The following is a 406,077-nucleotide window of genomic DNA, read 5'->3' as shown; positions in this document are numbered from 1 at the left end:
GCTTCGGCAGAATCCTTCAATGCGAAAATAAAGGCATTTAGGGCACAGTTCAGGGGCGTTAGAAATACAGAATTCTTCCTATTTAGATTAACTCAACTATATGCGTAAATATTCAAATACCCAGAAATTGTACTTGATCCAAACCAATCCGAAAGAAGTAAAATATTGTTCTCGCAATATCCGGATATAAAGCTCGCCTTCGACCTGGTACAGGGGCTCAGGAACATATTCAATACGGCAACCTCTATACAAACGGCATATACCAAGCTGGCACATTGGTACAAGGACGTGGAAAACACAGGCTTCAGGGCCTTCAATACCATTGCCAACACAATATCCCTCAACTATAGGTCTATCCTCAATTATTTTATAAACAGGAGCACCAATGCTTCGGCAGAATCCTTCAATGCGAAAATAAAGGCATTTAGGGCACAGTTCAGGGGCGTTAGAAATACAGAATTCTTCCTATTTAGATTAACTCAACTATATGCGTAAATATTCAAATACCCAGAAATTGTACTTGATCCGTTCAAATTATATTAAAGTTTTGTTAAAAGTAAAAGTGAGCGTAAAGTGAGCGTAATCGAAAAACAAAAAGGCCTTCAATTTCTTGAAGGCCTTTGTTTACTAAGCGGTCCGGACGGGACTCGAACCCGCGACCCCCTGCGTGACAGGCAGGTATTCTAACCAACTGAACTACCGAACCGTGGCGTTTAGCGAGTGCAAATATACACTCCTTATTTAATTGCACAAACAATTTTCGAAAAATAATGAATGTTTTTATCTAAATTTTTGTCGTTCCACTAGAAAGGTGTTCATTATCAGGGAGAAACTATCCTTTACATCTACCTCCACATATTTAATTTTGTACTGGGCACATTTTAATCGCAGTTCATCAAAGTACGACTTCACTGCCTTTTTATAAGCGTCTCTAACAGAATCTGCATAAAGATCAATATGGCTACCGGTTTCAACATCCAAATAACGCTTTGGGGTATTTTCAAAATCAAAGGAGAATTCTGTTTCCTTATCCAATACATGAAAAAGAATAACTTCGTGCTTATTATATTTTAGATGCTGCAAGGCATCAAACAATTTCCCATCATCCTCTGATGCTTGGAACATATCCGTAAAAAGTACTATTAAACTTCTTCTTTTAATTTTTTCGGCAATCTGATGTAAATATGTATACGTCTCGGTCTGCTTTGCCGGTTTTGAATCCATACTTAACTCACTTAATTTGGCCAACAGCATTTGATGATGCCGCTCACTACTCTTTTCAGATGAATAGAAACTATATTGGTCAGAATATACACTCAATCCCACGGCGTCTCGTTGCTTCTTAAGAATATTCATCAATGCGGCGGTAGCCAGAACCCCAAAACCTATTTTATTTAGGTTTTCCAGGCTTAGCGCGCCTACTTCAGGATAATACATGGAAGACGAAGTGTCCAAGATTATGTGACAGCGTAAATTGGTCTCCTCTTCGTAACGTTTGGTGTACAACTTATCGGTCTTGGCAAACAACTTCCAATCTATATGTTTGGTACTTTCCCCATTATTATAAATCTTATGTTCTGCAAATTCTGCAGAAAAACCATGAAAGGGACTTTTATGAATGCCACTGATAAATCCTTCCACCACCTGATTGGCCAATAATTCCAAGTTTTGGAACAAACTTGCCTTATGTAATTCCGATTGTAGCTCCATAGCGCTAAGATAATGAAGATATGCCCTGGTTGAAAATAGAAATGCCAAAAATGGAAATCCATATTAAGTAAGCTACAATCAACCTGTATTTTTATAGGTTTCGAACATATACTTCATTGAAAATTGGGCATAAAAAAATCCTGCAATGAGCAGGATTTTTTTATCATCTATATTCCCTGTTCGGGATTTTGTGAACTATAGCAATGCATCTATGGCATCGGTATAAACCTTTTTAGGGGAAACACCAACCTGTCTGTTCACTATTTCGCCATTCTTAAATACCAATACCGTAGGAATATTTCTTACGCCGTATTTAGCTGCAAATTCTTGGTTGGCATCTACATCCACCTTACCAACAACGGCTTTGCCATCGTATTCGGTACTAACCTCATCGATGATAGGACCTACCATTCTACAAGGACCACACCATGCTGCCCAAAAATCCACTACTACTGGTTTATCACTTTTTAAAACTACCTCATCAAAAGTAGCATCTGTTATTTCTAATGCCATGTTTGTTTTTTTTTAAATATTATACAAATTTAGACAATTAATTTGCCTTTTCCTTACTAACATTATATTCGTTTTGACTATGACTAAATCAATAAAACCTATTCTTTTTCCATACATGTGGTTCCCAACCTAAACAATAGCCTATTGTACACTTAATTCAACTTGTAATGTACGTCTTTTTCATTAAGCTGTAAGAGCAGTTCGCTTGATATTTGTATTTTTTGTTTTCTACAGGTCATGTTTACTTTTATCTGTTCCTCCATCTCATATACCACAAAACTTAAGGGGTGGTTGCCCTGATGGGAAACCAAGGTATCCTTAAGATCTAAAATACTTTCCTCCTTCAACTGGGATATATCCAACTTAATGGTAAGTTTTTTGGCAAAGGTTTCCATTACATCCTGCAACATCATGATCATATTAAACTGCATCCTGGGATCACCCTTTTTACCAGTATCCCTATTCACCCATCCTTCGCGAACAAAAAGTTTAACATAGGCAAAAGAATTGATCATCAGGAAATGACGGAATTTCAAATATTCTTCCCCAAACATTCTAAATTCAAATGTATCCGTATAATCTTCCATGGTGAACATGGCCCATCCTTTTCCATTTTTGGAAACCCGGTGCTGCACATCGGTAATTACCCCTGCAAAGGAAACTTCCCTGTTTACTATGGCTTCCAAATCATTTAAATTGGAAAGACTGGCATTACAGAAGGCCTTTATTTCCGAATTAAAATCGTCCAATGGGTGCCCGGAAATATAAATCCCGACCACTTCCTTTTCGCGACGCAGTTTCTCCATTGTCCCCCATTCCTCGCATGGCGGCACAACGGGCTCAGGTATCTGCACATCACTTGCCTCTCCAAATAAACTTACTTGGGAGGAATTTTCATTCTCTTGAAATTTGGCCCCATATTTCATGGCTTTTTCCAAGAAGGTAATTCCGTCCCCTTCATCATAAAAATATTGAGCCCTATGGGTCTCCCCAAAAGAATCAAATCCACCGGCAACCGCTAAATTTTCAAAAGCTTTTTTATTGGCAGCCCTCAGATCTATACGCTTGGAAAGATCAAAAACAGATTTAAAAGGCCCTCCTTCCTTTCTATTCTCTACAATGGTTTCAACTGCTCCGCGACCGACCCCTTTTACAGCTCCCATACCAAAACGTACTGCTCCGGCATCGTTGACCGCAAATTTATAGTAGGATTCATTTACATCTGGTCCCAAAACATCCAACCCCATTCTTTTACACTCTTCCATAAAGAAGGTAACCTGCTTTATGTCGTTCATGTTGTTGGACAAAACCGCCGCCATGTATTCTGCAGGGTAATGTGCTTTACAATACGCCGTTTGGTAAGCTATCCAAGCATAGCAGGTGGAGTGACTTTTATTAAATGCATAAGCGGCAAAAGCCTCCCAATCCTTCCAAATTTTCTCTAATTTATCTACATCATGTCCTTTTTCCGAAGCCTGTTTTATAAACTGGGGTTTCATCTTATCCAGGACATACTTTTGCTTTTTACCCATCGCCTTACGCAAAACATCGGCCTCACCTTTGGTGAAATCTGCCAATTTCTGTGAAAGGAGCATCACCTGCTCCTGATACACGGTAATTCCGTAAGTTTCCGCTAAATACTCCTCACAGGCATCCAGGTCATATATAATTTCTTCCGTACCGTGTTTACGGGCAATGAAACTGGGTATATATTCCATTGGACCGGGACGATACAAGGCGTTCATGGCAATTAAATCGGCAAAAACGGTGGGTTTTAGTGCCCGCATATGTTTTTGCATCCCGGGCGATTCATACTGGAACACCCCTACGGTTTCCCCTCGCTGAAACAGCTCGTATGTTTTTTCATCGTCCAACGGAAAATTCTCAGGATCTAATTCTACGCCGTGCTTGGCTTTTACTATTTTAACGGTATCCTTTATCAGGGTCAACGTTTTTAACCCCAAGAAATCCATTTTTAGCAAGCCTGCACTCTCCACCACCGAGTTATCAAACTGGGTGCAATACATCTCGGAATCTTTTGCCAAGGCCACTGGCACGAACTTGGTAATATCATCCGGCGTAATGATTACCCCACATGCATGTATACCAGTGTTACGAACAGATCCCTCCAAAATATAAGCCTGGTTCAAGGTTTCGGACTCCAAGCCATCCCCTTCGGAAATAGCCAGCAACTCGTTGATCTTTATAAGCTCTTCACTATTGAATTTTGCCTTTAAGGTTTTTTCATCGATCCCAATAATCTTTTTCAGCTTGGACATATTGGGAATTAGCTTGGCCATACGATCGGCATCCCCCAAAGGCAGATCCAAGGCTCGAGCGGTATCCCGAATGGACGATTTCGCCGCCATTGTGCCATAGGTGATGATCTGGGCCACCTGATTGGCCCCGTATTTATTGATCACATAATCCATTACACGACCACGGCCTTCATCATCAAAATCGATATCGATATCGGGCATGGACACACGATCTGGATTTAGGAAACGCTCAAAAAGTAGGTCGTACTTAATAGGATCCAAATTGGTTATCCATAAACAATAAGCCACGGCAGATCCCGCTGCAGATCCACGGCCAGGACCAACGGACACATCCATACTACGGGCTGCCCTAATAAAATCCTCTACAATTAAGAAATAGCCCGGATATCCGGTTTTCTCAATTACCTTGAGCTCAAAATCGAGTCGCTCATCAATTTCGGGTGTAATTTCACCATACCTCTTTTTCGCTCCCTCATAGGTTATATGTCGCAGATATTTGTTTTCCCCACGCTTACCTCCATCAAGTTTATCTTCTTCGAACCTAAACTCCTCTGGAATATCAAAAGCAGGCAACAACACATCACGGGCAAGGGTAAACGTCTCAACCTTACCTATAACTTCCTGAATATTGGTTATCGCATCTGGAATATCCTTAAAAAGCTCCTTCATTTCATCTGAGGACTTAAAGTAATATTCCTGATTGGGCAACCCATATCGGTAACCACGACCCCGACCTATGGGGGTGGCTTGTTTTTCTCCATCTTTTACACAGAGTAGAATATCATGTGCATGTGCATTCTGCTTTTCCTGGTAATAGGTATTGTTGGTCGCAACTAATTTTACATTATGCTTTTGGGCAAACTGAATCAATACTTGGTTTACACGGTCTTCATCTTCCTGACCGTGACGCATAATTTCCATATACAGGTCATCGCCAAAAGTTTCCTTCCACCAAAGCAAGGCTTCCTCCGCCTGATTTTCCCCAACATTCAATACCTTACTGGGCACTTCCCCGTAAAGGTTACCGGTTAGTACAATTATATCTTCTTTGTATTGCTCAATTACCTTTTTATCAATTCGCGGAACATAATACTTGCCATCCACAAAGGCAATGGACGACATTTTGGCCAAATTTAAATACCCATTTTTGTTTTTGGCCAGCATTACTATTTGATACCCGTTATCCTTTTGGGATTTATTGGTGTGATCTTCACAAACTTGAAATTCGCAACCAATAATAGGCGTAATCTCCAGCTCTGGCTCCGGTAATTCTTCCAAGGGTTCCTGCCCCTCTTCCAAAGTCCCGTTCTTTGTAGCTTCATAACGCTTTACATTTTCTTCGTTTCTGGCTACTACTCCTTTATTATGGTTTATAACGCCACTAACGAAATGAAAGGCCCCCATCATATTCGCATGATCAGTCATTGCCACAGCAGGCATTTTAGCCTTTGCGGTCGCCGAAATCAATGCAGGAATACTAATTGTGGACTGTAAAATGGAAAACTGTGTGTGATTGTGGAGGTGGGCAAAATTTGCCGTTGCCAAAGTCGCTAAATTCTCCTTGATCTCCTCTTTGGAAATCCCACCTGTATCCTTCTCCCAAAGGGCATCGGCTATTTTCTTAGATGCCTTCTTAAGGTTGATATGTTTTAAACCTATCAGCTGGATCTCTTGAGGATTGGCTTCGGAGAAATTTTTAAAATAATCCGGCTTAACATCCAATTGTTCTGCCGTGAATTCCTTTTTACGTACCAGTTCCAGGAAACAACGGGTAGTTGCCTCCACATCTGCCGTAGCATTATGTGCCTCCCCAAAAGGCTCCCCGAACAGATATTGATGCAGTTCCGTTAAGGTTGGCAATTTAAACTTACCGCCACGCCCTCCTGGAATCTGACATAATTGTGCAGTATGTTCGGTACATGTGTCCAATATGGGCAACTCCTGTAACGAATTTTCAACTTGGTACCGATGAAATTCGGCCCCCATAATATTAAGGTCGAATCCCACATTCTGACCCACTACAAATTTTGTTTTCGAAAGTGCCGCATTGAATTTTTCCAATACGTCTCCAATAGGAATACCCTTTTGTTGGGCCAATTCTGTTGAAATACCGTGAATTTGTTCAGCATCATACGGAATATTAAATCCGTCCGGCTGAACCAAATAATCTTGACTTTCAACCAAATTACCCATGTCGTCATGCAATTGCCAAGCTATTTGGATACATCGCGGCCAATTGTCGGTATCCGTATATGGTGCATCCCAGCGTTTAGGCAGTCCAGTGGTTTCAGTGTCAAAAATCAGGTACATATGAAGATTCCTCAGCGGTTAAAAAGTGGGTTAAAATTACAAAAATGGAGGCCACGATAATAGCGTGAGTTGTTAAGAGTTATCAACCCCTGCCATAACTACTATATTTACAAAATATTTATTGCCCAATAATAGAAATAGCGTATATTTGCACCCGCTTAAACTTATAAAAGCGAAAAAGAATTAATAACCAAGGGTCGGGCACCCTACAAATTAATGTGATATGCCAGTTAGAATTAGATTACAAAGACACGGTAAAAAAGGAAAACCATTTTATTGGGTAGTAGCTGCGGATTCCCGTGCTAAAAGAGACGGTAAATATTTAGAGAAATTAGGTATTTACAACCCAAACACAAACCCTGCAACTATAGAATTGGATGTTGATGGTTCTGTAAAATGGTTACAGAATGGTGCACAACCTTCTGAAACTGCAAAGAGAATTTTATCTTACAAAGGAGTACTTTTAAAGCATCACTTATTAGGTGGTTTGCGCAAAGGTGCCTTGACCGAAGAGCAAGTTGAAGAAAAATTCAACGCCTGGTTGGAGGAAAAATCAAATATTGTTGGCTCTAAGGTAGATGGTTTGGCAAAAGCCGAGGCTGACGCCAAAGCAAAAGCTTTAAAAGCTGAAAAAGAGGTTAACGAAAAACGTATGGCCGCTGCTGCAGAAGCAGAAGCCCCAGCTGCTGAAGAAGTAATTGAAGAAGCTGCTCCTATAGTTGCTGAAGCGGCTGAAGCAGAGGATACTGCTGCATCAACTGAAGCTCCTGAAGAGACTAAAGAAAAAGAATAGCTAATTACAGACGATGACAAAGGAAGAATGTTTCTACCTCGGTAAAATCGTTTCTAAACATAGCTTTAAGGGTGAAGTACTCATTAAATTGGATACGGATGAACCCGAATTGTACGAAAAAATGGAATCAGTATTCGTTTCTCTTGGAAACAATCTGGTTCCTTTTTTTATTGAAAAAAGTCAACTTCACAAATCTAGTTTATTACGCGTACGGTTTGAAGAGGTTGCAGATGAATCGGACGCAGATAAGGTAATGGGCTCCGAGATTTATCTACCTCTAAAGTTTTTGCCCAAATTAAAAGGCAATAAATTCTATTACCATGAAGTAATTGGTTTTGCCATGGAAGACAAGGTTCATGGAAACATAGGAACCATCCAAAGCATTAACGACACTACCTCCCAAGCCCTATTTGAGGTGGAAAAAGACGACAAACAATTACTTATACCCGTCAGGGATGAGATTATTGTTAAGGTTGATCGTGAAAACAATACCATTTTTGTTGACACCCCGGAAGGATTGGTCGATCTTTATTTATCTTAAACCACTCCCTTTTTATTTTTTAAATAGCTGAGAAACGCAATGTAATTTTGATTATCTTTCTTTATTGCATTCCTATTTAATTAGGCCTAATCCTAAAACATCTTGCCCACTATAACTAATGGCAATATGTATTGGCAACAGTCAACTATTAAAAGTATTGCAAAACCAAAAAGAGGAAACTATTCAGTATTAATGAGTTTATTTTATTGTTTAAAATGATTCATCCAAAAACAGAATTACAATTCATCAACAAAGAGGTTGGCTATGGCGTGGTAGCCACCGAATTTATTCCGGCCGGAACTATAACCTGGGTGCTGGATAAGTTGGACCGCGAATTTACTCAGACCGAACTCGAATCCTTGGAACCCCTCTACCAATCCATATTGGATACTTATACCTTTAGGGACAACAAGGGGCGGTTTATCCTTTGTTGGGACAATGCCAGGTATGTAAACCACAGTTTCAATTCCAATTGCCTAACCACGGCCTACGATTTTGAGGTTGCAATTCGCGACATTCACGTTGGCGAACAACTAACGGACGATTATGGGTACCTGAACATTCCACAACCTTTTAGGGGAATAGATGAAGGTACCAAACGAAAAGTTGTGTATCCGGACGACCTTTTAAAATATTACAAAGTGTGGGACAAAAAGCTTGAGTTCGTATTTCCGAAAATTCCAAAATTGGACCAACCTCTAAAATCCCTGTTTTCAAATGATCAATGGAAATTGATCACCTCCATTTCCGAAGGAAAAAAAATGATGGATTCCATTAAAAACAATTATTACAACGGGGACTAGCAGGAACTACGGCCTCCCCTAGCTGTGCTTTATTAAATATTTGGTTTTGGCACTTTCAGCTATTGGAGCATAACGATTCAAAATATTATTTTAGCTTTATCAAAACCAAAATAATGTTCAAGAATCTAACCGTAGTATTGCTTGCCCTAGTTTTATTTTCCTGTGCCGAAAAGCAAAAAGAAACGAAACCAGAGGTTCCACCGAATATAATTTTAATTTTCACCGATGATCAAGGGTATCAGGATGTAGGTACTTTTGGTTCTCCCAATATTGAAACTCCCCATTTGGACCAAATGGCAAAAGAGGGGGTAAAACTCACCAGCTTTTACTCCGCACAACCCATTTGTTCTGCTTCCAGGGCCGGTATATTGACCGGTTGTTATCCTAACCGTATTGGCATACACAATGCCTTGGGCCCTGGTAGCCCCACAGGAATAAATTCAGCCGAGATTACTTTGGCGGAAATGCTAAAAGGCATTGGATATAAGACCGCAATTTATGGAAAATGGCATTTGGGCGATAGTCCAAAGTTTTTGCCAACAAAACACGGTTTTGATGAATTTTTCGGTATCCCCTACTCCAACGATATGTGGCCTTACCACCCGCAGCAGGGCACCGTATTCAATTTTGGGCCCCTTCCTCTATATGAAAACGAAACTGTATTGGATACTCTTACCGAGCAGTCCCAACTTACTACCCAAATAACGGAAAGGAGTGTAGATTTTATCAACAGAAATAAAAGCAATCCTTTCTTCCTATATGTTCCGCATCCACAGCCACATGTACCTCTTTTTGTCTCCGAAAAATTCAAAGGAAAGTCTAAAAGGGGACTGTACGGCGATGTAATTATGGAAATCGACTGGTCCGTAGGAGAAATATTGGCCGCACTAAAAGAGAATGGACTGGAAGATAATACTGTAGTGATCTTTACTTCGGACAATGGACCTTGGCTATCCTATGGCAATCATGCCGGAAGTGCACTGCCATTTAGGGAGGGCAAAGGCACTGCGTGGGAAGGTGCCCAACGCGAGCCCTTTATCATGCGCTACCCCAACAAGCTTGCCCCTGGAAAAACAATGGACGTGCCGGTAATGGCCATAGATATTCTTCCCACCATTGCAGAAATTACCGGTGCAAGACTTCCAAATTTAACCATCGACGGCAAAAGCGCCTGGCCCCTTTTAATAGGCGAAAGCGCGGAAAGTCCGCAAGAAGCTTATTTCTTTTACTATAGGATAAACGAACTTATGGGTGTGCGTTATGGAAAATGGAAAATGTACTTTCCGCATACATATAGGACTATGGATGGCCAAACACCAGGCAAGGATGGACTTCCCGGGGAATATAAAATGATTGAAATGGAAGAGATAGAACTTTACGATGTTACAACAGACATAAGTGAAACCAACGATGTAGCCAAGGATTACCCGGAAGTTGTAGATAAAATTAAGGTCCTAGCCAATGATATGAGACACGAATTAGGCGATTCCTTGCTGGATTTGGAAGGCACAAAAAACAGGGAAGCAGGAAAAGTAGACTAAATAGCACTCTAATCCACAAGTATACTTGAAATCCAAAAAAACATAAAATTTTTATGAGCAAACCCTTCCTATTTAAACAGTTCCAAATTCACCAGGATCGCTGTGCCATGAAAATTGGCACCGATGGAGTTTTGTTGGGGGCTTGGACTTCCTTAGAGCAACAACCCCTGTCTATTTTGGATATAGGTGCCGGAACCGGAATTATTGCCTTAATGTTGGCCCAAAGAAGCAAGGCAGATACCATTGATGCTATGGAAATCAATGAAGACGCCTATGAGCAGTGCATGGAAAATTTTGAAAGCTCCGACTGGGCCGATCGTTTATTCTGTTACCACGCCTCGTTGGATGAGTTTGTTGATGAATTGGATGACAAATACGATCTTATTGTTTCCAATCCACCATTCTACTCAGAAATGGTATCCAGTGGAGATGAATCCCGGGATATGGCAAGGCAGAGTCAATCCATGCCTTTTGAGGAACTTCTAGGCGGAGTTGCCCAATTAATGTCCCTCAATGGAACCTTTTCAACCATTATCCCTTACAAGGAAGAGAAGGAATTTTTGGATTTGGCCCGTAATTTTAATCTTTACCCAAAACGGATAACTAGGGTGAAAGGAAATCCGGAATCGGAAATAAAACGCAGCTTAATTGAATTCCAGTTTGGTGATATAGCAGGTTCTACAAGCGATCTAACCATAGAATTGGAGCGACACAAGTACACCAAGGAATACGTTGATTTGACCAAGGACTTTTATTTAAAAATGTAACAACTATAGTTTCTGATGTTATATTTTTATAACAAATCCTTTTATTGTTTATTTTTGATATTAAAATTCATTGTATGCGACCCGACTTATTTGAAGCACCTGATTATTACAATTTAGACGACCTTTTATCCGAAGAACATAAATTGGTCCGCGATGCAGCCAGGCAGTGGGTAAAGCGCGATATATCCCCCATCATAGAAGAATATGCCCAAAAAGCAGAATTCCCTAAACAAATTATTAATGGTTTATCGGAAATTGGTGCTTTTGGACCCTATATCCCTGAAGAATATGGAGGGGCCGGATTGGACCAAATAAGTTACGGGCTCATTATGCAGGAAATAGAACGCGGCGATAGCGGCGTGCGCTCCACTGCCTCTGTACAATCTTCTTTAGTAATGTATCCTATTTTCACCTACGGCAACGAAGAACAACGAAAAAAATACTTGCCTAAACTTGCCTCAGGGGAATTTATGGGATGTTTTGGATTAACCGAACCAAATCATGGATCCAATCCAAGTGGCATGGAAACCCGATTTAAGGATAAGGGAGACCATTTCCTTCTAAATGGGGCCAAACTATGGATATCCAATTCTCCATTTGCGGACATCGCCGTAGTGTGGGCAAAAAATGAGGAAGGCCGTATTCATGGGTTAATTGTAGAGCGGGGTATGGAAGGTTTTACTACCCCCGAGACCCATAATAAATGGTCCTTACGTGCCTCTGCGACCGGAGAATTAATTTTTGATAATGTTAAAGTTCCCAAAGAAAATCTGTTGGCCGGAAAAAGTGGACTCGGTGCACCTTTGGGTTGCTTGGATTCCGCCCGTTATGGGATTGCATGGGGTGCTATTGGTGCAGCAATGGATTGTTATGACACCGCTTTGAGGTATGCCAAAGAACGCATACAATTTGGCAAACCTATTGCCGCCACTCAACTCCAACAAAAAAAATTGGCCGAAATGATTACTGAAATCACCAAAGCACAATTGTTGGCCTTCCGCTTGGGTCAATTAAAAAATGAAGGACGGGCGACTACTGCCCAAATTTCAATGGCCAAACGCAATAATGTGGACATGGCCATAAAGATTGCCCGCGAAGCTAGACAGGTTTTGGGAGGTATGGGTATTACGGGTGAATATAGCATAATGCGCCATATGATGAATCTTGAAAGCGTTATTACCTATGAGGGAACACACGATATTCACCTATTGATTACCGGTGCAGACATTACAGGCATACCTGCTTTTCAGTAAACGCCCTGAATATCCTTACCGACTTAAAAAGTGCCAAACCCACGGAGAATTCCTAGGTGTGATTTTTATGGTATAAATAAGCCTAAACGCAAACAAAACACATCCGTGAATAGGTGATATTCTTGGCCAATGATCAGTGGCGTCCTCCCACCATACACAACTCGAGTGTTCTCCAGTATATCTTGAATTTAAAAAACTAGGAAAATCCATGGTGCACTTAATAAATTTTGTTTAAAATCAAATATTAAGTATATTAACCTACCATATAAATAATATTTACCTATCAATATTGATTTATTAACAATGAGGCAACAATGAATCCCTATTTTTTAAGTTCCTTGCACCAATAATAGAGCTTGGACCATCACCCCCTAATGACCAATTCAAATAGAAATACCGTAGTTTTAGTTGAGCAACTCATGGCGGGTGAAGAGCAGGCGTTTAAACAGTTGATGGAAGGCTACCACAAAAAAGTTTTGATCTACGCCTATAGCCTTACCAATGATTATCCTCAAGCCCAAGATATTGTTCAAAATGTCTTTTTGAGGATATGGGAGCGAAGACGAAATATAAATATCAGAGAATCATTTCAAGGGCTTTTGTACAAATCGGTTTACAACGAATATATTGATGATTATAGAAAAAATAAATCCTCAAAAATTCTAGATGAAGCCTATCGGCATGCCTTGAATCTTGCCGTAGAGGATACCAGCAAACAATTAGTGGAAGATAAGATTTCGGTAATAAAAAGAGAGGTAGCACAATTACCACCCAAATGCAAGGAAATTTTTTTATTGAGCAAGCAAGATGGCCTGACCAATACCGAAATAGCGACCTATTTAAATATTTCCATTAAAACCGTGGAATACCAAATAGCTCATGCCTACAGCACTATTAGAAAAAAAACTGAAGTGAAAATAAAGAAATTGGTCCTAGTTCTCTTTTCAATTATTAAATTTAACTAGCCCATGTGCAATTCTAATTCTTCTACACATTAGGAAATATTGTACCCTAAACTTAGGATGGATCCGACCAAGATTAATTAAATAACCCAATAGTCTTCAACAACAACAACAACAACAACAACAACAAGCATATTTCACAAAAAAACCAGACCTGCAGGCGAAGGGCATACAGGTCTGGAAAATTATCATTAACGACTTGGCTTTAGATTATTGCAGTAGCCACATTAGCGACCATTGATTATTCACAGCAGGTTGCAATCTGCCAGTAGCTTGGGTTAAATTATCTTCATTAAAGGGATCCGACAAGATTTGCCTTTTAGGTATATCTTGACCTTGTGCACCTTCAATAACATTCTTTTCCAATTCCGGTAAGCCTGTCCTTCTCCAGTCAAACCAAGCTTCAGCTGTCAACCAGCCTGCAATCCACTTTTGATGCATAATAGGAACCATTTTATCTGTTGCATTGGTGTAAATTGCTTGGGCATTGGCCATATAATCGTCCTTATTAAACGCGACTAGAGAATTGCTACCTTCATCATATACCGCCGAGCTGGCACCGTCAGCAATTTGCCAACGATCAAAAGATTTTTCAATTCCATTAAGGTAGTAATCCATTGGGTTACCACCAATCCAACCTCGTTCACTTGCTTCCGCCAAAATAAATTGGGTTTCGGCGCTACTCATAAACATAGTAGCCGACAGTTCATTCGCATTTTCGGAATATATATTGGTCAGATAAGAGATATGTGGATTGGATGAATCTCCCAAATAAATATCTGGATCCAGCGCTGTAATACCGGAACGAACATCGGTAACCGTATTTCCCATGTTATAATCATTGGGTGCACTTAGCGCAACCCCAAGTCCAACGAACAACGAAGTATTAACATCATTGGTCAAATCTGAATCGGCATTTCTAGCAGCAATATCCACCGTAGTGTTTCGCCTTACCCTACCATCAACAAACTCCACGCCATCAGCAACACCAGGAAAAATTTGAACATCAACCGGTCTTATCCACGTAGTCAATCTTGGATCATTTAATTCAACAAGATCTTTTACAATAGTAGCAGAAGGTTTTCTTCTATAGAATTCCGATCTAAAAGTATACGAAAGTGGTCCCCCAGGAAAGCTGTTGTCAGAAGCAGAACCTATCCATTTTACCGCAGCATTATCACTAATATCAGTCATAATAGGGTTTTCAGTAGGGTTGTTGACTATAGAAGCTATCTCCGCCGAAGGGTCCAAGCCTGTAATTGTTTTTTCTGATAAACGCATACAATATCTCAAGCGCAATGAATTGGCAAATTTTCGCCACTTTTGACCGTCACCTTGAAAAACCACGTCTGCATTGGACGCAATACCGATGGTACCAACACCTTTTAGCATATCATTTGCTGTTGAAAGGTCTGATAATATGCCCAAGAAAACATCTTCTTGCGCATCGTATTTTGGCACAAAAGCATCGCCTCTATCCTCACCTTTTATGGCTTCTGAGTACGGGATATCACCAAATGTTGAAGTCAAAAAACCATATGTATATGACTTCATAATAAGGGATACCGCCTGGTAATACTTTTTTTCATCACCTTCCTTCTCGGTTTCCGCACGGTCATAAATATATTGACTATTGGTTAAGATTGGGAAGAAACTATTAAAATTTTTGGTATCCCAAACAAAATAGAAACTATAGAAGTCAACATTATCACGTTGAAGGTATTGGCTACCAGCACTTACCTCTCTTGCTTTATAATTGGTGTCAACATCATTTTTAGCTGTAGAGGTTAGTACATTCGTCAGAACAAATCTAATATCTATCTTATTCTCCGGAAGGGTATTGGAGCTAATATTGGTCTCGTCCAGCGAATCACTACAAGAGCACACCGCAAGCATACTCATTGAGAGAATGGACCATCTTAAAGTTTTATATATCTTTTTCATTTTTTATCTATTTAAAATGTCAAATTAATTGTAAATCCTACGGGAGCAACCCATGGGAGGGCGTTCCATTTTTCTTTTCCTATGTCGTATGAACCGTCATTTTGATAATAGGCAAGTTCAGGATCTATGCCGATATCAGCTGCATTCCATATCATAATATTCTTTGTAAAAACAGAGAATGAAACCCTTTGAGCCGAAATTTTTGAGGCAAATTTTTGGGGCAGATCATAGGTAAGCGTAATATTTCTTAACTTAACAAAAGAGAGATCATACATAAAGGAAGATCCCACATCCCATAATCCACCACCTGGTTCCACGACTTTATAAGCATCGAACAACACGGTTCCAGGACCACCAAAATTCTCGGTATAAGTACCATCGCCATTATCCACTACCCCAGGCCAAAAAGAACCATTGTCAAATCCGTTATAAGGAAAACCACCAGTTTGAGCATCTCTTCCCCCTACCCAAACATTATCAGCTTGGTATTTGGTAGGATTGGATTTAATTTCATTTGCAAGAGCAGTTCCATCACCGTTAAAAGAATTGGAACCCAAAATTCCGCTAAAAGTACCGGCATCACCTTGCCATTTATCAACCCAACCAGAACGTGCTGTTCTCTTCATGGTTTCGGAGTAGAAATTACCCCCTTGTCGCCAATCAAGATTAGCTGACAATGTAAAATTCTTGTACTTTACAGAAGTGTTCAATCCCATGGTAAAGTCATTCGTGCTCTTGCCTACCTTGGGTTTAAGTGCGTTGTCTTTTTGAAATGTTAAGCCCCCATTATTATTGAGTATAGGCCAGCCCTCGTATTCGCCAGATTCAACTCTTAACACGCTGGTTGAATAAAGGTCGCCAATAACACCGCCAACAAAGGTCTGTTGTGTTAAGCTTCCCGCGTTACCTACACCAATTCTATCAATACCTTCTACTAATTCTACTAATCTACTTTCCTGTTTGGTAAAGTTGACCCCTAAGTTCCATTCCAAATTCGCTGTTCGCACTGGCACTGTATTCAAAGCTAATTCTATGCCTGTGTTTTCAACGTTGCCCGCATTAATTGTTGCACTGCTGAAACCAGACATAGGCGATGTTGTTACCCCAATAATTTGGTTCCTATTTTGTGCCTTATACCAAGTTCCTTCAAAGACAATCCGGTTATTAAAGAAACCTAAGTCGGCCCCAACTTCATAAGAAGTCGCTATTTCTGGCTTAAGCGCAGTGTTAGGCAAACTCGCTGGCACGGAGTATTGAATATCGTTACCCCAAAAAGTTTGGTTCAATACTGGATTTATTGAATACGGATCAGTATCCTTTCCAACTTCGGCCCAACCTGTTCTAAATTTGACCAAGGATACCCAACTCGGCATCTGAGTCATTTCTGAAATTAACATACTTAGCGAGGCAGACGGATAGAAATAAGATCTATTTTCTTTTGGTAGTGTACTCGACCAATCATTACGTGCCGTTAAATCTAGGTAAACCATTTCCTTAAAACTTAAGGATGCCAATCCGTACAGACTGTAAATTTCCTTTTCGAATACGCCTGAGTTATAACCCAGCCCCGGCCTGGCAACATTGGACAGGGTATATAAGCCCGGTAATGTAAGAACATCGCCACCTCCATAAAGGCTTGTATTTCTGCTATTCAAATAGTTTCCACCAACAGAAGGGTTAATTCTAAAGTCACCTACTTTTTTATCGTAAGAGAATAAGAAATCCACATTGGCCTCTCTTTCATCGAGCTTCGTTTGTTCGTATGCCCCAAATGGTTTTACGGCAGAACTACCAAATCCGTCATAAGACCAAGGATAAATTGACTCAATCTTCTCATTATTGGCACTATAAGATACCCGGCCCATAGCTGTTAAACCAGGCAAAAGATCAATATCCAATCGCACATTTCCAAAGCCACGGATCTGATCTAAGGTTCTGTCTCTTTCATAGGCAGAGAACCATGGATTATTAGGAAGAGCTCCAGCTCTTCTTTGTTGTGAACCCTCCACTTCCCAATAATCTTTAAGGTCATTAATATTCACATGCGGTGGGTTGGCGAAAATATCCATATATATATCATCACTTCCGTTGTTCGTTAATGGTAAATTATCTGATGTAGGTTTAGAAATAGTAATATTGGTAGTGAGTTTTACCTTGTCGGTTATCTTATAGCTAGTCGCCAACGAAAACCCAAGTCTTTTCAACTCCATTCCGGGGGTAATTCCGTCACTTTTCATATGGTTAATGGAAAAATTAAAACTACCACGGTCATAATTTCCACTTATACTGGCATCTGTCTGGGTAGAGAGCCCTGTTTGAAAGAAATCTTGTAAACTATTATCATACATTACTAAAGGTTGGGGTTGCCCATTGGTATTCCATTGCACAGCCTCAACACCTGCTCTTGCACCATACCAATACTGCCAGGATGATTCGTTAAACTGACCCTTTTGACCCGTAGTAAAGGTATTTTGTAAATCAAAATAATTATAGGGTACACTAAGAGTAGTACTCTGTGTGAATGAAACTCCGATTCCTTTTTTACCGCTCTCGCCAGAATTAGTAGTAATAAGGATTACACCGTTACCAGCTCTTGACCCATACAGAGCAGCAGCGCTCGCTCCTTTTAGAACCGAAATACTGGCAATATCCAAAGAGCTTATATCGCGCATCGCATCCGTATTACCCACAGGTGAGCCATCAATAACAAGCAGAGGCTCGTTGTTGCTGGTCAAAGAGGTCTGACCTCTAATAATCACATTCATTTTAGCATTAATGTCACCCCCCATTTCGTTTATTTGCACGCCCGACATTTTACCGGAAAGTCCGCTCAATACATTTGTATTGGGCTGCTGATTTAAAGCTTCAGCTTCTACTACAGCTACAGCATAGCCCAAAGCCTTTTTTTCCCGTTTCATACCAAGGGCGGTAACCACGACCTCGTCCATTTTTTCTGCGGCGTAATCGAGTAACACCTCCAAAGAAGTTTGATTACCCACTTCTACCTCCTTGGTTTCCATACCAATGTAGGAAACAACAAGAACGGCCTGTGCATTAGGAACAGCAATAGTAAAGTTTCCGTCAAAATCGGATACCACCCCTTTGGAGGTTCCTTTTAAAACAATGTTTGCTCCTGGCAACACCTCTCCGTCAACATCTTTTACAGTTCCAGATATTTCAATTTGTTGCGCAGCAATTTCTAAGGCACCTAATTCGTTGCTAATCATATCAGGTCCAAAAAGTATGGATTCGCTATTTTCATACACGTGTGCACTGATATTGAAAAGAGCACCGTAGAATAGCAAGATGGTTAGCTTAATTTTTAAATTGTTTTTAGAAGGGCAAGACCGCCTACTCCTAACATTAAGTTGGTTTTTCATAATTTAGTGTGGATTATTTGATGGGTATTTAATTGCTCTTAATCGGAAAGTGTTCGCGCATTTTCCGATTATCATAATATGTTGATTTTCAGTTTATTTCCTCCATATGTTTTATAGTTTACAGGTTGGTTTTAATATTATTTTATGCAATCGGATTTTCAGTATCAGCTTAGATTTTGACTCCAGAATAAGTATATTATTACTCCTTCCTTCCTCTCCCAATTTCGATACAATGTTAAGTCTTTCAGAAGCAAATAGCTTTAACGATTAAGCAAATTAACATTAACTTATTGTTAAATACGGCCCAATCCAAAACAAAATCGCTTTATCGATTAAGCAATAATAACAATTAATTTTTACTTTTTTAAAAATTTTACTCATAAATAATTACGGGCTCTTCAAAAAACAGCATATTTAGGCCAAAAACCCCCTAAAACAATCCAGGCTTGGATGCAATTTGCAACCAAGCCTGGGTAAAATATTGTTCAATAAGTCTATACTATTGCAGTAACCACATTTTAGACCACTGATCGTTTTCAGCAGGCTGTAGTTTACTAATGGCTTGCAACATATTCTCTTCGTTAAAGGGGTCATCGTAATAAAACCTAACTGGTATCTCTTGTCCCTTTGTTCCTGCTATAATGTTGACATTCAAATTTGGAAGTCCTGTTCTACGCCAATCGAACCACGATTCTGGAGTAAGCCATTGAGAGATCCATTTTTGGTGCATTATAGGCTCCATTTTATCTGTGGCATCATTAAAGATCTGTTGCGCCTGTGCCATATACACCCCTTGATCAAAAGGAATCAGGGTGTTGTTGGCTTTGTCATACACCGCAGATTGATCTCCGTCTGAAATTCCATACTGCCCCATTGACAATAGAATGCCACTATTGTAATAATCCAATGCGCTATTGGATATCCACCCTCGGACACTTGCCTCAGCGAGAATAAAGCTCACCTCAGCAGCATTCATTAGTACAGCCTTTACCAATGGATTGGCATCCTCTGCGTACATTTCAGTTAGATACGAAGCATGAGGGTTAGATGCCGCAGCAAGATAGACGCTTCCATCCAGAGACGCAATTTCTTCATTAGCATTGATACCATCCGCAAATTTCTGAAATTGGTTGGGATCCGTTAAGGCAACCGGCAAACCAACAAAAAGGGAGGTATTCAAATCATTCTCCTTGTTTTCATCATTATTTATTGCGTTAATATCTTCAGTGGTATATCGTTTTAACACACCATCTTCCTGTACAATTTCATCGGTAGCTCCCTCAAAAATTTGAACATCTACAGGTCGCACCCAGGACGTTAGTCTTGGATCTCCCAGGGCGGTCAAATCATCAACAATAGTAGCTGATGGTTTTCTACGATAAAATTCGGAGCGGTTACTACTTCTTAAGGGGCCTCCATACCAACTATTGTCGCTATTGGTACCCACAAATGCAATGGCCGCATTGTCGTCATTGTTTACTAAAATAGGATACTCAGCACTATTCCCTACTATAGCTGAAATTTCTGCAGCTGGATTAATATCGATACCTCCCTTTTCCGATAAACGCATATAATACCTCAGTCGTAAGGAATTCGCAAGTTTACGCCACTTTAATGCATCCCCTTGATATACAATGTCGGCATCTGCAACTTCTTGTATGACCCCAGCCCCCGTTAGAAGGGAATTTGCCTGTGTCAAATCGTTTATTATCCCCTTAAAAATGGTCAGTTGATCATCATATGCGGGTTTAAAAAATTCGTCCCCTCCATTTTCTGCCAGCAGGGCATTAGTATAAGGCAAATCACCAAAAAGAGACGTTAACACCCCATACCAATAAGATTTCATAATTAGTGCAACCCCCTGATAGTAATCTTTTGCCTTCCCTGTCTTTTCCTCCTCTGCCCGATCGAAGATATATTTACTATCTTTTAAAGGTTCGTAATAGCCAGCATAACTCGAAGCCTGCCAGTTAAAATTAAATCGGTCGTAACTGGTAAAGTCACGTTGCAAATATTGGGTCGTAGCAGTAATCTCTGCAGCACCCATATTCAGTTCAGAAGTCATCGTTGCAGATTGGGACAAAATACCTGTCAGCACAAATTTAATGTCTATCTCCGTATCTGGTAAACTATTGGGGCTTACATTTATCTCCTCCAAAGATTCTGAGCACGATGTAGCAAAAAGTACTACCATTGGCAGTAACATTGCAATTATATTATTCTTTATTCTAGTCATCTTTATATTTTTTAGAAACTTATGTTTAGTCTAAGGCCAACTGGGGCGGTCCAAGGGGCCACATTCCATTCTTCAAACCCTTGAGCTCCTTGGTCATAGGCAAGCTCAGGGTCGATTCCGATTCCTGCTTTGGTCCAAAGCATGATGTTTTTAGCGTAAACGGAAATGGCCACATTATCTGCGGCAATAAATTTAGCTACTTGAGCAGGCAATGCATAGGTCATGGTAATGTCCCTTAACTTAACAAAGGATGCGTCGTACAAAAATGCATAACCAGTTCTCCAATAACTACCGCTAGACTCTACCACTCTATAGGCGTCAAATAATTTTGTGCCGGCATCCCCAAAATTTTCGGTATAAGTACCGTCGCCATTGTCTATTACCCCCGGAAAGAAAGCTCCGTTGTAATTTCCGTTAAATTCAAATCCACCCAATTCTTCATTTCTTCCTCCAACCCATACATCATTGTCTCTATAAATAGGATTTGATTTGATTTCATTCGCCAATGCGGCACCATCCGCAAAAGAATTAGCATCTAAGATTCCTGAATAGGTACTTGAACTGATTCCATTTTGCCAGTCCTCGATTTTACCGGAACGTGCCATTCTCTTCATAGATTCCGAGTAGAAATCCCCTCCTTGCCTCCAGTCGAAACTAGCGGATAAAGTAAGGTTTTTATACCTAATGGAAGTGTTCATCCCAACAGCAAAATCGTTGTTAAAATTCCCCATCTTAACTTGGTTTTCCCGCGCTCTATCAACTTCCCATCTACCATTGGAATCCAGTATATTCCATCCCGCATACTCACCTTCCTCTACTTTCTTTATATAAGGAGAGTACATGTCTCCTATGATTCCTCCTACCCTGGTAAAAGCACCACCATCTGTTCCTCCACCAAAATCCACTCGGTCAATACCATCGACCAATTCTACAAGTTTACTTTCCTGTGTGGTGAAATTAAAGTTCATGTTCCATTCAAGATCTTCAGTTCTAATAGGAACCATATTCAATCCAAATTCAAACCCATAATTTTCCACATTCCCTGCATTAATGGTGGTACTGGTATACCCCGTAAGTGGAGAGACATTCACATTTAAGATTTGGTTTTTGTTTTGAGTCTTGTAATAGGTAGCCTCCAGTCCCAATCTACCCTTAAAAAAACCTAAATCAGCACCTACTTCATAAGAAGTGGCTATCTCTGGCTTTAGCTTGGTATTTGGCATGCTGCTTGGAAGTGAATAGGTAAAATCATCGCCCCAAAATCCCTGGGTTAAAGTAGGGTGGATTAAATAAGGTTCAGTATCCTTTCCTACCTGAGCCCATCCAGAGCGTAATTTAAGTAACGAAATCCAAGATGGCATTTGGATCATTTCAGAAACCAGAACACTTCCCGAAGCGGAAGGGTAAAAGTAAGAACTGTTCTCCTTAGGAAGGGTACTGGACCAATCGTTACGTGCTGTTAAATCCAAGAAGAGCATATTTTTATAGCTCAATGTAGCCATTCCATAAACACTGTAAACCGCCTTTTTAAAAGTTCCATTACTGTATTCCAATCCTCCTCGGGTTACATTGGATAAGGTAAACAACCCTGGAAGCACCAAATTGTCACCTCCTGAACTATAGGTGTTTACTTCATTATTCAATATATTTCCACCCACAGAAGGAGATATACGGAAATCTCCAAATTTCTTATCATAGGAAAACAAAACATCTACGTTGGTTTCCTTAGAATTACTATTATCTAGGTTATACGCCCCAGTTGGTTTTGTAGTACCACCACCAAATCCTTGAAAAGACCATGGTTTTAAAGTTTCCTCTTTATTGTAATTACCACTATAAGCCACACGAGCCATAGCATTAAAATTTGAGGTGATTTCCCAGTCAAGCTTAATATTTCCAAAACCACTTAGTTTGTCAAATTTGTTTTTCCGTTCATAGGCGGAAAACCAAGGATTGTTATACCCATCAGTAACATTTCGTTGCTGTACATTAGGTGTTTCCCAATATTCCCCTTTTAGGTCATTGATATTTATATGGGGTGCGATATTGAATAAATCAAAATATTGATTATCACCACTTAGATATCTAACTGGATTATTGTCAGAATTGGGGTTAGAAATGTCGATATTGGTGGAAATGGTTACATTATCCGATATTTTATAGGCCGTATTTAGTCTGAAACCAAGCTTTTGAAGTTCGGTGCCTGGGGAGTAACCCTCTCCTTTCAAATGGGATATAGCTAATCTAAAGTTACCCTTGTCATAATTTCCACTTATACTAGCATCGTTTATTGTGGTTACCCCAGTTCTAAAGTAATCTTTCTGGGGGTCCTTATAAAACTTTAATGGCACTGCTTCACCATTGCTATTCCACTGTATTGCGGAGCCTCCCTCTTCAGGGCCGTACCAGTGTTGCCATGTAGCTTCATCAAAAATCCCTCTTTGCCCGTTGGTAAATCTATCCTGAGTTTCAAAATATTTATAAGGCGTATTTAAAGTGATGGTAGAGGAAAATGAAACCCCAATCCCTTTTTTAAGACCCTCACCAGATTTAGTAGTAACAAGGATTACCCCATTACCTGCTCTGGAACCGTAAAGAGCAGCTGCACTGGCTCCTTTTAATATGGATACACTCTGAATGTTCATGGCGCTTATATTTCCCAATACAGCAGTACTCCCAACAGGTGAACCATCTACAACAACCAAAGGCTCATCATTTCCAGACAAAGAAGTTCTACCCCTGATATACACAAAGGTTTCCGCATTTAAGTCGTTTCCAGCCCTTCTAATATCCAAACCAGATACCCTACTACTCAATCCGCCTAAGGCATTTTCTTGAGGCACCAAGTTCATTTCTTCTCCATCAACCTCTCCTACGGAATATCCCAAGGCTCTCTTTTCTCGCTTCATTCCTAAAGCGGTGACCACTACTTCATCCATTTTTTCGGCGGAAGGGTCCATAATAACATCCATATTGGTCCTATTGCCCACTACAACCTCCTTGGTCTCCATTCCTATATAAGAAAAGACAAGAACGGTTTCTGCGCCAGGAACGGCAATATTAAAATAACCGTCAAAGTCTGTAACAACACCTTTGGTAGTTCCCTTTATAACCACATTGGCCCCAGCTAAAATCATCCCATCGTTGTCCTTAACAATCCCTTGAACTTCCGATTGTATTGGAGTATCATCGATTTTAAGGGGAACACTTTTAATGTTTTTGTTCTCGTTTCTTTTTAGGATAATATGTTTGTCCAATACCTCATAGGACACTTTAGTATTGAGAAAAAGCGTATTCAATATACTCCTAACTTTTTCTTTGTTCACCTTAAGGGTAACAATCTTACTAATATCCACATCTTTTAAATTGTACAGAAATTTAAACTCTGTATGGGATTCAATCTGATTTAGCACCTTTTCAATAGAGACCTCTTTAAGATCCAGGCTTATTCGCGTGTTTTGTGCATAATTATTGGCCCTAATATTAAACAAGGCAATGAACAGCAAAAGGGTGGTTAATTTCATTTTTAAGCTTAATTCCGGAGGACATAGAAGCCTACTCCTAATTTTAAGAAGGATTTTCATATTTTTGTATTGATTATTTAGATGAGTATTTATTTGCTCATAGGTATTTAACTGGGAGATGTTCGCGCATCTTCCAGTTTTTTTTCGAACTTCATTTTTGGTTTGTTTCGTTTATTTCATGCTTCGTTCTGGTTTTAGTTTATAATTATTTTTCCATTTTCAATCGTATAGGTAAACCTATAGCTTGTCCTAAAGGAAGCGAAGATTTGCTCCATTAGCTCGTCCTTATCAAAACTGGCACTAAAATATTGTTCGCCCAGTTCCTTATTATTGTTTACAATTTTGACATTGTAGGCACGTTCCAATTTTTTAACTATATTTTTAAACTGCATACTTCTAAATACCAGTTTTCCTGCTTTCCAACTGGTGTAAAGAGAGGTATCCACTTCATCCAAAGTTATGTCACCACTGGTGTGATCATACACCCCCCTAAAACCTGGCTTCATAACAGTTGTAGTTGCCGGCTTATAAACATGGCCACTGTATAGGCCAACGGAGCCATTGACTAAAACTGTAGTAACCTGACTATCTTCAGGATAGGAGGTAAGATTGAATTCCGTACCTAGGACGCGCACTTTTAAATTGGCGATATTGACAATAAATGGATTAATACTGTCTTTTGCTATTTTGAAATAGGCCTCACCGTTCAAGACTACCTCCCTGGTCTTCCCGGGCAAAAATTTCACTGGGTACTTAATAGAAGAACCTGAATTAAGAAATACACTACTGCCATCGGACAGTACCAGTTCAAATTGTTTGCCATTTGGGATATTTAGCTGATTATGGATTAGTTTTTCCGGATCACTGCCTTCATTGTAGTTAAGAGTATTTCCTTTTTGTACTCCAACCTCATTTCCCTCAGCATCGATTATCTTTCGCGTACCATCTTCACTAATGACCTCTATGTCTCCATTGTCCAATTGTAGTGTAATCTGGTTGGGGTCTATTAGTTGCTCTACATTGACTTCATTGAATTTTTGATTAAAAAAATAACCAAATCCAAGCAGTAAAAGTAATACTGCAGCAATTTTAAGAAGAATTTTCGGGTGCAATCTGGTAATGCCGGGTTTCTCTTTCTGGATTTTACGAATCAATTCTTCCTTCATCGGTTTATCATCCACTTTATTGAGTCCCATATTGATTGCATAGTGCATGAGCACATAGTCATTGAAGCGTTCCTTGTTCAAAGGATCTTCCAGCCATTCTTCCAACTCTTGTAGTTGTTTAGCCGTGGCCGTTTTATCGAGGTATTTAAGTATACCTATTTCTATATTGGATGGAATCATGCTACGTGTTATAATAGTACGACGTAGCCTAAATGGAATACCCTAGGTGTTTTTGAAAAAATATTTTCTATAGTAGAGGTTGGCCTGCATCTGCACGCCAGGCAATAGTTGCCTTTTAATTCTTAATGAACTAATTTATTTGGATGGAGCAGCTTTTGTACGACGTTTACGGACCAAACTATCTGCAGGGTAAGTAGCCTTTAAATATGCCATTTGGGCCTTGGACCAATCCATAATTTTGTCCTGTTGACCTTGGGTAAGATTGGCTTCAGGATGAAGTCCAAAATAGGTATATGAAGGTATTGGCATTTCCTTCTCTTCCACCATTTCCACAATCTCTTCAAATTTGTGATACTGAATAGCCAAAGGTAACTTTGTGAAGTTTGAAAAATTTAAATGTTTTTTGCCATCTACCACATGATCATTTAAAAACCAGGCCACCGGCTGAACATTGGAATACCATGGATATTCTGTTTTATTGGAATGACAATCCATACAGGAGACATCCAAGATATAATTAACATCTTCAGGAACTTTATACTTAGTAGATATCCCGTAGGTATTATCATCTGAAATATTTTTATCTGGGCGGACAAATTGAATCAAAACCAATATTACGGCTAGGCCTATTAATATCTTTTTAAGCATAATAAAAAGTGTTTTTTAATGATATATACCATGAATTACTCATCCTTGTCACTCTACTAAAGTAATATATTTTTTAATTAGACTTGCTTTATGGCAAATGGTTTAATAATTAATACTAACCTAACTAATTGACTATCTTACCTTAACGCCAACAATGACCTTGTAGCCCTATTTTTACAGCAACCTAATACAGGATACGTTCTTATTTTTTGATTTGAGTTAGCAACTCCAAACCGATGTTCGCATCGGTTTTTTTATATGCAGTATTTTGATGCATGTTTTGGTGCAGGGCGATAAGCTTACCATAAAAAACAATAGCAAACTAACCGGACCTTACAGATAGCCCTATTACAAATATATCTTTTTGCAGCCCAGAAATGCACTAAACCATTTTCCTGACGATTTTACTATTCTTTGTTGATTTTTAAAATCGACATATACCAATCCGAACCTGGGGAAATATCCATCTGCCCATTCAAAATTGTCGGTAAATGTCCACACAAAATACCCATCAACTTTCAATCCTTCCCTCTTCGCTTTATGTACCTGTTTAAGATAAGCCTGTAAATAGGAAAGCCTTTCTTTATCGTACACTGTGCCCTCCTCTATTTTATCGATAAAAGCCGATCCATTTTCAGTAATAATAATTTTTTTTACCCCCGGGTAGCCATTAAATCTTTTTATCATATTGTAAATACAGGGCGGATATACCTCCCAGTCCATTACAGTAGTTCTCACTTTCCGCCGACTTGCTTTTATAATTCTGGCCTTTATGTATGGAACAAAAAAAGAGTGTCTTACTTTTTCGCGTGTATAATTTTGAATCCCAATAAAATCGAATTCGAAAACGGAACGTTTAGCATCCTCAGGCATTATATAGGGTTTAATTTGTTTCAATACTGGGATGGTCTCCCAAGGGTATCCCATCCCTAGTGAAGGCTCTATAAAAAGTCGGTTAAGCATGGCGTCTGCCTTGTCTGCTGCCCTATGATCTCGACGATTATTTCGGTACGGGGTAATTTGCGAACAGGAGAAGGTAGTACCAATATTGGCGCTTGACACCAAATTACGTAAAATCCTACCTCCTGCTGCTTGGCACAATACGGCATGGTGTACAGATGGCAAAAAATTTCTTAGTCCCTTTTTCCCCGGGGCATGAACCCCAAGAAAATAACCTGCCCCGGTAAAAACCATTGGTTCGTTTAAAACCATCCAATTTTTAACCCTATCTCCAAAATTTTTGGCACAAATTGTTACATAATCTTCAAACCATCCTAAAATATCTCGATTGGTCCAGCCTCCTTTTTCCTCAAGGGCATGTGGAAGATCCCAATGATATAATGTGACCCAAGGCGTCAGGCCACTTTTCAGGCAAAAATTGATAACATTATTATAAAATTCAATCCCCTGTGTACTTATGGTCCCAATTCCCTTTGGTAGTATCCGGGACCACGACAGTGAGAATCTAAAATGTTTAATGTTCATCTTTTTCATCAAAAGGATATCCTCCTGATATTTGTGATAAAATTCGCAAGCCTCCTTACCGTTCTGATTTTTGTAGGTATTCCCTTTTTTCGAACTAAACTCGTCCCAAATGGATGGTCCTTTGTCATGTATATCATGGGCACCCTCTATCTGGTAAGCCGCTGTAGACACGCCCCAAACGAAACTGTCCCCAAAGTCCCCTGCTTGCAAATTAAAATGGTCTGAAATGTTGGACATAGAATTACTAACTAAGGCGGATTTATCCGAGAACGACTTCCTCGAGGATCTGGCGGACAATCTGTTCCGTAATATCCGGATAATCTACCTCTGTTTTGTCATCACTTTCTATCCAATGCCTAATTTTATTCAAATGTTTATTCTTAAGGGATTTAATAACCGGAACCCCCATTTCTTTCAATGCCGCAGAGTTACATTGTTGTTCATATTGGCCTTTCATGGGGATCACCATTATTTTTTTTCCAAGGTACAGGGCTTCGGCCGGTGTTTCGAAACCGGCACCGCACAATACCCCCTTGGAACCTACCATACTCCCAACAAAAGCTTCATTGGTTATGGGTCGAATGCTAATATTCTTGCCAAAAAATTCTACTTTGTTATGCTTTGAAAATACCTCCCATTTTACATTGGGAATCTCGGAAAGGGTTTTCAGTATCCTGCCATCACTATAAGAGGGCAAATACACGGTATAATGATTTCCATCTTTAACATCTGCTTTTCTAATATCCTGTCTTATAATAGGAGTGTATACTTTATCCTCGTAAGCTTGAAAATGTAGACCGAACTGTTGGGTTGTGGGTGCATAGTTTTTTAGGATAAATTTTCCCATAAGATCATTTTTTTCCGGCTTGGGCGCCATTGGGGAAAGCACAGCAGCCTGATGGCTAAAACTTATGCACGGCTTGTTCTTTAATTTGCAGGCCCAGGCCGACACTGGTTCAAAATCATTTATGACCAAATCATAATCTTCTATTGGAATACTCCTTATCTCCTTCTGCAGTCTTGCAGCATTGGACTTGATATAGGTCCTCCATAAGTTAACATTGCCTTGTTTTCCAAAAATAAAACTAAGGCCTTTAAGCTGATATTTAATAGGGTTGGGAATGTGAATATCCGCTTGGATACCACTGACGAGGATATCCAGTTCCAACCCTCTTCTCTGTAGTGCAGGTATAACATCGCGCGCCCTACTTAAATGACCATTTCCGGTACCCTGTATGGCATATAGAACTTTCATAGCATACTTATTATTATGTAGGAAGACATAGGTAACAAAATCATTTATGCCCGCCTGCGGCCAGAATTTTGAATTCTTTCATCAAATTTTGAAAAAGCTGGTTTTTATCCAGGATTTCCGTGTGCTCCATAAGATTTTCATCATTGTTTATGACCAAAACATCATCCATATAATGGTACAATTTCCACTCCCCATTATTAAACTCCAAACTAGTTAAATTCTCGATCCAATCGCCTGAATTTAAATACATAACCGAACCCTTGGGGGTGGATATTTCTCTCATTTCGGGTTGGTGAATATGCCCACAAACCACGTAATCATATTTATTCTCAATTGCGATATCGGCCGCTATTTGTTCAAAATCATTAATAAAATTGACGGCAGATTTAACACTGTTTTTTATCTTCTTGGACATAGAAACCGGGCCTTTTCCCATTTTCTTGCTACAAAAGTTAATTGCACTATTAAGCAAAATCAACATATCATAACCTGTAGCTCCCAATTTTGCAATCCATTTGGAATGCTGCATGGTAAGATCAAAAACGTCTCCGTGAAACATCCATGCTTTCTGACCATTGACATCAAGTAGCACCTTGTTTACAACACTAAATGAGCCTAACTTAAATCCCAGGAATTTCCTCAACATTTCGTCATGATTACCAACAACATAATGCACTTGTATCCCTTCGGCAACCCATTGCATGATAATCTTTACCACCTTCATATGTGATTTTGGCCAATAGCGTTTACTAAATTGCCATATATCTATAATATCCCCATTTAGAACCACCTCTTTGGGTTTTATCGATTTTAGATACTTGACCAATTCTTTGGCCTGGCATCCGTAGGTACCCAAATGCACATCGGACAAAACCAGTAATTCCACAGGTCTTTTTTTCATAAAGTAATAATTGGTTGATTTATTATTTGAAACTTAACAGGAGAGATGAAGGACCATGATCCAGGAATTAAGAATTTGACCATCGAGATCGAAATTGAACTAAAACTAATTTTCATGCAGCGAAAATCAAAATAAATTCAAAGATTACTATTTAAGGCTGATTTTTAGCTAGATATGACTTTAAAATTAGGTTATAAGATTGTTAACAGTCTGTTCTTCCAAGGTGCGGAAAGTCTGTTTAGGCGCTGTGATATTTGAAGAAATTTCAGAATTTGATCCAAGGTAAAAAAGTTTCAATCCCTAAGGTTGCTAAATAGGTAAAGTACCTCGATTGAACCATACTATACCCGCACCAGATAATTAGATAGATTCTGCCTAAGCTTATCAAACGAAATAGGTTTTGTAAAATAGTCGTTCATTCCAACCTCTTTGGCCCCTTGGATCGTTTCCTTGGTAACATCTGCGGAGAAACCAATAATAATAATGTCCTTATTGGTTTCTCTTATTTCCACGGTAGCCTCAAAACCATCCATTTCCGGCATATGGATATCCATAAAGACCAAATCGTATTCGTTTTCGGCCACGGCCGTTACAGCCTCTTTTCCATTGCCAACCCAATAGGTGTTAATTCCAAAGGTATCCAAGGTCTTTTTAAGGACTACCACATTTATCTTATTATCGTCCACGATCAATACCTTAAAACCACTTAAGTCTATATCGTTGGCAACAGGAACATTAATTTCCGGTTGCACCTCGGTAATTGGGAATTTGAGAGAGATCATAAATTCCGAACCTACATTTTCCGTACTATCCACCTCAATATGACCTTCCAACAATTCTATGAGAAGATAGGTAATGTACAACCCAAGACCACTACCTTCATGTCTTTTCGTTATACCGGAATCTATTTGGGTAAACCTGTCAAAAATGGTTTTGAGTTTACTTTTAGGTATTCCTATTCCGGTATCCTTTAAACCGATGCTAATATTCAGGTAGTTGTTTGATATTTGTTCTTCGTACGTAATATCTATTCCACCCTCTTCGGTAAATTTAAGGGCATTCCTTAAAAGATTGGTGAGAATCTGGCCAAACTTCCCAATGTCGCCAATAACGTGGGTTTTGGTATCCGAATCGATTTCCGAACGCACATAAAGCCCTTTTGCCTCAATACTGGGCTTATAGATACTGATAATATTCCTAAGTTCTTCAGAAGGGGAAAAGACATCCTTTTTAAAGGTTATCTGACCAGATTCTATTTTATCAATCTCCAAAATATCGTTCACCAGCAAAAGTAATTTTTTGGAAGAGACATCCATCAAGGAGAGATATTCCTTTAGGGAACTATCAATTTTAGACTCTTTTAAAACCTCTATAAAACCTAAAATGGCATTCAAAGGGGTCCTGATCTCATGACTCATGTTGGACACAAACTCGGTTTTTGCTTTGGAGGATTTTTCAGCTTTTATTCGCTCTGTCTTTAAACTGGCATTGGCATCCCTAAGTTTAATATTTAATTCCCTAAAGCGTATGTTTTCTTTTCTTGACGATTGATAGAAATAAATTAATGAACTGGTCAACAGAGACAATACCAAACCGAAAATAAAAAATATCATCATAGTTTCCCTCTTCTCTGAATAAAGGTCAACTATACTCGGTGTCATCGTAAAATTCCAAATTTGTTGATCAACATCATCCACGGAGTAGGATTGACTATAAACCAAGCCATCCTTACTACTATTGGGATTGGGAGTATTAAAGGAATAAAACACCTTTCCCTTATCGTCAGTGAGTTCAATGGCATACATATCCATTCCTGACATCAAGTGATCAAACGTATCCGTAAAATCGATTCCTGCAGTAACGGTACCATGGAAAGTACCATCGTAATAAACCGGCACATCCAACAAAAAAGCCTCTCCTTTTTGGGTCAACTTGACCCAAGAGGTTATATTGGTAGACGAATCCTTCACATGTCGGAGCCACTCCTCCCTCCTGGGATGTTTTGAAAGGTCTAGGCCAATAGCCGCCTCATTGCCCTCCATTGGTGTAATTTTTCTAATCACCATAGAGCTATCGATCCATTCTATAAATTTAAAGGAATTATTTTGTTTTAAAATGAGTTCGGCTTCGTTGTCCCAATGCTTAAAATATTCCCCCTTGGACATTTGAATACGCCTCATTAAATTCTCTAGTGCCACAACACTACTTTGCCCAGTATAGACAAACTCCTTAAATCGCAAATATCCCGTATGCTGAATTTCATCCATAAGAAGCCCTTTTTGCTCCTGTACAGAATTATTCCATAGAATGGAAACCACGGTCATTAAGACAACAAAAACGGATATGGGCAGAACAAGTACTTTCTTGGAGAATTTTAAGGGCATCTTTTGGCTTGGCTAGTGGGGTAAAATAAAATCCATCATGTTGTGCATAAGTCCAAAGATATCACAATTAATAAAAAATATCCTTTTCAAAACCTTATAATATTTAAGCAATTTACCAACTACAGACCTAATCTTAGAGTTTATATGTGAAATTGGACGGATTAGAGTTGAGTAGATCTTAACTAATTGATTATGGCACTTTATTTATGATAATGCCCTAGAAAACAATAAAGTAGTGTAAATTAAAAATTAAGCGATAAAGAAAAATTGTGATTTGCGGATTACCCATATAGAATTGCTAGTACCTTTTTAGAATCGGAATGAAATGACGACGAAATATTTAAAGAAATTTCTAATTTAACTTTTCTAAAAAATTTATCTTTGTTATAAATAAAATTTATGAATATGTCTTATGTTGATTTATATAGTACAGGAACGCACAGAAGAAATTTAGCGCATTTTGCGTCCATTGCCACTTTAGCCGCTATTGACGGTGCAATAAACACCAAGGAAAAAGAATTACTGGACCGTTTTGCCAATAAACTAGATATTACGGAAGCCGAATACCAAGAGGTTATGAATTCGGACAACAAATATCCCATTAACCCACCTGCCAGTTCTGAAGAACGTCTGGAAAGATTGTTCGATCTGTTCAGAATTATTTTCGTGGATAATGTTATTGATGAGGAGGAGCGAGCCTTAATAACCAAATACGCCATTGGTTTGGGATATAGGTCTGAAAGTGCCAATCTGATCATTAAAAGATCAATAGATATTTTTACTGGAAAAATAGATTTTGAGGATTATTTATATCTTTTAAAAAACTAGGTCAATATTCTAACTATTAAATAAGAAAAGGAGCCTGCAGCTCCTTTTCTTATTTTGAGGCCCGCATAAACTCCTCCGCCTTTTCTACCATTTTTCTGCTTCCACAAAAGAAAGGCACTCTTTGGTGCAATTCCGTGGGCTTTATATCCATTATTGGGTCAAATCCATTACTTGCCTTTCCCTTGGCTTGTTCGGCAATGAATGCCATAGGGTTGCACTCATAGAGTAGCCGCAATTTCCCTTCCGCCGCAACACTGCTCTTTGGATATAAATAGATTCCGCCCTTGATCATATTTCTATGAAAATCGGATACTAAAGAACCTATATATCTTGAAGTATAGGGCCTATCTCCCTCCTCCTTCTGACAATATTTAATATAATCCTTAACACCTTGGTGAAAATGCACATAATTACCTTCGTTTACCGAGTAAATTTTACCCGTTTCCGGAAACTCCATATTGGGATGGGAAAGATAAAAAGTTCCCAAGGCAGGGTTTAAAGTAAATCCATTTACACCATCACCTGTAGTGTACACCAACATGGTAGAAGTTCCATATACAATATAACCAGCTGCAATCTGAGCCCTCCCTGGTTGTAAAAAATCTTCCAAGCCTACAGGGGCGCCAATAGGCGTAACCCTTCTATAAATGGAGAATATAGTTCCCACGGAAACATTCACATCTATATTGGATGATCCATCCAAGGGATCAATCAGAACAATATATTTATTTTGATGTTTATTATCACTACTGTTGATACTAATAAAATCATCTTCCTCTTCAGAAGCGATCCCACACACAATTTCCCGATTTATTAAAGTCTGAATAAATTTTTCGTTGGCCAAAACGTCCAACTTTTGTTGATCTTCTCCCTGGATATTGGTATCCCCGGCAGCTCCAATGATATCTACCAATCCTGCCTTATTAACTTCGTGGTTTACAACTTTTGCCGCCAATCTAATAGCGTTTATAAGTTTTGAAAGCTCCCCTGAGGAATATTGGAAAGAGGATTGGTTTTCAATAATGAATTCCCCCAGGGTGGTATTTTTTCTGTGCATTACGAAAGCTTTGTTTATTTGAGCACAAATATCGGTTAATTTGTGAAACTACAACGTTTTCGTAATATATTGATTTTTTAAATTTATAACTTTGTGTTTTATTTGTAACAATTATGAAGTATATCATTCGAGATGCCGCAGCCAAGGATATGGCCCAAGTGCACAAATTGATCAAGGAGTTGGCCGTTTTCGAAAAGGAAGATATGGCCGTGGAGGTAAGTGTTGAAGATTTACAGAGGGATGGATTTGGAACCATCAAATTATTTCATTGCTATGTAGCGGAAGCTGATGGGGATGTGGTAGGGATGGCCCTGTTGTTTAACAGGTACTCCACTTGGAAAGGTCCAATTATTCATTTGGAAGATTTGATCGTTACCGAATCTATGAGAGGAAGTGGATTAGGCGCCGCCTTGTTGACCAAGGTAGTGGAACACGGATATAATCTCGGCGTTAAACGCATTAATTGGGAGGTCTTGGACTGGAACGACCCAGCTATTGCCTTTTACGAAAGTAGAGGTGCCAAGGTTATGCGGGATTGGAATGTAGTTCATTTGGACGAAAAAGGAATTCAAAAATTTTTAAATAAACTATGAGGGTTTTTAAATTTGGAGGAGCATCGGTCAAAGATGCGGACAGTATAAAGAATGTTGTTAAAGTTTTAAAGGAGGTTGGTCATGAAAATACCTTGTTGGTAGTTTCTGCAATGGGCAAGACCACAAACGCAATGGAAGATGTTGTAAACGCATACTACAAGGATAAATCGAAATTATCCTCGGCCGTACATGACGTTATTCAATACCACGATTCAATTCTGCATGACCTATTTCCCAATGACAAGCACCCAGTTTTTGCCAGTGTCAAAACTCTTTTTGATGAAGTACAGGGATTTTTGGTCTGGAATAAATCTCCTAAATATGGTTTTATTTATGATCAGGTTGTAGGTTATGGCGAATTGGTATCCACTACCATTCTCAGTGCCTATTTAAATGAAATTGGTATCACCAATCAATGGTTGGACGTAAGGACCTTGATCAAGACCAATGACGATTATCGCGATGCCATAGTAAATTGGGAGAAAACCCAATTAAATGTTACCGAAAAGATAGATAAGCGTAAATTAAATATAACCCAGGGCTTTTTGGGTAGTGATGACAATAACTTTACCACTACCTTGGGAAGGGAAGGCTCCGACTATACCGCCGCTATATTGGCCTATTGCCTAAATGCGGAGGAGGTCACCATTTGGAAGGACGTCCCCGGGGTGCTGAACGCCGATCCCAGATATTTTGAAAAAACAGAATTGTTGAACAACATATCTTACCGCGAAGCAATTGAACTTGCTTTTTATGGTGCTTCGGTAATTCACCCTAAAACCTTACAACCCCTACAGAGGAAGGAAATTCCTTTACATGTAAAATCCTTTATCAATCCTAGGGACAAGGGCACAACCGTAGGAAAAGGAATAGGAATAGAACCTAAGGTACCCTGTTTCATAGTTAAGAAAAACCAGGTGCTAATGAAACTATCCTCCTTGGATTTCTCATTTATTGTGGAAGATAGTATAAGTGAACTTTTTAAAATGCTCCACGATCATCAGATGAAAGTAGATCTGATCCAGAATTCGGCCATTAGCTTTTCGGTATGTGTAGATAATAAATTTGGTAAATTGGAGGAGCTGTTGAACCTCCTAAAAAGAAGGTTTAAGGTGGTGCACCACGAAGGTGTTTCCTTATATACCATAAGACATTTTGATATTGAAGCCATAACATCGCTCCAAAAAGGGAAAGAAATATTATTGGAACAACGAGGAAAGGAAACAGTACAATTGGTAGTCCAATAAGGCAATGAAATAATTTGTTGGTGCGTTATTTTCGGGATAGCTGTAGCGATTTTCCTATCTTAGCCCCTACCAAATTACACTAAGGCATGGGTTTAGTTACCGCAAAGGAAGTAGCCAAGGCTATTAATCTGGATAAATACGGCTTTCTGGGAACGTTTATTGGATGGTTGCTCATGAAGATAACCAAAATTTCCAGTATTAACCGGTTTTATGATGACCACAAACATTTGGAAGGACTTGCCTTTCTGGATGCAATTTTGGATCATTATCAAATAAAATTTGAGATTCCCGAGGAAGATTTTAAACGATTGCCCAAACAGGGTTGTTATATTACCATCTCAAATCATCCCCTTGGCGGCATAGACGGGGTACTGCTCCTAAAATTACTTTTAAACCACAGATCGGATTTCAAGATTGTTGCCAACTTTTTATTGAATAGGATAGAGCCTATGTCTCCCTATATTCTCCCTGTTAACCCTTTTGAGAACCATAAGGATGCCAAAAGCAGTATTTCAGGATTTAAGAACGCGATGCAACATTTGAGGGACGGCCATCCTTTGGGAATTTTTCCTGCTGGAGAAGTATCTACCTATAAAGATGGGAAATTAATTGTGGATAAGCCTTGGGAGGAAGCTGCCTTAAAACTGATACGCAGGGCCGAAGTACCCGTGGTCCCCATCTATTTTCATGCAAAAAACAGTAGGTTATTTTATCGCTTGTCCAAGATAAGTGATGTATTCCGGACGGCTAAATTACCTTCCGAAGTTACTACCCAGAAAAACAGGATCATAAAAGTGCGTATTGGGCAACCCATTTCTGTACAGACACAGAACGAACAGGAAAATCTGGCCGAGTTCGCCGATCTATTGCGCCGTAAAACCTATATGCTTTCCAATGCCTATGAAAAGGAAAGGTTGTTGGACCAGATCCCTACCAGTTTAAAAATATCTAAAGCTCCAAGAAAGATTGCCACAGCAGTGCGTACGGAGGTTATTCAAGAAGAAATTGAACGTTTAAGGGAAAAAGATTGCAGGCTGTTACAAAGCAAAAATTACGAGGTTTTCTTGGCCAAGGCAATTGATATGCCCTTTATTTTAAAAGAAATAGGCAGGCAACGGGAAGTTACTTTTAGAGCCATAGGCGAAGGCACAAACAATTCCATTGACCTGGATAAATTTGATAATTATTATCGTCATCTCTTTCTTTGGGACGATGAGGAAAAGGTAATAGTGGGAGCATACCGAATGGGAATGGGTTCCGAGATATTTGAGGAACACGGAATAGACGGATTTTATTTACAAGATCTATTTCGATTTGAGCCTGAACTATATGGGATGATGTCCAAATCCATAGAAATGGGCAGGGCCTACATCATAAAGGAATATCAACAAAAACCAATGCCCCTTTTCCTTTTATGGAAAGGTATTGTACATACCACCCTGCGTTTTCCGGACCATCAGTTTTTAATTGGCGGTGTAAGTATAAGCAATCAGTTTTCCAACTTTTCAAAGTCCTTGATGATAGAGTTTATGAAAAGTAATTATTGGGATCCCTATGTAGCGCAATATATTAGGCCCAAAAAGGAATTTAAGGTTAAGCTCAACGATGCCGACAAGGATTTTATATTTGATGAAAGCGAAGCCGATCTTAATAAGTTTGACAGGCTGATTGAAGAAGTGGAACCGGGAAGTTTAAGACTTCCTGTTTTGATCAAAAAATACATTAAACAAAACGCCAAGGTGGTGGCCTTTAACGTAGACCCACTGTTTAACAATTCGGTAGACGGATTAATGTATATTAAAATTGCCGATTTACCTGAAAGTACCGTAAAGCCTGTTATGGAGGAGTTTCAGGCTGAATTGGAGCGAAAGTTGGCCGAGGGGCAACAAGATGATGAAGGCCCAGTCTAGAGTTTTGTCCAATAGGCGAGCTTTTTGCCGCCCAAAATGACTTAATGAAGCCCTACAAGGGCACTTCTCCTTTCGAACAGCAGATTATCCTTCCAGACATTATCACGCTTACCTATGCGTTCCCTTTTACCAATAAAGCGAAATCCCATCTTGAGATGTAATTCCACACTTCCTTTATTCTCTGGGAATATTCCCGATTGCAGGGTCCAAAATCCCGCTTTTTCGCTTTCAACAATTAGCTGTTGCATAAGCAATTTCCCTAATCCTTGCCCTCTGTTTTCCTGAGCTATATAGATACTCACTTCTGCCACACCCCCGTAAACGCATCTGCTTGACACAGGAGAAAGTGCCGCCCATCCCAATATGGTTTCCCCGCTGGCAGCCACCAATCTACCTATCTTTAAATGTGCTGCGTCCCACATATGAAAGGTGGGTACTTCTTTCTCAAAAGTAGCAAAACCCGTATCCATGCCCTCCTGATATATTTGGGCTACCCGCGGCCAATCACTATTTGTCATTTTTCGTATTTCCATTAAATTACCAATAAGGACAAGACCATACAACTGATCTATCCGATTTATCGTAATATTACGATAAATATGGACAAAAATAAAGTCAGACCAAATAAATCCGACTTTATACTATTCTTAAAACCAAGGTTTCTTACCCACCTGATAGATATTATAGAATTCCTCATCCGACTTTGTCAGGTACATAATACCTTCAATTAAACCAACTATAGAAACCAACATGGTTGGTATTCCACAAAGAAACCAGCCTAGCACACCGACTGCAGCCATAATGATTCCTTCTTTTTGATATCCCAATATAAACTTGTGAACTCCCAACCATCCAAACAAGATTGCCAGGATTCCGGCCAACAGTTTTTTATTATCCCCTCCTGCACTTGCCAAACCTTCCTTGAATTCATTTGCTGTTTTCTTGGCTTCCTGTCCAAAATCCTTGGCAGCGTCCTTAGTGTCCTCTGCAAATTCCTTTGCAGACTCTTTTGCGTCTTTTGCAAACTCCTTGGCCGATTCCTTAGCACCTTTTGCAGCATCCTCGGCTTTATCTCCTAAATCCTTCTTTTCTTCTGACATGGTAGTATTTAAGTTGATTAATAATAGTACTAAATGTAACAATTATTTCCCAATCAAAGAAACGCTTTATCATTGGGCTCCCACAATTCCAATTTATTGCCATCAGGGTCTAAAATCCAACCAAATTTGCCATAATTGTATTCCTTAATTTCACCAACTACGGTAACTCCTTCTTCCTTCAAAACCTTAAGCAGCTCCACCAAATTCTCTACCCTGAAGTTCATCATAAATGTGGATTCACTAGGCTTGAAATACGGTGTATCCTCTTTCATGGGACTCCATTGGGTAGAACAATCGTTACCTTTCTTGTCTTTCCACCAAAAAGTACATCCATATTGATCGGTATTAAGTCCAAGGTGTTTATTGTACCATTGCTTAATACCATTTGGGTCTTTGGTTTTAAAGAAAAAACCGCCCAATCCTGTAACTCTATTTTTCATAATAGTCCAATTTTAATTACCAGAATTTTAGAATTTACGACAATTCCATAAATATAGGGCAATCCATATGGACCGAAAAAACTTAAAAGCTACCTTACACCACTAACCTGACAAAATTTTTCTTTTATCTTATCTACCACCGTCTGTGCCAATTTAATTTTACTCTCTACAGTCCAACCTGCTACATGTGGCGTAAGCAGCACATTTTCGGCATTGACCAAATAGGTAAAGGCCTCTGGCAGCTCCGACTCACTGAACATATCTTCAAAAGACTTCTTTTCATATTCAAGAACGTCCAAACCGGCTCCAAGTACCTTGCCCTCTTTCATTGCGGCAACAAGATCCTCTGTTACCACACATTTGCCCCTAGCTGTATTTATCAACCACAAAGGGTTTTTGAAATCTTTCAAAAACTCGGCGTTGACCATATTCTTGGTAGCGTCGGTCTGCGGTACATGGAGGCTTAGTATCTCCGCCCTTTGTCTTAATTCCATAATCCCAACCTGTCTGGCATTGTCATCGCCTACACCCCCAACAATATCGTAACAGATAACTTCTACATCAAAGCCCTTTAGCTTTTTGGCGAAGGCCTTGCCCATATTGCCATAGCCAATAATCCCTACCGTTCTACCGTCCAATTCAATACCACGGTTACCTTCCCGGTCCCATTTGCCATTTCTAACCTCTTTGTCGGCCTTATTAAGTTTGTTGAATAGAGATAATAACATGCCCAAAGCGTGTTCCCCTACGGCATTTCTGTTACCCTCTGGCGCAGCTGCAAGAAAGATTCCCAATCGTTTGGCATGTTCAGTGTCTATATTTTCCAGTCCAGCTCCCAAACGACCAATAAACTTTAGGTTGGTGGCCTTATCCAAGAAAGCTTCATCAATAGTGAATCTGCTCCTAATGATGAGACCATCATATTCACCGATTTTATTTTCAATCTGCTCTTTGGAGGAGGTATAATCTTCATCATTTTGAAACCCTAAGGCATTAAATTGCTCAATGATCAGTGGGTGATTTACATCTAAGTGGAGAACTTTCATAAACTAAATATTATACGGCAAAGATACAAGACCGCATGGCTACTGGAAACAAGAAACTGGACTATTTTCAGGTTTAAATATAAATTCCAGGACGTATTTGCACTAGGGATTGAAGCTGGCTACCATGTAGCGCGGAAAGCCCGCCACCGACGAAGAAGGTGGAGTGCCCTAAATACCCAATATTACCTTGGCGATGGAAAAATATATCAAAATCCCGAATATATCGTTGCTGGTGGTAATAAATGGGCCTGTTGCAATGGCGGGATCTATGCCCCTTTTGTGCAAAAATATGGGTATAAAAGTCCCAATGATCCCAGCCACTACGGTTACCGTTATCAAGGAAATGGAAATGGCCAAGGAGGTAAGAAAACTACCTTTCCAAATCCATGTAAAAAACAATAGTATAGTCGCCAATACAGCTCCGTTCAGCAGTGCCAACAACATTTCTTTTAGTAGTCTACCGGCAATACTCCCTTTTAAATCGTCATTGGCCAAACCCTGGACCATAATGGCGCTGGATTGCACCCCAACGTTACCGGCCATTGCAGCTATTAACGGGGTAAAAAAGAAAAGCACACCGTAATCGCTCATCAGGGTCTCAAAGCCCCCCATAATGGCTGCTGCTCCTACACCTCCCAAAAGGCCTAGAAACAACCATGGTAATCTGGCACGGGTCAGGTCCCAAATACTGTCATCCGCCTCCACGTCTTGAGAAATACCAGCTGCCAGCTGATAATCTTTTTCCGCTTCTTCCCTAATAACATCCACAATATCATCTATCGTAATACGACCCACTAACCTCCCAATTTCATCTACAACGGGAATGGCTTCCAAATCGTACTTAGACATTATTTTGGCAACTTCCTCCGGTTTTTCATTTACGTTAACGGCATCTACCTTGGGAATATATACTTCGCTGATATGGGTCTTAGTAGACGTAGTCAGCAAATCCTTTAAAGAAAGTCGGCCTTTAAGTTTACCTTCATCATCCACCACATAAATGGAATGTACCCTAGTTACATTTTCTGCCTGTGCCCGCATTTCCTTTACACAGGTAAGTACGTTCCAATTCTCATTGACTTTAACCAGCTCTTTGGCCATAAGTCCCCCAGCGGAATTTTCATCATAGCGTAACAGGTCAACAATATCCTTGGCATGCTCCCTGTCCTCCAATTCGGAAATTACTTCCTGGACCATTGCTTTGGGCAGCTCTCCTATGATATCCGCGGCATCATCCGTATCCAACTCATCCAGTTCTCCCGCAATTTCCTTTGCTGAAAGGTTGGCAAGGATGGCTTCCCTCACATCAACATCCAACTCTGTAAGGGTTTCCGAGGTTTTTTCGCTATCGAGAAGTTTAATTAGATAGGTAGCATGATCCTCGTCCAATTCATTGATGATTTCCGCCACATCCGCATAATGCACCTCAGCCAACAGGGCGGCCAATTGCACGTCCTGCTTGCTGTCTATTAGCTGCTCTATTTCAGCTAAATAATCCTCAGTGAGTTTAAATGGTATCATTTGCTATCTTCTGTGTCAACGAAATAAAGTCCACAACGCTCAATTGTTCCGGACGAAGGCCAAATATAGCATCTTCTTTGAGAACATCTGAAAGATTGAAAGTTTTTAAACTGTTACGAATCGTCTTCCTACGTTGGTTAAATGCCGCTTTCACCACCTGTTTGAACAGTCTTTCATCCACTTCCAAATGGAAATTGGACTTCCTGACGAGTCTTAACACTCCCGACTGAACTTTAGGGGGAGGATCAAAAACTTGTGGAGATACCGTAAATAAATATTCCGCATCGTAAAAGGCCTGTACCAATACGGAAAGTATGCCATAGGCCTTACTTCCCTCCTTTTCACAAATCCTTTCTGCCACCTCCTTTTGAAACATCCCAGTAAACTCCGGAATCTGATCTTTAAATTCCAACATCTTAAAAACAATCTGCGTGGAAATATTGTACGGGAAATTACCGGTTATGGCAAACTGTTCTTCCCCAAAAAGGGTCCATAGGTCGTATTTTAAAAAGTCGGCCTCCAAAACCTTAAACTCCCCCTTGCGTTGCATTACCTTATTGTGTTCCAAAGGGAAACTGTGGTTTAGGTAAATTATGGATTCCTCATCCAGATCCATCGCCACCAAATCGATATCCTTTTCCAACAAGTATTTGGTAAGCACCCCGGTACCAGGCCCTATTTCTATGACATTTCGGTATCCGTTCAAGGTTAGGGTATCCCCAATCTGCCGGGCAACAGACTCATCTTTTAAAAAGTGCTGGCCTAAATGCTTTTTAGCCTTTACGGGGCTTTCCTCCTTCCAAGGTCTATTAAACTTCTCTTTTTTGGAATGAAATGCTTTTTTCCCTTTTTTGCTCATGGTGCTGCGTAATAAAGTAATACAATTAGTGTTCGCTTATGATTGCCAACTCTGTCCTAAAGGCAACAAACTTGCCTGCAAAGAGTTCCATCACTTTTTTACGCAGTCTTTCTGCATCTTCCTCGTAATATTTTTGAAGCGTTTCTTTGGAATCGGTAGTATATTGAACGGAATAGGTAATTCCCCCCATCTCCTCCTCCACCAGCACTTTGGTCATCAGAGCCTTGGAAAACTTTCCGGTGTCCAACATCTCAGGTATATGCACTTCCTTCATCCAGGACAACCAATCCTTCTGGATCGATTCTTCAATATTAATAGTAACATTGTATATATACATGCTATTTCTTTACTTTCCCGAGAGGGAATATTTATATTAGTTTAAGAATAAGTCAGGATTTTTGGACAACTAATTAATACTGTCTCCCCGCAGCATCCTAAAATTTTTTCTTGCTTGTGGAAAATAGTAACTATCCTGATAATTATAGATAATTTTCTCATAATGAGCCTTTGCCTTTTCAGGTAGGTCCAAGATATTGCGATACAATTCAGCCAAGGCGAAATTGGCATCATCCGCTAAAATATCGTTAGCGTAAAATTCCACTATTTTAAGATAGTTAAATTCTGCCTTTTCATAATCCTTCAATTCGGTTAAAATTTGGGCCTGTTTCATAAGCGCCTCATCCTCAATTTTCTCCCCTTTATGATTTTGGAGGATATCCTCTAAAAGTCCAATGGCATCCTTCTTTTTATTTTGATACGCCAAAAAGTCGGCCCGTGCATATTTTTTTAAAGCCGTTTGGGTAGAATCTTCCAAGGAGTTATCGGAAATTAACAAGCTCAATTGCATGGCATCATTGGCAATTAATTGGGAGGTAGAACCTCTAAGCACCTTTAATTGAGTCAGCGCCCAATCGAAATCCCCTTTGTAGAAACTGGTTTGTGCCACCTTAAAACGGGCCTCTTGGCCCAAGACATCGTTTTTTAAATCTTTCTGTATTTGGGAAAAATAGATCAATGCCTGATTAAATTTTTGATCATATACCAAAATATCGCCCAAAGTGCTTTTAATATAGGATTTGCCATAATTATTCAAAGGCAGCTCCAAGCTCTGTCGTAGGATTTCAATGGCCGGTTCCGCGGTATTTTTATTAAAGGTTAAAAATTTGGCGTATGCAATTTGCAGCTGCAAGGTTTCCATTTCATAACCATGAATTCCCAGTAAGGCATCAAATTTCCCTTGGACCTTTTCCAGTACTTTATCATCAGCATCCAGTAAATCTATATCTATTAGACTTAGTTGGGCATCCAAGGCCATCACGGCATCTGCACTATTTTGTGAAATATATTCAAATATTTCCTTTGCAGTTTCTATCTCCTGCTCTTCCAATGCTATTTTTCCCAAACCCTGTAGTCGTTGTAAAGAATTTTCACCTCCCCTTTTGTAAATGGCTTTTTCTTGACTAAAGGCACTTTTATATTGTTTTTGCTGAACAAAAAGCCAACTCAACAATTCGTTCCACAGAATATCCGGGTTTTTTTGGGCATTCTGGAGTACTACTTTTTTAAATTTTATGTTATTGGGATTTTCGGAATCAGAACTAATAAAATCGTTTATATTTCGAAGTACATTAGCCTGGGAAGCCTTTCCTTCACTAATTAATTTTAGGTAGGAATCATACATTTGCTCTATGTCCCCCTTCTCCCCATAGATTCTTGCCTTTTGAAAATTATAATCCAATTTCGGGTTTAACTCCATGGCGAGGGAATATGCCTTAATGGCATAATCCAACAAAGCGTATTTTTGAAATCTATATCCAAGACCATAGCCAAAATTTGGATTTTCATTTATTTTTTGAAGTGCGGCATTGTAATACTCAGTTGCCTTTTCTGGCAAATCCTGCAAGGTATAATTGTAGCCCAACTCTATGAGCATAGTGGGATAAATATTTTGACCATCCACGGCCTTCAACAAGAATTGTTCTGCCTTATCATACTGCTCCAATTGTTGGTAGCAGGCAATTAAGCCTTCCCCATAATCGGTCCGCATTGGATTTTTGGCTACCAACTTCTCATAGAACACTACTGCCTTATCATAGGCGCCATCCTCAAAATACTGTTTTGCCAAGAAGTCTTCCTGAGAAAACAGCGATTGGGAACAGATTAATAAAAGAATATAATGAAGTAGTCGCAAGGGATCTTTTTTTCAAAGATACGTAGAATGTATAAAGTGTGTGTTAAGGGCAATACAAAGAATTATCAGAATCCAAAACTTTAAATTCACCTTAGATTTAAGATCTAACTTTGTATATTATTATTTTTTGATGAAACTATTAATTGCAGAGGACGAACTTTCTTTACAACAATCCATAGTTACCTAATTGGAAAATGCGCCCTTGCGCGTTTACAGGCGACACCGGACTGCAGGGGGATATACATGACGGATGGAGTGTCTTGGCAGATGCATTATCGGAGTTGGCAGCTCCTATAATTCTACTATCCTTTATCAAAAAACACAAGGGAATTACCTATAACAGCACCAATGGCAACTATCTTTTAGGCCATTCTTACACATTTTAAACCTTTTATTCCTAATCTATTTTATCAAAACCGGTATAAGGAACAAGAACTTCAGGAATTTGTATTCCATCTGCCGTCTGGTAATTTTCCAATATTCCAGCTAGAACCCGTGGTAATGCCAAAGAGCTGCCATTTAAGGTATGTGCCAATTGACTTTTACCGTTATCGTCCTTGTATCGCAATTTCAACCTATTTGCCTGGTAAGTTTCAAAATTGGAAACGGAGCTAATTTCCAACCAACGATCTTGAGCTGTGGAAAAAACCTCAAAATCAAACGTAAGTGCGGCTGTGAATCCTAAGTCCCCTCCGCAAAGGCGTAAGATCCTGTACGGCAATTTCAATTCACGTAGGATATTCTTAACATGCTCTACCATACCGTCCAAAGCCTCGTACGATTTTAAAGGATGCTCCACACGTACTATTTCTACCTTATCAAATTGATGCAAGCGGTTTAATCCGCGCACATGTGCACCATAGCTCCCCGCCTCCCTTCTAAAACAAGGGGTATAGGCAGTATGCGTAACCGGGAAGTCACTTTCGTTCAAAATAACATCCCTAAAGATATTGGTTACCGGCACCTCTGCAGTTGGGATAAGATAAAGGTCATCTTCCCCAACATGATACATCTGACCTTCTTTATCGGGCAATTGACCGGTACCGTAACCAGAGGCTTCATTTACCAAATGTGGTACCTGAATTTCATTATATCCCGCCGCGGCATTCTTATCTAAAAAATAAGAAATGAGTGCCCTTTGCAATCGGGCTCCTTTGCCTTTATAAACGGGAAATCCAGCACCGGCTATCTTAACCCCCAATTCAAAATCTATGATATCATATTTCTTGGCCAATTCCCAGTGGGGAATTGCGCCCTCTTTTAGAGTAGGAATATCCCCTTCCCTAAACACCTCCTCATTATCCTCCTCTGTGCTTCCCGCTGGAACTGACGTATGGGGAACATTTGGAATTTGGTATAACAGGGTTTGAAGTTCAGCAGCTGTTGATGTCAATTCCTCGTTCAGTTCTTTTGACTCCTCCTTTAAACTGCCTGTACGCTCCTTTAAAACATTGGCTTCTGCCGCCTTACCACTTTTGTAAAGGGCGCCTATTTCCTTGGATATACTATTGGATTCTGCTAAGGTATTGTCTAGGCGAGCTTGCAGTGATCGTCGTTTTTCATCCAATTGAAGTACATTTTCAATAAGTGGAAGAGCGTCAATATTACGCTTTTTTAAAGCTTCTACAATTTGTACTTTGTCTTCACGGATAGCCTGTAACTGCAACATTTTTTTAAAATTTTATCGTGCAAATTTAACCTAATCTTCGGATTTTAGGCATAATTTTAGCCTAGATATAATATGCAATTCTAAAAATTATGGTTTTTGAACACCTAGCCTTAAATGTAAAAAACATCAGGGATATTAAAGATTGGTACGTTTCCAATGTGGGACTCAAAGTGGTGAGCGAACAAACTGAAGCTCCTTTCATGACTTTTTTGGAAGATTCTTCCGGACGTGTAATTCTGGAACTTTACCATAGACCTGATGAAGAAATTACAAATTTTAAGGCAAAGCACCCGCTTACCTTTCATATGGCATTTGTGTCCAAAAATGCTGAAAAAGATAAAATTAGGCTATTGGATAAAGGGGCCAGTTTTGTAGAGGAAATTAAAAAGGCAGATGGAAGCCATTTGGTGATGCTTCGCGACCCATGGGGTATGCCCCTACAATTATGCCATAGAGCCAAACCATTCTAATAAAACAATACATTTGATCCTTTTTGCGATTCTTGTGGTGGTGATGGCAATATCCAATCGTTATGTTTAAAATGGCTCCAGGTTACCTCGCCCAGATCTATATCTGGATCAATAAATTGCTGGTAAGGTTTGCCATTAACGCTCACCCTTGAATTAACATAGATAGAAATTTCCTCGCCCTTTTCCTTGTATTCCTGTTTTAAGCGTTGGGCAAATTGCCACATAAAATCCGGATAACAGGATATTTTATTTTTTTGTGCTTTCGTTAGATAATCGTCCAAATTTACCAAAAACGAATTTTTGGTTGTACTGCTCACTACTTTAAACGTCGTAATTCCAGTGCGACTCCGTAACATCATTCTCCAACTCATACGGTGCCCTTCCTCTGTCCATAAAACATCATCCTTTATAAAATAATGCCGTATAGGCAGCCCCAATTGAACTAGAAAATAAATGAACATAATGGCTAAAACGAACTTTCTATTCGGAGGAACAATAACTTGACCCTCCTTATAAGGTTCCTTATGTTTAAAAAATATTTTCCGAATCACCTCCGGTTCAAAAAAGAATACGGAGAATGCCAGTGCCAAATACGGGAAAATACCTATTTGAAAAACGATGGAATTAAATAAGTGAAAGAAAATTGAAACCACAAAAGCCAATTTTCTAGTGGGCTTCCATAAAAGAGCAGGAACTATTAATAAATCGAAAAGAATACCTGAAATTCCTACTATCCTATGAAGCAAAGGTTGCTGTAGGAGTCCACCAATTACCGGGTAGCCCCTTTTGTTTTTAAAAAGTATCTCTATAATACTGAAATCCAGCCAGTCGCCGTACAACTTTGCAAAGGAGGCGTAGGTGTAAACGATTAAAAGTTGTAAAACAATTACCCATTTCACAAACGCCGGCATCTTATTGGTCATAAGGTTAGGATTACTCCTGGCGTCTAGGGAATAATTCCGATTAGCCGGTAAAAAGGCCATTATAGCGGCAATCAGTATCAACAGATAATAGTGATTGTTATAAGCTGTTTTTTGCATAAGATAAACTCCTGTCCAAAGCAGCGTAAAAGCAATTATACTATAACGGTACTTATACCCCAAAGCAATGCAAACTCCAAGGGTTCCCATCACAAAAAAATAATAATACATACCTAGCCCAGGTAGTGGCTGTAACCATTCAAAGCCGATAAAAGTGAAGGTAAATTGCGGGTCTATCAAGGTTCTTTTGACCCAACCCGTAGCAATGGCCCCGTAGCATTCCAAACTGACCAAAATGCCAAAAAATATCCTAAAAATAAGGAGGGGACTATTATCGATTTGCTTAAAAAGAAATCGATCCAACATTTACTTGGAGATTATGGAAAGGGAGGTCTCCCGATCCTTTTTCAACTGTATCTTTAGTGCATCAACGGAAGCGAACTTCTGCTCATCCCTTATGCGGTCTATAATATCTATTTGAATTTTTTTTCCATATAGATCCCGATCAAAATCGAAGAAATTAATTTCGATGCTTTTCGCCTTGCCATCCACCGTTGGGTTAAAACCGATGTTCATCATTCCATAAACGGTTTTATTGTCCATAATACTGCTCACCACATAGACCCCATTCTTTGGTATTAGCTTGTACTCCTCTGGAATGGATAAGTTGGCCGTGGGAAAGTCTAATTTACGCCCCAAACCTTTTCCTTTTACAATGGTACCCGTCAGCATATATTTATATCCCAAATACAGATTGGCCGTTTTCATATCTCCCTCCTCCAATGCTCTCCTGATTTTTGTGGAACTTACGGAAACATCATCCACTTCTTGGGCCGATATTTCCTCTACCTCAAAATCCAAGGCATTCCCAAAAGCCATCAAATCATTTATATTGGCATTCCTATTTCTGCCAAATCTATGATCGTAACCTATAATGATTTTCTTTGTCTTTAAATCATTGACCAAAATATCCCGGACAAATTGGGTAGCCGATAATCGGGAAAACTCTTTGGTAAATGGGTGAACAATTAAATAATCTATACCTATTTCCTCCAAAATTTTGATCTTCTCATCTATGGTATTCAAAAGCCGAATAGACACATCCTTTTGAAGGACCATTCTGGGATGGGGAAAAAAAGTAAGCACTGTAGATTTCAGCTCCAGCACTTTGGCATTATTTATGAGACGTTCCAATATTTTACGGTGGCCGATATGCACACCATCAAAAGTGCCTATAGTAATGGCAGTGGGGTGCGCTTTGTCGTAATTGGAGATGCTTTGAACTGTTATCACAAATTGGAATAATAAAAAAACTTATCTTTGAGTTTGTACAAAAACCCGCTTGATGGTTGTAAAATTACGTCTTGTTTTTTCAATATCCATATTTTTTCTTAGCTATTGCGGATTTGGGCAAACTAAATATTGGCAAAAAACCGATTCTAGAAGTAACCGGTCGCAAAATCAAACGAAAGTGTTGGAGGTTAAACACGGCACCACATTTTCATTGCAGAAAGATATTTTTGTCAATGAACTTAAGTCAACCCATGTTAATAAGGCTTCCAAAATACTGAGTTTTCCTGACGAAGACGGGGAAATGATTCCGTTTGTTGTCCAAGAATCCTCTGTTCTTTCACCAGAACTTTCCGAAAAATACCCTCAAATAAAATCATATATCGGCAGGGGTTTAAACAATGCCAAGGATAGGGTGCGATTTAGTGTATCCCAAAATGGCATACAAAGCATGATTGTCTACGGGGATAGCAAAAGTGCCACTTTCATGCAAAAAATATCCAATTCCGACGAAGAATATTTGGTGTACAGCAGGAAGGATGCCTATATGATGAATACCAATTTCATTTGTGAAACCCAATCGCTAATTGAAAAGGAAAAAGGACCATCTGCCTTAAAATTGGTAGACGGTCAGGTCCTAAGAAAATATAGGTTGGCCATCTCGGCCACGGGAGAATACACTGAGTTTCACGGAGGCACAATACCAAACGCCTTAGCTGCCATAAATGCGACCATTACGAGGATTAATGAAATTTTTGAAACCGATTTGGGAATCAGTTTGGAAATTGTTGCCAATACCGACCAGGTTATTTATACCAACAAGGAGACAGACCCCTATGGATCTAATCTTAATTCAGAAGTACAGAACACCTTAAATACGGTTATTGGCCCTGAGAATTACGATGTAGGACATTTGTTTCAAAAGGACGAAAACGGCGGAAATGCCGGCTTTATAGCCTCGGTATGCATAGATTCCCGAAAAGGTAGCGCATATTCATCTGCATTAATTCCACAAGGTGATATTTTTGACCTGGATTTTGTTGCCCATGAAATTGGACATCAGTTTGGTGCAAACCACACTTGGTCCTTTGAATCCGAAGGCACCTTGGTCCAGGCAGAGCCTGGAAGCGGAACAACCATTATGGGCTATGCAGGAATCTCCGGCAGCAATAATGTTGCCTTAAGCGGAGACGACTATTTTCATTATTACAGTATTTTTCAAATCCAGGAATACATTAAGACTACCGGTTGCGGACAAGAAATTCCTATTTTAAACTCCCCACCCACTATAGTGTCTTCTGGAAACTTTACTATACCAAAATCTACCGCCTTTATGTTAACGGGGAATGCCACGGATTTGGATATGGACGATATCCTTACCTACAATTGGGAGCAGATCAATGACGGAATAGTTACCCACAATACCTTTGGACCAACCAACCTTAGTGGTGCCAACTTTAGATCTCTAAAACCCACGGTAAAACCTTCAAGATATTTTCCTAAACTTAGTAGTATCGTATCCGGCAATCTTACCCAAACCAATCCCAATGTAAATACCACATGGGAAACGGTTTCCAATGTAGAAAGGGAACTGGATTTTGCGCTTACGGTAAGGGACAATTCCTTAGGGGGAGGACAGGTAGCATCGGACCTTGTAAAGGTGACGGTAATAGACAAGGCCGGGCCATTTGTTGTAACCTCCCAATCAACCAATGAAATTTATACAGCGGGTACCAGACAAGAGGTCCAATGGGATGTAGCCAATACCGATCAAGGCCCGGTGAACGCACAAAAAGTAGATATCTACTACTCTGCCAATGGAGGCGCCTCGTTTCCGATAAAATTGGCCGATAGTGTCCCCAATGATGGACAACAGGATATATTAATTCCGGGGTTTGCCACACCCTCTGGCAGGATAATGGTAAGTGCACACGATAATATTTTTTTAGCGTTAAATTCCTCCAATTTTACGGTTACCGCATCAGATATTGTATTGAATTTTGCCCAATTGCAACACGAGGTTTGTCAAGGCAATGACTTGATTGCGCCTTTTACCTACCAAACGTTTAACGGCTTCTCTGAAGAAGCCACATTTTCCGCTACTGGAATGCCACCGGGATTGTCCATAGATTTCTCCCCTACATCCGCAATAGAGAACGACACTCTAGTGGACATTACCTTTTCCAATACCGACTTGGCAACTCCTGGAAATTACCCCATAACCATAGTGGCCACTTCGGCAACAGTAAGCAAAGAGGTTGTTATAGATGTAAAAATACTGGATACCGTACTTTCCGATGTAGTGCTACAATTACCCACCGATGGAGCTACTAATGCCCGTATAGCATCATTATTGGAGTGGGAATCCAATACTTCACATACTGCCTTTGATATTGAGATTGCAGATGACCCGGGATTCACCAATATTATTGAGACGGCAAGTGTTATTTTTAATTCCTACTTAACTACCAATTTGGCAGAGGAAACTACTTATTATTGGCGTGTTAAACCCAAAAATAGTTGTGGAGAAGGGTCCTTTGGCCCTGCATTTAGCTTTACCACTTTAGAGCTGAATTGCGCCTTGGAAATCGCCAAGGACTTGCCTCTAACTATAGCAACAAACGGGGCGCCGACGGTAACATCTGTAATCACACTCTTGAACGACCTGCCCATTGCAGATGTAAATGTTAATTTGGACCTAACCCATACGTTTCTGGCCGATTTGGAAATAAGCCTTATTTCGCCTGCTGGCACCCGAGTAATACTCGTGTCCAATTCCTGCGGGGGAAATCAGGATATACTAGCGACATTTGACGATACCGGAAATAGCTTTATTTGCGGAACAAGCCCGGCAATACAGGGTGTTGTAAGGCCACTCGGATCTCTGGGAGCGTTTAATGGGGAATCAACCTATGGCGATTGGATATTGGAGGTAAAGGACATAGCCGCATCTGATGGAGGATCCATAAATGCCTTTTCTTTGGACATCTGTGTAGAAGGTACCTTTAGGGCAGATGAGGATAAAGATGGCGTCTTTGATGATGGGGATGACCTGTGCCTAAATACCCCCATGGGGGCCACGGTGGATTTAAGCGGATGTGCCGTTTATATTTTACCTGCGGATAATTTTGAGGTGGAAATAAACAGTGAGTCCTGTAGCAATCAAAATAATGGATCCATACGCATCGTAGCTGGTATAAATATGGATTACGAAGTTACTCTCACTGGTACTGGAATCAATAAGAGTAGTAATTTTACCAATTTCTATTTTGAACAAGGCCTTATGGCCGGCACTTATGAAATATGCATTATAGGCACAGAAGACGATAAAGTATACGAACCCTATTGTTTTCAGGTAATCGTTACCCAACCCCCTCCTTTGAGCGTGACATCCAAACTTGTTGCAGACGGAAATCAAACCCTACTAAATCTGGATGGAGGCAATTTGTACTATGTTGAATTAAATGGTATTGCAACTCAAACCAAAGCTTCGAGCATTATATTGGACCTAAAAAAGGGAATCAACCAAATTAAAGTAACCACCGACCTACCTTGTCAAGGTGTATTTGAAGAACAATTGTTGCTCATAGACGAGCCTTTGGTGTTCCCCAACCCATTTGATGAGGAAGTAACCCTGTTGTTCAACAATGCTCCGGATGGCGTAAATACTAAAATTTTTAATTATAATGGCCAATTGATCAGTAATAAAGATTACACCCTTTATAACAATGAACTAAGGATTGATTTCTTGGGATTACCCTCAGGAATTTATATTCTTAAGGTTAAGGGTGAGGGGATAAATAGTACTTTTAAGGTTGTAAAGAAATAAACGGATGAAACCAATAGCCATATTTTTATGTTTTTTGGCCTTAGCGGGATGCGGAGGTAAAGATTCGCCAAAACCACCATTACCAGCACTTTTGGTTTTTCCTCAAAAAAACTCCGAATGCACAACCGGCATAAATGTTACAGGAACCAATAATTCTACGGTGCAGTTTAGATGGCAAACTTCGGACCATACGGAATCTTATGAATTAAGAGCCACCAATTTAAATACCAACACTACCCAAACCATTGTTGTAGGTGGTACTTCGGCAAATTTGAATATTGAAAGAGGAGCCCCTTATTCTTGGTTGGTAGTTTCAAAAAATACGGAAGTATCCGAAACGGCACGTAGCGAAACATGGCGGTTTTTTAATGCGGGTGTTGAAACCACCCATGCACCCTTTCCTGCAGAGGTTATATCTCCCAAAACAGGGTCTAACATATCAAAGGATCTGAACAATGAAGTACTTTTGGATTGGGAAGGTGCAGATGTGGATAATGACATGGAAGGATATGAGGTATATTTTTCAACTGAAACCCCACCAACCACATTAATCACAACTCTTACTTCCGGAAAATCGGATTTTAAGGTTAGTGTATTGGCAAATACCGTCTATTATTGGAGAGTAGTCACCATGGACCGCGAGGGAAACACGGCAACGAACAGCATTTCCGAATTTAAAGTACGCTAAAACCTTGACTAGGTGCCGTTAAACTCGTTCATTGTTCTATTTACCCCAGACAATACAAACGAACGGACAAGCTCGTTGATGCGCTCATATCGATTAACAAGTGCTTCCTTTTCTTCTTCGTTCCATTCCCCCAGGACATAGTCTATTTGTTTTCCCTTTCCAAAATCCGATCCAACACCAAACCTCAATCTATTGTAATTGGTAGTAAGTAAATGCTCTTGAATATCCTTCAATCCATTATGACCACCATCGCTTCCTTTTGTCTTTAAACGTATTGTACCAAAAGAAAGATTAATATCATCTGTAATAACCAACAGATTCTCATGGGGAATATTTTCCTTTTCCATCCAATATTTCACAGCTTTTCCACTTCTGTTCATATAGGTAGATGGTTTTAGGCACAATATACTCCTGCCCTTGACCTTAAATGTACCTACATCACCCAACTTAGCTGTTTCAAAGCTAAAACCTTCCTTTCTGGACAGGGAATCCAAAATTTTAAAACCAATGTTATGACGGGTTTCGGAGTATTCTTCTCCGATATTTCCAAGACCAACAACCATAAATTTCTTCATACTATCCGATTCGTCCAACAATGACCTGCTCCTTTTAAAAAGTGACTCAAAAATATGGAACATTATTCTCTTTTTAGGAATTCATAAAAATACAAAAGCATCCCGCAGTTACGGGATGCCTTTACATTTAATTTAGATAAAATCTATTCGTTACCGCCTTCAGCTGATGCTTCTGCAGTAGCTTCTGCTCCTTCTTCTCCTTCTTCATCCTCCTCATCGATCAAGATAGCATTACGTGCAGCTTTAACCTGAACAACTACAGTGTTTTCTGGATGAAGTATGGTGAACTCATCTTTCAATAATGTGGCTACAGAAATATTACCGCCAATTTTTAATTTAGAGAGATCAATATCAAAGAAATCTGGCAAATTATCAGGCAATGCCTTAATTGATAGCTTTCTTTTTCTAAATAACAATCTACCACCATTTCTAACTCCTGGCGAATTACCCAACAACCTTACAGGAATGTCCATAGTAACTTCCTTGTCCTTGAACAACTGATAAAAGTCTACATGTAAAATGCTATCGGTTACAGGGTGAAATTGTATGTCCTGCATAACCGCATCGTACTTTTTATTGCCTTCCAATTCAACCACAACAGTATGGGCGTTTGGAGTGTACACTAAATCTTTGAACGATAGTTCCTCAGCTGAAAAGTGTAATGGTTTTTCCCCTCCGTAAATAACGCAAGGAACCTTTCCAGCATTACGTAAGGCCTTTGTTGCTTTTTTGCCTACGCTTTCTCTTTCTGATCCTTTAATTGTAATTGACTTCATTTTATTTATTAAATATTAATTAATTCACTCTCTTTTTCTGAATTACCTACATTAGAAACTTGGAACTAATGGAAGTATTGTGATGCACTCTGTGCATTACATCGGCAAACAACTCCGCACAGCTTATAACCCTTATTTTTTTGCCTTCCTTTTTTAGAGGTATGGAATCTGTTACAATAAGCTCGGATAATTGAGATTTTTCAATTTTCTCATATGCATCCCCTGAAAGAAGTGCGTGGGTAGTAATTGCCCTAACACTTAAGGCTCCCCTCTCCATCATTAAATCGGCCGCTTTTGTCAAAGTCCCTGCCGTATCCACCATATCATCTACCAGAACCACATTCTTCCCTTGTACGTCACCTATAAGTTCCATGTGCGAAATTACATTGGCTTGTGCTCTTTGTTTGTAACATATAACTACATCGCAACTAAGTGCCTTGGAATAGGCATAGGCCCTTTTAGATCCTCCCATATCCGGTGAGGCTATGGTAAGGTTGCTTAAATTAAGGCTATTCAAATAGGGCAAAAACAAAGTGGAAGCGAACAAATGATCTACCGGCTTTTCAAAAAATCCTTGAATTTGATCGGCATGCAGATCCATAGTAATGATTCGGGTGGCACCTGCAGCTTCCAACATTTTGGCTACTAACTTAGCTGCAATTGGAACCCTAGGTTTGTCCTTTCTATCCTGTCTGGCCCATCCAAAATACGGCATTACTGCGGTTATGTGCCTTGCAGACGCCCTTTTTGCAGCATCCAACATCAACAGCATTTCCATCAAATTCTCCGAACTAGGATTGGTAGAACCAATAATAAACACGCGCATTCCACGTATAGATTCTTCAAAGGAAGGCTGAAACTCCCCATCGCTGTATCTAGAAAAAATAACATTGCCTAAGTTAGAACCAAAAGACTCCGCTATTTTTTCAGATAGCTTTGTACTTTGGGTACAGGTAAAAATTTTAGGCTCCGGTACTTGATATGGCATTGTTAACGTATTGTTTATTAGTTTATTGGAACTCCTTTTTATAAGGAGGTGCAAATTTAGAAATTAATTTGGGTTGCTAAAGTAATAATGTTGTTATTTTTTTGCTGAAGTAAAGAAAATATTCTTTAATTTTGCAGTCGCAATCAAAAATGCTCGAGTGGCGGAATTGGTAGACCTGTCTGCCGACAGGCAGGCGCGCTCGGATTGAAATTTTGAATGATGGTTTGGGTTTACGCCTTATCTAGCTTGACTAACAACTACATATACGTAGGAATGACGACGGATTTGGAGGCAAGGATAGCAAGACATAATAGTGGCAGAGAAAAAACGACCAAACCATACCGACCCTTCGAATTGATCTTCACAGAACGTTGTGAGAATTGGGCCAAAGGTAGGAAAAGAGAAAAATATTGGAAATCAGGTGTTGGAAAAGAACAACTGAGAAAATTGAAAAATAATTAATAGTTACCTTGCTCGAGTGGCGGAATTGGTAGACCTGTCTGCCGAGAGGCAGGCGCGCTCGGATTGAAATTTTGAATGATGGTTTGGGTTTACGCCTTATCTAGCTTGACTAACAACTACATTTACGTAGGAATGACGACGGATTTGGAGGCAAGGGTAGCAAGACATAATAGTGGCAGAGAAAAAACGACCAAACCATACCGACCCTTCGAATTGATCTTCACAGAACGTTGTGAGAATTGGGCCGAAGGTAGGAAAAGAGAAAAATATTGGAAATCAGGTGTTGGAAAAGAACAACTGAGAAAATTGAAAAATAATTAATAGTTACCTTGCTCGAGTGGCGGAATTGGTAGACGCGCTGGATTCAAAATCCAGTTCCTTTGGAGTGTGGGTTCGATTCCCACCTCGAGTACAACAAATAAACCCTGTGAATCTACGTTCGCAGGGTTTTTTATTTCAACCTTATTCTAAATAACGGATCAAGAACAATTGTTACGTTTTGCAAATATTGTCGTCAATCTATTAAGGAAGAATTCTACATTCTTCATACCTCTGAACTGTGCCCTGAATGCTTTTATTTTTGCATTGAATGATTCCGCCGATGCATTTGTACTCCTGTTTATAAAATAGTTCAGAATAGATATATAGTTGAGCGATATCGTGTTTGCAATGGTATTGAACGTTCTAAATTCCGTATTTTCTACAAGCCGTTCAATATCAGAATTTAGATTATTAGACCTGTACCAGGACCAAAAAGAAACGCCTCCAAGGTTTAATAAAACCACTAAACTATTAAGGAAGAATTTGTTCATACCAAAAAAATTATCATACAACCCTCACACGTTTACAACCGCTTATTTAACATTAGCGATTGGCAGGCAGATGTAATACAATGCCTTTAGAGAAACATTTAGGTTATACCAACAACATGCATAGGGCAGCAAGTACGGCCTTTTGATTAATGCACTTAGTACATTGTGACCCAAATCCAAATAAGCAGCTATAATGCCTATAAACTATAATTCATTTTGATACCACTCGGTTGTTGGAAAATGACTAATTAGGTTTTTAATTCCATCTTTGGATATCGGCTTAACCAAATAACCGGAAAGAGTGCTAATTTCCTGTGCCTTGGCTATATCCTGTGGATTATTGGAAGACGTAAGAAGATAAATATTTATATCCTTCTTTATGTCGGTTTGAAACGACTTGTACTCACTGAGAAACTCCCATCCATCCATAAAGGGCATGTTTACATCCAATAAGATAATGTCCGGAAGATTATTGGCAGCTCCTAGATTCTGCTTTAAGAAATCGATTCCCTTTTCCCCGTCGGAAAAAAATTGAATTTTAATATCCGGGTTGACTTCTGCGATTGTATTCTTCATGATAAACTGAAAAATCTCATCGTCATCGATCAGAAAAAAATGTAATTCATTCATAGTTGTCAAATATAATTTTAAACGTGGTTCCAGTCCCTAATTCACTATTTACTTCAATGCTCGCATTCAATGATTCCAACTGCGTTTTCACCAAAAACAAACCCATACCTTTTCCGGAAAGTCCACGATGAAATCTTTTGTACAATTTAAAAATGTCACTTCCGTATCGATTCAGGTCCACCCCAATGCCATTATCCTCAAACACCAATACCTTCTTATTGTTTTCCAATAAGGTTCGGATATGTATAACGGACTTTTTGTTCGGATCTCTATATTTTATGGCATTCGATATTAGGTTCTGAGTTATGCTTTGCAAATAGATTTTAGAAAACTTTATTTCTTTCCATCCACTAAGATCAGTCTTCACCTCAATGGTTTCTTTGTCCAAGGTTTCTACATACAAATCCAAGCAGGCCATTATAAGGGGATCCAGTTGTATATTTTCCAATCTGATCTGATCGTCATCGTTGAGAATCCTAACATACACCAAAAGATCATCCACTAAAGTGTTAATAGCATGGGTTACCTTATGCAATTTGGGAAAATAACCCTTAACCTCGTCGAAATTTTTAGATTCCGTTAGCATGGACACCAGGGCAGAAACACTCGTTGTTGGGGCTCTTAAATTATGGGCAACAATATTGTTATATGCCAAAAGTTGGGCATTGCGCACCTCCAGCTTATTCTGAATGTTTGCCAAGGCATTGTTTTTATTTTCCAATTCCGAGCTTTTAATCTCCAGCTCGTTGTTAATTAATTCCAGTGCCTTTAAGTATTCTCTTTCGGAATTTTCACTTTTTGTTTCAAGAAAGGACATGCAAAAAATAGCCAATATGACCAATGCATTGATCAGCAATACTGAAAAAATTTCCCTTTTAATACCAGCATTTAAAAGCTGGGAATCTATATGTTTTAACAGCACCCATTTATTGTTGGTTTTGATGTCCGCAAACTTGTGTTGGAACAAGGGTGTTTGGGAAAGTTCGTTAGGAAAATCCAGTCCAGTTTTTACCCACAAATCCCCGTTATCGAACAGGGTTTTGGATTCTTCGGTATTCAGGGAATCCCATACCTGTGGACGGTCCTCTTTAAATGTGATTTTTCGGCCGTCGGGAATTAAATGGGCAAACTCTTTTGCACCGTCTTTACTTACCAAATAATTTCCATCGTGATCCAACAACATAAAAGGATATTGGTTGTCCTTTTTCAGCAAATCGAGGAGTTTTACTGCACTAAAGTTTATAACAACTATGCCCAGTTTATTGCCTAAGGTGTCCAATATAGGGGCTACCCCACGGATCATGGGTATATATGGCACTTCCAGTATGCCATTTTCTTGATTTAGATTTAATGGGGACAAATAGATTTGGTTCTTTCCTAAATCCTTGGTCACCTGGTAATAATCACGATCGGCCTTGTCTTGGAGCTCAATACTTTTGACTATTTGCCCGTTCTGTTTCCGATTAAGCCTAAATACTTCCTTTCCGTCTAAATTAATGAGCCTAAATTGACTATAGCTGTCCATTCCAATTAAAAAGTCACCTATATCTTTATCTAAATGGGCATTTTTATCCGGACTAAAATCGTTCTTGCTAAAATTGTACTGCTCCCAATAATAGAGGTTGGCTATCATGGGTTTTAAAAGTTCAACGATCAGTTGTTTCTTGTTGGAAAGTTCTTTTTGCTGTAAGGAAGTTAAATTGTTGTGCTCCTTTTGATAAATCCATAAAACTGCAAAAACACTCAATATAAGTATTGGGAGGTAGTATTTGACAAATTTTAAAAGTAATCGTTTAAGCAAATTAAAAGCTATTAATAGTTAAGGCATGCGCTAGAATGGAAGCACAGCTCAATACGCAATAAATCTATTTGGGGGGGGAAGTTTTAATGGTCCAGTTTAAATATAAACTGAAGTTCAAATATAATTAAAATTAAATCTCATGAATCATTTTTTAATTTTAATTATTATAATGGAAATGCCTGCAAATCCCAGTTTAAATTTGACCTTCCAAAATTCACTTTTTGAAAAGTCTCCGAATAAAATAAAGACAGATTAATGTTCAATACAGTCATTTTTTTCATCCAAAGTTGAAACTATTTTTATACTTTTAATAAGTTCAGGTTAATGGCGACCTTCCAATTACAAAGTTTTCCCATGGTGTTAAAGAATTAATTAAGTACTTTAAATTCTTCTCAAAAACCTTGGCTCGGAACCCATACTTAACACTTCAAAAAGACCAAAAAGACATTCAACTATAAAACTATACACATGAAACCATTAAAAAAAGAGGACATTAAACAAGAGGACATTAAACAAGAGGTTTTCGACCTCTATGACGATTATGCCCACGATAGGGTAAGCAGGAGATTGTTTATGGATAAATTATCCACCTATGCGGTCGGAGGGCTCACGGTAGCGTCGCTTCTTAGCTTTATCTCTCCAGATTACGTAAAAAAGATCCAGATTAAGCCAAGTGACCCGCAATTAAAATCGGAATATATTTACTATAATTCCCCTAAGGGAGGAGGTTCTATAAAAGGTTTGCTTTCAAGACCGGCCGATGCCAAGGCAAAACTTCCAGGAATAATAGTTGTCCACGAAAACCGTGGATTAAATCCGCATATCGAAGATGTTGGTCGAAGGGCCGGCCTTGCCGGGTTTATTTCATTGGCTCCCGATGCCTTGACACCCTTGGGTGGTTATCCCGGTAACGACGATGACGGCCGCGAACTACAGGGCAAGCGAGATCGCAATGAGATGTTGGAAGATTTTATCGCTGCCTTCGAACATTTGAAAAACCACCCGGAATGCTCCGGCAAAGTTGGTGTTGTAGGATTCTGTTTTGGAGGTTGGATTTCCAATATGATGGCGGTAAAGGTTACGGATTTAGGAGCTGCCGTCCCTTTTTACGGGGGACAACCTACTGAAGATATTGAAAAAATAAACGCCCCCCTGCTACTCCATTTCGGCGAATTGGACAAACGCGTCAATGAAGGTTGGCCAGCCTACGAGGAAGCTTTAAAGAAACACCTTAAAGAATATAAGGCCTTTATCTACCCTAATGCAAACCACGGTTTTCACAATGATACCACACCTAGGTATGACAGGGAGGCGGCTGAATTGGCCTGGGGACGGACAATTGATTTTTTTAAAGAAAAACTAGGATAGGGCCAATCATAACGAAAGCTTATAAATAAGACTCAAAACTTCTGATTCGTCAAAATTCTTTTCATACCTCTTCATTCATCCAAGCGATCAATAACAATTTGCAAATAATTGATCGCTTGGTTTATAACTGACCTTACAGGGAAAGCGTACTGAAAGATATCATAATGTACACCACTATGACCACTACCAGTACCGAGGCCATAATATCCCAAATATTATAGCTAGCCTTATTTTCATCCTTCTGTTTATCCGTAACCGTACCAAAAGTGAGACCGGACAATTGTGCTGCTGACGGGGCCGGATAAAACATACTCACTATAACTGCAATGGCTACACATAGAGCAAAGAAATAAGCTGCAAATACCAACCAGTTAATGTCTGCCAGATTGAACAGAAAACTACCCTCTGAAAAACTGGATTTCATGATTTCCAAAGTCAGTTTGGAAAATCCAATGATCAATCCACCTACCAAGGTAGCTATGGCTCCGTTGGCATTAATGCGTTTGTAAAAAATCCCCAACAGGAATACCGCCGTAATCGGAGGCGAAATATAGGCCTGTACGTTTTGCAAGTATTCATATAGTCCGTCCGAGAGCCTTGTAATGACAGGTATCCACAACAGCCCAAGGCCTACTACAAAAAAAGTGGCAACCCTACCTGTTTTCACCAATTCTTCCTCTGGCTTTTCAGGCTTTAATTTTTTGTAGATATCCAAGGTAAACAAAGTGGAGCAGGAATTAAATACGGAAGCAAGGGAGCTCATCAAGGCTGCCAATAATCCCGCCGCTACCAACCCACGGAGACCAGAAGGCAAAAGATTGCTCATTAATACCGGAAAGGCCTCATCTGGATTGTCCCAATGCAATTTTCCCTGCATTTTAAGTCCCAAAGCCACAACTCCGGGAATAAGAAAAAGAAAAACCGGCATTAGTTTTAAAAGTGCCCCAAAGATACTACCCCTTCTCCCAGCTTTAATACTTTTAGCCGTAAGCACCCTTTGTACAATAACTTGATCGGTACACCAATACCAGATTCCTACGATGGTACTGGTAAGAAATAATGGAAGCCATGGATAGTCTGGATCCGAGTTGGGCCGCCACATATTAAAATAATCCACGCCAATGGTTTCCTTTAACTCTCCCCAGCCCCCTACGGCTTCAAGTCCCATAAAACTCAGAATTCCTGCCCCGAGTACTAATACAATGGCCTGTATGGTCTCTGTATATACAACAGCCCGCATTCCACCCAAAATGGTGTACAAACCCGTAAGCGCCACTGTAGCTACCGCACCAATCCAAAAAGGTATTCCCAATAAAGCCGAAACCACTATCCCACCTGCGTATACGGTCACGGACACCTTGGTAAGGATATAGGCAATCAGAGATACTATGGAAAGGACCCAACGTGAACGGGCATCAAACCTCTTTTCCAAAAATTCGGGCATAGTAAAAACCCCACTTCTGGCATAGAAAGGTAAAAACACCCAACCCAGCATTAAAACAATCCAGGCATGCATTTCATAAATCAATAATGGCATTTTATCGCCTGCCCCATTACCTGCCAGTCCAACCACATGTTCGGACCCAATGTTGGAAGCAAAAATAGAGGCCCCTACCATAAACCACCCAATGTTTCGCCCGGCCAAAAAATAGTCCTCCGTATTCTTTTGCTTTTGTTTTATTACCCACCAGGCAACACCGAGCAGTATAACGAAATAGGCGGTGATCACAACCCAATCGAGTGCGTCCAATTCCTTCATTTTAATTTGGTTTAGTTGGTTTTACTATATAAACTGTAATAATTAGGTATGGCTTGAAATTTCCAAATTCTAATTCTTAAACATATTGGCCTCCACACCGGTAAAACCAGATTGCCTGATAACAAATAACGACCCGGCCAGGGGTTGCTTTTCCAATTCCGCCTTACTGAGCCCCTTCTTTGCCGAAGTAATGTAAATATCCTCCATGGATTCGCCACCAAAAGCACAGGAGGTAACGTTGGAAACCGGCAATTTAATGGCAGATAATTTTTTCCCGGTCAAAGGGTTCCAGCGGGTAACCTGCCATCCACCCCAATGGGCTATCCACAGCATTCCCTCATTATCAATGGTCATTCCATCTGGGAATCCCTCTTCCTTGGGAACATTGATTATGGTTCTTTTGTTGGAAATATTTCCAGTTTCAATATCAAAATCATATCCTACCACCTTTAGGGTGGGCGTATCTATATAATATAAAACCCTGTGGTCCAGACTCCAGGCCAAGCCATTGGAAATACTAATATTGCTTTCTTTTTTTTCTACTTTATTTCCCGTGCTCAGCACATAAAGACTGCCAGAATCTTTATCCTCGGAAATTGGCATAGTACCTGCCCAAAAACGCCCCGCGGGGTCACATTTGCCATCGTTAAACCTATTTTCCGGCAAATGTTTCTCTGGGTTTGCAATCATGTCGACTTTGCCAGTTTTACGATTCACAAATCCAAAACCATCCTTCATAGCAGCAATATAATTTCCATCGTTACAAAATGCCATAGCCCCGATCATTTGACCTACATGAAGGGTATGAAGGGTTTTGGATGCGGGTGACCATTCATGAATATGGCCATTTAGGATATCTACCCAACATATTAATTTTCCAGAAGGATTCCAGAACGGACCCTCCCCCAATTCGCATATTTTTTCACATACAACTTCTGGATTCATAGTAAGAATTGTCATTTTATTGCTAGACCTATTAAGGTCATATTAAATTTATTAAACATTAGGGAAACGCCTATTTCTTATAAGGAGACGGACTCACCGAGGTCCAACCTCCATCGATTACCAAACTCTGACCCGTAATGTGCTTGGCATTATCGGAAACCATAAACAATACTGCCTGGGCAATGTCATTTACCGTTGCCGGACTGCCCAATGGGGTGATTTCTTCCCAGGTTCCAAAATAGTCCTTGTCACTCATTGTCCTTTCGGTCAAGGTGGCCCCGGGTGCTACGGTATTGACGTTTATTTTATAGGGCGATAACTCTATGACCAAATTTTTGGCCAGCATTTCCAAGGCCGCCTTACTCATGCCATAAGCCGCTAAATTTTCATGTGCCTGATGCCCTGTAACCGAAGACATAAAAAGAATAGATCCGCCATAACCTTGTTTTTTCATTAGATTGGCTGCGGCCTGGGCCAGAAAAAAACTCCCTCCCAAATTTACTTTCATAACCTCAAAGAAAGATTCCGGAGTATAGGTAAGGAATTCCCCAAAAAGGGTAATACCGGCATTGGCGACCACCACATCCAGTTTCCCGAATTCTGCAACTGCCGTATCCACCATTTTTTGTATAAGCTGCATATCACTGGAATCCCCTGCAAGACCAATACATTTTCCATTTTTATTATCTATTTCCACCACTGCTTCCTCCGTCAAAGTGGCATCCAAGTCGTTCAGAATAACATTGGCACCGTTGGCCACCAATTGTTTGCATATTTCCAAGCCTATTCCCTGTCCAGCTCCTGTAACAATGGCTACTTTACCCTTAAAATCCATGATCGATCAATAGTATTAATGGGAATCCCTAGGGACTTCACTTCCCGATTTTCCCTGTAAAAAGTCCATATCAGCTCCCAAATGTGCCTGTTGCACATGGTTGACATATAAATTCACATAACCCCTGTCCACTATTGGTGGAGGCACTGCCCTCTTTTTCTTACGTCTTTCCAATTCCTCATCGCCGACTGCTAAGGCCAGGCTTCGATTGTGAACATCAAGGGTTATCAGATCCCCATTTTCAATTACCGAAAAATTACCGCCCATGGCGGCCTCCGGGGAAACATGCAGCACTACCGTCCCAAAACCGGTTCCACTCATACGACCATCCGAAATACGGACCATATCCTTAACTCCTTTTTCCAAAAGTTTTTTGGGCAATCCCATATTACCTACTTCCGGCATTCCGGGATATCCTTTGGGCCCAACATTTTTAAGCACAAGAATACAGCTTTCATCAACCTCCAATTCATCGGTATCTATCCTAGCCTTATAATCTTCAATATTCTCAAAGACCACTGCCTTCCCGGTGTGTTTCATTAAATGGGCACTGGCAGCCGATGGTTTTATAACGGCACCATTTTCGGAGAGGTTGCCCCTAAGTATGGCCAAGCCTGTTGCGTCATTAAAGGGTTTCACCACGCTTCCTATTACATCATTATCATAATTCTGTGCGTTCTCATAATTCTCCGCAACGGTCTTACCATTTACCGTAATGACATCATTGTTCAATATACCTTTTAGTTCCTTTAGAACGGCCGGCAGTCCCCCAGCATAAAATAAATCCTCCATAAAATGCTTGCCAGATGGCTGCAGATTGGCGATAAGCGGAATATTGGCCGAAAGTTTATTAAAATCCTCCAACTTTAAAGGCACCCCAATCCTTCCGGCAATAGCCAAAAGATGGATTACAAAATTGGTAGATCCTCCAATTGCTGCATTGACCTTGATAGCATTTTCAAAGGCTTTTATGGTAAGTATATTGGATAGTTTTAAATCTTCTTTAACCATTTCCACTATTCTAAGGCCACTGAGCTGCGCCAGTACTTTTCTTCTGGCGTCGGCGGCAGGGATGGCCGCATTTTCCGGCAAACTCAGGCCCAACGCCTCTACCATACATGCCATGGAAGAAGCCGTCCCCATAACGGCACAATGTCCGTCACTACGGCACATGGCGGCCTCAATATTACGAAGTTCCGCATTGGCCAATTTACCTTCCCTTACATCATCATGATAACGCCAAATATCGCTGGTACCAATATTTTTACCTCTGTATTTTCCCGTTAGCATTGGACCCCCGGACACCACAATGGTGGGGATATCCACACTACAGGCCCCCATGACCAAAGAGGGGGTAGTCTTATCGCACCCACATAACAGTACCACGCCGTCCAACGGATTTGCGCGAATACTTTCCTCTACATCCATACTGGCCAAATTTCTATAGAGCATGGCCGTTGGCTTCATGATGGTTTCTCCCAACGACATTACCGGAAATTCTACAGGAAATCCACCTGCCTCCCAAATTCCCTTTTTCACCGATTCTGCAAGCTCACGGAAGTGACCATTACAAGGAGTTAGCTCGGACCAAGTGTTACAGATGCCTATTACCGGTTTATCGTTAAATTCATAATCCGGAATCCCTTGGTTCTTCATCCAGGCCCTGTAGATAAATCCGTCTTTACCCGTACGGCCGAACCAATTGCTGCTACGCAGCTTTTTCTTGTCATCTTTTTCCATCGTGAATTCTAGTTATACAAATGAGTTCGGAGTTGTTAAACCACAGCACTAAACCGTATTTTTTCGTTTTCTAAAGAATCTACAAAACTTTGGTTCCTCCCTAATGATTTTTTGGCGGAATTCATTTTTATAAATCTTCATTTTATTGTGAGTATTTCACTCAATCCTTATTTGCAGGCTTCAATATCGTGAACTTTTCCGATATAAATAGGTCGTTTTTTAAGGAATTTAAAATTGGATACAAGTAAATTCAGAATTGCAAGATTATAAATATATGTATCCCCAGGAAAGAGCCTAAATATGCAAGGGCATGTTTCAAAAGGCCCAGAATGTATTTCAACTTATTCCATATGATACATATCATATTCTACTAAAGATAACCGTATGAATTTTGCCTCGGAAAAAATCAACCATAGCAATTATGAAACTAAAGAAATCTCTTAAAGTTCTTTTTTTTATCCTTTTATCCTGTCAAGCCCAGGCACAGTTGACAATAGATGCCGAATTACGCCCCAGGTTCGAATATAGACATGGCTTTAAAACCCTGTTCCCTGACAATGAAGACCCAGCCTCCTTTGTTTCACAACGGACCAGACTGAATACCAATTATGAAATTGACAAACTATCCTTCTACCTAAGTCTACAGGATGTCCGGATTTGGGGAGATGTACCTCAACTTAACAGCTCGGATAAAAATGGGGTTGGATTACATCAGGCTTGGGGGAAAATTCAGCTAGCTCCAAATTTTTCCCTAAAGGTGGGCCGACAAGAAATTATTTATGACGACCACCGAATTTTTGGTGATGTGGGTTGGGCCCAACAGGCTAGAAGTCACGACGCCGCCCGTCTGGAATATAACAATTCCGGCTTCAAAATTGATTTGGGCTTTGCATTTAACCAAAGTGATGAAAATTTAACTGGAACTACCTTGACCACCCCAGGTACTTATAAAAGCATTCAATATTTATGGGCGCATGATGAATGGAACAAATTCTCAGCAAGCCTTCTTTTCTTAAATAATGGTTTGCAATTTATTGATGATATCAATTCCAACAAAAATGAAACCAGGTATAGCCAAACCCTTGGAACCCATTTAAATTTTAAAGCGAATAATTTAAAATTGACATCAAACCTTTATTACCAATTTGGAAAAGATATTGCCAATAATGATTTAAATTCATATCTACTATCCATAGAGGGGAACTATAAAATAACCCCAAAAACCAATTTGGGACTAGGAGCAGAACTAATAAGTGGCAATGACAGTGGATTACCTTCCAACCAGGAAAACTACGCTTTTACCCCCCTTTATGGAACCAATCATAAGTTTAACGGCCTCATGGATTATTTCTATGTGGGCAACCACACAAACAACGTAGGGCTTTTGGATATTTATGCCAATGCCAAGGTGGTGTTAAATGAAAAATCCAATTTAAATTTTGCAGTACACAACTTCTCGGCTGCAGCAGAAATAAGCCCGAACAGCGAAAAACAATTGGGGACTGAACTGGATATCGTTTATGCCTATAAACTTCAAAAAGAAATTGGTATCAGCGCCGGATATTCACATCTTTTTGTCTCTCAGGGCATGGAAACCATCAAAGGAAACTCCGATGGGAATACCAACAATTGGGGATGGATAATGCTCACTATAAACCCCGCATTGTTTACCTCCAATAATTAATCCTAAGGAAATCTTGACCAAAGAAATAGGATTCCCAGCAAAATTGACTCCATTTAAAACAAGTTCTGAAATATGACAGTTGTCATGTTTTTATAGGATTTTCAAAACTATTTTTGCCTCAATAAAAGACTAAAATATCCTTTATTATTTTAAATAAGCAACCTAAATATATTTTTATGAATACACAATTGACAAAAAAAATATTCCTCTCCATTATGATGGCGGCAGGAATTGGCACTCTTATCCTCTCATGTGCAAAAAAGGAAAAGATCGTTTATGAAAGCACAGCGGATATTCCTGCGAATCGTGAAATGATTGCAGAATTAACATCCCCTCCCAACGTACCCACTCCTGTCGGCAAAAGAAAGGCTAAATTACTAAAGGTAGACATGGAAATCCTGGAGCAGGAGGGAGAAATGACCAACGGGGTGCGATATGTATATTGGACTTTTGGAGGCACAGTACCTGGAAGTTTCATAAGAACAAGGGTGGGCGATGAAGTTGAATTTCACCTAAAAAATCACCCTGAAAACAAATTGCCCCATAATATTGATCTACATGCCGTTACCGGTCCGGGAGGAGGTGCAGAGTCCTCTTTTGTAGCTCCTGGACACGAGAAAGTATTCTCTTTTAAAACCCTAAATCCCGGGTTGTATGTTTACCATTGCGCTACTGCGCCAGTTGGTATGCATATTGCAAACGGAATGTACGGTTTAATTTTGGTAGAACCCGAAGGAGGATTGCCATTGGTGGATAAGGAATATTACATCATGCAGGGTGACTTTTACACCAAAGGTGCCAATGGGGAGCGAGGCTTACAACCTTTTGATATGCAAAAAGCAGTTGATGAAAAGGCAGATTATGTAGTTTTCAATGGTAAGATGGGAGCCTTGACCGGGGATAATGCCATTACCGCAAACGTAGGCGAAACAGTACGATTGTTCGTTGGGAACGGTGGACCAAACCTGGTATCTTCCTTTCATGTTATTGGTGAAATTTTCGACAAGGTGCATGTTGAAGGTGGCGATATGATCAATGAAAATGTGCAAACTACCCTAATCCCAGCTGGCGGAGCCGCCATAGTAGAATTCAAGGTAGATGTTCCGGGAACTTTTATACTGGTAGACCATTCCATTTTCAGGGCTTTTAACAAGGGAGCATTAGGTATGCTAAAAGTAGGAGGCGAGAAAAACATGACAATCTATTCCGGAGAACTTGAAGACGGTATTTATCAGCCTGAAGGTGGTGGTATTCAAAAAATGCCTTCGACCAATAGTGTAGCAGAATCTGAAATACCCGCCAAATCCATGGAGGAAAAGATGAAATTTGGTAAGGCCGCTTATATGCAAACCTGTTTTGCCTGTCACCAAGGGGAAGGCCAAGGAATTGCCAATGCTTTTCCCCCACTGGCCAAATCTGATTACTTAAATGCCGATGTCAATCGAGCCATAGACATTATACTGCACGGAAAAACAGGTGAAATAACCGTAAATGGACAAAAATACAATAGTGTTATGACCGCGCAAACCTTATCCGACGAAGAGGTGGCAAATGTACTAACCTATGTGTACAATAGTTGGGGCAATTCCAAAAAGGACGTAACTCCTACTATGGTTAAAAGTGTAAGAAATAGATAGAATCAATCCAAATCAAAAAAATGATATTGAGTCCCTTTTTTAGAGTAGCATTAACAATGATTGGAATCATAGTAGTAAATATTGCTTCTGCCCAATCAGAGAATATGGTTATGGTTAAAGGAGGGACTTATATTCCACTTTATGGTGTAGATTCAACAGCGGTCACGGTGGATGCCTTTACAATGGACGTATACCCCGTAACCAACAAGGAATATTTAAAGTTTGTACAAGAACATCCTGAATGGAAAAAAAGTAAGGTCAAGCGATTATTTGCCGACGGTAATTATTTAGTTAATTGGGAGAGTGATGAATTCTTTGGAGATCAATTAGCGGACGATGCAGCGATAACCAACGTTTCTTGGTTTGCAGCCAAGAAATATTGCGAATGCCAAGGAAAAAGGTTGCCAACCGTTGATGAGTGGGAATATGCCGCTATGGCCGATAAAAGCAATCCAGATGCCCGTAAAAAGGAATCCTACAATCAGCTTATTCTGGACTGGTACGAGGCTCCAAAAACATTTAACAATTCCATAGGCTCCACTTTTAAGAATTATTGGGGAATTTATGACCTTCACGGCCTTGTATGGGAGTGGACGATGGATTTTAATTCCGTTTTAATTTCCGGTGAATCCAGAAAGGATGTAGACAAGGACAGTAATCTTTTTTGTGGGAGCGCCGCGGTAGGAGCATCGGACTTAATGAACTATGCCGCTTTTATGCGCTACGCTTTTAGAGGAAGCCTTAAAGCGAATTATGCCATAAGAAATTTGGGATTCCGATGTGTACAGACAAAAGGACCGAACAATAAAAACCTAACTTATTAAGGAAATGAAAAAAATTCTCAATGCTGGATTGTTATGCTTTTTGGTCATCAATCTTATAGGGTGCAATACAAAAAATTCAACCAAAACAACAGCACAAAAATACCAATGCCCCATGCATTGCGAGGGAGACAAGACCTATGACCATCCCGACAAATGCAGCGTTTGTAAAATGGATCTGCAGCTACTGGCCATGAACACCAAAAAGGAGGGTGAAATTTCTGATCTATCTATTTATAACCTTCCATCCAAATGGACCAATCAGAACAATGAGGAAATACAGTTGAAGGCGCTGAAAGGAGATGTATTGGTTATGGTCATGATCTATACTTCCTGTCAAACCGCTTGCCCTAGATTGGTCGCTGATATGCGAGGTATAGAAGAGCAAATCCCCGCGGATAAAAAGGACAAGGTTACCCTTGTTTTTGTCAGCATAGACCCTGAAACAGATACGCCACAGCGTTTAAAAGAATTTGCAAAGGAAAATCAAATGGACTCAGAAAAATGGGTATTTCTAAGAGGTTCCGAAGGGGACACCCGTGAATTTTCAGCAGTACTGGCGGTCAACTACAAAAAAATATCCCCTATGGATTTCTCGCATTCCAACATCATCAGCGTTTTTGACCAGGAAGGGGAATTGGCCTATCAACAAGAAGGCTTGGGAGTTAACAATAAGGAAACTGTATCCAAAATCATTGAATTGGTGAATTAGACTAAATAGATTTTTTAAATCACACCCAACCTTTAGAAAAAGGATAATCTAAGTTTTTTTTAAAAAATTAAGGTTGACAAAATCCTGAACGTTACAACTATTCGCACAGTCTCCCGAACTGGGAAAACTGAAGTCTCGTCTACGCAATTCTGCCGACCGGCAAGCCTGCCTACCGTTAAATAGGCCCCACCTAACACGGCCTATGGTTCATTGTTCAATTATCATACAATTATGATGGTACGGGCAGCGGTCGGTTCCAGTGAAATGGCGCATGCCATTTTGTATCGAGAACAGCTTAGGTTTACCACCTGCTTCTTCCGTTAACCCCAAAAAAAATGAGGCACCCTTGGGCACCTCATTTTTTACACGTATTGTTTAGGGAAAAGGCCCCGCTTCTTTTTAAAACACAAACCTTAAGAACAGCTCATTGGTGTTCTTGGCACTGGCCAGTTCACTTCTGGTACTCACCTCATAGGCGAAGCCCAGGGTAAGCCGTTTCTGGATACTTAGGTTTACCAAGCCTGCAAAGGCCGAGTCGGTCCTATAACTGGCTCCCAGTTCAAAGTCGTTGTTAAAGGAGAGCATGGTATTGAAATCGACCGACAGTGGTGCCCCGCTCACTTGACGCATCATGGCCGAAGGTTTCAACATTAGGTTGCCGTTGTTCCCAAGCGGCAGATCATAGCCCACCGTGGCGTAAAGATGGGGCTTGGCTACGGTGGCCGTGGCCGTACCGTTGCTGTTCTCTGCCCGGTCCGTGGTCAATATCCTGGGCATGGCCAGGGAAAGGAACAGCGCCTCCCTTTTAAGAAGTATCCCCGCCCCTATATTGGGGTTAAAATCGGAGATCGATGCTATACTTGGGTCCGACTGTATGTTATAGGTCTCCAGCCCGGCAGTGTTCACCGAATAGGAATTGCCGCCCGCCTTGAGCCCCAGGTACAGTTCCATTTTTTCGGACAACTGAAGCTTATAGGAGTAGTCTATACCAATAAAGGTCTGGCTCTCTATAAAGGTCTTGTCGTTCATCACGGACACCCCAAGGCCCATCTTTTCGCCCAATCGGGTGCCAAAGGAGACCACCATAGTTCTTGGTGCCTCTTCCACTCCCGTCCATTGCTGGCGGAAGCTGGAAGTAATGGCCGTCGCCCCCCCAGGGGAAACATAGGCAGGGTTATAGGCGTTCATATGGTAGCGGTAGTTGGTCAACAGCCCTTCCTGCTGTGCACTTAACGCACCAAAGATGAGGAAGAGGGCTATGGATACTATATGTTTTATATTCTGCATGGTATTTTATTGTATTTCTTAGGTATTGTGATTATTGTTTGGCCAAAAATAGCCATCCGTCCATATCAACGCGGCCGTCTCCTTCAAGGTCTACCTGGTAGTAATAGGAACCTCCATCTGGAAGTCCACTGCTCAGGTCTTTGTAGTGTCCGTCCCAATTGTTCTGGTAGTTCTTGGCAGCGAACACCTCTTTGCCCCAGCTGTTAAAGACACGCACTATGGAATTGGGATAATTCTCTATACCGTAGATCGTCCAGGTATCGTTTACCCCATCGCCGTTTGGCGTAAAGGCTTGGGACACTTTTAATGTATTGGCATCATCTTCTCCGCCAGTCTCACCATCACCGTCGCCGTTATCCGTTCCATCTCCAGAATCATCGCCAGAATCATCACCATCTTTTTGGCTATCGGAACAACCATTGGCATCGGCCGTTTCCCCGGCAGGGGTATTGGAACAAGTATCCACATTGTCCATGACACCATCATTATCGGTATCTTTTTGACTATCGGCACATCCATTATCATCCACGGACTCGTCTTCCGGAGAATCCGGACATAGGTCCTGGGCATCGTTTACTCCGTCAAAATCACTGTCCTTCTGGCTATCGGAACAGCCTTCCGCATCCACGGCTTCCCCGGCAGGAGTTTTTGGACAAAGGTCTAGATCATTGACAACCCCATCTTCATCGGCATCCTTTTGGCTATCCGAACAACCGTTGGCATCTACGGTTTCTCCTGCAGGGGTGTTGGGACATTGGTCCTTATCATCCATAACCCCGTCTCCGTCGCTGTCTTTTTGACTATCGGAACAACCGTTGGCATCTACGGTTTCTCCTGCAGGGGTGTTGGGACATTGGTCCTTATCATCCATAACCCCGTCTCCGTCGCTGTCTTTTTGACTATCGGAACAACCGTTGGCATCTACCGCTTCCCCAGTTGGAGTGTTAGGACAGGCATCTACATTATCGTTCACACCATCATTGTCAGCATCAGCATTACAAAACAGTCCGGCATCGGTAATGGTCCACCCGAAATCATCTATAATTTTCTGTCGTGCGATTGCTCCATCACAGTAGCTACTATTACCCGCGTGAAATGAAACATTGTTCTGTAAACCTAACCCACTCCAACCAATCAATGTTTTGTCATAATTTTCTGTTGATAATCCAGCATCTTCGAACATTCTTGACATTTCTTTTACATTACTGACATCCCAATTTCCTAAATCTTGGTCAAAAGATGTAGCAAGAAAAAACATGCCATATGTATCGGTAACCTTAGAAACGTCCCAACCACTAATATCTTGATTAAAAGAACTTGCTTCTTGAAACATCCTATCCATATCCGTTACCTTACTTACATCCCAAGTACTCAAATCTTGGTTAAATGTAGAAGCAGAAAGAAACATATTTCTTGTATCGGTAACATTGGAAAGATCCCAACCGCTAATATCTTGATTAAAACTTCTTGCCTGTTGAAACATTGATAACATAGAGGTTACTTGCTCTACATTCCACCTACTAATATCTTGATCAAAGTCAAGAGCTGCTTGAAACATCCAACGCATGTCGGTCACGCTACTTACATCCCAATCACCTATATCCTGATTAAAAATGTAGGCTCCTTCGAACATAGCTTTCATAGTAGTGACATTACTTGTGTTCCACACACCAATATCTTGGTTAAAAACACGGGCAGAATAAAACAACCTGTCCATATTGGTTACATTACTAACATCCCAAACACTTATATCTTGATTAAAACTTCTTGCGGTTGCGAACATTGAATCCATATTGGTTACATTGGATACGTCCCAACCACTAATGTCCTGATTAAAAGTAAGTGCTGACGAGAACATTTTTGACATACTTTGCACCTGTGAAAGATCAGGGACATCAGTAGCATTGATAACTAGATTGCTACAGGCATTGAAACTACTATCCATAGATTCCCATACTTGGCTTCCCCACTGTTCCACGGACAATAGCTTTTTATTATCTTCTTGACTAGTAGAAAATTTAAAGTGTGGAAAATCGCCACTGATGCTTACCGTATAAGTACCTGGCGCAGCATAGGTATGGGCTGCGTTCCCGGTGTATATTGTGTTGTCCGTAGAACCGTCGCCCCAATCCACGGTATAGGCAAAGGTTCCATCACCGGTGGGAATTTCAATGCTATTGACATCCGTCTTCCCCGTATTATCTGTTTTCCAGGTAGTGACAAATGGAAGTAATGGGCATTCTTCCCCTCCATCGGTAATGGTCCAGCCAAAATCATCGATCAACTTCTGACGCGCTATGGTACTGGCGCAATACGTACTGTTTCCTCCACCAAAAACAACCCCATTCTGTAAGTTTAAAGCACTCCAACCGCTTAATAGACCATCATAATTTTCTGTGGATAGTTTAATATCCTTAAACATATCCGTCATATCGGTAACACTGCTCACATTCCACGCCCCAATATTCTGATCGAATGCCAATGCGCTATAAAAAATACCCGTCATAGTGGTAACGTTCGCTACATCCCATTCGCTGACGTCCTGATTAAAATCTCCAGCCCTCATAAACATATATTGCATATTGGTCACATTGCTTACATCCCAACCACCGATGTCCTGATTAAAATTGGTATCTCTAAACATCTGAAACATATTGGTCACATTACTTACATTCCAATTTCCGATAGGCTGATCGAATGCTGTTGCACCATTGAACATATCGGACATATTCATTACACTACTAACATCCCATACACTAATATCCTGATTAAAGGACCTTGCGTTTCTGAACATATTTGACATATCGGTTACATTATATACCTCCCACGTGCTTATATCCATATTGAAGGAGTTGGCACCATAAAACATTAACTTCATATTAGTAACGTTTCCAACTTTCCACAATCCGATATTCTGATTAAACGCTTTGGCCTCATAAAACATAGAGCTCATATCAGTCACCTGAGCAACATCCCAACCACTGATATCCTGATTAAATGTGGTAGCGTTAAGAAACATGCCTTCCATATTGGTGACCTTGCTTACCGCCCATAGACCGATATCCTGATTAAATACCTTTGCATCCTCAAACATTCTGGACATATTGCTCACATTAGCAACATCCCAACCACCGATGTCCTGATTAAAATTGGTATTTCTATACATCTGAAACATATTGGTCACATTACCTATCTGCCACGCACTAAGATCCAGGTTAAATGCAGTGGCACCATCAAACAAATTGGACATATCCGTTACATTACTGACATTCCAATTATTAATATCTTGATTGAAGGAAGACGCCCCGGAAAACATCCCTTTCATACTGGTTACTTGCGACAGGTCTGGCACATCCGTAGCATTGATCACCAAATTAGTACAACCGGCAAAACTACTTTCCATAGCCCCCCAGACCTGAGATCCCCATTGCTCTACAGAAAGCAACTTGTCCTTCATTGGGCCACTTGCCATTCTAAAATGTGGAAAGTCCCCGTTGATTTTTATTGCGTAGACACTAGGAGTACTAAAAGTATGGCTGGCTGGACCCGTATATACGGTAGTATCCGTAGTCCCATCTCCCCAGTCTACCGTATAGCTAAAAGCACCAGACCCAGAAGGGATGGTAATTTCCTCATCATTGGCTTCCGTTTGCCAGGTGGTGATAAAATAGGCTTCCGAACAATCCTCTCCTCCGTCAGTAATGGTCCAGCCAAAATCATCAATAATTTTTTGTCGTGCAGTGCTGCCGTCGCAGTACTTGCTGCTGCCTGCATCAAAAGTAACCCCAGACTGTAGGGACAAACCACTCCAACCTTGCAATAGCTTATCATAATTAGCTATGGACAATCCCGCGTTTTTAAACATATCATCCATATAGCTGATTGTATATCCCATCATAGGATCATTGTATATACCAACATTACTAACATCCCAAGAACCTATGTTTTGATCAAAGGAAGTTGCCTCATAGAACATCGATCTCATATCAGTTACATTGGACACATCCCATCCACCAATATCCTGATTGAATGCTGTTGCACCATAAAACATCTCTCTCATATTGATGACATTGGACACATCCCAATTTCCAATATCCCCATTAAAAGATTCTGCTGAAAAAAACATCGCTTGCATATTGGTAACATTGGACACATCCAATCCACCAATATCCTGATTGAATGCTGTTGCACCATAAAACATCACTCTCATATTGGTGACATTGGACATATCCCAATTTCCAATATCCCCATTAAAAGATTCTGCTGAAGAAAACATCCCTATCATATTGGTGACATTGGACACATCCCATCCACCAATATCCTGATTGAAGGAAGAAGCATCACTAAACATACTACTCATATCGGTCACCTTACTCACATTCCAATTACCAATATCTTGGTTAAAGGAGGCTGCCCTTGTGAACATAGAGGACATATCGGTCACATTGCTGACATCCCAGCCACTAAGGTCTTCGTTGAAGGAAATAGCACCACTGAACATCCTATGCATGCTGGTTACCTGAGAAAGATCTGGGGTATCCATTGCATTGAAAACCAAATTCTCACAATAAGCAAAACTACTTTCCATAGAGCCCCAAACTTGGTCTCCCCATTGTTCTACTGACCGTAGATACTTTGCATATGGTATCCATGTAAATTTCAAATGTGGGAATTGACCACTGATTTTTACGGTATGTATCCCAGGAACAACATAGGTATGGCTCGCATTCCCGGTATATACGGTATTGTCCGTTGTACCATCTCCCCAATCCACGGTATATGAAAAGGCACCATCTCCGGTGGGGATGGTAATGGACTCATTACTGGCTGTGGTTTCCCAAGTGGTGATAAAATAGGTTTCCGAACAATCCTCGCCTCCGTCAGTAATGGTCCAGCCAAAATCATCGATTAACTTCTGACGCTCGGTGGTGCTAGCACAATGCGTACTGTTTCCACCACCAAAAGCAACCCCATTCTGTAAGGCTAAAGCACTCCAACCGCTTAATAGGCCATCATAATTTTCTGTGGATAGTTTAATATCCTTAAACATATCCGTCATATCGGTAACATTGCTCACATTCCACGTCCCAATATTCTGATCGAAGACCGATGCATTTAGGAACATGCTATTCATATCCGTTACCTTACCTACATTCCATCTGCTGATATCCTGATTAAAGGCTTTAGCACTTAAAAACATAAATTGCATATTGGTTACGTTGTTTACGTCCCAATCACCAATATCCTGATTAAAATTGCCGGTATTTTGAAACATAGCGGTCATATCAGTTACCTTGCTTACATCCCAATTGCTGATATCCTGATTGAAAGAAGATGCCCCTGAAAACATCACAGACATACTAGTCACATTAGCAACATTCCAATTGGCCAGGTCCTGATTAAAAGATGTGGCATATTGGAAGGTATTGGACATGTTTGTAACCTTACCCACGTTCCAAGTACTCAGGCTCTTATTGAAAGAGAATGCATAAGAGAACATGCTACTCATATCGGTTACATTGCCTACTTTCCAAGTTCCTATATTCTGATTAAATGCCCAAGCTCTAGAAAACATAGTGGCCATGTTGGCCACATTGGCCACATTCCATGAACTAATATCTTTGTTAAACACGCTAGAAAAGAAGAACATAGCTCGCATATTGATTACATTAGCTACATCCCAATTTCCAATGTCTTGGTTAAATGATGAAGCACCGGAAAACATTTCTTCCATGTTGGTCACATTGGCTACATCCCAACCACTAATGTCTTGATTGAAAGCTGTGGCGTCTCTAAACATAAATCCCATATTAGTAACACTACTTACGTTCCAATTGTTCAAAGGCTTATTAAATGATGAAGCGGCAGTAAACAACCCAAACATATCGGTCACATTGCTAACATCCCATCCATTAATATCTTGGTTAAAGGAAGCTGCTTGGATAAACATACTCCGCATACTCTTCACCTGGGAAAGGTTCGGAACATCTGTGGCATTGATCACCAGCATAGTACAGCCATAAAAACTACTTTCCATAGAACTCCAGACTTGGCTGCCCCATTGGTCTACGGAAAGCAACTTATCCTTCATTGGTCCACTTGCCATTCTAAAATGTGGAAAGTCGCCGTTGATTCTCACTTGAAAGGTCCCAGGAGTACTATAGGTATGGCTGGCTGGACCCGTATATACGGTAGTATCCGTAGTCCCATCTCCCCAATCTACCGTATAGCTAAAAGCACCAGACCCTGTAGGGATGGTAATTTCCTCATCATTGGCTGTGGTTTCCCAAGTGGTGATAAATTCTCCCTGGGCCATGGTACTGCCAAAACCGAGGCAGCAGAAGAATAAGAGCATAAACTTAAGGGTACTTTTCATAAGGTTTGATTAATTAAATATTTGGTTCTTTCACTTTTAAAAAGCACTGAGTACTGTACCTCATCCCTGATTCCAAGACAAACGTAACGGCAAGAATATCACTAACACATTGTTAGGTTTTTCTTACATTTTTACAGGCTTTAGTCTGCAAAAAAACAGGGAAATGAAGGATATATTATATTTAAAACAGGCACATAGGTGTCCAAATTAAATCTGGACACCAAGTTTAGGGATTCTTAAAAGAAAGGAAAGGGAAATGATAAGCTACTACACACTAGTTATCTGCAGCTAGTTTTAATATGTAATCACTTGGACTATACTTAGTTGCATTCTTAAATACCTTACTAAAAGAGCTTCTATTGGCAAAACCACACTCCCACGCCAAGGCTTCCATGGTATTGTTATCCAAAAAACCTTCGTCAATGAGTTTTTTGGCGTACTCCATACGTAAATTGTTCTTATAGGAAGTAAAATTAAGTCCGTAATGTTGCTTAATGAAATAAGACAAATGATGCGCAGGCATTTCCATCTCACGTGCACAATTGGTTACATTAAAATCTTGTTGCAAATGCAATTTCTTCTCAACAAGGAGCTGTAACTTTCTTTTTATCCCTGCTTCATCCAAACCATACTTATTATCCAATTCTTGTTCGGAAATGGATTGTTTTAAATCTACAGTACCTGCGATTACTTGAGGATACCCATGTAGGATGGCAGGAAAGTAAATTGGAATCACCCCAATGGAGAACAATATCAAATACAGTATTATTGGCACCATGGACCCCCCTTCAAAAATATTTACCGCCAGCATATTCTCTACGGCATAAAACACAGCAAAAACAGCGAATAGTGCCAAGCCGGACCAAAAAACCAACAACCATTTGTTCAATATATTTTTTAAATCATCTGCATTGCCTTTCTTAATAAAGTTCAACAACTTGGGCAATACTACCAATAAGGCAGCCAACTGCCATATATGGCGCATTAGCATGTGCTGATCCAGGTCTAACAGCCAATAGCTTACATGGAGTCTATTTTTGGGGTCGGTCATGGCATTATGCAACATTTCGGTATATATCGCATCTGGCTGCAAATAAATATAGCCCACATCGATGATACTCAAAATAAAGGGAATAAAAAGAATAAAATATTCTTTTTCCCACCTGAGTTCATCTTCCATGATGGTTTCAAAGTAAAAGTAAATGGGCACGGCAAATAGGTTATATGGAATTAGCGGCCACAAGAAAAACCAACTACATTTTGCCAAATGGCCTCCATCTATAATATAAGCCTGTAAGCTATACACCGAAAGTAAAAAGTAAAAACCTCCTAAAAAAATAGTGGCTTTGGGTTGGACGGACTTTTTTAGTAATAACAGGGTGGTCAATACAAAACCAAAAATGGAGACAATCAATAAAATATTAAACAAAATGCAAACTTTTATAATTTATGGCAATAAGGTTTTAATTTCATGTTGTACGAATATGACGTAATATCCAAATATGGGCCGAACAAAAACACCATATATAGTATCTATAGTACCAACTTACTATCCTGAGTTGGATTTTCCCATTTAAACCTCCAAAAAAATACCCTTAAACGGAAATCCTGCTATGCACATCCTCCTATCATAAGTCATAAAGTGAGATTCCAAAAAAACAGCACTCAAATCCGTATTACGCCCAACAAATTAAAAGAAAGAATAATAGTATTACAACTATAATGAGCTTGTTTTTTAATCCAGCAACATCCCCTTAAACCAGCAATAGACTTAAAGGCTTAGCCCTGAAGAAACTAGCCCATAAAACATTTCTTCAACTGATGAAAATATCCCCCAAAAAAATCCGTCCAAAAATTAGACAGACCCAAAAAAGGAAAAAGACCTGGATTCCCATGACAGTGGTACCGCCCAATCCTATATCTTCCCTTCAACACCTAAACATTGGCAGCACATTAAATTTTTCCCAAATTTTGGGCATTGCCCAAACAGGGGTTATATTTGCAATAAAATTTACGGTTGACAAAATCTTCTATGTTACAACTGTTCGAACAGTCTCCCCAACTGGGAAAACTGAGGTCACATATTGCCAATTTTAAAGATAACACCTCTACGACTTCCCCGACTCGAACCAATATCAAAGGACTTACAGGTTCCGCTTTATCCTTTGTAATAGCTGAAATCTTTCACAAATCCGAATCGCCGTTTTTATTTATTTTAAACGACAAGGAGGAAGCCGCGTATTACTTGAACGACCTGGAACAGTTTATTGGGGATAGCGACGTACTATTTTATCCGGGGAGTTACAGAAGGCCCTACCAGATCGAGGAAACGGACAATGCCAATGTGCTTTTGCGTGCCGAGGTGCTTAACCGCATCAATTCAAGAAAAAAACCTGCGATCATCGTTACCTATGCCGATGCGCTATTTGAAAAAGTGGTGACCAGAAAGGAATTGGAGAAAAATACGCTAAAAATTAAACTGGAGGACACCCTTTCGATCGACTTTCTAAATGAGGTTTTGTTCGAATATAAATTTAAACGGGTCGATTTTGTCACCGAACCTGGGGAATTTTCAGTTCGAGGCGGAATCATGGACGTATTTTCCTTTTCCCATGATGAACCTTATAGAATTGAATTTTTTGGAGACGAGGTAGAGAGTATTAGAACCTTTGACGTGGAAACCCAGTTGTCTACACTAAAGGTGAAAAAGATCACTATCATTCCCAATGTAGAAAACAAATTTTTGGATGAAAACCGGGAAAGCTTCCTTAAATACATATCTCCAAACACCCTTATTTTTAGCAAAAACCTGAGTTTACTGTATGCTAGGTTGGATTCATTTTTTGAAAAGGCCGAAGAGGCCTTTACTAAACTATCCAAAGAAATACGTCATGCCAAACCTCAGGAGTTGTTCACCAATTCCGACATATTAAAACATCAGTTGGCCGATTTTGGTTTGATTGAGATCGATGGAAGCACAAAAGCCTCGAGTGATGCGGAAACCATCGTGTTCAATACAAAACCACAACCTTCCTTTAACAAAAAGTTCGATTTGTTAATTGAAAACCTAAACGATAATTATAAGAATGGCTACACCAATTACCTGTTTTGTGCCACGGACCAGCAGGCCAAACGTTTCCATGATATTTTTGATGAAGTAGGCAAGGAGGTCCATTATAAAACCGTTGTACTTCCCCTATATCAAGGATTTATAGATCAGGATTTAAAGATTGCCTGTTATACGGACCATCAGATCTTTGAGCGCTATCTAAAATTCCATTTAAAAAATGGCTACGCCAAAAAGCAGGCCATTACTTTAAAGGATCTGAACAAACTGGAAATTGGGGACTACGTTACCCATATAGACCATGGGATCGGAAAATTCGGTGGACTTCAAAAGATAGATGTTGAAGGAAAGAAACAGGAAGCCATAAAGTTAATGTACGGGGAAAGGGACATTCTGTATGTAAGCATACATTCCCTGCACAAAATTTCCAAATTTAATGGGAAGGACGGGGCACCGCCAAAAATATATAAGCTAGGTTCGGGCGCCTGGAAAAAGATCAAGGACAAGGCCAAATCCCGCGTTAAAAAAATTGCATTCGACCTTATACAGCTCTATGCCAAGCGAAGATTGGAAAAGGGGTTTCAATATGGACCGGATAGCTATTTACAACACGAATTGGAGGCTTCCTTTATCTATGAAGATACTCCTGACCAAAGTAAATCTACCGAAGACATCAAGAAAGACATGGAAAGTGAAAGGCCCATGGACCGACTTGTATGTGGGGATGTTGGTTTTGGTAAAACCGAAGTGGCCATAAGGGCTGCCTTTAAGGCCGTAGATAACGGAAAACAGGTTGCCGTTTTGGTCCCAACAACTATTTTGGCCTTTCAACACCATAGGACTTTTACGGAGCGTTTGAAGGAAATGCCAGTAACCGTAGATTATGTAAACCGATTTAGAACCGCCAAGGAGAAAAAGGAGACCCTGGAAAATCTTGCAAGCGGCAAGGTAGATATTATTATTGGAACCCATCAGTTGGTGAACAAAAACGTAAAGTTTAAGGATCTAGGGCTTTTGGTCGTAGATGAGGAACAAAAATTCGGCGTATCGGTCAAGGACAAATTAAAGTCCATCAAGGAGAATGTAGATGTGCTTACCCTAACGGCAACCCCTATTCCGAGAACCCTTCAATTTAGTTTAATGGCAGCTAGGGATCTATCGGTCATCAATACGGCACCGCCCAATAGATACCCCATAGAAAGCGAGGTAATCCGTTTCAACGAAGAGACCATTCGCGATGCCATTTCCTACGAAATCCAACGAGGCGGACAGGTCTTCTTTATCCATAATAGAATTGAAAATATTAAGGAGGTTGCCGGAATGATACAAAGATTGGTGCCGGATGCCAAAATAGGCATTGGGCACGGGCAAATGGAGGGTAAAAAATTGGAGACCCTTATGTTGGCGTTTATGAATGGGGAGTTCGATGTATTAGTCTCTACCACCATAGTGGAAAGCGGCTTGGATGTTACCAATGCCAATACCATTTTTATTAATAATGCCAATAATTTTGGCCTCAGTGATCTGCATCAAATGCGGGGACGGGTAGGAAGAAGCAATAAAAAAGCTTTCTGTTACTTTATCACCCCTCCCTATGATGTAATGACCAATGATGCCAGAAAGAGAATTCAGGCCTTGGAACAATTTACCGATCTTGGTAGTGGTTTTAATATAGCCATGAAGGATTTGGAAATTAGAGGTGCCGGCGACTTATTGGGAGGTGAACAAAGTGGATTTATAAATGAAATTGGCTTTGATGCCTATCAAAAAATATTGGCAGAAGCCATAGACGAACTTAAAGAAAACGAATTCAAGGATTTGTATGAAGAGGTTGGAGGCAAACCAAAAATATTTGTCAAAGAAACGCAGATCGATTCCGATTTTGAATTGCTTTTCCCAGATGATTATATCAATAACATCACCGAGCGTTTAAATCTTTATACAGAACTTAACCAGGTTTCCGATGAGGAAGGATTACAAAAGTTCGAGTCTGAATTGGTAGACAGATTTGGGGACCTCCCTACCCAGGCAGAAGATTTATTAAACTCGGTCCGCATTAAATGGATTGCCAATAGCATTGGCCTTGAAAAGATAGTGATGAAGAAGGGTAAAATGATCGGCTATTTTATAGCGGACCAACAATCGGATTTTTACCAAAGCACTTCCTTTACGTCTGTATTACAATTTGTACAGGCCCATGCCAAGCTCGCAAAACTTAAAGAAAAGCAGACCCGCAACGGATTGAGGCTGTTACTGGTCTTTGAACATATAAATTCTATTGACAAAGCCTATAAATCCATTCAACCTTTCGATGCCCTTATCCCAAAACCAGAGATAACGGTTCCATAAAAACACACTACAGTTGATGCTTTTAAAAAATATCCTATTATTATTCACCCTGTGCTTCACTTTTATTTTGGAAGCCCAACATACCATTTCAGGGAATTTATCTCCAGCAGAAGATTACAAATGGCTGATCGCTTATAAATTGAATCCTGACCATCAAAATTATATAGCCGACACGGCCGTTGAGAATGGTGCTTTTTCGCTAAGCATTCCTGCAAACGCAACAACCGGCATGTATAGATTGGTGTACGCCGTACCACAGGAGGAATTCTATTTTGATTTGATATACAATGGTAAGGAAAATATTGTACTGTCCTTTGATTCACAGAAAGGTCTATTCTTTATTAGCTCCAAAGAAAATTCAATATACACCAAGTACTTTAAAGAAGTTCATGAGCTGGAGAAACAAATTGTTCAGTTTTATTCCGATCGGAATAAGGACCGAACTGTAATCAAAGCACTTTTTAAAAAACTTGCCACCGTCCAAGAATCGTACGAAACCCAATCTGCAGGGACGATCTGTGGGCACTTTATTTCTGCAAATAGCCCCTATATTCCCGCTGGATTTGTAGACGTTGAAACCTATATGCAACAAAAAAAGCAACATTATTTTGATGCTTTGGACTTTCAGGATACGATGATACTGGGATCGGGCTTTTTAACAGATAAAGTAGTAAATTATGTGTTTACCGCTCTTCCCCACCAACAGCTATCCATTGAGGAAAAGGAGGTGATAATGAAGAATAATGTAAAGGATTTGGCGAGGGTATTGGAAAATGCAAGTTCAACCAATAAGGTACAGTTATTCAATAGTCTCTGGACACAGGCATCCAACAACAACTATAACAACTTGGCAGATGATATTTATGGGAATTACCTTAAAAGTTTGGCTATAGAAAACAATAAGACTGACATCCTAAATAATATTGAAACCCATAATCGACTGCGTTTTGGGTCTAAGGCCCCAGAAATCTCTTGGAATGAAGGTAGTTCCATTAAAAAACTTACTAATCTTTCGGGGGCTAAAAATTATGTAGTCGTTTTTTGGAGTAGCACATGTTCGCATTGTCTACAACAACTTCCCGAACTTCATAAAAGAATAAAAGACATTTCCGGAGTAAAGACACTTGCAATTGGTCTGGAAGATGATGACGAAACTTGGAAAAAGGAATCTGCAAAACTACCGGCCTTTATTCATGGTATTGCATTAGGAAAATGGGAAAGTCCGTATACCACCCTATACGACATACATCAAACACCTACTTATTATATTTTGGACAGCGAAAAGCGCATTGTAGCCAACCCGGAGAATTACGAAGAGGTTGTGAAATTTTTAAAAGAAGACAAATAGGACACCTTAATTGGAGTAAGTGCTCAGACAAATTTTCACATTAACCAATTGCAGCATTGATTAATTACTACATTTAGGTCTTACAAAGTTTTAAGATCCTTAATTGTCTTAAAGGCAACGTCTACCTGCTCATCATTTACAATAATGGTAAATTCGTTGGTTGTGGAAATTACTTCATATAACACGATTCCTTCCCAAGCCAGACGTTGAAAAATAAAGTAATAAATTCCTGGTACCGAAACATTCTCGGCCGGTAATTTTACGGTAATGGAGGAAAGGTTTTCAGCCTTCTGGGTACACTTCTCATTTTTGAACAACTCTTCCACTGCCTCATCCAAAATATTACTAACAACGATATTAAGTTCATTGACCCCTCTAGAAGAGGTATAGAAAACGTCCTTATTCCTATTTACTTCCTTCAACAGTACAGTCTGATTCTCCAAAATGGACTCGGACACCAAAAAAGTAAAATCGGTCAATGACGACCTTACAGTAATCTCCCCTATATTTTTTAAAACTTTAATGATTTTATGGGTCGCACGGAACTCCAAATCATCGGAAAGGCGCTTTAAAGCCATTACAATTGCTCCGTTGCGAATATCCTTACCCAACTCACTTTCAATTTCTGGTTTTACTATTCTAGAAAGCGACGTTAAATTAATAATACCTTGAGCTAGAGCACTTTGCAAAAATGGCTTCTTTTTAATGTAGTCTTCCACGACCGATGAAATAGTCTTCATTTTCTTAAACTTTTGGTAAAATTAACAAATTGTTACAAATAAAACAAATAATTAAAAATGATAAAATGCATTTTTTAGATGTTCAATATTAAAATTAGCTCCATTTTTATGTACGGTAATGATATCGAACCTAGCTTCCACATCAAGATCTTTACTAATAATGTAATGGTCTGCTGCCATGACAAGTAGCTTAATTTTCTTTTCTGTAACTGTCTCAGCAATGGATTGCATATAGTCCGAACTCCTCGATTTCACCTCAACAATTGCCAAAATATCTCCTTTTTTTGCAATAATATCGATTTCTGCTTTCAAATACCTATAATTTCTATGAACTACCCTATAGCCATTTTTAGTCAAATGGTTCACTGCCAATTCCTCTCCCTTTTTGCCAAATTCGTTGTGCTTCCCCATGGTATTTTGATTCTATTTACCAAAAAACGTGCATTTGGTCGAAAAATTCAACCTAATGTCGTCCAAATTTCAACAATCCACGTAATTTGTTTAGCAGTATAACGAATTATTTGTCTTGGACATAATTTCCAATATAATTGTGCGTTATGCAATGACCCCTTACTTATAACCTATCAAATGCGGAATAAATTATGGAATATTTCATAAACTGTAATACTTCTAGTTTGGCCCCCTATAACACCTCACTGGATGCACAAAGGGCCGCACATCTATATAGAAGATTGGGTTTTAGTGCCTCTGTGCAGACTATTGATCAAGCCACTGGCCAGAATTCTACAAACTTGGTTGATTCCCTTATCACCGAAGCGAGGAACAAGCCTACATTGGCTGCCCCCGTTTGGGCAGATTGGAACAACAGCAATTATTCTGAGGATGACGACCAACGTGGAGCGGAAATAAGGTCTCAACAAGAAGAGTTTAAGCTATCCTATACCAATTCATTACTGAGCAATAATCTAAGAGATCGGTTAAGTTTTTTCTGGAGCAATCATTTTGTAACAGAATTGGACGTTTACAATTGTAATTCATTCCTTTATCATTACATCAACTGTCTTCAGCGCAATGCTATGGGCAATTTTAAAACCTTTGTTAGTGAAATAGGCCTTACCAGTGCCATGCTTTACTATTTGGATGGTGTATACAACAATGGTAACAATCCCAATGAGAATTATGCACGTGAACTTTACGAACTTTTTACATTAGGGGAAGGAAACGGATACACCGAAGAGGATATTATAGAAACGGCCAAGGCCCTTTCTGGTTATGTGGTAAGGGGAGAAATAGGCTGTGAGCAAGTCTTGTTCGATGCTTCCAAATTCAATACCGAAAACAAAACCATATTTGGAAGAACCGGAAACTGGGGATACAATGATGTGATCGACATTCTTTTTGAAGAAAGAGGTGACCAGATAGGCTATTTCATATGTAAAAAATTATACGAATTTTTTGTACATCCAGACTCAACAGATGAAGCAAATAATGCCAAGACTATTATTGATGGCTTAACCAATACCTTTGTCAGCGGTGGTTTTAACTTGGAACCCGTATTAGGTCAACTTTTTAAAAGTCAACACTTTTTTGACGATGAAGCCATTGGCGTTATAATTAAAAGCCCGTTCGATATCTATTTAAATTTTATAAACGAAACTAGTTTTTCCTTAGATGTCAACAACACAACAATTGGTAGTATAATAAATTACAGCGGTTTATTGGGCCAGGATTTATTTGATCCTTTTGATGTTGCCGGATGGCAACGAAACAGAGATTGGATCAATACCAATTTCATGATTGGACGTTGGCTTACCATGGAGACTATAATCGATGGTTTCTTTCAGGACCCGGACAATCCAGATCAATTCAGGACATTTGCCATTAATGCCGTAGGGTCTGCCAACAGCAATACAAGTAACCCAGAAATCGTAGTTAGGGCCATAATTAATAAAATAACTCCAAAAGGAATGTTCACCGAACAGGAATTTGACAATGCAATGTCCGCCTTTCTGATAGAAGACGTCCCAGAAGAATATTACAGCCCAGATTATTACCCGGGAGGGAATTCAACTTGGGTCTTGAGTATGTGGCCATCAGTACCTCTTCAGGTTCAAATATTATTAAGACACCTTTCAAGACAACCCGAATTCCAACTCAAATAAAATAAACGATTATGTGCGATACCCACCATAATTCACCCCATAAAGGCAAAGACCATGATGGTCATGATTTAGAACATAAGGCCTGGAGCAGGCGTTCTTTTTTACAGGCCTTAGGAATTGCCGGTTCAGGCTCCATGATGCTGGGCAGTAATTTTTTAACGGCATCCGCACCATCCCCTTTAACAGCGGCAATAGCGGCCGCTGAAACCGATAATATTCTTATACTAATTCGTTTATCTGGTGGAAATGACGGTCTCAGTACCATCATCCCAATTAATCAGTACGACATCTATGCCAACGCACGCCCAAATATTTATCTGCCAGAAAGTAAAATTTTAAGATTGACCGATGAATACGGGGTTCCTACCTATATGAAATCCTTGGAGTCCATGTGGGGCGAAGGTCAATTTAAGGCAGTACATGGTGTAGGTTATGAAGGCCAAAGCCTGTCCCATTTTACCGGTTCGGATATTTTTGCAAATACCGATCTAACCACAACAGGATTTACCGGACGGGATACTGGATGGATGGGAAGACATTTTGAATATCTGTATCCTGATTACTTATCCGATTTTCCAGGTAGTAGACCTGAGGGCCCAGCAGCTATTCAAATTGGAAACTATGGAAGTTTGGTATTTGAAGGAGAAGAAACCAATTACGCCTTTGTGACCAATAACATAGATCAATTGGAACAGATTGCGGAAACTGGACTGCAATATTCAGTAGACGATGCCCTTTTTGACGACTGTATGTATAGCGATCAGATAAAATTTCTACGAGGCGTATCCAACGTAACAAATGAGTATGCTGGAAAAATTCATGAGGCCTATATGCGGGGATCAAACCAAATTGAGTATCAAAATAACGGTTTTGCCAGACAATTGGCTCTATTGGCTCGATTGATAAAAGGTAATCTGGGTACAAAAGTATATATGATCAGTATGGGTGGATTTGATACCCACGGAAATCAACCTTTGGCGCACGAGCGACTAATGTCCAATTTATCCATTGCGGTCGATAATTTTTATGACGACTTGGCCTTTACCCAGCAAGATGAAAAAGTATTAAGTATGACCTTTTCCGAATTTGGCAGAAGGATTTACGAAAACGGATCTAATGGAACCGATCATGGTAAAGCCGCCCCTACCCTATTTTTTGGATCTGGACTTAATGGAAGTGCCTTTGTAGGTGAGCATCCATCTTTGGACGAGCCCAATAGTAGAGGTAACCTGGAATACACCATGGACTTTAGAGACCTCTATGCCACCGTGTTGGCAGAATGGTTGTGTGTAGATATTCCTCTTGTAGAACAACATATAATGGACGGATACACATATACTCCAGTAAATTTAGGATTTAATTGTAGCGGAGTGGATTTTCCCGAGATTGCTTATAGCGATGGGAATCCCACCCCTCCAACACCAACAGATCCTACAGGGGAAAATCCAAACCCGGAATTGGTAAATGCCATTGTCCACAAACCATTTTACCCCACGGATTCAACCCCGCACATTTACCTCGAAATGCCATTTAGTGCCCATGTAAACATCCAATTATTCAACATTATGGGTCAATATTTGGGATCGGTATTTAATGAAATGATGTTGGAAGGGTCCACAGAAATAAATATCAGGGAGGGATTACCAACCTATTTAGCGTCAGGAAAATATATTTATAGAATACAGGTTCAAAATCAAAATCTCAGCAAATCCATAATGGTGGCATAAAATCACCCCCTACTTACTATGCAAGGAAGCCTTCGTATACTCTGAATCTTTTTAGGGTAACGAAGGCTTATTTTTTGAAGGAATACCTCAGCTGCGCGTAAAAATCTTTATTTTTGCACCCTAATCCAAAAATTAATGTCGCAGAACCTACAGAAGCCAGCAAGATACACGATTACTGCCGCACTACCATATACCAACGGACCTATACATATTGGGCATTTGGCAGGTGTTTATGTTCCTGCGGATATCTATGCACGATACTTGAGATTAAATGGCAATGATGTGGCCTTCGTTTGTGGAAGTGACGAACACGGGGTTGCAATTTCGATGAAAGCCAAAAAAGAAGGTGTTACCCCTCAAAACATTATAGATAAATACCACGGAATTATTAAACAATCGTTTGAGGATTTTGGTATTACCTTCAACAATTATTCCAGAACTTCCGCGGAAGTACACCATAAAACTGCCTCGGATTTCTTTGTGAAATTATATGAACAGGGAGATTTTATCGAGGAAACCACAGAACAATTGTACGATCAGGAAGCACAACAGTTTTTGGCCGATCGTTTTGTAATTGGCACCTGCCCAAAATGTGGGTTCGAAGAAGCTTATGGCGATCAGTGTGAAAACTGTGGTTCTACCCTAAATGCCACCGACCTTATTAATCCCAAATCTACCATCTCGGGAGCTGTACCCTCCCTAAAAGAAACCAAACACTGGTTTTTACCATTGGACAGATATGAGGATTTTTTAAAGAAATGGATTTTGGAAGGTCATAAAAACGACTGGAAACCGAATGTTTACGGCCAATGTAAATCTTGGATAGACGACGGATTAAAACCACGGGCGGTAACCAGAGATTTGGATTGGGGAATCCCTGTTCCCGTTGAAGGCGGTGAAGGCAAGGTGCTATACGTATGGTTCGATGCCCCTATTGGGTACATTTCCTCTACCAAGGAATGGGCGGCCAGGGAAGGCAAGGATTGGGAACCTTATTGGAAAGCCAAGGATACCAAAATGGTACATTTTATTGGTAAGGATAATATTGTATTCCACTGTATTATTTTCCCCAGTATGCTAAAAGCACATGGCGATTTTATTTTGCCGGAAAATGTCCCTGCCAATGAATTTTTAAATTTGGAAGGCAACAAATTGTCCACCTCCAAGAATTGGGCGGTATGGCTACATGAGTACTTGGAGGATTTTCCAAACATGCAGGATGTGTTAAGATATACGCTAACGGCAACTGCCCCGGAAACCAAGGATAACGATTTTACCTGGAAAGATTTCCAAGCTAGGAACAATAACGAATTGGTGGCCATTTACGGGAACTTCATTAACCGTGTAGTGGTGCTCACGAACAAATATTACAATGGGGTTGTGCCTACTCCGGGTACCTTTAGCGAGGTAGATCGGGAAACTATGGCAGAGCTTAAAAAATATCCCGAGATCATTGCCAATTCCATTGAAAGATACCGTTTCCGCGAAGCGGGCCAAGAAGTTATGAATTTAGGCCGTCTGGGCAACAAGTACCTGGCCGATGAAGAACCTTGGAAAGTAATAAAACAGGATGAAGAAAGGGTAAAGTCCATTATGTTCGTTGCCCTTCAAATAGCATCGGCCCTTGCAGTGTTAAGCGAACCATTTTTGCCCTTTACATCAGCAAAACTGAAGACAATACTGGGATTTGAAGCTTTGGACAACACCCTAAGCTGGGAAACGGTGGCCCATAAAGATGACCTGATTCCAGCAGGACACCAGATAAGGCCTGCAGAGCTATTGTTCAGCAAAATTGAAGACGAAACCATTCAAGCACAATTGGACAAACTGGAAGCGACCAAAAAAGCAAATGAAACTATGAACAAAGAAGTGAGCCCACAAAAAGACACCATTACCTTTGATGATTTTTCCAAGTTGGATATGAGGGTAGGAACCATTATCGAAGCAGAAAAAATGCCTAAGGCGAAAAAACTGTTGGTCTTAAAAGTGGATACAGGATTGGACGTAAGAACCATAGTATCTGGCATTGCGGAAAGCTTTTCTCCAGAGGATATCATAGGTAAAAAAGTTACCGTTTTGGTAAACTTGGCGCCTAGGGCCTTACGTGGAGTTGATAGCGAGGGCATGATACTTATGACCGAAAATGCCGATGGCAAATTGGTATTTATTAATCCGGATGAAGATGGGGTAGAAAGTGGTGAGACAATAAATTAAGGCTGAATGCCCTGAAACCCTCTTCTTAAAAAACAAAATACCCCATGAACCTCATTTCCTACATCACAAAAAACACCCAACTTCCTGCTAAGGGCATAGAAAATACCGTTGCCTTATTGAACGAGGATTGTACCCTCCCCTTTATTTCCCGATACAGAAAAGAACGTACCGGAAATTTGGATGAGGTGCAAATTGGTGCTATTGTGCAATATAAAGCCCAGTTTGAGGCCTTGGAAAAACGCAGGTCGACCATCTTGAAATCTATAGAGGAACAAGATTGCCTGACTCCAGAATTAGGACAAAAGATTGCCAATGCCGAAGATCTTACCACATTGGAAGATCTGTATCTCCCTTTTAAGAAAAAGCGGAAAACCAAGGCAGAAACCGCCATTAAAAATGGTTTGGAACCTTTGGCCAAAATTATCATGGCCCAGCGTACCGATGAAATTGATTTTGAGGCTTCAAAATATGTTAGTGATGCCGTACCCAATGAAGATGATGCGCTGGAGGGAGCTCGACATATAATTTCTGAATGGATAAACGAACGTGCCGATATCCGAAATCAGATCAGGACCCAATTGGAAAAATTCGCATTGATATCCACCAAGGTTATTTCCACAAAGAAAGATGAGGAGAAGGCTCAAAAATTTAGGGACTATTTTGAATGGAGCGAACCCCTAAATCGCTGTCCCTCGCACAGACTACTAGCAATTTTACGGGCGGAAAATGAAGGTTTTATTCGGGTTAAGGTCGAGATAGACGACGACAAGGCCATTTCCAATATGGAGTATAGGATCATCAAGAACAAAAATGCCACTACTCCACATCTACAACTGGCCATTCAGGATGCCTATAAAAGGTTGCTGTACCCCTCACTTTCCAATGAGATCCTAAAAAGCGCCAAGGAAAAAGCGGATGAATCGGCTATTCAAGTGTTTTCCAAAAACCTTAAGCAGCTGTTGTTGGGCTCCCCTTTGGGCGAAAAAAGAATTTTGGCAATTGACCCGGGATTCAGAACGGGTTGTAAAGTGGTCTGCTTAAGCGCTCAGGGCGATTTGGAACATAATGAGACCATTTACCCCCATGCGCCTCAAAACGACAGTAAGGGTGCTATAAAGAAAATTAGTTCCTTGGCAGATGCCCATAAGATCGAGGCCATAGCTATTGGCAATGGTACTGCCTCAAGGGAAACCGAACAGTTAATAAAGCGTATTCAATTTAAAAATAATATTGAGGTATTTGTGGTCAGTGAGGCCGGTGCCTCTATTTATTCCGCCTCCAAGATTGCCCGTGATGAATTTCCCAATTACGATGTTACCGTTAGGGGCGCCGTATCCATTGGAAGAAGACTAGCAGATCCCTTGGCTGAATTGGTGAAAATAGATGCCAAGTCGATCGGAGTAGGTCAATACCAGCATGACGTGGACCAAAATCTTTTGAAAAATTCTTTGGATGCCGCAGTAGAAAGCTGCGTAAATACTGTGGGAGTCAATATTAATACGGCCAGTGTACCGCTCTTAAGTTATGTTTCCGGTATAGGTCCAAAACTGGCAGAAAACATTGTGGCTTATAGAAACGAAAATGGTGCCTTTACCAGTCGGAGTGAAATAAAAAAGGTGCCTCGTTTGGGAGCCAAAGCCTTTGAGCAGGGAGCAGCATTTTTACGTATAAAACAAGCAAAAAATCCGTTGGATGATTCCGCGGTACATCCTGAAAGCTATACCCTAGTGCAAAAAATAGTTAAGGATCAGGGCGTTCCCCTTTTAGAGATTATAGGAAACAAGGAAATCCTCAAAAAGATAGACCTTAAACAATATTGCACCGATAATGTGGGCTTGCCCACCTTACAGGATATTGTAAAGGAATTGGAAAAACCGGGGTTGGACGTAAGGGAAAAGGCAAAGGTATTTACCTTTAATCAGAACATCAGAACCATTGCCGATCTTAGCGCGGGGCAATTGTTACCGGGAATTGTGAACAATATTACCAATTTTGGCTGTTTTGTAGATGTAGGCATCAAGGAAAGTGGCCTGATCCATATCTCCAACCTATCGGATAGTTTTGTAAAGGATGTGAACGAACACGTTAGTCTGCATCAGCAAATTATTGTTAAAGTATTGGAAGTGGATATTCCCAGAAAACGGATCCAATTGGCTTTGCATAAATAATTTCAAAACTTAATATCCCAGATAGATAAAAGAATCATTTATTTGTAACTTTAGGTAAAATTTAAAAGTTATGTTGTCTGAAAAATTAGAAAAAGCATTGAACGATCAGGTGCGTATTGAAGCCGAATCTTCACAGGTATATTTATCCATGGCTTCTTGGGCCGAAGGCAAAGGACTGGAGGGGATTGCACAATTTATGTATAACCAGTCCGATGAAGAACGTTTACATATGCTGAAATTGGTAAAATATATCAATGAAAGGGGCGGACACGCCAATGTCTCTGCACTTAATGCACCCAAAACCGACTTTGTGAGTTTTCAAAAAATGTTCCACGAGTTATTGGAGCACGAAATTTTTGTATCGGATAGCATTAACGAATTGGTACATGTAACCCTTCAGGAAAAGGATTATGCCACCCATAACTTTCTACAATGGTATGTAGCAGAACAAATTGAGGAAGAGGCATTGGCCCGAAATATTCTGGACAAAATCAACCTGATCGGAAATGATAAGGGCGGTCTATATCTGTTCGATCGTGATATACAGCAGATTACAGCAAATAGTGCAGCCATAACCCCAAAGCCATAATTTTAACATTTAATCTTATTTAGATTGAATTAAAATAGATATTTTTGCCCGGTTGATTTATATCAAAGGTGGGCAAGAAGAAAAAACAGGATAAGAAAACCGAAAAGAAGCTTAAAAAAGCTTTAAAAAAGGAGCAGAAAACGGCTCTTAAGGAAATGGTTCCCCATGGGTGCAAAACCAAGTGTTGCGACAAATTCAAAAAGTCGGAATCCAAGAGGTGCAATCGTTGTCCTTGTTTTGATCTGATGCAGAAGGTTGCTTAAACTTTGAACACCGCATACATTCCCAAATATTGTGAACTTGGCTGTCCGCATGCAGACATAGTGAAGCTATCTCTTTGTTTTGCGACAAGAACTAACAGCATTAACCAATAACATACAGATTGCCACGTCACTAAGTTTCCTCGCAATGACGCTTAATTGGAACTATCAAAGCAGAAAGCCTTAACGACCACAGTTGCACGTCATTGCGAACTTGACTGCGCGTAGGCAGGCATAGTGAAGCAATCTCACAGAAGTAAACCCAAATATAAAATAAGACAGATTGCCACGGCACTAAGGTTCCTCGCAATGACGCTTAATTGGGACTATCAAAGCGGAAAGCCTTAACGACCACAGTTGCACGTCATTGCGAACTTGACTGTCCGTAGGCAGACTTAGTGAAGCAATCTCACAGAAGTAAACCCAAATATAAAATAAGACAGATTGCCACGTCACTAAGGTTCCTCGCAATGACGCTTAATTGGGACTATCGAACCAGAAATCCTTAACAACCTAATTTGCAAGTCATTGCGAACTTGGATGTCCGCAGGCAGACAAAGTGAAGTAATCTCTTTGTTTTTCGACAAGAACTAACAGCAACAAACCAATAACATACAGATTGCCACGTCACTAACGTTCCTCGCAATGACGCCTAATTGGGACCAACAAAGCGGAAAGCCTTAACGACCACAGTTGCACGTCATTGCGAACTTGACTGCGCGCAGGCAGGCATAGTGAAGCAATCTCTTTGTTTTTCGACAAGAACTAACAGCAGTAACCAATAACATACAGATTGCCACGTCACTAACGTTCCTCGCAATGACGCTTAATTGGGACCAACAAAGCAGAAAGCCTTAACGACCACAGTTGCACGTCATTGCGAACTTGACTGCGCGCAGGCAGGCATAGTGAAGCAATCTCTTTGTTTTTCGACAAGAACTAACAGCAGTAACCAATAACATACAGATTGCCACGTCACTAACGTTCCTCGCAATGACGCCTAATTGGGACCAACAAAGCGGAAAGCCTTAACGACCACAGTTGCACGTCATTGCGAAATTGACTGTCCGTAGGCAGACTTAGTGAAGCAATCTCTTAAGAGGGCATTTAAGTTCCTTATACTATTCAATCAAAATAAAACAACCATCCTTCAGCTAAATCCTTCCTATTAGGATTCTCACTATTGACTAATTGTTCCTTACGCCTCCTATTACCTGCCTTTATCTGTTTCTCCCTTTCAATAGCTTTTTGTATATCACTGAATTCTTCCCAATAAATCAATTTATTACAATTATAACGAGAAGTAAAACTATGACCTACACCATTCTTGTGTTCGTAAATACGCTTAACTAGATTGCTGGTAACCCCGACATAGATGACGGTATTAGTCTTATTGGCAAGTAAATAAACATATGACTTTTTCATAATTTATATTTCTCCATGCTAACTTAACTTTCAAAAAAAAGGTATTCACTGACAATCTCAAAACTATTCACTTGGAACAAACATCAATAAACTAATATAAAGACAGATTGCTTCGTCACTCACGCTCCTCGCAATGACGTCTCATTAGTAATGTGTAAACAGAAATCCTTAACAACCTAATTTGCAAGTCATTGCGAACTTGGATGTCCACAGGCAGACAAAGAGAAGTAATCTCTTTGCTTTGTGACAAAAACTCACAGCAACAAACCACTAAAAGACAGATTGCTTCGTCCTTTCACTCCTCGCAATGACCTTTCATTAATACAACCCAAAAAGCAAAAGAAGTAACCCTATAGCTCCTTGAACGGACCCAACAGATTACTTCTTAGTACTGCGCTATACCTCTGGTAATTCTTCCCGAGTAGGTAAGAAAAATCTATTTCCCTAACATCAGGAGTTCATTACAGCGGATTTCGGTAATATACCGCTTTTCCCCTTCCTTGGTTTCATAAGACCGAGTGGTTAATTTTCCTTCAACTGCAACTTCCTTACCCTTGTTGAGATAATTTTCTACGATTTCCGCTGTTTTTCCCCATGCTACCACATTGTGCCATTGGGTATCCGTTACTTTTTCTCCCTTGGCATTTTTGTAGGTCTCATTGGTGGCAATGGCGAATTTAGCCAATTTGCCCCCTCCGTCTAGATTAATAATTTCTGGATCGTTACCCAAGTTTCCAATCAACTGTACTCTGTTTCTAAGTGCGTTCATAATACATAATTTTTAAATCCCGAATCCACTTCGGGAATGGTTAAACAGTTAATGATTTTTGATGGAACAAACTTAGTACCCGACCCAAATGTTACTCGGTTGAAAAGTATTTAATTTCGTTTGTTATCGTTTGTAGTCGTTTGTAAATGTGTAAAGATGCCTGATATGCTTATCACTTGATAGATTATATACCCACGAAAATATCACGCCAAATGAATCTATTAGTACCACAGATAATGGTGGAACGAATTTCACAATAGGTTTAGATATTTAGAGCGCACTAAACATTAACAGAAAATTCATATATTTACATACCGATTATATTTTTTACAATGGCAAAGAAAACTGGCTCCTCAAGTTCAAGCAGTAATAGTAAAACTGGTGGTACTTCAAAAAATTCAACTGGTGGATCGGCACAGAACAGACAGAAAGGAAGTGGGGGAGGAAATAGACCTCCTAAAACAAAGAATAATTGAAATAAGCTAATAAAAATAAACCAATAAACATCAATCCCATTGATATGGCATTAAGGATGTTTGTAGCTTTGGTGAATTTTTTTGAACTTTCATCATGTGTTTTCTGTTGACATTCGTCAATTTTTTTACCTTCTATTTTACAAATCTCCAAAAGTGTATATTTCTCTTCTTCATTATTGGCATAATATCCCGTTAATTGTGAAATAAAATTTGAGGTTATGGCAATTAAAAAAACAATTCCTGAAATTTTAAGAAATGAAGAATCCAGAATTTCAAGATCTTCTCCTGCAATAGCTCTAAAAGTTTCGAAAACAATATATATGCCTGCTCCACAAATAGATATTATCAATAAGTCCATTCTCCTAATCGCGTAGTTAGTTCTGTCCCTTGTATTGTTCAGATGATCACTCCAATTAGTATATTTTATCTTATCTTTTTTCTTCACTTCTCTAATGTATTCATTTTCTACCATTCTAAAAAATAAGATTTTCTTCTTACCTCATAATGTATTTGGATCCCCTAAAGGTTAACAAACACCCTCACAATACACTTACTTGCAACAAAGATAAATCAATTGAATCCCCTATATTTAGGACAAAATAATCCTTGCAAAAATCAAAATATGGATATCCTTTTAAAAATTCTTATAGGTATTATAGCCCTTGAACACCTTTATATTCTTTATATGGAAATGTTTGCCTGGGAAACCTTGGGCAAAAAAACTTTTAAAAAAGCACTCCCAGAGCATATGTTTAAACCCACAAAAGGACTGGCTGCCAACCAAGGACTCTACAACGGATTTTTGGCCGCCGGGCTTATTTGGACATTTTTTATCACAGACCCGGCCTGGAGCACCAATATCTCCATTTTCTTTTTGAGCTGTGTGGCCATTGCCGGCATTTATGGTGCCTGGTCTGCGAGCAAAAAAATATTCGTGGTTCAGGCCCTACCAGCTCTCATAGCCTTATTACTGCTCTTACTCTCTTATTAATTTTCATAATACTAATCCAAGGGTTCACGAACACAATGCACCCCTTCCATTACAAAGGATATTGCTTCCTTCAGCCATTTCAACCCCGTATGGAATATAAACTGCCAAAGAAATGAATAATCCATTTATTACCGATAAATCCTATAAGGGAATCAACTTTACCTCCAAACCTTTGTCCAAAGGAGATTATGAGAATTGCATTTTTGACACTTGTTCCTTTTCAAAATCGGATATATCCAACATCGTTTTTATGGAATGTGTGTTTACGGATTGTGATCTAAGCAATGTAAACCTCACCAACACCAGTTTTAAAGAAACTGATTTTAAAGGGTGTAAATTATTGGGCATCCGCTTTGACCATTGCAACGACTTTCTGCTATCGTTTAACTTTTATAACTGTACCTTAAACCTATCCTCCTTTTATAAATTAAAACTCAAAAACACCATTTTCCAAAAGTGCAAAATGATTTCAGTCGATTTTACAAAAGCCCAACTAACAGAAGCCCAATTTGAATCCTGTGACCTCGAAAATGCCATCTTCGAAAATTCCAACCTAGAAAAAGCTAATTTCAGTACAGCAATCAACTATGCTTTCGATCCTGAGAAAAACAGTATCCGCAAGGCCAGATTTTCCAAGGAAGGGGTTTTGGGCTTATTAACGAAGTATAAAATCCATATAGAATAAATTATTTGCCTTTTTGGATTATACGTTTGTAATCGGATAATTTGTACCTTATTGGTCCTAAAACACTTTCCAACTACCTAAAATGACTTTAAACAAAGTACACCATATTGCCATCATTTCCTCGGACTACAAAAAATCCAAAAAATTTTATGTGGAAGATTTGGGTCTACAACCCCTCCAAGAAGTATTTAGGAAGGAACGCAACTCCTACAAATTGGATTTGGCATTGAATGGGGAATACATCATTGAACTCTTTTCTTTTCCAAACCCTCCTGCACGATCAACCAGGCCTGAGGCAACCGGCCTAAGGCATTTGGCTTTTGAGGTAGACGATTTGCTAAAAAGCCTCGATCATTTGACAGGAAAAGGAATTAAAGCAGAACCTATAAGGGTTGATGTGTTAACCGAAAAACAATTCACTTTTATATTTGACCCAGACGATTTACCTATAGAACTTTATCAAAAATGATTTCCATAAATGATTATATAGAAAATTTTTACACTACTTTCCCACACCTCAAGGGCGTTTCACCTTGGGGCGCAACCCATACCATTTCATCAATCTTAATAGGGATATTTCCGCAACTCGATTCAGATGATTACGCCATTGAAGGGGATATCGCCATCCACAAAACGGCCATTATTGAAAAAGGGGTTACTCTAAAAGGGCCAATCATCATTTCAGAAAATAGTTTTGTCGCAAGCCATGCCTACCTCCGAGGAGGGGTGTTTCTGGGTGAAGAGGTACGGATAGGCCCAGGTTGTGAAATAAAATCAAGCATAATTTGCAGTAAGACCGCCCTCGCCCACTTTAACTTTATAGGGGATAGTATTATTGGCAACCATGTAAATTTTGAGGCGGGTTCGCTTATTGCCAACCACTATAACGAAAGAACCGAAAAGACCATTTGGGCCAGCGCAAATGGTAACAGAACAAATATCGGAACCAACAAATTTGGGGCATTGGTAGGGGACAATTCCAAAATAGGCGCCAATGCCGTACTTTCCCCCGGTACCATATTAAGCATGGGTTCCATAGTAAAGAGATTGGAACTTATTGAACAAAATAAATGACTTAACAATGGAAAAAAAATGCTTGGAATGTGGAGATAAAATTTTAGGAAGAGTAGATAAGAAGTTCTGCTCGGATTATTGTAGAAACGCCTATAACAACAAACTGAATAAAGACAGTAAAAATCTGGTACGGAATATAAACAACCGCTTGCGCAAAAATTATAGAATCTTGGACAGTTATCCCTTAACAGAAGGAAAAACCAAGACTACCAAGACCCGATTAATGGACAAAGGATTCGATTTTGAATACATCACCAATTTATACACCACCAAAAAGGGAACCACCTACTATTTTGTATATGATTTAGGGTATCTTCCGTTGGACAATGATTATTATATGATTGTAAAGAGGGAATAGTACCATGCCATTTGGATAATAGGCATATCCACATCAATACCTCCCCAAGGGGAGGGATATGATTCTGTGAATTAGAAATTTTTTTACAATTATTTCTCTGCTACCCAACAGTGCATGTGGGAAAATAAAGCAGCTTTTATTTCCAGTTATGTCCGCTTAATTTTAAGGCTGCTATCACAATATCCTTACGGCTAATTTGACCCACCAAAATCCCGTTTTTCATTACCGGCAATCTTCTTCTTTTGTGTTTGTCAAAAATCCCAGCCGCATCAAAAATAGACATATCATAAGGAATAGTCTCTACATCCTTTGTCATAAATCGCTCAACACTCTTGTCCAATATTGGCTGATTAAAATAACGGCTTTCCGAAATTTGTTTCATACAGTCCGCTTCGGATATAATACCAACCAAAAATCCGTTGTTATCCAAAACAGGACCCCCAGAAATATGGTATTTTGCCAAATGCTCCATAACCGTTAAAATGGATTGATCAGGACTAAAGGTTATCAATTTTTTAGTCATGTAGTCCTCTACTAAAATGGGAGCGTCAAATTCCTTTTTTACGACCTTTCGTACTCCCTGAAAACTTTTTATTCCCATATCGTTTATTTTTAGGTTAATTTGAAAGATAGTATTTTTTAAAAGATTACACAACTAATTAAGATTTAATCAGTTGTAATGACAACTTTTTACTAAATTTATTACATATTACTCAATAAGTTGTGGTCTAAAATTGTCTGGATTAAGGGTTACGATCAACTGCTTAAGGTAATCCACATATAATTTCTTAATTTTAAGTTTTTACAACTTACTATGAAGCAATATTCTTCTGCCGCCACCCTCCTTATACTTTTACTTGCCATTTATTTGAGTTTTGAAGCCTCAATGCCTGGCTACACTCCAGATGCGACCGTTGATGATATTTCGTTTTCAACGAATAGAGCACTGGTACATGTAAAAAATATGTCTGAAAAACCTCATGGAGTCGGATTTCCGGGGCATTCCGAAGTCAGGGATTACGTGATTTCGGAACTGAACAGGCTGGGATTGGAGACAACTACCCAACAAGGATTTACCGCTGGGGATTGGGGCAATTTTAGTAGCACCACCAATATTTTGTGCAGTATAAAAGGTACCGAAAAGGGAAAAGCACTTTTGTTACTCTCCCATTATGACAGTAGTCCCCATTCGTCCCTGGGAGCCAGTGATGCTGCCAGTGGAGTAGCAACCATCTTGGAAGGTGTAAGGGCTTTCCTAAAACAAAACCAGGCTCCAAAAAATGATATTATTATTCTTATTTCCGATGCCGAGGAATTAGGATTAAACGGGGCCGATCTCTTTGTGAACAAACACCCTTGGGCAAAAGAGGTAGGACTGGTTTTGAATTTTGAAGCCAGGGGCAGTGGAGGGCCCTCCTATATGTTGTTGGAAACCAATAGGGGAAATGCCAGGGTAATTGAAGAATTTACAAAGGCCAATCCCAAATACCCGGTGGCCAATTCTTTGGTCTATAGTATTTACAAAATGCTGCCCAATGATACCGATCTTACCGTTTTCCGGGAGGATATGGATATAGAAGGCCTAAACTTTGCATTTATAGACGACCATTATGACTACCATACCGAGCGCGATAATTACGAGCGATTGGACCGTAATACCCTTGCACACCAGGGCAGTTACCTAATGCCATTGCTAAAGCACTTTAGCAATTCCGATCTCACCGACTTAAAAAGCCTAAACGATTCTATTTATTTCAACATACCTTTCTTTAGATTGGTATCCTATCCTTTTGATTGGATCTTTCCTATGCTTGGCCTTGCCATAATATCCTTCTTAGTCTTAATGATTTTAGGTCTCAGGAACGGCTCCTTGGAAATTAAGGAAATAGGGAGAGGTTTTATATCCTTGCTTTTAGTTCTTGGCATAAATGGCCTTGTAGGTTATTTTGGGTGGTCGGCACTAACCAATATCTACCCGCAATACCAGGATATTCTTCATGGGTTCACCTATAATGGCTATTCCTATATAATTGCTTTTGTCCTATTTTCGGTGGCCGTTGGTTTTTGGGCCTACCATAAATTTGAAACTACAAAGACCCAAAATTTAATAATAGCCCCCTTATTTCTCTGGCTAATAATTTGTACGCTTGTTGCCGTGTATTTAAAAGGAGCCAGTTTTTTTGTCATTCCCGTTTTTGCATTGTTGGCATCGCTACTGATAACGACCCATCAAAAATGGCCCAGTCCCTTTCTCTTGCTATTTTTGGCTTTACCGGCAATTTGGATATACGCCCCATTGATTAAAATGTTCCCTGTAGGTCTTGGCCTTAAAATGATGATCACCTCTACCCTTTTAACATCTTTAACGTTTTTCTTACTGCTCCCTGTTTTTGGTTCGATGAAAAACAAAAATAATTTGGCCTTTTTGTTTCTTATACTTTGCTTCGGTTTTCTTCTGTCCGCACATCTTAATTCGGACTTTAGCGATGAAAATGCCAAACCCACCAGTTTGGTTTATATATTCGATGCAGATAAGGAAACTGCTGAATGGGCTACCTATGATAAAGTATTATCTGGCTGGACTTCTCAGTACATAGATAAGAATAACGAAAACCCCATAAGTTCAGAGAATGAATCTCTAAGCAGCAAGTATGCGACAAGGTTTAGTTATAGATCGGCAGCACCCTTAAAAAATATTGCTGTCCCTAAAATTGAAACCACTAAGGATACCATTGTAGGAAACAGTCGCAAATTGGAAATATGTATTACGCCCCAACGAAACGTCAATCGCTTGGAGATATTCACCAATGAGGTGGAAATCATTGAGGCCAAAATAAATAATATACCACTGTCCGCATACTATCTCAAAAATAAGAAAGGCCCTAAATTGGTTACCCACTATATCAGCAATAACGATTTTACCGAATTACAAATTACAATTCCCAAGGATGGTGAATTGGAACTGACCTTATATGAGGCCTCGAACGATCTTTTAAGCAATCCACTGTTTACAGTTCCACCAAGGCCAGAGGACAACATATCTATGCCATTTGTTCTAAACGATGCCATATTGATTACCAAAAAAATTACATTTTGAGCAAGAAAATCGGCATTCTAGGGTGTGGATGGCTGGGCTTGCCCTTGGCCAAATCCCTATTGGAGGATAAACATACCGTTTATGGAACTACCACCTCCATTACCAAAATAGCTATCTTGGAAAAGGACAATATTATCCCATATCACATTGTTCTAACTGAGATTGGAATTGAAGGCAACATTAAGGAATTTTTGAGCGAATTGGATTTTTTGATTATAAATGTTCCTCCAAATTTGCGATCTGCTCCAAAAGAAAGTTTTGTGGAAAAGATGTTTCACCTACATAGTGAAATAAAAATCTCCCCCTTAAAAAGAATTATTTTTATAAGCAGCACCTCTGTATATGGCAATATTAGCGGATTGGTTACCGAAGACTCCCCTGCACAACCAAACACCGAGTCCGGAAAGCAACTTTTGGCTTCGGAAAATATTTTTCTAAAGGACGGGCAACTAAATACAACGGTTATCCGGTTTGGGGGACTAATTGGCCCTAAAAGACATCCGGTGAATTTTCTTAGTGGAAAAACTAATCTGGGGAATGGAGACAACCCCATAAACCTAATACATTTAAACGATTGTATAGGTATTATCAAAACCGTTATTAATGGGGACTATAAGAATCAAGTACTTAATGGAGTATATCCCCACCATCCCAAGAAAGAAGACTATTATACCTCGGAAGCCATAAAAAGAGGGCTTTTACCACCTATTTACACCCAAAATTTGAATAAAATAGGAAATAAAACCATTGCAAGTAAGTATTTAAATGTTAAAACCTACCAATTTAACACCTCAATTGTACGTTAATTCACCACACTTTTTTGAACTTTCACAACAAACACAGCCACTTTAAGTTAAATTACACCCCTGATTGCTAACCGTTTATCGATAAGTCTGTACCTTTAAGTAAACGAATAAATTCAATTATCATGGAAAATTCAGGTCTAAAAAGGAGAGTACTTTACGAAATTGAAAATTTAATTTCCAAAAGCTGTTCCAAAAACAAAATGTCCCAAAAATTTCAAAATCTGCACATTGCAATATTGAAAAAATATTACAACGCCGCCGATGTATCCATAGACTATCATAGAAAGAGGGTTATTATGGATATTGTAATGGATGACAGCTGTTACGACCCAAAAAAAATGAATTCTTCCCTGCCAACTTTACGGGCTAATTTACTATTTAAGAATTTAAAGGAATTTTTAAGTTCTAGCCTGGACAAAGACAATGGGAGCATAGCGTTTTATGCCAAACTCATTAACTCCTATGAAAATAGGAATTCAAAACTAACAGTTGTTTAAGAAAGACCCCAATCAACCATAACAAAAAAGGATGCCCATCGGCATCCTTTTTTGTTGCTTATCAAAGGTTTAAGGCTTTCCTTAACACAAGGATAGAAATAATTTACTAGTTTTGGCACACCAAAAAAAAGAACAATGAAGAAAATAGTTTTAATCCTACTTCTTATAGCAGGATTTACGGCCAATGCACAAACGAAAAGTGAGTTGCTTAAACATTATGAGGCCTTTTATGACCAAATGAGAATACAGGGTGATATAGATGGCGTAATCAACGCTATAACGCACCTAAACATACTTTCCCCCAGCAAAGAGCGCAACGACACCTTAGCGTATATATACACCACCGACAATCAACATTTACAGGCCCTTAATACTATTGGAATCGAAAAAAATGATTCGGACTCCGATTTGGCGGTACAGGTCAAAGCCATTTCCTTGAAGGCATTGAACCAACCAAAAAGGGCGCTGGAACAATTTGAAATTTTAAACAAAAGAGGTCCAAACCCCTATTTAGCCTATGAATTGGCAGATCTTAAAATTCAGACCGGCGACAATGATGGTGCAGCTGCCAATATTGAATTTGGTATTGCGAATGCTAAAGATGATATGAAATATGCATTCTACGAAAGGCAGCAACCTTACGAGGTTGTCCTAAAGGCGGCCTTTATCCATTTAAAAGCCCTAGTAGAATTCAACAAGGACCAAACCAATATAGACGGTGCTTTGGCTACTATAGATGAAGCCTTAAAAATAGACCCCAGTTTTAATTTGGCAAGTCTGAGCAGACAAGCCCTACAGTCCAGAAAGGACAAACAAGAAAATAAGGAGCCTACAGAAACTAAGCAATAATCCAGATATTAATGGGCTCAACCTTATGTTGCCCAATAATGGAAAACAACAAAAAACCACTGCTATTCAGTGGTTTTTTGTTGTTTAAAAATGATAAAAGACCTTATTGAATTTAAAGAAAGCTTAACGGTCCTGCCATTAAACAAGCCTTACTGCTTCCTCAAATTTTCAATAGTCTTATCGTCCTTTTCCTGTTTTAGCTCAATTACCTCGGAGACATTTTCATTTGGGATGACAATTGACAACACATAGTGGGCTATTTTCCATTTTCCCGATACCTTCTTTAACACCCCAGAACCGCGACATAGTTTCATTTGGGTATTAAGCAACTCATCAAACCAGGCTATATCGGCCTTATGGTCAATATACACTTTTCGTTCCAATGGAGTAAAGTCCCACGCCCTTCCTTTATCAAAATGGGGCTTTGCGTAGGCTTTAAATTCATTGATCTGCCAATTTTCCGAAGCATCCGTACCAATAAAAACGGCATCGGAAGTCATTAATCTAAAATAAGATTCAAAATCAGCAGCTCCGGCCGCCTTGTGCCAGCTATCCAGTGTGCTCTGTATTTGGATTTTATCTGTTACTTCCTGACACCTCAGCTGTGAGGATAGAATAAAAATCGATATCAATATAAAGAATCTACTCACTTAGAATGAGAATGGTGTCCAACTTACTGTTCACAACTACGTTGAACTGATTTCTAAAAGCATTATATGCGTTGATCATTTGGACGGTAGACTCCTTTACACCTACCCTGTACTCCAGGTTTCCCTTTGTTTTAAGAACAAAGGTCTTAAAAACCTTCTGTCTGCTTTTAATCTGTTCATTATCAAATGTTTCCGGATAAGCAGAAGCTTCCAACGTTTTTTGTTTTTCGATCAAATCCTCTATAACCAAGACCAAATCCTCCCTATTGGCAACCCGATAGAGCGATTCAAATGTAGTTTCCAAAGAATTGAACTCTTGCCATTCCTTTAAATCCGCCAAGGCCTGTGCATTTATTTCATTTGGTTTTGGAAGTGAATCCACACTGAAAAATTCCTCCTCCTTTTCTTTCGTGGCTTCTAGGGTTACCCCTTGTTTACAGGCTCCCATCAACATTAATACCATGCTGTAAAACAATACTTTTCCCATAGGTCGAAGGTACAAATTTTAATAAAAGCTACCCTAAATTGGATTTTTATTTAACGAGTTTTTAATGTAAAATCAATCTTAATCATTTTGGATTATCAGCAAATAGAACCATGCTGCACTTTTGTCATATGGTAAGCTTTGGAAATAATAAGCTTGTTCCCAATGTCAAATTTGAAGTAGGTCCATACTTAATGAATTCCCCGTCAAAAGAAATTATCTATTACTGTTACTGTGCTTTGCCACCCTGAAGGACTTGGTTACAGATAAAACTAGAGATTATACACTAAATTTTATTTTACTTTCTATGGCCCTGATCATGATATTGGCAATATCCTTACCGGTGGCGTTCTCAATCCCCTCCAATCCCGGGGAAGAATTTACCTCTAAAAGTAAAGGACCTTTATTGGAACGAATGATATCCACACCCGCCACGGCCAGATTTAGAACTTTGGCAGCCTTTACGGCCAACTTCCTTTCTTCGGAGGTAATCTTTATTATAGATGCCTTGCCGCCTTGATGCAGATTAGCACGGAATTCCCCTTTTTCGGCTTGTCGCTGCATAGATGCCACTACTTTTCCATTCACGACAAAACAACGTATATCCTGCCCGTTGGCCTCTTTAATGAACTCCTGCACCAAAATATTGGTCTGGACACTCTTAAAGGCATTAATAACGCTTTCAGCGGCCTTGTTGGTTTCGGCCAAAACCACACCCTTTCCTTGAGTGCTCTCCAGTAACTTAATGATCAATGGTGCACCGTTGACCATCCTAATCAGGTCTTTGGTATCCATTGGAGACTTGGCAAACCCCGTTATAGGAATATGTATATCATTTTTGGAAAAAAGCTGTGATGCAAATAATTTATCCCTGGACTGGGTTATTGATTCGGCCGAATTTAAACAATAGACCCCAAGGTTGTCGAACTGCCTGATCAGGGCACAACCATAAAAAGTAACCGCAGGTTTAATTCGTGGAATAATGGCATCAAACTCATTTAATATGTTTCCTCCCCTATATCTGATCTCGGGCGAATTGGCATCCAATTTCATATAGGCGTGTTCTACATTTAAAAACACCATATCGTGCCCCAAGGCCTCGCCGGCCTCCATTATTCTCTTATTGCTGTACAGCAACGGGTTGCTGGCCAACAAGGCTATTTTTAGTCCCGTTTTTTCTTTAAAATGGGAGGCATATTTCTCATTGATTTCTTTTACCGTGAACTCTTTTACACTAAAACTTACCGCAGGATTAACCACAAATCGTTCGTTTAGCGCCTCACGGCCCAAAAGCATACGATATTCCATAGTATCCCTATTGGCCAAGGTAAGTTCTATATCAAAGGTAATCTCCCCAACACGTACCGGGGTCTTTATCACATAGCGCTCCTCGGATATCCCTGAAGAACTCTTTACCGTCCTACGGTCTACCAGTCTTGCACGACATTCAATATTAATCCCCCTGTTGTCCTGCAACGGATTTACCTCAAACTTCACCCATTCGTGTGCCCCTTTGGTATATACCTTAATATTATTTGCCTGTATGGAAGATGTTTTTGCTCCGGAATCTACCCTAGCCTTGATAGCTGGAATCTCCAAATCTTCAAATACACACCATTCTTCACTACCAATAATATCCAGGTTCTTATACTTCATCTGTTTTATATAGATTTTATTTTTAAATAAGTGCAAAATAAAGCACTTAACCCCTTGTAATCAAGATTAAGGGATTATTAATTTATTAAATTTATAAAGATCATCTTGAAACGGATAGGACCATTAAGATAAAAACATCTCTTTTTGCTTTTTGAAACATTTAAATTCTACCATATGTCCATTGGGATCTTGGATAAAAAAGGACTTATGCTCACCAATCTTATCCTTTAGGAATACGACCTCGGTTGTTAGTTCATATTCGGATTTGCTCAACTTGGCATGCAATTTATCCCAAGTAGATTCATCCACGATAAGACCAAAGTGAAAAGAAGGCAACACTGTATCTTCAAACTTGTAGGTCTTAAAAGTAAAATTAAAATTACCCGCTTTAGTAAAGGTAATCTGGTTTCCAAACAAATTAATATCCAACCATCGGGAAGAGTGCCTTCCCAATTCGGCTCCGATGACGTCTACGTAAAAGTCTTCTGTTTTGCTTATACTTAAGCAGGGCAGTGACATATGGAAGGGCGCATTTTTCATAAGGCTCTAATTTAGTGTTGATTGTTTATCTAAGGTAGTAAAAAGAATAATTAAAAATTACCTCCACAACCTAAACACAAACAGATCTAAAACCTCGACCAGAATCAGGATAATAATGACCCATTCCAATTTACTGCTTTCCCTATGGTCCCAGATATCCTTGAACAGCTCCAAATTTTCCTTGATGATCCCTATTCGCTCGTAAATATTCCTATACCTTATCTTTAAATCGAACGTCCGTTTAAGTTCAAGGTTCAGCTTGTTTAGTTGTTCGTTTTCCCAGGTGCTATCGGGCTCATCAAAAATGTAAAGGTTTTCGGATATCTGATTTTTAATGTTCATGACCTTACCTATAAACCGCTTTAGCCTAACCCCAGAAATATTTAGCTTCCCCTTGCTTTCCAAATATTGGGTATGTCCATTGGTTTCTTCCAACAACTGCTGTGTAATTTCGGAATACCTATCCAAGGCAACAGATTGGGAGGTGTTCAACATTACCAATCTAATAAACTCCGAATCAAAACTGGGCAAGATTACTTTATCGAAAGCCACTTGTTGGTGGCCTTCGATTATTTCTACTTGCATGGTTTCTGTAAGTTGGGGAATACTGTATTCCTTGGTAATCTTGGAAAGAGAGTCCAGAATCTTATCTTTCTCATCTTCAGAATGATTAAAAAAGGATACTAGACCGTATTGAAAAATGTAAACGAATTTTTTTTCGCCATTTTTCAAATAGAGCTCATCACTGTCCGAAAACAATATTTCCAGCGGCAATTGTGATTTACATTGCCTAATATTAATGGAAGATGCTATATGAACTGCAACAACCTCAAACATCTCGGTTAGTCGTCATCATCATCGCCCTCTACTCCTTCCATGTCCACATCCGGAATGGCATCTGGATCATCATCGTCAAAATCCTCGTAATCATCCTCATCATAATTGGCCATGGTTTTTTCCAACTTGGCGCTTATTTTGACCAGATATTTGGTATCCTCAGTAGTAACCTCAACGGCCTCTATACGCTCCCCTTGTGCATTCTTAAAGGAGATGATATTAAGGTCGTCGTATCCATCAGGATACTTCTCCACCAAAAGTTTTAAAACCTCTGGCGTAAGTTTTTTAAAATCAACAATAACTCTTTTTAAATTGTCCATATACTACATGTCTAATAGGTACGCAAAAATTAAGGGCGCAACAATGGTTGCATCACTTTCAATGATAAATTTAGGGGTATTTATATCCAGTTTACCCCAAGTTATTTTCTCGTTCGGCACTGCACCGGAATAAGAACCATAACTTGTGGTAGAATCACTTATTTGGCAAAAATAACTCCAAAACGGTGTATCTGTCCTTTCAAGATCCTGGTATAACATAGGCACGACACAAATTGGGAAATCTCCCGCGATTCCTCCGCCAATCTGAAAAAATCCAATCCCCTTTTCAGAATTGTCGGTATACCAATCTGCCAAGAAGGTCATATATTCAATGCCAGACTTCATGGTACTGGCCTTTAACTCTCCTTTTACCACATAGGAAGCAAATATATTTCCCAAGGTACTATCCTCCCAACCCGGGCAAACAATAGGTAAATTTTTCTCTGCCGCCGCATACATCCAGGAATCCTTAAGATCTATCTCATAATATTCCTCCAAGACACCCGAAAGCAAGAGCTTGTACATAAATTCATGAGGTAAATACCTTTCTCCGGCATCTTCAGCTTTTTTCCAAATTTCAAAAATATGCTTTTGCAGCCTTCGGAATGCCTCATGCTCAGGAATACAGGTGTCCGTTACCCTATTTAAACCTTTCTCCAACAAATCCCACTCATCTTGCGGTGTAAGATCTCTATAATTGGGTACGCGTTTATAATGTGAATGGGCTACCAAGTTCATAATATCCTCTTCCAAATTGGCCCCAGTACAGGATATGATATGCACTTTATCCTGACGGATAACCTCGGCAAAAATTTTTCCAATTTCCGCGGTACTCATGGCACCTGCCAAGGAGACCAGCATTTTTGAGCCTTGATTTAGTTGATCTTCATATCCTTTGGCGGCATCCACCAAGGCGGCCGCATTAAAATGTAAGTAATACTTCTCAATAAAATTGGAGATTTCTCCTTTAGTCTTCGTCATCGTCGAATTTTGAATTATTATTGCCTCCCACCTTGGAATCAATGTCATAAGTGTTGTCGTATTCGTCATCTACGGCCTCACCCATAAATTTATAGCTTAACATTTTGTAATACAATTTGGCCGCAAGGAAATCTGAAGATTTATCGGACTTATTAGGACAAAGTTCAACAATATCAAAGCCTACAACATTTTTATCTGTAAATACCTGTTTTAGAAATTCCAGGGTCTCATAGTAAAACAAGCCACCAGGTTCCGGTGTTCCGGTAGATGGCATTATGGACGGATCCAAGACATCCAAGTCTAAAGTTATAAAGACATTGTCCGTCATAAGATCTATGACCTTATCGGTCCAATACTCGTCATTCACCATATCATGTGCAAAGAAAGTTTTTTCTTCATCCATAAAGGTTTTTTCAATGGCATCCATACTACGAATACCCACTTGAAGAAGATTGGTAGTCTGACTTGCCTCGTGAACTGCACAAGCATGATTAAATTTAGTGCCATCATAGGACTTCCTTAAATCTGCATGCGCATCTATATGCAAAACGGTAAGATTGTCAAAACACTCATTAAAGGCCCTGATGGTACCAATGGAAATGGAATGTTCACCTCCAAAAATGGTAACAAACTTATTCCTTTTGATATATTCCTTGGTAACCTTATGCACAGCATTCACCATGGCCTCGGGAGAGCTATCCTCATCCACGGAATTGGCCAAATATATTCCTTGCTGATAGACCTCGGTATCGGTTTCAATATCATACCATTCCATATTTTCCGATGCCTCCAAAAAAGCCGCAGGACCTTTGTCCGCTCCTTTTCCCCAAGTACTGGTTCCATCATAAGGCACAGGTATTAAAACCACCTTAGCCTTTTCCAATTGCGCAAACTCGTCTGGTATGCCAGCGTAATTGTTAGTTGTGTTCATTTGTTTAAAGTTTATTGATTTTTAAAGGTCAGATTTAATTTCCTTTTCAACGCTTTTACTAACTTTAGCATTAGCATTGGTTTTCATTTCATATCCTAAAATTCTAAGCAAATCTTCTGCCTTTTGTTGTTCACTAAATAATTTGGTCGTTATATTTCCGTTTTCGTCCTTATCTATTAAAATATGTTTAGGATGCGGTATCAGGCAATGTTGCAATCCTCCATAACCCCCAATAGTCTCCTGATAGGCGCCTGTATTGAAGAATCCGATGTATAACGGTTTATCCTTTCTGTACTTGGGCAAGTAAATTGCATTCATGTTTTGCTCACTATTGTAATAATCATCACTATCACAGGTTAGTCCGCCCAACAAAACCCGTTCGTATTCATCTTGCCACCGGTTAATGGCCAACATTATAAAACGTTTGTTAATGGCCCAAGTGTCCGGCAATGTGGTTATAAACGACGAGTCGATCATATTCCACTTTTCACGGTCGTTCTGCTGCTTCTGATACAGTATTTCATATATGGCACCACCGCTCTCACCAACTGTAAAACTTCCAAATTCGGTAAAAATATTTGGTACTGCCACATCCGCTTCCTGACAGGCAATGTTTATTTGGTTAATGATCTCATCAATCATGTATTGATAATCGTAATCAAAAGCCAAAGAATTCTTTATAGGAAAACCACCGCCAATATTAAGACTATCCAATGATGGACATATCTTTTTAAGCCTAACGTACACCTTTAAACACTTCACCAATTCGTTCCAATAATAGGCATTGTCACGTATCCCGGTATTAATGAAAAAGTGTAGCATTTTTAACTCTACCTTATCATTGTCCTTAATTTGATTCTCATAAAAAGGTACAATATTTTTGTATCCAATTCCTAAGCGCGAGGTGTAAAATTCGAACTTTGGCTCTTCTTCAGAAGCAATCCTGATCCCTACTTTAAAAGTATCGTTGATGGCATCGGACAACAGATCTATTTCCTCATAATTATCAATAATCGGAATACAATTTTGATGCCCTCCGTTTATAAGATTGGCAATATTGCTAATATATTGATCCCTTTTAAATCCGTTGCAAATAATAAAGGTATTGTCCTTTATCTTGCCCTTTTCCTTTAACTTTTCAACAATATTAATATCAAAGGCAGAAGAAGTTTCAATATGTATGTCATTTTTTAAGGCCTCGTTCAACACAGGTTTGAAATGGGAACTTTTGGTACAATAGCAATAATGATATTTCCCTTTGTAGTTATTCTTTTCCATGGCTATTTTAAACCACTCCTTTGCCCTGTTTATATTTTCGGAAATTTTTGGCAAATAGGTAAATTTCAAAGGACTTCCATATTCCTCTACCAAATCCATTAAGGGAATCCCATGAAACTTTAAATATTCACCATCCAATGAGAATTCCTCTTGTGGAAAATAATAGGTTTGATCTATAAGATTAATATACTTTGTGTTCATTAAAATAAATATATGAATTGTAAATAAGTAAATAGCAGCGCCAAATGCAAATAATGTGCGGAATTATAACTAAATCTTTAAACAATTATCTGCTTTTCGGTCGTTGGTATAAAAAAATAGTCGTGCTGACTGCTCACGATAGAAGAGAAATTTGGAATACCAAGTAAATTTTGGTTACCTATACTAAATTTCAGTGGTCTGAATCTTTCTGTTTCCAGAATCCCAAAATTATAACTACGGTTCATTGTACTCCACAAGTTGCTATTAGGCAAACAAAATTTAAAGCTAATTTGACGTGACAAATGAAAACAAAAAAAATGAAAAAACAAGCGTTTTAAAAAATTTTAAGTCGAAGTTCAAAATGAATTTGATCAATTGTAAAAAATTAACTAAAAAATAAATTTAATGTGTTGATTTTTAACCTTTTCTTGACTATTTTTAAACAAAAACAAAGTACCCATGGAGTTAAAAAAATTCAGTGTTTTTGTAGGTCTTGTTGTACTGCTGTTTTTTTCCGGCAAAATTGAGGCTCAAATACCGGAAAACGTCTATCATTATGAGGAAAAAAGTAGTGATGGAACACTTCACCACGAGTTGAAATTGGACTCCGACTATTTTGTCCATACCATTTATCGAGAATCTCCTGCAGAGTTTATAAAAACCTTGGGAGGATTCTATACCATCAATGACAATACCCTAATGGTACAATTGGAATTTAATTCCAATTATAAAAAAGATAACATTTCCAACTTACAAATACCTTTTAAGATAAAAAATGGGACTCTGATTCTGGAGAAACCTACGCAAATGATCTTTACCGCCACTAGCTATGGCCCTCAGGATCTTGATGGCAAGTGGCTCATCACAGGAAGGGTAACGGACCAAGGAGAAGAAAGAAGGGATACTTCGCGACCACGAAAGACCATGAAATATTTATTGAACGGGCATTTTCAATGGATTGCCTACAACACCGAAACCTTTGAGTTTTTTGGTTGTGGGGGCGGAACCTATGACGCTACCAATGGCAAATACACAGAAAATATAGCGTACTTTTCAAGGGACAATTCCCGTGTTGGAGCAACTTTGTCCTTTAATTATGAATTGAACGGCAATGACTGGTACCATACTGGCAAAAGCAGTAAGGGTGATCCCTTAAACGAAATATGGTCCAAAAGGATTGCCAAATAACAGTCCTGATCTATTATCATATTTATTTCGATAAATAAAAATAGCCCAGGCCTGAAGAAAAAATTAACTCCTCCAGTACCTAGGCTATTCCTTGCTCATTTTATAATAGTTATGCCACTTTAGCTCTATTTAAGGATGTTGCTACCGCCCCATTAATGGCAGCAATCCATTTTTCGGCGCGTCTTAGCTCATAATCCTCGATATAGATGCTCTCTATATCATAAAAATTAAGAATTTTAACCTCCCTCGATTCATCTAAAAACTTAATTTCCAGATCCATTCTTTCCAAGACGGTCTCCTTCTTATTCTGGGTTTTTGCCACGTGGGTCTTCTTAACAATCTTTGCATTAAGCACATCATTAAGATTTATGTTTTCCAGTGCCACAACACCATCAAATACCTTAGAGAAGATAAGCGCCTTATTATCTGAATCGAGACCAATAAAAGAATTCCCCCAACTTTCCTTTAAATTGAATTTCAGCTTGGATTCATTCATTAATTTTTTGATTTCATTGGACATTATTTTTAAATCCCCTTTTCCTGATTTATTAAGTATTACAAAAGGCAATACGGTACAGAGTACCAATAAAGCGGATACTATCCACATTGATGTATTCATTTTATTTATTTTTAAATTATTTCACTTACAAATTACTTCCCGCTTACCAAAGCCAATGTCGGGTACGGAAAAACTTCCAAAATTGGTTATTTTGGAATCGAATGTTCACAAATGGAATAATTTACAAAAAGGTATGAAAGGGGTAAATCATGGTAAGTCCGTCCAAACTTGGAATAATATGGACACCCCCATTTAGGAATAAATACCCTTTGCCATTCACCTCAACTAGGTCAATTAAACTGTTGGCATAAATTGAGTTAAAATTGGGCCTTAGCTCATTTACAGAAGGTATTTGATAATTCCCTTCCACCATAACCATGTCATGGGAAGTAGACTGTCCCTCATAATTTAAATGATGGTCCGCTTGAATTTCCCCAGTCACCTCAACCTTGGACTCCAAACCGGTATTGGGGCTAGCCAAAGAAGTTTGGCCTATACCTAAGAAAAGTATAAGAACTAGAAACTTAAAAAAAAGCAAGTAACTTGTTTTTTTCATACCACAAAGATATAAAGAGATTCTCTTAATAAGCTGTTAAATTATTTAATGAATGGATTACTGTACGGTGCCTATATCGGACTTCCCTCCCGTTTTTCCCAATAATTTAATATTCTGTATTTCTATGCCTTTGTCTATAGGCTTCAACATATCGTACATATTTAGTGCTACTATGCTTGCCCCGTGCATGGCCTCTACCTCTACCCCTGTTTTGTAGATGGTCTTTACAGTAACTAAAACAGTAATCAGTAGGCCATCAATGGCATAAGAAATATCTGTGTATTCTATAGGCAACGGGTGGCAGTCAGGCAATAGGTCTGCTGTCTTTTTCACCCCCAACAAACCGGCAGCCTTGCTCATGGCAAAAACATCGCCTTTGGGCACTGTTTTATTTTTTATGGCAACTATGGTATCTTCAGAACTAACTTGTACTATAGCTTGGGCTATTGCCGTACGTAAAGTGGATTTTTTATGGGTGATATCTACCATCTCTATTTATTTACTTTCCATTGATAGGAGTCGTCCTCAAAAAGCTCCTTCCCAAAAATAGGGACCTGATTCTTAATTTCCTCTACAACATGGTGCAAGGCATCAAAAACTTCTTTTCTATGTGCAGAGGAAACAAAAACGAACAAACATATTTCCCCCACTTTAACCTTACCCAAACTGTGATATATATGCATACAGCTTAAGTTAAACTTGGCAAAAGTAGCCTCCCTGATCTCGTGGAATTTCTGATTGGCCATTTCCTCATAGGCGGAATATTCTATGGCGGCCACTTGCTGCCCGTCAATTAGATCTGCCCTTACCTGGCCCAAAAAGATATCATGGGCTCCAATAGTTGTTTTGGATTGGTGTTTTGCAATGGAATTGGCTATAAACTCTGGGCTTATTGCCCCTGGTACAAATACATTTTTGATTTTGCTCTTTTCCATAAGCAGTAAATTTAAGTAATTCTAAACTTGTTGCAAGAACAATGGGCGAGTCTAACCCATAATACGCAATATGCAGTACTAAGATGCTATCAGAAGTGGGATTCCTAGGACTCTACTCAGGAAAATCCTCTTTTCAATAGTTGAAATCTAAATGTTGAACAACGTTGCATCCTCCCACATGTGACCTCTCCAAGAATCACTTCGGCTACGCTCAGCACAGGCTTCGATTCAAAAAGCTATCGCTTTCGGTGCTGCGCACCTTTGGTTCGTGACCTCACCAAGAATCGAACTTCTTTCTGTGAGCCCCTTATTTTAAGGGGATTTGCATTTTTTCAGTTTCAAATGTTGACGATTTGTGAACTTTTTTGAGGATTTTTATTCCGTCTTTACAAATGTAGTCAAATGGATATAAATGATACTATTCTGAATTGCTACATAATCTAATTTGTTATTAACTTTGGTTTCTGTCGGATTTATCTTTCCGTTCTTAAACTACTTTTTTCTGTTTCCACACACTAAAAATACCCAATTTCTTTATGGTTCATTATTTTCAATTCTTTCCAATTTCAGGCCCAATATGTAATAGTCTATGTAGGCAAATAAGGGATATTTGCCCGGAATGACTAATCTTCTCCCCACTTAAAGCCGATAAATTAAAATCAATGGAACGGAATTTGTATCTTTATTATGTAAAAACACTGGTAACATGGCAAGTTTGGATTTAAAACAGAGCGTACAGAACTATATTGATACAGCAGACAATAGGCTTCTCAAAATGATAAAGGCGCTGGTGGAAAGCTACCATGAAGAAGATGGAATTGTAGCTTATACCGTTGATGGAAAACCTTTGACTAGGAAGCAGTACAATCAGGAACTTGTGGATGCCGAAACAGAAATTCAAAGAGGCGAACTTACATCGGTCGAAGACCTAGAAAAAGAATCGCAAAACTGGTAATGGCAAAACTCAAGACCGAGTGGACCGACAAGGCAAAGACCCAGTTGAAACAGATACACGATTACCTGAAATACGAAAAGAAGACCCCACAAGGCGCAGCGAATGTCAAAGCTGACCTGATCCAAGCAAGTAAAGGAGTTACCTACGCCGAACAATACCAAAAGGACGACATTAACCCCAATTATAGGAGGATTGTGGTTAGGCACTACAAACTAATCTACAAAGAAGAGAAGGGAAAGATTATCATTTTAAGGATCTTTGATACCCTAAGGAACCCAGAAAGATTGATGGATGAGAACGAATAATCCATGAACTGGTCGGATAGGCATGATTTAGGTTGGCAACCTACATAGTTTCTAAAAAATAAATGTATTGTTGGATATTGATTTTAATTCATATTGATAAATACCTTGACTTTCAATAAATTTACAAAAACCCTTTAGTGTATTTCCTGTTATCCTGTGAGGTCCCATGGCTCTGACTTTAGGGTTTTACTTTTAACTACTTACAAAAGCCTACTTAAAGCTATTCTGTGCCAATTACTTCTAGGTGACAACTATATCTCAATTGCAGCCTCATGTTAACCACAAATTACATACAACCCATTTTTAAGAAAATTTAGACCGTTTTAACCCTAAATCTTACAAAAACTTTGCGCATCGATCCTGATACGATTTTATAGTGTTCTGACAGATAAACGTTAATAAAATCGAATTACGAACATGTAATCAGGCCGATTTGTCATTCATTAATTCTATTACGGAATTCCAGAAAATCCTCGAAGTGTAAGTTCGTTTTTCTACAATTTGGGCTAGGCCTATAATATTGTTCTTATAAAGTTTTCCGGTCGGTAAGAACTTAGTTTTGTTACTCCCAACCTGGAATATCATGTTCCAATTATCGAATTGCCTCCAGGGGGTATTTTCTTTGGCGAGCAAGGTGATATCGGTATGTCTAAGGTCCGATGCGAGATCTAAAAAGAGTCCTCTTACAATTCTTTCATTGCCTACCAATATTCCTACAAAATATTGTTTGTGGAAAATAAGGCATCCAGATATGTCATTCTTTACGTTCCATTTGCTTGAAGTACTTTGGATTGCTTGAATGTCCTTATCACAAAGGTTAGGAACGGCCTTGGAAGAGTATGCTAGTTCTAGAAACAATATTCAATATTTTGGTTGGTTATTAAATGCTAATCTATAAAACTACGCATTATAAATATATGATATTTATCATTAATGGGGCAATGCTCGGTTATCACTTATAATATAGTTTATTGGTTTCCCTGAAAATTGAAATACCTGAAGTACTAAAAGGTCAACAACTCTGACTACCTGCAGATTGTTTAAGAATCAATTGAATTGCCTTAAAAATGGTAATGCCTTTGTTATTTTTATTGCCACAAAAGCATTCCAATACCACACAAATAGCCTCAAATGTTGAGAATGGGATAATTTTGGACTAAGTATGTTGTGAATGACGGAAAATAATGATTAATTATCCAATCATGACAAACAAATAATACCATTTCGCAGTCCTATATAGTCTTAAAGACTTCAACTTCTTCTAGCTAAAAAAACTTAACACTCTTACGTCACATACTCAATATATTATCTGACCATAAGCCGCAAGGCGAAAAATCAAGGTTTTGTAAAATATCGTTATAATGAAGGCTTATTGACCACTTCAAGAATCAAAACTCCCTCGGTTACCTTTATGTTAAAGATGTTATGATTTTTTTTTTGCAGAAGTTTATTTTATAATTTTAAGGAGCCAATCTGGTAGACCAATCTGGTAGCCAATTATAAATATATCAGTAAATGAAATTAGAAGTCATTACAAAAAATGAAGGCGGAGAGATTCAAAATGGTATTATTTCTAAGCTCCGAGAACTGATTATTTCTAAAAATTTAGAGCCGGGGGACAAACTTCCTTCCGAGCGTGAGTTGTCCAACAAATTCGATGTAACCAGAAACAATCTTCGGGAAGCTATTCAGTTGCTAGAATTTTATGGAATATTAAAGTCGAAACCGCAAAGTGGAACATTCATTGCGGACATTGGCCAAATAGCCATGGATGGTATGCTGGAAGATATATTGCGATTGCGGGAACCTGATTTTAAATCCTTGGTAGAGACCCGGATATTATTGGAACTTATGACTTGTAAATTAGCCGCGGAGCGACGGACCTTGGAGCAATTAAGTCATATTGAGCATGCCATGGAAGCCTATAAAAAAAAGGTCAGCGACGATAGAAATGCCGTACAGGAGGACCTACTTTTCCATTTGGCAATTGCTAGGGCTAGCGGTAATAGCACCATGAACCGCTTTATGTTAATCATAACGCCGGAAATCATTACCAATTTCGAGAAATACCATGTTTGTGATAAGGATCGGGCATTCACGGCAATTGGGGAGCATATTGATATCTATGAGGCCATTAAAGCTAAGGACCCCCAATTGGCCGAGCAAAAAATGAAAATACATTTCAATATGTTGTATGAATATTGCTATAATATGGATAATTGACAGTTGAAGAATTAAAGGAAATGACTATAGCTGACCAAAAGTTGAGTGCGCGCTAATAGCATAAAGAAACGATTGCAATTGATGTAATTTTTTGTGAATTCAAAATTGCAGGCCTTCCCGGGTAAAGACTAGTGGTCGATAATATGGGTTTGGGCTATTAGACCTAATAGTGAAATTTTGATTTGGAATCTATACCATATAAACCATGGAAATGGTTGAAAATTTGTGAATTGATTAGAAAGTTCAAGTTTTATCCGGCAGAAATAAAATTAAATAGACTATTAAGTAATGTACAGTATTAATCCTCTTTCCAAACAAAAAAGGACGCCGAAAGCCATATTCTTGGTCTCAAAATTAACTGTCCAACCTGCTACCTAATCTGTGGATTTCATTTTGAGCTGCCTTTAAAAATTGTTCCAATTCATGTAAAGATTATCCATTTCAGGCAAAGAATAGTTCACAGAACGCGGTTTAAGATGTTTGATCAATTTATAATGCATTGTGGCGTGAGTTGGTCGTTATAGTTGATTTCTCAAGTATTTCCATGTTTTGGTTCCCTTGAATTGTCACAATAATCGCGCCATGATGGGGGAAGAACAATGGCTAAATCATAATAAATATAGGACCAATAAGATTATTTGGGCACTTTTTTAAATTTGATTTGGACTGCAAAATGGATTTTTGCTTCATCAATGAAAAGAGGGATTTCATGAGTTAAAATGTCTTATTCATATAATAATTATGATTCGTAAGTTGTAAATCGATAGATTTCGGAAATTAAAAATCTAAAGATGAAACCATCCCAACCAAAACTTATTTTGTTCACCTTGTTAATTTTTCTATTTTATATCAATCGAATTGATGCCCAGGGCTGTGTGGCCATTAGACATTTTTCCTCTTGTGTTGGCAATAGCCTGGAAAACAATCTCCTTGGGAAGGGCGACATTCAGATCGGCATGAATTATAGATATTTCAAATCTTTTCGGCATTTTAGGGGCACAGAGGAAGAGGCCGATAGGGTTGCCAATAATACCGAGGTAATAAATCATTCCCATGCGTGGGACTTTTTCCTTACCTATGGCATCTCTGACCGCTTCTACACCAGTATAACCATACCCACCGTAATAAATGCACGATCTTCCCTTTATGAGCATGGCAGGGAAGAAAGAAATAGTACTTTTTCGCGGGGATTGGCCGATATTAGGGCCGGGGCAGGATATTGGTTATTCGATCCCATTGAACATTCAGGTGGGAATATGGCCCTTGGAATAGGCTTAAAACTACCTACAGGCAACTACAATGCAACCGATGTATTTTATAATGTCGGCCCGGAAGGAAGCCCCGAAGTGCGACCTGTTGATCAGTCCATTCAACCTGGGGATGGTGGTTTTGGCTTTACTATCGATTTTCAATTTTACCGGAAAATAGCCACAGGTCTATTTGCCTATGGTGGTGGCTTCTACCTGTTTAACCCCAGGGAAACCAATGGCATCAGAACCTTCAGGGAAACACTAAGTCCTATTTTGGAAAATGAAGCCATTATGGCCGTTCCTGACCAATATTCAGTTCGCACAGGTCTGAGTTATAGCTTATCCAATGTTATTTCTACCTCCTTGGGTGCCAGGTTTGATGCCGTACCTGTAAAAGATGTTCTTGGAGGTAATGAAGGCTTTCGTAGGCCAGGAAATGTCCTCTCTTTAGAACCCGGCATAGCATATATGCATCAGAATTTTACATTAAATCTAAATGTCCCTTTTGCCCTAAGACGCAATAGACCTCAAAGTGTTACGGATAGGCAGACTGAAATTGTTACAGGTCAACCAAGGAACGGGGATGCCGCCTTTGCCGATTATGTTATCAACTTTGCGGTCTCGTATAGAATACCAAATAAAAAAGTAAAAATAGATCCAACATTAATTGATACGTTCATAAATTGAGTCGTGCCATAATTCAATTGTTAATTGGCATAGGTTAATTTGCTTGACCCACTAAATTTGAGATTATTTAACTACTTGGATTGATAACTCATATCTATCTACCTCTCATTTTGTCAAGATTTGGATGTCCGTCTGTTGCGGGGAACAGATTTTGAATGGAAAATAGTAGGCTTTGCCATGACCGCTCCAATGTCAGTAAACGATTAACTTTAAATAGGAGAAATATTTGTAATTAAGAATTTACTCAAGGAATACTATCTAAAACATGTAGGCTATTTCTCCTGTATAATCATAAAACTGGTTTCTGAAATAAGGGATATTATGGACATTTCAGGCGCTATGTAATATTAGACTTTTTGGTATCCGGGAATTTTTTTTTGCCAATGGCTTTTGTAATCTATAGAAACTTTACAGATCAGGAGCAACTTTGATTGTGATTTGGGGTTTTGTAACCTGAAAGCTTTGATATCGCATTGTGAATCAACGAACTTGAGAAGCCTTATTGTCTGTCCGACATTAAAGCTATTGGCCCAGGTTATCGGTATATAAAAGTAAATTATTGAGAATAAGGTTTCAGGCTTTGATGTAATTCCGTCCCACCGAAATCTACGGCATGGATTTGACGGTCTATTGGTTTTTTCGGGTTGATAATTTTATATGCTGTATCGCGAGCGGAAAAATCTATAATTAACAATGCCCCATTAAAAGATACCAAATGAAAGAAAATATAATGAATAATTTTTGAATGGTTTTCTAGGTAGATTTATTGAAATTTAAAAGAGTGTATCATTTGTCTTGTCCTTTTTTATTTTAACCTTTTCAACCCCAAATCTTACAAAAACTTTGCGCACGGATCCTGATTCGATTTTATAGCGTTCGGGTGGATAAGCGTTTAATAAAATCGAATTAGGGCGCAACCTACTTCAGATCTGGATTTCCCTCTTTTTTGGACCATGCTAAAAATCCTTTGTAAACCTCCGGGTGTCCTTCGAAATACCCGTTCAGCTCCGTTGAAATAACCGCTTTTCCCTTTTCGAAAGCCTTCTCTTTTTCTTCCCCGGACTGTGCCACCCGATAGCCCAGATAACCCGAAATGGATAGGGATATGATAAGAACCAAACTGACCATGAACAACAACCATTCGGGGATGATTTGCGACTTCTTTAATTGTTCCTCTATTTGGATGGTTCTTGTATCCTGCCCTTGAAAATGACCCTCTTGCGTTTTGTTGAGTTCCTTCAGCTCATTTCTAATCGAGGAAATATCCTGTACCGTTTCGGAACTGGTGAGTTCCTTACTTAATGCATCCAATACCACCAACATCTTTCTCAATCCTTCCAGTTCGTCCGTCAACAATTCCGTGATCTCGTCCAACTTTGCCATAATTTTTTCTTTTATGATTAATATCCTATCTCGAATCCTGCACTTTTTTGGATAGCCTGTTTGATGACCTGTTTCGCCAATCTTAGCGCTATATTACCACTGAGCTTTGTGGCCTTTCCCATGAGGCTGACGGTATTGTCCTTGTTTTTGACGAAGCCCATTCCTGCATGTTCCCCGATTCCCATCACCAATCTACTGCCCGACATAGAGCGGTGCACCTCGCTCCCCTTCAGACTGTGCCCCTTGTATCCAAACCGGAACCCTTGTAGTTGGTTGGACTTGTTGATACTGGGGACTACCTTTACATTATTTTCTTTCATCAATTTAATGTACCGGTCCAGCTCCTGTGGACGTTGTTCGGCCATTACTTTGTCATGGACCTGTTTGATCTCCTGTCTTATATTCCTGACCTGCTCCAATCTTTCCAGTTGTACTTCCCGTACCGTGGTGAGCCCCAATTTCTCCGCCACCCGTTCCGCTGCCTGCTGGCTCCTTTTTCCGATAAAACTGTCGTTATAGGCCCTGCCGTTAAAATCGATTCGGTTCACGTATACATGGACATGGGTATGCTGTTGGTCCCTATGTACAAAGCCGATGGCCTGATGCTCCAGCAATTTCATTTCCTTGAGGAACTTTTCCGTAATCTCTTTGAGGGCCTTGGCGCTTAGTCCCTTTCCGTCCTCGATGGTAGGGCTGAGGACAAAGCTCAGGGTATTGTTCGTGCACCTGGCATTCTGCCCTTGGATGATCTTGAATTCCTCCGTAATCTGTTCGGGGTTTTCCCCGGCCAGATGCTGGGAGAATACCACCTCGGCATCCTTCTCCTGGTTCCAGCCATAGGACATGGAAGCCCCGGTGTGCGATATGGATCTGCCCTTGCCTATCATTTTTTGAAATTATAAAGGTGGTCCCGTATTTCTTCGGCCAGTTTTGTGACCTCTTCTGCCAGTTTGGGATTTCGTTTTCGGAACATGTTCCCGATCAGTTTAAAGTTGGTCGCATACTTGATCAGCATCTTATAGATATCTATCTGTTCCTCCGTCAACCGCTCGATGATCTTGTCACCGAAGGCGGCGCGACGGCAATATTCGCTTACGCTAAGACCGCTCTTTTTGGCCTTGATCCTGAGCAGTTTCTTCTCGAATAGGGAACAGCGGAATTTGATATAGGTCCTTTTCATTTTTTACTTCTTTGCGACCTTCGGGAGCAAAGCAAGATCGTCTTTGTGGCAACAAAGACACATCTTGAATTCCTTCCCCGATGGGTCATAGTTTTGTGGACATCCACCATGCGTTCACATCCTTAAAATCCTTGTACAAGTTTGACATGTCCCTGCATTTTGGGCTTTGTTCCATCAATATTCCAACTGCTCTTTTACCGGTTTTGTCATTGTCCAGGTATAGCTGTACGGCTTCATAGCTTTCAAATAGTCCAAACGCTTTTTCAATAAAGGCCAGGGAGTTCAATATCAAAAGGTCGTACTCCTCCCTTAGTTCTTTGTCCCGTTCCAACAAGCTCAACATGTCGAACATGCCCTCGGTGATGACAAGTCCACGACTCCCATAATTGATGTATGTCATATCTTTTGGGGAACTGGAGTTCTTATAATATTTGTTCCGAAGCTCCCATCCATAGGAATCGTTCTGTAACCCGATGGCGAAATACATTTTGTCCTTGAAGCTATAATGGACCTCCCGACAGAGTCTCTTGGCCGTTGGCAGGGAAATTCCCCTTTTTTCCACATACTCCTTTAGTGCAAGATGGCGCAGTTCCATTACATCCCTGATTTTGATCCTCTCTTCCTCAAATCCGTTAAAAAGTTGCTGGTGAAAAGAAAAAGAGATCTGGCCATTTTCCAACCAATCCAGGGTTTCCCTTACTGATGTTCCGCTCAGAAGACATATCAGGTCGATCACGTTGCCCCCTTTCCCGGCACCATGGTCGTACCATCTGTTCAGTGGCCTGGACACCTTGAAAGAGGCTTGGGTTTCTGACCTGAAAGGACTCAGGAACCAAGCTTCTTTGTCCGATGTCCGGGTGGGAAAGTGCCCGAGTTTTGCCAGCGCTTTCTCGATGGGAAAATCCCGGGCTGTTTCACACCTTGTCCTATATGTTTTTTTTCTTTTCATCAGCCAGTTCTTTTTTCGTGTTTTCTGTTACCTTCCTACCTAAGTCCCTGTTTATAGGGGTTAAGGGCCTAGGTAGTTGTGATTTTAATGTTACCCATCTTACCCTAATAGGTAGGATTGGTAATACCTAGGTAATTAGTGGTTAATGTATCCTACCTTAAGGCAGCTCCCGCCATTGCGACGGTCGTGGTCCGTTAGGTAATTAGGTAGGTGCTTTTGGACTTTTTCTATGTTCTACCTCCCATGGGGTCTGGACAAATACTTGTTTGGCCAGATACCCGTACACCTGCCATTTGGGATGTTTCACCCTTTGGAAGTTGAATCCCGAGAGGGCTCGACCCAGGTTTATCTGGTTCAATCTGAGGTTAAGGCAACTGAGCTTGACCAATACATCAGAGGCGGTGACGAAATCGGACATGTCGTTGGATTTTTCAAAGTATTTGGAGACCAGTTCCTCTTCGGTGGTCAATTTGGTGTATTTCTTATTGCGCTCCTCGTTCTCCAAAATATCGTTCAGGGTGAGTTCGGGATTAAAGTTGGGGTCGTTATAAGCGAGGTGGTATGCCTGTATCCATACGTCCTTGATCTCTATTTCCTTGGAATAGGAGAAATCTATCCTGTCCTTGAGTTCAAAGCACAGCCAACGCACGGACCCGGTCTCGTCGTTCAGAAAAGAGGACATATTGGTGGAGCCCAAAAAGGAACAGATCCTGGGAAGGGTCGTATTCTTCCTGTCATAGGGAAGGCGTTCATTGATAAAGGTCTTGGAAAAGAATGCTTTCAGGGCGTTCACATCCTTTTTGGTCAGTACGGCCAATTCGTCCAGGTTGTACAGAAAATTGCGGCACAATTGGATGCGTGCGTCCTTGTCGTTGCTGATGTCCTCTGCCATATAATCGGAGAGTTCCGGGGGGCAGATAAAGCGGCACCAGGTGGATTTGCCCGAGCTTTGTCCCTTGTGGCTGATGATCAGGGCCTGTTTATTGAAATAGGCCGGTTCCAGGGCACATTTTATGGCCCTGACCAACCATTTTTTGAGGTGATAGACAAAGGCCGTATCATCATAGGTGGGAACGTAGGAGGCTAATTTTAAGATATGGTCCTCCCCGTCCCATTTCCGAAGTGAATCAAAATACGCCCTGATAGGATTGTATTTCGGGATGAGTTCCGATCTGATCAGGATTTCCAGTTTCCCAGTGCTGATATCCACACCTGCCTTGGCCAGTTCAATGATCAGGGAATTGAGGTTCAGATAGGACCATTCGGTTGACTGTTTACAGGATATCTGAAAATCATGGGATATCTCGTTGTACATAATGTCGTACTTCCCCTCCAGGTATTCGATCGTATAGTCATAAATGGTCTTTTTTTTTGCGTCCTTTACCTTGTAAAGTCCATCTGCCAAACCACCAGCTGTCATGAGCTTTTATTTTTGGAAGTGTCCGCCAAGGTATTGTTCCCGATATAGCCTGGGGACAAAATGCCATTTTGCAGTAGCCAGTCGTTCAGCTTCTTCTTTTCAAAAAAGATCAGTTTCCCGTTCGGCTTGGAATGTGGAATATTTCCAGAGGAAGTAAGTTTGTAAAGATAGCTTCTGGATATACCGGTATAGTCACAGGTTTCCTCAAAGGTCAGTACCTCTTTATGGGCCGTCAACAGTCTTTCCAAACGATCCAGTCGTTCGAGTATAAAAATATTGTCCATTTTGTTTCTTTTTTAGGGTTACAGAATGAACAAAAGCGCTTTTGTTTTCCTACAGTATTGTAGTTGGTTAAATGTATAAAAATAGGAAAATGAAAAAGGGAAGAAACAAAAATAGTTATCCACAACTAATTGAATAACAACAAATTACCACAAACTATACCTAATAATATTGCCTTTCATACTTAATGATTTTATTTGATGTCATATGATATCAATTGATGTCAAAAAAAATCACTGTTAAAATGAACATTTATTAGAATTTTGGTAGTTATTAACAATAAAAATTCTATAAAAACAATATTAAGAACTTAAAAAAGCGAGATTTTAGAGTTTTGATTGCTCTAGAATAATTGCCTTGAATAATTTTTTTATGAATTATTCCATTTAGGATATTAAGTATAACTGCTTGGATATTTTAATAAAGTTTCTAAAAAATCATCATTTATTAAAATATGGATAACTTCTAAGCATGACACAAAAACTTTAAGGATTCATAAACTTGTTTATGCTTTGCTTGGTAAAAATTGGGTTGGCACCTTCACTTTTCGCTACCATAGCTCCTACGGCGCAACCAAAATCGATAGCCGCTTGTGGTCCTTCCCCATTAAACAATTTATAAATTACGGAAGCCAAAAATGAATCTCCCGAGCCCACCGTATCAAGAACCTTAATCCTATAGCCACTATTATAATAAAAGATATTTTGGTGATACAATACAGCACCATAAGCCCCTTTGGTGACACAAATGGTTTCTGTTTGGGTCTGTTGGGCTACAAATACTATAGTCTGCTCCATAGAGTTGTATTTGGAACCTAGGTATTCCGCTACCTCGTACAATTCGTCATCATTGAATTTCACAAAATTAGCGTGCTGCATTAATTCCAGGATCAGTTTCTTGGTATAATGCGGTGCTCTTAAATTCACGTCAAAAACCTTGTATTGTGCTATTTCCAATAACCCCTTTAGGGTGGCCCTTGAAGTATTATCCCTGCAGGCAAGACTGCCATAAATAAAAACATCGGTTTCTTTTAGCTGACTTTCATATAGATTTCTTGGCAAAATTTTATCCCAAGCAACTGGATAGGCAATATCGTAGGATGCCACACCCTTATCATTTAAGACGACGTTTACTTTACCTGTCCCATAACTGGAACTTATTTGTACCCCATCGGTATTGACGCCGCAACTATTTAGATATTTAATTATTTTTTTTCCATCCACATCATCGCCAACACTACTAATCGTACTAACGTCTACACCATAAGACTGTAGGCGCAAAGAAACATTCAAGGGAGCTCCCCCAATCTTTGAGTGTGTTGGGAAATTATCGAATAAAACCTCTCCGAAACAAATCGCTTTTAATTTTTTCATAATTTATTACTTAAACAAAAGGCACGAAGAAACCATTCTCCGTGCCCATAAAAAACTAACTCAAACTAACTTAGACTCAAATTTACAACTAGGATTGTGCTTATTTTCTTCAATTTCAGATAAGAAATTAGTCTTTCTTCTTTTAATCGTGTACCACTTTACCAATTATTTAAGAAGAAACTCCCTATCCAGAAAATCTTGATGTCACCTTAAGCGGAGCACCACGAATTCTCCGCCCTTCTGGAAAAACATCATATACTATTTCACCTAAGCGTAAGGTTTTTAAACCTTTATACATATACAATGATTAATTATTATTCTCAAAATGCAATAAGCTCAATATTCCCATCATTTTAGGCTTGAAGTCATTCCCTACTATTATAACAAGGTTTGAAAATGAATTAATTAACTGCTTTATTTTTGGCAAGTAATTTTCTAATTCCCATTCTTGTTATAAATGCTCTTCATCTGCCATGCGTCCAAGGAAATCAGCTCTGCCTCTTTCCCTCTAGAGCTGAGAGAAACTCCTAAACTATCATCTCTACCTGGATACACCCGCATGGCAACTGCCTGTTTTCCATTAACGAAAACCTCAACTACACTTTTGTCGACAAAAACTCTTAATCTCACATTCTCTCCTGGTTCTAAAAGAAAAGGGGCAGTTTCGGGGGCCCTTACTTCTACATCGGGAAGCATGGAGGAATAGGAAGATTCGATAGAAATTAAACTTTTATTGATTCCATGACCTTCTCGTTTATATTCTTCTCCTGTAACCAAGGGGAGCAATCCTTCAGGCATCTTGGCCGTTCCAGGCTTTGATGCATAGTTTAAGCCGTCCGAAAATCCGTTCTCTTTATAGATAATTATTCTGGTATATTCTTCCTTATTGGGAGATCTAAGAACGTTAAGCTCAATTAAATTTGAGTCTTTGAGATCAATTTCAGCGGAAATTTCCATTGCATTCCCCTGAATATTTTCTAAAACCAGCTCTTCATTTGCGGGAATCGTGGTTCCTCTTATATGTTGCCCATCGTGATGCAGAGAGGACAAGTCTCCCGCAGGCGCTTGACCAAGTTCATCATCTGAGAGGAGGGTCAACCGGTGTGGTAAAGTCATTATCTGGTTCCAACCTACTGTTGGTTTTCCTGGGTTCATATTAAAAATTACGATAACCCCACCCTTTCCGTCTACGGTAGCTGAGGGAGCATGAACCCCGGCAGGACTAACTGCTCCGTGATTAAATTTTCCTGCTGAAGTAACTACGAATTTATCCTTTTCTTTATCATAATCCCCTAAAAGATATTGCCCACCACTCATATGGCTAAAAAAATTCATGATGTATTTATCTTCTCCAATCGGCCAAAAATAGGGGCAAGCTCCATCATCTCCTATCAAGGTAAAGCGATCGTTTTCAACAAACTCATGCAAATACTCCCACTTTTCAAGATTTTTAGATTTAAATAAATGGTTTGCCCTCACTGGTTTGCCCCCAGGGCCTGTATTACTTCTACCGGCTGATAAAGAATAGTAATAATCTCCTTTCTTCCAAATTGAAGGATCAAAAACACTATATGGCAGTGAGGTGTCATCTGAAGAATTCTTTAATGGAATTACAGCATTTCCAGTTAATTTCTCCCAGTTGAGCAATAGCGGATCACTGGAAACAGCAACCATGTTACCTACTCCTGTACCGTGATACATAGCTATTACCCTATCTTCCTCAACCAATGTGGCACCTGAAAAAACATGACGCTCAGGCCCAGGATAAATTGCGTAAGGAAGATCACGCCAATGAACCAAATCCTCACTTATTGCGTGCCCCCAATGCTGCCTTGGATCTTCAGGCGGATAAGCTTGATAAAATAAATGCCATTTACCGTTCCAGTAGCTTAACCCATTTGGATCATTTAACATCCCTTCAGGATTTACATAATGATAAATTGGTCTAAAAGGATCACTTGCCAGTTCATTACGAGACTTTTCCAATCTCTTCATCAAGGGATTGGTTTTAAGCTGATTCTCCTGCTTTTCGATCGTATTTGCAAAGCTATACTTTGGCACTTTTGAAGTGTTATCTGAATCACCCGCCTGAGCCTCACCTTTGTTGTAAGTGAGGCATAAAACGGAGATAAAGAATAGGAGTTTATAATGCCTATAAAAAAAATTCATATCATATATATTTTATTTAGCTTTTTTACCGCTAAAAATAGAGAGCCTAGCAAGCTTAAAATGTCCCGCTTTTTTCGATGTTTTGTTCTCATCTATCTCGTGAATAAATTAACTCAATTTAAATTCTTTCTTTGATTTAATACTAATAACCAGGATTTTGCTTATAAAGTCCACCTGTAAAATCTATTTCACGTTGTGGAATTGGATAGTATTCATCCCTACCTGCTGTAAAAACTGCACTAGACAAGAAATCCCTTTTTGTTTTTTCCTCGGACAAATAGGCGTTTAGCACTTCTGCTGCCTCACCCCATCTTACCAAGTCAAAGAATCTCGGACCTTCCATCCCAAATTCCAATCTCCTTTCAAATTTCAAGGCTTTCCATGCGTAGTCTTTATCAGTAAAGGTAGTGTACTCTTGAATATTGTAAATATCCGTCGCACCTGCATCGATCTGGCGCTGGGTACTTGCAGCTGCACGAGCCCTAACCTGATTGATCAAAGGTAAAGCCTCATCCCAGCGGTCCAATTGTATCAAGGCCTCTGCCTTGAACAGCAAAATATCTGCATATCTTATAAAATCAACATTCTTGGAAGTACCAACAAACGGTCCTTCCTTAACATAACAAGAGCAATCTGGCGCCTGTTGTTCCTTCATATTACCAAAATAGCCATAAACCCCCGGATCTCTGGCCCAACTAAAGTTATAAACCATATCACCGGTAGCATTAACTGTATTCCTGTATTTAAAAGGTCTTCCCGGAACCCCTACGGTATGATCCAACCTAGGATCCACCGTTAATCCCACCGCTGGTGTTACGGTTCCATCCTCATTAACTGTAGTGAATATATCCGTATCATTAAAATTATCCAATAAAGGCAATCCAGCAGCATCGGTCTTAAATGCGTTGACCATATTCTGACTGGCCAAATGAAATCCACAACACCCGTATAATGCAGATCCATGAGGAGAATTAAGTCCCGTTACAAAACTTACCCTACTTACTTTGGTACCGTCATTAATAGAAAATTGGGCAGCCCAAATTGATTCGGGACCATTATCGAAACCATCCAAAAAGTTGTTACCGTAATCCCCTTCCAAACTAGCAGTTACCTCGTCAGCGTAATCAATAACCTCTTGAAGTCGGGCCGGATTGATAGCAGTGACCTGATGCTGGTCATTCTGTTCGTACGCCTGGAAGAGCCTAAGTTTGGCCATATAGGCCGCAGCTGCATTTCTATCTGCCCTGCCAACCTCATCTTGTGATTGGGGAAGATTGTTGTAAGCAAAAATAAAATCCTCCGCAATGGTATTCCACAATTCATCGTTGGGCACATCATTTGTGACAGCAGCAGTTTCCTCTTGGGTCAGCCCTTCTTTGATGTAAGGTATTTTTTTAAACAAAAGTTTCATCATAAAGTGGGAATGTGCCCTCAAAAATCTAAGTTCCGCCTGTCTCAAAGTCTTATTTGGATATTCCGCGTCAGGTATGTCGTTAATTACGGTCAACGCAAAATTAGCTCTAGAAATGGCCTTGTAATAATTGGTCCAAGTTCTCGGGGCCATCCAATCCCCAAAATCTGGAATTGTTAGATTGTATTGCTCATAGCGGTCAATTACATCCACATCGCCACGGCCTCCACCACCTTTATAGGCATCATCCGAACGCACACTACCATACACCCATTGATGGGTCAATGGTCCGATCATTTCATCATTGGCAATCCCTGCGTATGCAGCTACTACTAAGGCTTCGGCATTATCAGCTGTCGCCACATTTTCATTGGACAGTACTCCCTCTGGTTCATATTCCAAAAAGTCCTTGTCACAGGAAGCCAGTAAAAACGAAACCAGCACTCCCATTATAAATATTATATTTCTTTTCATGATTTTCATTTTTTAAAAGTTCAAATTAAGTCCCAATGATAGCACAGTAGGAACGGGGATATTGTCAACAGTTGTACGCTCCGGATCCGATCCGATATAATCTTTTGGAGTAAACCAAAATAGATTCTCACCTTGAAAATAGACCCTTAATCCAGTCATTCCCCAAAATTTACTGATCATCTCCTCAGGTAAAGAATACCCTATTTGTAGATTTCTTATTTTAAAATAGGAATTCTTCCTAAATAAATAATCGGAAGTTCTAAGATCATTGAAAGCCAAAGACAAGGATGGAATATCGGTATTGGTATTGGTTGGAGTCCAGGCATTAAGAACACCAAGTCCGGCATTCTCTCTTCCTTGCGTAAAATTGTTCCATAATATGTAAGGATCCTGACCAATTCTTCCAGCTACTCCAGATCCAAAAACGGAAAAATCAAAGTTCTTATACCCAAGATCAACTCGGATACCATACTCTAGGTCTGGCAATGTATTCCCTATAAAATCACGGTCATCGGAATCTATTACATTATCCCCGTTAAGATCCTGAAATTTTATCCCTCCTGGCCTTGAACCAACTTGAGTTGGACTAGCATCGATATCTGCCTGACTTTGAAACAAACCATCAGTTTTATAGCCAAAAATTGAAAATTGAGACTGACCTAAAATGGAATTGGCAGCGGTTCCGGGAAAGCCTGCCCTAACCTCTTCCGGAAGAAAGGTAATCTCATCCTTAAATGCTCCAAAATTAGTAGACAACCCTAAAGAAAATCCACTATCCCAAGTTTTGGAATAGGCTACCGATAGTTCCCATCCTTTGGTCTGTGTAGTAGCCCCATTCAATACGCGCTGTTGCCCTTCTCCAATAACCGAGGCAATAGGCGGTGTAATCAAAATATCACTGGTTTTTCTGGTAAAGTAATCGAACGTACCTACTACAGCATTATTAAAAAGACCAAAATCCACACCATAATTAAATTCTTTGGTTGTTTCCCACTTCAATGCCGGGTTTGCCGCTTGAATGGAAACAAAACCTGATGGTAAGGTTCCCCCATTATTGCCACCTAGATCATAAGCTGTTCCAACATTGTAATATTGGTTGAAAAAATCAGGAATAAATTGATCTTGGTTTGGACCATATCTGGATTCGTATAGGCCAAATCTTGCGAGGTCACCGATAGACTGGTTACCCACTTCGCCATATCCTGCCCGAAATTTTAAATCTGACACTACACCTTCATCATTGAAAAAATCCTCCCTACTAATTCTCCAACCCAAAGTTGCCGCAGGAAAAACACCATACCTATTTTCATCACCAAATCGTGACGAACCATCCCTACGTACTGTAACGGAAGCCAAATACCTATCTGCAAATGCGTAGTTTAATTTTCCAAATTGGGACAATAGGCTACTTCCACTGGAGCGGCCAGTATTGGTTCTAGCTCCGGTTGAGGCATCCAAAACGAAATACGATTCTGTTTCTACCGCAAAACCATCGGCAATAGCGGTAACTGAATCAAAATCATTTTTAATGGATTCTGCTCCCAACAAGAGACCAAAGCGATGATCTCCCAGTTCCTTAGTATAATTCAATGTATTGGTAAAGACAACGCTGGTAAATTTATTTGTGTCCAAAATCAACCTATTGTTGCTTCTGTTTACAAATCCATTGGTTACCTTGGGCTCAATATCCTTACGTTTGTAGTCACCATAATCGAGACCAATACTAGTCCTGAAGGTTAAATTGTCCATGATTTGAAGTTCGGCAAATACATTTCCAAAAATATTGGTCCTTTCCGTATTGTCCCACCTATTTAAATATTGCATCAAAACAGGATTGTTACGATCGGAATAACCAGCACCCAATGGCCCACCATAATTACCATTATTATCGAATAAAGGTATGGTCGGCGCCATGCTTATTGCTAATGCGGGAGTTGGGGCACTACCAATATCGGTAGAGGCCAAAGTTTCATCCGAGGTAGTAAAAGCGGTATTAACCCCAATCTTCAATTTGTCATTGAATAATTTAAAATTGGAATTTAATTTCCCAGAAAATCTTTCGTAACCTGTATGTTTTAAAATACCCGTATTCTTAAGATGTCCCAAATTAATGAGATGAAAGGACTTGTCCGTTCCTCCAGAAATAGAAACTTCGTTATTGTAAACATAACCAGTTTCATAGGATTCTTCCTGCCAATCAGTATCGCCAGCCGGCACATTGGTATCACCGCCAACATAAGGCTGAAGCGTTACACCGTTGAGCACAGGATTATTAAAATCACCGTTCCAATCAAAATTATAGATTTCACCATAACCTCCTGTTGGATCTGCGCCATCATTAACGGAAGCCCTCCACAAAGCCTCTCCGCGTTGTATGGAGTTCAACATATCATACCGTTGTTTTTTCTCTGACTGTACGGATAGGTTGGAATTGACACTAACCCTATATTTTTCATCCCCTCCTGCTTTGGTGCTGTTCTTCGTGGTAACTATAATGACACCATTACCTGCCCTAGAACCGTAAATGGAAGAGGCGGATGCATCTTTCAATACTTGAACAGATTCTATTGAACTTGGGTTAAGGCCTGAAAAGACTTCTTGCCGCACTGTTGGTACCCCGTCAATTACATATAGTGGATCATTATTTCCCAATGTTGTTACCCCTCGAATTAAAATTCGGCTACTGGTACCGTTCGGGTTTCCTGATTTTTCAACAAAGAGTCCTGGAACCCTCCCTTGCAAAGCCTGCATGGCATTACCGGAACTTAAACTTTGACCTTCAACAGGACCAAGTTCCACAACAGTAATGGCTCCGGTTAAATCGGCCTTTCTTTCCGTAGTATACCCGGTTAAAACTACCTCGTCCAACATTTGCGCATCTGGCTGTAATACAATTGTGAAGGTTGTCTGTCCATTTACAGGAATTTCCATAGTTAAAAAACCAACATAACTTACAGAAAGTGTCGCATCAGTAGGCACATCACCAAGTGTAAAGTTACCGTCAAAATCTGTCGTTGTACCATTGGTAGTGCCCGCCACTACAACTGAGGCACCTGGCAATGGCATCCCATCATCCTGGGAGGTCACCGTACCTTGTATTTGTTCTTGGGCCATTAGCCCCAAGGGAACAAACGTCATTAGTAATAAAAAAAGTTTTAGTTTCATAATTGAGTTGTATTTAGTTAATATTAAGTTCATTTACCTCTAATAAATCAAGATTAAAGTCTTGATTGACCGTCTCTATTGAAAGCGTCTCGAACGGTGCATTGGGAAAGAAGATTTCCGTCATTACCGTAGACCCTTCATCAAAAAATAATTCTATGGATGTCTTATCCAAAAGGATAGTCCCGGACAGCATCGTACTGCCGGAGATTCGTTTCGCAATACTATTCTTATTCGAGAACGTATCGGAAAATCCTGTATTACCTGATTTATCGCGATCGATGAAAAAAGTATCATCGATGCCGTTGTATCCAAAGGACAATTCGTCCCCTTGCTTGTTGGAAAGCTTAAAAGTGAAACTATCTTTTTTTATATCTGAAATATTGAAGTTAATGGCTGCCCGAGAAAAATTTATCTTTTCTGAATTGATGAGTGCCAATTCCCCATTCACTGCAATATTTTCTTTCTTATACTTTACACCTTTATAGGCGTCAATTTCATCAACTGGCTTAAAAGCCAACCTATAGGAATCTGCATCCTTAATCAATTTTATTTCCCTTGCTACGGTCATGGCACTACGCCAGGTTTCGGTAGGTACTTCGTTGGCATATTCCCAATTCGACATCCAACCCATATAAAATTTCCCGCCGTTCTTGGAGGTGACATTGGAAAAGGTAACCCCGGCATAATTGTCCTTCCCAAAATCGATCCAAAAGTTCTGACCCTTGTTTAGGACTGTTTCAAAATCCCTATCCATGGTAAATTTTGTCCCATCAAAGTCCCCAATAAAATATTGTGTAGCACTACCCCCATTTGGACCCCCAGGATTTACACTTACATAGAGGACCCATTTGGTTTCATCAGTACCCTCTACAGGAATAGGAAAAAGATCTGGACATTCCCAAACACCACCATGTGTTCCAATCTCCCTATTCAAATCCACCCCAAAATCCGACAACAGCTCCCAGCTTTTAAGATCCTTTGAACCATAGAACATCACTTTGTCCTGGGCAGCCAGGACCATAACCCATTTCTTATGCTCCTCGTTCCAGGACACTTTAGGATCCCTAAAGTCCCTTATTCCCGGATTCCTTATGACCGGGTTTCCTGAATATTTAGTCCAAGTTAGCCCTTCATCCAAAGAATATGCAATGGCCTGTGACTCAACATCGATTCCATTGGCCTTTTCAATTTCCATATTATGATATGTAAACATGGCAATTATCGGCACTTGTCCCCCTGTCCCAAAGCCAGAGGTATTTTGCAGATCCACCACTGCACTTCCAGAAAAAATATATCCCAGATCATCCGGATATAATGCAATGGGCTGCTCCTTCCATTCCACCATATCGGTGCTTATAGCATGCCCCCAATGCATGGGTCCCCATTTATTACCGTCTGGATAATGTTGAAAATACAAATGATAATACCCATTGTAATGGAACATCCCATTGGGATCGTTCATCCATCCAACCTTAGGTGTAAAATGGTAATTTGGACGATACAATTCCTCTTCGGCATCCACAGTACTTTCCTGCTGGACAACAATGTCCTTGTTCTCTTTCTGACCTTGTTCCTTGCATGCGAAAACTATGCACAGACCTGCAATGACAACAACTAATTTTAATCTATGTTTTTTCATACTTTCAAAAAATTGGGTTTAAATTTTATCTATTTATTCTTTTTAACTACCTCTACCTTCTTAGTATTTCCGCCATTGGACTTACTCAAGGATTTGCTCAAAGCTTCCAAGGAAACCCCCTTCGTTTCTGGCATAATGAAAGCCACAAAGAGCAATTGTAAAAACATCATAAAAGCAAAGAAGGCAAATACTGTTCCTGCTCCAATAGAGGAAAACAAGACCGGAATCAAGGAAGGAATTACCGCCGCCAAGACCCAGTGGACCGAACTTCCAAAGGATTGCCCCGAACCTCTTAAATGATTTGGGAAAATTTCAGATATAAACACCCAGATTACAGTACCTTGTCCTACGGCATGCGCGGCAATGAACAGGAACAGGAATATAGCTACAGACATTCCTTCCCATTCAAGAAAAAAAGCACAGGACACCAAGGTCAGTGATACGATATACCCGATGGAACCTAGGTACATTAATTGTTTTCGACCAAGCCTATCGATCAGAAAAATACCCAAGAGGGTAAAAAGCAGGTTAGTGACCCCTATTCCAATACTGCTCAATAAGGCAGTACTTTCTCCCAGACCGGCCTCTTCCAAAATTCTAGGGGCATAGTATAGAAAGGCATTAATCCCGGAAGCCTGATTAAAAAAGGCCATACAAAAGGCAAGAATTAATGGGAAGCGGTATTTCTTTATAAAAATGTTTTCACCCGGTACCTGGTTTTCATTTTCCTGATTTATTTCCAACATCAATTTTTCAACATCCTGACCAGGATTTATCACTTTTAGTACATTTAGAGCTTCTTCGGTACGAAGCTTGGTCAGAAGCCACCTTGGACTCTGTGGAACGGTCATAACAAATAGGGTATAGATTACGGCAGGAATGGCCTCTACCCCAACCATCCAGCGCCAGGCATTTTCACCTATACCACTTAATAAGTAATTGGAAAAAAAGGCTACCAATATTCCGAAGACAATATTAAATTGGTACAAGCCTACTAATTTACCCCTATCCTTGGCCGGGGCAATTTCAGAAATATATGCAGGCGCGGCAATGGTGGATGCACCTACTCCCAATCCACCTAAAAATCTAAAGAAGGCAAAAGTAACAGGGTCGTTTGAGAATGCAGAACCCAAGGCGGATACGGTATAAAAAATCCCAATCCAGAACAGCGTTTTCTTTCTCCCCAACCTATTGGTAGGTATTCCGCCCAATAATGCTCCAACAACTGTTCCCCACAAAGCCATGGCCATTACTATAGTACCATGGAATACATCGGAAGAACCCCATAGCAACTGTAATTTTTTGTCCGCTCCGGAAATCACCACCGTGTCAAAACCAAATAGAAATCCCGCCAAAGCTGCAGTAATAGACCAAACCAATATTTTCTTCATATCCCAATTATTAAATATGAAGACTATATTATTACAATTTATTTGGCAATTATTTTGTCAATGTTACAATCTGTTATGATTTCGTTAACATTATTTAAAATAAACACAAAGCACTGACAACCAGCATGTTAATAAAATTATTTTAACAAAGAAAGTTTGACCCATTTATACTGATGTAACACAAAACTTTAAAATTGATACATGGTATTAAGGTAAAAGATTAAGAATACCCTAAAGTGATTTTTTATAGGCCCCTGGAGTAACACCATATTTACTTTTGAAGGCTGTAGAAAAGTAATTTGGGGAAGAAAATCCTGTGCTATACCCTATTTCCGACATGGAAAGATCTGTGTTTTCTATCATGGTTTTTGCATTTTCCAATCTATAATTGGAAATATAATCGCTTACGCTTATGCCTATTATTGCCTTGACCTTTCTATACAACTGAACTCTAGAAATATTCAATGCCTCAGCTAAATTTTCAACGGAAAAATTAGCATTATCCAAGTTCACCTTTATTTGTTGGTTTAGTTCCCGTACAAATAATTGTTCAGGGCTCCCAAACGCCTGCCCCTGTTCAATTTTATGAATGTTATTGGTATAATAATACCTTAACTTTTCCCTATTGTAAAGGAGCGACTTTATAGATTGCGTTAAGATGGAATAGCTAAATGGCTTTGTCAAATAAAGATCTGCTCCGCTTTTAAGGCCTTGTAGAAAAGAATCCCTATTGCCCAGTGCTGTTAATATTATAACTGGAATATGCGATGTTCGCAAATCGTTCTTCAAGATTTCACAAATTTCAAATCCATTTTTATCGGGCAAGTTTATATCACATATGATAACATCAGGAATATTCTCAAATGCCAATTCTATACCATCGGTACCATCGGATAATATCATATCATACTCGACACCTAGTTTATTCTTTAGGAAAAAACTCAAATCCCGATTGTCCTCTATTAAAAGAATGGAATAGCTATCCTCCCTAATTTTGGTACCCAGTTCCAAAAAGTTATCATCCGAGGTAATATCCCCGGAAAAATCACTGAGCGTTGTATCCGCCAAATCTGGGTCAATTACAATTTGATCTTCATTAAAATGGGTATTTCCTTTAAATAGGGTAATAATAAATTCTGTTCCGTGATAGGATTTAACTTCAATTTTACCAAGATGAAGTTCCACAAATTGTTTACTAAGATGTAAACCTACCCCTGAACTATTTTTCCTATTATTGGAACCCTTAAAAAATGGAGTGAATACATTTTTTAATTCGTTTTCCGGAATTCCTATTCCGTTGTCCTTAAAGTGAATATCAACAGTACTTTTGTCTAAATTATCGTTAATTTCAATATCGATTCTTCCATTATCAGGAGTAAATTTAAAGGCATTGGATAAAAGGTTAAAATAGACTTTATCCATTAAATTTCGGTCGATAAACAAGTCCAAATCTTCATTATTTGTGGTAATATTGAATTTGATTCCCCTCTTTTTCGCCTCTCCCATAAATTCTTTAAATATATTGTTGGAGAACCTAAAAATATTTGTTTCTGAAGCCCTAACATTGAAATTTTGGTCCTCAACTTTTCTAAAATCCAATAAATTATTGATCAACCTTAATAAACGATTGGAGTTATTTTGAATCAATTCAACTTCAAATCCAGTTTTATAGCCCCTTTGTTTGTCCCATTCCCTTAACGATTCTATGGAACTCATGATTAAAGTGATAGGTGTTTTAAACTCGTGGGATAGCCCTGTGAAAAAATTTAATTTGGCCTCATTACTTTCCTTTACTTCGTTGGCTATTTTTTCGATTTGATTTCTTTGGACAGTAATCTTTTTATTGATCAACTCCAGCTGCCTATTTTTCTTGGATATAGCTATTTTGGAATATATGCTATAAACGGCAAGGCCAAATATGATTACCGAAAATATAATAATGATTTTGAGGATATTATTTTGTGAATAGTAGAGTTGCTCTTGTCTTTTAATTGCGGAAATCTGAGATTCAATGAGACCTTGCTGCTCATTTATTCTACTGAATTGATTCTGCATTATATCAGCATTAAACTGATCAATAACAGTGGTGCTCAGAATATTATTTGTAGGCACCACCTCAGCGTTTAAAATTTTCAATGCGATTTTTATTGCCTCAGCACCCCCTGTAGGATACAATATCGTTGCATTTAGAACCCCATCTTTTACTAATTGTATGCCTCCGTTAGGTCCATTAAGTCCGTCAACACCAATGATTTTTATTTGGCCTTCCATGCCCAAATTCCTAGCTACTTCCCAGGCACCCTTGGCCATTCTGTCGTTATGGGCAAAAATATAATCTACCGTTCCGGTTCTTGACAATAATTCTCGTAACCTTTCCGTGATGGATTCCTTCTCCCAATCCCCTTCTATAGTTCCTGCAAATTTTATTTTGGGAAATTTATCCAAAATCTGATGAAAACCCAGACTTCTTTCCTCAGCCGGAGAAGACCCAGCTAAACCTCTTATTTCAATAACCCTTAAAGAATCCTGTACATTGGAAACAATGATTTTACCAGCATTTCGGCCAACTTCAATATTGTCGGCACCTACATATGCCGTGTATTTTTGATTGTCCGTTTTCCTATCTACTACAAGAACCGGAATCCCGGCATTCATTGCCTCTTCCACAATGGGAGTAATGGGTTTGGATTGAATAGGGGAAACAATAATAATATCCACACTATCCGAAATGAACTCCTTTAACTGTGCTATTTGTCGCTGAACATTGTAGTTCGCGTTCGAAATACTTAAGGTAACATTGGGGTACAAAGAGGCTTGTACTTCCATGGCACTATTCATAGATTGCCTCCATTCGTCATTTAACATGGCCTGCGAGAAACCTATCCGAACTTCCTCTTTTTCAGTTTGTTTTGCACACGAGAAAAGAAGGATAAACAAAGAAATAACAGATATAAAAAAATTTCTTTGGGTTCTCATAATAATTATGCTAAAGTGTGATCTTCACAAAATTGAAATATTCAAGTAGACACTTCCAATATATTTAAAAAAACTTTCAGAAGTTCATCATACTTTAAATTTATGATTTAATCAATTCTTATACTATTCTGCCAATATAAATCTTGAGTTATAGGCCGTAATATACTCTATTAGCCTTGCTTAGTTTTCTTAATTTTATTAAGTCGTTGTTTTTAAATCGGTTCATTTTCTTAATCAGGTACCCCAACTTCAATATCTACTTCCAATTTCTCCCTTAACAATTGCATATCATCTGATACCTTTCTCTCGATGACCTTGGCGTAAATTTGAGTTGTTGCCAGTTTCGTATGCCCCAGCATTTTAGAAATGGTTTCAATGGGCACCCCATTGGTTAAGGTTACAGTGGTAGCGAAAGTATGCCTAGCCATATGAAAGGTGAGGTTCTTTTGGATTCCCGCCGGTTGGGCTATTTCCTTTAAATAGGCATTTAGTTTTTGATTTGATATTTTTGGGAACAAGGTGCCGTTGATTACAGACCGTTTATCATCCATAAAACATCTTATCAAATCCAATGCTTTTGATAGAAGAGGGATCTTTACTGCATTTCCCGTTTTTTGCCTTTTAGTAATAATCCAGTAGCTTTCATCCACCCCCAATACCACACTCTGCTTAGTCAAAAGCATCAAATCTGCATAGCAGATCCCAGTATAACAACTGAATATAAACATGTCCCTTACAGTCTTTAAACGTTCAGAGTCAATATTTAATTCCTCTAAGTCCTTCAGTTCTTTGGCGGTTAAAAATCCTCTATGTGTGGGAACCAATTTTTGTTTGAATTTACGGAAAGGGTCTTTGTCTATCCATTCAATTTGATAAGCCAGGGTAACCATTCTGCGAAGTCGCTGTATATGTTTCATAACCGCATTATTTCCAATTTTCTTTTGGTAGTGCCTAGGCGTATGACCACGGAGGAAATTCTCAAAATTCAAAATAAACTGGTAATCGAGTTCCGACAACTCTATGTTGTCCATTTTGTATTCTTTTTTTAAAAAAAGTAGGATATACTTTTGGCTAATGAGGTATAGCCGTGAAGTATTGTGATGGAGTTTGTGGAACATTTTGGCATTGTGATATTCGATAATATCCTTTATTGTGTAATGCACTACTTTAGCATCCCCAACAAATTTGGATTTGATTATCTGGGGAGTGATACGCCTGCCCTCTGCCCTTAATTCCTGATAGCATTGAAAAAGATTGGAATGCACCTCGTCAAGGTATTGATTTTGGTCCCGCGCATTTTTACCCGTCCCCTTTATCCTTTGCTTCTGAGGGTTCCAAAGCTGTATATCGATTCGCCTCTTAAGGCTAATATTGAGCTTTTTCCCATCTACGGTTATTCTTGCATAGAGTGGAGCAAGGTTATTCTTGGTTCTTTTAGCGTATATCCAGAATAGGATAGAAAATGTTGTGGTAGAGCGCATAACAATCATCTTTAAGTTGAACTAAATTGAAGACGAAAGTCAAATCACCAAAAAAAGTTCATCTTAGACCTTGAAAATAAGTTGCTTCAAGTTACGAAAACATTTAAAAAAAATGTTGACGATTTGTGAACTCTATCGTTTGATATCAAATGACATCATTTGATATCAAAATATATCTAAAACACTGTAAATCAGTTTAATTTGTATTAATTTAACCCACTTTACAAGTTAAAAAGTGACCTCACCAAGAATCGAACTTGGATCTAAAGTTTAGGAAACTTCTATTCTATCCGTTGAACTATGAGGCCATTTGCAGTTCATTATTTAAATCTGCGGCTGCAAAAGTAAAATTTATTTGATAAAAAAACTCGATACTTTATGGATTGTTTTGTAATAATTCGTCAAACTCAACATATTTCCAGCCAATTTCAATATGATGGTTTGGTTAATATAGTTTTTCCGAAACAAAAACGCAGTATTCGCAGTAAACACCCTCAATTGTTAAAAAAATAATATAATTGAGGCAAAATGAACTAATTTTTTTAAATTGCTAGCTTAAACGTTTAAATTTATTTTAATCCTTATTCTAACCAGCTTATGAAGAATCGGAAATATACCATCGGAATTGACTTTGGAACAGATTCCGTAAGGACAATAGTTATCGATTCCAGTAATGGCAATATTGTTGGTAACGCCATTGCCAAATACGAACGATGGGCCAAGGGGATGTACTGTAATCCTTCAGCCAATCAATTTAGGCAACACCCATTGGATCATATCGAGAGCTTAAAACACGCCATCAAAGATGTAATGGCTTCACTTTCATCAGAAATTATAAACAGCATAGCTGCAATATCTGTAGCCACTACAGGCTCTACCCCTGTTGCCGTCAATAAAAAGGGAGTACCCTTGGCACTACTCCCTGGTTTTGAAGAAAATCCCCATGCCATGTTTATCCTATGGAAAGATCATACTGCAGTAGGAGAAGCCAAAGAAATAAACGAAATGGCTCACACCAAAAGCAGCATTGACTATACCAAATACAGTGGTGGGGAATATTCCTCGGAATGGTTTTGGGCCAAGATCTTACATACCCTGCGCTTAGATAACAAAGTGTCTGAAGCGGCCTACTCATGGATGGAGCATTGCGACTGGATTCCTGCCCTACTCACGGGAAATACCGATCTGTCCACGATAAAAAGGAGTAGATGTGCGGCCGGACACAAGGCCATGTGGCATGCGGATTGGAATGGACTACCTGCAGACGAATTTTGGACACAATTGGACCCCTTATTATCAGGTTTAAGAGACAGACTTTACACGGATACCTATACTTCCGATCAAATTGCTGGAACCATTTCTGAAGAATGGTCTCATTTGCTCGGTCTACCCAAGGATGTAATAATAGGCGTAGGTTCCTTTGATGCCCATATAGGGGCCATTGGAGGTGCCATAAAACCTTATCATATGGTGAAAGTTATAGGCACTTCCACCTGTGACATGATCGTTGCCCCAAAGTCTGAAATTGGCAATAAGGCAATTCACGGCATATGTGGACAGGTAGATGGTTCTATCCTTCCCAACATGATCGGCTTGGAAGCTGGCCAATCCGCCTTTGGTGATCTATATGCCTGGTACAGGGATATTCTGATGTGGCCAGCCAACCAAATTATTACTAATAGTAAGTTACTGGACGAAGCTACAAAGGTGGCGCTATTGGAAGAAATGGCAGAGGGGATTCTTTCGGAGCTTTCTCTGGCCGCTAGCAAAATAGAAATCAAAGAGTCGGGAATAATCGCATTGGACTGGATGAATGGTCGAAGAACACCAAATTCCAATCAAAATCTTAAAGGAGCACTTCAAGGCCTAACATTGGGCACGACTGCTCCCAATATATTTAGGGCATTGGTCGAGGCCACCGCCTTTGGCTCCAAAAAAATAATTGAACAATTCCAGGAAGAAGGTGTTCGGATAGATGGTGTAATTGCCATTGGCGGCGTCGCCCAAAAATCAGAATTCGTGATGCAAATATTAGCGGATGTCCTAAACTTCCCTATTAGGATCATTAAATCTGAACAAACCTGTGCTCTAGGCGCCGCCATGGCAGCAGCAGTGGTCGCCGGTCTCTACGATTCCATCATGGACGCCCAAGATGCCATGGGAAGCGGATTTCAAAAAGAATACTACCCTATAGCCGAAAATGTAGAAAAATATAAAACCCTGTATACCCAATACTCAACATTGGCAGACTTCGTAGAAGCCCAACAATTGAAAGAATCTTAAGGTCATGCCCAGACCACTAATACATCTAGTAAAAAGCAGAAAATTAAAATAGAAAATATTAATCGACATAAAAATTCAGCAATGCAAAACAAGCACAACCATTTAGGAGCAATCCCAAAAGTAGGAATAAGACCGGTAATCGATGCCCGTTTGGGCGGCATTAGGGAATCTTTGGAGCAGACCACCATGGCCATGGCACAACGAGTCGCCGATTTTCTTTCCACCAACCTTAGGAACTATAACGGAACAAAAGTAGAATGTGTAATTGCGGACACCACCATTGGACGTGTGCCGGAAGCACAAAAATGTGAGGAAAAATTTCTTAGAGAAGGGGTAGGACTTTCTATCACAGTAACGTCATGCTGGTGTTACGGAACGGAAACCATAGATATGAACCCCACTCGCCCAAAAGCAATTTGGGGATTTAACGGTACGGAAAGGCCAGGGGCCGTATACTTGGCGGCCGCCTTGGCCGGACATGCACAAAAGGGGGTACCAGCCTTCAGTATCTATGGCAAGGAAGTTCAGGATAGCGATGACGAGAACATCCCAGAAGATGTTCAAAAACTGTTGTTACAATTTACCAAAGCGGGCCTTGCTGTAGCCATGATGAACGGTAAATCGTACCTATCAATAGGTTCTGTTTCCATGGGGATAGCTGGTTCAATCGTCAATGAGAGCTTTTTTCAGGATTACCTGGGAATGCGCAACGAATATGTGGATATGAGCGAAGTAAATCGTAGGATGCAGCACGGAATATTTGATCCGGAAGAATTTGAAAAAGCATTAAAATGGACCAAGGAGAACTGTAAGGAAGGTAAAAATTACAATGCCAAAGACCTACAGAAATCCAGGGAACGTATGGATGAAGAATGGGAAACCGTTGTTAAAATGACATTGATTTCCAGGGATTTAATGATAGGTAATCCGAAATTGGCCGAATTGGGCTTTGGAGAGGAAGCTCTAGGACACGGGGCCATTGCAGCAGGATTCCAAGGTCAACGACAATGGAACGATTATATGCCCAATGGGGATTTTATGGAAGCCATCCTAAACTCTTCCTTCGATTGGGGTGGAATCCGTCCTCCCTATATGATGGCCACTGAAAATGACAGCCTTAATGGCATTTCCATGCTATTTGGTTACCTATTGACCAACCAAGCGCAGATGTTCTCCGATGTAAGAACCTTTTGGAGTCCGGCGTCCATAGAAAGGGTCACTGGTCATAAGCTCCAGGGCAAGGCAGCCAATGGTATAATCCACTTGATCAATTCCGGTTCATCAACGTTGGATGGTACTGGACAACAGCAAATAAATGGGAAACCAGCTATGAAACCGTTCTGGGAAATTTCCGAATCGGAAGCTACAAAATGCCTGGAAGCCACGGACTGGCCACCGGCTATGTACGAATATTTTGGAGGAGGAGGATACTCCTCCCATTTTGTCACCAAAGGCGAAATGCCAGTGACCATGTGCAGAATAAACGTGGTTAAAGGATTGGGGCCTGTAATGCAAATAGTTGAAGGATGGACGGTAGAACTACCTGAAGAAGTACATAAAACTTTGGATGAGAGAACCAATCCTACTTGGCCCACTACTTGGTTTGCACCTAGATTGAATCAGGATCAAGCATTTAAGGATGTCTACAGTGTTATGAATAATTGGGGAGCAAACCATGGAGCTTTCAGTTATGGTCATTTTGGGGACGAAATAATAACACTTTGTTCCATGCTTAGGATTCCTGTAAATATGCATAATGTTGAACCCGAAAGAATATTTAGACCCAAGGATTGGGCTTCTTTTGGAATGGATCAAGAAGCCGCTGATTACAGGGCATGTGAGAATTACGGCCCACTCTATTAATTGAAAATGTGAGTTTGATTGATTTCTAATTGTTAATCAATTGTTTAAAGTAATGCTATGAGGTCGAGACCTGAGAAATTTTACTTTTCAAGCGACTAAAATGACATTTTTCAAAAATTTGATTTTGGGGTACATAATAAAGACGACAATTGTAGAGTGATAGTTGAAGGTTTCTAGGTCGTCATTTCGAATGAATATGAGAAATCGCACATCTAGCTCCCGATAAGTATTTGCGACTTCTCGTCGTCCCTAAAAGGGACTCTGTCGAAGTGACTACCGTTGTTCAGTCGAAATTAGTAAAGGAAATAATTTTCAAGCGGCTAAAATGACATTATTTCAAAACATTGATTTTAGGGCGCATAATAAAAACCTAAATAGTTGTAAATTATGTAATTATGAATAATAATATAGAATGAAAAGCGGCGCAGCCAGAAATCCTTAACCGCAGAATAGTATACGAAAGCTCCGAGATCAGGAGTCCCAATAAGGGACGACGCGGAGTTTCGTATACAGTTTTTCGACCTAGTTGTCGAAAAAATTCCTTGGTTTAGGCGCCTTTTCTTTTGGTTCGTTTTCTTTGGGCGAGCAAAGAAAATGAACATATATAAGTGACTTCGAGACCAGAGAAATTTTATTTTAAATCGGATTCACGTTGAAAGAAATCATTAAGGGTAAAATAGTATCCATATTATAAACATTGATGAATCAAATTTCAAACCCCCGTCAACAAATAATATACGTTATGAAAATAAAATTCACTTGGATAACAATGCTAATATCACTGTTCTTTACTACTAATTTCTATGGTCAAGGGGAGCAGGACAACGTTAAGCATGTAAAAGTATATTATGAGCCGGGCATGTTCGGAGGCTGGCCGGCCAACCATGGGGTATGGAATTGGGGAAATGAAATTTTAGTAGGTTTTTCCAAGGGACACTACAAGGATTTGGGACCCGATCGGCATAATTTTGACAAAGAAAATCCAGAGCTTCACGTTCTGGCCCGAAGTCTTGATGGTGGGGAGAACTGGACTCTCGAAGATCCTGGAGCGGTAGACGGTAATCTCGTAGTTCCCGATAACGGCAGTTATCATGGTCTTATGAGAAAAGACATAAAAGCACCTGAACCAATTCCTGCCGAACAAATAGATTTTACTGACCCCAATCTGGCTTTTACGGTACGTATGACAGATCATAATGGGGCAGAATCACGCATTTGGTATTCCTACGACAGGGGACGCGATTGGGAAGGTCCCTATAACTTGCCCAATTTTAATACACCTGGAATTGGAGCTCGAACCGACTATATTATTGATGGTAAAAATGAGTGTATGCTATTTCTTACTGCTGCCAAAGCCAATGGAAAAGAGGGTCGTGTAATGTGCGTTAAAACTACTGACGGTGGCAAAAACTGGGACTTCGTTTCATGGATCGGACCTGAACCAGATGGATTTTCCATAATGCCAGCGTCAGTAAGAATATCCGATAAAGAAATATTGGTAACCACTCGAAGAAGGGAAGAATCAGACCGATTTATTGATGCCTACCTATCCCAGGATAATGGACTAACTTGGAACCCCCTGCCCAACCCAGTGGAGAATTGCGGACAGGGCAATCCCCCTGCCATGGTAAAGATGAAAGACGGAAGAATATGTTTGATCTATGGTTACAGGGCATTGGAGGAGGATATCAAAAACAACCGAGACAAAAGTGAGATCAGGGCAAAATTAAGCAATGACAATGGACGTACATGGAGCAAGGATTATGTACTGCGCGATGACGGTTCCGGAAAAGATCTTGGATACCCCAGAGTAGTGCAACGGGCAGACGGAAAAATAGTCGCCCTTTATTATTTTATGGACAAGAACACCGGTCCGGAGCGCTATATTGCAGCTTCCATTTGGAACCCTCCATCCATTGAAGATTAAAGTTCATTATTATAAACATAAAACCTGATAAAAGTTCCCAATTATTGATCGTAAAATAGATAAAACTAAAATCACCATGAAAAGTATTCACTATTTTCTAACAGTACTGACTTTAATCATTTTCTCCTGCAAGAGCAAAACGGAGAAAACGGCAACAACAGAAGAGCTTAAAAGCGGCAACGATATTACAGGTAATTTCACTTTGCCCCCATTGTCCCAACCAGGGCAAGGCGCCTACCTAAGTGGGGAATTGATATACCCATTGGATAACAAACCTACACCGGAATGTCATGCCTCCACCATAGTGGAAACGCCCACTGGGCTTGTAAGTGCATTTTTTGCAGGCACCCATGAAAAAAATCCAGATGTTGGTATTAGGGTATCCCGAATGGTAGATGGCAAATGGACATGGCCAGAAGAAGTGGTCAATGGTGTGCAAAATGACACTCTGCGTTACCCCCTCTGGAATCCAGTACTATTTCAGCCGGCAGAGGGTCCGCTGTTGTTGTTCTATAAAGAAGGACCTGACCCTAGAACGTGGTGGGGAATGTTGATGACTTCTCCAGATGGGGGAATAACATGGTCCAAACCAGAAAAAATGGGAACCGACGAGAAAATTGGACACTTGTTGGGACCTGTAAAAAACAAGCCCATCCAATTGGCCGATGGAACCATAATATCACCCACTAGTACCGAATATAAATTGGAAGATGGGGATGTGGATTGGATGGTACATTTTGAAATAAGTAAGGACAATGGCCGGACTTGGGAAGTTGTAGGCCCAATTAACGACGGAAAGGAATTTGATGCCATTCAGCCCAGTATACTTACCTATCCCAATGGTAAAATGCAAGTTCTGTGCAGAACGAGACAAAATGTAATCTCTCAGAGTTGGTCCGAGGATCAAGGCCGTACATGGAGCAAAATGACCGCTACCGAACTTCCAAACCCCAACTCGGGAACAGATGCTGTGACCCTTAAAGACAATAGGCAGTTACTTATTTATAATCACACCACAAAAGAGGGGGAAGAGCCAAAGGGCAGAAATATGATTAATCTGGCCATATCCGATGACGGCATCAACTGGAAGCCCGTCATGACCTTGGAAAATGTACCGGCCGAATCGGGATATTCCTACCCTGCCATTATTCAATCAGCAGATGGCTTGGTTCATATTACCTACACCTACGTAAGGCAGTCCGTAAAACATGTAGTCATAGACCCTAAGCAGTTGTAGTCTGTAATTAGTAATTGGTCCAAAGGACAACTGATAAAATATTTGTACTAGAGAACACTTATGACATCCAAAAGATAAGCATGGAGAAATATAAAATATTTAAGAAGTTGCAGTCCGTTGTTGTCTCGTTTTTGATGTTGCTTATTCCACTTGCTTTCTCTGGATGTAAAGAGGATAAAACCGTAGATTATCCGAATCCGGTTTCCAATCCCATATCTAAATTGATGCTAGAAGGAGATTGGCTCCATGATCCGCATAAGATAGATTTTGATAAAATTCCTAAAATCCCAGTCGAGCATGCTGTAGTAAGCGATGTTACCCCAGATGGTGTTAACCAACACAATTATTTGGCCTACCATGACAATCGTTATTGGATAATGTGGAGCGATGGTCCCGGGGTTGAAGATAGAGTGGGTCAGGTAGTTAAATATTCCACCAGCACCGATGGTTTGCACTGGGACAAACCAAAATTCCTAACCACATATCCTGAAGGCTCTGGCCCGGAATCGCCCAATTACAACACTAGAACAAATCAGGGGCTCAGGTGGATCTCGAGAGGCTTTTGGGAATACAAAGGTGAATTTTTGGCATTGGCCTCATTGGACGAGGCTAAAGGCTTTTTTGGTCCGGCGCTGGCCCTCCATGCCTTTAAATGGAACAAGGAATCCGAATCATGGGAATACCATGGCCTAGTTATGGAAAATGCAATTAATAATTTTCCGCCCAAGAAATTACCTACTGGAGAGTGGTTAATGTCGAGAAGGTCTTTTGACTATGTTGAAAAGGGTGTCGATTTTATGGTGGGTGCAGAAGAGCGGTTTGATCAATGGGAAGTTTATCCCGTTTTTGGAACAAGTACGCAACTGGAAGCGGAGGAACCCTATTGGTGGATCTTGCCCGATAATAAAAACCTGATGGCGCTATTTCGGGACAATCGCAAAAGCGGATATTTGTATCGTTCCTTTTCAACGGACAATGGCCGTACCTGGAGTCCACCGGTGCAAACCAACTTTCCGGACGCAAGGTCCAAATTTCATGGCCTGCGATTACAGGATGGAAGATATGTGCTGGTCTCCAATTCCAATTACAAAAAACGCGACCCTTTAACCTTGGCCATTAGTAATGATGGGATGGTCTTTACCAAAATGGGCTATCTGGTAGGAGGAAGACACATAGATTACCCTCATGTATTGGAACACAATGGATATTTATTAATAGCCTTTGCTGGGGATGCCAAACAAAAAATAGAAGTAGTAAAAGTTAAGATTTCGGATTTGGGCAACATGAAGATGAAATAAACATTAAAATTGATTGTAATATACCTATGTGAAAAAAAATAAATACGTTCTAGGACAACATTAAAAAAACTATTTAAAATGAGGAATATTGGCAATACTATTTTGGGCTGTTTGTTTTAAATTTTTATTATGGCTCAAGATGAAAAATTGAATGTCGTATTTATTCTTGCAGATGACTTGGCGCAAAAACATCAATGCCCATTCCTTGGCTTTAACCCATTATATATACCAAATATTGGGTGAGTTAAGAACAACACCTATTATTCACCTCATTTATGCTCGCCTACAAGGTCCGCTCTTATAACAAGAAAATTTCCATTATAAACACTTTTAACAATTAACCAAAATGAAAAAAATCACATTAATTCTAATTTACCTTATTAGCAGTGTTTCCTTAACTGCCCAGCTATACGACGATTCAAAAGTGCCAGGGACAGTCGTGGCATATAGCCCTGCATCTTCAGGTAAATATATTGGCTCCCCTAGCTTGGCGATTCTACCAAATGGAAATTATGTTGCTTCCCATGATTTTTTTGGTCCTGAATCCAATGAACATGTGAAAGCAACTTCCAAAATTTACACGTCTAAAAATAAAGGTAAATCCTGGAGTCAGATAGCTGAGATTGATGGCGCATTTTGGTCTAAGCTTTTTGTCAATCAAGGAAAGCTTTGGTTTTTAGGCACCGACAAACATCATGGAAATACGCTTGTTAGACTTTCAGAAGATGGAGGGAACACCTGGACCACCCCAAGCAATGCTAAAAATGGTTTAATCTTAGAAGGGGAATATCATTGTGCACCTATGGCAATTCTTACGTATAATGGCAGAATTTGGAGAGCTATGGAAAGTGCCATGGGCCCAATTAAAAAATGGGGAAAAAGATATGGCGCATTTATGCTTTCAGCTCCTATAGATTCCGATTTGTTGAATGCCGATAGTTGGACGTCCAGTAACATTCTATACTTTGACCCAACTTACCTTGATGGAAATTTTGGCGGCTGGTTAGAAGGCAATGCTGTCGTAGATAAGGATGGACAGATGTGGGATATATTGCGTGTTGATGATCGCTCTACATTAGAGGAAAAAGCAGCATTTGTTAAAATTAGTGCTGATGGTAAAAATGCTTCTTTTGATTTCAATACTGGCTTTAAGGATTTCCCAGGAGGCAGCAAAAAATTTATCATCAAATACGATGAGCCTTCTGGACTTTATTGGACATTAGCCAATGTAATCCCTGAACAGATAAAAAAGGATAATGAAGGCACAAATCCTGCCAAGATTAGAAATACCTTGGCATTATTTTCTTCCCCGGATTTAGTCCAATGGAATCAAAGAAAGGTGATTTTACAGCATCCAGATGTATCAAATCATGGGTTTCAATATGTTGATTGGATGGTAAAAGGAAACGATATCCTATTTCTTTCTAGAACAGCCTACGATGACGGAGTTGGTGGGGCTCATAATAATCATGATGCAAATTTCCTGACTTTTCATCGCATTAAGAAATTCAGAAAACATTTATAATCTATTGTTTTATGACATTATGTAAAGGTACAATAGGGAAATACATTCAGATAATTTTATGTGTTTGTTGTTTCGCTTTAAATGCACAGTCTAAAGCGCCAAATATACTGTTCATCTATACCGATGATTAGGTATATTGGACTTTGGGCACGGCCATTACCTCACTGGGATATCTAATGGGAGGAAGACAATTAGATTACCCACATGGATTAAAGCACGATGGACATTTACTGGTAGCCTTTGCTAGAGAGGCCAAACAAAAAATAGAAGTGGTAAAATTTATGATTTCGGATTTGGATAATGTGAATCATGGCCCAATATTGTGCAGTAAGTTAAAATTGAGCTCCATTACTAACATTCTTTCAAAATAAACCCTCTTTCTTTTGATATTATGAAATAATTAATTATCATTGCTTAATCGATAAAGCAAATAATGTGGCGTATACTTATATCCAGCAGATCGTCTTATCATTAAATGGCTTTGACGATATAATAAAATTCAGGATTTTACAATTAGCCATCATTTAAGTAACGTGAATGTCCTACTTTTAAAAAATTTACCACAATAGCTAAATAGCCAATTACAATGAACAGTTTAGATTTAATTGTATTCTTCATTTACATAGGGGGAATAGCCCTTTTCGGAGGCTCATTTTTTAAAAAGAGTAGAACGTCCTCGTCCTATACCATGGGCAATAACGACATCCCGGGCTGGGTAGTTACCATGTCCATTTTTGCAACCTTCGTTAGTAGTATAAGTTACCTTGCCCTTCCGGGGAACGCCTATCAATCCAATTGGAACGCACTGGCATTTAGCCTTTCGCTTCCTATTGCTTCCTTGATTGCGGTAAAATATTTTGTTCCGTTGTACAGAAAAATAAATAGTCCATCGGCCTATACGTATATGGAACAACGTTTTGGCGCCTGGGCTAGAATCTATGTGTCCCTTTGTTACCTATTAACCCAGTTAATGCGTATTGGAACCATACTCTATCTTTTGGCTCTGACCCTAAATGCAATAGTTGGGTGGGATATGGTAACCATAATAATATTTACCGGTTTGGTAGTATCCATATACTCCATGTTGGGCGGAATTACAGCGGTTTTATGGACGGATGCCATTCAGGGCATAATTCTAATCGTTGGGGCCCTGGTCTGTGTTGGCTTTATTCTCTTCAATATGCCCGAAGGTCCTGGACAAGTTTTCGACATTGCAGCCCAAAATGATAAATTTGGACTTGGTAGTTTCAGCCTTAGCTTGTCCGAACCTACTTTCTGGGTAGTCTTAGTCTACGGTGTATTCATCAATTTACAAAATTATGGTATAGACCAGAATTATGTTCAGCGATATATGGCTTCTAAATCCGACAAGGAAGCCCAAAAATCTGCATTGATAGGGGGATTGATCTACCTGCCCATTTCTGCTGTATTTCTTTTTATAGGCACCTCGCTTTTTGCCTATTACCATTCAGCGGCAACCCTACCGGTAGAGCTGCAGGATATAAATAAAGGCGACAGTATATTCCCTTATTTTATAGTTAACGCCCTCCCTGCAGGGATTACTGGACTTATGATCGCTTCTATCTTTGCGGCAGGAATGAGCACCATTTCAACAAGTTTTAACAGTTCCGCTACCGTTTTTCTTACGGATTACTACAACAAATATTTTAAAAAGACCGCCTCCGATAAAGAAGGAATGCGGGTACTTTATATTTCATCGGCAATCATAAGTGTTATTGGAATCGTTATTGCCATAGCCATGATAAACGTAAAAAGTGCCCTTGATGCTTGGTGGAAACTTTCCTCCATTTTTAGTGGTGGTATGTTGGGGCTTTTACTTTTAGGACTGTTCTCCAAAACCAAAAATATTAAAGGTGCCCTTTTTGGGGTATTGGTGGGAATATTGATTATTATTTGGATGAGCCTGTCCAGCACTATTTTCGGAGAGGATTCCGTTGGCGCCTCCTTCCATACTTATCTAACTATCGTATTTGGAACTGCGGCCATCTTTATTGTTGGCTTCCTTATATCCATATTTAATAAAAAGACTGATGTCATCTATGAACATTAAGTAGATAGGTAGTTGATTTTAAAAGTATGGATGGGATAGGAAGGTAAGGATTTTGACATTACGTCCCGAGATTTAGACCATCAATGAATTTTGGCAAGAATTTTGTAATTTTGACAACTGGGTAACATCTACCCTAAAAATCTTTAACTCACAGATTACAAACAAGTTACAATCAAGGCTCCCGCCAACATAGTAATTTTAATCCAAAATATACATGAAACCAAAAACATCATTAAAGGATATCGCAAAAATTGTGGGTGTTTCCATACCCTTGGTTTCGTACGTATTAAGCAATAAAGGAAAGGAAAATAGGGTATCCGAAAAAACTGCCAAAAAGATAAGACAGGTTGCAAAGGAACTTAACTATCATCCCAATTGGAATGCAAGAAGCCTTAAGACCAATAAGACAAGATCTATTGGTGTTATTGTTGCGGATATTTCAAACCCGTTCTTCTCTCACTTGGCTAGAACTATAGAAGATGAGGCATTTTCGCAGGACTATACGGTTATCTTCGGATCCTCGGACGAAAAGGTGGAGAAATTCAATAAGGTTTTGGATTTTCTTAGAATGAGGCAAGTCGATGGTTTTATTATTGCAGCACCAGAGGGCTCCAAGGATATTATTGCCGAACTTACCAAAGAGGACATTCCCTTTGTGTTGATCGACAGGTTCTTTGATGATCTTAATACCAATTACGTTACTGTAGACAATTTTAAGGCCTCCATGCAGGCCACCAATTATTTGTTGGGAAAAGGAAACAAGAAAATTGGAGCCGTACTTTACGAATCTACTCTACACCATTATGAAAAAAGGCATCTAGGATATCTAGAAGCCCTTAAACAAGCTGGACTACAAGAGAATACACAATTCATAAAAAAAATTGATCACAGGTCCTTAAAAACGGAAATGAAAAGGGTGGTAAAAGAATTGGTACAGGATGCCGGAGTGGATGCCATCTATTTTCATACCAACACCTTGGCAGAAGAGGGGCTGACGCAAATGTTGGGCTTGGACAGGAAGATACTTAAGAAAATAAATGTCGTTGTATTCGATCAAAATTCATCATACAATTTCCTGGAAGATCCAATCCCCTATCTACATCAACCTATAAAGAAAATTGGAGAAAAGGCATTGAGAATCCTTGTAGGACAGATAGAGGACCCAACACAGGCCATTCAACAAATTTCCTTTGAGACCCAACTGGAATCCAGCTCCTTAAAAACAGAATAAGCCGGATCAAAAATAAAAATATCTTCGATCCGACTTTCCATGAGTCCATATATTGGGTTCTAATGGCGAACTTAAAGTAATCAGTGTAAATTTTGCTTTAAGCCTGTATCCTTTAAATCAGATGGTTTGGAAAATCCTTAACCTCTTCACAACATATTTGTTCCATTACCTGTTGTAATTCTGTTTTTAAAAGTGATATGGTATGGTCCCCCCCTTGGGCTCCCAATGCTGCAACTCCATACATAAATGACCGCCCCATAAAGGTAAATTCGGCCCCACTGGCCATAGTCCTGGCAATATCCGGTCCTCCCCTTAAGCCACTATCCATCATTACCTTTATTTGCTTTCCGTATTTCTCAGCGATTCTTGTCAAAGGTTTGATGGTAGATTCCCCGGCATCCAACTGTCTACCGCCATGATTGGAAACAATTATACCATCCAATCCCAATTTAATGGCGCTTTCAGCGTCGGCTTCGTTGGCAACCCCTTTGATTACCAATTTGCCCTTCCACATATCCCTGATAGGTTTGATCTTCTCCTCATTCAACCTACCTGAAAAGGTCTGGTCCATGAATTTCCCTAATTGTGCCAAATCCAATCCTTTTGGCATATAAGGTCTAAGGGTTTCGAAATTGGGCTGTCCATGTTTCAAAGTATTAAATGCCCAACTTGGTTTACCAAGTACCTGAAGTATATTCTTTACGGACATTTTGGGAGGCATAGCCAAGCCGTTTCTAATATCCCTTGGACGAAAACCAAAGGTGGGCACATCGCACAAAATAACCAATACTGGACATTCTGCCGCTTCCGCCCTTTTAATAATATCGTTCCTTACACTGTCCTCGGTAGGGTGATAAAGCTGAAACCAGGCCTTACCCTCTGTAATCTCACTAATACGTTCAATACTACTGGTTGTCACCGTACTTAAAATGAACGGGATATTATGCTCAAAGGCCGATTTTGCCAAAATTTCTGGAGCGTTGGGCCACATAAGCCCTTGTAGGCCAACGGGAGCAATTCCAAAAGGTGCGTCGTAGACGTGTCCAAAGAGCTCGGTCTTCATACTGGAACCTGTATGTTTACTAAGGTAATAAGGCAGTAGCTCTATATCGCGTATTTCAGCCGTATTCTTATGTAGGTTTACATCTTCGTTACAACCCCCATCCAGATACTCAAAAGCAAACTGCGGAATCCTTTTTTTTGCTTTGTTTCTTAGATCAACAACGGAAGGATATTTAGTATTGATCTTTATTTCTTTTTTATTCTCCATGGCATTTAATCTGCATTTGTTCTTAAATATTACTCTCTTATGCACTCTCAAACCTTCACCAACTTATTAAAAACCTGTTGGCTGGGGGCCTTATGTATTTATTGTTGCTCAGCTATTCCTTTGAGTGAAACTCCCAATATATCTCTAGCCAGTTTTTCCAAATCACCATCATCCCCTACAAAATGAAAAGTTTGATGTACATGGGTACTTTTTTCGTCGGATTTAAGGTCCAGTGCAGGGGACGAACTTTCCAATTCATAGAAGGGACCCAACTGTCCGCCATCTTCAAGCGGGCCATCGTTATATGCGTTTACTGCATCACCGGAATAGGGAAATTCCTGTAACTCCCACTGGGAATTAACATAATCCCTGACTCCTTCCGGAAGGCTGAATTTTGCAATCGTAAGCACTTTGTTCTTAGCATCATAACTTCCCAATACCGGCAGTGCCCTTTGAGGGGAAATACCAATCTTCCCACGTTCCTTTCCATCCGCCTTGAAAAACAAAACACTGTCATGGACCTGAAGTCGTTCTTTTGGAATCTTCCCAAAATAATCGTCCGTGACCTTGTTGCCTAAATGCTCTACATCGCCTTTCTTAAAGGGAACAATTATAGTGGTTTCATCCGAGGAATTGAACATGCTCAAAATCCAAATAGAGAGAAGGCCCGTTTTCTTGTCCCATCTTTCAGAGCCTAAATTGGTTATACTATTTTCTGAAGCAAAACCTACCATACTAACTTTTTCTGGAATTAGGAGTCCAAGAATTTCGGAGGCATCTTCCTTATCCAAAAGTTTAATATTCCTTTGAACCTTTAACTCAAAAGTCGTCCCGGTATAATTCACCAGTTTCATTTCCCTTTCAAAAAAGGCCTGATTTTCATTACTATCCACAAAATTAAAGGCTTCGATATCCAATTCCTTGGGGACATACCAATTATCAAATTCAAACTTGGTATCTTTTTCAAAAAATATGGAGTTCTGCCCTCCTTCCGGTCCCAACCAAAAGCGTTCTTCACCACCTGTTGGATTAAAATGCTCGTTTATTTCTCCAGATGTAATTAGATCATGATTGATCCAACCAAAGCTTTTTCCCTCATTTCCCTTGGCCGTACTAGTCATAACGCGACCTTGAAGTTCAGGAGAAATCAATATGCTCGACTCCCCATTTTCCAAAAGTACCAAGTCTTTATAATGCTCCATCAAAAACTCCCTGTCATACCCAAAGGTACCTTTGGCATAACCCTCCTTTTCTACCCCTACAACATTTGCTCCCTGCTCATTTTTAGTTTTACAACTTACAAGACATAGGAAACAACAGAGCAGGACTGTTCCAACAATATTCTTAAACTCCAAAAAGTAAACTTTACGTACCATCCTATGATCTTTATTTTCTTTATCCAGGTCTATAGTTTAAAAACCTTCTCCATAAGTACCCATTTCTCTCCCGGTTTTGCAAAAGGCAATGATTGTTGAAATTTCCCCATTATTTCCTCCCATTTCTCATTTTCTGGGTACTTAGCATCGATTTTTGCCTTTTTTTCAAAGGAAAAGCTTTCATCGGCATCGATAATCATAAACATCCTGGTCTCCACCCGGTAAATTTCCATATCCTTTATACCGGATTCCCTAAGGCTTTGAAGAATCTCTGGCCAAACATCCTTGTGGTAATCGTCATAGGCCTTGATCAACTCCGGATCATCCTTAAGATCTAATGCTAAACAATATCTTTTCATATCTTTTATTTTTAGTCACTTATTAACTAGAGACACATATAAGCCAAATACTTTAGCTTAAACTGCCAGCTCATATTTTTTAAACACCCGTAATCCGTACCATGCAATATAAACAAAACAAAGAGTTGGAAGGATAAAGGAAAAATTCACCTCGGTAACCCCCATAATACGGATGTCGTTTACTGCGTTACCTCCTTCATCAATGATCATTCCCTGTAATTTAGGCATTAAAGCCCCTCCTACAATGGCCATTACCAGACCTGCTGCACCAATTTTGGATTCCTCCTCATTAAGTCCGTTAAGCGCAATTCCATAAATAGTAGGGAACATTAGGGACATAAAAAATGTAATCCCCACCAAAAAGTACAAGCCTATTATACCCTCAATATAAATGGTTCCCAAACAGCACAGAGTTGCAAAAATGGCAAAGTACATCAATAGTTTTCCGGGACTCATGAATCGTAACATATAGGTTCCAATGGCCCTACCCACCAAGAACAGGATAAAGGCCACAAATTGGTAAGTGGCTGCATCCTCGCTAGACATTCCTATGGCCTCGGCGTACTGATAAATATAAGTCCAGCACATAATCTGGGCACCCACATAAAATATTTGAGCCACTACGCCCAGTACATATTTTTGATTCTTGAACAATCCGCTAAAAGTATCTCCCAAACTAGGGATTCCTCCTTCATCCTTGGCTTGTGGCATTTTACTAATCACAATTAAAACAAAAACGGCTAAAATTACCAATCCCAAAATAACATAGGGGTCCCTAATCACCATTAAATCCGTAGTCCTGATCAAGGCTTTTTTAGCCTCTTCCAAAGCAGAATAATCCGCTATATCATCTGACTGTAATTTTTTAAGAACAAATTGCTGCGCCACCAATAGTCCTAGCAATAATCCCACAGGATTGAAGGCTTGGGCCAAATTTAGGCGTTGTGTAGCCGTTTCGGGAGCTCCCATGGCCAAAATATACGGATTGGCAGTAGTTTCCAAAAAGGCCAACCCAAAGGTAAGGACGTAAAGCCCCAAACAAAAGAACCAGAATTGCTCGGTAATAGCAGCCGGATAAAATAATAAAGCCCCTCCTGCGTACAAGCCCAGACCAATTAATACGCCTACTTTATAGGAATATTTACGCACAAAAAGTGCGGCCGGTAGAGCCATACAGAAGTAGCCTCCATAAAATGCCATTTGTACCCAAGCAGCTTGGGAATTGGAGAGTTCCAATACCTTTTTAAAGGCTTGCACCATAGGATCGGTAACTGCATTGGCAAACCCCCAAAGTGCAAATAAGGAGGTAATTAAAATAAATGGAATTAGTACCTTTTTGGATACTACTGGTGGTTTTTGGTCTTTCATTGGATTGTTGATTATTGTTAATTGATTATTATCTGGTTTACCTTGTTGTTAATTTTATTTAAGCGTTTAAGAAATTGACCTGTCCAAATGGGTATAACCCCCATCCACAAAGAGCAACTGCCCGGTAGTGTGACTAGATCTATTGGAAAGCAAAAAAGCAACGGTACTGGCAATTTCCTCGGCCGTTGTCATTCTTTGTCCCAATGGGATTTTATCGGTTATAGTCTTTAATTTTTCTTCTGGATTGTCAAAAGTTTTGATCCATCGATCGTATAATGGGGTGTAGCATTCTGCTACTATAACCGCATTGACCCTAATATTATATGGCAATAGTTCCACGGCCCATTCTCTTGTAATGGCATTGCGCCCTCCATTGGCAGCGGCATAGCCCGATGTTCCGCCCTGCCCGGTTACGGAGGTCTTGGAACCTATATTAACAATGGCACCCTGGGTTTTCTTTAATTCTGGCAATGCATAGTGGGCCATTAAATAATAGTGGGTAAGGTTACGGTTAATAGATTTCAAAAAATCTTCATAATTCCCATTTTCCAGTCCAACCCCGTCATTGATTCCAGCGTTATTGACTATACCATCAATCTTTCCATATTTTTCAACAGTACTTTCCACGGCAAGTCTACATTGTTCCGGATCGGTAAGTTCTGCCGAAGCAAAAGAGGCTTTTCCTCCACTTCTTTCGATATCCGCAACCACCTCCAACATACTTTTTTTATCCCTCCCAATTATAACTGGGATAGCACCTTCAGCTGCCAATAGTACGCTTATTCCGTGACCGATTCCTTTGGAACCTCCGGTAACCATAATTACTTTATCCTTGAGTTGTAAATCCATTTTTCTTTATTTAAAGTCCTTTTCTGCAACGAAATAGGCACTAAAATCCTTGATTTGTGCTAAACCGTCCGAATCTATAATTTTTATTCGTAATCTACTTAATTTTATAGTGTCAAATTTCTCAATTCTTTTATTTCCTATGCTCTCCCCATTGGCCAAGGTAATCCAGTGACCTCCCGCGTAAGCTTCAATTTGATACTTTCTAATTCTTTCTCCTTTTGCTATATCCTCCTGAAGTATTACATGGTTTACTTCCATGGGTTCCTTCAATCTTAATTCCAACCGATTTCCCTTCCCATTGGTACTGGCCAAAGGAGTGGAAAATCTTCTTTTTATCTCATCTCCCCATTCCTTTAAGCGTTGCACATCCGTTTCTGGAATTAGTCCGTCCGGGTCAGGGGTAAGGCCTATTATTAAAGTGGCGTTTCTTCCAACCGATTTATAGTACATATCCATTAAATTATCCAAGGGAAATATATGGTCCTCATCCCCAGGCTCCCAAAACCATTCGTGTCGGCCGTTATATCCCCTTAATGGGGCATCGGCCATGGCAGGTACCCAATACTTACCCTTGGCATCCCCTTCTTTCAGCAATTGAAAATTGTTTTCCCCTATATTCTTCTTGGCACTTTCTCCCGCTCCTGTAGCCCTGTATGGAAAGGTTGACCAATTGGGAAACCCAACTGTTCCCGATTCTGATCCTCCCCATCTGGCTTCTGCCAATTGCCCGTTATGATAGAACAAACAATTTGGTTGGTACTGCCTTACAATGGGCAAAACGTCCGGGGCACCATTTTTTGGATGATCGGCACCACCATCGAACCAAATTTCGAACAATTCCCCATAATTGGTACAAATTTCCTTTACCATTCCCTCTACCGTCCTATTATACCATTTCTGTCGATTCTTCTTAAAATTGCCCTCTCCATTTACTTTAAAGTCGTGCACCCCCAAAAACGAATTCCATCTAATCCCAAGATAAATACCTGGTTTTATTCCATACTTTCGGCATGAGGCCACAAAATCTGCCACCACATCCCCTTTACCATCTTTCCAATTTAAAGCTTTAACGCTGTATGGGTTTACTTTGGATTGAAACAATGCAAAACCGGTCTCATGGGTAGCCGTTAAAATGGCAAATTTGGCGCCGGCATCCTTTGCCGCCTTTACCCATTGATCGGTGTCCAATTTTTCAGGATTAAACATTTGATAGTCTTCTACCGGATCGATTCTATTGTTTCCCTGCCCATATTTTTCCCCATCAAACACATGCAGGTCATAATGAAACACTACGCCTAGCTCTGCCTCCTGCCAAGCCAATTGCCGCTTGTTGGGGACCGGGAGTTCATTCTCAATAATGGGTATAAAAACGGTATAGGATTCCTCCCCTTTCTTGACCGCTACTGACAATACTTTTGGTTGGCCGTTCTCATGATAAACAAAGGGACGTTCCATTCTATCAGGCCCGATGACCGTACCATCTTCCAATAAAATTTCTTTATTCTTAAGAACAAACTCATTGGCCTTTTCCCAGTCGGTTCCATTTACCGAAGTCACCAAGCCAATATAATTATGGGCATGGAAAACGCCGTAGAACCTATTTCGATTTTCATCGTACCAAATAGACATATCTTCGGTGTCCATATAATCTATTACCGGTTTCTCCTGAATCTTAAAAGGGCCATCAGGATGTTCCGAAACCCCTACCGCCTGGTTCCTGATAAATCTTTTTTCGAAGGGCTTATCCCCTTTTATAATCAAATAATACTTGTCATCCTTGCCCTTGTCAATAGCCGGATTAACCGTAAGTGTGCTAATGGGCCCAGAGGGTTCCACCAAAGGTTTGTCCATTCTCGTCCAGGGTCCGTTCAAGGAATTTGACACCGCCACCCCCGTACGCTGGTTGGGACGTAATATTTTCCAATTGGGATGGGTATAACCTGTTTTGGCGGTTTCTACCAATTCCCCATCGGTATAATCCATTCCACCCATATTGGTCCCTATATAGTACAAATAATATTTACCTTCAAAATATTTGATTTTCGGGTTATGAGCTGTTATGGCATCCCAGTTACCCTGACCACTGCCACGGAGCACTGTTTCCTTGTATTTCCATGGCCCGGCCGGACTTTTACTGGTGGCATGGGCAATCTCCGAATGGGTAAGCCAACCATGAAACCCGTATTGTTTTTTCCAGCGGGAATAAAATAGATGGTATTTGCCATCCCTTTCCTTGATTATGGAACTTCCCCAATTAAAGTATCCGTCCGTTTTAAAAATGTTGTCACCGGACACTCTTCCGAAGTTATCGAATAAGTATAAGTCGTCTTCCCCATTTTGGGCAAAAGCCGAAACAAAACAAAAGCAACAAAGTACAAACAATCTTAACTTCATATTCCTTTTAGCTTTTGTAAGTATTTATTATCTCATCCGGATAGGCAATCTGCTCCCCTGTATCTTTTCTGGAAGGTATCTGGGCATTTACTTTCCTTAAGTAATCCGATAATATCTTGGCCAACTCCCTTGCTTTTTCCGGCTGCTCTTTTACCAAATTTCTGGTTTCCCCAATATCCTCCTTGATATTGAACAACTCAATACTTCCGTCTATGTAGTAATATATAAATTTCCAGTCGCCCACCCTAGTGCTACTGGAAGCTCCGATTCCCGGTCCGGATGGCCCCCATTCATTGGGATAATGCCAAAATAATAGTCTAGTATTACCCCTAATGTTCCCGGAAAGCGTTGGCAGAAAACTAATTCCGTCTACCTTTTGCACCGTTTCATAATTCTTTACGCCTGCCATTTCCAAAATAGTAGGATAGAAATCTTCAATAATAACTTGTTGTTCGGTTACCGAATTAGGTTTAATTTTCCCTGGCCACTTTACCAACATTGGCTCTCTAATCCCGCCTTCATGGGCTGAACCTTTTCCACTGCTCAAAGGTTTGTTATGGGTGTGTTTTTCCCCTCCCCTGGCCACAGCACTAAGTCCGCCGTTATCCGACATAAAAAGGATAATAGTATTGTCCGAAATCTTTTTATTATCAAGATAGTCCATAATATCACCCAAACTCTTGTCCATTCCCTCTACCAAAGCAGCGTATTTGGCCTCTGTGGAATCCAGACCTTTGTCATAATATTTCTGAACAAATCTGCTATCTGCCATTATGGGGGTATGAACGGCATAATGTGCCATATACAAAAAGAAAGGTTTGTTTTTTTCCAAGGCGGAATCCATGGCCAATTTTGCCTCTTGGGTTATGGCCTCCGTTAAAAATATATCCTTGCCATGATACTTTTCCAGTCCAGGAACAGCCCATACTTTCCTTTCTTCCTGACCATTCCCAAAATTTTCGGTTCCCAAATAACTTCCAGGAGCTCCGGCAGCATGGCCTGCTATATTTATTTCAAAACCAAGTTTCAATGGGTCTTCCCCTGGGGTACCAATGGCCCCCAAATGAGCCTTTCCGGAATGTATAGTAACATAGCCCGCCTCCTTCAATACCTGAGGCAAGGGAGTAGCATATACCGCTTTTTCTACACCTTTAACCGGACTTAACCCATTTACGTTCCACTCTGGAAATTGAAGGGTCTTGTGGTTCGTTTCCATAGGCTGTAATTTGTCCTTGTACAATGTCCAGTTGGTAACCCTGTGCCTGGCCGCATTCATGCCTGTCATTAGACTTACCCTGGTCGGTGAACATACCGCAGTGCTGTATGCCTGGGTAAATTTCATCCCCTCTTTTGCCAATCGCTCCATATTTGGGGTTTGGTAAAGATTATTATACTGCGTTCTTTCACTCCAAAATGGAACTGAAGTGTCCTGCCAGCCCATATCATCCACGAAAAAAAGTACAATATTGGGGGTGGTGGGTACATCAACATTTTTAGGCATTACCTTGTCCTTACAGCCAAAGCTTAGAAGTCCTACTATGAAACACCCCAATAAATATCCTTTCATCCTTATATTTTTTACAATGACTTAATTACTTACTATTACCGCACCATCCTCGCGATATATCTACCTTACCAATCAGCATAACCGCAATGACGGCCAGGATTCATCTATTCCATTTACGGAATACAAGCTCCAATGAATAAAAATACCAAATTTGGCGTCTTATAACCATTGCATCATTTGCTCATTTTGCAATTCAATGTCCTGTGATTGCGCCTGCGCAAAATTTGTCGCAATCGTCATAGTTAATAAAGAGGTAATTAGTCTCTTCATGTTTAAAAACCAAGCGATTTAAATTATTTGAATTCCCAATCATCCGTTCTAAAAGCGGAAGCCGGTAAGCCAGCTGAATTAAATAGATTAGGCAATGCCCCATTGGTAAAAGCAAACCGAACCGCTGCTGGTTTTTTTACCTTTGAGGAAGACACTTCTACCGTATTACCCCTAATTTTGGCTTTGGCGGGAAAAAACGCCCCATCTTCCCCAGCAATAAAAAACTCGCGTAAGTCCGTGCCCTTTTGCATTAAGCCCTTTTCGGCATAATCAAAACTGAGGACAATTTTTTTATTTTTAATTTTCTTCGACCTATACACCGGTCCTGAATATTCCACCATTTCCTTTCCATAGGTTTTACCTAAGGCCCAAAGTGCCAAACGGTGACCAACGTCCTGCTTATTGGTGGGGTGTATATTTTCCAAATTCCCAATATCATTGGTAACCACCATACCCGTATTGTCCAAATTTTGCATAGTATACAATTGCGCATCCCTTACATGTGCCGCATCCGTGTCCATTGGGTCGTCATATTTATATGGGGCTATCTGCACAAAAAAGAATGGCAGATCCTTTCCCCATTCCTCCCTCCATGATTCGATCATCAAGGGAAAGGATTTATAATAGGAAACCGGGTCTACCCTGTTGGATTCCCCTTGGTACCAAATACAACCTGCGATATTGAATTTAGTAATCGGGTGAATCATGGCATTATAGGCCAAGCCCGGATTACTGGGCCACCAGGCAACCTCGTTCAGTTTTTCCGAGGCTTCTTTTAATTGTGCATCTTCAGTAATCAATTCCTTTTTCAACCATACCTCCACTGGCGTTCCTCCCCAACTGGAGTTGATAACACCAACAGGGATGCCCAAGTTTTGATGCAATTCCCTGCCAAAAAAATAAGCTACAGAACTAAACGTAGCCATAGTTTCAGGGGTACAAACCTCCCATTTACCCTTTAGTTGGTCCTGGGGGCTGTCCGATATTTGTTGCGCTACCTGAAAGAAACGTATTTCCGGGTAATCAGCGTTTTTTATTTCCTCTTCCGCATTGTCCAAACCATGTTTTGGGGTCCATTGCATATTGCTTTGTCCGGAACCCAACCATACTTCCCCTATTAGTACATTCCTCAACTCCAATTTCTCGTGGCCTTCTACAAGTACACTGTATGTACCTCCGGCCTTGGGTGTAGGCAATTGCAATGACCAAACCCCTTGAAAAGCTTTGGTGGTCACTTTTTCATTGTTCCAAGTACCGTAAACCGTTATCTCTTCACTGGTAGCCGTGGTCCATCCCCAAATAGTAACGTTCGACTCTTGTTGGAGTACCATATTATCCGAAAGAATGGAAGGAAGCCAAATTTCGCCATAAGTATTCCCAACCCACATCCAAAGTACTAGAAGAGTTATCTTTTTCATGAATTTACTATTTAGTTAGATTAATATGTTCTTGGATATATTTTGCCCATATTTTATACCCTTCCGGCAATAAATGAATACCATCCTGGGAATATAGATCCGCTCTTAAAAACCCCTTTCCATCAGCAAAATCACTAATTACATTGTGATAGAATACATTCTTGTCGTCACCAAAACCCTTGATCAAAGAGTGAATTTTATTGTATTTTTCCCTTCTATCACTATTTGGATCCAATCCAGTGGGTAAAGGACCGAATAGCATTATTTTTGTGGAAGTGGGAAATTTTTCCTTGGTTACTTCTAATACCTTTTGTATACCCGATGTAATTTCCGCAGCTGTATTTTCCCCAAAATTATTGACACCAATGGCCAGCACAACTACCTTTGGCTGGGCAGTTTCATAATTTCCATTATTTAAGCGATATAGAATCTGCTCAGATCGGTCCCCTGAAATACCAGCACTGATCCAATTCAAATCCTTAAAATAAATATCTGCTGCTTCTTTACCTGGGGCATAAGTGACATTAGGCCTTTTTCCACCCCAACCTTGGGTAATGGAATTCCCAATAAGCAGTAAATCAATTTCTTTTGATGCCAGGCACAAGGAATCAATATCATTGGCCTGGGCCCACCAATCTTTACCTTCATTCCACCCTGCGGCAGATCTATATTCTGCCGAAGGGGCCAGTATTGTTGCAAAATTCAACTTTTGATCAGTTGCCCTTAAGATAAAATCGACAATCGGATTAGGGTTCTCCAAACTATGGGGATGATGCCCAATACCTTCCTTATAAATCACTTCTATTGTGCCCCCTTGGGCGTTGATTCCAGTTTCAAAAAGCTTTGTATTTTCATCAATGGGCACTACATCATCCGCTGCTCCACACACGTGCATCATGGGATAACCTCCCTTAGCGATAGCTTTTATTTTGTGTATGGGATTCCCTTTAAAATTGTGGATATCCTTTTCCGTCTTGAGTGAATAAACCTTTTTAAATGCCTCCCAATCCGAGCTACTCCCCATACCCTTTCCCAAACCTCCAGGCCAGCTCTTGCCATCCAATACAGGGGCATCAGCATAGACACAGGCAACTTTTTCAGGATTTTTATCGGCCCAATTATATATTATCAATCCACCTCTACTCATGCCTTCCAAAACCACCTTTTTTGATAGTCCTGTTTGGGTCATTAGTTTATAAAATTCATCCCACCGCTTCATTGCTTCGGGACCCCCAAACAAATTGGCGACATCGCAATAAGCAATATGAAATCCCCTTTCCAACAAGGCGATATCAGTTTGCGGCTCATGTCCCCAAAATCTTGCCCGCAATACCCAAGGTGCTCCAGGTGCCACTTTCTTGGGCCGTACAATTTTGCATGAGGCACCCTTAAATTCAAAATTAGTAAGAGGATAACCATAAAAATTTGAGGTTTCCAAAACCTTTACATCATTGGATTTTGAAAAATCTATAGGTACAATTTCCTTTTGAACCACAGTTTCATATAACCGCTTTGCAATCAACGTTGCACCTAAGGAAGAAGGATGTACCATATCCGGCAATAAACCAGGTTGATCTATAAACAACTGGTAAAGATCTAATACTTCCGAATTGGTCTTATAGGCAACCGAACGGGTAAGGGGAGTAATCTTATTTTTGATAACATTGTTCCAAATTCCTGTGGTATCCGTGGTAAATGCAGGAACTGGAAGCAATAGAACAATCCGAGCCTTATTATTTTCTTTTCTAAAACTATTGATCAACTCAATATAATCCGCCTCAAATTGGTCTATATGAACACGATTCTGCAACTTACTGTCATTGGTACCCAATTTTATGAAAACGATATCCGCATTAAATTTCAATGCATTTGAATAAGCTTCAGTTTCCCAATACGGTTTGTCTCCCAATTTTAAGAGTGTACACCCGCTAACCCCAAAATTCTTTACCTCATATGGATTGCCTAGTATGGATTGCAATTGTGCTGGAAAAGCATTTTTATCCTTATTGGCCACACCTGAACCATAAGTAATGCTGTTCCCCACGCAAGCAATTTTGATGGGGTCCTGAAGGGTAGCACCAGCTGATTCTGTGATTATAAATAACCCAAATAGTATAAATTGTAGCAGCCTCCTAACCATATTATATATCAAACCCTTTTTGAACAGGATTCTATTTCGTTTTAAATTCCCAAATTACTTTTTTGTTGTAGCCATAAGGCTTCCCTTTTTTCGGACTGCCTATAGTACCTCTTAGGTTTCCTTTTTTATCCCTTTTCACTTGAATACCGACTTTTGAATATTGGCCCTTTTCAAAATCGAAGCTTAAGCCATCATCATCATAAAGTGTAAACTCCCCATCCTTTATTCCATAATGACGAATGATCAAGTCTACCTTTTCTCCCTTCCTAGGAGCCTGTCTTTGAATAGGTCTCATGGGAACAATTCCGCCATCCCTTACAAACAATGGAATTTTTTCCAAACCGGGAGCTACTGTAATCACTTCATTTTCACCTACTAATTTACCGTCGTAGAAATCGAACCACTTCCCTTTGGGCAGGATAACCTTTCTCTCCTTTTCCCCTTCGAACATTGGGGCCACCAAAATATTATCGCCCATCATATATTGATCCTTAATTTCACTTTTAATGGCAACTTTATAAGGATTGTCCGTGGAGTCCAATTCCCCTTCGGCTACCTTCTGGTCATAGGAAAAGCCATCTACCAAATTCATGGCCCTAAATGGAGGCAAGCCTTCAAAATGATATTGGGAAAAGGTGGTATAGATATACGGCAATAACTGCATCCTTAAATTGGCCACGTCCCTAACGGCAGCTTCGACTTCGGGAAAGGACCAAGGTTTGGTACCATCCGCCCATGCATTCAGCATGGCCATGGGTGAAAAGCAAACGGATTGCATTCTACGCAACCACTCTTCAGCCGTTTTTGAAGCCCGTACCTCGGGAGTCCATAACACTCCTATAAAACTGCTATTTACCAAGGCTGTTATAAAATCCTTATGACTGTAATAATCGTTGTAAATCACATAGGGCAATGAACTGGCTCCAGCATTGGAAGCCCTTACCAGACCATAAGTTCTCTGATTCCTTTCCTTGAACCATTTAGCGGTCATATCCTGGATCAGCAGGCCGTAGACCTGCCTCATTTGTTCGCCACTATACCCAGAGGGAAATGTAGCTACATCTGGCCACACCCAAAAGTCATAACCATCAACCTCATCTATTTTATAACCGCTGACCCCTATGTTTAAATGATTTTCAACAAAGTGTGCCTTAAAAATATCACGGGTTTCCTGAAGCATCAAATCGGGCACTATTCCGTTCCAAACCGTATGCGAAGCGGAGAGACCTTTTAATTTAGGATATAAGGAACCTATAGGGGACACATAAGGATTCAACCACAAATTGGTACGAATACCTTGGTCAAGCAGTTCATTGTTGAATTTTTTCGGATCTGGAAACCGTGTTTTGTCCCATTCAAAGGTGCAGGGATAGGACATGCTGTGCCAACCTGGCTCCACACCAATAAAATCTAAGGGAAAATCGTGATCTTCAAATTCTTTGGCTTCCTTAATAATATCGTACTGACTATAGAGTGTTGGAACTCTTTGGGTAAATCCAAGGCCCCATTTGGGAGGAATATAACCACCTCCGTTAAATAAATTATAGCGTTGTACAGCCTCCATAGGCGTAGAACCTCCATAAATATAAACATCGGTCCCCTTGGCAGGTACCAAAATCTCCACGGCATCGGAATAAGGTTGCGCCTGCCATTGCCGATCGGTATTCCTATCATGTAGTACGGGTTTGTCATCCGCATCAACCCGGACACCTGTCCCGGCATAAACGGTAATATATCTGGCGGCATCAATTAAAACCCCGTACCCTTTTGAGGAAACATAGAAAGGAACCGGGGCATGGGTACGCCCATCATCCCTGCCACCATAATGGTCCACATGCAATTGCATTATACGGCCTCTCTGGTGTACTGTCTTGAAATTGAGTCCCAAACCATATATTTGCTCCTCCCTTGATAAAGGAAATTGCAAATATGTCTTCCCATCGATGACCTTGGTTTTAATTTTATCCTTTTCAAAAGGAAAATTTGCTAAAGGCAATTTACTAAGTGCATCCTCCTTGGGCCGCACATCAACTGCCTTTAACAAACTAATATCCTCTGGATCCCCAACACTGGCTTTCCAAATTCCATTTTCAATCTCGGTCCACTCCAACACCTGTCCATACGTAGTACAGACATACAAGTTAGCTATAAGGCACAAAATGATTACATGGAATTTGGAAAACATGCTTATTGGGTTGGTTGGTCGGTTAATTAATTTACATGAATGTTATTTCCCGCTATAGGCCTTTGCAGTTTGCTTGGAACTACCAAGTCCCTCGATTCCCAATTCTACCACATCTCCTGCTTTTAAGTATTTAGGTGGATTAAATCCAAGCCCCACTCCAAAAGGAGTCCCTGTTGAAATAATATCCCCTGGCAATAGGGTCATGAACTGACTAATATAACTCACTACTTCTTGCACATTGAAGATAAAATCTGAAGTAGAACTATCCTGTACCTTTTCCCCATTCAATTTTAACCATAAGTTCAGGTTATTGGGATCTTTAATTTCATCTTTTGTAGCTATGAAAGGTCCAACCGGTGCAAATGTGTCGCAGCTTTTACCCTTCACCCATTGACCTTCACGTTCTATTTGAAAGGCTCTCTCACTGTAGTCGTTGTGCAGCACATATCCGGCAACATGATCTAATGCATTTTCTTCCGAAACATATGATGCCTTTTTACCGATTACCACTGCCAATTCTACTTCCCAATCCGTTTTCTCACTTCCTTTTGGAATGATAACATCATCATTAGGTCCTACTATGGCAGAAGTAGCCTTAAAGAACAATACTGGCTCCTTAGGCACTGCCATACCGCTTTCAGCTGCATGTTTTGCATAGTTTAGACCAACGCAAACAATTTTTGAGGGTCTAACCAAAGGAGCTCCTAAACGAACACTGTCGCCCACCTTAGGACAGCTACTTTCATTTTCTGCCAACCATTTTTTTAATTTTTCAAGTCCATCTGTTCCAAAGAAATCCTCATTGTAATCCCTTCCGAAGGCAGATACATCCAATCGGGTACCATTTTCCAATTGAACACCCGGCTTTTCCTTACCTATTTCTCCAAATCTTATTAGTTTCATTTGTTCCTATTTATTGAGTTACTATTTATATATAATTTTTGCTTCTGGTTTCCAATTTGATAAAATGCACATTCAAAGTAAGCAATTTTTAAATCAATTATAAAACACTTCCAATTGCTTCCAATCCTTACTTCCGTATCCTTCTTTGTCGTTCTTTTGCTTTTCCCCTGGATTGCTTCTCCCGTTTTCTATATAGGAGACCATTAATCTAGTCATTGCACTTTCCACTTCATGGAACTGACCATAAACATTATTCTTTTCCTGGGGATCCTTACTTAGGTCGTACAGCTGAAATTTGGGAAGATCCCCTATCCCTTCCGAATTTGGTTTGGGATCACTCCATCCACCAGATCCAGGACAAAAAATCATTTTCCAATTATCCTTTCTTATCGCAAAGCTTCCGTTGATGGAATGATGCACAGTAGCCTCTCTCTTATACTCTTTGGAATTGGGGTCATTAAACAAAGGCATCATTGAAAAACTATCTTCCCCTTCTGTATCTTCCAAATCGACTCCTACTATTTCGGCACAAGTAGCCATTAAATCGGTTGTGCAAATGGTTATACCCGATTTAGAATTGGGCTTGATTTTGGCTGGCCATTTTACCATAAAGGGAACTCTATGTCCTCCTTCAAAAATATCGGCCTTATGACCTCTTAAAATTCCGTTTGGGTTATGCCCCTTTGCAATCATTTCATTAATATTGGCCGCAGGGGAACACCCATTGTCGCTCGTAAAGATAACAAGGGTATTTTCTTCGATTCCCGCTTCCTTTATCACCGTCGCCAATTGTCCCATATAAGCATCGATCATCATCATAAAATCCCCATAAGGATTTAAATCACTTTTTCCTTGCCATTCCTCCGTAGGGAGAATTGGAGTGTGGGGCGATGGTAGCGCCAAATACAAAAAGAATGGATCCTTTCCTTTTGATATATTCTTGATATAATTAAAGGATTTTCTAAAAAAGTTAGGGGTAACATCATCAAAAACAAAATCGGCGGACGTGGGTCCCTTTCTCCACCATCCATATTTAGTCTTACTTTCGGTAACCGTATCCGGCACCATGGTAGGCATTCCATTTTCCACATACACATATGGAGCCATATCCAATGAACCACAGTGCCCATATGAATACGTAAAACCAAGGGTATTGGGAGAGTTGCCTACTTTCTTGGAGAAATCTATATTATCAAAATCTTCTGGGTTCCAACCTTCCCCAGATTCCACTTTAGGATCCTTTAGTGCCCAATCCCATCCCAAATGCCATTTTCCAATAAATGCCGTTTCATAGCCTTCCTTTTTTAGCAAAGAGGCTACAGTAGTTCTGTTTTTTGGAATCAAAGCATTGGATTTACCCGTAAGAACACTACTTTTTATTGGACTTCTCCAATTATACCTCCCGGTAATTATTCCATAGCGAGTAGGGGTACATACCGAAGAAGATGTATGGGCATCCGTAAATTTCATTCCCGCCGCACCCAAAGCATCCAGGTTAGGCGTACTGATCTTTCCTTCCGGATTGTAGAGACTAATATCTCCATAGCCAAGATCATCCGCCAAAACATATATAATATTAGGCCGCTTTTCCTTTTCCGCCGAACCTCTAAAACTGAGACCGTAGACTGCTCCACCGATTAACAAGGCAATTAATATATATTTATACAATGGCTTCATACGGCTTGGTCTTTATTTTTTTGTTGATAAGGATAATTCCTTTTCCTTCTGATTTCTAAATATAATAAGATTCAATTTGCCTTTCCAATTATTATTCTGATAAGACTTCATTAAGTCGGCCACCGTATTAATTTCAGCTCCCTCAGCTCCTATTATAACATCCCCCACCTGAAGTAAAGAGTTTCCTGCAACACTTTGTTTTTCCAAAGATAGAATAAGAACTCCGGCAGTCTTATCGAGACCGGAGGCCGAACGTTCTGCCATGGTAATTATATTTTTAATTTTAGCGCCCAACCAATTGAATGTAGCTGACTCTTCGCTAGTAGTGCCAAAAAACATAGCAGGTATAGCAGGAGTCTCGGCCAAGGTCCTTAGGGAAGTATTGGCAACTCCAAAGCTATCCATATCAAAGTTCTTAAATCCAATTTTAAAGGCTGGTGAATTCTCTTTTACTGAATAGTTCCCAATTTTCGCATCAGTAAACAGGGCATCACCGAAAATGCTATTTTGATCCACCCCTTTACTCTGGGTTTTCAACAAGGTTTGCTCATCCGGAAAAAGATTATAATCTACTTCCTTGCCCCAATCCTGTAATCGTATATCCTTGTGCTCGGTAAAAACAATATTGTGCTTAAATACATCTCCACTATTCTTGAACCATACATGAGGGTGAAAGCCATTATTTATCATGACGTTGTTTTCCACGGTGCGAAAAAATCCTTCCCTCAATTTAATTCCCCCATTTAAACACACATTGTTGTAAATATGATAATTGGAGGATCCGTCATCCAAATCTATATCCCAGCCATGATCGCAGCGAAATCTATTGTTTCTTATGACCGTAGTGTGAATGGCGTCCCATTTGGGCATCTCCGGATTAGCTGTTACAATTTGATTTAAAGTGTCGCGCTTTGGATGCCAAAATCGGTCCCTACCCCATGAATTAAATGCTCCATGATCTCCGGATTCCAGTACAGTACTGAAAACATCGTTGTATTCAATTATATGTCCGCCCCAAGTGCCATCACCAATATTGATTCCTGCCCTGGGAACATCATAAATACTGTTGCGGCTTACGGTAATATCCATGGCCATGGCAATCTGTACGCCAGCCGTTTGCTTTTCCACTCTTCCGGTGCGATGAATGAGATTATTATCTGCCGTCGAATTACTAGGGTACTTATTTGATTTTGGCCCATGAACTGTGTCCATTTCCGCTAAGGGAACAAATTCGTTGTATTGGAACGAAGGTGATCTCACTGCTTCGGGACTACCCACAAAACTGATGCCCGATGCCCCACATTCATGAATATGATTATCGGTAATTGCCACATCCCTGTTGAAGTTACTAACCAAAATAGCATTACCGCCCATATTAGTCAATTCACAGTTGTTGATACTCATTTTTTGGGTCCCCTCAAGAAAAATGGCTGCACCTCTATATATGGTCCAATCGCTTCTTAGCAATGGCTCATATTCTTCCATAAAAGTGAGCTGCGTATGCTCAAATTTTATTCCACTTATTTCAATGTCCCAAACCGGATTTTCTTCAGTACCTACAACTTCCACCAAATGCTTTAATTGCACCCCTTCCATCAAGGCATTGCCAAGATCACTTCCCTCGGTGGGCCAATAATATAGTCGGTAATCCTTATCCAAGAACCACTCCCCTGGAGCATCCAATTCTTCGAATACATTTTCTACCATACGATACTTGGTGTGCATTTTTGATGGCCGATTATTTTGGTGCCCTCCTGACAATATAAGCTCTCCATTTTCATCAACCCCTGTGGAAACGTAATGAAATCCTCCCCACTCACCACTATGCATAGCGTGCACTATTGCTCCTACAGGATTTGCCCAGGTTTTTATTCTTTCCGGGGATATGGCATCTTCGGCATGACCCTGCCAATGTCCACCATTTTCGTCATAATTGGGGTAACGTGCCAATATTTGTTTATTTCCGTTAACGAATAGCTGATCAAAACTGTCCTCCTTCTGCAATTGTGCTACAAAAATATGATCATTGAACCTTTCCCATTTGGAATTAAGCACTTTGGAACCTTTTACCACTGTCTGTTCCACCCCTTCCCCTATCAATTTCAAAGGTCCAAATTCTGGTTTGATCCTTATGGGCGAACTTATTCTATGATCGCCCTCCATCAAGTGTATGGTCAGGGCATTTTTAACGCCTTCCTTTCTTAGTTGAGCCACGGTATTAACTCCTTCTTCGATAGAACTAAAAACCAATTCTCCATTATTAAATTCCTCCACATTGGAAGTTATATAAATATCGGATACCGTTGGTGAGCACCCTATTAAGGATAAGGCAAATACAAAATTATATAGCGCTATTTTTTTCATTAACTATTTAAAAGAAATTTTTAGCCAAACTCTTAATCCAATAAAAAATCCAATTCCGCAATGGCTGCAGTTTTCCCATTACCGGCAATTTCCTTGGATTCAATTCTAATATATCTGGTACTTATTTTAGACTGGAACATATGGGTTCTGGTCGTAGGATCGTTTATTAAATTTCCAAAGCGAAAATCCGTAACGTTATTCCACGATTTTCCATCCGAACTAATTTTTACGACACCCCTTGCCAACATCCCTTCGGATGAAGAAGTTTGAGGCGTGTAGGTAAATCCGGTTACAGCGTATTCTTTTCCAAGGTCAATATTGATATAATGTGCTTTAGAACCTGCAGCGGAACTCCAATATGTACTTTGATTGCCATCAAAGGCATTTTTAGCCGCATATTCCCCGTCAACACTATCCACTCCAAGGACTTTCCAATCCTTTTTGATAATTCCGAAAAGCTGTGAAGTAATACTGCCCAATTGTCCATTCACTTCTGCTACTGCCTTCACCTCTCCTGAAGGTATTTTAAAAGCTTCATTGTAAATTGCAGAGGCCGAGGTGGGCTCGCTACCGTCCGTAGTATAATGAATTTTGTAACCAGAATTTATGTTTCCCGCTATATCTTCCCCATGGGGTTTCCATCCAAAATTGTCCTTTTTGGGCGATATTGTTACAGAACCATCTACCGATCTTTCGATACTGAGCTGTGGCGGCCTTGCCTTGTAATAATGTGCCGAAATGTGTGCTATAGCAGGATAAAAGCGCGATTCCAAGATTCTAATCCGCAGTTTTTGGGTAGTAACTTCCGGGAATCGTAAAATTCGCTTATAACCAATATTGGTGGCCGTGGCAATTTCTTTCCAGGCATTGTCCACCCAGGCATCCAAGGCATGTTTTTCTACCCGTTCACTGTGGGTGTCTATAGCCTCTTGAATGGCAAGTCTATTAATGGTAATCGGCTTCGGGGTTTCAATGATAATTTCATTGGCATCATCGCCTATAAGTTGAAAACTACTTAGGTCATTGTCCAAGACCTCATTTGGTCCTTTTGCACCCGATAGCAAGTTACCCCCATAGGTCTCGCTGATCCGCTGCCCAACCTCTTCCAACACCAGAACATCCCTAGGCGAAAACTCACCTTCCCTATTGGGCGGAATGTTCAACAAAAAAGTAGAGTTCCCACCAACCGATCTCTCATACATATCGAATACGTCATCTGTACTACGGACTTTCTGATCCGTGTCATCCCTGTAAAACCAGCCTTCGCGAATAGAAGTATTGGTTTCTGCCTGTTGATAATGAAGATATTTTCCCTTATAAAGGTCGTCCCTACTTCCTAAAGACTCATCAGTTAAATCTGGAAAGCTGTTCATTTGATTGGGGTCTTCCTGATAGGGAATCACATTCCATTCCGTATCCCTAGTACCACCAGATTCGTTTCCGCACCAGCGAATATCCTCCTTTCCAAAAATAACCGCCTTTGGCGCCAAAGCTTTTATCAATTCCTTCCATGCCAAATAGTTATAAGTCTGACCGCCCTTTCTTTTCGGGTGTGCACCATCAAACCAAACTTCATGTATAGGCCCATATTCCGTAAGTAATTCAAACAATTGGTTTAAGAAATACTCATTGTAATCGTCTACCTTAAAGGTAAAAGTGCTAGAGTTTTCAAAGGGCCTTCCTTCCACTTTCCGTGGAATTGTTCTCTCGGTATACTCACTTAAATTTCCATAAAGTCCATCCTTATTTTCTATTTGAAACAAATCGGCAGGGGAAAGGTACACCCCTAATTTAAGACCGTATTTTTTACAGGATTCGGACAATTCTTTAAGGACATCACCTTTTCCTTCCTTAAATGGCGAAGACATTACCCCATGTTCCGTATAGCGGCTTTGCCATAATACAAAACCATCGTGGTGCTTGGCGGTAAAAATTACCATTTTCATCCCGGCATCCTTCATGGCCCTGCACCATTGGTCGGTATCCAATTTTTGCAAATCAAATATGCTTGGTTCCTCCATACCATTTCCCCACTCCATTCTAGTAAAAGTATTGGGGCCAAAATGAATAAAAGCTATAAACTCGTTCCGTAAAGCAGAATACTGGTTTGGAGTTGGCACAACGTGCGCCGCCTTAAGCAAAATGGAATCATTACTATCCGTTTCATTTACTTCAATAGTATTGGACACTGGCATCACCAAGGCATTGGGCCCCGATTTTTGGGAACAGGCCGCGAATAGTGATACTATGGCTACGAATTGAAATAATCTATTCATTTAGTTATAGTTGAGTGTTCATAATTCCAAACATTGATGGAGCGGGCTGTTACTGGTTTCTTTTTTCTTAAAATGGAACTAAAACATCAAAGTGATATCCAGCTCCATTTATAAATCGATCCAACAACAGGTGTTCCTGTTAAACCAAACCTATCCGTTCAACTTTATATAACCTCCATCGATTGGAAAATCGGTTCCTGTAATAAAAGAAGCCTCGTCCGAACATAGATAAACTGCTAAATTAGCTACCTCCTCGGGTTTTCCCATTCTACCTATAGGTTGGGATTGGGACAGTTTCTCGAACATTTCCGCTTCTTTTCCCGGGTAATTTTTATTTATAAATCCGTCGACAAAAGGCGTGTGGATTCTAGCAGGGGAAATGGTATTGCACCTAATACCCTGATCCAAATAATCCTTTGCTACAGAATAGCTCATGGTGAGTACCGCTCCCTTGGACATGGAATAGGCGAATCTGTCCGAAATACCAACAGAAGAAGCAATTGAAGCCATGTTTAATATAACCCCACCTTTTTCCTTCATTTTGGTTATAACGGCATGCATGCAATTATAAACCCCCTTTACATTTACATTGTAAATGCGATCCATATCCTCTACCTCAGTACCTTCCAAATTTCCCACGTGGGCTATTCCGGCATTGTTCACCAAAATATTTATATACTTATCTGCACCAATAGTGGAAATTATTTGCGCCACTTGGGCATTATTGGAAACATCACAAGCGTGAAAAGTGGCCTTCCCGCCCTTAGCTTCTATTTCTCCAACAACACGTTCTCCATTTTCTGCATTAAATTCTAAAATGTGAACATCGGCTCCTTGGCCGGCAAAAGCTTTGGAAATAGCTTCACCAATACCACTGGCACCACCTGTTACTACTGCTGTTTTGTTTTCTAAACTAAAAAGTGACATATTATTCTTCGGATTATTAATCTTATTTACTATTCAACTTAATCTCCTATTATTTGGCCGTTACTTCATCCTTCCAAATTACGCCATCCGGAAAACTGTAATCCTCCAAGGATTGTTCTTTCATCGTAATACTGTAACCGGGCATTGAGGGGGGCATATAGGCACCATCCTTAATAACCACCGGGTCATAGAAATGTTCATGCAAATGATCTACATACTCTATAATACGATCCTCCAAGGAACCACTAATTGCAATATAATCGATCATGGACAGGTGCTGTACATATTCACATAGTCCAACCCCTCCGGCATGTGGACAGACAGGAATTTTAAATTTTGCAGCCATCAAAAGGATGGCTAAAATTTCGTTTACCCCTCCTACTCTACAGCTATCTATCTGACAGATACCAATGGCATTGGCCTGCATTAATTGCTTAAATACAACCCTGTTTTGACAGTGCTCCCCGGTCGCCACTTTAATAGGGTGTACGGCCTTGGCAATTTTTGCATGTCCCAAAATATCGTCCGGACTAGTTGGCTCTTCGATCCACCAGGGATCAAACTTCTTAAGCTCCGCCATATTGGCTATCGCCTCGTCCACATCCCATTTCTGGTTGGCATCCATCATAAGTTTTAAGTCGGTACCGATCTCTTCCCTGATAATTCCGGCACGGCGCATATCATCCTTCAAATCCGACCCTACTTTTATTTTCATATGCTTAAAGCCAGCCTCTTTGGCCTCTTTGCAAAGTCTCCTCATTTTGTCATCCGAATAGCCAAGCCATCCTGCGGAAGTAGTGTATGCAGGATATCCATCCTGTAATAATTTATTGATTCTTTCCTGTTTGGATGCCTCTTTTCCCTTGAGCAGATCCAATGCTTCCTTAGGAGTAATGGCATCTGTAATGTAGGTAAAATCAATACAGGAAACCAATTCTTCGGGCGTCATATCCGCCAAGAGTTTCCATAGTGGTTTCTTTTCAACTTTGGCATAAAGATCCCAAACCGCATTGACCACTGCTCCCGTAGCCAAATGAATCACCCCCTTTTCAGGACCTAACCAACGTAATTGACTGTCGCCTGTAATCATCTTCCAGAAGGCTCCCATGTTTGAGGTAAAACTATCCAAAGATTTACCTTTTACCAATGGCGCCAATGAATGAATAGCAGCAGCACATAGTTCATTGCCCCTACCAATGGTAAATGTCAACCCATGCCCCTCAAGGCCATCAGGATGGTTAGTTTTTAAAATTACATAGGCCGCGGAATAATCCGGATCTGGATTCATGGCATCTGATCCATCCAGTGATTTACTGGTAGGAAATCGAACGTCTTTTACCAAAACATCCGTAATAATTATTTTGCTGTTCATTTGGAATAATATTAAAGAAACAAAACTAAATCCAAACCATTTTTAGAACCACCACTAGAAGCACCAATTCTGATACTTTTTTGACCGAAATTATCATTTTCTCTACTTTTGAGTATGAAGTTTAATATAATCAGAGGGGGACATGCCTGTAATTGACTTGAAATGTCTATTAAAATTCGAAATATTATTAAAGCCCGACTCGTAACAAACCGGGGTAATGTTATTCCTATTCTCTATAAGTAATTTACATGCATACCCTATTCTTATTTCATTTAGATAACGCGTAAATGTTTTTCTATGGATTCGTTTAAAAAACCTACTAAAGGCCGAAGGGTTCATTTTTGCAATTTCCGCCACATCTTTTGAACCAATTGGTTGGTTGAAATTCTTGAATACAAACTCATATATTTCATCCAGACCCTTATTATCCGTTTTATTAAAGGTATTTAAAAATCCAGGGCTGGACAATAATTGATATTCCTCATGATTTGCCAATTTATACAAAATCTCAATAAACTTGATTGTTTTTTCAAATGGTTCCAGGCTGTGCAGTTTCTTAATTTTTTCAACAACCTTATGGTCTATATTGGAAAATTTTATTCCCTGGGCCGCCCTTTTTATCAATTGCAATATAGGTTTCATCTCTATGGCACCCAAAAATTCCAACCCTAAGAAATCTTCCTTAAAGTGTATGGCGATGGCTTCGGAAACCAAGTCCGAATCGGGCTCGAAATAAACTTCATCATTAAGCCACATATGTGGAAGGTTTTTACCGATCAATACCAGATCTCCTTCTGAAAATTTTTCAATTCCGTCTCCAATGAAACGCGTTCCCGTACTTTTCGCAATATAAACTAATTCCAATTCCGGGTGATAATGCCAAATTTTTAAGAAATGGGAATAACTATTTTGTGTAACGGTAAAGGAACTGTTCTGTAAACTGGCCCTGTTAAGAAGGTGTAATTTCATAAAATAAGATAAATAACAAAAGCGTAATGAGATTTTAAATATACATCTTTTTTTGCACCGATTAAAAATTGGCAAAAAAAGTATTGCTAAATGTGTAATTTTTAGTTGAAATGAAAGAAAATACCACTTAATTTCGGACGTTATCTTTTAGAGGTTATATATTTCTCGAAAAAAAATACCTTAAATTTTTTAAATAAATTCTAATCTTTTAATTGCTTTCGAAATGTCAGGACAACCCTTAGACCAATTGTTAGCTTCCTTAATAAAAGGAAATAGGTCGGCATTCAAAACTGTTTTTGAATTGTATGAAAAAAGGTTGTACTATTTCATACACTCGATCACGAAGTCGGATTACGCCACCGAAGAGATACTACAGGAAGTATTTATTAAGATTTGGACAAAAAAGGAGACCATTGTTCTTGAGCATTCTTTTGATGCCTTCATTTTTACAATTGCAAAAAATGCAACTTATAATTATTTAAGAAGTATTGCCAATCAGGAATCCCTAAAGAAGGAATACTGGAAAAACATTAGCTTCTTAAATGAGGAAACAGAAAACACCATTCTACTAGGTGAATATGAGGACATCGTAAATGATATCCTTCAACAAATTCCCACTCAAAAGCGAAGTATTTTCGTATTGTCCAAACAACAAGGCAAAAGCAATGAGGAAATAGCCAATCTTTTGGGAATAACGCAAAAAACGGTGAAAAACCACCTTTGGAAAACCCTACAAATCATAAAGACAGAGTTGAAACCTTATATGGCAGATAGCATATATTTTTTTCTAATAAGTCTACTTCTTTTTACATAAATTATCTATTTCGTAAAAAATTCAATCCAAATTTGGGACTTTATCATTTTTGGGGTGTATTACTTATACAGCCCATAATACTACTATTAAAATACCGTAGATGCAGAACGCAAACAAATTGGATGAGCTCCTCCAGAAATTGGTGGACAATACCATTTCTAAAAAGGAATTGGATTGTCTAACTGAGCTGATTGATAGTTCTGATATGGATATAATTCAGCATGAAATTTGGGCCAAACACTGGGATAAAGCAAAAAAAGGAAACCTGCCTATTAAGAATAGAAAAGATCAGGACTCCAAAATTCTATTACAGAAAATACTTAACAAGATAGAAGACATTGAAAATAAAAAAAAAGTTAGATCATTTTTTCCCCACTCAAGTATTGGATTTTGGTCCGGTATTGCAGCAACCCTATTATTACTGGCAGGCATATACTTTTTCAACCAAAAAAACACCGAATTGCCAACAACACCAATAGCAATTCAGCACAATCTAAATTCTGACGCAATTACATTGCATTTGGACAACGGTACCATTGAAACAATCTCAGAAAATGGGAAGCGAAAGATTACCACTAAAAGCGGAAATTTGATTGCTTCACAACAGGGTAATTCATTACAATACTCAGGTGTTGAAACCCAAAACGAACTGGTATACAATACGCTTCATATACCCTATGGAAGACAATTTGACCTTGTGCTGTCCGATGGAACCAAAGTAAAGATGAATTCTGGAAGCTCCATTAGATACCCCGTGAATTTTCTGGCCGGGGAGGAAAGGAAAGTGTTTTTAAAAGGAGAGGCCTATTTCGACGTAGCCAAAGACAAGGCACACCCTTTTATCGTAAATGCGGACGAAATGAACATAAAGGTATTGGGTACCCAATTTAACCTAAGTTTCTATCCCGAAGATGAGGACATCAGCACCGTCTTGGTTGAAGGTGCCGTAGTACTTTACAAAGAAGGTGCTGATCTAAAAACAAATTCTGCCTCCCAGCTAGTCCCTGGACAAAGTGCAGAATGGAACAAAATTAGCAATACAATGACCATAAAGGAAGTGGATACCGATATTTATACCGCATGGATAGATGGGTATCTTGTGTTTAAGGCTTCCCCCTTTTATAATATTAGGACAAAATTGGAAAGGCACTTCAATATTACTATCGAAGATAAAAGTGGACGATTGGAAAATCAAATTTACACGGCCACATTTAGAGATGAAACCATTATAGAAATCCTGGAAGCTTTTAAGGAAGATACCCCCTTTGAATTTATACAGGAGGGTTCCAAAATTATAATACTCGATACCAATACTAATTAAAAAAAGGATGCCAATGAAAATGAACTAAAAACATGTGCACTAGAAAAATCACTTTTACAAAAAAACCGGAAAATGTTGGCGCATTCCCCGGCATAAGAAAGTGATATAAACAAATGAAATGTTTAATCACCAAACCTTTACAAAAGTATGAAAAAATTAAAATTAGTCCGGCCTTTCCATGCGGATTGGCTAAGCAAACATCATTTAAAGATGAAACTAACAACTCTATTACTGATAGTTTCTCTGTTTAAAATTCAGGCCAACACATATGGACAGAACACAAAAATTACATTAAACCTAAAGAACGTTAGCGTTCAACAGGTTTTTAATGAAATTGAATCCCTTTCGGATTTTAGGTTTCTGTACAACCATGAAAAGGTGAATTTAACGAGAACTGTTTCCGTTAACGTGGATAAAGAGCCTATATCAAATATTTTGGAAGATCTATTTGAAGCAACGGATATTTATTTCAGCGTCAAGAACAAGCAGATTATTTTAAAAACGGGCAAAACAAATAAATCCATTGCCCCCCTAAATAATGCTGTTGAACAACAAACTGTAAGCGGAACCATTACCGATTCGGACGGAACCCCCTTACCTGGGGCGAACATTGTGGAAAAAGGAACCACTAATGGGGTTACAGCCGATTTTGACGGTAATTTTTCACTTGACGTAGCCAATCAGAATGCAACCCTAGTCGTTTCCTACATTGGATTTGCATCCAAAGAAATTCCTTTGAATGGACAAACTACTATTTCGGTGAGTTTGGAAGAAAGTGCTGCTGGATTGGATGAGGTAGTATTGATCGGGTATGGTACACAGAAGAAAAGTGACCTCACCGGAGCAGTGGGCTCCATTAAGTCCGAAGAATTGGCAGAAAGACCGGCTGCCTCATTAAACCAAGCAATGGCTGGTAAGGTGGCAGGTGTAAACATAACTTCCGGCTCTGGACGACCAGGGGGTAGAACAGTAGTAAGAATCCGTGGTAATACCTCAGTTAGTATCGCCAATACGCCACTCTATGTAATAGACGGTGTAATCCTTAATGCGACCGGATTATCTAACGGTAGTACCCCAATAGATTATCTGAACCCTAATGATATAGCATCCATTGAAGTTTTAAAAGATGCTTCCGCTACGGCCATATATGGTGCCAGAGGTGCCAATGGTGTAATTCTTGTATCTACCAAAAAAGGAACTACTTCTGGTGAAACCCGACTTAATTATGACGTGGATTTCAGCATAGGAACCTTACCTAAAAAACTTGATCTTTTAAATTCTGAAGAGTTTCTTCGTGTTGAGGAAATCGCATATGCCAATGCTGAAAAATTTGACCCTGAAGGATGGGCCGGTGGAAGATATACCGACCCTAGATTAAAAAGAACCGACCCAAGACTTTTTGATGCCAGTGGCAACCCGCTTTATGATACCGATTGGCAAGATGAAGCTATTAGGGACGCTATTACCCAAAATCACCAACTTTCATTTACAGGTGGTAACCAAAAATCCAATTTTGGACTGTTTATGGGTTTTAGGGATGAAGAAGGACTTATTGTGGAATCATGGCTGAAGCGCTATTCAGGTAGATTTACTTTGGATACGGAGGTTAACGACTGGTTAAAAGTTGGAGGTAGCCTAAGCTACAACGACCAAGACGAAAAACAAGTAGATCAACTTGGAGGTGGTGGTATCACCACAATGCGTCAGGTATATGAGGCCCTACCTATTATACCGGTCCGTTATGAGGATGGCACTTGGGGATCTAACATACACTATCCTGGAATGGAGGGTGGTGGCAGCCCAGTGGCTGTTGCGAACGATCGAAGATATTACCTCAAGACCCAGACCGTTTTGGGTAGCTTTTATGGCAGTATTGAATTTAATAAAAACCTTGTATTACGAACTACCTTAGGAACCAATATCATCAATCAAAGAAACGATTATTACGGCGGTAAGGACCTAAGATATATAGCCTTGCCCGATGGTGCTGCAAGTGTCTCAAACTCACGTTATAATTCTTGGCAATTTGAAAACTATTTGACCTATAACAAAGATTTTGACAGCAATAACTCCCTAACGGCCATGGCAGGACTTTCCTGGCAACATGTTGATCAGTTTAGTGCAACAGCATCGACCCGAGGGTTTGCCGATGACTTTTATGGCTTTAACAACCTTGGTGCAGGGTCTAACCCACAGACGCCAAGTTCGAGCAAAATTGCTTACGGACTCAACTCTTATTTTGGGCGTGTCAACTACAACTACATGAACAAATATTTGTTGACGCTTACAGGTAGAGCTGACGGATCCTCTAAATTTGGACCGGAAAACCAGTTTGCCTTTTTCCCATCAGCTGCATTGGCCTGGAGGGCTTCCGAAGAGGATTTTCTCTCACAGAACGAAACCATTTCCAATCTTAAAATTAGAGCTAGTTATGGTGCAACAGGTAACTCAGAATTGCCAGCTTATCAAGGATTAGCCGGCTTGACCAATGGTTCGGTAATTTTTAATGGCGCCCGCTCCGCCTATACTGTCCCGGGTCGTATGGCCAATCCCGATTTAAAATGGGAAAAAACGGAACAAGTAGATGCCGGTGTTGAATTGGGTCTATTTAATAATCGTATCGGGTTGGAAATTGATGTGTACAGAAAGTTGACTTCCGATATGCTACTTAATGCTCCCGTTCCCTCTTCAAGTGGTTTTACCAATGTATTTAGAAACGTTGGAAGTTTGGAAAATAAGGGGGTTGAAATTAATTTAAATACTGTCAATTTTGATAATGAACTATTTGGATGGAGCAGTAACTTCAATATTTCAATCAATAAAAACGAAGTAACTGCACTTTCAGGAGGTGCCGATATTTTCTTGGGGTCTACCTTGATCCGTGTTGGCGAGCCTGTTGGTACTTTCTTCGGATATATTGATGAAGGTACATGGAACACCGATGAGGCAGCCCAGGCCGCCATCTATGATAGATTGCCCGGTGACATCAAATACCGTGACCTTAACAATGATGGGGCCATCAATAGCGATGACCGTGCCATCATTGGGAAAGGTATTGCCGATGGTTTTGGAACTTTTTCAAACACCTTCAGGTATAGCAATTTTGAGCTACTGGTAGACCTGCAATTTCAATATGGTAATAGTGTAATGTACCGTGACGAACACTCTGCCGAAGACCGTCAGACCATAGCTAATAGCTTCGCAACAGTTTTAAATGCGTGGACTCCGGACAATCAGGATACCGACATTGCACAGATAAGACCAATTGCTGCTGGATATGACACCAATAACGATTCAGGAAAATTAAAGGATGCTGCCTTTTTAAGAGGAAGAAACTTGATGCTTTCCTATGTTTTCAAACCTGAATTGGTGGAACGTTTACACTTGAATCGCCTAAGGGTATATACCTCGGTGCAAAACTTTTTTGTGGCAACGAAATATCCAGGGTACGACCCTGAAAGTTCGAATGGTGGTGGAGCTTTCGATCAAGGATTCTCTCTTTACGATTATCCGAGACCTCGAACCTTTATGCTAGGATTAAATGTTGGACTATAACCCTATAAAAGATAAAAAAATGAAAATCTATAGAAACTTTATAAGAGCTATAGCCGTCGTAACCGCAATATCAAGCATAACGGCATGTAGTAATTTTTTGGATGAAGAAGATGAATCCAACTTCACAACCGACACCTACTTTACCACGGCCGCACATGCCCAGAGTGCCGTTAATGGGGCATATGAACCGTTGATTTCAATTACCAACAGTGGTTTTGGTGGAGGTACATGGATGATGCTCGAATTTGCCACAGGTTTGGCCAACACCTCATTGGGACAGGCGACAAACATTTACTTGGTAAAGGATTTAATTAATAATTCGGACAATGGATATGGAAACAGTTACTGGACGGGATATTATTTAGGCATCTCTAGGGCCAACCTGGCAATTGAAAAAATCCCGGACATAAATATGGACGAAGATCTTAAGCAAAAGTATTTGGCAGAAGCCAAATTCTTTAGAGCCTACTATTATTTTGGTTTGGTAAGAATGTTCGGAAACATTCCTATCATTACCAATTCGGTAGATTTGGGATCGGAGCAATTGTACCCTGAACAATCTTCGCCAGAAGCGGTCTATGACCTAATCGTCAACGATCTTAAAGAAGCCGAAAGCGCTGGCCTAGACTGGAGAGATACGTCTGGTAGAGTATCTTTGGGCGCCATTAAGACCTTATTGGCAGATGTATATTTGACCATGGCAGGCTATCCGCTTCAAAAAACAGAGAATTACGCGCTTGCCGCCGCCAAGGCTAAAGAGGTAGTGGATTCGGACGAGTTTGGCCTTTTTGATACCTATGACGAGTTGCATGACCCTGCCACCAAAAATTCAGGGGAATACATCTTTATGACCCAATTCGCGGCAGGTATTCAAGATGGAAACTGGCAGCCAGGAATTTTACCATATAACTTGGGAATTTCGGCCTATTCGGCACAAACCGGTGGTATCTTTTCAACGAACTCCTTTGTGGACTCCTACGAGGCGGGCGATAAACGGGCGGAAGAAAAGCAATTCTATTTTAACAGTTATACTTTAGATGCCGATCGCAACACCAGTGTCAATCTCGGAGCCCCTTATATCTTTAAACATTTTGATATTGAAGCGCAAGAAGGAAGCGCACAATCCGATTTGAATTGGTGCCTATATCGCTATGCAGATGTATTGCTTATGTATGCGGAAGCGGCTAACGAAGCTGAAGGTGGACCTTCAACTGAGGCATATGATGCCGTAAATCTGATTAGAGATCGTGCCGAACTTGTGGGCTTGACAGGTCTTTCACAAGATGCTTTTAGAGAAGCGGTACGAATAGAGCGCATTCATGAGTTGAGTTTTGAAAACAAGACATGGTACGACATGGTAAGATGGAGAAAAGCGTATAACACTGAAACCAATGTATTGGAAGATTTTGTTGGCCATAACTTCTCTTACCTACCAAATAAGGCGCTTACAGCAAGGGAACTTTTGTTTCCAATACCAACATCTGAAATGCAGAACAATCCTAACCTAGTACAAAATACAGGTTACTAAGTAATACCGCCTCTAGGAATACCTAAAACAGGTATACCACATAGGCGAAATAGCATTGTAATAATTATTATGCATTTCTTGAAAGCCTAAAAGGCTTCCAGTAATAATGCAAGTAAACAAGACACGGGCAGGAAATTTCTACCCGTGTCTTTGTTTTTAATGCCATAGGTGTTGTTTATTGATCCGGTCTCATAATATGAAACATACAACCACGACGCCGCAAGTAAAGCAAGAGTACTTTCATCCTAGTACCGATTGGGAGTCAAAAAAGTTAATCTTTGCTTTTTTTAGTTATTACTTAAAATATATACCTCATCTCCGTCAATAAATCCAAAAATGCACAAAAAGTATCAGTGTTTGTCAGTTAATTGGTAGCGGAATGGAGGCTAACCACTTATATTGCATAAGATTTCAGTGATGAATCGATAAAATATTAGAGTTTTAATAATTTTCAGGTTCACTTCAAGTTCCTCTAAATGAACCTGATAAAGATTGAGTTGAGTTAGTTTTGAAAAATCCGGACACCTTAAAGGTTCCGGATTTTTTTTAGATAGAGTGAAGGTTAAATTAATGTTCCATTATTATTCCCTGTGCATCCTTCTATAGGATTTAGGTGTAGCACCAGTAAACTTCTTAAATGTGGTGGCAAAATACTGGGAGGAAGCAAAACCCAAGCCAAATGCCACTTCAGTAACTGTTTCAGTGGTCCGCAGATCTATTTTAGCCTGTTCAACTTTTAGTCGGTTTACGTATTCCTTTGGAGGCATCCCGGCTTCCTTCTTAAACCAGGCCTTAAAGTACCCCGTGGACATCCCCACTACATTGGCCATTTCATCCACATATATAATCCTGAATAGATGTTTCTGAATATACTTATCCAAAGTATTCAATTTTATGGATGGTGGACTTTGTTGGGATTTCTTGGACAGGATTACGGTTTCCAACAATAATTGGGTTATCAATTGACCTACCATTATTCTCGACAACATGGAATCTACTTTACCCAAGTGATCCACTAATTTCTCCAAAATAAACTTTAGTTGAAATGAACCCTTAAATATATGTTGTGACTTATCCAGTAGTGCATTGAGCAAAAAATCCGATTGCTTTTTGGGCATGTTACAAAGTTTACCAACCGAACTATCCAAGAGTATCTGTAGCCAAAACAATTCCCCTTTATCCTCAGGAAATTCGCCCGTACTATGCCAGGTATCAGGAGGTACCACAAAAATATCGTTTCCGTTAAGCTCGTATAACTGCTCCCCAATCTTATAATATTGTTGCCCCTTCATACAAAAGCAAATTTCCAAAGCCCCTTGATGTCGGTGGATTTCAAGACCAGGTTTTACCGAATTGTATCGATAATGACCAAAGGACAAACCCCTTTTAATCCCAAATTCCTTAAGATTAAATACCCTTCTGTCCTGTGATGCCATATCCATAAAAAATGTATAAAAAAGTAATATAGTATAAAATTAGAAGACTTTATTATATTTAAATTACATATTTGGAGCCTACAAACTTGAATTATGGAAACAAACAAAACAAAATTCCTTAAAGACGGATATATTAAAATTGAAAGCCTACTTTCCCTTTCAGAAGTGGACGGCCTTAGGGCTATTTATGATGAAATATTAAAGGATAAAGTCAAAACCGCTCACCTGCGGAGCGACCTCGCAGGGGCAACGACCAATACAAACGAAAAAGTTGAACGTATTACCCAAATAATGCGACCCAGTAGTCTGGTTCCAGAATTGTTAAAATCCAGCGCTTACAAAAAAGCTGAACAGTGGGCCAAAGACCTTCTGGGAGAAGATATGGAACTAGATTTTGATATGATGATCAACAAGGCTCCAAAAACCAACACCCCAACCCCGTGGCATCAGGACGCCGCCTATTGGATCAACATGCCGGACCAAAGATCGGCTAGTTGTTGGATTGCTTTGGACAAGGTCTTTGAAGAAAATGGCTGTATGTGGTTTATTCCCAAAACAGAAGGCAAACCTATTCTTCCCCACAAAAACATGCCTAACGGCGGAGCATTATATTGCGAAACCGATACCTCACAAGCACAGAGTATTCCATTACCCCCAGGTGGATGTACCTTTCATGATGGACATACGCTTCATTTTAGTCAAGGCAACATCACGGACGTGCAACGCAGGGCCCTAATTTTAAATTTTAGACCCAAAAAAATGATAGATTATGAGAGGGAACAAGGGGTAGACCATACTGGGGAAAGAAAGCAGAGGAATTAAAATACTGTAAAATATGCTTCTTAAATTAATATATCCCCGCTGGGGAAGTTCAGATTTGGCTTGGCCAGTATTTTTAAGTAAAGTAAAGAAGGCAGGTTATCATGGTGTTGAAATAGACCTGCCATTAAATAGCATTAAAAAGAAAGAAATTTGTTCCATATTGGAGGATATGGAAATGGATTTTATTGCCCAACATTGGGAAACCAAGGAAGTAAATTTTAAAAAGCACCAAGAACTATATAAAAGTCACTTGTACAATCTAGTGGAAGCTAATCCCCTATTCGTGAATACGCATACTGGCATGGACTTTTTTACCCACTCTCAAAACGCCTCCTTGATTGAATTGGCCCATGAAATTGAATTGGAAACTGGGGTTATCATTACCCATGAAACCCATCGCTCCCGATTTTCATTTGCCGCCCACGCCTGTTTACCCTATTTGGAGGAATATCCCTTTCTTAAACTAACTTCCGACTTATCGCATTGGTGTTGCGTTGCTGAATCCATGTTGGAAAATCAACCTAAAGCAGTACAAAAAGCCATTGAACACACCTATCATATCCATGCTAGGGTAGGTTCGGCCCAGGGTCCACAAGTGATAGACCCCAGTGATAGTAATTACAAAACTGAGTTGGATCTTTTTACAGATTGGTGGGGTTTGATGATCAAAAAGGCATTGGAAAAGAAGCGTCCCTTTATCACCGTCACCCCTGAGTATGGTCCACACCCCTACTCAATTTACAAGGCAAATACTAAAATGCCACTAGGGAATAAGTGGGAAATAAATAATTTTATTAGGAATCATATTGAACAATCTATAAAACATATTCCCTCTATTATAAGTCCATAGCTTTTCCAAAAATTCCTTAGACATTTCCATAACCTTGACCAAAAAAGACTACCTCATACCTATTAAGCCAAAGGATACTCCCCTATTATTCAGTCACTAAGCCTTTAGAAATGGCAATTGGTCGATATATTTATAAAGTCATAACAAATAGTTGATATTTTTAATAATGTAAAGTGTGGATTTTTTACATTAAACAAATAGATGTGAATGAGAAGAACCTTTGGTCAGTAATAACCAACAAACTACAACAAGACCACTATCACTGGGATATACATATTTCTTGAAACCTAAGAACCTAATAAACACCAAAATTCCGGATATAAATCACAATGCAATTCCTAAAACTATATTTACCGCTACTTCTCTTTTTCTCCATCTCCACTTATTCACAACTTACTGGAAAAGGTGCCATAAGCCTTTCCGAATTGGATATTGAAAAACCTGAACAACCATGGTGGTCTGTCCAAAAAAACAAGGTCATTACCGTAGTCCCCAATCAAATTGTGGGAGAATCATTTAAAGATGGTATTCTTTTGATCATCAAATGGTTCACCATTGAAAATAGTGAATCAAAATCCATTGTTTTAAACAATTTTAAAAGTGAAAATCTGGCTTTGGTGGAGGCTGAAAGTGCCGTAGAAAAACTAAAATTCTGGGAAATGCCCTTTTTCAGTTATTACAAACAGCGAAAAGGCCTATATACCAACGCCATGTATTCCTTAATAGCGCCATGGACAACGGAAAATCCCTTATTTTTACATTTGACCACAACGGACGACTGCAAGGTGAAAGCGGCTATTCACCAATGTGCCAAAATGTCTTATGAAATGGTCATTCATAGTTTTGGAAGTGGCCTGTACATGAAAGACCTGTCCGATATCAATATAAATCTAAGGGCTTGGCGGATCATCCCCATTCCAAGAGTAGAGAACTCGGTGGGTATTCCCTTTTATCCAGCAGATGGATCAGTGAGGCGGTAAATATTATTAATCCTGAAACGGGAAAAAGGGTTGGTGTAATTCATGGCAGCTAGCCCTTTATTACAGGGACACTCAAATGAAGTCAGCATTAAGGAGAAGGAAAGAAAAAAATAAGCTATGAATTGGCTAGGGATTATTCCGTAGAATTAAAAGTGGAAATTCCCGCCAACGGTAGTACTTGGTTTGTTATTTATTGAACAATAAAACAATATACATGAAAGCTAAAACAATATGCCTATTGGCCATGGTTCTCTGTTTATGGAGTTGCAATTCTGAACCTAAAAAAGTAGAGCTTGACCGAATTCCCAAATACAAGCTTAAATTCGATCAATTGGCCACTACTTGGGATGAAGCCATTCCATTTGGAAATGGTACTGTTGGTGCCTTAATTTGGCAAAAAGACGGAAAACTGCGATTATCCTTGGACAGAGCTGATTTGTGGGATCTACGACCCATGGAAAATCTAAATTTTAAGGATTTCGGATTTGATTGGGTAAAAGAACAGTGGGAGAAGAATACTTACAACAAAGTGCAGGAACGCTATGACGTTCCTTATGACAATTTACCGGCACCGTCCAAAATTCCTGGAGGAGCCTTGGAATTTGACGTTAGTGGATTGGGTGAAGTGGAATCTGTAAAACTGAATTTGGATTCGGCAATTTGCGAGGTAAAATGGAAAAATGGAGCCCTGCTAAAAACCTTTGTGCATGCTTCAGAACCCATAGGCTGGTATTCCTTTGAAAATATATCGGGAGATTTAGACCCCTCCATAATTCCACCTGCCTATGTTTCAGTAAAGCAGGCCAGTGCAGATAATCCGGTAACAGGGCAAGACCTAAGAAGACTCAATTATGACGGCGGAAAGGTTACTCAAAAAGACCATTTTATCACCTATGACCAAAAGGGTTGGTCCAACTTTAAATTTCAAGTGCACACCCAGTGGAAACCTACACCTACAGGTTTGCAGGGCAGTTGGAGCATCAGCTCCCAAACCTCGGAGAAAGACCCTGAAGGAACTGCTGAACAGGTGGTAACAAAATCGCTTCAACAGGGAATTGAATCATCCATGGAAAGTCATATGGCCTGGTGGAATTCCTTTTGGAACCAGTCTACCATTAAGGTTCCCGATCCTGTTTTGCAAAACCAATGGTATATGGAAATGTACAAATTGGGGTCGGCAGCCAGACAAGGAGCGCCACCAATATCACTCCAAAGTGTATGGACCGCGGATAATGGAAAATTACCGCCTTGGAAAGGTGATTTTCATCATGATCTAAATACACAACTAAGTTATTGGCCTACCTATTCCGGAAATCACTTGGGTTTGGAACAAGGCTTTATCGATTGGCTTACAAAATACAAACCCACCTTTAAAAAGTATACCAAAGAATTCTATGGTACCAACGGACTTAACGTACCTGGTGTTACCACTCTAACGGGAGACCCTATGGGCGGTTGGATCCAATATTCTTTTGGACCTACTGTTGGGGCTTGGCTTGGACACCATTTTTATCTGCATTGGCGCTATTCCATGGATCGTAATTTTCTAAAGAATGAGGCGTATCCCTGGATCAAAGAGGTGGCAATTCATTTTAACGAATTATCGGTTTTGGATGAAGATGGAAAAAGAAAACTGCCGCTGAGTTCCAGCCCGGAAATCCATAATAATTCCCGTGAGGCATGGTTCGGCGATTTGACCAATTTTGACCTGGCATTGATTAAATGGACTTATTCCCATGCCGCAGAATTGGCCTTGGAGCTTGGGCTGAAAGAAGAAGCACAAAAATGGAATGCCAGCCTTAAAGAGTGGCCGGATTATGCTGTGGATGAAACGGGACTTATGTTTTCCCCTAGCTTGCCATTTAACGAATCGCACCGACACTTCTCCCATTTAATGGCGATACATCCCTTAGGGTTAATAGATGTTGCAAACGGTGCAAAGGACAAGGAAATTATAGAAAAGACCATTGCCAATTTAGACGCAACCGGCTCTAGCCAATGGGTAGGATATTCCTTTAGCTGGCTGGCCAACTTAAAGGCTAGGGCCCATGATGGGGAAGGTGCCGCAAAAGCCTTAAAAGACTTTGCCAGTTCCTTTGTACTGCCCAATAGCTTTCACGTTAATGGCGATCAATCAGGGTCGGGAAAATCCAATTTTACCTATAGACCGTTCACCCTGGAAGGTAACTTTGCCTATGCCGCGGGACTACAAGAAATGTTGATACAAAGTCACACCGGAACGGTACTACTATTTCCAGCCATCCCCGATGATTGGAAAAATGTTGGTTTTAGTAAATTACGGACAGAAGGCGCCTTCCTTTTTTCCGCACAAAAGGAAGCCGGGGTAGTGAAATGGGTAAAAATCGTTTCCGAAAAAGGAGGGGAAATTCGGCTTAAAAATCCCTTTCAGAAAAAAGAAATTTCTATCGGAGACAAAATAGCCCATACATGGGATGGCGACACACTGATCATACAAACCGTTTTAAGGCAAGAAATATGGCTTAAGCCTTAGTGAATAAATCCCTCTCCCTAAGTACGAAAAATAATTTGATGTTTTTCAATTATATCTGACAGAGAGATCAAAAACGGCCAGAAATATGAGAAGAGAATTTCGTCTTACAATACTTTTTTTTTGCTATCCTTATTTTGATGGCCAAGCTTTCCTTGGCACAGGAAATTAGCAAGTATAAGCCAGATTATAAAGTTTTGTTAAAAGAGGCCATGTCCAAATACGTTAGGCGGTAACCAATCTTAAAAAATTCCCCTTGAAACATTGATCAATCTGGTCCTTAACAAAATATTAACAATTGCATTTGCCATATTTCCACCATTGGGATATCAAATAATTATATCTTAATTTGGAATTAAATGAAAATACCAAAGCTGAACCTTTTATCCATTAAAATTTTACCATGAAGCATCTGAAATCACTATTTATTACCGTCTTTGTCCTTTTATTTGGGATTGGTGCATATGCCCAACAATCTGAAAATCCTTATAACCCTGAGCCAAAAATGGATCAATTAAGGGCCAGAAAAGGTAAGAAACCTAGACAAATGCACTTTTTGGTGTTTGGGGATTCCAAGGGATCGGAACATTTTCCTGGCGTTTTAAAAAGGGCAGATATGTTGCAGCCCGATTTCTGCATTACCACTGCCGATCTGGTAAACCGAGGGGCTGGTGATCAAGGCAAGATAGACTACAAAACCTTGGACGAGGATGGGGGTTGGTTTATGCGAAAATATCCTATGTGGCCTACCGTAGGAAACCATGAGGAATCTGGCGGGGAAGATGGTATAGAAAATTTCAGCAATTTCTTCGGGATGAAAAAAGCGATGTACAGTTTTAACTATGGCAACGCTAAGTTTATTGCATTGCCTTGGCCAAAAGTAAAGGACGATCCCAAAAAATTAAGATGGCTTAAAAGGGAGTTAAGGAAAGCAAAAGGAAAACACATTTTTGTCTACAAACACCGTCCGCATTATACCATGGGCAATAAATCCTATGACGATGTGGAAGGCGCCGAAACAGAGACCACCAAACTATTTGACAAATACAATGTCACTGCTGTTTTTAGCGGACACGACCATATTTATTACCGCACCAAAAGAAATGGTACCAATTACATTATTTCTGCCGGTGCTGGTGCCAGCATCTACTCGTTGAAAAGGGAAAAGGATGCTATTGAAGGAGATGTCTATTACGGTAAAAAAGTAGATGAGGAACAAGGTGAAGGCATTGCCCCTTATAAATTCCACGCTGCCGATGGTACGGAAACCGATATCCCAGAATCTATGTTTTATGTATTGTCCGTTAAGATTGACGGTGAAAAAGTATCTATTCAAATGATAGATGCAAAGACCGGAAAGGTTTGGGACGAGGCCGATATTAATTAATATTTGCCCAAAAGGGACCTTACGATAGGCCAGAAACACTATAATTATTGGAGACTTTCCATTATCCCTAAAGTAAAGGACGTAATTGGCAACTAATCTATTTTCACACGAAGTAAAAATAATATAAGGTTATGAAAGCAATAAAAAATGGAGTTACTGCCAATCCCAATAGAAGAAAGTTTTTAGGCACCGCATTGCTGGGCAGCAGCGCCATGGCCTTAGCCCCTCATTTTGCTTTCGCAAACATACCGGCCGTAGATAAAAAGGTTAGAATAGGTATTGTTGGAGGAAGGTTTGGTGCCGGCTTTTATTTTCATGAACACCCCAATTGCATCGTAGAAGCAGTAAGTGATCTTCGTGCAGATCGCCGCAACCATCTAATGGAGGTATACTCCTGTAAAAAAAGCTATGAATCCTTGGCAAAATTGCTACAGGACCCTAAAGTCGAAGCCGTTTTCATTGCCACTCCGGCCCCAGATCACGCTAAGCATGTTTTGGCAAGCCTAAACGCAGGGAAGCATGTTCTGTGCGCTGTACCGGCTGCATGGACCCTGGAGGAATGTTATGAATTAAAGGAAGCGGTAAAACGAACCGGACTTACGTACATGATGGCCGAAACCAGTGTTTACAGACAGGCTACCATCTCGGTTAAAAAGTTTTATAAGGAAGGAACTTTCGGGAAGGTTTTCAGTGCCGCAGCCGAATATAATCATCCAGGACTGGAGGAACTGTATTTTGAGGATGGCAAGGCCACTTGGAGACATGGGGTGCCACCTATGTTATATCCTACACATTGTACTTCGTTCCTGATTTCCGTAACAGGGGAACGGCTGACCCAGGTTAGCGCTATGGGTTGGGGGGATGATAGTCCATTATTGCAAAACAATCCATACAACAACCCTTTTTGGAACGAAACAGCCTTTTTCAAGACCAACAAAGGAACACCTTTTCGTGTTGAAGTGAACTGGAAAGGAGCCCTACGCGAAGTTGAAAGGGGAGAATGGCGAGGCGATAAAATGAGTTTTTATATGTCCGAGCATGGAGGAGGGGATTCCACCATGGTATGGGCATCAGATGATATTGGAAAGGATGACGCAGGTTTTAAAAACAAAAAAAGTAGGGTTGAAAAATATGATCAGCCGCTATGGTGGAAAACGGATATGCTCCCCGCAGCACTTAGACATGGTAGTGGACATGACGGTTCGCATTCGTTTATAACCCATGAGTTTATAGATGCTATTGTACACAACCGTGACCCAGAAATCAATATTCATGAAGCCCTAGCGTATACGGCACCAGGGATTGTTGCGCATGAATCTGCTCTACAAGGAGGAGAATCTATGAATATTCCTAGTTTTGACTAGTATAACCGTACCCCGCCGTTAAGTATTGGCACGAAATGCCAATAGTTCCGGATTCAGAACAAAGCCTTTTAGGTTTAATCCTGAGCTATATGAAAAATAGCATCGCCCTGGTTTACGATCGGCGATTGGTTGATACATATGATATATCCATCGCTCTGCGCATTTACTCTCCTTTCAAAGTTGCCAAACGGATCGGATATATTTCCTAAAAGATCTCCTTTTGATACTTTACTCCCTAAAGAAATAGAGGGGTGAAACATCCCAGAATATTTTGCCCTGATCCACTGGGATGACCCAATAGTCACAGGTTGTGCAGACTTTGGCTCCATTAGCTTTAACTCTCCGGTAAAATTCCTCATTCCCAAATGATCCATTACCCTAAGCGCACCTGCTATCCCCATCTTTGTAATCTGGTTATTTATATCCAAGGATTTTCCCCCTTCAAAAAGCAATACTTTCTTACCCATTTTGGCCAAAGCTTCCCGAAACGACTTCTCCCTAGTTTTTGCAAGTACAACAAATGGTGCGCCAAATACTTTTGCCAATTCCATACATTGTTCATCGCCTTTATTTATCCTGGTTTGCGGCGCATTAAATCGGCTTTCAGCTCCTGTGTGATAATCGATGCAATAATCCACTTTAGGTGCAATTTCTTTCATAAGATGATAGGCAAACCTACTGGCCAAGGAACCTCTGGGACTCCCTGGAAAGACTCTATTTAGATCTCGCCCATCGGGGAACTGCCTTGCCTGGTTTAGAAAACCGAATATATTGACCACAGGGATACATATGACCGTTCCACAATCCGGCCTGTTATATTTTTTGGAAATCAATTTGCGAATGATCTCAACTCCGTTAATCTCATTCCCATGGATGCCGCCTGTTATCAATAAAACAGGTCCTGGATTTTTTCCTCTTTGTACAATAATGGGAACCTCAATTTTTGTCCCGGTATGCAATTTTGCGATATCCAGATTTAACAACATCCCCTTTCCGGGCAAAACAGTTTCGCCCAATAATACATTTTTCCTATTCGGCATGTCTTTCCACATATTTTATCATAAGACCAGCAATATCTTTTCCCGTTGCGGCCTCAATACCTTCCAGACCGGGGGACGAATTTACTTCTAAAATCAATGGACCCCTAGCGGATTGAAGCATATCTACCCCGGCAACTCCCAGTCCCATGACCCTGGCCGCTTTTATGGCCGCATTTTCCTCTTCATCGGTCAGCTCTATGATATTGGCCGAACCACCCCTGTGCAAGTTGGACCTGAACTCTCCTTCCTTTCCCTGCCTTTTCATGGCCCCTACTACTACCCCATCTATAACAAAGGCACGAATATCGGCTCCTTTGGCTTCCTTAATAAATTCCTGTACAATTACCCTTGCTTTTAAGCCATTAAAAGCTTCCAATATGGATTCCGCAGAATTCCTATTGTCCGCCAGTACCACCCCAAGTCCTTGGGTACCCTCCAATAATTTAATGACCACCGGTGCTCCCCCGGCATTATCTATGATGGTTCCCACATCCCTGGAATAATTACTGAATACCGTCTTGGGAAGTCCCAAACCGGCACGCGATAAAATTTGTAGGCTTCGCAGTTTGTCCCTTGAACGGACCAGTGCCTGCGACTCAACGGCGGTAAAGACCTTCATCATTTCAAATTGTCTTACCACAGCCGTACCATAAAAGGTTATAGATGCCCCTATCCTAGGTATTACCCCAGAAACGCCTGTAATTTCTTGCCCTTGATAAATAAGCCCAGGCTTCTTCTTTTCTATGACCAGATCGCACTTGCCATGATCTACGACCAACATTTCATGGCCTTTTTTTTCGCCCGCCTCAACAAGACGACTGGTAGAATATAATTTGGGGTTTTGGGAGAGGATTACGATTTTCATATATGTATCTTGTCAGTATTATTTAAGTTCATAAAAAGGGAATGGATTTAGGTTTTCGAGTTCTAATATTTGCCTTAACAATTAATATACGGTAAATCCTTTGATTAGATCACTTCAAGGATATTATTTTGAACATAATCGATTAAATATAGTCTAATCTCCCACTTAGGTCTGGTAAACTTAAACAATCAGGCTAAATTATAGAGATAGTAAGATCTGCTGAATCTTTGATTTAGACACCCCTTGGTCATTCAAAATGGCGCAGGGGTCGCTTCGAAATGAGTTACCCTTTTGCAACTCCCGATAGCTCTCGGGAGGGAAGTCGCACATATTTGACTTTCCTGTAGGATTTGATACGCCTAAGCTTGTAGCGGAGCTACTTGTGTGATTTAGCTCATGATATTTCTATTTTACGGGTATTCGTGAACCTGCGGTTCTCGCTATCGCAAGCAATGACTGCAGGGGTCACTTCGACCGAGTCTCCTTTTTTAAAAACACCATTATCTTACTGGAGTCAGAACACCATATAAATATATTTCCCTCATTACCAGTTCTTTAAAATATTTATCATAAACACAATGCATTAATATACAATTTTCAATAATCCTGAAGCATCAAAATTTTAGACCCTGAAGCAGCAAAAGACCTATTATAAGTACCCATTTTTTGGAACAGTGTATGCCATGAAAACAAAAAACCCTCTTGTTCAACGATATTTTTTATCTTTAGCCTGATCAACCTATTTTAAAGATATAATGAAATCATTTATTTTCCTTTTTACCATCTTATTCTCCATGACCTCTTTCGCTCAAAACACTATACTCCCGCTTTGGCCCAACAACATTCCCAACTCCATTAAAACAGACGAAAAAGAGGAAGTCGTAAGTGCGGACATCGTGCGGATAGTTAAGGTACAGCTGCCACAGATAGAAGTATATCTGCCTGCAAAAAAAATAGCGACAGGACAGGCTGTATTAATTTTTCCTGGAGGTGGCTATGGCATATTGGCCTATGATTGGGAGGGAATGGACTTTGCCAAATTGCTAAACTCCAAAGGCATTGCAGGCATTGTAGTAAAATATCGTTTACCCAGTTTAAAATCACAAACAGAAATACACAAAGTACCCCTACAGGATGCACAACGCGCCATTAGGACGGTTCGTTCCAAAGCTGCTGAATGGAATATTGACCCTAACAACATTGGAATAATAGGCTTCTCGGCAGGTGGTCATTTGGCTTCTACTTTGGGCACCCACTATAATGAAGAAGTGAATGCCAAACAGGATGCTATTGACCAAATGAGTGCTCGCCCAGACTTCATGACCTTGGCCTATCCCGTGATTACTATGGGGGCGCCAAATACCCATGGTGGCTCCAGAAAAAACCTACTTGGCGAAAATCCTTCCCAAAAAATGGTAGATCATTTTTCGAACGAATTGCAGGTTACCGCCGATACCCCACCTACTTTTTTGGTGCACGCCACGGATGATACTGCTGTTCCTGTAGAAAACAGTCTCTTATTTTATACTGCACTCATAAAGCATAAGGTTGCGGCGGAAATGCATATCTATCCAACCGGAGGTCACGGATTTGCTTTGGGATTGCAGGACCCGCATTTGGCCACTTGGACAGATCAATGGATCGGTTGGCTACATAGTTTAAATAATTAATTCCAAAAAAAGCTGTGGCAGTACTTACGGCCAGAAACAGTACAAAAGTTTGTAAGGAAATATCTTATACCCGACAATATCCAAGTACAGATACTATATCTTGACATGCCCAAAAAACTCTACCTTTATCACTAAAATCATTTTGGAATGAAGAAGTGGACATTAATTATAGCTCTTTTATTCTTTGGTCTCAGTACTGCCCAAAAATGGGAAAGCGATTGGACAGCTGCTGCGGCCCTGGCAAAACAAAATCACCAAAATGTACTGTTGGTATTTTCAGGTTCCGATTGGTGCGCCCCGTGTATTAAACTGGATAAAAACATTTGGCAGACCTCTGAATTTCAGCAATACGCCCAGGACCACTGGACCATGCTAAAGGCCGATTTCCCAAGAAAAAAAGCCAATCAACTGCCAGATGACCAAAAAAACAGAAACGCCCAACTCGCAGAAAAGTATAACAAAAAAGGATATTTCCCTTTGGTCCTACTTTTAGATCCAAATGGCAATATTCTAGGCCAAACTGGATTCAAAAATATATCCGTGAAAGAATATATTGCACTTTTAAAATCGTTCGAAGGTTGAAAAACCCAATTTTAATCGTGATTGCCTTTTTGGTTCATTGTGTCATTTTTTCGCAAGAATCGGCACATAGACGGACCACAAAATTAATGGGCAGTAGGTTCAATATAACCGTGGTTGCCCAGGATGAAGCTACCGCTAACCAATACATAGATATCGCCATTGCAGAAATTACCCGAATCGAAAAGTTGATTTCATCATGGAATGCTTCCTCACAAACCTCTGAAATAAACAATAATGCCGGCTTATCGCCTGTTAAGGTGGATCAAGAATTAATAGACCTTATAGAACGGTGTATCACCATCTCCAAAATTACCGATGGTGCTTTCGATATTAGTTATGCCTCCATTGATAAGGTTTGGAAATACGATGGAAGCATGTCCGAGATGCCGTCCAAGGAAGCCATAGAAAATTCTGTTGCCAAAATAGGGTACCAAAACATTGAATTCGACAAGAAAGCACAAACCGTGTTTCTAAAATTTGAAGGTATGAAAATAGGTTTCGGGGCCATTGGAAAAGGATACGCGGCAGATAGAGTGAGGACCTTGTTAAAAACGAAAGGCGTAAAGTCCGGAATTATAAATGCCTCAGGGGATCTAACCACTTGGGGGAAACAGCCAGATGGCACGGACTGGATGGTGGGCATTACCAACCCGCTTAATAAAGACAACATATTCTCTTGGTTCCCGGTTAATAATGCAGCTGTCGCAACTTCCGGTAATTATGAAAAATACGTAACCTTTAATGACGTAAAATATAGCCATATTATTGACCCAAGAACAGGATACCCTTCCACTGGTATCCTAAGTGTTACTATATTTGCTCCTAGTGCCGAATTATGTGATGCCCTGGCGACCTCTGTTTTTATTACTGGAGTGGAAACGGGACTTAATATCATTAATCAAATAAAAGGGGTGGAATGCATTATTATCGACGACGAGAACAACATCAACACTTCAAAAAATATTGAACTCAACAAAACCCAATAGCCTTATGCGACAATTGATCATACTTATTATTGGCTTGTTATCACTATCCTCTTGCGTTGCCGTAAGGGAATATGATAAAGTGTACCTCAATGACGAAGAAATGAGCTTGTCTTCCAAAAGTTTGGAGCGCTTTGAAACTAATTTTCAGATATATCGGGAGGCTGCTGCCGGCGCCAATGGGGGCAAAACAGGTGGTGGATGTGGCTGTAATTAAATTGAAAATGAAGAGATTAGGATTTATATTGTTTTTTGGGTTGATTTCATGGACAGGATTTTCGCAAGGAAACAACCTGGAATACGTTAAGAAAGTCTTGGAAACTCCTGAAGTGGAGCTACTGTATAGCTATTATAGCCAAGATGGGGACAATGCTGCCGTAACCGGTGGGGAGGGAACAGAAAAATTGACGGATATGACCCCGACCATTATCGTAAGTATCCCCTTAGGGGAAGATAATGTTTTAACCTTGGACACCGGAATATCTGCTTATACCTCTGCCTCATCCAGCAATGTAAATCCATTTGATGGAAACCAAACAGCAAGTCCGTGGGTGGCATCTTCGGGGGCCTCCAAAAGTGATGCCCTAACCTATTTTCACCCAACTTTTACCCATAGTTCCAAGGACCGAAACAACATCCTTAGCGGAAACATTGCGGTGTCCGCAGAATACGATTACTTTTCATTGGGTTTCGGAGGTGGCTTTACCCATCTTATGAACGAAAAAAATACGGAATTGGGGATAAGTGGACAAGTATATTTGGACACCTATAAACCACAATACCCCATTGAACTGCGTGAAGGTTTTTTCGATAACCGAATTACCGGCACAGGTACCTACTCTCCATTATTTAATGAGTTTAACGACTTAAATAGAAACTCCTATTCCCTTTCCCTTAATTTTTCCCAGATTATCACCAAACGCTTCCAAGCGTCGCTGTCACTGGATTTTGTTCTTCAGGATGGATTACTTTCTACTCCACACCAGAGGGTCTATTTAAAGGATAGAAACGATTTTTATATAGAGGAATTTCAGTTGGCGGATAATGTTGAATTATTGCCCACTTCCAGATTTAAATTACCAGTTGGAGGAAGGCTTTCCTATTACCTCAACGATCAAATGGGCCTACGCGCCTACTTTAGATATTATTATGACGATTGGGGGGTTACCGCTTATACCGGAAGTTTGGAAATTCCCATTAAAATATCGGAGAAGTTTACCGTGTTTCCCATGTACCGCTATTATACCCAAACAGCCTCTGATTATTTTTACCCCAAGGAAACGGCTTTATCATCCTATGAATACTATACTTCGGATTATGACCTATCGGCCTTTAACAGCAACCAGTACGGTTTAGGCATTACCTACAAGGATATTTTCACCCAATCCAAAGTATGGAAATTCGGCTTAAAGAGCATTAGTTTTAGGTTTAACCAATACGAAAGAACAACCGGTTTAAGTGCCAGTATTTTTGAATTGGGTGCCAAGTTTATTATGGATTAGTTTTTACAGGTATTAAGGATTACAATTTTGAATATTCGTAATTATCCTATTACTCTGTCTCCTCGAGCCTGCCTTGTCGGCAGACAGGCGCAGTCGAGGGATTTTAGACAGTTATATTTTAAAATGAGGTCTCGACTGCGCTCGACCGGACAATAATCATGTATATAAGGATAATTACAGACAATTAGTTACAGTTTCATAAAATCTTCGCCCAAAATTTTTCCAAGGTAAAAAATTAGTTCGCCGGCATTTTCTTGGGTAAAGACCATAGGAGGTTTGATTTTTAATACGTTATGGTCCGGGCCGTCCGTGCTCATAAGGATACCGTGGTCCTTCATACGGTTGGCCAAATAATCGGTCTGGGCCGCCAAAGGCTCCATATTTTCATCCACCAACTCGATTCCCAAGAAAAGTCCCTGGCCCCTAACATCACCAATAATGGGAAACTTCTTCGCCAGATCTATTAGTTCCTTTTTTAGATAATTTCCAACCGCCAATGCATGTTCTTGTAGCTTCTCCCGTTTTACCACCCTCATGACCTCGGTACCTATGGCACAGGAAACCGGATTGCCCCCAAAGGTGTTGAAATACTCCATTCCATTGGCAAATCTTTCCGCTACTTCTTGGGTACAGGCCACAGCAGCCAGGGGATGTCCGTTGCCAAGGGGTTTCCCTACGGTCACGATATCGGGGACCACCCCGTGCAATTGGAAGCCCCAAAATGTAGTGCCCATGCGGCCACAGCCCACTTGCACCTCATCTGAAATACAGAGTCCGCCAGCTTCCCTAACGTATTGATAGGCCTTGGCCAAGAATCCCTCCGGCAATTCTATCTGTCCCCCACAGCTAATAATGGGTTCTATGATAAAGGCCCCTACTCCCCTTCCCTTGTCCAGTATAGTGTCTATCTGCTTTTTGACCTCCAAGGCATATTGTTCTCCCGTATCTTTCCCCCGGTACTTGCCCCTAAAGGCATCGGGAAGCGGAAAAATATGGGTGTGTTTCGGAGCGCCCTGGCCACCTTTGCCATCAAACTTATACGAACTGATATCGATGCACATATTGGTATTGCCATGGTAGCCCACCTCGGAGGCGATTATGTCGCGCTGCCCTGTAGCCGCCTTTACCATACGGATCGCCAACTCGTTGGCCTCACTGCCGGAATTAACAAAATGGAGTACACTTAATTCCGGTGGCAGGGTCTCCAACAGCTCCTTGGCCAGCTCATTTATATTTTCATGCAAATACCGACTATTGGTATTGATCAAGGCCATTTGTTCCTGTCCCGCCCTTACTACATCTGGATGTTCGTGCCCCACATGGGCCACATTGTTTACGGTATCCAGGTACTTTCTGCCGTATTGGTCCATTAGGTACTGCCCTGCACCCCGAACCATTTTAATGGGCACCTTGTACTGCAGGCTAAGACTTTTTCCCAAATGTTGTTTTCTATAGTCGATGATGTCTGCATTGGAGGTAGCTTGCCTTCCCTCCAGTCCCTTGGCCTGAAACAAAAGGTTGGGGTCCGGACAAAGGCTTTTCCATAAGTGGGTCTGACTGTAATACCCCACTCCGGGGAAATCAATCTTAAATTCGAGCATGGAAAGCATGATCTGAAAATGCAGATGCGGGGCCCAATTGCCGTTCTCCTCACAACTGCCCAGGACACCAATTTCATCACCTGCCCTTAATTGGGCGCCAAGATTATGGTGGATGGCACTGTCCACCGACAAATGTCCGTAAAGGGTATAAAACTCCAAGCCTTCCTCCCGGTGCCTTAAAATTACCAGTCCGCCGTATTCCTTGTTCCCCGCATCATTTACAGCGGTGACCACTTCCCCGTTAAAAAGGGCGTGTATCGGTGTTGCTGCCGGCAACCAAAAATCGACTCCCAAGTGAATGCTCCTACTCTCCCTCCCTTTGTTCCCTATCTTATCATAGGACGTAGTGGTGTAGAGAGGGCGGGGCTCAAGATAACCTCCTGCCAATATTTTGGAAGGGTGTTCTCCCTGCAGTTTATTAATTCTATACTGAAAATAGTCCAGATCATTAAAGTCCTTCTCATGCCCCAACCATTTACTGGACACACTAAGATCCAAGGGGTATACTGTGTTGGAACCGATAGTGGGAAAGAGTTTTCCCAGGGAAAGGGATCGCTTTTTGGCCCAGCCCGAGAATTCTTCTTCCTTGGGATGGGCGGTATATCCACATGCCCCCCTAAAACTAAAATGGGCAAAATCCGCATTGATGTCCCTCAATTTCCGGAGCAGTTCCCAGGCCGGTTCTTCGCTGATCAACAGATAGCTATTGTCCGGTTCCTCCTTTTTATTGATGGCCGATTTGGTTACGGAAATCACCAAGCGCATGGCGATGGCCATGTACAAATGTTCCAGTTCCGTTTCTTCCAAAGGAAAGGCATGGTGATAGCCCCATACAATGGGCAATGCGGCCTCCAACGGATCATTGTGCCCCATGATGGCATATGCACAGGCAACGGCCAGATCGTTGATGATCTGCGTATGGACCGAATCCCCGAAATCTATTGCGGAGACCACATGGGGATCGATCAGGTCCCCGGAAACAATAACATTGTTGTCGTTGGCGTCATTGTGTACCACTGCCTTGCGTAACTTGGAATAACCGGGCTGCGACTCTTTAAATTGATTCTGAAAATAGGAGATGACTTCTTTGTCCCCATTCTTAAAAAGGTCAAGATATTCTGTGGTCCAACTTCCCTGACTTATGTCCCAAACAAATTCCCGATGGGCCTCGGGATGGTCAAAACCTTGCAGGGCCTTGGTGAGTCTCCCACATTGTTCCCCCAAACTATAACGAAGATCATCCAATTGGGGATTTACCCCACTCCAGACCCTTCCTGATATCCAGGACAGAAGGCGTACCTTCCTGATCTGCCCATAATCGTCCTTGATCTCAGAAATCAGATTCCCCTGCCTATCCGGAACGACCTGGGGAGATGTTAGATCTTTGGCGTGTTCGCTGGCGTAGAGCAGCAATTTCTGTTGAAAGTCCAAATAATCCTCGTTCTCGTTGGGCCGGGAGACTTTCAAAATATACTGCTGTCCATCCGATGCATCGATCTTAAAATTAAAATCGATTTCCCCGGGCAATGGATTGGCCGTACCTTGAACATTAAAATTTTCAGCGGCGATTTTAACCGCCTGATCTGCAATTATTCTAATCTTGCTATATTCCATTTATTTTGACCTACACAATTGAACTCTCCCATGAACCAATAAACCAACTACCAAAATAAGGATAATATAGTCATGTGTCTTTGGACTTAAAAATAAAAATACTATGACAGATATGAGACTGTTTTTATTTTTCTCTTAAAAATAATATTGATATGCTATCTTTAGAGCTTTATCAAACTATACCAAAACATATTTATGAAAAACTTCATTTCCCGCACTTTAGCACCTTATTTGTCAATGATTGTTTTATTGGGCTTAACCACTCAATGCAAGGAGAAATCTCCACAAAAAACGGAACCTATCAATGAAACCGTTATAGAAATCCCCGAAGGATTTTCTATCGAAGTTGTAGCACAAGATTTGGGAAATCTAAGACATATGACCGTTTCCAAAAACGGAGATATTTACGCAAATAGGTCTAAACTAAAGGATGACAAGGCCATTGTTTTATTGAAGGATAACGACCAAGACGGAAAAATTGATGAAGAACAGCAATTTGGCCATCTCCCTGGGACCGGCATCTTGATTAAAGGCGATTACTTATACACCTCCTCAAATTCTGGTATCTATCGTTATAAATTAAATGGACAGGACGAAATTATTGATATTGATAATCCAGAGAATATCGTAGACGGACTAGCGGATAAGGGCCGTGACAATGCAAAATCGTTTGTAATGGACGATAATTCCAACTTGTATGTTACCATTGGCTCATGGAACGATTCCTGTCGTGAAGAAGGTACCGGAAACGGCATTATGCCCTGCGCTATCCTGGATTCTGCTGGAGGAATTTGGCAATTCAAAGCCGATAAACTAAATCAATCCTTATCCGATGGTAAGCGATATGCCACTGGGGTTAAAAATGCTGTAGCCACTGCTTGGAACTTTAAAACCAACACCTTATTTACTGCTGTTCATGGACGAGGTGCTTTCCATGATTTTTATCCGGATTACTATACCGCCAAGCACAGTGCAGAGCTTCCGGCCGAAACATTGTATGAATTACATGATGGTGATGATGCCGGATGGCCTTACATCTATTACGATCAGTTTAAGAAAAAGAAAATGCTAGCTCCTGAATATGGGGGCGATGGGGAAAAAACAGCAGGCGAAAACGCTATAGATCCCCTATTGGCATTCCCTGCCCATTTAGCTCCAAATGATATTCTTTTCTATACTGGAAATATGTTCCCTGAAAAATATAAAAATGGTGCTTTTATTGCTTTCCATGGTCAGTCCCCAGAGCTAAAAAAAGGCTATTTTGTGGCCTTTGTGCCCTTTAAGGATGGTAAACCCAATGGAAATTGGGAGATTTTTGCGGATAACTTTTCCGGAATCAACTTGGCAAATCCCAGTGGCCCCATACAGAATAGACCATGTGGTTTGGCACAGGGCCCCAATGGCGAGCTCTATGTAAGTGAAGATCTTAAAGGCACTATTTATAAAATATCTTTTTGATTGTTCACTAAAATATTTTAGATCTAAGACCATCAGTAATACATATTTATTAGGTTTTTATCTTAAATAATACCATAACACTGGCAGTTTTAAGAAAACCTTAGGATATTGAATACCCAATTATACACTATTTTCCCACCTTCAAAATATAATATAGTTAACCTATGCCCAAAAATATTCTGCTGATAGAGGATGAACAAAATGTAGCTGCGTTTATCAAAAAGGGGCTGGATGAATTGGGATTCGATGTTATGGTTGCCTACAATGGGAGCATAGGGTTAGAATTGTTGGGTCAGAAACAAATAGATTTGATCATCTTAGATTTAATTCTACCTGATGCCCATGGTTTGGACATATGTAAAAAAATCCGGGATTTAGGTTACGACGGGATACCAGTTTTAATGCTTAGTGCCTTGGGCACAACTGAAAACATTGTAGATGGTCTTGGTTCAGGGGCAGATGATTATCTAAAAAAACCTTTTAAATTCAAGGAACTAGTGGCTAGGATAAGGGCCTTGTCCAGAAGAATAAACCAAAATGCCGCAAATGCATTGCCAAAACTTAAAATTGCGGACCTTATAATGGACAGGGAGTCAAAAATCGTTAAAAAAGACGGCAAAGAGATTAAACTTACTTCAACAGAATTTAGACTTCTAGAGTATTTCCTCAAAAACCAGAACAAGGTACTTTCAAGAATCGACATTTTGGAAAGCGTATGGGACATAAGTTTTAATATGGGCACCAATGTAGTTGATGTTTATGTGAATTATCTAAGGAACAAAATAGATCGTGATGCCAACCATAAGCTGGTACATACGGTCATTGGAATGGGATATATAATGAAGGAGGCTTCCGAATAAGATGAAGATTAGAAGAAAAATATCACTCGCCTTTGTAGGACTTACCGCATTATTGCTTGTCGCAGTATTCTTTTCTATCTACTATTTTGCCCAGCGATATACAGATAGCGAATTTTATTTGCGATTGCGACAAAGAGCAACCATAGCAGCACAGGCATATTTGGAGGAAGATGAATTGAATGCCCCCATTTATGAGGATATTAGACTAAAGCATTTACAGCAACTTCCTAATGAAAAGGAAGTAATACTCAGCGTAAATATAAATGATAAAAAAGTTATCAATCCCTCGAATAACTTATTGTATTCCGGCTTCTATAAAAAGGTATTTAAAAATAGTTATGCGGAAATAAAAATAGATGACACTTATTACACCGGCATCTTATACGATGACAATGAAGGCGATTTTATAGTTGTTCTCTCGGCCATAGATTTATATGGAATGGCCAAAATGAAAAATCTCAAGAATATACTTATTACTACCTATATATTGAGTTTGATATTCTTATATGCCATAGGCCAATATTATGCCCAACAGGTATTGGAACCAATTGTGACCATAAACAAGAAAGTAAACTCTATAAGGGCAAAAAACTTACACCACCGCTTGGAGCCTGGAAAAAACAAAGATGAGTTGGCAGAATTGACCCATACTTTTAACGCTATGCTGGATAGGTTGGAAACTTCCTTCGAAATGCAGAGCAATTTTGTACATAACGCCTCCCACGAACTTAAAAATCCGTTGACTGCAATTATAGGTCAAACCGAAGTAACACTTCAAAAAGTTAGAACCGCTGAAGAATATATATCCAGTCTTGAGATTATAGAAACTGAAGCCTTAAAACTAAATAACCTGGTAAATGGACTACTGGAACTTGTCTACACGGAACATAGTAAAAAGGGTATTGTAATAGAGCCCATCCGAATTGATGAACTCTTGATAGGAATTAAGAATGATTTTGATAAAACGCACCCAGAAAATCGAATACACATTGATTTCTCCCAACTGCCGGACAAAGAGGATCTACTACTTGTAAACGGAAGTTTAAGTCTTATTAGGGTGGCCATTATTAATGTATTGGACAACGCTATAAAATTTTCGGGAAATGATATAGTTCATTTATGGATTAAGGCAAACAACTCCACAGTAGAAATAAAAGTTCACGATCTTGGAGTGGGCATACCCCAGGACGAAATGAAAAACATATATGAATTGTTTTTCCGAGGCTCCAACGTAAGGGGTGTGAAAGGCTTTGGCTTTGGTCTACCATTGTCCTACAAAATAATAAACCTTCATGGAGGTGATATAAATGTAACCTCTGAAATAAAAAAAGGAACCCTTGTAAAAATTACATTACCAAATAATTAAAGCGGAATTAAGGTAGAGTGCCTAATTCTAATCCCGTTCTAATGCCTTTATTATTTCCTTCTAATATGTTGCCATTATCCTTGCAGAAACATAATGGACAATATCATGAAAAAAATTCTAATTCCTACCGACTTTAGCGTAAAGTCACTCCTACTACTAGATGAAGTCACCAAACTCTATCAAGACGAAATAACCAATGTTATATTAATATATGGCTTTAGAGTGCCAACTCTGGAAACCGAACTTTTTCAATTTTCTTCCAGCAAGATAATTAGGAAACTGGCTAGGGTGGAGTTTCTTGAGGCCAAAGCCAATTTTGTAAACAAAAATTATTGCCGCATAAATTCAATATCCATAGAAGTGTTTACGGGTACCAATTCCTTTGCTTTTCAAAATTTCAGGGACCAGCATCAAATTCATGAGGCTATAATACCAGAAGGTGGCTTTCTTCAATTCTCTGGCACTTCATGTTTCGACCCTACTAAATACATTAAAAAAAATATTGCCAAGGTCCATCAGGTAAAGATGGAACAACAAGTTGTTGAAGAATATCAGAAAGGCTCATTTATCCACTCTTTATTAAAGATATGATTCATTTCCATTATATAAACACTCAGGCAATAAATAAATGGGTCAACACTGAATCCATATTATCATAAAAAACAAATAAAATGAAAAAGATACAATCCAAATATTTCAAATCTGACCTACAAGCTGGTCTTGTAGTTTCTTTAGTAGCCTTGCCACTCTGTCTCGGTATTGCATTGGCAAGTGGAGCACCATTATTTTCAGGTATCATTTCGGGTGTCATTGGGGGCATTGTTGTGGGTGGCCTCAGCAACTCTCAACTAAGTGTTAGCGGACCTGCCGCCGGCTTAACAGCAATTATACTGGCAGCCATAGGGACTTTGGGGTCCTTTCAGGTATTTTTGGTGGCCGGTGTCCTGGCAGGGTTTATTCAGCTTGCATTCGGATATGCCAAGGCAGGAATAATATCAAACTATCTTCCTTCCAATGTAATAGAGGGAATGCTGGCGGCTATTGGTATTATCATTATCCTAACCCAATTACCACACGCTATTGGTTATGATGCCATACACGAAGGAGACTACTTTTATATTGACAAAGCCGGTCAACACCAACTTTTTTCCACCATAATCGATGCTATTAATTTTATGCATATTGGGGCGGTAATCATTGTTTTGGCATCCCTTGCTACCCTTATCGCCTTTGATAAAATACCCTTTTTAAAGAAAATTAAGGCTGTTCCCGGAGCTTTGGGAGCGGTATTGGTAGGTGTAACAATCAACGAAATTTTTGTCCTCTCCGGTTCTCCCTTAGCTATTGGGGCCAATCATTTGGTGAGTCTTCCCGTACCTTCCAACTTATCTGAATTTTGGGGTCAGTTTACCATTCCTGACTTTTCCGAAATAACCAATATAAACGTTTGGATAGTTGCCTTTACCATTGCTGCAGTTGCAAGTATTGAAACATTGTTGTGTATAGAAGCTGCCGATAAGCTAGATCCCCTTAAGCGATATACTAACACCAATACCGAACTTAAGGCACAAGGTGTTGGCAACATAATAAGTAGCCTAATTGGGGGCCTTCCCATGACTTCCGTCATAGTTAGGACTTCTGCAAACATAAACTCCGGAGGACGCACCAAAACATCGGCAATTGCGCACGGATTATTTTTATTACTAGCGGTATTGGCCGCACCAATGATATTAAACAAAATTCCATTAGCCTCCTTGGCCGCAATATTAATCGTTATTGGTTTTAAACTGGCTAGTCCGCGCTTATTTAAACATATGTGGAAAAATGGAAAGAAATTTCAATTTATACCCTTCATTGTTACCATCATTGCCATAATAATGACTGATCTGTTAAAGGGAGTGGGCATAGGACTTATTGTAAGTATCTATTTTATATTAAGAGGTAATATAAAATTAGCATATTTCTTTAAAAGGGATGAACATATTAAGGGCGATACCATTCAAATTGAACTGGCTCAGGAAGTGTCGTTTTTAAACAAGGCAGCTATAAAACAAACCTTTGTGCATCTGCCTCAAAACAGTAATGTGGTGATTGATGCTTCCAATACCGTGTACATAGACCACGATGTTCTTGAAATGATCAAAGACTTTGTTAAAATTGGTTCCAAAGAAAAAAATATAGCAGTAGAACTTATAGGGTTTAGAAAGGTTTACAAAATTGAGAACTCGGCAACACACGTAACTTCGGTTATTCCAGAAAATGATATGCCATTGTCCCTCAATTTGATCCAAAGTGGCATCAAAGTACCTTCCAGCAAATTAAAAATAGGGGAATTAAGTACTATTTAGATGAATACATTTGCCAATGACATAATATAAAAGCTGGGGCCATTACCTTCCTCCATTGGCATATACTAAAGTCGCAACTCATTCAATAGACAGGGTTCATAAAATTGGAAAAAATTAAATCCCTTCAGACGTGGTTCTTTAGGGATTTAATTTGCCTTAAACTTGAGTTTATTTTACTCGCTCACATCCTGAGGAACCGTATTTTTAAGAAAATCTTAAGATGAAGGTTTATGGATTATTCACTATTTTTCCGCTGAAAAAATGCATTATCAATTAATTATTTTAAAAAAATCAACAATAGCTATGAAAAAAACTATCGCACTTCTTTCTATTTTTTGTTCATTAAACTTGGCTCAGGCCACAAATACACCAAAATTTGATGATATAGTAGTCGGTTCGGAATTAATGATCGGAAGTCCGTCATCCAATTTATATGAACATATAAAATTGCCCAGGATGAACTTTATCATAAAAAAAGGAGGCATACCCAATTACAAAACATTATTTAAAAGCAGAGTGGTCGTTTCCGACAAGAAGGAGTTGCCAGATGGCAGTATAGAAGTCTATTTAAAGCGTAAAAACGGAAAGCCATTTTTTAATAGCCACCGCCAAATAAAGGCTAAACTCAAGGAGGCAATAAATGCAAAGGAATTGGTAAAACTTTAAGCAGCTTCAAATTAGCTCAAGCCACCCTTAGTCATAGGTAAAGCCTTGCTAAGTATAAATTATTACTTAAGTCCAAAAACCCTTAATTCTAAGGGTTTTTTTATTTTGGATTTTTGGCCAACCGTATTAAAAATCTATGAGGCCCATCCCGAAACGTATCTTATCTTTATCCCCTTCAATATTTTAATTGAGCCATCGGCCTAGGGTTCTATATCCAAAATCCCAATGCATAAGTGCATATGACATAAATCATTGGATTCCTCTGATATTAGGTCTACTTTGTTAATTGATGGCCTTACCAACCCAATATAACTTACCATCCCAAGCAACATCTATTTGGCCAATCTAATTATAGGGCGAAAGTTAGGTAGGTTACAAATAATCCATAAAAATTTCCAAGGTGCCAGTCTCTTTAAAATAACAGCATTATGATAATACCAGAAATATATAATACCATTTCAATTCCATTAAATAACGTAATTTTAAAGGGACATTTGCACATCCCGGAAAATGCCAGGGGCTTGGTATTGTTTTCCCACGGCAGTGGTAGCAGTCGACTCAGTCCAAGGAACAATTACGTGGCAAACGTACTTCAACAAAGTGGGCTTGCTACCCTTTTGTTCGACTTATTAACGGAAAGTGAAGACGAAATCTATGAAACTCGCTTCAATATTGATCTATTGACCCAAAGATTAATTGAGGTAACAAAATGGGTACAGTCACAAAAAGAAACCCAGGGATTTTCCATAGGATATTTTGGGGCCAGTACGGGAGCAGCGTCTGCACTTAGAGCGGCCGCATTTTTTAAGCAAGATATAAAGGCCATCGTCTCTAGGGGCGGAAGACCAGATCTTGCCTTATCTGAAATACCTGAGGTTACCGCTCCAACCCTATTTATTGTTGGTGGGAAAGACGCGGCCGTCCTGGAACTGAATATCAAGGCCTATGCTAAAGTTGCCTGCAGACGAAAACTTGAAATAGTTCCAGGGGCAAGTCACCTTTTTGAAGAAGAAGGAAAGCTGGAAGAGGTTGCTCTACTTTCCGCAACTTGGTTTAGAAAATGTTTTACAACTAAAAAAGATTAAGATGTTTAAGGACAGAATTGACGCTGGAGAACAGCTTGCCAAAAAGCTAAGCTCATATAAAGACAAAGAAAATGTAGTGATTTTAGCAATTCCTCGCGGTGGATTACCCCTAGGAGCCATTGTTGCCAAATCCTTGAACGCTCAATTGGATGTTGCCCTTTCAAAAAAAATTGGGCATCCCTTCAACAAGGAATTTGCCATTGGGGCTGTAAGTCTCAACAATATTATCCTGGACGACAACATAGAGGTTTCAATCGACTATATCGAGAAAGAAAAGAAACGTCTTCGCGAAAAGCTCAAAAAAAGACAAGCACAATATTATAAGAATAGGTTTCCGATAGCCTTAAAGGACAAAATCGTAATCATTATTGACGATGGCATCGCCACAGGCAATACCATAAGGGTCACTGCACAACTGGTCTATGACCAAAAACCGGAAAAAATAATGATCGCCATACCAGTGGCTCCCAAATCAACAGTACAAAAATTAAGGGACGCTACTTATGTTGACGAAGTGGTGTGCTTGGAGACCCCCTTTAATTTTCAGGCTGTGGGACAATTTTACATGGATTTTGATCAGTTATCCGACGAAGAAGCCATCAAAATATTGGAAGATTTTAATTCCTAATCCACAATATATTGGTAAAGCAATGCCAATAATATTTATGAACCGCACTTTGTATTTTATATAATGGGCGTCAGAGTTGATTTTCACCCATCATATTAACCGGGTTCCAATACCCCAATTTATAAAACCTAAAAAAATTACTTAAACTGATCTAGGTCATTTTACATATGGGCAAGGTATCATAATTTAGCGATGTTCTTAAAAGTTAAACAGTTCTTTGAAAATATATAAAGAGGAATTTTAAATTGCAAAACTTAAGATTCCCAAGATACAGAAACGGTCAAGGGCACCCTTTATACCATTTGAATTGCGAACGGATCTAGTGATAGCTCCTATTAGGGATCAGTGTAAGAGGTCATTGGGCAGAATTGAAAGTTTCTTGGAAACCGGAACATCTAGGTGTTCCGGTTTCTTTAAAGCATTAAGACATTGGTCGCTATCATTGTAAGATGATAACGACCTTAGTAAAGGAATGGCCAAGGTTGGCCCCGTAATTGATCAATTATGGTGTTCTAGCAACAGAGTCACCTGAAAGCCCAATTATCGGCAAAAACGTAGTCCATTTCTTTATGGGAAACGGGAGGTTTCGGCCTCCTGTTTTTTTCTAAAATCATAAAATCTACAAACTTCTAAGCAGTAATGCCTTAGAGGTCATATAAAGGTATTGCGATTTTTTTCTTCTGTCATGCAAAAATCTAAACAACGTAGCTAGTACGTTCCAAATTGGATTTAGCTGACCAGGAGGAACTTAATTAAAATACCTGAAGGACCGGGATATCCAAGATATGTCGGTCCTTTTAAATTTAAATATCCTAGAAATAATGTATTATGTAATAATCCAAGACCATTCAATGGGCCCAATTAAGCCCGGATAATACATTCTACAAACCTTATTCCTTATTCTAAACTAATTATCCATCCTACAAGAATTATAAAAAAGTTCCATTTTGGAGCGATTTTGGAAATAGTAATCCTAAAAAAGTCAGCCTTTGAAATTAAAGGGTCCACGATACCATTTTTGATTGTCCTACATCCTATTTTAATAGCGTCCTCTGCACCAATCAGATTTCTTTGTATTTTTAACTTTTACGTCAAATCTCGGGCGGAATAAAGTGGATACTGACTTTAATCATTGAAGTAATCCACCTGCTTTAGTACATTTGGCTAACTTTGACAGTGATTGTTCCGCACAAGTGATCATTACAATACCATGACAAAACAAGAAGCGACCAATATTACTACGGCCAACAAAAAAAAAGCACCGCTAAAAAAGAAGGGGCCAAAAAAGGACAAGGAAAATAATTTCCTTATAGTGGGTATGGGAGCCTCCGCAGGTGGACTGGAGGCTTTCAAAGAGTTTTTTGATGCCATGCCGCCAACTTCTGGAATGGCTTTTGTATTGGTACAACATTTAGATCCTACCCATAAAAGTCTTATGGTTCAGTTACTAAAAAACCATACAAAAATGGAAGTAACCCAGGTTAGGGACAACACAAAGGTGCTCCCCAACCACGTTTATATAATACCACCCAACAAGGATATGGCCATTTTTCAAGGGGTATTGCACCTTATGGAGCCTATGGCCCCTAGAGGCTTTCGTAAACCAATAGATTTTTTCCTAAGATCTTTGGCCGAAGACCGGACCGATCGGGCCATCGGAATTATCTTATCCGGTACGGGAAGGGAAGGAACACTAAGCTTAAAGGACATAAAGGGAAAAGGAGGACTATCTATAGTGCAAGACCCCGAAACTGCCAAATATGACGGTATGCCAAGAAGTGCCATCGAAGCAGGGGTGGAAGATTTTGTGCTACCTGTTAAGAAAATGCCGGAAGTGCTCCTAAAATATGCCAAGAATCGGAAATTTGAACCAAAGGGAATTCCACTACAAGTTCAAACACCCCACCAGCTCTTAGAAAAGGTTTTTATCCTATTGCGCAATGAAACCGGTTGTAACTTTGCTGATTACAAAAGCAGTACCGTTGTTCGCCGTATTGAAAAACGAATGGCGCTCAATCAGATCGAAAAACTGGAAGACTATATAAAGTATCTTCAAACAAACCCAGAAGAAGTACAAAAGCTGTTTAAGGAACTTCTTATAGGGGTTACCAGTTTTTTTAGGGACAAGGAAATTTTTGACAGCCTTAAAGAAAAAGTTGTTAAAAAGATTATTGCCAACAAAAATGATGGGGATACCATCCGTTTGTGGGTCCCTGGATGCTCTACCGGGGAAGAAGCTTATTCCCTGGCCATTTTATTCGATGAGGTTATAAAAAATCAGCCCAAGGCCTTAAAGGTTCAAATATTTGCATCTGACTTGGACGAAAATGCCATTTATACCGCCCGACAGGGAATTTATCCAGAAACCATTGCCGTTGATATTGACCCCAATAGATTGTCCCATTATTTTCATGGGGACAAACATACCTATAGAATAAAAAAAGGGATCCGAGATCAAATCGTATTTGCGGAACACAATATCATAAAAGACCCGCCATTTTCGAAACTGGATATGATAAGTTGCAGGAATTTGCTTATTTATCTTAATTTGGAGGCACAAAAAAAGGTTTTTGCCATCTTCCATTATGCCCTGAATCCGGAAGGCATATTACTTCTGGGCAATTCGGAATCACTGGGCGAATATGCCCGATTCTTTGACGTATTGGATAGGAAACATAAAATTTTCAAATTCAAGGATGCCCAAAGGGCGGAGATGCCGGATATTGGACATCTTTTCCAAGAACCCATTCCCATAAAAACCGTAAACATACCTGCCCATAAGCGGGAATGGCAGTCCAGTTTGGCAAATATTACCTCAAAAGTATTGCTGGCCAACTATGCCCCCGCCTGCGCTATTATCAATTTCAAGGGCGATGCACTCTACTTTTCAGGGAATACGGGTAAATACCTACAACCCTCCCCTGGAGAGGCTAGACTGAACATTATTGACATGGCACGCGAAGGTCTTAAAAGCGATCTTAGCGCCCTCATTTCCACTAGTCGTAGGATCAAAAAAATGGAAGTCAAAAAAAATGTCCTAGTAAAAACCAATGGCACCCTACAAGCCATAAACCTAACGATCAGGCCCTTATCCCAATTGGATTCCAACATAGAATATTGGATGGTAACCTTTGAAGATGTGGATACCCCAACCGAGAAGCCAAAAGTTACCCTTGAAAAAAAACCAGAGGATATAACAGAAATTCAGGCATTGGAGCAGGAACTGACCGCTACCAAAGAGTATTTGCGTTCTACCATAGAACAATTGGAAATATCCAATGAAGAACTGAAATCCTCCAATGAAGAACTCCAATCCAGCAATGAGGAATTGCAGAGCACCAATGAGGAAATGGAAACCTCCAAAGAAGAATTACAAAGCGTAAACGAAGAAATAGTAACCGTAAATACGGAACTCCAAGGTAAAATAGACGAGTTGGCGAGGGCCTATGATGACATGAACAATTTACTTGCCAGTACCGAAATTGGAACTATTTTTTTAGATTCCGACCTAAAGATAAAACGGTTTACGCCTGCCATGTCCAAAATAATCAATCTTATTAATTCGGACGTAGGTAGACCTATAGACCATTTGTCCTCCAATCTCATCTACAACGGCATTATGAAGGATGCCCAGACCGTACTTAACAAATTAACCCCTTATAAAACAGCGGTAAAAAGTAGTGATGGTCTTTGGTACCATATGCAAATTATGCCCTATCGAACTTCCGAAAATGTCATTGCGGGTGTTGTTATAACTTTTGTGGACATTACCCAAGAAAAGAAGTTAGGGGAACAATTGCTCGACTTCAAAAAAGAGTACGAGCATATCCTGGAAATGACAAAAACCGTGGTCTATACCCAAAACGATCAGCTCATTTATACCAGTATGGCAAACATACATCCAGATTTTCAGTTTAGAAATATGATCGGAAAAAAAGATGGGGATTTCTTTTCCGAGGAGGATGCCAAAAAATTGGAAAATATAAAACGAAAAGTACTGAATACGGGTAAACCGGAAAGGGCCACATTAGAGTTAATAATAACTGGTGAAGCCCGGTTTTATGACCTGATGGTTCGCCCCATTAGCGAAGAACAAAGAGTAACGGGCGTAGCCTGTTCTTCCATTGATATTACAGATCTTGTCGCTGCTGAAAAAGAATTGGAAATCCTAAAAGACAAAAAAAATGGTCGATAAAGGTTCCCGTTCCAGCAACTTGCGTTCCAAAGCAGAGGCCAAGGTTAGTACAACACCCTCGGATCAATCGGAACTAACCGTGGACCAGGCCAAGGAACTAATGCACGAACTTGAAGTGCATCAGGTAGAGTTGGAAATGCAGAACCAAGAATTACGTGAAGCCCAGCATCACCTGGAGGACATTCGCGATCAATATACCGATCTATTCGATTTTGCTCCCATAGGCTATATCATATTAAATGAGAAGGGACAAATAGACAACATAAATCTTACCGCCTGTTCGCTGATGGCCATTAATAGAACCAAAATTATAAAAAGGCCACTATCCGCCTTTATGGAGGTAAACGAGGCTCACGTACTATTTATTAAATTGCAGGAAGCTTTCAAAAACGGTGTATTAAAGCCCTTTGAGCTGGAAATTAAACGCAACGATCGTGGTTCTTTTCCCGCACTTGTACAGGGCACCGTTACAAAAAACATAAAGGGGCAATTACAGTGTCGCCTATCCATGCAGGATATAACGGAGGTTAGACAAGCCAGGATTCTTCAACAACAACATAAGGCCCTTCAAAATGAGAAGGAAAAAATACAACAGTATTTGGATCTGGCCCCAGTTGTTTTTTTGCTAACAGACAAGGAACACAAAATTCAAATGATAAATCAAAAGGGTTGCAACCTTTTTGGATATGAAAGAGTGGAGCTTTTGGGTCAAAACTGGTTCGACTTCTTAATATATGAAGAAAATGGAGAAGAGGATGACCCAAGCCTAATCGATTTTGAACGCAAAATAAAATTATTGGCCCCGGAATTGGAGTGCAAAGTGAGGTGTAAAAACGGGGAAGAACTTATAATGTCTTGGCACAATACCACCTTATTGGGCAAGAATGGCGACCAAATAGGAATTTTAAGTGCAGGTGAGGACATTACAGTCCGAACAAAATTGGAAGAGGACAAACAGACCTATACCGATAATCTAGAATTAAAAATACAAGAACGCACCAAAGAGTTGATCAAAGCCTTGGAAGCGGAAAAAAGGATCAATGATTTAAAAAGTAACTTTATCACCATTGCTTCGCACGAATTGCGTACCCCCATTACCATTGTAATGTCGTCCATTATTTTAATAGAAAGATATAACAGCTTGGGGCAGTATGATAAATCCAACAAACATATTGCCCGAATTAAATCTTCCGTGGACCATTTTGTAAATATTTTGGATGATTTTTTATCCTTGCATCAGTTGGATAAGGGAATTATACAGATCAATAAGGAAGTCTTTGATTTGGAACCGTTTGTTCAAGAAATTATCGCCGATATGAAAGGCCTACTCAAAAAAGGCCAGCATATTGAATACCAGCATACGGGAACAAAAAAGCTGAATTTGGACCCAAAAATTTTAAGGAATATCATCCTTAACCTACTGTCCAACGCGTTGAAATACTCCAATGACCAAATAAACGTTAAAAGCAGTATTAGGTTGGATCATCTTAAAATAACCATTGAGGACCAAGGTTTGGGTATCCCCGAAGAAGACCAAGAAAATCTTTTTTCAAGTTTTTTTAGGGCCAGGAATGTAGAACATATACAGGGCACAGGCCTGGGACTTAGTATCGTTCAACGATATTTGGAATTGTTCGGAGGAAATATTAAATTTAAAAGTGTTTTGGGGAAGGGCAGCATTTTTACCATTATAATTCCTATTTCCTGAAACCTCTACAAAAATCGTTTTACCCTTATATGTAATTGGAATTTTATTGAAAAATTCACTACCTTAAGACTATCGCATTTACCAGTTCCCATAACCTATTAACAACCAATGGCTACTATTCTAATTGTTGAAGACAACAGTACCATACTTGAAAATACCTCTGAACTATTGGAGATGGAAGGTTATGCCGTAATAACTGCCACAAATGGTAAAGAAGGCTTTGAGAAAATTTTGAAATTCTTGCCAGACCTCATTATAAGTGATCTCTGGATGCCTGAAATGGGAGGATTTGAACTATTGAAAAAATTGGGATCCCATCCCGACCTTAAAAATATACCTTTGATTTTTTTCAGCGCCAGAAGTGAAAAAAAGGAAATCAAAAAAGGCATTGACTTGGGTGCCTATGACTTTATTGTAAAACCATCTGACCTTTCGGATCTCCTAGTCTCGATCAAAAATTGTTTACTAAGCAGAAAGCATATTTAAGTTGTAAAAGAATTTGCCTTTCCAAGCCTAATATAGCCCTTATAATCATCCAATTCCGTTGGTACATATTTAGGCTAAAGTCATGTTTTCGTATTCATAATTACCCTGTCCGAAAGAAAAAGGGTATGCCAGAAAAAAAAGGATCATACAATTGCCTTGGAGATTTTAATGGTAAAAGACTCAATGGCAGACTTGCCATAGGTAAATAGAGAAAAATTAATATCTATATAGGGCATTAATTTTGGAAAAGGGATTTGGCATATCCTCCTTTTCCAATAGATAGACCTTTCCTCCATTTAAAAACGTTTTCATGGCCGCCCTATTTAAGAGTGATACATTGGACGGAAGCAATTCTTTGTCCACTCTAACCAAATCTTTTTCAGGTTCATAAATTCCCCATATATCTTCATTTTTCTGTATGAACAAAGAATCTATTTTTCCTAGTATGGCCGCTGGAATAATTTGCTCTATATCTGAAGATGTTCTTGAAGTACCGTCAAACTTTTTAAAAATTTCTATTTTTTCGAGACGTTCCTTATCGAAAACGGGGCTCAACTTTTTCCATGCCAATTCCCGCAATTTGGACTCATCCGTTTCGGTAGGATCAAAAGAAATATGATCCGCCAAGAGATATTTGTAGGTATTTACCTTTTGATAAATTGGAAACAAATAATCTTGACAAGCAATAATCAAAGGCTTGCTTTCATTTTGAATCAAGGTCATCAGTCCCCTGTCCAAAGCAGAAAAATACCTCTCGATCTCATTCTTCCGATCTCGGTCTGCCTCTCCATGACCATGAAACGCAGCCGCTCCGTGACCTTCCTGCTGACTTCTGAACTGCAAGCTCTTCTGTTCATAATCATACCCTACCCTTTCCTCCATACGGCTCGGAATTTTATCTTCAATTTGTATTTCTGAGCTATAATAGCGTGTTTTCTTATACAATTTCACCTTTTCCAGTTGCAACCAAAGTAAAAAAAATGAATCGTCCCCTGTGAACATTGGCAATAAAGGTGTCAGATATAAACTGTTGGCCACGTGGTTAAAGGGCTTAAAAGAAATGGGAAGTGTGTATTTTTTAACGATTCCGTTGGTTAAAAAAAGTGCCAGTCCATTGGATTGGTGCCGCCAAAACTCCCCGTCATGAATCAGCTCTTGAATAGGGGCAATCAATTCTGCAATTTCCCTTTTACCCAAAGGTTCCTGCTCCAATTTAAGTTTAACTTCCTTTAAATGATTTTTTAGTAATTTGGCATCCTCTTGTTGTAATACCTCTTCCCCTTTTTGATGGGTAGGCATATAAATAGATATACAATGAACATTGCGAATGCTTTCTAAATCCTGTAACTCTTGTTTAGTTATGGTAGCCATTTTCCGATGTTTTTCTGGATTATTTATTTTCAAAACAAGGTAATGGTTGTTGGAAATTTTTGAAATGATTTAGGTCAGGAAAATGCACATTTTACAAATATGTTCCTTTAGATTTGGACCGCCCATTATAAATAAATACAATAAGTAACAATACATACCCCCAGGAATGATGCTGTCCGGATTTTTTCCTTTTTCCGCCCACTTAAATTTTTAGCAACACCCTTGGTCAATGGCAGTCTTGTTCTACATTTATATTTAACCTCCAACATAACAATCTTAACCTTAGGGTATCTAAATATCCAAATTAACCATTGGTATTTGTTACACGAAACCAAATGCCCCACCTCGATAAAACATAACGTAACCCGTGTTTTATACCGTTCCATAACAGCATCGCTCATCTTGCTGCAAATGTTAAATCAAAATAGCTATATTTAGAAAGAATAAGATATCTAGACCAACTCCATGAAAAATCCACTTCGGATGGCCTCTTTCTTTGCGACAATATTAGTGCCTATATTCTCCATATTCCTATTCAGCAGTTGCGAGCCTCAAAAAAAGGAACCCGAATTTTTAATGAGAGCCGCACTTTTGGTCAATGAAGACCATGCATGGTACAAGGCCTTCGCATATTTCGCAGAAATTGTGGAGGAACGCTCTACAGGCCGTATCAAGATAGAGATTTACCCTTCGGAACAGTTGGCCAAGGAAATTGAGGCCATTCGCCTAATACAGGCCGAGGTAATTGATATGACCACCACCGGATCTACCCTCACCAATTGGTTTGAGGTAGCTACCTTTTGCGAGTTGCCCTTTTTAATGAAGGATTCCACAGACATGAATCGCTATATTAATGGTCCTGTCGGCAAATTAATGGAAGAGGAAATGATCAAAAAGGCAGGATTACGCTCCCTGGGCCATTTTGAAAGAGGTCCGCGGCACTTAACATCGAATAGACCTATACGACATCCCGATGACCTAAAAGGTCTGATCGTTAGGGTTCCCAATGTACCAGCATTTGTAACAACATGGAGCGCACTTGGTGCCAAGCCCACCCCAATGGCCTTTTCCGAAGTATTTACCTCTTTGCAACAAGGCACAATAGAAGCTCAGGAAAATCCGTTCGCCATGATCCATAACGCCGGCTTCTCCGAAGTACAAAAATACCTTAACTTAACGGGTCATGTCATAAGTTGGGTGTACCCAGTTGTAGGCGAAAAGCAATTTCAAAAGCTTCCCGCAGACCTTCAAGAAATCGTGCTGCAGGCCGGCAAAGAAATGCAGGCCTACGAGCACCATCTCTATCTAGAAAACGAAAAGAATGTACAGGAAGAATTAAAGGCCCAGGGCATGAAATTTATAGAAGTAGATAAAGAAGCCTTTGCTAAAAAAAGTGAAAGGGCAATCTATGAAAGCCTCTCTCCTGAGATGCAGAAAATATACCACCAACTTAAAAAAGAAAAAGTCGATGCTAAATAAAACGGTCGGTCGCATCCTGAAAATTGGGACCTTACTAAGTACATGGGGCCTAATACTAACCGTCCTACTTCAGATAATTTGTCGTTTTACACCCTTCAACACCCCCCCTTGGACCGAGGAAGCTTCACGAATTTTCTTTATATATGCCATGTCTTTCGCTGCAGGTCTGGCCATGAAAAATGAATTTTACGTCCATCTGGATATGTTCTACAATCGTTTCCCGGAAAGATTTAAAAAAATATTAAACTTGGCGATACCCATAGTTACTTTGGTCCTATTTTTAGTCATGGCAATTTATTCTGTAAAGTTCATTCTATTGGGGATACCGGAAAAATCGCCAAGTATGGGCTTTAATATGGGCATAGCCTTTTTTAGCATGCTTATAATGTCGACATCCATTAGCTACTACCTCTGGAAAAAAATTAAAAGAACCATCAAAAATTCTAGACCATGATTTGGATACTCGTCATTGTTTTTATCGTTGGTCTAGTACTTCGCTTTCCTATTGCCTTCGCACTTGGGCTTGCCTGTCTAAGCTATTTAATCGTCAAAGGGGTGCCTTTGATTATTGTCCCCATGAAAATGTACTCGGGCATAGATGTCTTTGTTCTACTTAGTGTCCCTGGGTTCATCTTGGCAGGCAACTTGATGAACCGAGGTGGGCTAACGGAAAAAATCATAAAATTCTGCAACCATCTTTTAGGGCACATTCGTGGAGGACTTTCGTTGGTTAACATAGGAGCTTCCATGCTCTTTGCCGGAATTTCGGGTACTGCCATTTCGGATACGGCCAGTATGGGATCTATAATGATACCTGCCATGAAAAAAGAAGGATACGACACTGATTTTTCCTGTGCGGTTACCGCCGCCTCCTCAACAATTGGCCCTATAATTCCACCGAGTGTACCCATGATCATTGCAGCCACCTTGAGCGGCCTGTCTGTTGGCAAGTTGTTTTTGGCCGGGGCGCTTCCTGGCTTGTTATTGGGGGTTGGACTGTTGTTTACGGCTTATTTTATTTCCAAACGAAAAAAATATCCTAAACATAAACGCAGCAGTCTTAGGGATGTGGCACGCAGTTTTGTAGATACCTTTTGGTCGTTGTTGATGACCTTTATCATCCTTTATGGCATAGTAGGAGGCATCTTCACACCAACGGAGGCGTCAATTATTGCGGTGGTCTACGCCATGATCATTGGCAAATTCGTGTATAAGAAATTAAACTTAAAAAATACACAGGTCATTATCTTGGATAGTATGAAGACCTCGGCTTCACTAATGGTCTTGGTGGGTTTCGCCAACCTATTTGGTTATATATTGATTACTGAGCAAATTCCACAGAACATATCCAATGAAATCCTGGGCTTCTCCGACAATAAATATGTGGTCTTGTTGCTGATCAATCTGTTATTGATCATAGTGGGCACCTTTATGGAGACTATTGCGGCCTTGCTTATACTTTTTCCAATCTTGTTAAAGGTAGCTGTTGCCGTGGATGTGGATCCTATTCACTTTGCAGTAATCGCCGTCTTGAATTTAATTATAGGACTGACCACTCCTCCTGTGGGGGTCTGTCTTTTTGTGGCATCGAGTATTGGAAAAATTTCCATAGGGGAAGTTAGCAAGGCCGGTCTGCCTTTTCTTTTGGTAAGCTTTTTGGTCCTGATTTTGGTAACCTTGTTTCCGTGGTTCTCCCTAGCATTGCCAAACTTGTTTATCGATTAATTTATGACCAGTCCGTCAAGGTTTAAGCCCTGTTTGAAATTGCTCTAAAATTGATCCCGCACACCCCTATTTGAAACAAAACTAGCTGAAAAGGTAAAATTTTAGGCAGTTGTTATCTAAAACCTATAAATTAGTATACTTAAATTTAAGCCTATGAAACCTATAAATACAGCCTTATGCTCTTTTGGAATGAGTGGATTCGTTTTTCACGCCCCATTCATTGATGTACATCCCGGATTTAATTTATACGGGGTTTGGGAAAGAACAAAAAATAATGCCCAAGCCAAATATCCCACTGTAAAAACTTTCCGCCGTTTGGAAGATATGTTGGCAGATAAAAATATAGAATTGATAGTAGTGAATACACCAAGTGTAACGCATTACGATTTTACCAAAAAGGCCATAAATTCAGGGAAAAACGTAATTGTAGAAAAACCCTTTACGGCAACTGTGGCACAGGCTGAAGAATTGATCCAATTGGCCAAGGAGAAAAAAGTAACCCTTTCCGTGTATCAAAATAGAAGATATGACAGTGATTTTAAGACCGTGAAAAAGATATTGGATGAGGGCTGGCTAGGAAAAATTGTGGAGGCAGAGATCCATTATGATCGTTATGACCCAGTTCTCAGTTACAAAATACACAAAGAAACCCCAACAGCTGCAGTCGGAGGTTTATACGACCTGGGCTCTCATTTAATTGATCAGGCATTGGTTTTGTTTGGCATGCCAAATGCCATATATGCCGATATGGACACCTTTCGCCCCAATTCCAAAGTAGAGGATTATTTTGATGTAAAGTTGATTTATAATACACACCGGGTAACATTAAAATCCAGTTATTATGTTCGTGAGGTTTTACCGGGAAACATACTGCACGGAACCAAAGGCTCGTTTATAAAATCCAAAGCCGATGTACAGGAGGCTGCCCTGCAGGCAGGAAAAATACCAGGTACACAGGACTGGGGTGCAGAATTGGATAAAGAAAAAGGATTGTTGCATACGGAGAAGGATGGTAAAATTATCAGGGAATACGTCCCTACTTTAAATGGAGACTATATGGCGTATTACGAAGGTATCTACCAAGCTTTAAGAAATAATAAGTCGGTCCCAGTATCGGCAACAGATGGCATGAACGTGATAAAAGTAATTGAGGCGGCAATTAAAAGCAACAAGGAAAAGAGGGTCGTAGAATTATAGATAGGGACAAATTCATAAATTTTGATTCAAGTCATTTGCAGTCTCTGGAAAAACCCTGGTGTTGAAAACGACCATCAATTCATGTAGACCGTTGGTATAAGGGAAGGGCCTCAAGCTGAATACCTTATATTTTCTTGACTCGTATCACCTTCAATCAAAATAAAAACATAGGAACCAGGATCGAAAAAATTGGATATAAAATAAATTATACTACATTTGTGCAATCGATTACATTATTGCATTGGGACGCACCTAAAAGCTCATAGGCGCATCCCATAGGAAAATCGGTTTATGCCATAATAACATTATACAAAAGTAATATGCAACCATTAAACAGAAAAAACACCAATTTAGAGTCGACCCCACCAATTAAGATCGTACAATTTGGAGAAGGAAACTTTTTAAGGGCATTTGTGGATTATGCTTTCCAAAAATTAAACCAGGAAGCTAATTTTGATGCTGGAATAGCGGTGGTCCAACCTATTGAAAGAGGTTTGGTGAAAATGCTTAATGATCAAGACGGACTTTATACCCTGTTTTTGAAAGGAATTCAGAAGGGCAAGGAAATTCAGCATAAAGAGCTTATTACCAATATTGTAAAAGGAATAGATCCTTACAGCAATTTCCAGGAATATTTAAGTTTGGCCAAGGAGGAGGCCCTGCAGTTTATTATTTCCAATACTACGGAAGCCGGTATTGCTTATGTTGCCACTGATACTTTGGACATGCAGCCACCAAGTTCATTTCCGGCTAAATTAACAGTGCTATTGTATGAACGTTTTAAGCATTTTAAGGGTAATGCCAATAAAGGCCTAACCATAATTCCATGTGAGCTGATAAATCATAATTCGGACGCCCTAAAGGAAATAATATTGAAGTACTCCGATGACTGGAAACTGGGGGAAGACTTTAAAAAATGGCTTACCACACATTCCAAATTCCATAACACCCTGGTAGATCGTATAGTACCGGGATACCCAAAGGATGAAATTGAGGATTACAACGCCCAACTCACCTATAAGGACAATTTAATAGTAGCTGCAGAAACATTTTTACTTTGGGTCATTGAAGGGGATGAGCAACTTAAAGAAAAATTACCCTTCCATAAAACAGATCTGGATGTTAAGATTGTAAAGGACATGCAGCCCTATAGGACTAGGAAGGTCCGAATATTAAACGGTGCACATACCTCAATGGTTCCTTTTTCTATTTTATATGGAAACACCACTGTAAAGCAAACCGTAGACAACGACTTTACCGGCTCGTTTGTGAACAATGCCATTTTTAATGAAATTAATCCCACACTTCCAATGGCCAAGGAAGAACTGGACAGCTTTGCCGAAGAGGTTTTGGATCGATTTAGAAATCCGTTTATTATTCATAACTTATCCAGTATTGCTTTAAATTCAATTTCAAAATTTAAGGTAAGGGTATTGCCGAGTTTATTGGATTACATAGACATTCATAAAAAGATCCCTACCAACTTAACCTTCTCTTTTGCTGCGCTAATACGTTTTTATAAGGGAACCTGGAAAGGAGAGAATTTACCGGTTAATGATAGTGATGAAATAGTGGAAGCATTTGCCCAAATCTGGAAATCCAATAATTATTTGGAAATCGCTAAAAGAACCTTGAGCAATACTTCATATTGGGGGGAGGATTTAACCCAGGTTGAAAATCTTACCGAAGCAGTTGCCCTAGCCTTGGAAGAAATTGATACGAATGGTATTGAAATGGGTTTTGCCAATTACAGTAACAGGTTTTAAACCATTAGAGTAAAAATAATTAGAGTTTGATAAAATGAAAAGTAAAATTATAAAGGTAAATTCATCGGACAATGTTGCCGTTGCTTTGGTTAATTTAAAGGCGGGGGAAGTAATTACATTTGAAGGTGAGGAAATTACTGTATTATCCGATATAAAATCGAAGCATAAAATTGCCTTGCAAAAATTTGAATCCGGAGATCGCATTATTATGTACAGTGTTCTCGTGGGAAGCGCCAATGGCATTATAGAAAAAGGAGATGTTTTAACCACTGAAAATGTAAAACACCAAAGTGAAAAAGTACATGGAAAAACCGAAACCATTGGTTGGACCGCTCCCAATGTGGAAAAGTGGAAAGACAAAACATTTCTTGGCTATCATAGGGAAGACGGACAGGTAGGTACCGAAAACGTATGGCTATTTTTCCCATTGGTTTTTTGTGAAAACAGAAATATAGAAATCTTAAAGGAAGTTTTTGAAAAAGAGCTTTTAAAGCAAAAAGTGAATCCCCATCAAATGTTGCTTCGTTCCTTGGTGAACAACACTGCGGAAGAAGTTTCGGTTGAAAACAATTCAAGTAATGTATTTGACAATATTGATGTAAAATTTATAACCCACCCAGGGGGCTGTGGCGGTATAAGACAAGATTCCGAAAGTTTGGCCAAATTATTGGCGGGTTACGTAAATAACCCAAATGTGGCTGGAGCCACAGTATTGAGTCTGGGTTGCCAAAACCTTCAAATAAGTGTTTTTAAAGATGCCTTAAAATCCATTAATCCCAACCTAAACAAACCAGTTCTTATATTTGAGCAGCAACAAATGGGAACAGTAGATGAGATGTTGTCGGCCATTGTCAAGGAGTCCTTTGAAGCCATTAAAAAGGCAAATAATGCAGAACGTAAACCTGCACCATTGTCCAAATTACGGGTTGGCCTGGAATGTGGCGGATCTGATGGCTTTTCAGGTATATCCGCAAATCCCACCTTGGGAGCAGTTTCTGATTTATTGGCTGCCTTGAATGGTACTGCCATACTATCCGAATTTCCGGAACTATGTGGTGTGGAACAGGAATTGGTAAACCGATGTGTGGAAGATGACAAGGGTCAGAAATTTTTAAAGCTAATGAAGGCCTACGAAAAGTCGGTGGTGGATGCCGGTTCTGGCTTTGACATGAACCCTTCGCCAGGAAATATTAAAGACGGCTTAATTACCGATGCCATGAAATCTGCCGGGGCCGCTAAAAAGGGAGGTACCTCCCCCATTCAAGACGTTCTGGATTATGGCGAATACATAACCAAACCTGGCCTGAACCTTTTGTGTACTCCTGGAAATGATGTAGAAAGTACTACGGCCATGGTAGGTTCAGGAGCCAATGTTGTCTTGTTTACAACAGGATTGGGAACACCTACCGGGAATCCTATTGCTCCGATTATTAAAGTATCTTCCAATACGGAACTGATGGAAAGAATGCCCGATATTATTGATATTGAAACCGGAGCGGTAATACGAGGTGAAAAGACCATTGAGGAAATGGCAGGAGAAATGTTGGACTTTATAATCGAAGTAGCCAGTGGAAAAATTCAGACCAAAGCCAAATTATTAAATCAAAATGATTTTATTCCTTGGCGTAGAGGGGTGTCTTTATAATTTTTTTTGGACTATTGACCTAATTAGCAAATAATGGAAGGTTGAAGAATTGAAATAATTTCTTTAACCTTCTTTATGTTTTAATGAAGATTTTCTAATAATCAGTTGGGGTGTCAACACCACGTTTTTAGTTGTTTTAGTTTCATCAGTATTGCTTACTTCTTCCAAAAAAACCTGAGCGGCGGTTCTTCCCATTTCCAGGGGAAATTGATCTACCGTCGTAATGGTGGTTAGTTCCATAAATCTGGTAAAGGGTTCATTGGAAAAACCTACAACGCAAATATCCTCTGGAATATTAATTCCACTTTCCTTTATTTCCTGAATAGCGCCCAAAGCAGCAAAATCACTGGATGAGAATATAGCATCAGGTGGTGTTTCCATATCCAGAAGTAGCCGCGCGGCTCTTCTACCATCAAGAACGTTGCTCTGTGTCTCAATCACCAAACTTTCGTCGAATTCAATTCCATTATCGGACAAGGCCTGCTTATAGCCCAAATATCTATTCCTAAATATTTCAAAATTCCGATCGTTGGACAGGTGTGCTATGCGGTTGCAACCTTGGTCCAACAAATGTTTGGTAGCATCGTAACCACCTTTAAAATCATCTATGGTTACAGAACTGATCCCTTTTATATCCTTCTTCCTATCAAAAAAGACCAATGGCGTTTTTTTATTCTTTAAAAGTTTATTAAACCCCTTATTTTCCTCTAGATTGGCATTGGAAATAGACATTAAAATGCCATCTACCTGCACATTTACAAGCGAATTTATTTTTTCGTTTTCTATATTTTCCTGGTTGTGGGTCTGACAGATTATTACGTGGTAACCCTTAGGGTACAATTCTTCTTCAATACCACGTATAACCGATGAAAAGAAATTACTATCAATTCTTGGAACAATGACGCCTACATTATAACTCTTGCCGCTTTTTAGGGCCAAAGCCAACTTATTCTGCTCATAATTCATTTCCAAGGCGGTCTCCAGAACCAGTTTGCGCGTATTTAAACTTATTTTGGTATTGTTGTTTAGAGCCCTAGAGACGGTTGCAGCGGTGAGACCAAGTTTTTCCGCTATGTCATATATGGTCGTTTTCTTCTTCATGAATTATTTAACTTGGTACTTATAACAATACCACAATTGTTCGTTGAAAATTGATAACTTAGTTTCCTATTTAATCTAGGTTTTGGTGCAAAATTAAAGCAAATATATGCAATGGGCGTATATTCCATTTCCCAACTTCTATTGGACTAGTGTCTTCCTTTTAAAGAGCCTTTTTGTATAACCCTGGCAAGATATACTATTTTGACTATTGGATTGTAATCGATTGCAATATATGTCCTAAGTCTAATTTGGAAACCATGCTTAAGGCGCTATAGGTACAATCGTCTTTCGTTAACCGTTACTTCAAGTACTTTTCTACAAAGCCTTCCTTAAATGCTCGCCCAATAGGTACATATGTATCTTGGTCAAAAAAGATGCGGTTGCCCGATACTTTCTCGATTTGTCGGGTATTCACAATATAGGATTTATGTACCTGTGTAAATTGATCTGCTGGCAAGGTCTGCAGCCAATACCGTAAGGAATGGGAGGTTAAATGTTTTCTTTCTGCAGTATAAATTTCGGTGTAATCCGCTTCGGATTGGATATAAAATATATCTGCAACGGCTATTTTAAGGTGCTCATAGCCCGACTTAATAAAAATTACCTCTGGAACAGACTTCCTCTCCAAATCCTTTTCCAAGGAAGATGCATGCACATTAGGCACAGGAACTTTGGACACGGCCATTACAAATCGTTCAAAAGAAAATGGCTTTAATAAATAATCCAACACATGATATTCATAACTTTCCAGTGCGTATTCTGAAAAAGCCGTTGTTAATATCACATGAGGTTTTTTGGTCAGAGCCTTTAAAAAATCCATCCCTGAAATCTTGGGTAAATGGATATCCAAAAAAATAAGGTCTACCTCTTCGGATTTTAGATAATCCATAGCCTTTAGTGCATCCGCGAAAGTAGCCATAAGCTCCAAACTCTTCATTTCGCCTATATACTTTTGTAGTACACGCTGTGCTGGAGGTTGGTCTTCTATGATGATGCAACGGATCATACGCTCTCCTTATTAAGATCAATGTTCAACTTAACGGAATAGGTGGTATCTGTTTCCTCTATTGATAAACTATGGGCTCCAGGATAAATAAGCCCTAAACGCTTTTTAACATTCTGAAGGCCAATACCGCGAGAAAGGTCATCTGTATTGGTTTCACGCCGAAAGGAATTGGCACATTCAAATTGTAATAGGCCATTTTCAGTTACTTTGATATCTACGCTGATAAATATATCCTCCGATTGGCTTGCGGTACTGTGCTTAAAGGCATTTTCCACGAATACCGTCAATATTAATGGTGCAATTCGGTATCCCGACCCTGTAATATCTGTTTTAAAATCTACAGTTCCCCGATTTTCTATTTGCAGTTCACTTAATTGGGTATAGTTTTTCAGATGCTCTATTTCCTTGGATAGGGGCACATATTTTTCCTTACAATCGTACAACATATACCGCAATACCGAGGATAGTTCCAAAATTATGGTAGGTGTTTTCGGGGAATTATCAATGGCATAAGAATAAAGATTATTTAAGTTGTTAAATAAAAAATGGGGATTGATCTGTGATTTTAAAAATTGCAGTTCATTTTCCTGGGCCGACATTTTTAACTTTTCCACTTCGCTTTGGGAACTTATGGCATCCCAGGCAAACTTGAATCCCGACAAAATGCCTATCACCGGCAAAACATCGAAGACGGCATAATAGATCCCAGGGACAATTCTTGCTCTTTTGGTTCCTGGATAAAAGACCAGTTCCAGAAGTTCCTCGGCCCAAATAACACCAAATATTACCAAAACTACCATTCCCAAGAACTGCCAATATTTTTTTCGATATAGTAATTTTGGCATCAGAAAGTAGGTAATAAAAGCAGCAAAAATAGTGTAGACCAAAAAGAATACCAGTTGGGCGAATGTAATCCCCGGATTGTTCTTGTCAAAGGAATAGAAAAGCAGCACCAAGATATGGAGAACGACTTGAAAGAATAGTTCCTCTCTGGAAATCATGGCTTTTTTCATACTCCAAATCTAAGCTATTGCCCCCGTTTCAAAAAATAGTGGTACGCCAACGGCCAAATTAAACCCCTAAACAGCGTATGCCCTACATAAAAACTACGGGCTGTCGTTCATTGGAATACTTTTGTCGTTCACAGAAAAAACCCCTTCCTTCTCATTAAAAAAATGAATCTTTGTTATTCTTACTATTCCAATTTAACACAATGAAGGAAGTCATGAAAAAAATATTGGTACAAGTGTTAACCGCCTGTTCATTAATGCTCTATTGCCCTACAGCCATTGCGCAACAAGGCACAGTAACCATAAAAGGAACTGTAGTGGAGGAATCCAGTGGACAGCCCATTGCCTATGCTACGGTAATGGTAGGCAATAACCAAACCAAAAAGCCAATTGAAGGTACCACAACCTTGGATGACGGCAGTTTTTCTCTTGAGACCGATGCTTCCGATTTTTATATTGAGGTGAGTTTTTTGGGCTTCAAGACCAAGACTTTTGGAGCACCACCAACACCAGGTAAAACCATAGATTTAGGGAAGGTTGCCCTTACAGAGGATGCAGAACAACTACAGGAGGTAGTGGTGCAGGGAGAAGTTTCTCGTACCGAATTTAAATTGGACAAACGCGTATTCAACGTAGGCAAAGATCTAAGTACCACTGGGGCAAGTGCCTTGGAAGTTTTAAACAATGTACCTTCCGTTAACGTTAACATAGAAGGCCGCATTAGTCTTAGGGGGAGTCAAGGAGTACAGATTCTCATCAATGGCAAGCCATCTATCATTGCTAGTGAGGAAGGAAATGCCTTGGGTACCATTACAGCGGATATGATTGAAAAGATCGAGGTAATGACCAATCCTTCAGCCAAATATGACGCTGAAGGTACATCGGGCATTATCAATATAGTCCTGAAAAAGGAGGAACGAAAAGGCCTCAACGGTTCCATCTCGGTGAATACTGGTGCCCCGGATAGCCACAGCGTGGGAGTGAGCCTAAACAGAAGAACAGAAAATTTTAACCTGTTCACCCAACTAGGGGTAGGCCTACGGGATATGCCCAACGACCTTGAAACGCGTAACGTAGATCTAGTAAACAACACCACCATTCTTAGTAACGGTACCGAGTACAGGAATGAAACCTACTATAATTTCGTCCTTGGCACGGATTATCACATTAATGATAACAACGTTCTAACTCTCTCTGGAAACTTTGCCATGGAAATAGAGGACCAACCCTCCAACACCAGTTTTGTGGCTTTAGACTCCGACAATGCCATTAGTTCGGAATGGGAACGAACCGAAGTTACAGACGCAAAAAATCCAAAATTTCAATACGAACTGCAATACAAAAAGGATTTCGAGAACCATGAGGACCATACCCTGCTTTTTAGTGGCCTGGGAAATTTCTTTGGGAAGGACCAATCCTCCGAATTCTTGAATACCACCATCTCGGGGGATGACAACGATAGCAGACAGCAGACTAGAACCGATTTTAAAGAAGCTATATTCACCTTTAAACTGGATTATACCAATCCAATTACTGACGAGTGGACCGTGGAAACAGGGGCACAATATGTTATGAACGACGTAAGCAATGATTACGAGGTAAATAATTTTACCAACGGTGCCTTTGTTAACGACCCCGGCCTGACCAACGTTTTTGAGTTCGACCAAAAGGTGCTAGGTGTATACGGTACCGGTTCCTATGAAGGAAAAAAATGGGGCATAAAGGGAGGCTTGCGCTTGGAACAGACCGATCAGAATACCTTGCTTGTCACCACAAGCTCGGCCAACGATCAAAAATACGGTAATTTTTTTCCCAGTCTTCATAGCTCCTATAAATTTAGCGACAGAGTTTCCGTTCAAGCTGGTTACTCCAAACGTATTTACCGACCAAGAATGTGGGATTTGAATCCCTTTTTCAACATCCGGAACAATTATAGCGTACGCCAGGGTAATCCCGAATTACAGCCGGAATTTACTGACTCCTATGAGATCACCAGTATATATATTTTGGGCCCTGCAAGCATCAATTTTGGGGTATATCACCGTTATACCACAGACGTAATAGAGCGTATTACTACCTTCGAGAACAATGTAAGCACCTTTAGACCGGAAAATATTGGAACCAATAAAGCTACTGGAATAGAATTCAATGCGAAATATAGTCCTGCCAAATGGCTGACATTGAACGGGGATTTTAATTTCAATCAATTTCAAAGGGATGGCATCTTCGAGACCACGGTTTTCGATTTTAGCAATGAGCAATGGACTTCCAAGCTAATGACAAAAATTAAACTTCCATCCGATTTTGATTTGGAAATGACAGGCAACTACCAATCCAGTTACCAAACGGTACAAAGTGACGTTAGTGATATGCTTTTTATGGATTTGGGACTACGAAAAAATATAATGAAAGGCAAAGCCGTTCTCAATTTAAGCGTAAGGGACCTTTTCGCCTCCAGGGTGGACGAGAGCCAAATTGCCCAGGCCAGTTACGAGGTTTACAATCGCCGTCAACGAGGCACATTTGTAGCCCTCGGCTTTAGTTATGGCTTCGGTAAGGGAGAGGCCATGCAGTATTCTGGGCAGCGTAGGAGATAACCTAAGTCCTAGTTATTGTGTCAACAAAAAAATCCAACCTATTCAACTAGGTTGGATTTTTTTGTTTGGACGGTCAAGAACGGTTTTGGTATAATTTTCCAAGTCCCAAAGAGCTCCAAATAATATTTGTGAGGATTCCTGCCCTCTTAATTCATTTGAAATCGCTCTAGGTAAACGACTCCTTTTTTGCCCTTTATAGAAATACCCCAGCCCGGAATTTCCTTGGCCTGGTTCCCATCCTCCAAATGTGGTCGATAAAGGCCTGGAGCTATTGGAATCTTCTTTAGATTTTCTTCCAATGGGGAAAAGTTAATGCCGTCCTTGGCCCAATGTATGGTTTTGCTAATAGATGCCAGGGAGGCTACTCCCCCGTTGTGGTTCCAGATCAATACTTCATGCCCCTTATCAATCAAGGGCTCTGGGTGCTTTTTATAAGGCCCTTCTGGTTGGTCGGCCAAAGCAACCCCCATTTTAGTGAGTCCTGGCCCTTTTTTTCCGTGAACAATAGAGCGACCCTTATAGTATAGCCATATTTTATTGTCCTTTACCAACAAACTGGCATCGTCTATCCTAAAACTATCAAAATCCTCGGGCACCTCACTAACCTCCAAAATTGGATTGTTTTTGACCCTAACGAAAGGACCGTCGGGACTGTCGGCAACGGCCAGGCCAATGGCGGTAAAGTCGTTCGTTGAATTGTTTTCAAACTCTTTTTTTGCATTGGCGGGAGTGGGTTGTACGCCTGTATAGTACAAATAATATTTTCCATTATAAGCCAATATATTGGGGGTAAAAACAGAATGGCTGTCAAATTCGCCAGGCGCTCCTACATCCAAGGCCATGCCCTGCTCCTCCCAGGTATGCCCATCATCTTTGGAGGTAGCGTACCAAATGGTTGCCCAATACCCTGCCGTTGTTGGTCTATCCATTCTAGAATACCAAACATAATAGGTGTCCCCTACTTTTATAACATCACTATTGTCCCGCCTGTTATAAAGACTATCTATTCCAATGCCGGGAATCTCCTGATAGGTAAATGCGGTAGTGGCTGCCTGGGATTGACTTGCAACTTCTTCCACTTCTTTTGGTTTTTCCTCGCTTTTGGACTTACAGCTTGCCAAAAATAGTATTGCCATTGCCGTGCAAATATTGAATACAAACAGGTTTCTTTTAATGGATCTTTTCATTCGCTTTTACGTTTATTTCTGATTATTAGTATTTTAAATTTCAATATTCTGTATTAAACCCAATTTTTTCATCTCCCAATATCCTTTCACTGATTGATGCCCTTCCCTTCAACTCCACAATAAATTCTAATCATAAGACCAGCATCCCTACCTTCCGGTTTCAACAAGAATGGTATGAAACGGGCAAGATACCCTAACTTACCTATCAAAAGCAAGCACTACTTTGTCTAGAATTGGTATTGATTCGTTTTCAGTTGTATCTGCAACTCTAACTTCAAATTGGACGCCATACCCCTCTGGTAGCCCTGAAAGGTCCACCGTAGCAGGGATTCTTTCTATCTGTTTGGCAAAACCCTCTATATAATCGTATTGTTCCTTTACCACCTGCCAATCGCTCCAATGATCAATTGCACCATCGTTGGTGGTATCCACTCCAACCCGTACTTCTACGGTTTCTACCCAGGGGCCATCGCTAACGTAATCGGTATCCATTTGAGTCACCAAATGAAACTTGCCCTCGGCAAATATGATGTCCGGATCTGGGTGTCCTTGACCAATATTGCCACAGAAGGTAAAGGGTTTATTGATGTCGTCCGAGGTAAACCAAGCGACACTCATGCTTTCCCTTCCGTGTCCGCCCGCTGGGTCAAAATCGGCAAACAAATAATACTGCCCCCCAATAGAGATCGATGCCCAGTCTCCATAAGCATTCTGCTCCGGTTCGTGAATTTCGTATTTGGCAAAAGCACGCGTTTCCCCGGCTTTAACCTTATGTTGGGGAACATCTACCTCCGCTTTTTTTCCGGGATATCTATCAGGATCCTCGGCATGCCAGTGCGGATGTACATATTCAGCAAATTTTCCGGTTGGTTTGGTACGCTCATCCACTGGCGGGTCCAATATTTCAAAATCCTTGGTACCGTCCTTACTTACTGCATGCAGCGCTAAAGGAGAATCCCAGGCATGGGTGGATGCATCAATAGGCGACCAATCTTCTACAATTAAATGAAAATTACCATCCAAATCGCGAATCACGGCACAGTCCGACCCATGGGTAGGGTCGTTAAAAGCCATACCCATATTCATACCCGGTATACCATCGGTTAAATCCTCATCTATATAAAGATGTGGATCTTGATCGTTTGGAAAATCGTAATACAAGTACAACTTGCCATCTACATATTCCGCAGTGGTTACCCATTTTGAAAAACTTTCGGATACAGGGCCATGGTGCACCCAGTTTACCATATCCTTGCTCTGCCAGGCGTGATATCCGCCTAAACTTGGTTTTAAACCACCTGCTGCGTCAAATTGGTTTTTATAAGGTGTAGTGCTTAATTTAATATCGAACCCTTCCAGGGCAGCCTCCTCCGCCTTAAATACCCCTTCTTTCTGACTTTTACTTTTGTTATATCTCCCGAACATCCAATAATTTCCTTCGCCAAATTGCAAGGCTACCGGTGCATCACCAAGATTGGAGGGGCCCAGGTTGGGAACCGGTTCCCAGTTGAGCCAATCGGGCGACTGGGAAAGTGAAATAGATTTAACCGATTGCTTTTTATCAAACCTTTTTAGGGTACTCCTAAAGGTTGCCACGCTGTCTGTGGGTTTTAGCTTGCCTTCAGCAATATCCATATTGGTCTGTTGGGCCATGCTCCCTTGCCAGTCCTCCTGGGAATCTATGACCCATTCCCCGAAGCTAATTATGTCCGACTTCTTTTTATTATTACACCCAATGACTAGAGATAATAAGAATACTGCCCATAAAACTTGTAATTGTTTAACCATATCTATCAAATAATATTTTTTTACTCTAGAACTCCAAGGTTGATGCCGGCGGAAGCGGCACGTTATTGTTTTTTCGCCAAGTCATTAGTTCACCCAACAATTGGGAAGCTATTTCAGGATTATTTTCCGCCAAATTATGAGCTTCCTTTAAATCTTTATCCAAGTCGTACAACTCTACCTTACCATCGTTTAAATACTGGATCAGCTTCCATTTATCCTTTCTGATTATGGAACAGGGCGGATTTTTATAGGTACTTGCCACGTGCCAAAATAGTGCCCGCTCTTTCAACGCAGTGTTTTTAAACAAAGGCAGCAAACTTTCCCCATCAAGTTTTCCGTTATAATCCTTCACCTGGGCCAAGTCCAAAAATGTGGGAAAATAGTCCATTCCGCAAATGGGCGTTTCCGATACCCCGGGGACAACATGACCTTTCCAATTTACAAAAGCGGGCACCCTTAGGCCACCTTCGTAAATGGTTCCCTTGGCCCCTCGCAAGGTATTTGTACGGCTTTGCAAGCCATTAAATCCGTTATCGGAAGTGAAAATCACTATGGTATTTTCCCTCAACCCCTCCCGATCCAAATAATCAAAAATGCGTTTCACATTTTCATCTATGGAGGCTATCATGGTGGCGTAGCCGGCAATTTCCTCACGGTTATTTTCCCCTTGACCTGTTATGGAATCAGCCGCTTTGCCCATAAATTTCTGAAACGACTCCTTGTCTCTTGGCACTGTAGGACGATGCGGCGCATAATAATGAAGGTTTACAAAAAATGGTTCTTTTTTGTTACGCTTAATAAAATCGATGGCAACCTCCGTCAAACGGTCCGTCAACCATTCATCATCTTCCTTATCCCCAATAAAAGGATTCTTGAAAGGGGCCTTATAACCACCGCTTTCAGATTTATAGCCTTCCGTATACCCACGGGCAGGATCGCCCCACCAAGTGCCTCCTACGTTCTCATGAAAGCCCTTTCCCAAAGGATAGTATTTTTGAATATCGATGGATAAGTGGTCTGCCAACCAATCCAAGTTTCCGTTATCAGGTTGCTTTAAGGGTTTTTGAAACGGATAATCTTTTTCCTCTTCTGGATTGGGACCTACCACATGCCATTTTCCCAGGTGGATGGATCGGTAACCCGCATTTTTTAATGGCTCTACATACATGGTATGTTCCAGGCCAACCGTCCAACGCGAAAATATATTGTGTTGGTTATCGCCTTTTTCCAATACCGGGACATTGTATATTCCCGTCCTAAACGACTGTTTGCCTGTCAATAAGGCTGCCCGTGAAGGAGAACAGCTAGGGTACATATAGGCATTGCTAAAAACAAGGCTTTCCCCTGCCAGCTGATCAAGGTTGGGGGTTTCAAACCAATTGCTCCCCATAAAGCCAACATCTTGCCACCCTAGGTCATCTGCCATGATGAAAATAATGTTTGGCTTCTTTTCTTTTTCACAAGAAGACAACATCCAACAACAGAGAACGACCGCTATCGCCTTTTTAATAGTTTCCATCCAAATCTACTTTTTTAGTCCCTTTCAACGCCTTATTAACACCTGTTTGTATTACATTGGGAGCGTCTTGCACACTATTTGTAATAATTTCAAAGGACCGGGCATATTTACCTTTTCTCGTAACCAAACCTTAGTTTCTTAGTTATCGAGACCGGTTGGTCCGCCTTCATATGATTCCTTCCATTTTAAATTGGGAGCTTCCCAATCAGGAATACCTGTACTGGCCTTCTGTGCATTGTAATCAACATGAAAAGGTTTCTCAGCTGCCAAAGGCACTTCCTCATTGATCATCAACGGACGAGCTTCATCCCAGAATTTTTCATAAGCATTCTTCATTGAGTCAACAAGTTCAGGGTGTTCCGCCGTTACATCGATATTCTGTTCTGGATCCTTTTCCATATCATACAATACACCTTGAACAAGTCTAAAGCGCTGGTTGCGCACAGAATATTCTCCCCACTTAAACTCATCGGGGTCGGCCTCATGTTTCCAGCGTGTTACATGCTGAAAAAGGTAACGATCTTCCCATTCCGGATCATTCTCCAGAATCAAAGGCTTTAAGCTTCGACCTTCAAACGCCTGCGTAGTTGGGAGCTTTGCCCCGGCAAAATCTGCCAATGTCGGCAAAATATCCAGGTAGCTAGCTACCGTTTTCACGGTTCGGCCTTCTTTTATCACCCCGTCCCAGCGGACAAAGAATGGCACACGGACACCACCTTCGTTTACCGTACCTTTTAGACCTTTCATTTCTGCATTGTATGACATCATAGGATTTCCATCTTTACTGGTACCAAGTTGCACCTGAGGACGTCCCGCAAAACCTTTTAAGCCACAGCCAATTCGGGTCATACCATTATCGGAGGTAAAAATAATGATGGTATTCTCCATCAGGCCCCAATCCTCCAACTGTTGGAACATCTGCCCCATGCTGTCGTCTATATGCTCTACCATTCCATAAAAACCAGCGACTTTGCTATCAAAACCCAAATCCTCAAAATACTTCTGGTATTTTGGAGGTGCAATAAATGGGCTGTGTGGAGCATTGGTTGACAAATACGCAAAAAACGGCTTACCAGAATCCTTGACCGATTGAATCCAGCCCAGAGTTGACTTGAACAGGATATCCGTGCAATAGCCTTTGGTCTTTACAAACGTACCATTATGTTTAAACACCGGGTTAAAGTAGGTATTGCCAGGAACATCCGCACAAGATCCCGCATAGGTCTGTCCAATTCCGCCAGCACCATGAATAAACGTTTCGTCGAATCCACGATTTTCGGGCTGATAAGGCCCCTCATCTCCTAGGTGCCATTTTCCGAAGTAACCCGAGGTGTACCCGGCCGGATTTAAAACTTGGGGTATGGAAATAGCCTCCAGATTGAGCCTCTCCCGTTCAAATATGGTATGGGTAACTCCATTTTTAATGGAATGAACCCCCGCCATGATACCGGCTCGACTTGGTGCACAGGTCGACCCCATCATAAAGCGGTCAAAACGAACAGACTGGGCATGCATTTTGTCCAGATGCGGTGTCCGAATCCAAGGATGTCCATGCGCACCCACAACCGGATACCCCTGATCGTCTGTCATAATGAAAATAATGTTTGGATTTTGTTCTTGAGCACAAGAGGTTACTATCCAACAGCAAATAATAATTTGTATAGCTTTTTTAATGTGCTCCATCCAAATCTACTTTTTTAGTCCCTTTCAACGCCTTACTCGCATCCGATTGTATGGCATTGGGAGCATGTTGCTCACTATTTGTTGCTATTTCAAAAGACCAGGCATAGTCACTTTTTCCCAAGTCTGCCGGAGGGATTATTTCCAAGCCTTCAGGCGTCATGCTCCATGTAACCTCAGCCCCGGATCCCAGAAGTTTAATAAACTTCACTTCATTCTCCGCCCATCCTTTGGTAGCTTCAACAACTATAGAATTCACTGGTTTTTCCAATGCAATTGCAAAGAGCTTTGTTCCCTTGGTAGTAAAAGCGAGATGTCCCTTTTCCTGATGATTTTCTTTCCAATAGCGGGTGCCATAAATGGCCTCCCCATTTATTTCCAGCCACCTTCCCATTTCGTGCAGTCGCTCCAATTGCTCCTCTGGAATGGTACCATCTGCCTTGGGACCGATATTCACCAAAAAGTTGCCATTTCTGGAAATTACCTCTACCATCTCCTTTATAATATCCTCTATTGATTTGTAGGTGTCATTTTCCAAATAGCCAAATGAGGTACCAAAGGTGGTACAGCTCTGCCATTTTGGGCCAATTACTTCCAGTTTCAGGTTGTCCTTTTCCAAACAGCCAACCCCATCTGGCCAGTTTCTATTGGCTCCCTTGTTGTTTACATATACTTCCTGGCCCTTTTCCTTTCCATTATTCATGAAATCGGTGATCATCAGTCTACATTGATCATACAGGTATTGTATTTCCGGTTTAAACACTTTAGGTTCTACCTGGGTGTTGTTTCCATCTCTTGTAAAAATCGGAATATCGTCTATCCATAAAAAATCGGGTTGGTACTTCTCTTGAATTTCCTTCCAACGGGCTATATATTCATCAACGGCTTCTTTACTGAACCCAAAAGGTCCGTAAAGTGATTCTGCTTCAGGATTTCTTTTGATTTCCTCCAAAATATCATTATGAGGTTCTGCATTTACCACATATTGCTTTTTTGTAAAAAAACTAGTATGTCTTTCCCTGTGATATGATGGCGCATACTTTAAACCTTCATTTTTGACCGCTTTGCCCAAATCACCTACAATATCCCTTTTGGGTCCCATGTCCATGGCATTCCAAGGCGTAAGATCCGAATCCCAGTTGGCCCAGCCGTCATGATGTTCTGCTGTGAGCACTACATATTTTGCCCCTACGTCAGCAAACAGTTTAGCCCATTCGTCAGGATTCCAATTCTCAGCTTTGAATTCGGGGATAATGTCCTGATAACCAAATTCCGGTGGGGCCGCTCCCCAACGTTCCCTCAAATAAGGATAGTAATAAGAGGAATCCGTATAGATCAGTTTCGGAACATGTTCTGCATATCCCCTACCCCCTTTACGGTGACCTATAACACTATAAGGGCCCCAATGAATAAAGATTCCTATTTTCCCGTCATTGAACCAATCAGGTACCGGCATTTTTTGAAGGGATTCCCAACTACCGTCATAGGGTTGCATTACAGTCGCTTCTTTCTTTTTATCAGCATTGCAAGACACTAATATTATAGTAGCAACTGCAATTAAGAATGAATTTTTAATTCTCATTTTTTTATCTATTTAATTCTGCTTCAAATTCGTTTTTAAATTTCGATATTCCGCCTTTAAACCAGGCATCAAAATTAGTTTTTGGGCTTATAGGTTTGCAAGGTGGCTTCCATTTCTTTTACCACCTCAGGAAACTGGGTGTATACATTGGTGGATTGATATTTATCCTCCTCCAAATTGTATAATTGTGCTACAGGAGCATCATCCTTAATATGCCCATCCTCTATATCGCTATTAACACCTCCTACAAAAGCTACGGCAGGAGCTCCGCCCCATGCGTGATGATGAGGTTGTGAACCTCCAAAACCACCGCTTCGCTTGGCTGGAATGTACATCCATTTGCCTTTTCTTAAAGATAAATGCGTTGGCTTATGGGCGGCTAAAAGCAACTCTCTTCTAATAGGTTCTTTTGGATCATCTACCAAAGCCGGTAAAACGTTTACACTATCCAAACTATCCATATTGTCTATATCCTGTCCGGTAAGAGCCATAAAGGTGGCCAACATATCCACATTACAGATCAACTGATCTGATACACTGCCGGCTTCAATTTTCCCTGGCCATTTGGCGATGAAGGGTACCCTGTGGCCACCTTCCCAAACTCCGAACTTAAATCCTAATAGATCACCATTGATTTTGTGTCCCGCCTTTACGGCATTACGGCCTCCTAAATTCAACATGGCACCGTTATCACTGGTAAAAATTACCAGTGTATTATCGGCAACGCCTTGCTTTTCTAATGTGGCAGTTACTTGACCAACCATCCAATCCAATTCTTGAATAAAATCCCCATAAAGTTCGGCGTCGCTTTTTCCTTGAAAATTAGTACCCGGAGTGAAAGGATGATGAATGTGCGTAGTAGCAAAGTATAAGAAGAATGGATCTTTTTTATTGCTTGATGTTTTTTGAGTTATCCAATCCACAGCCTTTCCTGCCAGTACCGTACCAACGGTATAATCATTGTACAACTTATGGGCTTTTACAGCACCTTTAAACATATTGGCCGTTCTTTGTGAAGCTTCTGGCGGTATAGGAGTAATTGGTGTAACCTCTTTCTCCTTTCCTCTACCTACATACACCAAAGGGTCGTTTGGATCCTCTCCCACCACACGGTCATTTTCTACATACACATAAGGCGGAGCACTGTTTACCACCGGAATACCGTAGTAATAATCGAATCCTAAATCGTTGGGTCCAGGCCGCAATGGTTTATCCCAACTATTTTCTCCCTGGCCAAATCCCAAATGCCATTTTCCCAAGGCAGCCGTTGCATAACCACTGTTTTTAAACACATCGGCAATGGTCAATTGTTCCGGGTTGATCAATAATTCGGAAGTAACGGGCGCAGGACTCCAAATGCCTTTTCCCTTGTTCCCACGAACAGGATATTGCCCAGTAAGCAAGGCATAACGGGATGGGGTACAAACTGCCGATGCCGAGTGTGCATCGGTAAACATTTTTCCTTCACTTGCCAATTTATCTATATTGGGGGTTTTTACTTTTGTGGCGCCATAGCAACCCACATCACCATATCCCAAATCGTCTACCAAAATATAAATTACGTTGGGTTTATCCTGGGCCTGGATTTTTAATGTACTACTTATAAAAAGTAAACAAACAATTATTTTTACTGTTAGAGATACTCGTGGTTCTAATTTCATACTTTTCGAATTAAATTTTCTCTTGAATATTTTCAAATGGAGGTACACGTTGGTCTGTTCCTATGACATCTATATCTCCCAATTCTTTTCTAACCCTTTCTGCTTCTTTTAACAGCTCCTCTACTATTTCTGGGTGGTTTTGAGAAATATCAGTCAACTCTCCCATATCTAAATTTAGATTAAACAATAGGGGACGTTTTAACGCAATCAGCCCTCTACAACCAATATTCTTTAAGTTTTTCCCTTCAAAAGGTTTTTCATTCCTGTTTTTAGACCAAAAGGGTTGGTCGTCCGAAGTTCTTGGCAGATGCAATTTCCATTGTCCTTTTCGAATGGCCTGTAAATTGATTCCATTGTAATAATACACGAATTGATGCGGAGATACTCCCTTTCCAGTTTTTAAAATAGAGGTTATGTTTTTTCCATCGATTACCCTGTCTTTTGGAATTTCCGCTCCAGCCAAAGAGGCTAAAGTTGGCAATAAATCCATAGATGATAAAAACGTATCGTTCACCCCTGTTGCAAATTTTCCGTTCCATTTAATAATGGCCGGAATACGAAAACCACCTTCCATAGTGGTATATTTCCCTCCATTCAAAGGGCCTGCAGATCCGCCGAAATGACAAATTGCCGGACCGTTATCCGACAAAAAAATGACGATGGTATTTTCGTCTAATTTTTTATCGGCAAGTGCCTGGGTCAATCGGCCTACATGATAATCCAACTCCTGAACATAATCACCGTATAAACTCCCTTTTGAAGTTCCAATAAACTCCTTACTGGGTTGGATTGGAGAATGTACCGAATGGTAAGCTAGATACAGGAAGAAGGGTTTTTCTTTATTTTCTTCCATATATTCGATGGCTTTATTGGTATAATCTCCTATTAAGGTTTCAAAAGCTACATTTTCTTTTACTACTTTGTTATCGCTATATACATCATCTAAATCAGGGTGACTTGTATGCCAATTGGATTGTAATCCATAAAAATGCTGAAAACCGTGGTCAATAGGTTGATGTCCTTCATTGAATCCCAAATGCCATTTTCCTATAGCCAAGGTTGCATAATCTTCTTTCAAAAGTAAATCGGCAATTGTAATTTCATCGGGATGTAAACCGTAATCCTTATGTTTATCAATTTTCCCTTGAGCTACGGGAAATCCGTTACGCATAGGGTAACGTCCTGTTAGAAGCGCTGCCCTTGATGGGCTACAAACAGATGATGCTACCTGAAAATCGGTAAACCTCATTCCTTCATTCGCCAATTGGTCAATATTTGGCGAATTTACATCTTGAGCCCCGTAACAGCTTAAGTCACCATAGCCTAAATCATCGGCAAAAAGGATGATAATATTAGGCTTATTGGTTTCTTTCTCCTGTGCATCCATGCGATTGACCAATAACCCAAAAAAAGCCCATAATGCTAATCCAATAATCTGTTTCATGCTCTTTTAATTAGATCCTTTTATAGGAAAAATATCGTTGGGTGTAAAATAGGGCTCTGTCCCCAAGGGGCCCGCATTTAAACCTCTTGCTCCCAAATGGCCTATATCCTCCTTGGCCCAATCCAATAGTTTCTCCAATTCGGCAACTACTTCAGGGTTTTCGGCAGACACATCGGTGGTCTCCCCTATGTCGTTTTCCAAATCGTACAACATCTGTTTTGAAAACAAGACCCGATCTTCGGGTGCAGAGTGCATGGGCCATTTGGCATAAACAATAGAGGTGGAATCTGGGCTGTGCGGCAAATGTAATTTCCATTTGCCTTTTCTTACAGCTCGCAATATTTGGTGCTGATAATAGAAAAATGGTCTATTTAATTCTGTTGATTTTCCATGAATAATGTCGGAAATATCCAAGCCATCTATCACTCTATCCTTGGGTGTTGACGCTCCAGCAATTTGCGCCAATGTGGGCAACATATCAATGGTAGCCGCTACCACATCAGAAGTTTTTCCTGCCGGCACTTTTCCTGGCGCCCTAATTATAAAAGGTACCCTAAGTCCGCCTTCCCAGGCAGAGGTTTTTGCTCCTCTTAAAGGATCTGCATGTCCTCCATGTTCTTTCTTAATCCACCAAGGGCCGTTGTCACTGGTAAAGATCACATAAGTGTTGTCATCCAGCCCGTTTTCTTTTAGCTTGGCCAAGATCCGTCCAACATTAAAATCTATTTCTTCTATAACATCGCCATATAGGCCATCGTCCGACTTCCCTTTAAACGCGTCTGAAACCGCCAATTTAGTATGCGGCATGGTATGCGCGAGATATAAGAAAAATGGCTGTTCACTACTCTTTTCAATAAAGTTGATAGCCTCATCCGTATACCTTTTGGTAAGGGTAGACATATCAGCATTCTTCTCAACCAGCTGGTTGTTTCTCAATAAATGAACTTTGGAATCGTTACTTGAAGGTGTAAAAAAAGATTCGTCAAACCCTTGGTGCATGGGCAATAAATCTGGATTGAATCGCTCTGGACTGTGACCTGCTAAATCCCATTTTCCTATCATGCCCGTTTTATAGCCCACAGGTTTTAAGACCTCGGCTATCGTAACCTCGCTTAAAGATAGTTTTGGGTGCGGTGCTTCTCCATTGTCGTTTCGGGCATTGCGCATAGGATAAGAACCAGTCATTAAAGCAGCTCTTGAAGGCCCACAAACCGTTTGGGCATAAAAGTTGGTAAATTTCATCCCTTCGGCCGCCATTTTATCCAGGTTTGGCGTCTTGATGTTCGGCGACCCAAAACAGCCCACATCGCTGTAACCCTGGTCATCGGTAAAAATGATAATGAAGTTTGGCTTTGTGACAGGATCTTGTTTTTTCTGCATACAGGCCATTGACAACAATGACAAAAAAATAGTGGTTAATTGCTTCATTGTTATTTTATTTCAATTTAAATCGTTTTAACAAGACTTGAAAACAGCTTCATTATCTTCTACTTTTTATCTTAATTTTTGGTCAGAGGCTTGGGATTTTCCACATAAGCCGCAGAGCGGTAATTATTTAAAATGTCCTCCTGAAAAACTTCTATATGTGCCAGAAGTTGATCTACAATTTTCCCATTTCCCTGTATAACATCTGTGGATTCTGAAATATCACTTTCTAGATTGTACAGTGCTACCGGTTTGTCCCCATCTACATGCAGCTTCCAATTACCAGATCTAACTGCTGCCAAAACATTTCCTTTGTGATAGAAAAATGCCTGGTGCGGACTTTTTCCTTTATCTATCAAAACAGGCATTATATCCTTTCCATCAATTATACGGTCCGCAGGGACCGCTGCCCCTGCCAACTTAGCAAAGGTGGGCAATAGATCCATGGCTGTCAAAAGCTCATTGTTTACTTGGGCTGCAGGGATTTTTCCCGGCCACCGGACTACGGTAGGCATACGCATACCTCCTTCAAAAGTACTGCCTTTTTTACCCCTTAGTGGTGTAGCCAAGCCTTTTGAAGGGCCATTATCCGAAGTAAAAATAACCAGCGTATTCTCGTCCAGACCATGCTTTTTTAAAGCACCCAGAATTTGTCCGACCGACCAATCGATTTCGCTGATGGCGTGGGTATAAATCTTATCACGTGTTTTGTAGTCAACACCATTATCTTCATTTTTCAGGGCTTCTATGATCTCATCCGGGACTCCATCCATAAAAGAGGGGGAAACGTGAATGGGACGATGGGGGATTGGATGTGGCACGTATAGAAAAAATGGTCCGCCTTTGTTTTCTTCTATAAACCCTACTGCACGTTCTGTAATACGCTGGGTAAGATAATCCGCATCGGGATCCATTTCAATAACAGTCTCTCCTTCAAGTAAGGGCAGGGAAGGGAAATTATATTTTTTTTGATTTGTGTGAAAGGGATGTATATCATGGCTATAGGGAAGACCAAAAAACTCATCGAATCCCTGACGGGCAGGCAAGAATTCTGGTTGATCGCCTAAGTGCCATTTTCCGAACATTCCAGTTCTGTACCCTGCGGATTTTAGCACCTCAGCCATAGTAATTTCATCAGGATTGAGACCCTTGGAATCTCCTGCAAGCAAAACCGGAAAATCAACTCCTACGGCCATGTCTACACGTGTAGGGTAAGAGCCGGTCATCAATGCCGCTCGGGAAGGTGTACACAAGGGGGCAGCCACATAAAAACTGGTGAGCTTGGCACCTTCCGTAGCCATTTTGTCGATATTGGGAGTATAAACATGATCCCCTCCAAAACAGCTAAGGTCTGCATAGCCTTGATCATCGGTGAAGATGACAACGAAGTTGGGTTTGCCTTTATTGGTTTTCTGACTAAAAGCATGGCTACTTAATAGTATTATGAATAATAAAAAATGGAAATTTATTTTCATCTATTTCAGCTTTTTTTCTAGGAATTTAGTAATGTATTTCCCTAATTCTCCATACCCTTTTGTAGTATAATGCACATCATCATTTCCTTTTCCATATTCTTGATGTATTTTTTTGGAAACTTTGTATATGTCGTTAATTTCAATACCATTTTCTTGCATTACCTTACGTGCCACTCTGTTATATTTTATAGCATCTTCTACATATCTTCCTGCTTCTTCTGTAGGAACATAGGAAGTGGTTACAAAGATTAATTTCGCATCGGATTTTTGCTTGATTTTTTTTACAATAGCCCTTAAATTACTCTCGTAGTCTTCTAACGAAAAAGTAATCTTTCCATTGGCTTTATCTCTTTGTCCTTGCACTTTAGAATCTGGATGTCTGTAGCACAAATCCCATAGCCCCCAATTAAATTGAACAATATCCCACTCACCTTGGGCCAACCAGGACTCGACATGTTCCAATCCGTTGCCCGTATGCTTTGCATTGCCCGGATTATGGTAGACCTCGGCAACATCCTTCATACTTTCCTTTACAAAAGGAGTATACCCATTGGAAATAGAATCCCCAATAATTAAAATTTTTGCTTTCTTCTGCTTAGAGCTTAATGAAGAGATCATCAATACCCCTAAAACCAGTAGTAATCCTATATTTTTCATTTTTTTCATATGGTTTGGATTTAATTTTTCATACCCTCAACTTTTACCGGTGGTCCTTTTAACAACCATGGGTTAAACCCTTGGCAGGTCTGTTCATAATTTGCCAATCTTGAATCGCCCCGTTCCTTTTTAATGAAACACTCCCCGTTCCAAAGCCTCCCACATGCATAGCTATCTTTTGGAGATGGGCCTGTATGTTTAAAGTACTGGCCAATCGATGCTTTTTTCCTGTGCATTGGAAATAACTGTTATAATCAGAAAAAATAAACATTTAACTGAAAAAGTCTTTGACATGATTTTATTATTTAATAGGTCTTATCCACATACAATGTCCGCCTCCCGGCGCCATTACGGCCTTAATAACATCCCCTTTTTTAATTTTACCGTTCCTAACCTGGTAAGCTTCTGGATTGGTCTTACAATGGGTTTCAGAGGTGTCTTCATAAAAGGTGATATCGTATTCCTGATCGGCCTCCAAAAAGTCGAGACCAATGTCCAGTGCCCCTCCTTGTTGGTTGTACACACTGCCAATAAACCATTCCTTACCATGGCGCCTTGCCGTTGTAATATATTCGCCTATTTTTGAATGTAGAATCTGGCTTTCGTCCCATTTCCCAACAGGCATTTTTTGAATAAATTCGAAAAGATCGGCCTTGGCTTCATAAGCTTCCGGGGCATCTGGGATACAGACCAAACCACTGAAAATAACCAATGTTCGGGCGGCTTCAGAAGCTACTGTCGAAAAATAAGTATTTGTTTCCCTTGGGCCTTTTTGCCGTAGTCCACTGTTGATCCCCGTTAGATCAAAATTGCCGTTGTTCATATCCAAAGGACCGGTAATGGCGTTTATCAGTGCCATTTTAATGAACGCCTCGGGGGTGAAAGCCCTACGTGAATCCTGCTGGGCATGGCAGTATTCCCTGGTTATGGCATTGGGATAGGTACGGCGTATTCCCGTAAAGGGTACCGGACCGTCATGGAAATCGATCAACAGCTCACTCGCGGCACTTTTCTGTATGGCCTCCCTGGTAAAATCTACATTGCTGCCCATAAAACCGTATTTGATCCCTTTCATTCCCAAGGACTTGTAATAAGGAAAAAGTTCATCATCCCCATATTCTCCATGCCTTCTGTCATAGTACAACATTAGATCTACCTCCTTTTCTGCCGCATATGCGATGACCTTTTCCAGGTCCAGTTTGTCCGACAGTTCAAAATGTCCCTTGGTAACTTCCTTATACCAGGAATCATCGATAAGGAAATAGTCGATTCCCTTTTCGGCGGCAAAGTCGATAAAACGGAAATAGCTTTCAGTATTGATACCATACACAAACCCATCCGGAGCGGTGTAACCATGAACCCTCCAATCCCACAAGGTCTTTCCTGGCTTTATCCATTCTGTATTATCAAGTTTTGACGGACTTGCCAAGTTGATGGGCACCGTGTTCACCACAAGGTCGCCAGCCGAATTCCCAAAAAGTATTACCCGCCAAGGACTGGTCCATTCCTTGTCACTTAATGCTACTTTGTTGATTGATGCAATTTTTCCTTCCATCTCCCCAACATCAAGATGCATGGGATCCATGCCATTGGCCACATAGAGGTCCGACTCCAATAACGCCATATAGGATTGGTCTGCAGATTCAACCACTAGAGGGACACTAATTTTTCTCTTTTTAGGACCTTTGTCCTGTAAATAATCGGTCAGTCCTTTATAATCCACAGGCCCCAATGGTTCACTTTCACCAGCCGGTGTAAAATAATTACTGCCATTGGGCAAGTTATAAGTGCATTTAAAAATGGCCTCCTTTGGTTTTTCGCCTTCGTTGAGGACAAATCTAAAAGCAACTCCTTCATTATAGGCCCTGGCCAACAATTTACCCCCTACTCCATCGATATTTAGATCCAATTGAAGTTCTTTATAATGGTCACGGATGCTGCTTTGTTGCCCCCAAACCGGATTCCAGCTTTCATCGTTTTCAATTTCTGTGGCATTCAAGATGGTCACCTTCGCGTTCGGTACTATTTCCAATTCCGAAGTCCCGACAAATTCTATATCTTGAGAGCCAACCTGATAATTCAATTTATTATCAACAAGCTGTATCCCTATGGAGCGATTACCATCTGGAGAAGTAAGGTTGAAATTATCCAGGGATTTTTGGCAGGACACCAACCCTGTCAGCAAGGCAATAAAAAAGAACATTCTTCGCATTATCATTATAATTTTAATTTATACATTTTTAATCTTTGGTTACCATACTGCCCCACCAGTTATTCTTGGGGTCAAAATCATTGGATAACAGTTCCAAACGTTGTTTTTCCAGAGCAGGCATCTTTTCATATTCCATTTTGTGCAAAAACTCCCTGGCCTTTTCTTCTGAATATTCTGGGTCGGGCTTTGCATATTTGGCCCCCACCTCTGTCAGATAATTAAACAACTCCTTATTGAGCTCTTGCACCTTATCAGGATAGGCTGCCGCAAGATCCGTTGTCTCCCCAAGGTCTTTAGACAGGTTATAGAGTTCTTTTCTTCCGTCCTCATAGTAATGAATAAGCTTCCAGTTGCCCCTACGAATAATGGAAGAAGGCTCACCCCCTTGGTTCCCGTAATGCGGGAAGTGCCAGATAAGAGGCCGCTCGGCCAATGTTTCCCCTTTAAACAAAGGGAGAAGGCTTATGCCATCGTTATGTTCCTTGGGAAGTTGTTGGGCACCTGCCAACTCCAAGAATGTGGGATAAAAATCTGTTCCGGAAACGGGGTAATCAATTTTATCACCGCCTTTGGAGAGACCTGGAATCTTGATAAAATAGGGTTCCCTGATACCGCCTTCAAACTGATATCCCTTACCGGCCCGCAAGGGTTTGTTGCTGGTAGAAAAATTATCCCCGGCTGCCACCCCTCCATTGTCGGAGGTAAACACAACAATGGTATTTTCCTCTAGCCCCAGCTCGTCCAGGGCGGAAAGTACCTGCCCAACAGCCTCATCCATTTGTTCTACCAAACCCGCATAAATTGGGTTGTCCTGCACCTGGCGAATGGGCAAAAATTTCCCCATGCTATAGGCATTTTCCGCCACTCCTTGTTGCACTGCCTTATCCCGATATTTCTTCCATTTTTCCTGAGTGGTCTGAATAGGCGAATGCACCGCATAAAAGGAGAGATAGGCAAAAAAAGGCTTTCCAGTTTTCTGCGGATTATTTTCTTGAATGAATTTTACCGTTTCCTCGGCAAGTCGATGCGAGAGGTTCTCCCCATCCTTTCCGTTTTCCAAATTAGGGTTGTCATAAGGAGAGAAATATCCTCCCCTTGGCCCTCCTGACGTCCAGCCGCCAACGTTGATATCAAATCCGTGATCTTCGGGCCAGGAACCCTTGTCCCCCAAATGCCATTTTCCGGCAAAAAATGTTTTATAGCCATGCTGTTTCAACGCTTCGGGCATGGTAATATACTCCTTGGGCAGGTTATGGGTATATTCGGCCGGAAGCAGTTTTGTAAATCGATTCCTATTTCGCCATGCCTCACCAGAAGGGGACCCAATATGTACGGTGATGTCATGCCTAGCAGTAAATTTACCGGACATTATACTTGCCCGTGAGGGACTACAGACCCTACTGGCAGCATATCCATTGGTGAAAATAGTTCCTTGATCTGCTATGCGGTCTATGTTGGGTGTTTCATAGTAGGTACTGCCCATGCAACTCAGGTCTGTATAGCCCAAATCATCGGCAAGGATAAAAACAATATTGGGCTGCCCCTTACTTTCCTGTTTTTGACAGGAAACATGTAATACCGTTAAACAAGAAAGAATGGATATATAAATTCTTAGCATGGACTTTTTTTTGATTTGTTGAATATTTAATTATCGTGAATTTGATTAAAAAATAAATGCAAATAATTGATTATACATTAATTAAAGCCAATGCTTATGTCTCCTCGAGCCTGCCTCCCGGCAGACAGGCCTGCCTTGTCGACGGACAGGCGGAGTCGAGAGGTTTTGGGGACAATGAGGTCTCGACTGCGCTCGACCTGACAAACCTCGACTGCGCTCGACCTGACAACATTAACCTAAAAAAATCATTAACAATTAAAAATCAACCGAACTCCCCTTAATTAATAATTTCTTCAATTTGCTCCCAGCCTTCCATACCATCATTTTCCTGTTTGGCCCCAGGAGTACTTCTACCGTCGAGAATGATTTTCTTAAGGGCCGACTTAAGCTCTGCCGCCTTCTCTGGAAATTGGGCTATCAAATTTTTTGTTTCCCCAATATCGGCCGTCAAATTGTATAACTGCATGGCAGGCAAATCCAGATTCTCTTGTTTTATATCTTGTGGCCTTGGATAGCTCCAACCTCCGGATCCAGGACAAATACTTAATTTCCACGGCCCCTGTCTGATGGCAAAAGACCCATTTATGGAATGATGTACAGTATATTCACGAATCTCCTCATCCTTTTCCCCTTGTATAAGAGACAGCATACTATAACTGTCCTCTGCCTCGGTATCTTTAATTTTATAGCCTGTTAATTCGGCGCAGGTGGCAAAAAAATCGGTGGTACAGATAATTTTGTCCGAACTTGTATTTTTGGCAGCTTTATTAGGCCATTCTACTATAAAGGGTACATGGTGCCCACCTTCAAAGATATCGGCTTTGGTGCCCCTAAAAGTATAGCTGGGATCATGGTCTACTTTGGCAAGCTCCTCAAAATCGGCTTTCGGGGAACAGCCGTTGTCACTGGTAAACACCAAAAGGGTGTTTTCGGATATGCCCTGTTTTTTAAGGGCGGCCCTTATTTGGCCAACCACATCATCTACCTGCATTACAAAATCGCCGTACATATTGGTATTGCTCTTGCCCAAAAATTCTGTGGTAGGTAAAATAGGTGTGTGGGGGGCTGGTAATGGGAAATATAAAAAGAAGGGGGATTTGCCCTTGGCCTTTTCATCTATATATTTAACGGCCTTGTCCGTCAGATCCTGGAGAACGGTAGCATGAACAAAATCGTCCGAAGTAGGTCCTTTTCTCCAAATGCCTTTTTCATCCACCGATACCGTAGTCTTGGTCGGTACCATAGTAGGCATATCATTCTCCACGTATACGTATGGCGCCATATCGAGGGAGCCACAAAAACCAAAGGAGTAGTCGAACCCATGGGTAGCAGGGCCATTTTTGACGGGAGAGGCGAAGTTCACCTCCGGATTTGCATTAAGTTTATTATGCTCTAAGTTGGGATCCTTATCCTGAACATCCCAGTCCCAACCTAGGTGCCATTTGCCTACGTAGGCTGTAGTATAGCCTTGTGTTTTTAACATTTCGGCAATGGTGGTACGCTCTTGTTTAATCAAGGATTTTGAATAGCCGCTCAATACCGAACTCTTTAAGGAAGTTCGCCAATTGTATCGACCCGTTAAAATACCATAGCGGGTAGGGGTACATACCGCCGATGAGGTATGGGCATCGGTAAACTTGACCCCATTGGCAGCCATTGCGTCCAGGTTAGGGGTAGCAATTTTCCCTTCGGGATTAAAAGCCTTAACATCGCCATAACCCAGGTCATCTGCCAAGATATAGATGATATTGGGGGATTGGGCTGTCCCTTTTTGGGTCGTTGCCTTATTCCTTTGGGCGTGGACGGAGAGTTGGGAAAAAACGAACAGTATTGTAATAAAATTGAATACTTTTTTCATATGTATAAAAAACTTTAGATGGTGTTTAATTTGCTTTTAAGAATCCCAAGATTTTTTTGAATTTTTAAAATTAGATAAAGGATATTGATGTTGCCACTAGTAAAAGCACCACTAGTGGTATGTTTTTTGCTTAGACCATGAGTTTAACACTATATTTTGATAAATTTTTCACGACATTAAAAAAATTCCACGATATGGAAAACACCTAATACTACCCAGGTAATGCCAAAACTTGGCAGGTCTAGGAATAAGGATTAGGAGGTAAAAAAGGGCAGACAATTGGGTCTGCCCATTTAAAGGAAATTAAGTAACCGCCTCAAATAACTAAAACATGCATTTTAAATACCTAGAACTATGATAACTGCCCACTCCATGTTAATTTATATTTAACTATGAAAGGGAAATGTTTTTCATTGGATCTAATCTATACCTTTTTGTGGCAAAGAACTTTTCAAACTAAAAAACATGCCAATATATATACTCAAGTTTTGTCGACACGGCAATCATTTAACTTCAATAAATCCAGTGGTGTCCCTTTTAGCCATTAAGAAGTCCTCTAATTTTGACGAGAGTTCTTTCTCGATAAAGGGATGCTTGCCCTTAAGATTATATAGCTCGCGATGATCCTGCGCCAAATCGTAAAGCGCTGCTGGCCCAGTACTGTCCATTAACATTTTCCACTTTCCCTGAACTATACCCGAAGTTGCATAAGGATGCGGTTTAGGACCTTGATTTTGAAAGCCTTTATAGAGGTCCATTTGCCAATAAAGGGCTTCTCGTTCCACATAATTATTATTTTCAAGAAGTGGCAACGCACTAATTCCATCTATTTCAAGATTATCTATATTAATTCCGACAGCATCTGCCAAGGTCGGCAAAATATCCGCCATGTGTAAGGTATTAAATGAATAGGTATTTTCTGGAATCCTACCCTTCCAGACAGCTAACATGGGAACACGCAATCCTCCTTCATGTAAATCAGTTTTACCACCTGAAAATGGTCCTGGGCTTCCCTGAAAAGCTGGACCATTATCTGAAGTAAATAGAATTATAGTATTTTCAAAAATTCCCTTTTCCTTCAAATAGGAGATCAACCTACCTATATTGGCATCTAAATGTGATACCATAGACCTAAAGTATAATTGATCGCCTGTCGCACCAAGTTTTTTATATTTCGATAAATGGGGTTCAGGGGCAGGTTCGTAAGGAGTATGTGGCACATCGAACCAAAGATTAATAAAAAAGGGTGCATTTTCATTATCAAAGATATCGATTTTAGAAATCGCCTCGTCCACTTTTATTTCTGTCCAATGCTTATTTATGGTATCTGCTCGCCTATCGTTTCTTATCATATATTTACCTCCCTCCCTGTACAATTTTCTTTCTTTAAGTAGTTTTGGCCTAATAGGAGCACCCTCAATACTGGACAAATAGTGATCGAAACCGTGTTGCAATGGTCCTGGATTAGCTTTCTTATCTTGGACACGACGTTCATAGTCAATTGGCCTTAACCCGCCTAAATGCCATTTGCCAATGTGTACAGTTTTATACCCATTATCCCTTAATAGTTCTGGAAGTGTTATAGAAGATTCTGGAAGATGTTCTTCATTATCATTAAAATGTTTTCGAATATCATAACGTAAAGGATATTTCCCAGTCAGAAGACATGCTCTAGAAGGAGAGCAGACTGCCGAACCCGAATAGAATTGGCTGAACCGCATACCTTCTCGCGCTAGGGCATCTATATTTGGGGTCTCAATAGATTGACTTCCGTAAATTGATAAATCCCCATAACCCAAATCATCGGCCAGCAAAATAATTATATTAGGTGGCCCTGCCACCTTTTCTTTATTCACTGTATTTAGTTTCTCTCTTTCTTCGCAAGCGAAAAGAAAGAAACAAATGAATATTGGAGTAATTTTCCTGAAATAGATTGACCTCATTAACACCATTTTTGATTAATTAGTATCAGATTCTTATTTAAAATAATTTCTTGACCGAAAATCATTTTAGTATCCCGGGTTTTGATCAGTTGCTGCATTCACACCATCATTTCTTTCAAATACATCTTGAGGAATTGGAAACAAAACATGATGAGGTTGTATTTGTGCATCTGGAGTTACTGCCAAAACACGCTCTACCAGAGTGCCCCAACGTAATAAGTCGAAATAGCGTACCCTTTCGTCAAAAAGCTCGGTTCTACGTTCCTTTCTTACCGCAGACCTAAAAGCACTTTTATCCGACGATACTACGGGATTAGTTACTTCTATATTACTTAATCCGGCTCTATTACGAACTGGGTTGATATATTGTAGGGCAGAACCCGGACCGTTTACCTCATTTTCCGCTTCTGCAGCTATTAAATAGACGTCAGCTAACCGAAGTGCAATAAAATTATAGCTGCTATTGTTATTAGATTCAAGTCCATTGATATAGGCACTAGGTGTTCTTTTTATACTATAATTGGGGGTTGCACCATCGGCATTGAAGGTAAGGACTTCTCCAGCGGCATTGGGGACCTCTGTCGCAATCATATTTCTTCTTTCATCACCTTGCTCAAAATCAGAAATCAAATCTTCTGATGCAATATATACACCTCCCCAATTTGGACCAAGAAAATAATCTTTATCAGCGTTGGCACCTATACCCCTAGGCCAATTACCTACTTGGTTCGCTCTTTGTAATTCAATTTCGTATTGAATTTCAAATAATGACTCTTGATTATTTTCGTTGGAATCGTCAAATACATGCCAAATAGATGGTAATAATTCCCTATCACTTTCATTAATCACCCTCTTTGCCCAAGAAGCAGCATCTGTCCATTCGCCTTTAGTTAAATAAACCTTGGCTAATAAAGCCATAGCTGTGTACTTGGAGGGACGTCCAGGTTGGGGGGATGTTTCCGGTAATTCTTCACTTCCGGTTATTAAATCACTAACAATCAAATCATAAACTTCATCAACAGTGCCTCTTGGTATATTTGAAGCTTCCTCAGGTGTTTCCAAAGCTTTATCAATGATTGAAACACCACCGAATAGCTGTACCATAATAAAGTAATTGTAGGCCCGAAGAAATTTTGATTCGGCAATTAATGCCTGCTTATTGGGAAATTCAGGCATTCCCGATATTCCGTCAATGGACCAGCTAAACGTATTAATCGCCCCCACTTGATAATATAAATTCTGTGGTCCGCGTGTAGGGTTAAAATCGATAAATTTAGCATTTCTATCTACATCATTGGGATTCGCTAATGGTCTAACAGTAAAATCGTCGGACATGGCAGCCAACTGAAAATCCTGATGCCAACCAAAAGAGCCAGAAATTCCCGATCCAAAAGTTCTATACCCTCCCAAAACTGCAGCTTCTGCATCGGATTCAGTATTAAAAAAAGTAGATGGATTGATAAAACTTCTTGGCTCCGTCTCCAAAAAATTATCACAACCAAAAAAAGAGAATATCAATATATATGTTAAGAACGATCTGGTAGTAATTATATATTTTTTCATTTTTATTTTATTTATAAACTAATATTAACTCCTATTCTATAAGTGCGACTCAATGGATAGGATCCATTGTCATTAAACGCCTCAGGATTTAATCCGTCATACTTTGTAAACGTGGCAAGATTCTGTCCACTCAAATACAATCGTAATTTTGAAACCTTTAGTTTATCTAAAACCCTTTTATCGAAATTGTATCCTATTGTTATATTTTGAAGTCTAATGTAATCCGCTTTTTGAACAGTCCCAGAATGAACTAGGTGATTTATATTTGCATTCAATCTGGGTATAGTATTACTTGGATTTTGAGGAGTCCACGCATCTAATAAAGACGTATAAAAGTTACTAAGACCTTGATTAATTCTATAGCCTCTTTCCGCAAAATCCCTATTATAAATTCTATGACCGAAGGCTCCTTGAAAGAAAAAGCCTAAATCCCACCCTTCATAGCGAACATTACCGTTAAATCCAAAGTACTTGTTGGGAGCACTTAAATCAGTTGCCCTAAAATCATCCAATGGAACTATCTGCCCATCTCCATTTATATCTTCGATAATAGGATCTCCTACTTCTTTATTATAAATCGCTGCCTCTGCCTCTTGCCCTATTTGATATATACCTTTGAACTGCGGGATAAACCAAGTTCCCAAAGGCTTGCCAACAATTCTTGCTGTATTACCTGTTCGTAATGTATCTGCCTGATTAAACTCTCCCAGACTTATGAACTTATTCTTCTCAAAGGAAGCGTTAGCATTTAGGTCCACTGCGAACTCACCTAGGTTAAAAGTGCTTCCAACCTCCAATTCAAAGCCACTATTCTTAATCTCACCCGCATTAACCGTAATGTTAGAAAAACCTGATTCAGAAGCCAATACCCTTGGAGCCAACAAGTCTGTAGTCGTTTTGTCGTAATAATCAGCTGTAAGACTTAAGAAATTATTAAAAAAGGTTGCATCCAGGCCAATATCCAACTGTGTCGTTCGTTCCCATTTAATATCCTGATTGCCAAAACTGCCTGGAATCACCCCAGTAGACGACGTGCTTCCAAATTGCACAGAAGTTGTACTAAAACTTGGAAAGGAAGCATAATTACCAATTTGATCGTTACCTCCTACTCCATAACTAGCCCTAAGTTTCAAATAATCTATTTTATTTGATATGCCTTCGAAAAAAGGTTCATCACTTATTCTCCACGCACCAGAGACGGCTGGAAAAAAATCATAACGATCGTTAGGTCCCAACCTTGATGAACCATCATATCGACCAGAAAAAGTTAATAAGTATCTTGATTTATAATCATATGCCACCCTACCTAAAAATGAAGAGACTTGCCATTCTTGAAGGATTGACCCTGGAGGTAAATCCGATGCTCCCGCCTCAAGGTTAAAAGACTTAAACCCGTCGGTAACAAAATTGGAAGACCCAGCAAAAACACCCTCTAAATGATTTCCTTGAAAAGTTGTACCAATAACGGCGTTGACCTTATGATTTCCAAATTCTTTATTATAGCTTAAGGTATTCTCGTTTAACCAGGTCAGATTTAAAGTACTCGCCCTTCTGGCTACCCCTCCCAACTCACTTCCTAATAACGTAGTCTCCTTAGGAAAGTAAACTCCATCACTTCTAGAAAAAATATCATATCCTAAACTTGAGCGTATTTTCAAATCGTCAAAAATTGTATATTCCAAAAAGAAATTGCCCAAACTTCTTAGTGTCTTATACTGTATTTCCTGAGTTTTTGCAATAGCTACAGGATTTGTTATTGCCCCAGATGACCTTGTTGGAAATACAAAGTATGTCCCATCCGCATTAAAAATGGGATCTGTAGGAGGCATTTGCAAAACACTGGAAATAACTGCAGGACCTGCCTGTGGATTACGGTCTATTCCATATGGAATATCATTGTTGGTTGTATACGAGGCAGTCATACTATTTCCAAGTTTGAATTTTCCGAGTGTAGCATCCAAATTTGCCCTAATTGAAAATCTACTCAAATCATTATCTATAACTATCCCTTCTTCATCATAATACGAGCCGGATAGGAAGTATGAAAATTTATCAGTACCCCCTGATGCTGAAAGGGAAAAATTCTGAGTTATGGCAGTTCTAAAAACTGCATTTTGCCAGTCGGTACCTCCTGTACTTGAAAAATTTTCCAAGTCTGCATCTGTAAACAATCGATTAGCCCCATTGGCATCAGTATATCTATTCGCTATAGTAATATATTGAACAGCATTGGTTAAGGGATAATCCTTTGAAATGCTGGCTATAGCAGTGTAATAGTCAAAATTAATCTTAGCCTGGCCAGACTTACCTCGTTTCGTGTTTACAATAATCACTCCATTACTACCTCTTGCGCCATAGATTGCAGTAGCTGCAGCATCTTTTAATACCTCAATCGACTCAATGTCGTCCGGATTTATTGTAGCAAATATATTCGTCGCACCCGGTGTTGCCTGATCCACATCAAATGCATTTGCCGAACCACTATTGTTTGGAATTACCAGTCCATCTATAACATACAAAGGGGCAGTACCTGCAGAAATCGAATTAGTTCCCCGAATTCTTATTTCTGGTTGGGCCCCTGGAGCACCTTGTGATTGCGCAATAAACAATCCCGGAGCCATACCTTTAAGCGCCTGATCAAAGGAAGCGGTAGTTATTTTTGATATTTCCTCTGCCTTAACCGTTGAAATGGAAGTGGTCAAATCTTTCCGTTGTACCGTTCCATATCCCACTACAACAACTTCTTCTAATCCTGCTGCAGATTCCTCTAGAGCAATATTTAACGAAGTCTGCCCATCAAGTAGAACTTCTTTCGTAGCATAACCAATGTAAGAAACTACTAAAATTGCATTTTCGTTGGCAACATCTATAGAAAAATTCCCATCAAAATCTGCGGTAACCCCATTGGCTGTTCCTTTTTCAACAATATTTGCGCCTGGCAAGGGTTGACCCGTCTGATCTGTTACCGTACCCGAAACTTCGAATTGTGGTTGCGACAACACTTCTTCGGCAGGCCCTGTTTTGGTGTGCCGTTCCCGAATCACAATACGGTTTTTTCGGGACAGGTCAAATTCAACTGCACTCTTGGATAAACTTTGTTTTAAAAGCTCGTCCACTGCAATCTCTCCTTTCTTCAATTGTACTTGAGGAGCATCTTCAAACAGATCGTCAGGATATAAAAAACGATACTTGGTCTGGTTTTGAATAATATCAAAAACCTCATCTACGGAGACCACCTTGTCGGCCTCTATCGTTACTTTCTCTTGAGAAAATGACTTTTCCGTTGTAATCCCAAAAACGGTTGTGCACAATAGAAAAATAAAGGTTCTCATAATCATGAATAACACCCGCATTCGGAGGAACGACCGGGACTTAATTAATTTAATTTTCATAAATTTACATAGTATTGGTTGGACATTTGTTTAAGTAATACACTCTAAAGGGACGAAGTTGATGCACCGCTAAATGTTCTCCTTCGCTCCCTTTTTATTTAAAATTCTATTTTATTTCAAGAGTATTGATTTATTAATAATTTCATAGTCCTTAATGACCCTGAAATTTTTTATAGTATTCAATATATCCTCTATTTTCTGGTCTTTATCCAGCACCCCGTTAAACCTTGCTTTTTCCATCTCAGGATTTTCAAAATTAACATCCATATCATACCAGCGAGATAGCACCTTCATAATCTCCACTAGAGGTTTTCTTCTAAAACTAAAAACGCCATCTTTCCACGAAATCTCGTTATAAACATTAACGGTAGCCACTTCCATACTGTTATCGTAAAGATTTAGATTTACCTGTTGCGACGGTTGCAGGACTCTTTTAGCAGTTTCCGTATTAATGACAACCTTGCCCTCTACCAAGGTGGTATATATATTTGTTTCGTCTTTATAGGCCTTAATATTAAATTCGGTACCCAATACCTCTATTTCCTGTGATTGATTGGAGACTACAAACTTTGTACCTTGATGTTCCGTACTGGGTGAAACAGCGAAGTAGCCTTCACCATAAACCAAATCTACTTTGCGAGTTTGCCCGTTTATAAAGTTTACCGGATATTTAAGTTGGGATTCGGAATTTAACCAAACCTCAGTACCGTCGGATAATACCAGGTGAAACTGTCCTCCCCTTGGAACCGTCAAATAGTTAAAGACCGCTCTTGCCCCATCACTTTTATCCGCTCCGTATACGATTACTTCGCCATTACTGCTTGCATTTGGTGTTTGATAAGTGTTCCCTTTTTCCAAGGCAACTTGAGAGCCGTCTTCCAGCGTCAAAGTGGCTTTGTTAGACCCTATATTAATATTATTGCTAATTATTCTGGGGGTCGTTTCTATAGGCTTATTAAAACTGTTGTTCTGTAGAAAATAGCCAGTGGCCAATAACACCGTAACCACCGCCGCAGCCGAATAAGATATAATTTTACGGATCTTTTTTCGCTTAACAGCCTTGATCTCTTCGTCCATTAATAGCTGCAACTTGGTTTTTAATCTATTGGGATCAAATTGTCTCATTTGGTGTTCAATGGCATAATTAGTTTGGACATAGGAGCTGAACAATTGTTCGTTTTTAGCATCTTGCAACCATAGCATTAGCGCATCCAACTCAGCGGCCGAGGCTTGTTGGATCAGGAATTTGGCTATTAGTTCTTTTGCTTGCTTATCGTTCATTAGAAACGTACCATTTACACTTAATACGTATAGAATTTACATAACCCTAACTTTTTTAGTATATTTTTTTTAAATTGCCCAAATAACCCGCCAATAATTACCAAATTACCATATGTCAACCAAATATTCTGGCAATTTAGAATTGATTGAAGCTCTAAAATCTGGGGATTCCAAAGCTTATACGTTTCTAGTGGACACCTACCACCATAAGCTCTGTATTTATGCCTATAGCCTTAGTAATGATGAGAAAGCCGCTGAAGACATTGTCCAAAATGTTTTTATCCGTACTTGGAAGAAAAGAAATAGGTTAAAAACCGATTTTGAAATTAGAAGTTTTCTCTATAAATCGGTTTACAACGAATTTATAGACGAATATCGCAAACAGAAATTAGTAGTTCCCTTAGAGAAAAAATATATTGATGCGCTTACCACTATGGTAGAAAATGAAGATGAACATGCCTTGGAAGCAAAAATTAAATTAGTAAAAAGGGCCATACACAACCTTCCCCCCAAATGCAGGGAAATATTTATGTTGAGCAAACATGATGGACTCACCAATTTGGAAATTGCCGAATATAAACAAGTATCTATTAAATCGGTAGAAGCCCATATCACCAAAGCCTTTTCCATTCTTAGACAGTCAATAAGAGAGGAAATGCCTCAGGTTTTATTCTTAATATTCAAATCTTTAAAAAAAGACCCACACACTTCTAGATCGGTATAGCTCCAGATATAATCCCTTCCATAACGCGCAATTATTGAAGAAGAAGACCATAGTTCAGTTTGCATCCAATGGAATCATTTAACAAAGTCCTTGGCAAAAAACAATAAAATCCAACCTATTTTCATAAGTTGGATTTCGATATTTGCTAGTCACCTTTGATTCCTTTCGTCTCCACCAAGAGTAGACTTCTCTTACCAAATGGTTAAAAAAAAAAAGACAGTCTTTATGACTGCCCTTCGTGGTGATTATCAACGTAATCCGTTGTTGTTCCAAAGACCATTATGAGTTGTCCTCAATGGTAGCCTCAGGTGCGTTTTTCTTCACTGAAGCAATACCATTTTCCATTGAAGCGGAACTTGAATACATTTCACTTTTACCGATTACTTGACCATTGGATGCCTTAAGGTTAAAGTAAGGGCTGCCATCTTTGGCCGTATTGCGCTCATATCTGCCATCTTCTTGCGAATTTGTTCTTACGGATGATATTCCATTATCACAAGCTGCTTTCGTAGTATAAGCCTCACTTCCCAAAATGACCTGTCCATTGGATGCCTTTAAATTAAACCTAAACTGTCCGGATTTGTCTTTTTTAATTTCAAATTTTCCCATTTGTAATATTTTATATTAATTCTTAAATATAATATTTTTTTTGGACAGCCTTAGGTTAAATATGATCCCCACTTATATCCCACCTCAATAGTTACTGAGAAGCATTACAATGATTTCATTAGAAAATAATGTACTTCTTAATCCAAGAGAAATGACTATTATGAAGTGTATCCCAAATAATCTATTTTAGTAGACATAAAGGGGATATAGTTATTTATTATATCCAATTGTTGGCAACAACCTAAAAAACGAAGATAACCTTAATGAAATCAAATAAATCATCAGCAATTTTGCTAGGCGTATTATCCGCTTTATTTTTTGCAGTAACTTTTGTACTAAATAGATTAATGTCAGTCGATGGTGGACATTGGATTTGGAGTTCTTCGCTACGTTTCTTTTGGATGATTCCTTTCCTTTTGGTTTTGGTTCTTTTTAGAAAAAACCTAAAACCACTGCTAATAGAAATGAAAAAAAAACCTTGGCAATGGATACTTTGGAGTACAATAGGTTTTGGAGTATTTTATGCACCTTTGACTTTTGCTGCTGCTTATGGACCTTCTTGGCTTGTAGCAAGTACTTGGCAAATTACAATTGTAGCGGGAATGTTAATTTCGCCAATTATTAATAAAACGAGCATTAAGAAAACCATATCACTGCAAGCACTTCTTTTCTCATTAATAATATTGTTAGGAATATTAATTATGCAAATAAGTCAAGCTAAATCTATTTCAACAAATGAACTCTTACTTGGAACAATCCCTGTTTTAATCGCTGCTTTTGCCTACCCGTTAGGTAATCGAAAAATGATGCAGGTTACCAACGGAAAACTAAACGCAATACAAAGAACATTAGGAATGACGCTAGGCAGTTTACCTTTTTGGATATTATTATCGATTTATGGAGTTACTATAAATGAAACACCTAATGAACAACAAGTGTATCAAACATTAATAGTTGCTTTATGTTCAGGTGTTATTGCTACTGTTTTGTTTTTTATGGCAACAGATAAAGTTCAAAAAGATGAGAAAGCCTTGGCTTCTGTAGAAGCTACCCAATCTGCTGAAGTTCTATTCGCTCTAGTTGGAGAAATCATTATATTAAAAATTCATTTACCAGATATTTACTCAATTGTAGGAATTCTATTGGTAATTATTGGAATGTTGTTACATAGTTTTAAAAAAGAAAAGGCAGTTGCCAACAAACTATCCTATAAAACATAGCTATTACAGGCCTTACGAGAGGTTTTTGTGTATTTGCAAAGACCGCCAAATTTTAAAATATGGCTTTTAGAAAAATATAGATAGAAATAAAAATTTAAAAATTCGGCTCGTGTATAACCCGAAACGTTAGCGTCTTTTTACACGCTACGCATCATATGCGGAGACGTTGGCGGTAATTGAGTAGGTTAAATGGGTCCCTTTTTTCTCAAAATAACTTGGCAAGTTGACTTTTATTGGAAAGTGTTTTTAGTGCACATAATGCAGTTAGGTACTGTACAATAGGCCTTAAACGAAAAAATCCAACCTAAACTAATAGATTGGATTTCTATAAAAAGCTCCCCCCTCTTGGGCTCCCTTCGACTCCGCTCAGGGTAAACTTCTCTCTCCAAACGGGTAAAAAATAAAGGAGCCACACTTTTGTGCAGCTCTTTTATTTTTTGCTCTTTCCACTCTCCGGCTCGAACCAAGGACCCTCTGATTAACAGCCTCGAAAGTGGTGTTTTCATGTAACGTCATTTGTCTTCTTATGATCTGATTACCAATTGTTTATGAATATTTATTTTGTATTTAGCAATACAATTTTTACATTTAATAGTCTATTTGTTGTCCCTATGTTGTCCCCAATTCTACCATATGCAACTAGAGATGTCAGGGTATATAGTTTAAATGTTGTCCCAAAATATATAAAATATGATTACACTCAAAATAGTTCTCAAAAAAAAGTTGTTGTCGGATGGAACCTATCCCGTTTGTTTGCGTATTACAAAAGAAAGACAATGCAGACATTATAAAACACCGTTCAGTGCAAAGTTGAGTGAATGGGTGGAAGCAACCGGAAATTTCAATAAAAGGAATTTGAACTCTGTGCAATATAACCGCCTACTTGTAAAGTTTAAGGAAAGAGCCTATCAAATTATAACGGATTTAGAAATTGAAAATCCAGACTACACTATCCAGGAATTTGATACTAGATATAGGGTTACATTCAACCCAGTAAAAAATGATGTATTTGCCTTTTTTGATGAGATTATTGGAGAAATGACCTATGCAGGACGTATAGGAAACGCTAAATCCTATAAAGATGCTAAAACTTCAATTCAAATTTTTCATAAAATCAAGAAACTAAATTTTAGAGAGGTAAATTCTGCTTTTTTAAGTAAGTATGATGCCTTCCTTCGATCTAGAGGCGGCACTGATGGTGGCGTTGGTGTAAAAATGCGTGCCATAAGAGCGTTGTTTAACAAAGCTATAGCGCGTGGTGTAATCAAGGAAAATCTATATCCATTTAAAACCTATAAAATATCAAGGCTAAGAGGCAAAGGTTTTAAACGTGCATTGGATTATGAAGAGATCATCCGCATCATCAATTTAGATCTGTTTGATTACCCACATTTAATCAATACCAGAAATTACTTTGTTTTTAGCTTCTATACCAGGGGAATGAACTTTGCGGATATGATGTGCTTGGAATGGAAAGATGTAGAAGCTAATGTCATCTATTACACCAGAGCGAAGACCAAAGGAAACTTCTCCATAGCCATTATGCCCCCTGTTCAGAAAATATTGGACTATTATCGAGAACATGGTTATGGCAACAAATATGTACTTCCCCTGCTTTTTCGCGAAGACTATACCCCCACCCAACTTGCTGATCGGAAGCATAAAATGTTGGGGATTTATAATATAGAGCTCAAGGAAGTAGCTAAACTGTGCAATATCACCAAAAATGTTAGCAGTTATGTGGCCCGGCATAGTTTTGCAAATTGCCTCAAACAAAAGGGTGTGGCTACTGATGTGATCAGTGAATCCCTGGGCCACCAAAATCTGGGTGTTACCCAAGCATACTTGAAAGAATTAGATACTGATATTGTGGATAAGGCACTTGAAGTGCTGTTACAACCATCAAGTTAAATAATCAGAATAAGTCCTCCGCACATATTTTTTTCAGTTTATGTGATTTAACATTAATTTGTTGTACTACATTTCGCAGACCTTTTTCCCAAAATTAAATCGTAAAGTGCTTTTCTTGCAATGGCTATTGTCTCCATGCTCTATTTTCAATTAGTTAGCTTTTTCATGTAACATGAAAATAGTGGAAAAATGAAAACAGGGGTAGTCCGGGAACAATCAAATAGCAAATTTATTTTCGTAATTGTATAAGGCGAATGCACATTCTAAACTAACAAAAAAATCCCATACAACGGATATAACCGACCTTTATCGATTAAGCAAATACAGTTCCTAATATTTCCTACCTTAGAAGACTTATAACAAGCTCTCGGTTGTAATACTCCCCCCTCTTTACATCCGCAAAATTAATACGAAATTTAAGGACTTTACGCACATACAAATGTATTAAGGTACGTTCCAGGCAAAATGGGAATATATGTACCGGTACATATATGCGTACGTTGTGCCTAATTAAAAATAACTGAATGATAACATCAATATTTCTAAGACATTTCAAAATTTATAAAGGAATTACCTTTATTCCAATTTCAGAAGGAGTTGGATTTTCTAGTTTGATAGGGGAAAATGGTGTTGGAAAGAGTTCAGTTTTAGAAGCAATTGATTGTGTCTTAAACAAAAAAAATAATGATTGGCCTATTAACAATGAAGCCAAGAATGAAGGAGTAGGTGGTGATAACTTTCCTTATATTGCACCAGTGTTTTTGATTAAAAAAAGCACATTAAAAAACACAAAAACAGCAGACCAAGAACTTTATGAGAAAGCTGAAAAACTTTCAAGTTTTATTTGGAAAAATAACTTAAAAACTAAATCTAAAAGTTCCTCTGAATTTAATAATCATAAGTCTGAATTAAAAAAATCTTACAACACAGAAGATTATTTTTTACTTATTGTAGGTAAAAAACACAACGACAATTCAATATACTTTGGTGGTTATCAAAACTATATAGATTTTATCGGGGAAAACCCTGCTATTAAATCTAGTGACGAAGAAATACAGAGTTACTATAAAGGGTTTTATGACTACATAATTTCTCATTATTCCTATTTATATATACCTGTTGAAACGGATGTCTTTACTTACACCAAATTAGAAACTGTAGAAATGCAGAAACTAATGGATAAAAACATACAAGATGAAATTGTAAAAGCTATTAAACCTGGTACCCTTAAACAGATTAATAAGGATTTAAACAGTTTTGTTAAAGATGTGGAAAGTATTTTGGAGGAATACGAATATAAAGGTTATCATAAAAATAGCCTTACAATGCCCGATTTAGTCTCTAAAATTATAGAAGCCTACTTTTCAATAAAAGTTCTAAATAAAAAGCCAAAAACTGGGACAAAATTAATTCCTGTAAGCGAATTAAGTTCAGGCGAAAAAAGAAAAGCTCTTATAGATGTTGCATATTCTTTTCTTTTCAAGAATCAAAACACTGATTCTAATATAATTTTGGCAGTAGATGAGCCAGAAGCTTCTTTACATATTTCAGCTTGTTACGACCAATTTGAGAAGTTATTTAGTTTGAGTAAAAACAAACATCAAATTATTGTCTCAACACATTGGTATGGATTTCTACCTATCGTTTTAAATGGTAGTGCTACTTCGATTAGAAAAAACGCTTCAAATGAAACATCAGCAGATTTTTTCAATTTATACAATTACAGAGAAACGATTACTCAAGACAAGAAAAAAAACAAAGGACCTTTACCAATTGATTATAATATAAAGAGCTACAACGACTTAGTCCAATCAATCTTATTTTCCATTCTAAAAGATGAGCCATACAATTGGTTAGTATGTGAAGGTCTTTCAGAAAAAATATATTTTGAGATAATTTTTAAAGATGAGATTAAAAATAGCAAGCTCAGAATACTTCCTTTAGGTTCTTTTAAGGAAGTTAGAAAATTATACAACAACCTTTTATCACCAATAAAAGACCCTGATTATAAAATAAACGGTAAAGTTATCTGTCTTATTGATACCGACTCTGAAAGAGTTGAAGTTGACTATGAAAACAATAATAAAAATTTATTTTTCTATCGACTATGGAATAATAAAAAAGAGAATTTAAGAACTGAACTCATTGATGTAGATAAAAACTCAATGAGTCCACCAACAGAAATAGAAGATTGTTTAAGCCCTTTCATATATAAACAAACTCTTATTGAATTTTCTGATGAGTATGATAATATTAAAAACATCATTGAATCTTGTGAAGTACGTGAAAACGCTTTGAATTCATATTCTGTTTTTGACCTAAAAGATAGCCAAAAAGACGTTATAAAAGATTTTTTTAACGACAATGAAGGGTATAATAAAATTAGATTTGCTGAAAAATATATAGAAATTTATCAGACCCCATTTTTTAAAAATGAAACAGAAATGGACTGGATATCAAAAATCAAAAAAATAATAAACTAGGCACAACAAAACCTCTAATTAATACGGGTTTTAGTACTTTACCAAAAGCTCAGAGATTCATAACAAATCCGCCAAATCTTTATGATTTGGCTTTACAGTAAAAAGGATAAATCAAAATATAAAGATTCGGCTAAGTGATAATCCGAAAGTTCAGTCCGCTGAACTCCCGTACTAATCATAGCCAAACGTTGTGCCCAATAAGAACAAACCATATGCCATTTAACGCAAACACAAAAGCAAGAATGTTCATAAAGTCAGCAAGAATATGTTGTCTATGTTATAAGCCGTGCGGAACAAATATAGAAGCAGCACATATTATTGCCGAAGCTGATGGAGGAAGTAACACCGATGATAATGGAATACCATTGTGTTTTGACTGTCATCAAGAAATTGGAGGTTATGACGATCGACATCCAAAAGGGAATAAATTTACCAATATTGAACTAAAAACTCGGCGAGACAAAGTTTATGAACTTGTGGAAAATGGAGTTTTACAAGCCCAATTAGTAACGAGTCAACTAAGTAGAAATTTAAATACGGAACATCTAAATAATTCAAATATTGAGATTAATATTTACAAGCCGACAAAAGAGGTTAAAGTAATAATCGAATTAGCTCAAAATTACTCATCCAAACCAGAAAACATACCGCTCAAATTACAATTATTAAACGACAGAGAACAAGCTTTTGTAATTGATACTCTAACAGAAGAATTTGATAATATTGAATCTTTAAATTCATTATTTGCTATTATCACGAATGAAAATTTTCGTGAGAAATCTTTAGTCATTTTAGAACAAATCCTAAGAAAAATTACAATTCTAATGGATATTGATTTGAAAAAGGATTTTATGTGTAATGTTCCTATAGACATTTTAAAAACTACGGATGAAGGATTAAGAATAGCATTTTTCACAGAACTTATCGGAATTTTAGAGCAAAATCAATTTGTGGAAGTAAATAAAATAACTGCTTGCTTAATTAAAATACAAGAAACTATACCAGAGGCTTTAATCGATAGATACTTGAATGCCTTAATTAAAATGACGGATTCAGGAGCCTGGGTTGCAGAACCAATTGCTAAACGAACTTTACTATCACTTGACAAAGAATTAGCTAAAAGAGCTTTGTCACAAATTGAGAAAGAGCTTTTGATTTATGATTTAAGTAAAGATTATTATCCGAAATTAATAAAACAACACTCCAAAAATTGGCCAGACGAAAAGAAAGAATTATTTAATAATTATTTAAAAATGGATAAAAAAGAGTTTAATTATAAATATATGATGCGCTAAATTACTGGGCATAACAATGTATAAAAAAATAGGGCAAGTAAGTTCTAAACCCTATGTTTTGGCATATTTACGAGGTTGCCAAATCTTTAAATTTGGCATAATTAAAAAGAGAAAAGATAATTAACAAAATTTAAAAATTCGGCTTCAGTTTAATCCGAAAAGTATTGCTTACAACCGCCCTACTTTTCATTTACTAGACCGTTAGCACATATTTGCATGACTCAGTTAAATAAAGATATTAATGAAATTTTAGAATACATCGATAAGAATCGTTGGATCGCATTTTCAAAAAATGATTCACCAAGAAGGTTCAAGGCAAAAGATAAGCTAAGAGCTTTTAGTTTAATTGAAAGACACGGCAGTAAATCATGGCAATTAACAAAAGAAGGTTACAATGCAGTCGAATTGGGTGGATTTGAAAAATGGTTGAAAAAGCAAAATAAAGGGAGTAATTGGCAAAGTCAAATTAAATACTTTTTTGTCAGTTCTTGGAACTTGGTCATAATTCCAATATTTGTAGGCATAATTGTTTGGTTTATAACTGAAAATACAAATCCAAATGATGGCCTAAAAGAATCAAAAAAAAATACTGAAGAACTTATAAAAGAAAAAGCTTCAAATGAGAAAAAACCCGCTAGTTCAGAAGATTTAAATAATAATAAAATTTATCTTCAATCATTTAGACCTGTTGAAGTATTTAATGGGAATTTGATAGTCACACTCAATAACTCTATAGAAGCAATTAACGGAGAAATTGAGCTGAAATTAGTATCCAAAATTGATGCTCATACGGAAGTCCTCAATGGAAAAAAGGTTGGCGACTTAGTCAAATTTAAGAATTATTCCATTGTACTTTCATCTCTAAAAAGGAATATTACGACTTATGACCTTATAGTCAAAATTGAGGTTGTTGAATAAAAACGTGTGCTAAAAGCGTGTATAATTAATTGCTCGGTTCTGCCCTACACGGAAAATCCTTCGGATTTCCCTAAGGTTCGGTTTCCTTTTGCTTAATTAGTTGCGCGACACTCGTAACTAACCATACACAAACCGTTAGCAGTAACACCCTACAACGACGATAACATTGAGCATATCATTAAATCGGAGCAATTATCAATAGTCACCCTTTATAAGATAACTATCTATTACCATTTCAAAAATATTATCTTCAATAACAACTTGTTTGAATATTTCTACTTGAATCTCTGCGGCGAGTTCGTCTTCATTCATAGATTGTGCGTCGCCAATATAAAAATTCCATGAAATCAAATCAATTTTATCTTGATGCTCAAATAATAATTTCGCAAGTTCCAATTCTGACGCCGATACTTTTATCAGAGTACCCCATTTATCAAAGCCTGCAATATTGGCGATTACATGCTGTGCGTTCATGAGGCTAAATTTTTCCTCGTCTGATATCAAAGTCCGAAATGATATCATAAATTTGAAAATACTTCGGAGAATACTCGTACTGAAAACCAGCTATAGTTTTCTCAACAAGAAGAGTTTGGGTCTTGAAATCTCTGTGTAGATTTTTTGCTTGAAGTTTGAAGTAGTCAATAGTGTTCATAATATAATCCTTTAGTTGAAAGTCTATTATCCTGAAATTTTGCGTTCGTATACTATGGTCGGATAATAAGCTCTGAAGGTTATATTATCTAATTATTGGTTGATGAAATCTTCGCACGAACGAGCAGGCATACCAAAAACACCTTACACAAATATAAAAAATCCATTCAATTTTTTCTTTACTATTCTAAATTTTTTCCTTTGTTTAAAGATAACCGGCTATTGCTAACACAGTGTCCTATAAGCCATTGTTTGGTCAGAACTACTTTGGAAAATCCTTCCGGATTTTCAGCGGAGTTTTGTATTTTTGATGTCTTGCGCCGAGACACCCAACGCCTCATACACAAAACGTTGTAAACAATAAAACCGAATGGTATTTACAAAAGAAAATGAACTTTACATTTTTATGAATGGTGGGTTGATTTACAAGAAATGGTTGAAAACGTGTCAATCTAAATTTTTTGATGTTATGGCATATGATAAATACACTCTAAAATCAATTAAAAAAGCATAATAATTTGACTGAATACAATTTAGAATATCTAAATTCTCTCATTGAAAATAAAGTTGAGGAAAGTCTTAATCTTGAATATAAATCTTCTGGGGCATTTGGGAAACAAAATAATAAAACAACAGAAATTTCCAAAGACGTCAGTTCTCTTGCGAATTCTGATGGTGGAATTATTATTTATGGAATTGCAGAGGATAACAATAACCACCTTCCAAAAGAAATTGACCCAATTGACCGAAAACAGTTTTCTAATGAATGGTTAGAGCAAATAATTCAAAGTAAGATTCGACCGAGATTAAATGATTTTAAAATCTATCCAATCGATATTGAACCCAATAAAGTTGTTTATGTTGTTGTAGTCAAAAAAAGTAATACCGCCCATCAAGCAGATGATAAAAGATACTATAAACGTTTTAACTTCCAATCTACAGCAATGTATGACTATGAAGTTAGGGATATTCTAAATAGAACTAAAAACCCTGTAATCTCTTTAGATTTTAGCTTCAAAAATCAACATAAGGAAATCATTATTTATGCAATAAACTCAGGTTCTGTTTATGCCAAATATGTAAATGTTAAATTTAGAATATTAAAAAAGATTTGTGAGGAAAAATATTATAATTCTTATAACCACGAAACTTTTCAAATAAACACTGACAACACAGTAAGAGATGTACTTGATGTACAAATTTTGGGAATGGGTAATGTCAGCGAAAAATACGGTCCTTCAAGGTACGAACCTATTTTGCCTAGACAGAAATTTAAGTTAACTGAAATAAAACTAACCAATTACCCTTTCGATTATGAAAACATATTAGAATGGGAAATATTCTGTGACAATTCTCAACCAATTACAGGAAAAATAAGATTAGCAGATTTATTAAATAAATAAAATCAAAATGAAATTTCTAAAAGGACAAGCAATAATCTATACACCTTTAACTGGAAAAAAATATCCAGGACATATTATCCACAGAAAATGTGATTTCTCAAATAATTATATAGATACAGGTTTTGCACAAGGAGGTTTTGATTATTTAATAAGAATAGTAAGAGATAGGAAAGATGAAGATGTTTTTGTGAATGAAAAAGATTTGATATAATATCTGTTTACAGCACCTTATACTATGAAAAGCACTAATCCAGTTCCTTAAAGTTAATATTTTATTTTTTATCAGTCCATAATGTTGATTTTGAGGTGTTGATTTGTTGGCGTGAATGGAGTTCCTTTTTTCTTATATCCGATCAGGATGCCGCCAAAAGAATGGGGGAGTAGAAGCGAATCCTTTTCAGCATGAATTTAATGGCGCAGTTAAATTTTTAAGATAATTTAGGAATCGAATAAAGTTAAAGTCCCCACCCCAAGTGAGTAACAATAATTAACGTTTTTTATATTGTAAAACAAGATAATTAAAATCAAATACTATCTTGGCAGAATAATTTTAGACGGACATGAACCGAATAAAGGAAGTACTCCAACAGAAAGGTATAAAGCAGACTTGGTTGGCAGAAAAACCTGGAAAGAGCTACAACATGGTTAACGACTATGTGCAGAACAGACAACAACCGAGACTTGAAGTGCTTTTTGAAATAGCCGAGATATTAGAAGTTAATCCAAAAGATTTAATAAAAGATAAATAATGACAAGTACAAACCAAAGAGCTGAATTACAAGCGAAAATATGGAAAATAGCAAATGATGTTCGTGGCTCTGTAGATGGATGGGATTTTAAACAGTTTGTGTTAGGCACACTTTTCTACCGTTTTATAAGTGAAAATTTTACCAATTATATTGAAGGTAGTGATGATAGCGTTGATTACTCTAGTTATGAAGATGATAAAATTTCATCTGACATAAAAGATGATGCGATTAAGACTAAAGGATATTTCATCTATCCAAGTCAGTTATTTGTTAATGTCGCCAAAACAGCGAATACAAATTCCAATCTTAATACTGACTTAAAAGCCATTTTTGACGCTATTGAAAGTTCAGCAAACGGCTATCCTTCTGAACAAGACATTAAAGGATTGTTTGCAGATTTTGATACTACGAGTTCACGACTTGGTAATACTGTTGAAAACAAAAACAGCAGATTAGCGGCAGTAATAAAAGGAGTGGAAGAGTTGAATTTTGGGAAATTTGAAGAAAATCAAATTGACCTTTTTGGTGATGCTTATGAATTTCTTATTTCCAATTATGCAGCCAATGCAGGAAAGTCTGGAGGTGAATTTTTTACTCCACAACACGTTTCCAAACTCATTGCACAGTTGGCAATGCATGGGCAGACAACAGTGAATAAAATTTATGACCCAGCAGCAGGTTCCGGTTCCTTACTTTTACAAGCCAAAAAACACTTTGATAACCACATTATTGAGGAAGGTTTCTTTGGTCAAGAAGTGAATCACACTACCTATAACCTTGCACGTATGAACATGTTTTTGCATAACATCAATTACGATAAGTTTAATATTGTTTTAGGAGACACACTTAGGAACCCACAATTAGGCGATGAAAAACCTTTTGATGCCATAGTATCAAATCCGCCTTATTCCGTAAAATGGATCGGTGACAATGATCCAACCATGATCAATGATGACCGTTTTGCTCCTGCCGGAGTACTTGCTCCCAAATCTAAAGCAGACTTTGCCTTTGTACTGCATGCTTTAAGCTACCTATCAAGTAAAGGAAGGGCAGCACTCGTATGTTTCCCTGGTATCTTCTATCGTGGAGGGGTAGAACAGAAGATTAGGAAGTACCTTGTAGATAATAACTTTGTGGAGACCGTTATCTCCCTAGCTCCAAACCTATTTTTTGGTACATCTATTTCGGTAGATATTTTAGTACTATCAAAACATAAAACAGTTAATGCAACGCAGTTTATCAATGTAAGCGGTGAAAATTTCTTCAAAAAAGAGGGGAATATAAATGTACTTAAAAATGAGCATATTGACCAAATCATGGAGATGTTCGATAGCAAAGAAGATGTTGAACATGTCGCAAAATCAATTGACAATAATAAAATCGCTCAAAACGACTATAACCTCTCTGTAAGCTCTTATGTAGAAGCTGAAGATGATAGGGAGAAGATTAATATAGCCGAGTTGAATAAGGAGATTTCAACAACAGTGAAGAAGGCTGATGTGCTACGTTCTGAGATTGATGCAATAGTAAAGGATATCGAAGCATGAATTATATGAATAAATTGTTGGATGGAGTTAAGGTTGATTGGACAGTGTTAGGAAATGATAATTTTGTCGAAATATCAAACAAAGGAAGAAAACCTGTAAAAGCTTCGTTGCGAATACCTGGAGAGATCCCATATTATGGGGCTAACAATATTCAAGACTATGTTGAAGGATATACACATAATGGTGAATTTCTTTTAATTGCTGAAGATGGTTCAGCTAGTCTTGAGAATTACTCTATTCAATATACAAAAGGGAAATTTTGGGCTAATAATCATGTTCATGTCATTGGTGCCAAAAAAGGATTGAATTTAAGATTCTTATTTCACTATTTAAGGATTTTTAATTTTATTCCTTTTTTATCAGGAGGTGGTAGAGCAAAATTGACGAAGTCAAAATTGGTTGGCATCCCCATTCCCATACCCCCTGAAGAAATACAAGAAAAAATCGCTCGTATTCTTAATTCCTTTACAAATATTACAACAGAACTTACCAAAGAGCTTAAAGCAAGGAAACAGCAGTACAGTTATTATCGCGAGCAATTGTTCAGTTTTAAACAATCGGAAACTGAGTGGAAATCGTTAAATGAAATTGGTGAATTTCAAAGAGGTAAACGATTTGTAAGAACTGATATGATTTCAGAAGGTGTCCCATGTATACATTATGGTGAAATGTATACGCATTATAAAACTTGGGCAGATAAAACTAAATCTTTCGTTAGTGAAGAGTTAGTTGAAAATAAAAACCTAAGAGTTGCTGAAAAGGGAGATGTTGTCATCGTTGCAGCTGGCGAAACAATTGAAGACATAGGAAAGGGTACAGCTTGGCTAGGGAATGAAGGTGTTGTTACACATGATGCTTGTTTTTCTTATAAAAGCCCATTAAACTCAAAATATGTAGCCTATTTTACTCGAACTAAACACTTTCATGATCAAATTAGAAGACATATTCGTTCAGGTAAAATCTCTGCCATAAATGCAAATGGTTTAGGTAAAGCAAAAATACCAATGTCTTCCAAAGAGGAACAAGAGCGAATAGTTTCAATCCTCGACAAATTTGACATACTCACTAACTCAATTAGTGAAGGTCTCCCAAAGGAGATAGAGCTCAGACAAAAGCAGTATGAGTATTACCGAGATATGTTGTTAACATTTCCCAATGATAATTTAGAAGAATAATATGGGACAGTCACTAAAGGAAATAGCGCAGTCACTAAAAGATACAGATAAAAAAGTGCAGTTAATCTATGCATTTAATGGTACAGGTAAAACACGGTTGTCACGTGCGTTTAAAGAATTGATAGCACCAAAGGAAATTGATGTGGAGGATGAAGAAGAATCAGGTATCAAAGTGCTATACTACAATGCATTTACTGAAGACTTATTCTTTTGGGATAATGATTTGGATACTGACCTATTAAGAAAACTTAAAATACAACCCAATAATTTCACAAATTGGGTACTTCGCAATCAAGGGAAAGGCCCAAACATTATAACTAATTTTCAAAGGTACACAAGTGAAAAATTAACGCCTCGTTTCAACGAAACTTATACTACCAAGGACAAGGAAAATAGAGATATCATTGTTAATGCCTATTCAGAAGTAACGTTTTCAATTGAAGGTGGTAATGAAGAAAACATAGAAAACATCAAGATTTCCAAAGGAGAAGAAAGCTGCTTTATATGGAGTGTCTTTTATTGTTCGCTTGAACAAGTTATTGAAGTTTTAAATGTTCCTGAACCAAATGAACGAGAAACCGATCAGTTTGATGATTTAGAATTTGTCTTTATTGATGACCCTGTAAGTTCATTAGATGATACTCACCTCATTGAATTGGCAGTAAATATTGCTGAGTTAATAAAGTCTAGTACATCGGAATTGAAGTTCATAATCACTACTCACAATCCATTGTTCTATAATGTGCTGTTCAATGAATTTAATAGAGTAAAAAAAACCAAGAAATGGCGCCTGGAAAAATTGAATGACGGTAACTTTTCTCTTTTCGAACAACCAAAAGACTCTCCTTTTTCTTATCATCTATTTCTTTTATCTGAACTTGAAAAAGCAATAGAATTAGGAGAAATTCAAAAGTATCACTTTAATTTTCTTCGTAACATATTCGAAAAGACTTCCACTTTTCTCGGTTTCAATAGCTGGGAAGAACTCTTACCACAAGAATCTCGTGAATCATATTATAAGCGTATAATTAATCTGTCTAGCCATGCGAAACATAACGGTGAAGAGATTTCAATTATAGAAGAAAATGATAAGAGAGTATTGGGTTATCTGGTAGGAGAAGTGAAAAGAATGTACGGCTTCAAATCTGCAGTTAATTAAGTGTAAAGGAATAAAATGACAACATATAAAACCATAGCAGAATCAAATAATTTCATCGTACTTGACAAATACACTAAGTACTCTGAGGTACATGAAGTTCCAGCGAGTTATCAGACGGAATCAGCACTTGAGCGAGAGCTAATCCAAGACTTAATAAATCAAGGTTATGAAAACCCTGCTAACCTTACTAACCTACAATCCATGTTGGCTAATGTAAGAGTCCAACTGCAGGCTCTAAATGACATGGAGTTTACAAATGGCGAATGGTCTCGTTTTGTAGAGGAGTATTTGGATAAACCAAGTGACAATCTCGTTGAAAAAACAAGGAAAATACACGACAATTATATTTACGATTTTGTTTTTGACGATGGACACATCCAAAATATTTACTTAGTAGACAAAAAGAACATTGTTCGAAATAAAGTTCAGGTTATTTCACAATTCGAACAGAAAGGTACACATTCTAATCGCTACGATGTAACCATTTTAGTTAATGGTTTACCTCTTGTACAAATAGAAGTAAAAAAGCGTGGAGTTGCTATCCGTGAGGCTTTTAATCAAGTGCATCGATACAGCAAAGAAAGTTTTAATAGTGAGAACTCACTTTTTAAGTACATACAGGTATTTGTTATATCCAACGGCACCGACAGCCGTTATTTTGCCAACACTGTAAAACGTGATAAAAACAGCTTTGACTTTACTATGAACTGGGCAAAAGCTGACAACACCCTTATAAAGGACCTAAAGGATTTTACTGCTACATTTTTTCAAAAACACACCTTGTTAAATGTATTACTGAACTATTCGGTATTTGATGTTAGTGATACACTGCTTATCATGAGACCGTATCAAATTGCAGCTACCGAAAGAATCTTATGGAAAATAGCAAGTTCGTTTCAAGCTAAAAAATGGTCTACATCAGAAAGTGGTGGATTTATTTGGCATACCACAGGTTCAGGGAAAACCCTTACCAGTTTTAAAGCTGCACGACTCGCTACACAGCTTGCCTATATTGATAAAGTATTCTTTGTAGTAGATCGTAAGGATCTTGACTTTCAAACCATGAAAGAATATCAAAGGTTCTCTCCTGACAGTGTGAATGGTTCAGACAGTACAGCAGGCTTAAAACGAAATATTGAGAAAGAGGATAATAAGATTATAGTCACAACCATTCAGAAACTGAATAATCTGATGAAAAGTGAAAGTGATTTATCCATCTATCAAAAGCAAGTATTATTCATCTTTGATGAAGCGCATCGCTCACAATTTGGTGAAGCACAAAAGAATCTAAAAAAGAAGTTTAAAAAGTATTATCAATTTGGATTTACAGGAACTCCTATTTTTCCTCAAAATGCTCTAGGCTCAGAAACCACAGCAAGTGTATTTGGTCGTGAATTACATTCTTATGTTATTACTGATGCTATCAGAGATGAAAAAGTCCTTAAATTTAAGGTAGACTATAATGATGTACGTCCTCAATTTAAGGGGGTTGAAACGGAAATTGACGAAAAAAAGTTAAGTGCTGCAGAAAACAAAAAAGCCTTACTTCACCCAACACGAATCAAAGAGATTTCTCAATACGTCCTGCAAAATTTCAGACAAAAAACGCATAGGACGCGTGGTGTTAATACTGGTTTCAATGCAATGTTTGCTGTTAGTAGTGTGGATGCAGCAAAATGTTATTATGACGAATTAAATCTTTTACAAAAGGAAAGTGATAAGCCACTGAAAATAGCTACTATATTCTCCTTTGCAGCTAATGAAGAGCAAAATGCTATTGGTGAGATAATTGATGAAACTTTTGAACCTTCAGCAATGGATAGTAGTGCAAAAGAGTTCTTAAGCAAAGCTATCAATGATTATAACGCCATGTTCAAAACCAGCTATGGCATTGAAAGCAAAGAGTTCCAGAACTATTATCGCGACCTTGCTAAACGTGTAAAGAGTAAAGATGTTGATCTACTTATAGTAGTTGGTATGTTTCTAACAGGGTTTGATGCACCAACACTCAATACGCTTTTTGTTGATAAGAACCTACGTTATCATGGTTTGATGCAAGCCTTTTCTCGAACGAATCGTATTTATGACGCGACAAAAACCTTTGGTAACATTATTACTTTCCGAGATTTAGAAAAAGCTACTGTTGATGCCATAACTCTTTTTGGAGATAGAAGTACTAAGAATGTAGTATTAGAGAAAAGCTATAAGGAATATCTAGAAGGCTTTACAGACATTGCAACAGGAGAAGCTCGAAGAGGTTATATTGAGGTCGTTAAGGAATTAAATGAAAAGTTTCCTGACCCTGACGAAATAGTTACTGAGAAAGACAAAAAAGAGTTTTCAAAACTCTTTGGAGAATACTTGCGTGTGGAAAACATTCTTCAGAACTACGATGAATTTACCAATCTTAAAGCACTACAAACAGTTGACATTAACGATTCAGAGGCTATAGAGGCGTTTAAAGAAACTCATTTTGTAACAGATGACGATATAGCTCCAATGCGAGAGATTGAATTACCTGCTGAGCGTACAATACAAGATTATCGCTCTACTTACAATGACATCCGTGATTGGTTGCGAAGAGAGAAAAGTGGAAAGGAAGCAGAAGAATCAACCATTGATTGGGATGATGTTGTCTTTGAAATAGACCTTCTTAAATCGCAAGAAATTAATCTTGATTATATCCTTGAGTTAATCTTTGAGCACAGCAAAAAGAACAAAGACAAGGCTTCATTAATTGAAGAGATAAGAAGAGTTATTCGAGCTAGTATAGGTAATAGAGCAAAAGAGAGCTTGGTAGTTGATTTTATAAATGGTACAGACCTTGATTCCATTCATGACAAAGCGAATATTATTGACTCATTCTTTGCATATGCACAAGGAAAGCAGAAAACAGAAGCTACAGAATTAATCGCAGATGAAAATCTAAATGAGGAAGCAGCAAAACGATACATCACTACTTCTTTAAAGAGAGAATATGCTAGTGAAAACGGGACAGAGCTGAATGCTCTTTTGCCGAAAATGAGTCCTTTAAACCCTCAGTATTTGTCAAAAAAACAGACTGTTTTTCAAAAGATTTCTTCGTTTGTTGACAAATTTAAAGGTGTGGGAGGTAAAATATGATGCTCCTGACAACAGCACACACATTGAAAATGGAAATGAATAAAATATAAACGGAATACAATCGAGTGGTTGGCTCCTCCATTAAATGACGAAGTGCAGATCTCGCCCTCCTAAATGGCACGAACAGGTATACGGCAGTTTAATAATGAAGCTAACTTTTGTAGCATTCATATAATTCAATCTTTAACCGCTTAATGGTAATCACGGGGCGTAAAATAGGACTAGAGAGATACATTGAAATAACTTGACCCCAAAATCTTACCAGAACTTAACTGCGCCTGGATCCTTTCCGATTTTTGTAGTGTTCGGGAAGATAATCGTAAAGCAAAAATCGGATAGGGCGCACCTGCTAAGGTAAATTTGGAACATCATTTTTTTTGATCCGTGGCAATAACCTTGCGTTGGCAAAGTTAAAGGCCTAGTTCGTTCTTTCTACGCCCTAGGCTTTTATGAGCGATCCTGAGGAGATTGAAAAATCCATAGGTTTTTCAACTTCCGCAGGGACTGGATTTGTTTTTCAAATCATCCAATAGGGCTATCCTATGGCAATTCTTTTTCTATTTTTATCTTAAGCCTTTCAAAATCTTCCAGAGCCATGTCCAATTCTAACCTGGACTTCCCAAAACTGCTCTTCACCAATTGTACCTTGTTCAAAAGAGCAATAAATTCTGCCCTGTTCTGCCTTAGGTCGCGTTTAAGGTTAGTATTTTCCTTTTCCATAACAAGGGCTTGCTCCACCTTTTTAAAGAACCTATCCCTTTCCGGATCGTTTTCCTGACCGTCCATCAACAAGGGAGCTTGCCCTCGTTTCTTTTGGGGGGAGTGTTCAAATAAAAGTTCTATCATAGTCTTGGTTGGAAGTATCCCATATTTCTCCATACTCTTCAACATTGCCGCCATCGCATTGAACCTTTTTTTGATCAGGTTTGTTATCGTCCTTCCATTAGGTCCAAGAGATTCCTTTGGCGAAATCTCGTTATAGAAAAAGAAATCCAACATCGTTTGCAGTGCCTCCGTATGGGTCTTGAAAAACCGCCTTGAAAATTTTCGGAAATGCTTGGCTGTTTCACTCTTAAACCGTATACTATTAAATGAGTTCATGATTATCTGATTTGTCGCAAATTCCTCCCTAAAAATGGGCGCTAACAGGCCATTTGACGCAAATTTGTAAAATCGCAAAATTTAATATTTTTCTAACCAACTAATAATCAATGTGTTGTGCACTTAAATAAATACGTAACGTGGCTTTGCCCGTTACCCTCTTGCTATTCCACTTTGCTCACACCATAGTGCTTGCATTACTTCCAATTCGGGTCATTGGTTCTGAGCAGTCCACCATGCGTTCACATCTTTAAAATCCTTGTACAGTTTTGATCTGTCCTCACATTTAGGATTTTCTTTCAACATTAGATCAACTGCCTTTCTGCCTGCACTGTCATTATCCATATAAAGCGATACAGAATTATAGGCGTCAAACATGTCAAACGATTTTTCCATAAAGCCCAGGGAGTTTAATATTAAAAGGTCATTCTTTTCCATAAGATTATTATCCCTATCCATCAGGCTCAACATATCAAACATACCTTCGGTAACTACCAGCCTATTGTTCCCATTCTTGATGTGAGTGATGTCTTTTGGGGAGCTGGAATTCTTATAGTATTTGTTCCGTAACTCCCATCCCCCGGAACTGTTCTGTAACCCTATGGCGAAATATTCCCTACCCCGGAAAATGTAATGGACCTCCTGACAAAGTTTGACTGCCGTAGAAAACGAAATCTTACGTGCATGTAAATATCCGATCAATGCTAAATGTGATATGGGTTGTGCATAGCGGACCTGAATATCATTTCCATTATGCATGGTAAATAAAGGCTGCTGCTGAAAAGAAAAAGAAATCTGACCCTTTTGTAACCAAGCCAAGGTTTCCTTAACTGAAGTACCGTTTATTAAACATATCAGGTCAATTACATTGCCCCCTTTTCCAGCTCCATGATCATACCATCTGTTCAGTTTCTTGGATACCTTGAAAGAGGCTTGTGTTTCTGAGCGGAACGGACTCAGGAACCAAGCTTCTTTCTCAGATTCCTTTGTAGGAAAGTGCCCGAGTTTTGCCAGCGCTTTTCCGATGGGATAATCTCGGGCTCTTTCACACGGTATTTTATTGGTTCTTTGCATATCCTATCATTGGGCTCTCGACTTTGTCATCGTTTATTTTTGATGACAAAATGATGACAAAACGATGACGGCCCAATCCCCCGTATTTATTGACCTTAACTCTATCTCTCATCGTTTCCTCAAAAAAAAGTAAAATTGGTAGTATGTTTTTTCTTTTCATCAGCGAATTTTTCGATAAATGATGCTAAATCGCCCGTAATGCCCATAAACAGTACGTTAACCGCTTCATCATTTGGTCATCGTTTCATCGTTTTACTATTCTTCACCAAAATGTTCCGACAGGAAATCCCTTTTTATAGTGTAGTACCTACCCTTGGCACCTATCAACCCCATCCCTCCTTCCCGCCAGATCATCAATTTCCCATAGGCCAAGGAATTTTCCTGATTGACGAGCTTCCAGTCCTTTTTTAGGATATGCCTCAATTGGGTAAGGTCCGTTTTAATCCGGGTTTGGTTCAAGAGGTGTAGGGCATCCAATGGACATAACTGAACCTCGTCCAGTTCAAAGGTTTCCATTGCGCTCAGGATTATACTGGCAAGTTCCTTTTCCACCCTGTTCTTGTTGTTCTGCATTAGATTCTCCAAGGCCTTGGTCTTTATCTGGGCAGGAGAAAACCACATCCGGGTCCTATTGGGACTGGTCAGTTTTCGTTGTTGCAAATAGAATAGGAATGCAGGTATCTCCCTTTCAAGATATTCCAGAAATCGTGTTTCCTCCTTTTTAAGGGATGGAATCTTCAATACCCAAAAACGGGTTTCGTTATTATCTATCTTGATAAAATTCTCCTCGTTGTTACTACAAAGGATGAACTTCCCAAAGAATTCTACTTCCCTCTTATCCTTCCCCTTGGCTTCCAGTTTGTTGAAATTGGTAGTACTCAGGTACTTGATCCGTTCGGTCAATTCTTCTTTATTAAAGAGTACCTCGTCTATACAGATCAAAAGCTTATTGGCCCAATCGGCATTAAATTGACTGCTAAAGCTATCATTGGTGAGATAGGTCAAGTTGTTGTCAAACATGGTTTTTAGCCATTTGAGAAAGGTGGTCTTACCTGTTGACCGTTCCTTGGATACAAGACACAGTATAGGCAACACCTGGACCGGCTTTATATATAACAGCTGCAGATAATCTAGACCTATATTCAACTGGGGACCAAAAATATGCTCCAATAGTTGTATCGTATAGGGAAAAGCTCCCTCTCGCAGTTTATGGGGCAAGGGAGCATAGGTATTATAGAAACCGTGGCAATCTTGCTCAAAATGAATATGACTGGGGAGACAGGTGAACCCATCATACTTTTTAATCCCACCGATAAAACTCCTACCATGATCTTGGCGGATGGCCTCCAGGGTCCATGGAACAATAATTTCGTTGAAATTCCCGGCAATGGTCGGGACACATACCAATTTGTAATAGGAGGTGCCCACGCGGATGTAAGGTGTGTCTTTCATGGCGCTGTTATAATGAAGTTGAAATAGATTACCTACCTCCTTCTATTTTTCAATAGTTGCTGGTTAAATTGGTGTTCTAAGGTTTCATCCGAAACATCGGGTTCCCCCAATAGCCAATTATCTATTGTATCCTTGTCAAAAAATTTCTGGCGGATATGGGGATTGTTCCCCATGGGAATCAACTTTAGCTGGGTCAGTTTGTAGATCTTGCTTTTGGAGAGTCCGGTGTATGCGGCCAAATCGTCTACGTTCATTGTTTTCTTGTTGTGGGACAATAGACCCTTGATATCGGATAAGAGCTCCACTACGTTTTCGTTTTCTTCCATGATATTTGTTTTATGTTACTCTTCAAATTAGAAAAGCAAATACCACAGAAAGTAGTTCGAGAAAATTTTAACTTAAAAAAACGATAGTTATTGAGGGATTGTCAACGATTCCTAAAAAAAGGTTCGAATTGCGCAACAGGCCATTATCATGTGATTGTATTTGAAAGTGGAAGCTGAATCCGATTTGAGATGTAGCACTAACTAGTTTCTTCTGTTGAAAGTGCCTAACTAAGAATAATTTTTGGAGTCTTTGAGGTAATATTATGCAGAAAAAAAATGTTGTCCCTATGTTGTCCCCATGAAAAGAAAAAGGCCTCACGATTTCTCGCAAGGCCTATTCTCATTAAGCTCCCCCTCTTGGGCTCGAACCAAGGACCCTCTGATTAACAGTCAGATGCTCTAACCAACTGAGCTAAGGAGGAGTGTATGTATTTTAAAATCTCTTAAAGAACGTTTCCTCTAACCTCCCGATAGCTATCGGGATGAGCTAAGGAGGAGTGTATTTTTATCGCCTAAGCGGGTGCAAATATAAATGTTTTTTCAAATACGCCAAACAAAAAATGGCTGTTTTACACCTAAATTTTAAAAAAATTTATTTCCCCTATAAAAACTTCTTGATGATATTCCAGATATCGTTCCCAAATACAACTGCCATAAGTCCCATAAGTATAACAAAACCAATTATTTGACCTGTTTCCAACACTTTTTCGCTTGGTTTTCTGCCAGAAATTATTTCGTACAATAAAAACATTACATGACCTCCGTCCAATGCCGGAATTGGCAGAATATTTAAAAATGCAAGCCAAACCGAGAACATGGCCATAAAATTCCAAAAGAAGGTCCAATTCCATCTCTCTGGCATCAATTCCACAATTCCAATAGGTCCTTTTACCTGTTTGTAAGCTCCCGTCTTAGTATTGAAGATTACCTTAAATTGCCTTATTTGATCCGTCAACACTTGAATGGTACGCTTATAACCTGCCGGAATAGCTTCAATAAAGCCATAGTTATCGGTTACCCGAAGATCGGTAAGATCTAATTCTATTCCTATTATTCCTTCCTCAGGAACTGTTAATTCCAAAAGTTCGGTAGCACCATTCCTTAAAACACTGATGTCTAATTTCTGATTTGCCGATGCCCCAATCTTACTTCTAAATTCGTCCCAAAATTTGGTGTCTACGCCATTAACCCCAATGATTTCATCACCTGGCAATAGACCTGCCTGCTCCGCTACCGATTCCGGCTGTACCTTGGCAATAATGGCTTTTGACCTATACCCTAAGAAATTTTTACCCTGAGTAGCAAAAACGGTCTCCTTTCCTTCATCAGATAAGGGAACGGTAATTTCCTGTCCGTCCCTTTTAACCGTTACCTCATCACCAAGGATAATATCCAAAACCGCCTCGTTGAATTTTCTGGTTTTCTTATCATCTACCATCAAAATTTGATCACCGGTCTTCAATCCCAACTGTTCTCCTATAGAATCTACTACTATTCCGTATTTTAAACTATCGGACGGTATATAGGTGTCTCCATTGTTGAACAAAAGCATGGTATAGATTACCCAAGCCAATAAAAAGTTGACAATTACCCCTCCGGTCATTATGATAAGACGTTGCCATGCCGGCTTGCTCCTAAATTCCCAAGGCTGTGGTTCTTGCTTCATTTGCTCGGTGTCCATACTCTCATCGATCATCCCAGCTATTTTTACATAGCCGCCCAAGGGCAACCAGCCAATTCCGTATTCCGTATCCCCAATTTTCTTCTTGAAAAGGGAAAACTTAACATCAAAAAACAAATAGAATTTTTCTACTTTGGTCTTGAAATATTTTGCGGGAAGAAAATGGCCCAATTCGTGTAGGATTACCAAAATGGATATGATAAGTACAAACTGTACAATCTGTATTGCTAACGTCATTAAGTATTTTTTTTAAACTTTAAAAGCGCACAAAAGTACATTATTACGTGGTCTTAAAAAAAAAACTATTATACCCGAGGGTTTTTTTAAGAAAGATTTAGTAGCGATCCCCCCAAAGATCCTTGAATTATCTTTACATCTATCCTACCTTTGCCAAAAAAACATGCGTTCGTTTTTTGCTAAATTCAAATTCTTCGGCATTGTTCTACTCATTATTTCCGGGGTAATCATTTCCCTTTTCTACAATGCCCTTCAACCCAAAAAAATACTGCCCGTTTACCAGCCTGCCATGGTAAATTTTGAATTGGTGGATAGTACCCTTCAGCACGTAAAAAAATACCATACCATTGCCGATTTTGCCCTAACCAATCAAAATGGGGAATTGGTGACCCAAAACGACTACCACAACAAAATTTATATTGCCGATTTTTTCTTTACTACCTGCCCCACAATTTGTCCTATAATGACAAAAAATATGGTCGGAATTCAAGATAAAATTATAAATGACAATGACGTATTACTTCTTTCCCATTCCGTGACCCCGGATATTGACTCCGTTCCGCAATTGAAAAAATACGCCTTGGAAAAAGGGGTCAAGGATAGTAAATGGAATCTGGTTACGGGCGACAAAGAACAGATATATGAACTGGCCAGAAAATCCTATTTAGCCGTTAAGACCAGCGGTGATGGTGGTCCATACGATATGATCCATACCGAAAACTTTATTCTTGTAGACAAAGAACGTAGGATAAGGGGATTCTACGACGGTACCGACTCGGAAGAAATGGAGAAATTACTAAGCGATCTAGAAATATTGAAATCGTCCTATAAGGATTGATATCCCAAGTAATTCCGGAAAATCAAAAGAGCAGAATAGTATTTGGTCTCCCCACACCAAAACTCCAATTACCTTATCCGTGTCATTAAAAAAAACGGCTACTACCCATCATTCCGAAGCAACAGGACTTTAAAGCGTCAACTTTTTATAGTTTTACCTGATTACTTCATCTTTTTCTTTTATTTTTGTGCTTAATTAAAATCAATCTAAATAAAAATTGACTACAACTGTAGCACATTTAAGGCGAGGACAAAAGGGAATCATCAAGGAATTTGCTGATGGTATACTTCCCATTAAACTATTGGAATTGGGTTGCCTCCCAGGCAATGAAATAGAATTGGTACAGGTAGCCCCTCTTAAAGACCCCATATACATTAACGTTAACGGTACACACATCGCTATTAGGCGTTCTATGGCCGCCTTAATAGAGTTAGAAATTATTGAAGATTCCCCACTATGAGCAAACAGATCAAGGTTGCGCTTATAGGCAATCCCAATACTGGTAAAACCTCGGTCTTTAACCAACTTACCGGTTTAAAACAAAAAGTTGGGAACTACCCAGGTATAACCGTCGAGAAAAAGGAAGGGGTCTGTAAACTTCCCCGCGGAGTAAAGGCCCATATATTGGATTTACCCGGCACCTATAGCCTTAATACCACTTCCTTGGACGAAAGTGTGGTGGTAGAACTTTTGCTCAACAAAAACGACAAGGATTTTCCAGATGTTGCCGTTGTCATCAGCGATGTTGAAAACCTTAAAAGAAACCTTCTCCTTTTTACCCAAATCAAGGACCTTAAAATTCCGGTTATACTGGTCATCAACATGGCCGATCGTATGTCCAGAACAGGTATTTCCTTGGATATAGAACTACTGGAAGAAAAGCTGGATACCAAAATTGCATTGGTAAGTACCAGAAAGGGAACGGGTATAGACCGCATTAAGGATTTGATCGCCGATTATAAAAACCTATCCATTTCTCCCAATGTAGATACGACGGTAATTGCACCCGATTATTTTGAAAAACTAAAAGCTACTTTTCCAAAAGAAGATCTTTATAAACTATGGCTTGTAATTACACAGGATGTAAATTTTATGCCCATAGAAAAGAATCCGATCACCATTGCCCCCTCATTTGCCACCAAATCCAAATCCGAACTAAAAAGGCTGCAACAAAAGGAAACCATTCTTAGATATCAATTTATAAATGGCATACTAAAACAGGCATATAAGGTAGATATTAATGCGGCCAAAGGACTTAGGGCCACGTTGGATAAGATTCTAACGCACAAGATTTTCGGATATCTTATCTTTTTTGTCATCCTGCTGACTATTTTTCAAGCCATTTACGACTGGAGCAGTTACCCAATGGATTTTATTGACGAATCCTTTGCTTCTGCCAGTGAATGGGTCAAGGACACTTTACCCCCAGGAGTATTTACCAATTTAATAGCCGAAGGAATCCTTGCAGGGATAGGTGGAATTGTCATTTTTATTCCCCAAATTGCCTTTTTGTTCCTTTTTATTGCCCTCTTGGAGGAATCTGGCTATATGAGCCGGGTCGTTTTTTTAATGGACAAATTAATGCGTCCGTTTGGCCTTAGCGGCAAGAGCGTAGTGCCTCTGATTTCGGGAACGGCATGTGCAATTCCAGCTATTATGGCCACTAGGACCATAGAAAACTGGAAGGAGCGACTTATTACCATTCTGGTTACCCCCTTTACCACCTGCTCTGCCCGCTTACCGGTTTATTTGATCATTATTGCCCTGGTTATACCCGAAGGAAGATTTCTAGGCCTGAGCTATCAGGCACTGACCTTAATGCTCCTTTATCTAATGGGATTTGGCGCCGCAATACTTTCAGCGATGATCTTGAACAAGATCATGAAGATCAAGAGCAAGACATTTTTTGTTATGGAAATGCCCAATTACAAGCTCCCACTTGTTAAAAATGTTGTTTATACCGTTTGGGAAAAAACTAAAAGTTTTGTGCTTGGCGCCGGAAAAATTATATTGGCAATCTCTATTATACTTTGGTTTTTAGGATCGAATGGTTTTTCGGATAATTTTGCCAATGCCGACGAAATTGTAAGTGAACAAATTGAAAAACAAGGATTTTCGGATTTCAATAAAACCAATATTGAAAGTACGATGGCTTCCTACAAACTGGCACTTCAGGATAGCATCGAGAAAAAAAGCTATGCTATGGACCAAGTAGCACTGAGCGACTCCCTAAGATTAAAGGAAATTACCTTGCAGGAAAAGGCCACCAATCAGGAAATTGCAAGTTATAAATTGGAAAACTCCTATATGGGCTATATGGGCAAGGCCATAGAACCTGTGGTGCGCCCACTTGGTTACGATTGGAAAATTGGTATCGCCGTCCTTACTTCCTTTGCGGCCAGGGAAGTCTTTGTAGGTACCCTTGCCACGATCTATAGTGTGGGTAGTGATGAAGAAGACACCATAAAGAACAGAATGTCGGCCGAAATAGACCCTAAAACAAAAAGACCCCTTTTTAATTTGGCTTCCGGCATTTCCCTATTACTTTTCTATGCTTTCGCTATGCAATGCATGAGTACCCTCGCTATAGTAAAACGTGAGACAAATACCTGGAAATGGCCAGCTGCACAACTAGTATTTATGAGTCTTTTTGCGTATATTGTAGCATTGATTGCATACCAGATCTTAAAGTAATCCTGGCGAACAAAAAAGAAATAAATGTAACGGACTTTAGTTCGGACAAGTAAATAAGAGGCTTAAAACTTTTATCTGTTCAACGCCCAAAACAAATAATAAAAATGAGTATTCTTCAACACATACTGGTCTATATTACAGTAGTCTTGGCATTCGGGTATCTTGTAAAGAAATTCCTGTTGCCAAAATCTTTGTTTGCTGGAAAAAAACGCAGTTCCAAAGCTTGTGGCGATGGCGATTGTGGTTGTCATTAATCCTAGCGCAAAACGGTTGCATCTTCCATTCGAGATTAATATTACTTTTTATTAAGTAGAATAAATCTGTCTTAAAATAATCACAAGTCCATTGCTTTCAGAAATCCAAATCCGTAATTTGGTGTTCATTAGATGACTTGTATGCTCAATTTTAGAACCTTATTCCCGATTTTTCTAATTGCACTCGCATGCAATATTAATCAGGCACAATTAATTTCCTCGGTAGTAAAAGACTCCTCCACAAAACAACCCATCCCCTATGCCACTATTCTACAGTCCAATAAAAAAGGGGTTAATACCAATGAAGAGGGCCGATTTAGTTTGCTATTAGATCAAAACAGCAAAGACACCGACTCCCTTTTTATATCGTGTATAGGCTATGAGGGTTTACGCAAACCATTGAATCAATTTACTGAAGCTGTCATTTTTCTAAGTTCCAAACCTATAGAACTAAATCCTGTAATTGTTAGTAACAAACAGTATACTGCCGAAGAGCTTATAGAGCAGGTAAAAGAGCATATCGACAAAAATCACAGTAAGACCCTCACCAAAAAACGATTGTTCTTTAGGGACTCCTATCATCAAAACCTTACCAAATCCAATTACACCTTCAAAGAATCCACCATAGCCGCCCTTAACGAGAAATTCTTGGACAGTGTCCTGAATACCATCCCAAAAAAATCGAGTCGGTACACCGAAATCTTAGGTGACTTTTATGGCAATTATGAAAAGGACAATCAAAAACTAACCCTGATAAAAGCTTCAGAACTATATGATAAGCAAAGTGAGCTGGACATAACGGCTTTGGAAGAAAAGTTCAATGATATTCTAAAGAAAAATATAAAGCACGATTCCTATTTTAAAATAAAATCGGGTCTATTCGGTACAAAAGTGGATGCCGACGAAATATTTACTCCCGAGAATGAAGGTGCAGACGCCGAGGCCTTGAAAAAAGAATTGGAAGAAAAGAAAAAGAAGGAAGAAAATCGAAAAAAGAATTTCGCTTCCTTTAAAAAAGGAAGCTTGGGGAAGATTATGGAAAAACAGTTTTTTCTGAAAGATTCGGACCTCAATTTCATCCATAAAGACAATCGATATAATTTTAAAATGGTAGATTTTACCTATATAGGGGATGATGCAGTCTATATTCTGGATTTTGAGCCCAAAAGATCTGCCGACTACAAGGGTAGACTATATATACATGCAGATGATTTTGCCATAATCCGATTAGATTACAGTAATGTTAAATCCTTGAGGACGTTTAAGCTTTTAGGAGTCTCTTTGGACCAATATTTGGACAAGGGCAAAATGATATTTTCAAAGAATGAAAAAGGAGTTTACAATTTGCGGTACTTTGAAGAAGAACTTGGCGCAAAGGTGGCCATAAAACGACCTTTAAAAATCATTGAACTAAACAAGCACGTAAAAGGAAGGAACAAACAGAACGAACTTTCCCTGAAAATAGATATGGCGAGCAGTGGGGTAAACAGACACGAGGTAATCCTGTTCGATTCAGAAACCATTACCACCCAACAATTCAATGCCGTTCAGGAAAATAACACAGTACTTCCTACCTATATGCCCAATTACGATCCGGAATTTTGGAAGGGCTATAACATAATAGAACCCAATCAGGCCATAAAGGATTTTACGGCGCAAGTGGAGGTGGAATAGAACCTAAACCAAATTTTGAATAAAGGAATAGAACAATAATCCCCAACCCATTACCAAAAGTAATCCACCCAACGGAGTGATAGGTCCCAAAAACCTGAGTTTTTTACCTTTGCCCGCACTTATGGAAAGACCATAAATACTAAAGGAAAATAGAAACACACCAATTATAAGGCAATAAATCATATAACGTTCCAAGGCTGTTTCCAGATTAAAATTAAATCCTAAAACCAGTAATAAAATGGCATGGTACATTTGATATTTTACCCCCGTTTCAAAACTTTTCAATTGCTGTTCGTTCAAGATTTTTTTTAATGCATGTGCACCAAAAGCCCCAAAAACGACCGCTAAAAGACCATAAAGGGAACCCATGATATGAGCTATTAGTACCATAATAATATTTTATAAAGGGATTAAACTATAAATCTAATTGAACTGCATCATTAAATCCAAATCCTTGGTCAAATCAAAAGCGCATTCCTTATAACTAGGAGGACCAAAAGTCTTTAATTTGGCGTTGGAAAAGGCAATGGATTCCTTTGGAATTCCCAACCAATTTGTATCCAGCTTGTCGTTTCCGTTTTCATCGTGAAAAATGGCCACGGCATATTCCCCTTTGGGTAGATCGGAAATCTTGAAATGCGTGCTGGCCTCTTTTGCCGCTATGCGGTCTACCTTGTATACCTCTTCGAACATTAAAAACCCGTGCGACTTGTTGTAAATAGCAATATTGATTTTACCAGTGGAGGATTTTACACCACGCACTTCCACTGAGAGACTGTATTGCGCCATCCCAGAGAAAGGAAGTAGGATCAGCATAAGCCAACTATATTTCTTCAAAAACACATCCAATGGAAAACCGTACATCTATTCTTTTGGGGGATTAATTTTGTCGGATAACAACCGATACATTGTTTCCGTTTCCGTACTATCGGGCATGTTCAAAAACAACTTCATGGAATCTTGATAGACCAACCGAATTTTGGGTTGGGAAAGTCGATCCACATAAACATATACCTTATTTAAACTTAAGCTATCTTCTTTAAAAACACCTTTTTCCCTCTCCTTAACTGAAAATCCATTAATACGTTCCATGGAAGGAATCTTTTCCACCATAGTAACACTGTCCATGTCCGAATATGGAATTTTAACGAAATAGATTCCAGATAATATTTCCAATTCCTCCTTTTCGGTCTTTATCCAATTTTTGTAATGTGCCGTAAATGCCAAGGCAACTACAATTATAGTGACCACAATGAGCACGTTTAAAAACCAATGCCTTTTATCTGTATTTCCCATAAATTGAATGAAGATAGATGATTACACTAACAAACCAAAATATTTCAACTCAGGCCAACATCGAGCATCATCATAATAATAAATCCTCCTATAAAACCCATGGTGGCTATATCCGTATACTTATCCAGTTGGGTTTCCGGAATCACCTCTTCCACCACGACAAATATCATAGCTCCTGCCGCAAAAGATAGCGCATAGGGCAAAATTGGCTGAAAAGTAAGAACTGCCCAAGCTCCCAATACCGCAGCGATAGGCTCTACCAAGGCAGAAGCCTGACCGTACATAAAGCTCTTTCTTCTACTTAATCCCTGCCGCCTTAATGGCATGGCAACCGCGAAACCTTCGGGAAAGTTCTGAAGCCCAATTCCAAGTGCCAAGGCAACGGCCCCGCCAATAGTGGCTCCGTCAAAACCTGCGGCAACACCCCCAAACAATACCCCAACAGCAAGTCCTTCCGGAATATTGTGCAAAGTAATTGCCAAAGTTAATAAGGTTGTTCTATGCCAGGGTGTTTTAATACCTTCCTTTTCGTTTTCCTTAAAGTTAATATGTAAATGTGGCAATACCTTATCCAAACCAAATAGAAACAATGCTCCCATCAGAAATCCAACCGCGGCCGGAATCACCTTTACGAATCCTTCCCCAGGACTCATTTCTATACCTGGCGCCAATAAACTCCAGAAACTGGCGGCAACCATTACTCCTCCCGTAAAACCAAGCATGCCATCCAATACGGCGCGGTTCATGCCCTTAAAGAAAAATACCAATGAAGCGCCCAAGGCCGTAAGTCCCCATGTAAACAAGGTGGCATAAAATGCAGCTAAAATGGGGTCTATCGATTCAAAATAGTCTATTATCTGATTCATATTTCATCATTGGTTTTAATGTACAAATTAGCCGCAATTACGTGTGAAATTTGCAGATTCCTTCCATCTATCTCAATATTTAATGATCCATCGAACTCCTCTCTCTCCTTCACGCTTATTTGGTTTCCCAAGGCTATCCCGTTCTTGTCCAAAAATTTTAGAAAGGTGGCCGATGAGTCCTTGACCCCAACACATACCCCAACAGTATTTATTGGGACTTCACTTAGCAAATCCCTATCCCTTTCCTTAAATCCTCCGTTCTTATCCGGTATGGGATCTCCGTGCGGATCAAACTTGGGAAAAGCCAAAAGACGGTCCAGACTATCTATTAGTTTGTCACTTTTAATATGCTCCAACTGTTCCGCCACCTCATGGACCTCATCCCAAGAAAAATCCAGCTTCTCCACTAGGAAAACCTCCCAAAGCCTATGTTTTCTGATAATCCCCAATGCCGTCTTGGTGCCTAAAGAAGTTAAGGAAACCCCTTGGTACCTTTTGTAGTTTACCAAATTTTTTTCGGATAGTTTTTTAATCATGTCGGTAACTGAAGAAGGCTTGGTTTCCATTAGTTCCGCTATGGCATTGGTGGCTACTTCCTGTGTCCCTTTTCTGCCTAAATGAAAAATAGTCTTAATATAATTCTCTTCTGAACGCGTCATTAAATACAATTTATGCAAAAATACATTTTTATTTGTACAAACAAATTTTTAGATTTGCCTAAATTTTAATTTAATTTAATGAAAAATATAATCTGGATATTACTCTTTTTACCACTGTTCCATCTTTTTTCCCAAACCGGAACACTGGAAGGCACGGTTATTTCCAATGGAGATGTATTAGCTTGGGCCACCATACAGCTTAAGGGGACCCAAATTGGCACCACTACCGATGAATCGGGAAAGTATAGGCTAAACGCCCCGTTTGGAACCTACACCGTGGTTTGCCAAAGCATAGGGTACCAATCCAACCTAAAAGAAATTACCCTGGACAATTCCAGACCCTTTCAATTAAATTTTGAATTAAAGGAGGATGTTATGGGTCTGGAACAAGTAGTGGTAACAGGTACCCGGACAGACAAAAGACGTACAGATTCCCCCGTAATCGTAAATTTGATCAATAGCAAAACCTTGGATAATGTAGTGGCAACCAATCTTTCCGATGGCTTAAGATTTCAACCAGGCCTAAGGGTAGAAACCGATTGCCAGACGTGTAATTACACCCAATTGCGTATAAACGGACTACAAGGAGGATATTCACAAATATTGATCAACGGTCGACCCATCTTTAGTCCGCTTACCGGCTTATACGGTATGGAGCAAATTCCTACCAATATGATAGAACGCATTGAAATAGTCCGAGGAGGTGTTTCGGCACTTTATGGATCCAGTGCCATAGGCGGAACCGTGAATGTGATAACCAAGATTCCGCGGCAAAACGACTATTCCTTTACCTATACCTATCAAAATATGGGGAACAATGCCAACGACCACCTTCTTGTAGGAAACGCCACTGTAGTTAACACAAAGCGGAATGCCGGCGCTACCTTTTTCGTCAGTAAGCGGGATCGTGACACCTACGATGCCAATGGCGACAATTTTTCAGAGCTGCCACAGCTCATAAACAATTCCTTTGGCACCAACTTCTTTTATCTACCTCAGGAAAACCAAAAGTTGGAGGTAAGCCTTAGTAGCATAAATGAATATAGATATGGTGGTGAGGTAGTGGACAAACCTGCCCACTTGGCACAACAAACTGAAGAACGGACACATAATGTACTTATGGGCAGTTTGGATTATCAAATAAATTTTAATGAAGAAAAAAGTGCACTGATCCTTTATTATGGGGGACAATATACCGACCGTGACCATTATACGGGCATAATCCCAGACGATGAGCCCGAATTGGGGGAATTTTTGGCCGACCCGCCCTATGGCATATCCAATGTTACCACACATCAGGGTGGCACACAATACAATCACAGGTTTAATGAATTTCTAGGGGGCAAAACCGTATTGACCTTTGGATCCGAATTTGTATATGACCAGGTGTTGGATGTTATTGAACCCTATAATTACAAGATAGACCAGACGACCAGGAATTTTAGTGGGTTTGTACAGAACGACTGGGATATTAACACCAAATTAAATTTTCTTTCCGGTTTTAGAGTCGATGACCACAACCTGGTAGACAAAACCATATTTAGTCCAAGGCTCTCATTGCTCTACAAGTGGAATAAGGAAACTCAATTGAGATTGGGATGGGGTACCGGGTTTAGGGCGCCGCAAGCCTTTGATACCGACTTGCACATTGCCTTCGCCGGAGGAGGCATCTCCCGTGTTTCACTTTCCGACGCCCTAAAGGAGGAACGCTCCAATAGTTTTACCGGATCTATTAATTACGATAAGGCCTCAGAACACTTCATTGCCGGTTTTACCCTAGAGGGATTTTATACCCAACTAAACGACGCCTTCTTTCTCTTCCCCTTGGGAGAAGACGAATTTGGACAACGCTTTGAAAAGCGGAATGGTAGTGGTGCTACGGTCAAAGGTATTACCCTGGAAACAAGGGCCAACTTTGATTATTTGCTACAGATCGATGCCGGCTTTACCCTACAGTCCAGCCTCTTCGATGATCCCGTGGAGAATATTGAAGGTTTGGAGGCAAAAAGAGCATTTTTGAGAACCCCAAACGACTATGGTTATGCTACCTTTAATTATACGCCCACAAAAAAACTAAGTGCCAGCGCCAATATTGTATATACGGGACCTATGGAAATTGCCCATTTTAGTGGAGAAGGAACAGGTCAGGAAGTAGATGAATACACCAAATCCCCATCGTTTACGGAACTCAGTCTCCGATTGGGATATAACCATGCATTTCCCAAAATTGACACGGGAATAGAGATATTTGGAGGCGTAAAAAATTTGACAAATGCCTACCAGGACGATTTTGATTTGGGCAAAAACAGGGATAGCAACTACGTCTACGGCCCTGGAGCCCCAAGAACTGTTTTTATAGGACTAAGGATAAAATCTTTGTAGGAATAATGGGATCCAAGACAACAATTTTAATAATGACGGTGAATTTAATGCTGTCCTGGTCAAATGCCCTTGCACAAGAAAAAGCCCAAGTTAATTGGATCAGCTTTGAACAATTGCATGACTCCCTTAAATCAAATCCTAAAAAAGTATTCATCGATTTTTATGCGGATTGGTGTTCCCCCTGCCTAAAAATGGATGAAGTAGCTTTTAAAGACCCAAGGGTGGTAAATAAACTCAATACGGAGTTTTATGCTATAAAATTTAATGTGGAATCCACAGATACAATTGTTTTTGGGCAACAAAATTTTACCAATCCGAGAGCCAATAGACGTAATCCCGTACATGAAATACCCCTTCTCTTGGCTAGCAGAAAGGATACTCCCTTTAGCCTACCAGCCCTAGTATTCATGGATTCTACTTTTACTGCCCAAGCACGCTATTTCCAATATCTGGATGCCGAACAATTGTTGGAGATACTTGAAAAAACACCTTAAAAATACCTGATATTTCACCTTTTTCGGATTTGTAAATTCTACCAATAGAATTTGTACTTTTGGATTGCATCCCGAGGGCGGACGCAAAATCATTTCTAAATTCAGCTATAATCCTTGAACCTAGATAGCATTCCCATGGCAACCTACGATTATATTATTATTGGTGCAGGGGCCTCTGGCTTGTTATTGGCCGATGCTTTGGGCAAGGATAATTTCTTTGCACAGAAAACTATTCTGTTGCTGGAAAAGAATTTGCACAAACAAAATGACCGTACCTGGTGTTTTTGGGAAATTGGCCAGGGAGATTTTGACGATATACTTCATAAAACCTGGGACCACATATTTGTCGCGGATGATAAATTTTCCAAACGAACTCCAATTGCCCCCTATACGTATAAGATGCTACGTGCAGAGGATTTTTACCATACATACCGCAACAAAATAAACGGCCATACCAACATCACTTTTTTGGAAGGGAATGTAAAGGAAATTCAGGATAAGGACCATGAAGTATTGGTCACTACCGACACCGATGCATTTAAGGGCAGAAAAATATTCAATAGCATTTTTGATTATAAACCATTGCTTAAGCAAAAAAGATATCCGGTCTTACAGCAACATTTTATAGGCTGGTTTATAAAAACTACAAAACCCATTTTTGACAGGGATCAGGCTACCTTTATGGATTTTTCGGTCCCACAGAAAGGAAACACCCGCTTTATGTACGTATTGCCATTTTCCCAAACGGAAGCTTTGGTGGAATACACCTTATTCTCTGAAAATGTGCTCCTCGAACAAGAGTATGAAGGGGCTATAAAATCCTATCTTAATAACCTGGATTGTAAAGATTACGAAATATTGGAAAAGGAAAAGGGAAGCATCCCCATGAGCTGTTATAATTTTAACGTCCACAACAGCAGAAACATTTTGCATATTGGGATTGCCGGAGGATGGGCTAAGCCAAGTTCGGGCTATAACTTTATGCGGACGTATCAAAAAACAGGAGCTTTAATCCCGTTTTTGAAAAAAGACAAACCGCTAAATACTTTTTTTAAAAAGGATCGATTTTGGTTTTATGACCTCCTATTATTGGATATACTCCATAGAAAAAACAATAAGGGAAGGTTAATTTTTGGACAACTGTTCAAACAACGGAAAGCCCAAAGTATCTTTAAATTTTTGGATGAAAAAACCAGTATCTGGGAAGACTTAAAAATTATTGCGGCCTGCCCCAAAAAAGAATTTATCCAGGCCCTTATACGTCGGGTGTTTTTAATTTAACAAGCAATATTTTATAATATTGATATATACCCGTATATTTTACTCTTTTAAAACCAATAATTCCCATGCGCACCATAACTACCTTTAAAACTGCCTTAATTCTATCCCTTTTTGGCCTATTTGCCATATCCTGTGAAAAAAAACCCAAGCAATCTCAGGAGCCCCTGTTGGTCATAAAAGAGGATACTACAACTGCCTTAAGTAGGTTTAAGGAAATAAGGGAAAGTGTTCCCGCCCAAGTCGCAGAAGGCTTAACGTTGACTTTATGGGCTTCGGATTCTTTGGCTCCCGATCCAGTGGCCATGTCCGTTGACGATGAGGGAAACATATACCTTACTCGGACCAACCGTCAAAAAAACTCTGAATTTGATATCAGGGGATTCAGACATTGGATGACCCCGTCCATTGCACTACAATCCGTGGAGGATAGAAAAAACTTTTTACATGAAACCTTCGCTACCGAAAAAAGCGAAGAAAACGAATGGTTAAAAGACCTGAATAAAGATAGTATACACGATTGGAGAGACCTTACCGTACAAAAGGAGGAAATATGGAAGTTGGAGGACCAAAACGCTTCTGGTTATGCCAATGTCGCCACAAGAATTGTGAATGATTTTCACGAAGAAATATCAGATGTTGCTGGAGCTTTATTGGTTAGGAAAAATGATATGTTCGTAGGCATTGCCCCGGATATGTGGAGAATTACCGATGAGGATGGAGATGGTATAATGAACGATAAAACCTCCATTTCCCATGGTTACGGGGTACATATTGGTTTTGGGGGACATGGAATGTCTGGAGCAATAGAAGGTCCTGACGGAAGAATATATTGGGGAATTGGGGATATAGGGGCCAATATTACCACCGCTGACGGAACACATCACAAATACCCAAATCAAGGGGTTATTGTGAGGTCCAATCCCGATGGCAGCGATTTTGAGGTTTTTGCCGCCGGTGTGCGCAATACCCACGAATTTGTATTTGACGAATACGGCAATATTATCACCGCGGATAATGACGGGGATCACCGTGGAGAAAGCGAACGTTTGGTATATATTGTTGAGGGATCTGACGCAGGTTGGCGCTCCAACTGGCAATATGGCAAGTACACCGACCCAAAAAACAATGGGTACAACGTTTGGATGGATGAAAAACTTTTTGTTCCACGTTGGGAAAACCAAGCTGCCTATATTATACCACCTATTATGAACTTTCATAATGGCCCTACAGGAATGGCCTACAACCCTGGCACTGCTCTGGGAAAAGAATGGAAAAACAAATTCTTTCTGGTAGAGTTTGTTGGCAACCCTAGTAGATCGCACATATGGAGTTTCGACCTTAAACCCAAAGGAGCCTCCTTTGAATTGAATACGGAACAGGATATTTTAAGCGGAATCCTCCCCACAGGAATTCGTTTCGCTCCGGACGGGGCTCTTTATATTGCAGATTGGATGAACGGCTGGGACACCAAAAATTACGGCCGGGTATGGAAGTTGGATGTTGCTGCGAACAAAAACGACCTGAAGGCGGAAAGAAAGGAAACAGAGCGACTAATGACTTTGGACTATACAGATCAAAACGTTGACAAATTAATCCAGTTCCTTTCTTATCCCGATATGCGCATTCGCCAAAAAGCCCAATTCGAATTGGCAGATAGGAACAATAAGGGCCACAAAGCATTTACCGCTGCCATAACACAAAAGGAAAACCAATTGGCCCGGGTCCACGGAATTTGGGGCATAGGGCAATTGGCACGAGAAAAGTTGGACAGAGCCGAACCTTTAATGAATCTTTTAAAGGATAGTGACCCTGAAATTGTGGCACAGGCTGCCAAAACCTTGGGAGATGTTAAATATAGTAACGCCGGCAAGGAATTCATTTCACTGCTTAAGCATGAAAACGCGCGGGTACGATTCTTCGCCGCCCAAGCACTAGGTAGGATTGCGGAAAAAAATGCGGTTCAGCCCCTTTTAACAATGTTGGAAGCTAATAATGACGAAGATCTTTATTTAAGACATGCCGCCGTATTGGCGCTGGCAAGAATAGGGGAATCTGCCCCGATAATAGCCTTGGCCGAAAGCAAAAACAGAAGTTTACGCATAGCCGCTGTATTGGTATTGAGACGACTACAAAATGAACAGTTAGCCCTATTTTTAAAAGACCAGGATGAATATATAGTTACCGAGGCCGCAAGGGCGATCAATGATGATTGGTCTATTGAACCTGCCTTACCGGCTTTGGCCTCCTTATTGAAAGAGGAAAGATTTACCTCTGAACCATTGTTGCGCAGGAGTATCAACGCCGCACTTAGGGTTGGAGGTGATAAGGAGCTAAACCTCCTAATCGATTTTGCTAGCAGAACTACTGTATCCAGTACCCTTAGAGGTGAAGCTCTGGCAGCCGTTGGCACCTGGGCCTCCCCTTCCGTATTGGATAGGGTAGATGGCCGATATAGGGGTGAAATAAATAGGGATGCCATTGCTGTAAAACAGAAAATAGAAAAATATATTCCCGACTTTTTGAAGGATAAAAACCCGGATATTTTAGTGGCCGCAGCCAAGTCAATAAGCGCCCTCAATATAGATGGTTACAATGCCCAATTGGCAACTATTATGAAAAATAATGCTTCCCCAGAGGTGCGTTCGGCCATGTTAATGGCACTTGGCGATCTAAATTACACCAATATTGAAGAAGCCATGAGGATTGGTATGGCAGATAAAGATCGAAATGTCCGTACTGTGGCAGTAGGTTTGGTAACCCAAGTAGATATCCCCAAAGAAAAGTTGCCCGCTATTGTGGAGCCTATATTTAAGAGTGGATCCATTATTGAACAACAAAAAATGTTGAGCGTATTAGGGGAAATGCCACTTGAAAAAAGTAAGGATGTACTAAGCTCACTAATAAAACAAGGAAATAACAAGAAATTGTCCAATGGGGTTATTTTGGATCTAACGGAGGCCGTTGAAGCCACCCAATCCGAAGAATTGATTGCCCAACTGGGCAAACTAAAATCGCAAGGAGATGGTTTGCAGGCCTATTCCGAAACCCTAAATGGAGGAAACAGAAGGGACGGCTATCAGTATTTCAACACCAATTCTACAGGGCAATGCGTTAGATGTCATGCCGTTGGAGGTGCGGGCGGATCCGTAGGCCCCGCTTTGGACAATATAGGAAACCTATTGAGCAGGGAACAGATCTTAGAGGCCTTGATCAATCCGAGTGCACGCTTATCACCTGGTTACGGTATGGTCAGCGTTACCCTGAAGGACGGACAAACCATAACGGGAATTTTGGAGGAGGAAACCGAGGACGAGCTTATACTTAAAACCTCTGATGCGGAACCCATGGAAATTGCCCTATCCAGAATAGACAAAAGACAAAATATGGCCTCGGGGATGCCACCTATGGGAACCATAATGTCCAAAAGGGAAATAAGGGATGTAGTGGAATTCTTGGCTGAATTGAAAAAGGAATAACTTAAATAAACTAAACATCGCGTTTCATTAAGGCAGTACCAAACTGCCTTAATATTTCTTTTTTCCCAGGTTCAATGCTCAGCATTTCCAAAATATTAAATGCCTTATCGGTGTAACTTTCTATCTCTTTTATAGTAAGGGACACAGCACCTGTTTCTTGGAATAATTCCTTAACCGTTTTTATTTTATTGGTGGCATCCTTTGGTTTAATGGAAAAGAGATGCTCCAACTCCTGAGCCTGGTTAGAGCTTCCCATTTCCAGAGCCTTCAAGTACAAATAGGTTTTTTTGTTTTCAATAATATCGCCCCCAACCTGTTTTCCAAAGCTCTTGGGGTCTCCAAAAGCATCCAAATAATCGTCCTGTAATTGAAAGGCAATCCCTAGATTCTTCCCAAAATCATAAATCAAATCTTGGACATCGTCCGATTCATCGGCAATTATCGCTCCCATTTTCATGGCCGCGGCCACTAAAACAGCCGTCTTATTTTGGATCATAACCAGATATTCAGGAATGCTTACATCTTCCCTATTCTCAAAGTCCACATCATACTGTTGTCCTTCACAAACTTCCAGGGCAGTTTTACTGAACAATTTCATCAATTTCTTGTAAGTGGATGCAGGATAACTTTCCAACAACTGATAACTATATATCAACATAGCATCCCCGGAAAGAATCCCGGTATTCATATCCCACTTTTTGTGCAATGTCTGTTTCCCCCTTCTCAATGGCGCCGCATCCATTATATCATCATGTACCAAGGAAAAATTATGAAATACTTCAATAGCCAACGAAGCATCCAGGGCCTTTTTATAATCTCCCCCAAAAATATCGGTGGTCATTAAGGTTAAAACAGGCCTTAGTCGTTTTCCTCCCAAATTGAGAATATAGGAAATTGGCTCATACAGATTTACGGGCTCTTTAATTAGGAACCTTTCCTTCATATGGGCCATAAAATCCGACCTGTATTGTTCAATACTCTGCATAACGGCAATTTTTTTTTCAAAAATACATTAAAAGAAATCACATACCATAAAGAAACAATTCCCAATCCAAAAAGAAGAAAATAGACTAAAATGTTAAGAAAACGTAAAACCTAGGAAACTTTTTTTGTTTTATAAGTTTCCAGTACTATCTTTGCCGGCTCTATGAAAGAAAAAATACTGGAAAAGGCAACGGATATGTTTTTGAATCTTGGATTCAAAAGTGTTACCATGGACGATTTGGCAAATGAAATGGGAATATCCAAAAAAACGATTTACACCCATTTTGAAAATAAGACAAAGTTGGTGCAGGAGTGCACTTTTAGTCTATTTAACCAAATTAATACAGGAATAGATTTCATATTTGCCAATGGAAAGAATCCAATTGAAGAATTGTACGACATTAAAAAGTTTGTCATTTCCCATTTAAAGGATGAAAAATCTTCCCCCCAATACCAGTTGCAGAAATACTATCCCAAAATTTTTGCAAACCTTAGGAAAAAGCAATACGAACTAATGCAGGAATGCACAATAAAAAATATTAAAAGAGGTCTGGAACTTGGAATTTACAGGGAAAATTTGAACATCGAATTTGTATCGCGCATCTATATTTCGGGTGTGGCCAGTATCAAGGACGAGCGCTTTTTTCCAGAAGGTAATTTCTCTACTAAAGAATTACAGGATTATTTTCTTGAATATCATTTGCGGGGAATTGTAACACCAAAGGGCAGAAAGATACTAAATGATATCATCGATTCTACATATGAATAAAATACAGCTAAATGACCCAATCTAAAAACCTTAAATCGAATCTTATGAAATACAGCTTTTTAGCACTTTTAATGCTATTTACGGTTACTTGGACCCACGCCCAAGAACAGACATATAGTTTCAGCCTGGAGGAAGCTATTGCCTTTGCCTTGGAGAACAATTACAGCGCCATCAATGCCGATCGGGATTTGTTGGACGCAAAAAAGCAAAAATGGGAAACTATTGCGACCGGGCTTCCACAAATTGATGGGGCAGTGAGCTATCAAAACCAATTAAAGCAACCCGTATCACTGTTGCCAGGCGAATTGGCGGGGCAGGAACCAGGAACCTTTATCCCTATTGTGTTTGGACAACCCCAAACTGCAAATGCCACGGCAACCCTTAAACAACAAATTTTTGACGGGTCTTACCTCGTTGGCATTCAAGCGGCAAAAACCTTTATTGCCTATAGTAATAACAACAAGGAGAAGACCGAGTTGGAGGTGCGTTTATCTGTTGTCGAGGCCTATGGTAATGTTCTATTGTCCCAGGAAAGCGTTGCCATTCTGGAAAAAAACAAGGTCAATTTGGAAAAAAATCTTTTTGAAACCCAAAAGCTGTTCGAAAATGGGCTTGGTGATGAAGAAAGCGTGGAACAATTGCAGATTACATTATCCTCCGTTGACAATCAATTAAAAAACTCACTCCGGCTACAGTCGATTACCCTACAGATGTTAAATCTAATTATGGGATTGGACATAGATGCTCCTACTCAATTAAAGGAAAAGCTTTCCGATTTGGCCCAGGCAACAATACGTTTGGACCTGTTGGAGGAAGATTTGGTAATGGACAACAACATCGCTTTTAAAATTGTGAACAATCTAAACCAACAAAGGGAATTGGAACTTAAGCTTCAAAAAAGTTTGGCCCTGCCAACCTTAAATGCCTTTGTAAATTATGGAAGCACTTCCTATAGTGACAAGTTCAACTTCTTTAGCAACGATACCGATTGGTTTGATTCATCGGTGTTGGGGTTAGACTTGCATATTCCAATTTTTAGCTCCTTCGGAAGAAGTGCAAAGACAGCTAGGGCAAAAATAGCCTTGGAAAAAGCCAAAACCCAATTATCGGAGACCGAACAGAACATACGCCTTCAACATAAAACCGCTAAGAGCAACTACCTCTTTTCTATAGAACAATACAACACTGCAAGCGAAAATTTGGCCCTTGCGGAACGCATCGAATATAAGAACGAGGTAAAATACACAGAAGGCCTTGCCTCCAGCTTCGAACTAAGACAGGCGCAAACACAGTTGTATGATGCACAGCAGGAATACCTCCAATCCATGGTAGAAGTAATAAACAAGAAAACCGAATTGGAAACCGTACTTAACAAAAAACTATAAACGCAATACGTCAACCTATCAATAAAACATTATGAAAAAAATTCTTCAAATATTCGCTCTGGGTGCCATTATGGTCTCTTGCGGTTCCGATAATCAACAAACAGTAGATCAACTTATTTCCAGCGGAGACCTCAACGCATTACGTGCTAAAAAAAGTGAGCTGTTCGAGAAGCAAAAAGTCATGGAGTCCGAACTTAAGAAATTGGATTCGGTAATTGGATCAATGAGCGGAAATGAAAACCTTCCCTTGGTTACCACGGTTATAGCCAATCCTATAAAATTTGACCATTACCTGGATTTACAAGGTGATGTAAAAACGAAACAAAATGTGCTTATCTATCCAGAAATGCAAGGTGTATTGCAAAAAGTATATGTAAAAGAAGGCCAAAAGGTAAGCAAAGGACAGATATTGGCTAGTATTGATGATGGCGGTATGGGCAGTCAACTAGAGCAATTAAAAACTCAAGCGCAATTGGCAAAAACCACTTTTGAGCGTCAAAAAAGATTATGGGACCAAAAAATAGGTTCAGAAATTCAGTATCTACAGGCGAAGACCAATTATGAAGCTACGGAAAATAACGTTAATCAAATGAAGAGTCAATTAGGAAAGTCGACTATTAGAGCTCCATTTTCCGGGATTATAGACGACGTTATCAAAGACCAAGGTACAGTGGTTGCCCCTGGTCCTGGATCCGAAATTTTCCGAATAGTGAACCTTTCGGAAATGTACATCGTAGTAGAGGTGCCTGAAACCTATTTGGGCAGCATAAAAAATGGCAAGGAAGCCAAAGTATATTTTCCTGTTTTAGGTGATAGCATAATGACCACAATAAGACAGACGGGAAATTTTATTAACCCAGGTAACAGATCTTTTACGGTAGAAATTCCTGTTCCCAATGAGTCGGGAACCATTAAGCCCAACCTGAGCGCCAAGGTACAATTAAACGATTATTCCAGCGAAAATGCCATTCTTATTCCACAGAGTATTGTTTCCGAAAATGCTGATGGCGAACAATATGCCTATGTGGCCGAAGAACTGAACGCCGACAATGAAGCCGTGGTTAAAAAGATGATTATTACCACTGGCCAGACCCAAAACGGTTATGTGGAGGTTCTTTCCGGCATCAATAAAGGCAATCACATCATAAAAGAAGGCGCCAGAAGTGTAAAGGATGGTCAAAAAGTTAAAGTTTTAAACTAAAAAGTCCATGAGCAAACTACAAAAAAACGCAGACAAAGAATTTAGTCTATCGTCGTGGGCTATAGACAACCCTTCCGTTATTTATGTAATGATAGGTATCTTTTTATGGATTGGATTATCGTCCTATTTTGCTATGCCAAGGGAAGACTTTCCAGAAATCATAGAAACGAAGATATATATCAGCACCCCTTATCCAGGTAATACCGCTGAAGATATTGAAAGGTTGATAACGGATCCCTTGGAAGATGAATTAAAGAATATTAGCAATGTGGTAGAGATAGTTTCTACATCACAGGAAGATTATTCCATCATCACTGTCGAATTCAATGAAGAAATTACAGTTGAAGCAGCCAAACAAAGGGTCAAGGATGAGGTTGATAGTGAAAAGGCAAGTGAAGACTGGCCTACTTTTAACGGTGCCAAAGTAGAACCAAATGTATTTGACCTCAATTTTTCTGAAGAAGTTCCCATCATGAACATCAACTTTACCGGGGATTATCCTGTAGAAAAATTAAAGGAATATGCCGAATATCTGCAGGATGAAATTGAAAACCTTCCTGAGGTAAAAAAAGCCGACATCCGGGGAGCTCAGGAAAAAGAAGTAGAGGTAGCCGTTGATGTATATAAAATGATGGCGGCTCAAGTAAGTTTTGACGATGTTATGCAGGCCATAGGTAACGGTAACATGACCATGTCCGCAGGTAATTTAAAGATCGGTGGCCAAAGGCGCACCATTCGCATATTGGGCGAGGTAGAAAACCCAATCCAGCTGTACGATTTTGTAGTAAAATCAGATAACGGGGCCGTATATCTAAAAGATATTGCCGAAATACATTTTGATGAAAAGGACAAAACTACCTATGCCCGGGAATTTGGGGAAAGCGTAGTGATGTTGGATGTGAAAAAGAGGGCAGGTCAAAATTCCATATCTGCATCCGATCAAATTAAGGAAATTGTAAAAACCACCAAGGCCAACTATTTTCCTCCAGATCTTCACATTTCCATTGCCAACGATTCATCAACAAGAACTCTTAACCAAGTAGATGACTTGGTCAACAATATAATTTTTGGAATTATATTGGTAGTAGGCGTCCTTATGTTCTTTTTAGGCTTCCGCAATGCCCTATTTGTTGGTTTTGCCATACCAATGTCCATGTTTATGTCCTTTATGATCCTATCGTGGTTGGGATATACCCTGAATACCATGATTCTTTTCGGAATGATCATGGGATTGGGAATGTTGGTGGATAACGGTATTGTGGTAGTAGAAAACGTATATCGTTTAATGGATGAAGGTATGCCACGTATTGAGGCGGCAAAAAAGGGTATTGGAGAAATTGCCTTTCCAATAATCATTTCCACCGCCACCACTGTCGCAGCCTTTGTTCCCTTAGGATTATGGCCAGGGATATTCGGTCAATTTATGATCTATTTTCCAATTACCTTATCCGTGGTGTTGGGGTCGTCCTTGTTTGTAGCCATATTTATGAACTCCATGCTGGTATCCAATTTTATGGATACCGAGGAAAAGGAACTGACCTTAAAGCAGTTGGTACGCATTAGCATCATTATGGGCGGACTCGGGTTACTGATCTTATTGTTCGGTGGAGCCGTGAGAGGCTTTGGCTCGGTAATGATACTCACAGCAGGGATGTTCTGGATATATAAATACGCAATAAAAAAATGGGCTACACGCTTTCAAAAAAATACCATGACACGTTTTGAAAACTGGTATGAGAAAAGATTGATACATGCCTTAAGGGGAAAAAATGTGTACTGGTATTTTGGAATTACGGCAATGTTGTTGGTAGTTGTCTTTATGCTTTTCGGGATGTCTATTGGCAGTGGAAGAACAAAAATAGAATTCTTTCCGGACAATATACCCAATGAAATTTATGTCTACATAGAGTATCCAGAAGGGACAGCTATAGAAAAGACCAATGAAATTACCCTGGATATTGAGAAAAGGGTCTATGCCATTGTTAATGACAAGGCATATATGGACAATGGCGAAAACTTTATGATGACTACTGCCGTATCACAAGTAGGTGAAGGAGCGGGCAATCCTTTGGCCGATGGAGGTTCAGCCGCTGAAATGCCACATAAAGGAAAAATCACCGTCAACTTCAGTGAATTTAAGTATAGGAGAGGGCTGAACACGGAAGACATCCGTGCCAAGGTTCAGTCTGGACTCAGCGGTATTTATCCTGGTGTTGCCATATCTGTGGAAAAAGAGGCCAATGGCCCACCAGCAGGTTATCCCATTAATATTGAATTGGAAGGAAAGGATTACGACCAGTTGATCAATACAGCGGAGGATATTAGAAACTTTATAAATACTAAAAATATCGCCGGTATTGAAGAAATAAAGATCGATGTAAACAAAAGTAAGCCATCCATGCAAGTCGTGGTAGACCGTAAAAAAGCGGGTGAACTAGGGGTATCGGTCGGACAGGTTGGGAATCAATTGCGACGGGCCTTATTTGGTGCAAAAGCCGGTGTTTATAAAGAATATGGGGAAGATTATGATATAAATGTTCGGTTTAGCGAGGATTTAAGGTATAATAAAAGTGCCCTATTTAATCAAAACATCATTTTCAGAGATCAATCCTCGGGAAAGATCAAGGAAATTCCTGTTTCCGCGGTGGCAACCGAAAGGAATACTTCTGGTTTTAGTGCTATAAAGCATAGGGACAATAAACGAGTGGTTACCGTATATTCCGGTCTGCAACCTGGTTTTACCGATGCTGCCGCAATTGTGGCCGAAATTCAAAAGGAAATGGAGGAGTTCAAGAACCTTCCTACAGGGATAAAAATAGATTATACCGGGCAAATAGAAGAGCAAAACAAGCAGATGATGTTCTTGGTAGGCGCATTTTTTACCGGATTGGGACTTATTATGCTGATACTTATATTTCAGTTTGGTGGCATCTCTAAACCCCTGATCATAATGATTGCCATATTCCTAAGTTTTATTGGGGTATTTGGAGGTCTAATGATTACAGGATGGTCCTTTGTGATTATGATGACTATGATGGGGATAATATCCTTGGCGGGTATTGTCGTGAACAATGGAGTGGTACTATTGGATTACACCCAAATTCTTATTGACCGTAGGAAGGTAAAACTTGGTATGGATGATAAAGCCCTATTGACCAAAGAAGATGCTACAGAAGCCATTATTAAGGGCGGAAAAGCTAGGCTTAGGCCGGTTATTCTAACCGCGATAACCACTGTTCTAGGATTGATCCCCTTAGCAATAGGTTTAAATATAGACTTCTTTGCGCTATTTTCTGAATTTAACCCCCACATATACATGGGAGGAGACAATGTGGTATTCTGGGGTCCCTTGGCTTGGACCGTAATCTTTGGTTTGATCGTAGCCACCTTTCTTACATTGATTATTGTTCCTGTGCTATTTAATATAACATACAGGATGAAAATTGCCCTTAGAGGAAGTGGCAAGGCTAAAAATGAGGTAATAACTGCAGCTTAAGTTAATTCCAATTAAACTAAAGAGGCTGTCTAAAAAGGCAGCCTCTTTTTTTATGCGATATTTTGACTTTGGAGATAACCACTAAAACTACACCAATTTTAAACTCGAGTCGCTCCATATTATAAACAAGAAAACCCGACGAATATCGCCGGGTTTCCGATTCAAAAAAAAATTTATTATTTATTGACCGCCAATTGACCAGCACTGTTCCATTCGGTAACATTGGCAATTTTACTATCCACAAAATCTACTTCTTTTAGTTTTTTAGCATCCCAGAAGAACCATTTTCCTGTTTTCTTTCCTTCGGTATATTCTCCCATGGCAATTTTTCTTCCATCTTCACCAAACATCTTCCATTCTCCATGAAGTTTTCCATTTAGAAATTGACCCTCTTGGGAAACTACTCCATTGTCGTGGTAATAAGTGGCCTTTAGCATTTCACCATCTTGTTCAAAAACGGGTTTTATATCTTGTGCGTTGATAACAACTGAAAATATTAGTGCAAAAATTAGTGTTATTCCTTTCATTTTATTTGGGATTTTATATTTATCAATAATCTCTTAACGAAATAAAGATACATATATTTTACGAAAAAGATACATTTAGTTAACATTAAATTTACATTAGATAGTTGTTTTTCTGTGCTTCAATTGCTTACTAATAAAAAAACTCCCTGAAATAGGGAGTTTAATTTAAATTCATCCAATTGGTATTTTAACCTGTTTACCTATTGGCCTTCATTCTGAGGGATAGGAAATTGGGTAACTATATTATCCCCTGCTCTATCTATTACAAGCTCATCCAATCTATCAAATCTTCTTAAATCTATCCAGCGATGTCCCTCTGCGAATAAAGAATATCTTCTTTCATACAAAAGCCGGTCCTCGTCTACTGTACCTGGAACAACAGGATCAAGTCCAGCGGCATCTCTCACTACGTTGATTGCCATTTCTGCCTCACCCGGATTATCTACCATATTCGCTTCTGCGTATAACAAAATAAGCTCCTCATTCCTAATCATTGCAACGGGATCCGTGCTGGATTTATAAATATAAACATCATGCGTTCCTGGGGTCAATCCTCCAATATTAAGTTCTCCACTAGTTCTCTTAACCGCTTTTCCCTTTCGACTATCACCCGCTTCTGCGGAACTAACAAAATCGGGATGTGCAATTCTCGCATTGGCCCCAGTGGAGTTTAAGGCAAAAAATAACTGGTTCAATTCATCTGATCCTGCAGCTGAAAACTGGTAATAAGCACCCAGATACATATCACCTGAAAAATCCATAAAGGAATCCTCCAAAGCGCTTAGCACAAGAGAATAATTCCCCTGATAGGCCGCAGCCCTAGCAGTTAATGCCCTATTAAATTCCAAATAGGACACTCCCAAGGTGTTAGGGGAAACATCCCCGCCGGCAGCCAAATCAGTAGCAGCTGAATTTAATAACCCAATAATAGTTGTCAAGGCGGCGTCGTAACCCTCAAATCCACCTAAATTATCCGGATCGGCCACATCAGTGCGTATTCCATTCTGGTATAACATATTAAGTACGGATAATAACTCATATGCTTTAAAGGTATTGGCAAATCCTCTAATGGCACCTTGTTCACTATCCGACCAATTTTCTGTGGTTAAGTTTGGATCGGAATTTTCCAATCCTTGTAACAATTGATTACATTCCTTTACTACGGCATAACGAGCTGCATAAGGTGTAGTAAGATAAAAGGCGTTATCATCCAATACCCCTGTCATAAGATCACCCGTCCATCTGGGGTCGGAACTCTGATGCCTCCAATAATCCCGTCCAACAACAGATATAACATCTATCTGAGTGTTTAGACGATCTCGCATATCGGCCAATATTCCAGATACCACCTGAGGAAGTTCAGTTCTGGACACCCCTTCAGAGACAGTTGAGGTTGCCGGACCGTTTAAATCTTTCCCATCTTCAATGGTACAACCAAAAACCAGCAATCCGATTAAGGTCATAAATAGAACTTTTAATTTATTTGTGATTTTCATATTATTATTTTTAAATGTTATAGTCCAACTGATAAGTGAAACATAAATCTTTTGGACGATGGAAATGGTGCTACTTCAATTCCTATCCCTGCAGCTCCTGAACCAAAATTTGAAACCTCTGGATCATAACTGTTATAATCAAAAATATTAATGATATTATGGCCTGAAAGACCAATTTTTACATTGGAGACATTCCCCTTAAAAAGTTTTTGGAGTGTATTTTCGGGAAGATTGTAATACAACCCTATCTCCCTCAATTTCAAATAAGAAGCGTCTTCCACAAAAGGACCAGCAAAACCACCCAAAAAGGCACCTATTCTATAGTCTCCATTGTTCGAGTCACCTGAAGGGTCTAGTGAAATCTCATCGTAATCAGCACTTGTTCCTCCGAAATCTGAAAGCAACCTACTAAGGTTTACATTGTCACCACCTTTTTTCCAATGCCATAAAAAAGACAAAGTGAAATCCTTGTATTTGAAATTATTATTGAATGACATTTGAAAATCCGGCTCTGCATCTCCTAATGCTACTACATTGCCATTTTCGTCATTCCCAACAATTTGGGTAGCACTTTTGCCCTCTTCAATTCTAAATGTGCCCAGGCCCGTACCAAAACCTTGCGTATCAAAGGAAGCCACCGTTAATTTGGTAATCTCAGATTTATTTTTAAACCAACTGATTCCTGAATCCCAAGAAAAGTCCTCTATGTCAAAGGCATTGACATTTATTCCTATTTCAGCTCCTTTATTTTCCAGGGCACCGGCATTGGCCCAACGGAAAGTATAGCCCGAAGAGGGTTCGTTATCCGCTTGGAGAATCAGGTCTTCCACTTTCTTGTTATACCAAGTAAATTCCAAGGTTACCTTGTTATTAAAAAACCCTGCATCCAATCCAAGTTCCAATTCTTTTTGTCTTTCAGGTTGTATGGACGGATCTCCAAGAGTAGTCGGAGTTATTATCCCCACATTCCCATTAATCAAAGAGTTTATATAAGTCGTAAAAAGTGCCCCATTAGGCGCGAAGTTACCCGCTTCCCCATAAGCCGCACGAACCTTGATCTGATTTACCTGCTCCAGATTCCAAAAATCGAAATTGTGAATATTCACTGCTGCGGAAGCCTTAGGGTAATAAAATAGCTTATTGGCATCACCGTTGTTTGAGGATTTATCTCCCCTTATCCCCAGCGTTCCTACTATTTTATCTTGAAAGTTAACCTCTTCCTGAACAAAAAATCCGGCATCTTCCTGTTCCAACCTAAATTGATCAACCTTAACATTGGCCGCTTGATCCACATTTTGTTCAGAAGCTATTAAACCCGTTGAGGTTACCCTAACCGTATTTTGAGAAAACTGCTCATTGGTTACCCCTGCTTGGGTAGTAAAGCTAAGTTCATTATCTGTACGGAAATTATGTACCAGAAAACCTGAAAAATTGGCATCTGTATTCTGCGTTGTACCATCAGATGACAATCCGTCCACTCCTCCTACTGCCGGACTCATAAACTGTAATTCCCGAGGGAAAAAAACCGTAGTTTTAAGAGTGTAGGTATCCAGTCCTGCCTTTAAAATCATCTTTAAACTTTGATTTTCATTCTTGAACAAATTTACATCCAAGGATCCACCGGCAATTAAACGGCTAACCGATTCATTGTTCGTCATAACATCTCGAGTATGGATCTGATTGGATGAATTGGCTGGATGATCGGGATAATTGCCATCGGCATCTGGCAACAAATAATCCCAAGGCCTGGTAAACAATAAGGAAACACCTATAGTGGTATTGGAATTATCATTATTAAAGAACCCCCTGTCCGCACTTGACTCCAAATAATTTCCAGTTAAGGACAATTTAATATCGTCTGTTATCCTGTGATCAACATTTAACCTAAGTGATTGTTTGGATGCTCCTGTCCTTTTTACAATACCATCTTCCTCGTTGTTGGTAAAACTGCCAAAAAAGGAGGTTTTATCCGACCCACCTGAAATACTTAAATTAGTATTTGTAATAAAGCCCTTTTCCCCATAAATCTCCTTCTCATAATCCCGCAGTCTACCTGCGGATTCAGCTGCGGTATATAATGCACCTTCCTCGTAAACACTTTCTGCCAATGCAGCAGTCCAATTTCTTTGCCCCAAGAGGTTGACAGCTTCATTAAATCCCAAGGCCTGGGAAAAATTAATTTTTGTTTTCCCTGCTTTCCCTTTTTTGGTAGTAATAATGATTACACCAGCGGCTGCCCTAGAACCGTAAATTGCTGAGGCCGAAGCTCCTTTCAATATTTCAATGTTCTGAATGTCGTCCGGGTTAATATCAGCAATCCTATTTGACGCGTTGTCCTGTGAATCGGTTGAGGAGGCGCCACCACCAGCGGCGTTGGATATCTCATTTAAACCACCAGCAAAGACACTGTTGTTATTCACATAGACCCCATCTATAATATATAATGGCTGACCCTGTCCATTTATAGAGGTTACCCCTCTTAATTTTACCGACATACCACCACCCGGGGCCCCGGAAGCCGCTGTAATTTGTGCTCCTGCAAATTTACCGGCCAAGGCTCCATCCAAGGTTTGAGGTGGGGTTCTTCCCGTTAATTCATCTGCGGATACCGTAGCAACTGCATTGGCAGAATTACTCCGTTTAACCGATGTTGCCAATCCTGTTACCACTACTTCCTCCAAACCTGTTGCCGATTCCTCCATAGCAACATTTAAGGTAGTTGGTCCAGTTACCTGTATTTCCCTTAAGGCATATCCCAAGGATGAAAACACCAAGGTAGTCGGGAAATTATCCACTGAGATTTCATAATTACCATCAAAATCCGAGGTAGTACCTGTCGTGGTCCCTTTAATTACCACATTTACCCCTGGAAGTGGATCTCCAAGGCCAGCGTCTGTTACCTTTCCATTAACAACTCCCTGAGCTACCAATAGCAGAGGTGCCATTAAAAAAAATAAGAACATGTTTTTCTTAATTAATTTCTGTTTCATATTAGTAAGTTTCGTTAGAATTATATACTAAAATACTTAAGTTTTGTTAATATTCTCTAAAAATTTTTAGAATATAGTAAAATATCACAGCCAATATTTCGAATTTCCTAATTGAAGATATTTTTTTCAGCTTACCCTATTACTTCTTACATTTGCCTTTTCATAGATGAAACAAAAAGATGTATAGAAGTCATAATTGCGGTGAATTACGGGAAGCCCATCAACAGGAACAGGTTACCTTATCTGGATGGGTACAAACGGTTAGGGACAAAGGTTTTGTGATATGGGCCGATTTACGCGACCGATACGGAATTACCCAGTTGATTTTTGATGAGGAACGCTCCTCCAAAGAGATTATGGAAATTGCAAGATCCCTTGGTCGTGAATATGTAATACAAGTTAAGGGAACTGTTATTGAAAGGACCTCTAAAAATCCAAATATTCCTACTGGAAATGTGGAGGTATTGGTATCGGAGATCAAAATACTCAATAAATCCTTAACCCCCCCTTTTACCATAGAAGACCAGACAGATGGTGGCGAAGACATCCGCATGAAATACCGATATCTGGATATTCGAAGAAATCCCGTCAAAAACAACTTAATATTTCGGCATAAAGTAGCCATAGAGGTCAGGAAACATCTATCCGACCAAGGTTTTATTGAAGTTGAAACACCATATTTGATCAAATCCACGCCAGAGGGTGCCCGTGATTTTGTGGTGCCCAGTAGAATGAACGAAGGTCAGTTTTATGCCTTGCCACAATCACCACAAACATTTAAGCAGTTATTGATGGTTGGGGGAATGGATAAGTACTTCCAGATCGTAAAATGCTTTAGGGACGAAGATCTTAGAGCGGATAGACAACCCGAATTTACCCAAATAGATTGTGAGATGGCATTTGTGGAACAGGAAGATATCCTAAATGTCTTTGAAGGACTTACCAGACATCTTTTACAGGAAATAAAAGGGGTTAGCGTGGACAAATTCCCAAGAATGACCTACGATGACGCCATGCAGAAATATGGCAACGACAAGCCGGATATCCGTTTTGGAATGGAATTCGGCGAGCTTAACGCCTGTGCCCAACATAAGGATTTTAGCATTTTTAACGAGGCAGAATTGGTAGTAGGTATCGCCATTCCGGGAGCTGCTAGCTTTACCAGAAAAGAAATTGACGCCCTTGTAGACTGGGTCCGTCGACCACAAATAGGGGCAAAAGGTATGGTCTATGCCAAATACAATGAAGATGGTTCCTTTAAGTCTTCGGTCGATAAATTTTATGACCAGGCCGACCTTGCGAAATGGGCAGAAGCCACTGGAGCAAAACCTGGCGATTTAATATGCGTACTGTCCGGAGACACCAATAAAACCAGGACTCAATTAAGTGCACTTAGAATGGAAATGGCAGAACGTTTGGGACTGCGCAAAAAAGATGAATTTGCTCCTCTTTGGGTAATAGATTTTCCATTATTGGAACTGGATGAGGAAACGGGTCATTACCATGCCATGCACCATCCCTTTACCTCACCAAAACCGGGACAGTTGGAGTTATTGGATACCGACCCAGGAGCAGTAAAGGCCAATGCTTACGATCTAGTGTTAAATGGCAATGAAATTGGTGGAGGATCCATACGTATTCATGATAAACAAATACAGGCCACAATGTTAAGACATCTTGGCTTTAGCCCAGAGGAGGCAAAGGCACAATTTGGGTTTCTAATGGATGCCTTTCAATATGGCGCCCCTCCCCATGGAGGCCTGGCTTTTGGCCTGGATAGATTGGTGGCCATTTTAGGTGGACAGGAAACTATACGGGACTTTATTGCTTTTCCAAAAAACAATAGTGGCCGCGATGTCATGATCGATGCCCCTGCACCTATAGATGACACTCAGTTACAGGAACTTCATCTAAAATTGGATTTATAAACATATCTTTAAAATCCTGCTATCTTACTGGATAGCAGGATTTTTTTCAAAATCATGGCAGCATTAAAAAAATCCTGGCTAAACAACTTTTTGGTTTGGCGCGCAAAACATATCTCCCAAAGGCAATTTATTTATATCCTTAGTATTTTGGTTGGGTTTACTTCTGGGATTGGTGCTGTTGTCCTTAAAAATTTAACTCACTTTTTTCAACACCTATTGGAAGGTAATTTGGTGAGATATTACCACAACGCCTTTTATTTCGTTTTCCCTATAATTGGTCTTACCCTTGTTTATTTGATCATTAAATATGTGATTCGCAACAAAGTGAGCCATGGTATTCCCTCTACCCTCTTTGCCATTTCCAAGATGAAGGGAATAATGCGGAAATATCAGATGTTCGGATCTATCTTAACAGCCCCCATAACGGTTGGTTTTGGAGGATCTGTTGGTTTGGAAGGGCCCACGGTGGCAACAGGGGCAGCAATAAGCTCCAATATTTCAAGAATGTTCCACGTTAACCAGACCACGAGAAGTTTACTTATAGGCTGTGCCGCAGCAGGAGCCATGTCTTCCATATTTAAGGCCCCAATTGCAGCCATTATTTTTGCCATTGAGGTATTCAGCCTTGACCTTACCATTGCTTCCATGTTGCCCTTGCTTTTGGCTTCCCTTTCAGGAATTATAACATCCTACTTTTTCTTTGGGAGCGATGTACTGTTGCCCTTTAAAATTGAGGACGAATTTATAATATCGGACGTTCCCTTCTTTATAATCCTAGGCTTGTTTGCAGGTCTAACCTCCATATATTTCACAGAAGTATATGAGCGTATCCAAAAAATATTCGACAAAATAGGATCCCCTATTAAAAGGTTGCTCTATGGGGGAATTGCCATTGGAATTTTGGTCTATTTGGTACCCCCATTATACGGTGAAGGTTTTGATGTTATCAACAACTTAATCAAAGGAAGCCCCGAAAAAGTGTTGGAAAACAACATTTTTAATTTAGACCTTTCACAGGTGTGGGTAGTAATTGGCCTACTTGCCGGATTGGTTTTTTTCAAAATTATTGCCTGTGCCCTGACATTTGGAGCAGGAGGAGTTGGGGGAATCTTTGCCCCAACACTTTTTATGGGAAGTATAATGGGCAATTGCATTGCCAAAGTAATAAACAGTATCGGAATTTTTCCATACCAAGTTTCTGAAAGTAACTTTACATTGGTCGGAATGGCCGGACTAATGGCGGGAGTCCTCCACGCCCCCCTAACTGCAATTTTCCTTATAGCCGAGGTCACAGGAGGATATGAATTATTTATCCCACTAATGATAACCTCTGCAATCTCTTATTCCATTACCAAATACGTGCACCCACATTCTGTCTACAACATGGAATTGGGGCGCAAAGGAGAATTAATTACTCATGATAAGGATCATGCCGTATTGACCTTGATGGATATCGATAAGGTTATTGAAGACAATTTTATCCCTATTTATCCAGAAATGAACCTAGGGGAAATATTGCACGAGGCGGTCGTAAAATCCAACAGAAATATATTCCCGGTAATTGACAGGGAAAATAACACCCTTCTTGGAATCATTTTATTGGATGATATACGCCCCATAATGTTCGATCAGAAATTGTACAAGGAAGTGATGGCCGTTGACATCATGAACACCCCTCCGGATATAATTGAATTGGACAAGGATAAAATGACGGATATCATGGAGAAGTTTCAAAGTAGCGGTGCCTGGAACCTACCCGTTATTAAGGATGAAAAATATATCGGTTTTATTTCCAAATCCAAGCTTTTGACCGCTTATCGAAGAAAATTAATAAATTTAACCTCTTAAATACGATCTTGAGCATGAAGTATATCATCACTTTAATTCTTTTGGCGTCCTTGGCTTCAATTATTTATGGGTTTAACATAAACGAGGAAAATAAGGCCTTATCCGATAAATGTATCGGTTTTGGCACTGTAGGAATTTTTTTGGTGGCCATGCCCCTATTTCTTATTAAAGTCAGTAAAGGCAAAAAAATGAAGGACTATATGCTTACGGAGGAAAACATCAAAAAAATGCAAGACAAGGAAAAGAAAACCTCTGATAATCAGTAATTTTTAATATTTTTTTTAAATCGATTCTATTCAATTTTGCCAAAAAAAACATAAATTAGTAATCTAAACGATTATTATTTTAATTTCATTGCAATGATTGGAACAGTAAAATTTTATAATGAATCCAAGGGATATGGCTTCATTACCAACGACGACACAGGTAAAGACATTTTTGTTCATGCAACTTCATTAAACGGCACTGAACTTAATGAAGGTGACAAAGTAGAATACCAGGAAGAAGAAGGCCGAAAGGGAATAGTTGCTGCACAAGTGCAAGTAATTGGCTAATACAATTTATTTTTAACGAACGGAAAACCTTGGTGAACGCTAGGGTTTTTTGTTTTTGCACCCTAGGTTCATTGTCCGGGCTATTTTTCAAATACAAGAATAAATCCATCTGCACCACTACCGAAAGTAGTACTATTTTGATCTAAGAGCAATTTTGTTTCCCCAACTGTAATTCCACCTATCTCCTTGTCATTTACCACTAAATAAAATTTGTCTTTCTCCTGTAGAACGGAATAGGTATAGGTTGCTGTTGGCAAGCCATTATAGATTGAATTGGACTCGTCATTATTGACCACCATCAAAGTATCGGCCTTGGCATCGAATTCCCAAACGATTTTCCCTTTTTCAAAATCGTCATCAACTCCTGCGAAACCGCCACTTACATTAGTCAGGTTCCAACTCCCTCTTACCAGTACTTCATTTCCGTGGCTATTCTCAGTGGTACAACCCAGTAGAACGAGTAATATTCCCAGTGACAGTATTATACCATGAACCTTCATATTCAAAAAGATTATATATAATTAGACCCATATTCCGTGAAATGGTTGCGTAGTGGAAACTTTTATAAATATTAACTAATTCAAATTGCGTTTTTGAATAAAGAAACGTTTTAGAATTTCAGAGGCTTCCTCTTCCAAAACCCCGCTGAGCAATTCTGTTTTGGGGTGTATTTTGGTTCCCATGGCCACAAAACCCCTTTCCACGTCCTTTGCCGCATAAACAATCTTCGAAATTTGACTCCAATATAAGGCCCCTGCACACATTTGACAGGGCTCCAAGGTGACATAAAGGGTGCAATTGTGAAGATATTTCCCGCCCAAAAAATTGGCCGCCGCGGTTATAGCCTGCATTTCGGCATGTGCAGTAACATCGTTCAATAGTTCCGTTAAATTGTGTGCCCGGGCAATAATCCTATTCTCAACAACTATCACAGCCCCTACGGGAACCTCCCCTTTTTCAAAAGCGGCCTCTGCCTCTTGCAAGGCTTTTTTCATGAAATAAGTATCATCGAACGGATTGATCATATGAAACATTTTAAGGCACAATAGTAACAAATATTGGCGTAGGGACAAAAAAAATACCATTTGTTTAAAATTTCCTTAAAAACCATTAATGATCCCCTAAGAAATGTTCAATTCAACATTTAAATACCTTAGTTTTGCGTAACATTTTAAGTATGCCCAGCGGAATTCTACCACATATTAACGACCCTAAGGATATAAGAACCTTAGAAATAGTGGATTTAATACAACTTGCCCAAGAATTAAGAGGGTTCATAATAGACATTGTTGCCACTAAAGAAGGACATTTAGGGGCTAGCTTGGGAGTTGTGGAATTAACAATAGCCCTACACTATGTTTTTGACACCCCTACCGACAAACTAATTTGGGATGTGGGACATCAGGCCTACGGCCACAAAATACTGACAGGCCGTAGGGAAACATTTAACACCAACAGACAATTAAGGGGCATAAGCGGGTTTCCCAAGCGCTCTGAAAGCCCATATGATGATTTTGGTACCGGACATAGCTCTACTTCCATTTCGGCCATTTTAGGGATGGCTTTGGCCTCACAGTTAAAGGGCGAAAAGAATAGACAGCATATTGCAGTCATTGGTGATGCATCCATTGCAAGTGGTATGGCCTTCGAAGGACTTAACCACGCCGGGGACACCAATGCCAACATCCTTATAATCCTCAATGACAATGCCATTGGAATAGACCCCAGCGTGGGGGCCCTAAAAAAGTACCTAACCAATGTTAAAAAAGGGACCGCAAAAGATGAAAACATATTCGAATGTTTAAATTTTAACTATTCAGGCCCTATGGATGGCCATGATTTGGCCTCCCTAATCAAGGAATTGAATAGGCTAAAATCTATAGAAGGTCCCAAACTGCTGCATATCATAACCACCAAGGGAAAAGGTCTCAGAAAAGCTGAGGAAAATCAAGTAGTGTATCACGCCCCTGGAAAATTCAATAAGGAAACAGGTGACCTTTTACCAAAAAATTCCGAAAAGCAGCCACCGAAGTATCAAGATGTATTTGGACACACCATAGTGGAATTGGCTAAAACAAATAAAAACATTGTAGGTATAACTCCGGCTATGCCCACTGGTAGCTCCTTAAAATACATGATGGAACAATTACCCGACAGGGCATTTGACGTTGGTATTGCGGAACAACATGCGGTAACCATGGCCGGGGGTATGGCAGCGGAAGGACTGGTGCCTTTTTGTAATATATACTCTACTTTTCTGCAACGTGCCTATGACCAGATCATCCACGATGTGGCACTTCAGAATCTTCCGGTAATATTCTGTTTAGACCGTGCAGGTATCGTGGGTCAGGATGGCGCAACACATCATGGCCTCTATGATATGGCCTATTTACGATGTATTCCAAATCTTATTATTTTTGCCCCCATGAACGAAATTGAGCTCAGGGATATTATGTACACAGCTCAACTGGGATTGGGACAACCTATAGCAATAAGGTATCCAAGAGGGAGAGGCGTAATCCTGGATTGGAAACAGGATTTTAATAAAATACCGATAGGAATTGCACAAGAATTAAAAAAAGGAACGAAAATTGCGGTACTTTCGATCGGTCATATTGGGAATATGGTGGGCAGTTTGCTGAAAAGCCTTAAAGACAATAACCTTATTGGTCATTACAACATGCGATTTGTAAAACCTTTGGACACTGTTATGTTGAACAAAATATTCTCTACCTATGAGCAGGTCATCACCATAGAGGATGGTTGCAAAATAGGTGGATTCGGAAGTGCAATTTTGGAATATGCAAACGAGATCCATAGTTTTGTTCCCATTAAAATTTTTGGTGTGGAAGATGTTTTTATTGAGCAGGGAACAGTGGAAGAGCTCCAAAAAATGGCTAAAATAGATATATCGACCTTAAAAAATTATATTAACAACCTTTTGAATTCTGATTAGCATGTACGGTAAAATTTTCATTATTGTCCTTCTGTTTCTAAATTTTAATTTTTTATTTGCCCAAGATACTATACCTGCACCACAAGCTCCGGATTCCACCCAAGTGGATTCCATGCGTATAGATACCATTGTAATAAGGACCTTGCAGGACAAAATAAAATATATTCCCCGGGGTGCGGACCTAACCAACCCTGTTGTTTCCTTTAAGCGCACCAAACCTTTGGAAGAAAAATACAGGCGGTTCAGTATTCCTTCATTCTGGGAAAAGGAGAATAAACTTGGATTTAATTTTAGTGAGGTAGCCTTTGTAAACTGGAATGCAGGGGGAAACAATTCCATTTCCGGTTTGGCCAGCGCTAAATTTGTTCGAAATTATAAATTTCGATACGTTCAATTAAACAACAATTTGGATATCCGATATGGCCTTAATGCCCAGGAAGGATTTAAATTAAGGAAGTCCGATGACGCACTGCGGTTTTCCTCCACCTTTGCCTTTAGAAGGGACACCATAAGCAATTGGTATTATTCTGCCAGCGCCGAATTTAGAACACAGTTCTCCAATGGTTACAAATACCCCAATCGGGATAAACCAATTTCTAGATTTATGGCTCCAGGCTATGCCCTATTGGGAGCTGGTACATCCTATATTCCAGAAGGTAAGAAATTCAACCTGCGTCTGGCCCCGCTTACTTTCAAATCTACCTTTGTATTGGACCAAACCTTAGCAAACGGTGGTGCATTTGGAGTTCAAAAAGCACTGGTAGATACGGATGGCAATATCATAAAGGAGGGCGAAAACGTTTATCTCGAATTCGGTTTTCTGGTCTCCAATAGTTGGGAAACTGTAGTTTATGATAATGTGAAATTAAATCATAGACTACAATTATACTCGGACTACGTGAAGAATTTTGGAAATATTGATGTGGACTGGGAATTAAACTTGGACCTAACAGTAAACAAATACGTAAAGGCCTCCATAGGCACCCATGTTCTATATGACCACGATATTATATTCGACGAGGTAAAAGCCACAGACGGAACCGTTACTACCCCGGGTAAACGCAAAATTCAATTTAAACAATTACTGGGGGTTGGTCTGGTATATGACTTCTAAAGCTGTCTTCCCATAATTTTATTATGGATATGCACTGCTGCACTATCCGATAAACTGGCTACATAACAGCAGGTATTCAAGAGAATGGGATATATAGAATCTGTAGTTTCCCTATAGGATTCGGGCAATGTAGAAATCATTAATCGGTCGTAATTGGAACTGTTTCCCTCCTTTTCCCGGATCAAAGCCGTGGTGTACACATCCAAAATATCCGAGATTATCTTATAACCGGCTATTTCTTTTTCAATTACTTCTTGGGACTGATATATCTTCTGCACACTTAATTTAAGAATGTCCTCGATTTGTGCCTTGAACTTACTTTTTTCCATTAAGGAAACCGAGAATTCCCCTTTTAAGATAGCTTCCTCGTTTTCAATAAAAATGGCAATGGCATCCGAAATCAAGGTATTGATAGCCAAAGCCCTTAAATAGCTCAGTCGATCTTCCATATAGACCAACTCATTATACTTTTTTATATTGATACTGTCCTTTACCAACTTAATTAAGTATTCCAAAGCATAATCCTCTGAAATAAGCCCTAAATTGATTCCGTCCTCAAAATCTATAATAGTATAACAAATATCATCCGCAGCCTCCACCAAGAAGGTAAGTGGGTGTCGACAAAAACCTACATCCTCTCCTTTGCCCCTTGATTCCAATCCCAATTCCAAGGCTAATTCCTTAAAAGAAACAACGTCTTGCTGAAAAAACCCAAATTTCTTATCCGCAATATGCCTTGTAGGTCTTTTGGGCAATGATTCCTTTGGGTATTTCATAAAAGCGCCTAGTGTGGCATAACTTAGTCGCAATCCACCTTCTACTCCTTTTCGGGTCTCCGTTAACAACTTATAACCATTGGCATTGCCTTCGAAATCTATAATATCCTGATATTCCTTTTGAGTCAAGACTTCCTTGAATTGTTGGCCTTTTCCCGTTTTAAAATATTCCCCAATAGCCTTTTCACCGCTATGCCCAAAGGGAGGATTTCCTATATCATGGGCCAATGCTGCAGCGGCCACTATGGCCCCAAAATCATTAAACCTATATCCATGTACCTCACTAAGATAGGGATGTCTTTCCAAAATTTTCTTTCCGGCAATCCTACCGAGGCTTCTCCCCACTACAGAGACTTCCAAGCTATGGGTAAGTCGGGTATGGACAAAATCGGTTTTGGACAAGGGTATTACCTGGGTCTTGTCCTGTAGACTCCTAAAGGCTGCAGAAAATATCACCCTATCATAATCCACTTCAAAACCCAATCGAGTTTCATCCTGTTCCTTTCTTATTCTTTTGTGGGTATCACCAAAGCGTTTTAATGATAGAAGTTGTTCCCAATTCATGTTCTAAATTTAATTGCCGCAAGATACATTTTTAGAAATTCAACACATAATAAAACCCTTGCACACATTCCAGATCCCAAAATCATCAGCCTAAATTTTAACAATAAGTTAAACTTAAGATTACAATGGACTTATTAGTATTCACCATCTTAGCACTTGTCTTAAGACTACTTTGGTTTCATTTTAACTATTAGTTTTTGTCGACTATTGATTTGAAATCGAAAGCTACCTCTGGCCAAGGTAGCTTTTTTATTTAAAGTAATATTGTTTCTAAGTTAACATTAAATTAACACATATGTTGGTTCTTTGTGCTCGACAAAAACTAATATATTATGAAAATGAAATGCTTAGCCATTGGGCTAATAATGTGCTCATTTTTAACATCTTATTCCCAAGAAACCAATGCCCCCGAATTTGGCAAGGGTCTTTTTAATTTAATGGGCAAGGATAGTACATGGAGTGCAAAGATTGCTGCTAGAATGCAATTTTTGAGTAGCACAACTTGGACGGAAAATTCGAACGGAGATTTTACCGACCCTCATTTTAATGCGCTGATCAGAAGGGCAAGGTTAAAATTTGATGGATTTGTCTATTCCCCTAAACTTAGTTACAAACTTGAATTGGGTTTATCCAATCGGGATATTTCCGGTGGCTCCCAATACACAAGCGACGCTCCACGATATATATTGGATGCGGTAGTAATGTGGAATTTTTATCAAAATTTTGAACTTTGGGTAGGCCAAACCAAACTCCCTGGCAACATGGAACGTGTTATTTCCTCCGGAAACCTTCAAATGGTAGATCGCTCCTTGTTGAATGGCCAGTTTACCTTGGACAGGGACATGGGCATACAGCTTAGACACTTCTCCAACCTATCGGATACATTTTTAATAAGGGAAATAATCTCCATTTCTCAAGGTGAAGGTAGAAACGTCACCACTGGAAACTTAGGTGGGCATCAGTACAGCGGACGTTTGGAATTACTTCCATTTGGTGAATTCAAGGGCGGTGACGAATACAGCGGTGCCGATTTAAAAAGGGAAAAATCCCCAAAACTAATGTTGGCAGCTACTTACAACTTAAATCTTAATGCTGTAAAGACCAGAGGTAGCCAAGGAAATTATATGGTAACCGATTACGGATTTCACAAAACCAACATAAACACCCTGTTCTTGGATGCCATGTTTAAATACAACGGATTCTCCTTCATGGCAGAATACGCCCACAGGGATGCCGATGACCCATTTGCCAGAAATATAGACGGCTCCCTGACCGGGGATGTGGTTCAAGTGGGGCATGGATTAAATCTGCAAACAGGATATCTTTTTAACAACAATTTGGAGATTTCGGGGAGATACACAAACGTAGAATTAAACAACAATATTACTGGTGAAAATCCAGAAAATCAATATACCTTGGGGCTTTCCAAATATATTGTTGGCCACAAATTAAAGGTGCAAACAGATATTAGTTATCTTTCTGTTGGGAATGGCCCTGATGAATTGATGTATAGACTACAACTGGACGTGCATTTTTAGCAAAAAATATAACCTTAAGATAACGTTACGAACCTAGAGACTTTAGATATTTGCAAACTATTTTTATAAGATAATGGACAATTTATATTTATTAATGATTATTGCACTTGCCTTCTTGGCAATAGCAGATTTAGTAGTTGGAGTTAGTAATGACGCCGTAAACTTTTTAAATTCCGCGATTGGCTCCAAAGCCATTTCCTTTAGGACTATAATGATCGTGGCCAGTTTGGGTATAGCCATAGGTGCCATTTTTTCCAGTGGTATGATGGAGGTCGCCAGAAAGGGTATCTTTCATCCCGGTGAGTTCATGTTCAGCGAGATTATGATAATTTTCATGGCGGTTATGATAACCGACATCTTGTTATTGGATTTTTTCAATACAGTCGGGATGCCTACCTCTACAACAGTATCCATTGTTTTTGAACTTTTGGGGGCCTCGGTCGCCATGTCCTTTATTAAAATAGCCTCAAGTGGGGGTGATTATATTGATATTTACAATTATATAAACACTTCAAAGGCTACAGAAATTATTTTGGGCATTTTGCTATCCGTTGTAATTGCCTTTTCCATAGGAGCCTTGGTGCAATATCTCTCCCGTATTCTACTGTCTTTCGACTTTAGAAAAAAGGCTAAGATCATTGGAGCCCTCTTCGGAGGTATTGCCTTGACAGCGATCACCTATTTCATCCTAATTAAAGGTCTAAAAGGTGCCACTTTCGTAAGTGAAGATGTTCTTGATTATATTAAAAACAATACCGGAACCATTATTATAGGAAGCTTAGTGCTTTGGACCATGCTCTCTTATATTATTTCGGTGGTATTGAAATACGACGTTTATAAACTTATTATCATAGTAGGAACATTTGCCTTGGCACTTGCTTTTGCCGGGAACGACCTGGTTAACTTTATAGGAGTCCCAATTGCCGCATGGCAGTCTTTTGAAGCCTGGCAGGCCTCCGGTATTCCAGCAAATGAATTTAGTATGACCGTATTGGCCGAAAAGGTCCCTACCCCTACTGTTTTATTGTTCTTAGCGGGAATGGTCATGGTTCTTACCCTATGGTTTTCCAAAAAAGCACGTTATGTAACCCAAACAGAAATTAACCTATCCAGGGAAGGTGAATCCAAGGAACGCTTTCAGCCAAATTTCCTGTCCAGAGGAATCGTAAGATCGGCCATGATGCTATCCTCGGTTACATCAGCGATTTTACCAAAATCATTACAGGAAAGAATAGATTCCAACTTTAAAAAGCCCGTTATATCCCTTTCCAAGGATAAAACTTTTGAAATGCCAGCTTTTGATATGGTAAGGGCTTCTGTTAATTTAATGGTTGCCGGTATATTGATTTCCTTGGCCACATCTTACAAATTACCGTTGTCTACCACATATGTTACTTTCATGGTCGCAATGGGTTCATCTTTGGCCGATAGGGCTTGGGGGGCAGAAAGTGCAGTTTACCGAGTTGCAGGGGTATTGAATGTTATTGGAGGTTGGTTCTTTACGGCCATTATCGCCTTTGTCTCTGCCGCCGTCATTGTTTCCCTTATCAATATCCATGTTCCGTCCATGGTCGCTGTATTATTATTGCTTGCGGTGTTATTGCTTGTAAGAAACTACATTTCACACAACAAAAAATCCAAGGAAATAAAAGCGGAAGATAGTCTAAGAAAAGCCGAAAGCAGCTCTATCCAAGGGGTGATCGAGGAAAGTGCGGACAATATTTCCAACGTTGCAAAAAGAAGCAATAAAATATACACCAACATCATAGATGGCCTTGCAAAGCAAGATTTGGAGCTTCTGAAAAAGAATAAAAAGGGTGTTGGTAAACTCTCCGATGAAATAGATGAATTAAGGGATCATATTTTCTATTTTATAAAGAATTTGGATGATGCCAGTGTAGGCGCAAGTAATCTATATATAACCATATTAGGGTATTTGCAGGATATGGCGCAATCTTTGGAATATCTAAACAAAATAAGCCATAAGCACATCCACAATAATCATAAAAAACTAAAATATAACCAGATAAAAGAGCTAAAGGAAATAGATCTTGAATTACAAAAATTGCTAAGTGCTACAAAAGCGGCTTTTGAAACTCGATCCTTTAATCGTATTGGTATCATTTTTGCCAGCAAAGAAGAACTCTTGGATATGGTTTCACAAAAAATTGAAAAACAAATAGCGAGGACACGTACAGAAGAATCCAGTCCAAAAAATACCACCTTGTACTTTACCTTTCTTTTGGAGACCAAAGATTTCATCAACGCCACTATGAATCTTTTGGAACTTTACTACAAGGAGCATGATAGTACGGTTAAACCTGCAAAATTGGAGGCACAATAAGGTCAATGACAATATAACGATTGAATGAAGTACCTATTCCTGATTATATATTTTGACTCATACCACATGTGGTATGAGTCAATACTTAACAGGTTTTGAACTTCTGGAAAAAGCTATTGCCCATCATGATCCCAACGGCAATTGGGATACTTTTAAAGGGACTTTTACGGTAAGTATGGAATCCCCAAAAGGGGATAAAAGAATAAGTAGCATAGCAATTGATCTGCCCGCCTCCAAATTTAAATTGACGACAAATAAGGAGGGTAAGCTCATAGAACAAACTATGCTTAACGGTAATTGCCTATTAACCCTCAATGGAAATGCAGATATTTCAGATGCCGATAAAGCAGCCCATAATATCTCTTGTGAACGGACCAAAAAGATGAAGGACTATTACACCTATCTCTATGGCCTACCCATGAAATTAAAAGATCCTGGAACCATTATTGAGTCCCGTGCAGAAACCAAAACTTTCAAAAACAAGGAGTATTTAAGACTAAAAGTGACATACACCCAAGAAGTTGGTACAGATACTTGGTATTTTTATTTTGACCCTAGGACATATACCATGGAAATCTATCAGTTTTTCCATGATGAATCCAAAAATGACGGCGAATACATTATACTTTCGGGCGTAGAGATTATAAGCGGCATTAAAATGCCGAAGACCAGGGCATGGTACTACAATAAAAACGATCAATATTTAGGAACGGATGTCTTAGATAAAAACACCAATTAAATTATCTATAAAAATTCATTTCATCCATATACTTCCAAACGCTTTCTGGCAGCAAGGGTCTCACATTTTTGCCCAATTTATGTTGCGCCCTTATGAAAGTAGATGATATTTCCATGATTGGGGCGGCAACGTGCTGTATCTTTGGATGGTCCTTAAAGCTGTGATCTACTTTTCCTTCAGAAATCCTAGGGTAGACATAAATGGTATGATTTTCCAGAATAACCTCATAGTTCTTCCATTTGTGCAAGCCTTTTAAATTGTCCTCCCCCATAATCAAACAGAAATCATGATCAACATCATATTTTTCCTGTAAATAAGCTAGGGTAGTCACTGTATAATTAGGTTGGGGAAGATCAAACTCTATTTTACTCGGTTTCAATTTGGGATAATCCTGAGTAGCCTCTACTACCAACTGATAACGGTGATGATTGTCCAGTAGGGTCTTTTTGGTTTTAAAGGGACTTTGAGGCGTTACCACGAACCAGACTTCGTCCAGGTCGGAAAATTCCACCATATGATTGGCAATCACCAAATGCCCAATATGAATTGGATTAAAAGTGCCGAAATAAAGTCCTATTTTTTTATTCATGCGAAACTTGATTCAGCATCATTTTTCAATGAATTATTCTAATTTTTAATTTGGCGAAATAGACTTGTTGCGATTAATATAAGCTTAAATTTTATTCTTCAATTCAATGCCTATAAAATCCGCTACCAATTTATGTGCCTCGTTTAGGGCTGTGTCCAAATCATAATTCTTTATAACTGTATCAAATTGCGGGGCAGTGGCCAATTCAACCGAGGCCTTGGCTATTCGCATATTTATTTTATCCTCCGATTCCGTACTGCGCTTTTTCAGCCTAATTTTAAGTTCATCCACACTCGGAGGCTTTACAAAAACGGCTAGTGTCTGCTCTGGAAACTTCTTTTTTATTCGTAAACCTCCCACAACATCAATATCAAAGATTACATTCTTCCCCTCGGCCCAAAGCCGGTCTACCTCACTTTTTAAAGTCCCGTAGAAATTATCCCTATAGACCTCCTCCCATTCAAGAAAGTCATCATCTTTAATATGTTTCTTAAATTCGGACAAGCTCATAAAATAATAGTGCTCGCCATGCTTTTCCTTTCCGCGCCTGGGCCTGGAAGTAGCAGAAATTGAGAACGCCAAATTGAGCTCGGGCTGGTTTAATAGATGTTTGACTATGGTTGTTTTTCCACTACCTGAAGGGGCAGAAAAAATTATTAGTTTTCCTCCTTTCATTATAAAACATTAAGCATTTGTTCTTTGATCTTTTCCAATTCGTCCTTCATCTGCACCACTAGCTGCTGCATAGGGGCAAAATTTGCCTTGGAACCAATGGTATTGATCTCCCGTCCAATTTCCTGACTAATGAATCCCAGTTTCTTCCCGTTGGAGTCATCAGATTTCAGCGTACTGGCAAAATAATCCAAGTGATTTAGCAAACGGACTTTTTCCTCGGTAATATCATACTTCTCAAGATAATAAATAAGCTCTTGCTCAAAGCGATTGGTATCCAGGTTGGTCTTAAGGTCCGCAACAGCCTTTTCCAGCCGCTCCCTTATCGTTAAAAGCCTATCTGGGTCCATTTGTGCTACCTTGCTCAATAAATCCTTTAAAACGTCTATTCTGGCTTCAAAATCGGCCTCCAATACCTTTCCCTCTTCAGTTCTAAAAATATTTATTTCCTTAAGCGCTTCCTCCAGTGCCTCCTTTATCACCTTATATTCCTCCTCATCAATATCTTCACGTTCAGTCTTCATCGTATCGGGCATGCGCATAGCTATTTCCAAAAGGCCCATTTCATTCCCAGAAACAATATGTCCCAATTGCTTCATATATTGCCTTACCACCACTTCGTTGACTTCGGAGGAAGTCTCAGCTCCAGTATTTTCAATATAGAGACTAAAATCTATTTTCCCTCTAACCAAAGACCCGGCAATGGTCCTGCGCAATTCCAATTCCTTTTCCCTATAAGTGGAGGGTATTCTGGCATTTAAATCAAGACTTTTACTGTTTAGCGATTTAATTTCAATGGTAATTTTTTTTGAAGGAAGTTGAACAACGTGCTTCCCAAACCCTGTCATTGATTGGATCATAATTATTTTTAAATTTTGTCAAAGGTAAATAAAATTGGGATTTGTATTCTTAGACGTTCGAGACCGGTGAAAAGTCATTGGTAAACGTACTTTAATCCTATTTTTGATCGCCTCCCTAATTGGATAGATTCCCACTATTTAATTGTTTCCCATTATTGCCAAAATCAACTTACTATTGGCGCTCGCAGCTAAATATACCTACAAACGCAGACGCAACCAGAAAAAAAACGGAAACAACCAAGGCACACGAGAAAGAAGAGAGAAATGAAATAATTAATAGCAGACCGGGCGCTATGGCTCCATGGAAAAAAACGATTCCATCTAAAGCTCCCTCACCCAAATATTCCTATAACTAACCCTACTATTGTCCCCATGGTCCTGCAATTTTACAGGACCCTTGCCGTGGGCTGGGTTCTTGGGCCAGCCTATATAAGGTGTGGTTCCCTTAATTTCAACATTGTCCTGTAACAGGATACCATTATGCATAACCGTTACTGTTCCTGACTTAATTTTATTGCCATCCTCGTCAAACTCTGGCGCATGATAAATGATATCATAGGTGTTCCATTCCCCCGTTGGCACGGAGGCCATGGCTAGAGGCGTGTGTTGTTTGTAAATGGAACCCACCTGACCATTTACATAGGTATCGTTATCGTTATTGTCCAAGATCTGCACCTCGTACAAGCCCTGCAGAAAAACACCACTATTTCCCCTACTTTGTCCTTTTCCTTGTATTTCTGATGGAGATTTCCATTCCAAATGCAATTGCATGCTACCAAAATTTTGAACAGTTTGTATATCCCCAGTCTTGTTGTTGACCGTCATACTACCGTCATTATTTACAATCCACTTGGCTGCTGTACTATCCCTGGAAGAGATCCAGTTATCCAAATTCCCTCCATTAAAGAGTACAATAGCATCACTTGGAGCCCCTTTAATGGGGTCTTGCGGATTCACTACAGGTGGCACCGGCTCATTAAATTCGGTTTCCTCCGGAGTAGTAGGTTCTGTCCCAGAGTATTCCCCGTGAACTAATGTACCTTCCTCAATTGCCTCCAATTCTTTTGGCTCCAAGGTATCCACGGTGACTTTTTCCTTACAGGCGAAGACCAAAATCAATACAAAAGCGAAATATATAAATCTCATTTTCATAAACTTATCCAATAGTGAATTAATCCAATGATTTTATCTTAATATTTCTGAAGGACACTATGTCCCCGTGATCCTGTAATCCTATTCTTCCGGTTCTATACTTTCCAAAATGTTCCGATCCCTTAAATTTAGACTTGTCGACCATAGCCTCCCATTCCTCTCCATGTACCGGGAAAGCAGCCACTTCCGTACCATTCAACACCACATTCCCATTATTGGTTTTATGGTTTACTGTGATAACACAGGTATTCCATTCCCCAACCGGTTTGGTAACATCCTCACTAGGACCAACCATATCGTACAAAGCCCCTGCCTGTCTTACGGGTCCATTTTTTGCGTCAGGGTGTTTTTCATTATCCAATACTTGTATTTCGGGTCCGGAATGGTAGGCCTCAGGCAGACTTTCCACTTCCTTAACGCCCCAGAATATACCGCTGTTGCCCCCCTCCGAGATTTTCCAATCAATGGACAGTACAAAACTGGTAAAGTCTTCCTTGGTCACTAAGTTATATTTCTCACCTTTCTTGCGCTCTTTTGGCGGATAGTATACCATGGCTCCATCCTCAATTTTCCAGGCATCCCCAACACCATCTTCCAAATACCTTTTCCAGGCATCGAAGTTGGTCCCGTCAAAAAGTACCTGCCATTCTCCATCAACTGGAGCTGGTGGGGGTGCGGGTACTTGCTGGGAATTACTTACTGACCCTGAATTAGTCATGGGATCCGAATCCACATCCATATTCTTTTTATCCGTTTTATCCTTACAGCCGATTACCATAACAGCTATCAATGCGCTAAATATTAATTTTTTCATCTTCTTATTTATGGAATTAAAGTCCTAATATCTTTTTCAATACTGTTTTATCTATAGCCGCCCCCGCAAAATCGTCAAAGGTTTTCTCTGTGGCTTCAATGATATGGTCCTGAATAAATTTGGCTCCTTCCCTAGCCCCTTGTTCCGGACTTTTTATACAGCATTCCCATTCCATTACCGCCCAAACATCACAACCATACTGTGTTAATTTAGAGAAAATGGTTTTAAAATCTATCTGTCCGTCACCAAGTGAACGATATCTTCCTGCCCTGTCGCCCCAATCATTAAATCCACCAAAGGCACCCTTTTTTCCCGTTGGGTTAAATTCGGAATCCTTAACGTGAAAAGACTTTATGAATTCATGGTAATGGTCTATATAGGCAATATAATCCAATTGCTGAAGTACAAAATGACTAGGATCGTACAAAATATTAACTCGTTTATGGTTACCGGTAGCAGCCAAAAAACGTTCAAAAGTGTCCCCGTCGTGAAGATCTTCACCTGGATGAATTTCATAGCATACATCAACACCTTCCTTGTCAAAATGATTTAGGATTGGCAACCATCTTTTGGCCAGCTCCTCAAAGCCCATTTCTACCAATCCGGCGGGTCTCTGAGGCCAAGGGTGGGCCGTGTGCCATAATAAGGAACCAGAGAAAGTTGCATGTGCGTTTAGTCCGAGTCTACGACTCGCTGTCGCTCCCTTTTTAACAACATCAATGGCCCATTGGGTACGTGCCTTTGGGTTGTTCTTCACCTTGTCCGGCGCAAAATTATCGAACATTAGATCATAGGCAGGGTTCACAGCCACCAATTGTCCTTGTAAGTGCGTGGACAACTCTGTAATTTCCAGTCCATAGGAATTTATCTTTCCTTTTAATTCATCACAGTAGGTCTGACTCTCGGCAGCTTTATCCAAATCGATAAGAAAATCTACCCAAGTAGGTATTTGTATTCCCTTATATCCCAAATCGGCTGCCCATTTACACATGCCATCCAATGAATTGAATGGTGCTTTTTCATCAACAAATTGTGCTAAAAATACTGCCGGCCCTTTAATTGTCTTCATTTTGATTTTTTATTAAGTGTAATTGAAAATAACCTTTGTTAACATTTAGGATAAAAATCCTATATTTAAAGTTTGTAGCATATACCTACAATTGCGAAGTCATAAATATAGGAAAAGCATCAGAATTAAAACAAGAAATATAGAATGAATCAGAGTGAAATGTTTGATGCCATTGTTGTAGGTACTGGTATAAGTGGAGGTTGGGCAGCTAAAGAACTTTGTGAGAATGGGTTAAAGACTTTGGTGCTGGAAAGAGGACCAATGGTAAAGCATATAAAGGATTACCCCACAATGAACGACGATCCATGGGATTATCCATTAAAAGGTAAATTATCCAAATCGGATAAGGAAAAATATCACATACAAAGTAGGTTGAATTGGGCACCAGATGAGAGCAATAAGCATTTCTTTGTGAACGATTTGGAGCATCCCTATGTTCAAACCAAACGATTCGATTGGATAAGAGGATATCAGGTAGGCGGTCGTTCCTTAACCTGGGGCAGACAGAGTTACCGTTGGAGTGATATTGACTTTGAAGCCAATAAAAAAGAGGGCATCAGTGTTGATTGGCCTGTTAGATATAAGGACATTTCGCCGTGGTATGACAAGGTTGAAGAATATATAGGGGTCAGTGGTCAAGCCCTTGGGCTAAAACAATTGCCAGATGGCAAATTTCAACCCCCCATGAAATTGAATTGTGTAGAAGAAGACTTTCAAAAATCTATCGAAGAAAAATTTGATGATGGTCGTTTAGTGACCATTGGTCGTACGGCACACATTACCGATCCAAATGCAGATTTTGAAGGTCGTGGAGTGTGTCAAAATCGAGATAGATGCTGGCGTGGCTGCCCTTTCGGAGGCTATTTTAGCAGCAATTCATCCACTTTGCCGGCCGCAGAAAGAACAGGTAATATGACGCTCAGACCCAATTCCATTGTTTACGAAGTCGTCTATGATGATAAATCAAAAAGAGCGACCGGAGTAAAAATCATAGATGCGGAGACCAACGAAAAAATTGAGTTCAAGGCACGTATTATTTTTCTTTGTGCTTCAGCCATGGCTAGCGTAGGTATATTATTGCAATCAAAAAGTGAACGCTTCCCGAACGGTCTTGGAAATGACTCTGATGCTTTGGGCAGAGGGATTATGGACCATCATTATAAATTAGGGGCTACCGCCAAGGTAGATGGGTATTTGGACAAATATTATAAAGGTCGCCGTGCCAATGGTTTCTATATTCCCCGCTTCGTAAATATGGACGAAAAGACCAAACGTGATGGGTATATTCGAGGATTCGGATTTCAAGGTACGGCCAGTAGAGGGGATTGGTCGGAAGCCATTGGGGAGTTGGGATTTGGAAAAGAACTCAAAGAAAGCATTCTAAAGCCCGGTCATTGGACAATTGGTGTCACCGGATTTGGAGAATTCCTGCCATATGACGATAACAGGGTTACCTTAAGCCCTACTGAAAAAGATAAATGGGGACTACCACAATTGGCATTTGATGTTGAGTTCAAGGAGAACGAGTTGAATATGCGCAAGGATATCAAAAAAGTTATTGTAGAAATGTTTGAAGCTGCAGGATTTAAAGACGTGCAATCCTATGAGGAACCTTCCGGCCCAGGATTGGGAATACATGAAATGGGCGGTGCCCGCATGGGACATGACCCCAAAACTTCAATCTTGAATAAAAATAATCAGGTGCATCTGGTTCCCAATGTATATGTCACCGATGGTGCTTTTATGACCTCCTCCAATTGTGTAAATCCGTCATTGACTTATATGGCATTTACGGCTAGGGCGGCAAATCATGCAACCAAACAACTGAAAGCGGGGAAATTTTCATAACATCTTTCGAGAAATAATTAATGTATTTTAACGTTACTGTTAAAACTTAGACCTAATTAGAATGGACAATGCTTCGGCTAGAAATATGTGGGGTGATTTTTTGGACGCCCACTTGGAATTTGCTTTTGAAGAAGCGCCTAAAGTGTTTCACTTTAGCGACAATGAACAAGATGCAGACCACGTAGTGAATCTAGTTATCAAAAACCTTAAGAAATCGGCCTCCTTTTCCCTATTGGGCCTTCAAAACAGAAAAGAGCCACTCCCTAAAATAGGTGCATTTATGGTCATTACAGATTGGAACGGCAAAGCCAAGTGCATCATAAGGACTACCGCTGTAAAATTGAAGCCATTTTTTAGTATTACCAAAGAGTATGTACAATTGGAAGGCTTAGGTGACAAAAGTCTGGAGCACTGGAAAAAATACCATTGGGATTATTTCACCCGTGAATTGGCCCCTTACGAACGTGTTCCCAGAGATAGTATGATAGTAGTTTGTGTAGAATTCGAAAAGGTTTACGGATAAACCCGGCGACTTAAAAATTATAATAAGAAATGGCCGCAATTGCGGCCATTTCTATATCAAATTCATCTTAACTTATTTCAAATCGATCCAAACGTTGCCTTTTTTGTTGGACTCTACAGTGCTTTCAATAAAATCCAGACCGCGAACACCGTCCAGCATGGTCGGGAATTCACCATCGTTATATTTTTCCCCACGAATTGCCCTTGCAACACCTAAATAGATATTGGCCATGGAATCAAAAATTCCTTCAGGATGCCCTGGAGGCAATTTAGTTCCAGCCAAGGATAACTTGGAATTATACGCATGTCCAGGTTTGAAGACCTGAAGAGGTTTATCATCGCTCAATACATACAGATAATTGGGATTCTCCTGCTCCCATCTAAGTCCACCCTTCTCACCATAAATAGCTATGGTAAGTCCGTTTTCTTCTCCTGTAGCCACCTGACTGGAGCGAATAACCCCTTTCACGTGCTTGTCCATACGGATCAATACCGTACCATCCACATCCATTTGGTTATCCTCGTACAAATAGTTGAAATCTGCCAATATAGATTTTATGGTCAAACCGGTTGTATATTCGATCATATTAAAGGCATGCACCCCAATATCGCCCATACAAGAACTGATTCCAGCCTTTTTAGGGTCTAACCTCCATACCGTTGAACGCTTAGCCTTGTCATGGATAATAGAGTTGATCCAACCTTGGTAATAGGCCGCATCTACCTTATGTATTTTGCCAATGGCTCCTGCCTTGATCATCTCCCTCATTTGCCTAACCATAGGATACCCTGTATAAGTGTGGGTAACCGCAAAAACGGTTTTGGCCTTTTCCAAAGTTGCCTGTAATATTTTTGCCTCTTCATAAGTAGTTGTCATTGGCTTTTCACAAATAACATGAAAACCGTTTTCCAACAGCTTTTTGGCCATGGGAAAATGCAAAAAGTTAGGGGTAAGTACCGAACATACCTGAATGCGCTCTTCCTTTGGTAGTTTTAATTCCTCTTCCACCAAGGTATCAAAATCCTTATAAATCCTATTGGTAGGCACATCTATTTCCTTTGCAAAAGCAACATTCGCTTCAAACTCCGGGTTAAAAACTGCGCCAACAATTTCATAATTGTCATTAATTTGGGATGCCACTCGGTGCAAAACCCCAATAAGAGAGTCTCCTCCGCCCCCTAAAATTCCTAGTTTAATTTTCTTGCTCATAATCTATTTATTCCAAATTACTCTTTATATTCTACTTCTTCGTTTTTAAAAAATATTGCGAAAAGGACCATAGCCCCAAATGCAAAAATAGCAGGAAATGTCCAGATATCTGTCCAGCTGTGAACACCTTCACTTAGCAAATAACTATCGGTTATTTTACCGGCAACCCAAAAACCTATCAGCATTCCAACGCCATATGTAGCCAAGGTTATCAATCCTTGGGCAGCGCTTTTAAATTTATCCCCCGCCTTGGAATCCGTATAGATCTGTCCGGAAACAAAGAAAAAATCATAACAAATTCCGTGAAGTGCTATACCCAAAATTAACATGAAAGCCAGATCTCCAGAATTTCCATAAGCAAAAAGGAGATATCTTATCGTCCATGCCAGCATCCCGGCAATCAAGGTATTTTTAAATCCGAATTTCTTAAAAAAATATGGCAACAACAACATAAATAAAACTTCCGAACCTTGGCCAATTGTCATTTTACCTGTTGGATTTTCCATTCCGATCTCTGATAAAAACGGATTGGCATTTTGGTAATAAAAAGCCAAGGGAATACATATTAAAATTGATGAAATAAAGAAAATCAAAAAATTTCTATCCTTCAAGAGTTTCAGGGCATCCAGTCCCAAAATGCTCGAGATTGATACCTTTTCGTCCGTTTTGACCTTTGGTGGTGTCTTGGGCAACGTAAAACTAAATAGGCCTAGAACGGCAGAAGCTATCGCTACCATTAAAAAAGTATTTTTTAATAGGCCTTCCCCTCTTGAGGCTTCGGAATCCCAAAGGAATACATAACTAATTATTAATCCGGCCACAATCCAACCTATAGTACCAAAAACTCTCACAAAAGAAAATTCCTTGGCTGGATTTTTCATCTGACTAAAGGATATTGAATTCACTAGGGCCAAAGTGGGCATATAAAGTATCATATATCCAAGCACATAGGGATAGAATCCGGCAAAGTCTACCGCTGTATACATCTGATACATCATAACGGCACCTAAAAGATGTAATACTCCCAAAATGCGCTCGGCATTAAAATATCTATCGGCAATCAATCCAATAATAAAAGGAGCAATAATTGCTCCCCAGGATTGCGTTGAATACGCCATAGCCGATTCTGCTCCTGTAGCCTTTAAGTTTTGCCCCAAAAATGTACCAAGTGTCACGAACCAACCTCCCCAAATAAAGAATTCGAGGAACATCATTAAAGACAATTGTACTTTGGTTTTTACATTCACGGTTCAGCGGGTATATTTATCGCTTATAAAAAGCATAATCCAGGACCAAAGGTTCTATAGCGTTGTTTCTAAAATCAACGGAAATTTGGGCCCTATGATGGGTAGAATGGTTTATGATGTGAAACAACATGTCCTGAATAGTATTGGTAAACAACCTACCTTGGGTATTCTCATAATCCAATCGCTTTTCAAAACTATCCGCATTGGTGATTATCTCAAATGAGCTTCTTTGATTTTCATAATGTATGTCTCCCCAATCCTTTAGTGATTGTAACTGAAAAACGTCATATTCTATCTTTTTACAAAGAATTCTAGCATTCCATATGTGATGGGCATTTAAGATATGACTGAAGAGCTCCGTTGTTCTTTCCGGAACATTATCCAGCTTTTGACACTCTTCAATCAATTTCTTATTGCAGTAGAAGTTATAATCGAACAGCTGATTGAAAAAAGCCTTCATAGGACAGAATACTATTTAAGTTCTTTACCAGCTTTTATCAATAAATCCCTGGTGGCCAGAATTCCTTCTTCCTCACCTAAAATACTTCCTTCGTACTCTACACCAATATACCCGGTATAACCAGCGTCCTTAACTATTTTGAGTATTCTTGGATAATCCAACTTAGTTTCATTGCCTTCCTCATCAAAATCATGGGATTTAGCACTTACCGCCTTGGCATATGGCATTAATTCCGCTATGCCCTTATAATTGTCGTATTCCTGAGCACAGCCATCTTCGGATCTTGTTATGCAGAAGTTTCCAAAATCCGGAAGGGTTCCACAATTATCCATATTTACAGCTTTCATGACTTCTGCATGCAATTCTCCATTGGAAGACAATCCCCCATGGTTTTCGACCAAAACATTTATATTCTTGCCCTTGGCATAAGTTGCCAACTTGGTAAGTCCGTCCACGGCATTCACTTTCCATTCTTCGGGAACGCTACTTCCGGTCAGGTTTACCCGAATTGCATGGCATCCCATCGCCGCAGCTGCATCCACCCATTTCTTATGTTTTTCGACAGTTTCATTTCTTTCCTTTTCATCGTTGACCGCCAAATTCCCTTGGCCATCAATCATGATCAACACATTCTTTAACCCATACTTTTTGGCTTCAGCATTTGATTTCTCTACAAAAGCAGCCATGGCCTCCTCGGAATAGTTCGCATTCTCCAACTCAGGGTTATATAGTTGACTAACGTACTCCAATCCAGTAAAACCCCATTTCTTTGCTTTTTCCGCAAATGAATATGGATCAACGCTATCATTGCGTATCATTTTATGGATGGACCATTGGGCCAATGACAACTTAAAAAAAGGTTCCGCATCTTTCAAGGAAACCTCGGAAGTCTCCACATCTTTGGCTTGCTCCTTGGGGGCTTCCTTACAAGAAAAAACAGACATTGAAAAGGCGACCAAAACTACCGCAATTCCCTTAATTTTTAAATTTTTACACTTCATATTACCTTTCGGGATTAAATCCAAGAATTAACAATTACTATAACGTTATAGTGCTATTGTATTAATAAATATAGGGTTTAAATGTAGAAAATTAATTTTATATTTAATAAATTTATTAAATAAACAATTTCATAAATGAGCAATATTTTTAACAATGAAGTGCAGGATTCTTATGATGCAATTGTCGTAGGCACAGGGATTAGCGGAGGCTGGGCCGCCAAAGAATTATGTGAAAAAGGACTTAAAACCCTAGTTTTGGAACGTGGAAGAATGATAAAACACATCGAAGACTACGAGACTGCCAATATGGATCCATGGGACTTTCCGAATGCCGGAAAACCCACCAGGGCAGATATTGAAAAACAACCCAAACAGAACAGAACGGGATATACCACGAATGCAGCGAGTAAAATGTGGTTTGTAAATGATTTGGAACATCCCTATAACGAAATAAGGCGCTTTGATTGGATGAGAGGTTACCACTTAGGTGGGCGTTCATTACAATGGGGTCGTCAAAGTTACCGTTGGAGCGACATCGATTTTACGGCCAACCTAAAAGATGGCATTGCAGTTGATTGGCCCGTCCGGTATAAGGATATTGCCCCTTGGTACTCAAAAGTGGAAAATTATATTGGTGTTAGTGGAGAGGCACTTAACCTACCTCAGTTGCCCGACAGTGATTTTTTGCCCCCCATGGAAATGAATTGTGTGGAAGAACATTTTAAGAATAAAGTAACGGATGGTTTCGACGACCGCGCTGTTACCATAGGTAGAGTGGCGCACATTACCGGAACTAAAAATTTTGACGGACGATCCAAATGTCAATACAGAAACCGCTGTATCAGAGGATGTCCTTTTGGAGCTTATTTCAGCAGTTTGTCATCCACCCTACCCGCCGCAGAAGCAACGGGAAATATGACTTTACGCACAGACTCAATTGTTCATGAAGTTATATACGACCCCAATACCAAGAAAGCTACAGGGGTAAAGGTGATAGACAGGTTGACCAAGGAAACATTTGAATTTAAAGCTAAGGTAATTTTCTTATGTGCCTCCTCCATTGCTTCCACTGCCATATTAATGCAATCCAAATCTGACCGATTCCCTAATGGTTTGGGCAATGATTCAGATCAATTGGGCCGCAATATTATGGATCACCATCTAGGTGTAGGTGCTTCCGGTAAATTCGATGGCTTCGAAGACAAATATTACAAGGGCAGAAGACCTAATGGCATTTATATTCCAAGATTTAGAAACCTTGGAGGAGCTTCCGATAGAAAGGATTACAAACGTGGATTCGGTTACCAAGGTGGAGCCAGTAGAGGCGATTGGGAAGAAACGGTTGCAGAGCTCTCTTACGGGAAAGACCTTAAGGAAAATATTCTTAAACCTGGTGGCTGGAGAATGGGTATCGGTGGATTTGGCGAGGTGCTCCCATATGAAGATAACAGAATGACATTGGATTACGAAAAATTAGATGGCTGGGGGCTACCCACAGTAACCTTTGATGCCGATCTACAGGAAAACGAATTCAACATGCGAAAAGACATGCAACAATCTGCGGTAGAAATGCTGGAAAAGGCCGGATTACGCGATGTTGAAGGGCATGATGGACCAACCGGTTTAGGCCTGGGCATTCACGAAATGGGTACTGCCAGAATGGGGCGTAGCAGAAAAACCTCCGTGCTTAATGGAAACAACCAATTGCATGACGTTCCTAATGTTTACGTAACGGATGGATCATTTATGACCTCGGCCAGTTGCGTTAACCCATCATTGACTTATATGGCCTTCACCGCCAGGGCCGCCGACCATGCGGTTAAAGAACTTAAAAAAGGAAATATATAATGGATAGAAGAAAAGCACTTAAAAATATGGGGCTGGCGTTAGGTTACACCGTTGCCACCCCAACCCTGATCAGCATCGTTCAAAGTTGTAAAAAAGACGCTGCGATGGTATGGACCCCAGACTTTTTATCGCCTGCGGAAGGATCTGTTTTAACCCATTTGGTAGATATTATACTTCCAAAAACCGATACTCCTTCTGCCTCCGAGGTACAGGTACATATCTTCATAGATCGTTTTGCCGATCAGGTAATGGAAAAAGAACAACAAGATCTGCTGAAAATGACCATGGGAAAATTCATGGACAAAGCTTTGCAGGATTCGGGCAAGAAGGAGATAGGGGATTTAACCCCAAAAGAACTGGAACCGGTCATGGCCAATGCCTTAAAAATTTCGAAAGAAGATGAGGTTAAACATTTTAAGGCAATAAGCGCTTATACGGAAGCTGTAAAAACAGGTAAAACAGCCACCATGGATGATGAAGTTTCAAGATTTGCATTCGCCAATAATTTAAGAGGACTGACTATTTGGGGCTATAAGTCATCCGAATTTGTCGGGGAGAATGTATTAAGCTATTTGCCAGTACCAGGTGAATTCATAGCTTGCGGTGACCTCCAAGAATTAACAGGGGGAAAGGCCTGGTCACTATAAATTATAATTAAAGACTAAGCTAATAGGACCAATTGGCCAATTGGTCCTATTAGCTTTATTTTATAACAATATTCCAACCATATCCAAAAATGAAAATGAAAAGAAGAGATTTTATACAAAAAACAGCCCTTACCAGTAGTGCCGTAGCATTGGGAGGATCCCTGGCCTATGGCGCCAAACCACTAATGAAAGCTAAACATTCTTTCAACTTAAAATATGCCCCTCATTTTGGGATGTTTAAAAACCTTGCCGGTGATGATCTTATTGACCAAATAAACTTTATGGCGGACCAAGGGTTTACAGCATTTGAAGACAACGGCATGATGGGGAGGGACGTAGCAATGCAGACCAAAATAGGTGAAACCTTGGCCAAACGGAATATGACCATGGGTGTATTTGTAGTGGACAAAGGAGGTAATATGGCCAACACCCTTGCTGCCGGCAAGCAGGAATACATAGATATCTTTTTGGACGGCTGCAGGAGAGCCGTAGATGTAGCCAAACGCGTCAATGCCAAATGGATGACCGTTGTACCAGGGGGGTTCGAAAGAAAACTGCCAATCGGTATTCAGGATGGCAATGTAATTGAGGCGTTAAAGCGAGGTGCAGAAATATTAGAGCCGCATGGCCTTGTAATGGTTCTTGAACCTTTATCCGATTCACCTGATCTATACTTACAAAATTCAGATCAAACCTATATGATATGTAAAGGTGTAAACAGTCCTTCCTGTAAGATATTGTTTGACATTTACCATATGCAGAAAACTGAAGGACATTTAATCCACAATATGGAACTTACTTGGGATGAAATAGACTATATCCAAATAGGGGACAATCCAGGCAGAAAAGAACCCACTACCGGGGAAATTAATTATAAAAATGTCTTCAAGTTTATCCATAACAAAGGGTTTAAAGGAGTCCTGGGCATGGAACATGGTAATTCCAAACCGGACAAGGAAGGGGAATTGGCGGTAATAAACGCCTATAAGTCCGAGGATAATTTTTTGTAATCCCTTAACCTTCCCTGGCCTCTAATCCAGAAGTTTAACGTTACATTTAGAAAGTTTCCATCTTGCTTTTCCGTCATAAGGGCAAGATGGAACTTTACATTTACACCATAGCAATTTACCTTATATTATTCATCCTTGGTCGAATAATATATCACCATCATTTTAAAAAATGACAAGGGTGCATTATGCTAAAATATTGTTTTTGAGATTGTTATAGTCCATTTTCCGGTTTTTCCCGTATATAATTTAATAACCCATTCAATAAGAGGGCAAAATGGACGAGCACATCACAATTCTGGTAATTTATTGTATAGCGTTCCTATGTGCGTTTATACTAAAACCCTACATATCCAATAGATAGGCAGCCCATAAATAGATGGAAGAACAACCATTTATACTATTCCTTTCACAATATGGAACAAAAAATCCCCAAAGATTACCTTCGGGGATTTTTTTATTGATCAATTCTTGAGATAAAAGCCCTTTAGGAGCCACACATTAAACAATCGTCATCTGCCTGGCCTTCCTTAGACCTGGCGATCAATTCCTTCATTTCAGCCGCTGTCATTGGCTGAACGTCCACCTCCTGTTGTGTAGCTGAAGTTGCTTCAACCTTAATGGACTTGGTTACTTCTGGAGCCACTATACTTACCTCCATTGGAGCCTCAGCCACAGGCACCTCCTGTTTCTTTGTATTGTCCAAAGTAAATTTAATAGCGTCTGCAGCAGCTTTAGTCCTTAAATAGTACATTCCTGTTTTAAGCCCACTCTTCCATGCATAAAAATGCATAGATGTTAACTTGGAATAATTGGCGTTCTCCATAAACAAGTTTAAGGACTGGCTCTGGTCTATAAAATAACCACGTTGTCTGGACATATCAATAATATCCTTCATGCTTAATTCCCAAACCGTTTTATACAACTCCTTAATATCATCAGGTATATTATCAATATGTTGTACGGAACCGTTTGCACGCATTAATTCCTGCTTCATATTTTCGTTCCAAAGGCCAAGACCTACCAAATCTTCCAATAAGTGTTTATTTACAACTATAAACTCCCCGGATAAAACTCTACGTGTGTATATATTGGAAGTATAAGGCTCAAAGCATTCATTATTACCTAATATTTGCGACGTAGAGGCCGTAGGCATAGGAGCTACCAATAAGGAATTACGGACTCCGTTCTTTTTTACTTCTTTACGCAATTTTGCCCAATCCCATCTACCGGACAACTCTTCATCTTTTACGCCCCACAAATTGTGTTGAAATTCTCCTTTGGATATTGGGGAACCTTCATAAGTTGAGTAAACCCCCTCTTCTTTTGCCAATTCCATGGAAGCCGTAACAGCAGCAAAATACAAAGTCTCGAATATCTCTTGGTTCAATTCCTTGGCAGCATCGCTTGTGAAAGGTAATCTCAACATAATAAACGCATCGGCCAAACCTTGAACCCCTAAGCCCACAGGCCTATGGCGCATATTGGAATTTTCGGCCTCCTTGATCGGATAATAATTTCTGTCTATTACCTTATTTAAATTTTTGGTAACCCGTTTTGTGACCCTAAACAACTCCTTGTGATCAAACTCCCCATTCTTAATAAACATCGGAAGCGCAATGGAAGCTAAATTACAAACAGCCACCTCATCAGGTGAAGTATATTCCATTATTTCGGTACAAAGGTTGGAGGAGCGAATAGTACCCAAATTTTGTTGGTTACTCTTCCTATTGGCAGCATCCTTGTAAAGCATGTACGGAGTACCCGTTTCTATTTGGGATTCCAAAATTTTCTCCCAAAGTTCTCTGGCCTTAACCGTTTTACGCCCCTTGTTTTCAGCTTCGTATTTATTATACAATTTCTCGAATTCCTCACTGTGATGGTTAAAAAGTCCAGGACATTCGTTAGGACACATCAATGTCCAATTCTCATTGGCCTCTACCCTTTTCATGAACAAATCTGGAATCCACATGGCATAAAACAGGTCCCTCGCCCTCATTTCTTCCTTTCCATGATTTTTCTTTAGATCAAGAAATTCATATATATCCGCATGCCATGGCTCAACATAAATGGCAAAACTACCTTTGCGCTTTCCACCGCCTTGATCCACGTACCTTGCCGTATCGTTAAAGACCTGTAGCATTGGTACTATACCATTGGAGGTGCCATTGGTCCCTGCAATATAGGAGCCTGTGGCCCTAACATTGTGAATAGACAGTCCAATTCCCCCAGCGGATTGCGAGATTTTTGCTGTTTGTTTAAGTGTATCATAAATTCCGTCAATACTGTCGTCTTTCATTGCCAATAAAAAACAGGAAGACATTTGAGGTTTTGGGGTACCTGAATTAAATAAGGTGGGCGTTGCGTGGGTAAAATATTTTTTGGACATCAACTCATAGGTCTCCAAGGCCGAATCCAAATCGTTTAGGTGAATTCCCAGGGAAACCCTCATTAGCATATGCTGTGGTCTTTCTGCAATCTTCCCATTAAGTTTTAAAAGATAGGAACGTTCCAAAGTTTTAAATCCGAAATAATCGTAGCCAAAATCCCGGTTATAAATAATGGTAGAGTCCAATCTATCCGCATTCTCAGAAACCACATTGTAAACCTCATCGGATAACAAAGGCGCTTTTTTACCTGTTCTAGGATTTACGTATTCATATAAATCCTTCATGGTTTCTGAAAAGGATTTCTTGGTATTTTTATGAAGGTTGGAAACGGAGATACGAGCGGCCAACTTGGCATAATCAGGGTGTGAGGTGGTCATTGTTGCCGCAATCTCAGCCGCCAAATTATCTAGCTCAGATGTGGTTACCCCATCATACAGCCCTTCAATTACGCGCATGGCAACTTTTAAAGGATCAACCAGATCGTTTAGGCCATAACACAATTTTCTTACTCTAGCTGTGATCTTATCGAACATCATCAGCTCTTTTCTGCCATCTCTTTTTACTACATACATGTTGCTACAATTTTTTTAAATGATACATAAGTCTGGGTTATGGGGCAATATGTTAAAAACGTTAACATATCAATCTCGTCGCATAAAAATCCCCTTATAACCCAAAGGGGATTTAAATAATACCATTATATCTTAAAAATCCGCGTCGAAGCTGATTTTCTGCGAATCGTCGTCCTTATCCTTGTTGTTCGAGACCCCGGCCTTTTGATATTCAGCCACTCTTTTCTCAAAGAAATTGGTTTTACCTTGCAGGGAAATCATGTCCATAAAGTCGAACGGATTGGTTGAATTGTAAACTTTGTCACATTCCAACTCCACCAACAAACGGTCCGTTACAAACTCCAGGTATTGTGTCATCAACTTAGAGTTCATTCCTATTAAACTTGCAGGAAGTGATTCTGTGATAAATTCCCTTTCAATATTTAAAGCGTTTACCAAAATTTCGGTTATACGTGCCTTAGGAACCTTGTTAATAAGATGTTTGTTATGAAGATGAACTGCATAATCACAATGCATCCCCTCATCCCTTGATATTAATTCATTGGAAAATGTAAGACCTGGCATCAAGCCTCTTTTCTTTAACCAAAAAATAGAACAAAACGCACCAGAGAAGAAAATACCTTCTACGGCGGCAAATGCAATAAGCCTTTCTGCAAAACTCGGCGAATCTATCCATTTTAAGGCCCAATCAGCCTTTTTCTTAATGGCCGGAAAATTCTCAATAGCGTTAAAAAGTAAATCCTTTTCCTTTTCATCCTTTACATAAGTATCGATAAGCAGGGAATAGGTTTCAGAATGAATGTTTTCCATCATAATCTGAAAACCATAGAAAAACTTCGCCTCTGCATATTGCACTTCACTTACAAAATTTTCAGCTAGGTTTTCGTTCACAATGCCATCCGAAGCAGCAAAAAAAGCTAGAATATGTTTTATAAAATAGCGCTCATCACTATTCAACTTATTGTTCCAATCGTTAAGATCTGTATGCAGATCAATTTCTTCGGCAGTCCAAAAACTAGCCTCACATTTTTTGTACCAATCCCATAAATCATGATGTTTTATAGGAAAAATAACAAATCGGTTAAGGTTTTCTTTCAGAATCGGCTCAATAGCTGCTGACATATCTTATTTAGATTTATAGGGTTTCTTACACTAAGGCGAAAATTTGCCCTCGATTGGAGATAACAAAGATTGCAAAATACCCCCAATAACTAAAGCTTAATAAGCATTATTAACCACAAAGTTTTTAACACAAAATGTTGAAATGTATGTTCGCAAGTGATGTTCATTACCTTTTATGGAACAAAGGCTATTCTAAATAATTACATCTGTTAGGTTCAAAAAAATAGCACTAAAAAAATAAACCAAAAAGTATATAAAAACATACTATTTGGTTTATGTTTACGCATACCTACTCACACCCATAGGTTTGGATGAAAAGGCATCCAGTTATCACCAATTCATGTTGCCAAATTAAATTTAAAAACTAAAGGGACACTGCTGCCAAAATCATAAATACGGAAATCGCTATCATAGCCAAAAAAACTACGCTTATAGCTTTAATATTAGTAGTAAACATATTTGTGGAGTTAGAGTTAATATATTAAATCGAGTTTTGTTTTAATCCTCCCAATGGTTTTAATGCAATGGGAATTACAATGTTTATGCTGTTCCTTTGTAGGACCATACAAATTTCCTTTTGTGATAAGTAAATTAGGCCATTAACAAAAAAACAAATTTATTGTAGGGAACTCGAAGAACATGCCTTATATGTAACAAAGTATGCAAGAAATGTAACATTATGTAGAAAATTACCGATCCACCCCATAAGTTGTGTGTGAATTAGAGAAAGATGGAATAGGCTATCCCAGCACCTTCTAAATATTCATTCTTCTGGTAAAACCTTGTGAATAGAAGATCTATATCGGAATAATTCTCTACGTTATTTTTTACATTCATCAACACTTTTCCGCCTTTGTTAATGGCAATAAGCTGTCACACACCCTACTCATACACATGTTTAAAGCATTTGACATTAAAAAGCCATCTCATGGCGCTCTGTCGCAATCCATAGATATCCTATACTGCCCTGGGTAATTGATATAGCACTGTTCCGCGAAAGTCCATCCTGTACGGAGAGTTGTCCAAAGTTAATCTAGGGTTGAGATAAGGCAGTAAAAATGGTACTGAGGTATATTGCTCCCAACAAAATAAGTCCCAATAGTGGTGTAGTAATGTTTTTGCCCAAAATCATCCATTTCAGTTACAATACTCTATAACAAGATAAGATTGATCCAAGAAGAAATCAATCCAACCTTATCATTGCTGCTGTCAATGCAATTATATCAGAGGTCAAGAACCAAAGAAAATTTGTAATTCTTGATTAAAAATAAAGATGCAGATGGTCTATCAGTGGTCCATAACAATAAAAAAACTACCAAATAAAGTGCGATCCAACCGATGAAATGAGGTTATGAATTACGAGAATCGGATTCACACGTTTAGGTAGTTCCCCCGAAACCTAAATACTATGCGAATTCCAAAACCTTACAAGTTGATTGCGTTTTTCAAACTTACATTTACATCCTTCGGATTGTTTTCAACAATGACATGTTCATATTTAAAACTTTATCCTACAGGACCGCACTTTTTTTGGCAGTTAATTTTACTTATTTATTGCTTTGGCCATTGATTAATATTATATTTTACCTTCGTGTAAGGATAATTTACGCTAGTCACTAATATCTTCTATCAACCCCCGCCTTATATTCTACTAGGGGTCTATTCATATTCGTATCTATCTTATGTTCCACCAAATTGCTATCTAAGGAAGTTGTGTTCTTATTATCCGTTTTTACAGCGACAATAAGAACTAAAACTAAAACGATAAAAAAAACTATACATTTATTCATCACTAGGTTTTTTATGCACTTCAGATTATGAATAATCATTTACATTGAAAATAATTATGTTGACCAAATGTAGTAGAAATGCATAATTGGATGGTGCCTAATTGTGTAAATGGTAAATTATCCTGTATAAATGACATTGATCAAATTGGAAATTCCTCTTCATCATTTCTTCATTTAACGATAACACTTATTCCATTTAGGTCCAATCTTAATCCATTTAACACCAACCATACTCAATTCAATTCCATTGACACAAAATGTTAGAAGCTTAATAAACATTAGTTTTAATTTTGAGTATCTTTCCTAAACATATGTTAGAAGCAGTATTAGTAGACGATGAAATTAAGGCCCTCCAGAGTCTTTCTTGGGAGTTGACCAACTTTAGTGATGAAATCAAGGTAGTTGCCTCTTTTACTGACCCTATTGAGGCATTAAAATATTTGGAACAACACCCTCCGGATTGTTTGTTCTTGGATATTGAAATGCCCACAATGGATGGTTTTCAATTTATTCAGAAACTACAGAACAAAGAATTTCCAGTGGTCATCACTACTGCCTATAATCAATATGCTATAAAGGCCCTTAAAAATGAGGCCATAGACTATCTTCTGAAACCCATAGACACGGATGATTTAAATGACACTATTGCCAAAATAAAAAAGTTCAACAACAAGAATTATACTGCGGAAAAACTGGAAAAAATATTATTGAAGTTCAATTCAGATTCACTTCAAAAAAAAATTACTATCAATACAGACGGGAAATTATTATTTTTACAAAGTGATGAAATTCTTTTTGCGGAATCCGACGGAAATTACAGTACGTTATTTTTAAGCGATGGACAAAAAATTTTGCTTACCAAAAAATTAAAGGAAGTAAATCAAATACTGCCGAAGGATACTTTTTTTAGAATTCACAATTCCTTTATCATCAATCTAAATAAAATAAAGGAATTTCTTAAAACAGATGGTTATGTCATTTTGCAGTCCAACCATAAAATCCCTGTTTCAAGACAAAAAAAATCCGACTTTTTAGATTTAATATAATCTAGCAACATATCATGAGTTTTCCCTCCAGCATTTTTTTATTTATACGGAGATTTTTATTCCCAAAATCGGGGAAATTCCTTTTTTTTTTAATTCTTGCCTTAATTTCTGCTACCAAAGTCATTTCACAGGAGGTTACAGAAGACTTTAAAAGAGTAACGGATAGTCTAATAAATGCTGCCCCAAAAACTTACAAGGATTTGGATTCTATATTAAATTCCAAAAGAAGCGACACTATTTATATGCGCTACTTTAATAATGAGGCCGCAAAAAAACAATATTTATCAGGACAATCATATGCTTTAAACCAGTTAGGTCGAAAGTACAGGGATATTTCACAATATACCAAGGCCGTTGCACTTCATCAAAAAGGGTTACAGGCGGCTATTGACGACAATAATCTGGAGTTCAGAGTCTTTAGCCTAAATATGTTGGGAGTGGTCTACAGGAGAAACGATTCCATTAAAATTGCATTGGACTATCATCAAGAGGCCTTGGAGCTGGCAGAGTCCGTCCCCAACCCCTCGAACGAACTCAAAAAAGGCATTAACGTATCCCTAAATAGCATTGGAAATCTCTATCTGACCCTTAAACAATATGAAATAGCCATTTCCCAATTTAAAAGGGCCATGGAATCGTCAAAAGAACTGGGCAACAAATTGGGACTGGCCATCAATTATCAGAATATTGGTGAATGTTTGGAATATAAGGGAGAGTTGGAGGAGGCGCTACATTACTACAGAACCTCCTTGGATTACAACAATGAAATTGAAAATGACAAGGGAAAAATTATTTGCAAAAACAGTATTGCCCAAATTTATTTAAAACAAAACAAATTGTATGAGGCAATTGAGATTCTTGAACCTAATCTCTTGGCCGCAGAGACGCTGGGCGATATGTCCATTATCACAGCCATCAACATTAATATGGGCTGGGCATTGATGGAGTTAAAGCAATACGACAAGGCAGAAGAATTCCTCACTTCTGGTTTGGAAATGTCCCAAAAACACCGCCTTCCCAGCTCCATTGCACAGGCCTATGCCTTCCTTTCCAAATTATTCACCTACAAGACAGATTATAAGAACGCCTTGGAGTATTACCAATTGGCGGAAAAATTTCACGAAGAAATCAATAGTGAGGTCAATCGCCGTTATATAAATGACTTGATCATTAAATATGAAACCGAAAAAAAAACCAATCAAATAGAGGCACTGGCCAGGGAAAACGAGTTTATCAACCTTCGGCTTCGCAAAAAAACCAATACCTTAATTATTGGCGCATTGGGTATGGCTCTTTTAACTTTTATATTGTATATCCTCTATAGGCAGAAAGAACTTAAGAACGAAAAACAGATACTTACCTTGGAACAAAGCATGTTGCGCAGCCAAATGAATCCACATTTTTTGTTCAATTCCTTGAATTCCATTAAGCTTTATATCATAAATAATGAAAAAAAGAATGCCGTGCACTACCTCAATAAATTCTCAAAATTGGTGCGGAAAATTCTGGAATCTTCTTCCTTGAAAGAAATTTCCTTGGCAGACGAATTGGAAACCATTGACCTGTACATGAACATTGAGAATATTAGATTTTCCAACGAAATAAATTTCAAAGTACGTGTGGAAGAACCCATAGATGAGCACACCGTTAAGATTCCTTCCCTAATTCTTCAACCATTTCTGGAAAATGCCCTGTGGCATGGTCTTTCCTCCAAAGAAGGGGAAAAAAATATACTACTCCATGTAAAGCGGGAAAACGATAAATTTATTCAAATAAGTATTACCGACAACGGCGTTGGGCGGGAAGCCTCGGAAAGAATAAAAGAAAGTAAAATTTTGAAACGAAAATCCATTGGTATAGATATCACTAAGGAAAGGCTGGCCAATTTCTCCAAAGATTTCGAAAATTCCTTTCAGGTAGAAATAATAGACCTTTATGACGTTAATAAGGTGGCATTGGGTACTAAAGTGGTACTACATATTCCTACCCATTAGTATGCTCCAACGCTATTTGTTCCAATTCGGCATACCATTTTTTCCCAAACTTGCGAATCAAGGCCTCCTTTACAAATTTATAAATGGGTACTTTAAGTTCATTTCCCAATGAACATGCTGGGTCGCAAATTTCCCATTTATGATAGTTAACTGCCGTAAGTTCCGAATACTCGCGTACGCGAATGGGATATAAATGACAGGATACAGGCTTTTTCCATTTTGTAACCCCTTGATTATAGGCTTCTTCGAGTCCACATTTGGTTATTCCCTTGTCGTCAAAAACCACATAGGCACATTCGCTACCATTTACCAATGGGGTTTCCCATTCGCCATCTTCACCACGAATAAAGGCTCCCTGCTTTTCTATTTCGGCAATACCTTCTGCCCGTAAGAATGGTTTTACCTTACTATAGATGTCCACCAAAATCTCTGTTTCCCTATCTTCAAGGGGTGCACCAGCCTCCCCATCAACACAGCAGGCCCCTTTACAGGCACTTAAATTACAAACGAAATCGTTTTCAATAATTTCCTCGGATACTATTGTTTTTCCCAGTTGGAACATACTATTTTATTAGGCAGCAAATATAATTCTTTAAGGGGATATATTTTCCCTTAATTAAATCCAAATACTCCTAATTAAACGTAAATTTGCCGCGTCTTAGGAGGAATGGGCAAAATAAACACCTTAAGGACTAAGATTATATTTATTAAGCTATGGAATTCAATTTTAATTTTAGGGAAATTGTTACTGCAAGTATGGTTCTTTTTGCCGTAATTGATATTATAGGGAGTATTCCTATCATCATAACACTAAGAAAGAAAGTAGGACACATACAATCTGGAAAAGCATCGATTGTTTCGGCCTGTATTATGGTGGCTTTCTTGTTTGTGGGAGAAGAAATCCTAAATCTCATAGGAATAGATGTCAACTCATTTGCCGTTGCGGGGGCTTTTGTAATTTTCTTTTTGGCGATAGAAATGATTTTGGGTATTACCCTTTATCGCGATGAACAACCGGAAAGCGCTTCCATTGTTCCAATCGCTTTTCCCTTAATTGCTGGTGCCGGTACGGTAACCACGCTACTTTCCTTAAGGGCGGAATACTACGTAGAGAATATCATTGTCGCCATTATAATAAATGTTATTTTTGTATACCTTGTCCTTAAATCTTCTAGTAAAATAGAGAAATTTTTGGGTAAAAACGGGCTCAATGTGATCCGAAAAATATTTGGTGTTATACTTTTGGCCATTGCGGTCAAACTATTTACCTCAAATATCAACCAGTTGTTTTAATCAATTAAGAAAGAAGGCGAGATGAACAAAATATTAATAGTAATACTCATTGTATTGGGATTGGCCTTAATAGCCTATAACGTAACTTTAGTGGATTTTGAAGACCCTTTTCAGGGAAATAGTATAATAGCCTTAATAGGGATCGTGGCTTCCTTATGCGCCATTGCGCTATTATTGATTTATACTACCTCCAAAAAAATCCAGAAAAAAATAGAACAAGATTAATTTTTGGCTTCAATTTTATCGGCCTCTTTTTGGTTTATGGTTGGTTTATCCAATTCCAAAACCTTTTTCAGCATATCATCTTCCCCGCTTTTTATTTTAGCATAGGTATTGGGGTCGAACAATTGCTCTGCCAAGGTGGCCTTTATATATAATTTTATTTTTTCCTCAAAGGCATAAAAGTCCATTTTGATATTTCTGGCCAAGCAATAGTCTATAAATACCTCAAAGAGGATATCATCTACCCTAAAATTATTGATGAATTCTTCCTTGGAATAGCCCTTGTACTGTGCCCTATTACCGTCCAAATGTTCAAACACAAAATAGGATAGGAAGCCTACGCTTTCCATACTTTCAAAATATTCGGATTCGTTGGTCCCAATGGGCACAAAAACATCTGGTATAATACCACCTCCTCCATAGACCACCTTGCCTTTGGGAGTTTTAAACTTTAACGAATCGGCCACTTTAATACTATCTACGGAAATTAGTTCGCCGCTATGGTAACGATCGGTGAATTTCTGATAATAATCCTTATTCCCCTTGTCGTACGATTTCTGAATGGAACGGCCTGTTGGGGTGTAATATCTTGAAACCGTTAATCGCACCGCGGAGCCGTCTCCCAAATCCATTTCACGCTGCACCAAGCCCTTGCCAAAAGACCTACGACCTATTATGGTACCTATATCATTATCCTGTAAAGATCCAGCAATGATCTCGCTGGCAGAAGCGGAACGCTCATTTATTAAAACATACACGGGTTTATCCTCAAAATCCCCCTTTTTGGTAGCAAATACCTTATCGATCTTGCCCTTTTTGTTTTTAGTAAATAAAATCAATTTACCATCTGTGAGAAATTCGTCCGCCATCTGTTCGGCAATGCCCAAATAACCTCCAGGGTTATCCCTTAGGTCCAAGGTTAATTTCCTAGCTCCTTGTGCTTCCAACTTTCTAAGGGCCGTTCTAAACTCTTTATAGGTAGATTCGGCAAAACGATTTACCTTAATATAACCCATATCCTTGGTAAGCATATAATAAGCCTCTACACTTTTTATGGGAACAACATCTCTTTTTATATTTACACTGAATGTGGTTTTATCATCCTTCCTATATACCTGTAGCTTAACAGGAGATCCCTTTTTCCCCTTAAGTTTTTCCACGACCAAATTATTGGGAATATTCTCCCCATATAAAGTATCATTATCGGCCATTAATATCCGGTCTCCAGGCAGTAGGCCTTGAAGAAAACTTGGTCCGTCCACTACAGTTCTGATCACGGAAATAGTATCCTTGTACATATAGAAATTAACCCCTATCCCAACAAAATCCCCTTTCATATTTTCGGAAACTTTATCCATTTCCTGTTTAGGGATATACACTGAATGTGGATCCAATTTTTCAAGAATATTGTTAACGGTAACATCTACTATGCTATCCGTATTTATCTCATCCACGTATTCATAATCTATATAATCTATAAGTCTATTGAGCTTGTCCTTTTTAGAATTGGTTGTGAAAAGTTTCTCTGGAGAATCATTAAAGTTCAATTTTCCACCAACAAATATTCCCATGGCAATTGCCAGGGCTATTACAGTGGGCCATATGTAGGTGTTTATTTTCTTCATGATTCAAATTAGCATTTTACACATTCACAATTATAGGAAGGTGAACAAGTTGTACTCCAGCCTTTTCAAGAAATTGCAGCCCGGAGTCATCTTTATAGCCTGTCTGATATACCACACGTTTTATGCCAGACTGGTGTATTAGTTTACTGCATTCCTTACACGGAGACAATGTAATGTATAATGTAGCACCCTCACAGGATTGGGTGGAGGAGGCTACCTTGGAAATGGCATTGGCTTCGGCATGCAAAACATACCATTTGGTATAGCCCTCTTCATCCTCACATATATTTTCAAATCCAGTTGGAGTTCCATTATAACCATCAGAAATAATCATCCTATCCTTTACAATGATGGCCCCGACCTGTTTGCGCTTGCAAAAAGAGAGTTTACCCCATTCACTGGCCATACGTAAATACGCTTTATCGTACTTTTCTTGTTTACGTTCTTTCATTCAATAATTTTTCCCACTACTGCATAGGGTCATTTCCGAGTATTGTGCCAAATGAACCCTCTTAATCCTTAACAATGGTTTGTTTCCACAAAGGTAAGGCAACTTTGTTTTGAAAATATTAGCCAATAGGGATTAAATCAATTTTGTAATTACTAAGATAGCCGCTACCAACTATTCCCGCAATCAAGAAAGGTTAAGATTTAGCCAAACTCTACCAAGGAAACGTTGTAATCAACATAGGTATTGTGATGAAAAGAACAATAATCGACATTATTTGGATAAAAGAAGGTTGTTTCACCTTAAACAAGGATCTTACAATGTAATTCCCTGAAAGCACAGCGAGTAGAATCAATATTTGTGAAATTTCTATCCCGGCCGCAAATCCCAATAAGGGTGAAATTTTCTCCTCTTCCCCAGCCATCAACATCTTAAAGTAATTGGAAAACCCAAATCCATGAACGAGTCCAAAAAAACCAGTAGCTGTTAAGTAAGCAGCCATATTTTTTTGATCGGTAGTTTTCCTGGAACCAATTAAATTATAAATACCTGTGAAAAATATGGTGACCGGAATCAAAAATTCAATGAGACTTACATCCACTACCACCACTTCATATACAGAAAGACCAAGTGAAAAACAATGGGCTATTGTAAATACCGTGGCAAGCACCAATACTTTTTTCCAATCCACAAAGGTAAAAGGTATGGTTAGGGCCGCCAAAAACAAGATATGATCATAGGCTTCCAAATCCAATACATGTTCCAATCCCAACATAATATAAAACCCAAAATCTCCCATAATCAATAATTAATGCAGATATATTTACTTTCCATGTAATAAATTATTAAAGACCCCTCTCATGCTGAATAGTTTCATATGCCTTCTGAACCTCTTTAAATTTTTCCTCAGCCCCTTTCTTAATAGCTTCGTTTTCCGTGTTCACCCTATCGGGATGATACTTTTTAGCCATGGTCCTGTAGGCTTTCTTAACCTCCTCGTCCGACACCGATTTTTCAATTTCCAAAATTTTATAGGCATTATCAGCCGATTTGATAAACATAGCCTTAATACTTTCAAAATCGATCTGACTAACCCTAAAATACCCTGCTATTTCCGAAATTTTATCAATTTCTGCCGGGCGCAAGGTCCCATCAGCCTGGGCGATACCGAACAAAAAATGTAATAATTGAAGCCTAACCTCATATCTGGTTCGTTGATTTAGATAACTGCATATACGTTCTGCGGACACCTCCCTTTTTTTAACAACCTCATTAAAGGTCCTAAAAATAGCATTGGCCTTGTCCTTGCCATAGGTGCTCACAAAATATCGCCTTACATAATCCATCTCCGTCTGGCTAACGGATCCATCCGATTTTATGACAATGGAACAAAGGGAAAGCAGATTAATCTCAAAATCGGCTGGAGATACATTTTGTTGGGTAATATCCTTAAAAATAGACCTCGCACCTCCACCGCCCGAGCTTCTTAGGTTATCGAAAAAACTACCAATTATAAATCCTAGAATAGCCCCTGGAAACCTAAAGGTGTAATATCCTAATATTGCGGCAAACCATTTAATCATCTTATATCCAAATTTTGGCAAAGATATAATTTTACGGTACAAAAGAAGGTCTAATGAAAAGTTAAGGTATTTCATTAGTATGCTTCAAAATGGTTATCTTTGAAAACTTTATTAATAATCGAATAAAATATAATACTATGTATCCTGCGGAATTAGTAAAACCTATGAGACAAGACTTGGCAGTTGCCGGTTTTGAAGAATTATATACAGCCGATGCGGTTGAAAGTGCCATAAGTAAAAAAGGAACTACTTTGGTTGTGGTTAACTCGGTTTGCGGTTGTGCTGCTGCCAATGCCAGACCAGCAGCCAAAATGAGCCTACAAAACCCTAAAAAACCAAATCATTTGGTAACTGTATTTGCCGGTGTGGATACTGAAGCCGTTGACGCGGCAAGGAGTGCAATGATTCCTTTTCCCCCGTCTTCCCCAAGCATGGCCCTGTTTAAGGATGGTGAATTGGTACACATGATAGAACGTCACCATATAGAAGGCAGACCTGCAGAAGTTATTGCAGAAAATTTAATGGAAGCCTACAACGAATTCTGTTAATGAACTGAGACCTCATTAATATTTGGAAATATTCTTGAATGAAACCGCTTTGTAATAGAGCGGTTTTTTATTTTTGTAACATGCAAAAAGTATTGGCATTTCCCTTGTCGGCCCTTTACCTTATATTATTTGGGCTTACCTTGCTCCTTTTCCATCCCATTCAATGGGTCTGCTTTAATTGGTTTGGTTATAACGCCCACAGAATGAGCGTGGCCCTATTGAACCTAACCCTTTTACGGTGCACCCATATTCTAGGCACCCGTTACACGATTAAAAATCTTCAAGATATACCAACAGATCGGCCAGCTATTATAGTGCTCAACCATCAAAGCATGCATGATATTCCTCCCATTATTTGGTTCATGAGGAAACATCACCCCAAGTTCGTCAGTAAAAAGGAACTGGGTAAGGGCATCCCTAGTGTTTCCTATAATCTAAGGCATGGTGGTTCTGTGCTAATAAACAGAAAGGACAGTAGACAGTCCTTAACCGAAATAGCAAAGTTGGGGAGTTATATTGAAAAGCATAAACGCTCGGCCGTAATATTCCCCGAGGGTACGAGAAGTAAAACGGGCCAACCCAAAAAATTCCATTTAACGGGTTTAAAGGTGCTGTTAAAAAAAGCACCCTCTGCGATAATAATCCCTATTAGCATCAACAATTCCTGGAAAATGCTGAAATATGGCAAATTCCCCTATGGACTCTGCAACCACATTACTTTCGATGTGCACAAACCATTGCAAAATAACGGAGATGTGGAATTACTCATTGAAAAGGTTGAAAAAACCATAACCCAGGCCATAATTCCATCTGCATGACCAACACACAGATCATAGAAGAAACTATAACCTTTGTGAAAGAAACGCTGAAGGGAGCAGAAGGAGGACACGATTGGTTTCATATCCAACGCGTTTTTAAGAACACACTTCTCATAGCCAAGGACGAAAAGGTAGATGTGCTTGTTGTTAGTTTAGGAGCTCTTTTACATGATATTGCCGATGCCAAGTTCAATGCCGGGGATGAAACCGTAGGCCCTAAAATGGCCGCCGAATTTTTAACTTCTTTAAATATAGAGAAAAAGGTATTGGACCATGTGGTAAAAATTATTGAAAACATTTCTTTTAAATCCACTTTGGATTCCAAAAAGTCATTTACTTCCAAAGAACTCGATGTGGTGCAGGATGCCGACCGTTTGGATGCCATTGGCGCAATTGGAATTGCCCGCGCCTTTAACTATGGCGGGTTTAAGAATAGGGAACTATACAACCCGGAAATTGCCCCGAACCTACAGATGACCAAGGAGGAGTACAAAAAGTCCGACGCACCCACCATAAACCATTTTTATGAAAAACTTCTGCTTCTAAAGGATAAAATGAATACCAAATCCGGCAAGAAACTGGCGGAAAAAAGGCATCAATTTATGTTGGATTATTTGGAGCAATTCTATAAGGAATGGAATGGAAATGCCTAAGAACGAGAGTGAATACCTTTCAGTATAATTTTATTTTCCGTCTATAGGCCATTGGTCTATACATAACCCTGTATCCAATACCTGCTCCCAGATTAAGAAAAACCCTGTGCTAAAATAACTTCAACTGACCTCCCTTGTAGGATTCATAAAGCTCCGTATTAAGTTTGGGAAAGGTTTTATCCTTAAAATATTTTTGTCGCGCCAAATGGGCCAAATCCTTAATTTGCTGTGCAATTTTACCTTCACCCCTGTTACGAATTCCAAAGCGACTATCATTTAAGGTTCCCCCAAGGCAGTCCGCTATCTGCTGCAGTACTTTATTGGCCCTGTCAGGTAGGGTCTTTTTTATCCAATCCTCAAATATTTGGCCTATGGCCCCATTCAGCCTAACCACGGTAAACCCAAAGGAAAGGGCCCCGTTATCTGATACCGCCTGGGCCAAATTAAGTATTTCATGACTGTTTATACCTGGAATAATTGGGGCCAACATAGCATTTACCGGAATATTATTTTCAGATAATATTCTAATGGTCTCCAGTCTCTTTTTAATGGTTGTAGTCCTTGGTTCCAATATACGCCTGGTTTCTTCGGATAAAGAGGTTACGGAAATATTTACCCCGATCAAATTATCCGATGCCAATTGAGTCAGAATATCCAAATCTCTTAATACCAATGAATTCTTAGTAATTATGCCTACCGGATGACGGTATCTTAGAAAAACCTCCAGACAAGCCCTAGTAATTTTAAATTAATGTTCTGCAGGTTGATAGCAATCCGTATTCCCAGAAAGTACAATGGTAGCTGCCTTCCAATTTTTACTTTTCAATTTGGCCTCCAATAAGGCCGGAGCATCCTTTTTTACTAGAATTTTTCGTTCAAAATCGAGTCCGGCGCTATAACCCCAGTACTCATGAGTATTCCTTGCATAACAATAAATGCAACCGTGCTCACAGCCTTGGTATGGATTCAAGGAAAAGCTCATACCTACGTCAGGACTATTGACCTTATTAACGATAGATTTTGGAAAGATGGGAAGGTACTGTGTTTTGTTATGGTCCGCAGTTTCCCCCTCCAAGCGACAAAACTCCAAAAAATCGGCCCTTAATTCATTGGAAAATTGGGCAAATCTATTGTTGGAATTATGTTGGGCACCACGACCTTTTATATAATTATTAGATTTCAATATAATGGATTTAATCCAAAAATATGGAATTTATCCAAATAAAGTGGTGGTGGATATGTTAATTAATTAAACAGGACAGAGTACCCTATTAATCATTACAGACAAAAACCTTTAAATAAAATTACGGTTTATGGAGTATTAATTTCTACGCTCACCAATTGCTTTTTGGAACCTCTTTTGGCATAGTAGAGCATTCGGCTATTCTCCCTATCAATTAAAGGCATAGAGACCATTAAAGGGAGTCTGGCTTCATTGTCATCGATAACCTTCTCATAACTGATCTTACCATCATTGTCCAACCTAATCATGAAAACATTTCTATTACGGCTAAGGCCCTGCCTAAAAATTAGCCTTTCACCACTTAACAATTGTGGATTTTCAGAAGCGGTGCTGATTACATAATAGGTATTATCGCCCCTAGCACAGGAACTATAGGAAGCATAGGCTCCATCACCTTGGGTAACCTCCGATTTGTTAATATTTCTGGCCCAAATAATATCTCCCTCTGCATTTAATTTGGCACTTACAATATCATTGTAGTGAAACCTTTCAATTTTTACCCTGGAACCAGTTGGGTCTTGTTGTACACTGGAGGTAACAAAATACTCTTCCGCATTAAATAGAATGGAGTTATCCTTGGTTACACTAACATCCTTAAAGACTAAATTCTTAATCTCTAAATCCCCGTCCCTACCAAATTTATCTGCCATAAATTGTTGTGAAAACGGATTGTATTTTTTAGCATTAAGGACCAGAGAGTTTCTGTCGAGTTCAAAATAGGCCAAGCCATTATATCTATTATCCTTTCGATCTGCATAAAATCCGACACAGATCAATTTACCATTCGCAATTATAGGCTTTAAAGCTTCAGAAAATTTTCCAGGGTCGTCAAAAGTCTGTATCCCGGCCCCGTTTTTGGTCACCTTTAGCAATTCATATTGAAATTTGCGATCTGTGGCAGCAAATCGTTTCTTTTTATAATAGGCCTTACCCACAAGATATAACTGACTTAAATCTTTAGATGTAACCATGTTTTCAAAAGCATAGTTCTTTTCTTCTATCTGTTCGGAGAAATCGTACTCCATAAGCTTGTTCAGACTACTATTGAAGAGATATACAAAATGCTTTTCATCCCTTCCCTTTTTAAAATGGGTACTAATGGCAAATGCAGATTTGTCCTCGTTAAAAAAGGTGGTGGTAGTAAAACCTGATGAAAAATTCCTCTTGTAGTAGTTATGGTCCAAAGGCTCGGCTACTTCCTGGGAAGAGATGGAAAGAATGGTCTCCTCGGTAAAATTAAAACTACTAATCGGACTTCTATGTACAACATAATCATAAGACCCCTTACCAAGATTGTATTCCAACAAAAGTATATTCAGTTGTCCGTTCTTAACAAAGGCATTTACAAAATCGAGCCCCTTTATCTTGTAATTATACTCTGCAACCAGCTCTAAATCCTTATTGTAATGCTCAATATAATAGCCCCTAGGTTTTAAAATTATTCCAGTGTAATAGGAGCGTACCAAAAGAGTACCTCCCATACCGTCATCTGAAATTTCCAACAAATTGGAATATTTGTACCTATCGTTATATTTTTCTCCAAAACTATATTTCACAGGCATTTCCTGTGCTTGAGTCAAGTAGAAAAAGGACAAAAACAAGCTTAGCAACCCAAGGTTTTTCCTGATATTCATAACAAGCTATTTAGGGCATATTTTAAGCACCCGGAAAATTGGCTTTTCTTTTTTCCAAAAAGGCAGCGGTCCCTTCCTTAAAATCCGAAGTACCAAAACAACTGCCAAAAGCCTCTATTTCCGTTTTGAACCCATTAATACTATTGTTAAAACCAGCATTTATCGCTTTTATTGCATAACTGATGGCTACAGGTGAATTATTCGATATCTTACCTGCAAATTTCATACATAGATCCATTAAATGCTCTTGTTCAACCACATAGTTGATCAACCCAAACTCCAATGCTTTAGACGCATCGATCATTCCTGCGGTAAGGATCATTTCCATGGCCCTGCCCCTACCTATTAGTTGCGGTAAGCGCTGTGTGCCGCCATAACCCGGTATAACACCCAAGGAAACTTCAGGTAGACCCATTCTTGCATTGTGGCTGGCTACCCTGAAATGGCAGGCCATGGCCAATTCCAAACCACCTCCCAATGCAAATCCGTTGACTGCTGCTATAACGGGAGTGGATAGATTTTCTACAAAATCGAACAACTGTTTTTGACCTTTTGATGCCAGTTTCCCACCTTCTTTCTCTGAAAAATTGGCGAACTCGGAAATATCGGCTCCGGCCACAAATGCTTTTTCACCGCTTCCCGTTAAAATTATCACCTTTACATTTTTATCCTTTTCCAAGCCTTTAAAGGCAAAGTGCAGCTCTTTTATAGTTGCCTTATTAAGTGCATTCAACTTTGTTGGCCTATTAATGGTGATGATGGCTACATTTGCTTCTGAATTAATTAGTAAATTTTCGTATTGCATTGCTTTAAGATTAAGTTAAACCTTGTATTATAAAACATCCAGTATCTACTTTATTATGCATTCGGGCCAATTGAATTTACTCCTGCCTTGGCAATAGGAAACCGGACGGTAAACACGGTTCCTTTGTTGATCTCCGATGTAAAATTGATCGTGCCTTTATAGTTTTCCACAATATTTTTCACCATCCCTAACCCAAGACCCATTCCACTGCTCTTGGTAGTGAATTTGGGTTCAAAAACCTTCTCCCTTACTTCCAAGGGTATCCCAAGACCATTATCTTCGACGGTGATTTTTACAAAATCACCGTCTTGGGAAACGGTTACCATTATATAAGGAGACTCAACTTTCACGATGGCCTGGGTGGCGTTTTTAACAAGATTGGTAACTACCCTAATTAATTGGGTCCGATCTAATTTGGCTATTATTTCCTCTTCGTCGGACGAAAAGTGAATATAGTTTTCATCAAAAATATCCACAGCCATCTTTACAATCTTCACCACATTTAAAGTCTCGTTCTGCTGGGCTGGCATATTGGCAAAGTTGGAAAATGCCGAGGCGATACTACTCATAGTATCAATTTGCTGAATCAGTGTTTTTGAATATTCTGAAACTTTTTTCACAATATCCGGATCCTTGGGGTCGAATCTACGTTCAAAATTCTGTACGCTCAGGCGCATGGGTGTAAGGGGGTTTTTAATCTCATGTGCCACCTGTTTTGCCATTTCTCGCCATGCTTGCTCCCGCTCCCCTTTTGCCAATTTTGCTGCACTTACCTCCAGCTCATCGATCATTTCGTTATAAGAGGTAATCAATTTGCCAATTTCCTCACTCGGATTCTCCACAATAATTTTTTCGTTCCGTTTGGTCAAATCTGTCTGATTTAATCTGTCCGAAATGGTCTGCAAGGATCTGGTAATGTATTTGGAAATAAAATAGGCAAGGCCAATGGCCAATAGCATCAACAGAAGATAAGCGCCTGTTAGCCTTAACAGTATTTCCTTTAATTCCTTGTCGTTAAATGAATTGTCCTCAAAATAAGGCAGGTTTAAAATACCGATATGTTTAAATCTTTTGTCGCTTATGTAGGTATAGGAAGCCTGATAATTATATCCAGCGGCCGATTTTTGTTCTACATACCTTTTGGAGGGCATGGTAGCCAATTTATTCAACACTTCGGCATCCAAACAGGTGGAAATGGAATCTATTTCAAATTTGGGCCTAGAACTTTTAATTAATTGGCCCTGCAGATCGTAAATATTAAAATTAATATTCTGTACCAGGGCAATCTCATATATTTCATCCTTAAAAATATGCCCCAAATTTTCCGTAGTTACAGGATAGGTAGTCTTTTGAAGTACTAAATCTATACTTTGCTTTATCTGTTCCTCTTTACGTTCCATACGTTCAGTATGGTAATCCCTATTCTGCTCACTGTACTGGTACACGGTAACTGCTGCAATCAATACAAATGCAATCACCACCCAAAAAATCATGGAGATAAAAATCCGGGAACGCAAGGAAAAGTTTGTGAGCAACTGAAATCTAATTTAGTTTTTAAAGGTAACAATTATCACGCCAAAATTAACAGCAACGAAGGGTCAAATGGCACCTAAGCTTCCGGATTTTTGTCGCGGATCCGCTTATAAAGTCTAATGCCCAGCATTAGCAACACTCCCAGCACAATAATTCCGACAACACCAAAAATCCAATTAAAAGTACCCTTTAAAATAACCAAAAAGACCACCGCGAACAATATCAGCGTGGCTCCCTCATTCCAAATGCGCATAAACCTGGAAGTATATTTTACCTCATCACGCTGCAATTGTTTATAAATCTGATGATTTTTTAGGTGGTAGACAAAAAGCAACACCACAAAGGTGAGTTTTATATGCATCCACGGTTGTTGCAACCAAGCTGGATATAATACCAGTAACCAAATAGCGAACAATGTGGCCAAAATGGCGGAAGGCCAGGTAATGATAAACCATAAACGCTTGGTCATCAACTTCAATTGATGGGTTAGGATCTCCCTTTCAGGCGACGGTCTTTGATCTGCCTCAATATGATAGATAAACAATCGAGGCACATAAAACAATCCAGCAAACCAGGTAACCACAAAAATGAGGTGTAAGGCTTTAATATAATTGTAATAGTCGGTCATTTAATAGCTCTTGTTCCGTAAAGATAGTAGACCGTTTTCTGAAAAACTAATCTTTGGTATCCGTACTGGTTTATACCCTTAATACAGGAGGCCAGGCCGATTATGAAATCTCCTAAACTCATTGTCTTTCGGAAAATGTCTTGCGTATTTCTCGACGAAAAAAATACAATACGCCTTGCAAGATTATTAAGATTTATTTGGAATGACCTATTTTTTTTAGAATAAGGAACTAATTCCCTGGAAAAGTTACGTAATTTAGGTAAATGCAAAGAAAACTATCTGTTATAAACCTACTCTCAGTGGTTTTGGTCATTGCCGTAAATTATATTTCACAAGCCGTCCGCATTAACGATACCACTATAGGGGAGTTAAGTCAGCGGTACACAAATCTTTTCACTCCCGCCGGTTATGCATTTGCCATTTGGGGCCTCATTTTTCTAGGCTTATTGGCCTATGCCCTTTATCAAATCAAAGTTGTTTTTTTTGATAGGAAAGAACTTGCTTACATAGAACAGACCGGATATTGGTTTGCACTTGCCAATGTCTTGAATGCCACATGGGTCATTACCTTTGCATATGATTATATGGGCTTAACCGTTATTATCATTGCCGGAATCCTAATCTCCCTGCTAAAAATCATTATTAATACGAATATGGAACGATGGGATGCTCCTAAGGAAATAATAGCCTTTTCCTGGTGGCCCATTTGTCTTTACAGTGGATGGATTACCGTTGCTACTATAGCCAATATTGCACTTTATCTAACTAAAATAGGTTGGAACGGTGCATTTCTAACCGAAGTGCAATGGACCATTATTCTCATGGTCGTTGCCACTTTGATAAATTTGGTCATCATTTACAAAAGAAGCATGCGCGAATTTGCCGCGGTTGGGGTTTGGGCACTTTTCGCAATCTATATTAGACATCAGGACAGTCTGGAAATCCTAGCATATACGGCTCTGGCTTGTATTGCTGTCCTTTTATCGGTGATACTATTCCACGGATATAGCAATAGGAAAACCAACCCCTTTTTTAAGCATTGAATTACTTAAAAATCGGATTATAAAATGGCTGCTTTGTAATTATCCGCCAAATCCATTACAAGATGTAAATTTCTTATAGCCTTTATTACCATGGCTTCTTCACCAAGGTCGCCCTCACCTCTTTCCTTAAAAAATAACCTGTAACAAGCGTGGCAAGGACATCTGCAATGGGAAATGAAATCCATACTCCCAATTCTCCCAAGTAGTTTGGTAAAATTAGAATGAGCGGTATAAAAAAGAATCCCTGTCGGCTTAAGGTCAACAATAGTGCCGGTACAGCTTTACCGATGGCCTGAAAATAGGCCGCACCGATCAATTGAACCGCAATAATCGGAGTTGCCGCAAAGACCCAGCGCATTGCCGAGGGGGTATGTTCCAATACAAAGGTATTCATGGCCAATTCGTCTGTGGACATATCGGCCCGATTACTCAAGAACAAGGCTGCAATCTCCGCCGGGAAAATCATGAGCCCCACAAACACTATAAAAGCCAAGCCTGCAGCATAAAGGATTGCGGTATTTATCGATTCCCGTACCCTTTGGTATTTTTTGGCTCCGTAATTAAAGCCTGCGATAGGCAGAAATCCCTGAGTTACCCCAAAAACAGGGAAAAAGGCAAACATTAGCATCCGGGCAATAATGGCATAGACAGCAATCATTGCCTCTCCTCCCAATCCAAAGAGGATATTGTTCATCAATAAATAGATTAAACTTATTACGGCCTGCCTGGACAAGGTAACAAAACCCAAGGCCCCTATTTCCCTCAGAATAGGTCGGTCCAGTCCAAAATGGGACCATTTCAATTTAAGCTCGGAATTTTTGGAAAGAAAAAAATAAAGGATATAGGCAAAACAAAGAAAATACCCAATGGTTGTTGCCCAAGCTGCCCCTTCCATTCCCCAGTCAAAGACATAGATGAAGATATAATCCATCAACAGATTTCCTACCGAGGGAATGATCATAGCGTTCATGGCAAATCTAGGCTTGCCTTCCGCCCTAATCACCGTATTTCCCATCATACAAAGGGCCAAAAACGGCACACCGTACAAAACAATGGTATAATATATTTTGGCCGGTCCAAAAATATCCCCCTTGCCCCCAAAGGCAGGAATAAGGCTATTTACATAATACAGCCCCAATATTACCATAACTATGGTAACCAGAAGTGTTAGGGCAATTTGATTTCCAAAGGTTCTTAGTGCCTTTTCCCTATTATTTTCGCCCAAGGCGCGGGAAATAATGCTGGAACCCCCAATGCCGATGGCCATTCCTAAAGCTGCTATAAAAAAGGATACCGGAAGCACTACATTTATTGCGGCTATGGCAATAGAGCCTATCCAGTTACCCACAAAAATAGAATCTACCAGAACGTTCAAAGACATGACTAAAATACCTATAGAGGCCGGAACTGCTTGTTTTACCAGCAATTTACCAATAGGCTCGCTGCCCAACTGTTCTGATGAAACCTTGGCCATTACACTGGAAGTGTTTCCTTAGTCTCCCAGTCTCCGATCCATTTAACCATTAAGCTCACCCAGGCTTCATTGGCGTTTAGGCATGGTATATGCTTATAGTCCTCCCCTCCTGCTTCTTGAAACTGATGTTTTCCTTCCATGGCTATTTCCTCCAAAGTTTCCAGACAATCTGCGACAAAGGCAGGAGTAATTACCGCCAATCGCTTAATGCCCTCTTTTCCAAAACGCTCGAACTCAAAGTCGGTATAAGGTTTTAACCAAGGATCGTTGGGCAATCTGGACTGAAAGGAAAGACTCACCTTATCATTGGAAAGACCAAGGTTTTCCTTTACTTTTTCTGTCATCTCGTAACACTGATGGCGATAGCAGGTATGGTGCGCCACCGAATTGGTCTTACAACAGTTGTCATCTATCTTGCAATGGAATTTTGTAGGGTCTGACTTTCTAATATGTCTTTCGGGAATACCGTGGTAGGAAAATAAAATATGGTCATATTCAAAACCTTTCAATCCCTCAGCAATACTTTTTGAAAGTACTTCGATATAGTCCGTATTTTTATAAAACGCCGGAAGTGTCGTAATTTCCATTTTGGGGAAAAATTCCTCCCGTACCTCCATGGTCTTTACCACAACCGTTTCATATGAAGACATGGCATAATGCGGATATAAAGGAACCAACAGTACCTCATCCACTCCTTTTTTATGAAGCTGATCAAGGGCTTTTTTAATGGTCATACTACCATAACGCATTCCCAATGCGACCGGAATTTCACTTTGTTCGTTTACCTTGTCCGCAAAGCGTTCGGAAATTACAACTAAGGGAGATCCCTCTTCCCACCATATCTTTTTGTAGGCCTCGGCGGATTTCTTGGGTCTTGTTTGTAAAATAATCCCCCGTACAATAATATTCCTTAACCACCGGGGAACATCAATAACCCTTTCATCCATTAAAAATTCGTCCAAATAAGGTTTAACATCCTTGGGTGTGGGACTATCCGGGGAACCTAGGTTTACCAACAAAACTCCTTTCATTATTCCTTTTGTATTAATTTACTTGAACAGCAAAAATAACACATGCAGTGTAACTATAATTTAAATCCATTAAATAGTTTCTTTATACTGGAATAGATAAGACTAATTTTAGTACAAAAATAAATTAGGTCGTTTTTTAATACCAATTAGTATTTAATTTATGAAACCCTTTACCACCAGTGTTCGGGGCTTTTGGTCTGCCTTGCCTACATCAAAGATGTATAAGTACATAGGATTAAGGGTTTCAAAATCTATATATTGCATAGATTTTAGTATGTTACGGATAACATTGAATAAAAATTCTATCTAGATGGGAAATATTTTAAAAAACGTAGACAACCAGACCCTCATTTATGCTATGGGTACGTTTGTTCTTTTGGCCGTTCTTTACATAGTCACTTATTTTACCCTTCGAAAATTGGGAAGCAATCCAAAATATCTGATTCCCAAGGATGCCATGAAAAAAGTGAGTCTACCACTTTTCATCTTGTTCCTTTCTTTCTTGATCCGTTCAAAATCACTTCATACCCTATTATATTTAAACGATTTTAGTTTTGTCATAAAAAAGACCAGCACCCTTCTTATCATATTTTCCATCACTTGGTTGATTTTAGTAGCCTTAAAGGTTGCCAAAAAATTGATTATCAAAAACTATGATGTAAAAACATCCGACAATCTTAAGGCTCGAAAAATATACACCCAATTCAATATTCTAGAGCGCATTTTCATCGTAGTGGTGGCGGTTTTGGCCCTGGGCGCCGCCCTAATGAGTTTTGATAGCATCCGGGAGATTGGTCTAAGTCTTTTTGCTTCTGCCGGGGTAGCGGGTATAATCATAGGTTTCTCCGCCCAGAAACTAATTGGCAGCATCTTGGCCGGAATTCAGATTGCCATCACCCAACCCATTAAGTTTGATGATGTGGTGATTGTTGAGGGTGAGTGGGGACGCATTGAGGAGATTACCTTGACTTATGTAGTAATCAATATTTGGGATAAAAGGAGACTTATAGTCCCGACCACCTATTTTATAGAAAAACCGTTTCAAAATTGGACCAAAACATCCGCAGATATATTGGGAACTGTTTTTATTCATACAGATTATCGCGTTCCCTTCGATAAGCTTAGGGAGGAACTCACCAGGATATTGTCCTCCACGGATCTATGGGATGGAAAAGTAAATGTGCTTCAGGTAACGGATGCCAAAGCCCAGAGTGTTGAGATTAGAGCGCTAATGAGTGCCGTTGACTCCCCCACCGCTTGGGATCTAAGGGTATTGGTACGGGAAAAACTGATTGGTTTTTTACAAGAACATTATCCAGAAAGCTTACCACATACCCGTTTATACCTAGCCGACAAAGCGGAACCCAACGCTACTAAAAAGTAGTGGGCATTCTCCATGGATTGGCATGAAAAATGTGGCTTTAATACAAATAAAACGTTAATTATGCCCCAAGCCTTTATTCCTATATATTTTTGAAGCATTTTTAACAAAAATTTGGACTCGGTATGCGCTTTTGCTTAGGTTTTCTTCTACTATTCTTGTCCTATGGCACTTCTGCCCAGGAAGAGAACAGTCTTTTATGGGAGATATCCGGCAATAATCTACAGCAATCGTCTTATTTGTACGGTACCATGCATGTAAGTCAAAAAATTGCTTTCAGATTGGACGACGTTTTTTACGAAGCTTTGGACAAAAGTGAAATAGTGGCCTTGGAATCCGATCCGGACAGTTGGCTGGAAGACTATGGAAAAATGCGTAGCGGTGGAGTTGGATATGGAGCCGGCTTTATTACCAAGGGCTTTTATATATACCCCTTTGCCATTAAAAACCCTACCAAGGAAATAGTGTCCTCCTACCTCTCCCTGGATGATCGCTTAGTGAACAATATTCTCTACCGCACCAATGAAACCTCCCAAAACTTTGAGGAGGAAACCTATTTGGACATGTATATTTATCAGGCGGGTAAAAAGTTTTCCAAACCTATAGTGGCCTTGGAAGATCTGGAAGAATCCAGCGCTTTGGTGGGCAGGGCCAACATGAATGCCATGAAACCCAAACCTGATGAATGGCTACAGAAAAAAATGCAGACGCAGGAGGTAATGTCACTTTTGCAGGACGCCTATAGGGAACGCAATATAAATCTTATAGATTCCCTTGACCAGGCCATGTATACAGAGCATTATTTACAAAATATGCTCTATGCACGTAATAAAAATATGGTGCTTAGGATGGATTCCCTAATGCAAACAGCAAAAGTGTTTACCGGTATTGGGGCGGCCCACCTCCCTGGAAAAAATGGGGTAATACAACTACTGAGAAACAAGGGATACGTAGTCAAGGCCCTTACTTCCCGATTTTCATATAAAGGAAGGGCTTTAAAAGATTCCTTGGAAACCAAAATCCTAAACAATGAATATTACTCAAGAACTCCGGATGATGCCCTTTTTAGTATTCTCCTACCCAACAAGCTTTACCCCATAGCTGAATACACCAATACTACCTACGTATCTCCAGATTTGGCCAACGGCAGCTATCTTATGGTGAACCGTATCCCCACTTTTTCCTATTTGAAAAATGACTACTCCTACACCTTGGAAGATGTGGATAAACTTTTGTTCGAGAATATCCCCGGAAAAATCCTGGAAAAGACCAAGATTGAAAACGGTAAGTACCCTGGTATGGATATTAAAAATCAGTTGAAGAATGGCGATTTTCAACGATACCATATCTATATTACACCCTTGGAAATACTGATTTTTAAAATGAGCGGACACGGCGATTATGTAGTTAAGCATTCCGACACTATATTTAACAGCATCAGTTTTAGTTCATTAGAAAAAAAACGAACGGTACTTTTTTCCCAATTCGATGATTTTGAAGTAGAAATGCCTTCTATCTACAATTTTACCAATCGAAAAAGGAAAGGCAATAGGTTTATTGAGGGAGTGGACCCACAAACCTCGTCCTATTACTTTCTAAAAAAGGCAACCTTAAACGATTTTAATTTTATTGAAGAGGACACCTTTGAACTGAAACAAATTCAAACCCGATTTTTTGAAGATCTTAAGTTGAAACCTCAATATGGGCCATATTTCAATCAGAGTTTAACCTCTTCAGCCAACTTTGGACCTAGCGGATTACAAAAGTTGTATTTAAAGACGATTATCAAGAACAACAACTACTACCTCTTAGGTAGTGTAGCCAAAGATAGTTCGGATGCCAATCAATTTTTCGATTCCTTTAAGGTGAAGCAACAAAATTATACCGAAGAGTTTAATAAAGTGCAGGATACCGCTTTGTTTTTTTCAACAGTCAGTCCTATTGACCCCCCCAAGTTTGTTGAAAACAGTAATAATTATTACGAACGTCACAAAAAACCAAAACCTTATAGCGCATATACCAAGAAATCCGTCTATCAAAATAATAATAACGAGGCTGTACTTGTAACTGTTAATAAGGCCCATGATTTTCTAATGTTTCCCAATATTGATTCGGTATGGAGCCTTAGGAGAAAATTATACCGTCAAAATACATTTAACATTATTCGGGAGCATAGGCCACCATACAACAACAAATATCACGAGATGAACCTAACCTTGGTGGATACTGGTAGCACTAGGGGAATAATGATCAAAAACATTGTTAAAGCCGGTTTGCTGTACGAAGTAAAAGCACTTATAGACACCGTTTTACCTCCAAGTAAGTTTGTCAATGATTTCTTCAAGAACTTCTCCCCTTATGATACCATAATTGGTTCCTCCATTTTAAGCGATAAAACAGCCGATTTCTTTAAGGCCATCAGACAGAATGATAGTATTGTACTTGATGGCTATCCATTTGTGCAGTTTTACAAAAAACACGAGGATTCCCTGAAATATTATATATCCGAGTTCAACTTTAAGGACAACCAAAAATATTTACAAGCACATTTAATTCAAAAATTAGCACAAATGCAGGATGTGGATGCAACGAGGTTCTTTGAGACCTACTATACCAAATCCTACAACAACTCCAAGGCACAAACAAAGATTTTACAGGCCATCAGCAGAAAACAAAATGAAAGCTCCTTAGGATTGCTCCTACGGCTAATGTCTACCGACCTACCCTTGGTGTCAAGTAAACAGGAAATCCAAAACATCTTCCAACCTTATTTGGATAGCCTACCCCTTGCCAATAAATTGTTCCCAGAGATTTTCGACTACAGTGCTATAGAAGAATATAAATCCCCAATCTTCTCCATTCTCGCCAAACTTAAAGCCCGGGGATTGATAAAACCAAAGAGATACAAAAAGTATAAGAATCAAATTTTAAATGATGCCAAGATCCAACTAAAGAGACAGCTTGCCCTTTCCATGGATCAATTAACAGACGAATCACCCACCACCACCGACAATAATTACGACATTCTGGAAAACTATGCCATACTGCTTTATCCGTTTATTAAAGAAATTGAGGTAGCTGCATTCTTCCGACGTCTATCGATGGTAGAAGACCCTGAAATTCAAACGTCATTTATTGCATTATTGCTTAAAAACGAAGAAAATCCTTTGAATGGTGAAAATAAAATACCGACAAGTTTAATAATTTCCCTTGCTGAAAACCCTGAAACTCGATTAACACTATTCGAAAAATTACAGCAAATTGGCAAATTAAATTATTTCCCCGCCAACTACAGAAATCAACAAGCCATAGCGGAATCGATACTATATAACAACTTGGAATTAAATCCTGAGCAATACACCATTGAATATATCAAGGATCAAAAATTGTATTATCCCAATAACGATTACCACGGATACTTTTTTAAAGTAAAGGATAAAGACAAGTATGGTAACAATTTAAAAATGTATTTATTAGCATTCAAAAAAACGAATCATATTGAATCCAAACCTTACTATATAAACAAAGGCTTTAACATTACAGACATTAGTACCGAGGAAGAAGTATTGGAATTAACTACCGAAGAGTATAATTTGAAGGATAGACAACGCGCCATAGTGAACAACCCTTCCGCATATTCAGGATTTATGCATTAAATATTGAATACATTGTTACTAAAATAATGATTCACCTCTTTAGCTCAAAGCTCAGTGATTGGGATAGGTAAAAAATCATTAATGAATTATAGCAAGTTTTGAATGTTTGCCCGTAAACTATTATTTATATGTAAATATTCCCCCAAGAACCTTGTGCAAGTTTAACCAGGCCGTTAAGAGCAATAATTGAATCTAAACCTAAACTCGGCCAACTGAAAAATATATATTAATACCTAGAAGTATTAAAAAATTATATTTATCTTATTTATAACTATATAGATACATTAGAATAAACTAAATATTTAATATTAATTCAATGAAAAATTTACTCTATATTCTATTTTTTCTATGTTTTACTTTCCATGGATCTGCCCAGAATCTAGTTTGTTCTCCTCAGGACAGGGAAGCCTTTAACTCCAAAATAAGGACAATTTCCGATCTTAAAACTCAGGATATTGGAAGAACCATGGTTGCAGTGGGCAAAACCTTTATCGGAATTCCCTATGTGGCCAAAACTTTGGAAATAGGAGAAACTGAATCCTTGGTCATTAACTTTCAGGGGTTGGACTGCACTACCTTTGTGGAGAATGTTTTGGCTTTCAGTCTAATGGTACAAAATAACGAAAAGGACTTTGATAGCTTTATCGACCACTTAGAAACCATTCGGTATAAGGATGGCCAGCTCAATGGTTATTCCTCACGGCTGCATTATTTTTCAGAATGGATTGCCAACAATGAGCATAAGGGCCTATTAAAGGACATGACCTCGCAAATAGGAGGTGTGGAAAGCACTAAGGCCATTAATTTTATGAGTACACATCGGGAACTTTACCCTTTTCTAAAAGATGCCGATAACTATGAGAAAATACAGGCTTCAGAGCAATTTCTGAAATCGCAGTCCATCTGTATCCTTCCTCAGGACCAGATCAAAGCGAATGAGCATTTGATTCAATCTGGTGACATTATAGCCCTAACCACTTCCATAAAAGGACTTGATATTACTCACACCGGTATTGCCAGTCGGGAATCTGATGGCAGAATACACCTTTTACATGCTTCAACCGGATCCATGGAGGTAGAAGTCTCCAAACTACCCCTTACCGAATACCTAAAGGGCATTAAAAGTAATACGGGGATTATGGTGGCACGCCCCTTATAAGTCTATGAACTTTTGGCCTAGAACTGGAATTTGTTGAATGGTATGGTCATGCCCTTAAACCCACTGGCATAATTCAAATAATAGGAAACTAGCCTAGAGGTAGGACAATTTCGCTTTAGTGGTTTCTATTTCGTGCCTTCATGAAGGACTAAATTTAGCTTTTTGCCCACTTTTCGGTAACCTTTTGCATTGGGGTGCAAACCATCCGAAAAAAGACTATCATCAATTTTATTGTCCTTATCCAAGAGCACCACACCAATATCGGCATAATCCACATTTTTTGAGGTCGCCAATGCAGCTATTTCAGTATTTAGGTTGCGCATACGCTCCTCTTTGTCTACCCTTGGAAACAACCCCAGCAATAACAGTCTCGCTTTAGGTTGTCTTGCCTTTACGGCGTTGATCACCATTTCCAATCCACTGAGAATCTCATCATCCGTATTAAGATGTTCATTGTTGGTGCCGATCATCAGGACTATTTGCTCAGCTTCAAACCCATCCAATTCATCGTGATATATTCTCCAGAGGACGTTCTCCACTCTATCCCAACCAAAACCAAAATTCCTAATCTGTAAATCCTCCAAAAAGGTTTTCCAAGAATCGGCTCCATTGCTTAACGAGGCTTTTGGGCTACCGCCCCAATAATGGGTTATGCTATTTCCGAAAAAACATATTTTGGGACCAGTTTCCCGATTCATTCTCAATAACTCCTGATGACGACCCTCCCAAGGATACATTTCAGGCTCCCTGGCTTGGGTTACGGGAATCGTCGTAGAAAGGGTGCCTATGGGTTCCTTTATTATTTGGCGTACTTTCTTTTCATAAGCCACGGCATATTCCATCATCCCCAAATCGGTGGGATGGGTACCATCTACAAAACTCTCCATAGACAGATTCAGTTCTTCCTTGGTCAATAGAAAAATATCCTTTACACCCTCGTCCTGCAATTGGATAAATGCCTCCTTGGCCATTCTATTTAAATCTGTATAAGTTTTAAAACGCTCACTGTCTACGGCACCATCAGAATATCCGTCGTGCTCCACCAACAAAATTGGCGCTGAGGGACGCTTTGTCCTTATCTGTTTCACCCCGGAAATAAGAAGTTGCCGTACCTCGTCCAACGAACGATCTTTGGTGGCACCCAAATTGGGCAAACAATCCAACACATATAGTTTGGCATCAATTTCAGTAATAAAATTAATTACCTCTTCCTCCATTCTACCATTTCCCGAAAAGGCTAAATTAATAAGTGGTCTATCCAATTTTCTTCCCAAGATAGAGGTCCATGCCATTCCTGGGCGAGAGGCGCAGGCCCCATGTGCAATGGAGGTGCCATAAACTACCACAGGTTTCTCTCCTCTTATTGGCAAAGGCTCCAAAACAGCATCCTCTGGCACTCCAATTTCCAACCACTCCACCTCATTGTACAAAGGCAAATACAATTGATACTCCCTACCCTTCGTATGGTATTTCTCTTTTGGGTCTATATTGGAATAGCGATATTGTATGGTATCGGCAAAAGAATACTTTCCTCTATACCATCTCCAATCCCCATCACTGGTCTTGGCATATAAATCCACCCCGCTAACCCCAGTTGCCGGCATATGGGGCATGGCATGATTTCCTTTCACCTTGTAGCGTACGGCAATAGATTTGGCATCACTTCTAAACCTGAGAGAGAGGCCTGCTGAATGTTTGGATAGGTTCCAAACAGCAGCCCGAACTATTCCCTCGGCCTGCTTTGGCATTCTGTGATATCTTGAAGCCACTTTATCTGGCCAAGCTTGCCCTTCAACGACCAAAGATTTGTCGTTCGCTGGGTTCCACCATTTGATATTATCATCCTCCTGTGCATTAGCAAACTGAATCAGAAAAATAATTGTCAAAAAACCAATAATCGACTTCGTTCTCATATAACCTTACTTTTAATTTTTCTTTTAATGGGTACCCAGATCTCCTCTTCCGAACTAGGATCATTATTCCTGTATTTATCGCCTAGCACTTCAAAATGTTCCCTATGATCCAATTCATAGTCCGAATGCGGTAACCAAACTCCATAAATATACTGAGCCGTTTTTGGAAAGTCACTTGGCAAACCCTTATGAATAAAAACTGCGTATAATCCTCCCAACAAGGTATAGGTTTCCATTCCATTGGGCAAGTCCTTATAATCCTCCACCTCAACAACGGCCCACTTTTCAAATTGGGTGGTATCATTGAATTCCGTAAAACTCAACAGACGATCATATACCTGCATACTTATCAAATCGGTGGTGATCGAATTCCCAATTTCCTTTCTTCTGGTCATAAATCCCTGCCATAGTTCCTTGGTCCTATCTTCAGATAAGCTCATGACCATTCGGTTTCCTATTAATTTTTTTATCGATATCCGTTCAATTCGTGGCTCTATATTTAATCCCATTTTACGCAATCACTAAATTAATTATTCCAATTGTGAACCTATAAAAGGTATTTTTGGAGCTAAAAAATATCCCGTTAGACTGGCAAAAAGAATAGGGATAAAATACCCAAACCCGGTCAAAGTAGCTAAAAGAATAGTAGTGCTCATAGGTGTTCTAGTGACACAGGCATTTATGGCTGCCATACAACTAATTATAGCCAAAATTGGGTTTATGGAAGGGAATATAATAGACAGTATCATTCCTAAAGTAACTCCAACAAAAAATAAGGGTATAATAAAACCACCGCGCCAACCAGAGGTAACCGTAATGGCAATAGCAACGATTTTAAAAACCAAGATCGCTACAAGTGCATTAAGTGATAAATCCTGTGTAAGCAGTTCATTAATTTCATGATGGCCAAAATATCTCGTCAATGGAAAATAATAAGCTATAATTCCTAAAAGGAATCCACCGATCAAAGTTTTTAAATAAATAGGAATCGGTCGTTTTTCAAAAATCAATTTAAAGCATTTTGTGCAGTAAATAAATCCCCAAGCCACAAGAGTTCCGCCCACGGCAAAAATTACGGCATAGAGGAAATCGAACACTCCTGAGTATTCGTATTCGGATAAATTCCAAACGGGACCAATACCCAAATGAATGACCAAAGCGAAAACCACGTAACTAAAACTACTGGCTACCAAGGCAGGAATTATGGCCTTATAGTATTCTACAGCATGTTTATGATGCAGAATTTCCAGTGAGAATAAACTGCCTCCCAATGGGGCGCCAAACAAGGCCGTAAAACCCGATGCCATGCCTGCTATACTCAAGGAACGTAATTCTTCGCCCTTTAACCGAAATATTTTTCCAAGCCAACTACCAGTTGACCCGGTAACTTGAACCAAAGGGGCTTCTGGCCCCAGACTACCTCCCGAGGCTACACAAAGCAAGGATGATAATATCATGGATGGGTTGTTCTTGGGATCTAACTTGCCCTTATTAAAACGAATGTTGTTTACGATGAGGTGGATTTCACCAGGATCACCAATAAAATGAATCACCAAACCGGCCAATAAACCAGCGATAGACATAAGGGGGATTACCTGCCAACCTGTAAAAAATGCCATTTTGTGGGTCAAGAATTCCAGGACAATCCAATATAAGCCAGCAATCAAGCCCCCTAATAAACCGAGGAAGGCCCATAATAAAAAGGTGCGACTGAATACAAAAGGATTGAACCGAATTGGCTGGTCCAATATATTTAGGTAAGTAATGAGTTTTCTTCTACGTTTAAGCTTCACTATTCCGCCAACTTGTTAGATAGGGAGGCCAACGCCGTCCAATGATTACTAGAATCTTTAAATATAGGGACAAGTTGATTAAGGACAAAGTAATTTTAAAAGGCCAACCTAATTAAGATGGGTATTGATCAGGCAATACGGCAAATCCGAGATCCAATGTTTTGCAGGGAAGTCTATTAGCCTTTGCCGTATTTCGCCTTTTATAATTTCCAATTAATATAAGTCCACCCAAGGTATAGAAGGCAAATCGGAATAAAATTTTACCAAAATCATTAAAGTCCAAAATTTGATGTTAGTCAAAATATGCGGAGCCTATGGCCCATCATCGAGACTCACAAAATTTATACCTTTAGGCATGTATCGGTGTCAGCTAGAAGACAAAATTTATAGCACAATCACAAACTGATCAGTCGGTATGACTAAAATTTATGCCGTTTTCAAACGCCAAGTGAGCATTTCACCGATTAAATATGTATTTAACTACCATGCCCCATTAAAAAACAATAATCCACAAAAAACAAAAACCAACCTATCGGTTGGTTTTTATGTATATTCCTACACTTGGGCAAATACCCAGGTAAACTGAAAAATAATGGATTACCTTCTAGTTTACTGCAATCAAAGAGACCTCAAAAATAAGTACAGATCCACCAGGAATCCCATTATAATCCCTACTGCCATATCCTAAATGGGCAGGTACCAAAAGTATTCCGTTACCACCTTCCTTAAAATATGTAATACCCTCTGTCCATCCTGCTATTACTTGATTTAAGCCAAAAGTAATTCCCTCTGCATCACTTTGATCGAAGACCGATCCATTAAGAAAATACCCTTTATAAGCCACCGTTACATTGGAACTGGACACTGCCTGTGTTCCCGTCCCTTCTTCTTCAATTACGTAATAAAGCCCTGAATTACTCCGTACGGCGGTTAAGTCGTTCTCCTCAACATAAGCTTGGATATCCGTCTCGTTCTTGGCAACATAATCAATATCCTCCTCGGTTTTCTTATCGTTATTACAAGAAATAAAAAGCACTAGGGCCAAAGCAAAAAGTGTATTCTTCATAGTTATTCTTTTTTAAGCGCCAAATATAGCAAAATACCTAAAGCCGTCTAAGCCCTTAATTCTAATGCGGATTATAAATTTTAGTTAATTAATAAAAACAGAACACCCTTAAAACCACAACTGATAAGGTTTTAAGGGTGTTTAATTCCGTGTTATTCCAACTTATACTACAAAGCCTGGTCTGTAATTTCTGGTTACAAACTGGTTTGCCTCCTCAAGGTTGGTAATGCGCATGTTCTCTCCGTCCCAAAGCAATTTTTTACGGGCAAAGAACTCCATCTTACCTTTTTCGTTTTCTCTTTGCAACAAATAGCTGCGAATGGCCAAGTTCCCCATAAGTACAGTTTCTGTCATAGGCCCGGCATAATCAAAAGAGGATGTTAGTCCAAGGTGTTCTTTACTGCCAAAGCCAGCCTTACAGGCTTCTACCCAAAGTCGTTGATGTCCATATTCCGGCTCATCATTAGGCTCTACTTCCGGACCGAAATCCGTTGAGCCATCATTCATATACAATTTTGGCATCAAGGAGGAACTATCATTAATATTGGTAGAGATAATCCCCTTTTCTCCTATGATCAAAACCCCATTCTGGCTTCCATTACCACCAATTTCGTGATCGGCAGGTATAATTTCTGGATGTGCAGGTCTAATCCCACCATCACTCCAGGTCATTTCTATTGGTGACTGACTCTTTTCCGTAGCTCCAAAATGCAAAGTTATAAATGAAGAAGCCGGACATCCTTCAGGATGATAATCAGCATTCCACATATCGGTATAAACCGCGCCTACACTACATTCAGCATCTGTTGGATACTTTAGCCCCAAAGTTCTAAAAGGAATATCGATTAGGTGACATCCTACATCTCCCAAAGCCCCTGTACCGTATTCCCACCATCCTCTCCATCCAAATGGATGCAAATTAGGGGTGTATGGCTTAAATTCCGATGGCCCCAACCATAGGTCCCAATTAAGGTCTTTTGGTTTGGCACTTGGATCTGGTTTAGGAAATGCTCCTCCCTGTGGCCAAACTGGCCTATTGGTCCATACTTGTACTTTTGATATTTTACCAAGGTCCCCGGAATCTACCCATTTTTGAACCATGCCCAATAATGGATTGGAACCTCCTTGGTTCCCCATTTGGGTTACGATTTTTTTACTTCTTGCCATTTCGGTCAGCATTCTTGCCTCCCGTATATTATGGGTCATTGGTTTCTGGACATATACATTAATCCCTCGCTCCATAGCATAGGCCGCTGCCGGTCCGTGAACATGATCAGGGGTGGAAATAGTAACAGCATCAATACCCTTTTCCTTATCCAACATCTCCCTGAAATCGGCATAAAGCTTTGCTTTAGGAAATAGTTCCACGGATTTCTTGGCAGACCCCGAGAAATCCACATCGCATAAGGCTACTACCTTTTCCCTTCCACCCACAGAGGCATTGCGGATGTCACTGGCACCTTTACCTCCAGCGCCAATGGCCGCAATATTTAATCGGTCACTGGGAGCCGTATAACCAACACCTCCAAGTACATGCCTAGGCACGAAAAAGATAGAGGAAGCCATGGCACCTTTTTTGATAAATGATCTGCGTGAATCGACAGACTTTTTAAGTTTTTCTTTTTTCATAATTATTGATTATTACATTGTCAATTATATTCATCAAAAAATCTTCCTTAACCGGAGCCAAAACAATATCAATATTATAGCCCCAGTTATAACCGCCTTAGGGATATAGCAATATATAACATAATAATAGGCCATATCTCCGAGATTTTCTCAAATACTACTACAATTTTAACCCTATTTTAAAACCCTGACCGTCTGTAAATGAAAAGTTTATAAAAAATAGATATAATTATTGTAATTTATTTTCGGCTTATATTCTAGAAGTGCAATTGTCAGCTATACTGCATGATCTGCATAGAGGTTTTAACGACATAACCTAAATTGGTAGGTTTGCTCATTGAAAAAACAACCTATCCATAGAATCGGACATGGTAACCCTGGCCATTGCGATGGCAATTGGAGGCTATTGAACACGAAAAAAGTAGGCCATGCCGTAAGTAAAGAAATAACGCCATTGAATCATGGGCAAGGATTTACGGCAAACCTTATTAAAGGTCTTTTGGTAAAAACGGCAAGTATACATGGACCGCCCATTTCTACGACCCATGTCTCTGTAGGCTCAATTTTTGGAAATAGCAGAGTACCCAAAAAGTCGGACACAAAAGCAATCCGCAATATTGTTCTTTCCTGGATATTCACATTACCTATTGCGGCCCTAATAAGTGCAATGGTCTTTTCTTTGTTATCCTATGATCTTAGTCCTTCTTTATCAAAGAATCGGTTTTAAGGACATAAATACGACTTTCTTTTTCCTTAAAGCCTAAACTCTTATACAGATTAATAGCCTCAATTCTCTTGTCGGCACTAAAAAGAAGGATTTCGGTAAGGCCTTTTTCCTTCCCCACGGTCACCAATTTTTCCATAAGCTTCCTGCCAATACCTTGGCCCCTGTGCTCTACATCCACAACCACATCCTCAACCCAACCTTTGATGCCGGATATAACAGTATAGGTACACATTAAGGCCATTCCCAAAACCCTACTGCCATCCTTGCAATATACTAGACATATGGGGTTCTCTGGATCAAGCACCTGTTTAAGGTCTATTTGCTTTATGTCGGCATTCAACTGGCGGAACAATCCGGCCAATTGTTGCTCCATGTCAGGGTTTACGTCTGACTCTTGTAGTAGGGCTATTTTCATGGGTTCTTGTTTATTCTTTATTATTAAAAACTTAGGGTTATGATAATTTACAAATTTAATTAAACATATTTGGTCATACTTAATAGCCTTCCTTCTTTTGATAAACCTTAACAAAGTCGACCATAAAAACATCGGGGAAAATGGTTTTAAATATCTCTTCCTTTTTACTCGGATATTCCATACTCAAGATCATATATTCCTCAACATTTGAAATACCGGTAGTGACCTCATAATACTTATAGCCATCTACATAAAAAATATATTTATCCGGAAACCATTCCAGTCCAAAGGTGTGAAATCCCAAACTTACCCCCCGGCGATAACTCTGCATACCCTTGGTAGATTGCTGGTTGCGTCCGTAGGCCCAATGCACATTGTGGGACACTATATCGGTTCCCAATTTTTTAAAAAATTCCATCACATCTATTTCGGCCCCAAATTTGGCAGGATCCTCCCCTTTACTAATTCCGGGTGACTGCAACCAAAAGGCTGCCCAAACCCCCTCTGACTTCTGTAACTTGGCCCTACATTCGTAATAACCATATTTGGACATAAACTTCCCTTGGGTACCCACAGCTGAACCCAACAGGGAATCACCCTTTTTAAGAGCATATAATTTTAGATATCCCTTTTCCACTTTAACCGCCTCTTCGGAAACATAGGCAATAGCCCTAGGACCTATACCTCTTACGGCCCATTTGGTGGTATCCAATGTCTTCCCCTTAAATTCGTCTTCCCATACCAATTTATATCCCATTTTCTCCGGATTAAACCGCTTTTTGGACATAGGCCCTTGTGCCGGACGCTGCGCCATGACAAAACTTATTAAAAACAGGAAGCACAATAAAGGGATTAATTTCATTTTATTTGATTTATAGCTCTTACTTGTTTGGAAACAAAAACTATTTGAGGCCTATACTCCAACTTCAAGCGGCATCAATAATCACTGACATATTGCCATTGCCAAAACACGGCCGAGATACCCAAGAATTCAGGGGTTATAACCAACAGCAAGATAACAAAACTGAAACTGCATCTTCTAGCAGATTCTATCAAAAACTGCCATAATCTTAACCCTAAGTCATAATATTTTGGTGTATCCCAACGGGCCGGGTAATGCACTGCAAGTCCTTGGTTTTCTGCCTGTGGCCTTTTCACTGCTATCCCTTACACTAGAGGATGAAAAATTTTATTGATTCTTATTTTGAAGGCTAACGGGCATTAGGTGAAAAGGAATTATTATCTTCCTGTTTTTTTAATCCAAATTATCCCAATAACTGCCATATGAAATTACGCTTCATTCTGTTTGCCACCCTTATTGTTCCTATTCTGGCTTGCAAAGACAATCAAAAACCCAAGGAAAATATAAAGGAAAATCAGCTAAGTGTTAAAGATATTAGAGACTCAGTGCCCTTCCCTGCCGAATTGGTCCATTTTCAAACCCCAACAGAAAATCCTGTTTTTACCGGTTCTGGCCCGGATTCCTGGGATCAAAAAATTAGGGAAAGGGGATATATTTTAAAAGAAGGGGATACCTACCATATGTGGTATACAGGCTTCCGCTCGGAAAAGGAGCCCCTCTCCTTAGGTTATGCCACCTCGCCGGATGGGATTACCTGGACCCCTTATCCGGACAACCCAGTTTTTAATAAAAGTTGGACGGAGGACATGATGGTAATAAAGGTAGACGATACCTATCACATGTTTGCCGAAGGGAAAAACGACGTGGCCCATAGACTATCTTCCACCGATCGTATACATTGGACAGACCATGGCTCCCTAGACATGCGTAATGCCAACGGCTCTCCTTTGAGCAAAGGACCCTATGGCACACCAACTGTTTGGCGGGAAAACGACACTTGGTATTTGTTCTATGAGCGAAATGACTTGGGCATATGGCTCGCCACTTCCAACGATCTTAAAGTATGGACCAATGTACAGGATGAACCTGTAATAACAATGGGGCCTGAAGAGTATGATCAATATGGTGTGGCCGTAAACCAGATCATTAAATACAAAGGATGGTATTATGCTTATTACCATGGCACCCCTTTCGAAGACTGGAGTCTTTGGTCCACCAATGTGGCTGCCTCAAAAGACTTGGTACATTGGAAAAAATACCCCAAGAATCCAATAATGGAAGAGAACAGATCCAGTGGCATCCTCGTCCCGGATGGAAACCTCTTTAGATTATATACCATGCACGATAAGGTGGAGGTTCATTTTCCCAAAACCACCGAAAACAAATAAAAATTACTTCTTTGTTCCGCACTTTTATTCCATTGGCAAAGTAGTTTTGGATTATCCTTTCAAAACAAGGAATTAAACCGTATGGTTGGTTTTCGTTTTAAAACGGGCCGAAGTGAACCATATAACTTGGATATAAAACAGAAGAAGATCTATGAAATACATATATTTTACAGTTAAGATGAAAAATTATAGGGAAAAACGACTACCCGGTCTAATTGGACTGTGTAAAATGGATTAAATTATTAGGGTGTTCAGACTAATTATTGTTCGATTGGAAGTTGATACAAGTAATCAAACTAGCAATTAAGCTTAATTATTTGCCTGCCATTGAATCCGTTTGCCTGGTTCGGCACCAACATTGGACAGGTTTCATTACAATCTAAAACAAAAAAAGTCCTGCGAGGTTGTTACAGACACACTAAAATGAATTTTAGGTTGGTTAATTCGGTGTCAATTAAACCTTGCAGGACTAAGGCAAAAGTTGGTGGTTATTAAAAATTACAAAGCATTGGTATTAAACTTTGTGCTGTATTTGCCTGAGAGTTATTTTCTCTTCAAACAATATTCGATTCCTCCGACCAAATGTTGACGAAAGTTAAGATCGTCAAAGGCCTCATCAGTATGTCCCAAGCCTGTATAGAAGGCTCTACCTCCGTCATACTCATGGTACCATGCAATGGGGTGGTTGTCTCCATTTTTACCCCCTTCATAGGAACTTTCGTCCATCTTCATGAGCACATGAACATCCGGATTTATATTTTTGTAATTGTACCATTCATCAAAATGGGTCCATATATTGGCCAAATGTTTGGTAGCAGGATGGTTATGGTCCACCACGTCTATTGTGGCCGTTTGTTGTTTGGGGTGACTTAAAAAATAGGCCCCGACCAATTTGCCGTACCATGGCCATTCATATTCTGTATCAGCCGCAGCATGCACCCCCATAAAACTTCCTCCATTTTGAATGTATTTCTCAAAAGCTGTCTGCTGCTCATCTCCCAATACATCCATGGTAGTACTTAAAAATACCACCAGTTTAAACTTCTTAAGATTATCGCTATTAAACTGAAGTGAATCCTCAGTATGGGTAACGGCAAAATTATTGGCCACACCCAATTTTACGAAAGTAGCAACCCCCTTTTCTATAGACTTATGACGAAATCCGTTGGTTTTGGTAAACACCAACACTCGATCCTTGGCCAATGTATTGGCCGATATTATTTTTTCCGGGATTTGTACTGGCTTAGTATGTAAATTCGGGTTTATGGTAACCTCTTCCTGAATCCTAGTACTGCCACAACCAACCACAAAAACTAGTGCTATTAATGTAATAGTACATTTATATAAGCTCATAAAAATTATTGATTTTCAAATTAGAATTTCTAAATATCCAAAATTTACAGTAACAAAACACAAAATTTACTAATATTTCCAAAATTACTTACAGTTTTCACAATAATACCCCTACTTGTTAAAAATTAAATTCCCGAAACCTTGAATAGACTCCCTTACCATAACCCTAATGAGCCAAAAGGTAGAGAATAGCTTGGATAAACCATAAACGAGTAAAATAGACCAGGGAGCCATATAATTCTTAAATAAGTAACCTATCCGTTGGCCAAAGACATCAGATATTTTTTAGGTGTGGTGCTATACTTTTTCTTAAAGGCTGCAATAAAGTGACTGGAAGTACTATAGCCCACCTTTAGCCCCACCTCGTTTACATTATGCTTCCCGGATTCCAACATTTTGCGGGCATATTCCATTTTGTAATCAAATAAAAAACTATACACGGAATCCCCATAGATTTGCTTGAAGCCTTCTTTCAATTTTTTTAGACTAAGTCCAATTTCTTCGGAAAGATCATGTAAGCTGGGTGGTTCCGCCATTCTGGAAATAATTATTTCCTTGGCTTTCCTAATTCGCTTAACATTGTCCTCATCCACCAAAAAAGGGCATTGCTCCACATCGGCATCCTGACTTTTATTGAAATAAAGTGAAATTAGCTCGTAAACCTTTCCCTTTATATACAACTCCTTAATGGAACGATGTAGGTTATAATTCATTACCTGACTCAAAACAACCGCTATCGCAGGGGATACGGCTTCCTGTGAATAATATTTCTTATCCTTATTGTCCGAACTCAAAAAAGGAATATAGTCGGCCTCCTTCGAAAATAAAGAGTGGAACTTACGAATGGTCATTACAATAGAGACCATCCAAGAATTGGCATTTAGAACAAGATTAAGTGGTAGGTCTACCTGGGTATTGTACAACAAGAGGGAATTATCTTCCGTGACTTCCAAGGCATATCGTCCTTCATTAAAAATAAACTTGGCTCCGCCCTTCAAACAGAAATGAAACTGTATAAAAGAACTATCGATCTCACGCGTAACCGTCTGGTTATAAATACTATCGTTCTGAATTTTTAATACATAGAAACCATCTTCAATCAATACTTCCTCAAAAGACCCTTGAGCGATATTTTCTTCCTCCATGTCGACTTTATATTAAATTTACCTATTTAGAAACATTCTAAATTAACCGAAGTGTAATTCCCCTTAACACTGCTAAAATATAGTATTTCAAGCGTTTTGATATATAAAATAGCGTTAAAAAACCACAAACGATACTTATTGTTCCTCTAGCGTTATTTTTATTTGGCTGATGCCCCTAAATTTGTGGCGCTCTCAAGAGTACATATGAAAGATTATCACATTTCCAAACATAGTTCGTTATATACCATAGGCCTTAACTACAAAAAGGCCGATGCCGAAGTGCGTGGTAAATTTAGCATGGATGAAAATGCCATAGACCGACTATTGGAACAGGCTAAACTGATTGGGGTAGACGGACTATTGGTGACTTCTACCTGTAACCGTACCGAATTGCATGGGTTTGCCAAACATCCCTTTGAACTTATAAAATTATTATGCGATAATACGCAGGGCACCGTGGAGGAATTCCAAGAGGTGGCCTATGTGTATAAGAATAACGACGCAATAAACCATCTTTTTAGGATGGGCACAGGTTTGGACAGCCAAATTTTGGGCGATTTCGAAATTATTAGTCAATTAAGACAAAGTTTCAATCGATCCAAAAAACAAAACATTGCCAACCCTTTCTTGGAGCGTTTGTGCAATTCCGTAATCCAAGCCAGTAAAAGAATAAAAAACGAAACCGATATTTCTTCTGGTGCTACATCAGTTGCTTTTGCCTCGGTACAATACATCATAAATACAATCCCCGATATTTCAGAAAAAAATATTCTGTTGTTCGGTACCGGGAAAATTGGCAGAAATACCTGTGAGAACCTGATTAAGCATACTAAAAATTCGCATATCACCTTAATAAACCGTACCAAGGATAAGGCGGAGCGAATAGCTGGTAAATTTAATTTAATAGTTAAGAACTACGGGGACCTGCAGACAGAAATTCGCAATACGGACGTCCTTATTGTGGCCACGGGTGCCCAATCGCCCACCATTTCAAAGGAATTGATCTACACTAAGAAACCTTTGTTGATCTTGGACCTGTCCATTCCCAAAAATGTATCGGACGATGTATCGGATTTGGATAATGTAACTGTAATTCATCTAGATCACCTTTCCCAAATGACCGATGATACGTTGGAAAAAAGAAAAGAATCCGTACCCCGGGCAGAAGTGATTATTGAGGAAGTAAAGGAAGAATTTATTAAATGGTTGGAAACCAGGAAATTTGCCCCGGTCATCAAGGCTTTAAAGAAAAAATTAAAGACTATGAAGGATGAGGAATTGGACTTCCAAAGCAAAAAGATAAGCGATTTCAATTCTGTTCAAGCCGATATTATCTCGGAACGCATCATTCAGAAAATCACCAAACAATTTGCCAATCATCTTAAAGACACCGAAATAGATTCCGATACCAGTTTAGAGCTTATACAACGAGTTTTTCAACTAGAATTGGAGCCTAGATGAGTAAAACAATACGAATTGGTACCCGTGATAGTCAGTTGGCACTCTGGCAAGCCCACACCGTTCAGGACCAATTAGAGGCTTTAGGCTTTAATACCGAAATAATTTCAGTAAAATCTACCGGAGACCTACTTTTGGATAAGCCATTGTACGAACTTGGCATAACCGGAATATTTACCAAAACATTGGACATTGCAATGATCAACGGCACCGTTGATATCGCCGTGCATTCCATGAAAGACGTACCTACCCGTCTTCCCAAGGGAATTGTACAGAGTGCGGTACTCCCAAGGGCAAATACCAATGATATATTAGTATACAAAGATTTGGATTTTTTAAAATCCAACGGTACCATTGCCACCGGAAGCTTACGAAGACAGGCACAATGGTTGAATAAATACCCATCTCATAAGGTTGTGGATATACGGGGGAACGTAAACACCCGTCTTCAAAAACTTCAGGACAATCCTTGGAACGGAGCCATCTTTGCCAAGGCAGGTTTGGAACGTATTGAGGTACTGCCACCTAACCACATAGACTTGGATTGGATGGTGCCCGCACCGGCACAAGGGGCCATGGTTGTAGTTAGCATGGAAAATGACACCTTTTCAACAGAGGCCGTTCGCAAACTAAACGATTTCACCACAGATATTTGCACCCTTGTAGAAAGGGAGTTCCTGCAAATTTTGGAAGGGGGCTGCACAGCCCCAATAGGGGCCTTGGCAAAAATAGAACAAGACAACCTCCTTTTTGAAGGTGTACTGCTTTCCCTGGATGGCAAACAGAAATTAATGGTTAAAAAGTCTATTCCCGCCAATGAATATATCAACTTTGGCAAGTTGTGTGCCCAAGAAATATTGGACAATGGTGGCAAGGAATTGATGGTGGAGATAAAAAAGGAATTGGCATGACCCCAGCTTGGGAATTACAAACCATAGTAACATGAACATGACCGTTCTTTCTACAAAAATCTTAACATCCCATCAAAAAGCAATTCTGACCAATGCCAATATTAAAGTAGAAGACTATGATGCCATCAATATTGAATACTTAAAACCCAAAATAGACCCTGTTTTCAAAAATATCATATTTACCAGCCAAAATACCGTAAAGGCTTTTCTAAAAATAATAGGTCCCCAAAACGTTAAAAAAAATTCCTATTCTGCTTTTTGTGTGGGTGAAAAAACAAAGTCGGTTTTAGAGAAAAATGGAATTAATGTCTTGGAAATGACTAATTATGGAGCAGAATTGGCCGAAATTTTGATAAATAAGCACCCAAAGGAAACATTTTTATTTTTGTGTGGTGATAAACGTCGGAATGAAATTCCCTCCTATCTAACAAATCACAAGGTTGTATTTAAGGAGCAGACCGTATATCAAAATACCCCAAACCATCTTACCTTTGACACCGTTTTTGATGGTATTCTGTTTTTTAGTCCCAGCGGCGTTGAAAGCTTTGTAGCTAGGAATAATTTAAAGAATAGTGTTGCTTTTTGCATTGGTACTACCACCGCCTTGGAAGCAGAAAAACACACCAAAAATATTATAATTGCCGAAAAACCAACGATAGAAAGTGTCTTGGAAAGGGCTATAGAGACTTTAAAAATAAAAAACAATTAAACCGCCATACGCAACAATTTTCCCATATTGGCATACAATCAAGGGACAGTATAAAAATGGGTAGGCAAGAAGAACACCAAAATATTATGAGCATTAAAAACGATTTATTCTTAAGAGCATTAAAAGGAGAAACCGTAGAGCGCCCACCAGTTTGGATGATGCGCCAGGCAGGAAGATATCTTCCGGAATTTATGGCCATTCGCGATAAGTACGACTTCTTTACCCGTTGTCGCACTCCGGAATTGGCCAGTGAAATTACGGTTCAGCCCATACGCCGCTACGGCATGGATGCCGCTATTTTGTTCAGCGATATTTTGGTGATCCCCCAAGCGATGAACATAGAGGTACAGATGAAACCTAATTTTGGCCCTTATTTGCCAAATCCGGTAACGGACCAGAAAGGCGTGGACCAAGTTATTGTCCCTGATGTCAACGTGGAATTGGATTATGTAATGCAGGCCATAAAAGCGACAAAGGAACTCTTGAACAATGATATCCCTTTGATCGGATTTGCCGGCTCACCTTGGACCATTTTATGCTATGTTGTACAAGGCCAGGGTAGTAAAACCTTTGACAAGGCCAAGGAATTCTGTTTTACCAATCCAGTTGCGGCGCATCAGCTACTGCAAAAAATCACCGACACAACCATTGCCTACCTAAAAGCAAAGGTTAATGCCGGCGTGGATGCCGTACAGGTATTCGATTCTTGGGGAGGAATGTTGTCACCAGTGGATTACCAGGAATTTTCATTCCAATATATACAACAGATTATAGATGCCCTTAAGGACGAGGCTCCCGTAATAGTTTTTGGCAAAGGATGTTGGTTCGCCTTGGGCGATATGGCCAAATCAGGAGCCGCTGCCCTTGGAGTTGACTGGACTTGTTCCGCACGCAATGCACGTTACCTTTCAGGAGGTAATATAACCCTACAGGGCAATTTTGACCCGGCAAGATTGCTTTCTCCTCCAGCAGTAATCAAAAAAATGGTAACTCAAATGATCAATGAATTCGGCAAGGATAAATATGTTGTAAATCTAGGTCATGGTATTTTGCCCAATGTTCCATTGGACAACGCCAAGGCCTTTATAGATGCGGTAAAGGAGTACAGACAAAATTAGAAGGGCGTATCCCTTTTTTTCTAAAAGGTAGAAAAAAAGGGTCACGCTTTCCGTTATATCTTTTATTTTTAAGAAAGCATTATTTCGGGGCACGGATCAAAACACTAAAATTGCGCCCCTAGCAGCATTCCTATAAATAAAAATAAAAGGATGTCACTACAATCGCTTACGCAAAACCTATAGTATGACCAAACATATACTGAGCGGTATTAAAGCCTATTTTGGCACCTTTAAAATCATTTCCCAATTGGGGCTTTGGCGATATTTTTTCATTCCCATATTGATCAGTGTAGTAATAGCGATAATAATTTTCACCTCTGCTTATGGGCTATCCGACAATATTGGCGGATTTCTTTCACAATGGTGGACTTGGGACTGGGGAAAGCAAACGGCAAACCTGATCAGTGAAATCTTTGGCGGTTTTCTAATTTTAGTGTTTGGTTTTATCTTGTACAAACATATTGTCATGGCACTCTCCGCGCCTTTTATGAGCCCAGTTTCAGAAAAAATAGAAACCCACCTAGTAGGAAACACGGCAGAAAAACATAGAGATACTACTTTCGGGGAACAACTATGGCGTGGAATCCGTATCAACCTAAGAAACTTGATTATGGAAATTTTGTTGACCATCCCTATTCTATTAATCGGTCTAATCCCGGTTATCGGAATTGTTTCAACTATGCTTATATTTTTAATACAGGCCTATTATGCTGGGTTTGGCAATATGGATTATACTTTGGAGCGTCATTTTAAATACGCCGAAAGTCTCAATTTTGTTCGCAAGAACAAGGGCATTGCTTTAGGCAACGGAATTGTCTTTATGTTCTTTCTTTTTATTCCGGTAATTGGTGTAATCCTAGTGCTACCGCTATCGGTTACCGCTGCAACCATAAGGACGGTAGAACTTTTGGAAGCGGAAAAAGAAATTGGATGACCCGAGACCTGCAAGGTTGAGCAACTGGCAAGACCTGCAAGGTTTCCAAAACCTTGTAGGTCTAAAAACATGAAGCATACCTAGGGAATGGCCGATAGCAAAAGAACAATACCTACAAGGTCGGGAAGACCTTGCAGGATAGGCAATCAACAGGACGCAGCACAAGACCTGCAAGGTTAAGTGATTGAGAGGACCTGCAAGGTTCCCAAAACCTTGTAGGTCTAAAAACATGAAACATACATAGGGAATGGCCGATAGCAATGAAACAATACCTACAAGGTCGGGAAGACCTTGCAGGATTGGTAACCAACAGGACGCAGCACAAGACCTGCAAGGTTAAGTGATTGAGAGGACCTGCAAGGTTTCCAAAACCTTGTAGGTCTAAAACATGAAGCATACATAGGGAATGGCCGATAGCAAAAGAACAATACCTACAAGGTCGTGAAGACCTTGCAGGATAGTTAACCAACAGGGCGCAGCACAAGACCTGCAAGGTTAAGTGATTGAGAGGACCTGCAAGGTTTCCAAAACCTAGTAGGTCTAAAAACATGAAGCATACATAGGGAATGGCCGATAGCAAAGGAACAATACCTACAAGGTCGGGAAGACCTTGCAGGATAGGTAACCAACAGGACGCAGCACAAGACCTGCAAGGTTAAGTGATTGAGAGGACCTGCAAGGTTTCCAAAACCTAGTAGGTCTAAAACAAGAAAAAAAATGAAACTCGAAAAACTCCAAAAAGACCATTACTATCATATTTACAACCGGGGAATAAACGGTGACCTAATATTTAAATCCAACGAAAACAAAAACTACTTTCTAAAGTTGATTAATAAGTATTTGTCCAACAAAGTTTCTATTCTCGCATATTGTTTAATGGACAACCATTATCATATTGCAATCCAGGTCATTGAAGAAGAAAAAATAGTTACCCAATCAATTTCAAATCTTTTCAACGCCTATGCTAAAGCATTCAATAAAATGCACCACAGAACGGGCAGTCTTTTTGAAAAACATTTTAGAAGGATTAAAATTGGCGATACCAATTATTTGAGAAACCTGATAATCTATATCAATACAAACCCGGAAAGTCATGGTATCACCAGAGAGTTTAAAACATACAAATATTCATCTTATCAGACCACTATTTCCATTGAGAACAGCACCGATTCAGTGCCAATAGCAAAGGAAGAGGTAATAAATCTTTTTGAGAATCAAGGGAATTTTGAATATTTGCATGAGCAAAAAAGAAGTTTAGGTCATGACAATTTGAACTGGGATTCTTGACCTGCAAAGTTGAACGACTGGCAAGACCTGCAAGGTTTTAAAAACCTTGTAGGTCTGAGGGTTGCAAACCGAAAATATGATTTATTAATGGCAACGGAACAAAACCTACAAGGTGGGGAAGACCTTGCAGGATTGGTAACCAACAGGACGCACAAGACCTGCAAGGTTTTTAAAACCTTGCAGGTCTATGTCTAAAAAGTGAAAAGAAAAAGAAACATGAAAGATAAATTTTACGCATACATTCAACAACTACAGGATAGGATTACTGCCAAATTGGAAGCAGTAGACGGTGAAGCCAAGTTCAGGGAAGACATTTGGGACCGACCTGAAGGTGGCGGTGGCCGATCAAGGGTTATAGAAAATGGGGCTGTTTTTGAAAAGGGCGGTGTTAACATTTCTGCAGTACACGGAGCCTTGCCTCAAAGCATGCAAAATTATTTTGGCGTTAAGGACGCCGATTTTTTTGCCTGTGGTCTCAGCCTAGTTATCCACCCAAAGAATCCCATGGTTCCCACGGTACATGCCAATTGGCGCTATTTCGAGATGTATAACAAGGAAGGTAAATTGGTTGATCAATGGTTTGGTGGGGGACAAGACCTAACCCCTTACTATCTTTTTGATGAGGATGCCAAGCACTTTCATACAATATGCAAAAACGCCTGTGACAAACACAATCCGGAATTCTACAGTAGGTACAAGGCAAAGTGCGACGATTATTTTTGGAATACCCATAGGAACGAAGCTCGGGGTGTTGGCGGCCTATTTTACGATTACTGTAAAGCCAGCACAGAGATGTCCATGGAAGATTGGTACAATTTTGAAACCGAAGTAGGCAATAGTTTTTTAAAGGCCTATGTCCCAATTGTTGAAAAACGAAAAGACCTACCCTATTCGAAAGAACAGCGGGATTGGCAAGAAATTAGAAGAGGACGTTATGTAGAATTTAACTTGGTTCATGACAAGGGTACACTCTTTGGTTTAAAGACCAATGGCAGAATAGAAAGCATATTAATGAGCCTACCTCCCCATGTACAATGGGTCTATGACCATCACCCAGAAAAGGGAAGTGAGGAAGAACGTTTATTGAAAATTCTTGCCAAACCCAAGGAATGGGTATAACAAACCAAAAACTTAGGATTATGAGTAAAAAAGGCAAAGAAAAAAATACCGCCAACAAGGCAAAACACACCAAACTCCTCAATAGAAAGAAAAACAAGCTTAAAAAAGAAAAGGAAACCCGTAAGGAACGACTTAAAACTATTATAGCACAGCATCGGGAAAAGGGCAATAAAGAGGATACGAATTATTCGGATTAGACAATAGAACCACAATCACTAATGGAAAAACCATAATAATTAAAATCATGAATTGTCCCTGTGGATCCAATAATTTCTACGTCCAATGCTGTGAAAGGGCACATAAAGACCTATCCAAGGTTACCACAGCAGAACAATTGATGCGTTCCCGCTATTCGGCCTTCGTTTTGGGCAATGGCAACTATTTAATGGATAGTCACCACTCTAATACAAGGCCACTTAAAGAAAAGAAGTCCATAGAATCTTGGGCTAAATCCGTAAGCTGGATCCGACTGGAGATTTTGAATACGGAAAAAGGAGGAATAATTGATCAAAAAGGTACCGTTACTTTTAATGCTTACTTTTTTGAAAACGGCAAGGTCGAGGTTATTCATGAAAAGTCGGGCTTTGTAAAGGAAAACGGACTCTGGATGTATTTGGGCTTGGCGGAATAATAAAAGGATTAACTTGATCCAATTATACAATTTAGGACTTGTTCCATTATCTTTGAATTTTTAAATAAACTAGTAATGTATCCACTTAAAAGAAATAGAAGACTCCGTACCAATGAAGCCATAAGGTCACTGGTCAGGGAAACCATTATCTCTCCTAATGATTTTTTAGTACCACTTTTTGTTGTAGAAGGAAATGGAGTCAAGGAAGAAATTGCATCTATGCCCAATTACTATAGATTTAGCCTGGACTTATTGGAAAAAGAAGTCAAAGAACTATGGGCTATGGGACTAAAATCGGTACTTCTTTTTGTTAAGGTGCCAGACCATTTAAAGGACAATAAAGGCAAAGAAGCAATAAATCCTAAGGGTTTAATGCAAAGGGCAATTAAAACGGTTAAAAATGCCTGTCCGGAAATGTTGGTAATGACCGATGTGGCATTAGACCCCTACTCCTCATATGGACATGATGGCATAGTGGAGGACGGAAAGATCATTAATGATGATACCGTAGAGGTTTTGGCAAATATGAGCGTAAGCCATGCCCAAGCAGGGGCCGATTTCGTTGCGCCCAGCGATATGATGGACGGCAGGATATTGAGTATTCGGGAAGCCTTGGAAGATGAAGGGTTCATAGACACTGGAATTATGAGCTATAGTGCCAAATATGCAAGTGCATTTTATGGCCCCTTTAGGGATGCCTTGGATTCCGCCCCAGGTTTTGGCGATAAAAAAACCTATCAAATGGATTATGCCAATAGGTTTGAGGCCATTAAGGAAACGGAGATGGATATCGATGAAGGTGCGGATATTGTAATGGTAAAACCAGGTCTTTGTTATTTGGATATAGTCAGGGAGATTAAAAATGAGGTGGACGTTCCCGTTGCCGTATATCAGGTTTCAGGGGAATATGCCATGGTAAAGGCCGCTGCTGAAAAAGGCTGGCTAGATCATGATGCCGTAATGATGGAACAACTAACCGCCATAAAAAGAGCGGGTGCCAATATTATCGCCAGTTACTTTGCCAAGGATGTAGTTCGTGTATTGGGATAATGTGCCGTTCAGGTCATTGCCCAATCATAATTTTCCAAGAGAATATTATGAAACCTTAACCCATCATCCAGCCATATGAAAAACTTACTTTTTATACTTATTGGTCTTTTTATGATTTCTGTACAGTCACAAGACATTACTATTCCAACCTTTTTGGAAAAATGGGAGAACTCCAAAACATATTTAGTGGCCATGGCAGAGGCTATGCCAGCCGAGAAATATAATTTTAAGCCTACAGAAAGGCAGATGGGATTTCAAGATCAATTACTACATATAAAAAGTAATATGGAATGGTTAAGCAGCACTTATTTCGGTGGTCAACAACCTAACAATACCACCGATAGCAATTCCAAATTAACAAAAGAGGAAACCATCCTATCCCTAATTGACGGATTTGATCGGGTCAGCACAATTCTAAAAAACACCCCTTCAACTGCACTTTCTGAAAAAGTTAAATTCTTTGCCGGGAAAAAAACTAAATTGCAGATATTAAATTTGTTGCAGGATCACTTGACCCATCACAGGGGCCAATTAGTAGTGTATTTAAATCTCAATAATATTGAACCCCCAAAATATGTGGGTTGGTAATTCATCTTCTATGAAAAAAAATACTTCTGCTATAATTATTATACTGATAAGTATATTTTTTAATGTGCACCTCCTAGCTTCCCAAGAAGGAAGTTCAGAATTACTTGACTATGCCAATCCCTCCACAGTAGGAATAGATTCTTTATACATCCACTCCAAGGTAGACTCCATAATGGCCTTTGCCATTGCGGAAGAAGCCTTCCCGGGAGCACAAGTCTTGGTGGCCAAGAATAACAATATCATTTTTCATAAAGCCTATGGATTTCATACCTATGACAGCGTTCAAGCGGTAGGTTTAACGGATATATACGATTTGGCATCGGTCACTAAAATAATGGGGCCACTTCCGGCCTTAATGAAATTGCACGATGAGGGGAAATTGAATTTGGACGCACCCTTCAGCTCCATATGGCCTGAATGGGAAAAAAGAAAAGATAAAAAATCGATTACGATAAGGGAAGTCTTTGCACATCAGGCTGGATTGGTTCCCTATATAATTTTCCTTCAAGAGGTGATGAAAAAAAATGGGGCCATAAAAAGGCGCTTTGTAAGGGACCAACCCAGTCGCCGATTTAGTACAAGGGCATACCAAAACATCTATATCAAGGATAGGTTTAGGAACAAGATTTATCGTCATATCAACCGTTCAAAAGTATCGGACGTAAAAAAGTACAAATATTCCGGACTTACTTTTTTACTTTACCCCGAAATCATTTCAAGATTGACCAATACGGATTACGAAACCTATTTAACCCAAAATTTTTATGCTCCTATAGGTGCAACTACTTTGGGATTCAATCCCAAAACCAAAAACTACCCTAACAATTTAGTGCCTACGGAAATTGATACCCTATTTAGACATGAACTGACAAAAGATTGGGTCCATGACGAAAACGCAGCCTTATTGGGCGGGGTAT

316 protein-coding genes, 4 tRNA genes and 3 pseudogenes (1 of these 323 running past the window's edge) are annotated in these 406,077 nt (G+C 39.5%); 153 read left to right on the top strand and 170 right to left on the bottom strand.

Going from position 1 to position 406,077, the window contains the following annotated elements; translation table 11 throughout:
• Together MWU78_RS02570 and MWU78_RS02565 are read left to right on the top strand one after the other, a co-directional pair.
• Positions 1-108: pseudogene (locus tag MWU78_RS02570) on the top strand (transposase); the annotation flags it as partial.
• Positions 109-495, top strand: a complete 387-nt coding sequence (locus MWU78_RS02565) for a transposase (RefSeq protein WP_348647050.1) — start codon at positions 109-111, stop codon at positions 493-495.
• A 137-nt stretch (positions 496-632) separates the two neighbouring features.
• Here MWU78_RS02565 and MWU78_RS02560 read toward each other — a convergent pair.
• The 4 genes from MWU78_RS02560 to dnaE form a co-directional block, all read right to left on the bottom strand.
• Positions 633-706: transfer RNA gene (locus MWU78_RS02560), tRNA-Asp, on the bottom strand.
• A 74-nt stretch (positions 707-780) separates the two neighbouring features.
• The gene (locus MWU78_RS02555) at positions 781-1,710 is read right to left on the bottom strand and encodes a DUF58 domain-containing protein (protein WP_246994660.1); all 930 of its coding nucleotides are present in this window, start codon (positions 1,708-1,710) and stop codon (positions 781-783) included.
• A 195-nt stretch (positions 1,711-1,905) separates the two neighbouring features.
• Complete coding sequence (gene trxA, locus MWU78_RS02550; RefSeq protein WP_031442126.1) at positions 1,906-2,223, bottom strand: thioredoxin; 318 nt, start codon at positions 2,221-2,223, stop codon at positions 1,906-1,908.
• Between the two features lie 152 nt (positions 2,224-2,375).
• Positions 2,376-6,812, bottom strand: a complete 4,437-nt coding sequence (gene dnaE, locus MWU78_RS02545) for a DNA polymerase III subunit alpha (RefSeq protein WP_246994658.1) — start codon at positions 6,810-6,812, stop codon at positions 2,376-2,378.
• Between the two features lie 223 nt (positions 6,813-7,035).
• On the opposite strand from dnaE, the gene MWU78_RS02540 reads away from it, so the two are divergent.
• The 7 genes from MWU78_RS02540 (at position 7,036) to MWU78_RS02510 (ending at position 13,475) form a co-directional block, all read left to right on the top strand.
• The gene (locus tag MWU78_RS02540) at positions 7,036-7,605 is read left to right on the top strand and encodes a 30S ribosomal protein S16 (RefSeq protein ID WP_246994656.1); all 570 of its coding nucleotides are present in this window, start codon (positions 7,036-7,038) and stop codon (positions 7,603-7,605) included.
• 13 nt (positions 7,606-7,618) lie between these two features.
• Positions 7,619-8,146, top strand: a complete 528-nt coding sequence (gene rimM / locus MWU78_RS02535) for a ribosome maturation factor RimM (protein WP_246994653.1) — start codon at positions 7,619-7,621, stop codon at positions 8,144-8,146.
• A gap of 215 nt (positions 8,147-8,361) precedes the next feature.
• On the top strand, positions 8,362-8,949 hold the full coding sequence (locus MWU78_RS02530) for an SET domain-containing protein (protein ID WP_246994651.1): 588 nt from the start codon (positions 8,362-8,364) through the stop codon (positions 8,947-8,949).
• Positions 8,950-9,062: 113 nt separating this feature from the next.
• On the top strand, positions 9,063-10,490 hold the full coding sequence (locus MWU78_RS02525) for a sulfatase (protein WP_246994649.1): 1,428 nt from the start codon (positions 9,063-9,065) through the stop codon (positions 10,488-10,490).
• A gap of 53 nt (positions 10,491-10,543) precedes the next feature.
• Positions 10,544-11,257 (top strand): methyltransferase, encoded by a 714-nt coding sequence (locus MWU78_RS02520; protein ID WP_246994647.1) that lies wholly within the window; start codon positions 10,544-10,546, stop codon positions 11,255-11,257.
• Positions 11,258-11,331: 74 nt separating this feature from the next.
• Positions 11,332-12,510, top strand: coding sequence for an acyl-CoA dehydrogenase family protein (locus tag MWU78_RS02515; RefSeq protein WP_246994644.1), 1,179 nt, complete (start codon positions 11,332-11,334; stop codon positions 12,508-12,510).
• Positions 12,511-12,884: 374 nt separating this feature from the next.
• On the top strand, positions 12,885-13,475 hold the full coding sequence (locus MWU78_RS02510; protein ID WP_246994642.1) for an RNA polymerase sigma-70 factor: 591 nt from the start codon (positions 12,885-12,887) through the stop codon (positions 13,473-13,475).
• 207 nt (positions 13,476-13,682) lie between these two features.
• On the opposite strand, the gene MWU78_RS02505 is transcribed toward MWU78_RS02510, so the two are convergent.
• The 10 genes from MWU78_RS02505 to MWU78_RS02460 all read right to left on the bottom strand — a co-directional run bounded on the left by MWU78_RS02505 (position 13,683) and on the right by MWU78_RS02460 (position 32,575).
• On the bottom strand, positions 13,683-15,416 hold the full coding sequence (locus MWU78_RS02505) for a SusD/RagB family nutrient-binding outer membrane lipoprotein (protein ID WP_246994640.1): 1,734 nt from the start codon (positions 15,414-15,416) through the stop codon (positions 13,683-13,685).
• 11 nt (positions 15,417-15,427) lie between these two features.
• Positions 15,428-18,796 carry a SusC/RagA family TonB-linked outer membrane protein gene (locus tag MWU78_RS02500; protein WP_246994638.1) on the bottom strand — a complete coding sequence of 1,123 codons (3,369 nt, stop codon included), beginning with the start codon at positions 18,794-18,796 and terminating at the stop codon, positions 15,428-15,430.
• A 499-nt stretch (positions 18,797-19,295) separates the two neighbouring features.
• Positions 19,296-21,032: a SusD/RagB family nutrient-binding outer membrane lipoprotein gene (locus tag MWU78_RS02495; protein WP_246994636.1), complete on the bottom strand. Its 1,737-nt coding sequence runs from the start codon at positions 21,030-21,032 to the stop codon at positions 19,296-19,298.
• An 11-nt stretch (positions 21,033-21,043) separates the two neighbouring features.
• A complete protein-coding gene (locus tag MWU78_RS02490; protein ID WP_246994633.1) occupies positions 21,044-24,556 on the bottom strand; it encodes a SusC/RagA family TonB-linked outer membrane protein in 3,513 nt (1,170 codons plus the stop codon).
• Between the two features lie 194 nt (positions 24,557-24,750).
• Positions 24,751-25,902 (bottom strand): FecR domain-containing protein, encoded by a 1,152-nt coding sequence (locus MWU78_RS02485; RefSeq protein ID WP_246994631.1) that lies wholly within the window; start codon positions 25,900-25,902, stop codon positions 24,751-24,753.
• Between the two features lie 135 nt (positions 25,903-26,037).
• Positions 26,038-26,550, bottom strand: a complete 513-nt coding sequence (locus MWU78_RS02480; protein ID WP_246994629.1) for a heme-binding domain-containing protein — start codon at positions 26,548-26,550, stop codon at positions 26,038-26,040.
• A 348-nt stretch (positions 26,551-26,898) separates the two neighbouring features.
• The gene (locus MWU78_RS02475) at positions 26,899-28,272 is read right to left on the bottom strand and encodes a GH1 family beta-glucosidase (RefSeq protein WP_246994627.1); all 1,374 of its coding nucleotides are present in this window, start codon (positions 28,270-28,272) and stop codon (positions 26,899-26,901) included.
• 22 nt (positions 28,273-28,294) lie between these two features.
• Positions 28,295-29,290 carry a glycosyltransferase family protein gene (locus tag MWU78_RS02470; RefSeq protein WP_246994625.1) on the bottom strand — a complete coding sequence of 332 codons (996 nt, stop codon included), beginning with the start codon at positions 29,288-29,290 and terminating at the stop codon, positions 28,295-28,297.
• Between the two features lie 40 nt (positions 29,291-29,330).
• Positions 29,331-30,191 carry a UDP-2,3-diacylglucosamine diphosphatase gene (locus MWU78_RS02465; protein WP_246994622.1) on the bottom strand — a complete coding sequence of 287 codons (861 nt, stop codon included), beginning with the start codon at positions 30,189-30,191 and terminating at the stop codon, positions 29,331-29,333.
• A 341-nt stretch (positions 30,192-30,532) separates the two neighbouring features.
• Complete coding sequence (locus MWU78_RS02460) at positions 30,533-32,575, bottom strand: response regulator (protein ID WP_246994620.1); 2,043 nt, start codon at positions 32,573-32,575, stop codon at positions 30,533-30,535.
• A 405-nt stretch (positions 32,576-32,980) separates the two neighbouring features.
• Here MWU78_RS02460 and MWU78_RS02455 point away from each other — a divergent pair, with 405 nt between their 5' ends.
• Entirely contained in the window at positions 32,981-33,403 is a 423-nt protein-coding gene (locus tag MWU78_RS02455) for a TerB family tellurite resistance protein (RefSeq protein ID WP_246994688.1), read from the top strand.
• 49 nt (positions 33,404-33,452) lie between these two features.
• Here the strand turns inward: MWU78_RS02455 and fbp are convergent, their stop codons facing one another.
• Positions 33,453-34,460, bottom strand: coding sequence for a class 1 fructose-bisphosphatase (gene fbp, locus MWU78_RS02450; protein ID WP_246994618.1), 1,008 nt, complete (start codon positions 34,458-34,460; stop codon positions 33,453-33,455).
• A gap of 113 nt (positions 34,461-34,573) precedes the next feature.
• Here fbp and MWU78_RS02445 point away from each other — a divergent pair, with 113 nt between their 5' ends.
• From MWU78_RS02445 to MWU78_RS02435, 3 genes are all read left to right on the top strand, one after another.
• Entirely contained in the window at positions 34,574-35,053 is a 480-nt protein-coding gene (locus MWU78_RS02445; protein ID WP_246994616.1) for a GNAT family N-acetyltransferase, read from the top strand.
• Complete coding sequence (locus tag MWU78_RS02440; RefSeq protein WP_246994614.1) at positions 35,050-36,300, top strand: aspartate kinase; 1,251 nt, start codon at positions 35,050-35,052, stop codon at positions 36,298-36,300. Before MWU78_RS02445 ends, MWU78_RS02440 begins: the two co-directional genes overlap by 4 nt.
• Before the next feature lie 86 nt (positions 36,301-36,386).
• Positions 36,387-38,210, top strand: a complete 1,824-nt coding sequence (locus MWU78_RS02435; RefSeq protein ID WP_246994612.1) for a lysophospholipid acyltransferase family protein — start codon at positions 36,387-36,389, stop codon at positions 38,208-38,210.
• 41 nt (positions 38,211-38,251) lie between these two features.
• Here the strand turns inward: MWU78_RS02435 and MWU78_RS02430 are convergent, their stop codons facing one another.
• The 8 genes from MWU78_RS02430 to MWU78_RS02395 form a co-directional block, all read right to left on the bottom strand.
• A complete protein-coding gene (locus tag MWU78_RS02430) occupies positions 38,252-38,743 on the bottom strand; it encodes a GNAT family N-acetyltransferase (protein WP_246994610.1) in 492 nt (163 codons plus the stop codon).
• A gap of 114 nt (positions 38,744-38,857) precedes the next feature.
• Complete coding sequence (locus MWU78_RS02425) at positions 38,858-39,310, bottom strand: TM2 domain-containing protein (RefSeq protein ID WP_246994608.1); 453 nt, start codon at positions 39,308-39,310, stop codon at positions 38,858-38,860.
• A 53-nt stretch (positions 39,311-39,363) separates the two neighbouring features.
• Complete coding sequence (locus MWU78_RS02420) at positions 39,364-39,750, bottom strand: VOC family protein (protein WP_246994606.1); 387 nt, start codon at positions 39,748-39,750, stop codon at positions 39,364-39,366.
• An 89-nt stretch (positions 39,751-39,839) separates the two neighbouring features.
• On the bottom strand, positions 39,840-40,796 hold the full coding sequence (locus MWU78_RS02415; RefSeq protein ID WP_246994604.1) for a 2-hydroxyacid dehydrogenase: 957 nt from the start codon (positions 40,794-40,796) through the stop codon (positions 39,840-39,842).
• A gap of 168 nt (positions 40,797-40,964) precedes the next feature.
• On the bottom strand, positions 40,965-42,317 hold the full coding sequence (gene mgtE / locus MWU78_RS02410; protein WP_246994602.1) for a magnesium transporter: 1,353 nt from the start codon (positions 42,315-42,317) through the stop codon (positions 40,965-40,967).
• Positions 42,304-43,176: a 16S rRNA (adenine(1518)-N(6)/adenine(1519)-N(6))-dimethyltransferase RsmA gene (gene rsmA, locus MWU78_RS02405; RefSeq protein ID WP_246994600.1), complete on the bottom strand. Its 873-nt coding sequence runs from the start codon at positions 43,174-43,176 to the stop codon at positions 42,304-42,306. The genes mgtE and rsmA overlap by 14 nt, the downstream gene beginning before the upstream one ends.
• 25 nt (positions 43,177-43,201) lie before the next feature.
• On the bottom strand, positions 43,202-43,513 hold the full coding sequence (locus MWU78_RS02400) for a DUF4286 family protein (protein ID WP_246994598.1): 312 nt from the start codon (positions 43,511-43,513) through the stop codon (positions 43,202-43,204).
• Between the two features lie 69 nt (positions 43,514-43,582).
• Positions 43,583-45,367, bottom strand: a complete 1,785-nt coding sequence (locus MWU78_RS02395; protein ID WP_246994596.1) for a tetratricopeptide repeat protein — start codon at positions 45,365-45,367, stop codon at positions 43,583-43,585.
• A gap of 194 nt (positions 45,368-45,561) precedes the next feature.
• Here MWU78_RS02395 and MWU78_RS02390 point away from each other — a divergent pair, with 194 nt between their 5' ends.
• On the top strand, positions 45,562-45,753 hold the full coding sequence (locus tag MWU78_RS02390; RefSeq protein ID WP_246994594.1) for a hypothetical protein: 192 nt from the start codon (positions 45,562-45,564) through the stop codon (positions 45,751-45,753).
• 11 nt (positions 45,754-45,764) lie between these two features.
• Here MWU78_RS02390 and serS read toward each other — a convergent pair whose 3' ends face one another.
• Positions 45,765-47,036 (bottom strand): serine--tRNA ligase, encoded by a 1,272-nt coding sequence (serS, locus tag MWU78_RS02385; protein ID WP_246994592.1) that lies wholly within the window; start codon positions 47,034-47,036, stop codon positions 45,765-45,767.
• Positions 47,037-47,125: 89 nt separating this feature from the next.
• Here serS and MWU78_RS02380 point away from each other — a divergent pair, with 89 nt between their 5' ends.
• On the top strand, positions 47,126-47,506 hold the full coding sequence (locus tag MWU78_RS02380) for a VOC family protein (protein WP_246994590.1): 381 nt from the start codon (positions 47,126-47,128) through the stop codon (positions 47,504-47,506).
• Here the strand turns inward: MWU78_RS02380 and MWU78_RS02375 are convergent.
• Positions 47,503-48,852 carry an HTTM domain-containing protein gene (locus MWU78_RS02375; RefSeq protein WP_246994588.1) on the bottom strand — a complete coding sequence of 450 codons (1,350 nt, stop codon included), beginning with the start codon at positions 48,850-48,852 and terminating at the stop codon, positions 47,503-47,505. The genes MWU78_RS02380 and MWU78_RS02375 overlap by 4 nt on opposite strands.
• Positions 48,853-49,779, bottom strand: a complete 927-nt coding sequence (locus MWU78_RS02370; protein ID WP_246994586.1) for a bifunctional riboflavin kinase/FAD synthetase — start codon at positions 49,777-49,779, stop codon at positions 48,853-48,855. It lies immediately after the preceding gene.
• Positions 49,780-49,957: 178 nt separating this feature from the next.
• On the opposite strand from MWU78_RS02370, the gene MWU78_RS02365 reads away from it, so the two are divergent.
• Together MWU78_RS02365 and MWU78_RS02360 are read left to right on the top strand one after the other, a co-directional pair.
• Positions 49,958-53,605, top strand: coding sequence for a reprolysin-like metallopeptidase (locus tag MWU78_RS02365; protein ID WP_246994583.1), 3,648 nt, complete (start codon positions 49,958-49,960; stop codon positions 53,603-53,605).
• A gap of 4 nt (positions 53,606-53,609) precedes the next feature.
• Complete coding sequence (locus tag MWU78_RS02360; RefSeq protein ID WP_246994581.1) at positions 53,610-54,293, top strand: hypothetical protein; 684 nt, start codon at positions 53,610-53,612, stop codon at positions 54,291-54,293.
• An 8-nt stretch (positions 54,294-54,301) separates the two neighbouring features.
• Here MWU78_RS02360 and pth read toward each other — a convergent pair whose 3' ends face one another.
• The 3 genes from pth to MWU78_RS02345 all read right to left on the bottom strand — a co-directional run bounded on the left by pth (position 54,302) and on the right by MWU78_RS02345 (position 56,632).
• On the bottom strand, positions 54,302-54,931 hold the full coding sequence (pth, locus tag MWU78_RS02355; RefSeq protein ID WP_246994579.1) for an aminoacyl-tRNA hydrolase: 630 nt from the start codon (positions 54,929-54,931) through the stop codon (positions 54,302-54,304).
• An 80-nt stretch (positions 54,932-55,011) separates the two neighbouring features.
• The gene (locus MWU78_RS02350; protein WP_246994577.1) at positions 55,012-55,644 is read right to left on the bottom strand and encodes a 50S ribosomal protein L25/general stress protein Ctc; all 633 of its coding nucleotides are present in this window, start codon (positions 55,642-55,644) and stop codon (positions 55,012-55,014) included.
• Positions 55,645-55,690: 46 nt separating this feature from the next.
• The gene (locus MWU78_RS02345) at positions 55,691-56,632 is read right to left on the bottom strand and encodes a ribose-phosphate pyrophosphokinase (protein WP_246994575.1); all 942 of its coding nucleotides are present in this window, start codon (positions 56,630-56,632) and stop codon (positions 55,691-55,693) included.
• 273 nt (positions 56,633-56,905) lie between these two features.
• Between MWU78_RS02345 and MWU78_RS02340 the strand changes: the two genes are divergently transcribed.
• The 3 genes from MWU78_RS02340 (at position 56,906) to MWU78_RS02330 (ending at position 57,506) form a co-directional block, all read left to right on the top strand.
• Positions 56,906-57,094: a GIY-YIG nuclease family protein gene (locus MWU78_RS02340; protein ID WP_246994573.1), complete on the top strand. Its 189-nt coding sequence runs from the start codon at positions 56,906-56,908 to the stop codon at positions 57,092-57,094.
• A 132-nt stretch (positions 57,095-57,226) separates the two neighbouring features.
• Positions 57,227-57,415, top strand: coding sequence for a GIY-YIG nuclease family protein (locus tag MWU78_RS02335; protein WP_246994571.1), 189 nt, complete (start codon positions 57,227-57,229; stop codon positions 57,413-57,415).
• 10 nt (positions 57,416-57,425) lie between these two features.
• A tRNA-Leu gene (locus MWU78_RS02330) sits at positions 57,426-57,506 on the top strand.
• Positions 57,507-57,573: 67 nt separating this feature from the next.
• Here MWU78_RS02330 and MWU78_RS02325 read toward each other — a convergent pair.
• The 3 genes from MWU78_RS02325 to MWU78_RS02315 all read right to left on the bottom strand — a co-directional run bounded on the left by MWU78_RS02325 (position 57,574) and on the right by MWU78_RS02315 (position 60,283).
• The gene (locus MWU78_RS02325; protein WP_246994569.1) at positions 57,574-57,906 is read right to left on the bottom strand and encodes a transposase; all 333 of its coding nucleotides are present in this window, start codon (positions 57,904-57,906) and stop codon (positions 57,574-57,576) included.
• A 204-nt stretch (positions 57,907-58,110) separates the two neighbouring features.
• Positions 58,111-58,536, bottom strand: a complete 426-nt coding sequence (locus MWU78_RS02320) for a response regulator (RefSeq protein ID WP_246994567.1) — start codon at positions 58,534-58,536, stop codon at positions 58,111-58,113.
• A complete protein-coding gene (locus MWU78_RS02315) occupies positions 58,529-60,283 on the bottom strand; it encodes a sensor histidine kinase (protein ID WP_246994564.1) in 1,755 nt (584 codons plus the stop codon). Before MWU78_RS02315 ends, MWU78_RS02320 begins: the two co-directional genes overlap by 8 nt.
• Positions 60,284-60,805: 522 nt before the next feature.
• Here MWU78_RS02315 and MWU78_RS02310 point away from each other — a divergent pair.
• A complete protein-coding gene (locus MWU78_RS02310; RefSeq protein ID WP_246994562.1) occupies positions 60,806-61,705 on the top strand; it encodes a dienelactone hydrolase family protein in 900 nt (299 codons plus the stop codon).
• Between the two features lie 133 nt (positions 61,706-61,838).
• Here MWU78_RS02310 and MWU78_RS02305 read toward each other — a convergent pair whose 3' ends face one another.
• The 4 genes from MWU78_RS02305 to MWU78_RS02290 form a co-directional block, all read right to left on the bottom strand.
• A complete protein-coding gene (locus MWU78_RS02305) occupies positions 61,839-63,464 on the bottom strand; it encodes a sodium:solute symporter (protein ID WP_246994560.1) in 1,626 nt (541 codons plus the stop codon).
• Positions 63,465-63,533: 69 nt separating this feature from the next.
• Complete coding sequence (locus tag MWU78_RS02300; RefSeq protein WP_246994558.1) at positions 63,534-64,409, bottom strand: SMP-30/gluconolactonase/LRE family protein; 876 nt, start codon at positions 64,407-64,409, stop codon at positions 63,534-63,536.
• A 70-nt stretch (positions 64,410-64,479) separates the two neighbouring features.
• Positions 64,480-65,244, bottom strand: a complete 765-nt coding sequence (locus MWU78_RS02295; protein WP_246994556.1) for an SDR family oxidoreductase — start codon at positions 65,242-65,244, stop codon at positions 64,480-64,482.
• Positions 65,245-65,259: 15 nt separating this feature from the next.
• The gene (locus tag MWU78_RS02290; RefSeq protein WP_246994554.1) at positions 65,260-66,984 is read right to left on the bottom strand and encodes an IlvD/Edd family dehydratase; all 1,725 of its coding nucleotides are present in this window, start codon (positions 66,982-66,984) and stop codon (positions 65,260-65,262) included.
• A gap of 421 nt (positions 66,985-67,405) precedes the next feature.
• On the opposite strand from MWU78_RS02290, the gene MWU78_RS02285 reads away from it, so the two are divergent.
• The 4 genes from MWU78_RS02285 to MWU78_RS02270 all read left to right on the top strand — a co-directional run bounded on the left by MWU78_RS02285 (position 67,406) and on the right by MWU78_RS02270 (position 71,838).
• Positions 67,406-68,668, top strand: coding sequence for an alginate export family protein (locus MWU78_RS02285; protein WP_246994552.1), 1,263 nt, complete (start codon positions 67,406-67,408; stop codon positions 68,666-68,668).
• Positions 68,669-68,844: 176 nt separating this feature from the next.
• Entirely contained in the window at positions 68,845-70,305 is a 1,461-nt protein-coding gene (gene nirK / locus MWU78_RS02280; protein WP_246994550.1) for a copper-containing nitrite reductase, read from the top strand.
• Positions 70,306-70,361: 56 nt separating this feature from the next.
• Complete coding sequence (locus MWU78_RS02275) at positions 70,362-71,129, top strand: formylglycine-generating enzyme family protein (RefSeq protein ID WP_246994548.1); 768 nt, start codon at positions 70,362-70,364, stop codon at positions 71,127-71,129.
• A complete protein-coding gene (locus MWU78_RS02270) occupies positions 71,125-71,838 on the top strand; it encodes an SCO family protein (RefSeq protein ID WP_246994686.1) in 714 nt (237 codons plus the stop codon). The genes MWU78_RS02275 and MWU78_RS02270 overlap by 5 nt, the downstream gene beginning before the upstream one ends.
• A gap of 399 nt (positions 71,839-72,237) precedes the next feature.
• On the opposite strand, the gene MWU78_RS02265 is transcribed toward MWU78_RS02270, so the two are convergent.
• From MWU78_RS02265 to MWU78_RS02225, 3 genes are all read right to left on the bottom strand, one after another.
• Complete coding sequence (locus MWU78_RS02265; RefSeq protein ID WP_246994545.1) at positions 72,238-73,125, bottom strand: type IX secretion system membrane protein PorP/SprF; 888 nt, start codon at positions 73,123-73,125, stop codon at positions 72,238-72,240.
• 31 nt (positions 73,126-73,156) lie between these two features.
• Complete coding sequence (locus MWU78_RS02230; protein ID WP_281503782.1) at positions 73,157-79,501, bottom strand: BspA family leucine-rich repeat surface protein; 6,345 nt, start codon at positions 79,499-79,501, stop codon at positions 73,157-73,159.
• A gap of 274 nt (positions 79,502-79,775) precedes the next feature.
• Complete coding sequence (locus tag MWU78_RS02225) at positions 79,776-80,930, bottom strand: AraC family transcriptional regulator (RefSeq protein ID WP_246994543.1); 1,155 nt, start codon at positions 80,928-80,930, stop codon at positions 79,776-79,778.
• A gap of 588 nt (positions 80,931-81,518) precedes the next feature.
• Here MWU78_RS02225 and mfd point away from each other — a divergent pair.
• Together mfd and MWU78_RS02215 are read left to right on the top strand one after the other, a co-directional pair.
• Entirely contained in the window at positions 81,519-84,917 is a 3,399-nt protein-coding gene (gene mfd / locus MWU78_RS02220) for a transcription-repair coupling factor (protein ID WP_246994541.1), read from the top strand.
• 16 nt (positions 84,918-84,933) lie between these two features.
• Complete coding sequence (locus MWU78_RS02215; RefSeq protein WP_246994682.1) at positions 84,934-86,265, top strand: thioredoxin-like domain-containing protein; 1,332 nt, start codon at positions 84,934-84,936, stop codon at positions 86,263-86,265.
• A gap of 80 nt (positions 86,266-86,345) precedes the next feature.
• Here the strand turns inward: MWU78_RS02215 and MWU78_RS02210 are convergent, their stop codons facing one another.
• Together MWU78_RS02210 and MWU78_RS02205 are read right to left on the bottom strand one after the other, a co-directional pair.
• A complete protein-coding gene (locus MWU78_RS02210; protein WP_103442565.1) occupies positions 86,346-87,005 on the bottom strand; it encodes an aspartate kinase in 660 nt (219 codons plus the stop codon).
• A 51-nt stretch (positions 87,006-87,056) separates the two neighbouring features.
• A complete protein-coding gene (locus MWU78_RS02205) occupies positions 87,057-87,416 on the bottom strand; it encodes a YraN family protein (RefSeq protein WP_246994539.1) in 360 nt (119 codons plus the stop codon).
• A 191-nt stretch (positions 87,417-87,607) separates the two neighbouring features.
• Between MWU78_RS02205 and MWU78_RS02200 the strand changes: the two genes are divergently transcribed.
• From MWU78_RS02200 to MWU78_RS02180, 5 genes are all read left to right on the top strand, one after another.
• Positions 87,608-89,128, top strand: a complete 1,521-nt coding sequence (locus MWU78_RS02200; RefSeq protein WP_246994537.1) for a DUF1800 domain-containing protein — start codon at positions 87,608-87,610, stop codon at positions 89,126-89,128.
• A gap of 11 nt (positions 89,129-89,139) precedes the next feature.
• Complete coding sequence (locus MWU78_RS02195; RefSeq protein WP_246994535.1) at positions 89,140-90,855, top strand: DUF1501 domain-containing protein; 1,716 nt, start codon at positions 89,140-89,142, stop codon at positions 90,853-90,855.
• A gap of 135 nt (positions 90,856-90,990) precedes the next feature.
• A complete protein-coding gene (gene metG / locus MWU78_RS02190) occupies positions 90,991-93,069 on the top strand; it encodes a methionine--tRNA ligase (protein WP_246994533.1) in 2,079 nt (692 codons plus the stop codon).
• 44 nt (positions 93,070-93,113) lie between these two features.
• Complete coding sequence (locus tag MWU78_RS02185; protein WP_246994531.1) at positions 93,114-95,237, top strand: Tex family protein; 2,124 nt, start codon at positions 93,114-93,116, stop codon at positions 95,235-95,237.
• A gap of 70 nt (positions 95,238-95,307) precedes the next feature.
• Positions 95,308-95,826, top strand: coding sequence for a ferritin (locus MWU78_RS02180; protein WP_246994530.1), 519 nt, complete (start codon positions 95,308-95,310; stop codon positions 95,824-95,826).
• 1,385 nt (positions 95,827-97,211) lie between these two features.
• On the opposite strand, the gene MWU78_RS02175 is transcribed toward MWU78_RS02180, so the two are convergent.
• Positions 97,212-97,511 carry a GIY-YIG nuclease family protein gene (locus MWU78_RS02175; protein WP_246994528.1) on the bottom strand — a complete coding sequence of 100 codons (300 nt, stop codon included), beginning with the start codon at positions 97,509-97,511 and terminating at the stop codon, positions 97,212-97,214.
• A 436-nt stretch (positions 97,512-97,947) separates the two neighbouring features.
• A complete protein-coding gene (ssb, locus tag MWU78_RS02170; protein WP_031442041.1) occupies positions 97,948-98,280 on the bottom strand; it encodes a single-stranded DNA-binding protein in 333 nt (110 codons plus the stop codon).
• Positions 98,281-98,612: 332 nt separating this feature from the next.
• Here ssb and MWU78_RS02165 point away from each other — a divergent pair, with 332 nt between their 5' ends.
• A complete protein-coding gene (locus tag MWU78_RS02165) occupies positions 98,613-98,756 on the top strand; it encodes a hypothetical protein (protein WP_246994525.1) in 144 nt (47 codons plus the stop codon).
• On the opposite strand, the gene MWU78_RS02160 is transcribed toward MWU78_RS02165, so the two are convergent.
• The gene (locus tag MWU78_RS02160; protein WP_246994523.1) at positions 98,737-99,228 is read right to left on the bottom strand and encodes a hypothetical protein; all 492 of its coding nucleotides are present in this window, start codon (positions 99,226-99,228) and stop codon (positions 98,737-98,739) included. The genes MWU78_RS02165 and MWU78_RS02160 overlap by 20 nt on opposite strands.
• Before the next feature lie 150 nt (positions 99,229-99,378).
• Between MWU78_RS02160 and MWU78_RS02155 the strand changes: the two genes are divergently transcribed.
• The 5 genes from MWU78_RS02155 to MWU78_RS02135 all read left to right on the top strand — a co-directional run bounded on the left by MWU78_RS02155 (position 99,379) and on the right by MWU78_RS02135 (position 101,864).
• Complete coding sequence (locus MWU78_RS02155) at positions 99,379-99,747, top strand: DUF1304 domain-containing protein (protein ID WP_246994521.1); 369 nt, start codon at positions 99,379-99,381, stop codon at positions 99,745-99,747.
• 112 nt (positions 99,748-99,859) lie between these two features.
• The gene (locus MWU78_RS02150) at positions 99,860-100,432 is read left to right on the top strand and encodes a pentapeptide repeat-containing protein (RefSeq protein WP_246994519.1); all 573 of its coding nucleotides are present in this window, start codon (positions 99,860-99,862) and stop codon (positions 100,430-100,432) included.
• A gap of 82 nt (positions 100,433-100,514) precedes the next feature.
• Positions 100,515-100,901 (top strand): VOC family protein, encoded by a 387-nt coding sequence (locus MWU78_RS02145; RefSeq protein WP_246994517.1) that lies wholly within the window; start codon positions 100,515-100,517, stop codon positions 100,899-100,901.
• Positions 100,898-101,506 carry an LpxA family transferase gene (locus tag MWU78_RS02140; protein ID WP_246994515.1) on the top strand — a complete coding sequence of 203 codons (609 nt, stop codon included), beginning with the start codon at positions 100,898-100,900 and terminating at the stop codon, positions 101,504-101,506. The genes MWU78_RS02145 and MWU78_RS02140 overlap by 4 nt, the downstream gene beginning before the upstream one ends.
• 7 nt (positions 101,507-101,513) lie before the next feature.
• Complete coding sequence (locus MWU78_RS02135) at positions 101,514-101,864, top strand: hypothetical protein (RefSeq protein WP_187581935.1); 351 nt, start codon at positions 101,514-101,516, stop codon at positions 101,862-101,864.
• Positions 101,865-102,000: 136 nt separating this feature from the next.
• Here MWU78_RS02135 and MWU78_RS02130 read toward each other — a convergent pair whose 3' ends face one another.
• A complete protein-coding gene (locus MWU78_RS02130; RefSeq protein ID WP_187581936.1) occupies positions 102,001-102,465 on the bottom strand; it encodes a CBS domain-containing protein in 465 nt (154 codons plus the stop codon).
• Between the two features lie 213 nt (positions 102,466-102,678).
• On the opposite strand from MWU78_RS02130, the gene MWU78_RS02125 reads away from it, so the two are divergent.
• The 4 genes from MWU78_RS02125 (at position 102,679) to MWU78_RS02110 (ending at position 107,113) form a co-directional block, all read left to right on the top strand.
• Complete coding sequence (locus MWU78_RS02125; protein ID WP_246994513.1) at positions 102,679-104,961, top strand: M28 family peptidase; 2,283 nt, start codon at positions 102,679-102,681, stop codon at positions 104,959-104,961.
• Positions 104,958-105,767: an NAD-dependent epimerase/dehydratase family protein gene (locus MWU78_RS02120; RefSeq protein ID WP_246994511.1), complete on the top strand. Its 810-nt coding sequence runs from the start codon at positions 104,958-104,960 to the stop codon at positions 105,765-105,767. The genes MWU78_RS02125 and MWU78_RS02120 overlap by 4 nt, the downstream gene beginning before the upstream one ends.
• Positions 105,768-105,889: 122 nt before the next feature.
• Positions 105,890-106,264 carry a calpain family cysteine protease gene (locus tag MWU78_RS02115; protein ID WP_246994509.1) on the top strand — a complete coding sequence of 125 codons (375 nt, stop codon included), beginning with the start codon at positions 105,890-105,892 and terminating at the stop codon, positions 106,262-106,264.
• Between the two features lie 135 nt (positions 106,265-106,399).
• Positions 106,400-107,113: a hypothetical protein gene (locus MWU78_RS02110; RefSeq protein WP_246994507.1), complete on the top strand. Its 714-nt coding sequence runs from the start codon at positions 106,400-106,402 to the stop codon at positions 107,111-107,113.
• A gap of 149 nt (positions 107,114-107,262) precedes the next feature.
• Here MWU78_RS02110 and MWU78_RS02105 read toward each other — a convergent pair whose 3' ends face one another.
• The 9 genes from MWU78_RS02105 to MWU78_RS02065 all read right to left on the bottom strand — a co-directional run bounded on the left by MWU78_RS02105 (position 107,263) and on the right by MWU78_RS02065 (position 114,991).
• Entirely contained in the window at positions 107,263-107,763 is a 501-nt protein-coding gene (locus MWU78_RS02105; RefSeq protein WP_246994506.1) for a nuclear transport factor 2 family protein, read from the bottom strand.
• Positions 107,756-108,250 carry a hypothetical protein gene (locus MWU78_RS02100; RefSeq protein WP_246994503.1) on the bottom strand — a complete coding sequence of 165 codons (495 nt, stop codon included), beginning with the start codon at positions 108,248-108,250 and terminating at the stop codon, positions 107,756-107,758. Before MWU78_RS02100 ends, MWU78_RS02105 begins: the two co-directional genes overlap by 8 nt.
• A 276-nt stretch (positions 108,251-108,526) precedes the next feature.
• Positions 108,527-109,903, bottom strand: coding sequence for a 30S ribosomal protein S6--L-glutamate ligase (gene rimK, locus MWU78_RS02095; protein ID WP_246994501.1), 1,377 nt, complete (start codon positions 109,901-109,903; stop codon positions 108,527-108,529).
• A gap of 123 nt (positions 109,904-110,026) precedes the next feature.
• Positions 110,027-110,443 (bottom strand): VOC family protein, encoded by a 417-nt coding sequence (locus MWU78_RS02090; RefSeq protein WP_246994500.1) that lies wholly within the window; start codon positions 110,441-110,443, stop codon positions 110,027-110,029.
• 57 nt (positions 110,444-110,500) lie between these two features.
• Positions 110,501-111,280, bottom strand: a complete 780-nt coding sequence (locus MWU78_RS02085) for an RMD1 family protein (RefSeq protein WP_246994498.1) — start codon at positions 111,278-111,280, stop codon at positions 110,501-110,503.
• A gap of 5 nt (positions 111,281-111,285) precedes the next feature.
• Positions 111,286-111,600: a hypothetical protein gene (locus MWU78_RS02080; RefSeq protein WP_187581945.1), complete on the bottom strand. Its 315-nt coding sequence runs from the start codon at positions 111,598-111,600 to the stop codon at positions 111,286-111,288.
• A 3-nt stretch (positions 111,601-111,603) separates the two neighbouring features.
• Complete coding sequence (locus MWU78_RS02075; RefSeq protein ID WP_246994495.1) at positions 111,604-112,581, bottom strand: deoxyhypusine synthase family protein; 978 nt, start codon at positions 112,579-112,581, stop codon at positions 111,604-111,606.
• On the bottom strand, positions 112,568-113,512 hold the full coding sequence (speB, locus tag MWU78_RS02070; protein WP_246994493.1) for an agmatinase: 945 nt from the start codon (positions 113,510-113,512) through the stop codon (positions 112,568-112,570). Before speB ends, MWU78_RS02075 begins: the two co-directional genes overlap by 14 nt.
• 21 nt (positions 113,513-113,533) lie before the next feature.
• A complete protein-coding gene (locus MWU78_RS02065) occupies positions 113,534-114,991 on the bottom strand; it encodes an arginine decarboxylase (RefSeq protein WP_246994492.1) in 1,458 nt (485 codons plus the stop codon).
• A 459-nt stretch (positions 114,992-115,450) separates the two neighbouring features.
• Between MWU78_RS02065 and MWU78_RS02060 the strand changes: the two genes are divergently transcribed.
• Entirely contained in the window at positions 115,451-116,179 is a 729-nt protein-coding gene (locus MWU78_RS02060) for a hypothetical protein (RefSeq protein WP_246994491.1), read from the top strand.
• Between the two features lie 109 nt (positions 116,180-116,288).
• On the opposite strand, the gene MWU78_RS02055 is transcribed toward MWU78_RS02060, so the two are convergent.
• From MWU78_RS02055 to MWU78_RS02040, 4 genes are all read right to left on the bottom strand, one after another.
• On the bottom strand, positions 116,289-116,798 hold the full coding sequence (locus tag MWU78_RS02055) for a hypothetical protein (RefSeq protein ID WP_246994490.1): 510 nt from the start codon (positions 116,796-116,798) through the stop codon (positions 116,289-116,291).
• 121 nt (positions 116,799-116,919) lie between these two features.
• The gene (locus tag MWU78_RS02050; RefSeq protein ID WP_246994489.1) at positions 116,920-117,294 is read right to left on the bottom strand and encodes a hypothetical protein; all 375 of its coding nucleotides are present in this window, start codon (positions 117,292-117,294) and stop codon (positions 116,920-116,922) included.
• Positions 117,295-117,351: 57 nt separating this feature from the next.
• Entirely contained in the window at positions 117,352-117,783 is a 432-nt protein-coding gene (locus MWU78_RS02045) for a cyclic pyranopterin monophosphate synthase MoaC (protein WP_246994488.1), read from the bottom strand.
• A 2-nt stretch (positions 117,784-117,785) separates the two neighbouring features.
• Positions 117,786-118,229 carry a molybdenum cofactor biosynthesis protein MoaE gene (locus MWU78_RS02040; protein ID WP_246994487.1) on the bottom strand — a complete coding sequence of 148 codons (444 nt, stop codon included), beginning with the start codon at positions 118,227-118,229 and terminating at the stop codon, positions 117,786-117,788.
• 706 nt (positions 118,230-118,935) lie between these two features.
• Here MWU78_RS02040 and MWU78_RS02035 point away from each other — a divergent pair.
• Entirely contained in the window at positions 118,936-119,184 is a 249-nt protein-coding gene (locus tag MWU78_RS02035) for a hypothetical protein (protein WP_103442602.1), read from the top strand.
• Positions 119,184-119,489: a type II toxin-antitoxin system RelE/ParE family toxin gene (locus MWU78_RS02030; protein WP_103442603.1), complete on the top strand. Its 306-nt coding sequence runs from the start codon at positions 119,184-119,186 to the stop codon at positions 119,487-119,489. Before MWU78_RS02035 ends, MWU78_RS02030 begins: the two co-directional genes overlap by 1 nt.
• A gap of 423 nt (positions 119,490-119,912) precedes the next feature.
• Here MWU78_RS02030 and MWU78_RS02025 read toward each other — a convergent pair whose 3' ends face one another.
• Positions 119,913-120,347 carry a BLUF domain-containing protein gene (locus tag MWU78_RS02025; RefSeq protein WP_157943846.1) on the bottom strand — a complete coding sequence of 145 codons (435 nt, stop codon included), beginning with the start codon at positions 120,345-120,347 and terminating at the stop codon, positions 119,913-119,915.
• Between the two features lie 657 nt (positions 120,348-121,004).
• Here MWU78_RS02025 and MWU78_RS02020 point away from each other — a divergent pair.
• Entirely contained in the window at positions 121,005-121,712 is a 708-nt protein-coding gene (locus tag MWU78_RS02020) for a FadR/GntR family transcriptional regulator (protein WP_103442605.1), read from the top strand.
• A 791-nt stretch (positions 121,713-122,503) separates the two neighbouring features.
• Positions 122,504-123,649, top strand: a complete 1,146-nt coding sequence (locus MWU78_RS02015) for a hypothetical protein (protein WP_103442607.1) — start codon at positions 122,504-122,506, stop codon at positions 123,647-123,649.
• A gap of 918 nt (positions 123,650-124,567) precedes the next feature.
• Here MWU78_RS02015 and MWU78_RS02010 read toward each other — a convergent pair.
• From MWU78_RS02010 to MWU78_RS01940, 15 genes are all read right to left on the bottom strand, one after another.
• On the bottom strand, positions 124,568-125,032 hold the full coding sequence (locus tag MWU78_RS02010) for a DUF6730 family protein (RefSeq protein WP_246994486.1): 465 nt from the start codon (positions 125,030-125,032) through the stop codon (positions 124,568-124,570).
• Between the two features lie 17 nt (positions 125,033-125,049).
• Entirely contained in the window at positions 125,050-125,919 is an 870-nt protein-coding gene (locus MWU78_RS02005) for a relaxase/mobilization nuclease domain-containing protein (RefSeq protein WP_246994484.1), read from the bottom strand.
• Complete coding sequence (gene mbpA, locus MWU78_RS02000) at positions 125,916-126,212, bottom strand: mobilization protein MbpA (protein ID WP_103441671.1); 297 nt, start codon at positions 126,210-126,212, stop codon at positions 125,916-125,918. The genes MWU78_RS02005 and mbpA overlap by 4 nt, the downstream gene beginning before the upstream one ends.
• 85 nt (positions 126,213-126,297) lie before the next feature.
• Complete coding sequence (locus MWU78_RS01995; protein ID WP_246994482.1) at positions 126,298-127,161, bottom strand: toprim domain-containing protein; 864 nt, start codon at positions 127,159-127,161, stop codon at positions 126,298-126,300.
• Positions 127,162-127,363: 202 nt separating this feature from the next.
• Entirely contained in the window at positions 127,364-128,581 is a 1,218-nt protein-coding gene (locus MWU78_RS01990; protein WP_246994480.1) for a virulence-associated E family protein, read from the bottom strand.
• Positions 128,578-128,865 carry a helix-turn-helix domain-containing protein gene (locus MWU78_RS01985; RefSeq protein WP_246994477.1) on the bottom strand — a complete coding sequence of 96 codons (288 nt, stop codon included), beginning with the start codon at positions 128,863-128,865 and terminating at the stop codon, positions 128,578-128,580. The genes MWU78_RS01990 and MWU78_RS01985 overlap by 4 nt, the downstream gene beginning before the upstream one ends.
• Before the next feature lie 483 nt (positions 128,866-129,348).
• Positions 129,349-130,236 (bottom strand): carbohydrate kinase, encoded by an 888-nt coding sequence (locus MWU78_RS01980; RefSeq protein WP_246994475.1) that lies wholly within the window; start codon positions 130,234-130,236, stop codon positions 129,349-129,351.
• 435 nt (positions 130,237-130,671) lie between these two features.
• Entirely contained in the window at positions 130,672-132,405 is a 1,734-nt protein-coding gene (locus MWU78_RS01975; protein ID WP_246994472.1) for a glycoside hydrolase family 32 protein, read from the bottom strand.
• A gap of 142 nt (positions 132,406-132,547) precedes the next feature.
• Positions 132,548-134,290: a RagB/SusD family nutrient uptake outer membrane protein gene (locus MWU78_RS01970; RefSeq protein ID WP_246994470.1), complete on the bottom strand. Its 1,743-nt coding sequence runs from the start codon at positions 134,288-134,290 to the stop codon at positions 132,548-132,550.
• 12 nt (positions 134,291-134,302) lie between these two features.
• Positions 134,303-137,455, bottom strand: a complete 3,153-nt coding sequence (locus tag MWU78_RS01965) for a TonB-dependent receptor (protein WP_246994468.1) — start codon at positions 137,453-137,455, stop codon at positions 134,303-134,305.
• A 13-nt stretch (positions 137,456-137,468) separates the two neighbouring features.
• Positions 137,469-139,094: a glycoside hydrolase family 32 protein gene (locus MWU78_RS01960; RefSeq protein ID WP_246994466.1), complete on the bottom strand. Its 1,626-nt coding sequence runs from the start codon at positions 139,092-139,094 to the stop codon at positions 137,469-137,471.
• Between the two features lie 29 nt (positions 139,095-139,123).
• Positions 139,124-140,485 (bottom strand): sugar porter family MFS transporter, encoded by a 1,362-nt coding sequence (locus MWU78_RS01955; protein WP_246994464.1) that lies wholly within the window; start codon positions 140,483-140,485, stop codon positions 139,124-139,126.
• A 231-nt stretch (positions 140,486-140,716) separates the two neighbouring features.
• Complete coding sequence (locus MWU78_RS01950) at positions 140,717-143,461, bottom strand: substrate-binding domain-containing protein (RefSeq protein ID WP_246994462.1); 2,745 nt, start codon at positions 143,459-143,461, stop codon at positions 140,717-140,719.
• A gap of 230 nt (positions 143,462-143,691) precedes the next feature.
• Entirely contained in the window at positions 143,692-144,942 is a 1,251-nt protein-coding gene (locus MWU78_RS01945) for a site-specific integrase (RefSeq protein WP_246994460.1), read from the bottom strand.
• Between the two features lie 236 nt (positions 144,943-145,178).
• Positions 145,179-145,250 (bottom strand) — tRNA-Arg (locus MWU78_RS01940).
• A 289-nt stretch (positions 145,251-145,539) separates the two neighbouring features.
• On the opposite strand from MWU78_RS01940, the gene MWU78_RS01935 reads away from it, so the two are divergent.
• From MWU78_RS01935 to MWU78_RS01900, 8 genes are all read left to right on the top strand, one after another.
• A complete protein-coding gene (locus MWU78_RS01935) occupies positions 145,540-147,225 on the top strand; it encodes a ribulokinase (protein ID WP_246994458.1) in 1,686 nt (561 codons plus the stop codon).
• An 81-nt stretch (positions 147,226-147,306) separates the two neighbouring features.
• Positions 147,307-149,088, top strand: a complete 1,782-nt coding sequence (locus MWU78_RS01930) for an L-fucose isomerase (RefSeq protein WP_246994456.1) — start codon at positions 147,307-147,309, stop codon at positions 149,086-149,088.
• Between the two features lie 742 nt (positions 149,089-149,830).
• Positions 149,831-151,015: a sialidase family protein gene (locus MWU78_RS01925; RefSeq protein WP_246994454.1), complete on the top strand. Its 1,185-nt coding sequence runs from the start codon at positions 149,831-149,833 to the stop codon at positions 151,013-151,015.
• A gap of 76 nt (positions 151,016-151,091) precedes the next feature.
• Positions 151,092-152,252 (top strand): sialidase family protein, encoded by a 1,161-nt coding sequence (locus MWU78_RS01920; protein WP_246994452.1) that lies wholly within the window; start codon positions 151,092-151,094, stop codon positions 152,250-152,252.
• A gap of 80 nt (positions 152,253-152,332) precedes the next feature.
• Positions 152,333-153,550: an exo-alpha-sialidase gene (locus tag MWU78_RS01915; protein ID WP_246994450.1), complete on the top strand. Its 1,218-nt coding sequence runs from the start codon at positions 152,333-152,335 to the stop codon at positions 153,548-153,550.
• Positions 153,551-153,896: 346 nt separating this feature from the next.
• On the top strand, positions 153,897-155,075 hold the full coding sequence (locus tag MWU78_RS01910; RefSeq protein ID WP_246994448.1) for a sialidase family protein: 1,179 nt from the start codon (positions 153,897-153,899) through the stop codon (positions 155,073-155,075).
• A gap of 586 nt (positions 155,076-155,661) precedes the next feature.
• Positions 155,662-157,146, top strand: a complete 1,485-nt coding sequence (locus tag MWU78_RS01905; RefSeq protein WP_246994446.1) for a sodium:solute symporter — start codon at positions 155,662-155,664, stop codon at positions 157,144-157,146.
• Positions 157,147-157,360: 214 nt separating this feature from the next.
• Positions 157,361-158,377, top strand: coding sequence for a LacI family DNA-binding transcriptional regulator (locus tag MWU78_RS01900; protein WP_246994444.1), 1,017 nt, complete (start codon positions 157,361-157,363; stop codon positions 158,375-158,377).
• Positions 158,378-158,489: 112 nt separating this feature from the next.
• Here the strand turns inward: MWU78_RS01900 and MWU78_RS01895 are convergent, their stop codons facing one another.
• From MWU78_RS01895 to MWU78_RS01815, 18 genes and pseudogenes are all read right to left on the bottom strand, one after another.
• On the bottom strand, positions 158,490-159,647 hold the full coding sequence (locus MWU78_RS01895) for an alpha-hydroxy acid oxidase (RefSeq protein WP_246994442.1): 1,158 nt from the start codon (positions 159,645-159,647) through the stop codon (positions 158,490-158,492).
• 98 nt (positions 159,648-159,745) lie between these two features.
• A complete protein-coding gene (locus MWU78_RS01890; RefSeq protein ID WP_246994440.1) occupies positions 159,746-161,023 on the bottom strand; it encodes a DUF6786 family protein in 1,278 nt (425 codons plus the stop codon).
• 29 nt (positions 161,024-161,052) lie between these two features.
• Positions 161,053-161,382 carry an L-rhamnose mutarotase gene (locus tag MWU78_RS01885; protein ID WP_246994438.1) on the bottom strand — a complete coding sequence of 110 codons (330 nt, stop codon included), beginning with the start codon at positions 161,380-161,382 and terminating at the stop codon, positions 161,053-161,055.
• A 57-nt stretch (positions 161,383-161,439) separates the two neighbouring features.
• Positions 161,440-162,750, bottom strand: a complete 1,311-nt coding sequence (gene fucP, locus MWU78_RS01880; RefSeq protein ID WP_246994435.1) for an L-fucose:H+ symporter permease — start codon at positions 162,748-162,750, stop codon at positions 161,440-161,442.
• A gap of 66 nt (positions 162,751-162,816) precedes the next feature.
• Positions 162,817-163,599 (bottom strand): SDR family oxidoreductase, encoded by a 783-nt coding sequence (locus MWU78_RS01875; protein ID WP_246994433.1) that lies wholly within the window; start codon positions 163,597-163,599, stop codon positions 162,817-162,819.
• Between the two features lie 6 nt (positions 163,600-163,605).
• Positions 163,606-165,993 (bottom strand): alpha-L-fucosidase, encoded by a 2,388-nt coding sequence (locus MWU78_RS01870; RefSeq protein ID WP_246994431.1) that lies wholly within the window; start codon positions 165,991-165,993, stop codon positions 163,606-163,608.
• A 7-nt stretch (positions 165,994-166,000) separates the two neighbouring features.
• Positions 166,001-167,560, bottom strand: coding sequence for a sulfatase (locus MWU78_RS01865; protein ID WP_246994429.1), 1,560 nt, complete (start codon positions 167,558-167,560; stop codon positions 166,001-166,003).
• A gap of 72 nt (positions 167,561-167,632) precedes the next feature.
• Positions 167,633-167,713: pseudogene (locus MWU78_RS22535) on the bottom strand (hypothetical protein); the annotation flags it as partial.
• Positions 167,714-167,853: 140 nt separating this feature from the next.
• A complete protein-coding gene (locus tag MWU78_RS01860) occupies positions 167,854-169,248 on the bottom strand; it encodes a sialate O-acetylesterase (protein WP_246994427.1) in 1,395 nt (464 codons plus the stop codon).
• A gap of 7 nt (positions 169,249-169,255) precedes the next feature.
• On the bottom strand, positions 169,256-171,292 hold the full coding sequence (locus tag MWU78_RS01855; protein WP_246994425.1) for a GDSL-type esterase/lipase family protein: 2,037 nt from the start codon (positions 171,290-171,292) through the stop codon (positions 169,256-169,258).
• Between the two features lie 127 nt (positions 171,293-171,419).
• The gene (locus MWU78_RS01850) at positions 171,420-173,573 is read right to left on the bottom strand and encodes a TIM-barrel domain-containing protein (protein ID WP_246994423.1); all 2,154 of its coding nucleotides are present in this window, start codon (positions 173,571-173,573) and stop codon (positions 171,420-171,422) included.
• Between the two features lie 42 nt (positions 173,574-173,615).
• Positions 173,616-174,476: a fumarylacetoacetate hydrolase family protein gene (locus tag MWU78_RS01845; protein ID WP_246994421.1), complete on the bottom strand. Its 861-nt coding sequence runs from the start codon at positions 174,474-174,476 to the stop codon at positions 173,616-173,618.
• Positions 174,477-174,569: 93 nt separating this feature from the next.
• Positions 174,570-176,153 (bottom strand): arylsulfatase, encoded by a 1,584-nt coding sequence (locus MWU78_RS01840; protein WP_246994418.1) that lies wholly within the window; start codon positions 176,151-176,153, stop codon positions 174,570-174,572.
• Between the two features lie 12 nt (positions 176,154-176,165).
• Positions 176,166-178,517: a PDZ domain-containing protein gene (locus MWU78_RS01835; protein WP_246994416.1), complete on the bottom strand. Its 2,352-nt coding sequence runs from the start codon at positions 178,515-178,517 to the stop codon at positions 176,166-176,168.
• 32 nt (positions 178,518-178,549) lie between these two features.
• Complete coding sequence (locus tag MWU78_RS01830; protein ID WP_246994414.1) at positions 178,550-180,793, bottom strand: alpha-L-fucosidase; 2,244 nt, start codon at positions 180,791-180,793, stop codon at positions 178,550-178,552.
• 150 nt (positions 180,794-180,943) lie between these two features.
• Complete coding sequence (locus tag MWU78_RS01825; RefSeq protein WP_246994412.1) at positions 180,944-181,720, bottom strand: SDR family oxidoreductase; 777 nt, start codon at positions 181,718-181,720, stop codon at positions 180,944-180,946.
• Positions 181,721-181,769: 49 nt separating this feature from the next.
• On the bottom strand, positions 181,770-183,092 hold the full coding sequence (locus tag MWU78_RS01820; RefSeq protein ID WP_246994410.1) for an L-fuconate dehydratase: 1,323 nt from the start codon (positions 183,090-183,092) through the stop codon (positions 181,770-181,772).
• Between the two features lie 102 nt (positions 183,093-183,194).
• Positions 183,195-184,061, bottom strand: a complete 867-nt coding sequence (locus MWU78_RS01815) for an AraC family transcriptional regulator (protein ID WP_246994409.1) — start codon at positions 184,059-184,061, stop codon at positions 183,195-183,197.
• A gap of 223 nt (positions 184,062-184,284) precedes the next feature.
• On the opposite strand from MWU78_RS01815, the gene MWU78_RS01810 reads away from it, so the two are divergent.
• The 4 genes from MWU78_RS01810 to MWU78_RS01795 all read left to right on the top strand — a co-directional run bounded on the left by MWU78_RS01810 (position 184,285) and on the right by MWU78_RS01795 (position 191,279).
• Positions 184,285-184,875 (top strand): RNA polymerase sigma-70 factor, encoded by a 591-nt coding sequence (locus MWU78_RS01810; protein ID WP_246994408.1) that lies wholly within the window; start codon positions 184,285-184,287, stop codon positions 184,873-184,875.
• A 100-nt stretch (positions 184,876-184,975) separates the two neighbouring features.
• Positions 184,976-186,196 (top strand): FecR family protein, encoded by a 1,221-nt coding sequence (locus tag MWU78_RS01805; RefSeq protein WP_246994407.1) that lies wholly within the window; start codon positions 184,976-184,978, stop codon positions 186,194-186,196.
• A gap of 147 nt (positions 186,197-186,343) precedes the next feature.
• Positions 186,344-189,751 carry a TonB-dependent receptor gene (locus MWU78_RS01800; RefSeq protein ID WP_246994406.1) on the top strand — a complete coding sequence of 1,136 codons (3,408 nt, stop codon included), beginning with the start codon at positions 186,344-186,346 and terminating at the stop codon, positions 189,749-189,751.
• A 19-nt stretch (positions 189,752-189,770) separates the two neighbouring features.
• Positions 189,771-191,279 (top strand): RagB/SusD family nutrient uptake outer membrane protein, encoded by a 1,509-nt coding sequence (locus MWU78_RS01795; protein WP_246994405.1) that lies wholly within the window; start codon positions 189,771-189,773, stop codon positions 191,277-191,279.
• A 581-nt stretch (positions 191,280-191,860) separates the two neighbouring features.
• Here the strand turns inward: MWU78_RS01795 and MWU78_RS01790 are convergent.
• Positions 191,861-192,715, bottom strand: a complete 855-nt coding sequence (locus MWU78_RS01790) for an AraC family transcriptional regulator (protein ID WP_246994403.1) — start codon at positions 192,713-192,715, stop codon at positions 191,861-191,863.
• 93 nt (positions 192,716-192,808) lie between these two features.
• Between MWU78_RS01790 and MWU78_RS01785 the strand changes: the two genes are divergently transcribed.
• From MWU78_RS01785 to MWU78_RS01760, 6 genes are all read left to right on the top strand, one after another.
• Positions 192,809-193,537 (top strand): phytanoyl-CoA dioxygenase family protein, encoded by a 729-nt coding sequence (locus MWU78_RS01785; protein ID WP_246994401.1) that lies wholly within the window; start codon positions 192,809-192,811, stop codon positions 193,535-193,537.
• 13 nt (positions 193,538-193,550) lie between these two features.
• Entirely contained in the window at positions 193,551-194,387 is an 837-nt protein-coding gene (locus tag MWU78_RS01780; RefSeq protein ID WP_246994399.1) for a sugar phosphate isomerase/epimerase, read from the top strand.
• A gap of 329 nt (positions 194,388-194,716) precedes the next feature.
• Positions 194,717-195,367, top strand: a complete 651-nt coding sequence (locus MWU78_RS01775; RefSeq protein ID WP_246994398.1) for a hypothetical protein — start codon at positions 194,717-194,719, stop codon at positions 195,365-195,367.
• Between the two features lie 214 nt (positions 195,368-195,581).
• Positions 195,582-197,879, top strand: a complete 2,298-nt coding sequence (locus MWU78_RS01770) for a glycoside hydrolase family 95-like protein (RefSeq protein ID WP_246994397.1) — start codon at positions 195,582-195,584, stop codon at positions 197,877-197,879.
• A gap of 400 nt (positions 197,880-198,279) precedes the next feature.
• Positions 198,280-199,263: a metallophosphoesterase gene (locus MWU78_RS01765; protein ID WP_246994396.1), complete on the top strand. Its 984-nt coding sequence runs from the start codon at positions 198,280-198,282 to the stop codon at positions 199,261-199,263.
• A gap of 131 nt (positions 199,264-199,394) precedes the next feature.
• Positions 199,395-200,627 carry a Gfo/Idh/MocA family oxidoreductase gene (locus MWU78_RS01760; protein WP_246994395.1) on the top strand — a complete coding sequence of 411 codons (1,233 nt, stop codon included), beginning with the start codon at positions 199,395-199,397 and terminating at the stop codon, positions 200,625-200,627.
• A 74-nt stretch (positions 200,628-200,701) separates the two neighbouring features.
• Here MWU78_RS01760 and MWU78_RS01755 read toward each other — a convergent pair whose 3' ends face one another.
• Complete coding sequence (locus MWU78_RS01755; RefSeq protein WP_246994394.1) at positions 200,702-201,667, bottom strand: succinylglutamate desuccinylase/aspartoacylase family protein; 966 nt, start codon at positions 201,665-201,667, stop codon at positions 200,702-200,704.
• Complete coding sequence (rimK, locus tag MWU78_RS01750; protein ID WP_187582005.1) at positions 201,657-202,532, bottom strand: 30S ribosomal protein S6--L-glutamate ligase; 876 nt, start codon at positions 202,530-202,532, stop codon at positions 201,657-201,659. Before rimK (MWU78_RS01750) ends, MWU78_RS01755 begins: the two co-directional genes overlap by 11 nt.
• 755 nt (positions 202,533-203,287) lie before the next feature.
• On the opposite strand from rimK (MWU78_RS01750), the gene MWU78_RS01745 reads away from it, so the two are divergent.
• From MWU78_RS01745 to MWU78_RS01725, 5 genes are all read left to right on the top strand, one after another.
• Positions 203,288-204,202, top strand: coding sequence for an alpha/beta hydrolase (locus tag MWU78_RS01745; RefSeq protein WP_246994392.1), 915 nt, complete (start codon positions 203,288-203,290; stop codon positions 204,200-204,202).
• Between the two features lie 147 nt (positions 204,203-204,349).
• A complete protein-coding gene (locus tag MWU78_RS01740; protein ID WP_246994390.1) occupies positions 204,350-204,784 on the top strand; it encodes a thioredoxin family protein in 435 nt (144 codons plus the stop codon).
• Positions 204,781-205,770 carry an FAD:protein FMN transferase gene (locus MWU78_RS01735; protein WP_246994388.1) on the top strand — a complete coding sequence of 330 codons (990 nt, stop codon included), beginning with the start codon at positions 204,781-204,783 and terminating at the stop codon, positions 205,768-205,770. The genes MWU78_RS01740 and MWU78_RS01735 overlap by 4 nt, the downstream gene beginning before the upstream one ends.
• 4 nt (positions 205,771-205,774) lie before the next feature.
• Entirely contained in the window at positions 205,775-205,984 is a 210-nt protein-coding gene (locus tag MWU78_RS01730) for a DUF4266 domain-containing protein (protein WP_246994386.1), read from the top strand.
• 7 nt (positions 205,985-205,991) lie between these two features.
• Positions 205,992-207,269 carry a DUF3570 domain-containing protein gene (locus MWU78_RS01725; protein WP_246994384.1) on the top strand — a complete coding sequence of 426 codons (1,278 nt, stop codon included), beginning with the start codon at positions 205,992-205,994 and terminating at the stop codon, positions 207,267-207,269.
• 188 nt (positions 207,270-207,457) lie between these two features.
• On the opposite strand, the gene MWU78_RS01720 is transcribed toward MWU78_RS01725, so the two are convergent.
• The gene (locus MWU78_RS01720; RefSeq protein WP_246994382.1) at positions 207,458-210,484 is read right to left on the bottom strand and encodes an aminotransferase class III-fold pyridoxal phosphate-dependent enzyme; all 3,027 of its coding nucleotides are present in this window, start codon (positions 210,482-210,484) and stop codon (positions 207,458-207,460) included.
• 195 nt (positions 210,485-210,679) lie between these two features.
• Between MWU78_RS01720 and MWU78_RS01715 the strand changes: the two genes are divergently transcribed.
• The 11 genes from MWU78_RS01715 to MWU78_RS01665 all read left to right on the top strand — a co-directional run bounded on the left by MWU78_RS01715 (position 210,680) and on the right by MWU78_RS01665 (position 225,284).
• On the top strand, positions 210,680-211,942 hold the full coding sequence (locus tag MWU78_RS01715) for a PQQ-dependent sugar dehydrogenase (RefSeq protein WP_246994380.1): 1,263 nt from the start codon (positions 210,680-210,682) through the stop codon (positions 211,940-211,942).
• 164 nt (positions 211,943-212,106) lie between these two features.
• Entirely contained in the window at positions 212,107-212,802 is a 696-nt protein-coding gene (locus MWU78_RS01710) for a response regulator transcription factor (protein WP_246994378.1), read from the top strand.
• Position 212,803: 1 nt separating this feature from the next.
• On the top strand, positions 212,804-214,168 hold the full coding sequence (locus MWU78_RS01705; protein WP_246994376.1) for a sensor histidine kinase: 1,365 nt from the start codon (positions 212,804-212,806) through the stop codon (positions 214,166-214,168).
• A 105-nt stretch (positions 214,169-214,273) separates the two neighbouring features.
• Positions 214,274-214,759, top strand: a complete 486-nt coding sequence (locus MWU78_RS01700) for a hypothetical protein (protein ID WP_246994374.1) — start codon at positions 214,274-214,276, stop codon at positions 214,757-214,759.
• Between the two features lie 80 nt (positions 214,760-214,839).
• Entirely contained in the window at positions 214,840-216,516 is a 1,677-nt protein-coding gene (locus tag MWU78_RS01695; RefSeq protein ID WP_246994372.1) for a SulP family inorganic anion transporter, read from the top strand.
• 303 nt (positions 216,517-216,819) lie between these two features.
• A complete protein-coding gene (locus tag MWU78_RS01690) occupies positions 216,820-217,182 on the top strand; it encodes a hypothetical protein (protein ID WP_246994370.1) in 363 nt (120 codons plus the stop codon).
• A gap of 428 nt (positions 217,183-217,610) precedes the next feature.
• Entirely contained in the window at positions 217,611-218,267 is a 657-nt protein-coding gene (locus MWU78_RS01685) for an alpha/beta hydrolase (protein ID WP_246994368.1), read from the top strand.
• A gap of 1 nt (position 218,268) precedes the next feature.
• Positions 218,269-218,895: a phosphoribosyltransferase family protein gene (locus MWU78_RS01680; protein WP_246994366.1), complete on the top strand. Its 627-nt coding sequence runs from the start codon at positions 218,269-218,271 to the stop codon at positions 218,893-218,895.
• A gap of 1,210 nt (positions 218,896-220,105) precedes the next feature.
• The gene (locus MWU78_RS01675) at positions 220,106-223,090 is read left to right on the top strand and encodes a chemotaxis protein CheB (protein WP_246994364.1); all 2,985 of its coding nucleotides are present in this window, start codon (positions 220,106-220,108) and stop codon (positions 223,088-223,090) included.
• Entirely contained in the window at positions 223,080-224,798 is a 1,719-nt protein-coding gene (locus MWU78_RS01670; RefSeq protein ID WP_246994362.1) for a PAS domain-containing sensor histidine kinase, read from the top strand. Before MWU78_RS01675 ends, MWU78_RS01670 begins: the two co-directional genes overlap by 11 nt.
• Positions 224,799-224,906: 108 nt before the next feature.
• Entirely contained in the window at positions 224,907-225,284 is a 378-nt protein-coding gene (locus tag MWU78_RS01665; protein WP_187582026.1) for a response regulator, read from the top strand.
• Positions 225,285-225,500: 216 nt separating this feature from the next.
• On the opposite strand, the gene MWU78_RS01660 is transcribed toward MWU78_RS01665, so the two are convergent.
• Positions 225,501-226,655 (bottom strand): hypothetical protein, encoded by a 1,155-nt coding sequence (locus MWU78_RS01660; protein ID WP_246994360.1) that lies wholly within the window; start codon positions 226,653-226,655, stop codon positions 225,501-225,503.
• 465 nt (positions 226,656-227,120) lie between these two features.
• Between MWU78_RS01660 and MWU78_RS01655 the strand changes: the two genes are divergently transcribed.
• From MWU78_RS01655 to MWU78_RS01630, 6 genes are all read left to right on the top strand, one after another.
• The gene (locus tag MWU78_RS01655) at positions 227,121-228,134 is read left to right on the top strand and encodes a TRAP transporter substrate-binding protein (RefSeq protein WP_246994358.1); all 1,014 of its coding nucleotides are present in this window, start codon (positions 227,121-227,123) and stop codon (positions 228,132-228,134) included.
• Entirely contained in the window at positions 228,124-228,588 is a 465-nt protein-coding gene (locus MWU78_RS01650; RefSeq protein ID WP_246994356.1) for a TRAP transporter small permease subunit, read from the top strand. The genes MWU78_RS01655 and MWU78_RS01650 overlap by 11 nt, the downstream gene beginning before the upstream one ends.
• A complete protein-coding gene (locus MWU78_RS01645; RefSeq protein ID WP_187582034.1) occupies positions 228,585-229,859 on the top strand; it encodes a TRAP transporter large permease in 1,275 nt (424 codons plus the stop codon). The genes MWU78_RS01650 and MWU78_RS01645 overlap by 4 nt, the downstream gene beginning before the upstream one ends.
• A gap of 153 nt (positions 229,860-230,012) precedes the next feature.
• On the top strand, positions 230,013-231,056 hold the full coding sequence (locus tag MWU78_RS01640; protein WP_246994354.1) for a Gfo/Idh/MocA family oxidoreductase: 1,044 nt from the start codon (positions 230,013-230,015) through the stop codon (positions 231,054-231,056).
• Between the two features lie 320 nt (positions 231,057-231,376).
• Positions 231,377-232,822, top strand: coding sequence for a tagaturonate reductase (locus tag MWU78_RS01635; protein ID WP_246994352.1), 1,446 nt, complete (start codon positions 231,377-231,379; stop codon positions 232,820-232,822).
• A 34-nt stretch (positions 232,823-232,856) separates the two neighbouring features.
• Positions 232,857-234,467 carry an altronate dehydratase family protein gene (locus tag MWU78_RS01630; RefSeq protein WP_246994350.1) on the top strand — a complete coding sequence of 537 codons (1,611 nt, stop codon included), beginning with the start codon at positions 232,857-232,859 and terminating at the stop codon, positions 234,465-234,467.
• 63 nt (positions 234,468-234,530) lie between these two features.
• Here MWU78_RS01630 and MWU78_RS01625 read toward each other — a convergent pair whose 3' ends face one another.
• From MWU78_RS01625 to MWU78_RS01615, 3 genes are all read right to left on the bottom strand, one after another.
• Positions 234,531-235,568: a LacI family DNA-binding transcriptional regulator gene (locus MWU78_RS01625; protein ID WP_246994348.1), complete on the bottom strand. Its 1,038-nt coding sequence runs from the start codon at positions 235,566-235,568 to the stop codon at positions 234,531-234,533.
• A gap of 298 nt (positions 235,569-235,866) precedes the next feature.
• Positions 235,867-236,574: a LytTR family DNA-binding domain-containing protein gene (locus MWU78_RS01620; protein ID WP_246994346.1), complete on the bottom strand. Its 708-nt coding sequence runs from the start codon at positions 236,572-236,574 to the stop codon at positions 235,867-235,869.
• Positions 236,571-237,587 (bottom strand): histidine kinase, encoded by a 1,017-nt coding sequence (locus MWU78_RS01615; RefSeq protein WP_246994344.1) that lies wholly within the window; start codon positions 237,585-237,587, stop codon positions 236,571-236,573. The genes MWU78_RS01620 and MWU78_RS01615 overlap by 4 nt, the downstream gene beginning before the upstream one ends.
• A 212-nt stretch (positions 237,588-237,799) precedes the next feature.
• Between MWU78_RS01615 and MWU78_RS01610 the strand changes: the two genes are divergently transcribed.
• Positions 237,800-240,181 carry an outer membrane beta-barrel family protein gene (locus MWU78_RS01610; protein WP_246994342.1) on the top strand — a complete coding sequence of 794 codons (2,382 nt, stop codon included), beginning with the start codon at positions 237,800-237,802 and terminating at the stop codon, positions 240,179-240,181.
• Between the two features lie 146 nt (positions 240,182-240,327).
• On the opposite strand, the gene MWU78_RS01605 is transcribed toward MWU78_RS01610, so the two are convergent.
• The 17 genes from MWU78_RS01605 to MWU78_RS01525 all read right to left on the bottom strand — a co-directional run bounded on the left by MWU78_RS01605 (position 240,328) and on the right by MWU78_RS01525 (position 268,466).
• The gene (locus tag MWU78_RS01605) at positions 240,328-241,368 is read right to left on the bottom strand and encodes a family 43 glycosylhydrolase (protein WP_246994340.1); all 1,041 of its coding nucleotides are present in this window, start codon (positions 241,366-241,368) and stop codon (positions 240,328-240,330) included.
• Between the two features lie 198 nt (positions 241,369-241,566).
• Positions 241,567-243,156: a hypothetical protein gene (locus tag MWU78_RS01600; protein ID WP_246994338.1), complete on the bottom strand. Its 1,590-nt coding sequence runs from the start codon at positions 243,154-243,156 to the stop codon at positions 241,567-241,569.
• A gap of 25 nt (positions 243,157-243,181) precedes the next feature.
• The gene (locus MWU78_RS01595; protein WP_246994336.1) at positions 243,182-244,675 is read right to left on the bottom strand and encodes a sulfatase; all 1,494 of its coding nucleotides are present in this window, start codon (positions 244,673-244,675) and stop codon (positions 243,182-243,184) included.
• A gap of 138 nt (positions 244,676-244,813) precedes the next feature.
• Positions 244,814-246,358, bottom strand: a complete 1,545-nt coding sequence (locus MWU78_RS01590; RefSeq protein ID WP_281503781.1) for an arylsulfatase — start codon at positions 246,356-246,358, stop codon at positions 244,814-244,816.
• Positions 246,345-247,937, bottom strand: coding sequence for an alpha-L-fucosidase (locus tag MWU78_RS01585; RefSeq protein WP_246994332.1), 1,593 nt, complete (start codon positions 247,935-247,937; stop codon positions 246,345-246,347). Before MWU78_RS01585 ends, MWU78_RS01590 begins: the two co-directional genes overlap by 14 nt.
• 74 nt (positions 247,938-248,011) lie before the next feature.
• Entirely contained in the window at positions 248,012-249,598 is a 1,587-nt protein-coding gene (locus tag MWU78_RS01580; RefSeq protein ID WP_246994330.1) for an arylsulfatase, read from the bottom strand.
• Positions 249,599-249,608: 10 nt separating this feature from the next.
• Entirely contained in the window at positions 249,609-251,042 is a 1,434-nt protein-coding gene (locus tag MWU78_RS01575) for a sulfatase (RefSeq protein WP_246994328.1), read from the bottom strand.
• Positions 251,043-251,048: 6 nt separating this feature from the next.
• On the bottom strand, positions 251,049-252,470 hold the full coding sequence (locus tag MWU78_RS01570) for a sulfatase (RefSeq protein WP_246994326.1): 1,422 nt from the start codon (positions 252,468-252,470) through the stop codon (positions 251,049-251,051).
• 71 nt (positions 252,471-252,541) lie between these two features.
• The gene (locus MWU78_RS01565) at positions 252,542-253,942 is read right to left on the bottom strand and encodes a sulfatase (RefSeq protein WP_246994324.1); all 1,401 of its coding nucleotides are present in this window, start codon (positions 253,940-253,942) and stop codon (positions 252,542-252,544) included.
• The gene (locus MWU78_RS01560; protein ID WP_246994322.1) at positions 253,943-254,608 is read right to left on the bottom strand and encodes an SGNH/GDSL hydrolase family protein; all 666 of its coding nucleotides are present in this window, start codon (positions 254,606-254,608) and stop codon (positions 253,943-253,945) included.
• Positions 254,609-254,900: 292 nt separating this feature from the next.
• A complete protein-coding gene (locus tag MWU78_RS01555) occupies positions 254,901-256,817 on the bottom strand; it encodes a glycoside hydrolase family 97 protein (protein ID WP_246994320.1) in 1,917 nt (638 codons plus the stop codon).
• A 22-nt stretch (positions 256,818-256,839) separates the two neighbouring features.
• Positions 256,840-258,429: a sulfatase gene (locus MWU78_RS01550; RefSeq protein WP_246994318.1), complete on the bottom strand. Its 1,590-nt coding sequence runs from the start codon at positions 258,427-258,429 to the stop codon at positions 256,840-256,842.
• Positions 258,430-258,706: 277 nt separating this feature from the next.
• Positions 258,707-260,287: an arylsulfatase gene (locus tag MWU78_RS01545; protein ID WP_246994316.1), complete on the bottom strand. Its 1,581-nt coding sequence runs from the start codon at positions 260,285-260,287 to the stop codon at positions 258,707-258,709.
• 503 nt (positions 260,288-260,790) lie between these two features.
• Positions 260,791-262,230, bottom strand: a complete 1,440-nt coding sequence (locus tag MWU78_RS01540) for a sulfatase-like hydrolase/transferase (protein ID WP_246994314.1) — start codon at positions 262,228-262,230, stop codon at positions 260,791-260,793.
• Between the two features lie 66 nt (positions 262,231-262,296).
• Positions 262,297-263,793 (bottom strand): RagB/SusD family nutrient uptake outer membrane protein, encoded by a 1,497-nt coding sequence (locus MWU78_RS01535; RefSeq protein WP_246994312.1) that lies wholly within the window; start codon positions 263,791-263,793, stop codon positions 262,297-262,299.
• A gap of 11 nt (positions 263,794-263,804) precedes the next feature.
• A complete protein-coding gene (locus MWU78_RS01530; RefSeq protein ID WP_246994310.1) occupies positions 263,805-267,125 on the bottom strand; it encodes a TonB-dependent receptor in 3,321 nt (1,106 codons plus the stop codon).
• 171 nt (positions 267,126-267,296) lie between these two features.
• A complete protein-coding gene (locus MWU78_RS01525; RefSeq protein WP_246994308.1) occupies positions 267,297-268,466 on the bottom strand; it encodes a FecR domain-containing protein in 1,170 nt (389 codons plus the stop codon).
• Positions 268,467-268,578: 112 nt separating this feature from the next.
• On the opposite strand from MWU78_RS01525, the gene MWU78_RS01520 reads away from it, so the two are divergent.
• Positions 268,579-269,190, top strand: a complete 612-nt coding sequence (locus tag MWU78_RS01520; protein ID WP_246994306.1) for an RNA polymerase sigma-70 factor — start codon at positions 268,579-268,581, stop codon at positions 269,188-269,190.
• A gap of 279 nt (positions 269,191-269,469) precedes the next feature.
• Here MWU78_RS01520 and MWU78_RS01515 read toward each other — a convergent pair whose 3' ends face one another.
• Positions 269,470-269,799, bottom strand: coding sequence for a YegP family protein (locus tag MWU78_RS01515; RefSeq protein ID WP_246994305.1), 330 nt, complete (start codon positions 269,797-269,799; stop codon positions 269,470-269,472).
• Positions 269,800-270,062: 263 nt separating this feature from the next.
• On the opposite strand from MWU78_RS01515, the gene MWU78_RS01510 reads away from it, so the two are divergent.
• The 5 genes from MWU78_RS01510 to MWU78_RS01490 all read left to right on the top strand — a co-directional run bounded on the left by MWU78_RS01510 (position 270,063) and on the right by MWU78_RS01490 (position 277,626).
• Positions 270,063-271,019, top strand: a complete 957-nt coding sequence (locus tag MWU78_RS01510) for a multidrug resistance efflux transporter family protein (protein WP_246994303.1) — start codon at positions 270,063-270,065, stop codon at positions 271,017-271,019.
• Between the two features lie 690 nt (positions 271,020-271,709).
• A complete protein-coding gene (locus tag MWU78_RS01505) occupies positions 271,710-272,930 on the top strand; it encodes a site-specific integrase (RefSeq protein WP_246994300.1) in 1,221 nt (406 codons plus the stop codon).
• A 524-nt stretch (positions 272,931-273,454) separates the two neighbouring features.
• A complete protein-coding gene (locus MWU78_RS01500) occupies positions 273,455-275,413 on the top strand; it encodes an AAA family ATPase (protein ID WP_246994298.1) in 1,959 nt (652 codons plus the stop codon).
• 212 nt (positions 275,414-275,625) lie between these two features.
• A complete protein-coding gene (locus MWU78_RS01495) occupies positions 275,626-276,708 on the top strand; it encodes an HNH endonuclease signature motif containing protein (RefSeq protein WP_246994296.1) in 1,083 nt (360 codons plus the stop codon).
• A gap of 216 nt (positions 276,709-276,924) precedes the next feature.
• Entirely contained in the window at positions 276,925-277,626 is a 702-nt protein-coding gene (locus tag MWU78_RS01490) for a hypothetical protein (RefSeq protein WP_246994294.1), read from the top strand.
• Positions 277,627-277,821: 195 nt separating this feature from the next.
• On the opposite strand, the gene MWU78_RS01485 is transcribed toward MWU78_RS01490, so the two are convergent.
• Positions 277,822-278,100, bottom strand: a complete 279-nt coding sequence (locus tag MWU78_RS01485; protein WP_246994292.1) for a hypothetical protein — start codon at positions 278,098-278,100, stop codon at positions 277,822-277,824.
• Between the two features lie 695 nt (positions 278,101-278,795).
• Between MWU78_RS01485 and MWU78_RS01480 the strand changes: the two genes are divergently transcribed.
• The 7 genes from MWU78_RS01480 (at position 278,796) to MWU78_RS01450 (ending at position 287,433) form a co-directional block, all read left to right on the top strand.
• On the top strand, positions 278,796-279,680 hold the full coding sequence (locus MWU78_RS01480; protein WP_246994290.1) for an ATP-binding protein: 885 nt from the start codon (positions 278,796-278,798) through the stop codon (positions 279,678-279,680).
• A gap of 7 nt (positions 279,681-279,687) precedes the next feature.
• Positions 279,688-279,891: a hypothetical protein gene (locus tag MWU78_RS01475; RefSeq protein WP_246994288.1), complete on the top strand. Its 204-nt coding sequence runs from the start codon at positions 279,688-279,690 to the stop codon at positions 279,889-279,891.
• Positions 279,892-280,240: 349 nt separating this feature from the next.
• Complete coding sequence (locus MWU78_RS01470) at positions 280,241-280,429, top strand: helix-turn-helix transcriptional regulator (RefSeq protein ID WP_246994286.1); 189 nt, start codon at positions 280,241-280,243, stop codon at positions 280,427-280,429.
• Complete coding sequence (locus MWU78_RS01465) at positions 280,429-281,976, top strand: type I restriction-modification system subunit M (RefSeq protein ID WP_246994283.1); 1,548 nt, start codon at positions 280,429-280,431, stop codon at positions 281,974-281,976. The genes MWU78_RS01470 and MWU78_RS01465 overlap by 1 nt, the downstream gene beginning before the upstream one ends.
• Positions 281,977-281,981: 5 nt before the next feature.
• On the top strand, positions 281,982-283,151 hold the full coding sequence (locus MWU78_RS01460) for a restriction endonuclease subunit S (protein WP_246994281.1): 1,170 nt from the start codon (positions 281,982-281,984) through the stop codon (positions 283,149-283,151).
• Position 283,152: 1 nt separating this feature from the next.
• The gene (locus tag MWU78_RS01455; RefSeq protein ID WP_246994279.1) at positions 283,153-284,310 is read left to right on the top strand and encodes an AAA family ATPase; all 1,158 of its coding nucleotides are present in this window, start codon (positions 283,153-283,155) and stop codon (positions 284,308-284,310) included.
• Between the two features lie 15 nt (positions 284,311-284,325).
• Positions 284,326-287,433 carry a type I restriction endonuclease subunit R gene (locus MWU78_RS01450; protein WP_246994277.1) on the top strand — a complete coding sequence of 1,036 codons (3,108 nt, stop codon included), beginning with the start codon at positions 284,326-284,328 and terminating at the stop codon, positions 287,431-287,433.
• A gap of 540 nt (positions 287,434-287,973) precedes the next feature.
• Here the strand turns inward: MWU78_RS01450 and MWU78_RS01445 are convergent.
• The 6 genes from MWU78_RS01445 to rseP form a co-directional block, all read right to left on the bottom strand.
• Entirely contained in the window at positions 287,974-288,534 is a 561-nt protein-coding gene (locus MWU78_RS01445; protein ID WP_246994275.1) for a BfmA/BtgA family mobilization protein, read from the bottom strand.
• 213 nt (positions 288,535-288,747) lie between these two features.
• Positions 288,748-289,608, bottom strand: coding sequence for a toprim domain-containing protein (locus tag MWU78_RS01440; RefSeq protein ID WP_246994273.1), 861 nt, complete (start codon positions 289,606-289,608; stop codon positions 288,748-288,750).
• Positions 289,609-289,863: 255 nt separating this feature from the next.
• Positions 289,864-291,060: a primase-helicase family protein gene (locus MWU78_RS01435; RefSeq protein WP_246994271.1), complete on the bottom strand. Its 1,197-nt coding sequence runs from the start codon at positions 291,058-291,060 to the stop codon at positions 289,864-289,866.
• Between the two features lie 32 nt (positions 291,061-291,092).
• On the bottom strand, positions 291,093-291,386 hold the full coding sequence (locus MWU78_RS01430; RefSeq protein ID WP_246994269.1) for a helix-turn-helix domain-containing protein: 294 nt from the start codon (positions 291,384-291,386) through the stop codon (positions 291,093-291,095).
• Between the two features lie 348 nt (positions 291,387-291,734).
• Positions 291,735-291,808: transfer RNA gene (locus MWU78_RS01425), tRNA-Asn, on the bottom strand.
• A gap of 179 nt (positions 291,809-291,987) precedes the next feature.
• Entirely contained in the window at positions 291,988-293,304 is a 1,317-nt protein-coding gene (rseP, locus tag MWU78_RS01420) for an RIP metalloprotease RseP (protein WP_246994267.1), read from the bottom strand.
• 163 nt (positions 293,305-293,467) lie between these two features.
• Here rseP and MWU78_RS01415 point away from each other — a divergent pair, with 163 nt between their 5' ends.
• The 5 genes from MWU78_RS01415 to MWU78_RS01395 all read left to right on the top strand — a co-directional run bounded on the left by MWU78_RS01415 (position 293,468) and on the right by MWU78_RS01395 (position 298,764).
• On the top strand, positions 293,468-294,142 hold the full coding sequence (locus MWU78_RS01415) for an SCO family protein (RefSeq protein WP_246994266.1): 675 nt from the start codon (positions 293,468-293,470) through the stop codon (positions 294,140-294,142).
• 217 nt (positions 294,143-294,359) lie between these two features.
• Positions 294,360-294,602: a FeoA family protein gene (locus MWU78_RS01410; protein ID WP_103438986.1), complete on the top strand. Its 243-nt coding sequence runs from the start codon at positions 294,360-294,362 to the stop codon at positions 294,600-294,602.
• A complete protein-coding gene (feoB, locus tag MWU78_RS01405) occupies positions 294,599-296,836 on the top strand; it encodes a ferrous iron transport protein B (protein ID WP_246994264.1) in 2,238 nt (745 codons plus the stop codon). The genes MWU78_RS01410 and feoB overlap by 4 nt, the downstream gene beginning before the upstream one ends.
• A 104-nt stretch (positions 296,837-296,940) precedes the next feature.
• Entirely contained in the window at positions 296,941-297,090 is a 150-nt protein-coding gene (locus MWU78_RS01400; protein WP_246994262.1) for a hypothetical protein, read from the top strand.
• Between the two features lie 141 nt (positions 297,091-297,231).
• Complete coding sequence (locus MWU78_RS01395; protein WP_246994260.1) at positions 297,232-298,764, top strand: carboxypeptidase-like regulatory domain-containing protein; 1,533 nt, start codon at positions 297,232-297,234, stop codon at positions 298,762-298,764.
• A gap of 3 nt (positions 298,765-298,767) precedes the next feature.
• On the opposite strand, the gene MWU78_RS01390 is transcribed toward MWU78_RS01395, so the two are convergent.
• Genes MWU78_RS01390 through MWU78_RS01370 form a run of 5 tightly spaced genes read right to left on the bottom strand, consistent with a single transcriptional unit; the run spans position 298,768 to position 301,585 of the window.
• Complete coding sequence (locus MWU78_RS01390; RefSeq protein WP_246994258.1) at positions 298,768-299,154, bottom strand: DUF423 domain-containing protein; 387 nt, start codon at positions 299,152-299,154, stop codon at positions 298,768-298,770.
• Positions 299,155-299,187: 33 nt separating this feature from the next.
• On the bottom strand, positions 299,188-299,580 hold the full coding sequence (locus MWU78_RS01385; RefSeq protein WP_246994256.1) for a DUF2141 domain-containing protein: 393 nt from the start codon (positions 299,578-299,580) through the stop codon (positions 299,188-299,190).
• A 48-nt stretch (positions 299,581-299,628) separates the two neighbouring features.
• Positions 299,629-300,060: a hypothetical protein gene (locus MWU78_RS01380; RefSeq protein WP_246994253.1), complete on the bottom strand. Its 432-nt coding sequence runs from the start codon at positions 300,058-300,060 to the stop codon at positions 299,629-299,631.
• Positions 300,061-300,104: 44 nt separating this feature from the next.
• A complete protein-coding gene (locus tag MWU78_RS01375; RefSeq protein WP_246994251.1) occupies positions 300,105-300,926 on the bottom strand; it encodes a ZIP family metal transporter in 822 nt (273 codons plus the stop codon).
• Positions 300,923-301,585 (bottom strand): metal-dependent transcriptional regulator, encoded by a 663-nt coding sequence (locus tag MWU78_RS01370; RefSeq protein WP_246994249.1) that lies wholly within the window; start codon positions 301,583-301,585, stop codon positions 300,923-300,925. Before MWU78_RS01370 ends, MWU78_RS01375 begins: the two co-directional genes overlap by 4 nt.
• A 78-nt stretch (positions 301,586-301,663) precedes the next feature.
• On the opposite strand from MWU78_RS01370, the gene MWU78_RS01365 reads away from it, so the two are divergent.
• From MWU78_RS01365 to MWU78_RS01350, 4 genes are all read left to right on the top strand, one after another.
• A complete protein-coding gene (locus MWU78_RS01365; protein ID WP_246994247.1) occupies positions 301,664-303,967 on the top strand; it encodes a TonB-dependent receptor in 2,304 nt (767 codons plus the stop codon).
• A gap of 5 nt (positions 303,968-303,972) precedes the next feature.
• The gene (locus MWU78_RS01360) at positions 303,973-304,461 is read left to right on the top strand and encodes a thioredoxin fold domain-containing protein (protein ID WP_246994245.1); all 489 of its coding nucleotides are present in this window, start codon (positions 303,973-303,975) and stop codon (positions 304,459-304,461) included.
• Positions 304,462-304,575: 114 nt separating this feature from the next.
• Positions 304,576-305,742 carry a lycopene cyclase family protein gene (locus MWU78_RS01355; RefSeq protein ID WP_246994244.1) on the top strand — a complete coding sequence of 389 codons (1,167 nt, stop codon included), beginning with the start codon at positions 304,576-304,578 and terminating at the stop codon, positions 305,740-305,742.
• A 65-nt stretch (positions 305,743-305,807) separates the two neighbouring features.
• Positions 305,808-309,218 carry a HEAT repeat domain-containing protein gene (locus MWU78_RS01350; protein WP_246994242.1) on the top strand — a complete coding sequence of 1,137 codons (3,411 nt, stop codon included), beginning with the start codon at positions 305,808-305,810 and terminating at the stop codon, positions 309,216-309,218.
• A gap of 10 nt (positions 309,219-309,228) precedes the next feature.
• Here the strand turns inward: MWU78_RS01350 and MWU78_RS01345 are convergent, their stop codons facing one another.
• A complete protein-coding gene (locus MWU78_RS01345; protein WP_246994240.1) occupies positions 309,229-310,203 on the bottom strand; it encodes a polyprenyl synthetase family protein in 975 nt (324 codons plus the stop codon).
• Between the two features lie 162 nt (positions 310,204-310,365).
• On the opposite strand from MWU78_RS01345, the gene MWU78_RS01340 reads away from it, so the two are divergent.
• From MWU78_RS01340 to MWU78_RS01325, 4 genes are read left to right on the top strand one after another with little or no spacing between them, the layout of a single operon-like run.
• Positions 310,366-310,971, top strand: coding sequence for a TetR/AcrR family transcriptional regulator (locus tag MWU78_RS01340; protein ID WP_246994237.1), 606 nt, complete (start codon positions 310,366-310,368; stop codon positions 310,969-310,971).
• 44 nt (positions 310,972-311,015) lie between these two features.
• Entirely contained in the window at positions 311,016-312,356 is a 1,341-nt protein-coding gene (locus MWU78_RS01335; protein WP_246994680.1) for a TolC family protein, read from the top strand.
• Between the two features lie 31 nt (positions 312,357-312,387).
• Positions 312,388-313,557: an efflux RND transporter periplasmic adaptor subunit gene (locus MWU78_RS01330; RefSeq protein WP_246994235.1), complete on the top strand. Its 1,170-nt coding sequence runs from the start codon at positions 312,388-312,390 to the stop codon at positions 313,555-313,557.
• Between the two features lie 7 nt (positions 313,558-313,564).
• Positions 313,565-317,053 carry an efflux RND transporter permease subunit gene (locus MWU78_RS01325; protein ID WP_246994233.1) on the top strand — a complete coding sequence of 1,163 codons (3,489 nt, stop codon included), beginning with the start codon at positions 313,565-313,567 and terminating at the stop codon, positions 317,051-317,053.
• Positions 317,054-317,229: 176 nt separating this feature from the next.
• On the opposite strand, the gene MWU78_RS01320 is transcribed toward MWU78_RS01325, so the two are convergent.
• From MWU78_RS01320 to MWU78_RS01310, 3 genes are all read right to left on the bottom strand, one after another.
• A complete protein-coding gene (locus MWU78_RS01320; protein WP_246994232.1) occupies positions 317,230-317,580 on the bottom strand; it encodes a nicotinic acid mononucleotide adenyltransferase in 351 nt (116 codons plus the stop codon).
• A 200-nt stretch (positions 317,581-317,780) separates the two neighbouring features.
• Positions 317,781-319,076, bottom strand: coding sequence for a RagB/SusD family nutrient uptake outer membrane protein (locus tag MWU78_RS01315; protein ID WP_246994231.1), 1,296 nt, complete (start codon positions 319,074-319,076; stop codon positions 317,781-317,783).
• A 17-nt stretch (positions 319,077-319,093) separates the two neighbouring features.
• Complete coding sequence (locus tag MWU78_RS01310; RefSeq protein ID WP_246994230.1) at positions 319,094-322,066, bottom strand: SusC/RagA family TonB-linked outer membrane protein; 2,973 nt, start codon at positions 322,064-322,066, stop codon at positions 319,094-319,096.
• A gap of 179 nt (positions 322,067-322,245) precedes the next feature.
• On the opposite strand from MWU78_RS01310, the gene aspS reads away from it, so the two are divergent.
• The 4 genes from aspS to MWU78_RS01290 all read left to right on the top strand — a co-directional run bounded on the left by aspS (position 322,246) and on the right by MWU78_RS01290 (position 326,396).
• Positions 322,246-323,994: an aspartate--tRNA ligase gene (gene aspS / locus MWU78_RS01305; protein ID WP_246994229.1), complete on the top strand. Its 1,749-nt coding sequence runs from the start codon at positions 322,246-322,248 to the stop codon at positions 323,992-323,994.
• A gap of 54 nt (positions 323,995-324,048) precedes the next feature.
• Complete coding sequence (locus tag MWU78_RS01300; protein ID WP_246994228.1) at positions 324,049-325,842, top strand: chloride channel protein; 1,794 nt, start codon at positions 324,049-324,051, stop codon at positions 325,840-325,842.
• 14 nt (positions 325,843-325,856) lie between these two features.
• Entirely contained in the window at positions 325,857-326,108 is a 252-nt protein-coding gene (locus MWU78_RS01295; protein WP_246994226.1) for a hypothetical protein, read from the top strand.
• A gap of 93 nt (positions 326,109-326,201) precedes the next feature.
• Positions 326,202-326,396 carry a cold shock domain-containing protein gene (locus MWU78_RS01290; RefSeq protein ID WP_187582133.1) on the top strand — a complete coding sequence of 65 codons (195 nt, stop codon included), beginning with the start codon at positions 326,202-326,204 and terminating at the stop codon, positions 326,394-326,396.
• A gap of 80 nt (positions 326,397-326,476) precedes the next feature.
• Here the strand turns inward: MWU78_RS01290 and MWU78_RS01285 are convergent, their stop codons facing one another.
• Positions 326,477-326,896 carry a hypothetical protein gene (locus MWU78_RS01285; protein ID WP_246994224.1) on the bottom strand — a complete coding sequence of 140 codons (420 nt, stop codon included), beginning with the start codon at positions 326,894-326,896 and terminating at the stop codon, positions 326,477-326,479.
• A 75-nt stretch (positions 326,897-326,971) separates the two neighbouring features.
• Entirely contained in the window at positions 326,972-327,421 is a 450-nt protein-coding gene (locus MWU78_RS01280; RefSeq protein ID WP_246994222.1) for a nucleoside deaminase, read from the bottom strand.
• 152 nt (positions 327,422-327,573) lie between these two features.
• Between MWU78_RS01280 and MWU78_RS01275 the strand changes: the two genes are divergently transcribed.
• On the top strand, positions 327,574-329,352 hold the full coding sequence (locus MWU78_RS01275) for a 1-deoxy-D-xylulose-5-phosphate synthase (protein WP_246994678.1): 1,779 nt from the start codon (positions 327,574-327,576) through the stop codon (positions 329,350-329,352).
• 1 nt (position 329,353) lies between these two features.
• The gene (locus MWU78_RS01270) at positions 329,354-330,466 is read left to right on the top strand and encodes a DUF3078 domain-containing protein (RefSeq protein WP_246994220.1); all 1,113 of its coding nucleotides are present in this window, start codon (positions 329,354-329,356) and stop codon (positions 330,464-330,466) included.
• On the opposite strand, the gene dgt is transcribed toward MWU78_RS01270, so the two are convergent.
• The gene (dgt, locus tag MWU78_RS01265) at positions 330,463-331,806 is read right to left on the bottom strand and encodes a dGTP triphosphohydrolase (RefSeq protein WP_246994218.1); all 1,344 of its coding nucleotides are present in this window, start codon (positions 331,804-331,806) and stop codon (positions 330,463-330,465) included. The genes MWU78_RS01270 and dgt overlap by 4 nt on opposite strands.
• A 332-nt stretch (positions 331,807-332,138) precedes the next feature.
• On the opposite strand from dgt, the gene MWU78_RS01260 reads away from it, so the two are divergent.
• From MWU78_RS01260 to MWU78_RS01250, 3 genes are all read left to right on the top strand, one after another.
• Positions 332,139-333,344: a porin gene (locus tag MWU78_RS01260; RefSeq protein ID WP_246994216.1), complete on the top strand. Its 1,206-nt coding sequence runs from the start codon at positions 332,139-332,141 to the stop codon at positions 333,342-333,344.
• Between the two features lie 73 nt (positions 333,345-333,417).
• Entirely contained in the window at positions 333,418-335,688 is a 2,271-nt protein-coding gene (locus MWU78_RS01255) for an inorganic phosphate transporter (protein WP_246994215.1), read from the top strand.
• Between the two features lie 73 nt (positions 335,689-335,761).
• Complete coding sequence (locus MWU78_RS01250; protein ID WP_246994214.1) at positions 335,762-336,427, top strand: DUF6503 family protein; 666 nt, start codon at positions 335,762-335,764, stop codon at positions 336,425-336,427.
• A gap of 1 nt (position 336,428) precedes the next feature.
• Here the strand turns inward: MWU78_RS01250 and nadD are convergent, their stop codons facing one another.
• The 6 genes from nadD to MWU78_RS01220 all read right to left on the bottom strand — a co-directional run bounded on the left by nadD (position 336,429) and on the right by MWU78_RS01220 (position 341,583).
• Entirely contained in the window at positions 336,429-337,016 is a 588-nt protein-coding gene (nadD, locus tag MWU78_RS01245; RefSeq protein ID WP_246994213.1) for a nicotinate (nicotinamide) nucleotide adenylyltransferase, read from the bottom strand.
• Positions 337,017-337,100: 84 nt separating this feature from the next.
• A complete protein-coding gene (gene gmk / locus MWU78_RS01240) occupies positions 337,101-337,691 on the bottom strand; it encodes a guanylate kinase (protein WP_246994212.1) in 591 nt (196 codons plus the stop codon).
• The gene (locus MWU78_RS01235; RefSeq protein WP_246994211.1) at positions 337,691-338,548 is read right to left on the bottom strand and encodes a YicC/YloC family endoribonuclease; all 858 of its coding nucleotides are present in this window, start codon (positions 338,546-338,548) and stop codon (positions 337,691-337,693) included. Before MWU78_RS01235 ends, gmk begins: the two co-directional genes overlap by 1 nt.
• Positions 338,549-338,869: 321 nt before the next feature.
• Positions 338,870-339,694, bottom strand: coding sequence for a DUF1080 domain-containing protein (locus MWU78_RS01230; RefSeq protein WP_246994210.1), 825 nt, complete (start codon positions 339,692-339,694; stop codon positions 338,870-338,872).
• Between the two features lie 25 nt (positions 339,695-339,719).
• Positions 339,720-340,514: a DUF1080 domain-containing protein gene (locus MWU78_RS01225; protein ID WP_246994209.1), complete on the bottom strand. Its 795-nt coding sequence runs from the start codon at positions 340,512-340,514 to the stop codon at positions 339,720-339,722.
• Between the two features lie 16 nt (positions 340,515-340,530).
• Entirely contained in the window at positions 340,531-341,583 is a 1,053-nt protein-coding gene (locus tag MWU78_RS01220; RefSeq protein WP_246994207.1) for a sugar phosphate isomerase/epimerase, read from the bottom strand.
• 144 nt (positions 341,584-341,727) lie between these two features.
• Between MWU78_RS01220 and MWU78_RS01215 the strand changes: the two genes are divergently transcribed.
• Entirely contained in the window at positions 341,728-343,431 is a 1,704-nt protein-coding gene (locus MWU78_RS01215; RefSeq protein ID WP_246994205.1) for a GMC family oxidoreductase, read from the top strand.
• Between the two features lie 61 nt (positions 343,432-343,492).
• Positions 343,493-343,954 carry an ASCH domain-containing protein gene (locus MWU78_RS01210; RefSeq protein WP_246994203.1) on the top strand — a complete coding sequence of 154 codons (462 nt, stop codon included), beginning with the start codon at positions 343,493-343,495 and terminating at the stop codon, positions 343,952-343,954.
• Positions 343,955-344,026: 72 nt separating this feature from the next.
• On the opposite strand, the gene MWU78_RS01205 is transcribed toward MWU78_RS01210, so the two are convergent.
• From MWU78_RS01205 to MWU78_RS01190, 4 genes are read right to left on the bottom strand one after another with little or no spacing between them, the layout of a single operon-like run.
• A complete protein-coding gene (locus tag MWU78_RS01205; RefSeq protein WP_246994201.1) occupies positions 344,027-345,163 on the bottom strand; it encodes a Gfo/Idh/MocA family oxidoreductase in 1,137 nt (378 codons plus the stop codon).
• A 17-nt stretch (positions 345,164-345,180) separates the two neighbouring features.
• Positions 345,181-346,410, bottom strand: a complete 1,230-nt coding sequence (locus MWU78_RS01200; protein ID WP_246994199.1) for a nucleoside permease — start codon at positions 346,408-346,410, stop codon at positions 345,181-345,183.
• 16 nt (positions 346,411-346,426) lie between these two features.
• Positions 346,427-346,870: a DinB family protein gene (locus tag MWU78_RS01195; protein ID WP_246994197.1), complete on the bottom strand. Its 444-nt coding sequence runs from the start codon at positions 346,868-346,870 to the stop codon at positions 346,427-346,429.
• Positions 346,871-346,881: 11 nt separating this feature from the next.
• Entirely contained in the window at positions 346,882-347,871 is a 990-nt protein-coding gene (locus tag MWU78_RS01190; protein ID WP_246994195.1) for a sugar phosphate isomerase/epimerase family protein, read from the bottom strand.
• A gap of 135 nt (positions 347,872-348,006) precedes the next feature.
• Here MWU78_RS01190 and MWU78_RS01185 point away from each other — a divergent pair, with 135 nt between their 5' ends.
• The 3 genes from MWU78_RS01185 (at position 348,007) to MWU78_RS01175 (ending at position 351,376) form a co-directional block, all read left to right on the top strand.
• Positions 348,007-349,719 (top strand): GMC family oxidoreductase, encoded by a 1,713-nt coding sequence (locus MWU78_RS01185; RefSeq protein WP_246994193.1) that lies wholly within the window; start codon positions 348,007-348,009, stop codon positions 349,717-349,719.
• Entirely contained in the window at positions 349,719-350,366 is a 648-nt protein-coding gene (locus MWU78_RS01180; protein ID WP_246994191.1) for a gluconate 2-dehydrogenase subunit 3 family protein, read from the top strand. The genes MWU78_RS01185 and MWU78_RS01180 overlap by 1 nt, the downstream gene beginning before the upstream one ends.
• Before the next feature lie 95 nt (positions 350,367-350,461).
• Positions 350,462-351,376: a TIM barrel protein gene (locus MWU78_RS01175; RefSeq protein ID WP_246994189.1), complete on the top strand. Its 915-nt coding sequence runs from the start codon at positions 350,462-350,464 to the stop codon at positions 351,374-351,376.
• A gap of 484 nt (positions 351,377-351,860) precedes the next feature.
• Here the strand turns inward: MWU78_RS01175 and MWU78_RS01170 are convergent, their stop codons facing one another.
• Both MWU78_RS01170 and MWU78_RS01165 read right to left on the bottom strand, forming a co-directional pair.
• Positions 351,861-354,335: a ribonucleoside-diphosphate reductase subunit alpha gene (locus MWU78_RS01170; RefSeq protein ID WP_246994187.1), complete on the bottom strand. Its 2,475-nt coding sequence runs from the start codon at positions 354,333-354,335 to the stop codon at positions 351,861-351,863.
• A gap of 132 nt (positions 354,336-354,467) precedes the next feature.
• Positions 354,468-355,457 (bottom strand): ribonucleotide-diphosphate reductase subunit beta, encoded by a 990-nt coding sequence (locus MWU78_RS01165; protein WP_187582181.1) that lies wholly within the window; start codon positions 355,455-355,457, stop codon positions 354,468-354,470.
• A 2,101-nt stretch (positions 355,458-357,558) separates the two neighbouring features.
• Here MWU78_RS01165 and MWU78_RS01160 point away from each other — a divergent pair.
• Both MWU78_RS01160 and MWU78_RS01155 read left to right on the top strand, forming a co-directional pair.
• The gene (locus tag MWU78_RS01160) at positions 357,559-358,293 is read left to right on the top strand and encodes a LytTR family DNA-binding domain-containing protein (RefSeq protein ID WP_246994185.1); all 735 of its coding nucleotides are present in this window, start codon (positions 357,559-357,561) and stop codon (positions 358,291-358,293) included.
• Between the two features lie 14 nt (positions 358,294-358,307).
• On the top strand, positions 358,308-360,287 hold the full coding sequence (locus MWU78_RS01155; RefSeq protein WP_246994183.1) for a tetratricopeptide repeat protein: 1,980 nt from the start codon (positions 358,308-358,310) through the stop codon (positions 360,285-360,287).
• On the opposite strand, the gene MWU78_RS01150 is transcribed toward MWU78_RS01155, so the two are convergent.
• A complete protein-coding gene (locus MWU78_RS01150) occupies positions 360,277-360,849 on the bottom strand; it encodes a DUF3109 family protein (RefSeq protein WP_246994181.1) in 573 nt (190 codons plus the stop codon). The genes MWU78_RS01155 and MWU78_RS01150 overlap by 11 nt on opposite strands.
• Positions 360,850-361,001: 152 nt before the next feature.
• Between MWU78_RS01150 and MWU78_RS01145 the strand changes: the two genes are divergently transcribed.
• Complete coding sequence (locus tag MWU78_RS01145) at positions 361,002-361,580, top strand: MarC family protein (RefSeq protein ID WP_246994179.1); 579 nt, start codon at positions 361,002-361,004, stop codon at positions 361,578-361,580.
• A gap of 21 nt (positions 361,581-361,601) precedes the next feature.
• Positions 361,602-361,805, top strand: coding sequence for a hypothetical protein (locus MWU78_RS01140; RefSeq protein ID WP_187582196.1), 204 nt, complete (start codon positions 361,602-361,604; stop codon positions 361,803-361,805).
• Here MWU78_RS01140 and MWU78_RS01135 read toward each other — a convergent pair.
• The 4 genes from MWU78_RS01135 to MWU78_RS01120 form a co-directional block, all read right to left on the bottom strand.
• A complete protein-coding gene (locus tag MWU78_RS01135) occupies positions 361,802-363,427 on the bottom strand; it encodes a S41 family peptidase (RefSeq protein ID WP_246994178.1) in 1,626 nt (541 codons plus the stop codon). The two genes, MWU78_RS01140 and MWU78_RS01135, sit on opposite strands and share 4 nt — an antisense overlap.
• Before the next feature lie 16 nt (positions 363,428-363,443).
• Positions 363,444-363,878 (bottom strand): dCMP deaminase family protein, encoded by a 435-nt coding sequence (locus MWU78_RS01130; protein WP_246994177.1) that lies wholly within the window; start codon positions 363,876-363,878, stop codon positions 363,444-363,446.
• A 211-nt stretch (positions 363,879-364,089) separates the two neighbouring features.
• Positions 364,090-364,674: a HupE/UreJ family protein gene (locus MWU78_RS01125; protein WP_246994176.1), complete on the bottom strand. Its 585-nt coding sequence runs from the start codon at positions 364,672-364,674 to the stop codon at positions 364,090-364,092.
• 46 nt (positions 364,675-364,720) lie between these two features.
• Complete coding sequence (locus MWU78_RS01120) at positions 364,721-365,458, bottom strand: TerB family tellurite resistance protein (RefSeq protein ID WP_246994175.1); 738 nt, start codon at positions 365,456-365,458, stop codon at positions 364,721-364,723.
• A 137-nt stretch (positions 365,459-365,595) separates the two neighbouring features.
• Here MWU78_RS01120 and MWU78_RS01115 point away from each other — a divergent pair, with 137 nt between their 5' ends.
• The 3 genes from MWU78_RS01115 (at position 365,596) to MWU78_RS01105 (ending at position 367,477) form a co-directional block, all read left to right on the top strand.
• Positions 365,596-366,006 carry a BrxA/BrxB family bacilliredoxin gene (locus MWU78_RS01115; RefSeq protein ID WP_246994174.1) on the top strand — a complete coding sequence of 137 codons (411 nt, stop codon included), beginning with the start codon at positions 365,596-365,598 and terminating at the stop codon, positions 366,004-366,006.
• Between the two features lie 80 nt (positions 366,007-366,086).
• Positions 366,087-366,824 carry a lysophospholipid acyltransferase family protein gene (locus MWU78_RS01110; protein ID WP_246994173.1) on the top strand — a complete coding sequence of 246 codons (738 nt, stop codon included), beginning with the start codon at positions 366,087-366,089 and terminating at the stop codon, positions 366,822-366,824.
• On the top strand, positions 366,821-367,477 hold the full coding sequence (locus tag MWU78_RS01105) for an HD domain-containing protein (RefSeq protein WP_246994172.1): 657 nt from the start codon (positions 366,821-366,823) through the stop codon (positions 367,475-367,477). The genes MWU78_RS01110 and MWU78_RS01105 overlap by 4 nt, the downstream gene beginning before the upstream one ends.
• A 109-nt stretch (positions 367,478-367,586) precedes the next feature.
• Here MWU78_RS01105 and MWU78_RS01100 read toward each other — a convergent pair.
• From MWU78_RS01100 to MWU78_RS01080, 5 genes and pseudogenes are all read right to left on the bottom strand, one after another.
• Positions 367,587-368,660 (bottom strand): annotated as a pseudogene (locus MWU78_RS01100) (PA0069 family radical SAM protein).
• A gap of 128 nt (positions 368,661-368,788) precedes the next feature.
• Complete coding sequence (locus tag MWU78_RS01095) at positions 368,789-370,354, bottom strand: hypothetical protein (protein ID WP_246994170.1); 1,566 nt, start codon at positions 370,352-370,354, stop codon at positions 368,789-368,791.
• A gap of 22 nt (positions 370,355-370,376) precedes the next feature.
• Positions 370,377-371,159 (bottom strand): enoyl-CoA hydratase-related protein, encoded by a 783-nt coding sequence (locus MWU78_RS01090; protein WP_246994167.1) that lies wholly within the window; start codon positions 371,157-371,159, stop codon positions 370,377-370,379.
• 53 nt (positions 371,160-371,212) lie between these two features.
• On the bottom strand, positions 371,213-372,652 hold the full coding sequence (locus tag MWU78_RS01085) for an ATP-binding protein (RefSeq protein ID WP_246994676.1): 1,440 nt from the start codon (positions 372,650-372,652) through the stop codon (positions 371,213-371,215).
• 116 nt (positions 372,653-372,768) lie between these two features.
• Entirely contained in the window at positions 372,769-373,320 is a 552-nt protein-coding gene (locus tag MWU78_RS01080; RefSeq protein ID WP_246994165.1) for a CopD family protein, read from the bottom strand.
• A gap of 263 nt (positions 373,321-373,583) precedes the next feature.
• Here MWU78_RS01080 and MWU78_RS01075 point away from each other — a divergent pair, with 263 nt between their 5' ends.
• Positions 373,584-374,363 carry a tryptophan-rich sensory protein gene (locus tag MWU78_RS01075; protein ID WP_246994163.1) on the top strand — a complete coding sequence of 260 codons (780 nt, stop codon included), beginning with the start codon at positions 373,584-373,586 and terminating at the stop codon, positions 374,361-374,363.
• Positions 374,364-374,448: 85 nt separating this feature from the next.
• Here the strand turns inward: MWU78_RS01075 and MWU78_RS01070 are convergent, their stop codons facing one another.
• Together MWU78_RS01070 and hemH are read right to left on the bottom strand one after the other, a co-directional pair.
• Positions 374,449-375,837 (bottom strand): MATE family efflux transporter, encoded by a 1,389-nt coding sequence (locus MWU78_RS01070; protein WP_246994161.1) that lies wholly within the window; start codon positions 375,835-375,837, stop codon positions 374,449-374,451.
• Positions 375,837-376,868: a ferrochelatase gene (gene hemH / locus MWU78_RS01065; RefSeq protein WP_246994159.1), complete on the bottom strand. Its 1,032-nt coding sequence runs from the start codon at positions 376,866-376,868 to the stop codon at positions 375,837-375,839. The genes MWU78_RS01070 and hemH overlap by 1 nt, the downstream gene beginning before the upstream one ends.
• A 310-nt stretch (positions 376,869-377,178) precedes the next feature.
• On the opposite strand from hemH, the gene MWU78_RS01060 reads away from it, so the two are divergent.
• The 3 genes from MWU78_RS01060 (at position 377,179) to MWU78_RS01050 (ending at position 383,064) form a co-directional block, all read left to right on the top strand.
• Entirely contained in the window at positions 377,179-378,252 is a 1,074-nt protein-coding gene (locus MWU78_RS01060) for a mechanosensitive ion channel domain-containing protein (protein ID WP_246994157.1), read from the top strand.
• A gap of 122 nt (positions 378,253-378,374) precedes the next feature.
• On the top strand, positions 378,375-381,905 hold the full coding sequence (locus tag MWU78_RS01055) for a TraB/GumN family protein (RefSeq protein WP_246994154.1): 3,531 nt from the start codon (positions 378,375-378,377) through the stop codon (positions 381,903-381,905).
• Positions 381,906-382,221: 316 nt separating this feature from the next.
• On the top strand, positions 382,222-383,064 hold the full coding sequence (locus MWU78_RS01050) for an N-acetylmuramoyl-L-alanine amidase-like domain-containing protein (RefSeq protein ID WP_246994152.1): 843 nt from the start codon (positions 382,222-382,224) through the stop codon (positions 383,062-383,064).
• A 125-nt stretch (positions 383,065-383,189) separates the two neighbouring features.
• Here MWU78_RS01050 and MWU78_RS01045 read toward each other — a convergent pair whose 3' ends face one another.
• From MWU78_RS01045 to MWU78_RS01025, 5 genes are all read right to left on the bottom strand, one after another.
• Positions 383,190-384,977 carry an SGNH/GDSL hydrolase family protein gene (locus MWU78_RS01045; RefSeq protein WP_246994150.1) on the bottom strand — a complete coding sequence of 596 codons (1,788 nt, stop codon included), beginning with the start codon at positions 384,975-384,977 and terminating at the stop codon, positions 383,190-383,192.
• Positions 384,974-385,486 carry a GyrI-like domain-containing protein gene (locus MWU78_RS01040; protein WP_281503780.1) on the bottom strand — a complete coding sequence of 171 codons (513 nt, stop codon included), beginning with the start codon at positions 385,484-385,486 and terminating at the stop codon, positions 384,974-384,976. Before MWU78_RS01040 ends, MWU78_RS01045 begins: the two co-directional genes overlap by 4 nt.
• A gap of 21 nt (positions 385,487-385,507) precedes the next feature.
• Entirely contained in the window at positions 385,508-386,770 is a 1,263-nt protein-coding gene (locus MWU78_RS01035) for a chloride channel protein (protein WP_246994146.1), read from the bottom strand.
• Positions 386,771-387,374: 604 nt separating this feature from the next.
• Complete coding sequence (locus MWU78_RS01030) at positions 387,375-387,836, bottom strand: FKBP-type peptidyl-prolyl cis-trans isomerase (protein ID WP_246994143.1); 462 nt, start codon at positions 387,834-387,836, stop codon at positions 387,375-387,377.
• A gap of 162 nt (positions 387,837-387,998) precedes the next feature.
• Positions 387,999-389,465, bottom strand: a complete 1,467-nt coding sequence (locus MWU78_RS01025; protein ID WP_246994141.1) for a Gfo/Idh/MocA family oxidoreductase — start codon at positions 389,463-389,465, stop codon at positions 387,999-388,001.
• A gap of 337 nt (positions 389,466-389,802) precedes the next feature.
• Between MWU78_RS01025 and MWU78_RS01020 the strand changes: the two genes are divergently transcribed.
• Positions 389,803-390,192 (top strand): inorganic phosphate transporter, encoded by a 390-nt coding sequence (locus MWU78_RS01020; RefSeq protein ID WP_246994139.1) that lies wholly within the window; start codon positions 389,803-389,805, stop codon positions 390,190-390,192.
• On the opposite strand, the gene MWU78_RS01015 is transcribed toward MWU78_RS01020, so the two are convergent.
• The gene (locus tag MWU78_RS01015) at positions 390,161-390,607 is read right to left on the bottom strand and encodes a GNAT family N-acetyltransferase (protein WP_246994137.1); all 447 of its coding nucleotides are present in this window, start codon (positions 390,605-390,607) and stop codon (positions 390,161-390,163) included. The genes MWU78_RS01020 and MWU78_RS01015 overlap by 32 nt on opposite strands.
• A 79-nt stretch (positions 390,608-390,686) precedes the next feature.
• On the bottom strand, positions 390,687-391,469 hold the full coding sequence (locus MWU78_RS01010) for a glycoside hydrolase family 16 protein (RefSeq protein WP_246994135.1): 783 nt from the start codon (positions 391,467-391,469) through the stop codon (positions 390,687-390,689).
• 422 nt (positions 391,470-391,891) lie between these two features.
• Here MWU78_RS01010 and MWU78_RS01005 point away from each other — a divergent pair, with 422 nt between their 5' ends.
• Entirely contained in the window at positions 391,892-392,857 is a 966-nt protein-coding gene (locus tag MWU78_RS01005; RefSeq protein ID WP_246994133.1) for a hypothetical protein, read from the top strand.
• A 543-nt stretch (positions 392,858-393,400) separates the two neighbouring features.
• Here the strand turns inward: MWU78_RS01005 and MWU78_RS01000 are convergent.
• Entirely contained in the window at positions 393,401-394,210 is an 810-nt protein-coding gene (locus tag MWU78_RS01000) for a ThuA domain-containing protein (RefSeq protein WP_246994132.1), read from the bottom strand.
• Between the two features lie 254 nt (positions 394,211-394,464).
• Positions 394,465-395,355 carry an AraC family transcriptional regulator gene (locus MWU78_RS00995; RefSeq protein ID WP_246994130.1) on the bottom strand — a complete coding sequence of 297 codons (891 nt, stop codon included), beginning with the start codon at positions 395,353-395,355 and terminating at the stop codon, positions 394,465-394,467.
• Between the two features lie 204 nt (positions 395,356-395,559).
• Between MWU78_RS00995 and hemA the strand changes: the two genes are divergently transcribed.
• From hemA to MWU78_RS00935, 12 genes are all read left to right on the top strand, one after another.
• A complete protein-coding gene (gene hemA, locus MWU78_RS00990; protein ID WP_246994128.1) occupies positions 395,560-396,816 on the top strand; it encodes a glutamyl-tRNA reductase in 1,257 nt (418 codons plus the stop codon).
• Positions 396,813-397,724, top strand: a complete 912-nt coding sequence (gene hemC, locus MWU78_RS00985; RefSeq protein ID WP_246994125.1) for a hydroxymethylbilane synthase — start codon at positions 396,813-396,815, stop codon at positions 397,722-397,724. The genes hemA and hemC overlap by 4 nt, the downstream gene beginning before the upstream one ends.
• 31 nt (positions 397,725-397,755) lie before the next feature.
• On the top strand, positions 397,756-398,433 hold the full coding sequence (locus MWU78_RS00980) for a uroporphyrinogen-III synthase (RefSeq protein ID WP_246994123.1): 678 nt from the start codon (positions 397,756-397,758) through the stop codon (positions 398,431-398,433).
• An 86-nt stretch (positions 398,434-398,519) separates the two neighbouring features.
• Positions 398,520-399,551 (top strand): uroporphyrinogen decarboxylase, encoded by a 1,032-nt coding sequence (gene hemE / locus MWU78_RS00975; protein ID WP_246994121.1) that lies wholly within the window; start codon positions 398,520-398,522, stop codon positions 399,549-399,551.
• 184 nt (positions 399,552-399,735) lie between these two features.
• Positions 399,736-400,485, top strand: coding sequence for an EI24 domain-containing protein (locus MWU78_RS00970; RefSeq protein WP_246994119.1), 750 nt, complete (start codon positions 399,736-399,738; stop codon positions 400,483-400,485).
• 717 nt (positions 400,486-401,202) lie between these two features.
• Positions 401,203-401,772 (top strand): transposase, encoded by a 570-nt coding sequence (locus MWU78_RS00965; RefSeq protein ID WP_246994117.1) that lies wholly within the window; start codon positions 401,203-401,205, stop codon positions 401,770-401,772.
• 216 nt (positions 401,773-401,988) lie between these two features.
• Positions 401,989-402,891 carry an oxygen-dependent coproporphyrinogen oxidase gene (gene hemF / locus MWU78_RS00960; RefSeq protein ID WP_246994115.1) on the top strand — a complete coding sequence of 301 codons (903 nt, stop codon included), beginning with the start codon at positions 401,989-401,991 and terminating at the stop codon, positions 402,889-402,891.
• A gap of 20 nt (positions 402,892-402,911) precedes the next feature.
• The gene (locus MWU78_RS00955) at positions 402,912-403,088 is read left to right on the top strand and encodes a hypothetical protein (protein WP_246994113.1); all 177 of its coding nucleotides are present in this window, start codon (positions 402,912-402,914) and stop codon (positions 403,086-403,088) included.
• 47 nt (positions 403,089-403,135) lie between these two features.
• Positions 403,136-403,522 carry a YchJ family metal-binding protein gene (locus MWU78_RS00950; RefSeq protein WP_246994111.1) on the top strand — a complete coding sequence of 129 codons (387 nt, stop codon included), beginning with the start codon at positions 403,136-403,138 and terminating at the stop codon, positions 403,520-403,522.
• Positions 403,523-403,597: 75 nt separating this feature from the next.
• Positions 403,598-404,572 carry a porphobilinogen synthase gene (hemB, locus tag MWU78_RS00945; protein WP_246994109.1) on the top strand — a complete coding sequence of 325 codons (975 nt, stop codon included), beginning with the start codon at positions 403,598-403,600 and terminating at the stop codon, positions 404,570-404,572.
• Between the two features lie 75 nt (positions 404,573-404,647).
• On the top strand, positions 404,648-405,160 hold the full coding sequence (locus MWU78_RS00940) for a DinB family protein (protein ID WP_246994108.1): 513 nt from the start codon (positions 404,648-404,650) through the stop codon (positions 405,158-405,160).
• A gap of 10 nt (positions 405,161-405,170) precedes the next feature.
• A protein-coding gene (locus tag MWU78_RS00935) for a serine hydrolase (RefSeq protein ID WP_246994106.1) crosses the window boundary here: on the top strand, positions 405,171-406,077 show its 5' portion. It continues 413 nt past the right edge of the window; the window shows 907 of its 1,320 coding nt (coding positions 1-907); its start codon is at positions 405,171-405,173; its stop codon lies off the right edge, out of view.

Source organism: Arenibacter sp. F26102 (assembly GCF_023015865.1).
Taxonomy (GTDB): domain Bacteria; phylum Bacteroidota; class Bacteroidia; order Flavobacteriales; family Flavobacteriaceae; genus Arenibacter.
Note: the sequence above shows the minus strand (reverse complement) of the source record. Positions and strands in the feature narration are given on the sequence as shown.

Coding starts and splice junctions, on each gene's coding strand:
- MWU78_RS01705 (WP_246994376.1), top strand. CDS start 212,804: ATGAAGATTAGAAGAAAAATATCACTCGCCTTTGTAGGACTTACCGCA.
- MWU78_RS01030 (WP_246994143.1), bottom strand. CDS start 387,836: ATGAAGAATACACTTTTTGCTTTGGCCCTAGTGCTTTTTATTTCTTGT.
- MWU78_RS02285 (WP_246994552.1), top strand. CDS start 67,406: ATGAAACTAAAGAAATCTCTTAAAGTTCTTTTTTTTATCCTTTTATCC.
- MWU78_RS01990 (WP_246994480.1), bottom strand. CDS start 128,581: ATGACAGCTGGTGGTTTGGCAGATGGACTTTACAAGGTAAAGGACGCA.
- MWU78_RS02145 (WP_246994517.1), top strand. CDS start 100,515: ATGACTTTAAACAAAGTACACCATATTGCCATCATTTCCTCGGACTAC.
- MWU78_RS01465 (WP_246994283.1), top strand. CDS start 280,429: ATGACAAGTACAAACCAAAGAGCTGAATTACAAGCGAAAATATGGAAA.
- MWU78_RS01010 (WP_246994135.1), bottom strand. CDS start 391,469: ATGAAATTAATCCCTTTATTGTGCTTCCTGTTTTTAATAAGTTTTGTC.
- MWU78_RS01820 (WP_246994410.1), bottom strand. CDS start 183,092: ATGAACAGCAAAATAATTATTACGGATGTTTTGGTAAAAGACGTTCGA.
- MWU78_RS01455 (WP_246994279.1), top strand. CDS start 283,153: ATGGGACAGTCACTAAAGGAAATAGCGCAGTCACTAAAAGATACAGAT.
- MWU78_RS02115 (WP_246994509.1), top strand. CDS start 105,890: ATGGAAAATTCAGGTCTAAAAAGGAGAGTACTTTACGAAATTGAAAAT.
- MWU78_RS01600 (WP_246994338.1), bottom strand. CDS start 243,156: ATGGTTAAACAATTACAAGTTTTATGGGCAGTATTCTTATTATCTCTA.
- MWU78_RS01310 (WP_246994230.1), bottom strand. CDS start 322,066: ATGAAACAGAAATTAATTAAGAAAAACATGTTCTTATTTTTTTTAATG.
- MWU78_RS01695 (WP_246994372.1), top strand. CDS start 214,840: ATGAAAAAGATACAATCCAAATATTTCAAATCTGACCTACAAGCTGGT.
- MWU78_RS00995 (WP_246994130.1), bottom strand. CDS start 395,355: ATGGAGGAAGAAAATATCGCTCAAGGGTCTTTTGAGGAAGTATTGATT.
- MWU78_RS01900 (WP_246994444.1), top strand. CDS start 157,361: ATGAAACCAAAAACATCATTAAAGGATATCGCAAAAATTGTGGGTGTT.
- MWU78_RS02065 (WP_246994492.1), bottom strand. CDS start 114,991: ATGAACACAAAGTATATTAATCTTATAGATCAAACCTATTATTTTCCA.
- MWU78_RS02075 (WP_246994495.1), bottom strand. CDS start 112,581: ATGACGAAGACTAAAGGAGAAATCTCCAATTTTATTGAGAAGTATTAC.
- MWU78_RS01045 (WP_246994150.1), bottom strand. CDS start 384,977: ATGAGAACGAAGTCGATTATTGGTTTTTTGACAATTATTTTTCTGATT.
- MWU78_RS01485 (WP_246994292.1), bottom strand. CDS start 278,100: ATGAACGCACAGCATGTAATCGCCAATATTGCAGGCTTTGATAAATGG.
- MWU78_RS01275 (WP_246994678.1), top strand. CDS start 327,574: ATGCCCAGCGGAATTCTACCACATATTAACGACCCTAAGGATATAAGA.
- MWU78_RS01050 (WP_246994152.1), top strand. CDS start 382,222: ATGAAAAATTTACTCTATATTCTATTTTTTCTATGTTTTACTTTCCAT.
- MWU78_RS01195 (WP_246994197.1), bottom strand. CDS start 346,870: ATGAAGGCTTTTTTCAATCAGCTGTTCGATTATAACTTCTACTGCAAT.
- MWU78_RS01495 (WP_246994296.1), top strand. CDS start 275,626: ATGCCATTTAACGCAAACACAAAAGCAAGAATGTTCATAAAGTCAGCA.
- MWU78_RS01450 (WP_246994277.1), top strand. CDS start 284,326: ATGACAACATATAAAACCATAGCAGAATCAAATAATTTCATCGTACTT.
- speB (WP_246994493.1), bottom strand. CDS start 113,512: ATGAACACAACTAACAATTACGCTGGCATACCAGACGAGTTTGCGCAA.
- MWU78_RS02390 (WP_246994594.1), top strand. CDS start 45,562: ATGCGCCCTTGCGCGTTTACAGGCGACACCGGACTGCAGGGGGATATA.
- MWU78_RS01565 (WP_246994324.1), bottom strand. CDS start 253,942: ATGAAAATAAATTTCCATTTTTTATTATTCATAATACTATTAAGTAGC.
- MWU78_RS01395 (WP_246994260.1), top strand. CDS start 297,232: ATGCTCAATTTTAGAACCTTATTCCCGATTTTTCTAATTGCACTCGCA.
- MWU78_RS01795 (WP_246994405.1), top strand. CDS start 189,771: ATGAAAATCTATAGAAACTTTATAAGAGCTATAGCCGTCGTAACCGCA.
- nadD (WP_246994213.1), bottom strand. CDS start 337,016: ATGAATAAAAAAATAGGACTTTATTTCGGCACTTTTAATCCAATTCAT.
- MWU78_RS01440 (WP_246994273.1), bottom strand. CDS start 289,608: ATGCAAAGAACCAATAAAATACCGTGTGAAAGAGCCCGAGATTATCCC.
- MWU78_RS01930 (WP_246994456.1), top strand. CDS start 147,307: ATGCAAAACAAGCACAACCATTTAGGAGCAATCCCAAAAGTAGGAATA.
- MWU78_RS01290 (WP_187582133.1), top strand. CDS start 326,202: ATGATTGGAACAGTAAAATTTTATAATGAATCCAAGGGATATGGCTTC.
- MWU78_RS01910 (WP_246994448.1), top strand. CDS start 153,897: ATGAAAAAAATCACATTAATTCTAATTTACCTTATTAGCAGTGTTTCC.
- MWU78_RS01890 (WP_246994440.1), bottom strand. CDS start 161,023: ATGGTACGTAAAGTTTACTTTTTGGAGTTTAAGAATATTGTTGGAACA.
- MWU78_RS01650 (WP_246994356.1), top strand. CDS start 228,124: ATGCTAAATAAAACGGTCGGTCGCATCCTGAAAATTGGGACCTTACTA.
- MWU78_RS01320 (WP_246994232.1), bottom strand. CDS start 317,580: ATGAAAGGAATAACACTAATTTTTGCACTAATATTTTCAGTTGTTATC.
- mbpA (WP_103441671.1), bottom strand. CDS start 126,212: ATGAAAAGGACCTATATCAAATTCCGCTGTTCCCTATTCGAGAAGAAA.
- MWU78_RS01875 (WP_246994433.1), bottom strand. CDS start 163,599: ATGGATTTACAACTCAAGGATAAAGTAATTATGGTTACCGGAGGTTCC.
- MWU78_RS02100 (WP_246994503.1), bottom strand. CDS start 108,250: ATGGGAAAAGTATTGTTTTACAGCATGGTATTAATGTTGATGGGAGCC.
- MWU78_RS01525 (WP_246994308.1), bottom strand. CDS start 268,466: ATGAACGATAAGCAAGCAAAAGAACTAATAGCCAAATTCCTGATCCAA.
- MWU78_RS02415 (WP_246994604.1), bottom strand. CDS start 40,796: ATGAAAGTTCTCCACTTAGATGTAAATCACCCACTGATCATTGAGCAA.
- MWU78_RS02490 (WP_246994633.1), bottom strand. CDS start 24,556: ATGAAATTAACCACCCTTTTGCTGTTCATTGCCTTGTTTAATATTAGG.
- MWU78_RS02335 (WP_246994571.1), top strand. CDS start 57,227: ATGACGACGGATTTGGAGGCAAGGGTAGCAAGACATAATAGTGGCAGA.
- MWU78_RS02400 (WP_246994598.1), bottom strand. CDS start 43,513: ATGTATATATACAATGTTACTATTAATATTGAAGAATCGATCCAGAAG.
- MWU78_RS02425 (WP_246994608.1), bottom strand. CDS start 39,310: ATGTCAGAAGAAAAGAAGGATTTAGGAGATAAAGCCGAGGATGCTGCA.
- MWU78_RS01780 (WP_246994399.1), top strand. CDS start 193,551: ATGCTTCTTAAATTAATATATCCCCGCTGGGGAAGTTCAGATTTGGCT.
- MWU78_RS02445 (WP_246994616.1), top strand. CDS start 34,574: ATGAAGTATATCATTCGAGATGCCGCAGCCAAGGATATGGCCCAAGTG.
- MWU78_RS01945 (WP_246994460.1), bottom strand. CDS start 144,942: ATGCGCTCTACCACAACATTTTCTATCCTATTCTGGATATACGCTAAA.
- MWU78_RS01570 (WP_246994326.1), bottom strand. CDS start 252,470: ATGAAGCAATTAACCACTATTTTTTTGTCATTGTTGTCAATGGCCTGT.
- MWU78_RS02435 (WP_246994612.1), top strand. CDS start 36,387: ATGGGTTTAGTTACCGCAAAGGAAGTAGCCAAGGCTATTAATCTGGAT.
- MWU78_RS01015 (WP_246994137.1), bottom strand. CDS start 390,607: ATGAAAATAGCCCTACTACAAGAGTCAGACGTAAACCCTGACATGGAG.
- MWU78_RS01125 (WP_246994176.1), bottom strand. CDS start 364,674: ATGGGAGATTTTGGGTTTTATATTATGTTGGGATTGGAACATGTATTG.
- MWU78_RS01665 (WP_187582026.1), top strand. CDS start 224,907: ATGGCTACTATTCTAATTGTTGAAGACAACAGTACCATACTTGAAAAT.
- MWU78_RS01800 (WP_246994406.1), top strand. CDS start 186,344: ATGAAAAAATTAAAATTAGTCCGGCCTTTCCATGCGGATTGGCTAAGC.
- rimM (WP_246994653.1), top strand. CDS start 7,619: ATGACAAAGGAAGAATGTTTCTACCTCGGTAAAATCGTTTCTAAACAT.
- dnaE (WP_246994658.1), bottom strand. CDS start 6,812: ATGTACCTGATTTTTGACACTGAAACCACTGGACTGCCTAAACGCTGG.
- MWU78_RS01085 (WP_246994676.1), bottom strand. CDS start 372,652: ATGATTTTTTGGGTGGTGATTGCATTTGTATTGATTGCAGCAGTTACC.
- MWU78_RS01350 (WP_246994242.1), top strand. CDS start 305,808: ATGCGCACCATAACTACCTTTAAAACTGCCTTAATTCTATCCCTTTTT.
- MWU78_RS01330 (WP_246994235.1), top strand. CDS start 312,388: ATGAAAAAAATTCTTCAAATATTCGCTCTGGGTGCCATTATGGTCTCT.
- MWU78_RS02175 (WP_246994528.1), bottom strand. CDS start 97,511: ATGAAAAAGTCATATGTTTATTTACTTGCCAATAAGACTAATACCGTC.
- MWU78_RS02085 (WP_246994498.1), bottom strand. CDS start 111,280: ATGTTTGAGGTTGTTGCAGTTCATATAGCATCTTCCATTAATATTAGG.
- MWU78_RS02010 (WP_246994486.1), bottom strand. CDS start 125,032: ATGGCAAAGTTGGACGAGATCACGGAATTGTTGACGGACGAACTGGAA.
- MWU78_RS01205 (WP_246994201.1), bottom strand. CDS start 345,163: ATGAGCAAGAAAATTAAACTAGGAATTTTAGGGGGCGGAGGAGACTCT.
- MWU78_RS01865 (WP_246994429.1), bottom strand. CDS start 167,560: ATGAAAGGATATTTATTGGGGTGTTTCATAGTAGGACTTCTAAGCTTT.
- MWU78_RS01435 (WP_246994271.1), bottom strand. CDS start 291,060: ATGAAAGACACACCTTACATCCGCGTGGGCACCTCCTATTACAAATTG.
- MWU78_RS01180 (WP_246994191.1), top strand. CDS start 349,719: ATGGATAGAAGAAAAGCACTTAAAAATATGGGGCTGGCGTTAGGTTAC.
- MWU78_RS01615 (WP_246994344.1), bottom strand. CDS start 237,587: ATGAAAAAAGCCATGATTTCCAGAGAGGAACTATTCTTTCAAGTCGTT.
- MWU78_RS01110 (WP_246994173.1), top strand. CDS start 366,087: ATGCAAAAAGTATTGGCATTTCCCTTGTCGGCCCTTTACCTTATATTA.
- MWU78_RS01770 (WP_246994397.1), top strand. CDS start 195,582: ATGAAAGCTAAAACAATATGCCTATTGGCCATGGTTCTCTGTTTATGG.
- rsmA (WP_246994600.1), bottom strand. CDS start 43,176: ATGAGCAAAAAAGGGAAAAAAGCATTTCATTCCAAAAAAGAGAAGTTT.
- MWU78_RS02185 (WP_246994531.1), top strand. CDS start 93,114: ATGAACCTCATTTCCTACATCACAAAAAACACCCAACTTCCTGCTAAG.
- MWU78_RS01505 (WP_246994300.1), top strand. CDS start 271,710: ATGATTACACTCAAAATAGTTCTCAAAAAAAAGTTGTTGTCGGATGGA.
- MWU78_RS02350 (WP_246994577.1), bottom strand. CDS start 55,644: ATGAAGTCAATTACAATTAAAGGATCAGAAAGAGAAAGCGTAGGCAAA.
- MWU78_RS02230 (WP_281503782.1), bottom strand. CDS start 79,501: ATGAAAAGTACCCTTAAGTTTATGCTCTTATTCTTCTGCTGCCTCGGT.
- MWU78_RS01430 (WP_246994269.1), bottom strand. CDS start 291,386: ATGGAAGAAAACGAAAACGTAGTGGAGCTCTTATCCGATATCAAGGGT.
- MWU78_RS01250 (WP_246994214.1), top strand. CDS start 335,762: ATGAGTCAATACTTAACAGGTTTTGAACTTCTGGAAAAAGCTATTGCC.
- MWU78_RS01345 (WP_246994240.1), bottom strand. CDS start 310,203: ATGCAGAGTATTGAACAATACAGGTCGGATTTTATGGCCCATATGAAG.
- MWU78_RS02045 (WP_246994488.1), bottom strand. CDS start 117,783: ATGGTAGATATCACCCATAAAAAATCCACTTTACGTACGGCAATAGCC.
- MWU78_RS02030 (WP_103442603.1), top strand. CDS start 119,184: ATGGCAAAACTCAAGACCGAGTGGACCGACAAGGCAAAGACCCAGTTG.
- MWU78_RS01675 (WP_246994364.1), top strand. CDS start 220,106: ATGACAAAACAAGAAGCGACCAATATTACTACGGCCAACAAAAAAAAA.
- MWU78_RS01745 (WP_246994392.1), top strand. CDS start 203,288: ATGAAATCATTTATTTTCCTTTTTACCATCTTATTCTCCATGACCTCT.
- MWU78_RS01390 (WP_246994258.1), bottom strand. CDS start 299,154: ATGGTACTAATAGCTCATATCATGGGTTCCCTTTATGGTCTTTTAGCG.
- MWU78_RS01070 (WP_246994161.1), bottom strand. CDS start 375,837: ATGGCCAAGGTTTCATCAGAACAGTTGGGCAGCGAGCCTATTGGTAAA.
- MWU78_RS01380 (WP_246994253.1), bottom strand. CDS start 300,060: ATGGGAAATACAGATAAAAGGCATTGGTTTTTAAACGTGCTCATTGTG.
- MWU78_RS02035 (WP_103442602.1), top strand. CDS start 118,936: ATGGCAAGTTTGGATTTAAAACAGAGCGTACAGAACTATATTGATACA.
- MWU78_RS01830 (WP_246994414.1), bottom strand. CDS start 180,793: ATGAATAGATTATTTCAATTCGTAGCCATAGTATCACTATTCGCGGCC.
- MWU78_RS01635 (WP_246994352.1), top strand. CDS start 231,377: ATGCAACCATTAAACAGAAAAAACACCAATTTAGAGTCGACCCCACCA.
- MWU78_RS01805 (WP_246994407.1), top strand. CDS start 184,976: ATGCAGAACGCAAACAAATTGGATGAGCTCCTCCAGAAATTGGTGGAC.
- MWU78_RS02480 (WP_246994629.1), bottom strand. CDS start 26,550: ATGCTTAAAAAGATATTAATAGGCCTAGCCGTAATATTGGTTTTGATT.
- fucP (WP_246994435.1), bottom strand. CDS start 162,750: ATGAAAGACCAAAAACCACCAGTAGTATCCAAAAAGGTACTAATTCCA.
- MWU78_RS02155 (WP_246994521.1), top strand. CDS start 99,379: ATGGATATCCTTTTAAAAATTCTTATAGGTATTATAGCCCTTGAACAC.
- MWU78_RS01590 (WP_281503781.1), bottom strand. CDS start 246,358: ATGGAGCACATTAAAAAAGCTATACAAATTATTATTTGCTGTTGGATA.
- MWU78_RS01280 (WP_246994222.1), bottom strand. CDS start 327,421: ATGATCAATCCGTTCGATGATACTTATTTCATGAAAAAAGCCTTGCAA.
- MWU78_RS01060 (WP_246994157.1), top strand. CDS start 377,179: ATGGGAAATATTTTAAAAAACGTAGACAACCAGACCCTCATTTATGCT.
- ssb (WP_031442041.1), bottom strand. CDS start 98,280: ATGAACGCACTTAGAAACAGAGTACAGTTGATTGGAAACTTGGGTAAC.
- MWU78_RS01700 (WP_246994374.1), top strand. CDS start 214,274: ATGAAAAAAATTCTAATTCCTACCGACTTTAGCGTAAAGTCACTCCTA.
- MWU78_RS02080 (WP_187581945.1), bottom strand. CDS start 111,600: ATGGACAATTTAAAAAGAGTTATTGTTGATTTTAAAAAACTTACGCCA.
- MWU78_RS01520 (WP_246994306.1), top strand. CDS start 268,579: ATGTCAACCAAATATTCTGGCAATTTAGAATTGATTGAAGCTCTAAAA.
- MWU78_RS01860 (WP_246994427.1), bottom strand. CDS start 169,248: ATGAAAAAGATAACTCTTCTAGTACTTTGGATGTGGGTTGGGAATACT.
- MWU78_RS01040 (WP_281503780.1), bottom strand. CDS start 385,486: ATGGGATTAAATATAGAGCCACGAATTGAACGGATATCGATAAAAAAA.
- MWU78_RS01475 (WP_246994288.1), top strand. CDS start 279,688: ATGAAATTTCTAAAAGGACAAGCAATAATCTATACACCTTTAACTGGA.
- MWU78_RS01630 (WP_246994350.1), top strand. CDS start 232,857: ATGAAAAGTAAAATTATAAAGGTAAATTCATCGGACAATGTTGCCGTT.
- MWU78_RS01215 (WP_246994205.1), top strand. CDS start 341,728: ATGAATCAGAGTGAAATGTTTGATGCCATTGTTGTAGGTACTGGTATA.
- MWU78_RS01120 (WP_246994175.1), bottom strand. CDS start 365,458: ATGATTAAATGGTTTGCCGCAATATTAGGATATTACACCTTTAGGTTT.
- MWU78_RS01540 (WP_246994314.1), bottom strand. CDS start 262,230: ATGAGGTCAATCTATTTCAGGAAAATTACTCCAATATTCATTTGTTTC.
- MWU78_RS02200 (WP_246994537.1), top strand. CDS start 87,608: ATGGAATATTTCATAAACTGTAATACTTCTAGTTTGGCCCCCTATAAC.
- MWU78_RS01840 (WP_246994418.1), bottom strand. CDS start 176,153: ATGAAGCCATTGTATAAATATATATTAATTGCCTTGTTAATCGGTGGA.
- hemE (WP_246994121.1), top strand. CDS start 398,520: ATGAGCATTAAAAACGATTTATTCTTAAGAGCATTAAAAGGAGAAACC.
- MWU78_RS01625 (WP_246994348.1), bottom strand. CDS start 235,568: ATGAAGAAGAAAACGACCATATATGACATAGCGGAAAAACTTGGTCTC.
- MWU78_RS01535 (WP_246994312.1), bottom strand. CDS start 263,793: ATGAAAAAATATATAATTACTACCAGATCGTTCTTAACATATATATTG.
- trxA (WP_031442126.1), bottom strand. CDS start 2,223: ATGGCATTAGAAATAACAGATGCTACTTTTGATGAGGTAGTTTTAAAA.
- MWU78_RS01025 (WP_246994141.1), bottom strand. CDS start 389,465: ATGAAAAAAGAAAAACTTAAAAAGTCTGTCGATTCACGCAGATCATTT.
- MWU78_RS01975 (WP_246994472.1), bottom strand. CDS start 132,405: ATGAATTTTTTTTATAGGCATTATAAACTCCTATTCTTTATCTCCGTT.
- MWU78_RS02140 (WP_246994515.1), top strand. CDS start 100,898: ATGATTTCCATAAATGATTATATAGAAAATTTTTACACTACTTTCCCA.
- MWU78_RS01185 (WP_246994193.1), top strand. CDS start 348,007: ATGAGCAATATTTTTAACAATGAAGTGCAGGATTCTTATGATGCAATT.
- MWU78_RS02295 (WP_246994556.1), bottom strand. CDS start 65,244: ATGGATTTTAAGGGTAAAGTAGCCATTGTTACAGGAGCTGGACAGGGA.
- MWU78_RS00980 (WP_246994123.1), top strand. CDS start 397,756: ATGAACATGACCGTTCTTTCTACAAAAATCTTAACATCCCATCAAAAA.
- MWU78_RS01105 (WP_246994172.1), top strand. CDS start 366,821: ATGACCAACACACAGATCATAGAAGAAACTATAACCTTTGTGAAAGAA.
- MWU78_RS01550 (WP_246994318.1), bottom strand. CDS start 258,429: ATGCTAAGAATTTATATATCCATTCTTTCTTGTTTAACGGTATTACAT.
- MWU78_RS02110 (WP_246994507.1), top strand. CDS start 106,400: ATGAAGAAAATAGTTTTAATCCTACTTCTTATAGCAGGATTTACGGCC.
- MWU78_RS01150 (WP_246994181.1), bottom strand. CDS start 360,849: ATGTTCCAACTGGGAAAAACAATAGTATCCGAGGAAATTATTGAAAAC.
- fbp (WP_246994618.1), bottom strand. CDS start 34,460: ATGCACAGAAAAAATACCACCCTGGGGGAATTCATTATTGAAAACCAA.
- MWU78_RS02495 (WP_246994636.1), bottom strand. CDS start 21,032: ATGACTAGAATAAAGAATAATATAATTGCAATGTTACTGCCAATGGTA.
- MWU78_RS02525 (WP_246994649.1), top strand. CDS start 9,063: ATGTTCAAGAATCTAACCGTAGTATTGCTTGCCCTAGTTTTATTTTCC.
- rseP (WP_246994267.1), bottom strand. CDS start 293,304: ATGACGTTAGCAATACAGATTGTACAGTTTGTACTTATCATATCCATT.
- MWU78_RS02040 (WP_246994487.1), bottom strand. CDS start 118,229: ATGGAAAAGAGCAAAATCAAAAATGTATTTGTACCAGGGGCAATAAGC.
- MWU78_RS01220 (WP_246994207.1), bottom strand. CDS start 341,583: ATGAAGACAATTAAAGGGCCGGCAGTATTTTTAGCACAATTTGTTGAT.
- MWU78_RS01935 (WP_246994458.1), top strand. CDS start 145,540: ATGAAGAATCGGAAATATACCATCGGAATTGACTTTGGAACAGATTCC.
- MWU78_RS01810 (WP_246994408.1), top strand. CDS start 184,285: ATGTCAGGACAACCCTTAGACCAATTGTTAGCTTCCTTAATAAAAGGA.
- MWU78_RS01950 (WP_246994462.1), bottom strand. CDS start 143,461: ATGAGAACCCAAAGAAATTTTTTTATATCTGTTATTTCTTTGTTTATC.
- MWU78_RS02345 (WP_246994575.1), bottom strand. CDS start 56,632: ATGCCATATCAAGTACCGGAGCCTAAAATTTTTACCTGTACCCAAAGT.
- MWU78_RS01140 (WP_187582196.1), top strand. CDS start 361,602: ATGAACAAAATATTAATAGTAATACTCATTGTATTGGGATTGGCCTTA.
- MWU78_RS02205 (WP_246994539.1), bottom strand. CDS start 87,416: ATGGGGAAGCACAACGAATTTGGCAAAAAGGGAGAGGAATTGGCAGTG.
- MWU78_RS01620 (WP_246994346.1), bottom strand. CDS start 236,574: ATGATCCGTTGCATCATCATAGAAGACCAACCTCCAGCACAGCGTGTA.
- MWU78_RS01210 (WP_246994203.1), top strand. CDS start 343,493: ATGGACAATGCTTCGGCTAGAAATATGTGGGGTGATTTTTTGGACGCC.
- MWU78_RS02180 (WP_246994530.1), top strand. CDS start 95,308: ATGTTGTCTGAAAAATTAGAAAAAGCATTGAACGATCAGGTGCGTATT.
- MWU78_RS01175 (WP_246994189.1), top strand. CDS start 350,462: ATGAAAAGAAGAGATTTTATACAAAAAACAGCCCTTACCAGTAGTGCC.
- MWU78_RS02195 (WP_246994535.1), top strand. CDS start 89,140: ATGTGCGATACCCACCATAATTCACCCCATAAAGGCAAAGACCATGAT.
- MWU78_RS01610 (WP_246994342.1), top strand. CDS start 237,800: ATGAAAAAAATATTGGTACAAGTGTTAACCGCCTGTTCATTAATGCTC.
- MWU78_RS02485 (WP_246994631.1), bottom strand. CDS start 25,902: ATGATTCCATCCAATATAGAAATAGGTATACTTAAATACCTCGATAAA.
- MWU78_RS01490 (WP_246994294.1), top strand. CDS start 276,925: ATGACTCAGTTAAATAAAGATATTAATGAAATTTTAGAATACATCGAT.
- MWU78_RS01760 (WP_246994395.1), top strand. CDS start 199,395: ATGAAAGCAATAAAAAATGGAGTTACTGCCAATCCCAATAGAAGAAAG.
- MWU78_RS02340 (WP_246994573.1), top strand. CDS start 56,906: ATGACGACGGATTTGGAGGCAAGGATAGCAAGACATAATAGTGGCAGA.
- MWU78_RS02520 (WP_246994647.1), top strand. CDS start 10,544: ATGAGCAAACCCTTCCTATTTAAACAGTTCCAAATTCACCAGGATCGC.
- MWU78_RS02150 (WP_246994519.1), top strand. CDS start 99,860: ATGAATAATCCATTTATTACCGATAAATCCTATAAGGGAATCAACTTT.
- MWU78_RS02215 (WP_246994682.1), top strand. CDS start 84,934: ATGCTTTTAAAAAATATCCTATTATTATTCACCCTGTGCTTCACTTTT.
- MWU78_RS01255 (WP_246994215.1), top strand. CDS start 333,418: ATGGACAATTTATATTTATTAATGATTATTGCACTTGCCTTCTTGGCA.
- MWU78_RS01815 (WP_246994409.1), bottom strand. CDS start 184,061: ATGAAATTACACCTTCTTAACAGGGCCAGTTTACAGAACAGTTCCTTT.
- MWU78_RS01340 (WP_246994237.1), top strand. CDS start 310,366: ATGAAAGAAAAAATACTGGAAAAGGCAACGGATATGTTTTTGAATCTT.
- MWU78_RS01885 (WP_246994438.1), bottom strand. CDS start 161,382: ATGAAAAGATATTGTTTAGCATTAGATCTTAAGGATGATCCGGAGTTG.
- nirK (WP_246994550.1), top strand. CDS start 68,845: ATGAATACACAATTGACAAAAAAAATATTCCTCTCCATTATGATGGCG.
- MWU78_RS01235 (WP_246994211.1), bottom strand. CDS start 338,548: ATGATCCAATCAATGACAGGGTTTGGGAAGCACGTTGTTCAACTTCCT.
- MWU78_RS02455 (WP_246994688.1), top strand. CDS start 32,981: ATGTCTTATGTTGATTTATATAGTACAGGAACGCACAGAAGAAATTTA.
- gmk (WP_246994212.1), bottom strand. CDS start 337,691: ATGAAAGGAGGAAAACTAATAATTTTTTCTGCCCCTTCAGGTAGTGGA.
- MWU78_RS01775 (WP_246994398.1), top strand. CDS start 194,717: ATGCAATTCCTAAAACTATATTTACCGCTACTTCTCTTTTTCTCCATC.
- MWU78_RS02020 (WP_103442605.1), top strand. CDS start 121,005: ATGAAATTAGAAGTCATTACAAAAAATGAAGGCGGAGAGATTCAAAAT.
- MWU78_RS01645 (WP_187582034.1), top strand. CDS start 228,585: ATGATTTGGATACTCGTCATTGTTTTTATCGTTGGTCTAGTACTTCGC.
- MWU78_RS01685 (WP_246994368.1), top strand. CDS start 217,611: ATGATAATACCAGAAATATATAATACCATTTCAATTCCATTAAATAAC.
- MWU78_RS01585 (WP_246994332.1), bottom strand. CDS start 247,937: ATGAGAATTAAAAATTCATTCTTAATTGCAGTTGCTACTATAATATTA.
- MWU78_RS01920 (WP_246994452.1), top strand. CDS start 151,092: ATGAAAAGTATTCACTATTTTCTAACAGTACTGACTTTAATCATTTTC.
- MWU78_RS02015 (WP_103442607.1), top strand. CDS start 122,504: ATGAAACCATCCCAACCAAAACTTATTTTGTTCACCTTGTTAATTTTT.
- MWU78_RS02265 (WP_246994545.1), bottom strand. CDS start 73,125: ATGCAGAATATAAAACATATAGTATCCATAGCCCTCTTCCTCATCTTT.
- MWU78_RS01115 (WP_246994174.1), top strand. CDS start 365,596: ATGTATCCTGCGGAATTAGTAAAACCTATGAGACAAGACTTGGCAGTT.
- rimK (WP_187582005.1), bottom strand. CDS start 202,532: ATGAAAATCGTAATCCTCTCCCAAAACCCCAAATTATATTCTACCAGT.
- rimK (WP_246994501.1), bottom strand. CDS start 109,903: ATGAAGTATAAGAACCTGGATATTATTGGTAGTGAAGAATGGTGTGTA.
- MWU78_RS01285 (WP_246994224.1), bottom strand. CDS start 326,896: ATGAAGGTTCATGGTATAATACTGTCACTGGGAATATTACTCGTTCTA.
- MWU78_RS01335 (WP_246994680.1), top strand. CDS start 311,016: ATGAAATACAGCTTTTTAGCACTTTTAATGCTATTTACGGTTACTTGG.
- MWU78_RS02470 (WP_246994625.1), bottom strand. CDS start 29,290: ATGAAAGTTCTATATGCCATACAGGGTACCGGAAATGGTCATTTAAGT.
- MWU78_RS01690 (WP_246994370.1), top strand. CDS start 216,820: ATGAAAAAAACTATCGCACTTCTTTCTATTTTTTGTTCATTAAACTTG.
- MWU78_RS01925 (WP_246994454.1), top strand. CDS start 149,831: ATGAAAATAAAATTCACTTGGATAACAATGCTAATATCACTGTTCTTT.
- MWU78_RS02465 (WP_246994622.1), bottom strand. CDS start 30,191: ATGAAAAAAAGACCTGTGGAATTACTGGTTTTGTCCGATGTGCATTTG.
- MWU78_RS01660 (WP_246994360.1), bottom strand. CDS start 226,655: ATGGCTACCATAACTAAACAAGAGTTACAGGATTTAGAAAGCATTCGC.
- MWU78_RS01730 (WP_246994386.1), top strand. CDS start 205,775: ATGCGACAATTGATCATACTTATTATTGGCTTGTTATCACTATCCTCT.
- MWU78_RS01970 (WP_246994470.1), bottom strand. CDS start 134,290: ATGAAAAGAAATATAATATTTATAATGGGAGTGCTGGTTTCGTTTTTA.
- MWU78_RS02290 (WP_246994554.1), bottom strand. CDS start 66,984: ATGGAAAAAGATGACAAGAAAAAGCTGCGTAGCAGCAATTGGTTCGGC.
- MWU78_RS02275 (WP_246994548.1), top strand. CDS start 70,362: ATGATTGGAATCATAGTAGTAAATATTGCTTCTGCCCAATCAGAGAAT.
- MWU78_RS02380 (WP_246994590.1), top strand. CDS start 47,126: ATGGTTTTTGAACACCTAGCCTTAAATGTAAAAAACATCAGGGATATT.
- MWU78_RS01160 (WP_246994185.1), top strand. CDS start 357,559: ATGTTAGAAGCAGTATTAGTAGACGATGAAATTAAGGCCCTCCAGAGT.
- MWU78_RS01575 (WP_246994328.1), bottom strand. CDS start 251,042: ATGAAACAGATTATTGGATTAGCATTATGGGCTTTTTTTGGGTTATTG.
- MWU78_RS01075 (WP_246994163.1), top strand. CDS start 373,584: ATGCAAAGAAAACTATCTGTTATAAACCTACTCTCAGTGGTTTTGGTC.
- MWU78_RS02460 (WP_246994620.1), bottom strand. CDS start 32,575: ATGCCCTTAAAATTCTCCAAGAAAGTACTTGTTCTGCCCATATCCGTT.
- hemA (WP_246994128.1), top strand. CDS start 395,560: ATGAAAGATTATCACATTTCCAAACATAGTTCGTTATATACCATAGGC.
- MWU78_RS01370 (WP_246994249.1), bottom strand. CDS start 301,585: ATGACGCGTTCAGAAGAGAATTATATTAAGACTATTTTTCATTTAGGC.
- MWU78_RS01315 (WP_246994231.1), bottom strand. CDS start 319,076: ATGAAAATCACAAATAAATTAAAAGTTCTATTTATGACCTTAATCGGA.
- MWU78_RS02360 (WP_246994581.1), top strand. CDS start 53,610: ATGAAACCAATAGCCATATTTTTATGTTTTTTGGCCTTAGCGGGATGC.
- MWU78_RS02440 (WP_246994614.1), top strand. CDS start 35,050: ATGAGGGTTTTTAAATTTGGAGGAGCATCGGTCAAAGATGCGGACAGT.
- MWU78_RS02555 (WP_246994660.1), bottom strand. CDS start 1,710: ATGGAGCTACAATCGGAATTACATAAGGCAAGTTTGTTCCAAAACTTG.
- MWU78_RS02320 (WP_246994567.1), bottom strand. CDS start 58,536: ATGAATGAATTACATTTTTTTCTGATCGATGACGATGAGATTTTTCAG.
- hemB (WP_246994109.1), top strand. CDS start 403,598: ATGTATCCACTTAAAAGAAATAGAAGACTCCGTACCAATGAAGCCATA.
- MWU78_RS01260 (WP_246994216.1), top strand. CDS start 332,139: ATGAAAATGAAATGCTTAGCCATTGGGCTAATAATGTGCTCATTTTTA.
- MWU78_RS00970 (WP_246994119.1), top strand. CDS start 399,736: ATGACCAAACATATACTGAGCGGTATTAAAGCCTATTTTGGCACCTTT.
- MWU78_RS01710 (WP_246994378.1), top strand. CDS start 212,107: ATGCCCAAAAATATTCTGCTGATAGAGGATGAACAAAATGTAGCTGCG.
- MWU78_RS02090 (WP_246994500.1), bottom strand. CDS start 110,443: ATGAAAAATGCGCCCTTCCATATGTCACTGCCCTGCTTAAGTATAAGC.
- MWU78_RS02060 (WP_246994491.1), top strand. CDS start 115,451: ATGGAGTTAAAAAAATTCAGTGTTTTTGTAGGTCTTGTTGTACTGCTG.
- metG (WP_246994533.1), top strand. CDS start 90,991: ATGTCGCAGAACCTACAGAAGCCAGCAAGATACACGATTACTGCCGCA.
- MWU78_RS00965 (WP_246994117.1), top strand. CDS start 401,203: ATGAAACTCGAAAAACTCCAAAAAGACCATTACTATCATATTTACAAC.
- MWU78_RS01230 (WP_246994210.1), bottom strand. CDS start 339,694: ATGAGATTTATATATTTCGCTTTTGTATTGATTTTGGTCTTCGCCTGT.
- MWU78_RS01295 (WP_246994226.1), top strand. CDS start 325,857: ATGAAGTATATCATCACTTTAATTCTTTTGGCGTCCTTGGCTTCAATT.
- MWU78_RS01725 (WP_246994384.1), top strand. CDS start 205,992: ATGAAGAGATTAGGATTTATATTGTTTTTTGGGTTGATTTCATGGACA.
- MWU78_RS01845 (WP_246994421.1), bottom strand. CDS start 174,476: ATGAAACTAATAAGATTTGGAGAAATAGGTAAGGAAAAGCCGGGTGTT.
- MWU78_RS02375 (WP_246994588.1), bottom strand. CDS start 48,852: ATGTTGGATCGATTTCTTTTTAAGCAAATCGATAATAGTCCCCTCCTT.
- MWU78_RS01895 (WP_246994442.1), bottom strand. CDS start 159,647: ATGGAGAATAAAAAAGAAATAAAGATCAATACTAAATATCCTTCCGTT.
- MWU78_RS01470 (WP_246994286.1), top strand. CDS start 280,241: ATGAACCGAATAAAGGAAGTACTCCAACAGAAAGGTATAAAGCAGACT.
- MWU78_RS01655 (WP_246994358.1), top strand. CDS start 227,121: ATGAAAAATCCACTTCGGATGGCCTCTTTCTTTGCGACAATATTAGTG.
- MWU78_RS01785 (WP_246994401.1), top strand. CDS start 192,809: ATGGAAACAAACAAAACAAAATTCCTTAAAGACGGATATATTAAAATT.
- MWU78_RS01670 (WP_246994362.1), top strand. CDS start 223,080: ATGGTCGATAAAGGTTCCCGTTCCAGCAACTTGCGTTCCAAAGCAGAG.
- aspS (WP_246994229.1), top strand. CDS start 322,246: ATGTATAGAAGTCATAATTGCGGTGAATTACGGGAAGCCCATCAACAG.
- MWU78_RS02305 (WP_246994560.1), bottom strand. CDS start 63,464: ATGAAGGAATTGGACGCACTCGATTGGGTTGTGATCACCGCCTATTTC.
- MWU78_RS01385 (WP_246994256.1), bottom strand. CDS start 299,580: ATGCTGATCCTACTTCCTTTCTCTGGGATGGCGCAATACAGTCTCTCA.
- MWU78_RS02430 (WP_246994610.1), bottom strand. CDS start 38,743: ATGGAAATACGAAAAATGACAAATAGTGATTGGCCGCGGGTAGCCCAA.
- MWU78_RS02005 (WP_246994484.1), bottom strand. CDS start 125,919: ATGATAGGCAAGGGCAGATCCATATCGCACACCGGGGCTTCCATGTCC.
- MWU78_RS01080 (WP_246994165.1), bottom strand. CDS start 373,320: ATGACCGACTATTACAATTATATTAAAGCCTTACACCTCATTTTTGTG.
- MWU78_RS01555 (WP_246994320.1), bottom strand. CDS start 256,817: ATGATAATGCGAAGAATGTTCTTTTTTATTGCCTTGCTGACAGGGTTG.
- pth (WP_246994579.1), bottom strand. CDS start 54,931: ATGTTCCATATTTTTGAGTCACTTTTTAAAAGGAGCAGGTCATTGTTG.
- hemH (WP_246994159.1), bottom strand. CDS start 376,868: ATGAAAGGAGTTTTGTTGGTAAACCTAGGTTCCCCGGATAGTCCCACA.
- feoB (WP_246994264.1), top strand. CDS start 294,599: ATGAGCAAACAGATCAAGGTTGCGCTTATAGGCAATCCCAATACTGGT.
- MWU78_RS01415 (WP_246994266.1), top strand. CDS start 293,468: ATGCGTTCGTTTTTTGCTAAATTCAAATTCTTCGGCATTGTTCTACTC.
- MWU78_RS02050 (WP_246994489.1), bottom strand. CDS start 117,294: ATGAAAAAAACAAGTTACTTGCTTTTTTTTAAGTTTCTAGTTCTTATA.
- MWU78_RS02540 (WP_246994656.1), top strand. CDS start 7,036: ATGCCAGTTAGAATTAGATTACAAAGACACGGTAAAAAAGGAAAACCA.
- MWU78_RS02510 (WP_246994642.1), top strand. CDS start 12,885: ATGACCAATTCAAATAGAAATACCGTAGTTTTAGTTGAGCAACTCATG.
- MWU78_RS01850 (WP_246994423.1), bottom strand. CDS start 173,573: ATGTTTTCCAAATTCCATGTAATCATTTTGTGCCTTATAGCTAACTTG.
- MWU78_RS02135 (WP_187581935.1), top strand. CDS start 101,514: ATGGAAAAAAAATGCTTGGAATGTGGAGATAAAATTTTAGGAAGAGTA.
- MWU78_RS01005 (WP_246994133.1), top strand. CDS start 391,892: ATGAAATTACGCTTCATTCTGTTTGCCACCCTTATTGTTCCTATTCTG.
- hemF (WP_246994115.1), top strand. CDS start 401,989: ATGAAAGATAAATTTTACGCATACATTCAACAACTACAGGATAGGATT.
- MWU78_RS02310 (WP_246994562.1), top strand. CDS start 60,806: ATGAAACCATTAAAAAAAGAGGACATTAAACAAGAGGACATTAAACAA.
- MWU78_RS01740 (WP_246994390.1), top strand. CDS start 204,350: ATGAAGAAGTGGACATTAATTATAGCTCTTTTATTCTTTGGTCTCAGT.
- MWU78_RS01985 (WP_246994477.1), bottom strand. CDS start 128,865: ATGGACAATATTTTTATACTCGAACGACTGGATCGTTTGGAAAGACTG.
- MWU78_RS01955 (WP_246994464.1), bottom strand. CDS start 140,485: ATGAAGAAAATATTGGTTTGGTCTATTACTGCAGCTTTGGCGGGATTT.
- MWU78_RS01365 (WP_246994247.1), top strand. CDS start 301,664: ATGAAAAATATAATCTGGATATTACTCTTTTTACCACTGTTCCATCTT.
- MWU78_RS01165 (WP_187582181.1), bottom strand. CDS start 355,457: ATGTCAGCAGCTATTGAGCCGATTCTGAAAGAAAACCTTAACCGATTT.
- MWU78_RS01870 (WP_246994431.1), bottom strand. CDS start 165,993: ATGAAGTTAAGATTGTTTGTACTTTGTTGCTTTTGTTTTGTTTCGGCT.
- MWU78_RS01095 (WP_246994170.1), bottom strand. CDS start 370,354: ATGAATATCAGGAAAAACCTTGGGTTGCTAAGCTTGTTTTTGTCCTTT.
- MWU78_RS01130 (WP_246994177.1), bottom strand. CDS start 363,878: ATGAAAGAACGTAAACAAGAAAAGTACGATAAAGCGTATTTACGTATG.
- MWU78_RS01055 (WP_246994154.1), top strand. CDS start 378,375: ATGCGCTTTTGCTTAGGTTTTCTTCTACTATTCTTGTCCTATGGCACT.
- MWU78_RS02505 (WP_246994640.1), bottom strand. CDS start 15,416: ATGAAAAAGATATATAAAACTTTAAGATGGTCCATTCTCTCAATGAGT.
- MWU78_RS02325 (WP_246994569.1), bottom strand. CDS start 57,906: ATGAACAAATTCTTCCTTAATAGTTTAGTGGTTTTATTAAACCTTGGA.
- MWU78_RS01835 (WP_246994416.1), bottom strand. CDS start 178,517: ATGAAAAAAATAGCGCTATATAATTTTGTATTTGCCTTATCCTTAATA.
- mgtE (WP_246994602.1), bottom strand. CDS start 42,317: ATGATACCATTTAAACTCACTGAGGATTATTTAGCTGAAATAGAGCAG.
- MWU78_RS01790 (WP_246994403.1), bottom strand. CDS start 192,715: ATGGCATCACAGGACAGAAGGGTATTTAATCTTAAGGAATTTGGGATT.
- dgt (WP_246994218.1), bottom strand. CDS start 331,806: ATGAATTGGGAACAACTTCTATCATTAAAACGCTTTGGTGATACCCAC.
- MWU78_RS01360 (WP_246994245.1), top strand. CDS start 303,973: ATGGGATCCAAGACAACAATTTTAATAATGACGGTGAATTTAATGCTG.
- MWU78_RS01400 (WP_246994262.1), top strand. CDS start 296,941: ATGAGTATTCTTCAACACATACTGGTCTATATTACAGTAGTCTTGGCA.
- MWU78_RS02055 (WP_246994490.1), bottom strand. CDS start 116,798: ATGAATACATCAATGTGGATAGTATCCGCTTTATTGGTACTCTGTACC.
- MWU78_RS01995 (WP_246994482.1), bottom strand. CDS start 127,161: ATGAAAAGAAAAAAAACATATAGGACAAGGTGTGAAACAGCCCGGGAT.
- MWU78_RS01915 (WP_246994450.1), top strand. CDS start 152,333: ATGGAGAAATATAAAATATTTAAGAAGTTGCAGTCCGTTGTTGTCTCG.
- MWU78_RS02130 (WP_187581936.1), bottom strand. CDS start 102,465: ATGGGAATAAAAAGTTTTCAGGGAGTACGAAAGGTCGTAAAAAAGGAA.
- MWU78_RS01190 (WP_246994195.1), bottom strand. CDS start 347,871: ATGAAGTGTAAAAATTTAAAAATTAAGGGAATTGCGGTAGTTTTGGTC.
- MWU78_RS01000 (WP_246994132.1), bottom strand. CDS start 394,210: ATGAGCTTATATAAATGTACTATTACATTAATAGCACTAGTTTTTGTG.
- MWU78_RS01765 (WP_246994396.1), top strand. CDS start 198,280: ATGAAGCATCTGAAATCACTATTTATTACCGTCTTTGTCCTTTTATTT.
- MWU78_RS01560 (WP_246994322.1), bottom strand. CDS start 254,608: ATGAAAAAAATGAAAAATATAGGATTACTACTGGTTTTAGGGGTATTG.
- MWU78_RS01960 (WP_246994466.1), bottom strand. CDS start 139,094: ATGAAAAAACATAGATTAAAATTAGTTGTTGTCATTGCAGGTCTGTGC.
- MWU78_RS01325 (WP_246994233.1), top strand. CDS start 313,565: ATGAGCAAACTACAAAAAAACGCAGACAAAGAATTTAGTCTATCGTCG.
- MWU78_RS01170 (WP_246994187.1), bottom strand. CDS start 354,335: ATGTATGTAGTAAAAAGAGATGGCAGAAAAGAGCTGATGATGTTCGAT.
- MWU78_RS02210 (WP_103442565.1), bottom strand. CDS start 87,005: ATGAAGACTATTTCATCGGTCGTGGAAGACTACATTAAAAAGAAGCCA.
- MWU78_RS01500 (WP_246994298.1), top strand. CDS start 273,455: ATGATAACATCAATATTTCTAAGACATTTCAAAATTTATAAAGGAATT.
- MWU78_RS01680 (WP_246994366.1), top strand. CDS start 218,269: ATGTTTAAGGACAGAATTGACGCTGGAGAACAGCTTGCCAAAAAGCTA.
- MWU78_RS02475 (WP_246994627.1), bottom strand. CDS start 28,272: ATGTCCAACATTTCAGACCATTTTAATTTGCAAGCAGGGGACTTTGGG.
- hemC (WP_246994125.1), top strand. CDS start 396,813: ATGAGTAAAACAATACGAATTGGTACCCGTGATAGTCAGTTGGCACTC.
- MWU78_RS01965 (WP_246994468.1), bottom strand. CDS start 137,455: ATGAAACTAAAACTTTTTTTATTACTAATGACGTTTGTTCCCTTGGGG.
- serS (WP_246994592.1), bottom strand. CDS start 47,036: ATGTTGCAGTTACAGGCTATCCGTGAAGACAAAGTACAAATTGTAGAA.
- MWU78_RS01715 (WP_246994380.1), top strand. CDS start 210,680: ATGAAAAACTTCATTTCCCGCACTTTAGCACCTTATTTGTCAATGATT.
- MWU78_RS00950 (WP_246994111.1), top strand. CDS start 403,136: ATGAATTGTCCCTGTGGATCCAATAATTTCTACGTCCAATGCTGTGAA.
- MWU78_RS01225 (WP_246994209.1), bottom strand. CDS start 340,514: ATGAAAAAATTAATATTTAGCGCATTGATAGCTGTTATGGTAATCGGC.
- MWU78_RS01905 (WP_246994446.1), top strand. CDS start 155,662: ATGAACAGTTTAGATTTAATTGTATTCTTCATTTACATAGGGGGAATA.
- MWU78_RS01605 (WP_246994340.1), bottom strand. CDS start 241,368: ATGAAAAGATCCATTAAAAGAAACCTGTTTGTATTCAATATTTGCACG.
- MWU78_RS01825 (WP_246994412.1), bottom strand. CDS start 181,720: ATGTCACTTTTTAGTTTAGAAAACAAAACAGCAGTAGTAACAGGTGGT.
- MWU78_RS02420 (WP_246994606.1), bottom strand. CDS start 39,750: ATGAAAAATAGAGTTACAGGATTGGGCGGTTTTTTCTTTAAAACCAAA.
- MWU78_RS01510 (WP_246994303.1), top strand. CDS start 270,063: ATGAAATCAAATAAATCATCAGCAATTTTGCTAGGCGTATTATCCGCT.
- MWU78_RS02160 (WP_246994523.1), bottom strand. CDS start 99,228: ATGGTAGAAAATGAATACATTAGAGAAGTGAAGAAAAAAGATAAGATA.
- MWU78_RS01300 (WP_246994228.1), top strand. CDS start 324,049: ATGGCAGCATTAAAAAAATCCTGGCTAAACAACTTTTTGGTTTGGCGC.
- MWU78_RS01580 (WP_246994330.1), bottom strand. CDS start 249,598: ATGAAATTAGAACCACGAGTATCTCTAACAGTAAAAATAATTGTTTGT.
- MWU78_RS01135 (WP_246994178.1), bottom strand. CDS start 363,427: ATGAAGAAAATAAACACCTACATATGGCCCACTGTAATAGCCCTGGCA.
- MWU78_RS02300 (WP_246994558.1), bottom strand. CDS start 64,409: ATGAATCCAGAAGTTGTATGTGAAAAAATATGCGAATTGGGGGAGGGT.
- MWU78_RS02165 (WP_246994525.1), top strand. CDS start 98,613: ATGGCAAAGAAAACTGGCTCCTCAAGTTCAAGCAGTAATAGTAAAACT.
- MWU78_RS02500 (WP_246994638.1), bottom strand. CDS start 18,796: ATGAAAAACCAACTTAATGTTAGGAGTAGGCGGTCTTGCCCTTCTAAA.
- MWU78_RS01155 (WP_246994183.1), top strand. CDS start 358,308: ATGAGTTTTCCCTCCAGCATTTTTTTATTTATACGGAGATTTTTATTC.
- MWU78_RS02125 (WP_246994513.1), top strand. CDS start 102,679: ATGAAGCAATATTCTTCTGCCGCCACCCTCCTTATACTTTTACTTGCC.
- MWU78_RS01375 (WP_246994251.1), bottom strand. CDS start 300,926: ATGAATCAGATAATAGACTATTTTGAATCGATAGACCCCATTTTAGCT.
- MWU78_RS01755 (WP_246994394.1), bottom strand. CDS start 201,667: ATGCCGAATAGGAAAAATGTATTATTGGGCGAAACTGTTTTGCCCGGA.
- MWU78_RS01515 (WP_246994305.1), bottom strand. CDS start 269,799: ATGGGAAAATTTGAAATTAAAAAAGACAAATCCGGACAGTTTAGGTTT.
- MWU78_RS01595 (WP_246994336.1), bottom strand. CDS start 244,675: ATGGAAACTATTAAAAAGGCGATAGCGGTCGTTCTCTGTTGTTGGATG.
- MWU78_RS00940 (WP_246994108.1), top strand. CDS start 404,648: ATGAAAAACTTACTTTTTATACTTATTGGTCTTTTTATGATTTCTGTA.
- MWU78_RS01980 (WP_246994475.1), bottom strand. CDS start 130,236: ATGAAAAAATTAAAAGCGATTTGTTTCGGAGAGGTTTTATTCGATAAT.
- MWU78_RS01270 (WP_246994220.1), top strand. CDS start 329,354: ATGTACGGTAAAATTTTCATTATTGTCCTTCTGTTTCTAAATTTTAAT.
- MWU78_RS01530 (WP_246994310.1), bottom strand. CDS start 267,125: ATGAGAACCTTTATTTTTCTATTGTGCACAACCGTTTTTGGGATTACA.
- MWU78_RS01145 (WP_246994179.1), top strand. CDS start 361,002: ATGGAATTCAATTTTAATTTTAGGGAAATTGTTACTGCAAGTATGGTT.
- MWU78_RS01545 (WP_246994316.1), bottom strand. CDS start 260,287: ATGAAAAAAGTATTCAATTTTATTACAATACTGTTCGTTTTTTCCCAA.
- MWU78_RS02530 (WP_246994651.1), top strand. CDS start 8,362: ATGATTCATCCAAAAACAGAATTACAATTCATCAACAAAGAGGTTGGC.
- MWU78_RS00955 (WP_246994113.1), top strand. CDS start 402,912: ATGAGTAAAAAAGGCAAAGAAAAAAATACCGCCAACAAGGCAAAACAC.
- MWU78_RS01460 (WP_246994281.1), top strand. CDS start 281,982: ATGAATAAATTGTTGGATGGAGTTAAGGTTGATTGGACAGTGTTAGGA.
- MWU78_RS02515 (WP_246994644.1), top strand. CDS start 11,332: ATGCGACCCGACTTATTTGAAGCACCTGATTATTACAATTTAGACGAC.
- MWU78_RS01720 (WP_246994382.1), bottom strand. CDS start 210,484: ATGGAATATAGCAAGATTAGAATAATTGCAGATCAGGCGGTTAAAATC.
- MWU78_RS01090 (WP_246994167.1), bottom strand. CDS start 371,159: ATGCAATACGAAAATTTACTAATTAATTCAGAAGCAAATGTAGCCATC.
- MWU78_RS01640 (WP_246994354.1), top strand. CDS start 230,013: ATGAAACCTATAAATACAGCCTTATGCTCTTTTGGAATGAGTGGATTC.
- MWU78_RS01445 (WP_246994275.1), bottom strand. CDS start 288,534: ATGAACTCATTTAATAGTATACGGTTTAAGAGTGAAACAGCCAAGCAT.